The sequence below is a fragment of the Paenibacillus riograndensis SBR5 genome, assembly GCF_000981585.1.
In the GTDB taxonomy this organism is placed as follows: domain Bacteria; phylum Bacillota; class Bacilli; order Paenibacillales; family Paenibacillaceae; genus Paenibacillus_AQ; species Paenibacillus_AQ riograndensis.
The window spans coordinates 3243466-3704838 of sequence record NZ_LN831776.1 but is presented as its reverse complement, the minus strand read 5'-3'; the positions used below and the strand labels follow the sequence as shown (position 1 = coordinate 3704838).

Sequence of the window (461373 nt, the reverse complement as noted above, 5' to 3'; positions counted from 1 at the left end):
CTTTATATGTACGAGTTGGGAATGACGGAGTTGAATATAGGCTGGGTCACCACCATAGGTCTGATCGTGCAGGTGTTCTCTTCTTTGTTCAGCGGGTATTTAACTGACCGGCTGGGACGCAAGCGGGCTATTTTATATTTTGATCTGCTGAGCTGGAGCCTGGCTACTTTATTATGGGCTTTTTCACAGAACCTGTGGTTTTTTGTGGCGGCCGCGGTATCAACAGCTTTCAGCGTGTGCCGCATATTGCTTTTTACTGCCTCATTGTAGAAGACACCCGGCCAGCAGACCGGACTTATGTGTTCACATTGCTGCAAATCATTAGTGTCATCGGTGGGTTGTTCGCCCCGCTGGGCGGCCTCCTTGTGAATCATTACGGAATGGTTCAGGGCATGAGAATCATGTATGTGCTCGCATTTCTTTTCATGACCTTTCAGTTCGTAGGCCGTCATTTAACCACCCGCGAAACCGAAGCCGGGATCAAAAAACGTCTGGACACACGTGAGCCGGGCCCCAAGAAGAGTATGGTCGAATATGGCGGCGCTTTCCGTGAGCTGTGGGCTGACAGCAGCCTGCTGCTGATCTTTGGCTGTACATCCTGTTCAACTTCCAGGCAACGCTGAAGACCACCTACCTATCGCTGTATCTGGCAGATTATTTGCGGCCGACAGCGGGATCATCTCTCTGTTTCCGGCCGTTTCCTCTGTAATCATGCTGCTGACCCTCTGGCTGCTAATGCCCAAAATCCCGGACCAGAGTGCCAATCGCTCCATGTTGGCAGGTTTTGGGCTCTCCTCCCTATCGGATGTTATGCTGGTGTTGTACCCTTCATCCAGCCTTCTGTGGATAGGGTTAAGCACCATATTGGCGGCAGTGGGACTGATGATCAGCTCTCCTTATCTGGAAGCTGCCGTGCAGAACGCCATTGACGACGATAATTGGGCCAAAATCTTCTCCATGCTGTCCGTGCTGATCCTGTTGTTTACAGCACCGGCAGGCATCATCGGCGGCTGGGCATACAAGCTGGACCCAAGCATTCCTTTATGGCTGGTTACAGCTGCATTTGCAATCTCCTATATGCTGCTGCATCTTTACCGCAGACGAACTGACCGGAATAGCGGTCTTCCGCAACAGGTCCACACCTGATTTTGAAAACACACACAATTACCGTTTAACCGCCAAGCAATAATTTACATTATCGAACGCCCTGATCGGGTGAGCAGGCTGGCTGTCATTATAGGCCTTAAACAGCTGACCGGTAATTTGGTCCGGTGTAAAATGCTGATAGATCAATAAGTTAACGTCTTCCAGCATGCGTTCCAGTTCCTCATAGGAATAGCATGCCTGCATCGGCTCACCTGCGCGCGCGGCCATCATTACCTGCTTCTGCGTGCGTTCTTTGGCGCTGGGAGTGAATGTATGCTCATCGGGATAATCAAAGACAATACTGCTGCCGCCAGGAAGTAGTTTCGTGATGGTTGCCAAGAAATGTTTAAATACATCTTTGGACAAATAGTAGGTGATGCCCAGCAAGCTGCAGAAGCTGATTACACCCGGGTCAAAAGCACGGCAGTCCAGCAACCGTTTCTGCAAGTCCTGTTCGTTGAAATCGAATGAAATATAATGCAGATTGGATGGCTTAGTAGGGTTCAGAGCCGATACACGTCTGCGTTTGTCATCAGCTGTGGCAGGATGATCTATTTCAAAAATTTGCAGCTTTGCTGCCCACTCCGGCTGCCGGTAAGCAAAGGTATCATACCCCGCCGCGAATATCAAATATTGCCTTGCACCATGCATAGCGGAAACCTCAAGGGCCTGTTCAGCAAATGCAGCCCTGCCAAGCGGCGACGGGGAGAGCTGGTGGTCAACGACTCTGCGCAGTGCCTGCTCTTGTGTACCTGCAAATTCCGGCTGAAAGAAGGCAATCCCTTGTGACATGCTGCTGGCAATCCCCTCATATTCCTCCTTGGTTAACAATTGTCTGGCAAGTGAATCATCAAAAATTTTGATCTGATTATGCTCCGCATGATATGCCCTGGAGAACGCGCTGACGAGTGCAGTAAAACTTTCATTTTTCATTATCCTTCACCTCCTTTCAGTTGTACCATTCAGCTTGTACGTGAAACAATACTTGATTTTTATGTAATTTTATGGTATAATATAAGGTGTAAATTTATAAAATTCACATTTCCGCCACAATACAGGCGTTTTTTTTAAGCCTTACAGAATATTCACCGCAAAGAAGCATAAGCAAGCCTAGGGCTGCTTATGCTTCTTTGCGGTTAGAACATCCAACTTCCAGACAGTCCAATCCTCATAGGACAGAGAAAACGGCTATGCTGGATAACAGCCTGCCGCCTCTCCGTTGTTTACATTTCGTGTAATGTCTATATACTTATAATTTAGACAGAGACTCATTACATTCCGGAGATCAGCTCCGGCGAAGGAGGATAATTGTGAACACAACAATAAAAGTAGGCATTTCAGGGTATGGCAATTTGGGCAGAGGGGTACACCAGGCGATCGCACAAAATCCTGACATGGAGCTTGTGGCGATATTCACGCGCAGAGACCCGCAGCAGCTTCAAACTCCCCCCGGCGTTCACTTTGAGCATATTTCTGCGGCAGATCAATACATAGGCCGTATCGACGTAATGATTCTATGCGGCGGTTCAGCAACTGACCTGCCGGAACAGACTCCGCAGCTGGCAGCAATGTTCAATACGGTTGACAGCTTCGACACGCATGCCAAAATTCCGGAATTTTTCCAATCTGTTAATCAGGCCGCTCTTGGCGGAGGACGCTTAAGTGTGATCTCAACAGGCTGGGACCCAGGCCTGTTCTCCATGAACCGGCTACTGATGGAAGCTGTGCTGCCCGAAGGGCAGGAATATACATTCTGGGGGCCTGGTGTCAGCCAGGGCCACTCCGATGCGATCCGCCGCGTGCCGGGTGTGAAAGCCGGCGTTCAATACACCGTGCCAGTACAAGCTGTAATTGACGGCATCCGGGCTGGAGACACTCCGAAGCTGGAAACCCGCCAGAAACACCGCAGAGATTGTTTTGTTGTAGCGCAGGAAGATGCCGACCGGGAACAAATCCGGAAAGCCATTGTGAACATGCCGAATTACTTCGCTGACTATGATACGACTGTAACCTTCATCACTCAAGAACAGCTTGCAGCGGAGCATTCCGGTATGCCGCATGGCGGGTTTGTGATCCGCAGCGGTGTATCCGGCAATGGAAGCAAACAAATCGCTGAATTCGGCCTGAAGCTGGAGAGCAATCCTGAGTTTACGGCCAGTGTTCTGGTTGCCTACGCTAGAGCAGCATTCCGTTTAAGCCAGGAAGGTCAGCGGGGCGCTAAGACGGTATTCGATATTCCGCTCGGGTATTTATCGCCTAAATCGGCAGAAGAGCTTCGCCGCGGGCTGCTGTAGGCTTATGGTAGAAGCAGGTACTGCCAGCCTATGAAAGTCATATGAACAACAACGGACCCGCAGGAGAGCCGCTTCGATAGAATAGAAGCGGTACTCCTGCGGGTCGTATTTTTGTATTGGTTATGTACCAAGACAGGTTTTAGACGATTCCCTGAGCCAGCATGGCATCGGCGACCCGCAGGAATCCGGCAATATTAGCACCGGCGAGAAGGTTGCCGGGAACCTCATATTCCTCAGCGGCCTCTACTGCACTGCGGTATATATTTTTCATGATGGACTGGAGCTTCTCGTCAACCTCTTCAAACGTCCAGGCTATACGCATGCTGTTTTGGCTCATCTCCAGCGCGGAGACTGCCACTCCCCCGGCGTTAGCGGCTTTAGCCGGTGCAAACAATACCGCATTGTCAAGGAACAGCTGGATGGCTTGGAGTGTAGACGGCATGTTAGCTCCTTCACCGATCGCCTTGACTCCGTTATTTATCAGTTTCCGGGCTGCGTCTTCGTCCAGCTCGTTCTGTGTTGCGCAGGGAAGCGCGATATCGCAGGGCAGATTCCAAATCCCGGCGCAGCCTGCAAAATACTCCGCATGTGGGTGGATTTTGACGTATTCGCTGATCCGGAGCTGCTGGGTTTCTTTCAGTCTTTTTACCGTTTCCAGATTAATGCCCAGCGGGTCATATATATATCCGCCCGAATCACTGCAGGCCACAACGCTCGCTCCCATTTGCTGTGCTTTCTCGATGGCATAGATGGACACGTTGCCTGAACCGGATACGACAACCCGGTTGTCCCGGAATCCAAGACCTTTTGCTGCCAGCATCTCTTGAACGAAGTAGACGCAGCCGTAGCCCGTAGCCTCTTTCCGCGCCAGACTTCCGCCGTACTGCAGGCCTTTTCCGGTGAGCACACCCGCTTCATGCCCTCCGCGTATCCGTTTGTATTGTCCAAACATGTATCCGATCTCGCGCGCACCGACTCCGATATCGCCAGCCGGAACGTCGCTATCCGGGCCGATATGCCGGTAAAGCTCTGTCATGAAGCTTTGGGTAAAGCGCATGATTTCCTGATCCGATTTTCCTTTGGGATCGAAATCCGAGCCGCCTTTGCCACCGCCGATGGACAAGCCGGTAAGTGCGTTTTTGAAGATCTGCTCAAAGCCCAGAAATTTAATGATACCGGAATACACCGAAGGATGGAAACGGATGCCTCCTTTGTAGGGGCCAATGGCGCTGTTGAACTGAATGCGATACCCCCGGTTGACCTGTATGGTGCCGGCATCGTCCACCCATGGCACGCGGAAGGTTATGCTGCGTTCCGGCTCGACCATACGCTCCAGAATACCATGCTCCCTATAGCGGGGATGCCGGGCCAATACAGGAACGAGTGTATCCAGAATTTCTTTGACAGCTTGATGGAATTCCCGTTCATGAGGGTCCCGGGTGATCACCTGATTATAAATTCCCTGTACATATTCAGCAGCTGCTGATGATGATCCTGAAACAGCAATTGACACTTCATAACACTCCCTCTAACTAAGTTGTGGCTTGCAAATCATATTATTCACAAGTATATAGAAAAATTTAATAAGAATTTTAAAGAGAATATTATCGAACCTTACATGATTTTGCCAATCAATTATTTTTTAGCGGGCAATTAAATAATTCTATAAATCTCACACCAGATGGAAGAATTCCCGGAAATTTGTCTCTACAGTCATCGTATAAAGCTGTATCTCCTACAGCCCAATATGGTAATATAGGATCAATTATGGTATAGGAGGCGTTTCAAATGAAAACTACAGTGAACTCCGGGCAAACTAATAAGGGGCTTGGCGCATAATTGCCCTTAAACTGCGCGCTTCTCCATCCGGAAGGGGAAAACGTTGTGAAGCAATATATTAGGCAGCAGTTCGAATATCATGTATGGGCGAACCGCAAGGTGTGCAGATATTTACAGGAGCTGACTGAAGAGGTATACCAGAAGAATATTGATAGTGTATTTCCGACAATCTATGATGCTATGGTTCATATTTATGTGATTGATCACGGCTGGCTGTCATTCTTCAGAGCCGGCGGTGTTACGGACATGTCGGCTGAATATTTATCGCAGTTAAAAGAAAATATTGATTCCTTAGTGGCTTCAACCAAAGGAAAACGCATAGAAGAGCTGGAGCAGATGCTGGATAATCTGGCGGAGCAGTTTCGGATTTTCACCGGTGAGCTGGATGACATCGAAGTCGTTTATCCGTCTGGAGCTTTTCAAGGCAGATGCCTGGATTATCTCCAGCACATGGTTAACCACGGAACGTACCACCGGGGAAATATAACCGCCATGCTCCGGCAAATGGGGCATCCTGGGACGCCGACAGACTACGGCTTTTACCTGTACACGTTAAGCCAGTAATTTTATTTGGACGCAAAAGGTCTGGGACATTCATTGTTCCAGGCTTTTTTTGGCTCTTCATTTCTCCCCCTTTCCTGTCGATAAATTTAGAATACACATGGAAAAGTATGGAGGGCCATATGAATAATAACCGCAGAACCGAACCTTTTCGATACACCCTTAAAGAACCTGCCACCTTTGATCTTCATATCCTTACGATTAACGGAATTCCGGTTCCTCCAAAACCCGTCAGTGCCGTACTGTATGACATTAGCCGTTCGGGGTGCCATTTGGCATTTCCTCTGAATGTTAATCCTGAAACTAACCTGGTACGTGTCGGCATGGAGATGGTCCTAGCCTCAGAGTCTATGTACATAGAAGGAACCTTGAAATGGAACAAAGAGCAGAATGGCACTTTTCATTACGGTATTCAATTGGATATTCCTGAAGAGGACCGCGACCGTCTTCCAAGCGTACTGCGCAGGCTGGCCGGGGAAGGCAAGATATTGGTTCGTTGATTGTCAGCAAAAAAGGAGCATTCCCTCAATGGGAATACTCCTTTTTTTATTCTTATTTAAACGATAGAGATTCCACGATCTTATCCGTTTCAGCCTTTGACTTCTCATCTACGTATGTAAGAATAAGGTTGAATGCATACCCGTCAATGATCGTGCTGTAATATTCCTGGTTGACTACCCCGGCTCCAGCATCGATCGAAGCCTTCATCAGGTCCATATCTTTACCGCCGACTTTAACCGTCTTGATGTCTTCGAATTTATAAGGAAGCTTGCTGTCTACCATCAGCTTTTTCGAAGATTCCAGGTAGTCCTTGCCGTTTTTAATCCCTTGGAGCATGCTTACCTTCTCGGCAACAGCGATAGCGGAAGGCCCGTTTTTACCTGAGTCTAACGGAAATTCCGAAGCCATCAGCAGGTTAAGGGTTTTGGTCTTTGCCAGATCAAGCATTTTACTCTTGGCTTTATTGCCTCCGGCAACAACTTCCTGTCCTGCCTCCATAAGCTTCATCATTTGGTCTGCGTCCTGATACACCCATTCTTTGGGGAATTTAAGGGACAAACCGAAATAGTCATTCGTATAAGTACCACTTTCAGTCACACCTAAGCTGACCTCTTTGTCTTTCCCTCCGCATGCTGTAACCAACATTAGCATTAACAGCATTGCCATTGATAACAAACCAATTTTCTTCTTCATAATACCCTCCTGATGATTCTCTCTTTGTAAACACCAGAAAAGTTTAACATGTAATGTTAACATTTCCACCTATATAAAACTATAGGGAAGCTACAACAAAAACATGCGGGAGGCAACTGAAACTGCTTCCGAGCTGGATTGAACCCCTAATTTTTCAAAAATGATTTTTTTATGGTGGTTCACTGTGCACTCTTTTATTTTTAGTTTGGAGGCAATCGCTTTTCCAGTCAGCCCTTGAGAAATCAGTTCAAGAACTAGTAATTGCCGCTCACTCAGCGGCTTGGAAAGCTGTTCAGCAGCCTGGTTAGCGAGCTGGCCCTGGTAACTGATCATCATATCGGCCGGAATCAGCTTGGCGATTGCGATCAGTTCGCTTTTCATATCGGCATTAATCGTTGAAACATCAAGGTAACCTAACGTCTCATTTCCAACATTTAAGGGGACCGAAAAACAATGCCAATTCTGAAAAAGGGGGCTTTCATGGTCTTCAGGCGGTAAATACACGGGACAGCCCTTCGCAATGGCCTCTGAAATCGCATTAACACCACAACTATTTTCCGAAAAATACATTCCCAAACGGATTGGAGATTGGCTGACAATGGCTTCCAGATTACGGCTGTAATCCATCGCAAGAAGAACGCCCTCCTCATCTGTAAGAAGAAATAAAAATGTACCGGAAAGATGGTCCTTAATATTGAATATACAGTCCTGAAAAACTTCAATTAACAGTTGATTCGGAGCGCTTGACCGGTTAGATTGCTGCATATTCGATAACAAGTAGTCTTCTTTATCAAGCCGGCTAGATGCATCGATGGTTGTAATCATTACTCTATTTCTCCTTCCATTAAAACTGATCCAGATTAAGGCGGATTTTTTATAATTATCGGATCCACTAATGGAAAAATTAAATTTTATGAATATTGCTTTGTACATATATAACTTTGAACATACGACTTTTGGCATATTCAGCATCTCTGTCAGACTCATTTAGTCATCAACCAGGAAATATCCACCTAAATATCGGGTCATTAAGTCCATGAAATAAGTTCTGGAAATCCCTGATTTCTATTAAATATTACTTTTAGACTATTTTTCCATGACCTCTGAACTGTCCTATCGCCAAAAGCGTCGTATGCCTCGTTTGTTCTCAAAGCAGCACCACGGAATTGACCGCCCCCCGTGCGCATTGCACCAGTGTTTCGTATAACCGGGCAGACAGTAAAGTATAGTCCTGCTCCCGCTCATGTAAGTAGGCGGAGTACGGGGGATTGTCATTCCAGGAGCCCATGCCCCCGAATACCCAGGCTTTGTAGACCGCGTTCAGCAGAATGCGCGCCTGATCCTTGTAAACGGCCGGTAAATGGAACGGCGGCTGAGCTACGGGAGCTTGTCCCTTCAGAATGTCCCTGGCAGGTTCAAAAAAATTATACGTCCAGAACTGCTCCCCGATCCCATCGGCCAAAGCTCCAATCTCACGCAGCACTTCTTCCAAATGCCCCGATAAATCAGCCAAAGGTAGGAACTCGCGGGAACCCTGCTGTCCGTCGGCAATCTTCTGTTCAGTATAGGTAACTTTCCATTTCGTACGCGAACGGTACCGATCCATCCGCCACTCAGCCTTCCAGAGAGATTCCCCGCAGGCTCCGAGTGAGGTAACTCCACCTGGTGCTCCATTGCCGCTAAACCCGCTGCTGTTCCAGGCAGCTGTTGAAGCCGTACCGTTTAACATCAGCCGCTGGCAGCCGTTGTTTTTCAGCTCTGCAAGCCACTCCGGCCAGTTCCGGCTCTGCCCGCCTCCTTCCGCAAGGAAGCGTACATCTAAAAAACCGGTATGCTCCAGTTCATTATTAGATGCATCCGCTCCACTCATCAGATTTCCATTGCCCAATGCTGTAATCAATAACAACTGATGCAGTTCTCCATTCATATCCCTCTCCCCATTCTCAATAGCAGGTTTTCTAGTAAATCCTGAGCCAAGAACCTCCAACACTACAAACATATAATACTAACAAAAGGAGGAATAACCTAGTCGAATTGATCATTCCAGCCAATCAGACGTCATAATTTGTTCTCCAGAAATTCCGAGATCCGGGGGTCAAACATATGTTCCCTTCCCGCGAATTCTGCTATACTTAATCCTGATATTTCAAATTACGGAGGTGCATGATGAGCAGCACAATTCAGCAGCAAGACAGCCCGCACGTCAAGATCCATAGAAGTATTGCAAAGCTAACACATATAGATATGTTCTATATGGACACAAAAACAGAAGGCCCGGCGGTTCTATGCCTTCATGGCAGATGGGGACGGGCAGAAACCTGGGTGGACTTCATTCATCAATATGGCAAGCAATTCAGAGTTATTGCTCCGGATCAACGGGGGCATGGCCTCAGCAGCAAACCCGTCTCGAATTATACGGCTGAGGAAATGGCGGAAGACATTAAAGAGCTGATCATTCATTTGAATCTGGAGTCCGTGATCATCGTAGGCCATTCCATGGGTGGCGGGGTTGCCGGATATATGGCAGCCCTCCATCCCGAATACATACAGGCATTAGCTATACTGGACAAGTCTGCCAACGGTCCTGATGAGCGGAACCCGGTTTCATTGGAACAGATCCCAGCTGTTGATCCGGTTACTAAAGACTGGCCGCTGCCTTTCAGCAGTTTATGCGAAGCCAAGCATTACATTCGCGGGGCTATGGTTTCGGAGCTGAGCTATCAGTATTTCATAAACAGTCTGATCGAAACTCCCGAAGGCTATGAAATGATGTTCAGTCCGCAGGCCATTGCCGCAAACATCGCTTACTACGTGAACTGGTATTCTCTTTTGCCAAGTATCAAGTGTCCCGTACTGCTGATCCGTGCAAAGAACAGTGAAGGTCTCCCGGATGCTGATTACATGAAGATGCAGTCCTTGCTCCCCAATTGTCACGCCTATGAAATATCCCATCCCGACCATAACGTGCATCTGGGCAACAAGGAAGAGTTTTATACCTGTATGGATTTGTTTTTGGACGGCTTGAGGCTCATATAAGAACCAGGGTGCCAGACCCTCAGTTCGAGAAACAACTGAGATGTCTATATAAGCGAAACAGCGCGAACCGTTGTTTCCGGTACACGCTGTGTATTAGATTCATTAAGCTATATTGTCAGACACTACGTCTGAGAAGCTGGGGTGTCAGCCATCCGCCACCGGAGCTTATACAGCTCGGGCAGCACCACTCCGAGCAGCACCAGGACAACTCCGATCCACTGCAGCCCGCTTACCTGCTCATGCAGTACGAAGGAGGACAGCAATACGGCAACAGGCAGCTCAGCAGCACCGAGAATGCCCGCCATGCCCCCGCCGATATGCGGGACCCCAATCGCAAACAAAACCGGGGGAATAAATGCCCCAAATAACCCCAGTAAGAACCCAAACAGCAGCAGCTGTCCCCACAAAAGACCGTTAAAGAGGAAATACGGCGGAAAGAGAATGCATAACAGCAGCAGACCGCCGGTAACCATCCAGGCACTCCGGTAGGCCGGATGCGCTGAAGGAACGGCTTTGCCGCTGAAGATAATGAACATGGAATAGCTTACTGCAGACAACAGCCCAAGCGTCAGCCCAAGAACGTTGAAATGCGATGCGCCCTTCTCTAAGATTCCTGCCGCGAGCAGAGTTCCGCCAAAAAGCAGCAGCAAGGTCAGCAGCGTCACCTTATCGGGGCGCTGGCGTTTGCTGATGGCCTGAATCAGCACGCTGATCCAGGTGAACTGGAACAGCAGGATGATGGCCAGAGAAGCCGGAATATACCGCAGTGACTGGTAATAGACCAGGCCTGTTACAACCGTTGGCGCTCCTGCCAGCATGAGCATAATTCTCTGCTTCCAGGTAAGAGCCGGTGATGCCTGCCGCGCAGCAGCAGGTGTGACGCCTTGGCTGCGCTGTTTGCGCGTCTGTCTAACTTTTGTATATAAGGCCAGCAGCCAGGCCAGAATGCAGCCGGTCAACAGCTGCGTACCGACCACTTCCCCAAGCTGGTACCCCTCTCCGTATGCCAAGACGACGATGGTGGATAATATGCCGTAGCTCATGGCACCTGCTAATACTGATAACAAATATTTCAAATCTTTCATTTAAATATACCTCCTGAATCACTTGAATAAGCCATTGCACGCAAATAATCCTAACTCCGGGGACGAGGACCATAATGCATGGCCCTTGTCATCGTAGTTAGGAAGAATAGGCTTCCTGTAGAAACCCTCGCCCTGTTGACGCCTGACGGCTGCGAGGTTATACGAGAACAGTATGTAATTGTACGCATAACGACTGTACATATGTTACATGGCAAGTAAGCTGCTGTCAATCTTTAATTTCTTTAAATTTGTGTATTTTGATTTAGAAGCTCTAGCAGCTTCTTCAGCTCCTTAAAGGCCTGCGGCCTATCGCGCTGCGGATTTATTGCTGCAATCAGGTCATCCGTCACCGGACCACCGCCAAATAGATCACGGACAGCCCCAAGCGGCAATTGCTGAAGTCCGCTGAAGTAAACCATCGCCCATTCTATGTAGTCTTCAGGTGTCTCATAAAGATAGCTGAGCAGGAAATCGGCCCCTCCACTCTCCGCTTGCCTTTTGTCCTTACGGTCCAGCTCTCTCCATTCCCCGCACATCCACTCCGGACTGCCGTTCTCTTGCCACACACAAAAAGTTACATCTTCTGTTTCAAGTGTATCACCGCTGCTGCGCAGGGCTGATTGCAGGTTGTCTGGTAATCCCTCATACATCCCGGGCCAAACCTTATATTCATCCTGCGCGTGCGGACTGAGTGGAGATTCATGGTCAAATCCTTTAATCACGCAACCATCCGCCGTAAATAGTACGTACAGATGATCCCCGGCTCCATTCTCGACAATGCCAAGCTGCACTCCCGGCTGAAAGTCAGGGTCGTAACGATGCACGCGCAGCCACTCCTCCTCGCAGCAAATAACGTCCATCACCGCCAGCAGTATCATCTGTCTGCGCAGATTTTCCGGATCAGGCAGTTTTGTAAGTGTCCAAGGCTTCATTATATTTCCTCCCCGTTCATTGTTATGTTTCCTGATCATATACGATTGATAAGCTATACGTTCATCAGCGAAGCGGCTTATCATGCTGCCACATAATGATTTTAATTGAAACATGTCAGGTCTGATCCCGTAACAAAAGGTACCCGGTGTCTTATTATACCATTCCTCTCCGGGCTGATTGGTAATATTTCGGAGCCAAACCTTCTCTTCTCTGATAAAATGAAGCAAAACGGTAAAATGAATCCAAAGCCGCCTTGTCAAAATATACCCGCAGAGGAGGTGTAAATCCTGAACCGTTCTGGACCTGTTAAGCTGTTAGGACTCATTGCCGGAATTGCGCTGCTGAACATAGCCGTTCTGTCCCCCGGGCTGCTCGGCCTTGAAATCACTGGTGGAAATGCGTTAGAGACTGCATCTGGCGTTACCTTGTTGATCGTTAGTTTGCTTGTCGTGCTGTATGGAAGCTACACCCTCCTCTTCAAAACACCTGCCGCCCCTTCTGTCCGCCATCTGGAAAATCAGGAAGATTATATAGCCAGTCTGAGTAAATACCGGAATGTAAAGGCACTCAAAAAGGATGTGCTGCTTGCTCTGGACCAATTGGAGCGAATCGAGAAGAAAAAATCCACCTTGCTGCAAGTGCTGGGGGAGCGTTTTGAACCTGCAGAGTTAAGCTACCGGAAGTTCCTGTCGGTCATCACCGAAGTTGAAAAGCTCTTTTATCTGAATCTGCGCGGAATTCTTAGCAAGCTCAGCATTTTCGATGCTTCCGAATTCACGTTGTTCACCAACCGGCAGAAGCCGAAGTCCTTCTCCGATGCGCTGGTGCACAGGAAAACCGGGCTGTATAACGAATATTTTGCCCACGTGACGGGTTATTTGGGAGCCAATGAAGAAATCCTGCTCAAGCTGGATCAGCTGCTGCTGGAAATTTCCCAGCTGGACAGTACAGACTACACAGCCATTGAAGAAATGCCCTGCATGAAGGAACTCAGCGCCCTCATTGGGCAGACGAAGCTATACCAGAACTAGAAAGGAAGATGCGCATGGCCGAAAAAGGAAAAAAAGGGATCATACTCGTTGTGATTGCAGCATCCGTATTTGCACTGATCTATTTCGGAATCACACTGACCTCAAATCTGGGCAAATCGGATAAGGAAATCTCTGCGGAAGACGCCGGCAGGAAGCTGAACAAGCTCTACAAGGAAATTGATGTAACGGTTGCAGATACAGTAAAAGGCCAAATTGATCTGGACCCCGCTGATATCGGCGGATCGCTGCCGGACATCGCCAAATTTCCGGTTTCCGTCGATAATACAACGGACAGCTTCGTGGAAATCTTCTCCTCCACCGAGAAATCCGGCACGGGGAATGACGGCTGGCTGAACGAAGTGGCCGCAGCTTTCAATGATGCCAGGATCATGATCGGCGGCAAGCAGGTTTCCGTCCGAATCCGCAATATCGCCTCCGGGACGGCCACTGACTACATACGGTCAGGGAAGTATATTCCGGATGCGTTCACGCCTTCCAACGAGCTGTGGGGAGAAATGGTCAAGGCAAGCGGCACGCCTGCGGAGCTAATCACGAAGCGGATGACCGGCAATGTAGCAGGTGTGGTAACCAACAAGAAAAAGTATGATGAGCTGGTTGGCAAATACGGCTCGCTGAATGTCAAGACCATCACCGATGCCATCGCGGGCAATGAGCTGTCCATGGGCTACACCGACCCGTTCGCCAGCTCTACCGGACTGAATTTTCTGGTGACTGCACTTGGCACGTTTGACAGCTCGGATCTGCTCAGCGATAAGGCGGTACAGGGCTTTGAGCGCTTTCAGGCGAATGTCCCGTTCATTGCATCAACCACGCTGCAAATGCGGGATGCTGCGAAGACGGGCGCACTGGATGCCTTTGTGCTGGAATATCAGACCTATGTCAATGCGCCTGACCTGAAAAGCGGCTATGTATTCACTCCCTTTGGAGTGCGCCATGACAGCCCGCTCTATGCGCTGGGGAATCTGCCCCGGGAGAAAGAAGACATCCTCCATAAATTTGCCGAATTTGCAGAGCAGGACCAGTACCAGAAGCTGGCTGCGGATAAAGGCTTCAACGGCCTTGATGACTACGTCTCCGAGGCTGCTCCCGTGGAAGGGACCCTTCTCACTTCAGCCCAGAAACTCTGGAAGGAGAAAAAGGATGGCAGCAAGCCGATTGCAGCCGTATTCGTCGCCGATATCTCGGGAAGCATGGCCGGGGAACCGCTTAATCATCTGAAGGAGTCGCTGCTCAAAGGTCAGAAGTTTTTAGGTAAGGACAACAGCATCGGTTTTGTGTCCTACTCCAGTGAAGTCACGATTAACCTGCCCATCGCCAAGTATGACACCAACCAGCAGTCGATGTTCGTTGGGGCGATTAACAGCCTGCAGGCTGCCGGGGGCACCGCCACTTTTGACGGAATGATTGTGGCTATGAAAATGCTTCAGGACCAGCTGGCCGCAAATCCCGGCGTTAAGCCGCTGATCTTCGTCCTGAGCGACGGTGAAACGAATGAAGGCCATTCGCTGGATGAGATCAGAGGCCTGATCGAGACGTATAAAATCCCGGTCTACACAATAGGCTACAATGCGAACATCAAGGCGCTGGAGAGCATTTCAAGCATTAATGAGGCGGCAAATATCAATGCGGATACGGACGATGTCGTGTACAAAATCGGCAATCTGCTTAACGTGCAGATGTAGCTAGGGCTACCATTCGAGGAGGTTTGATTATGTCATTTACCATGGAAATTCCCAGCCGGGAAACGCTCAAAGCGGTGATAGAGGAACAGGTAAAACCGGAGCCCGCAGAAGTCACACAGCTGAAGGAGCTGGCCGCGAGCAATGTGGCAAGCATTCTGGAGATGGATATGGACTCACTGGAAAAACGGAGATCCGTGCTGCAGTCCATTGACAGCTTCGGCATGAATACCATGCGCTCCTCTTCCGAGAAGAACGCCCTGCTCCAGGTATCCGTTGGCCATTTGTCCAAAACAGGCGATGAAGGCGGCCAGGTCGCCAAGGGATTGACGGAGCTGCACATGCAGCTTAAGGATCTGGACCCGAGTGCCGTCGATTTTGCCAAAACCGGAATTCTGGGCAGATTCTTCAACCCGCTCCGCACGTATTTTGCCAAATACCAAAAAGCCGATGCCGTTATTTCCGAGATCATCCTGTCCCTGGACAAAGGCAAATCGGTCCTGAAGAATGACAACACCACGCTTGAGATTGAACAGCAGACCCTGCGGGAGCTTACCAAAAAGCTGCAGAAAGAAATCCAGCTCGGCATGCTGATGGACCAGGAAATCGGGCAGCAGATTGAAGCGGCCAAGGTGCGCAGTGAGTCCGAGGACAAAATCCGCTTCATTACCGAGGAGGTCCTCTTCCCTCTCCGCCAGCGGGTCATGGATCTGCAGCAGATGCTGGTGGTCAATCAGCAGGGAATCATGGCTATCGAAGTCGTAATCAGAAATAACAAAGAGCTGATCCGGGGCGTGGACCGGGCGAGGAATGTCACTGTATCTGCACTCAAAATCTCCGTCACAGTCGCAAGCGCACTCTATAACCAGCAAATCGTCCTGAAAAAGATCGAGCTGCTCAATCAAACGACAGACAACCTGATCAGCGGCACCTCCAGAATGCTCAAGGAGCAAGGCGCAGCGATTCAAAAGCAGTCGATGGAAACTGCCATTTCACCGGACACACTGAAGCAGGCCTTCAGCGACGTGCTGTCCGCCCTCGACTCCATCAGCACCTACAAGCAGGAGGCGCTCCCCAGAATGCGCGAGACCATCAACCAGTTCCGCGAACTGGCCGACAATGGCGAGCAGCAGATCCAAAGACTGGAGCGGGGCAATGCGCTGGGACTCTAGCACCATCCATTTGAGTCTGCGAATCTAACATGATAAACTAGTTCCCGACCACATTCTGGGAGGGAAATCATATGAGCGAAGAAGAATTGAATGCAGACGGCTGGGCGGCCATAGATGAAGCCCTGGAGCAGCTCTATGGAGAACAGGAGCAGAAGCATTACGGGACCGTGATACCCTACATGCTTGGTGGGCCGGATCCGCTGAACGGAATCAGCGTATACGAAGTACGGGAACCCCTTCCGCATTGGCATTTTGTAACCTATGGCTTCTCGGAGCTCTATGAAAAAGAGTCGGATGATCCTGAGCACAGCGGCTACGGTTTTGAGCTGACCTTCCGGCTGTTCAAGCCCGCGACCGAGGATGAGCCTCCGGCCTGGGCGCTGAATCTGCTGCAGAACCTGGGCCGTTATGTGTTTAACAGCGGCAACGTGTTCCGTTCCGGGGATTACATGGATGCCAATGGCCCCATCGCCCTCGAAGCGGATACGCTGCTGACCGCGCTGGCTTTTATTGCTGACCCGCTGCTGCGGGCAATAGACACTCCTAATGGAAGGCTAGAGTTCATACAGCTGGTGGGCATTACTAACGACGAACTGCTGGCTATGCAGGTCTGGAACACCCTTGGCGTCCTGGCGGAAATGACGGAACACCTTCCGCTGTATATGACCGATCTGCAGCGGGATTCACTGCTGAAGCTGCCGGCAATCGCTGAGGCTGTACGGCTGGGCAGCGAGAACGAAGGTTCCAACACGGGAGCCTTGTATGTGGACCAGTTGGCTTGGGAGAACCCGGCAGAGGGTTCTGTCCATACCTTGCAGCTGGGAGCTAAGCAAGCCGAAATCGTCGGAAAACTGCTGCGGGGCAGACTGCTTAAGGGGCGCACCCTAACCTTGGCCGGTCCTGAGATCTCGGTCAGCTTCGAGACTGGCGACACGCCCGGCTTCGAAATTCGCGAAGAACTGGTCATCCTTAAGCTGGATGAGGCTGCCGGAGCAGCTCTTTCAGAAATTTTCCGGCCGTCAGCAGGACTGTATCCACTTCCCGGCTGGCCGGAGCTGGCAATACGGATCGTTCCCACGCATATTACTGACAGTGAAGGAACAATCGTCAAGACGATTGGCTGAACAGCTTGTTAGATTGATAGATCTCCTTAGCATAATGAATCGACTCTTATATCGTAATTAAACGGCAAATTCCGAGACACAAGTGTCGTCATACTTAGAGCCTGGAGTGACTTCTAATATAGTGAACGTAATGCTGGTTGTTACTTTATCTTTTGGCAGTTCTAATGCAGTTTCCTTCGTAAAATCAGCAATGAAGGAGCTTCCGTCAGAGAAGGTTATTTTTGCTTTGCGCACACTGTTGTTTTCGAGGTAGGCGGAGACAGACTTTCCATAGCCCGGCAAAATTTTAAAGCTGCTGACTTTAGTCTTTTTGGGGAAGCTAACGGTGAAGCTTTGTCCGATTCCGCTCCCCTTCACCCCTTCGCACCAGCAAGTGGCCGTATCACCGTCGATGATTTGACTTGCAGTATAGGAGCCTGCCTTAGATTTTGGCAAGGTGGAGGATGCCGTAATTTTTGACACCTCCATTTTGTCGGCAAAATGATAGGCTTCCGACCATGCATCCTTGATTTCTGTTGCCTTATAGGTGTGCAGATTTACTTTATATTCGGTCAAAAAGATCCCCCTTACATATACACTCACATAAGCAATCCAACTTTTTTGGCTTTCATTGTCTGCCGCAGGGTATGTGAATTCCACCAGATTGGACTCTTTGCATTTGCAGTATTGGGATACAACCTCCAAAGCCGCCTCAAGCTTCGGAACCCGGTTCGCGTAAGGATCACGAATAAAAATCCGCTGCTGAGCAAAAATCTTGTTCATTTCGGAGGGAAGCACCCCCATTCGTAGGTTGATTGTGCCGGATTTGAATTCGATGATCCCCTCGCCTTGAACGGTCTTTGGATTTTCATGGCCGCTATAGTCCAGATATGTATACTTGAATTTCACGGGTTTCTGTTCTTCCACTGTAATCGGTCCAGCCGATTGAAAGCTGTAGTTTTCTGAGTCATCCCAGACTGAATACTCCAAAGCAGCCTTGCCCGTATTCTTGTCAAAGGTAAGATTGAGCGTACCGTCAAGATCCTCGGATTCAACAAATGCTTTGTCCACCCACTCACCTCCGTAAGACTGACTTAATGAACCGGCAGCTGGAGACGCCGCATACAAACTGAAGTTGAAAAGGGAATAAAACGCTACTACAGTAATCAAGACTTTAAAAATCATTTGTTTTCGAATGTTCATCGCCATCCTCGTTTCTTTTCTCAAAGAAATAAAGATTCGACAACCTGCAGCAAATCCCTTCCGGTTCTTGATCAGGCCTTACAGCCTGCCGCAAGCTTAGCGGTTATCCCCCCCTTGGGCTTTGATTTACAGCTTTTGGGGCATTTTTGCATTTGCATAATTATGCATGTCTTTCGGCTCTTTCCAAATACACAAAGCAATTAGTACGAGCATAAAATAATGGTTCTTTCGCTTCATATATTTTCCACTCCCAAATCCGATATCTTTATTAGGTATTGTTTTAGTTCCACCATATCATCTACAGAGGAGTCGTCAAATGAAGAAGATTCAAAGGTTAATCACAAGAATAGGGCTTACGCTGCTTGCAGGTGTATTGATTGGCGGCGCAGTTCTAGGGTCAGGAAAGATGACTCCGCATGCTTCGGCAGCTGCTGCCGGGAATGGGTATGTTTATTACAACTCGGAAGATGCTTTATACCGTGTACCGACCGCTGGCGGGACTGCCCAGAAGCTCTCCGAGAATTTCTCGGGAGACTATTTGGAGGCAACAAGCAAATACTTGTATTTTTTTGAAAGTGATGACTTATCCAAACTGCAGCGCCTGTCTTTGACGGAAAATAATGCACTGATCAGCAGCTTTGCAGGGGATAAGAACATATTGTTTTACCAGATTGAGGGAGATTACCTGTATTTCCTGGATGATAAAGGCGTGATCTACCGCTCACCGGCCAATGCGGCAGATGACAGCCAGATCAAGCAAATCGCCAATAATGCAGATACGGAATTCCCCGGATTCTTTGTGGTAAATGGGCGCATTTACTATAATGTATTGAAGAATGGAACCAATACCTGGGCAGCCTCGAAGTCCCGGGACGGCAGCGGAAACGTGCAATTTATTGCCCAAGGCGCCATTCCATCTTCTGATTATATCTATTCAACTCCTACAGGAACCTCTGTAATGGTCGATATTAAGCCGGCAGAAACTTATTACTCCCTTAACTCCATGGTTCTGTACACCCTTCCGCTGAACGGCGGAAATCCCAAAGCAGTAAATGCCAAAAACCCGCTGGATGCGAACGCTACCTACTCAGGTTTTTGGACCAATGACTACTATATTTACAATAAAGGCATCACGGTAGATGACGATGATAATTACGTATACTCCAAGAGCAAAGGGTATGCAATTGATAAATCCGGAAAGATTTTTCAACTGAGCCAGACTGGGATTGTTGGTCTTACCGAAATGGGCGGAAACAAAATTGCCTATGTCGATGGCAATGGAAAAGCCTCCATCAGCACTGTAGCAAACGGTAAAGTAACCAGCACGAAACCGATCGCATTAACGAATGTGACGAATCTGTTTAAGGTACAGAATGGCACAGCCGCTGGCCAAGTCGTGCTTTTTGCAGCAAGCGGAACTTTCGCTCTGAATGCAGATCTCACCTTAACCAAATTGAACGGCGTGACTTGGGATAACAGCGCTATCTATGAAAGTGCAACAGGCATTTACTATTTTAACGGAGAGGATAACGAGTGCCTTTATAAGATGAGCGCCGACGGCAAAACGAAGCTAAAGCTCTCTGATGGACCTGTGACTGAGATTTATACCATTTCCAGCAACTAAAGTCATCCAAGTCCACATAACACATAACACCCCGTCAGCCGGAGCTTCGAATGAAGCTTCGGCTTTTTTCATCCTTGACGAACCCGGCTTCATAAGGTAATATTCCCCATATAACAGAACAACGCTGAAAAAGGGTAAGTAGACATATTACGCTTGGACTTGCAGAGAGCCGGTGGTTGCTGTGAACCGGTGTCCGGGATATGCTCGAATGGCCTTTGGAGTTGCTTTTCCGAACCACCCATAGAGGGTGTAGTAGGGAAATGCCGGGAATCCCGCCGTTATCACGGGAACGGTCTCGGGATGATGAGTTACAGCATCTCCGCACCGTAATGCGAAGGCTGGAAAGTCTGCACTTGTGTGCAGTTTAACGGTCATTTAAGGTGGCACAGTGACAACCTCGTCCTTATCGGACGGGGTTATTTTGTTTTTAAGGGGGTGATGGCCATGGAGGATGGTTGGTGGCGGCGGTTCACAGCTCAATTTCACAAGCTTCTCAGGAAGGCATACAACGAATTTAGGAGGATGTTCACTTATGACAGAACGTGTTTTGACAGGAGACCGGGTCACCGGAAAGCTCCACCTTGGCCATTATGTCGGCAGTCTGCAGAATCGGGTGCTTTTACAGGAGGAGTATGAATCCTTTGTATTTCTGGCCGATGTCCAGGCGCTGACGACCCACTTTGAACAAAAGGACTTGATCCGCAGCCACATCCGCGAAATGACCCTTGATTATTTATCCGCAGGGATTGACCCGGAGAAGTCCACCATCTTTATACAATCGATGATTCCCGAAATCGCTGAGCTGACTATATATTTCTCGATGTTCGTATCCGTCAATTCGTTGCGCCACAATCCTACGATTAAGGCAGAAGCCAAAGGACGGGGACTGGACGAACTGTATTACGGGTTCCTGGGGTATCCGGTCAGCCAGGCTGCAGACATCACCTTCTGCAAGGCAACGATTATTCCTGTGGGAGACGATCAGCTGCCGCATCTGGAGCTGGCCCGCAAAATTGTGCGCCGTTTCAACGAGCTGTACCAGCCTATACTGGCAGAACCCCAGGCTTTGATCAGCAATACCCCAAGGCTTGTAGGTACAGACGGAAATGCGAAGATGAGTAAAAGTCTGGGCAATGCCATCGCACTTGATTCTACTGCGGAGGATATCGCCTATAAAATAAAAAGAGCGGTCACAGACCCCGCCCGTGTGCATAAAAATGATCCGGGACACCCGGAGATTTGCCCGATTTATGCTTATCACGGCGCCTTCCAGCCGGAACATCTTCCCGAGATACGCGAAGGCTGTGAACGCGGAACTATGGGCTGCTCAGCCTGTAAGGAGCGCATCACTATGGCATTGGAGCAGCTGATTGCGCCCATGCGTGAGCGCCGGGCCTATTATGCCGCGCGGCCGCAGCTCGTGGACGAAATACTGATCACCGGAACAAAGCACGCCCAGGGGATCGCCAAAGAGACGATGCAGGAAGTCCGTGAAGCGATGAAGCTCGATTATTTCAGCCCCTCAGCTATGTAAAGTGGTGTCCTCTGATGCTGACTCTGCCGGGGCTCGCCGTATTTTTACAAGAGAACAACTGCGACTGCGAGCGGATTGCCCATGAGACTCCCATCCGGAGTGCCTTGGATGCCAAGCAATACTTTGATCTCACAAAAGCTGCGTTGGATAACCGCCTGCTGTCGATGGACTATATTTATGGCGGATCAGGCGATGAGCTGCATACCTTGAAGATCGCTCCGGCAGAAGTCGTTCGGCTGAATCGGATACTGGCATTCGTTGTTTGAACGAACACCCGTTAATTGTATTTGCTGCAGTTAAAAGGATGTGAAAACCCATATCTGCATCAGCAACTGTACTCTGTGCAATTAAAAATGACAAAATTTCTTCTTTTACGTAACGACTGTTTATTTTAGTGTACAGAGTGCAGTTAACTCAGTTCCAGCGCAAAAAAATGACTTTTTAGATGTATGAAATACAGTTAGAGTCTGGGAGCCAATCATAACGGACCACAGATTACTTATAGCAAAAATACAGTGCTGACCTGAAGGAAGGTCATTTCAAATATGACTATCTGCTGCGGTACCAATGCATTAGTTAATGTTCCTCTTAGTCAGACGCAAAAAAGCGGCCAGTGAGCGCCTGGCATCCTGCCTGAGGATGTCTGCATCACTGACCGCTTTTTTTGCAATTGCGGTGCTTGTAGTTTATCTAAGCTTACATATAAATGTCTACAACCGTGCCCTCTGCGCTGCGCAGCCGGTCAAAGTCAGCCCGCTTGATCCGCAGTCCGCCCAAGCGGTACGGATTGTTCAGCCGTTCCGCCTGAACCTCCTGGCCGTTCACCTTGACGTGGCTAAGGACGCCTTGGGAGCAATGGTAGACAAACGCCGCAGGCGCACCGGCGTAATCGAAGTCCAGACGGGTACCGTCCAGTTCGTCCGGCAATACCGGATCGATAATCAGATCCCCGCCGTCCTCGCGGATGCCCAGCACATTCGAGATCAGCTGGTTCATGTAGATCCCCGGACCGCTGGAATAAATTCTCCAGCCGCCTTTGACCGGAACGGAACCGTCATGCAGCCCGGCAAAGCGCTCCTGCGCCTCATAGCGGTTGGCGAATTTACCGTCCGAGCTGCTGAAATAGGCATTGCTCTGCCGCAGTTCCGCATTCGGCACCGCATCACGGATGCCGATCGGGTTAATGACGGCCAGCCCTTTCCATACCTGATCCCGTTTGCCCGTCTTGGCCATCGCCTCTACAAAGCGGATATGGGCATGCACATATTGCAGACCAATCTCACGGCCGAAATTCGCCGCCTGTTCCGCACGTTTGAAGTGCAGGCTGACACCTCCGGCATACTGTGCCGGGTGATTCATCAGACGCACACCGTCCGGACAGAGGAACTGCTCCTGAATCAGCTTATAGTGCTCTTCCATCTGTTCCGGTGTCAGCAGCTCGCCAATCATGCTGCGGGTCATCGGCAGCAGGCGGTACTGGATGCCGGTCTCCTTATCTTCAGGATGCAGCAGCAGCTTGGCATCAGCCGGATCTTCGAAATACAGGAAGCCGGGAATTACATCCGTACCCAGCATATAGCGGTTGAAGTCTCCCTTGATTCCTTCCGCCAGCTGACGCAGCTCTCCAGACCATGCGGCGTCTACATTCTCCAGAACATTTGACAGCCCTAGCACAGTCTGATACGTCAAGGCAACTGTCCAGCTGCTGACCATGTACTGCTTAAGCTGGGCATTGGCCGGCTGCAGCGTATCGTCCCAGTCCCCGTCGCCGTAGGAAGACAGATAGGTATCATGCAGGAAGTTAGTTTTGATATAATTCAGTTCCTTGAGCGCATGTTCACGCAGCGAAGCGGTCTGTTCCGTAAAATCGAAGCTGTGCTTGCGCGTATACGGAAGCAGCACCTCCAGAACGGCGTAATCTTGGGTCGCCCGCAGATAGTCGCCCAGCACTTTCAGCGGCCAGACGATGATATCCCCGTGGCTCTCCTCCTGCTGGATGTGCGTATACTTGTCAAACATGAACCATTGCGGCCAGCTGCCGTCATCCTCATACTGATGGGCAAATACCGTCAGCAGGATTTCCCGCACCTGCTCATATTTGTGGGTGGCCAGGAAGTATTCCACAGGACCCTGGCAGACATCGCGGGTTCCCCAGGCAGCACCGCCGTACTGTTCCAGACCATGAGGCACTGAATAGTGAACCAGCATGTTATGGGTATACCACCAGGCCAGCGCGTTCACCTTGAACAGCTCGCCTTCTCCGCCGCCGGACTGCGTCAGCTTGAAGCCATTCATCACTCCGGCCAAAAATTCGCGGTACCGCGCAGCCTCTGTTTCAAAAGAAACCGGGTTAAGCGTACGTTCTTTGCCCTCCAGCATCCCCTGCAGAGTCAGAGTCCATTCCTTGCTCGCCTCCAGCTCCATAACCACGAGCGATGCGCTGCCCTGAGCGGGACCATCCACCAGGATGGACTCATCGCCCAGCCGGTAAACTGCACCGTTCAGATGCATCCGGTAGGCCAGTTCAGGGTAGACTTCCGCACTTGTTCCCGACTTCGCCGCGCGGAAGGTCAATGTTCCCTCCGCCGCATCTTGTGACACTTCATAAGGAACCTCATATTCCGCTACATTCATGGTAATCTGGTTCGTGACCAGGAAGCGGTAAGCGATGTTGCCGGCAGAACGGACATGCAGTCTGATCTCCGGCTCATCCATGGTAGTGTAATTGGTAATTACCAGGGTGTCCGAGGCCGTTTTGTAATACCAGCGTACATAATTGAAGCCGATCTCGTACAGGGAAGGCATGGTCAGCAGATGATATTGATCATCTGTATATACATAAATGCGCTGTCCCGAAGTTTTGAAAATATTCAATGCACTGCGGGCATTGGACATCATTTTATTGAAGTTTGTATTGCCGATAACCACTTGTGAATTGAAGATACCATACATATAGGAGGTTGTCGTAATAACTTCTGGGTTCAAACGGGCATTATCCCCGCTCATCAGAATATGGCCGTGCGGACGCTCCACAAGCAGCTCTTTATCTTTGAGCACCACATGCTCATAACCTTCGGTGAAGAAGGCCAGCAGCTTGCCGCCTGCCCGTTCCTCCTGGAACTTATGCGGGAACAGTGCATCCAGCTCAGCTTCGGTCAGAGGCAGGGTCTGCAGCGGAGCACCGATCCGGGAATTTACGGACACAGGGCTCAGCCATTCCCCCTCAGCAGAGATGCTGCCGAAGGACTGGACTTGCTGCCAAGCCTCCTGTACAGACGCTGCATACTCCAATTCCGTAATTGCAGACGGGTGATCCTCCCGGAACAGTCCGTAGAATGTGAACCGGGCCTGCCCATCCAGCTGGACCTGCGGAGACTGCAGCGCGGTGAAGGCAAATTCATACTGGTACACTTCATTTGCAAGCTTGGCCCGGGACAAAGCTTCCGGCTCATTGCTCTCTTTGTAGGATAGGCCGAAAAACTGGAAGCCATCGGTGGAAAATCCCGCAGCGCCGTTCAGCAGTCCCTGCTGAAGATACGGAAACTTCCCGTCCTGCGGCTGGTTCTGGCGCGAGCACACCACATAGCCTTTTGCTGTATCCTCAAAAACGGTATGGTCAATATATTGGGACAGATAAGCCTCATTGCTGGTAACAGCGCCGGGGGAAGCTATCCCTACATCCTGGGTATAGATCACATCCAGAGGCACTCCGGCCCCGTCGATGGTGACATCCCAGAACCATACCCCGTTATCCGCCATTGAAAAAACAACCTGATAACGGATCGTTTTGTCCAGGACTGTACCAGCCTGATCCGCTGCGATCTCCCCCTGCCACAGCAGGCGTTCGCCGTCCTGGCGGAACCTGCTGGCAGATTTCACGCCGAGCAGCGGAAACGCCTGGATTCCACCGGACAGATGAAGCCTTGCATACAGATTGCCCGGCGCTCCGTCCACGCTGCTGGACAACAGCTGGTTGATCATCATTTTGCCGCCGAAAGCCTGGTACAGGTCACCGCTCTCCAAAAATGTAAAAGTTAAATCTCCCTTTTGAATCGACAGCTTGGTACTTGGTGCAGTTGTCAATTTCTATTCACTTCCTTATCTGCTGCGGTAATAGTCCGCTGTTATATTTGAAGTTCACAGTCCTATCTATATAGAGTGAACTTAAGATATTAACATTAGGGACTTCGTCGGGACTACGGAGAATGTTTGGACTTCCGGCCGCTGCCCATCTACAGATTTCTTGATTGTTACCGCTATTTGCGGTGGAAATCCGCAGACTGTCTATGCTGAAGATAGCGAGCTTTCCTACGGAAAGCTTTTAGGCGGACGCATTCGCTCCTACAGTTCCAAACTTCCCCTCCATCCCTTTTCCCCTTTGTTAGTTTTTCAAGTTCACTCTATGTCACGGTTATTATATTAAGCGGAAAGTGGCTGACTGGGTGTCGCGGCTATTGGCACCGACATATACTGTGAACATACCGGGATCACTGCTGAATGTCAGATCACTGTGGTGATAGCGGAGCAGGGACTCTTCAATTTGGAAGACAACGTCCCTGCTCTCTCCGGGGAGCAGCTGCACCTGTCTGAAGTCCTTAAGCTCCTTGACCGGGCGTACGGTTTCGCCGGACATATCGCGGATGTATAGCTGTACAGTCTCGGTTCCCGCCATGCTTCCGGTATTCGTTACGGTTACTCTGGCTTCAAGCGGACGGTCCGCTGACAAACAGTCTGAAGACAGGGAGAAGCCTTCAAAGGCAAAGGTTGTATAGCTTAAGCCAAAACCGAAGGGCAGCAGCGGTTCATTGGGAATATCGATATATTGTGAAATATAGCGGTTGTCCGTGTGTTCAACAGGTTTAGGCCGGCCTGTATTGTAAGCATTGTAGTACACAGGAATCTGACCTGCTGAATAAGGGAAAGACATAGACAGACGTCCGGATGGATTCACCTTGCCATATAAAATATCCGCCAGCGCCGCCCCGCCTTCACTTCCCGGGAACCAGGCCTCCAGCACCGCGTCCGCCACATCATAGACACCGTGCAGATCCAGCGGACGCCCGTTGAACAGAACGGCCACAACCGGCTTTCCAAGTTTCTTCATCTCACGGACCAGCTCAAGCTGCGCTTCCGGGAGCCGGATATCACTGCGGCTGCCGCCTTCTCCGCTCATTTCGGATGATTCACCCAGCGCCAGCACAATGATATCAGCAGCCGCAGCAGCCTTAACTGCCTCTGCCAGTCCTGCTTCAGTAATCGTGTCAATGCTGCAGCCTTCAGAAATCAGCACATGACCGGGATCACCGCTGACCTTTTGCATGGATTCGCCAAGCTGCACCGCAGTTTCTTGGGAACCCTGCCAGGACCACCAGCCGAGAATATCGCCGCTCGCAGCGAACGGGCCAATCAATGCTACCCGCTGCCCGGCCTGAAGCGGCAGAACTCCGTCATTCTTGAGCAGTACGCTTGATTTCTCAGCCAGTCTCTGAGCGACTTTCCGGTGTTCTTGGCTGTACACAATTTGCTGCTCCAGCTCAGGGTCTGCCCCGCGCATCGGATTCTCGAACAAGCCCAGCTTTTCTTTCAGCACCAGAATCCGCAGCACAGCTTCATCGATCAGCGCTTCATCCACCAGCCCCTCCGCCACAAGCTCAGGCAAATGGTTCACATAGCTGGTGGTCATCATATCAATGTCGACACCGCTGGATATCGCTTTGAAGGCCGCTTCTTTTTCATCTTCCGCTGCACCATGGGCAATGATTTCCTTGATCGCTGCCCAGTCGGAGATCACGACACCGTCGAAGCCCCATTCATCACGCAGCAAGCCGCGCATTAGGCTGCGGTTGCCGGTAGCCGGAATGCCATTCACGGTATTAAAGGAGGTCATTACCATTTCAACGCCTGCGTCGACCGCTGCCTTGTATGCGGGCAAATAATATTCCCGCAGCTGGCGCTCCGAGAGATCAACCGTATTGTACTCACGGCCGCCTTCGACCAGTCCATACGCCGCAAAGTGTTTCACACAGGCCGCTACACGGGATACATCATCCTTAAGATTATCCCCCTGGAACCCTTGGACAAACGCCTTCGCAAACACAGCATTCAAATAGGGATCTTCGCCGGTGGATTCCATCACACGGCCCCAGCGGGCATCGCGGACCAGATCAACCATCGGGGCAAAGGTCACATGAAGCCCGGATACCGCTGACTCACGTGCTGCAATCCCGGCGCTTTGTTCTGCGAGCTCAGGGTCCCATGAGCAGCCAATCGCCAGCGGAATCGGAAAAATCGTTTTGAAGCCATGCACAATATCGGCCATGAACAGCAGCGGAATACCGAGTCTGCTGCCGGCCAGATGTTCTTTCTGCACAGCCATCATTTTCTTGGCGCCCGCGATACCCAGTACAGAGCCAACTGCACGTTTGGTGTCATACTTGATGCCCAGCTCTTCCATGGGTCCCGTAATCTCCGATTCATCCCCCGGTTCATCATAAAAAGGGGCAGCCAGCTGCAGCAGCTGGGCGATTTTCTCTTCGAGGGTCATATGTTTCACATATTTATGGTACAGATGTTCAGTCATGGGTTTCCCCCTCCAATGAAACGAAACGTTTCTCTTTCTATATCTCTTTTATAATATGGCCTCATATCTTACATCATCGGAATAAATCATAAACGTTTCACTTTGTTTCGATAACCCGCCGCTTTTAGCGGGAAACCTGGCAATATTACTTCTGAGGCAGGACGGATTGGCGTTCCACCAGTTCAATCTTAAGCTTATAGAAATCGTTCACGGTATCTCCGTTCAGCATTTGAAACAGCAGATGGCTGGCCAGAGAACCGGATTCGTACATCGGCTGCCGGATCGTGGTCAGCGGGGGCTGGATGTATTCAGCCAACTGGATATCGTCAAAACCGATCACCGAAATATCCTCCGGCACGGAAATTCCGCCTTCCTCCAGAGCTTTCATTCCTCCCACTGCCATTTCATCATTCGCGTAAAAGATGGCTGAAGGCAGTTCCCCCTGCATCAGCATCATCTTAGTGGACTTATATCCGCCTTCACGGATAAACCCGCCGTTCAGCTTCCACTTGGCTTTCTCCTCAAGCCCGGCTTCGTGCATCGCACGCATAAATCCCTTATACCGCAGCGCATTGTCATAGGAATTGGCCGGGCCGCTGATATAGGCGATATGCTGATGACCTTTATCGATCAGATAACGGGTAGCACTATAGCCTCCCAGTTCTCCGTCGACCACAACATTGATCAGTCCTTCACCGGCAATCAGCCTGTCCATCACCACAATCGGAAACCTTGAGCTTCCGGCAGCCTGAAGAATTTCATCGGTAATATTATGAGCCAGCACTATAGCTCCATCCACTCTTTTTTCCAGAAGAAACCTTACTGCCGTAGAGTCTTTCCCTCCCATAGAGCTGCAGGCTATAAGATCATAGGAATTGGATAAAGCCACATCCTGAATGCTGCGGATAAGTTCTGAATAATACGGCCCGGATAAATCCGTCAATATGAGGGCAATCGTGTTCGTGCGGCTTCTTTTCAAATCCATGGCAAAGCCATTTTTCTGATAATTCAGCTGCCTTGCGGCCTCAAGCACTTTTTCTCTTGTCTTGGCGCTCACCTTGCTGTCGCCGCTCATTGCGTATGATGCGGTTGACAAAGCTACCCCTGCCAGCTTGGCCACATCCTTGATCGTTGCCATTTCATTCAATCCTTCCCGAGACATGCAAATATGCTTCTCTATATTATTTTATGCCGGAGATGGTATATCCTTCTATGATATGCTTTTGGAAGAAGATAAATATAATAATAATCGGCACGACCATGAACGCGGCTCCGGCCATCTGCAGTCCGAACTCGGTTCCGTATTGGCCTTTGAGCAGCGACAGCCCTACGGATAAGGTATACAGTCTCTCATCATTGGCAATAATCAACGGCCAGAGGAAGCTGTTCCACGCCCCAATAAAGGTCAGGATACCCTGTACGGCAAAAACCGGCTTCACGATCGGCACCATCAGCTGGAAGAAAATCCGCAGCTCGCCCGCCCCGTCCAGTCTTGCCGCCTCCAATAAATCGATAGGAATCGTCGTCATGAACTGCCGGAACAGGAAAATTGCGAACGCCCCCACCAGACCAGGCAATACAATCCCCGCCATCGTATTCACCAAATGCAGCTGGTTAATGATCAGATAGGTTGGAATCATCGTCACCTGTCCAGGGATCATCATCGTCGCCAGAATAATATAGAAAAACTTGTTTTTACCGGGAAAATCAAATTTAGCAAAAGCATAACCGGCCATCGCATTCAGAAACAGCCCTACAAAGGAGCAGAGCACGATAATCAGTGTATTTTTCAAATAGATCACAAAGTCCATTTTCACGAACAAATCCCGGTAGTTGGAGAATGTCGGGTGGCTCGGAAAAAGTGTTGGCGGAATTACAGTAAATTCATTCTCAGGTTTAAAGGACGAGCCGATCATCCAGATGAACGGCACCATCATCAGCAGTCCTCCGATAATGAGCAGCGCGATCATCAGGCCCTTTTCGATATGTTTCGTTCTTAATGCCATGCCTGTTCCCTCCTTCTTAAGCTGGCAGCCCGCAAGCTGATGCTTAATATTCCACTTCTTTCTTTTTGACCGCGAATTGAATGAGCGTAACAATAATGATGATGATGAACAGCACAAACGAGCCGGCAGCCGCATAACCAAACTTGCTGAGCTGGAAGCCATTGTTGTAAATGAAGAGCGCCATCGACATCGTTGCATTGAGCGGTCCGCCCTTGGTCATCACCAGCGGTTCTTCGAAGAACTGAATCCAGCCAATCAAGGTCGTAATGGTCACAAAGAAAGTAGCAAATCCCAGCAAAGGAACCGTGATGAAGCGCAGCTTCTTCCAGCCGGTCGCCCCGTCAATCTCAGCCGCTTCATAATAAGAGCGGGGAATGCCCTGCAGTGCCGCCAGAAAAATAATCATATTAAGCCCGATGGATTTCCAGAAAGCCAGCAGGATCAGCGATAATTTCGCCAGGGTCGGGTCCTGGAGCCATTGCTGCGCCGGAAGTCCAAATATAGACAGAATGTAGTTGAAAAGACCATAGCTGCCGTTATACAAGTAACCCCACACCACGGCTACGGCCACAATGTTGGTGATGGACGGCATATAGTAGATGACACGGAAGCTTTTGAACAGCCAGCCCGTTCCGTAATTGAGCAGCAGGGCGACTCCCATGGAGGCGACCACCACGAGCGGTACCCCGATCACTACATAAATCATCGTGTTGTACATAGACTTCAAGAAGACCGGGTCTTTGAAAATATTGATATAATTCGCAAAACCCGCACTGCTAATATTCGAATAATCCGCAAGCCCGACCAAATCCATATCGGTAAAGCTGATGAACAGCGCGATAATAATCGGAATAATGGAAAATAGGGTCAGCAGGATTACGGCAGGTGCGATAAACATATACGGGTATTTATTTTTGTGCCACTGCTTCACAAATGAACTCACAATTGCTCACATCCCTTCGCTTTCTTGCACTTCTTCGCTGGATAAGAATGAACGCACACACTGCCGGGACCTCTTCTCGGGAGATTCCGGCAGTATGTCTGGCAAGGTTAATGCTGTACAGTCACTTACTTCTTACTTGTTGCCGAGCAGTTCATTAGCTTTGGCGTTCAACTTGTCGAGTTCGGTTTGTGTATCCGCACCGCCCACCGTAATCTGTTCGAAAGAGGCCATAGCCGCTTTTGCAATTTCTTCATATTCGGTGACCATTGGAGCAGGACGGCTGTTCTCAAGCTGTTTGCCGAAGGCTTGGATCATCGGGTCCTTCAGAGCATCATTCTCCCAAGCAGCCTTAAGTGCAGGCATGGAGTTGGAGGTTTCATAGAATTTCAGCTGTGCATCCTGTTCAGCCATGAAGGCAATGAACTTCGCGGCTTCATCCGGATTCTTACTGTAGTTGAAGATGGACAGGTCCGCACCGCCAATGGAGGAGGTGTTGGTTTTCTTCGCAGGCAATGTGGTTACAGCCCATTTGCCGTCAATCTCCGGCGCTTTTTCCTTCACGGTCTGAATCATCCAAGGACCGCTGATGAACATTCCCATGGTGCCATCCTTAAATGCGGCAACGGTATCCAGATCAGTGCCTTTAGGGGACAGGCCTTCATCATAGAAGCTCTTCAGAAAATTAATAGTTTCCACATAGGCCGGCTGATTGAACTGCGGCTTACGGTTGCTGTCAATCAGCTCGCTTCCGTTCTGCCAGGCAAAGATTGCGGTATAGATCGAATCCTTCGCTTCGATTGGAAGTGCATAATGTCCGGCTCCGCCTTTGGCTACCAGCTTCTTGCTCGCATCCTTCAGTTCATCCCAAGTCTTGGGACCTTCAGGATAGCCAACCTCACCCAGCAGGTCCGTGCGGTAGAACATTGCCCGGGTTTCAACATAGAAAGGAATAGCTACTGTCTTGTCTTGATATTTGGTCGTTTGAACTGCTCCGTCGAAGAAGTTTTCCGCTTTCATGCTTGGGTATTTTTCGATATAAGGTGCCATATCCTTCAGCGCACCGGCAGCTGCAAATTCAGGAATCCAGGTTGTCCCCATTTGAACTACGTCCGGACCGTTCTTGGAAGCTACGGCGGTCAGCAGTTTGTCATGTGCATTATCCCAAGGGATAGCTTGTACTTCCACTTTGATGCCGGGATTTTTTTCTTCATACATCTTGGCAATCGGTGTCACGGTGTCCGCAGTACCCATGAACCACACCTTCAATGTTTTGTTGTCGCTTGATGCGGATTCATTCTTGGAGCTACCGCAGCCTGCTGCAACCAACGAGAATCCCAATAATGCTGAAGTAATCACTAAACCTGTTTTTTTCTTCATTCTCTTTCACCCCTGTTTTAGTGTGTGCGTAATTGCAAAAACTATGAATTAAGCCCTTACATCGAAACGTTTCGATTAATTTCGAAAAAAAATTCGAGTTCAGCTGTGAAATTATGGATGGAATACAGAGCCTACAGTCTTTAATTACCCAGATTAGGAGACCTGAAACCACTTTTTCTACAATTTTCCTCGAAAAGGAATAACTTTTCTAAAAATAATCGGTTGTTCGTGAAATCTGTTATCGAATCGTTTCGATAGCCCTATTATATGACTTGTTGTTAGCGATTTCAAGTAGGCCGTCAAAATTTTTTTCTGGACACACGTTATCAACGATAAACCAAACTCTTTTTATACTGGAATTCACTATTGTGCAGCAATACACGCAGCTATAAAGTTGAAATATATATAATAGACATAAATAGAAAGTTGGAATGAGATGAACATTGAAACAACCCTCACCACACTGAAAGATGCGTATATCATCAAGAATATGTATCCGTTATACCTGCATGATTTGTCCGGGCATTACGGGCTTACCGACGGGCCTGTGCTTAATGAGCATGGCATTTTTGAGGACAGCCCTGAGGTGCGGACGCTGGCTGAACAATATGATGTACAGAACATATGGTGGGAGAAGCCGGGCTGCCTATATCCGTTTCTGATCCGGGCTGACGGTCGTCCTGCGGGCTTCGCCCTGGTGGCTACGCCGCCCCACTGTGCCAAAGGAGTAGATTATTTTATGAATGATTTCTTTGTGCTGCAGCCTTATAGAGGCCAAGGTTATGCGCAGCAGGCCGCACTTCAGGTCTTCGGACGTTTTGCAGGCGTCTGGGAGCTGTTCACCAATCCCGCAGCCAAAAATGTTATCGGCCAGAAATTCTGGCGCAAAACCGTTTCTGATTATACAAACGGAATCTATGAGGAAAAAGCCGGCGATACCTTCGATGGATATAAGCTGTCGTTCCGGTTTAACAATGCGAAAATAAAATAATAGCCGCCATTTCTGGCGGCAGAACATTAACCTGGGCTGGAACGAGCGGCTGCCCGCAGCCCTTACTTTTTATTGTAAATTTCAAGCTGAATATCCGCTTTGTCAAAGGAGTTACGCTCTTTGATCTTCAGCACAAGCGACTCCGGGTTATTGAGCCAATTGCTGGCGAACGAATATTCAAAACCGTCCTCCGTACCATTCCCTGAAACCGGACTGAGCTGTACGGATTCCCTCTGAACCTTCGATGTTATTCCCTGAAAAAGAGTATTCTCAAAGATGTCTTCCCTGGTTTCCCAACCGTTCTCTGCCGGATTCTTTAAGGCTACTCTTGCCCGTATAAGGAGCGGAGACATTTCCACCTGACTTAGCACCACCTCATGCCCGTTCAAAGTGAATGGCAGGTTGGGCTTCACGATCTGAGTCTTGTATTCCTGAAATTTGGGATCAAGCGCAAAGCGGACCTTCAAAACCGGAGAGTAATGCATGTCTGCCATGATTGTCCCTGTTCTCCGGTCGGCCAGCTTACCAGGATTCACTGAAGCGATTCTGAATTCTGCCTCCAGCTGCTGCGGAAAAGGTTCCGTACGATCCAGCTCCACAACGCCGCGCCCGTAAAATACATGGTTTTTCTCCGGTTCCGGGACCGTCACATTGCCGCCTACCTGTCCCGTTGCGTTCAGATAACGGTCCGTGGCACTGTCTTTCAGCTTTGCACTGTTAATGCTGTAAATCTCCTGCTTGTCATCGGTAGCTGCCGTGTATAAGTACATGATCTTATTTTCGTCTGCCGTAATGGCATTTAATGTAATCGAATATCCTTCAGCTTCTGCTTTTTGATTCACCATCTGAATATACCCGTTTTGAATTGCCGAATCCAGCGTAGGCTGATCCAGACTGGATACGGCGTTCCCTTTGAACACTTCGAGCTCACCCCAGTCCACTGACTGGCGGGTGCTTACAGGCTGCGGAGCAGAATGCAAATAAGGAAGGATAAAAAGTACGGCTGCGGCAGCCACGGCTGCCATGACACTGAAGCCCATGCCTCTGGAGAATACACGGTTTTTCATTCGCTGCTGCCCCCGTTCCATTCCCGTCTGGACTGCCGATCTTAAGGCGGCACTACCAACATCCTTATCCGGCTCTCCCTGCATATACACGGCATCGGCCAGCAAAGCTTGCTCTTCGCTGCTACTGATCATTCCATTCACCCCGGTTCTTCATAATCGTTCTAAGCTGCTTCAGTCCTTTATGCTGCCAGGTTTTGATTGTTCCTTCCGGCTTCCCGAGCAAGTCTGCGATTTCTGTCAGGGTCATATCGTTGTAGTACTTCAGCAGCAGCACATGACGGTATTTCGGCTTCACCTGCTCCACAGCCCACAGCATTTCCAGCTTGCTGCTGCTGTCCTGCATGACGGGTTCCCGCATTGCTGCTTCGGGTGTCGGGACAGATCTTTTCCGCCTTCTTTGCTCGTCGATGCAGACATAGATCAGAATCCGGATTATCCACGGTTTGAACGCCTGCGGGTCCTTCAGCGTAGCCCGCTTGATCCAGGCCCGGCAGGTTGCCTCCTGCACCGCCTCCAGCGCATCACTCCGGTTCCGCAAATAACTGTAGGCGATGTGGTACAGCTGATCGCTGTGCTCCATTACCGCATCATAAAAGGCGTTATCCTCCCGCGGTACAGCACCCGTGAGCTTTTTCATTTCAGCGTTGGGACTGACCATTCATTCCCCTCCTTGCTTCTCTGTATATGTTAAAGACGGGGAACCGGGCCAAACCGTTTTGGCAAATTAAATTTTCACCTCGCATAAAAGCATGGTTAGGATCCCGCTGATGTTGCCCTTTCCTCTATCCTCCTTAAATTAGAACAAAAACGGCTGTGCGGTCCTCCACGGGACAGTGTAGCCGTCATGGTTCTAGCGTTACCTGGAGAACGATTCCCCGTGAATCCTACAGCAACTTCTTTAAGTGGAAAAAGGGTCACTAATTTGCCGGAGTACCCTATCCTCGGGCAGATGAAGTGGAAAAAGGGACACTAATTCAGCCGATTTCGCCATTGAACCAGAAATGTGGCCCAATTAGTTTTACTTTTTCCACTTCAATCTCAGAATTTCTTAATTTTCGGAAAAATAAGTTCCCTTTTTCCAACTAGCACCTGCGAAGAAGCCGGTAAAAACGGATCGCCCTATTCCTTCACGATTGATCCGTAGCCATTACGGACAGGAGAGCCGTTATGGATAGAAGATTCGGCTATTCCGCAGGACTAACGGACTGAGATGCCTCTATTTCTCCCTTTCCCCTTGATTCCAGGCTCAATTGAACGTTATAACGTCTCCTCGGTCCGTAACCGCTGAAAAAACAAGATTTTTGGCAAAATAAGATCCCCTCTGTCCGCTGCAGTCCGCGGATGGAGCCCTATCCTCCTGCATCACTTATATCCTGTGAGGCTTCCAAGATATCCGCATTTTTTACACTGTATAATTTCCTATACAATTAAATTAGGGGTAAGCTTCGCTTCCTCTAAATCTTATAAAATCTTATCATAAAAAATAGCTGCAAAGCCCACCCTCAGGTGAGCTTGCAGCCCCGGCCCGTGCACATACCGTGCACAAAAAGAAATATTACATTTGTCCTACAGCACCCAGTTCCCTTTGCGGAAGACCGGCTCGACCGTGCCATCGGCCAATTCGCCGTCGATATCGAGTTCAGCGGAACCAACCATAAAGTCAACATGCGTGAGGCTTACATTGGCTCCCCGTTCCAGCAGCTCTTCGCTGCTGAGTGAGGTTCCGCCTTCAATGTTTGAAGGATATGCGCTGCCGAGCGCAAAGTGGCAGGAAGCATTTTCGTCGATTCCGGTGTTGTAAAAAACTGTATTCAGACGTGAAATAGGAGAATCATGCGGCACCAGCGCCACTTCACCCAGATAAGAAGCTCCTTCATCCGTTTCCAGCAGCGAAGTCAGATGCTCGCGCCCGGATTCAGCATCATAAGCCGTGACTTTGCCATCCGTAAACGTAATTGTAATGCCATCCACCAGCCGTCCGTTCAAATTAAGCGGAAGTGTGCTGCTGACGGTACCATTAACTCCCTTGCGGTGCGGCATCGTATAGACTTCTTCGGTCGGCATGTTGGCTACAAAATACACTCCGCTTGCATTCTCGCCGCCGCCTCCGCGCCAGAGATGCCCTTCCGGAAGCTCCACATGCAGATCGGTTCCCGGAGCGCGGTAGTGCAGACTTTTGTAGCGTTTGGCATTCATCCGGTCTTGGGATTTCTTGAGGTCGGCAATATGTTCGCGCCAGGCGGCTACAGGGTCCCCGCTGCCTACACGGTTCATCTGGAATACAGCTTCCCACATCGCGGCTACCCGCTCCTCCTCCGGAAGACCGGCATACACCTTATCCGCCCAGGCTTTTGTCGGCGCCTTGATCAGCGACCAGCTGATTTTGTTATTTCGGGTGTAGTTCTGGTACTTTTTGCGGGCAACGGCTGCAGCTTTTACTGCAGTGGACACCTTGGAGGAATCAATGCCCCGGAACAGTTCCGGATCTGGCACCTTAATATGTAAAATAGCCCCGCCTTCTTCGGCAAAGCCCTCCAGCATATCGGCCTGCCACTGCGGGTAATATCCAAAAGAATCGTCCGCCGCCTTCTCATACCGAATTCTTGTAACTTTTTCGTCGTCCCAATCCACAAGCACATATTTGGCTCCTGCTTCATAGGCTTTGCCTACAATCAGGCGGGTAAGCTCTGCCGTCTCCAGCGGCGAATGAATCATCAGCACTTGGCCCGGCTGCACATTCACTCCGACCCGGACAACCAGGTCCGCATATTTCTCAAGCATCACATCAAAATCCAACATCGCTTCATGTCCTCCATATCTATAATTGCTGTTCCCCATGCGAAACAACCCCGTTGCCCGAAGCAGTCGGGGATTTCGTATCCATTGTCATTTTAACGCAAAAATCACGGGGTTGCGAGTCCAATTCGGAGCATCTCTATCCGCCCGTACCGGCTAACCGTCCTTCATACTTAATAAAACTGAACCGGGCGCCGCCGAGCGGGGAGCTGGAATAGGTTAATTCACCATCCAAATTCGCGGCAATCTGCCGGCAAATCGCCAGGCCGAGGCCTGTAACTCCGTTGGGTCCGGTGTAAAACCGCTGAAATACCGCTTCCCGCTCCGCTTCGCTTAATCCATTGCCGTCATCATCAATATGTATTGCCCAGCCGGCACCGGGGTAACCGGCTTCGATTTGCACACGGATTTGACTGGAAGTATGCCTTACCGCATTTTGCAGCAAATTCACCAGAACCTGAAACAACTGCTCCCCGGCAGCAACGGTAAGCAGGCTCTCCCCCTCCACCTTCAGTGCAACTCCCCGCGCGTTCGCCGCCGGCATGAGCAGCAGTGCCGCTTCTTCCGCCATTGTGCGCAGATCAATTTCCGAAATGGGCCAATGTTCATCGACTGCCTCCAGCCTGGAAAGCTGCAGCAGCTTGTCCACCATATCAATCAAACGCAGTGACTGGTTCATAATAACATCCAGTCCCGTCTCTTGCGTAACCACCTGGTCCTGAATAGCGAACACAAAGCCGTGAATCGACATAAGCGGCGTCTTCAGCTCATGGGAGACATTCTGCAGAAACTCAACCTGATTGCGCTGGTGCTGCTGAATGCGTTCTGACATGGACTGGAAGGTTGTTATCAACTCGCCGATTTCGGTGGTGTCATCCACCGGAAAGACAGCATCCTGCGAACGGTAAGGCTCATAGCGGCTTACCGCTTCCTTCAACCGGTTCAATGGGCGGACCACGCGCGATACGGTCAGCAGTCCGATCGCCAGGATCATGAAGAAGCTGAACCCGATCGCCAGCAGCGTCGTTCTCATTAGAGACCCATAGAGCGCTCTGAGCGAGGAGAGCGGAGCATAGATGAAGATAGAATAAGGCCGTCCCGACAGACGCTCTTTGGTATACAGTATCTTCTTGCCATGCAATACCGCTATCCCTTGCCGTTCGGAGAGAGCATAATGGAGCGTGGTTCCCACCCCTTGGTCTTCGTTTGCGTCGATGATTTTATTGTTTGCGTCAAGTATTAAATAGTCCGCATTCAGCATCATCCCCTTGACCACATACTTGAATTCCGTATTGTTCAGCCTGGAGATGTCGCTGTCCTGCAAAATTTTCTCCGCCTTTTCCGCCTGCCCATGCAGCTGTGTCTTGACTTGATTCACCAGGATATCGTCGATCAGGCGCACGAACAGAGCTACAGTGATTCCGACGGTAACCACTAGCGCCAAAAAAAAGGACAGCAGCATCTTGCCTCTTATGGTGCGCATTTATATTTTGCTCACGGCCGCTTTGTAGCCGAAGCCCCAGACCGTATTAATCAGAAGTGTGGAGCCGTGCTCGGCCAGCTTTTTACGGATTCTTTTGACAAGATCATCCACAACACGGACATCCCCGAAGAAATCGTAATTCCATACATGCTGGATAAGCTGCTCCCGGCCGAACGGCCGCTCAATATGCGACGCCAAAAACAGCAGCAGCTCGAATTCACGCGAGGTCAGGCTGATATCTGTCCCATCTACGGTAACCCGGCGGTAATCGGCATAAATCTTCAGATTTCCGGCATGGCAGATATGATCCGGCTTGATTGGAGCTGCGGAATCGCCTGAGGCGCCATTTCCCATTCTATACAAGCGCAGCATCGCCTTCACCCTCCCCACCAGCTCCCGCGGATTAAACGGCTTGCTCAGAAAATCGCTGCAGCCCAGCTCCAGCCCGTGAATACGGTCGCTTTCTTCGCCGCGCGCGGAGATCATAATAATGGGAATCTCGGTAAACGAGCGCAATTCCGTAAGCAAAGACAGCCCGTCAATACCAGGCATCATGATATCCAGGATCAGACATTCCGGTTCTTCAGAGCGCACATATTCCACCAGATTCGCCCCGCTGGAAAAAGAAGTCACCTCATAGGCTTCCTTGCGCAAATATTCAGAGAGCAGTTGTAAAATGAAAAGGTCATCGTCTACCACCACTATTGTGCCCACTGCCAAGTCACTCTGCCTTTCTGGATAAGCCTCTTAATATATACAGGGTAACATAATAGACAAAAGACGGGAATCCCGCATGCGGTCCCGTCTTGGTTACAGATGAACTATGAAGCTGAACAGCCTGATTTAGAACCTTAAGCCGATGCGTTATTTCTTTTTGGATTTCACAGCCGGAGCGGCAGCTGTTGCCTTAGCAGCTGGCTTGGCTGCTGCCTTCACCGCTGTTTTCTTAGAGGCTGGTTTGGTTGCTGCCTTCACCGTCGTTTTCTTAGTGGCCGGCTTGGTTGCTTTTGCCGTCGTTTTGCTCACGGCTGGTTTGGCTGTGGTCTTTCCCGAGGTGCTGGCAGTAACGGCAGGTGCGGAGTGCTTCACGACAGGTGTAGAGTGCTTTACAGCAGGTGCGGCAGTGAGAGTCTTGGCAGCAGGTGCAGCCGCCTTGGAAGCAATCGTTGTCTTAACCGGTGCCGGTGCTGATGCCGCGAATGCACTGGCAGAGCCGCCCACCACACTCATCACAGCCAGCAATGCAATTGCTTTTCTTGTCCATTTGTTATTCATCTTGAACCACCTCTTCCTTTGAAGTGACTTTAGAATAACAATTGGATATGGATATTCTGTGAGATAACTATGAAAAAAGTATATGATTGCACACATCTGCCCGGCACTGATCCTCCACTACTTCTTATCCACTTGCAAAATAGTAATTGTCTTAAGTACATACGTATGGGCGATTTTGTCTTCATCAATAATGTTCAGCTTGGCCAGGCTGGCGATCTTGGCCGGGTCAGCTTTGGAGATCAGCCTCCAGACCTCAGGATCGGCTAACGTCTGAAACAGCTTCTCGTCATCGTATTCTTTACGGTTTTGCGTAATCAGCTTCACCCTGTAGCCGCCGATTTCACTGTCTGCCTCCCCTTTTTCCGTGCAATAGGCCAGGATGTCTTGCCGAAGCCCGCTAAGTTCCTTTTCCATTTCCTTATGCTTCGCTTTTAGTTTGTAATATTGCTGAACCTTCTTCTCCATACTGCTTCACGCTCCTCTCCTGACATATGTATGCCGGATCGGTTCAAATCATTAGTTGCACTCCGGTTCAACGAACATTATAATATGAGAATTGTGCGGTTTTGCAGTGATTCCGGCGTTAAGCATCGTCTAACTCCCAGAAGGGGTCTGCGGCGCGAAGCAAGGATCACCCGAAGCTCAATATTTGCAACAATTATCTTATTCACGGCAGGTGGACCATGTTTCAATCCTATCTTTTCCCAATCTCAAATGCATTCATGTCTTTTCCGGTGGCAGCACTCGTGTTTACACTTCCTTTCCTTGTGGTTCAATACAGGCGGCATGGCTATATCAACAAGGTTCGGGCGGTTGTCCTGTATCTGCTGCTGCTCTATTTGCTGAACGCCTTCTATCTGATTATGCTTCCGATGCCGGCTTCAAGGCATAATGCAGCGCCTGTCGGCAGTATTATTCAGCATGTCCCGCTGCAATTCATCCAGGAAATCAGACGGAATTCCAATATCGATCCGGGGAATTTCCTTTCGTATTTCAGTATTTTCCGTCAGCCTGATTTCCTTCTGGCTGCGTTCAACGTGGTGCTGACTGTTCCGTTCGGCTTGTTCTTGGGCTATTATTTCCGGACACGGTGGGTGATGTGCATCCTGCTCTCCTTTGGGCTTTCCCTGCTCTTCGAGGTGACACAGATTACGGGGATATACGGATTTTTTGATCATCCTTACCGGATCTTCGATGTTGACGACTTGATCACCAACACCCTCGGGGGAGTTTTAGGTTACCGGATCGCGCTCTGGATATCCGCATTGCTGCCGCGTATCGAACAGCTTGACTCGAAGGTGGACTACTCTGCCAAAAGAGTCACGTATACACGCAGAGGCATTGCCTGGATGCTGGACCTGCCCATCTGGATGATACCGTTCCTGACGCTTCATTCGTGGGGGATGCAAGGGGCTTACTGGATTACTACAGCTGTGTATTTTGTTCTGCTGCCCTGTTGTACGGGCGGGCGGACTTTCGGCAAATGGGTCGTGCGCATCAGCATCAGCGGTCAAGACGGCCGCAGCCGCTTATGGGGCCTTATCGTAAGATATGTTCTTCAGTACGGGGTTCTGATCGGAGCAAATGTCTTTCTGACTACACCTTCTACTCTGACCAGCCTGCCCAGTCCATGGACAGGAATACCGTACAGCCTGGTAATGCTTCTGGACTTTATGTTCCTCATTCACCTCATCATCCGCGTCTTCAAGCGAAATCCGGTGCTGGTGTATGAACAGCTCAGCAAGACGCAAAGCCGGATCACCTGGCCTGACAAGCAGCAGACCTCAGCAGAGAATCTTGTGGAGGATTCTATATAAGCTGAAAGGGAGCCTTATGAAGGCTCCCTTTTCCATGTCCGGTGCTGGTATAATATAGTGGATTTAGTTCTTATACTTTGCTATCAAGGGAGAAGTGATTATGGAAAATCTAATTACCAGACCATTGCCAAGAAGCCTGCCGGAAGCGCAAGGGATTTCGTCAGCAGCAATTTCTGCTTTTCTCAAGCATATGGAGAAACAGCGATTGGGGCTGCACAGCTTCATGCTGCTGCGTCATGGGGCTGTCGTGGCGGAAGCCTGGTGGTCGCCTTATCGTCCGGAGCTGCCGCATTCATTATATTCACTCAGCAAAAGCTTCACCTCGACAGCTATAGGCCTGGCGGTGGCAGAGGGGCTTTTGACGGTGGAAGATAAAGTGGTGTCCTTTTTTCCCGAAGATGCGCCAGCCGACATCAGTCCCAATCTCGCAAACATGAATATCAGCCACCTGCTGATGATGGGAACCGGCCATACGGAGGACACCACCTCATTTATGGAGAACAGCGAAGACGGCAACTGGGTCAAAGCGTTCCTGCAGCTTCCGGTCGGGAAGACACCGGGGACCCATTTCCTTTACAACACTGGTGCTACGTATATGCTGTCTGCCATTCTGCAAAAAGTAAGCGGTCTCACTTTACTCGAATACCTGGAACCCCGCTTGTTTGCACCGCTGGGCATCCATAATCCGGCCTGGACCTCCTGTCCCCGTGGAATCAATAAAGGCGGATATGGATTAAGTGTCACTACCGAAGATATTGCAGCATTCGGACAGCTGTATTTGCAGCAGGGTGTGTGGAATAACCGGCAGCTGCTGCCCAAGGAATGGGTGGCCGCCGCCGCCTCCAAGCAAATCGACAATAATGACGGCAGCCCGGGGGCAAGCAGCAGCGATTGGTCTAAGGGCTATGGCTACCAGTTCTGGAGATGCCGCCATAATGCATACCGTGGTGACGGAGCTTTTGGCCAATTCTGCATCGTCATGCCGGAACAGGATGCTGTAATTGCCATAACCAGCGGCGGCAGTGATATGCAGAGTATTTTGAACGGAGTATGGGATATTCTGCTTCCCGGCATGAGCATGGAACCGGAGGCTGTGGAGAGTGATCCCGCTGCACATGCGGAGCTTGCTCAGCTCCTTGCCCATCTTAGCATACAGCCTGTGCAGCTGCAGAAGGCTTCAACGCTTGAGGAAACCCTGAACGGAAAAGTATACCGGTTGAAAGATCATCCGCAGCAGCTCGCTTCCCTGGCGCTTTCTTTTACCGCTACTGAGGCTGTGTTAACCTTACAAGGCAGGTACGGGGAACAGACGGTCAAGCTTGGCCGGGGCGAATGGGCAGAAAGCTCGGCCAAAATATTGGATCACAAAAATAACCTGATCATGTCAAGCTTCACCTGGACGGATGAGAATAAACTTAAGATGACTCTGCTGCTCGTGGAAACTCCCTTCTGTCTTACTTTTGAAGTGTCCGTCAGAGAAGACTCCATAGTCCTTAAACAACAGTTTAATGTTTCCATGTCCGCTGAGGATTTGGAAGCAGAATTCATCGGCCGCTTGGCATAGGATAAGACAGCAGCGGAAATGCAAAGGACCATGCACCGTTTTACGGGTTGCACGGTCCTCTTTTTTACACAGATAATTGCGGTGTATCCTCAAGCTGCAAAACCACCGGACAATGATCGCTGCCCATTACATTGCACTCGATTCCCGCCATCTTAAGCTGCGGTGCAAGACGCGATGAGGCCAGGAAGTAGTCAATGCGCCAGCCCACGTTCCGCTCCCTGATCTTCGGCATATAGGACCACCAGGTATAAGCCCCTTCCTGATCAGGATGCAAATGTCTGAACGAATCAATGAAGCCTGACTCCAGGAGTTCGGTCATCTTGCCCCGCTCTTCATCCGTAAAGCCTGAATTTCCACGGTTGGCCTTGGCATTCTTCAGATCGATCTCCTGATGGGCCACATTCAAATCTCCGCAGACCAGCACAGGCTTGCGCTTATCCAGCTCCTGCAGGTAGCTGCGGAAGCGGTCCTCCCATTCCATTCTGTAATCCAGTCTCGTCAAATCGCGTTTCGCGTTCGGAGTATAGACATTGACCAGATAGAAGCCGTTGAATTCCAGCGTAATCATCCGCCCCTCAGGCTCCGAATCCACTTCCATTCCGTATCTTACGGAGAGCGGCTTAATTTTTGTAAAAACAGCCGTTCCCGAATACCCTTTTTTCACCGCATAATTCCAGTACTGTTCATACGCTTCTCCCAAATCCAGAAGAATCTGCCCCTCCTGAAGCTTAGTCTCCTGCACACAAAAAATATCTGCCTCAGCCTCTTTGAAGTAATTCATAAAGCCTTTGCTAACGCAGGCTCTCAGCCCATTCACATTCCAGGACACCAGCTTGGTCATCTTGATTCTCCTTACTATTCACAGAATTACTTCCAGTGTAACATATTACAAGCTTCCGGATGCCTGCCTGTACACTATTAAATTGTGCTAACCTCCTATGATATATGTCAAAGCAATCATAGAGTATAAGAATAGAATATTCTATCAAATGGAAAGGAGGTCGTTACTATGTCTATCCTGTTACCGCAACAATTCTTCAACCTGGCACCCTCTGTAGGTAAATCCTACTACGAGAATCTGGATGGCATCCTCAACGGGGCTGTGATTGTTAACAATGCATCGACATTCCCTGTAGATCTTGTCATTTACCGGGTCAATGCGCCATCCGTCACTTATAGTATTCCTGCATTGAACAGCCTTTCAATTACCGTTAACGCTTTGCAGGTTGCCGCACTTATCAGCACGGCTGCCGGTGCAGTCTTCGGCACGATTGAAATTGCAACATCCGATTTCTAAGAGAATGCCAGAGTATCCCCCTCATGCTCTCTCATTTTCATTCCTCCGCTCAAACATCCCCGTCCGCTTGCCGGACGGGGATGTTTTGATGATTAGTAATTAAGCTTCCTATATAGAGTGAACTTAAGATATTTACATTAGGGACTTCGTCGGGACTCCGGAGAATGTTTGGACTTCCGGCCGCTGTTGTCTGCAGATTTCTTTAATTTATACCGCTGTTCGCGGTTGAAATCCGCAGACAAAGGCGGACGCATTCGCTCCTCCAGTTCCAAACTTCCCCTCCACCCCTTTTCCCTTTTGTTACTTTTTCATGTTCGCTCTATATAGAATTCATTCCGGGGCATAGGTCCCGTGTAGATGGATTGCGGACGGAAAATCCGGTTATTGGCGGCCTGCTCTATAATATGAGCGGTCCAGCCGATGATTCTGCCGGCAGTGAAGGTAGGTGTGAAAATATCAGGCGAAAGCTCAAGTGCCTTCAGAATAGCGGCGGCATAAAATTCCACATTGGTGAACAGCCGGCGTCCAGGCTTATATTCTTCAAGGAGACGGATAGCAGCAGCCTCCACATGCAGTGCCAGATCAAAGGAAGGATCTGTACCGATCATTTCCTGTGTTGCAATCTGAAGCGCTTCTGCGCGCGGATCTTTGGTCTTGTAGATCCGGTGGCCGAAGCCCATCAGCTTGTTTCCGTTCTCCAGGGCATTGCGCAGCCACGGCTCCGCCCGCTCCTTGGTTCCGATAGCCTCAAGCATGGAGATCACCTCATAAGGCGCTCCGCCGTGCAGCGGGCCTTTCATTGCTCCGATCGCTCCGGCGACTGATGCATACATATCCGATTCGGTAGACAGCACCACGCGGGCAGCGAAGGTTGAAGCATTCATGCCGTGCTCCATGCACAAAATCTGATAAGCACTGAGTGCCTTCACATGGGCCTCCGTTGGTTTTTCACCGGTTAGCATGTATAAGTAATTGGCGGCATGGCCTAGTTCGGGCAACGGTTCCAGAGGTGTTAACCCGTTCAGTGTACGGTATCTGTAAGCAATAATGGTCGGCAGGATAGCTGCAAGCCTTACCGCCTCCCCTTGTGCCGGCGGCCAAGCAGCATTCCCCTGTTCTCCCAGGGCGGCAACCGTACTTTGCAGCACCAGCATCATCGGAACGGAAGCGGGCAGCAGCTCAATGATCCGCCGGATATACTCAGGCAGCTTGCGGGAGGCGGCCATCTCGTTCTTCAACTGCTCCAGCTCCTCCGCTGATGGCAAGTACCCGTTCCACAGTAAAAAAGCCACTTCTTCGTAGCAACGTGTCACTGCAAGCTCTTTAGCCCAATATCCCCGGTATACCAGATACCCCCTCTCCCCATCGACCAATCCGATGTCGGTTTCTCCTGCTACTACGCCTTCTAATCCGGTCACTTTTGCCATTATTTTAAGCTCCTTTTCCGATTCCATAAAAGTAATCATCATATTAGGAGTATAAACGTCAAATCCAATATTGCATATTTATTGTTTTTTATGAATACATAAATAATTTTTATTGGCCCTAAACCTGCTGTTCCATCAGCTGCCTGAGTTTGGCTTCAGTATTGGAATCCCCTGCCGGGGTATAGATGCTGCACCGCAGATCCGTACTGCCGTGAACTTGAAGCGAGGTCAAATGGAACAGCATTTTCCCTGCTTTGGCGTGACGGAATTCAAGGACCACATCCGGGGCCGAGCTGACCCGGCTCTCCTCCCACAGCGGATGGAACTCCGGATGCCGCTCCTTCATCTCTGCGATGAAGTCATCATACCAGCGATCCTCCACATATTGGCCGTAATAGGCCCGGAATATGGATAGATATCCTCTGACGAACTGCTGCCAGTTCACAGCCAGGCGCTTGAACTCCTTCCGCACGAACAATAGGGAGATCATATTCCGCTCCTCCGGCGGCAGCTTGGCGAAATCCAAAAAAACATGCGCCGCAGCGTCATTCCAGCCTACAATGTTGCAGCGGCGGTCGGAAATAATGGTCGGGCAGGTGGTCAGCTCGTGGAGGATCTTCTGGAGAGAAGGATTGATTACGGAGAGCTCCTCCTGCGGCGGATAAGGAGCCGCTCCGGACCCGTTCTCCAGTGCTAGGGCAAATAAATAGCTGCGTTCATCTTTGGTCAGCTGCAATGCGCCAGCAATACAATCCAGGACAGACGGCGATACTTTAATATCCCGGCCTTGCTCCAGCCAGGTGTACCAGGTATTGCTCACTCCGGCCAGCTGTGCCACCTCTTCCCTCCGCAAGCCCGGAGTCCGTCTGCGCGTGCCCTGGGGCAATCCGGCGGAAGCTGGAGAAATCGCTGCACGCCGGGCTTTTAAAAAATCCGATAACGCCTGAAGCCTTGTCTGGGTAGACATAATTTATACGCCTCTTTCTGATCCGATGTTTAGAATAGTAGTAATTATACTATGATAAACGACAACTTGTAATAGGATAAATAAAGTGGAAAAATAAACACGTAAACCAAACTGCATTCGGAGTCAGAAATACTGGCTTCACATAAATGTTAAGGAGGATAATTATGGAACGCGTTGTGATTACCGGCATGGGCTTAACCTCGCCGCTCGGCAATACAGTAGATCAATTCTGGAGCCGCTTAGCTGCAGGTGAATCAGGGATCTCTCCCATTACCACATTCGATACCACACATTTCAAGGCAAAAATCGCCGGAGCTGTACAGGATTTTGATTCTGAGGGCCGGTTCGGCCGCAAGGAGGCCCGGCGGATGGACCGGTTCAGCCAGTTCGCATTAGCCGCTGCAGAAGATGCATGGGCCCAGTCCGGGCTCCGGTTGGACAAAATCGACCGCGAACGTCTAGGCGTGTATGTAGGCTCCGGCGTCGGAGGGATTCAGACCTTGATGGAGCAAAATGATGTGCTGCGCTCCCGCGGGCCGGAAAGGATCAGCCCGACGCTGATCCCGATGCTCATCTCCAATATGGCCGCAGCGGTGATCAGCATCAAGCTGGGGGCGCTCGGCCCTACACTCTCTCCGGTGACCGCCTGCTCCATTGGCAATACGGCAATTGGCGAAGCATTCCGGCTGATCCGCTACGGCGGGGCCGATGTGGTGATTGCCGGAGGGGCCGAAGCGGCCATTACCGAAATATCTCTGGCCAGCTTTGGAAATGCGACAGCATTATCTACGAATAATGACAACCCGCATAAGGCAAGCCGTCCTTTTGACAGGAACCGTGACGGGTTTGTTATCGGGGAAGGCAGCGGCATAGTCATTCTGGAGGCATTATCCCATGCTTTGCGGCGGAATGCCGTAATTTACGGCGAGGTAACCGGCTATGGTGCCAGCTCGGATGCCTACCACATGGTAGCAACCCATCCGGAGGGTATCGGAGCCTATCAGGCGATGAAACTCGCGTTGAATGAGGCGGGGGTGACGCCGGGGGAAGTGGATGTGATTAGCGCCCATGCCACGAGCACGCTTGTCGGTGACCGTTCAGAGACGCTGGCGATCAAAAAACTGTTCGGAGACCAGGCCTACCGGATTCCCGTAACAGCCAATAAATCTATGACCGGACATGCCTTTGGAGGAGCAGGGGGCCTGGAAGCCATCGCCCTGGTTAAAAGTATCCAGGAAGGCATCATCCCTCCTACTATTAATCTGGAGGATCCGGATGAAGAATGTGACCTGGATTATGTGCCGAACACCGCCCGCCAGGCGGACATTAACCTCGGGATCAGCAATTCCTTTGGCTTCGGCGGCCATAATGCTGTTATTGTGCTGCGGAAGTATACAGAAGGATAAACGGACAAGGCTGTAAAAGAGGTCTTAACAAGGAGATATAATCACGTTATCGGGGACATGCTGAAAACGGATCGCCCTATTCCTTCACGATTGATCCGCTGCAGTTGCGGACGTGAAACCCGTTATTGAAGGAGGATTTGTCTATTCAGCAGGACAACGGACCGAGATGTCTCTGAAAAAACAAGATTTTGGGCAAAATAAGGGCTCCTCAGTCCGCTTCAGTCCGCTGGTGGAGCCCAATCCTCCTGCATCGCTTATATCCTCGGAGGCTTCCAATTTCCTACTCTTGGCTTCCCCAGAGAGAGACACCTTCTGCCGAAGCTGCTGTAAATGTCATTACCTGACTGCCGGCGGCTTCATTCCATTCCCGCAGGAATACTCCGCTGTACACGACTCCGTTAATAGTCAGCTCAGCTGTATGATCCCCGGCCAGCTTCCAGGTTCCGGCAACCGCGCCCGTGATTTTCCCGTCAGCTGTGAGTTCAATTGGCTTTGATCCGGCAATGTCAGCTGTGATATCCTTGCCGTGATTAATGAAGGCATACCCGCCGCTGATTTCCTTAGCCGTGTACTTTCCGATTTTCTCCCCGCTATAGCGGTGCGGAGCGACAACCGGCCATCCTTCCTTATTCATGAACATTTGATGAACACGCACTTCATGCTCCTCACCCCTGCCTGGAAAACGGGTATGGAAAATAAGATAATATTGTCCGCTCTTATCATCGTAATAGGCCGAATTGTGGCCTGGGGAGATATATCCTGTACCGCTGGCCTCTGGGTCATCCTCTGTATTCATGAATTGGAAGCTGCCCATCAGCTTCATTCCGTATGGAGAGTACGCCGGATCATCGAACAGTTTACCTGGTGTGCCTTGCGCATCGATCATAGCTTTGCCTTCCGAGTCTTCGAATGGCCCATCCGGATTCCTGGAGCGGGCAACACGGATATTGTATCCGCCGTTCGCATCAAGTCCGCCATACGAAAGGAACAAATAGTAGTAACTAGTTTCAGGACTGTACAGCATATATGGGCCTTCAATCCTCGCATGGTTTCCGCCAAGCAGCTTTTTGCCATAACCCTGATCCGGCAGCGGGAACCCTGTCCTCGGGTCCAGCCCAAGAATAAAAATCCCGCCAGAATAGGAGCCATAGACCATCCACAGCTTGCCGTCCTTGTCAAAAAACACATCAGGGTCCACCACATTCGGCTTCACTGCGGAATCATATTTTTCTCCGTCATCTCCGGGGCCAGCCATGCCGGATTTGAGAATAATTCCCTTGTCCTTGTACGGCCCTTCAATCTTGTCGGAAACAGCAATCCCCATCGCCGACAGCGGGGAATCTCCTCTGCAGGCATCATAATACATATAGAACTTTCCGTCAGAGAGCTGAATGACATCAGGTGCCCACAGCGTGTCAGACTGGGCCCATCTAAGGGTTTCGCTTAATTCCTCAGTTACATTGGGGATAAGCACATTCCCGTCGTCCACACCTGAAGAGAGCTGGGTCCAGGACATCAGATCTTTGGATTTGGCGGAAGCCAGGTGGGAGCCGAAAACATAATACATTTCATCAACCTTGATTACAGACGGATCATGCACGGAGACATTACGGAATTCCGGAGTATTGCTGCTGCATGCAGTTATCAGGGATAACGAAACCAATGATATCAAAGTTCTGTTTTTCATCCTTCAACCTCCTTGTATACCCTTACATTCTGCTCATAAACTGTAAAATAGTCAATACTTTTATTTAGAAATATTCGTTTTATTTTATATTTATTTAAACTTATTACACATCCGCCGCCGAATCACCAGCGCTTAAGTTATCCGAGTTTTATATTTTGTTTGCTTTCTTATGAACCAAAAAAGCGCCAAGCCGATTAAACGGCTTGACGCGATGGATCTATTACAGCGTATTAATACTCGCTGGGATTGTTAACCAGTACTGGCTCAGCATATGCATTGCTCAATACGCGATGTCTCTTTTTAACCACTTCCGGCGGTTCCACTGCAGGTGCCAGCGGGTGCATCAGCCAGGATTTCACCATATGCGTATCCGACACCTTGTACATTGGAGGCTCTTTCTCCATGTCGATTTGCATTGCATACGTGCTGCGGAGTGCAAAAGCATCGCCCTTCGGCGGCTTGATCAGATCCGGCGGCGTTCCCGGAATAGCAGTCAGCAAAGAGCCTTTGCTCTCCAGACTCGGCATGGAAGCCAGCAACCCCCAGGTATACGGATGTCTCGGATCATAGAAAATTTCTTCAGCTGTTCCCATTTCAACAATTTGGCCGGCATACATTACTGCTACACGGTCAGCCATTCGGGCCACAACCCCAAGGTCATGGGTAATGAAGATAATCGCGGTGTCGATTTTCTTCTGAATATCCTTCATCAAATCCAGGATTTGCGCCTGAATAGTCACGTCGAGCGCCGTAGTCGGCTCATCGGCAATCAGCAGCTTGGGATTGGCTGCCAGCGCCATGGCGATAACTACACGTTGGCGCATCCCGCCGCTGAACTCATGCGGATACTGCTGGAAGCGCCGCTCCGGTGAAGGAATACCCACCAGATTGAGCAGCTCAATACCCCGTTTGTATGCAGCATCCTTGGAGATTTTTTCATGCTTGAACAGCACTTCAGTAATTTGCTTGCCGACCTTCATCATCGGATTCAGCGAGGTCATCGGGTCCTGGAAAATCATCCCGATCTCTTTCCCGCGGATCTTCTGCATTTGCTTCTCATTTTTACCGATCAGATCCTGCCCTTCGAACAGAATCTGTCCGCGTTTGTATTCCCCCATCGGCTGGGGAACCAGCTTCATGACAGCCTGCGAAGTTACGCTCTTACCGGAACCGGATTCGCCTACGATTGCCAGTGTTTCCCCTTTATTGACATGAAAGCTTACACCACGGATCGCTTGAACCTCGCCTCCGCGTGTTCTGAATGATATAGCCAGATCTTTTACCTCTAAAAGGCGCTCCATCCTGTCACCCTCTCAATTTCTTTTCAAATGCCGATAACAATTCTCAATACCTAAAAAAACACGCAATAAGTATTATTTTATCTATCTTTGTATCCATACGTCAAGAATTTTCTGAAAACCGTAGCTTCGGCAGCAAGCGTGTTCATTCCTGCTGATGGCGCTGCCTGCTCTTCACCAGCCCCCAGACGATTGCTGGGGCCAGCAGCGCCATCAGCAGCAGAGACCAGCAGACATCCACCCAGCTCACAGTATTTTCTTTTAGCAGACGGTAGAAAGCATACGAGGAGTAAGGGAGTGCGATCAGCACCGCCGTAACCACACCTGGTGTGTATATTTTCAGAATTATACTTTGTCCCAAATGCGTAAATACATGCAGCAGGAAAACGGCTAGCACAGCCAGATATAGCCAGTAAAATGAAAAAAAGACTGCGGTACAGGTGACCGCAACCACCACAATATACACAAACAACACGTCTGCCGCAAAATTTCTGGTTGTCATACGCAGCATAGAACGATATGGGTTCCACTTTCCAGGAGGAAGAGCCGCCTCCACTTTCGGGCCATACTTGATCCCCCAGGACTCTACCGTAAGGATTTCTTCGAAGTCATGAAACATGAACAAAATGGGCAGCAGCCATAACAAGCTAACTTGATCGATATGCAGATTCAACCAGTGGATCACCGTTGCACCACGCCTCCTTCACCATTACAGCCTGTTAACCGGCAGATTCACTGCTACAGAGTACAGGCAAGAAGACCGGCGTCTCCACGGAGAACCGGCCTTCGACCCTAATCATTATACTTTTATGTTATCGTGGCCCACAAACTCCTTCAAAGTCTCCTGCAGGTTCTCGAAGGCCCAGCGAATATGATTTTCATCTTTATATTGCCGGGAGTAGCACTCAATAACCAGAATCAGGTCAAGATACAAGTCATACAACCTGATGCGAAGCCGTTCATTCGGACTGTCAAACGCCGCCCCGTATCCCTCAAAGAACGCCGGAGAATTCTCAAAATGCCGGAAGTAGTACTCCATCAGCACATCCCCCCACAGCGCACGTTCCCAGTCAATAATTGAAACGATCACACCATCTTTGACAAAAATATTCCCATTCCACAGATCCCAATGAATCAGACGCGGTTCGGTCACCTCTTCGAGAGCCGGTAAAAATTTCTCCAGGCCCTGCTTGATCTCGTCATAAGAAGCCGGCAGTACAGCCCCCAGTCTCTGGCCATCATCCAGCACATTATGAATCATCGCGGTGAAGGTCTCGCGCCATGTTCTTGCAGCGGTATCCTGCGGCTGTCCAAAAAGACCAAAGCGCTCTCCCTTAATCCCGTTGATCAGGCGCTGATAACGTCCCAGTTCCCGTTCAATGGAGGCTCTTACTTCGTCCGGGAGACTACCTTTGACTTCATTGTAAGGCGTCCCTTCAATCTTTTCCATGAAAAAAAACGGGCTTGGAATCAATTCCAGACTCTCATCAAAGCCGTAAACCGCCGGAACAGGCACAGTGCCCGCAGCCTGAACCAGGCGCAGTGCCTCTACCTCGGCGCGCATGATGTCTTTTTCGTAGCTCAGTGTTTCCGTCTCTGCTGCGGGCGCAACCTTCAATATTACAGATCTGCCATCCGATAGTTCAAGATCATAAGCTGCATTAAAAAAACCGCCCGTCAGCTCCTTGCTGCTGATAATGGCTGTGTCTGTTCCAAAGGTGCTTGCTGCTAAGGCTCTAAGCTGCTGATCATCCAATTTGACCTTAGTGAAGCTCTCCATTGGCTCTAGACCCACCACATCTCGGCAAGCGGTTCTTCAATCAGCACCTGGCGCAGATTATGCACAGCCTTGGAGAAGCCTTCCTCGACCGACATCAGCCCATCTTCATGCTCAATGCTGACCACATAGTCGTAGCCGACAAGCCGCAGAGCGCTGATAATATCTGCCCATACCTTCACATCATGTCCGTAGCCCACCGAACGGAACTGCCACGCACGGTCCAGCATATTGGTGTAGGACTGCATGTCGGTCAATCCGTACATATTCACATTTACCGGATCAATTACGGTATCCTTGGCATGGAAGTGATGAATCGCACCTTGGCGTCCAAGGATATGAATCGCCTGCACCGGATCAATCCCCTGCCACCACATATGGCTCGGGTCCAGATTCGCACCGATCACTTCGCCCGCAGCCTCTCTCAGGCGGAGCAGAGTAGCCGGTGTATGCACCGAAAAGCCTCCATGCAGCTCAAGGCCAATCTTCACATCATGCTGCGCTGCGAATGCGCCCCACTCCGTCCAATATGGAATCACTTTGTTCTCCCATTGCCAAGCCAGAATTTCCTGGTAGTCGTTAGGCCAAGGTGCTACCGGCCAGTTCGGGTATTTGGCATCTTCATGGTCGCCAGGGCAGCCGGAGAATGTGTTAACAACCGGAACACCAAGCTTCTGCGCCAATTTTACCGAGTTTACAAAATCCTCATGATCCTTGCGGGCAAGCTCTTTCTGCGGGTGCAGCGGATTGCCGTGGCAGCTCAAGGCACTGATCATCAGGCCGCGTGACTCCACAGCGTGCTTGAACTCTTTCAGTGCTGTCTCATTCTCCAGCAGCAGCTTAGGATCGCAATGGCTGTTGCCGGGGTTGCCCCCCGTGCCGATCTCCACTGCTTTTAGTCCTTTGGAAGCTACATAATCCAGCGCGTCCTCCAGCTTGCGACCGCCGAAAAGCACCATAAATACGCCAAGTTTCATTGCTCTGCCGCCTCTCGTTCATGATAATGGGTTCATTTCAATACAAATCGAAGTCCTTAATGGTCTGATTGGTTTCCGCTGCCGCAAATATCGCTTCGATCAGCTTCAGCACGCGCAGCACCTCGGGATTTTTGACAATGGGCTCAGCCGTACCTTCAATGACATCGGCAAAATTGGTATAGAAGCTGGAGGCCAGCTCTGCCGCCGGCGGCAAAGCTTCAGTTATCGTTGCTCCCTCTGACGGAGGCGCCATCGTTTTGGTCAGACCCACACCGGCGCGGATTGGAGTAGGCTCCAGTTTTTCGCTTTCCTGGTTGCGGGTGACGATTCGTCCCGTTAAGGACCAGTCTTCAATAACTCCTGTGCCTTCCGTCCCCTTGACATACCATCTAGGCAGGGTAATAAAATTCGTCGTGCCTACTTCAACAATAGCTTTGACGCCATTCTCAAACTGCAGGACGGCCTCGAAGCCGTCGTCCACTTCATTCCCCAGAATGAAGCTCAAGCTGCTGCTCACACTGGCCACCTTGCTGTCAATCATGAACAGCAGCTGATCCAGGAGATGAACACCCCAGTCCAGCAGCATGCCGCCGCCCTGCGCCTTCACATGACGCCAGTCGCCGGGTATGCCATTGGCCCCGTGGACACGGGATTCAAGCTGGAACAAGGAACCGATCGTTCCGTGGTCGTACATTTCCTTGATGACCCTGAAGTCCTCATCCCACCGCCGGTTCTGATGGACCATCAGCACACGTCCCGCTGATTCAGCCGCCTGAGTCATTTCAATGAACTCATCCGAGGACATCGCGACCGGCTTCTCGCAGATCACATGCTTGCCGGCTCTGAACGCAGCGAGAGCAATTTCCTTATGCACATCGTTAGGCGTTGCAATCAGTATGGTTCCAACCTTCGGATCTGCCAGAACTTCTTCATAGCTGGCATAGGCGGTATACCCCGCTGCCTCGGAAGCACTGCGCCGTTCCTCAAGCAGATCGAATGTTCCGGCCACCTCGAGCCGGCCATTCTCCTCAATCAATTGTGTGTGATAGCTTCCCATTCCGCCATAACCAACGATGACGATCGTATGCTTGTGTGAACTCATGGTCTCCACTCCTGTTTTGATAGATCTATACAACTGAACTGAAGATGAATGCAATCGGCTGGCCGTAACTAGAGTAAGTGTCTGGACTTTCCCTTCGTTACTTCAGCCTGATCGCAGTTCTCCAGTTCAGTTGTATAACTTTGTTACCCGTTATTTGTCTGAGCTTCCGTCGAAGTACACCGCACGGCCCGTGCGCGCGGATTCATAGATTGCTTCAAGAATTTGTGTAACTACCAAAGCCTGTTCCGGTTTGACCACCGGTTCTTTGTCTTCGCTTACGGCTTCCAGCCACAGGCGGGCTTCACGGTCGGATTCGCTCTCCGCACCTCCGCTGTAGAAGGCAACGCCGCCGGAGGACAGATCTACTTTGGTTTCGTACAGACGGCCGGCACGTTCTCCGTTCAAACGCAAGCCGTCCTTCATATCCGCACCGCCCTCGGTACCGGCGAGGAGGGTTTGGGCTTCACGGAACTCCGATACATTCAGCGCCCAACTGGATTCCAGGGAGATTGTAGCCCCGTTTTCCATAGTAATGAAGCCAAACGCAGAATCTTCCACCTTGAATTGCTCCGGGTCCCATGGACCGAAGGCATTTGCTGCATTTTTCTTCTGTCCCAGCTTGTGGAACGTGGAGCCTACTACCATACGCGGCTTATAATTATCCATCAGCCACAGCGTAAGATCAAGCGCGTGTGTCCCGATATCGATCAGCGGGCCTCCGCCCTGCTTCTCTTCATCCAGGAATACCCCCCATGTCGGAACTGCACGGCGGCGCAGCGCAATCGCCTTACCGTAGTAGATATCGCCGAGCTCGCCACTCTCGCAGAGCCCCTTCAGATATTCACTATCCGAGCGGTAACGGTTCTGGTAAGCAATCGAGAGCTTTTTGCCTGTACGGCGGGCAGCTTCGAGCATTTCCTGAGCCTGTGCCGTTGTTTTGGCCATTGGCTTTTCGCACATTACATGATTGCCGGCCTCCAATGCAGCTATTGAAATTACGGAATGGCTGTCGTTAGGTGTACATACATGAACGATATCGAATCCGCCAGCGGCCAGCATCTCACGGAAATCTGTGTATACGGCTGCATCCTCCGTACCGTAAGTTTTCGCCGCCTCCTGTGCCCGTTCCTCTATGATGTCGCAAAAAGCCACCATTTCTGCATTGTTCTGACGGGACAGGCTTGGCATATGTTTGCCGTTTGCGATACCACCGCAACCGATAATAGCAATTTTGAGTTTGTTAGACATGAACTTTTCCTCCTTGGTTGGCATATGCTCTAATCCATTTCATACTGTCTGCTACACTTTCAAGCGGTGAACGGCTGCAGAAATCCTGCTCCACTACTGCCCACTCTGCTCCTGCGGCATCCGCCGCCTCCAGAATGGCCTCGAGCTTAACTTCCCCTTCACCCAGGACGACGGTCTCAGCCGAGCCGTCTTCACGTTTTTTCATATCCTTCAGATGGATAATCGGCAGACGTCCGGCGTATTTGTGAATATACTCTACCGGATCATACCCCGCATAATACACCCAGCAGGTATCCATTTCCACTTGCAGCAGATCCGCAGGCACTTCCTCAAAAATGCCGTCAAACGCGGTGCGTCCGCCAAACTGCTCTTTGAATTCAAAATCATGATTATGATAAGAAAGCACGGCGCCGCGGGCGCTGCATTGCTCCCCGATCTTCCGCAGATTAACGGCAACCTCTTCCCAATTCCGCTGCTCTTCAGTCAAATAAGGCACGATCAGGTTACGGTTGCCAATAGACAGATTGAAGCTGATTTCCTGCTCCGTGTCATTCAGCATGGCATCATATGGACGATGCGCGCCGAGCGCGGTAAGTCCTGTTTCCTGCAGCAGCGCATTCACTTGCTCTGCTGTCCGGCCAAAATAGTGAAAAAACTCCACGCCGGCATATCCAAGCTCCGCGACCTTGCGGATCGTCCCTTCGAAATCCTGTTCCAGTTCTTCTCTCAGCGTATACAGCTGCAAGCCGATCTTAAGCATGTTCGTCTCACTCCTAGTAGGTCTGGATTTACTTACACTTCGATTTAAGCTTCATATCGTCCCCGAAGGACCCACATGATGCACCTCACATGAACAAAAGGGCTGCAAGTACCTGGCTGTCCAATATCTGTATCTTTAACCCTCTGCTTCCACTGAGATTGTCTATGTAGCTATCAGAGCCGTTATAAAGCCCCCTTTACTTCATTTATACGTTTTTTGCTCAGGTACATAGTAATATGAAAGCGTATATAATAAAATGAAGAATATGATTAAAACATGAACAATCTGCTTATCATTTTATATCTACATTATGATGCCCAGGAGGACCTATGACACAAACTGCACCCTGCCATATACTATCCGCCGGATTTTCTGTCCACCGCAAGCCGTTTCATATGACGGGCGGTGACAGTGTCTATTATTATCTGCTGCGCCTGCAGACCGAAGGCCGCAGCCGGACAATGGTCAACGGCGTTCTGACCACCGTGGAGAGCGGCGACCTCATGCTGTTCGCTCCAAGCGACCCTTATTACCTAAGCATCGACAAAGAGAGCTATCCCGTAGGCAAGCCGCGGATTGAAAGCGGTGATTATCATATCTTTTGCGGAGGGCCCTGGATTGAGGAATGGTGGACCCGCAAGCAGCGTCCGCTGGTGCTTCCAATGCCGCTCAGCGACTATTTTCTTGGCCTCTTCCGGCAAATCGTGCTGGAGCAGCGCCGCCTGTCCAACCCCTCGCCGGAAATTTCAGCCTGTTATCTGCAGATATTATGCCTGGAAATTGACCGGCTGATGTCTGAACAGCCTGCGGTGTCGCCCAAAGGCTATCTGGCTTACCGTATGAAGCAATATGTAGAGGAGCATGCCGCGTATCCGTTCCGTCTTGAGGATGTGGCCGGGCATGTGGATATCAGCGTCTCCCGGGCGGTTCATCTGTTCAAGGAGGCTTTTGGCACAACCATTGTCAAGTATGTCAACGATGTCAGGCTGGATATGGCGCGGGAGCGGATTACCTTCAGCCCGATGCCGCTGGAGCATGTCTCCGAGACCTGCGGCTTCGCCAACTACACTTATTTTCACCGCTTGTTCCGGAGCCGGTTCGGAATGTCTCCCAAGCAATACCGCGCATACAGCCGGCAAGCAGAAACGGCCTCGCTGCCGTAACACCAGCCCACTGCGCTTAGATTGCCCAATCAAAGGTATTTTTACCTTTGATTTCTCTCTACTGCGCCTACACTGTCCAATCAAAGGTATTTTTACCTTTGATTTCTCTCTGCTGCGCCTTCACCGCCCAATCAAAGGTGTTTTTACCTTTGATTTCTCTCTGCTGCGCCTACGCTGCCCAATCAAAGGTATTTTTACCTTTGATTTCTCTCTGCTGCGCCTTCACCGCCCAATCAAAGGTATTTTCACCTTTGATTTCTCTCTGCTGCGCCTACGCTGCCCAATCAAAGGTATTTTTACCTTTGATTTCGCTCTGCTGCGCCTACGCTGCCCAATCAAAGGTATTTTTACCTTTGATTTCGTTATGCTGCGCCTACGCTGCCCAATCAAAGGTATTTTTACCTTTGATTTCGCTCTGCTGCGCCTACACTGCCCAATCAAAGGTATTTTTACCTTTGATTTCGCTCTTCCGGAATCTTACAAAGAGAGAAGTCAGCTTTTGCTCCCCCGGATATGCAAAAGGAGCGCCATCCTGAAAGATCCGCTCCTTGTGTTTGACCTTATTCAGTTTTTGCTGCTTGCTCGGGGTGACCCGGACATGCTGGGAAATGGCTCCGTAATGATCGTTGAGTCTGCGGTTCCGTTCCGCGCACCAGGTGCCGGAGCGTTCTGCCTTAAGCAGAGCTTTTTGTGTTTTTGTGCGTGCCATAGGGCAACACTCCTCTTTTTGTGAATTGGATCAGCATTCCCTTTTCTGAATATGCTGATATCTTAATTTTAACATAATCTCAGGTGAATTGCCCGGTAAAGTTGACTATAATCATCCCGCCTGACAGTGTACGCTTGCACAAGCAGCAGCGGGTACAGTATCCTTGATGGGTACAAGCATCCCCTTCAAAAGGAAGGTTCCATGGAACATTGCGGTCATCCGGGAATTATTACATTTATTAATGTACAGAGTCATATGGGTCAAAGCACCCGCAAGGAGATCGGATACGCCCGGCTGGCGGGCATAACAGTGGAATACCGGGAAAGCCTGTAACTGTAACTTATGGATGCGGAGGGAAATGAATGAAATACGACGTATTATACGAAGGTGCTTTTGCTATGCTAAAGGTCCATTTGAATCCGGGTGAAAGCGTCAAAGCAGAGATGGGGGCTATGGTCGCCATGTCGCCGGGTGTGGAGCTCCGGGGAACCGTTGACGGAGGCCTGATGCGGGGGCTGGGCAGAATGCTCAGCGGCGAGAAATTTTTCTTCCAGGAGCTGACGGCAACGCGGGGACAAAGTGAAGTGCTGCTCTCTCCCGGCGCCATCGGTGATATTCAGGCTATCGAGCTCGACGGATCGTACAAGCTGTATGTGCAGAAGGACGGCTTCCTCGCCGGAACGCATGGCATTCAGGTCAACACGAAGATGCAGAATCTGACGCGCGGACTGTTCTCCGGGGAAGGATTTTTCATTATTGAAATCAGCGGCAGCGGCACTGTGTTCCTCTCATCATTCGGGGCCATTCATGCAATCAATCTGGGACCGGGCGAAGAAATGATCATCGATAACGGGCATCTGGTGGCTTGGCCGGGTTATATGGATTACAAGGTGGAAAAAGCCGCCTCCGGCTGGCTCAACAGCTTAACGAGTGGTGAAGCGCTGGTCTGCCGATTCCGCGGCGAAGGCGTAGTACTGGTGCAGTCCCGCAATCCGGGCAGCTTTGGGACATGGATCAAATCTTTTGTGCCCTCCAGACCTTAGACCTAATAAACCTAATAAAAACGGCATTCCAGAGCACAGTATACGGGCTCTTGAAATGCCGTTTTATGGTGTGTACATGCTGCCGTCTACATTCTCCGCCTTTCATCCGTAAGCATTATGCGTACAGCCGGCTTAAGAGACAGCCTGACAAGACTTCTCCCCTTTGCAGCCGCTTCGTTTGCATGAATTGTAGGTGCCTTTGAAATCCAGCCGGTGATCGGTAACGTTAAAGCCGTATTCCCGTTCCAGCCGCAGCTCCAGCTCAAGGAGCCAATCGTCCTTGATTTCCTCCAGCCTGCCGCACACATTGCAAATCAGATGATGGTGCATATGGGCATGATCATCCCCCCGCAGATCATAGCGGGCTACGCCATCCCCAAAATTCATCTTCTCTACAATATGAAGCTCACACAGCAATTCCAGGGTACGATATACTGTTGCAAGTCCAAGATGCGGATAGCTGTTCTTCACCAGCATGTAGACCTCTTCCACGCTCAAATGATCCTTCTCATTATCTAGCAGAACTCTGACGATAGCCTCGCGCTGTGGCGTTAATTTATAATGATGCGCAGCAAACTGCTGACTGATATTAGCAATCGGGTTCACGTGTAGTCTCCCACCTTTCCGGAAGCGCAATCTGAGATTAATTAGTAATTGTTACGATATAAGCATAACAAAAATATCCACCAAAGAAAAGAGCCTGACAACATTATAACATTCCGTACCGGTAATCAGCACTAGAGGAAATATCCTTACCGCATTGCTGTTTCAAAAATCAATGTAAGGGTTAAACTTTCATAGATATTAAATTTAATTGCCTGCAACCTTTCCATATTCTGAGTCGTCTGAGGTGTTGAACAAGGCTAAGCAGCCTGAATCCTACAGACAAAGGTGGAAATACAATGAACTTCAAAAAAAGCGCTTTTGCAGCGGTGACCAGCGTATCGCTTCTTACTTTTTCACTTGCCGGACCCATCTTTGCCGCAGACAGCAGCTTTAAGGATATCAACAACGTAACCGGCAAAGACAAAATTAATTCCCTGAAGGAGCAAGGATTGATCAAAGGCATCTCCGACACCCAGTTCCTGCCCGGCTCCAAAGTAACAACGGCTCAAGGAGTCCAGTTTATCGCTGGAGGTCTTCAACTGAGCCTGGCGGCTATCGACTTCAACAAGGCTCCACTCGCCAGCAGCACCTTCACCAAGGTGAAAGACAATGCCTGGTACGCGGAAGCTTTCGTCAACGCCCATTACAACGGGATCGAAATCGCTGCGGATATTGATCCCTCGAAGCCAATGACCAAGGAATTATTCACCAACCTGCTGGTTCAGGGCATAGAAAAGGTTGGCAATCTGCCGATGATCAATATTGTCCCTGCAGATATCGCCGACGCTGACGCCTTGGAGCCTTCTTTCCAGGGCAGCATCCAGCGCTCGCTGAAATACAACATCAACACACTGGATGCAAACGGCAAATTCAATCCGAAAAAAGAAATCACCCGCGCCGAAGCAGCCGTCATGCTCTACAACGCACTGGATTACCTGAAATCCAAAACAAATACCGCGCCACAGAGCTAGACGAGGCTCTGCAGTCCACCCCCCTCCCCTGGGTATGGACTGACGAATTGGTAGTTCAAAAAGGCAGTTCCGGATTTTCCGGACTGCCTTTTTGGTGTCATATTGAACAAAAGTACTGATACATTTACTCTGCCTGGCCAGATTAAATTTCCTCACCGCTAAGCCGGTTCAGGAACTGCAGTGCGCGCGGATGGGTTGTATGCTCCAGCACCTGTTCCGGTCTGCCCTGCTCCAGAATTACACCGCCATCCATCAAAATGATCTGATCCGCCACATCCGCAGCGAATTTCATCTCATGGGTGACGATGACCATCGTCATGCCTTCAGCCGCAAGCTGCTTGATTACCTTGAGCACCTCGCCTACCAGCTCGGGATCAAGCGCCGAGGTAGGCTCGTCGAACAGCAGCACCTCCGGCTCCACGGCCATTGCCCGCGCTATGGCTACGCGCTGCTGCTGGCCGCCGGATAATTGATGCGGATAGGCATCCGCCTTGTCCGCAAGGCCAACCTTCGTAAGCAGCTCGATGGCCCGCTTGCGAGCCTCTTCCTTGGTGCGTTTTTGGACGGTAACCTGGCCCTCCATCACATTGCCCAAAGCGGTCATATGCGGAAACAGGTTGTACGACTGGAAGACCATCCCGGTCCGCTGGCGCAGGGCCAGCACGGAACGCTGCGGGATTTTGCCTCCCGCCGTGAATTCCAGCTTCATATCGCCCAGGGTCAGGCTCCCCCTGTCCGGCTGTTCCAGAAGATTGAAGCAGCGCAGCAGGGTTGTTTTGCCGGAGCCTGAAGGACCGATAATAACCAGTACCTTGCCGTGCTCCACGGTAAGATCGACACCCTTCAGCACCTGGAGGGGACCAAAGGATTTATGCAAGTCACGGATTTCAATCATAGGTGCTCCTCCTTATCTTGCCGAGTAACGGTCAAGCCGCTTCTCCAGGTAATTTTGCAGAACCGACAGCACGGAACAGAACAGCAGGTAGAACAAAGCGGCTTCACAATAGAGCAGCAGCGGTTCATAGGTGGTCGCCGTTATCTGTTGGGCTGTTTTGAAAATTTCCACATAAGTGATAGTCGCGGCAAGCGAGGTGTCTTTGACCAGGCTGATAAAAGAATTCGACAAAGGCGGAACCGAAACACGCGCTGCCTGGGGGAGAATGACTCTCCGCAGCGCTTGGCCCCGGGTCATGCCTACGGAGAACGCAGCTTCCCACTGGCCCTTATGTATGGACAGAATTGCAGCCCGCACAATCTCGGAGGAATAAGCCCCCACACTGAGCGTGAACCCGATGGTCGCAGCTATAAACGGATCAAGGATAATCCCCACCGCCGGCAGCCCGAAGAAAATAATAAACAATTGTACAAGCAACGGCGTTCCCCGGATAATCCAGACGTAGAAGCGGGCGATCAGCCTCGGCAAAGTCCAGGGCGAAAGCCGGATAAGTGCGGTAAAAATAGCCAGCAGCAGACCCAGAATAAAAGAGACTACTGCGAGCGGAATGGTAAAAGCCACCCCGGCTTTGAGCAGGGGCAGCAAGGAATCGAGGAAAATTTGTATTTTACGGTCATCCATTGATCAGACATCCTTTTCGGACTTCGGGCGGCCGGAGCCGCCAGGTCCATCCGTTATTATTTGGAAACGTCAGCACCGAAATATTTCTCGGAAATTTTCAGGTACGTGCCGTCACTTTTCATAGCTGCCAATGCTTCGCTTACTGCCGCTACCAGCTCATCGTTGCCCTTAAGGAAGACAGCGGCGCTCTGGGAACCCTCGGCGATTTCGTCGACAACCTTAATTTTAACATCCGGCTTCTGCTTCTTCAGATCCAGGTAGGACAGCCCGTCATTCACGGTTGCATCAATCCGGCCGGAGGTCAACAGGTCAATCGCCTGGTTGAAGCCGTCGGTGACCACAATCTCTGCCCCGTTCTCACGCGCGATATCGGACAGGTTGCTGGTAAGGGACTGGCCGGCTTTTTTGCCTTTCAGATCCGCAAAGGTCTTGATGTCTTCATTCTTCTCACCAACGATCAATACCGCCTTGGAGACAATGTACGGATCGGAGAAATCATATTTCACCTTACGCTCATCCGTAATCGAAACTTCATTGAAAATGACATCAAAGCGCTTGGCATCCATCCCGGCAAAAATGCCGTCCCATTGGGTTTCGAAAAATTCCGGCTTCACTCCCAGCCGCTTAGCCACCTCTTCAGCGATCTCCACATCAAATCCGGTAAGCTTGCCCGAGGCATCATGGAAAGTAAACGGTGCATAAGTGCCCTCGGTTCCAATACGCAGCTTGCCGCTTGCTTTGATCGCTTCCAGGCTGTTCTGTTCAGCGGGCGCTGAAGCCTCTGCAGTCGGAGCGGCCGATGATTCGGCTGCTGTATTGTTTCCTGCCGCATTATTGGTATTATTGCCGCAAGCCGCTACCAGTACCACCGTTAGCAGCATCAGGATAGTCAGACTAAGTTTTTTCATAAAAGTTAACCCCTCTCATCATCTCTGTATATACCGGCTGTCTGCCGGCAAGTTGAATAGTAACACCGGCATGTCAGCGGAGTCAAGGACTTTTCCGATAATATACATCGGAATTATAATGTAAACGTTTTAATGGTGACTGCCCAGCGGATTCATGCACCGGATTGTGTTAGTTTGCCCAAAAACCTGCAAAATCCGCACGACGAGCTTCCTTCTCGGTCTACTGGGCTGCTGCGGACAAGAACTTCCCCCGAAACTCATAGATTCTAATCTTTCGAAAAAACCCCGTTAACACCTATCCGGTGAACGGGGTTCTTATTTAAGAAAATCATCCGTGCATGATTTCAGGCTGCACCTTGGTCTTAGAACTGTCTTTGCCGCCCCTGCTTCCTCTCCGCAGCAGCAGACCCAGCACAGCACCTCCCAGTGCTACGAAGATCATAATGTGAAAAGTGTCATCAAACCCTTTGACAAGTACAGTATGTGCAGCTAGCTTTAACGCATCCGGAGAAGCATTCGCCGCATTCTTCCCGGCCGCAGCTGCAGCTTCCTGCATTTCCGCCGCGCGCGCTGCCGCTCTTGAGGTCAGAATAGTGACCAGTGTCGATACCGCCAAAGCGTTGATTACCTGCTGCATCGAGTTGGTCAGAGAAGTAACCCGGTTGACCAGGTGGCTAGGCGCCTTATTTAAAAGATGCGTATTCATAGGCATCACCATCATCCCCATGCCCGCACCGCACATAAACAGAGGCAGGATCAGGTCTTTGCCCTGTGTGGCAAGATCTACATGCGAATATTGGAACAAGGCGCCTGAGACAAGGCTAAGGCCGCAAACCACCAGCCAGCGCACACCGATCCTGTCGAACAGAATCCCGGCAATGGGCATCATAAGTCCGGATGCAATGGCTTGGGGCAGCATCGTCAGTCCGGTATCAAAAGCTCCGAAGCCGCGGGCCTGCTGGAGAAATTGCGGAAGCAGAAACAATGCGCCGTATAAGCCGAACTGGGCAATCCATTGTACAAGAATGCCTGTGCTGAAATCGATGGAGCGCAGAATCCGCAGTTCCAGCAGCGGTGTCTCTGAGCGAAACTCCGCAATGACAAAAGCGATCAAGGCCAGCATACCCACGGATAACCCGATCAATGTTTTGTCCGAGGTCCAGCTGTCCGCACCTTGGCTAACCCCGTATGACAGGGAGGCAAAGGCCAGAGGCCCTAGAATCATCCCAAGCTTATCCATTCCAGGCACTTGGCTGCGCACCGATTGGGGCAGCTTCCGGGAACCGATCAGCAGACAGATGATACCGATGGGAATATTAATGAGGAAAATCCAGCGCCAGGAATGATACTCCACGAGCCAACCGGACAGTACAGGGCCGATGGCAGGAGCAAACAGCACAGGAATACCCATGATCCCCATAACTACGCCAACCTTGCTCTTGGGAGCCAGCTTATATACGTAAGCCATCCCAACGGGAAGCACACAGCCTCCCCCCAGTCCCTGCAGCACACGGAATGCGATCAGCCATTCCGCACGGCTAGGGGTGGCACAGAGGATGGAGCCGATGGTGAATACAATAACTGCGGTCAGAAAAACAGTTTTGGCTCCAAAGCGGTCAGACAGCCAGCCGGACAACGGGATCACTGAGGCCTGAGCCAGCATATATCCGGTCACAACCCATTGCAGTGTATTTAGCTCTGTATGAAAATCCTTGACCAGTGTGGACAATGCTACATTCATCGCCGTGCTGTCCAGCACCACCATGAACACACCGGCAATAATCGCCAGCAGCGGAACCAGAATGCTTAACAGACGAAAATCCGCATCCGACTTCAATTCTTGCTCCATCTTCTATCTCCTCCTAAATTGAACCGCGCCGGTATGTGTACATTGACCTTTGCGCAGCTTTTTCTATATAATAAATGATGCCAACGGACAATTGTCCGTCATTGCATTTTCAGTTTACGGACAATTGTCCGCACTGTCAATTACATTTTCATATTTTCTGTAATATAGATGCTGCATATCTGAAAGGAGCCTGTCATGAATTCAAATGAACCAGACAGAAGTCCAACTACAAAACCAGCAAAAGAACATCCGGGAGCTTCCAGGGACTATCAGGACCCTTATATCCAGCGGATTCTTGAGGCTGCAGAGGCGCTGTTTGAAGAAAACGGCCTGGAACCGGTCAGCATGTACGGTATCGCCAAGAGGGCGGGGATCGGCCAGGGTTCACTGTACCGCAGATTCACGGATAAAGGCGAAATCTGCTCCGCCCTGCTCTCAACCAGCTCCGAGCGTTTTCTTTCCCGTCTTGAACAGGAGCTGCAAGCCACCACGGGAGCTTCCAACTCACTGGAGGACCTGCAGAGCAGTATTGAGCAGGTCGTTGATTTCATTGACCAGCATGCCGAGCTGCTGCAGATGATCAAGTCCGAGTTCACCGGCAAAAAACAGCTCACTCAGTTTGAGCATCCGATTTTCCGGCGTCTGAACGAAGTGATGACCCAGCGCCTCCGGCGGGCAGCGGATGATGGTTTGCTGATTGCAGTTGATCCGCAATTTGCCGCTACCGCCCTGATTGCCGTACTAAGTCCTGATCTCTACCTCTACCAACAGAAGCTGCACAACTCTACCAAAGAGGAAATCTCCCGGGGGGTCCTCGCGCTGTTCGTCACTGGAATCCAGCGAGCCTGACCTTCCTGAGCGTTGATCCTTTGACAACACGGCTGAATATGCTATATTAATTAGCAATTGCGAATTCAATATTGACCTGCTATTTCACTAGGGGAGTCTGCCGACTGAGATGAAGCGTGAAGCTTCGGACCCTTGGAACCTGATCTGGATCATACCAGCGGAGGGAAGTGGAACAGAAACGATCAGCGGTGCCGCTATACGTCTACTGCCTGAACCTTTCAGACCCATTTGTCTCCACTCGGAGACAGATGGGTCTTTATTGTGTTGCCGCGCAAATGAAAGGAGGCTTAGCTCATACGAATATGATCTCAATGACGGATCTGTCCTATTCTTTCGGCACATCTCCAGAAACTCCGGTATTCAGCGGCCTGTCAATGGATGTGCGCCAAGGGGAATTCATTTCTCTGGTCGGTGCCAGCGGCTGCGGTAAAAGCACGCTGTTTAAAATCATTGCCGGATTGCTTCAGCAGACCGGCGGTGAGCTCAATATTCCCGGAACGATATCCGCCGATCCTTCCTCTCGTTTGGGCCGGGTTGCCTATATGCCCCAGCAGGATCTTTTGCTGCCCTGGAGAACCGTGCTCGACAACTGCCTGCTGCCCTGGGAGCTGAACAGAACAGGCAGCAAAACGGAAGCTGTAAGGAGTATCCGCAATATGCTGGAGCGTTTTGGCCTGGCAGGTACAGAGCAGCGTTATCCGCACGAGCTGTCCGGCGGAATGCGCCAGCGGACCGCTATGCTGCGGACACTGGCTGCCGGCCATAAGCTCATGCTTTTGGATGAGCCCTTTGGAGCACTGGATGCCATCACCAAACGCGGGCTTCACCGCTGGCTGCTGGAGCTGTGGGGCAGTCTGGAGCAGACCGTGCTGTTCATCACCCACGATCTGGAGGAGGCGCTCCTGCTCAGCGACCGGATCTATCTGATGTCCGGCGGCGCTGGCGGCGGTGTTCAGGAATTCCCGGTAGATCTTCCGCGCCCCAGACATTACCGCTTGAACTATGACCCTCATTTTGTTGCTTTACGGGCGGATTTGGAACGGAGGCTGTATGAGACGTACATATCTTAGAACATTTTTACGCGAATATGGCCCCTTCGCCCTGCTGGTGCTGCTGACTCTTGCCGCCTGGGAATGCGCCGCCCGGTTGAAGCTTGTCCCTGCCTTCATTCTTCCGGCCCCTACGGCCATATGGAAGGCTATGCTGGATCAGAGGCTGCTGCTCTTTGGAGAACATTTGCCCGCTACACTGCAGGAGGTGCTGCTGGGTTTTGCGCTGTCCGTGTGCTGCGGTGTGCTGCTGGGTACCGGAATGCATATGTTCTCTCCACTGGAGAAAGCGCTGTACCCCTTGCTGGTTATCAGCCAGACGATTCCGCTGATCGCGCTCTCCCCTATTTTTATTATGTGGTTTGGCTATACGTTGTGGAGCAAGGTGGCTGTGGTCTTTCTGACCGCTTTTTTTCCGGTTGTCATCGGCACTTATGACGGTTTGCACAAAAGAGGTGCGGTGTACAAAGAGCTGCTGCTTACACTAGGTGCGAACCGCTGGCAGATTCTGCGGAAAACCCAGATCCCCCCTGCATTGCCCTCGCTGTTTTCGGGACTCAAGCTCTCTATTGTCTACTGTGTGATTGGCGCTACAATCGGGGAATGGCTGGGCGGCAGCCGGGGACTCGGGTATTTCAGCCGCCGGATGGCGGGCAATCTGCAAAGTGCAGAGATGTTCGCCGCTGTGTTTCTTTTATCGGCACTCGGTATCGTTCTGTTCCTAAGTATTAAGCTGCTCGAAAACATTATTTTGCAGAAAAGAGGCATTCATCGATGAACATCTTTCCTTCAGAACATCCCGTTAGTAAAAGAAAGCGCCCCTTGCTCTCCCTGTCGCTGCTTCTATCTCTTGCCCTTGCGGTAAGCGGCTGTGGAGGGGACAACCATGCTGCTCCCGCCAGCTCGGCTTCAGCAGGGAACGTTGACCAGCCCCACAAGCTGACAATTATGCTCGACTGGTATCCGAATGCCGTCCACTCCTTCCTGTACGCTGCGCAGCAGAAGGGCTATTTCGAAGATGAAGGTCTGGCTGTGGATATCCAGATGCCCGCGGACAGCAATGATGCCCTGAAGCTGGTAGCCGCCGGCAAAGTCGATCTAGCCTTAAGCTACCAGCCGCAGGTGCTGATGGCCCGGGGGGAGCAGATTCCGGTGAAGTCCGTCGCCGCCATCGTCCGGCATCCGCTGAACCATCTGATGGTACCGGCGGACAGCGGGATCAAAAGCCCGAAAGAGCTGGCAGGCAAAAATGCCGGATACTCTTCGATTCCCCTGTACGAAGCCATGCTGAAAACAATGGTCAAAAGCGATGGCGGCGATCCGTCGGCAGTGAGGCTGACCGATGTGGGTTTTGATCTGATTCCGGCCATTTCGGCCGGGCGGGTAGACGGAATTATCGGCGGATTCATTAATCATGAGCAGCTGATTCTGGAGAAGGAAGGGCATCCGGTCATTTCGCTGAACCCTACGGATTACGGCGTTCCCGACTACTACGAGCTGGTTCTGGTGGCAAGCGATCTGGGCTTGCAGAATGCTGAAGGCTACATCGGGAAGTTCATGGCGGCGGCACGTAAAGGGCAGCAATTTGTGGCAGAGCACCCGCAGGAGGCGCTGGACCTTCTGATGGCCCATGAGGATGCTACCGCCCCCCTTGACAAAGATATCGAAACCAAAAGCCTGAAGCTTCTGCTTCCCTTGATGGATGCCGGGGATGAGCCGTTTGGCTATCAGGACCCAGCCTCATGGGAGAAGGTTAAGTCCTGGCTGAATGAGAACGGACTGCTGCATGGCCGGGTCACGACGCAGGACGCTTTTATGAATTTGTGAGATGTGCTGCATTTTTATACAATGGATTGCCTTAAGATTAGCCATTTACTTTTGAGGAGGAATCATCATGTCTTTCTTAACCAAAGTGCGGGAAAACAATCCGCTGGTGCATAACATTACTAATATTGTAGTCGCGAATTTCAGCGCTAACGGGCTGCTGGCGCTGGGGGCTTCGCCTTTTATGGCTGACGCGCATGAAGAAGTAGCAGATATCGCCGCCATGTCGGGTGCTGTTGTGCTGAATATCGGCACATTAAATGATTACGCCATTGAATCGATGCTGCTGGCAGGCAAGGCTGCGAACCGCCATAACGTACCGGTCGTGCTTGACCCCGTGGGTGCAGGAGCCACTGCTTACCGCACCGAAGTTACCCATAAGCTGGTCAGCCAGATGCAGATTACCGCGCTGCGCGGCAATGTCGCTGAAGTGGCCCATGTCGTCGGCGAGCGCTGGAGCATCAAAGGCGTGGATGCCGGAGCCGGTGACGGTGATGTGGTTGCTCTGGCTGTACAAGCCGCGCTGAAGCTGAAGTGTGTTGTCATTATCACCGGCAAGGAAGATGTCATAACAAATGGCCGCATCACCTATGTGGTCAGCAACGGACATCCTGTTCTGACCCGGGTTACCGGCACCGGCTGCCTGCTGAGTGCGGTTGTCGGCGCGTTCCTCGCGGCCAGCGGCGGAGCCTGGCTGGAGGCTGCTGCCGAAGCGCTATCCTTCTATGGAGTTGCCGCTGAAATTGCAGCAAACCGGACGCGCCAACAGGGAGTTGGCAGCTTCCAGACCGAATTCCTGAATCAATTAGCCCTCGTGACTCCGGAAGTATACGCTGAACGCTCACGTGTACAGCGCTTGGAACAATGATCACAGCTTCGCCAAAGGAGATTTTGCTATGACTAACCATCCTATAACTAATGTTTTCAAAGCTTTGACTGTCGCCGGCTCGGACAGCGGAGGCGGCGCCGGTATCCAGGCGGATCTCAAAACCTTTCAGGAGCTGGGTGTATACGGCATGTCTGCGCTCACCGCAGTGACCGCTCAGAACACCCTGGGGGTCCAGAGTGTGTATCCGCTGGAGGGGGAAGCCGTTGCCGCACAGCTTGATTCCATCGGGGCGGATCTTACACCCGATGCCGTTAAAACCGGCATGCTGTTCAGCAGCGGGCTCATCCACACCGTTGCCCAAAAATTCCGGCAGTATGGCTGGACTAAGCTGGTAATCGATCCGGTCATGGTTGCCAAAGGAGGTTCTCCCCTGCTTCAGCAGGAAGCCGTTCAGGCTTTGATTGCCGATCTGCTGCCGTTGTCCTTAGCCATCACTCCCAATATCCCTGAAGCGGAAATTCTGACCGGGATGAAGATTTCCGACATGGCTGACCGTGAAGCCGCAGCCAGGCTTGTCCACGCCATGGGACCGCGACATGTGATACTCAAGGGCGGCCACGATGAGGAAGGTGCCCTGGTAACTGACCTTTTATATGATGGTGAGAAGTTCATTTATTTGCAGAGTCCCCGGATTGCTACCAGGCACACGCATGGAACCGGCTGCACCTTTTCCGCAGCCCTCACGGCCGGACTGGCACAAGGCCAACGGGTCCCGGAGGCGGTTCATACTGCCAAAGCGTTTATCCAGGCGGCTATTGAAGACGGAATCAATATAGGTGCCGGAAACGGCCCGACAAATCATTTTGCTTACCAGACCAGGCTAAGGGGGCAGCGCTAATGCAGCGGATGGACAGCGAACATGTACGCAGACTGCTGAAGCTGTACTTCATCATGGGCAGTGTGAACTGCTTGAAACCTCCACTGGAGACACTCGTTGAAGCAATGGATGGCGGGATCACTTTATTCCAGTACCGCGAAAAGGGCAGCGCAGCTTTCACCGGGCAGGCGTATATTGAGCTTGCACAGGTGCTCCAGCAGAAGTGCCGGGAGCACAAGATACCTTTTATCGTAAACGATGACATCGATCTGGCCGTGGCCCTGGACGCTGACGGCGTGCATGTGGGGCAGAAGGATGCCCCGGCACGTTCCATCCGTGAACGGCTGGGAGCGCACAAAATCATCGGTGTCTCCGCCCATAACCTGAAGGAAGCGCAGCAGGCGATTGCCGACGGAGCCGACTATCTGGGAGTCGGACCGGTGTACCCTACTTCCTCCAAGGACGATGCTGAAGCGGTTCAAGGAACAGGAGTGATTGAGGAGCTGCGCCGCAGCGGACTTACCATTCCGCTCGTGGGCATCGGCGGAATCACTGCGGCTAATGCACAGCCGGTGATCCAGGCGGGTGCTGACGGAATCTCTGTGATCTCCGCAATCGCCGGAGCTGCCGACATTCGTGGTGCCGCCCGGAATTTTCTGCGGGTGATTCAGCAGTAGCAGCGAAGCACAGCCTGCTGGACAGGCTACCCGCAGAGAAACAGAATATCCGCTTAGCACTGGAACCCGCGGATCATCTTCTGCTGCACCTTGTGTTGGATTTCCATAAGAACAAAATCGCCCTGGCAGATAATAAGGTCATGAGGGTTACGAAGTCCGAATTTGTTGTAAAACATGCAGGATTTTCGCCCATATGGTGAAATAAGGCCCACATTGCTGCACAATTCACAAGATTTTTTATCCACTTAGTGTGCTTTGGACACAGATTGTTGTATAACGTACAAGATATTCATCCATTCGACCTGCTTAAGATACACTTTGTTGTATTCCGTGCAAGATTTTCTAGGGTTAACACCTCAGGGGAACCCAAGCTTCTTATTTATGCTAACCTTCCAGGTTGTCCATATTTTTTGGTATTGTATAATTTCCTATGCAGGAACAAAACGGCTGCGCCGTCCCCAGCGGGACATTGCAGCCGTCCTGATTTCAGTCTAGCGTTACCTGGAGAACGACTCCCGCTGATTCCTACGGCAACTCCAAGTGGAAAAAGGTTAACTAATTTGCTAGAGCATCCTGTCCTCGACAGATGAAGTGGAAAAAGGGACACTAATTCAGCTCATTTCGCCGTTAGTCAAGGAATATAGCCCAATTAAGTTCACTTTTTCCATTTAATGCTCAGGATTTTTGAATTACGGAAAAAATAAGCTCCCTTTTTCCAACTAAATAAGATGAACTTAAAAATTCGCCTGATAGCTTTCCTACAGAAAGCTCGCATCGGAAGCATAACCAGTCACCGGAGTTCAACTTATATAGCGCCTGCTAAGAGATAATAATCCATAAGCCGAGTTAATCATGCCTTCCTATGCAACAAAAAAGCACAGCTGCCGGATACGATTCGGCGCTGTGCTTTTTTCTGACATCCCCATCCTCTCAGCGCCATCTGCCCATCGCAACGGTGTTGTAGTACTTTCCGTCAGACAGCAGCTTGTCGTTCTTCAGAAGGCCTTCCTCCGTAAACCCCAGCTTCTGGTACAATGCGATCGCGTTTCTGTTGGTTTCCAGGACTTTCAAAGTCAGTTTGCGGAGGCCGCAGGCCTCAGCCCAGGCAATAGATGCCGACAGCATATGGCTGCCTATGCCAAGCCCCCAGTATTCCTGAAGCACACCTATGCCAAATTCCGCCTGATGCGCCATGCGTTTCAGGCGGCTCCCTTCGCATCTGCAAAATGCGGCAAGCCTGCCGTCCACAGCAGCCACCAAAAAGAGATTTCTGTCACGGGCAGCATCCTGGCGGATCAGTTGCTCAAAGTCCGCAGCCGTCATCAGCGCCTCCCCCGGTTCCCTGTCCAGATTCTCAGTCTCCCCGTCAATTTGCAGCCGGAGCTCCGACAGGAGCCGGGCATCCCCAGGAACGGCTTCCCGGATTATTACCTTTTTCCCGCCGCGTTCGTATTGCCGTGATTCTATTTTCATTATGTACTCCCTTTCTATAGTCATCTGCCTTATATACTTACCAATCATAAACCTGCACGCAGCTTAGTCAATATTGTACAGCCTTGACATTGCCGTCTGATTAGTTTACATTATAAACAGTTTACAGAGGTAACTTTTTTATCAAAGGAAGGTGCAGCATGGCTGACCGGGAACAAACCATAGAAGTGTATCAGTCGTTTTTTGCAGTAGCCCGTCAGCTCAAGCGGCTCGCCCATCAAAGTGCGGCTAACCTTGGGCTGACTGTTCATCAAATCGGCATTCTGAATTTCCTGAGGCAGCACCCCGGGCAGACCCAGAAAGAGGTTACAGAACGCCTGGTGTTCAATAAAAGCCGGGTCAGTCTGCAAATCGATACCCTCGCGCTTAAGGGTCTGGTCACCCGTTCCGTTTCCGAGCTGGACCGCAGGGAGACAAGGCTGTATCTCACGGAAGAAGGCGAAACGTTATGCCTGCGTTATAACGAAGAAGCCTGGTCCCATAAGGTGCTGGGAGAAGCTCTGGAGCAATTCTCGGCGCAGGAGCTGGAACAGCTGATTCACATGAACAAGCTGCTGCTGCTGCATCTGAACCTCTAAATCTATAGAAGCCGGTGATAGGATGTCCCGAGGTTTTGGAACGAACGGCGGCCATGGCCGCTTGAAATTCGACGACGACGACAAAAAAACGAATCTGAGCAAAGCGCTTTTGCTGCGCATAGCCGGATATTTCTTTCCTTACTGGAAGCAGACGCTGCTCGTGATGGCGGTGCTGATTGTATCTGCTGTCCTCGGCCTGCTGCCGCCCTTGTTCATTCAGCAGATTATCGACCAGGCTCTGCCGGATAAAAATTTCCGGTTGCTTGTTCTGCTTGTGCTTGCTTCACTGGGAACAACGGTCGTATCCGGATTGCTGGGCGTGCTGCAGAATTATTTGAATTCTTTTATCTCGCTGCACATTGTCTACGATATGAAAAATCAGATGTACCGCCACCTGCAAAAGATGCAGCTGCAATTCTACTCCGGGGTCCAGCAGGGTGAAGTGATCACGCGGATGACCAGCGATATTTCGGGAGTCCAGGGTGTATTCAGCAGCACCGTGGTCAATTTTGCCAGTAATCTGTTCATTCTGGTCTCCACGGCAGTAACGTTGTTCATTATGAACTGGAAGCTGGCTCTGCTGGGGATCTTTGTGATTCCTTTGTTCGTAGTCCCTACACGCAAGATGGGCAATCTCAGCTGGAAGCTGGCCAAGCAGACCCAGGAGAAGATCTCCGAACAAAATCAGATCATCCAGGAAACGCTCAGCATCAGCGGGTATCTGTTGATGAAGCTGTTCACAAAAGAATCTGCGGAGTACACCAAATTCCAGACAGTCAACTCGGAGGCCACCAGCCTGCAAATCCGGCAATCGATGGCCGGCCGCTGGTTCATGATGGTTCTGTCCACGTTTACCAGTATCGGTCCGCTTCTGATTTACTTGTATGGCGGGTATCTGTTCATCCATGGGGAGCTGTCTATTGGGGCCATCGTTGCCTTTGTCGCCCTGCTGGGCAGACTGTACGGTCCTGTGATGCAGATGACCAACCTGTATGTAGAGATCAAGCGCTCAGCAGCGCTGTTTGAACGGATTTTTGATTATTTCGATATGAAGCCGCTGATTGTCGATAAGCCGGAAGCCCGGTTCATCAGCGCTGCGGGCAGAGATATCACGTTTCATGAGGTTTCTTTTGCCTATCAGGCGGATAAAACAGCGCTGCACGGAATCTCATTCACTGCCGCTGCCGGTACCCTCACCGCACTGGTCGGCCCCAGCGGAGCGGGCAAAACAACCATTACCAATCTCATCCCGCGCCTCTATGAAACGGATTCGGGGGCCATTACAATTGGGGGCAGTAATATCCGGGACTTCACACTGGAATCTCTTCGTGCACAGATCGGCCTGGTGACGCAGGACACTTATCTGTTCAACGGGACGATCCGGGAGAATCTGATATACGCAGACCCCGGAGCCAGCGAAGACCGGATCATTGCCGTCTGCCAGGCTGCATATATCCATGATTTTATTATGAGTCTGCCTGAGGGGTACGACACCGTGGTGGGCAACCGGGGCGTCAAGCTGTCCGGTGGCGAGAAGCAGCGGATCTCCATCGCCCGTGTACTGCTGAAGAATCCGCCGGTCATCATCATGGATGAAGCTACCTCTTCCCTCGATACCGCCTCGGAATATTATATCCAGCAAGCTATGCATACCCTGCTGCAGGGCAAGACAAGCATCGTGATCGCCCATCGTCTCTCCACCATCATGGCGGCGGACCAGATTCTCGTCGTGCAGGCCGGGACCATTGTCGAGGCAGGGACGCATCAGTCGCTTCTTGAACAGCATGGGGTATACAGGGATTTATACGACAAGCAGTACGAGCCCAAGGTGTTGACTTAAAAAGAAAGGCAAAAAAAACCCGTATTGCGCCAATCAGGATCGGCACAATACGGATTTTCTTTTACTTAGGCATATGGGTAAGGCCGTGTTCCAGCGGTTTGAGTTTATCCATCCATCCGTTAACCGGTTCGTATGAACCATTTTGGATTAGCTGGCTGTAGGTGTCCACAAATCCGCCGTCTCCGGCCGTTTGTCCCGCCCACTTATAGAACTCGGGGAATTTCGCCTGAGCTTCATCCAGCCGGTCCAGGAGCAGATAAACATCGATTAATGCCTCAAAATTATTTTCTGTGGGAGCTGACTTATAATTCTGTTCCTTCAGCGGCAGTTGGTCTTTATAATATTGCAGTGTTCTGGCGGTGTCCGGGACATATTGGTTATCCTTGAGTTCATAAACCGCAAATAAAGCAGGACCCAGCGGCATCTGGCCGGAATAAGGGCTGGCTAACAGCTCCGGCTTGCCGTCCTGATCGGCATCCTCATATTTCAGCAGAACATTATCATGTACAGTAACCTGCAGCACTCCGCTTATTTCCTCAAGAACAATACACGCCGACTCCGGCCGGTTGTCCGCCAGGCTGAACAGCAGCGTCGGCCGGTCATTTTGCAGGAGCGCTTCTGCCCAAACCTTCTTGGCTTCATCAAAGCTGTACCCTCCTTCAAAAACCAATCCCTTCTTTTTACTGTCAAAAAGGATCTCACCGTTCTTGGCAACCACAAACTGCGTGTAGTTGAATTCACCGCTGTTCCAGTAGTAAATCTCGTAGTTGTCATTCTTAAGCGCAAAAGAGTCTTTGTGAACAAACCCCTTATATTGATCCTCAATCCGGGAAGCTGCCGCAGCAGAACCTTCCGGAGAGGGAAGCGGCGTTACAGCCGGTGAGGCCAGCGGCGAGGGGGATGCCAATTCAGCAGCCGCAGTAGCTTCGTTCGAGTTTGTATTGCCGGAATCCCCTGTACCTCCATTTGATGAACAACCGGCAAGAACCAATAAAATGACCAAAATACTGACAATCCGCATATGCGTAGTCCTCCTCCAACATTTCTATATATACTAATCTTCAGAATGGTTTAACAATGCAAAAAGTCCCGCCAGTTCGGCCTGCTCCAGATGCCTCCACTGCCCTCTCTCCAGCCCGCTCAGTACAATATTCATAATCCTGATCCGCTCCAGCCGGAGCACCCGGTAACCCAGCTCCTTGCACATCCGGCGGATTTGCAGATTCAACCCTTGCTTGAGCACAATCCGAAATTCAGTTTCGCTGAGCCTGCCTGTCTCGCATGGCAGCGTCCGGGTGCCCAGGATATCCACACCGGCAGCCATTCTGTGCAAAAACTCATCCGTCACAGGTTTGTCTACGGCAACCGAATATTCCTTCTCATGCCCGTTCTCTGCACGCATCATCCGGTTCACGATGGAGCCGTCATTGGTGAGAAGGATCAGGCCTTCCGAATATTTATCGAGCCTGCCCACCGCAAAAATCCGGGACGGGTATCCCACAAAATCAATAATATTGCCTTCTACCTCACGCGAGGAGGTGCAGGTAATGCCTGCAGGCTTGTTAAGTGCCAGGTATACCAGCTTTTTTGTGACCGTTGTGACCGGCTCTCCATCGACAGCTACAAGGTCCCCCGGCTCCACTTGCGCACCTTTTGTACAAGGCTGCCCGTTGATCGTAATCCGCCCGGCAGCAATTAATCTGTCGGTCTCCCGGCGCGGATAAAGCCCGCTCTCGCTTATGTACTTGTTGATTCTCATGACAGGCTCCGCTCTCTTGCTTATTGAACAACATCTGATTGGCGCGTGTTCTCCCTACAGGTCCAAATCAGATGCCATTGGATGATAATCTATGAGCAACGGGCCGGTTTACTTGCTGCTCCCGGTTTGTCGTGCACTGCCGCCCTTTGCCGCGGTCGCGCTTTTGCCGCCAGGTCCCCCGGCAGGTCTTCCTTTGGCCGCCTTTACAGGCTTAGCCGTTTTGTTCCAGCGGGTCCAGCCTTTGCTCCCTGTGCCTCTGCCTGTGCCGCCGCCTTTACTTTTTGCCACTCTATCACTCCACCCGGTATTTAATTTTCGGCTTGCCATCATCTATCTTACCATTTCATGCACAATATGTCAGGTTCACGCCAACAGCCTGCCGGAGAAGCTCCGGCAGGCTGTTGCTTAGCCCAATATTTATACGGAATTATTTCGGCTGGATATATCCTTCGGCTTTGAGTAGCTCGGCGATCAGCACCGCACCACCGGCGGCGCCTCTTACCGTATTGTGGGACAGGCTCACAAATTTATAGTCGTACAGCGAATCCTCGCGGAGTCTGCCGGCCGAAATGCCCATGCCGTTCTCGATGTCGCGGTCGAGCTGCGTCTGCGGACGGTTTTCCTCTGCGAAATAGGTAATGAACTGCTTAGGCGCGCTTGGCAGGCCGAGCGCCTGCGGGCGGCCCTGAAAGCTGTTCCAGCGTTCCAGAATCTCTTCCTTGGACGGCTTCTGCTCAAATGAGGCGAACACGGCGGCCATGTGGCCGTCAGCAACCGGCACACGGATACATTGGGTCGTAATGACAGGCTGCTCGCTTTTTACAATGCCTTCATCCGTCACATTGCCCCAGATCCGCAGCGGCTCCTGCTCGCTCTTCTCTTCTTCGCCGCCAATATAAGGGATAACGTTATCGACCATTTCCGGCCAATCGGCAAACGTCTTGCCTGCCCCGGAAATCGCCTGGTAGGTTGTAACTACAACCTTCGAAGGCTTGAAGTCCTGAAGCGCATGCAGTGTAGGCATGTAGCTCTGAATCGAGCAGTTGGGCTTCACGGCGATAAAGCCGGTTTCCGTACCCAGACGTTTACGCTGCTGGGCGATCACTTCCAGATGCTCCGGGTTGATCTCAGGGATCACCATAGGAACATCCGGCGTCCAGCGGTGTGCGGAGTTATTGGAAATGACTGGAGTTCCTGTACGCGCATAGGCTTCTTCCAGCGCCTTAATTTCTTCCTTTTTCATATCAACGGCACAGAAAATCAGATCGACATCCTTAGCCACTTCCTCCACCTTGGAGGCATCCTGAACCATGATGCTTTTGACGGATTCAGGCATTGGAGTGGACAGCTTCCATCTGTTTTTGACCGATTCTTCATAAGTTTTGCCTGCCGAGTTTGCACTTGCAGCAATAGCCGTCACCTGAAACCATGGATGATTCTCAAGCAGTGCAATAAAACGCTGGCCCACCATACCGGTACCCCCGACGATACCCGCTCTCAACTTACTTGACATAAGCATTTCATTTCCTTTCAAGCAGCGCCCATCGATAGGTGCTTTTTAATAACCGATTATAAATGATATATGCAGCTTACACAATATGTGATTGTAAAGTAGAGGCATTTGGAAAAAAATATCGGCTGTCAGGAAGCCCCGAGACGTTTGGCCAGCTCGCCGAGATCCTGGCCCTTAAGCGCCCCTTCTACAAGTGCGGGCAGCAGGGCCGGCGTGCAGGCGAAGCAGGGTGTACCGTCACGGGTCAGCTGCCCGGCCAGCCGTTCATCATAGGAGGGTTTGCCTTCATCTGACAGCGCCAGCAGCGTCATCGTGCGGACACCCGATTCGCGCAGCCCGCGCATCCGCCGGACCAGCCCGGCTTGATTGCCGTTCTCATACAGATCTGAAACGATAATAAACAGCGTCTTCTTCGGTTCTTCAATGAACTGCTCGCAGTATTTCACCGATTTGTGGATATCCGTTCCCCCGCCCAGTTGAATACCGAAGAGCATATCTACCGGATCATTCGCACACTGCTCAGTCAAGTCCACGACTTCCGTATCAAAAACCACCACACGGGTATTCAGCGCCGGAATGCTGGCGAAGATGGACCCGATGACCGAAGCCCAGATGATCGAGCTGGCCATCGATCCGCTCTGGTCGATATCGACAATCACGGTCCATTCCTTGCTGCGGCGCGCCCGGTCAAAATAATAAAACCGCTCAGGAATAATCAACCGCCGCTCCTGGTTATAATGCTTGAGATTCCGCTGGATGGTCAGCTTCCAGTCCAGCCCGCTGAGCGAGGGCAGCGGAGAATGCTGCCGCTTGTTCAGCGCCCCGGTAACGGCGCGGCGGATATCGGTCTCCAGCAGCTTGACCAGGTCATCCACCAGCGCCTTAACCAGCATTCTTGCGGTGTCTTTGGTCTTCTCCGGGATTTTGCCCTTCAGTGACAGAAGCGTGCCTACCAGCTGGATATCCGGCTTCACCGCCGCCAGCAGCTCCGGCTCGAACAGCAGCTGCTTCCAGCCCCGGCGTTCCATGGCATCGCTCTGGATAATCGATACCACATCCTCCGGGAAATAGCTGCGCACATCGCCAAGCCATTTGGAGAGATGCACGGCGGCATGGCCGGTCCCTGCCCCTTTGCCCCTGCCGCTTTGAGAATTGCCGGAGCTGCTTCCTCCGCCTGTCTCATCATAGATGGCGGCAAGCGCTGAATCCATGATCATTTCCTCTTCGGTCAGACGGAGCTGTCCGCCTTCGCCATAGCCTGCAAGCGAGGCTTCGGCTTCCTGGCCCAGAATCAGCCGCCAACGGGTCACTGTGCTCTCTTGCTTGTTGTCGTTTCTCATCTACAAATCCCCGAAGTCAAAATCATTCAAATCGTCCAGCATCTTGACTTCCTCCTCCTTCAGTTCTCCGGTAAGAATCTCTGCTGCCTGCTCCGTATCCACACCCCACAGCTCCCCGAGCAGCTCGGAGATCATCGTTTTCTCCCTTGGCGAGAAGGTACCGAACGCCCGGCGGAGAAATACCAGCGCCCGCTTGAACTCATCATCCTCCAGCGCATTGATATAATCGTTAAGCTGCTCCCAGAGGCTCATTCTGGACAGCAGCCCATACCGGTTGCGCATCGACAGGCCTTCAAACCAGCCCGCCCCGAGATCCGCCGGGATGCCGGGAGACAAGCGGCGCGAGACTTCGGACGCAACCTCTTCAGCAGATACCGCTCCACGCTCCATCAGAATGGCACAGGCGAAGCCGGACAGCCGCGGGTTGCGGTCATCCCGCTCTGACAGATGCAGCAATTCCTGCAGCCACAGCGCTTCATCCACCGTTTCGCTGTGGTCCAGCGAGATGGCGTTCAGCTCGTTCATCGCCACAATCATCTGGCCGGCGGCCTCGTCATTACAGCCGCTGGCATCCGGCAGGAACAGGCAGCCGCGCCGGAACAGCTCCTCCAGCAGCGGCGTGAGCGGCAAGGTGTCCACCCTGCGGATGTCACCAAAGCCGATGATGGTTGCCAGCTCACGGGCAGCAGCGGCAATGCCGACTACATCGCGGCTGTCGACAGCCAGCCCCTGCAGCACCCGGCTGGCTTCCTCCATCTGCGCCGTCATTCCGCACTCGCAGGCGATCCGGATAAGCACCGAGGCCTCAGCGATGGAACGGCAGGCCTGCAGCTTCTCACGCAGCATATATGCTGCGGCTACTTCAATCGTCTCCCCGAGCAAGGTAGATTCGACGACCTGGATTTCCACCTCCGGCGACCACTGGATGATCCAGTATTCCGCCCAGGTCGCCGCGTCTTGCCCGCTGGGCCTGTTTTTGGCAAAAGTAATGCCCAGCAGCTTCAGCCTGTGGAACAACATCGACCGGTTCAGGTCCAGATAGGCGGCTTCCTCGCTGGACACTCTGCGGTTCTCGCGAAGATCGAGCGGCAGCTCAGTGGCTACCGTCGATTTATACTTCTCCAGCTTATAGCGCTTGAGCAGCCGGTTCAGATCGTCCTGGATGGGGGTCTGGCTGACGCCATCGGCCAGATGGCCGATGGCCGTCCCCACATCCACCCTCGCCAGGGCGTCGGCGATCACAGACAGCTCGCCGTGGCCCAGCAGCGTCTGCGCGGCGTCCCGCAAATCGCGCAGAGTAGGCGCGCTTCCGCCGTGCAGCGCAGCCAGCGACTCTGCCAGCCGCACCGCCTCAATCACCTCGGCGGTAGAGCGGTGTGTCCCGCTGCTGCGCAGATGGCCTGCCACCGTAGACAGATAGAGATGTGCCAGCTCCTCCGGCCGTCCGGCCGCCATCGTCTCCCACATCATCTCAAAGTACTGCGGAGCTTCATTCCCTGCTCCGTAGCCTGACATAGTGGAGAGCTTGTAGTAGGAATACGGCATCAGCGTCAGCTTGGTGCTGCGTGAAGGCAGACCTTCCAGCTCCTTGTCGTTCAGAACATCAGATAGATCGGCAAGTGCAGAGGCATGGTACGCTCCGCAGATGACCACAATTTTGTCCGGCGCATGTCCGGCTGCGATGGTCTCCCGGATCTGCCGCCGCATATAGGCTTCGCGCAGTGCATTATACGCATGCTCCTTCGGCTGCTCTTGCTGCTCTCTGCTCTCGGAGAGCAGGCGCATTTCGGCGGAGAACGAAAGAATGGCCGCGCGGTACGCTCCGGCATTCGCATTATGCTCGTAATTGCGTTCCCAATACATATCATAGTCATGCTCGCCGGCAAGCCGGGCAATCCGGCTGTACACTGATTCCTGTTCCTTAACTTCTTCTGTGAAAAGCCTGCCCGCCTCATCTGCTTCAGGCTTCACTTCTTCCCGCCCGGAAATGCCATCCCGCCGCACAGCATCCTGCAGGCTTAAGGTTACCGAGGAAGGAAGATCAATAAACGCCGCCTCCGCCCCGTTGTCCCTGGCCCATTTCATACCTTGATATTCCGGTGAATAGACCGCTAACGGCCACAGGGCTGTACGTACCGGCAAATCCTCCGTGAAAGCCAATATGGCTACCGGAGGTTTCGTAGAGCGATGCGTCAAATGGCGGATTTCATCCGTGGCATCGCTCGGGCCTTCGATCAGCACCGCCGTCGGCTGAAGCTCATTCAGGTATTCCAGCAGATGCTTCGCGCCGCCCGGAGACAGGTGCCGCACTCCGAAAATATGTACCCCGGCTTCAGCAGTCGCTTTCACTCGTTCATCTCCTTACAGGCCTGGTAGAGACCGCGCCATTCCGCTCCTTTTTTCTTCATCACATTATCCAGATATTCCTTCCAGACCAGCTTGTCTTTGTCATCATCCTTGACAACTGCCCCTTGAAGCCCGGCGGCAAGGTCGCGGTCCGTCAGCTCGCCGTCCCCGAAGCTGGCGGCAAGCGCCATGCTGTTCGTCAGCAGCGAGATAGCCTCGGCGGTGGAGATGACCCCTGCGGGAGTCTTCACCTTCTCCTTCTTGTCCAGCGTCATCCCGCTGCGCAGCTCGCGGAAGATCGTCACAACCTTAAGCAGCGCCTCATCCGCCGGAACGGCTGCCCCCAGATTATAGGACGATGCAATCTCTGCGACCCGCTTCTTCACGATGGACAGCTCGGTTTCGATATCCGCAGGCGCAGGCAGCACAATAATATTGAAGCGACGCTTCAGTGCAGCCGACATTTCGTTGACTCCGCGGTCTCTGGTGTTGGCGGTGGCAATGATGGAGAAGCCCTTGCGCGCCCCTGCCTCCTTGCCAAGCTCCGGCACAGAGATGGTCTTCTCGGAAAGAATGGAGATCAGCGCATCCTGCACTTCAGAGGCGCAGCGCGAAATCTCTTCAAACCGGGCAATTCCGCCGTCCTCCATGGCCCGCATGATGGGGCTTTTGACCAGCGCTTCCGGGGTAGGACCATTCGCCAGGAGCATGGCATAATTCCATGAATAGCGCACATGCTCTTCACTGGTTCCGGCAGTGCCCTGCACTACAAGTCCCGAGTTGCCGTAGATGGCCGCCGCCAGATTCTCCGACAGCCAGGATTTGGCCGTACCCGGCTCGCCGATCAGCAGCAGCGCCCGGTCCGTGACCAGTGTGGCGACCGCCATTTCGATCAGGCGCGTGTTGCCGATGTATTTGGGCGTTATGACCTTTTTGCCGGCCTTGCCGCCTGCGATAAAAGTCAGCACCGCACGCGGAGACATCTGCCAGCCAGCCGGGATATTGCCTTTGTCCTCCTTGCGCAGCGCCTCCAGCTCCTCCCGGTACAATACCTCTGCCGGCAGCCGCATATAATCCTTAAGCTGTTCTTGTTCCGTTGTCATGGACACCTCTCCTTTGCTCAAATCACTCTTCATTTATAGTTATGCCTGACTCTTAAGCTGATGGACCACATATTCCAGCTGAGCCCGGCTCTCGTAATATCTTTGATTTGGAATAACTGCTTCCAGCCGGCCGCTGTAGCTAGCCGGAAAACGCAGCATTTGCTGGAACAGATTATAATCAAATCTGTAGGGAAGATAGCTCTTTCCATTTTCCAGCATGGATATCAGCAGTTCATGCAGTTCAGGGTCCGGCATTCCTGACCGGGCGAGCCCCGTAAATATGTCAGGTAGAAAATCATGATTCCGCTGCTTGTGCTGCGATTCCTTCCGCTCATCCAGCTTGTTCAGCAGATAGCGGCGGGCTTCCGCGTGATCCGGACGAGCAAAAGCGCATACCAGCTCCAGTTCATCCCTGTGAATGAACAAATCCAGCCAGTGCGGGTCCCAAGCCGCCGCAATTTTGTCAGGAGCAAGCATCCCCGTTTCACGGTACTGCCGCTCCCTCTGCGGGTCCCAATCCGCGTCATACCATATTTCCTCCGCTTGCATAACCTGCCCTTTGATCGTATCCATAAGCATTTTATTGCGCTGCGCAGAATCCCTGGTGACGACAGCCTTCAGCTTGTTAATCAGCGTGCCGCCAAATTGCTTGTACAGCTCCTCCGGTGACATCAGCTGTTGGGCTGCCCGGAAAACGTAAGGAAAAAAGCGGGATTCGAGTTGTTCCAGCTTCCGCAGCTCCTCATAAGCCGATTCCGTAGCCGCCCTTACTTTGTAACGCGCCGCTTCATCAATAACGTTTACGAGGCCCAGGGACGCAAAGCGCCCATGATCCGCTATCACATAGCTATACAGCTCATCCAGCTGCGGATTCTGCTGCCCGTATAACACAGTCGTAAACGGCCGGATATTGTTCCACAGTTGTTCCGCCTTTTTCTTGTCCTCATTTTTCTCCGGTAATTCACGCAGCTCCTGCATATATAGAGCGGACAGCCTCTCCACGAGCGGAGCGGAAGAACAATGCGCCAGAGCATCCGCCGCCAGCTCCCGGTCCTTCTTCCCTGCAAACGCTTCATACAGCCGGTCCTCGCCCTGTGATGATCCGCCTGTCGCCAGCGCTTTATACGCCGCCTCACGGATGACTTTTTTCTTGTCTTTGCTCCACTCCAGCAGGTCCTGGAGGTAAGCGTCATGGCCCCCAAGACATTCAATTGCCGCAGCCCGGATATCGTCGCTGCCGTCTTCAGCCGCCTTGAAGATCTTTTCCAGCGCTTCCGTTCCGCCTGCCTTGGCGATGACCTTCAGCTTGCGGACTTCGCTTTTGCCGCCCGTCAGATTAAGGCTTTCAATCAAGTATCCGGTGATGGCAGGACCATATGCAGGAAGAATATTGTTCATGGCAAACTCGGCAATCTCCGAATAGGGATCATTCAAGGCTGCAATAGCCAGCGGAAGCAGGCGCAGGTCCTGAAACACGCCTTCCTTAAAGGCTTCAATTACAACCTCATACCTGCCGCTGCCTGTTGTGGTCAAGGCCTGCCGCACTGCGGCCAGCTTCCTGTACGGGAGCTTGGTGTCGAGAGTAAAGTTTCGGCTGCGAAGCTCACCGGGAGCTTCATCAGGTGTGCTGACCCCTTGGGTATACAGCACCGATTCCAACAGCAGCGTCAGCTCCTGCAGCCGCACTGCTGCAGGTGCTCCGTCACCTGCACCCGGTTCCACCAGAGAGGTGATGCCCTCTCCGAGCCGTTTGAAGACTGCCGCCCGCTCACCGAGCTGCTGAAACTGCGGAAGCAGCCGTTTCAGGCGGAAATCTCCGGCAGCCAGTTCACTGCCGGCGATATATAGTCTTCTGACTTCTTGATGTAGCTCTTGCAATAATGCTGTACTCATGGGCTGTCCCCCTATAGGAATATATAAGAACGTATACGTAGGTGCATGCTAGTACAGAAGCCGGGTAATGGCTCCGTCTTGGATAATGGTCAATGGCTGGGCAACCAGCCGCCCCTGATCCAGAAGATGCTCGAACATCACCAGCACGCAGCAGTTCTTCATTGCAGAAGCAGGCAGGAACGGCAGCAGTTCAAGCGTCCCCTGGGGCAGCGAAGGAATGTCGTCCAGCACCAGTTGGACTCCGGCATCATCAGTGAGCACATACTGGCCGCTCCCCGTCACTCCCAGGCTGGCCGCATGCAGCAGCATGACTGGCGTTTTATCGCTGAGCGGATTTTTTAACTGATTTTTGACCTTCTTGAGCGCTTCTGCATATGAACGGTTTGCACTTGCCGCAACCCGCTCCAGGTCTTTAGCTTCGACAGCCCTTGATGTCATTTCTTCATACCGTACCCGGACATTCATATCGCCGGGGTAGGTGTACAGAAGCGGAATCCGCGCCAGATCAAAAAAGCTGTCTTCCTCCCGCATCAGCTTCGCAGCCTTATAAGGACGATAGTTGACAGTCCGGTGAATCGCACCGCTTGCCGTCTCCAGCCAATAGCCAAGATCCACGAGCTCCTGACGGGCGGGATCATCGTAGCTATAGAATGCCAGCTGCAGAAGTTCAACAGATTCTTTGACCAGACCATACTCTTTCAGCTCAGACAGCTGCCAGGCATGCCCCAGCCATTCGTCGATGGTGGATTCATGATCGAGGGCAAGCTCGGGGTCCTCAGCTCTTGTGGTCAAATAGACCCGGGCTTTCTTGATAAAAGCATGAAGCCTTGTCAACTGCTCCATGGCATATGTATAACTCTCTTCCCGGTTTTCTCCCTTGCCCAGAAGCAGGGCGAAGCGGCGAAGCTGTGTCTGCGCTCCCGATAAATAGTAGTTGCCCATCTGCTTTACATGCTCTTGAACGGTTTTGAGCGTTTTGCTGTCGATGGTGGACAAGCCGCCGCGGATCAGAGACAGCACCAGCTTTTCCAGGAGGTCAAGACCTTCAAGCTGTGCGTTTATTTTTTTCTTCAGGGCAGATTTGTTGACCTTCTTGGGCTTGCTTTCTGCGCCTCCGGCAGCTTGCTTGGCTTTATTCTCTTCCCGTTTTTCCGCTTTTTCGCGTTTGGAGGAAATATCCTCGGGGACAGGCGCAGGAGTGAAAGCCTGTCCTTCCACGTAGGCATAGAGCAGGCCTAATGTGTGCTTGCAGGGAAATTGCCGGCTGGGGCAGGTGCAGCGGAACACCGGATTATCCGGCGAAATAAAATCTACGGAGCACTCGTAAGGGGTTTTCCCGCTCCCGGCGCATTGTCCAAAGAGCAGTTCTCCATTCTCGGAGGTATGCAGCCGGATGAAGCTCTTCTTGCGCACCAGGCCCTGGCCGTTCTTAATGGCGGCTGCGTTGGGTGCGAGCGAATCTACATAGGATGTTGTAAGTTCAGGCAAACTAGGTTTCCTCCCGACTATATTAGGTGAAAAGCGCACATGCCTCTCATTACCCAAATCCGGGGATAAGATCACATGTTTGCATTTATCTTAGCAAAAATGCTCTCCGGTTCCAATCCAGCGGATGCTCAGGTGGGAAAAACAGGAATAAAGTCTTGTAAAGGGAATAGTCTTGACAACCCTGATAGTTTACGGAAACCCAAGTTTATCGCCGGGCCTATGGCCTGCTGCGGCCGTCGAAGTTTGTTAAATTCACTGGAAATAAATCACCAAAGTAACCCGGGGCTTACTGGGAATAATAATTTCGCAACAAAAAAAATTCGAGGAGGAATCCCAAAATGAAAATTTTGCCTGCTGCAATGTTGTCATTGTCCCTGATGCTGTCTGCTGCTTCAGTTGCCGGTGCTTCTCCGGCTGAATCCCATGCCAAGCATGAAAAGAAGCTTCATGCCGAAAGCGTCCACAAAGAAAAAGCACATCATCAGAAGGAATCGAAGCTTCACATGAAGAGCCGTGAAGCAAAAAAAATTGAAGAAAAGCACTTGAAAGCCAAAAGCCTCAAGGCAAAAAGCATTAAAACCAAAGCTACAGAATTGCCAAAATCAGGTTTCGGCGGTGCCAGCGAACAGATGGAATAGATCCATGGAATAGGAGGATGAAAGAGGCCGGGCTTGCCCTCCCTCTTTCTTTTCTTACACAATGAAAAAACGGATATTGGCCTTCATTACCGCGGCCATTGTATTAAGTGTTACCGGTTGCGCCGGCTCTGGACAACAAATGGACAACCGTCCGGACAGCAGCACTCCCCGGCCTTTGCAGACAATGCCTGAACACTTAAACACTGCTGAAAAGGGATTAAATGAAAACCATGCAGTTATTGATGAACCCAAGCCGTTTATGCCTGACCTGCTTACGATTCCTGCCATCTCGGTAAAAGCGGGCATTCAGCCAGTGAGCCTGCTGGAAAACGGGCAAATGGATGTCCCTGACAATACGGAGATAACGGGTATTCTCTTTCCGGGCGTTTTACCCGGGGGGAAGGGAAATGTCATTATAGACGGGCATGTAGACAGTTACTCGGGACCGGCTGTTTTTTTCAAATTGAAAAAATTGAAACAAGGAGATAAAGTGATTGTTTCGAGTAAGACAGGGCGCCAATTGACTTATATTGTGGAGTCGGTTGAAGCCTTTACCCCTGCTGAAGCTCCAATGGAACGTATTTTTGGTGAAACCGGAGAACGGAGAATGAACCTGATTACCTGCACTGGCAGATACAGCAGAAAGAAAAAGGAACACGAGAAAAGACTGATTATTTTCACAAAACTGGACGGTGAACTATGACTCTTATGAAAAGAAGCTGTCTCATATCTGCTGTTATTTTTCTGTTAGTATCCTTTCAATTTTCCGCTGAAAGGGCTGCGGCAGATCCAAGCGCATCAGATCATGAGCTGAAATCAGAGCTGGAAAATATCTATGCAGAAAGAGCCAAAATACTCATTAATGGCAACACGGGCCGTTTGGAGAAACGTTATCTTATGGAACAGGCCTTAAGTAAAAATGCCTTCCAGCATGAACGCAATAGAACCGAATATATGAATGCATGGGCGGACAAGCGGAATATCAAATTAATCCATGCCGACAGCAGCATCCGGATCATCCGCCGGGCCATCAGCGGAGATACCGCCAAAGTGTCTCTGGTGCAATCCCTTAAAATTGCCTATGTATACAACAATAAAATTATCCCCGAGCAATTCTTCGGGGTGGGTACCAGGCATTTCATGACCTTGAAGAAAAGTAACGGGAACTGGAAAATCGCCCGCGAATGGTATTTGGACCCGCTGGATGAGAACCCTCACAAGATTGCGGAAAAACCGGAGGGTGCAGCTCCTTCAGATAAACCCAAATCCGAGCCGAATGAGGACAAAAAATTCAATCGCGCCCGGGCCGTCGCATATGCCAATAAATATGCCGGAGCAGCATGGGGGGCCGGAAACCAGCATCACTATAATAAAAAATACCTGGATTATACCGGCAAAGGCGGGGACTGCACCAATTTTGCCTCACAGGTAATCGGGGACCCTGAGGAGGGCGGAGGTTTGCAAATGCAGGGCGGCTGGCGGTATTTCTATAAATCCGGCGGCACACAGACCTGGGTACAAACCGATTCCTTCAGCAGATTTCTCTTAAGGTCAGGATACGGGAAAATGATTGCCAAAGGCGATTATCAGCAGATTATGTCCCCCTCGAAAAAATATCCCGGAGGAGCCGTTTCAGAGCTTCAGCCCGGGGATTTAGTAGGTTATATCCTGCGGCACGATGATACTGACCATTTTTCCGTAATTGTCGGATTTGATGATTCCGGTTATCCGCTTGTCAATTCCCACACCGCCGACCGTTACCGTGTCCCTTTTGATCTGGGCTGGGACAAAGATACCAAATACCAGCTTTTTCACATTAAAGGCTGAATAAATCAGGCTTGTCAGCATAACCGAAAATCATTGTCATAAAATAAACCAAATGACATTGGTGTTATGCTGGAGGACATATGAATGGTTCCCGCCTGTTAAGACAATCTGCAATCCGGGCTTTTGCTTTGTTTATCGTGAAGCTGACCGGCCTGATCGGCCGTGTGATCTTGACAAGAATTGTAGGTGCAGAAGGAATTGGCCTCTATCAAATCGCCTATTCCTTCTACGGATTTGTGCTTATGTTCACAGGGGGATTGCCGACAACCTTGGCTATGGCAAGCGCTAAGAAACCTGCCCAAAGCTGGAGTCTTCTAAAAATAATATCGCTTGGTGTTATTTTATTCGGAGGAATTGTCAGTATGGCGGTTTTTTGGAACTCTCCGGCTATCTCCAGGTTTCTTGGCAATCCCGGCCTGGAATATTCAATCCGGGGTCTCGCTCCTTCACTGTTTGCCGTGCCGCTATTGGGATTGGTAAGGGGATATTTGCAGGGTCACAAACAAATCGGGGTTATCGCGCTGTCTGAGATTATCGAGCAGGCTTCCAGAATTTTTTTCATGCTCCTGATCGTCTGGCATGTCCTGCCCCTTGGGATCAACCGCGCTATAGGTTCAGGGCTTTATGGCACTTTTATAGGCGCATTATCCGCCTTTTCCTTGCTCACTATCTATATCTCTGTAAATAAAACAAGCCTTCCTTACAACACCAGTTATACAGTCCAGTCTCTTCCCATCTTTTGGTTCATTCAATCATCACTTATGATCTCTGCAACACGGCTGATTATTCCTGCCTCCGAATTTATAGACGCTGTGCTTATTCCCAACCGGCTGCTTGCAGCGGGCTACAGCACTTCCGAAGCGACCTCCATGTATGGAGTGATTTACGGAATGGCCGTCATCGTGGCCTATGCTCCCACCCTTCTGACCGGAGCCTTGTGCCACACCCTGTCCGTGCAAATTGCGGCGGAGTGGCAGCAGGGAAATATGCAGAGATTTAACAGACTTTCTGCTACAGCCTTCAAAGTATGCTGGTTATGGGGAATTGCAACAGCGTTATTTCTAAAGGGTTATGCCCCGGAATTATCGTTATTTATCTTCAATACCGAAACAGCCGGACCCGCAATCAAATATTTAGCTGCCATCCCCCTGTTGGTAGGCTTCCGTGAAATCTCCACCAGTATTTTATGGTCGCAGGATATCAGGAAAAGTCCATTTTATGGACTCCTTACAGGGATCATCTGCGCCACAGCTGCCCAATACTTTCTGGTAGGAATTCCCGGCTTCGGCTATAAAGGTGCCGCCATTGCTATACTTTTACTGGAAGCAGTAGCTTCATTATGGAACTTGCAGGCTTTGCGTTTCAAGATAGATCAGCTAAGCACCCTCTTATTTGGCCTGCTATCTGATCTCATAGTTCTATCTGTCGCGTTGTTCGGGGTCAGGCAGTTATCGCAATCTTTTCCTGGAACGCCATCGGGCTTTGGGAGATTCCTGTTTGCAGCCCTCTTGTATTTTCTTGTGGTGGGACTATATATGTATCTTCGCTGCATACGAAAAAGAAAATAATCTCAAAAGAACAAGAGCTGATCATCGCTGGTCACTTAAACCAGCCCTTCTCCTTAAAGCGGGTAATGGCCTCTATCCGGTTGCCGACATCCAGCTTGTCAAGAATGACCGAAATATAGTTGCGCACGGTTCCGGTTGTAATATACAGCTGGCTGGCGATCTCCTTCGTATTTTTGCCGTCGGCGATCAGGCCCAGCACTTCCTTCTCCCGCTGGGTCAAAGGATTGGCTTCACCGCTGTAAGCCTCATCCATCAGCTCGGGAGCATAAAGCCGTTTGCCGGACATCACGCTGCGGATCGAGAGGGCAAGCTCCTCGCTCGGACTGTCTTTCAGGAGATAGGCATCCACTCCGGCCTTAACGGCGCGTTCAAAATACCCCGCACGGGCAAAGGTGGTCAGAATCATGATTTTACAGCCTGAATCCTTCAGGGCTTCAGCGGCTTCGAGGCCGCTCATGGCCGGCATTTCAATATCCATGATGCAAATATCCGGCTGATGCTGCTGCACCAGCTTGACGGCTTCCTCCCCGTTCGCCGCCCGCCCTACAACCTTCATATCATCCTCCAGGTCGAGCAGGGAGGCGAGAGCCCCCAGCAGCATGCGCTGATCCTCAGCGATTACAATTTTGATCATAGCCCTTTTACCTCCTTCAGTTCCGGCTGCTTAAAAACATTTGGCACCCTAATGATGAGCGTTGTACCTTTATCCTGCAGCACATCCATACTGCCGTTCACAAATTCAAGCCGTTCCCGCATTCCCTGCAGCCCATGCCCCTTGTCATACAGATTGCTTCCCTCAATCCCGGTACCATTATCTTTGACTTTGATCAGCAGGTCCGTCCGCGAGGGTTCAATCTGCACCTGGCAGAGTGTCGCACCGCTGTGCTTCACTACATTGGTAACGGCCTCCTTCAGGCACATGCTCAGCACGTTCTCTGTCATTAACGAGGTATTGACAAGCTTCGGGCTGCCCTCCAGCTGGAACTCAATCTCTGCCGCCTCCAGCAATTGCCGGATCCGGATCAGCTCATCCTCCAGGCGGATTCCGCGCATTTGCGTAACCATCTCCCTGACTTCCTTGAGCGCACTTCTCGCGGTCTGCCGGACATCGTTAATTTCAACCGCAGCCTGTGCCGGATTTTTGTGGATCAATTTGCCGGCCAGATCGCTTTTGAGGCCGATGAGCGACAGCTTCTGTCCCAGCGTATCATGCAGATCCCGGGCAATCCGCTGCCGTTCCTCCATAATAACCAGCTCGGAGATCCGTTTGTTGGCATCCTCCAGCTGTCCTTGCAGCTTATCCTGGTTATTGCGGTTATAGGTGGTCGCGGGCAGCAGCACTACAGCGATCATGCTCACCAGCACGAACGGAAGCTGCGAAATGAAAACCCGGTTACCTGTAATCATCTCATAATTGATCGCAGCAATGGTCGTCAGCAGATGAATCGAATACAGCGTGAAAAAACCGGCTCTTTTCTGAATATTCCCGATAAAAAAAGCAATAAATAACGCAAAATACATATACCCGAACAACAGCGTCATTGTGATCGAGACAAGGATCTGTACAGTGGTCCAGAAATAAACCACCCAGCCTTTGGATTTGAACGAGAGGACGTAACAGGCAAAAAACACAGCAACCATAACGATTCCATATACCCACTGGTTTTGGTTCACTGAGGCGGAACGGAAGATGAAATAAAACGGCAAAATGTAAAAAACAACCCATACATAAGGGCTGAGACCCGTACTTTTGTGAAAAATATGATGCCACTTTTGCATGTCAGCCATCCTTTTGCCAGCAAGATTGTACCCGCATTGTACCCTCATTTTAACATAATCCCTTCAGATTCCCGCAATATCCCGCAAAAAAAGAAAAAGAGCAGCATCGGCATTGGCGTTCTCCGGCTGCTTCTTTCTCCAACCCTATATTACTCGCTCTGGAACCCGGGTTTGATCACCTTCAGACCCTCCGCTGCCGGCTTCGTCTGCTTCATTCTGGCCTTGATTTCCTTGAAGCCGACGAATCCCTTGTTCTCTTCATCCCATAAGCGGAAATGCAGCGCCTTCAGACTGGTTCCGATGGTAATGGTCGTGGCATGCTGCAGCGGTTCAGAGGCATTATGTGCCAGCTCCAGATTATAGTTCGGCACCTTCGGGCTCAAATGATGGACATGGTGAAAGCCGATATTGCCCGTAATCCATTGCAGCAGCTTGGGCAGCTTGTAATACGAGCTTCCTTCTACTGCCGCAGAAACATAACTCCATTCCTCTTCATGCTCGAAATAGGAATCCTCGAACTGATGCTGCACATAGAACAGCCAGATGCCGAGGCAGCCTGATACAAATACGACCGGCAGCTGCACCAGCAGAAAAGCCTGCCAGCCCATCGCCCAGATCAGCGTACTGTAGAGTAACGCAATGGACACATTCGTCAAGTACGTATTCATCCGTTCCTTGCGTCTTGCGCCTCTGGCATTAAAGCGGTATTGAATCAGGAAGACGGCGATCGGGCCGACTCCGAACATAATCAGCGGGTTGCGGTAGATGCGGTAGTACAGCCGTTTCAATGGCTTGGCAGCTAAATATTCCTCTACAGTCATAATCCAGATATCGCCGATCCCCCGCTTGTCGAGGTTGCTGCTCCCGGCATGATGGATGGAATGGCTGTGCTTCCACTGGCGGTATGGGACAAGCGTCAAGACACCCGTGATGGTGCCGATGATATCATTGGCTTTGCGGTTGTTGAAGAACGAGCCATGGCAGCAGTCATGGAAAATTATAAAGGTGCGGATCACAAACCCCGCAGCGGGGACCGCGAACAGAAGCGTAAGCCCGTAGGATACCTGCAGGCTGAAATAAGCAGCCATCCATAGAAGTACAAGCGGAACAAGTGTATTGATTAATTGTCTGATGCTTGCACGCTGGTTTGTTTTTTCAAAGGGTGCCATGCTTTTTTTCAGGCTGGAGAGCTGGGATGTCTGGCGGGTAGTCATCTTCTTCATTTCCTCCTCGGATGTGTCCCGTAACGGATACATTCATCTGTCTTTAGTATAGAGAAGGAAATGTCATCCCAGTAAGGCATAAACATCAACGATGCAGTATGACATATATCATACTTACGCCAGGGATGAGGGCTGAGGGGTCTGCTTGTTCCTGTTTCTGAGAAGCGGCAGCAGAACCAGCATGGCGATCAGAAACAGCACACCGCTTCCGGCAAATACGCCGAACAGCGAAAAGGCTTCTTTCAGATACCCGGCAAAGGTCATGCCAATGACCATGAACCCCATAAACATCGGCCCCATAATGCCGCCTACCCGGCCCATATAGGCTGTCTCGGTATTTTGCAGGATCAGGGTATTGATGCCAATGTGTATGCATGGGTAAAAAAAGCCCGCCAGCGTCTGAAGCGTGATCGTCAGCGCCGTATCATGCGACCAGCCCACCCCGATGGTCCCGGCTGCACTGGCGAGCAGGCCTGCGGCCAGCAGCATTTGCGGCTTCACCTTCCGGCCAATCCCCATGATCAAAGCACCGCCAAGCAGCATCGCTGCTCCGTTCGCCATCATGACCCACTGCAGAAAACTTTTGTCCTTCCCCAGATTCTCAATAATCACGAAAATTCCAAGCGGCTGAACCAATCCGGCCGCCAGGCCCGCGAATGCAAAGGCTGCACCCAGATTCTTCAAAACTTTGCTTGTGCGCACATAACTCAAACCGGCTTTTACTTCTGCATAGATACCCGTCTGCTTATGTCCGGCTGTCTCTGCATTGTCCTTAGGCAGCAGGCTGAGAATAAGCGCCGAGCCGGCAAACATTCCAGCCATGATGATCAGCGAAACCTCAATCCCGTAATGCTGATAGATGAACGCACCCAGCACAGGTCCAATAACCATAAAGAACGCAGTAAGCGACTGGAACATCGCCATCACACCTTGCAGCTGTGATTCCGGCACATGCTGCTTGAACAGCTTCATGGCCGAAGGCTGGGAAAACTGCGACAGCACGGCAGAGACAAAGGTTGCCAGCAGCAGCGCTTTCCATGAGCCGCCCATAACGACCAGCAGCACAACCAATACAGATAACGCTGAGAGCGCATCACTCCAAATCATCGTTTTTTTCGGACGCCAGCGGTCAGCAAAGGTTCCCCCTACAATGGCAAACAAAAAAATTGGCGCAAATTCTACGACCGAGATCAGCGACACATAAAAAGGGTCGTTATTTGTGATTTCCGTTACATACAGCAGAATGGCAAAGTTGCGCACCCACACTCCCAGCTGCAGCAAAACCCTGGACATCACAACCGTCCGCACATACTTGTTCCTAAACACTTCAATCCCTCCAAAAGTAAACAAATTATCACTACGTTTATTAATATATAGACTTTTTATTATTATGTCTATATATAATTAGATAATTATCAAATTCGTTTATTTTTTGAACACAAAAAATCCTCTATCCCGAGTCCACCCGGCCCAGAGGCCAAGCGCTCAAGATAAAGGATTATTGTGATAGTCTGTAGTAAAAATCCCCACATACTGTTATTTGTTAAATTTGGCTTTTGTTTACTGATTATGGCAGTGATGAAATGATAGAATTATAACTTATAGTTGACACGTTTCACATGAGTACAAAACGGTAGCTGATAGAATCGGCGTTTCCAAACAGCTATGATCTGAGTATGGGCGGTTTTTGAATGACTCTCCCTCTAGCCACCAATTTACTCTCATATATTTCAATTTGGCTTCCTGTATAAAGCACTTGGTGGGGAGCGTCCATAATTGCTAAATATATCCTATTACAACAAAGAACGTATCCAGAATAAACTTGGCTCTCCGGTTGAGCAACCACCGAATAATTTTGCTCTTATCTTACTGTCTACTTGACGAGGCATAACCAGTTACACTCGCATGTGGTCACTCTCTTTACTCGTTTTCAAAGGTGTAGTCTTCAATGATTCCCTGTCCTAATATTTTTGAAGCGAGCTGAAGAGTGATATTACCACCAACTTTAACGAGGTCTCTGATGTACTCAAACGAGTCTTCATCGACTGTTGGAAGTTCAAGCGATATCGAATATTGAGTACCTCTTACTAATTCTTCTACGTCAGCACTTGAAATAATCGTCCCCGAAAATAATAAGTTGTTTCCAAAGTTAATTCCCGGTCTAAGAATATTTTTGGTACTCAGGTTGTGTGTGAGAAAGATTATCCGAACTAAAAGTCACATTTGCATTTAGTTTAAGCATATTATTCTCCTAAAATCAGTATTTGTGATTAATTGCCTGTATAATTTTATTGAAGTCCTCTAAATGTTCAAGATGAATTGTAAGTGTCTCATTCTTAAAAATAAAAGGGTCGACGTGTGTAATCAGCAATTCTATCAAGTTCTGTCTTTGAAACTTTAACTTCTACTATTGCTGCAATGTCTTTGTATTTTTCAGGAAATTTAAGTGTATCATCAAAGTTTAATCCAAACTGCTTCCCATCAAACCCCATAGGACTCACCTTAAATGAACCACTTTCCATTATTTGATAGAACTCATCTGCACCAACAGCCCTGTATAGGTTAATAAAAATGATCTGATTCTTTTAGAATTTGTTTGGCTATATAGTTTGAACTAAAGAAACGACTGACTAGAACCTGACACAGAGTCGGTCGATGATGGTCAAAGGCACTTTCATAATCTCCTCCATGAATTGCTGTACGTTGGTTCGAATTTCAGTGACCGTGTGGTAGAAGACGTTGTTAATCACGTCCGATTTAAGCCATTTCCACAAGCCTTCGACTGCATTGAATTGAGGGCTATAGGGAGGTAGGAACACCAGCTCAAGTCGTTCTTTCATCTCCGTCAGGAACGGGGTTAGTAGCTCCGCATGGTGGATTCGCGCATTGTCCAAGACCATCACGATTTTACCTGTTGGGTATTCATCGATGACTTTTTTCAAAAAACTCAAAAAGGTTTCTGCGGTATACTGTTCATCTTCCTGCCATACGATTTTGCCTGTTCCATAATCAACGGTTGCCAGCAGTTTGACGCCGCGATGTTTACCTGTGGTTGGAATGATCCGTTGCTTACCGCGGAGAAACCACGTTTTCTGAATGGCTTGATAATCTCGAATCATGGATTCATCTTCGAATAGCAAATGGTGAATTTCGTCCTTCATATATCTTTTTTTAAGTTGGGAAACGTGGTTTCTGTAAAAAATCTTTGTTTTTCTTCGTCCGCTGCGGCCAAGGTATACGTTGGCTTGGTGTAGCTTAGCCCCTGTCGCTGCATCATTTTGGAGATACCCCGAAGCGAATACGTGACTCCAAATTCCCGTTTGATCAAGGCTGCAATGATCTCCAGTGTCCAGTTGTGCCGCGCCGTAAAGCCAACATCATGCGGAACCGAACCCACAATGGTCTGTTTCAGCTTTTCTTGTTGTTCTTTGGTTAATCGAACAGGCGCTCCTGGAGAATGATTCATTTGAAGGCCTGAAAGCCCTCCGGTTTCATACGCCCCAATGTAACCTTTTACGGTTTTTGCACTTCGATCGATGGTATGGGCAATTTCCTCAATTTCTGTTCCTTGTAGATACAAATACAGGGTCTGGTATCGTTCGTACATCCGACGTTTTTTGGCTTGCTTCATCGCGGTTTGGATCTCTTGAAAGGATGCTGTATGGTCCATTACATTCCCCTGCCTGTCTGAAGTCGTTGTCTATATTACTTCGACATGTTGCAACGAAATCCTTACCATAGTTTTCTAATCTTTAGTTCAACTTATATAGCTGTTTTTCTGTAATCTTTGAATGCCTGCTTTTCTGCCCCTTTCATTGCTACTTTTGCAAGCTGCCCTCGCCGGGGACAAAGTTTAAAGCAAGCATTTTTGCAGCCATATCTTTCTCTTGTTGGGATGAGTCGGAATCAAGTATAGTATTAAGGTCATCCCAAATTAAGAAATTATAGGTTGCTTTAGCCCCATTAACGACTGCTTTCTTCGTTGCCTTCCATGCACTTCTAATCCATGAGTTACCTGACGGATCCCATCGAATTAACGGATTGTTACCCACATACGTATACAAATTCAAACTCAGCGGATTATCAATCTGCCTCTCAACCGTATCCTCATTTAAAAACCGCCCCATACTCGGATCATAATACCGTGCCCGCAGGTAGTAGAGTCCGGTTTCTGGATCATATACTTCTCCTGTGTACTTGAAGGAATTGGAGGTTCCCTCCACCTGGCTGGTGATGTTCCCCCACTCATCGTAGGTGTAATTGTTGATTACCGCCCCGCTAGTATCCACGATCTGTACGACGTCACCGTGCCCATTGTACAGTTAATGGTATCCCTTGGAATTCCTCTTGTTTTTCTTCTCCAGCACCCGGTCCCTACGCACAAAGTTCGCTTGTTCCACGAACACGCCGCTACGATCTAATCTGAGATTACTTCACTATTCAGATTGGGTATTTCTATTATAGTCTTTCATGTGTCTACACTTAAATCGAAGAATACGCTGTCGCGAGACCATGATAGATGAGTCTGTTGTAAGAATGAGTTTAGTTTATTCGGCACTGGATGAGAGCTTTAAATGGTACACAAAGAAACCACATGGAGTCGTCGCTCACATGTGGTCAATGTAAATTTATTAATAAATAAGTTATTTCTAAACATAAAGCTAATTCATTATAACCATTATAACGCTTTTTTAACCAGTTAGGCATGGAGGCCTTGTTAGTAACTCAACTCCTGTTCTCTTTTTCCGTTTTCCCATTTTAACCTTAATTAAACAATTACTTGAGTCCTTTGAATCTGAAAAAACTATTTATTTGTCTATATTAAAATATTCATTAAGGTTCTTATCATCAACAGGCTTCACACTTTCAAAATATTTCTGTTCATATAACTTTCTAACAACAAATTCGATTTCCTCTTTACTTACTTCCTTTCCTAAAATTAAATTAGGCTCCACTGAATAATACCCATACGTCTCCAATTCTAATTCAAAATCCTGTTGAAGCCGTACTATATCATAGACCTTTATGTTAAATAATTTATTCAATACCTCAACATAGACATCATTTCTGTACCCCTTGCTATTTCCCTCAAATTCCGCAAGTTCCGTATCATCTAAAAAAAACACTTTGATGTTATCCATATTAATTTTCTCCTGTTCTAATTTGTTGGCGATACTACTATCTGATTTAATAACTTTTGATATTGGTCAACAGTCATATTGTAGGAAGGGATTATTTCGTAATGTTCGGCTCGTTTTCCACGTTGAATGCTTGCCCGACAAATGAACTTACGTCCAAGTACCATCAATCATCTCTGTTCCGATTCAGTAGACAGAGTCTATATCCGAACGCTGGAAGCGATATGTGATGCCCTAGACATCTCCATCCATGAACTGATTGTTGAAGATTCTGATGCATAAGGTGTCTAAATGCAAGTCGGGTCGGGCGCTGGATGTGCTACGCCCTTTTCCTCAACAAGAATCATTACTTTTGATATAAACCACCCCGGGTGTTTTCCTATCGTAATGGTGAACATTTCCCGGAAGGAAGGGGTTGAAATCTCTTTATTTTCAAGTAAAATAGAGACTATGTTATTTTTATTTCATCCAGCATGTTGGACTTTTTATCGTTATCGGCAAAATAACGTGTCCATCGGTGAGGATGTGTCTTCTAGCTATTTATAGCCAGACGATCTAGGCAGTCCCCTTGGGGGATTGCTATTTTTTTTGCCAAGTTTTTGCGATTGGCATACGTAGATGATGTATAAAGCTGCCTTAATACGGATTCATCGAATATGCTTTGCAGTAGTTGGAAACCAAGAACAGTTTCGATCTTGGATATGCTCTCTCTGTTCTCCATTAGCCAAGACAATTCCAAGTCGCTGACTTCCTCTGGATACTCTATCTGTGCAAGTGTCTTCTCCATCGTATAGTCAAAGAATGGTTTTTGGAGTATTTCTACCGCTTTCCTCGTTGGCGAAAACTTTCTCAGATCATTGTCGCTAGGTCGGACTTCCAGTCGCAATACACCTTTGGAACGTTCAATAATCTCATTTGATTCTTCTTCCTTCCGGGTCTGCTTTTGCTTATCATAAAACATAATTCTGCTGCTATTGTTCCGATATTCAACGGTCTGATCTTGGTTATAAGCAATAGTGTTCTTGTAGGCAAGTTTCTGCCTGCTGAACATCCGTATATACTCACTGACCTTCTTGCCCACTTGAAAATTACAACAGACATCACATCTACTTAAAGTCCAGTCAGAATGTGGAATATGCACATCAAAGAGATGGAGTAGCCTTTCTTGCAATCGTTCAAAGAACAAGGGAATGTCTGCTTCTGTGAGCATAGTTACGTTGTCTCCGTATAGAACCTTCGGTATAGATACTTGTACTGTGAGTGTTTGGCTGTTCTCGATATACTTCATGAATGGTAGCTTTTCGTCGTATATCTTATAGCTTGTATTCAATGCACCTGTTTCTTTGCTTAAGAATGTAGTTGAATGTTCGTTGTATTGATTCAATATATCTGGATCAATAGGAATAGGTCTTGCTTTCAGTACGATAGTGTCAAACATTAGGAACCTTCTTTCATTTCTAGTAATCTAAAATATTAGATGTAATTGGAGATGTTATAAGAATGGGAACCCACGGCTGGAGTCCGGCTATTGTTCAACTCGTGTCTATCTTGTTCATCGTATTCACCACCTATTAAGGTTTAATTCCAGTTTCCTCGAACAGCTTGTCAAGCTTCTCAAAGAACTGTTTCTGCTCGTATTTTGCGTAATCTGGATGTACTCCCCATTCGTTATCTCGGTGAACGAGATAATATAAGACCAATTCCAATACTGTCTTTTTATTACGATTCTGTTCTCGGAATACCGTAACTACATCTTCAAGCCGTTTAAAATCCTCATTTTCTTCATCATTGACCAATATTTCCAACTGTTCAATCAACCGTTCCTTTTTTTGTTCTTCATGAATATACTCAATGAGCTGCCTATTATGCGAATAATGCTCTGTTGTTGTATATTCATATCCTTCATCATCAACGCCTGTCAGCTCGATTTCTTCATGTTCATCTGTTCTGGTTAAGTAAATCATTAGAATTTCTGACTTTTCGGATGGAAGCAACTCCTTCTGGAACAATACCTGATCTTCGATTCCAAACAACTCGGATAACTGCTTCAGACGTGGTTTGGGAATCTTCCGTCTTTCTTTGATCCAATCCTGAAATGTTTGCTTGGATACCCCGATTGCTTCTGCTACTGTTTTGTACTCCATGTGAAACGTGTCAGCTATAAATTGTAATCCAATCATCCCAATCACCGCCATACCTAGTATGTCTTACGAGATTGATTATATGATGCCATACCAAGAATGTCGACCACTTTTTCAAAAAGAAAAAGCCACATGAAGTCTTTGACTCACACGTGGCTAATTTGAATAAATGAATTGTTTCCATTTATAATCTAATCTTTAGAATGCTTTTTTAACCAATTAGGCATGAAAGCCTCACTAGTAGGAATTCCTTTGTAATATTCATGATATTCATCACTTTCCCATAACTTCTCAATTTCATCAGTCTGGGTTGATGGAAGTAATTGATTATTATTACGTTCAAAAATGTATCCGTTCTTGCATTCATTACACTTTACCGCAAACTTATTTGATGAAAATGTTGAATAAATGGAAAGTTCATGTCCACAGTTAGGACAGTAAACGCCATAACGACGCTCAATAAGTCTTTTTAAATTCATATTTAGTCACCTACACCAAATAATTTTTTAATCATTTCTGCTTGTTCTGGTGTTGGTTGTGCCCAGCCTTTAGCTGAAGCATACCCCGAACCACGAACACTCCACTGTCCATCATAATAAGATAACCCAAATCCTAAGTCTCCCTTTGTAAGTCCCAACTGCTCGTGACTTAAAAAAGCACCATAATTCTCCGGTTGAACAAAAGCATCAATTTGACCATTCGCTCTTAGAATACCAATTATTGGTCTTTTACTACTAACGGCACTACTTGCCAAACCCTCCAGCTTAGGGACAGCTTTAATAATATTAGCAGCACCCATCGAAGCTACTAAACTTGGCGCTTTTAGAATTAATTTAGTTACTCCTGCAGCAGTCCCCATAGCGCCTTGCAAATTAAAAAGCGCTTCTGCATACTTCCTACCGTAAGCATATGACTCATTTTTTGTTGGATTACCGTTAAAAATATGATCAGCATGGTCAATCAAATAATTAAAGGGGTCTATGAATGCACTGCCAAAAGCGTTCCCTAAATCCCCTAAACTTATATCACCATTATACAACCCCTTACCTACTCCATAAATGGATTTATATGTCTGAGACTTAAATAACGCAGATGCTGTACTTCCAGCAATATTTAAAAAACCATCTTGTGAACCTCTACTGATGTACCAGTACGTTTTAAAAGACATATGTCCCGTCGGATCAACATATATCAGCGGATTATTTTCTACATACGTATATAAATTCAAACTCAGCGGATTATCAATGTGCCCTTCAACCGTATCCTCATTTAAAAACCGCCCCATGCTCGGATCATAATACCGCGCACGCAGATAGTAAAGCCCGGTTTCTGGATCGTATACTTCTCCTGTGTACTTGAAGGAATTGGAGGTTCCCTCCACCTGGCTGGTGATGTTCCCCCACTCATCGTAGGTGTAGTTGTTAATTACCGCCCCGCTGGTATCCACGATCTGCACGACGTCACCGTGCCCATTGTACAGGTAATAGTAATCCGTGACGCTGTTGTTCTTTTTGTCCTTCTTCACCAGTACCCGGTCCCCACGCACAAAGTTCGCTTGTTCCACGAACACACCGCTGACGATCTTCTCTTGCGAGATCACTTCACCATTGAGGTTATAGTTCACCTGGGTCTGGGTATTACCATTTGTCTTCATGGAACGCAGGCCATCGGCATAATACTTGAAGCTGGTTGTACTTCCTCCTTTGTTGATGGAGGTTAAGGTGTTCTGTAAATCATAGGTGTAACTCGTATCCAACGTGTCCAGATTGACGTTGCCCGTATCCGATAACGTCTGCCGGTTGCCCCGCACGTCATAGGTGTACGTCGTTTTCGCGCCATCCGGCCGGGTAATGGACAACAGGCGGTTCAGCGCGTCATAGGTATAACTTGTCGTTTGCGCGGTGCTGCTGCCTTTGCGCACCTCGCTTACGGAGACGCGATTCCCGTTATTGTCGTAACCGTAGCTGTATCCCGAAAGCACGTCACTCCCTTTGGTGTTCCAAATGCTCTCGGTCCAGCCCAGCGCTTTGTTGTACGTATATTCCGTCTTCAGTATGCTGCCATCTGTAAGCGTCGGGTACGTAATCGACTTCACCAAATCGTTCGCGAAGTAGCTGTACTGCACATTGGCCGAAGCTGCACCTGTGACCGTGGAACTCCCGTTGGTTTGTACTTTATCCAGCCGCTGCTTGTTATATAGATAATTCGTGTAAAAGCCCATGTAGTTGTCATTGATCTGTGTCATCCGCCCCAGTACGTCTCTCTGATTACCGATGTACGCCGAGTGGTTGCCCGCAACGGAGGAAGTCGAACGCACTTGGCCCAAGCTATCCATCACTTGCGTTTGGGTAGCTGTTACCACGTTATTCGTAAGGGTTTGAATCACCTGGTTTCGCGGATGATCCTTGCCGAAAATCACATTCGTTTCCTGCGTTTGCGCTACATTGTTGATCATCCCGCTGATCGTGCTCTTTTTCAGTTGGCCGCTTTCGTCATACGTATATCCAAACGTGCTGCCATTGCGGTCTGTTTTTGCTGCCAATTGGCCTGCGCTGTTGTAGGTATAGCTTTCATTTTGTGAAGCCCCGTCCTGTTTCACTTTAAGCAGGCCCAGTTCGTTATACGTCTTGGTATTCAGGGTTTGCGGCGAGCCGTTTTTAGCCTGTATCGTTACTTTGGATACCTGACCACTGCCGTCATAGCTGTAGTTGGTGGTCTGGTTCAGCGCATCTTTTACGGCGGATAAACGGCCTAAGGCATCATAGGCATAGGTGGTCGTAACCCCGTCTTCGTTCACATTATGATTAGGATCGGTGTAACCTGTGATGTTTCCCGCGATATCATATCGATAGGATTCGGTAATCTGTTGTTGATTCGTTGGCCAATCCTTATAGGTGGAGGCCGAAATTTTATTCCCCCAGGCATCATAAGCCTGCTGGACATAGTTCAGCTTTTCGCCTGTGTTCTTATCCTGAATGTAGCTTGTATTGGTGCGCGCTTTGAATGAATAGTCGCTGACGACGAGATCTCCGTTGGCATTCGTGGCCCGGTTTTGTCTCCCCCACGCATCGTAGCTGACAGTCAATGTATTTCCAGCGGGGTCAATGGAATACACTGGACGCCCCATGTCGTCATAATGATATTGCTGGTATACCCATTTTCCCGCATTATCATCATAGTGCTCTTCCAACAGGACGAGTCCTAGTCCGTTATATAATACATCTGAATTTGTGATAACGGCATCGTGAGTGGACAAGTTAGTTACGGTTTTAATGGTATTCACTTTTAGAACAATTATTCCTGCATTCACAGCATCAAAGTTCACGGAGGTCTGACGATAATAATTATAATCGATCACTTCACTATATCTTTCTCCGTTGGCATTGGTTCGGACTGGATGCGTTTCTTTTTTCAGACGGCCCCCAGCATCGTATTCATAGGTAACCGATTGGTTGTTCCCATCCGTTTTGCGGATAATTTGACCATTTCCTTTATCGTAGGCGATCAAGGTTTTGACGACTTTTTCCTCTGCAGTACCAACATTGAACCACTGTTGTTGTTCCGTTGGATAAGCGTAGTCATTTTCACTGCCATACCGAACCACAGACTTAGCGGCAAGTCGATTATCTGCCCAGGTTTCGGCGGTTGCTCGTTCAATCTTGCCTAATCCATCAAAGTAGCCGTAGGTATACGATGTCTGCTCGTTTCTGGCATTTGTACTTGTCGCAATACGCCCCTCTGCTGTGTACGTATAACGCTCCGTCAGAGGACTTTGATCGGTTTCATTTTGATACCATGCTTTGGATTCCAGCATCAAATAATGGGGTTCATAAGTCAGAATCGTCGTATAACGTTGCTTTAGAGCAGGATTATTATATTGTGCACTGGTCAGTGGCTTGGTCTGACTCTGTACTAACCCCCACTCATTAAACACCGTTTCAGTATACATATGGTTGGCGGTGGCATCACTGTCACCAACTCCATACTCTGTAGTCCTTGTCCGGGTTGGAGAATAGAGAAAGGTCTCATGAAAAGCTTCATTTGTCACCACTTGCCGTTCTCCATTGGATGCTTGAATGTCGGTGGAAAGTAACCGGCCCTTGCCATCAAAAGTATACTTTGTTCGTTGTCCGTTACTGCTCGTATTACTTTGAAGCGTAGCTGTGGAACCGTAACGATAGCTTTCGGGCAACCACTCCGGGTAATCCGGGAGATTCTCTCCTGTGTAGTTCCCAATATATTCATAATTAACTGAATGATAAGCCATACTACCTGTATGGTCACTTCTTGAATTCACTTGAAATTCCTCAACGGTTTCATAAGACCCAATATGCCGGATAACCTCTTGATAAGTATAGTTGGTTGTTGAGCTTGGATAGGTGATTTTTGTTAATAAAGCGTGAAAATTATAATTTTGTTCGCCATAGTAATAGGAATGTGGATTATACTTGGCACGTTTGTAATCATAATTGAAGTATGTTTTTTCTCCAACCTGATTCGTAATGGAGTCCAACAGCGGAATGTATTTTTGGATTTCATTTACAGTGGTCATGACTCTGCCTGCAGTTAAGGTTACTTTCTGAACCTCGCGGGTTCCCTCATACACACGGATGTAAACATGGTTTCCAGAAAAAGCGCCTGTGGTTTCGATATTATTCTCGTAGCTGATCTTCACTTCTCTTCCTATAGAGTCTGTTATGGACGACAACAGATACATCGTTTGTTTAGAAACATTATCTCTGACAAAAAGTTCACGGGTTTCATATTTAAAGGTTATGGTATTACCGAAGCGGTCAACAATGCCAAGCAATAATCCATTATATCCAAAGTACTCCCGCTTTTTATCCGCATATTCCATATAGTAATCTGAACTGTATTCACCATTACTAAAGATATGCTGCCGATCGAACATAAACCGCTTGTCTTTGCCGTTGTATTTCACAATATGTGTATACGAGGTTAACGGATCTGACCAATATTCGGATACTCTATAACTGCTTCCCTTTCCATCGTTATAATACAAGTACTCTCCAGAACCTTGAACCGATGGAAATTGAAAATCCCAACCGGATCCTAATATAGAATAACTCCCTATCGTATAATTACCTACTGCACTATCATACCTTAATCTAAACGGAGTCGAATTGTTTGAGTTGTACTTCAGTCCAACATCCAGATCCAGACCATCGCGCCCGGGTAGATTGATCAGATTTTTTTTAAACAGTAAGGTACCTGAAGCCGGATCGACGGATTCACTGGAGCCACTACGATCTTCAAATTGAGGTTTTTTGGTTTGATTGATTTGTGCTTCTCTGATCAAACCATCAAATGCACTGTCAACAGCTAGATCAAAAGCGGTGGTTGTAGCCGCAGTGATCCCCAAATCATTCAAAACATTTGAATCTTTGACATACACTTGGGAGGTCACGCTTGGACGTTGCTGAAGGTGGAGAATATCCTCTGTAACTGTATATACGGAATCTTGGACGGATGGCTCTTCTAAATTTAAGGAAGTTTCTCCGTTCAACTCTGACTGAATTTGTTCCCAGGTTATATTTCCTTTTTGCTTCCACTTTAATAGCTCCAGCGGTGCCCATTTAGAAGGGGTTAGCCTCAGCAAATTAATCCAATATACATCTAACCTTGATGCTCCGGCTAGCACCAAGCTATCGATTTCCGACTGGCTTAAATCTTGTGATGGTTTCGTTTCCGCGGTTAGCGAACGTTGTAATGCGGCTGAGTTCAGAAATTTCTGCTTCTCAAGGGTTTTCGCTTTGATAGACAATATGGCGGAAGGTTCTTTGGAGGGCTGATACACTTCCTCTTGTACTGTGAATACATCATCAATAGGGGGGCGCTCTGCCTTTGAGGATGTTTGTTTCAGCGTATTTGTATTGTCAGCAGATGGCTGAGGGAAAGTTTCCATTTCTAAGTTTGGGGGAGCAGACACCATCGGGTTCATTTCACTGCTCTGCTCTCCTCTCTTCGCGCTAAGTGGAATACCCGGTATTGCCAGAATAAAACACATCAGGCATAGTACTATTTTTTTTAATAATTTCTTCTTATTCATTAGTAAATCCCCCAAAAAGTTATAATTTTGTTCTAGCGAGAAGGCGCTCCCTCTTTAAGGTACAACTTGTAACTTGCTTTGAAGTTTACGCATCAACAGAGCTTATAGGATAGTTATCTATCAGAAGCAAGATGACTAAAATTACTATAAGAATTGGGTTGCTTTTATTGAATTTCAATGAATTCACTCCCACTATTATTTTCTATTTCCTATGGCCATAGCATGGATATCCACACCTTCCTCTAGGCTTTTAGGAACTAAGCACAAACATAAAATCCAAGAAATTGGTAATGTCCATCTTTATCATTGTTGCAAAAACTACATTCATTTCTCAAGGAGTATATGATTTCTTTAGGTTCCCGTTATTATCATATTCAAATTTACGAACTATAACGTTATTCGAATTTTTAATATATATTAATTGGTTATTACAATTATAGATATAATCGTACTCATTAATTTCTTTGCTTATATCTAATGAAGCTCTCCAATTAGGGATTTTAGGATTCATTATAAAGAGATAATACTGTTTGTTTGCAATAAGTTTAACTGATAGAGTACTGTAATTTTGATTTTCTGCAAATACCTCACCCATATCATCAACATCAGCAATCAAAATAATTGTATATAGAATTTCCTCCATTTCTTCTATATGTTCATCAAAATCCAACTTAAATGTATACGAACCTGAAATACTTGGAGTAAATGAATATTTATTCCACCCTTTCTCAAAAGAAATAGAATTACTGCCTAATTCTAATGGTTTATCAAACTCACTATGTGTAGAAAGCACAGGATTTATTTTATTAGCCACATTTAACTTCCTGAAATTTTTTCCACTTAACAATTCTGTTTCCTTAAATAATAAAGATTGTTGTTCAAGTAGGCTTGTTTTTCCAGACACTTCTGTAGAGTTGGATACTCCTATAAGCACACAAAGTGAGACAACGCTCACTGTTCTCTTAAAATTAGAATCAAATTTTCTATTCATTAAATGACCTCCAATCAAAATATTTTCAAAAAAGCGATAATTATGTAATCATTATTTTCATCTAAAAGTTATTATTTGCAATTCCCTCCTTTACTTGGAGTTCTTTTACTACATCCAATCTTATACTACAATCATCTTTTTTTCTTTAGAAGAAAATGTAGAACTAACATGAGTTATGTCGAAACTCTTAATTTATAAAAGATTAAAGAAATAAAATTGAAATCACATCTATCACTCTCCCAATTTCCTTGCAAGTTTTATTCACACTCGGAAATAATTCTGTCGACACCCATCTCTAAACATATTTTCAAATTAAGGTACCACCCCAAAATATGGGGTAATTCCACTCTGAAAGACGTTGCGAAATACGTAATTAACACTAGAAATCGACTTAAAAACTTCTTCCTAGTAAAGTTACGGTTTGGTTGTGGATTTTTATAAAACTAATTGAATTATATATCGTTTCTCTATATATAATTAGACAAATATCAAATTCGTTTATTTTTTGAACACCAAAAAAATCCTCTACCTTAGGTTCACCCGGCCCAGAGGCCCAGCGCTCAAGATAAAGGATTATTGTGATCCGCCGCAACGAACGAAGGGTTGGGAGATCACATTTCAGGTATACCCGTTTCCGGCTAGATTGATATTTTGATCGGGGGAGTCTGGCTATTATACGGACTGAGGAACACTTATTCTATTGAAAATCATTTTTTTCACAAATTAACGGACACCAGAGCCTTTATAGGCGGGTATTCAACCCATAAACGTCTGTCAGAGAGACAATAAGCGCTCCACGGTCCGTTAGGCAGCTAAAAGTAGCTCTTTCTTGAAAATAAAGGTTTTCCGGTCCGTAAGGAGCGGACTCCCCAAATGTTATTTCTCTTCACCAGTCCACAGAGGGCAACTCTCCCCCAGATCGCGTGGGTAGGACATTAATTCGCCTGCCGGGAATTTTCCTCACGGTATTCCGTCGGTGTCTTGCCGGTGGCTTTTTTGAACACCTGTGTAAAATAGCGCGGGTCCTGGTAGCCGACTAGCGGCGCAACCTGATAAACCTTAACATTGCTGTTCTGCAAAATATATTTGGCTTTCTCCATCCGGCAGTGTGTAACGAACTCCAGGAAGGTATAACCGGAGATTTGCTTGAACAGCGTACAGAAATGGCTGATGCTCAAATCCGCCACCTCCGCCACCTCTTCTATGCTGAGATCCTTGTGATAGTTGGCTTCTATATACCGCATGGATTTTTCGACCACGCTCCGGCCATCCTCGCGGGTAGCTGACTTATTGCTTCCCAGCATCCACTCACTGAATTCCATTTTCAGTGCCGCGATCATCGCAGAAAGTGTGCCCAGACCGTGCAGCCTGCTCAGCAGCCCCTCCAGCGACCAGTCTGTATGCAGATTGAGGTGCTCAAATTGTCTGTACAGGACGACAATCATTTCAATGATGAGTCTCTCGGCCAGCTCCTGCGGAAGCCCCTGGGCTTCAATGAAAGCTGACATTTCATCAAATAAGGACAGCATCCGTTCCAGATCCACCGTCCGGATACTCTCGATGAGGGCAAGCTCCAGCTCCTTCGGATATTTTACTTCCCGGCTGCCGCCAGCCGCCGTCTCCTCATCGATGAACACTCCCGCCTGACCTGAATAAAACCGCTGGTACAGCGCTTTGCAAGCAAGCGGGTATACCGTGCTTAGCTGGTCAATGCCCCGGGTGATGCGGCTGATGCCTACCGAGCATTCCAGCTTCGAATATTTCCTGATTCCGGAAATCAACTGCTCGCCCAGTTCTTTGCTGACACTGCCAAGACTACCGGGGAAGAGCAGAATCCACTCCCCGTTGTAGAACGGGAACACGGACAGCACGCCGTTCTCCAGCGACCATTCCTCCAGAATGTTCCTTACTGCGAACAGCCAAAGCCGCTTCTCCTCCACGCTCCACTGCGCCGTCAAGGAAGCGTAATTATCGAGCCGGACCACGGCCATGAAATACTCGCCCTCCAGCTCGCTGTTCTCCAGCCACTTCAGATGCTGAAGCGGACGCGGATTGCCGAGTGTGAACTCGGCATACATCCGCTCGCGGGCCAGCATGGACAAGGTCTGCACCGAGAGCATCAGCTGCTCATTCTCCTTCTGGCGCTTGAGCCTGGCTATGGCCCGGGTCAGCATTTCCGTCAATTCATCATGATCGATCGGCTTCAGCAAGTAGTCAAAGGCCCCCTGGCGCAGCGCTTCCCGGGCATACTCAAACTCTCCGTAGCCGCTGATGAAAATAAAGATCAGCTTGCTGCTGCGCGGCAGCACCTCCTTCATCAGCGCGATGCCGTCGATGACCGGCATACGGATATCGCTGATGATAATCTGCGGTGCCGTCTCTTCGATTAGCTGCAGCGCCGCTTCTCCATTCCGCGCTTCCCCCGCAATGGCAAGGCCCAGCTCTTCCCAAGGGATGGCGACCTTCAGGCTCCGCAGAATGATCGGCTCATCATCTACCAGCAGCACTTTGTATTTCTCCTGTGTTGCACCCATCTTAAGACCCCCCAGGCTTATTGAATGGCCGAGCTCCGAATCAATTTCCAATACTGTCTCGATGCAGCCTGCAGCTCCTTCAGCGCCTCATCCCCCTGCAGGCCGCCATCAATCATTTCTTCAATGACACTCAGGAACGTTTTTTTAACCTCCGGTGACAGAAGATTGTCATAAGGCACAAAGCTCTGCTGATTGTTCTCCATCAGCTCCATCACTTGGGCAAAAACCGGCCCTGTTTTATTGGGGTCAAAGGTAATGCGCATGGACGGAATTCTCAGCCCTTCATACACAATCCGCTTCTGTGTCTCCTGGGTATAGAGCGCCTTCATCAGTTCCAGCGCTGCCTCCCGCTTCGCACCTGTCAGGCTGGAGGACAGTCCGATCCCTATCGTATATCCGCCGGCAATGGAGGCTTTCTCACCACCGTCCAGTGCGGGGAACGGGATGACTCCCACCTCGTTCTGAAAATCCGCCGGCGCGTTCTCCCCGGAGAACAGATTAATATCCCAGTTTCCGTTCAAATACATAGCAGCTTTGCCGCTTGTGAACAGGCGGACTGCATTTTCCGTTGAGGTATTATTGGAGTCCGGGCTAAACGCATTCTCATGGACCCATAGACCGAAATGCCGGAAGGCCTGTTTATAATAGCTGTTCCCGAAGCTGGCTCCATCCTTGCCCGTAACCAGCTTCTGAATCAGGTCCGGACCGGCATACCGGTCCATTAAATAATGGGCGAATATCCCTGCGGGCCAGCGGTCTTCATTGCCGAGCGCAAACGGAATGTACCCCTGCAGCTTCAATTGAACGATCGCCGCGTCCAGTTCTGCCAGCGTCCCGGGCACTTTAATGCCCAGCTTATTGAAGACCGTCCGGTTATAATACAGCGGCTCCGCATTACCTTCAATCGGCAATCCGTAGATATGATTGTTAAATGTCCACAGGTGCAGATCCTTGAACTGGTCCTTCAGGCCGTTCTCCTGTGCAAAATCCGTCAGATCCATCAGGCGGTTGGAGCGCACATAAGGTTCAATCTCTGCGCCTCCGAACAGCACGAACATATCCGGGGGCGTGCCGGTGACCATCTCGCTTTTCAGCTTCTGCTCACGGTGTATCGTCTGGTCCAGCCCCTCAAAATTCACTTTTACATTAGGGTGCGCCCCCTGATACTCCTTCACAACCTCCTCAAAAATGGCCAGCAGCGGCCGGTCATGTTCCTTGATCCAGAAATGCCGGAAAGTCAGTGTAATTTTTTCCTGTGAATTATCCTCAATCGGTTCTCTGCCGCCTTGCATAATGTACAGGACCGCCCCGGACATAAGAACAATGTACAGCAGAATCCAGCCCCATTTGGTCAGCCATCTTTGCACCATCTGCTTTTTGGTCATCCCGTCCGCTCCCTTCATGGCAGAATTCTCGGAATACGGATGCAAATCGTTGACCCGAAGCCGGGAGAGGAACAGACCACAATCCCGTAAGGATTGCCGAACCGGATATTCAGACGCTCATGCACATTTTTGAGTCCAACCCCGCTGTCGCTGTATTTTTTCGGATTGGTGCGTTCCTCATTCCATAGACTCATCAAGGTGGCAAGCTCAAAGCCGGGTCCGTTGTCCTTCACGATGATGATCAGATCCTTTCCCGTCTCCTCCGCAGAGATTGTAATCACCCCATGCTCCTCCATCTGTTCAATGGCATGGTACAAAGCGTTCTCAACAATCGGCTGAACAATAAGCTTCTGTGTCATCAGATTTTTGAGCGATGCCGGAAGCTCCAGTGCATAAGAGAACTTGTCTTCAAAACGGAATTTCTGGATATCCAGATAATGGCGGACATGCTCAAATTCCATCTGCAGCGGAATCAGCTCCTGATTCTGGCTGATGCTGATCCGCAGCAGCCTGCCGAGCGAGACGACCATTTTACTGATATCGCGGTTGCCGGCCAGCACAGCCATGGAGTTAATCGATTCCAGTGAATTATAGATAAAATGGGGATTAATCTGCGCCATCAGCGCCTGCATTTCCGCTTCCTTTTTACGGCCCTGCTCGGTCTGGACCTGTTCGATCAGTTCGCTGATCTGTGAGCTCATCCGGTTAAAGCCGTCAATCAGCGAATCGCTTTCATCATCGGCACGGGCCGGTACGTTAATGGGGGTGAAGATGCCCTGTTTGACCCGCTTCATTCCGTTCACCGCACTATTGATGCTGCGCACCAGCCTGCGTATAAAATAATGGTCGAACAAAAAGGCGGAGATGAGCGAAACCGCACCCAGTATAAGCGCAATATTGCGGATCGACACAGACTCTGAAGAAATCAGATTCATCGGTGTAATCGCTGCCAAATACCAGTCTGCATTATGTGAAGGCAGGAAAGTAATCAGTGATTTTTCCCCCTGATAATTGTCAATGTAATAGTCCTGCTCCTGGTTGTAGTTCTCCTGTAAAAAGGGAAAATCCGTCCGCTGTCCGATGTGCTCACCGGATTTGTTAAAGACGATATTCCCCTGCTTGTTCACCAGCAGAATATCCCCTTTCTTCAGCGTTGCGGCTTCCCAGAATATCTGATCCAGCAAATCCGGCTTCACATACACCACCAGATATCCGATATCCTCCAGCGAATAGTAATCCTTAATGATTCTGGCCTGCACCAGCACTGGCTCGCCTGAAGATTCCGAGCCGTTCTCTCCGGGACCGGACCAGACAGGGCGTCCTTCAGCCCTCTCCATCGCCCCATACCAGGTCTGCTGGCGCATATCCGCAAAAGACATGGGCGCATTGTACTGGTACAGCAGACGGTCCTTGCCGTACAGGCTGAACGAGGTGATCATCGGATGGTTGATCAGCAGATTGTTGATCTCCTGCTTGCGGTCATAGGTCAGCACAAAATCCGGCTGCTTCAGCGACTGCTGAATCGCCGGCTGCGTAATGGCCGAATTCGTAATGGATGTAATTTCACTGAGTGCGAACTTCAGCTTGCGGTCCGTTTCCAGAAGCGAGATCCAGTAGAAATTGCTGGATTTCTTCTCCATGGCGTTGGAGAAATTAATATAAGTAACACTGCCCATCACAATGACGGGGATGAACACGAGAAGAATAATAGCGAACAATATTTTGCGGCGGAGCTTCATAATCCTACCCTTCCTCCTGCTGTCCTATGTCCTTATTATTCTTCACGGCAATCCTTATTTCCTGTTAACTCTTGACTGCACCCGAGGTCAGTCCGGCAATGACCCAGCGGCTGAACAGCAGGAATACCACCAGCAGCGGCAGGGTTGCTGTAAAGGTCGCGGACATGATCATTCCATAATCCAAGCCGTCACGTGTAGTGAATAGCTGCTGCAACGCAATCTGAATGGTGAAATGCTCTTTGTTCTTCAGAACGACGAGCGGCCAGAAGAAATCATTCCACACCGTCATAAAGTTCAGAATGCCGAGTGTAGCCATCGCCGGCGTAATGACCGGTATCGCAATATTCCAGAAGATGCGGAAATGGCCCCCGCCGTCGATGCGGCCTGCTTCGATCAGCTCCGTATGTACGGCTGTAGAAATGTACTGGCGCATCCAGAAGATCCCGAACGCGTTAACCATCGCCGGCACGATCAGTGCCTTGAAGCTGTCGATCCAGTGCAGCTTTGCCATAATGACATACGTTGGCAGCACACCGAGCTGCTGCGGTACGAACAATGTGGCAATGACGAAGTAGAACAGCACGTTTTTGAATGGAAATTCATATTTGGCGAATGCATAACCGGCCAGTGTACAGAAGAACACGACCGAGATGGTCACCATAGAGGATACAAACAGGGAGTTGCCCAGCGCCTGGAAGAAATCTGCTTTATCCAGCACACGCTTGAAGTTGTCGATGAACTGGTCCCCGATGGTCAGCAGCGGCGGCACATGGAACACAGCACCTTTATCATTGGTGCCTACAACAAACATCCAGTAAAACGGGAAGATGGACACCAGGGCGCCGAGAATCATCAGCACATAGAACCAGAACTTACCGAAAAGGCCAAGATCGTCCGGATTTTTTTTGTACGTACGCAGTGTGCTCACGCTTTTTTCCCTCCTGTATCTCCGCCCATGCGGCTTGAAGCCAGCATATTAAGCAAGGAGAAAATAATCGTGACGAGGAACAGCAGAACTGCCGTAGCTGCCGCTGTGCCAAAGAACCCGTTGCGGAAAGCTTCACTGTACAGATAGGTAACCATCGTTATCCCTTCCTGCCGTGTAGAGCCGGTTCCGGACTGTCCCAGGAAGACATAAGGCTCGGTGAAGAGCTGAAGAGCGCCAATCGTGGACAGCAACGTAACAAAAACAATAAATGGCCGGAGAAGCGGCATGGTAATGAACGTAAACTGCTGTCTTCGGTTCGCTCCGTCGATGCGGGCAGCTTCATACAGATCCGTCGGAATACTCTGCAGGCCGGAGAGGAATATAATCGCGTTGTAGCCCGTCCAGCGCCACATGACCATTGTGGAAATGGCGATTTTGACGCCCCACCAGCCGGAGTTGAAGGCCACGCTGTCCAGGCCCAGTCCATTCAGCATCCAGTTGATCATCCCGTTATTGCCGAACAGGGTGCTGAATACCAGCGTAACGGCGACGATTGAAGTGATATTCGGCATGAAATAGAGAATACGGAACGTTTTTTTGAATTTGGTCATGCCGGAATGCAGCAGCACGGCCAGCAGCAGCGCCAGAATGATCTGCGGAACGGTTCCCATAAGGCCCATAATGAGCGTGTTGGAGAACGAAATCCAGAAGGTGGGGTCGCTCGTCACCAGATCATAGTTTTTCATACCGACGAACTTCATGGGACCCAAGGCATCCCATTTGAAAAAGGACAAATAAATCGTAAAAAAAATCGGGTACAGTCCAAATATCGAGAACAGAATAAAGAAAGGAGAAATAAAGGTATACGCAGTAATACGGCTCCGTCTTTGTTCAGTCAAAAAAGGGCGTTTGCTCTCGGCATGTGGACTCGCGAGTACGGGCTCAGCCATGTCACACCTCCAGGGAATATAACGTTTTTAAATCCGGACTCATAGAAGGTGCTTCCCTCCTGAGTCCGGACGAGCAATGATAACTCAATTACAAGACTTAGCCGCGTTCTGCCAGAGTTTTCGCCTGCTTCACGGCTTCATCCCACTCTTTGGCCGGGTCCGCTTTCTTTTCCAGCACGTTTTTCAGTGCATTTTTGAAGAAGGTATCGGTCTGGTCATGCAAAGGTCCGTAGTATACAGGTTTTACGCGGTTTGCCGATTTACCGAATTCAACTGCAGTCTGCTGGCCGCCGAAGAAATCATCCTTGAAATCCTTGAATGCAGGATCTTCATAGAGCGCCGGAATAGAAGGCATCAGACCCTTGGTTTTGAACGATTCGAGCTGATTGTCTTTGTTCACGAGCCACTGGATGAAGTCATAAGCTTCCTTAGGATGCTTGCCTTCCTTCGGCAGCGTGATGAAAGATCCGCCCCAGTTGCCTGCGCCTTCAGGAAGCTGGGCAATTTTCCACTTGCCGGAGGTGTCAGGAGCATTGCTCTTGATATTTCCCGCCATCCATGCAGGTCCCATAATAACGGCAAAAGAACCGTCATTCATGCCTTGGCCCCACTCAGGAGACCACAGCATGAAGTTGCTGATCCAGCCTTCCTGAATGCCTTTGACTGTGAAATCATAAGCTTTCTTCACCTGCGGATTGGTGTCGCCGATAAATTTGCCGTCCGCTTTGCTGAAATAAATCTCATCATTGGATTGGTCACGCAGCGCGTTGTAAGTCAGGTCGGTCAGATCGACAAAGGGCTTGCCGATTTTATCCTTATACGCTTTGGCTACTGTGGCGAATTTATCCCAGGTATCGATAGCGGCACCGAAGCCGTCAGGGTCCTCCGGCAGTCCGGCCTTTTTAGCCAGGTCTGTGCGGTAGTACACAACGGTTGGACCAATATCTGTCGGGAGGCCCAGCTGGAAGCTGCCGTCCACGGACGAGGCTTGTTTCCATTTCCAATCCAGATAATTGGCTTGAATATCCTTCGCACCGTAATCATTCAAGTTGTAGAATTTGTCCTGCGCACTCAGGAAACGTTCCATGAAACCGATTTCAAGTTGGAAAATATCAGGCGCTCCCGAACCTGCGGACAACGCTGTCGTCAGGTTGTTGTGATGCGCGGTCTGGTCCCCGGTGTTCTGAATCTTAATCGTAACGTTCGGATGCTCTTTGGTATACGCGTTCGCCAGCTCTTCATAGTTGACGTTGCCCAATGTCCAGAAAGAGAGCTCAATCTTTTCAGCAGGATCTGCTGCCTTGTCTGTAGCCGGAGCATTTGTGCTTGCTGCATTGTTACCGGAATTTTCTTTGGTAGTGTTGTCCTTCCCGGCGTTGTTGCTTCCTCCGCATCCTGCCAGTGAACCTACAAGCAGAACGGCGGCAAGTGACACTGCCAGGTGCTTTGCTTTTCTCATTCCTCTGTACCCCTTTCAAAGGTTTCTCTTACAAGATTTAGTGTACAGCAGGGAATTTGTTTTTTTGAGGAGGCAAACTTCCGATTTATGGTGGAAATACTTATGATTTATTGATTGGTGACCCACTTGCTAATATCATTAACCGAGATCGCAATGCCCGATCATTCTCACTATAGTCCATCAATAAGAACATATTTTATAACAACGGGGGCCGCTGCAAAAAAGATCCCAAGCACTCTAAGAGCTTTTTCAATACACTCCTCCTTTAAAAATGTAATACCCCACCATTGCTGGAGGGGTAAGATGCTTCTGTTACGTTTATTTAGGCTTAGCTGGAACAATGTGTAAATATTATTTCGCAGAATATTCGTCTACACTGAATGTGAGAATTTTATCAAATATTATGTAATCCTTTCGGCTGGTAAATGGGCCTTTGTTGTTGTCGTGCTTATTAATCGCATAGGATGCAGTTCCTGTGCCGCCCTGCTTGTTCTCGTACCAGGCAATGAAGGCATTCACTTCATCCATGCTCAGATCGAATTCTTTTTCAAGACCGGTATTCATCGTCACTACCAGAATTGCGCGGTCACCTGTTGGTTGTTCTGGGGTTGGTGATGGGGTTGGTGATGGGGTTGGTGATGGGGTTGGTGATGGGGTTGGTGATGGGGTTGCTGTTGGTTTTGGTGACGGGGTTGCTGTTGGTGTTGGCTCAATGGTTGGTTCAGGTGTCACTGTTGGCGTAGCTGTGGGTGTCGGTTCTGGTGCTATCGGTGTTGCTGATGCTTCATTGGAATAGTCGGTAGCCACGCCATTGACCATGGCACTAACTACAAAATAATAGGTAGTCCCATTAGTTAATCCAGGAATGACAAAGTTTCCATATTCATCTTTTGTTGCAATTGCTGATTGTGTATATTCACCGGATTCGGTTCCATATTTCACGGTATAACTATCAGCTATTTCTACTGCACTCCAGTTTAAACTAACTTGACTATCTCCAGCAGTCGCTATAAGGTCCTGTATAAATTCTGTTCCTAACGTAACTTCTGCAATTGCAATCCATGTACTTTTATTAGAACTAGCTTCAATTTTGATTCCGCTATAGTTTCCCATTTTTACGTTTATTGGTTCAAGTACTGCATAATCTTTGTTCACATTATTAATCTTTTTTGTAATTGTGTCACTAATTTTTATCCATGTTCCTGATTGATAGCCAGATATCGTATATGAAACAGAAGCGTTACTTGGAGTTGCTACTGAAGCCAATTGAATGAAATTCAAGTCGATTTCTTTTGGAAACAAAATCACTAAGGTATCTGAGAATCCTGCACTATTCCAATATGTATTTATGTCGCCGTCAATAGCTAAATTGGTAGTTCTTCCAGCATTTATTTTCCCTGTTGCAGATACTGTGCTTCCTTCAGGCACTGCCACCCCTTGCATTCCCTCAACCGTTTTTGGAGTTTCAACTCCAGTAGCCGATACCTTCTCTGAGGAAGGTTGAATGGTTAAAACGGATATTAATATAATAAAAATCAAAACTAACTTCCCTAATCCACTCTTCCACTTTCTCAAAAAATCATCTCCTTTATTATGTATGCATCAAGCCTACACTAAATAAAGGCGAACAAACAGTCTGTTTTTCTACAGAAATTTACAATACACTTAAGGGTTATTGAGGAAATATGTGGATTTAAGTCAGGGGAATTGAATTCTAGATCATCGGTAAGGAAAACTTCTCCAAAAGATTAATCGCATAGGATGCAGTTCCTGTGCTGGACTGTTTGTTCTCATACCAAGTAATAAAGCAAATAGGCTGCTATAAACTTCAAGCAGAACTACTTCCAATCCGCATAAAACCCACGGACAGATCTGACTGTCCAGACCTTTTTCTTCAGAGACTCTTTACGGGCTTCATAACATGAGTAAAAGATACTTCCCGCCCGGCTTGAGCCCGGATTTTTTGACTTTGGTTTTTCCCTATCGTTTATCTTTCTCCTTTTAGGGACCCTCCATGGCCTAAGATATCCTCTATAAATTACATAAAAAATTACGTGTGCAGTTATCGGGGATTGACTCAGTGTATACCTTATAACTTTTTTGCACCGATTCTCGACCAGCATAGAGCTGACGAGGCATTTCACGCCCTATGGATTAATCCGCTGCGGACAGGTATACTGATTTTAATTCCCCGCCTGCCCTTATCCATGCATAAGGGCAGGCGGGGAACCCATAAGTTCTTCTAATTTATCAAAGGAGAGTATTTTTATATGCCTATCAACCGCCCTTTGCTGACCGACAGCGATTTCCAGGAAGCCGTTGACCGCAAACTGCCGGTTCGGGTCTTCGAGGATGATCATCTGGTGAATTCCGGGGCAACCGTCATCCGGTTTACCGATTCGGATGTAGTGATCCAATCCCGGGTCAGCGACTTAGCTTATTATTCCCGCAGCACCTGCCAGTTTTACGAGGTCAGACCTTAGTATAGCTTGCCTGTTAGAAAAACCGCACAAAGAAGCCGGACAATCCGACCTTGGGGCGGATGATCCGGCTTCTATCTTTTGCATCATTATAGGCTGCGCTCAAAATGCTTCTGTTATTTCTTCATCCCGCTGTGGGCCTTCAGCTTCTCGTTTAGAATTTCCTGAAAGCTCAGCGTTGTGTCATCGGACCTTTGCGGCTTCGGATCGGTCACGGGCTGAGGTCTGAAATATTGATGGTTGAAAGCCATAAGATTATGTACTGTCATACTCATTGAAGTTCAACCTCCTTGGAATAGGTTTCACCAGATTTGCGTATCTGCGCATCATCTTAACCCTTATATACCCCGTGTTTTCCAATCCTAAACAGTTTTATTTCACATTAATGAAAAAAATAAATAACCCCCAGCCCGCAAAGCGGTCCGGAGGCTAATCAACGGCAATTAACTGTATAAGCAGCTCCTCATTCTTCTTCAATCTTTCAGGATTTCAGCGCTGACCAGGAGACATCATTCAGATGCTCCAGCTCATCCTTCTCAAGCCGGAAGCCTAAGGCTCCGATATTCTCCTGTGCGTGACGGACTTTGGAAGCTCCCGGGATGGCGACTACCGTCTCCCCGTTATAATGAATAAGCCAGTTCAGCGCAATCTGGCCAGGAGTAGCCCCATACTTATCCGCAAGCACTGTCAAGCTGTCGATTAATGGCTTGCTGCGGGCCAGACTTTTGTCGTCCAGTCCGGATTGTATCCGCCGCACCCGGGAAACAGCCCGGATCTGCGCAGGGTCCTTGTGGAAGCGTCCGGTCAGAATCCCCTGCTGCAGTGGGGAATAGGCAATAATCGAGATGCCCAGCGCTTTCGCAGCTTCCATAGTTCCATTCCGGTCGATTTTCCGGTCCAACAGGTTGTATTTCACCTGGTTGGACACAAGATTCAGGCCATATTGCCGGAGCAGGTGATGTGCTTCAGTCATTTGCTTCGCCGAGTAGTTGCTGACCCCTACATTCCGGATCTTGCCCGCTTGCACAAGTCCAGCCATCGCCTTCATCTCACTGGCAATCGTGGACAGGGAAAAGGGCTGATGGATCTGATACAAATCGATATCCCGGCCGCCAAGGCAACGGATCCGCTCATCAATCGTAGAGGTAATGGAATTAGCTGTGCGGAATAACGGCCACCATTTGGTGGCAATCAGGGGAGTGGCGTAAGGACGGCCCTCCCTCTTTAGCTGGTCCAGCACGTAAGCAAGCGCCTCCTCCGATTTCCCGCCACCGTAAATCTCCGCAGTATCGACCCAGTTCATTCCCCCTTCCAGACTTACACGTACGATTTCCAGAATATCCGCATCTTCGAGATTGCCCCAATATTTCCCGACAATGCCTTTACCCCGGCTGAATTGCCAGCAGCCAAGTCCCAGCGGAGACACGGATAATGTTGATTGCCCCAAGGGTCGCAAGCCGGCAGCTGCCATTGCTGATTCCATGAATCATCCTTCTCTCGCAGATAGAATACAATTCAGATATGCAGGCCATATACCAGAGTTTCTGATCCGGCGCTGCAGTTGTACCCCCAGCTTAAATCCTGGCCGCCAGACTGTCAATTCAGCGATCCACGCCGGATTCGCTCCTTGGAATCGGCTTTGGGCGTATGGATTCGGCGAACTTTCACTTTGGAGAACCAAAAAATAACAACCGGAAATATAGGCTGTTATGGTATAATTACCCTGCTCTCACACCAATATAGGATTTGAGTTCGGAAAGACAAGTAACGGAGGGAAATCATGTTAAAATTTTTCGGGTTCTTGCTGCTGTACCGCCTGGTGGGCAATCCTTTTCTGGCCTTAATTATTCTGCTGGTTATCCTGTATTTTCTGGACCGCCGATATGTTGGCATACTTCCCAGCTTCACCAAGCCATTCCGCCGGAGCCGGCAGATTTCCAAGCTGCGGACCACGATTTCACTGAATCCAAATGATGTATCGGCCAAATTCGATCTGGCCAGACTGCTGATTGAGCGCAAGCGTTACAGTGAATCCAAAGAGCTGCTGGAACAAATCGCCGACCGCTATGAGCAGTCTGCCGAATACTGGGTGGAGCTGGGTTATGCGAATCTGAAGCTGGGGCATCTGCCTGAAGGCGAGGCACAGATGCTGCAGGGGCTGGAGATCAACCGCAAGGCCCAATACGGGCAACCCTACCTCCGTCTCGCAGAAGTATTCCGCAATATTGACCACAACAAAGCCTTGCAATATGTAACCCAGTTCCAGGAGATTCAATCCTCTTCCAGTGAAGCGTATTATCTCGCAGGTTCCATGTACAAGGCGCTGGGGAGAAAAGAGGATGCCAAACGGGCTTTTAACGAATCGACTGCCGTTTACCGTTCACTGCCCAAGTATAAGAAGCGCCAGGAACGCGGCTGGGCGCTGCGCAGCTACTTCGCTAAGATGCGATAGACCTTCTGCTACATACTCTATAAACCAAAAGAACCTCCGGCCAGCACGGGTAAGTGCACCGGAGGTTTTTAGGTTATTGTACGGGTATAGTCATTTCCAGCTCAGGAATATATAACTTACTGCTGTCCTGCGTCCAAATATAAGGTTTAATTACCACTGATTTTGGCATAGCAGCAAAAGGCTCATAGCTGCTGCTGCTGGATAAGGCATTTCCTTGTCCGTTGCCGTTACCGCCAATCATGGTTGCCGTCTGCCCCTGATCATTCTGCAAGTCAAATAACAGATTCAGGCTTCCGTAAATCTTATATTTATCCGGAATCGCCTCCTGAAGCGCTTTAATATCTTGGCCAGGCGCCCCCTTAACCTCGGTGATCAGCCGGATCGTCGTCTGGCTGATCTCCAGCCGCTTAATGTGCAGATTGATATGATCAAAGGTTTTGGCTGCCTCAGGTCTGAGTACAATACTTTCGAGCGTTTTCTTTTTCACCGGGAGTTCAAAGCTGAACGTTTGCCCAATATCAGGAATGAATACGACCATTTTGAAGTTAAACGCTTCGGGTACATGGAGATTTGGTGATTCCAATGCCGTGACGATTACGGATTCTGGTGATGCTGTACCCCCGGGGGCCATCCCCCAGGCAGTATTTGCCAATTCTCCGTTGATGTAAAAATCAATATTGTTCGCCGGCCCTAATTGCATATCCCGGGTGTTCCACCACTCGTAAAACGATGGATTCCCGCCGTCCGATTCTTTTTTGGTCAATACCAGAGACAAGCGGCTGCCGTCATACATCAGCTCAGAGATGCTAAGCGTCAAATCTCCATGTGTCACGCTTTGCTGTACACCCGAAGTAACACCTGTAATACTCGCTTGCTTCAAGCCTGAATCTCCAGCCAGTTGGAACACGCTTTTCATAAACGGCAGCTGTTTCAGCGTTTCGGCCATAGCTGGAGAGATAAAGCCCAGGCCGATCGTTAGCAACACTGCAACCGCCGCACAAGCCGCTGTAATCAGCAGCCGCTGCCACCAGCTTCTCCGTCTTCTGCCGGGTGTAACCTTTTCCCCGCTTCCCTTTAACTCCTGGTAGACGCTATTCATACGTGATCTGACAAGTTCCGGCACCTCTTCAGCCTTATCCCCCCTTAAGCCATCCAGTTCTTGATCCAATTGCTTCGGATTCATCCGTTCATCTCCCTTTCTACGGGGTCCGCCAGCCATTCATACAATGTTTTTCTTGCCCGGTGCAGCCTTGTTTTCACAGCGCCTTCGGACATTTCCAGCAAATCTGCGATGTGCTGCAGCGGAAAGCCCTGATAATAATGCAAAATCACAAGGGTGCGCGGAATTTCCTCCAGCTGATGTACAGCTGTGCGAAGATCCATCCGCTCCGCCATAGATAGCCGTTCATCCGGCGTGACAGGTGTTTCGGCGATCGTCACGGTCTGAACCCGTCTGCGCAAAATCATATTGCACTCATTAATCAGAATGCGAAAGAGCCATGTTCTGAAAAACTCAGGCTGCTTCAAGGTGGAAATCGCTTTAAAAGCCTTCAATGTGGATTCCTGCATCGCATCCGCGCAGTCCTCATCTTTCCTCACAATGGATTTCGCCATCTGATACATCTGTAGTTCCATCTCCTGAATAAGCTCAATAAACGCTTCATTGTCCCCTTTCTGCGCGCGTCTTACCCGCTTCTCAAGCCTGTTATCCAAAGGCCAGCCTCCTGTCCAGCAGAATTCTGCAGTGTTCCTCTTCCGTCATGACTGCTAATTAGATGCACAGACCCTTAATAAGGTTACATTCAGGTTAGCACAGTTACCCCCTCAAGAACTCCCCGGGGAAAACACGAAAAGCAAGCTCCCGGCGCGGAGCTTGCTTAACGCTATGCCTTTTCGGCGCAGATTACATATCCAGTGTTTTCGGTGTGTCAGCAGAGGCTGAACCGCTGAACGGCCACCAGTTCGCCCGGCCGAACATCCGCACCATTACCGGCACGAAGAACGGCAGGAACACCAGCGCGTACAGCGCCAGACCTGATAGTACGACCGTAGCGATCTGCATCATCGACAGTACCCCGGACGGATACATCGAGGCGAATGTTCCGCCCAGAATGACTACAGCTGACAGAATTACCGTCCCCATGTTCCGCATGGCGTGCAGGATCGCTTCACGCACATCCCAGGTTTTGTTCTCATTGAATCGGTCCATGAGGAAAATGCTGTAGTCGACCCCGAGTGCAATCAGCATCACAAAGCTGAAGAATGGCGTCGTCCAGGTGATTCCTGAATAATCCAGCACATGCACGAAGATGGCCTCGGTGACTCCCAGTGCTGTAAAATAAGTGATCAGCAGCGAAACAATCAGATACAACGGCATAATAATCGAGCGCAGCAGCACGACCAGGATGATGAAGATACCGCCCAGCATCAGTACTACTGTCCGCGTATAATCCTCATTGGATATTTTCTGCAGGTCGCTGTAGGTGCTGCTCACTCCGCTAATGGCTGTTTCTGCATTCTCCAGCTTCGTGCCTTTCACGGCACGGTCTACCGCTGCCTGGATATCCCCCATGCTGTCGATTGCCTTAGCGCTGTATGGATTGGCAGCGTATACCACATCCAGAGTCATCACTTTGCGGTCAGAGGACAGATAATTATCAAATACCTGCTGAATGCCGCCCTCTTTCAGCGCCTCCTCCGGCACCAGGAACCCGCTCAGCTCATCATCCTTGGCATCCTGAATCTGTTTGAGGTAATCCTGTGCAGAATTTAGCCCGCCTGTGATCTGCTTCAAGCCGTCGGCACTGTCGCTAAGACCATCCGTCAACTTGCCGATTTGTCCGGTAAGCTGTCCGAAACCGTCTGCCAGCTGCTGCTGCCCTCCCTGTAGCTGATTCAGACCGCTGGAAATCGAAGGTATCTTATCTACAATCTGTCCTTGTCCGGCTGCCGCCTGATTCAATCCCGACTGCAGCTGCCCGATGCCGGCCACCAGCTTGTCGAGGCCCTGCGCCAATGCTGTCTGGCCCGCTGCCGCTTTGGCATAACCGGCATTGGCTTCGTTAAGGCCCGCTGCGGCACCTTTCAGCTGCCCGGAAATCTGGCCCAGTCCGCCAGCCAGCTTTGCCGCCCCCGTTCCGCTCTGTGTTACGGTGCCCTTAATCGTCTGGTAGTTCACATCCTGCAGAAGATCAGGATGTGCATTCTCAAGGCCGGTAAAAGATGCATCCAGACCGGCCAGCGCTGAGGCCACCCCTTGAAGCTGGGTTTGAAGCTGCCCAAGCCCGCCATTCAGCGCAGTCAGACCTGCACCGATTTTCTGGTAGCCTGCCAGCAGTGCTGCATTGGCATCGGCCAGCTGCTTGGCGCTGGCCGCCGCCTGGGCCAGCCCTGCTTTGATCTCACCGGCTCCTGAGGAGCCGCTTTTGATGCCGCGCTCGATGCGCGACAGGCCGTCGCCCAGCGCATCGATGCCTTTTTTCAGCTCAGCCGTGCCTTCTGTCAGCTTCGCGCTGCCCGATACGGCTTCATTCAGCTTAGGCTCGTTTCCTTTCAGCTGCTTGCTGGCTTCCTCAAGACCTGACTGGATCTTGGTCAGCCCTTCATTGCTCTGGCTGAGGCCGTCGGTGAGCGCAGCCACTTGAGTCGGGATCAGGAAGTCATTGATTTGCTCCCCGGTTGGGCGGGACATGCTGCGGACCGCTTTGACGCCATCCACCTTCTCCAGCTCACGGCTGATCTTTTCCGCTAATCCCATGTATTCGGAGGTATCCATGCGGTCATCATTTTTGATCACAATCTTGCCGGGCATGGACTCACCCGGACCGAAGCTGTCAGAGATAATGTTGAAGCCTTTGACCGAGGCATAGCCGGGTCCAATTTCATCCATGCTGTTGAAGCTCAGCTTGCCGCTGTAGGTCAGCAGGAAAGGAACCACCACCACCGCCACAATCAGCAGCGCCGCCCAGGGTCTTTTTAGAGAAAAAGAACCCGCTGCGCCCCAAATCCCGCTCTCACTGTGCTCCAGCTTGCTGCTTGACGGCCAGAACAGCTTTTTGCCCAGCACCGCCATGAAGAATGGAACTACGGTCACAAGCGCCAGCAGCATTACGGCAATCCCTACCGCCACCGCCACCGCAGAACGGTAGAGCATGAACTTGGACAACCCGATGGCCAGGAAACCGACAAATACGGCAAGCCCTGAATAGAATACCGTACCTCCCGCCTTGCGGTAAGTAGATATAATAGCACTACGGGTGTCCTCCGCAGTGGCCAGTTCTTCCTTGAACCGGCTGATCAGCAAAATGCAGTAATCCGTCCCGATCCCGAACATTACGGCGACCATAAAGATCTGCGTAAAGGTCGATAAGGGGAAATCAAACCGGTCCACCAGGAAGGCCACTATAGACTGCGATACAATATAGCTCAGTCCCACGGTCAACAGCGGCACAAACGGTGCGACGAAGGACCGGAACACAACGAACAAAATCAGCAAAATGAAGATAACGGTAATGTATTCCGATTTCTTCAGCCCGGCTTCCGAACTGACAATGGTATCCTCGGTAATAAGCCCCTCACTGGTCAAATAATGATCTGCACTAACGCCGCTAAGCAGCTTATCCACCTGGTCCGGCAATTGTTTGACAGCTTCTTCCCCGCCGTTCACCATCAGTGCGACCATGATCGTTTTGCCGTCCTTGGCGATAAGAGTGTCCTTCAATTCCGCCTGGGAAAAAGGATCGGTGATCGAGTCAATTTTGAGCGCCTCCTTCTCCGCCGCAAGCTTCTCGACCCCTTGTTTAATGCTCTCTGTATCTTCAGCGGCAAGCCCATCCGGCTTGTTAAAAACTAACGCGACTTGATGCAGCGTCTCCCCGCCCTTAGCGTCGGCAACCTCCTTCATGATTTCAGCAGCCCTGGTAGAAGTATAGCCGTCCGGAACGGAGATCTGCCCCTTCTCACGCACCAGATCAGACATGCCCGGAGCAGTCATAAATAACACAACCGCCGCGGCAAGCCATACGGCTATAATGGCCCATCTTGCTTTAAGTACAGTCTTCAATTGTTTCTCCCCCCTGTCTCCTGCATTAATAAGGCCAGCTTCTCAAACATCGTGATGAATTTCTCGATATCCTGCTCCTCAAAGTGGGAGAAATAAGGAGAAATAACCTCCTGTACCTGCTTCTCCGCCGCATGATAGGTGCTTTTGCCCTTCTCAGTCAGCGACAAATAGACTTGCCGGCGGTCGTTCTCATCCCGGGTCCGCTCAATAAACCCGGCCTCCGCCAGCCTATTGATAATCGCAGTAATGGAGCTTTTCCCCACTGCAACTGCCTCCGCTAAAAAAGTGGAGGTACAAGGCTCCTGGCTGTTGATCAGCCGCATAATCAGAAATTGATCATTGGTCAGGCATTCAGCCATGTTGTCTTTGATCTGCGCATTAATCTGCCGGGTTACCCCCATATAAGCATCTATGTAGCGGTCAATCCAATGCTGTGGCTCTCCTTTCATAGTCCCTCACCTCCCCGCATTGAATAATAGTTCGTCTCTTGAATAGTTTCACAGTAAAACTATATGAGCTGCTGCCCAAAAAGTCAATCCGTTTTCAGCATCGGATCAGTAGGACAAACCAATATCACGACAACAACTCCCGCAAAAGAGTTACAAGAGTAAACACCTAATGTGTGAGAACCACTCACCTGAGGTCAAAAGGCACTTTTACCTCTCATTCCGCTCATCAGCCCGCTTGCGCCAGATTCAAAAGCACTTTTACCTCTTAATTCACACCGTAGCCCACTTTTGGACAAATCAAGGGTACTTTTACCTCTCATTCCCCCCTTTTACCCGTTTGCTTCAAATTCAAAGGCATTTTTACCTCTCATTTCCTTCAGCTGCCCGCTTTTGGACAAATCAAGGGTACTTTTACCTCTCATTCCTCCCTTTTACCCGTTTGCTCCAAATTCAAAGGCATTTTTACCTCTCATTCCAACGTACAGTGGAGCTCCTTGCTTAACTATCATCCAGCTTTCAGGATCCGCTTTTTTTTACATTGTATTGTTTCCATCAATAAAAACATACCAGCCTTCAGCGCCTCCACAAAGGCATTTCTGCCGTTATTTCCGGTCTGCATTCGACCTTTAGTCGAATCAGACAAAAAAAGCCACCCCGCATTATAGCAATGCGAAATGGCTTGTACCTGATGCTGCCGCTGCGCTCTAAGCACATTCACACAGTGTTCTTTAATCCTCATCCTCGTCTTCTTCAACCTCATAGACACAGCGGAACATTTCAATACCGGCCGGACTCTCCCCAAGGCTGTAAACCATAAAGCCCAGGTTCCGGTAAAAATCTGCGGCAATCTCGTCTTCCGTCTCCGCCAGCAGATACCGCGGGTTGCGGGCGGCCAGCAGCTCCAGAATGATCCCCCGCGCATAGCCTTTGCCCCTGTTCTCCGGGAGCACAGCGATGTGGCGGATTTCCAGCGAGCCATCTTCGGTTTCCTCAAAACCCACCAGTCCTATGAGCAAACCTTCCTCTTCCCATCCAAAAAGCTGCAGCGCTGCCTTGCTGCCATACTCCACCGAAGTGCGCCACAGCGCATCCGGCTCATCGATGACGGCGTAAGCCAGCAGCTCCTTCACTTCATCCGTATCCGTACGCTGTTTCAAATCTACCAGCATTTGCAGACTTGCTCCTCTCCATAATTCCGCTATATCCTCATTTTGAAACTCAACACTCCGGCTTACCTTTTACCTTTTAAAAACACGCTCCAAAGCAGGATGTACCCGCACAAAACGCCCGCCAGATTAAGCAGCAAATCGTCAATGTCAAAGCTGCCGACCCGAAGCAGCATCTGCATCGTCTCCAGCAACAGTATGCCCAAAGCCGAGACGAAGAGCAGTGCAAGCACAGAGCGCAGGCTTTTCCTTAATAAAGGCAGCAGAACACCAAATGGCACAAAGACAATAACATTGCCCAGCAGATTAATTAGCCTTCGAGGGAAAGAAACTCCGTTATCCAGATCAAAGTACAGTTTGATGGTTCGCAGCGGCTCCAGGTTGTAGCGGAAAGGCCCGTCCGTGTGTACCGACCGTCCAAACCCGATAAACATCCAGTACACCAGTGCGGCACTATACGCGATTAGCAGGATCAGCAGCATTGCCCTGCCTAATCTTCCCGGCTGCGCCGGTGTATGCCTCTTTCCGCTTCTCGGGCGGGGGTTCCCCTGCTTCTGCCTGTTACTCGCCGTGTTCACGCTCAATAATTTCAATGCTGCCATCCTGTTTGCCGATAATCGCCAGAGCAGCAATGCCAATGAACAGCCCGTGTTCAACCACACCGGTGATGTTCTGCAAGGACGCCGCGAGTTCAGATGCTGAAGCAATCGTTCCGAACCGGCAGTCCGCAATGTAATTGCCATTGTCGGTCTTGTACAGCCCGTCCCCGCTGCGCCGCAGCTCCACTGTGCAGCCCAGCTTGGCCAGATCAGCGACGGTCCATTCCCAGGCAAAAGGAACAATCTCGACCGGGAGCGGAAATTGCCCGAGCATACCGACAGCCTTGCTCTCGTCCGCCACCACGATCATCCGCTTGCTGCCCCGGGCGACGATCTTCTCACGCAGCAGCGCCCCGCCGCCGCCTTTGATCAGCTCCAGGTCGTGATTCAGCTCATCGGCCCCGTCAATGGTCAGATCAAGACCATCAATATCACCGAAACTGACCAGAGGGATACCCAGCTCGCGGGCCTGCTCTTCCGAGGCTACAGAAGTTGCGACAGCGGTGATCTTCAGCCCTTCTTGTACGCGTTCACCCAGCTTGCGGATGGCCCAGTATGCTGTAGAACCGGTACCCAGCCCCACCTTCATCCCGTCGACCACATATTCCACTGCCTTTTCTGCTGCGAGCTGCTTCACATTGATGCTCATTTTTATTACCCCCATCTATCCGTTATAATGTCTCATAGTACTATTATTCATTACTGCCAGGAGGCTTCCCGTATGAGAACTGAACAACAGATCCAGTCCAAAATTAACGAACTGACCCTGCAAAAAAGATCCCTCGAATCCCGCCTGGCCCCGCTGCCCGGGGGCAGCCCCCAGCGGGAACCGCTGAATGCCCAGCTGACCCGGCTTGAGGATATGCTCCTGATGCTGGAATGGGTGCTGGATGCACCAGCCGGGAAATACCACGCATAAGGCGCAGGTCAGGACAAGCTTTTGCCGTAACAGAGACTGTCAGGATCGCCTATATAAGGGCCAAACAAGTCAATCGGCCGGTAGCCGTGCTTCTCATAGAGCGCAATCGCTTCCGGCTGCTTGATGCCTGTCTCCAGCCTAATCTCTCTGCAGCCCGCCGCTCTCGCTTTCTGCTCCAAATCCAGCAGCATGCGGTTGGCAATCCCCTGCTTGCGGGTATCCGGGTCTACAAAGAAACGCTTCAGCTCCATCACCGATGAATCCGGGTCAAGCGGCCGCAGGCCTCCGCAGCCTACCGGCTTGTCTCCTGCATAAGCCACCACAAAGGTCATTTCCCGCACTTTGGGGTCAGAGAAATCAACAACATAGATAGTTTCATGCGGATACCTTGCTTTCAGTTCGTCATCGAGACGGTCAATTAACGCCCTCAACTCCCTGTTCTCAGGCTCCACCACAACAAAATTCACTTCGCTCTTCGAGATCATCCTGTGCCTCGCTCTCATCCGGTTGTTTCGCCAACTTCCGCCGCTTTTCTTAATTCATTATATATCACTATAGCGTTTAAGTGTTTCTTCATATAAATCGGCGTTATCCTTCTCAAAACAGATAAATTCGATCCGCTCTAGCGGGTGTCCTCCGGGACCGCGTTCCTTAACGTAGTCAACCACAGTCTTTAGCGCCGTTTGGCAAGCCAGGGCTTTGGGGAAATTATAAACTCCCGTGCTGATGTTCGGAAAAGCAATGCTCCGGGCCCCTTGAGTGCATGCAGCATCCAGACTGTTCAGGTAGCATCTGGCCAAAGTGGCAATTTCACCAGCGCCTCCCCCTTTCCAAATCGGTCCTACTGTATGTATGATCCCCAGCAGCGGAAGCTTCCCGGCACATGTAACGGCTGCTTCACCGGGCAGAATCCCGCCTTGCTTGCGGCGGATCGCTGCACACTCCTCGGCAATCTGCGGTCCGCCTGCACGGTGAATCGCACCGTCCACCCCGCCGCCGCCAAAAAGGCCCGAATTCGACGCATTCACAATCATGTCCCCCTGCCAGGACGTAATATCCCCTTGACAGGCGGAAATGGCCACTTGGTTAATGAAGATTGGCATGTCCCGTTTCCTCCTTCACGGCCGTTTCCAGACGGAGTATGAGCTCCTGTTCCCCCTTGCTGGCCGCCTTGTCCTGGAACGAAGCCGGGAAAATCGACTCGCCCCGCAGGGCAGACTGCCGGATACTGCCGAGCATCCAGTTCTGCGCGTCGGAGAGCGCCATTTCTCCGCTGCCGGCAGGAACACGGCAGAGAGCAATGGTCTTGTCGACCTCGCCGCTCGCTGGTTGCCCTTCGGTGCGGGCACGTACGGTGAATTGGAACAAAGGAACTGCTTCCGGCCGTTCTTCATTATAGGAAAAGGCCTGATAATAGACGGAATACATTAAACTGCTGATACGCCCCGCTGAGTCACTGGCCTCCTGCTGGGCAATTAGCCTGCTGTTCTGGTAAGCCATGACTCCGGCTGCAAATAATAGAAAGACAATAACTCCCGCGAAAACCATAAACATATCTGACACCTGCCGTTTCAGCTGGATATGGGCAACACCGTTTCTATATTATCACGTGAAGAACGTGTCAGGGAATGGGCCTATGCGCTGAATTAAACAATTTCGCCCGCCTGCCTATAAAGTTATTTTGAAATATTCATATTAACAGTTGAAACTTCCTGCAGCTTGATCCATAATGAAGTGGTGTTGAACGTTTGTCAATCCATATCAAACCAAGGGAGGATACCACGAAATGAAGTTTTTCTTGGATACCGGAAATATTGAGGAAATCAAACGTATTACCCGACTCGGATTAGTGGATGGCGTAACGACAAATCCGTCGCTTATCGCCAAAGAAGGCAGACTTTTCAAAGATGTAATCAAAGAGATCGTCGCCATTGTGCCAGGCCCGGTCAGCGCCGAGGTTATCGGTCTGAAGGCTGAAGAAATGCTGAAGGAAGCTTACGAAATTGCAGAATGGGCACCGAATGTTGTCATCAAGCTGCCAATGACTGAGGATGGTCTGGAGGCTTGTTATGAATTAACCAAAAAAGGCATCAAAACCAACGTTACCCTCATCTTCTCCGCAGCACAGGGTCTGATGGCCGCCAAAGCAGGGGCTACCTATATCAGCCCGTTCGTCGGACGTCTGGATGATATCGGTGTTGACGGCATGAAGCTGATCTCGGATTTGAAGACCATTCTGACCAATTACGGCCTTCAATCGGAAATTATCGCCGCCAGCATCCGCAATATTGCCCATGTAGAGCAGGCAGCCATTGCCGGAGCGCATATCGCAACGATCCCGGGTTCACTCCTGCCTTCTCTGTGGAAGCATCCGCTGACAGACAACGGTATCGAACGTTTCCTGAAAGACTGGGAGAAAGTTCCCCAAGCCTAAGTATAGGTTCAAATATTGATTACAAGCCTTTTCCCGCAGCTGCGGGGAGAGGCTTTTTTGAATTCCATACAGCTTTTATGTAAGCACAGAGCAGCCGTTTCTGCTTGTCAAACGTTGACAGAATTAATTGTCTTAAATATAATTGTCATAACAATTATTTTGGGAGGACGAACTGCCATGCCGCTTACTTCACCCCAGGAGTTCCTCGGATTTCTGCTGGGCTCCACACACCGGAGGATTTCCAATGCATTTGCCCGGGTTCTGAAGCCCTATGACATCACCCCGGAACAATGGTCTATTCTGCTGATGATCTGTGATCGTGAAGGCATTAATCAGAAGGAGGTTGCCGCCGCCGCTGCCAAAGACCAGCCCACTACAGCCAGAATCGTAGAACTGCTGCAGAAGAAAGGCTTCATACACAAGACGATGAGCCCTACCGACCGGCGTGCCTTTCAGCTCTATGCCACAGAGACAGGCAAGTCATTGATTAAGCGTACCGTATCCCTGGAGCAACAGACTATTGCTGCGGCGGTCAATGGACTCCGCCCCGAGCAGATCGAAGACCTCCGCTCCATGCTGGAGCTGATCTACCACAACACCGGAAATACACATCAAGAATAGGAGACAACCCCTTTGAATCATTCATCTGAACGACTATGGACATCATCATTTATAACTCTCACCCTTTGCAATCTGCTGCTGTTCATGGGCCTGCAGATGACTCTCTCCACCCTCCCGGCTTATGCCGAAGGAACGCTGCAGGCTTCTTCCGTACAAGTCAGTCTTGTGACCAGCCTGTTTGCACTGAGCGCTATCGCATCCCGGCTGTTCTCCGGCAAAGCGATGGAAAAAGGCGGCCGCAATCTGCTGATCTTCCTGGGTCTGGCCGTTTCCATAACTGCCGTAATCGGCTATTACTGGGCAGGAAGCATTCTTGCACTCCTGCTCCTGCGGATGCTGTTCGGAATAGGCTTCGGCATGGCCAGCACCGCATTTCCGACGATGGCCTCCGACATTATCCCGATCCGCCGGATGGGCGAAGGCATGGGCTACTTCGGCCTGTCCACAAGCCTAGCCATGTCCGCCGGCCCGCTGATCGGACTTAGTCTGCTGCAGGGGCCAGGCTTTGGCTCGCTGCTGATCAGCACTGCTGCAGCACTGGTGCTGATTTTGCCGCTCAGCTACCGCCTGACCAGGAAGCTGCCGGCACACCATAAGGAGCCGGCAGCCCCGCCGGTAGCAGAAATCAGGGGCGGCACCTTCCGGAGATTGTTTATTCCCTGCCTGCTTAACTTTCTGCTGTCTGTCTCCTATGGCGGACTGCTGGGTTTTCTGGCGCTCTACGGTGCCGAGGCCCATCTGGAACACATCGCTTACTTCTTTCTGTTCAATGCTGTAGCGATTGTAGTTGTACGGCCGCTCTCCGGTAAAATTTACGACCGTTTCGGCCCTCCTGCCCTGCTCATTCCGGGGAGTCTCTTCATAGTTGCAGGACTGCTGCAGCTCTCCTTCGCTTCCTCAACGGCTGCACTGTTTCCGGCCGCCCTTTGTTACGGAATCGGCTTCGGTTCGATGCAGCCCGCATTGCAGACCTGGATGATCCAGTCCGTGGAGCCCCGGCAGCGCGGGACGGCGAACGGCATGTTCTTCAACTCGCTGGATCTCGGTGTAGCGATTGGAACCATGATCCTCGGCTCCATTGCACTGTACACCAGCTTTGGCGTCATGTACCGGTATTCAGCACTGGCACCCGTTCTGCTGCTGTTGATATATACAACCCTGCTGATCGCTAAACGTTATAACCGCCAAAAACCTGCGCCAAAAAATTCCACGAGCCACTCTGTGGCCAAATAAACGCTTAAGCTGTTCCTTGTATACCCTCTCGCTTAAAGTGATTCTATCCATCATCCGGCCGATACGGTAACAAGTGGAAACGGCTACGCCGTCCTTTTAAAGGACGGGGTGTTTCAGCGAGAAATAGAAGGATAATTTATAGCGTGAAACATATTAATTCTTATATTTGAACCAAAACGGCTGTGGGGTCCTCCACGGGACAGCGCAGCCGTCTTGGTTCTAGCGTTACCTGGAGAACGACTCCCCATGAATCCTACGGCAACTCTTTTAGTGGAATAAGGGACACTAATTTGCCGAAGTACTCTGCCCGCGGGCAGATGAAGTGGAAAAAGGGACACTAATTCAGCCCATTTCGCCATTGGACCAAAAATGTAGCCCAATTAAGTTTACTTTTTCCACTTCACTCAGGATTTCTTAATTTCCGGAAAAATAAGTTCCCTTTTTCCAACTAGCACCTGCGGATGGAGCCCTATCCTCCTGCATTGCGTATATTCCTGTGAGTAAATTCTTATATTTTCAAAAAGACCGCCCTATGATCTCTGATCCCGGGGCGGTCTTTGTTTATCATGATATTCTATTCTGGCTCCCTCAACGCTGCATAACTCCGGCAGCTGCCGACTCGCGGACTTCGGCGGGCAGAAAATGATTCGGCTGGCCCAGGCTGTAAATATGCAGCAGATGCATAGCCCGGGTGCAAGCGGTATAGAACAGCTTGCGTTCGCTTTCCCGGCCATATTTAGCCTCGGAGCCGTCATAAATGATGACGGCATCAAACTCCACGCCCTTGGCCAAATATGCGGGCAGCACCAGGGTCCCTTTTTGAAAATTGGGCGTATCCTTCGTAACCAGCCTGACCGGAAGCCTGTTCTGCAGCTTGGCATGGACCCGTGCACTCTCCTCTGCCGTTTTGCAGATTACCGCCACGTAATGATAGCCCATGGAGTGAAGATTCAGCACATCCTGCTCAATTGAACCAAGCAGACCCTCCTCGTTGTCCACAACCGTCAGCAGCGGTGATTCTCCCCGCCGGTTGAAGGGGACGATCTTTTCCCCGCCGGGAATCATCGAACGCGTAAATTCAACAATCTCATAGGTGGAGCGATAGCTGCGGGTCAAGGAGATGACCTCTGTATTCTCCCGGCCGTAGACGCTGACCAGCCCGCCCAGATCACCAAGCACCTCACCCTGGGCATAAATCGCCTGATTGAGATCACCAAGCACCGTCATTTTGGCCCGGGGAAACAGGCGGCGCATGAATTCTAGCTGGAACGGGGAATAATCCTGCACCTCATCGACGATCACATGACGGATTTGCGTATTGGTGCGGAAGCCCTGGCTCAGTTCCTTCAGATAGAGAAAAGGTGTGGCATCTTCATAGGCAAGCTCGTTCCGGCTCAAAGACGCCACCGTCTGGCGGCAGATAGCGTCCCAGGCTTCCGGCAGCTCCCGGCCGTTGCCCAGGCGCTCCATTAACTCACGGTCAGCAAAAAGCAGGCTGTACAGCCCCTTCACATCCACGAACCTTCCCCGTTTGGTCCAGCCGCGCAGCGGCTTCAGACGCTGGCTGACAATATACCGGGCCAGCACCGTTTTCTCCATATCAAAGTCATCAAAGCTGTCATTCCGGCCCCCGCCCTTGCGGCGGAGCATATTGTATGCCCGTTGATAGTCACTGGAATCCAGCAGCTCAATCTGGTCCTCCACCCACTGCGCTTCCCGCTCTTCCACACTGTATGCAGCGATTTTTTTGAGCAGCCAGCCCGTCATCAGATCAATCCGGTTCGCCAGTTTAATTCCGGGATCAAAGCTGTAGAATTTTTGCTGCATTTCTTCTTTACTGACGACTGCCCGGCCTTGAAATACAAGCGGTTTAAACAGCATCCCCTCATGCTCCAGCAGATTGACGTAACGCCGGATCACATCCAAAAAAGCCACAGATGACTTGTAAGTAATTCCTGCTCTCCGCGTAGCCGCCTCAGGCCCTTCCGGGGCATTCAGCAGGCTTTCTGTCTGGCTGAAAACATCCTCCAGCTCAAACTCCTGGCCCAGACGGTGCTCAAGATACATCTGGAACGTCGTCTGCTGCATATTTTCTTCACCCAGCTCCGGCAGTACAGTGGATACATAGCTGTTAAAAAGCGGATTCGGCGAAAACAGCAGCATTTGGTCCGCCTGCAGCACCTCGCGGTATTTGTAGAGCAGATAAGCGACGCGCTGCAGCGCGGCAGAGGTTTTCCCGCTGCCTGCTGCACCCTGCACGACCAGCATCCGGCTCCGGTCATTGCGGATAATGGCATTCTGCTCCTTTTGGATCGTCGCAACAATACTTTTCATCCGGTCGTCCGCACTGTGGCTGAGTACCTGCTGAAGCAGTTCGTCGCCGATGGTGACACCTGTATCGAACATGACCTCAATCGTGCCGTTATCGATCACGAATTGGCGTTTCAGCTCCATGGTGCCGGAGACAAGCCCGCCTGGTGTTTCATAGGCTGCCGGACCCGGAGCCCCGTCATAATACAGGCTTGAGATGGGAGCGCGCCAGTCGTATATCAGGAACGAGCCGTTATCCTCCATCAGCGAGCCGATGCCCAGATAAATCCGTTCTGCTTCTGCATCCGCTGTCTCTTTAAAATCAATCCGTCCAAAATAAGGCGATACGACAAGTTTTCTATATTTTTTGAGCGCTTTGCTTGACTGCAGATGATGGCGTTCCCGTTCATTCAGAATTTGCGCCTGCTGCCGCAGGCTTGTCGAGGTTTCTCCAAGATCATCCGGGCTGCTGAAGTTCACTGTAACCTCTTCCCAGAAGTCTTTGCGCATATCCACAACATCACTGCGATGAAGACCAAGCTCATCGGATAGCCGTCTGATATGGGCTGACAGCAGCTTTGTAATTCCGTTTACCCGATTCTGCTCTTCTTCCCACTCGCTATCATGCTTCTCCATTGCAATTCATCCCCTTCGGAAGGTTGATATTTATTCTCGCCTATGCTATGATTAAATTTATTTTACTTTTTTTCATTATTTTTCCGATATTCATTTATATTAGCAAGCGCTGCATCCTTTTTCAAGTCTCTTTATCCGAGATACATAATGATCCGGTCCCTTCAGGGGCCGGATCTTTTGCTATGACCAAACATTGATCTTCCTGGCTATATACTATAAAGTATGCGCCAATACATGCTTGACAGTCAACGCTGTGCTGCTCAAAAGCAGGCTATGATTATTCCTTCTCCTCGGCAGAAAGCCGGTTAATCTGATCCGCAACCTTATCCAGCCGCTCCAGCTGGTATCCGTAATCATAAATTGCAGCCGCCACTACAGAGAGGCGCAGCTGGCCGGCCTTCTCAGCATCATAACCGTTGATTGCCGCTTGGAGAAAGCGGTCGTTATCTTCCGCCAGCGGGTCAATATCGTTCGCTCCCGGTTTCAGCTTGTCTTCGAACTTGAGCAGAATAGTCTCATGGTATTTGATCAATTGCTCCAGATGACGGTCAAACAGCTCATCGGTCTTCCCGGTGCGCTCCGCCTGGAAGTAATGCCGGTCTACCGCCTCCAGCACTTCAAACCCTTTCTGCAGCGACGCCAGCAGGTTCTTATAGACCACCATCTGCCGGGTCTGGCTGTATTTGGCCCGGCGGAGCTGTTTTTGTTCTTCCTCGAACAAAGCGTACTTATCCGCAAGCGACCGGATAGAGGCCTCCAGCGCATTTTTTTCGTCGCGGAAGACACTCTCCTTCATCTCATGCGACACAGCCGTCCGCAGCAGCAGCGACAGGCTGCCGAATACATTTTCAATCTGCTGGATGTACTGCTTCCGCGGCTGCGGAGGAAATACGGCTATATTGATAATAAAAGCAGCGACAATACCGGTCAGCGTCAGCAGAAAGCGGGTTAACGCAAACTCCCATTGCCCTGAGGCTTCCATGACCGAAATTACAGTGACCAGGGTCAATCCGATCGTATCGGCCCGTTTCATTTTCATACTGATCATAATCACCAGAATACATACCAGCCCGACGGCAATCGGCTCATTGGACAGCAGCATTCCGCCCAGCAGCGCCAGTACCGCGCCTATGGTACTCGTCTGAATCTGATCCAGAAAGTACCGCCAGGATCTGTAGATCGAGGGCTGCATCGCAAATATCGCCGCAATCGCTGCGCCTACAGGAGAAGAGAATTGCAACAGAGCGGATAGATAAAGTGCAAGTGTTACGGCCAATCCGGTTTTGAGTATGCGGGCGCCAAAAGCCAAATCCATCCCTCCTAATCGATATTACTTCGTACAAATATGTATATCCTGATCTGTTTTGGTTCATTTCTAAGAATGTACAGACATTATTACCCAGGAAGCAGACTGGCGAATTTTAGTGTGGCTTAAGCCGGCTTTCAGGATGCTTTCAGCTTTCGGGGAATACTGAATACAGCAGTCCCCCCACAAATCCATGTACGAGGTGAATCATGAGCAACAATGTCAAAAGAATTACAGCCTTCGCTGCAGCGCTTCTGCTCTGCCTGGCTCCCGCTGCCGCTTTTGCGGAAAATGCTGTCAGCAGTACACCTGCAACCGCTCCCGATTCAGCAGTCCGGGCTGATCAGAACCACCGTCATCCCCATCCCCCAGGCACCGACAAAGACTTCCGGGCCGGAGGCGGGCATTTCATTATCAGTGAAACGTCCAAGCTGCTGGAGATGGACCGTCATGAGCTGATCCGCAGCCTGAAGTCAGGTACAACCTTGTATGCGCTGGCCAAAGAGAAGAAAGGCTGGACTGAAGAGCAATACCTCCAAAAGCTGAGTGAAGCGGCAGTCATGAAGCTTGAGACTTCCATCAAAGATGGCCGTCTGACCCAGGGTGAGGCAGAGAAGCTGAAAGCCGGACTTCCGGCACTTCTGAAGCTGGGCATCAACCGGATAAATCAATTCCAGCAGTCCATAAAACGCTGAAGCACCTGGCAGAACGGGTATATTCATATGGCGGACAAGCGGATTCCCATGCGAACGGGAATCCGCTTTTTTATGGCAGGCGCTTCTTGCTCTTCCGGGAATTCCGGTAGGCCTCAAAGCAGGCAATGCATAACATCATCCAGGCTCCGCTGGCCGCATATCCACCGATGACATCACTTGGGTAGTGTACCCCCAGATAGACACGGCTCCAGCCAATCCCCCCCGTCATAAGCACTGTGAACAGAATGAACAGAATCCGTTCGCTTCTCCTGCGCATATGCCGCCACAGCAGGTACGCAATGATGCCATACAGCGAGAACGCCGCCATGGAATGCCCGCTTGGAAAGCTGTATCCGGCCTGTTCAATCAGGCGGTGGATATTCGGGCGTTCCCGGTGAAACCACAGCTTCATCCAGGTGTTCAGCAGCTGTGAGCCTGCCCCGACTGCAAGAAACAGAATCAGCTCGATACGGTGCTTCAGCACAAAGTACAGCAGCACCATTGCCAGTAATGAAATGCCGATGGCAAGCTTGGACGAGCCTATCAGGGACAATCCCTTGGCCAGGGAAGTCAATCCCGGGGATTCCGCGGACTGCACGGTATGAATCATGAAGTTGTCAAACCCGGAGATCCGGTCCATTTTCACAAACACAGCGATTACAACAAAAACCAGAAAAAAACCGGTAAACCCCCGAAAACCTCTTGACCAGTATTGGTATTGCAGTATAACTACCCCCTTGTCCAATTTAAGCCGGATGACCCTATTTCCAGATGAGGTCTTACCCGTGGTATAATGTCCTGGAAGACAATTCATAAAAAAGATGGAGTGCTGCCAAAGTGGAAACTCTGAAATTACAGGAGCGTTTGTTGAACCAATGCATCTCAACCAAGGTTCCCGTGACGATCTTTACAACCAATGGAGTTAAAATGCAGGGACTTGTAACCTCTTATGATGCCTATACGATCACTTTGCAGGGGCAAGGTGACGGCAGACAAAATGTGCTGTTCAAATCAGCCGTCTCTACAGTTGTACCGCTGAAGCCTGTCTCGCTTAAATAAGCCTTCAGTCCAGCTTTCCCGTTAATCTGGAATTACAGCCCCTTTCAAAAGGAACACCGGAGCTTTATGCTCCGGTGTTCCTTTTGCTTGAAATATAAGGAATCTTCATCTCCAACAAAAAAACATCATCCTTGTATTTAGCACAGAGCAGGATTCACCGGGGACTATTCGGCCGCCGGAAAATATGCAGGTTTGACACACACCGGTTTGGATAACGCGGCGGTATTTCCGGTGAAGCTGAGCCGTCCGCTTGCGCGGTCAATGCTGAACACCACCAGATTATTGCCGTCGCGGTTAGCGGCTATCAGATATGCGCCGTCCGGAGTGAGGGCAAAATGGCGCGGATGCCCGCCATGTGTGGAGACATGCTCCACCAGTGTAAGTCTGGCGGTTGCAGGGTCAACGGCATAAACCACAATGCTGTCATGTCCGCGGTTCGAACCGTATAAATAGAGCCCGTCAGCAGACAAGGCGATTTCCGCACAGCTGTTGTTTGCTGCAGGGTAGCCTTCAGGCAGTGTAGAAATCGTTTCAACCGTCTGAAGTGTACCTGCAGCACTGTCATACAGGAATGAGGTAACCGTGCTGTCCAGCTCATTGATTACATAAGCGGATTTCCCGTCCGGATGAAAGACGAAATGACGCGGTCCCGCCCCTTCATGCAGCGTGGTGTCGCCCAAGGCTTCAAGCATCTTCGCATCACGGTTAATTTTATAGGTCCGGATCAGATCCAGCCCCAAATCGGAAACGAACAGAAATTTCTCGTCCGGGCTGAAGATGGCGGAATGCGGGTGGGGCTTCTCCTGCCCGGGCAGGTTTCGTTGACCCGTATGTACAGCGGTATCCTCCAGGCGCACAGGCAGTCCTTTCTGATCCAGGGATACCAGCCCCACGAGGCCCCCATGATAGCTGCATACGATAATAAATTCATTGCGGGTATCTCTTGAGATGTGGCAGGTTGTCGTTTGGCCGCTGCCTGTAGCAGGCATTGTGGAAATGCGGTTCAATTCCGTGAGCTTGCCGTTCTGCGGATTGATTGCAAAGGATACAACCTCGCCTTCCTTGCCGCCTTGTCCGTTAGCTTTTTCTCCTATAGCATACAGCCGTCCTTCAGCAGCATCTACGTTCACAAAAGTCGGGTTAGTAATGCCCTGCACCTGATCGAGAGGGGTAAGTGTGCCCCCTGCTTCCCCATTGAATTCAAATACCTGAACCCCGCTTTCTTCAGCGCTTGCGTAGGAACCGGTAAACAGCAGTAGTCTTGTATTCTTCATTTCGGTAATCCTCCTCCAATGGTCTTCAGTCTCGTTGCCTTAAGCGGCCCGAATGGGACCGGCCATTTATATAATTTACATTTTTTCAGCGTCTATGACAAATCGCGTAGTAAAATTTCACAAAATATTTTAAAAATGAGGCTTTCCAAGGGCAGATCGTTATGTTATAATGAAAGCGCTAACATTAGGTTTTTTACTTTTATTTTAAGGGGGAACATGAATGAGCAGCCTGCTGGAAGCCAGAAATGTGTATGAGGACTTCGAGGTGGAAACGGACATTCTGTTCTTTAAGGTCGGGGACCATGACTTGGTCATTTTTCACGGCAGAAACTATAATATAAAAAAGAGAATGACTGCCGAACAGCTTAACCGTTTAGTATCTAACCCAAGTTATTATCATGTGTACGGGGGCTGTTACGTCAATCTGAACAAGATCAGCTCCATCGAAGACGACAGCATCTATTTCGGGGAGATGGGCCTGTTTGCCAAGACTGTCCGTGTGCCAAGACGGAAGCAGGAAAGCATACGTCATCTGCTGAGAAGCCTCAGCTCATAGGCCAATTTATTTCCGCATGAAGCAGAGAAATATGGAGTCTTCCCAAAGCCGGAGCCGCATGTTCTATTCATGCGGCTCCGGCTTTTTCTTGTATCTTAAGAGAAACTTAAAAAGTAAATCGGCTTTTTTATACTTTCTTAAGGTTTGGAATCCTGATTTCTGGTAAAGTTGTAGAAAGACAGGCAACACCTATATTGAAGGGAGTCATTAATTCTAATGGACAAAAAAGATTTCAATGAGAATGAACATCAAGGCAACAATGGAGCAGCGGAAGAGAACAGCCCTTCCGATATTCATGAAGAAGCACTGGAGGGAGCAGCATCCAGTCCTGAGCCGGAACCGGAAACCGCTCAGAAAGCTGCAGAAGTATTCGGGCAGAACGATGCACCTGACAGCGCTGCCAATGTTCCGGTAATGAATAAAGTAGGCGACGGCACCCCTCCTTCGTCCCCGGCTTCCACCGGCGGACGGGGCTGGATGATCGCATCGATTGTGCTGGCTGCAGCGCTTATCGTCGTTTTCATCGTACAGCCTTTCAAGAAGGATGACAGCAAAGTAGCCGTCGCTACTGTGAACGGAACCGACATTTCCAAAGCAGAGCTTTATGATAAACTGGTTGAAGCCGGCGGTGAAGCCACTCTCCAAAACCTGATTACCAAAACCCTGGTAGACCAGGAAGCCAAAAAAGCCAACATTACAGTGACCGATGCCGACATCCAGGCAGAGCTTGAAGATCTGAAGACCCAATTCGGCGGTGAAGAAGCGCTGAACAATGCGTTGCAGCAAAGTTCAATGACGCTGGATGACCTGAAGAAGCAAATGCCGCTGCAGGTTGAAATCCGTAAATTGGTTGAGCCTAAAGTAAAAGTTACGGATGAAGAAATCTCCAAATACTACGAAGAGAATAAGGCTTCCTTCAATCAGGAAGAAGAAGTCCGCGCTTCCCACATTCTGGTCAAAACCAAAGAAGAAGCTGATGCGATCGTAAAACAATTGGCGGGTGGAGCAGATTTTGCCGCACTGGCGAAAGAAAAATCTGCTGATACCGGCTCCAAGGAAAAAGGCGGAGACCTCAATTTCTTCAAAAAGGGCGATATGGTTCCTGAATTCTCCGCTGCTGCCTTCAAACTCAAGGTTGGCGAAACCAGCGGCGCTGTCAAAACGGACTATGGCTACCACGTGATCAAAGTAACCGACCGTAAAGAAGCCCACAACTATTCGCTAGCAGAGAAAAAAGAAGAAATCACCAAAAAACTGAAAGCGCAAAAAGTATCCGAAATGTCTTCCACCTGGCTGCAGGAGCTGACCGCCGGTGCGAAGATTACCAACACGCTTACGGATAAACCGGAAGCTTCTCCTTCCGCTGATGCCAGCGCAGCACCTGCCAGTGAAGCTCCGGCGGCTACAGAAGCTCCAGCTACGAAATAAGATGTTTCCACTGCAGCAGCTTGAACCAGAGCCACAACTTATACAAAGAGGACAAGCGGTCATCCCGCCTGTCCTCTTTGTGTTTATCCATAGCAATCCATGGTGCTAATGGTTTTTTTTGCGGATCTGCTTATCATGATTCTCGCCCCACTCTTTGGCCTGTGCCGTGGCAATCGAGATAGCCCTGCCCTCTTCATATCCTTCGTCCAAGAGGGCATTGGCGATCTCAATCGCCTTATTCCGCACCGGGGCCATAAAGTTCTTCAGAGAATCCGGATAATCATCTTTGTTCCATGGCATCGCAAAAACCTCCTTAATCGGGCTATAGATATCATTAGCCGGATCAAGGAGGTTTTAAACATTGGCTTATTTAATGACTTTTACACGTTCTTCAATCGGCTGAAATTCTTTTTCACCTGGTGCGGTGACCGTTTTACCGAAAGGCATTTGGGCGATCAGCTTCCAGTCGGCCGGAATATCAAAGGTTGCTTTCACTTCATCATCGATAAGCGGGTTGTAATGCTGCAGTGAAGCACCCAGACCTGCTTCAGCAAAAGCAGTCCATACTACAAACTGCAGAATACCGGAGGATTGGTTCGACCAAATCGGGAAGTTTTCAGCGTACAAGGCAAAGTTTTCCTGCAGATGCTTCACCACTGCCTGGTCTTCGAAGAACAATACTGTGCCATACCCTGCTTTGAACGAAGCCAGCTTCTGTGCAGTGCCTTCAAACTGCTCAGTAGGTACAATTTTGCGCAGGGTATCTGCCGTAATATCCCATACCTTATCGTGCTTATCTCCCAAGAGCACTACAGCTCTGGAGCTTTGGGAGTTGAATGAAGTTGGGCTATGTAGGACCGCAGCTTCAACAATCTCTTGAATCTCTGCATCGGAAACCGGGGATTCTTTGCTGATTGCATAGATAGAACGTCTGCCTTTTACCGCTTCAAGAAAGTTTTTAGACATCGTATAAATACCTCCGTTTATTTAGTAACTTACTTTTTTAAATCTTAACACTTTTATTCCAGGAATGCAACATCCATTCACAACTTTTTCCTCCTGCTTGTCTCCATACCCACTCTATTGTCGCTGTCCCAGAGCCTATTTATTCACATTCCACTAATTTGTATAAGCAAATCAGGCGATTAAGAAACAGTTACTCACTTTTCGATATACAATTCTGCACCAAATAGGCTACAATAGTTCAGCAATCAGTGCAGAAGGAAGGTTGAGATGTATGAGAAGGCATAATATTAAAGGCTTTTTTTCATTGCAAAAAACAAATATACATACGTTTACCGTGCTTCTGGCCGCAGGTTTCATCCTCGCGGGCTGCCGGGACACAAATTCGGCATTGCCGGACAGGCCCGTATCAACCGTAGTGCAGGCAGAAGCAGACACAGCACCGGTGTCCTTCTGGGTGGCTACAGATACCCATTACCTCGACAAGGACCTTCAGGATGGCGGTGCAGCTTTTCAGGCTTATGTGAACGGCGGGGACGGCAAAATCCTCCCCTACAGCGAGGAACTAATGGAAGCGCTCGTCTACGACGTTGAGCAAAAAAAGCCAAAATTTCTGATACTCAGCGGAGATCTGACCAACAACGGGGAAACCAGCAGCCATAAGAAGCTCGCAGAAAAGCTAAAACGCGTGGAGGAAGCGGGCACCGAGGTCTATGTGATTCCAGGCAATCACGATTTGAATAATCCCTGGGCAAGATCGTTCAAGGCAGACAAGCAGATCGTGGCTGAGCATATTGCCCCGGAGGATTTTACCGAAATGTATGCCGACTTCGGTTATTCTGAAGCCCTCTCGCGGGATAAGGTCAGCCTCAGCTACCTCGTCAATGCAGCCCCGGGGCTCTATCTCCTGATGATCGACAGCAGTCAATACGCAAACAATGAAAGCTACGGCTTCCCCCAGACAGACGGGCGCATTCTCCCTTCTACCCTTTCCTGGATGGATGATTGCGCAAAGCTCGCTGCCGGGAAACAGGCCTCCATCATTACGGTAATGCATCATAATCTGCTCAGCCATACCTCCATGTCAGTTGCCGGCTTCAAGCTCAACAACAGTCAGGAAGCGATGAAGACGCTGCGCAGGAATAATCTCAATCTGGTATTGTCCGGACACATTCACATGCAGGATATCGCCCGCGATCCGAAAAGCGGAAATGAGGGTACCGCAGGCGCAGGGGAGTCTCCGGTCTATGATATTGCCACCAGTGCCTTCGCCGTTAATCCGCATCAATATGGTGCGATGACCTTCGATCCCGCTACGCGGGCAACGACCTACCATTCTACTTCAGTAGATGTGGAAGGCTGGGCCAAGGCAAATGGCATTACCGACCCCAACCTGCTACACTTTACAGCTTATGCGGAGAAGGTATTCGCGGACCAATCGTATAAGAAGGCAATGGCCCGTCTTAAAGAATCCACATTCAGCGAGCCTGAAAAGAAGTCCATGGCTGAAGTTATGGCTAAGTTGAACGTGAATTATTTTGCCGGAACCACTTCGGATGCTCTGGATGAAATTAAGGCCATGCCGGGTTATAAGCTGTGGATGGGTATGGATGGCGGCTTCATGTCCGGCTATATCCAAAGCATGGCCGTAGATAAAGCGCTCAGCAATGTCTCCCTGGAAATGAACCTGACCAGTCCATGAGCTTCGCCATCGGCATAATGGAGACATCAGTGCCAAATCAAGTGGAAAAAGGTTAACTAATTTGCCGGAGTACCTACCCTCGGGCCGATGAAGTGGAAAAAGGGACACTAATTCAGCTCATTTCGCCATTGTTCAAGAAAAGTGGCCCCATTAGGTTTACTTTTTCCACTTCACTCTCAGAATTTCTTAATTTTCGGAAAAATAAGTTCCCTTTTTCCAACTAACACCTGCTCAAGGAGCCGGTAAGCAAGTACTGCGGGCTGGAGAGCTTTTATTTTGCCGATTCAGGCGGCCTATCACGCCTGCACCTCTCTGTTCATCTGAAGCTTCATAAGACATCCACCTTGTTTAGCATTGTATAATTTCCTAAACTACACAAAAACCGGAACCTCTTGTTGAAGAGATTCCGGTTTTTTGTAACTCTGGATTTACGGACGGTCAATATAGATGTAGCCATCCTCATCTGTTTCGACCTTGGCATGAAGCGCCTCTGCCAGCAGACGAAGCGGCACATAAGCATCTCCGTATTCATCGATGAATACCGGCTGCGGAAGCTTCACTGTAGCTCCGTTTATCTGAACCTTGTCAGACCCGATTTTGAACACCAGCTGGTCACCGTAGACATCATCGGTAACCTTGATCGCGCGGTTAGCACCATCCCATTCCACTGCCGCATCAAGGTCTTCAGCCAGATACCGCAGCGGCACATAGGTTGTGCCTCCTTCGACAATCGGATAATAGTAATCATCATCCGGGGCAATCACCAGGGATTTCGAGGTAATCCCCATATCATTCTTGAGCAGGTTGTACAGATCAGACCCTTGCTCAAAGCTTCTTAGCGTTTCTCCCGGAGTCAGGTTGGTTGAAGACATATCCAGCGCGCCTTCAGTAGAAATCCGGTCAGCGGTTACCGGACCGTTCACATTCCAGGTCTGAGTTCCCAGCTTGAGTGAAATACTCTGAAGCGGCAGGTCCTCGCTCGCTGGCAATGCGACATTCAGATCGATATTCTGCTTGCGGACATGGAACCCATTGTCTACAAACAGATCCACATTCAGCTTGGTATCTTTGCTGAGTACAGTTTTTAGTTCAGGCGTGGAGGAGTAGAGATTATCCAGCTGTTTGTCATAGACAAGCAAAAGTGCATCTACTGCCAATTTGGCCGCATCATGCGCTACGGTCACTACACCTTCCTTATCTTCCAGGGGAATATCGCCCAGTCCCAGATCGCTTAGCTCACTTGCGCCGATACCATTGGCTTCCAGAAGCGGATACAGATAATCATAAAGACCGCTAATGAATGCCGTGAACCCTTCGGTATCCTTGGAAATGGATTTCAGGAAGCTTTTCACCAATGCCGGCAATTCTTCTCCCGTAATCTCCGTATGCAGCTTAGTCAAACTCAGTTGTTCGCCATATACAGATTCATTTACAGAAGCTATGCTGATTGCGCCGGGATTCGGCAGATTTTTGACTACAAACTGAGTAAGCAGCTTGGAAAGCTCTGTAGTTTTGTTCTGGTCAAACCCTTTAAGGCCAAGGGATTCCTCGTACCCTTCAAGCGGATAATAGAAAGGCTGTTTCGCACCTTTTGCTGTAAAAACAACGGCAGTAGTATCCATAAAGAATGTAAAAGGAATGGATAATTGCTTATAGCCAACAACACCTGACGCGGAAATGCTGCCATTGTCCTGAAGCTTCACATGGCCGATGTTCAGGGAGAAGGAATTAATCAGGTCCACCATTTTCTGATCTTCTGCACTAATTCCTGCAGCAGGCACAGCATTCACCGACAAGGTGGTGCTGGATTCAGAAGATTTTACATCCAGATCCCCCAGAAGCGCTTTGTTGACATCAAATCCTGCAACCGACTGGCAACCTGCCAGAATCAGCAGCAATGCGAGAATCGGAAGCAACCACTTGGTCCTTGCTTTCATTTTCTTCATAGCATGTCTCCTCTTGTTATATTTTGCTATCTATATCCATCAACTCTAAAGAGGAAGGATCGGGGTCAAGCCCCTGCAGCCAACTGCAGGATTATATTGTAAACAGACTCCGCCAATCAATAGTTACCCACTCCTGGAAATACAGAATCTTCACCAAAGCCAGCGCGGCCAGATGTAATGGATAGAAGGACCACCAGATCCAGCGTGGCAGCCGCTTCTGCTCCAGCAGACGCCAGAATCCCGGAGCTCCCGCAATCAGAAGGGTAGGAACTATACTTAGCATCTGCACCGTCCACCCATAATAGAACAGGTAGAAGCTATTCAGCAGGAAATGGGCCAGAATCATCCAGTAGGAACGGACGTAACGGAAGATCAGCACCAGCAGCAACCCGTAAGCATTGTAATCCAGCGGCAACCGGTCCATCAGGACAAAAGCAAGAATCACTACAGGAATACCGTACCACGGATTGGGCAACTTATCCAGAACAAACAGGACCAGCGCCGACAGCAGCAAGGTAAAGACGACATTCCAGCCCCCCGGATCAAGAGCCAGATTATAGGGAATTTGCGTTAACAGCGCAATCCAGAGCAGCCGCCGCAGATAACGCGGCCTCGATGATGTATGTATATGCCCTTGCACGAGCATGTAGCAGTAGATTGGAAAAGCAATTCTGCCCACAATCCTCCAGCCCATCTCGCCAGGGAAAAAAATATAGCCGATATGATCAATCAGCATGGTCAGCATCGCAATAATCTGCATCATTTGCCTCCAGTGGGGTGATTTGGGGGATTTCCGGCTGGCAGTTCACACTTATACCGTTCAATTCCAGGGGGGTTATGGGATTCGGGACCATGTCTTAAGCTCCAGAAATCATTAATATTTTTTAATGTTAACAGTATAGCAGAGATGCACTGCATACGCATCGAACTCATTTTATTCTGAAAATTCAGTCTTGACAGCTATACATAAGCGTAGTAGTATTTCAAAATACTTCTATAATACCGAAAGATTATCGAATGTGAAGGAGGCTCCATATGATTGAAGCTCTACGGAAACTCGGTTTGTCCGATCTCGAAGCCCGCTGCTATCTGGCGCTGCACGGTCAGTCGCCCTCCTCAGGCTACGAGGTCTCTAAGCAGGTATCCGTTTCACGCTCCAACGTGTATGCCGCACTGCGCGGCCTGGTGGAAAAAGGGGTCTGCCGCGCTGAAGAAGGTGAGCCGGTTACATTCGCGGCGATCCCGATTGGACAAGTTGTAAAACTGCTTCAATCCGAGTTCGAACGCACTGCCCGCTTACTGGAGAGTGAGCTGACCCCCCTGCCGGATCCGCCGCCTTTCTTCAGTAACTGGAAGGGAGATCAGCAAGTGGATCTGGCGGTCCGCCGCCTCGCCGCTAATGCCAGGGATCAGATTCTGGTCGATCTTTGGGCAGAGGACCTGCACCGGGTTGAGGAATCGCTGCTCGCAGCCGAACGCCGGGGAACCGCCGTTCACCTGATGGTCATCGGTGAAGCGCCGACGGAGCTTAAGCAGGTTATCATACATAGTGTGCCGCCCGGTGGTCCGAATAAATCACGGAACTTCTCCATGCTGCTGGACAAGGAGACGGCGATCCTCGGCAGCTTCAGCCGTCACGCACCGGCATCCGCGCTGGAGAGCAACCACCCGGCGGTGCTGAACGTGCTGGATACCTCGTACTTCCACGATGTGGTGATGATGCGGATCGAGAATGATTTTGCCAGGGAGCTGGAGGAACGGTACGGCAAGGATTACGCCCTGATCCGGCGCGAGCATCCTGAGATGCACCCGAAGAATTAGACTACCTGATATCAAGAAAGGATGACTTGCTTTGAATCGAAACGGCTCGTCCGTGCTGCATAACCGCTCATTCCTGCGCCTGTGGATCGCGCGGATTTTCTCGACCAGCGCATTTCAAATGCTGTCTGTCGCCATCGGCTGGCAGATGTACGCGCTGACTGACAGCGCCTTCCAGCTTGGCCTCGTCGGCCTGGCACAATTCCTGCCTATGCTGCTGCTGACGCTGCCGGCCGGGCAGACCGCGGACCGCTACGACCGCCGGACTATCGTCTATCTCTGTCAGCTTATGGAAAGCGTTGTGGTCCTGCTGCTTGTCCTCGGCAGTATGCAAGGCTGGCTGGGCTCGCTTCATCTGCTGATCGCCGCTGCCATTCTGGGTGCATGCCGCACCTTCGAAGGGCCTGCCTCGGCAGCACTTGTGCCGGACATCGTGGACCGCGAGCAGCTGCCGAAGGCGGCAGCCTGGTCAGCCTCGGCGATGCAGACTGCAATGATCGTTGGCCCGTCACTCGGAGGCGTGCTCGTGGTCTGGGGTACCGCCGCTGCCTATATTGCATCGCTGGGCGCGCTCCTGGTATCGACGGTTCTGATCTTCTTCGTCAAGACTGTTCACTTCGTGAAGAAGCTGGACGCCGTCAACATGGACACCTTCCTCAGTGGGCTGCGGTTTGTATTTGCCCGAAAAATCATTCTCGGCACCATTTCGCTCGACCTGTTCGCCGTGCTGCTTGGCGGCGCAACTGCCCTGCTGCCGATCTTCGCCGAGGATATTCTGAAGACCGGCTCACTCGGTCTTGGTCTGCTCCGCTCAGCCCCGGCGGTCGGGGCGATCGTCGTCTCCCTGATCTTAACCCGGTATTCGGTGGAGAGAGCGATCGGCAAGACACTATTCGCCTCTCTCGTTGTGTTCGCCCTGGCGACAATCCTGTTCGGTGTGTCCCACAGCTTCTGGCTCTCGCTCTTCGCGTTGTTCCTCATCGGCGCTTCCGACGTCGTAAGTGTCGTAATCCGTTCGACGCTCGTTCAGGTCAACACGCCACAGGAGATGCAAGGCCGTGTCAACGCCGTCAACTCGCTGTTCATCGGCACCTCGAACCAGCTGGGCGAATTTGAGTCCGGCACGATGGCCGGTCTGGTCGGTGCCGTGCCTGCAACAGTTATCGGCGGGCTTGGTACCCTTGTCATCTCTTTTATCTGGATGTACTGGCTCTTCCCCGTCCTCCGGACCCAGAAGACGTATACGGCGGAGAAAGGGTAATCGTCAGTGCCCGTATTAAACCAAACAAGCAGATCAAGGACAGGTGCCTTAATCTGCTTGTTTGGGTTGTTTGGGTTTCAATACAGTTTTGCCGCTGCATCAGGAGTAAAGGCTTGAATCTCCTCCGGCCTGCCCTCCCGGATTTTCTTCGCCCATGACGGATCACCCAGGAGCGCGCGTCCGACCGCTACCAGATCAAACTCCTGGTTATCCAGCCGCTTCAGCAGTTCCTCCATTCCCTGGTGATCCGTTTCCTCCCCTTCAGCGGGATCATTGTCCATGCCTACGGAACCAACAGCAATCGTTGTCTTCCCGGTGAGCTTCTTCACCCATCCGGCAAAACCCAGCTCCGAGCCTGCGAATTCCGGGTCCCAGAACCGGCGGGTCGAGATATGGAAGATATCCACCCCTGCCTGTACCAGTACATTCAGGAATTGCTCCAGCTGCTCCGGTGTATCCACCAGCTTCGCTGTGTAATCCCCCATTTTCCACTGGGATAACCGGATGGAAATCGGATAATCCGGGCCGACTGCAGCGCGGACCGCCTGGACAACTTCGGCTGCAAACCGGGTACGCTTCAGGAAATCGCCGCCATAGCGGTCCGTCCGCTGATTGGTTTTTTCCCAGAAGAATTGGTCAATCAATAAGCCGTGGCCGCCGGAAAGCTCTATCCCGTCGAAGCCAGCCTGCTGTGCATTCACTGCGGCATCGGCATAAGCCCGAATGACCCTTGCTATTTCTTCCTCCGTCATCGGCTCGCTTATCTTGTTCCCCTGCATATCGAGTCCCGATGGCCCAATCGATGGAGCATCCGGGTAAGGCTGGGAACCCATGGGGCGAATCATTCCCATATGCGACAATTGCGGTACAATCCTCCCGCCGGCCTCATGAACCTGCCGGATCACTTCACGCCAGCCGTTCATAGCAGCTTCTCCAAAGATATTTGCAAGTCCAGGGTCACTGGTTGCAGCCGGATGGTCAATCATCCCTACGGTGATGATAAGCCCCACCCCATTCTCGGCACGGCGGCGGTAATAAGCTGCCATATCCTCACCCGGCACTCCCTCCGGTGAAAAAGCACGCGCCATCGGCGACATTACAATCCGGTTAGGTATAGTTAATCGGTGAATCGTATACGGTTCAAATAAGGTCTCCAGGGAATAGATTTGCTCCTGTGGTTTGGTCATGTATAACGCCTCCTATAGGTTCAATTGATGATTCTCAAAACAGGTTTGAAAGCAATAGTAACAAGCTCCAGCCTGCCCTTCAACCAACAATTTGCCCAAGTTGTTGCTTAAGCAAGAAGCGAAAAAAACTGTCGCATTGAGAGATAATAATTGTTGTCTATGGAGCACATGTTTATAATAAGAGAATTATAATCTTTACTGAAAGAGGTGCTGCAAAGGATGGCTGGCGTACTTCCCCCCAACCCGAACGACCCGCGTGTCATCCGGACCCGTCAATTAATTCTGGACGCCTTCGTCCGGCAATTGAATGTTATGGACTTCAACTCCATAACCGTCGGAGACATTACCAAGGCAGCCACCATTAACCGGGCGACCTTTTATGCTCATTTCCAGGATAAATATGCGCTGTTTGAAGCCTTTTTACTAGACGCCTTCACGAACTTGGTCCTTAATAAAATCGATACGGAAGGACCGTTGACAGAGAAGACGCTTCAGGAGCTTATCGTTGCATTATGTAATTATCATGAAACCAGCCACCGCTGTTTCAAAAGATATGATTCTGTCGCTCTCCTGCTTGAAGAGAATATAAAGGTGCATCTCGAAAAACTTGTCCTTCAGTTGATCTCCAGCTCAGACGCGACTACAGATTCCAACTCGCTTGCAACTGCAGCCACCCTGCTAAGCTGGTCTTTATATGGAGTAACCTACCGCTGGAATCTGGAAGGAAGATCGGAGTCTGCCTCCGAACTGGCGGAACGGGTAATGCCGCTGATCACGGGCGGCTTCCGCATGTTCAAGCCCCAAGTCTCTTATTCCGAATAAGCACACTGGCGCTGCTCATATGATAGATCAGCAAAAAGATGCCCTCTGCCGCTGGAGGATTCCGGCGGCGGAGGGCATTTTTCCTCACAATACTTATTCTAATTCAATCGTCTTGTTAAGATCCGACTTCTCCGTATCCTGATGGGTGATCCGTTTGAACATGTAAGTCGCCATTTCAGCCAGGTTACCGCTCTTCCAATATTCTGCAGCCTCAGCATGAACCTGAATCAGGATCACGTCCGGGTCATTATAGGTTGTCTTCAGGAACGTGTTATACCCTGCACTCCAAAATTCTTTCTTCTTCTCCAGATCCTCCACAATCTTAGCGGTTCCGCGGATAGAGACATAGGACTTGTCGGCGTACACAACATTAACCCTCGGATCATGGATAATTTCCCCGAACTTGCTGGTGTCCTTCTTCGTCATAAACCACAGGTCTCCGTCAAACTCAACCTCCTGAGTCTTCATTGGACGGAATACCAGACCTTCTTCCGAGATCGTTGTGAACATCGCAGTATCAATACCTTTGATAAGTTCCCGAACCGTCTCGACAGCTTCCTGATGACTTTTGTCCAAAGTTGACATGCTTATCGCCTCGTTTCTTCCGGGTTATGGGAATAGGATATCCAAATGCGTATCTATTATTAACCCGAATCGGCGAAAACCTATCGCTAAGGGTCCAAGCATGGCTCCGGCCTGCACGGCCGCAAATCAAAATCAAATGTGCAATAGGATGCTCTGGCTGATTGTCATACGGAATTGTTTATTTCTGTTCCGATGGGACAGCCGTAGGTTGCAAGACCTGCGATGGCGCCGGGGCACTTTCAGCGTGAACAGCTTCAAGTTCCGGTACAGGCTGTGCAGTTAACACTTGCTGGGCTTCCGCCGCTGACATTTGCTGGGCTTCCGCCGCTGACATTTGCTGGGCTTCGGCCGCTGACATTTGCTGAGCTTGCATGGAGGCACTTTCAGCGGGTACGGCTTTAAGTTCCGCTGACCCTTCCTGAAGTCGTACGAATACACTTCCGGCGGGTACGTCTTGAAGTTCCGGAAGAGGCCGTGCAACTGACCCTTCCTGTACTTGCGCGGGGACACTTTCGGGGTCCACTGTGCCGGATGTTATATTTCCTGCAGAAGCGGCAGGTTTTGCTGCTTCAGTAGGATATTCCTCTGTACTGGCAGCTACTTGCGGAGTAACCTTTGAAGCCCATGCTGCAGCTGATGTACTAATCCCAGCAATTAATAGTACTGCCGTCACTGATAAAAAGATGGTTTGTCTTTGCAGTTTCTTCACATTAAGCATATGTGTTAATCTCCTTTTTAATTGTTTGCCGTCACCGGATAAAGAGGCGCAGAACTGTTCGGGCAGCCCCCTAGCGCCTGCCATTACGTTCAGAAGGGTCCCGCCATAGCGCTTCCGCTCCGCGTGGGACATCTCTTTGACAACCTCCTGATCACAGGACAGCTCACTCCAGATATGAATTTCCTTACGGACCGTGTGTGCCAGCGGGTTGAACCAATGCAGGGCACTGACTCCCAGCGTTAATGCCTTGGTCCATAGATCATTCCGCTTCAGATGAATCAGTTCATGATGGAGCACCATGTCCATGTCCAGACCTGCACCGCTCTCTATTGGCAGGTAGACTGATGGTTTCCATAGACCTGCAAGAAAGGGACTGCGTGCCAAGGGACTGTACGCAAGCCTGACGTTTCTTTTAAGGCCAAGCTTCTCCTTGAGGTTCTTCAGCAGGATAGCTGTCTCACTATTCTCCGGTACAATGGTGCGTGTGCGTTCGAGTTCTTTTATAAATCTGCGGTAAACGTACAATTGCCAGGCAGCAAAACAGATCCCCCCTGCTGCCCATATACCCAGGAGAACATAGGCAGTGTTAGCTGAAATGGTCACAGCAGGCAGGAACGGTTCTGATACGAAACTTGCAGACCTGGGCTGTAAACTATGTACGTCTGCAGCCATGCTTGACGCGGTGAACTGTGATAACCAGGGAATTACAAAAGCTATAGGTAACAGATACAATGCCACAGCCATCTTCGTGAGCCGGTAGCGCCATTTTGCTGAAAAATGATCGGTGGACAGCACCCGCAGTGCATGGATACTGGCTGTAACTATACTTCCGGCAACGGTCAGGGAGAAGAGAATTTCAAGTATGGTGTTCATCATCATCACCTACTTTTCTGAGAACCATTGCTTCAACTCGTCTATATCCTGATCCGAAAGCTTGTCACCGTCATACATTGCGGATATCAGATTCTTAACGGAACCCTGATACAACCCGTCCAGGACATGCTGAGCTTCAATCAGCTTATACTCTTCAGGCGAAATGCTGGGCACATATTTGTTCAGGCGGCCATGCCTGGTGACAGTCAGCACCCCTTTATCCACTAACCGTGACAGAAACGTGGATATGGTCTGGGCTTTCCAGTCCCTTCCCTTTTGCGCAAACATATTCAGCAGCTCCGTCGAAGTTACAGGGGGAGTACACACCCAAATGGCTTCCATTAACTCTAATTCTGTATCCGATAACTTTTGAATCTTGCTCACCACGAACACCTCTTTACTTCGTTATGCGTCCATAACGTTTTATTACTACACTACGTAGTGGTTTTAATCTACTACAAAACATAGTAGAAAGTCAAATGCCGGCAACCATGCGATATTTGGAAACGGCTTGTTGTCTTTAAAAAGACGGTACCCGTTTCAGCGTGATGTAGAAGGATAGTTAATAGCGCAATTTGAGCAAAAACGGCTGTGCCGTCCTCCACGGGACAGTGCAGCCGTCTTGGTTCTAACGTTACCGGGAGAACGACGCCCCATAAATTCAACGGCAACTCTTTAAGTGGAAAAAGGTTAACTAATTTGCCGAAGTACCCTATCCTCGACAGTTCTAAGTGGAAAAAGGGACACTAATTCAGCCCATTTCGCCATCGTTCAAGAAAAGTGACCCAATTAGATTCACTTTTTCCACTTAAATCTCAGGATTATTTAATTTCCAGGAAAATAAGTTCCCTTTTTCCAACTAGCACCCCACAACGATTTCCCCGCTGTTTTTAAATTCGGTGGGGGCATGTTGGAGCCGGATTGTTGTACCCTAGACCGGCTAGAAATGAGGATAACCCAAGCTGAAACGGCTTCGCCGTCCTTTAGAAGGACGGTATCGTTTCAGCGAGAAATATAAGGATGATTTGTGGCGTGAAACATATAAATCCTTATATTTAGAAAAAAACGGCTTCGCCGTCCTCACTGAACAGCGTAGCCGCTATTGATTTTAAATTTTCTTTGAAGTGAACTGTACTAGCGGGCTGCCCGCATCGGGTTCCGGCTTTCGCAAGGTACCTTGGTCTGGCAAAGTCCGCACCCGGCACCCGATTTGGCCTCTCCGCCGTTCAACACTGCCCACTCCCGGGATTCCTCACCGTACACAAATTTCATGCAGGCGATTTTGTCATGGCCGCCTTCCTTGCTGATGGCCTGCACAGGACAGCGGGTAATGCACACACCGCAAATGCCTTTGCTGCACAGCAGGCAGTTTCCAGTATGGCCAAGGACAGAGGATGCTCTCATATCAGGCGGCACCTGCAGATCGGTTACCACTGACAGCAGACGGATGGCAATGCCTTTCTCGGAGATAAAGCCGTCGTTAATACTGAAGGTGCCAAGGCCTGCGGCATAGGCAATGTGGCGTTCCGACCAGTTCGAGACCGGCCCGCCTGCGGCGCCGTTGATGCTGTACCATTCTGTATCGAGCGGTGCCACTGCGCGGTATCCAAGGCCGGTCAGATATCCCGCCAAATGCTGCCTCGCCGACCGGATAAAATATTCATCGCCAAAGGTTCGCAGCAGCGCCCACTCCTTCGAGGCTCTAGCCTTTTGTGCACGATTGGCCTTGCGGATCTTCTCACTAATCGGCAGTACAACACTGATAACAGTGCCTTCATCAAAACTTCCCGTGCCGAAAGAACGTTCAAAGGCTTCCTGCGGCGTAGCATGGTCCGGTCCCACCACTCTTTTATACTCCTCAAACAAAGAATCATGAGCCGCTGCAAATTGAACAATCGGATCTTCAAAGTACGGGCTTTGCAGTTCTTCACAGAAATTCCCTTCATCTTCGCTCACATAGGTTTTCATCTCGGCTGCGATGAGCGCTCTCATGTCCAGTGTCGACACTACCATCCTATCCACACTCTCTTCGTAGTTTATACATTACTCCGCTTCCTTTTTAGAGATCCTGTAACAGCTTAGTGGCTCCCAATACACTTTTTATTTATTCGTGTATATACACGATTCACAGAACAATCCTCCATTTATAAGAAGGTGCTGGTTCTTAGCTCAAATTTTCGATTTTGAATAAAAGTGTTGTCAGCATCTGCAAATCCTCTTCCCCCAGTGAAGCCTGCAAAAAACGCTGCGCCTCCTCCCATAGCTCTGCTGCGTCGTTGTATGCCGCTCTGCCACTCTCTGTCAGAGTAAGACAACGGTTACGGCTGCCTGCAACGGATGTATCCTGCACATACCCGCATTGCTCCAGCGCCTTCAGATTGCGTACAATCGTGGTCCGGTCGAGCCGCATTTCCAGCGCCAGTTCGCTAACGCTTACCGGTCCCAGCACAGTTAGATGCTTGAGCAGCGAGAACTGGCTGATATTAAGGCCACTCGGAGTCAGATACCGGTCATACAACGCGGTTACAGCCATCGAGGATCGGCGCAGATTAATACAGGTACAGGCGGAGACCGCCGGCTTAAGAGCAGGTTTATTGTTATTACTTGCCGATGACATAGGATAGGCTTACCTCCTATTTTCTTTTCGTGTATCTACACTATTTCAAAATCCATGAAGTTTGTCAGGGATATTTGTCACAGTTGTACTCCTACAAACCTCCGAAACGAGGCGACCTCATTAAAAAGTCTACTTCAATCTCGAGCATTCAGCACTTTGACCAAGGCAATGCCGTGGTTCATTGAAGTGCAAAGTTGACGGCAAAAAGAACCCCTCCCTTGTGATGCCGGGAGCAGTTCTTCGTTATGCCACAAGCGGTTCTTCCCAACTGCTGCTTTCTATCAGCTTTACTGGTTACTGGCTTCGCTTACGCCGTCTTCGACTTGTTGTAAATGTCAAAGCCTACTGCCAGCAGCAGCACCAGGCCCTTGATGCCCTGCTGCCAATCGACCCCGAGGCCGACGAGGGACATGCCGTTGTTCATGACGCCCATGACCAGACCGCCGATGATAGCGCCGACTACAGTGCCTATCCCGCCGGACGCGGAAGCGCCTCCGATGAAGCAGGCGGCGATGGCATCCAGCTCGAAGTTGGTGCCTGCTTTGGGGGTTGCCGAGTTCAGACGTGCCGCGAACACCAGACCGGACAGCGCAGCAAGCACACCCATGTTGACGAAAACCCAGAAGGTGACGCGTTTGGTTTTGACGCCGGAGAGGCTGGCTGCTTTTTCGTTGCCGCCCAGAGCATAGATATGCCGCCCCATCGTCATATGATTCATGACAAAGGAATAAATGACAATCAGCACCAGCAGGATGACCAGGATGTTCGGAATCCCGTTATATTGGGCAAGTACCATTGTGAACAAGTTGATGACGATCACCAGCGCCGCAGCCTTGGCAACGGACAGCCAGACGGAGGATTGCTCGAAACCGTATTTCACGGAAATTTTACGGTTGCGGAATTCCTGGTACACGACCAGCAGGGACAGCACAACCCCCACAATCAATGTCAGTACATTCAGCGAGCTGCCGCCGGAGAGATCCGGGATAAAGCCGGAGCTGATTTTTTGAAAGCTTTTAGGAAAAGGCGCGATGGATTGCCCGTTCAGCACAATCATCGTCAGCCCGCGGAACAGCAGCATGCCGGCCAGGGTCACGATGAAGGCGGGGATTTTGATATAGGCCACCCAGAAGCCCTGCCAGGCTCCAACCAGCGCACCCATCAGCAATGAGAGAATGACCGCCAGCACCGGATTCATCTGCATATCCACCATCATAATCGCTGACAGCGCCCCGATAAAAGCGGCTACCGAACCGACTGAAAGATCGATATGCCCCGTGATGATCACCAGCACCATCCCGATCGCCAGCACCAGAATATAGCTGTTCTGCAGGATCAGGTTGGTTACATTTAGCGGCTTGAGCAGAATACCGTCTGTAAGAATTTGAAAGAAAACCGAGATAAAAATCAGAGCAATGATCATGCCGTATTGGCGGATATTCTTTTTAAAAATTTCGCTTATTGCTCCCATGTGGTGTTACCCCCTGCTTCGTGTCATATATTTCATGAGCAGCTCCTGCGATGCGTCCTGCCGCTCCACCTCGCCGCTGATGCGGCCTTCGCACATCGTATAAATCCGGTCACACATCCCGATAATCTCCGGCAGCTCGGACGAGATGACCAGCACCCCTTTGCCTTCGGCTGCCAGCCCATTGATAATCGAGTAAATTTCGTATTTGGCCCCCACATCGATTCCGCGTGTAGGCTCATCGAGAATGAGGATATCCGGCTGGGCATAGATCCATTTGCTGAGGACGACCTTTTGCTGGTTGCCGCCGCTGAGATTCACGGTTTTCTGTAAAATACTCGGTGTCTTGATATTCAGCTTCCTGCGGTATTCCTCGGCGACCAGCACTTCCTCGTTCTCATTGATCACACCCCGGCGGGACAGCTTCTTCAGACTGCTGAGCGAAATATTCCGTTTGATGTCGTCGATCAGGATCAATCCGTAATGCTTGCGGTCCTCGGTCACATAAGCCAGGCCGCTGTCGATCGCTTTGTTGATGTCGTTCAGATGAACCTCTGTGCCATGCATGTATAACTGGCCGCTGATCCGCCTGCCGTACGATTTGCCGAACACACTCATCGCCAGCTCCGTCCGTCCCGCTCCCATCAGCCCGGCTATGCCAACCACTTCCCCGCGCCGGATATGAAGATTGATGTTGTCAAGCACTTTGCGGTCAGCCTGCGTAGGGTGGTAAACCTCCCAGTCACGGATTTCAAAAATAGTCTCTCCCAGGTTCGGCGTCCGCTCCGGATAACGATTGGTCAGGTCACGGCCCACCATGCCTTTGATAATGACATCCTCGGTCACTTCATCCTGCTTCATATCAAGGGTGCGAATCGTCTGGCCATCCCGCAAAATGGTCACAGAATCTGCCACCTTCTCGATTTCATTCAGTTTGTGGGAGATGATTATAGAGGCAATCCCGCGCTGCTTCAGCTCTAGAATCAGTCTGAGCAGGTTCTCACTGTCATCCTCATTCAGCGCCGCTGTCGGTTCGTCAAGGATGAGCAGCTTCACTTCTTTGGACAGCGCCTTAGCGATCTCCACAAGCTGCTGCTTGCCGACTCCTATCGCCGATACCTGCGTGAACGGGGATTCGCTCAGGCCGACGGTTTGCAGAAGCTCCTTGGTTTTCACTGTCGTTTCGTTCCAGTTGATCACCCCATGACGTGCCCGTTCATTGCCGAGAAAAATGTTCTCCGATATCGACAGATAAGGGATCAGTGCCAGCTCCTGATGGATAATAACAATCCCCAGGCTTTCACTATCTTTAATGTCTTTGAACTGGCAGACCTGTCCTTGAAATAAAATATCCCCCTCATACGTTCCATGCGGATAGACACCGCTCAGCACCTTCATCAGGGTGGACTTCCCGGCCCCGTTCTCACCGCAAAGCGCGTGAATCTCACCAGCCTTCACCTGCAGATTCACATCCGATAATGCTTTGACCCCGGGGAAGGTTTTGGTAATGCCCTTCATTTCCAGAATAATCTCGCTCATTCGCATCTCACCCAACTTTCCTTGTGACTGTAGCAGCGGTTATTGCGGCTGGCAGCCACTATACATAAACTGCAACTGCCGCCGCAGCACCCGCTAAAAGCGTTCCGGCCGGTTATTCACCGAGCTGTTCTTTGGTATAATAACCGCCGTCTACCAGTACTTTATCCACATTACCGGCATCTACAGAGACCGGCTCAAGCAGATAGGACGGTACAATTTTGACTCCATTATCGTAGGTGGTGGTATCGTTGACTTCCGCTTCCGTACCTTTCAGTACACTTTCTGTCATTTCCACCGCTTTCTTAGCCAGCTGGCGGGTATCTTTGAATACCGTTTGAGTCTGCTCTCCGGCCAGGATCGATTTAATGGAAGCCAGCTCGGCGTCCTGTCCGGTAACAACCGGAAGCTTCTTGTCGCCTGCACCGTAACCCACACCCTTCAGAGAGGAAAGAATACCGATGCTGATGCCGTCGTAAGGGGACAGCACCGCATCCAGATTATCGCTGGCATAATTTGCACTCAGCAGATTATCCATCCGGGCTTGTGCAGCCGCGCCGTCCCACCGCAGGGTTGCTACCTGATCCATCGTGGTCTGCTTGCTGCGGACGACCAGCTTGCCGGAATCGATGTAAGGCTTCAGAATCGACATTGCCCCGTCAAAAAAGAAGTAGGCATTGTTGTCATCCGGCGAACCGCCGAACAGTTCAATGTTGAACGGCCCTTTGCCCTCTTTGAGTCCCAGCTTCTCCTCAATGTAAGAACCCTGCAGAACCCCTACTTTGAAATTGTCAAAAGTGGCGTAGTAGTCGACATATTCGCTCTTCTTGATCAGGCGGTCATACGCGATCACTTTTACATCCGCATCATGCGCTTTTTGCAGGACATCCGTAAGCGCTTCACCGTCAATCGAAGCGATGACAATGGCCTTCACGCCTTTGGTAATCATATTCTCAATTTGCGATACCTGGTTCTCCACGACATCCTCCGCGTATTGCAGGTCCGTACCGTAACCCAGCTTTTCGAATTCTTTGACCATGTTGTTGCCGTCATTCACCCAGCGCTCGGAGGACTTGGTCGGCATCGCGATGCCGACCTTCCCGTTCGCCCCATCCGTGCTCCCGCCGGAACTGTTCCCGCTTTTATTGCCGCATGCGGATAAAATCAGTACAAGTACCAATGCCAGCATGATCCATGAATACTTTTTCATCATCTGCGCTACCCCCTGAACTTTTCTGGTGTCCCGGACGGCTCCGCCCGTTTGACAAGTTGAGTATAGCAAGGGGGACAGGGAGGCGTATTTACACTCAGGCTACTGTTTTTATAAAATCAGAACTTTTGAAACGAATTTCATTAAAGGGGGTGATTATATGAACAAATCTAATTTCGAAGAGTTTTTAAAAACCATTGTTGGGAACGTGGATCAATCAGTTATCCTTCATGATTAAAGTCCACAAGCGAAATAATCCTCGTATTAAACAGACTATATCATGGCACTTTAATCGAAAATTCGTTTATAATGAATAAGCTTGCAATTTTTAGGAGAGAGGGTTTTTTAATGAAAATAGCTTACTTCATTATGGTCCATCAAAAAGAAGAGGTTTTTATCCGTATGTTAAATGCAATTTATGATCCTAATAATTTGTACCTCATACATATTGATTCAAAGGCTAATGAAATTCTAGAAATGGTTAATGAATTATCCGAAAATAACACTAATATTCGATTGTTGCCATCTCGTTTTATTACATATGCTGGTTGGTCCATGGTACAAGCCGAATTAGAAGCGATCCGATTTCTTTTGAACTGGGATGATGAATGGACGCATTTTATAAATTTAAGTGGTCAAGATATGCCGTTAGTAACAAGACAGCAACTGAATGATTTTTTAACTTCAAATATTAATTCTAATTATATTCTTTACAAGAAAACCCCAGAAACAGAAAAAAACATTCAGTATAACGGGTATTATATCGAAGATTTCGGACACCTAAAAAGATTGGGTGATCGAGAACCTTTTGAACACTTTTTTGATTCAAGTATAGTCCCATATATAGGTTCTCAATGGAAGATAATCACACGTGCAGTTGCTGAATTTTCAGTAACATCCAAATTGTCTTATGAAATGCAGGAATATTTTAAATATGTTTTAGTACCTGATGAACACTTTTTTCCGACACTTATAATGAACTCCGAATTCAAAGAAACTGTAATTTGTAATAATTTGAGATTTATGATCTTAGAGGATCGTCCTAATGGTTTCAATGGTCCAAAGACTATAACTATGCGAAATGTGATTGAATTGTTTAATTCCGATGCATTGTTTGCTAGAAAATTTGACGATGCGGTTGATAAGGATATCATTCAATTCATTGAAAATTCGCTCGGCATTTAGCTTCAATCAGGTTGATGTATCTACTTGAATATGATTCTTCTATTTTGCAAAAGAAACCACATACGGGATTAACCGCATGTGGTTTCTTTTTGCAGTATATGAGTTCAATGCTGTTCTTCCGCGCGGATTCCACTCCCCCCCTCGCCGGGAAACACGCCTTTGCGAAATTGCAGCGGGGATACACCTGTCTGCTTTTTAAAGGCGGTGCTGAAATAATGCTGGGTCTCGTAGCCTGTGCGTTCCGCAACTTCGCTCATGCTAAGCTCTGTGGAATGCAGCAGCTGTGCTGCCTTGCGGAGGCGGGTCTGCGTCAGATACGTGCCGAAGGGCTCTCCCAGCTCCTGCTTGAACAGGCGGCTGAGATAAACCGGCGAGGCCTGAAGATGGCCGGCAATGGATTCAAGCGTAAGCCCGTATTCGCCATAATGCTCCAGCACGTATTGCCTTGCTCTGCGGACCAGCGGAGACAACGGCTGCTCCCTGGAGAGGTTCACTCTGCATTTGCGGTAGGCGGCGGCCAGCCCGGCGGCATCGCCCTCAACCGCCTGGGTGCCGACTTCAACGGCGATTTTGAGATGGCTTCGCACCACGGCTTCAACCCCGGCCAGCACCGGTTCCCCGGCCGCATCCCACAGCAGAATGATGATCAGGCCTGCGGCATCCCTGAAGATGACTTTTGGATATTCCTGAAGCAGTTCTGTAACCATATTCTCTATCGCAAAAAGAAACAGCTGCCGCTCCTTCTCCTGCAGCCCGGAGTTCTGCGCTTCCCCTCTCCAGCGGATCATGCCGATCAGTGCCGGGCACTCTGCCGGCAGCCGCAGGAAGTGCAGTTGCTCCATGATTTCACTTTGGCTTAAATTGCCGTCCAGCCATTCCTGGCAGAAGCGTTCCCGCAGCAGCGGAAAGTTCTTCACGATCTGCCGGGAAGCCTGCTGGAGCTGCTGGTGCTTCTGCTTCTCCGCTATCAGCTGATCCCTTACTCCGCGAAGCACCTGCATCAGCTGCTTCGGCTCGGCAGGCTTGAGAATATAGTCATTCACCTGCAGACGGATCGATTCCTGGGCATAGGAGAATTCATCATGGCCGGTGATGACGATGATTTTACAGTCAGGCAGCTGCTCACGGAGCCGCTTCATCAGTTCAATGCCATGCATGATCGGCATGTTCAAATCGACCAGCGCGATGTGCACCTCATGCCGGACAGCCAGTTCCAGCGCTTCCTCGCCGTCCTCCGCTTCCGCTGCTACCTGTAAACCTAAGCTTTTCCAATCTACACATTGCCTGATCCCGTCACGGATAATCGCTTCGTCATCGGCAATGATGACTTTCCAGGAATCCATGGCTTCAGTGGCTCCTTTCGGTTTCATTTAATCATCCGGATAGCTGTTATGAACAACCGGGTGCCGTACTGTCACTACCGTTCCAGCCTCGCGCTCACTTGCAATTTCGAGTCCGTAGGGTTCACCGTAAGTGAGTCTGATGCGGGCCTGCACATTCAGAATCCCATAACCGCTGCCCGCACTTCCCGGCAAGGGCTGCTCTATTTCTGCCGCCTCACCGGTAGTCCTGCCCACTGCCGCAAGACGCTTCTTCAGAATAGCGAGCCGTTCCGGTGTTATCCCCGCCCCATCATCACGCACCGTTAAGCATAAGTCTCCTTCCTGCTGGGCGACCTCAATGGAGATATGCCCGGGACCCCGCCGCTCCTTGATGCCGTGATAGATCGCATTCTCCACAATCGGCTGCAGCAGCAGCTTAAGCACGTACAGCTCGTGAAGCTGCGGCGCCACTTCAATGCTGTAGGCCAGCTTGCTGCTGTACCGGACCTGCTGGATTTTCAGATAGCTTACCATATGCTCAAGCTCGTCGGACAGCGGAACCAGATCGCTTCCCTTGCTAAGCCCCAGCCGGAACAGCCTGGATAAGGATTGGACCACCTCGGCAATATCCTCAGCCCCTTTGCTGCGGGCCATCCAGTGGATCGTATCCAATGTATTATAGAGAAAATGCGGCTTGATATGCGCCTGCAGGCTGCGCAGCTCCGCTTCCCGCTTCTGCCGGGCCTGCAGCTCGGTCAGCGAGAGCAGCCGGGCAATCTGGGCCAGCATCGAGTTGAAGCTGCGTCCCAGCAGGCCGATTTCATCGGAGCGGCTGCCCCAGTAGCGGATCGTCAGATCACCGGACTGCGCCTTGCTCATAAAGGAGGCCAATTGGCCGATCGGGCGGGAGATCGAATACGCCAGATAGAACGAGGCGGTCATTCCCAGCATACACACGATAAATACGAAGGTAACCACATTAAACGTAATTTCCCGTACCCCGAACGCCGATTCCTCCATCGGAAAAACCCCCATCGTGGTCCAGCCCGTAAAAGGCGAGGTTCTGTAGATCAGCTGGAGCTGGCGTCCGGCTACAGACTCGGAGGTGATGCCGGAGCTTTCGGTGAACAGCCCCTCCGGGATAGCCTTCATAATCGGATGCTGAGGAGCATAGATCATTTCCCCGCTGCCATCAACGACGGTCAGATAGCCGGTTTTGCCCAGCGTAACATCTCTGGCTGTTTCGGCAATCACCCGAAGCTTCAAATCGACGAGCACAACCCCTTGCACCACCTGTGTCTCCGGATCAACAATCGCTCTCACAGCAGACACAACCTCGCTTTCCTTATAATCCACATGAGACATTACCGCACGGCCATGAGGGTGGCCGATGATCTTAAAGATTCCTTTATTGTCTGCCGCTTCCCTGTACCAGGCCTCATCTGTTACGAGGGTTCCGGGCCGGGTATACATTTCATTGCTGATGAAATCGCCTTCCCGGTTCACCAGCATGATTCCGGCAATCTCGGAGCTAAGGGTGGTAAAGCCCTGAAGAAATTTGCGGATGTTATATTCCGCCGATTCTCCGCCAGCGGCCCATTCGGCTGCCTGCACCGGATCTTGAATGGAGCCGTCCAGAAAAGCCTGCACCCTGGGGTCAAAGGAGATCAGATAAGTGATCTTTTGCAGATTCTCCACTTCATTCTCCAGTGCGGCGTTGACTTTGCCGATCAGCTGCATCGTATTCTCATTGGTCCGCTCTTCCACAATCCGGTCGACCGTCCAGCCGATCAGCAGCCCGAGTCCGATCGAAGGAAGAATGCTGATCAGGAGAAAATGAATAATCAGCTTATAGCGGATCGGCAGGTTGTTCAGCTTCAGCTTCTCTATATTCAGGCCACTCTTGCGCATCTGCTGCTCCTTCCCAGAGGCTCTCTACTTGGCATAATAATTGTCCACATTGGCCCGGGTCACCACGTCAATCCCTGTATCTACCTTGTCCGGCACCGGCAGCGGCTTACTGCCTTCATAGACGTCAGGATCTTCCTGCAAATCCCGGTGCAGATGGAACAGCTCGGTCAGCGACCAATAGCCCATATTCCAGGTGCCTTGCGCCATGGTCGCGGCAATCCTGCCTTCTTTTACAAGGTCGAGGGTCCCCTTGTCCGTATCGAAGCTGATGATCTTCAGCGTTGAACCGCTTCCCTGCTGCGCCTGCACCGCTTCGGCCACGCCTATTCCGCCATTTGACTCCGTGGCGAATATCCCTCCAAGCTTAGGATACTGGGACAACAGCTCCTCTGCCGCCTGCCGGGAAGCCACTTGGTCCCCACGGCCGTCCTTTACGGAAACCACTTTCATCTCCGGAAATTCACTGCGGATGGTGTGGCTGAAGCCATCGGTGCGTTCCTGATGGTTATGCTGGTCAGGCGTTGTAATGATGGCAACCGTACCTTTGCCGCCGGTGAGCTCAGCCATTTTCCGGGCCGCTTCGGCACCTGCATTGAAGTTATCCGTACCCAGAAAAGAATAAGCTTTGCTGTCCGGCGCCCCCGAGTCAAACAACACTACCGGAATCCCGCTCTCCACCGCTTTGTTGATCGTAGCCGTCAGCAGCTTGGAATTCACCGCTGAAATAGCGATTCCCGCTGGCTTTTTGGCAATCGCCTGCTCCAGCACCGTCATCTGTTCACTGGCATTATGCTGGGTTGAGCCGTGGTATTCGACGGAAACGTTCAGCTCCTCTGCCGCATCCTCAAAGCCTTTCAGCACGCTTTTCCAGTAATCGATGCCGCTCTGAAAGGTAACCATCACGTATTTATCTTCAATATTGCCGCGCAGCCCGGCGGTATCCCATGGGTCAGCAGGATCAGGGTGCAGCTTGTAATTCAACACATAAATCAGGAAAAGGCCAATCAGCAGCACATAGACAAGCCCCAGCTTTTTCAACATGTAACCCCTTTCAAAATTAAGGATAACCACCTCAGTGTTCAAGCTCCTTGCCTACCCCCATATGTTAAGACCAGTTGCTTATTCCGTCAATGACAGTACCAGAATCTTCCTTGCCGGACCAAAAAATCCTGAGTCTAAATCAACTGTAAAATTTCCTTATAACAAAAAAGAACTCCGCCAATTACAGCAGAGTTCACAAATTTAGATCATCATATAAACGGAACTTGTGATTTTCCATTTTGGGATTTGGACGTGACTCCCGCTTGTCAGAACATCAGATCCGCAGCATAACCTTCGCCCTCCAGCAGGTCATACTCCACCATCCGGTAATCATCCAGCAGCGCCTGCTGCTCAGAAGTCAGATCGGACAGTTCGCCGGAAGCGCCGATCAGCACGTTTTTGCTCAGGCCGGGAAGCTGCGCGCGCACCTGCTCCAGCATTTTATAGTAAGGCGGCAGCGTTTGGCCTGACAGCTTAAACACGGCCGGTCCAAGGTAAGCGGGGCTGAGCGTCCCCAGCGGGGTATGGCCGATATCAAAATTGGCGAGGATCATCAGCTTGGTCTCATGCTTCAGCCGCAGCTCCTGATCCCAGCCCGCATCTGTATAGATTCCCGCCGACAGCGCCGGGAGATGATCTCCCCAGAACACAGCAATCGTAGGCCGCTCAATCGTCTTCAGCTCCTGCTGCAGATAAGACAGTGCTTCGTCCGTCAGCTTGGTATCCTGCACATAGGTTTCCAGCTCATCCTTCCATTCGGCCTGCACGCCCTGCGCAGTGATGGTATTCGGGCCGTTCCGGCCTTTGGTGAACGGAAAATGATTCTGCATCGTGACCATATGCAAAAAAGTCGGAGTATCCGCCGCCTTCAGCTCACGGATGGCCTCCTGCACCGCAGCTTTGTCGGAAATATAGCCATCCGGTGTGATCCGCTCGGCTTCCTGCAGATCCTTCTCGCTCGTGAAACGGTCAAACCCAAGCACCGGGTAGACCCGGTTGCGGTTATAAAAGGTCTCATCGAACGGATGCAGAGCGAGCGCCTGATAACCTCGCTCTTTCAGAATGCTGACAATGGAGGGCAGCGAGGACATTTTGACAATCCGCTGTTGATATGGAATCGAGCCGTCCCCCAGAAAATACATCGACATGCCCGTCAGCGCTTCGAATTCCACATTCGCCGTATTGCCGCCGAACTCGGGGGAGAGCAGGTAGCCTGACGGTGTGGCGCTTTCCGCTTGATGAATGAATTTCAGCGGATCATCACTAAGGGTGATGCCCGGCAGCCGGGTGGGATCAAAAAAGGCCTCATCCATCATGAACAGGATGTTGGGCTGTTCCACCGCTGCCTGCCCGGAGGCCGTATCCGGCAAGGAGTTGTATTTTGCAGCAATAGCTTCTACAGACTCACGGCTATAGCCCTCCGGCTGCTCCAGCAGATTCTGGCGCAGATTCCCGGTAAAAGCGAACACAAACCCATTCTGCGAGTAATTCACCTTCTGATTCCAGAAAATATTCTGGTAATTCAGAGAGGAGGCGAACGTGGTTTGTCCGCTGACCATCACGATAAAACCGGCAATCATTCCCGCAGACACCGCAGTGAGCAGCAGCCGGAGCGGCAGCTGAACTCTGATCCGGGGCAGCTTGAACAGCAGCCAGATTATGGCTGCGACCGCAAACACCGCCAGTCCAACGGCCAGCGGCGAAATCATGCCTTTGGTGATTTTACTCATTTCCCCGGCGTTTTTGACCAGCATCAGATCCCAGGGAAACAACGGCTCCCCTGTCGTGCTTTGCTTCTTGTAATTCGCGATGCCGAGCAGGATCACCAGCAAGAATCCACTCACCGGACCAATGTACATATTAGGCAGCACCGCCGAAAAGGCCAGCAGGACAAAGAAAAAAAACAAGCTGCCGCCCACGTACAGCCAATAGGATTTTCCGATCCAATTCAGCACACTCATGAAATTCATATCCAGCGAAGCCGCTTGAATAAAAAAGTTCAGCACAAATCCGCCCAGCAGCAGGCCGAGCAGCATAAATCCCAATTTTCGGGAAGGCCTAAAATAACGCATTGCTTTCACTCCTATCTGTACTAAACGTACAGTATACGCCTCCTAGCTTAAAGGAGCATTAAAACATTCTCACAAAATTAACCCTATGTAAACTAAACATAAAAACTAAGTAATAAAAAAACAGGGCGCAGCCGCCTTCGCTGCACCCCATTCGTTATCCCGCGGGCTGAACCTGCGGTCCAGCGTTATTTTATATAAATGCGGCTGGTTTCTTCCCAATATTCACCGGGCTCCAGGCTGAACAAGCCGATGTCATCTGCAGGAAGATCCACCTTTGGCGCGTTGACCAGGTTGATTTGCGGCTCCGGACAGAAGAAACCTTCGGTTGCGCTATTGTTCCAGATCATCCACTGTTTGTAGGAAGTGCCTACATCGTATACAAGAGTAACTCCGGCTTTGCTGTCCGTAAGCTCCATGCGGTTACGTCCGTTCTGGGCGGCAGCGGTGTAATGGTTGTCCATAGGCGCATAGAACGGATACAAGCCTTCATCACGCAGGGCAATCTCGTCTGCGGTCAGCTCCTGGAATGAGCCTGTCGGCAGCATGCGGTCGCTGAGCTCCCAGCGGTTGCCGATGGTCAGCTTCACACGGTAGTCCTGTGCGGTGCTTCCCGGTGCGAAGGGTGCATTAATCGCAGTGTGAAAAGCAAGCAGGCAAGGCATAAGCTCTTCGCCCTCATTATGCACCAGCAGCTGTTGGGACAAACCGGCTTCCCCCAGGCTGTAGCGCAGCTTGACCGTATATTTGAACGGCAGGTATTGATAGGACGGATGGTTCTCATCCACCTTGACGGCAACCGTGACAAAGCTTTCGGTTACGCTGCTGCCGAACTCCACAACCTCCCAAGCCGCTGTATGCAGGAACCCGTGCAAATGGTTGCCTGTAGCTTCTTCGTTTACCGGGAAGCGGTAGGTTTGTCCGTTCCACGGAAACTCCCCGTCCTCATAGCGGTTCGGCGGAAACAGCACCGGAATGCCGTGAATCCCCGGGTTTGCCTTAAACGCTTCCATTTCTTCGGCACCCGGCTCATGCAGAAAACGGTAACCGTTTTCGGTATCGCGGAAGCAGATCAGATTGCCGCCGATGCGGGGCAGGATGGCCGCTTCATATCGCCCGGCCTTCAGCCAGACTGCTGCCTCTCCCTCATATAGACCTTCGTAAGCAGTAATTGACATTTTGTGTTTCTCCCTTCCATATTCTCAAAATGACTCTCTCCTAGATAGATTACCACATCTGTCCAGGAGGGAATATGTCATTTTTACAACTGTTCCACTTCTACGCTTATTACATGCTCAATCTTCTTTACATCATAATAGATTTCGGTTGCATATTCACGGTCAGGTGCCGAAATCACCATATCAATCATTTGCCGCCCGTCTTCCAGGTCCTTGATTTTCATCCGCCGGATCGTTCTGCCGTTCTTCTTCGTTTTCCGGGTTTTCACGACATGGCGTTCTTCAACTTTTTGAATGACGTCGGTGAGCACATAATTGTGTTCCATAATGATTTTGACGGAGATTTCATGCTTGTTCAGCACCTCAGGCCCAATGAGCTTGATCAGATGCGGGACGGCATTGACAGCAAACATCAGCAGCACCACCGCATACCCTGCTTCTACATAAAAACCTGCCCCGACTGCGATTCCGATACCGGATGCCGTCCAGATCAGGGCAGCGGAAGTGAGTCCCGAAATGGCATCCCCGCCCCGGCGGAGAATGACACCCGCACCCAGGAACCCGATCCCGCTGACAATCTGCGCCGCAAGACGCATCGGGTCCATATTCGGATGATCCGGCCCGCCGAATTTGTCGTAAGCGTGGATGGAGACGAGTGTGACCAGACAGCTCGCAATACTGATGACCATACTGGTCCGGATGCCCAGCGGCTTCTGCTTCAATTGCCGGTCAATCCCGATGAACAGCCCGAACAGCATAGCCACAAGCAGCTTAATAATTGATTCCATGTGCAGGTTAAAATCCATGTTCATAAGTGCCCTCTCTTCTAAGACGATAGGATAAGTATACCTTAAGTGAAAGCGGCTTTGCCGTCCTTTTTAAGGTAGAACAAAAAAAACGGCAACACCGCCCCCTGCCGATGCTTCCCAGCCAAAAGGGCTGTGCATGGTGCAGGAGACGGAATCCGTTTCTTGGGGCTAACTGTTTAATTAAAGATATGCTTCCTCGGCAGTGCTTAGAAGAGGTTACCCGTGCAGCAGCGACTCGGCGCCATCACAATAAATTTCTGTGCCTGTAATGTGATCGGAATCATCGGAGGCCAGGAACAATGCCAGTCTGGCGACCTGATCGGGACGGCCCGGCCCCTTTTCCAGCGGCTGTCCGCCATCCGGGAATTCCACGGCAATCTGCACTTCCTTCAAATCTTCGGATGGATAGGTGTTGTCGTCGATATTCGTTGTAATCGCACCCGGGCAGATGGCATTGACGCGGATTTTGTATTGTGCAAGTTCCAGTGCAGCCATCTTCATAAAAGCGGTCTGACCGGCTTTGGTCGTACTGTATGCAGAAAAGCCGATATTCGAGAAGACGCGGTTGCCGTTAATCGAGCTGTTGATCAGGATGCTCCCGCCGTTTGCTTTTAAATAAGGAATCGCATATTTGACAGTAGCAAAGGTACCGCGCAGGTTGATATTCATGGTCTGGTCCCAAGACTCGATGTCCATGGTTTCAATGGGTGTCATCGCTCCGTTGATACCGGCATTGGCAAAAACAATGTCAAGCCTGCCCCATTGTCCGGCAGCCTGCTTCACAGCGTTTTCGACCTGCTGCGGCTCAGCAATGTCACATTCGATGACGACGGCTTCACCGCCTTCAGCCTCCACCTGCTTGCGGACCTTCTCGGCATTCTCGACTGTCCGGTCAAGCATTGCGACCTTTGCCCCGCTGCGGGCAAAAGCCAGCACAGACGCCCGTCCGATGCCCGACCCGCCGCCGCTGACGATGGCCACTTTGCCTTCCAACTTTTTATCTGCCATGCTCGAAGTCCCTCCCTGTAGTAAATACGCTTTCAAGTTAAGTTGTTTCCCTAACTTATACCTCGCATACCAGGAAGTGAATCGCCAACTTGGCATGATAACCTTCAAAGGAACGGCTTCTTACTGCCTCCAGCCCATGGGTACCCACGCAATAGGCCCGGTTAGCCCTTCAAACCGCTGGTGCTGATGCCGTCCACAATCTGCTTCTGGAAGATGAAGAAGATCAGCATGACCGGTGTAAGGCTCAGGACGGACATGGCGAACATCGGGCCCCAGTTGGATACGGACTCACTGTCGAGGAACATTTTGAGCCCCATGGACACCGTATATTTCGAAGGTGAATTGAGATACAGCACAGGCCCCAGCAGATCCTCCCAACGCCAGTAGAAGGAGAAGATTGCCGCCGTTGCCATCGACGGACGGATCAGCGGAAGAATGATTTTATAGTAGAGCCTGAATTTGCCGCAGCCGTCGATCGTTGCCGCTTCATCCAGCTCGGCGGGAATGGTGCGGATGAACTGCAGCATCAGGAAGATAAAGAACGGCACCCCGAAGAACTGCGGAATGACGATCGGCCGGATGCTGTCGAGCCAGTTCAGCTTCGTGTAAATAATATATTGCGGAACGAGCACGACATCTGCCGGCAGCATGAGCGTCATCATCATGATCCCGAACCAGAGGCCATGGCCGATAAATTTGTTGCGGGCAAAGCCAAACGCCACCAGCGATGAAGAGAAAACCGCGCCGAACGTAGCCACGATAACGATTACAAAAGAGTTTTTGATAAACACACCAAACGAGTATCCGGCTACACCTTCCCAGCCTTTGGCGTAATTACCCCATTCCCAGGGATGCGGCAGCAGGGTCTGTGCGGTCACAAATACGAGACGGCTCTCCTTGAAGGAGCTGAGGACCATCCAAAGTATCGGGTACAGCATGATAACAGCAAGCCCGCCGATGAGAATATGATAGATAGGCCATTTGATTTTATTGTTCGCCATGGCTCACTTCCCTCCCCCCGATTCGTAGAAGACCCACGACTTGGATGTTTTGAACAGAATGCCTGTCATAATGCCGACCAGCAGCAGCATCACCCATGCCATAGCCGAGGCGTATCCCATGTTGTTGAACATGAAGGCCTGGCGGAATAAATACAGGGAGTAGAGCATCGTACCGTCCATGGGACCGCCTTCGCCTTTGGAGATGATATAAGCAGGCACAAAAGTCATGAATGCGCTGATGGTCTGCATGACCATATTGAACAGGATGACGGAGCTGAGTAGCGGCAGCGTGATTTTGAAGAATTTACGGAAAAAGCTTGCTCCATCCACACTTGCCGCCTCATACATCTCGCCCGAAATATTTTTCAGACCGGCCAGGAAAATCAGCATGGAGGACCCGAACTGCCAGACTGACAGCGTAATCAGCATGAACAGCGCGGCATTCGGGTTGCCGAACCAGCTTACCGGACCCAGGCCGAAGAAGCCCAGCATGCCGTTGATGATTCCGGTATCACTGAAAATATTGCGCCACATGATGGAAACAGCCACGCTGCCCCCGATGATGGAAGGGAGATAATACACCGTGCGGTACGCTCCCACCATCCTGGACCTGGTATTCAGGATCATAGCCACGAACAAAGCGAAGCCCAGCCGGAGCGGCACACCGATGAACACATACAGCAGCGTGACTTTCAGGGAATGCACATATTTGGGATCGCCGGTGAACATTTTGATATAGTTGTCGAATCCGATCCAGCGCGGCGGGGCGAACAGATTATATTTGGTAAAAGACAGGTACAGGGATATGGCCATCGGAACCAGCGTAAAGCATAAAAAGCCGATAATGAATGGACTGATAAAAGCGTAACCCGTCAGATTTTTGCGCAGCCGCTGGCCCAGCGGTTTCTTTGCTCTAAGAGCACGCGGATTTACGGGAAGTGGATTGCTGAGGCCCAAGGTTCTCCAACTCCATTCTTAATAGAATTCACAGTATGGTACGATCCATTAGCACTTCTTAGCGGTTCGCAAGAATCTCGCTGGCCTCTTTGCGGAACTGCACGGCTGCTGCATCCGGTGTAATCTGCCCGAAGTTCATTTGCTCCGCAAGGTCGGTCAGCAGGGCAACCACTTCAGGCGAGCCTACAGGAGGACTCATCGGCGACGTTTTTGGCTCCATATCCGCGACGAACTTGAATACCTGCTTGCCGGGTTCCGTTAATTCCGTAGCCAGGGACTCCTTGATTTTGCTGGAGATCGGCACGCCGCGCTCCCCCTTGATCAGCTTGTTGGCTTCAACGTTGTTGGTCCAAAAATCAATGAATTTGGCGGCTTCTTCCTTGTTTTTGGAGTTGGCTGTGACTGACCAGTACATGCTTGGCTGCATATAGAGGCCTTTTTCCATATCCGGACCGGGCATTTGCGCCAGCTCCATCGGACGGTTCACTGCGATTTGCAGCGCCACATACTGGTTCGACCACTGCCAGATGCCGATTCCGGTTCCCTTTACAACATCCGCCTCTTCGATAACCCCCTTGTTCTGGCTCAGTTTGTCCTGTGAAGGGACAGCTCCTTTGGCAATCAGATCGGACAGCATGCCGAAAAAGTCACGGAACAGCGCATCATCATCGTACCCCAGCGCGGAGCCGTCAGTGTTATAGAGTGACAACCCTTTGGTGCGCAGATAGTAGTTGAAGAAAATATCCGCTGCCATTGAGGAGTCCATATAGAGCCCGGCAGCCTTGGCTTTCATGGCAATCTCCTTGTACTGGTCCCAGGTCCAGTTGTCAGGAATCGAGTCTACACCGGCTTTTTTCAGCAGCGCGGGATCATAATGGAAACCCAGTACGTTGACCCCCAGCGGGATGCCGTACTGCTTGCCGTCTATTTTGCCGGTACCGAGCACGTTTTCATTGACATCCCCCACCTGAACCGTTTTATTCAAGTAAGGGGTCATATCTTCCAATTGGCCGTTGGAGCCATATTGATTAATATAGGACACGTCCATCTGCACGATGTCGGGGAGGCGGTTGGCCGCGGCTTGGGGAGCAAGCTTTTTCCAGTAGTCATCAAACGATGCATATTCGGGTTCGATCTTGACATTGGGATTCTGGGCTTCATACATGTCAATAACCTGCTGCGTATACGAATGGCGTGTATCCCCGCCCCACCAGGCGATGCGCAGCGTTACTGGGTCTGAAGAGCTTGCGGCCGTTGCCGGTGCTGGCTGGCTGCCGGCTGTGCTGGTCGCTGCAGAATCCGGAGTGTTGTTATTGCCGCCGCAGCCGGCAAGCATGGACAGCAGCATCGGAACAGCCAATAATGCGAATCTTTTTTTCAATTGAATATCTCCCCTTTTCATATGATAAGCAGGAAGACCAGCTGCACTGGCAGCGCTTCCATATGTAAATTTTCGCAAATTCCGCCGCTTTCTTGAATACAAAAAACCGTCTTCTTTGTTCAATAATCAGGTTCAAACCGGCTGGTCCCCTACTGCGGCTTCATGAAATCCGTTGGTGTCTTCCCGGTCACCTTCTTGAACACCTGGCTGAAATATTGGGCGTTCCCGCCAAAGCCATACAGCTCCGCCAGCTCAAACACCTTCACATCCCCGCTGTGCAGAATATGCCCGGAGGCTTTGCCGATGCGGTAATTGGTGACGTAATTGGAGAATTTCTCGCCGGTCACCTTTTTGAAAATCTTCCCGAGGTAATCGGGATTCATGTACAGCATCTCCGCAGCCACCGAGCCGAGCGACAGCTCTGAGTTGCCGTAATCCGCCTCAATTATCCGCAGCATTTTATCCACAATGGAGGATTGGCGGCTGACAAAATGGCGTTCATACATAGCTGTAAGGCGTTCTGCGGCGCGCATGACCCCGGCCTTTAGACTCCCCAGTGTACCGAGCGCCGCCAGCTCTGCCAGCCCGGATGTAAAGCTGCTGCGCTCGTCCGGACTGCAGAGGCGGATCATGGCTGAATACAGCTGGAGCACATAGGAACGTGTCACATTGATATCAAACCGCTGGTCCGCAAGCACGCCGAATAAGCGCTCCAGCTCATTTTGTACAGCCGCTTGATCCCCGGCCTTAACCAGCAGGCAGATCTGCTCTTCCCCGAGATCGATTTCGCTGTGTACGCTGAGTTCATCCGCAGGAATGTCACTCCCGGTAATCAGACTGCCTTCTTCCAGATAAAAGCGGTGATTCATGCACTGCAGCGTCTGCCGGTAAAGACTACGTGAATGGATCATCCTTCCCTTGTCGCTGACGGCGATCGTCACATGGATTTGGTAAAAGTTAAAAAAGATTTCCTTCACTCCGGCAATCCGTTCCAGCAGATCACGCTGATTGTCTGCCTCTTCCGGCTGTTCCATCAGAATCAGCAGCTGTGAGCCGATCGTCGTGCTGAGAAGCACCTCGCTCAGCAGATCCCCGGCAATATTTTGCAGGGCGAACAAATGCTCATACTCAAAGGATTCCTCCAGCCTGAACAGGAGCAGCCGGACGTTTTTGCTGCCCAGCTCGATGCCGAACAATTCCTGGTAGTATTCCAGGTCACGGCTGCCGTAGGTTTTGTTGGATATCCATTCCTTCAGAAACTGCGCTTTGACATGCGGCAGCACCTTGGTCAGCCGATGCTTCATATCGGACATGAACTGCTCCCGGCTATGAAGTTCGTTCAGCTCCTGCACCAGCTCAGTCAGCGCCTCATGAATCTGCTGCTCATTGCAGGGCTTCAGCAGATAATGCTTTACTCCATGCTGCATGGCAGTGCAGGCATAATCGAAATCCTTGTATCCGGTCAGCATGACAAACTTTAGCCCCGGATAATGTACACTGCAACGCTCCACAAGCCCAAGTCCATCCAGCCCCGGCATGGAAATATCAGTGATGACGATGTCCGGACGAAGCCGCTCTATTTGGTCCAGCGCTTCGATTCCGTTGCGTGCCGTTCCCGCCAGCTCCGTACCCGCCTGTGCCCAATCCACCACCTGGGAGATTCCCTCCAGAATCAAGCGTTCATCATCTACCAGAAGCAGTTTGTACATGTCTGTATTCTCCTCTCACATACGGAATATGCACATGAATCGTCGTGCCTTCGCCGGGTCTGCTCTCAATCTCTGTTCCCCATTCCTGCCCAAAAACAATCTGGATGCGCTCCGCGATATTCGCCAGTCCAATCCCCTCGCCGCGTGTCTGAATCCGGCCCTGCTCCAGCCCGCGGATGAAATCAGCGGTCATGCCCGGCCCGTTGTCACTGACCCTCAGATCCAGGCCATCCTCCGTGCGGGAAATGGAGATTGAAATGACGCACGGCTCGATGTTCGGCTCCAGCGCATAACGGATCGCATTCTCCACCAGCGGCTGCAGGGTGAGCTTGGGAACCAGCGCATCCAGCAGACCGTCCGGCACATCCAGCCGGAAATCAAGCCGTTCCTCAAAGCGCGTCCGCTGGATAATCACATAGCTGCGGACGATGCTCAGCTCCTTTTCCAATGAAATGAGCGGATCCTTCAGTCCGATTGAGCTGCGCAGCAGGAACCCCAGCGCTTCGACCATATCTGATATCTGCTTCTGTTTGTTGACCTTCGCCAGCCAATTGATGGATTCCAGCGTATTGTACAGAAAATGGGGGTTGATCTGTGCCTGAAGCGCCTTCAATTCAGTTTCCCGGATCACCAGCTGCTTGGCATAATTCTCATCGATCAGCTCCCGGATGCGGCGGATCATCATTTGGAAGGTCCGGTTCAGCTGGCTTACTTCATCCTGCGCAGTCTGCGAGACAAAACCGAGCGCCTGCTCCTCCAGATTGTCGAGGTCCCCCTTTTCGATCCGCCGCATCTTCTCCGTCAGCTTGGAGACGGGCCGCACTATACTTCGTGCAAGCCTGTATCCCAGCAGCAGACCCAACAGCAGGATACAGCCAAAAATAATCACAACCAGCCTTTTGACAAACGTGATTTGCCGGAACATTTCATTAAACGGGGTAGCATTGATGTAGGTCCAGTCCATATAAGAGGAATTCGTCTTGGCAACAAAATAAGTGCCCTTGCTGTAGCCGACGGTCCTATACGCTTCAGGGCGCTGTACTTCTCCGGCCAGTTCCCCGGGGAGCAGCAGCGGTTCTCCGGGATAAACGGACCTTCCGGTCCCCTTATCCACTACGATCAGTTGCCCGCCATCCCCGGCAATGCTGGTGCTGTCGTCAATAATCCGCTCGACGCGGATACGTATGACAAGGGTCCCCAGATTATCCAGGGTGAAGGTGGACCCGGTATACGATTTAATCTGCCGTACGGCGAGCAGTGAGTTTTTACTGCCCTGGGTGTACCAGATGTTGCTTCCGGCACCTGCGATAGCGAGCGGTCTGAGCTGATCCTGCAGTGTTTCAGACAGCCACTCCCGGTTGCCGGCCGTCATCACACCGTCATTGGCATCCATCAGAATCATCGAATAGACATATTTCTCCGCACCCGCAAAGGCCACAAGCCGGTTGATAATCCTGTTATGCAGCACTTGCCTCTCATAAGGCGAAGGATTGTCCAAAAGCTGCCGCAGGCAGTTCTGAATTTGTTCATCCGCCACCACCGTGAACGACAGCTGCTCCAGCTCCTTCAGCTCGTTCTCAATACTGACCGAGGACATCCCCAGCACCTCTGAAGCCTTCTCATAAATCTGGCGGTCATAAATACGGTAGACGTACTGGAGGAAGATTAAAGAGAACAAAAAGGACAGGAGCAGCAAAAACGAAATCAGCATAATCATTTTGTTAAAGATTCCCGGGTTTTTGAAAGCGCTATTATTTTTGTAAAACAACATACCGATCACTCCGCTTTCTTTGTGGATTCTTCACTCATAGAAATATATACCAAAAAAAACTTGGAAAAGCAGTCACATTTGACTGCATCCAAGTTTTGGATTGTTCTCTATGCCCAGCTATACTTACCCCAGCATCATCCGGTCATCCGCCAGCTTATGTCCGCTGATGCCCTCGAATTCACCGAGCAGCCGCTCTACAGTGAGATCCTGCTTGCGGTCTTCATCGATGTCCAGAATAATGCTTCCCTTATCCATCATAATCAGCCGGTTTCCGAGACGGATAGCCTGCTCCATGTTATGGGTAACCATCAGTGTCGTCAGCTTCAGTTCACGGACGATGGACTCGGTTAAGCGGGTGATCAGCTCCGCGCGCGCGGGATCAAGCGCGGCTGTATGCTCATCCAGCAGCAGAATCTGCGGCTGGGTGAAGGTCGCCATAAGCAGGCTCAGCGCCTGCCGCTCTCCGCCGGAGAGCAGGCCTACCTTAGCCCGCAGGCGGTTCTCCAGGCCGATGCCAAGCCGGCTCAGCTGCTCCCGGAACAGGGTCCGGCGTGCAGCCGAGACGCCGAAGGACAAGCCCCGGCTCTGGCCCCGCTTGTAGGCCATCGCCAGATTCTCCTCGATCGTCATATGCGGAGCCGTGCCGGCCATTGGATCTTGAAAGACCCGTCCGATCCAGCGGGCCCGCTGGAATTCGGACTGTCCGCTGATCGAAGTGCCCTCAATGCGCACTTCTCCAAGATCAGGCTTCATTACGCCGGAAATCACATTCATCAGTGTGGACTTCCCGGCACCGTTGCTGCCGATGACGGTTACGAAATCACCGGCCCGCAGCTCAAGGTCAATACCGAGCAGCGCGATTTTCTCATCCGGGGTGCCCGGATTGAACAGCTTGGAGACATGGTCAAGCTTTAGCATCCGCTGCCCCCCCTTTCTTAGCCAGCGCCTGATTGGCAAGCTCTATGCTGCGTCTGCGCGCCAAGCGGTTCTGCTTCATGAAACGCTGGATCGACGGGAAGACCAGTGCAATAATAACAATGATTGCGGTAATCAGCTTCAGATCCGAAGCCTGCAGCCAAGGAACCCGCAGGGCCAGCGCCACAACGATACGGTAGACGATGGAGCCCAGGACGACGGCCAGGGTTGCCCGGAACACATTTCCGGCTCCAAAAATCGCCTCGCCGATTATGACCGAAGCCAGCCCGATAACGATCATGCCTATCCCCATTGTGGAATCGGCAAAGGAAGAATATTGCGCGATCAGCGCACCCGATAATGCCACCATCCCATTGGACAGGCTGATTCCAAGAATCGTTGTCGTATCCGTGTTCACCCCGAAGCTGCGTATCATCCGTGCATTGTCTCCGGTAGCCCGCAGGGCCAGACCCAGATCGGTGCGCAGGAACAGATCCAGCAGGATTTTGACGGCAATCATCACAAAGGGCATCACCAGCAGCGGATTAATGGAGGTAAATAGGGAATCCTCCCCCATCAGAGACACATTGGGCTTCACCAGAATCCGCAGGTTAATGGAATACAGTGCTATCATCATCAGAATCCCGGACAGCAGGCCATTAATCTTCCCCTTGGTGTGCAGCAGTCCGGTACACATCCCCGCTGCCATTCCTCCCGCCAGCGCACAGACCGTTGCCAGCCATGGCGAATAGCCGTGCGTGATCATCACTGCGGCAATCGCTCCGCCGGTCGTGAAGCTTCCATCCACAGTCAAATCCGGAAAATCAAGAATACGGAATGTAATATATACCCCTAAAGCCATAAAAGCATACAGCAAGCCCATTTCCACGGCTCCAAGTATTGAATCAACCATCGCTGACTTCCTCCCTCAAGCGGCAAGGGGCGTTCCCTGCGGAAGCACCCCATTATAATGTCTATAATTTATTGAATAATATTGTTGTCCGGATCGGATACTTTGGCCTTCATGGCATCCGTCACTTCAACACCTTGCGCCGCCGCAGCTTTTAAGTTAATGATAAGATCCAGCTTCTCCTGCATAGCCACCTTCATGTCTCCCGGCTTGGCACCGTTCTTCAGCACCTCCACAGCCATCTGGCCTACCTGGTAGCCATGATCATAATATTTGAAGCCCACGGTTGCAAAAGCCCCCTTCTCCACCGTATCGCGGTCTGCCGAGAAAAAAGGGATTTTGTTATCATTGGCAGTCTGAATGATCGTGTCAACTGCGCTTACGACCGAGTTGTCCAGCGTAATGTACAAAGCGTCCACACGGCCAACAAGCGACTCTGCCGCCTGTTTTACTTCTGAAGTGTTGGTGATTGCCGCTTTGACCAGCTCGATGCCATGCTTGTCCAGCTCTTTCTTCGCAGTCTCAGCCATAACTACCGCATTCGGCTCCCCTTCATTGATGATCAGACCCAGCTTTTTGACATTTGGGAACTGCTCGGAGATGAAGGTCATCAGGCGGGTGGTCGCCTCCGGGTTAGTGTCTGACGCTCCGGATACATTGCCGCCGGGATGCTCCAGATCCGTTACGATCTTGGCGTCGACCGGATCGGTTACTGCCGCGAACAGCACCGGTGTGTCCTTGCTTCCCGCCTGTACTAAAGCCTGTGCCGAAGGGGTGGCAATCCCCAGCACGAGATCATTTTTGTCTGCGGCAATCTTTTGGGCGATGGACAGGTTATTGGATGCGTCTGCCTGGGCATTCTCCAGATCCACCTTCAGATTCTCGCCTTCCACGATTCCGGCGTCTTTCAGCGCCGCCAGGAATCCTTCTCTGGTCGCATCCAGCGAGGGGTGCTCTACATACTGGGAGATGGCAATTTTGTAGGATTTCGTGTCAGAGCTTCCCGAGTCTGCCGTTTTATTGTTTGTGCCGCAGGCGGTAGCCGCCAGCATCAGACTTAGGCTTAACCCAAGCCATATCTTTTTTGTTTTCATCCTATTAAACCCCTCTTCTTCTTTTTACGGATTCAGCGCGTGTCCAGGTATCAGCGACTCAGCATTATTGCTTTTATCTATAAAAGCATTAAAGCGAAAAGTCCCCGCGAAACCCGCACCAAATCGTAACTATAATAAACTTATCTTATATAAAGGTTGATTTTCCGTCAATCACTTAGGTACCACCACTATTTACAATAAACGCACAAAGATGGACAATGGACAGCTTCAAACAGAGTTGCTTTGACATAGATTGCCTTCGGCCCCTCTACATAAAAAAATACCCGGACGCGCAAACTTTACTTACAGTTTGAACATGGAGCGTGCCAAAATGACCTTGAAATCTGTTAAAACCATTGCCGCCGCTGTTTTGCTGACTTCGGCCATGGTATCTATTACCGCTTGCAGCTACAATAAACCCGGCCAGAAACCAAAGGTCAATTCCGTGACACCTGCCGGAACGCTCTCAGGGAGCTACTATGAAAAATCCTCCTTCACCGACAGGCAGGGGAAATATTGGATTCCTTTGAAACCTGCAGCAGCGTCCATCGGCTACCGGATGAAGGATGACACCGCCAGCGGCGGTTATGCCAAAATCGGTTATACCGACGTCATGTACATGCTTCACCCCGATTCTGCCCAGGTGTTCTCTTTGGGAGAAAAGATAACGCTGCCGGATGCCCCAGTGCGGAGGAATGGCCAGCTTTATATCACGCCAACGGCATTGTCCAAGCTGCTGCAAACAGAGGTCGGCTGGAACCCGAGTACCGGTGAGATCAACATTGCTTCCCCTTCGGACCATAAGGATAGCGGACATGCCGGGACAACTGAACAGCCAAAGTCCCTGCGTATTCAGAGTCTGTCTGCTGCGGACAGCAGCGAGCTGGTTGCCTACGCCAAGAAGTACCTGGGCGTCCCTTATGAATTCGGTGCAGGCCCGTACGAAGAGACCCACCGGTTCGACTGTTCCTCGTTCACCCGGCATGTCTTCAAAAAATTCGGGGTGGATCTGCCCCGTCTAGCCAAAGACCAGGATAATCTGGGCAGACGGGTCAGCCGCAGTGAACTTGAAATCGGCGATCTGATCTTCTTCACAGTGCCCGGGCGTTTTGAGAGTGATGCCATTCCGGGACATGTCGGCATCTATATCGGTAACGGCAAGTTCATTCATACCTGGGGTGATCCGGGCGTGCAGATCAGCGACCTGGACAGCGGCTATTGGAGCAATGTCATCCTGCATATGCAGAGAGTGCTCTAACCCGCCCCCAGCTTGGCCCCAACAACAATGCAAGGAGATCCCGTCTTCGGACAGCCGAAGCTCAAGATCTCCTTGCATTTTTTTGATCAGTCCCAGGTTTTGCTTTTTCCGCTGATCCGCAGCCCTATCTTCACCAGTTCTGGAAAGAAGCACATCGGGTGCGCCTTTGGTCAGCACCCCGAACCGGCCGTCTTCCACCTCATGGACTGTTGTCATCAGCTTGCGGAGTCATTGCAGAGCGTCATCGCCTGCACCAGCCGTTCACGGCCTTGAAGCCCGTCAATGGACGAGCCGGCATCCACCTTTTGCCCGTCTACATACAGCTTCTCCACCGTCATTTTGTTCAGGGCCAGCGTTCCGGTCTTATCCGAGCAGATAATTTCCGTGCTGCCCAGCGTCTCCACCGCCGGGAGCTTGCGGATAATCGCCTTGCGTTTGGCCATCCGCTGCACACCAAGCGCCAGAATGATGGTAACGATGGCGGGCAGCCCTTCGGGAATAGCGGCTACGGCGAGCGATATAGAGGTCAGCAGCATATCCAGCAGCTCCCGGCCCTCCAGCAAACCGACGGCAAAAATCACAACGCATACTCCCAATTTGGCAGCTCCTTCCCCAATATCAAGATACAAGCTTTCCTCGTTACATGGAGTTTTACCGCACAAACCCTTTGAACCGGGTTCTCTGATAGCTGAGCGGCTGGAAATCATCAAAAGCGTTAAAACTGCCCCATCCGTTCAAATTCATCTCTTCCTCTGCAAATTGATTTTAAAAAGTTAATTTTACTACGAATTACGCGGTATATCTGGTCCGGTTTCGTTTTTTCGCGCTTATTTTCCGCAAAAAAATCGGGATCCGATTTGGCTCACCCCAAGATCGTATGTTATGGTTACTATACAAGATACAGTAAGGAGGTGATCCCGGGATGACATATATAGCGCGTTCCCCCCTGTTTAAGCGGCTAAGATTCGTTCTTGTTCCTCTGCTGCTGCTGTCCTTGCTGACGGTAAATTTTCAGGTTCCTGACAGCGGCGGGGAAGAGCATACCCGCAATGAAATTGAACACTACGGGCATAAAATGATTCAGCCAATCCGTACTCATCCGGCGCAGTCAAAAGTTCTTCCGCCTCAGCGCCTGAACTATTCCGGGATCACCCCGCCGCAGGCACCGGTGACTTCCGCCACAGTGCCTGCAGTATCGCTGTGTCCCATTATTTATTTGATCAAGAAGCGGCTGCTGCTGTATCCGCTTAAATATACCTCGCATTATGTGGGCAGATAATGACCAATCACCCGATACGATATGCAATACCTTGCATTTATTTTCATGAATTATGAAGCTACTAAATGACATCCAACTGGAGGATTGAACTTCATGAATTATAGAGAATCGGATTTGCCGGGAATCGGCAAAAAGTTCGTGATGCAGACGCGCAGCGGCGATAAACTGGTCGTGATCGTCCATGATGACGGCAGACGCGAGCTGTACCATTTTGAATATGACGACCCGGACCAGAGCATCTCCATGATTACATTGGACGATGATGAAGCGCGGTATATCTCCGCTATCGTCGGGGGAATTACCTATAAACCAAAAGCTCTGGAATCCATCGAGGTAGCCCTGGACGACCTGATTATCGAATGGTACCGGCTGGAGCAGGACTTCAAATGCATCGGACACAGCATCGGCGAATTGGATATCCGTGCCCGCGCAGGGATCACCATTATTGCGATTATTGAGAAAAACCATCAAAAACACATCAATCCCGGCCCGGAAGTGTTGCTGCCTGCAGAGTGCACCGTTGTTGCGGCCGGGGAAAGACATCAGCACAAACAGTTCAAACACATTCTGCGGAACGGATGTGGTTAATGGATGAATCATTATATCGTATTTGAAGTCGGCCTCGCACTGGTGCTGATCGCCCTTGCCGGTCTGGTCTCCACCAAGCTGCGTTTTTCCGTAATTCCGTTCTACATTCTGATCGGCATGGCTGTAGGCCCGCATGCCTTCAAAATATGGCACCTGGACTTCCGTTTCATCGAGAGCGCCGCCCTGATAGAATTTATGGGCCGGATCGGTGTCCTCTTCCTCTTGTTCTATCTGGGCCTGGAGTTTTCCGTAGGCCGCCTCGTCAAAGCCGGACGCTCGATTGTCACGGGCGGAACCATCTACATTCTGATCAACTTTACGCTCGGACTTGTCCTCGGCTGGGGACTCGGATTCCCGCTGGAGGAGATCCTCGTGATCGCCGGGATTACGACCATTTCCTCCAGTGCAATCGTCGCCAAGGTGCTGGTCGATCTCAAGCGCACCGCCAACCCCGAAACCGAGATGATTCTCGGGATCATCATGTTTGAGGATGTTTTCCTCGCCGTCTACATTTCCATTCTGTCCGGTCTGGTCCTCAGCGGCTCCTCTTCATTAGGAGGCGTACTGCTGTCCGCGCTGATCGCGCTGGGGTATATGCTGGCGCTGCTGGTCATTGGCCGCAAGCTGGTACCCTGGCTGAACCGGGTACTGAATATCCGCTCCGGTGAGCTTTTTGCGCTCGTCATCTTCGCTGCGCTCTTTCTGATCGCCGGCTTCTCCGAGACCATTCATGTGGCTGAAGCCATCGGTGCATTGCTCGTCGGACTGGTGCTCGCCGAAACCGAGCATGTCAAGCGGATTGAGAAGCTGGTGATTCCCTTCCGCGACTTTTTCGGAGCCATCTTCTTCTTCAGCTTCGGGCTGACGATTGATCCGCTGTCCTTGGGCGGTGACGCACTCTGGTACTCACTTGCCGCAGTCATCATTACTTTGATCGGGAATTTCGCCGCAGGCATGCTGGCCGGACGCAGCGCCGGGCTCAGCCCGCGGTCTTCCGCCAACATCGGCCTGACCATTGTCTCCAGAGGCGAGTTCTCCATTATCATGGCCAATCTTGGCAAAGCCGGCGGCCTGTTGGCCATTTTGCAGCCTTTTGCCGCCATGTACGTGCTGATTCTAGCTATACTCGGCCCGTTGCTGACCAAAGAATCCAAAACCATCTACAAGCTTCTGGATAAAGTATTTAAATTCGAGAAGCGGCACCTGGCCCGTTCCTCCAGACAGGCCGCTACCGCAACGGACAACGAGTAATGTCCGGTTCTCTCTTGGAAGGGAGGAGAGCATATGAATACTCTTAGGAAGAACGGTAAACCGTTTCGGCAGCGCATGGGTGTCCGCGTCCTCGGTGTCATTGCCGGAGGGCTGCTCGCAGCGGTCGGACTTGAGCTGTTTCTGATGCCGCATCAGCTTGTTCCCGGCGGAATTGCCGGCCTGTCGGCACTTTTTGCACACACTACGGAAATGCGGCTGGGGCTGTTCCTGTTCTTGTTCAACCTGCCGTTTATTCTGATCTCACGCAGACAGATTCATCTGCGCTTTGCGCTCTATGTGATGCTTGGATTAGTCTGCCTGACTGCGGGTTCACTGGCCCTGCACCGTTTCCCGTCCCTGACGGGCGAACCGCTGACGGCCTCCATTGCCGGAGGGCTCTCACTGGGCTTCGGCATCGGCATCTCCATCCGCTTTGGCGGAATGAGCGGTGGAGCCGGAGATCCGGGTTATGCCCTCCTCAGCCAGGGGCCGGCGAAATCGGCTGAATACATCATTATGGTCTTCAACTGCACCATATTATTGTGCGGAGGCGCGTTGTTCGGCTGGGATCAGGCTATGTATTCCATACTTGCCTATCTGCTGGCTTTTGAGGCTGTGAGGATCTGTATAAGAGATCTCTCCCGCACCCGCGCGGTTTGGATTACCAGCAGCCGTCCCGAAGAGATCCGCCTTGCGCTTCACCGCAAGCTGGCCCGCGAGGCCAAGCTTATCCGTGCTTCAGGCGCCAAGGGCCAGCCGGGGACCCTGTTCTGTATAGCAAGCAAGCTGGAGGAGGAAGAGCTGGCCACCATCGTCCGCACCTGCGATCAGGACAGCCAGATCGTCTTCCGGTCCACCCGGCGCGGGCGGCGGGCTGCCCGGTTCCGGGATTAGCCGCGGGCGCGATTCTTGGGTAAGAATACACAAATAGACAAGAGCTTGTATCACTTAGATACAAGCTCTTTTTGTACTAAAGCCCCTTTTTATTGAATTAACCCTGTGTGATCTTATGTGATGTTGGTAAAATAGAAAACAATGCCATCAGAGCCTCCCGGTTATGTCACTTGTTGCTGGTCTTCTTGATCAAGTCCACGCCATCGTATGCCAGACTTTCCACACTCACAGCCTTCTGCAGTATATAATGATCAAAAAAGTTCTTCGTATAGTCTGTAACAAGATTTCGCATCTCCATAGCATCCCGTTCGCCTCTCAATTGCTCATTAACACTGGTAAACACGATGTCGCAGTAATCTAAATGCGCAACACGATCAACAGAGAAATAATAGGTTTCCATGCTATTGTTAGCGCCAATGATCGCATTCATATTATAGTTGGGTTCACGAAACAGAAGCAGGAAGGGAGTCTTAAGGTCGCTGCCGAGAAGACCGAACGCCCCGCTATCCAAGCCAATTCCGCAGGCGAACCGGTCGTCGTCCCGGCAAACCATCGCCGTCGTAAGCCCTCCATAAGAATGTCCGATGATGCCCATACCGATGTCAAAAAGTAATCTGCCCTCAAAGATGGAATTCTGCTCTCCAGCGTCCAGTTTGTACAGATAATCGGCTACAGTTCTCACATCTTCTGCTTGCAACTCACTATACTCTGTTACCCTGGAAATAATCGGCAGTGTAAGCACGTTACGGCACATCTGGGCGGCAGTTTCATCGTCAGGGCGCATCTCCATTTTGCCAGCCAACGCCTGCATCCCCGGATCTTCAGACAACGCCATTATGGCATCCGAGAAATCCTCGGACACATTAAACAGGCGCCCGTCTTTACGCTTATACATCGTGCTGTTCGGATGCCCGATGCTTACCACAACATATCCTATGCTGGCCATGTCTGTACAGAGCACTGTACCCCATTCTGGAGAACCACCCCCGCCGCAGACATAGAATAACACCGGATAGCGCTTCTCCTTCCCGGAGAGAGCAAGGTCATCGTAACACTGGGTCTTGATATCTATAGAGAAAAACCCCTTTCCTTCAAGATACGCACTGATAAGCGGCTGCTCATTCAACATGTCGTATACCTCAGGAAACATGTAAGTTGATGTAGACTTACCTTCGCTACTGTCGGACGGATAGTACACAAACGCCGTCAGTTCTCTTTTTGAGTGATCTGATGCCGTGTACTCAAAATCCATCTGGGTTCGACCGACAGTATAGCTGCCAATGGGTTCCGGAAATGCGTCATATGTTTTCATTTTCTTGTTCCTCCTTAATTAATAAAAGTGGCGAATGTGAAATACATACATTTCTACTCCTTGGCTTTCTTGAAATCGCTAACAATTTCAGAATATTTATGATCTTCAAGCAGCCCATGACCCATAAAGTCAGCAAAGTACTTGCTAATCTTATGTTGCAGCTTAGTGTCCTTAATATCGAATTCCCTAAAAAACATGACTAAATTAAACTGCATGGACTCAAACATAAAAGAAATCAGGTCGTCGTCAATATCAGGCCGGAGATATCCATCAACCCTCATCCGGCGTAAAATGTCCTTGATTAAGGGGAATGACTCGCCCTTTAGCACATTCAGATATATTTTAAGCAAAATGTTCTCAGTAATGTATAAAAATGTTTCAGTGAGTTTGACTTCCAGCTCATTCAGCGGCTCGGTCACAATGCCATTAACGTTACCAAATAAGCCAGCAAGGAAAAACTGGAAAAGGGGATCTTCATTACTGTTATTAAAATACGCAGCTCTTTTCTGGGTCACATTACGTATTAGGTGACAATAAAGGTCATCTTTGTCTTCAAAATACCGATAAAATGTTCCGGGGTGCATGGACAAACTATCCAAAACCATCTTCATAGTGATATCCTCGTAAAGATTATTAACAAAAAGATGCATAGCGCTAATAGATATTTCCTCGCGCCTTGCTTCATCTAAACGAAAGAAAGTATTTTTTGGCATAGAATACTCCTTAATGTGAGGTGTGAATACATTCACACTATAACGATAATATATTCACATGTCAAGTAGTCAAGCAGGATTGAAATATGAATATCATCTGCCCCCCGGCGAACTTGTTGACTCTATTGTTTCCCAAACTACAGGCAAAAAGCGTTCCCGCTGAATTCAGCGGGAACGCTTTTTAATGTACACCGGCTTGTGCCATTTTTATTGCCTGAGCTGCAGCCCTCTACCGAAACATCCCCCACAACCGGATCAAATGAAATGTATTGTTGGGGTCAATCTTCTGGGCAATTACAAACTTTACAATTTGTTCTTCCTGTGCCGAGGTCAGCTTTTCCCCCAGTATTGCCGAAGCTTTGCGCACCAGTCTGTGCACCACCGAAGTGTTCTGAAGCTCCTGTTTGGAGATTCCGTTGATCAAATTCTTCACTCGTTCTTTAACAGCCGGATTCTTCATCTTCAGCTTGATGCGATCCACCAGCTGGGGACTGATACCAAATTGCTGATAGCCCACGCGCAGCACCTCCTGTCATATTCCAATCATTCACAGTATATGAGGGAAAGCCGGTGCATGTGCCTAATTAATCGATGATATCCCCTTGAAAAATTTGCTCGTTCTGCAGATAGGTCCGCAGCGGCGCATAATCAGCGGAAGTCCAAAAATCGGTTTCCTTGAGCAGCTCCGCTGCATCATCCCTGGCTTGCTCCAGCACTTCGAAATCGGCGGTCATGTCTGCCAGCCTGAACTCCGGCAGTCCGCTCTGCTTGGTCCCGAAGAAATCTCCTGGCCCCCGCAGCTCCAAGTCTCTGCGCGACACCTCGAAGCCGTCATCCGTATCGGTCATCGCAGTCATCCGCTCACGCCCGATTTCGGACTTCGGATCAGCTACAAGCACACAGAAGGAAGCGTGCTGGCCACGCCCGACCCGGCCGCGCAGCTGATGCAGCTGGGACAATCCAAAGCGGTCCGCATCCATAATGATCATCAGCGTGGCATTGGGAACATCGACACCGACCTCTACAACGGTCGTGGAGACGAGCAGCTGAATTTCATTGTTGTAGAAGGCGCGCATGACTTCATCTTTTTCCCCGGGGGTCATCCGCCCGTGAAGCAGGCCCACCTTGTAGTGGGGAAAAGCCTGCGACATTTGGATATGCAGGTCAATCGCATTCTGCACATCCAGCTTTTCCGATTCCTCAATCAGCGGACAAATCAGATAAGCCTGCCTGCCTTGGTCGACCTCGCGGTTGACCAGCTTCAGCACCCGTTCCATCAGATCAGGTTTGACCCAGTAAGTCATGATCGGTACGCGCCCCTTCGGCCGCTCCGAAAGCGTGGATACATCCATATCGCCAAAGACAGTAATCGCCAGCGTACGCGGAATGGGCGTAGCTGTCATGGTCAGCACATCCGGGTTATAGCCCTTGCGGCGCAGAATACTGCGCTGGTTCACGCCGAAACGGTGCTGCTCATCCGTAACTACCATCCCCAGCCCGCGGAAAAACACATCCTCCTGAATCAAGGCATGCGTACCGACTACAATATCGAGCATTCCCATTTGCAGCGAGGCCAGCAGATCCTTGCGTTTGCGTCCGGTCACACTTCCCGTCAGCAGGCCTACGGTAATTCCGAACGGCTCAAACATCTTGGTAAGCGACCGCATATGCTGCTCTGCCAGAATTTCGGTAGGCACCATCAGCGCCCCCTGAAATCCGGATTTCACGGTAGCATAGAGGGCAATTGCCGCCAGTACGGTTTTGCCTGAACCTACATCGCCCTGCAAAAGACGGTTCATGCAATACGGTGAACGCATATCCTGCAGGATTTCCAGTTCAACGCGCTTCTGGGCATCCGTCAGTTCAAAAGGCAGGCTGCGGACAAACGTCCGGACCGTGGCGTTGTCAACCGTATGTACCACACCGTCCATTCTGCCGCGGTTCAGCACACGGAAAGCCTGTACTTTGAGCTGAAACAAAAAAAGCTCCTCATACACCATCCGGCGCCGCCCCTGCTGGCCCTCGCGTGTATCCTCCGGCCGGTGAATCGTAGCAATGGCCCGTTTGCGGGACAAGAAATCATATTTCCATATAATTGAATGCGGAAGAATTTCGGGAATCAGGTCGCCATATTGCTGCAGCCCCTGATTGATTATTTTGCGTATCCAGGTTTGCGTGATCTTGCCCCCAACGGAATAGACCGGCTGCAAGGTGCCGATCTTCCCTTCTCCCCGGTCCGTGAATTCATAATCCGTCACGGTGATGGCATTCCGCTTCTGATCCCATTTACCGGTAATCACAATTTCGCGCTGGGCTGTCAGCTGTTCCCGCACATAATGCTGGTTGAACCAGGTTGCGGTGAACATCCACGGCTCGGCTATCATTTTGCAGCTCAACCGGGATTTGCCCCCAAAGCGCTGCAATACCGGGATGCCAATAACCTTTGCAACAAGCGTCGCTTTGTCGCCATGTTTGATTTCGCTCAAGCTGCGCGGCCGGAAATCATCATAGCGGAATGGATAATACTCCAGCAAATCCTTGACTGTAAAGACGCCAAAGGCGTGAAGCTCGTTTTGCTTTTGAGCGCTCACGCCATTTATTTGTTTCACTTCGATTGAATCCAAAGAAATCCCCATGTTCATCCCCTATTTACGCGGGCCAGATGAATACGGCTAAAGTACCGTTGCCGACATGGCTCCCTACTACAGGGCCCACGTTCGTCAGCACTTTCTCTTCCAGGGTGAAGTGTCCGGCCAATTCCTTAAGGAACTCTTCGCCGGAAGCCGGTTCAGCCGTATGACCCACGGCCACATTGATTTTGTCCACACCCGGCAGATCCTGTTTGAACAGCTCGATCATGCGGGCTACTGCCTTCTTGCGGCCCCTGACCTTCTCGACCGCGTAAATGATTCCTTCCGCATCAATAGAAAGGATCGGTTTGATGTTCAGCAGCGTTCCCAGAAAAGCGGAGGCTTTGCCTATTCTGCCGCCCTTTTGCAGATATTCCAGCGTATCGACCAGGAAATACAGCTTACGGGACTGGCGGAGACGCTCTGCCTGTGCCAGAATCTCCTCCGGGTCATGTCCTTCCGCAGCCAGCCGTGCCGCCTCGACCACCATAAAGCCGAATCCATAGGAAGCGGAAAGTGAATCCACAACCGTGATCGACTCTCCCTTCTCTTCCAGCATGGATTTAGCCAGAACAGCCGATTGATACGTGCCGCTAAGACCCGAGGATATATGAAATGAAAGGATGCGGCAGCCCGGATAACGTTCCTGAATACCCTGATATACATTCATATACTCAACCGGTGACGGCTGGGAGGTAGTCGGCAGCGAAGTGGAGCGGGGAAGACGTTCATAGAATTGCTCCGGTGTCATATCCACATTATCCCGGAATGCTTCCTCACCGAACATTAGAGTCAGTGGAACGACCTCGATGCCTAAAGCTTCGGCCATGGTCGGCGGGATATCGGAAGTGCTGTCGGTGACGATAACGGTACGATTCATGGTATACCTCCCCTGACTATGTTTGGACAGAAGCGCCGGACGCTCACTTGATCATTGTTAACGCAGCGCTTCTGCATGAGACTATATAAGGAGTAAAATGTCTACCTAGGGTTCAACGGAAAAAAGATAATAATACAGCGGCTGGCCGCCATTATGGATCTCTACTTCTACCTGGGGATAGGCTTCTGCAAGCCAGTTTTCCAGCGCATCAGTGACGCTATCCTCAGATTCAGCGCCTGTCAATACGGTAACAATCTCATCACCGTTCTCCAGCATGCTTCCCAGAAGTGCCTGGCTGGCTGCCAGCAGATCATCCGCAGCGGCTACAATCTTCGAATTGGCTATCCCGATATACTGCCCGGACTTGATCTCCAGCTCCTCAATAACCGTATCGCGGACCGCATTGGTAATCTGTCCCGATTTGACCTGGGAGATTGCCTCCAGCATGTTGCCGGTGTTGGTTTCGACCGCATCTTCCTCCTGGAAGGCAAAAGCGGCGGCAATCCCCTGCGGGATGCTTTTGCTTGGAATAACGGTTATCTCACGTTCGCCCTCAAGCAGCTCCTTGGCTTGCTGAGCCGCAAGCACAATGTTCGAGTTGTTAGGGAGAATATAGATATGCTTCGCCGATATAGACGATATCGCGTTAACGAAATCCTCTGTGCTGGGATTCATCGTCTGTCCGCCGGACAGAATGGCGTCCACGCCGAGGCTGCGGAAAATATCAGAGATGCCTTCACCCGAAGATACGGCAATAAACCCGTACTGAGCCATGTCATCTGCGGGTGGAACCGCCGGTGCCTGGACACTGCTCTCTTCCTGCGGAATATCCGCAAACAGGTCTGGCATAGGCGCGATGTCCATGCCGGCGGTCAGCAGATCGCGGTGCTGCTCCCGCATGTTAAGAATATGGATCTGCGTAATTTCGCCATATTGCAGTGCCAGATTCAGGACCTCGCCCGGAGTCTTGGAATGGACATGGACCTTGATGGTCTCATCATCCGAAATGACGATAATGGAATCTCCATTAACTGACAACGCTTTCCGAAACGATTCCTCGTCAAATTCCGTTTTGACGGAGCCGCCAAGCAGCCGGTTAATAAAAAACTCCATGTCGTAAAGAAATTCGATGTCTTCCGTAGACAGTTGTGATTGCGCAGATGACTGCACGGAGGACAATACGTTCTCATGTTTGGTCAACACCGCTGAAGGCGATGCCGCAGGCGCGGCTGCAGGAGCTTGTCCCTGTACCGGCACTGGCACCCCTGTGCCGGCGCTGCCCGTCAGATACTGATGAAAGCCCTCATAAATGTAAACCAGACCCTGGCCGCCGGAGTCAACAACGCCCACCTGCTTGAGCACAGGCAGAAGCTCCGGTGTATTAGCCAACGCTTCTTTGGCTCTGGACAGGACTTCAGTCATCAGCTCTGTTACATCCGTTGTACGCCGCGCGTAGTAGACTGCGTGTCTGGCAGCTTCCTTGGCGACTGTAAGTATCGTTCCCTCTACCGGCTTGACCACCGCTTTGTATGCTGTATCCACTCCGGTCTGCAGCGCTGCTGCGAACTGCTGCGTGTTCAATTCATCATATTGGGCTGCGTACCGTCCAAGGCCTCTGAACAGCTGTGACAAAATAACGCCGGAGTTCCCCCGTGCCCCCATCAAGAGACCTTTGGACAATACTCCTGCACATTGACCCACTGAGCCTGTATTATTTTTTTTCAATTCGTTCGCGCCTGCGGTCATCGTCAAATTCATATTTGTACCTGTGTCGCCATCCGGGACCGGAAATACATTTAGGGAATTGACGTGCTCTGCATGCTGCTGCAGCTTCTCCGCTCCGGCGAGTACCATTGCGGTAAAATCTGTTCCGTCTATAGAACGCTTACTCAATGAGGATTCCCCTTCCTAACTTCATGCCTAATCAATTCTATGATTAACTGGACATAATACACTAATCTATATTGTACTATAAGAGCCAAAAGAAATAAATGTTTTTGAAGCGGTTGACGAAGCAAATTTTGCTGTGATATTATATTTAAGTATTGTTTTACGCAGGTGTAAGTAACAAGGAGGTGTAATCTATGTCCCGCAAATGTACTGTAACTGGCAAGAAACCGGGCAGCGGCAACCATGTATCCCATGCGAACAACCGCAACCGTCGCTCTTGGGGAGTTAACGTTCAGAAGGTCCGTATCCTCGTGAACGGCAAACCGAAACGCGTGTACGTCAGCACCCGTGCTTTGAAAGCCGGCAAAGTTGAACGCGTTTAGTCTTAGATTATTCTGAGACCTTACTGTATATGAAGCAAAAAGCACCCTTTACAAATGTAAGGTGCTTTTTTTTCATGTTTTCTGTTCAATTCCGTCTTCAGCTTTTCTGAAAAGTGTTCAAAATCGCTTTAACAAAACCTCCCAAAAATCTTGGCAGCTTGAACGTGTAAAATTTCATCCTTAACCCTCCCATCAATTCATGCCGTACGGTAGGAGACTTTCCTGTCGTGCGCTAACGTAACGAATGCAGACCTCCCTTATTGAACCAAGCAGAACCGGGAGAGCCGTACTCTGGAAGAGACGGCCCCCGTTTCAGCGGGAAATAGAAGGAACCTTTATAGCCCTCATACAAGGTCTTCTATTCAAAAAAAGGCTACATGAGATTTCTGCTCATGTAACCATATTTATGCGTCAGCAACTTGGCCTATACCATTAGTTCGAACGTGTACTTACGATTAGCGCAGAGCCGCTTCTGCGGCTTCACGGATCGCCTTGATGGCAGCTGCACGGTCACTGCGTCCGAACACGGCATTACCGGCCACCAAAACATCTGCTCCTGCTTCAGCGACCAGCGGTGCAGTTGCTTCAGCGATGCCTCCGTCTACTTCGATGCGCAGGGAGGTATGATTGACTTCCCGGGCCCACTCCCGGATCTGGCGGATCTTCTTCAGCGTGTGCGGAATAAACGACTGTCCGCCGAAGCCCGGGTTCACAGTCATTACCAGCACCATATCCACATCCTCCAGCACCTCGCGCACCGCCGAAGCGGGCGTACCCGGATTGATTGCTACTCCGGCCAGAAGGCCCAGCTCCTTAATCTGATGCACCACCCGGTGAAGATGCACACAGGCCTCGGCATGAACTGTAATGACGTTGGCTCCCGAGGCTGCAAACTCAGGGATATAACGTTCAGGGTTCTCAATCATCAAATGAACATCAAGCGGCAGCGAGGTATGTGCCTTCACAGCCTTTACAATCGGCGGTCCAAGGGTAATATTCGGCACAAAATGGCCGTCCATAACGTCTACATGAATCCAGTCACCGCCACTGGCTTCCGCTTCCGCAACCTCAGCGCCAAGCGCAGCAAAATCAGCCGACAATATCGATGGTGCGATTGTGATCATAATGTTAGTACCTCCGCTTTTTATCTTTCATTTCATTGTAAAACAGCTTGTAATGCTCATAACGGCTGCCAGCGATAGCTCCGGAGTTCACAGCCTCAACGACACGGCAGCCCGGTTCATGAATATGGCTGCATCCGCGGAATTTACAGTTTTCGGCATAGGGGGCAAACTCGCGGAAACAGGTGGACAGCTCTTCCACACCCAATTCCAGAAAATCAAGCTGGCTGAAGCCCGGGGTATCAGCCACAAAGCCGCCGCCCCCGATGTCCATTAGTTCGACATGCCGGGTCGTATGCCGTCCCCGGCCCAAGCGGAGGCTGATCTCCCCCGTTTCCAGCCCAAGGCCGGGCACAAGCCGGTTCAGCAGGGTCGATTTGCCTACACCGGACTGTCCGGAGAAGACACTGATGATCCCGGCCAGACGTTCCCGCAGCTCCTCGCTGCCGGAGCCGGTAAGTGAACTCGTGACGATCACTTCATATCCGATATGCTCGTACAGCGCTTTGACCTGATTCGTGGCATCGCCATCGTCCTCGGCCAAATCCTGCTTCGTCAGCACAATCAACGTTTCCAGGCCGGAGTGCTCAATGTGAACCAGAAATTTATCCAGCAGGTTCAGATTCATATCCGGCTCGCGCACTGAAAACAACAGCACAGCCAGTTTGACGTTGGCAACCGGCGGACGGATCAGCTCGGATTCCCTGGGAAGCAGCTCATCAACCATGCCTTCCCCGTTTTCAGTCAAGACGTATTTAATGCGGTCGCCCACAAGCGGAGCGGTCCCTTTCTTCTTCAGGATTCCCCGCCCCCGGCACTGTACAGCTTCTTCCTCGGCAGCAATCATTCCATCGCGGAGCGGTTTGACGTAATAATAACCGCTTAATGCTTTGATGATAATTCCCTCAGGCATACATCATGAGCCATCCTCTCCTGATTTTGCACAAATGACCCAAGTTCGTAGGCTACCCGGGTCATTCTGCTGACTGCAGCCGCTCCGGGATTTCTCCCGGGCAGCTCAGTTTCTCTTTTATTTGTCTTTGTTTTTACCTTTTTCCTTGCCTTTTTCTTTGCCATTGTCCTTGACTTTATTGTCCGCTGTCTGCCCGTTATCGCCATCGCGGGCCACAAATCCTGTCTGATTCACCGAACCCGTAGTTGTGCCTTCTTCCGTGGAAGGGGGCAGAATCTCAGGCTCTATCGTTGGATCGGCAGTAGCCGGCGGCGGTTCAGTCGGTGCCTGCGTCGGCTCAGGAGTATGCTGGACCGGTGGCTCCGGATCAGGCACCGTTCCATTTTTGGCGTCCGCATATTTAATCGAATAGGTGGCGACAAAATCACCATCCTGGTAGACAGAAACGGAGCCGTCCTTATTAGGGGCCAGCAGCAGTTTCACAGCCAGTCTTTGGCTTTTGGCAATCGTGCGCGTTCCCCATTCCTGATTCTCGCCATCCTTGCGGGCATCGGCATAAATAATGCGGATTTTGGTCTTGGTCCCTTCCACCGAAGGGGCTACCGGCACATTGAATGTATATTCCAAGGCTTCAGGAGGGTAACCTTTACTAACGGTAATGTTAATCTTTTCACCTGGCGAAGCGGTATCGCCTTTTTCATAAGGCCATTGCTCCATAACGATGCCTTTCTCGACGGAGAAGCTGGATTCCTCCTTAACTTCACCGAGGACAAGACCTGCCGCTTCAAGCAGGCTCTTCGCCTCTGCCTGCGGCTTGTTAGTAAGATCAGGTACATCAGCAGTCTCTTTCCCTTGGCTCACAATCAGCTTGATCGTCGCCGTCGCCGGATCATACTCGCTGTCCACGGCTGGCTCCGTGCCGATAACCTGCCCTTCAGGGAAATCCTCGCTGTAGCGCTGGTCCGGGGTGATCCGGCTCTGATCCACACCTTCAGCGATTAACAGCTTAATGGCTTCTTCTTCAGTCTTGCCCGCTAAAGGAATCATCTTAGAAAGCGGCTTGGGAATGTTTACCGTAAGAGCGATATGCGTGTCTTCCTTGACCATAGTATCCGGCTCTTTACTCTGCTTCAATACTACATCAGGCTCGAAATTTGCATTGTACTCCCCAGCAGGCGGTTCGTCGGCAACGAGCCCGACCTTGGCAAGCTCAGCTTTTGCTGCTTCAAAGGACAGGCCGGTCACCTTGGGTACCGCTACTTCATCTACGGCAAGCTTGGCATTTACATACCAGACCACTCCGCCCATAGCAATCAGCACCAGCAGAGTGAGGCTGATCCACAGCACAGCACGTCCTGACTTGCGCTTGCCCGGGCTGCGGGGCTCATCCTCTTCTTCCCGCCTCATCCGCTCTTCGCCGCTGCCGGCGCGGCTGCCGAGGCCCCGCTGCATAGGCCTGATTGCCGGAATAATGCGGGTTCTGTCCTCGTCTTCCTCATCATGGAACTGCGTTTTGGATTCACTGCGCCGTTCCGGAAGCAGGCAGGTCTCCAGATCCTGCAGCATTTCCTTCGCCGACTGGTACCGCTCCTCGGGATTTTTGCGCATGGATCTTAAAATAACATTCTCAACGCTTTGCGGAATCAGCGGATTCAGCAGCCTCGGCTCTTCAAATTCCTCCTGCAAATGTTTCAAGGCTACACTGATCGGACTTTCGCCCAAAAAAGGAAGCACTCCGGTAAGCATTTGGTAAAGTACAATCCCCAAGGAATAAAGATCGGATTTCTCCCCTGTAGTTACCCCTTTGGCATGCTCCGGCGAAAAATAATGCACCGATCCGACTACTGAACCCGTCTGGGTTATCGTTGTGGAAGTGACTGCCCGGGCGATCCCAAAATCCGTCACCTTGACTCTTCCATTGCGCCCGATCAGGATATTATGCGGCTTGATGTCCCGGTGTATGATCTGATTCTGATGGGCATGATCCAGCGCATCACAGATCTGGGAGGCAATACGTACGGCTTCATCCACCTGCAGTGGAGCCCGTTCTTTGATGATCTCATTCAGATTCTTGCCTTCCACATACTCCATGACAATATAATGAATTTCATCTTCCTGGCCCACATCATATATACTAACCACATTTGGATGTGACAACGATGCAGCGGACTGCGCCTCCCGCCGGAAACGGCGGATAAATTCCTCATCATGCACAAACTGATTTCGCAAAACTTTGATAGCAACGTTCCGGTTGAGCAGAATATCATGGGCTCTGTAGACAAGCGCCATGCCTCCTCCTCCGATGCGTTCAATAACTTGGTAACGGCCGCCCAATTCGTGACCGATCATCTATCCCACTCCTTTGTCTCGGGCACAGCGGCCTCTCCTTGATGTTCTAACATAGCGACACTTATATTATCGCCGCCGCCTGCCAGCAAAGCCAACTGAAGTAAACGGTCCGCCCGTTCCTCTAAGGATATCTCCTGTATCCCTGCCACTTTCCCCAAATGCTCCTGGCTGACGAAATTGCTGAGGCCGTCACTGCACAGAAGCAGAAGCTCCCCCGGTTCCAGACGCACAGGCGCCAGATCAGCCGTTACCTCGGCATCCGTCCCCAGCGCTCTGGTCAGAACATTGCGGCGCGGGTGGTTATCAAGCTCCTCCAGGCTGATCTGGCCATTCTTGAACAGCTCATTGACCAGCGTATGATCCTCGGTTAATTGTACGGCTGCACCATCCTTGATCAAATAGGCTCGGCTGTCCCCGATGTGGCCAATATATCCGGCTTCCCCCTTAAGCAGCACCGCAACGACTGTTGTACCCATATTATGGTACTTCTCGTCACTTGATGCCTCATTGTGGACTGTATGGTTAGCTTCATATATGGCGGCAGACAGCGCATGCTGCAGCTCTTCCTCCGGCAGATCAGGCTGAAGCCCGTACAGGGCATTCTTCATGGTCTCCAGAGCAAGACGGCTTGCGGTGTCGCCAGCCAGATGTCCGCCCATTCCATCAGCGATAATGCCGAGGGTATAGCCGTTTTGGGTCACGCCGATCCAGACGGAATCCTCATTGACGGTACGAACCCGGCCAACGTCGCTGGCATGAACTGTTCTGATCAAATATCCTCACCCCAACTTCTCCATGTGTTTGGCGCGCAGCTGTCCGCATGCGGCCGCTATATCATGGCCCTGCTCACGGCGGATGGTAACATTTACGCCATGGTCGGCCAGAATACGCTGAAATTCAAAAATATCATTGCGGGAAGTCCGCACATACTTGCGTTCAGGCACATGATTCACGGGAATCAGATTCACGTGGCAGAGCATGGTCTTAAGCACCCCGGCGAGTTCTTCCGCATGTTCCTTCTGGTCATTCACGCCGCCGATCAGGGCATATTCAAAGCTGATCCGGCGGCCGGTCTTAGCCTGATAGTACCGCAGGGATTCAATCACATCATCAAAAGGATACCGGCGGTTCACCGGCATCAGCTTGGAGCGCAGCGCATCATTAGGTGCGTGGATCGAGATCGCAAGATTGATCTGGGTATCCTCATCAGCAAATTTATAGATGTTCGGCACAATCCCGCTGGTCGAAACCGTGATATGCCGTTGTCCGATATTCAGGCCTTTCTCATGAATCATCAGACGCAGGAACCGCATAGTCGCGTCGTAATTCTCAAAGGGTTCGCCCGTGCCCATGATAACAATGCTGCTGACCCGCTCGCCGCGGGCATCCAGAATCTGCTGGGAGCGGACCACTTGGGCCACAATTTCGCCAGCGGTCAGATCGCGTTTAAGACCGCCGAGTGTAGAGGCGCAGAAGGTGCACCCGATCCGGCAGCCTACCTGTGTCGTTACACAGACGCTGTTGCCATAATTGTGCTTCATAATAACAGTCTCGATCGCATGATCATCATGCAGGCCGAACAGGAATTTCACTGTGCCGTCCTTGGACTCCAGCTTCGTAATCTCAGTCAGCGCCGCTATGCGGAACTGTTCATCCAGCTTGGCGCGCAGCGCTTTGGACAAGTTGCTCATCGCTTCGAAATCATTGACCCGCTTGACATACAGCCAGTCAAAAATCTGCCCCCCGCGAAAAGCGGGCTCTCCGTTGTCCTTGGCCCACTGCTGCAACTCTTCCAGAGAAAAATCATATATTAAAGGTTTCATTAGAATTTGCACCTGTACTTTCTTAAGATATAGAAATTTATCAGCATAAGCGTACCAACCTGATCTATATAAGTTGAACTTTAGTTTTACATTGTGGGTATGGTCGTAACTGCGGTGAATGTTTGGACTTCCAGCCGCTGTTGTCCCCAGATTTCTTGATTGAAACCGTCTTTAGCGGTTGAAATCCGGTGACAAAGGCGGACGCTACCGCTCTTCCAGTTCCAAACTTCCCCTCCGTACTTCCACCCTTTTATGATATTTTTAAGTTCATCTTATATAATTAAGGTTATGCGTATTATTTCTCATTCTTCCTATTTTAACACAAATATCAGAGACGGTAAAAGAAAAGCCCGCCACGCATAAAGACCCGCGGGCGGGAGACCGGTACATGCCTTAAGAAATTGCTATGTTACAAGAGTCTTTGCAGCCTGGAAATGTAGAAGCCGTCACTGCCGTAATGCTGGGGCAGCAGCTGAAGCCCTTCTCCTGCCGCAAGTGCGGTCCCCTCTACTCTCTGCCATACCGGAGAAGTGAAGGTGGCAGAAGTAAACCCGGGATTGTTCCCGAGAAATTCTGCGATTACGCTGCTGTTTTCGGCCTGCTCTGTAGTGCAGGTGCTATAAACCAGAATGCCGCCGGGCTTAAGCAGCCGGGACACCGATTGCAGCAGCTCTGCCTGAAGAGCAGCTACACTGGCTACATCCTCCGGTTGTTTGCGCCATTTCAAATCGGGCTTGCGGCGGATGACCCCAAGTCCTGAACAGGGGGCATCAAGCAGAATCCGGTCAAACGACTCCGGTTCAAATGTCTGGGCCAGCCGGAGCGCATCAGTGCTGCCTATGGCAATACACTCCAGGCCAAGCCGCTGCGCCTGATCTGCAATCAGCCGGGCTTTGTGGGGATGCAGATCATTAGCATAGATATACCCTTCGTCCTTCATCAGTTCGCCCATGTGGGCGCTTTTGCCGCCCGGTGCGGCGCAGCAGTCAAGCACTCTCATGCCTGGCTCCGGCGCCACCGCTTCTGCCACAAGCATGGAGCTCTCATCCTGTACGGACAAATAACCGTCCCGGTACCAGGAGGTCAGCGCCAGATTGCCGCCGCCTTTGACCACAATACCGTAGGGGCTCACCAGCGAAGGCGAAGCTGCAAGTCCCGCTTCAAGCATCTGTTCCAGCAGCGCCTCGCGGCTGATCATTGTCAGATTCACACGCACGCTGGCCGCAGGAGGCTCATTGTTCGCTGCGCACATTGCTTCTGCTGCATCCAGTCCATACTCCGCAGCCCATTGCTTCACCATCCACAAGGGATGGGAATGGAGGATAGAAATCCGCTGCTCGGGGCTGAGGTTCTCCGGCAATACCGGTAGCTCCCCGGCACGCAGCACGCTGCGAAGTACACCATTCACCATTCCCGATATTCCCTGATGTCCGCGTTTCTTGGCAATATTGACCGCCTCGTTAACGGCGGCATGAGAGGGAATCCGGTCAAGATACATGATCTGATACAAGCTTAAGCGCAGCAAATTGCGGACCCAGGGCTGAAGCTTGGCAATGCCTTTGCTGACGAACCCGTCCAGTACATAATCCAGGGTAAGAAGCCGGGAGATGCTGCCATACACCAGCTCCGTGGCAAGCCCTGCATCCTCGCGGCTGAGCGCAGTCTTCTGCAGGCTGCTGTTCAGCAGCAGATTGCTGTAGGCACCCTGCTGCTCGACACGGACAAGAATATCGAGCGCCGCTTCCCGGGCAGATTCGGCTGCCCGGGTACCTGCGGCACCCGACCGGGCAGGCTTGCCTGCGGTTCCTTTTCTTGCACTGCCGCCTGCCGGGCGTGCTCCAGGTGCTCCTGCGCCGTTCCTGCCGCCGTCCGGCTGCATAAACGGCCCCTTGCGGCCCGCGCCGCCGCTGGCCGCGCTCAACCCAGCACCGTCCCGGGCTTCATCGCTGCGCCGCGGCTGAAATCGGCTGCGGACATAGCCTTTTTGCCGGCTGGCTGAACCGTGGTCAGGGACAGGCTGCCATCGCCTGTCTTCACTTTAACGCCACTGCCGCTCACCTCTATCACCGTACCGGGCACGGCCCCGCTGCCTCCGCCGTCCGCAGCAGGCTTGTGCGCTGCCCACACCTTGAACGTTTCGCCGTTCCAGAGGGTAAAAGCGCCAGAGAACGGCACCAGCCCGCGAATGCGGTTATAGATGTCTTGCGAGCCGGCGCTCCAGTCAATCCGTTCATCTTCCCTGGTGAGATTCGGCGCATAGGTGGCTTCGCTGTCATCCTGCGGAGTTGCCTGCACACGCCCTGCGGCCAGCCGGGGCATTTCCGTCTTGAGCAGCTCACATCCCGCCAGGCTCAGCTTCTCAAACAGAATTCCGGAGGTATCCTCTTCTCCGATTGGAACCTCTACCCGTGAGATCATGTCTCCGGTGTCCAGTCCTTCCGCCATATACATGAGGGTAACCCCGGTAAGCTTCTCGCCATTGATAATACAGCGCTGAATCGGCGCACCGCCCCGGTATTTCGGCAGCAGCGAGCCGTGAACATTCACACAGCCGTACTGCGGAAGCTCCAGCACCGTTTTGGGCAGAATCTGTCCGTAAGCGGCCGTAACAATCAGATCCGGCTCATAGGCAGCCAGCTCCGCCACGGATTCAGGACGCCTCAGCCGTTCAGGCTGCAGCACAGGCAGTCCCAGAGATATAGCTGCCTCTTTGACCGGTGACGGGGTGAGTGTCTTTTTTCGTCCCTGCGGCCGGTCAGGCTGGGTGATCACTGCAACTACCTCATACCCTTCCTTCACCAGCATTTGCAGGGAAGGCACCGCAAAAGCCGGAGTCCCCATGAACACTATCTTCATTCCATTCACTCCCCAGTTTCGCTGCGCTCAGCGGTATACTCATATACCTTCTCGGCGATATCCGTGAACAGCACCCCGTTAAGATGGTCAATCTCGTGCTGAAATGCCCGGGCCAGCAGGCCGCTTCCGGTTATCGTCACTTCGTTGCCTTCACGGTCCAGCCCGCGCACGGTTACCGTCTCGGCACGGCGCACATCACCATTCAAACCGGGAATGCTCAGGCATCCCTCCGGCCCGAACTGTTCGCCTTCCATGCTGACAATTTCCGGATTGATCAGCTTGATCAATCCATGCTCCTCATCGGCATCCACGACGATCAGCCGTTTCAAAATACCGACCTGCGGCGCAGCCAGCCCAACCCCTTCCGCATCATACATGGTATCCGCCATGTCATCCAGCAGCTTTTGAACATTGTGGGTTATCTTCGTCACCGTCTTAGCTGTCTTATGCAGCACCTCATCCGGTTCTTTCACGATCAGCCTTATAGCCATTGTAAACACACCATCCTTGAACATTTCTATAGTATAACTTTCCCTTTTATGAATTTTTCAAGTTCATCTTATATAAGTTTTCTGCAATGCGTACCTATTGTATCATGCCTGCCGATTACATCAACATTTGCGGATCTACATCCAGACTGATCTGCAGTCCGGTATCACGAACCGAATCCTCCAGCTCTTCTGCCACCTGGCGGGCCAGTCCGATGGCATCAATGGAGCCGCGCCACTTGATGATACATTGGAACCGGTACCGGCCTTTTAGCCGGGGAAGCGGGGATGCGACAGGACCGAGCAGATCGAGCGCATCGGAGGACAGCTTATCCAGGCTGCCGAACCAGCGCAGCTGCCGTGCCTTGCCCTGCAGGTTCAGCGCGTAATTCTCCGCCAAACGCAGCAGCACCGGCAGCTGTTCATGAGAAAGCGTGACTAGAATCAGCCGGCAATACGGAGGGTAATGCAATTCCCGGCGGTGCTTCAGCTCTTCCCGTACAAAAGAGTGGTAATCATGCCCGCTGGCATGAACGATGGAATAATGCTCCGGGGTATAGGACTGCACAACCACCTCGCCGGGCAGCTGATGGCGTCCGGCTCTGCCGGCAACCTGCGTCAGCAGCTGGAAGGTTTTTTCCGCCGCCCGAAAGTCCGGCAGGTTCAGCGCGGAATCGGCGGTAATCACTCCCACCAGCGTAACGTCCGGAAAATCCAGCCCTTTGGCTACCATCTGCGTGCCCAGCAGCACATCGGCTTTTTTGTCCCTGAACTGGTTCAGCAGCTTCTCGTGTGAACCCTTCTCCGTGGTCGTGTCCACATCCATACGAATAACACGGATGCCGGGAAACAGCTTGCCGAGCTCTTCTTCAACCCGCTGGGTGCCTGTGCCAAAAAAACGGATATGCTCGCTTCCGCATTCCGGACACAGCTTAGGCGCCGGTTCGGCGTGGCCGCAGTAGTGACAGCGGAGATTATCGCTGCGGCTGTGATACGTCAGTGAGATGTCACAGTCGGGACACCCTGCCACATAACCGCAGCTGCGGCACATCACAAAGGTGGAAAACCCCCTGCGGTTCAGCAGGAGCACCGTCTGCTCCCCGCGTTCCAGCCGGCTCTCCAGAGCCGCATGGAGCCGGCGGCTGAACATCGAACGGTTCCCTTCCTTCAGTTCCTCCCGCATATCCGTCACATGCACCTTGGGCAATTCATTGCCAAGTGCACGGCTCGGCATGTGCAGCAGGACTGGCGAGAAATGAATATCGCTCTGCGACCTGGCCGCATGATAGCTCTCCAGTGAAGGAGTAGCGGAGCCAAGGATCACCGCAGCTCCAGCCTGCTCTGCACGACGGACCGCAACATCACGCGCATGGTATTTCGGATTCTCCTCCTGCTTATAAGAGGATTCATGCTCTTCATCCATGATGATGAGGCCCAGACTCACGAACGGAGCAAAAACCGCGGAACGGGCGCCTACAGCCACCGATGCTTTACCTTCACGGATTTTGCGCCATTCGTCATACCGCTCGCCCACAGACAACCGGCTGTGCATCACAGCGACTCCACTCCCAAAGCGGCCTTTGAACCGCTCGACCATCTGCGGCGTTAGAGCAATCTCGGGCACAAGCACCACCGCCTGCCGCCCTTGATCCACGCAGCGCTGGATACACTGAAGATAGATTTCTGTCTTGCCGCTTCCGGTAACTCCATGCAGCAAAAACACCTCATGCCGCTGCTCATCCACGGTTGCGGCAATTCTGTTATATACAGTTTCCTGCTCATTTGTCAGCGGGAGCGGTGTACTGGGCTTGAAATCACGCCCCCGGTAAGGGTCACGGTATACCTCAATCTCGCTAATCTCAATAAAACCCTTGTCCTCCAGGGCCTTTACCGTCCCTGCCGTGACCTGCAGAATGGATAAAATATCCTTCATCGGCATCGGAAGCATCGCCTCCATGTCAATCAGGAAAGACAGCACTTCTTTTTGGCGGGCCGAACGCGCCGGGAATCCGGCAAGGGATTCGCGGGCCGCTGCGAGCCCTATAGCCAAATCAACCGCCTTGAGCTTCTTTTTGCCCATCTTGTCCTTAATCGACTGGCTCTCCGCCAATACGCCGCGGCGGAGCATAAACTTCACCGTCTCCGCTGCCTGGGGAAAGGTCCGGGTCAGCAGCTTCATGGAGACTTCTCCATGGCGTCTGACAAATTCTGAAATCCGGTTTTCCTCCAGATCCGTCTCCAGGAACAGCGGGAACAGCTCATCAGCGGTGGTGTTGCCTTCATCCGCCGCATCGCCGAGCGTTATCAGCCGTTCAGCCTTGCCTTTTAGAGCCGTAGGAAGCATCGCCTGAAGTGCCGATATCCGTCTGCAGGCGTATCTTTGGCTCATCCAATCCCCCAGCTCGACCAGCTCCGGGGACAGCGGGGGAAGCAGATCCAGCACTTCCTGTATCGGCTTCATCCCGGAGACTGTGCCTGTCTCCCCGGATTCCAGGGATACCACAAACCCCTGAACCGTACGGTGCCCAAAGGGCACGGCTACCCGGCTTCCCACCTCGATCCATAGTTTAAGCGGGTCTGGTATCAAATAATCAAACGGCCGGTCAGTGCTGCGCACAGGAACATCGACAATGACCTTGGCTATCTCCATTATAATTGCGCTCCGGAAATACGCTTGGCCGCCAGCTGCAGCAGCTGCCGTGCTACCTCATCCTTGGAGGTCTGCGGCAGATCAAGCACCAGCCCTTCTGCATCATAGACGGATACAATATTAGTGTCTGTACCGAATCCGGCACCTTCCATGGTAACATCGTTGGCAACAATCAAATCCAGATTTTTGCGGATCAGCTTGTCCCTGGCATAAAATTCGGCATTGCCTGTTTCAGCCGCAAAACCGATGAGAAACTGCTTACCCTTTTGTTTCCCCAGATTCTCCAAAATGTCTGTTGTTTTCACCAGTTCAAGGCTCAGCGTATCCCCGCTCTTCTTAATCTTGGATTCCGCACTCTGCCGCGGGCGGTAATCCGACACAGCCGCAGCCTTGACCAGGATATCGCAATCCTGCCAGGCGTTCAGTACGGCTTCATACATGTCCGCAGCCGATTCAACCCGGACCACGTCAATCTCCGGGTCCTGCGGAGGCGCTTCATCGGTGCGCGCAGCGATGAGGGTGACCTCTGCTCCCATTGCACGCGCAGCACGGGAAAGGGCAAAGCCCATTTTGCCGGAGGAATCATTGGTAATATAGCGGACCGGGTCAATGCGCTCAATCGTTCCGCCTGCAGTAATTACCACTTTTTTACCGGCGAGCGGCCCATTTGCCGCACTGCCCTGCAGAGCAAAAAACTGTTCTACCACCTTTACAATCTCTTCCGGCTCCTCCAGCCGCCCTTTGCCTACATAACCGCAGGCCAGCTGGCCTTCACCCGGCTCTATGAATTTCACTCCCCGCTTATACAGCGTGTTGATATTGTCCATCACCGCGGGATGCTGATACATGTGCACATTCATGGCAGGGGCCACCATCACCGGGGCCGTAGCCGCCAGCAGCGTGGTAGACAGCATGTCATCCGCCAGGCCGTGGGCCATTTTGGCAATAATATTGGCTGTCGCCGGTGCTACAAGTACAAGATCGGCGGAATCCGCCAGATCAATATGCGAAATCGAAGACGGATCGCGCTCCTGAAAGGTATCGCTGTATACACGCTGCTTGGATAAGGACTGCAGTGTCAGCTCTGTAATGAACTGCTTGGCCGAGGCGGTCATAATCACATGCACCGTGGCCCCTTTTTGTGTAAGCTTGCTGGTCAAGGCCGCGCCTTTATAGGCAGCAATCCCGCCGGTAATCCCCAAAATAATCGTTTTGCCCTGTAAGCTCTTCAACGTAATCTCCCCCCTGTTCCCTTGTCACCTGAAAAATCCTCAAATTTTGAGAAAAAAATAACAACCTTCCGGTTGTCAGATACCGCCCGGTCCGGGCTATTCAGAACTACGTTCAAACTACAGACCTCCTAACCCAAGCAGAAACGGCTGCACCGTCCTTAAAAGGGCGGTACCCGTTTCCGCAATGGCCTAGCAGGGCACCTTCAGACTACTCTTCGCCGCGGGTTACCGTAATACGGTCTTCAAAAACTTCCTCCAGGGCAACACCAACGAACTTGTGTGATCTTGGAGCTTTGATCTCGGTCTTGCCGCCTTCCCGGAGCACTCTCGCCCGGCGGGCTGCAGCAACCACCAGGGAATACTTGCTGTCAACTTTAGTCATCATTTCGTCAATGGATGGATATAGCACGTAAGACACCTCTTTATCTTTTACTGGAATATGAGCTTAAGTTCTGTTGAGCCTGTCATCTCACCTTACAATGTTCGGCGATAATGATGCTTTCTATTCGCTTGCAGGCCAGATCTATCTCATCGTTCACTACTGCATAATCGTAATGCCGGATCAGGCTGATCTCATCCTCCGCCACGGACATGCGGTGGCTGATGACATCAGGATGCTCTGTACCGCGCCCGCGGATTCGGTCCTTCAACTCGTCCATAGACGGAGGAAGAAGGAATACAAAGATGCCTTCAGGGAATTTCTCCTTGACCTTGAGTGCCCCCTGAACCTCGATTTCCAGGATAATATCTCTTCCGCTGTCGAGAGTTCTCTCCACAAAGTCACGCGGAGTACCGTAATAATTGCCTACGTACTCCGCATATTCAAGCAGCTGGTCGGCTTCGATCATGGCCGCAAACTGCTCTCTGGTCTTAAAAAAATAGTTGACTCCGTTCTCCTCGCCTTCACGCGGTTGACGTGTAGTCGCTGAAACAGAATAGACAAGCTCGGGCATCTTCGGCCGCAGTGCGGTGCATACGGTTCCTTTACCAACACCGGAAGGGCCGGATAATATGATCAGCAATCCTCTAGACATAGTACACTCCATTTGTTGTTATTCGTCGTTATCGTCATCTTTGCTGGACAGGCGGTGCGCCACCGTCTCCGGCTGCACGGCCGAAAGAATGACATGATCGCTGTCCGTAATGATGACGGCCCGCGTCCGGCGGCCGTAAGTAGCATCGATCAGCATATGCCGGTCTCTCGCCTCTTGGATAATACGTTTAATTGGTGCTGATTCCGGGCTGACAATGGAAATAATACGGTTGGCCGATACAATATTCCCAAAGCCGATGTTGATTAATTTAATTGCCATGTTCCGGTTGTTCCCCCCATAGGTTACATCTTCGCTTACTCTAGGCAGCTGTCATTCCAGGTTCGCTGCTTGCTCACGTATCTTCTCCAGCTCGGCCTTCATATCCAGCGTCAGGTTCACCAGAGTGAGATGATTGCATTTGGACCCTATAGTATTTGTCTCCCTGTTCATCTCCTGAACGAGAAAATCCAGCTTGCGTCCTGCAGGCTCGCTGCTTGTCAGCACAGCCTTGCATTGTTCAAAATGACTGTACAGCCGGGTAAGCTCTTCATCAATATTACAGCGGTCGGCAAAAATAGCCATTTCCATTCCGAATTTATGCTCTTCAAAAGGGAACGTACCGTCATTCAGCAAGGTCAGCCGCTGCCGCAGTTTCTCGCGGTACTCGCTCACCACAAATGGAGCGAGAACAGCCATTTCAGCATGGAGCTCCTCCAAATGATTCAGTCTCCCCAGCAGGTCAGCGGCTAGAAATCCGCCTTCACGGGCGCGCATGTCCATCAGCGCTTCCAGACTCTGGTGCAGCCCCAGTTCAAGGGTATCCTTGAGGTCCTGGGATGAGGCTAATGCCTGTACATCTTCCTTGAGTTCCATTACACCCGGCAGAGCGAGGATGTCGCGTAGCTGGAGCTCACCAGTGATTCCAAATTCTTCTCTCAGCTGCTGTGCCGACTTCAAATAAGAACGTACCGCCGAACGGTTTAGCACCTGTGCGGAATCAGCCTCATCGGCATGCTCCCTGTTAATGATGACATCGACCCGTCCCCGTTTGATATGAGCTTGAACCTGTCTTCGCAGCATATCCTCATAAACTGTCCAATCCCGGGGCATCCGCAGCACAACTTCGCAGTAACGGTTATTCACCGATTTGACTTCGAACGTTATCTTGTAACCGCAAAATTGCAGGGATGATTGACCGTATCCGGTCATGCTAAATGACAACGGAATCACATCCATTACACTATTGTAATTGATTATTACTAGCGAAACAAGGGGGACAATTTGCGCCCTTGTTTTGCCCACACGTACTCCAGAAGCTGCACACTCATATCATAGAACATGAATGGCGTCATCAGGTAAATGCCGTTAAAATGCGCAGTGGCCGCGTCCAGCAGCTCTTTGGCAATCCGCACTCCCTCTGCGCGTCCCGCTTCGCCTTCCAGTCCCTGCATACGGCTGCGAACCTCCGGGGAAAGCTGAATGCCGGGCACCTCATTGTGCAGATACTCGGCATTGCGACCGCTGGCGAGCGGCATGATGCCGATAAATATAGGAATCTCCAGATGCTCCGTTGCCTTCGCAATCCGGGCAATCAGCTCAGGATCATATACGGGCTGGGTCATAATATAGTCTGCACCGGAAGCGATTTTTTTCTCCAGCCGTTCAACTGCCTTGTCCAAATGCTTGACGTTAGGATTAAATGCAGCCCCGATCACAAAATTCGCGTTCTGCTTCAGCGGCTTGCCGGAAAAAGCGATGCCGTCATTAAGCTGTTTGATCATCCGTATAATTTCAAATGAGGTCAGATCATAAATAGAGCTTGAGCCCGGCAAATCCCCGAAACGGGCCGGGTCGCCTGTGACTGCCAGCACATGATCAATGCCCAGCGCATCGAAGCCCATAAGATGGGATTGGGTTCCGATCAGATTGCGGTCCCGGCAGGCAATGTGGACCAGGGGCCGCAGCCCTGTGCGGGCCTGCACCAGATGTCCCAGCGCCATGTTGCTCATCCGGGTCACAGCCAGCGAATTGTCCGCCAGGGTCAGCGCATCTGCGCCTGCCTTGCGCAGCGCTTCTGCCCCCCGCATGAACTTCGCAATATCCAGATCACGCGGCGGATCAAGCTCCACGATCACCGTATGGCGTTCCTTGACCAGATCAACCAGTGTCGGCTCTCTGCCGTCACGTTCCTCATCCTCTGCCAGATGCTCCTGGACGATCAGGCGTTCGGGATCTCTCTGTCCCGTCGGTTCCGGCAGGGGCTGCGGAGTATAGCCGCGCAGCGCAGCAGAAATTTCGGCAATATGCTGTGGAGTTGTGCCGCAGCAGCCGCCGATAATCCGGGCTCCCATATCCGCAAAAACCGGAGCCATCTGGCCGAAATACTCCGGCGATGCGCCATAGCGGTACTGTCCGTCCACATAATCGGCGATACCGGCATTGGGATATATGGAAGCGGGGAGCTTGAGATTCCCCTGCAGCGATTTCAGCGCCCGCTTAATGCCGTTAGGACCGGTCCGGCAGTTGAAGCCGATAACATCCGCCCCGTCCTGCTCCAAAATATGAAAAGCCTCCGGCAGCGTTAATCCGTCGAGGGTACGCGCAGTCTCATCCACTGCAAGCTGGCAGATCACCGGCAGGTCGCTGAGCTTGCGAACGGATCTCAGTGCCAAATGCAGCTCCTCCACATCATAGAAGGTTTCCAGCAGGATGCCGTCAGGCTGCTCTTCCAGCAGCGCCGAAAATTGCTCGGTATAAAACCGCTTCAGCTCCGTGCCGGACAGATTTGCCCGTTTACCGGCGCGGATCGAGCCTACCGCACCGACAACATAACCCGATTCACCTGCGGCACGCCGCGCAATCCGCACACCGGCGCGGTTGATATCACCGACCTTGGCCTCCAGCCCGAACTTCGACAGCTTGTCATAATTGGCTGAGTACGTGTTGCTCTCCAGCAGCACCGCTCCCGCTCCAATATAACTGCGGTGCACATCCTCAATCACCTCCGGAGAGGTCAAATTCAATTCTTCATAGGAGATGCCGACCGGGAAGCCTTTTTGATATAAAAAAGTTCCCATCGCCCCGTCTCCGACCAATACGTTATTCTTCCATGCAGAGCGCAAATCCGGCTTCACCGCAAGAACCTCCCCTAATCAGTCCATAGTTTCATACTAATGTAACATAAATCGGGATGGATGATAAGCTTTCGTGAACAAAAGCAGAGCCAGGGCGCAACATCAATTGCATGGCTGCGGGGAAAATGATTCATACTAGCAGAAAATGTCGATAAGGGGCCAGGTTTCATGAAGAAAACTAACCGGAAGCTGCTGCTGAAAAAATATACGGTAATTGTGCTGCTGTCCGTACTCTCCCTGTTTTATTTATATTTCGGTGATTGGCTCTTTGGCTATGGGCTGGAAAATATCAGGTACATTGCAAACTATTTATTGTACTCTGCTTCGGAAAAGCTGGCTGCACTGCTTATGCTGCTGAGCCTCATTATCCCGGATGCCGTGTACTTCATCCGCGGCACTCAGCCCGGCCGGGAAGCCGAGAAATAGCTTTTCACTACCGAGACGAGGATCAGAACAGCCGGTATCGCTATCATGAGAAACGGATAAACGGTATACAGCAGTCTGCCTCCCTCATCCAGATGCTCAGTAAAGCTGCGGGCATCCAGCATAGAGGTAAACAATATAATCAGGGTGCAGGGATAGAGCATTCTGCGGTAAGGGATGCCGAAGAGGTCAGATATCCCGATCAGGGCTGCAGCGAAAAACACAGAAATCTTAAAAAACACGCCGATGATCAGCACCATAACCACAAAAATATCCACACGCTGGATAAAGTCCGAAATTGATATTTTGCTGATCGTAGGCATCAGCGGCAGAGGGGAGCGCTCTACAATATCCGCCCCGAGCACAGAGATGTTCAGAGCCATCGTAAAGCTCAGCATCAGTGCGGAAACCAGCATCGCTCCGGCGATGACCCAGGGGCCTTTTTTTACATTAGAGAGAAAGGGCATGAGCATGGTAAAAGCGATCATTTCGCCAAAGGGGAACATATAGTTCTGATGCAGTACTGAACGGATCACAGGTTCTGCCCCATCCTCCAACACCGGCAGAAGCCGGTTCAAATTAATAGATCCCGAGAACATCAGCATAAGGGTGCTGAATATGCCGATCAGCAGGACCAGGAGCAGAAAAACCAGGGATGTCCGGGTCAGCACTTCAAACCCTTTATGCAGAACGTAGGCGCTTGAAAGAATCATCAGCATGCTGAGAATGAACAACGGGGTGTTATGCATGGTAGCCATTGCAAGCATTGTACTGCCGTCACGCAAATCCCGGGCGGCCAGATTGATATACAAAATTATATATACCAACGCAACGGGTGTTCCAATGTATTTGCCGAGCAGCTTGCGGGTATAGGCTGTAAAAGACATTCCGGGATATTTTCTGTACAAATAAGCGTATCCTGCGAATACGCCAATACCTCCCGCACTGCCGATAAGAATAGAGAGCCATGCATCCCTGCCGGCTGCCATGCCCAGATTAACAACCAGCGCCGTTCCCAGTTCAAACAGCAGGGTAATGCTGAAAAACTGGATCATCCCGATTTTAACTGTTCCCATTTCCTCACACCTCCGTCTGGTTAATACACCTGGAAGGAATTCCCCCGCATATCCGTATGTCTGATTACGGTGTCCGCATCAATTTTGATCTCGCAGGCCGCAAAAATATCCTCCCAATGATCCTTGATCTTCTTCCAGCCGTGTGGATTTTCCCGTTCAACGGCTTCTCCGAAGCCGATATAATCACTTTCCAGCTTCCGGGCAGCGGCAACCGCCCCCTCGATTTGGCTGCGGGCCTCCTTCGTCAACTGCCCCGACAGCTTCTCCAGGACTTCGGGCGAGGTAAGGTCAAGTGAATTGGGGGATTCCTTGAGCGCCGCCTGTTGGGTGATTTTAATGAGGATCACAGGATGTTCAGGGTCCTTGGCCTCTGCCTTCACCGATACTTGGGATTGATACACATTGAAAGCCAAATAGCCGTTATCTTTTTTAATGACTACGGGAAACTCTTTAAGTTTGTTAAGCAGAAGAACCGTACCGAACGCGGTTTTTCCTTCAACCCAGCCTTTGAGCTTATCATCCTTGAACACAGCCAATCTGGAAATTCTCAGTATCGTATCCGGAGTGATGGTTTTCAAGTTGTCATTCGAATTCGCGCGGTCTCTGTTTCCGGTCGTGAAAACACCATTAATAACCGGCCCACCTCCCCTGACCTGGATGCCTCTGATTACATCATCCACCTCCATTTTGTAATTGTAGCCGAACTGCTTCGAGGTAGTGTCCAGCTTCTCAACCAGATCGTTGGCAGGAATCTTGCTGAACACAGTCATGGTCGACAACACTTCGCTGGCCGGCTGATCCTTGGAGATAAACACCAGACTGGTCAGCCGCATGTCGCTTTCCCTTTCCAGAACATCCAGCATATCTTTGATGCCCTCCCGGGCAAATTTCTCGGAAATGACCAGCACCCTGATATGCCCGAGTGACAAAAAACGTGCAGTTTGCCGCGAAGCATTCGCCAGCGCTTCAAACATCGTCCGACCGCTTCCGGAATATAATGCCACCGGTGAATTGCTTCTGGTCTGTTCCCCGGAGATTTCCTCCGCAACGATTACCTGAAAGGAAAGGACATATTTCTGATCCTCCGACGGCCCCCTGTCAATCGCAACTCCGGAAACGATCGCCCGCCGGTTAAGCTCAACACTGTCCCAGCAGCCGGTTAGAACGAGGGGCAGCAGCACTTGTATGGCGATCAAGAGGGAGAGTCCCCTTCTTCTATGGTTCATCGGGCCGGTCTCCTTCCGTGGCTTCAGAAGGGTTGTCCGCCTTGCCTATCAATGGGGCCAGCAGCTCCTCATTCCCTGTAGTCAAACGCATGAACTCCGGCTGCTCGGCACGCATTTGCTGCGGCGATTTGCGGGGAGTCATCAGCCAGAGCGGCAGCCGCAGAATGGTATCCTTCTGACCTTTAACAGACAGCGGCACAAAGGGCGACAAATAAGGGACGCCGAAGGAACGCAGGCTGTTCATATGTGCCACCATGACAATCAGCCCCAGAATGACTCCATAGAAACCGAACATCCCCGCAAGCAGAAGAAAAGCAAAGCGGATAAGTCTGCCCGCAATCGACATGTTATAGGCTGGAATGGCAAAGCTAGCAATCCCGGTCAATGCGACGACAATCACCATGATCGGCGTGATAATGCCAGCCTCAACGACGGCAGAACCCAGAATAAGCGCGCCGACAACCGACACGGTCTGTCCGATGACACGCGGCATCCGCACACCGGCTTCGCGGAGGATCTCAAACGCACCCTCCATCAGCAGTGCCTCAACCAAAGCCGGGAACGGCACATTCTCCCGCTGGGCCAGCAAATTAATCAGCAGTGTGGTCGGGATCATTTCATAATGGTAGGTGGTTAGTGCGATATACACGGAAGGACCCAAAATCAGCACGATAAAACTCATATACCTGACAACCCGCATCAGAATGGCAATATCAAATCTCTGCGAATAATCCTCTGCCGATTGAAAAAATTGCGTAAACACTGCCGGCAGAATGAGGACAAAAGGTGTGCCGTCGACAATGATCACCACCCGCCCCTCCAGCAAATTGCCGGCAGCGACATCGGGACGCTCTGTATTATAAATCGTCGGGAACGGCGTAAAGGTTTTGTCCTGAATCAGCTCTTCGATATAACCGGATTCCAGCACTTCATTCATAGCAATCTTGCCCAGCCGTTCCCGCACCTCACTGATCAGATCTTCTCCCGCAATATCCTTCACATACATCATCGCCACTAGGGTCTGGGTTTCACTTCCGATCTTCATGTACTCCAGACGCAGCTTGGAAGACTTGATTCTCCGCCGGATAAGGGAAATGTTAGTAGCCACCGACTCGACAAAACCATCCTTCGGGCCCCGGACAACCAGCTGGGAGGTAGGCTCGCTGACCGAACGCCATTCCCCTCCTCTCGTAGCACAAAGAATTGAGGCCGCATAGCCGTCAAGCAGAATGGCGGTGTCCCCTGATAAAACCGCAAGCATCATCTCTTTCCACTCTTCCTTGATTTCAGCCTCCCCTATTTCCAGAGCCCGGCTCAGGATCATAGCCGGGAGCCGGCCTCCATCACCACCTCCCTCCCCGATGTCCGCGAACAGACTTTCCGTGTTGCCAAGGAGAGAGCCGATTACAAATTGATTTACGGCCGTGGTGTCGGCCAGCCCGCTCAGGTGGACGGCTGCGGCCTGGATTCGGAGAGGACCGCCCAGCTGGATCTGGCGTATGATGAGGTCAGGGCTGTTCCCAAGCTCGGCCTGTATAATAGCCAGGCTCTCGGACAGCTCTAAGGAGAGCCCTGTCAGCCTACCTGTCTGCGATGAACCCTTTTGATCCGTATGTGCCGCCTTATCGCTGCGCTTCAATTGACCCTTCGTGTCCATCTCAGGCCTCCTATCGAGTACTGGTTGGTATTATTTGCATTCAACCCTGCCATTATTCGGCTGCCCAGCCATATTGAAGACCGCCGGGGGCACGTACGCAAAAAACAGCAAATCCCCGTAAACGGAGACTTGCTGTCAGTCAGGTGATGATCATCAGCTATAAAGAGTGAACTTAAGATATTTACATTAGGGACTTCGTCGGGACTACGGAGAATGTTTGGACTTCCGGCCGCTGTTGTCTGCAGATTTCTTGATTATTCCCGCCCCTCGCGGTGGAAATCCGCAGACAAAGGCGGACGCATTCGCTCCTACAGTTCCAAACTTCCCCTCCATCCCTTTTCCCTTTTGTTCGTTTTTCAAGTTCACTCTATATAATTTTAAATTTCCCAGCCAGTTCTAAAAGCTCTTCAGACATTTTTGCCAGAGCTGTAGAAGCACTGTTCACTTCTTCCACCGTAGCCAACGTTTCTTGTGCTGAGGCTGAGACGCTTTGTGTCCCTTCGGATGTTTCATTCACAATCACAGAAATCGCTTCAAAGGAAGTAACCAGATTTTTAGTATCATCGGACATTTCTTTCGAAGCACTGGAAACTTCACTAATCTCTGCGGTCACACCGCTCATAGCCAGTTCAATCTGTTCGAAGGCTTTTCCGGCCTCCGTGACGGAACGGATTCCCAGAAGGACCTCTTCTTCCCCTTTTAATACATTATTGACGCTAATTTCGCTCTCCAGCTGGATATTCTTAATGACCTCTGAAATCTGCTTTCCGGACATGGCGGTTTGGTCCGCAAGCTTTTTGACCTCGGAGGCAACAACGGCAAACCCTCTGCCGGATTCCCCTGCACGCGCCGCTTCAATGGAGGCATTCAAAGACAACAGGTTCGTCTGGCCTGCAATTTCATTAATAAAGTTAATAATCGTACTGATTTCCTTTGATTTTTCTCCCAGGGATTTAACGGATTCCGCAACCTCATTGGAGTTCGCTTGAATAGATGACATTTGGCTGATTGCCGACCTGACGGCATCAGATCCCTGAACAACAATCTGCGACGCATTTATGGCGGACTGATTTACATTGTAGGCGCTCTGTTCGATAAAGATTGCCTGTTCTTCCATCCGGTGTACCATCTTCATGCTGCCGCTTATGCTTTCTACTTGTTGTTCCGTTCCTTGGGCCAGATCTTCTGTAATGTGGGCAATATGCTCAGTGGCCTGGCTTGTCTGTTCAGCACCTGCTGTCAGTTCTTCGGCGGAGGCTGCGACCTGTTCGGCATGGGTGCCGATTTCTTGAATTAAATGCCGCAGATTGCCTGCCATCTGATTAAAAGCACCCGCCAGATCGCCAAGCTCATCCTTGTTTTTGATCTGAATTTCGTTAACTGTCAAATCTCCGTCGGCAATCTTGGCAGCGGCTGCCCGGAGCAGCTTAATAGGATTGGAGATCTGCCCGCTGATCAGAATTGCCAGCAATGCTGCTGCTATCAGAGATATAATGCCAATACCGATGATGGTAGACTTCACATTTTCTGCCTGCTGCTGTGCTATGGCAATCTGGTCATCTGCTTCCGACTGTTCTGTGGCAACCAGGTTGCGTGCTACTTCAATAAACTTATCCAAGACGACACCCTGATTGACTGCAATAGATACAATGCTCTCCGATTCACCTTTATTTTTAGCGTCAATCATCTGATCGGAAATGACAATAAATTGAAGCTGCAGCAAATCTAACCCGGCCAGAATCTGCCGTTTACCGCGATCGGTGATCAATGAATCCAGCTTGGCATGATGCTCCGTGAATTTAAGGCGTGCCGCCGCATAATCATCCAATTTCTTCTGATCTCCGGAAACAAGAAAATCGGACACATTCGCATGCTCAGATTCGATTGTAGTGTTCAAATCTTTGATTAAACCAATCGTAGCGACTTGCTTGTTCAGGAGGGCCGTATAGGTGCCGTTGATTTGCGAGAGATACATATACCCGGTCACTCCGAGAAACACCAGCAAAATCAAAATGATACCAAAACCTGCGTATAGACGCTGCTTTATACTTTTTGCTTGAAACCTCCCCGAGAGCTTGTTCATTTGCTTCCCTCCCCCTTCCCGTCCAAAACATCTTCAGCCTGTGCTCTAAAGGAGCTTGCAGCCGCCTCTGGTGTAATGCTGCCGGCATACAGATTTTTGAGAATAAGCTTTAAAGAGTTTTGGATGACCGCATCGGACAACGGTGCAGGCGGATCAATCGGGGTAGAGTGCTTGGCAATATACTTCATAAATGAATATTGTTCTTTCCCCTGTTCAGTAGCTTCATTAGATAATTGTTCAGCAACTTTAGCGGCGACCGGAACCCCGCGCTCACCTTTTAGAATCGCATTCGCTTCCTTGTCATTCGTAAGAAAGCTGACGAATTTGACAGCCGCTTCCTTATGTTCAGAGTAAGAAGATACCATTATAAACATGGATGGTTTGATAAAGTTCCCTTCTGCGGCAGCACCCTGGGCGGTTGGGAGGTTCATGATTTTCAGGGTTCTGCCCGCTTCGTCACCTATCGAAACCATCTGGTTGCTTACACTTTGCAAAAATGCTGTTTTCCCGGCGGCCAGCGGATTTTCCTCCGTGGTTGAAGCCGTACCGGGGTTCAAAAGCCCCAGATCCAGCCATGTTTTGATCAAGGTCAGATACTCAATCATAGTAGCATCTGTGTAACCTAGACCTGTTTTTTCCTTATTATAGAAAGACTCACCCTTCATTCTGAGCCAATAGGATAAGTCAAACATCGCATTCAAAGGATAAAAGTCCGGGGTCTGCACCTTATCTTTAAACTGCTGCATCGTTTGCTGCAGGTCCTGAATGGTATACGGGTCTTGAAGGGGCTGTATCCCATACTGCTCAAACATGGCAGGGTCATAGGCCATTCCCAAAGCGTTTGATCCCATAGGGATGCCGTACTGCTTCCCTTCATACTGTCCTGATACCAGGTAAGACTTATCCACATCGGACAGATCAAGAATATTGGATTTAACATATGGGTCGAGCGGCTCAATTAAATCGTGGGTAACATAATTAAAAGCAAAATTGTAATCCATCTGCATGAGATCCGGTGTTTTTTGCTCGGCGGTATCCATAGCAAGCTTTTGGGCGACCTCTCCGGTTGAAGGGTAATCCTCAGTATTAATTTTGATATTGGGATTTTCTTTTTCAAACAGCTCAATTACTTTTAAAGTGATCTCTTTCCGGCTTGGCTTCCCCCACCACATAAAATTCAACGTGATTTGTTCATCAGACTTCTGTACTTCTTCGTTCCCTTTCCCTGTGCAGCCAACAAGCGTTACCAGCATCACAAAGGCTAAAATCTTTGCTACATTACGTGTTGAAGCATGTTTCATAAATGTCCACCTTTCTAATGCTGATTAGTTACCTAAAATCTAAACTATGTATTTTTTAATAACTCAAATTTATATCGGACGATCATCCTAATTCACTTTGTGTAATTCGACTTTTTTCATCAAATAATGAAAAATGAACTATTTTCAGTTTTTTTCATTCGCAAAAACGAAAAGAGCTGCTTCCAAGTGAAGGTTTCACCTGAAAACAGCTCTTTTATTATGAATTCCAGTCTCTGGGGAGGCTGATTAGATCTCTACAGACCCGGTATATACCACTTGAGCCGGACCTGTCATATAGACGTGATTGTCTGCTTCGTTCCATTCAATAAACAGATCGCCGCCCTTGAGGCTGATCGTAGCCGAACGGTCGGTCAGACCGTTCAGCACAGAGGAAACCAATGTGGCGCAAGCGCCGGTTCCACAGGCTAATGTAGGCCCCGCTCCGCGTTCCCAGACACGCATATCGACATGACTGCGGTCCAGCACGGTGGCGAATTCAACGTTTACTTTTCTCGGGAACAGCGGGTGAACTTCGAGCTTCGGCCCCCAGGCGGCCAGATCAAAGCTTACAGCATCGTCCACATAGATCACACAGTGGGGATTGCCCATGGATACGGCAGTGAATCTGAACGCTCTTCCATCCGCTTCAATCGGCTGGTCCAGCACCGGCTCGGCATCAATGGCTACAGGAATCTGCGTTCCCGACAAGACAGGCTCGCCCATATCGACGGTAACCGTCTCCACCACTCCATCCTTCACCTGCAAGCTTACCTTCTGCTCACCTGCACCAATCGTTTCAATCACTATCTGCTCAGAGCTGACCAGTCCGTGTTCATAGACATATTTGGACACGCAGCGGATCGCATTGCCGCATTGCTCCGCTTCGGTGCCGTCTGAATTCATAATGCGCATCATATAATCGCCGCGTTCCGACGGCAGGATATACACCAGTCCATCAGCACCGATGCCAAAAAACCGGTTGCATAGTGTAACTGCCAGCTCAGAGGCGTTTCCCGGCAGCTCCTGCTCGCCGAAAACAATAATAAAGTCATTGCCCAGGCCGTGCATTTTGGTAAATTCCATTGTGATTCCACTCCTAAAGGACGTATTGTGAACCAAGCATACCTTAAGGAATGGGTTTAAGCTATTGATTTTATGCCGAAATTTTTGTACTTTTTATCATCGTCCGGCCTCCGCTGCGGCTGCGGTTCTTCTTGCCGCCCCACACGCTGCCCGCCCCCATCAGGAAGGTAGGAACGCCCGCCATGACCAGCACCAGGCACCATTCGCGGACATTAAGCGGTACGGTCTTGAAGACTGGCTGGAGAACCGGCAGGTACATCACAACCAGCATCAGCAGTACGGATGAGAGCACAGCAAGCACCAGATATTTATTCTGGAACGGATTGCGGTGAAACACCGAGCGGGAGCTACGGCAGTCAAAGACATGAATCAGCTGGGCCATGACCAGTGTGGCAAAAGCTACCGACTGCGCCCGGACCAGCTGCTGCGGGCTGCCTGGGTCAATACGGAGCGTCAGCCAGAAAGCGGCCAAGGTGCACAGGCCGATCAGCAATCCGCGGCTGATGATTTTCCAGCCGAGACGGCGGGCGAAGATGTTCTCTTTGGCGCCACGCGGCTTGTGCTCCATCAAATCCTTCTCTGCCTGATCCACGCCGAGGGCCATCGCCGGCAGCCCGTCGGTTACCAGATTGACCCAGAGAATCTGGATCGGAACCAGCGGCAGCGGCAGCCCCAGCATCATGGCGAAGAACATCGTCAGAATTTCCCCGACGTTGGAGGCGAGCAGATACCGGATAAATTTACGGATGTTCTCGTAAATGTTCCGCCCCTCCTCTATGGCCGCTACTATAGTGGAGAAATTATCGTCACCGAGGATGAGCGAGGATGCTTCCTTGGTGACATCCGTGCCGGTGATGCCCATGGAGATGCCGATATCGGCGGCTTTGATCGCCGGGGCGTCATTGACGCCGTCGCCGGTCATGGCCACCACATGCCCGCGGCGCTGCAGGGACTTGACGATGCGCAGCTTGTGCTCGGGGGAGACCCGGGCATACACGTATACATTATCCGACACCTTATCCAGGGCATCGTCATCCATCCGGGTGAGCTGGCTGCCGGTCAGCACCGTTCCGCCGCGCTGCAGAATGCCCAGCTGATGGGCAATCGCTTCCGCTGTAGTGCCATGGTCCCCTGTGATCATCATGGTCTTGATTCCGGCCCGGCGGGTGAGGCTGATGGCATCGCGCACCTCACGCCGCGGCGGATCAATCATCCCGGCGAGGCCAGCGAATACCAGCTGGCTTTCCGCTTCCTTTTCACTGTCCGCAACCTCACCTGAACGCATATCACGATAAGCCATCCCCAGCACACGCAGCGCACCTGAAGCCATTTGTTCATTGGCCTCCAGGACTTTCTGGCGCAAGGTAGGCGTGCAAGGCACGACTGCACCTTCCCACAGCATGTAGGCGCAGTTGTTCAGCAGAACATCCGGCGCGCCTTTGGTGCAGATCATCCGTCCGCCGGGATGGCTCACAATCACAGACATCAGCTTTCGTTCAGAATCGAAAGGAAATTCTTTCTCTCTAGTATAGGTTACACCCAGCGACTGCGCAGTAAGCCCCATTTTCGCGGATAAGGCGACCAGCGCTCCTTCTGTCGGATCCCCTTGCAGCTCCCAGACCGGTTGACCGGCTGCATTCTTGTCCGCTTCGCTCCCCTTTTCCTTTCCTTTGTGCCTGGCGCGCATCTCGCCGGGAAAGGTCTCAATGATCTCAGCATTATTGCACAAAGCGCCGATCTGGAGCATGCGCCGCAGATTTTGATCATTTTTCAGATCAAGGGGCTTGCCCTTTTCCAGCACATGTCCGCTTGGGGCATAACCTTCACCGGTGACTTCCAGAATCCGTCCGGCATTCCAGAGCCGTGTTACCGTCATTTTGTTCTGGGTCAGCGTTCCTGTTTTATCAGAGCAAATGACCGATGCGCAGCCGAGGGTTTCCACTGAAGGCAGCTTGCGGACAATCGCCTTCCGCTTGATCATCCGCTGGACGCCGAGCGCAAGCGCAATGGTCACTATAGCCGGCAGCCCTTCCGGAATAGCCGCAACGGCAAGGCTCACCCCTGCCAGGAACATGGCTGCGGCAGGCTGCCCGTGCAGTATGCCTGCAATGACAACTACAATGGTCAGACCCAGCGAGACATAGATCAGAATTTTGCCGAGCTGCTCCAACCGGTGCTGCAGCGGAGTTTCCTGAGATTCGGTATTTAGAATCAGATCGGCGATTTTCCCCATCTCGGTATCCATGCCTGTTCGAACTACGATTGCCCGTCCGGTTCCCCGGGTGACCATCGTGCCCATGAATCCGATATTTTTCTGGTCGCCCAGCGGAATTTCATCGGCATGAATCACTTCCGCATGTTTGGAGACGGGCAGCGATTCACCGGTCAGGGCCGATTCCTCAGCATACAGCGCGCTGCACTGCAGCCAGCGGACATCGGCCGGAATCCGGTCGCCGCTCTCGAGCAGCACGATGTCGCCGGGCACGAGCATTTTTGCGGGAATATGCTCAACCTTGCCACCACGCAGCACCTTCGCAGCCGGTGCCGAGAGCTGCTTGAGCGCTCTAAGCGAACGCTCGGCGCGGAATTCCTGCACAAACCCCAGTATCCCGTTCAGCAGAATGATGGCGACAATCGTTATCGCGTCGAGGTATTCGCCCAGCAGGCCGGATATCAATGTCGCCCCCATCAGCACCAGTATCATAAAATCCTTGAACTGGTTCAGCAGCAGGGTAAGCGGGGATATCGCATCCCCTTCCGACAGCTCATTGTGGCCGTTCTCCTTCAGCCTCTGCGCGGCATCCTCTCCGCTTAGGCCCGACTCCGGATGAACGCCGAACATCTTCTGCAGTTCCTCTGCACCGAGCCGGTGCCAACTTTTTTGTTCCATATCTCTTCTTTCCCCTCCCGGTCGTTTCTTGACTTCCGGCGGCGCACAGCTTTTCCACCTGTTCATGTCCAAGTGTATTCATGGTCGTCCCAAAATATCACTTTCACCTGCTTCTGCTTTTGCGCAAATGTGTCAAAGTATGGCATCATAGAGAGGAGCATATTATTATCAGGCGACAGGAGAACATGATTATGGCATTAGACGGTATTGTAACCAGAGCGATCGTGCACGAGCTTCAGCCCTTTATCGGTGCACGCATCGGCAAAATATATCAACCGAGCACACACGATCTGATCTTCATCCTGCGCGGCTCCGGCGGTGGCGGCAAGCTGCTCTTGTCGGCCAACCCGACCTATCCGCGGGTTCATCTGACTGACAGAAACAGCATTAATCCTCCAGAAGCGCCAATGTTCTGCATGCTGATGCGCAAACACTGCGAAGGCGGAACCATTGATAGTATCAGCCAGGTCGGCATGGAGCGCATCATTCATATCCAGGTGCGGACCCGGGATGAGCTCGGAGATGTATCCGCCAAAAAAATCATTATTGAGCTGATGGGACGGCACAGCAACATCATTCTTACCGAGCTTGCGACCGGTATCATCATCGACGGCATCCATCATGTCACTCCGACGATCAGCAGCTACCGGAATGTTATGCCCGGCATCGCGTACATCGAGCCGCCACAGCAGCATAAGCTGAACCCGCTGGATATCAGCAGGGGGGGATTCTTGAGCCTTGCGGCGGCGGCAGAAGAGGCGGCGCTGCTGGTAGACTCCGGCGAAGAGCAGGAGCCTGAAGAGATCATTGAGGGCGAGCTGGCCGACCTCTTGAAATCGCTGGAGGAGCCGAAGGCGGACGGCTCCGGCGGCCCTGCACCCTCAGCCGACCCTGCCGGCTGGATGGTCCATGCCTTCAGCGGCATAAGCCCGCTGATCGCCGGAGAGATTGTGCGGCAGCGCGGCGGCGGATCAGCTTCGGAAGCTGGTTCCGCGGGTGAAGCGCCTGCTGGTTCACCAGCAGCGGATGACCCGTGGACAGAAGAGATGGCCTCTCTATGGCAAGCCTTCGACACTGTGCTTGAACCGGTGCGGAAATGCAGATTTTCTCCAATGTCCGGGGCAAATGCCAAAGGCAAGCCTGTCTTCTCGGCGATTCCCCTGACCCTTCCGGATGACCATGTGAAGCATTACAGCTCCATCAGCAGCTGTCTGGAGGATTATTACGGGGATAAAGCCGAACGTGATACGGTGAAGCAGCGGGTCAGCGACCTGATCCGCTTCCTCAGCAATGAACGGAGCAAAAACGTCAAAAAGCTCGCCAACCTGCAAAAGGACCTGGACGAAGCCCAGGATGCCGATCAATTCCGGATTTGGGGCGAGCTGCTGTTCGCTTCCCTTCATGCCGTATCCAAAGGTGACAAACAAGCCAGGCTTGTCAACTATTACGATGAGGATCAGGCGGAAATCACCATTCCGCTTGATCCCCTGCTTAGCCCTTCGGACAATGCGCAGCGCTATTTCAAAAAATACAACAAATACAAAAACAGCCTGCTGGTCATCAACGAACAGCTGCTCAAAACCCATGAGGAAATTGCCTACATAGAAACGCTGCTTCAGCAGTTGGCCCACGCCTCCCTGAATGATATCGAGGAAATCCGCGACGAGCTTGTGAGCCAGGGCTACCTGCGCGACCGCAGCAAAAAAGGCAAGAAAAAGAAAAAAGCTGCCCGTCCCACCCTGCAGGTGTTCACTTCTTCGGAAGGCATAGATATTTATGTCGGCAAAAACAATCTGCAGAACGAATACGTCACGAACCGTCTCGCTTCGGCGAACGATACCTGGCTGCATACCAAGGACATTCCCGGCTCCCATGTAGTGATCCGCAGCGAGACCTTTGGCGACGCCACTCTTGAGGAAGCCGCACAGCTGGCAGCTTACTTCAGCCAGGCGAAGCAATCGAGCAGCGTCCCTGTGGACTGCACGCTTATCCGCCATGTCCGCAAACCCAGCGGGGCGAAGCCCGGCTTCGTCATTTACGACCATCAAAAGACTCTGTTCGTCACTCCCGACGAGGAGCGGATCAAAAGCCTGCCGAATACCCTGAGGAGTTAATGGCATCCGCAGGTGCTGCAATAACTCTCAAGTAGAAACGGCTACGCCGTCCTTATTAGGACGATACCCGTTTCAGCGGGAAATAGAAGAATAATTTATAGCGTGAAGCATATAAATATATTTGAACAAAAACGGCTGTGCGGTCCTCCACGGGACAGTGCAGCCGTCTTGGTTCTAGCGTTACCTGGAGAACGACTCCCCGTGAAGCCTACGGCAACTCTTTAAGTGGAATAAGGGACACTAATTTGCCGGAGTACCCTACCCTCGGGCAGATGAGGTGGAAAAAGGTACACTAATTCAGCTCATTTCGCCATTGTTCAAGAAAAGTGGCCCAATTTATACGAAAATAACTTTGTCGCTTCACAGCTCGAAAGTAAATTTTGCTTTAAAGATCCCCTATATCGGAACTTCATTTTTTTAAAAAGTGGGTATCATGTAATAGGTGTCAGTTCCACTTGGTAGCCTAGCTTTTGAAGTTTTTTAATCAGGTAATTTGCGGTCTGCTCTGGGGTGTTCAGATATTCCGTCCCCAGCTCGGTATAGGGGACTTTATCCCGAAGCATCACATACATGATTCGGATCATCGCATGGGCTAAAGCGACGATGGCTTTCTGTTTTCCTGCCCGTTTCACGATCCGACTGTACATAGCGGAAAGCCGATTATTCTTGGACTTGCTCGCTGCCCAAGCGCACTGGACGAGTACGGCTTTCAGACCTCGGTTCCCGCGTTGGTTCTTTTTACTTTTTTTTTACCGGCGCTCTCATGGTTGGCTGGACACACCCCGACCCAAGAGGCCAGATGAGCTTCACTTGGAAAAGGAGACACGTCGGTACCCAGTTCCGCCACGATGCTCGCCGCGGCATCCGTGCTCACGCCTGGAATGGTATCCAGCAGTTCAATTTCCTTCCTGTATGGTTGCACCAGTTCCTCAATTTCAGCTTCCAACGTCTGCATTTCACTCTCCAGATACTGCAAATGATCCCAATGACGCCGGATCATCTTCCGGTGATGCAGACGTAGTCGGCCGTTCATCGCTTCGACCAGTGAAGGCACCTTCATCTTCAGCCGGGTATGCACCAGCTTGCGGACCTCATGCACCTCCAGCACTTCGCCATTCACAATCGAGTCCAGTAGCGCACGACCGGAAACGCCAAAAAGATCGGAGACATACGTGGTCAGTTTAATGTTGGCATCTTGTAGAATTTTGTGAATCCGGTTCTTTTCTTGCGTCGCGTTTTGCTTAAGCTTGCGCAGATACCGGGTAAGGTCACGCAAATCGCGGATGGGCTCGTCCGGGACAAAGCTTCCCTCAATCAAGCCGCAGCGGTGGAGCTTGGCGATCCACTCGGCATCCTTGACGTCGGTCTTCTTCCCGGGCATATTGCGGATGCGTTGCGGGTTGGCCAGCGTGATCGTACAGGTGCTTTCTAGAATGTTCCACACGGGTTTCCAAAAGACCCCTGTACTTTCCATGGCAATCTCGGTACATCCCTGCTGCTCCAGCCACTCCTGTAATCTCAAAAGCTCGCGGGTCGTGGTTCCAAACGTCTCGATCACGGACTTGGGTTTCTTCTCCAGGGGGCCACTCAGTAGACAAACCACCACCGTCTCCTGATGAATATCCAACCCGGCACAGCGTTCACGAATGGCATCCATATTCCCTACCTCCAAGCTAAAAGTATGCGTGGATCATGCAACCTAAAGAGGTGAAATTTTATACACGTGCTCGTGGCAACACTCGGCGATCCTCGTCGTTGCAGTTGGTCAGATTAGGTTACGGGATGTTTCACCAATATTGAATCGACCTCTGATCCACAGCACGATTTTACCAAATATATACTCTGACTTCACCTGATTTTCATGACCGACGGTGGCCGCCAGGCCATGGGTGATTAGGTTCACTTTTTCCACTTCAATCTCAGGATTTCTTAATTTTCGGAAAAATAAGTTCCCTTTTTCCAACTAGCACCTGCGAAAAAGCCGGTAAAGACGGATCGCCCTATTCCTTTCACGATCAATCCTCAGCGTTACGGACAGGAAAGCCGTTATGGATAGAAAATTCGCCTATTCCGCAGGACTAGGGACTCAGATGCCTTTATTTCTCCCTTTCCCCTTTATTCCAGGCTCCTTCGAACGTGATAACGTCTCCTGTCCGTAACTGTAGATAAAGTAAGATTTTGGGCACAATAAGGGCTCCTCGGTCCTCCTCGGTCCGCTTCATCCGCGGATGGAGCCCTATCCTCCTGCATCGCGTATATTCCTGTGAGGCTTCCAAGATATCCACATTTTTCCACAGTTAAATAAGGGGGAAGTCACTTCTCCCAAAACATATAAATTAAATGGAAGGATAATTTTTTACGCGAAGCATATAAAATTCTTAATATTTGAATGAAAAGAACCTCCAGCCAAGGACGGAACAGCATCCGTGGCTGGAGGTTCTTTATATAGCGGTGCTTCGGGCACCGCTCGCGCCCATTCAAGGGTATTTTTACCCTTGTTTTCCGGCACGGCGCCGTTTCCGGCCCATTCAAGGGTATTTATACCCTTGATTTCTGGCACGGCGCCGTTTCCGACTCATTCAAGGGTATTTTTACCCTTGATTTCTGGCACGGCGCCGTTTCCGACTCATTCAAGGGTATTTTTACCCTTGATTTCTGGCACGGCGCCGTTTCCGACTCATTCAAGGGTATTTTTACCCTTGATTTCTGGCACGGCGCCGTTTCCGGCCCATTCAAGGGTATTTCTACCCTTATTTCCCGGCCCGGCGCCGCTTCTGCCTCCCCCGCACCTTAGTGCAGCTTCGGCTTATCCCGCAGCTGCTCCAGCACGCCAACAGGAACCGACACGCTGCCGATCTCGCCGTGGAATACAACCCCCTGGCGGGCACCGTGGAAATCCGAGCCGCCCGTGACCAGCAGCCCGAATTCTTCCGCGAGCGCAAGGTAACGCTCTGCATCAGCCGGGCTGTGGTCTGAATGGTACGCCTCGATGCCGCGCAGCGCGCTGCGTTCAATTATGCTGCGGACCAGCTCATCATCCCCGTAAATACCGGGATGTGCCAGCACCGCCGCACCGCCGGCCTCAGCAATCCATTCGCAGGCCAGCTCCGGCGTGATGCGCGGCGGCGATACAAAAGCCGCCGCACCTTCTGCCAGATACTTGTCGAACGCGTCGCGCATGTCCACAGCGGCGCCAAGACGCACCAGTTCATCGGCAATATGAGGACGGCCCACGCTCTCATCAGGCTTCAGTTCACGGCCAATCCCGGCGGTGACTTGATCCATTGTAATAGCTATGCCCAGCGCCTGAAGCTTGGCAATAATAGCTTCGTTCCGCTGCGCGCGGGTATCCCTTTGCTCAGCAAGCCGGGATAAAAACAGCTCCTGCTGCGTGTCCATGTAATACCCCAGCACATGGATCTCTTTGCCGCCGGCGCGTGTGCTGATTTCTACTCCGGGTACAACGGTGATTCCATATTTCCGCCCCGCTTCAAGCGCTTCAGCCACTCCGGCTACGGTATCATGATCCGTGATTGCGACCGCCGCAAGCCCTTTTTCATGGGCCAGCCGCACATTCTCCGCCGGAGACTGCATCCCGTCTGAAGCCAGCGTATGGGTATGCAAATCGGCTCTGCCGGCGAATCCGCCGCCCGCCTGATCTTTTAAACTGCTATTCCTGCCCTTTGGTTCCATCGGTTCCACCCTGCCTTTCGTATTCAAGCCCTGGGCTGCTTCCCATTCCTCACGAAGAATTCCCATCTTAATGGCATCGTAGTACTCCCCGCGCACAATCCGCGCCTTGCGTACCCGGGCTTCTTCGATCATTCCGCATTTGGCGGCCAGCCCCATCATCCGGACATTGCCCGACCACGTGCCGATTCCAAGCCGGACCGTATCCAGCGAATCAAACAGATATCCCATCCACATCCGGAAGGCCTCGGTACCATACCCGCCTGACCAATCACGCGAGTCAAACAGCACAATCCCGATCTCGAACCAATTCGTGACCTTGGACACCCAATACCGGCCTACCGTTCCTTTGAGTTGACCGTCAATCTCAACCACCAGGCGGCTGCGGGGCTCACCGGTATAGGTCAGCGCCAGAATCTCGGCAAATTTGGGTGCAAACGTTTCATAGCTTTCCCATTCCTGCGTGCCGTAAGGGCCATTCCAGAGCAGATGCTCCCTGTCCTCGGCTTCAAACTCATAATAGTATAGGGTGCGGATATCCTCTTCCGTCAGATCTCTCAGCGTTACCTTCTCACCCTTAAGTAAAACCGCCATACCTATCCCCCGTCCGTTAAGCTATAAAAGTTGAACTTAGTTTTACATTGTGGGGTATAATCGGGACTACGGAGAATGTTTGGATTTCCGGCCGCTGCCCATCTGCAGATTTCTTGATTGTTACCGCTGTTCGCAGTGGAAATCCGCAGACTGCCTATGCTGAAGATAGTGAGCTTTCCTACGGAAAGCTTTTAGGCGGACGCTTTCGCTCCGTAAGTATCCAAACTTCCCCTCCATCCCTTTTCCCTTTTGTTCGTTTTTCAAGTTCACTCTATATAGCTATCCGTTTTCCATAATACCATGGGCACAAAACTGCCAGCTTCCCTACAGATCACCTGCACGGTCACGCAAAAACGTCAAAAATGTAACCGCCGATATCGGCAGCAGCGTCGACTTCAGGTGAATCGCATAAAACTGTCTTTTGAAAGAGGCATCCGCAATATTAACAATCTTCAGCAATCCCAGGGCAACCTCATGCTTAACCGAAGACGTAGAGATAATGGTTATGCCCAGCCCTGCCTCTACCGCAGATTTCACGGCTCCCGTGCTTCCCAGCTCCATCACCACACGCATCGCCCCCGGGTCCAGCCCTTTGGCCAGCAGTTGCTCTTCCATAACCCGGCGGGTTCCCGAACCCTGCTCACGGAGTACAAAAGGATGCTCCAGCGCCTCCGCAAGCGTTACCTCGTCCTTCCCGGCAAGCGGATGCTCCCTTGGCACGATCAGCTTCAGCTCATCCCCCATGACCGGTTCAATCACCATATCCGGATGAGACACCGGTGCCTCGATCAGGCCAAAATTCAGCTGATGCTTGTGAATCTCCTCCAGCAGCTGCGAGGTATTCATGACCTTCATCATGATGGAGATATGCGGATAAGCTTTGCCGAACGGACCGAGCAGACGCGGCAGCACATATTCCCCGATCGTCAGGCTCGCTCCCAGCAGCAGCCGCCCTTCAAGCATATGGGTAAAAGCCGCCATCGCCTGGTCAGTCTCCCTCATCAGCTGGATGCTGCGCAGGGCAAACGGCAGCAGGGTGCGGCCGGCCTCGGAGAGCATAATTTTTTTGCTGGAACGGTCAAACAGCTTGGCTCCGAAATAATCCTCCAGCGCCTGGACCTGCATCGTCACCGCCGGCTGTGTCATATGCAGCGTCTGTGCTGCGGCCGAGAAGCTTCCGCGCTCGGAAACCGTATAAAAGATATGAAGCTGGTGAAAATTCATCCTCAAAACTCCTTCATAAAATTCAAAAAAAACATGCAGCCATCGCCGCATGCCTTCTCTGCAACTGTGTGCGTGTTACCTGCGTCTGCGGCGTTTCTTCATCTGCTTCATGCGGCGGGAATGGTGCAGCCATGAGAAATAGCCCCTCAGATCCCGCAGCTGCGGTGTGACGGAAATGTTGCCTAGAAAGGTCACTACAACCATCACATACAGCGGATGTCCGGAGAGTGTGGTTACACCCTCCAGTTCCTTGAATTCAACCACAACCGAGGTGTCGTTATCGATCAGGTAAGCATTATATTCACTTTGCGAATAAGGCCTTACCCGGTTCTGCTTCACGCATTGCCATATCCATGCACCGATATCCACGTCCATGCCGTCTTCCTTATTCATCCGGTCTGCAAAACGGCTTCTCGCATGCGGGGTTATAACAATATCAGCCACCCTGTATTCATTCAGCATGATGTGAAAGGGCTCGTACACCCCCCACATTTCCATCCCCTTGCCATGCATTATCATCACACTCCACCGAAAGGGTCTTGGCATGCTCTTATTGTTGTCAATATTACCGCATTGACGCTGGTTGTTCAAGCATGACGCCCGTTCCCCCTTCCGGAATCACCCGGATTTGCTTGCAGAGAGATCCCTGTCATCCACAAAGCTGCTGCCTCTGATCATTTTAGATTTTTTCTTGAGTCTTGCCGCCTCGCCCGAGAGGTCCTCAATGGAATCAAAATGACGGTAACGGTTCGTTACAACGGCGATCGAGATGGAAACCAGCGGAATCTCCTCTACTACGCCTGACCGGCTCTCGGTCAGCACATGCTGCTGCATCAAATGACCAGGATGATAGAACCCCTGCAGGATTCGGTCAAACTCAGCTATAATGGTCCTGCAGTATTCCTCATAACGATAATCATCGATAAAAATAATGAAGTCATCGCCCCCGATATGCCCCAAAAAGCCCTCCAGCCGCAGGGTGCAATGCTTCAGAATCTCCGCCGTGGCCTGAAGCATCCGGTCGCCTTCCTTAAAACCGTAGGTATCGTTGTATGCCTTAAAATGATCGAGGTCTATGTACAGCACACTGAACTGCTCCTGCAGCAGTGATTTTACCATCCATTCGTTAATGCTCAGATTGCCCGGCAGGCCGGTCAGCGGGTTCAAAAAGCTTGCGGCCACCGCCTGAATCTCGGCAAAATTAAGCAGCAGGTCCCTGACGCTCACCGCCCCAAACATAACCCCTTCACGGGTGACCAGCACATAATCATAGAGATGCTCCTCACTCCGGTCCATCGCCAGCTTGCTGACTTCTGTAATCGGCGTTTTGTACTCTACAACCAGCGGCGAACCATCCATAATCAGTTCGATGGAGCGGCCCATGTACAGCGTGAACCCGTACAGCGTACCGATCTGCTGATAAAAGCGAATCCTCATGATCAGCGCCACCGGCTGCCCGTTGTCTGTCACAGCCACACCCTGCAGCCGGGGATTGCTTTTAAAAATATGGTCCACATAGGCGCACTTGTGATGAATGGAGATCTCGGGAATTTGTTCAGCAATTTCACCGATCTGAAGAAACATGCTTGCAGCCTCCTCCGGCAGAAACTTGTGGTGAATCCGATGGAAAAGCTCCCGGCTCAGGCAAATATCCGGGCCTTCCCAGCGCATAGCCCTGGCCGAATTCAATACTGGCCATCTGCAAATACAGCAGTTCCTCCTCCGTTTCGATGCCTTCGGCAATGACCCGGGTCGCAGAACGGCTGGCATACTCGCTGATCAGCTCCAAAAGCTCCTGCTGCTCCCGGTTGCTGTGAATTCCGCGGATCAGGAACTTGTCCAGCTTGATGAATTCCGGCTTCAAATATACCAGAGTCTTGAGACTGTTATAGCCGGAGCCCGCGTCGTCCACGGCAATACGGAAACCCTGCTCGCGGTAATGGGAGAGCACCTTCTCAAAGCCGACATAATCCTGCACCGCCTGACGTTCGGTAAGCTCAAACACCACACGTTCCGGGGAAAGATTCAGCTCCTGCAGGAGACTGAGCGTCTCTCCGCTTTTATGCCTGGAATCGTTCAGCACGCCCGGGTGCACATTGATAAATACAAGCCGGTCTGTCCCCGATTCAGCATCGGGCAGGCGTTCCATATACCGCGAGAGCGAAATCCGCCGGCAGTAGTGTTCGAATCTGAACATCTGGTCCGTTCGGCCGGCAAATTCATAGAAATGCTCCGTAGTCGGAAACTGTGCGGAATGGGGAGGTCTGTTCAGCACTTCGTGACCCATCGTCCGTCCGTTTCCCAGCTGCAGAATCGGCTGAAAAAATGTATCCAGCCGCCCCTGCTCCATAATATCCAGGAGCGCCGACAGTCTTCCCAGCTCCTTCATTTCGTTCCTCAGCCTTCCATGGATGTGCTGAAGATAGCGGGGAGCTGCCAATAGCTTTTGTGTCCATGTCTTTCGTTTTGTCATTAGGTCACCTGCATGCTTTTCCTCGTGAATTTTGTCACTCTCTTGCCAGCATATAGCGCAAGTGTCAGAAGAAAATAAAGTATTAGACTGGAAACTAACGTTTCCAGTTAGTTGAATTAATTTGTTACAATCCAGAATCTTTTCAATACGGTTCCGTCTTCCTCGATAAAATCACTATCAGGAATTCCCCCGTTTTTTATAATTGTGTGAAATGAACCTTTATTCCTTTCGTCACATATGAGAAGAACCTTACTGATACCTAATTCTTTTGCTTTTTGAAGGGATAATGCTAAGAGCTGTGTTGCATAACCTTGTAGTCTTTCAGAAGTGCGAATACCGTAACCTATATGCCCACCTCTATACAGTAAATACTCTGATAATTGATGCCTAATATTCACGACACCAATTATCTTTCTATTTTCGTTTATTAACCAATAGGTCGAATCAGGTACCCATCCTTCAGGGAGATTTATACCGTTTTCGTTATCAATCAAAAATTGAACCATCGCGTTAAAATTTGTCGGGTCTTTCTCTATTACCCAAGGGTACATTTCCTCTCCGCTATCTAACCACTCTTTATAAAATGAGAGGTATTCATTCTCTAAATCCACCGAAGGTTTTATCAGTTCTAAACGACGCCCCATAATAACCACCTCTAAATTTAATAAATCCATTTTATACGATATCTAACAAATCTGCCCCCAGACCAAGGTACTTTCGCCAATTTCCGAGCTTTGTCCACAAATTAAAACGACTTACGCGCCCTATGAATGAAGGCAGATACCCTATCAGCGGAAAATCAAAAAAATTTTTATAGCGTTAAAGCATATAAGCTGCTTATATTTTTAGAACAAAAGGTCGCACCGTCTGATTGCATTTCGTGCAACAGATGGCTCCGCTAACTCCGGTAAAAGGCAATCTATTGCAGTTCATGCAATTGAATTTCCAGAATTGAGCCCCTAAGGGCCATTTGCCGGAAATCTGCTGCATAGAATACAACAGATGTTGTTTTTTACGCTTATTTAAGAGTAATCTGCTGTAAAAAGTGCAATAGACTGGTTTCTTTAGGATCAAACGTGCAATCTAAAGGCTCCTGAGTCCGAATCTGCCAGAGAAGCTAGCTTTTTCTCAAAATAAGGCTTCCTTGGTCCGCTTCATTCCGCTGATGGAGCCCAATTCTCCTGCATCGTCTATATCCTCTAAGGCTTCCGGGATATCCGCATTTTTTTATATTGTATAGTTTCTAGAGTAAAGGGCTGGTGCAACCCAGCCCCTCCTCATCAAACCGTACGTGAGGTTTTCCCTCATACGGCTTTCCGATGTTCGTCATTCATGGGCATGCAGATTACAATAGCGTTTTTAGTCCATATTGGATGGTCAAATATTTAACTTCTGACCTGGACCTCATCCATCTCCCGCGTTGTCTCTTCTTCGCGTACCACCGGGTTAATCTTTGCAAAATATACCAATCCAGTTTCGCTAATCTCTTTTGGCTGTAGTTCGTGTAGTAATAATTTCTCCATCCTTGAATCTTTGGATTGAGCCATTCCACCTGTTCCGCCAACGTTCTTGAGCGCATGCTCGGAGGGGCTAATCTTTCTTTGACCACGCCTCGGATGCGCTCCTCTGCCTTTTTCGTTAGCCATTGCTGTGTGGTGTAATATACCTTCCCTTGGGAAGTTTCTGCTTTCGTTTTTCGATGGTGCATTCCTAAAAAGTCGAATCCTTCGTCTCCTGTCCACAGGCCTACAATGCGGGTTTTGGTCGGATGTAGAGTTAACTCCAGACGTTCCATGATTCTGCTTATGAGCTCATAGGCATGTTCGGCGTCCTTTTTCGTTTTACAGACTACGACGAAATCGTCTGCATACCTGGTCAGTTCCCCCAATCCACTTCCGTGTTTCTCCCATAGCCGGTCAAAGTAGTTCAAGTAGATATTCGCCAACAGCGGTGAGATGACGCCACCTTGTGGTGTCCCTAAATCGGAACGCCTCACGTTTCCTTCTTCCATAACTCCCGCCTGAAGCCATTTCCGTATTAACTTCAAGATTCTCCTGTCATTGATACGCATCTGTACCAGTTTCATGAGCTTCTCTTGATTAATGTTGTCGAAGTAACCTTGGATATCGACGTCGACTACCCAATTTCCTTTGCGGTTGCAGGCTTTCCGGATTCGTTCCAGCGCTCCTTTCGCACTTCGCTTCGGGCGAAATCCGAAGGATACTTCTTCGAAGTCTGCTTCGAAGATGGGCTCAATCACGAGTTTGGTTGCCATCTGTATGACTCGGTCGCGCACGGTGGGTATGCCCAGCGGCCTTGGCTTCCCGTCTTTCTTTGGGATATAGTGCCGCCGCACAGGCTGCGGATGGTAGCTGCCTTCTTTCAATTCTCGCTCACAGGTCTTAAGGAAGTTCGTTTCTCCTCGTTCCTCGATGTCTGCGAGCGTCACGGCATCTACTCCTGCTGCTCCCTTATTCGCTTTCACCCGTTTCCAGGCTTCACACAGCACATCCGGGCGGTAGACCTTGTCATACAGCGCATGAAATTTACGCTTCTTGTTCTCCTTGGCCGCATGACCTAGCTTTTCTTGGAGTTCTTGAACTTTTTCCTTTGGTGTCGTTAGCCCTTTGGCATTCACTCACTCGTACCTCCTCCAAAAGCATAAACAAAGCAGGGCTCCTTCCCTCCCTAAGGTTATGTTGTCCTTAGGTTCTTCGGTATTATGAGCCCCTCGGACTCCCTTCCCACAGACGGTTCATTTCATCTTTTGGACTTATAGAGCGTCTCTTTACGGGTTTCTAAAAAAAAAATTCCTCCCGTGTGGGGGAGGGTCTCCCCAGTTCACTGCGTCTTCTTTCCTTCCATGCCGATCCCCATACGCCGGAGGATTCTTCACTGCCGTTCCAAGTTCTCTGCAGCTTCCGTGGTCTTCACCCGTATAGGCGAGGCTCGACTTCCTCTCTCCCCCCTTGCGGGGCCTTTGTGACGACGCGGCAGGATTCACTTCATGTTACGGCCTAGCAGGTTGCTCGCCCTGTCTCTGACCGGACTTTTGTCGATGCGCTTCTACGCACAGATTTCGCCGTACGCAGGCATCCCAGCTACACGGGGGCTTGGCCCCTCCCGTGACCGGACTTTCACCGGCTAGAAGATACGTGCTTTCTGGGCACGCCCTACACATAAAAAGCAGATGCCTAAAGGCACCTGCTTCATCTTCAAAGAACAGACTCTACAAACCGTAATACCGGGACTTGTCCGGTCCGTTGCTGGTGTATTCTGTCTTCAGCTCATTCCGGTAAGATCTTTCAATCTTGCGCACGTAAGACAGTCTGCGGACGTTTTTCATCACTTCCTCGGCACGTTCCGCGTTCACATACATGACGGCGTAATGCATCTTCCGGGAAACATAATGCAATGTCCCGTATTTCTCCAGATTGCGTGCCGCCTTAACATCGCTTACCCATACAATATATCCTGTCCGTTCCGCAAACATCAGCTTTTCGCCTCTCTTTCTCTTGCCCTTATCAGGAGCCTATCCGCAGGAGCACTTGCCTCCGCTGCCGCAGCCTCCACCCTTGGGGGACGGGTCATTGCTTGGCACCTTAATGCTGTCCGATACGGAAAAGGCAATCGTTTCGGACATCGAATGCAGCATATCATCCAGCGTTTTCTCCGCCTGCTTGAAGCGGGCAACCTCTTCGAAGCGCTCAAGCTCCTGCTCGACCGCCGTCACTTCATCCTTAGCCGCATGATAGTTGGGATGAAAATGTCCAAAACGCTGTGTCTCCTCAAACAGCTCCTTTTTGCCCTGCAGCCGTTTAATCATGGCCTGGACTTCCGGGTTGGCGTCAACCCGTCCTTTCCAGTATAAGTAATCCGATACTTCAGCGGATTGATTAATCATATCACCTAATTCATAGGCGTATGTCAGTACTTCGGCCATATCAACCGTATTCAATTCCGCTACGCTCATGAACTTCAACTCGTTTCTGCGTTAATATTCTACCGCATATCGTAGACTCTCTTATCATAACATACCCTTACGCCTAAGCAGAAGAGGAATTTCTCCGCATTTTGGGAATCATGAGCTGCATTTCCTGCCAATCCGCCGCATTCAGCCGGACCTCTTGCACACGGTCAGGCTTGGTCAGAAGCAGGGCGCCCTGCACTTCCCATGGATTGCGGCTGATTCGGGCAGGAATGAATTCACAGACCTCACCTTCCATAGACAAACGGACCTTCACTCCCCACTCCACAGCCTGTTCCATCACCTTCTGGGCAGTAGTGGCGTGATATTTCCGCCACTGCTTGATCCACATCTGCGGCACCGCCGCAAGGCCGGAGAGCACCGCCTCTTCGGTGGCATGGAGATTCAAAGGGATCAATGGCTGGACCGCCGGAAAAGCAAACAGCCCCGTTGCTTGCCCATGAACCGGCAGAGCATATACAGCGATATCCCCCGTCCGGCTTCCGTTAACCAACGGCCACTCCCTGCCAGGCTGCGCTTCCTGCCCTGCAATCCGCTTGGGGGGAGCCATTCCGGCTGCCCCCAGCTCCTTGCGCACGGCCTCCACATCGTCACTGCGGACGATGAAGTGCAGCGGGCCGATACGGGCAAGCAGCCCCGACAGCCGGGGGTGGGCGGCAATATCATTACCGTCCGCTTCAGACCGGCAGGCCAGCAAGATGGCCTCAGCCAGTTCTGTCCTTCCAATGCCTTTGCCCCACTGCCTCAACGACAGCTCCACCTGAGCCGGCAGTCCGCCCCGGGCATGGGCTGCAAGCCATGAAATCACAGCTTCCGGAGACATTCCTTGCTCCGCTGCAGATTCCAGCTTCTCCCGGGTCAGCCGGTAGCTCCACAGATCGTCGCTATGCTGAAGCTCAGCACACCCCGCGAGCAGCCAGCGGTGGCTGTAAGGACACTCTGCAGGGACCAGCACCTCGAAATCCGGCTGGACGATGAACCCCGGGGAGTCAGCAGCTTGCCGAATTTCATCTTGCTGCGACAAATCCTCTTGCCCAAGGCTTCCTTCTGTTACATCTCCCGCTTCCTGGACCTCTATACTCCGGCTAGAGAACGCAGCGGCCCCGTTTGGAGGAAGCTGCGGCCGGGCCGCTGTCCAGCGGAAGCAAACCGCTCCATCCTCCGTACTCCCCAGCTCGCACCAGCCGAACCCAGCCAGCCCTGTTAGCCATATCCGTGCTGAAGCTTCCAGCGCTGCGGTGTCATGGTCTTGGGCAAGTCCCGCTCCCAGCATCCGTTCCAGAATATCCCGCAGGGCAAACCACATCTCGGTTGGATAATCGGCTGAGGAGACGAGATAGCGAAAGTGCTGCCCGGCAGGGTCGGGCTGGCCGTAACGGCTCAACACCAACCCGTACAGCAGGCTTGACATCTGCTTCCCGGAGAGATGCATCCAGCTTTCCAGCCTCTCTGTTTCCAGCAGATACGCCGAATCCCCCCGGCGGACCAGCCCCAGGCACAGCAGCAGATCGAGTACCACCATCACTGGGAGCGGGAACGGATACACTTCCTGCTGGGCAGCCGGGAAAAGGCCTTTTAATGGTTCCTCCGGCAGCGTAAGGCTGGCGGCCAGCCGGCTGATGTTTTTTTTATGGATTGCCCCTTTTGCCGTCAGCGGCAGCCCCTCTTCGGCAATAAAGGCCAAGGCCCGAAACAATTCCCCGGACAGTTCGGGTCCGGCCTCTTCGTCCATTTTTATCGCATTTACGGCCTGTACAGGTTCATGCGGGAATAACATGCGATGAAGCAGTGGCAAATGGCTCTCCGGAATCTGATACAGCCTCTCCCCCCACAATTTCTGCCGCAGCTCCAGCAGTCCGGCCTCCCGCAGCTCCAGCAGCGCCAGCTGCAGCTCTGCACGGCAGAGCGCTGCCGGACACAGCTGCTCAGCCTGCGCTTCGGCAAAAGGCCTGGCGGCGCAGGCCTTGGCGATCTTTTGCAGCACCAGCAGCCCTTCTGCTGTTATGCCATTCATAGGCTTACCTCCTCCAGTTGGACAGTCTGGACGGCATAATCGTAGCCCTGCTCGGTCAGAAACAGACGGCGGCGCAGAGCGAAATCCTGCTCCCTGCTGTCACCGGACACCAGAGTATAGAAGTAGGCCTTGTTCTCTCCCGGCTTCGGCCGGAGGATACGTCCCAGGCGCTGGGCCTCCTCTTGCCGTGAACCGTAGGCACCGGACACCTCGATCGCTACAGAAGCATCAGGCAGATTTACAGCAAAGTTCGCTACCTTGGATACCACAAGCAGCCGTATCGCCCCTTCGTTAAAAGCAGCATACAGCTCGTTCCGCTCCTGCTGGGAAGTCTTGCCTGTTATCAGCGGCGCACCCAGGCTTACCGCTAACTGCTTCAGCTGGTCCAGATATTGACCAATGACCAGAACTGCCGCCCCCGGGTGGGCTGCTATGATCTTTGCCGCAGCCTCAGCCTTGGCCGGATTGCCTGCAGCAACCCGGAACTGCTCCTTTGCTCCGGCATACATATACCGGTGCCTGATATCGGTGCCCATCGGCACAACGACCTCGATGCAGTCGACTGCCGCAATCCAGCCCTGCTTCTCCAGCACCTTCCAGGGCAGTTCATAGCATTTGGGGCCGATCAGCGAGAATACATCATCCTCCCGCCCGTCCTCTCTAACCAGCGTAGCCGTCAGCCCGAGACGCCGGGTGGCCTGAATATCCGCCGTGGCTCTGAACACCGGAGCCGGAAGCAGATGAACCTCGTCGTAAATAATAAGGCCCCAATTCCGTTCATTGAACAGATTCATATGTCCGAAGGGGCCTCCCTTGGAACGCCGGTGCGTCAAAATCTGATAGGTGGCCACCGTTATCGGCCGGACCTCCCGCTTCACACCGCTGTATTCTCCTACGGCTTCTTCATCCAGGCCGGTCCTTTTGAGCAGTTCTGCCTTCCACTGGGCAACCGAGGTGGCATTCGACGTGAGGATCAGCGTCTCGCACTGCAGGCTCTCCAGCACCGCCAGCCCCACAAGCGTTTTGCCCGCCCCGCAGGGCAGGACCACCACACCGCTTCCTCCGCTGCCGCCAATTCCCCCGAATCTGCGGACGGCTTCCTCCTGATAGTCTCTTAGGCCAACGGACTCCCCATACACCGCTCCGCTTCCGGCAGCCTTCTTCCATGGCACATTCAGCGCCTGCCCGTCGCGGTAGCCCGCGTAATCCAGGACCGGGAACCCCAGCCTCGCCAGCTCCTGCTTCAGCAGACCCCGTTGTTCAGCCGGGCACCGGCATTCAAGGGGAGCCGTTCTGTTCAAACCCAGCTCCTGCAGAGCCGCTTGCTCTGCCAATTCGTCGAGCAGCACCGGGTTATCGGCACGCAGGACCATCAGCGAACCGCCGTCCGCGCCGGAATGCAGCTCCAGTCTTCCGTAACGCGAAACAAGCTGTCTGACCTCTTCCTCAAGACCGGCGGGTATGCCACAGCGCGAGAGTAAGCTCAATACCGCCAGTATCTCCTGCGCTGTTTTGCCGGCAGCCGCTGCGTTCCATAGCGATAGTTGGGTTATCCGGTAAGTGTGGTAGGCTGGAGGGCTTTTTACCAGTTCGGCAAAGTCAGCCAGAGCTGTCCGGGCCGCCTCAAAGCCAGGGTGTCCGCATTCCAGCAGGATCGTCCGGTCTTTACGGATGATACATGTTCCTTTTCCGCTTCCGTTCATCACAAAACCCTCCAATACGTTATCGTTATGATTCAGACCGTCCGGGACTATGTATCTCTCAAACCGGTGAATAGCGGAAAAAGCCCACCCCCGCGGTAACGGACATGAGCTTCCCCCTTGCTTTTATTACTAATGCAGATGCTGCTGTGAAATATCAGTCAAAGCTTCTGCTGCTTCATCAGCAAAAATATTTTTCACGGCCAAATCACCCAGCGACACGATCCCGATCAGTTTTTTGCCGTTGACCACCGGTATGCGCCGGATCTGCCTGGAGGCCATCAGCTCAGCCGCCTCATCCACCGAAGTGGATTCGGAAACGGCAGTAATTCCTTTGGTCATTACCGTTTCCACCGCAGTCGAGCCGGAATGCTTCTCGGCATAACCCCGGATTACCAAGTCCCGGTCCGTAATAATACCGATCAGGGTTTCCCCGTCAGCTTCTACCACCGGAATAACCCCGGTATCGGCATCTCTCATTTTCACGGCTACCTCATAGAGATTATCCTGTAAGGTGACGCACACAGGCTGCGCTGTCATTACTTCTTTGACTGTCTTCAAGATTGAACCCTCCTGTCATGTTTTCCATGTTCTACGGAAGTAGGTTCCCCTTGAAACGTTAAAATATACGGGCTGCTAATTATTCATTCATGCAGGAATCCGCCATCGCCACAAGCACCTTCGCCCCGTGTAGCAGAGCATCCTCGTCAAAATCGAATTTGCTGTGATGATGCGGATACACCGCTTCTTTATCCGGATTGCCCGCTCCCACAAAGATGAAGCAGCCGGGAATTTCCTTAACATAATAGGAAAAATCCTCTGCCGGCATGATCTTCTCCATCCGTTCTACGCTGACTTCACGACCAAGCGCAGCTGGCGCCACGCGGAAATAGCGCTGGAATTCCGCTTCGTCATTCACCAGCGGCGGATAACCCATCAAATAATCGATTTTGGCTTCAGCCCCGTATGAAGCGGCTACAGCAGCGGTCATCTCTTCAATTCTCTGGCGGATGAGATAACGGGTCTCCTCGTCAAACGCACGCACCGTGCCGGTGATCCGGCAGCGTTCCGCCACGATGTTCTGGGCGGTCCCGCCCTGAATCGTTCCCACACTTACGACTGCAGGGCGCATCGGGTCCACCGAGCGGCTGACAATGCTCTGCAGCTGGGTCACAAGAGCGGCGGCGGCCACAATGCTGTCCACCGTACGGTGCGGCGTACCGGCATGTCCGCCCTTGCCGGTGATGTCGATGAAAAATTCATCCGCAGAGGCCATCAGCGGCCCTGGTGCGCTGGCTACCTTTCCAACCGGCAGCGGCGTCCACAAATGCAGGCCATACACTGCGTCAGCTCCCTCCAGCACCCCTTCAGCGATCATCCCCAGCGCGCCGCCGGGGCAGATCTCTTCCGCAGGCTGAAACAGGAAGCGCAGCTCACCCTGCAGCTCTTCCCTGCGGCTGCTGTAATAGGCAGCGGCGGCAAGCAGCATGGAGGTATGCCCGTCATGGCCGCAGGCATGCATAACTCCATGATTTTGCGAGGCGTACTCGCGGCCGTTCTCCTCCGTGATGGCCAGCGCATCCATGTCCGCGCGCAGAACAACGGTTTTGCCCGGCGATTTTCCTTTCAAGATCCCGGTCAGCCCGTAACCGGCCTTGCTTCTCACGACTTCAATCCCGAATTCTATTAGCTTCGCGGCAACAAACGCCGAGGTCTCTTTCTCCTGATAAGACAGCTCCGGATGACGGTGCAGATGTCGGCGCCATTTCACCATATCCGGCAGCAGCTGTTCCAGTGTCAGCCTATCCATAATAATCCCCATTCCCTTCTTCCGATTCCGCTTCGGACAGACCTTCAAGGCCTTGTGGCTTTTCTTCCATCCAGCCCTAAAGGCTATATTTCTATTATTGTAGCAGAAACACAAAAAAGAGGGTACCAACAGGTCCGGCACGCCTTGCACAACCCAGGGAAACATACTATCATGAAAAGGAACATCTATAATAATAGGCATGAATTTATCATTATACTTCATAAGGGGGATATGTGCGCTATGATATTTGAGAACACGGGCCTCGTTGGATTGACAAGCGACCTTCTCTATCTGGACGAAAGCGCGGCCAAAGCCGGATTCATCCGCTGGCAGTGGGAATACTACCGGGCCACCTATGACTGCAAGATCGAAGACAGGCAGAACGGCGGAGAATACTTTTTGCGGATCAACACGCGTGCGGTTGAGGGCAAGCTGGAGAAGTCCGACGCCGTGCTGGCGATTGAAGCCGTCTACTTGGGCAAAGCCACCTTTCCCCATGGTCTGGAGTATGAATCTCCCGTCCCTAAGCCTGTTCTGGATGATGCCGCGAAGCATATCCTTGAGCTGAAGGCGCTGCTGGAGGCTTGAGCAGTGTAAAGGGAACGACGAAAAAAAATGTCAGCCTGCCCAAAAGAGGAACGCCCGATTTTCAGCTGCTAATTCTGACTCTCCTGCTGGTCGGCTTCGGACTGATCATGGTCTTCAGCTCCAGCTCCAGCCTAACGTTGGCCAGTGAGAAGTTTGGAAATGATCCCTTTTATTTTGTCAAACGCCAGATCATCTGGGTGGTATTGGGAAGCTTTGTGATGTTCGTGACAATGAATATCCACTACAGCAAATTCAAGAAGTGGTATGCCCCGATCTTCATGATCACGCTGGTTCTGCTGCTGTTCGTGGCCTTTGCAGAGAGAATCAACGGTGCCAAAAGCTGGCTCAACATCGGAGGCCTCGGCATTCAGCCCACGGAGCTGGCTAAAATATCTATTATCCTCTATCTGGCTGCCCTGATCTCCAAAAAAGGCGAGCGGCTTAGAGATTTGCGCACAGGTTATATTCCGGTGATGGTTATTGTAGGCATCGTTGCAGGACTCATTATGATGCAGCCGGATTTAGGTTCTTGTCTGATCCTGGTGGCCACCAGCGGACTTGTTATCTACGCCGGGGGGGCCAGCATGAAGCATATAATGGCCTCTATCGCCTTGCTGGTGCTTGGTGTCGGGCTTGTTATGGGTGCAAAAGCAGCCATTGATTCCTTATCACCGCCTTCAGAAACGGCGGCGGTCAGCAAGGATTACAAAAAAGACCGGATCAGCGCCTTTATCAACCCGGAAGCAGATCCTGAGGACGGCGGCTATAATATCCTTCAATCCCTGATCGCCCTAGGTGAAGGGGGAGCCAATGGATCAGGCTTTGGCCAAAGCATTCAGAAGCTGCACTACTTGCCCTACCCATATACCGACTTCATCTTTGCTGTTGTCGGTGAAGAGCTTGGATTTATAGGGACCTCCCTTTTCCTGTTGGCTTACCTCTATTTAATCTGGCGCGGCATCCTGATTGCCCTTAGATGCACCGACCCCTTCGGAACCCTTGTCGGCATCGGGGTCATGGGCCTGATTGCCATTCAGGCCTTTGTCAACATCGGCGGGGTCACCAATACGATTCCGCTTACTGGAGTTACGCTTCCGTTCATCAGCTATGGAGGGTCCTCACTGCTTGTAACCATGCTCTCCATGGGCATTATGCTGAGCATTTCCAGAGAAACTAACCGGCCGGCCAAAGAGGAGGTAACGAAGTCTGTTACCACGGTTAGACAAGTCCGTGCCCGCTGAGGCTACATACGTGCCGGTTTCTTATGCAGTAACCCAAAAGGCAGCCCTGGGATTACCTCCCGGCTGCCTTTTGGGTTACTTTCTGTTAATGGCTTGACTGCCAATGCACCGCTTTACGAAATTTCGTCGTTCTTGAAGGCCACGCCTTCAACCTTGACGTTGACTTCAACAATATGAAGCCCCGTCATGCTCTCCACAGCCTCGCGCACATTCTGCTGAAGCATCCGGCATACCTCGTGAATCGGAGTTTCATACAGAACGATGATGCGCAGGTCTACAGCTGCTTCAAGCTGTCCCACTTCAACAGTAACACCTTTTTGCACGTTTTTGCCGCTGAGCCGCTTAGCCCAGCCCTCGGACAAGCCGCCAGACATGGCCGCGATTCCCGGGGTCTCCAAGGCAGCCAATCCGGCAATCTTCGAGACGACGTCATTAGAGATCCGTATGTTTCCCATTTCCAGTTGAAGTTGTTCCGCCATGCCATAACCCCCCTACACTCATTATCAATTATTGTAATTCGAAAACAGGCTAAAAAGCAAATGACTTTCTTGCATCCCCGTTTACACACCGGAACAATTTGGGTATATTGATTATGAATTCAACTTACATATAGGGACTGGAGTGTGCATTACTTGAAAAAATGGATCTCTCCGGCGCTGCTGGTAATAACCTTTATCCTCAGCGCCATCGGACATTATGCAGACTGGGACCACACGCTGCAATTCGTGCTCTCTGCCATTTCGGTCGTTTTTGTAGCCGGCTTTCTGGGCCGGGCTACAGAAAGTGTAGCCCACTATGCCGGGCAACGGCTGGGGGGCTTTCTTAATGCCACCTTCGGGAATGCGGCCGAGCTGATCATCGCCTTTTTCCTGGTGAAGGAAGGCCTGTTCGATATGGTCAAGGCCAGCCTCACCGGCTCTATCATCGGCAACCTGCTGCTGGTGCTGGGCCTCAGTATTTTTGCCGGGGGCATGAAATTCAAGGTTCAGAACTTCAATGTTACACTGGCCGGACTGAATGGCTCCTTGATGATCGTGGCTGTCATCGCCCTCTTTGTACCCGCCATGTTCTTCAACACCCATTCCATCACAGAAAAGGATACCGATGTGCTCAGTCTGGTTGTAGCAGGACTGCTGATCGCCGCCTACATGGCCTGGCTGATCTTCTCCATGATTACACACAAAAAGTACTTGGCGGACGTTACGGTAGACAATGAGGAAGAACTGCCGAATGAGCATAAGCCGGCGTGGTCCATGGGCAGATCGGTTATTTATCTGATCCTGGCAACGGTTATGGTCGCTTTTGTCAGCGAATGGCTTGTCGGCACACTTGAGACGTTAACGGAGCGTTTTGGCTTCAGTGAGCTGTTTGTCGGTGCCTTCCTGGTGGCGATCATCGGGAATGCCGCGGAGCATAGTGCCGCCATCATGCTGGCCATGAAGAACAAAATTGGCGCAGCGGTCGAGATCGCCGTCGGCAGCAGTCTGCAGATTGCTTTGTTTGTGGCCCCGGTCCTGATTTTTGCCAGCTATTTCATGGGCAATACGATGGACATTGTCTTCACCACAATAGAGATTGTCGCAATCGCCGTAGCTGTCTTTATTGCCAAATCCATCATCCAGGACGGTGCAACCAACTGGTATGAAGGCTTGCTGCTGTTGGCCGTGTATATGATCCTCGGAGTTTCTTTCTACCTCGTGTAACACAAAAAAGCACATGGCCGGACCCGCAAAGGTCCCCATGTGCTTTTTTTATAAATGATATTGGAGATTACAGCATCTCGCGCTCTTCAGCCTTCTTGTTGAGCGCCTCGTACAGTACGGCCAGATTGCGCTCCAGCTCGCTCAGAATCAGCTTACCTGAAACTTCCGGCACCAGTCCTGCTCTGACCGCAAAATCAACTTCTCTGGAGAACCCGTACATCTGGGTATCGAGCACTTCCTCATAGAGAGGGCAGTAACGGGTTGCCAGATTCTCCATCTGCACTTCGATGAGCTTCTGAATTTTATCGGCATCTTCTTGAAGAAGAGTGACTGCTCTAAGATTAAGCTGTTCCTGCAAATCCGATGAAGTCATGCATTATCCCCCCCATGTCCAAAAGTTACAGCTGCTATTGCTATTTAGTTTAATATTAGTCGAAATCCGGACCCAATACAAGAATGCTGCTTATAAAGTCTTTTATTTATAGAAAAAACGCCCCGCCGCAAAGGCAGGACGTCTTACGGAACCATTCGCTTATTCCGCTACCACCGTAAATTTCAAACCATGCTTGGCAAAAACCTCGCTCATTGCCTTCTTGGCTTCCTCAGCATCCGCACCATGAACATGGAGCTCATAGCTTTGGCTGGAGACAAGCGTAGTGAACAGACCGAGAATACTCTTAACATCAATGTACTTGTTGTCTGCCTGAAGAACGATCGATGAGTTGAACTTGCTTGCCGTTTGGGCAATATCCACGATTGCCGCATTGTTACTGGACATAGGAATCCCTCCGCAACTTGATTATGAAGCTTAAGTCTTTTGTAACCAATTCCATGATACATTGAATCCGCTTACTCGCGCAAGGCATTTTCCTGAAACAAGAGAAACGGCTGCTGTGATTACAATTTATTTCAGATTCTCGGGATTCAGACCTTCCAGTTCCGGAAGAACAAAGATCCCGTCCTTGCGGATCAGCACATCGTCAAAATAGATTTCGCCGCCGCCGTATTCGGGGCGCTGAATCAAAACGAGATCCCAGTGGATCGAGGAACGGTTCCCGTTGTCCGTTACATCATATGCTTGGCCCGGTGTGAAGTGCAGGCTGCCGGCGATTTTCTCATCGAACAGAATATCTTTCATAGGGTGCAGGATGTAAGGGTTGAAACCAATAGCAAACTCGCCAATATGGCGGGCACCCTCATCGGAATCCAGAATTTCGTTCAGCCGCACAGGGTCGTTGCTGGTAGCTTCAACAATCTTTCCGTTTTCGAATTTGAATTTTACATTTTCGAACGTCACACCGTTATAGATCGTTGCTGCATTGTAGCTGATTGTTCCATTGACGGAATCGCGGACAGGAGCACTATAGACCTCGCCGTCAGGGATATTCCGGTGTCCGGAGCATTTCTCCGCACCAATTCCCTTGATCGAAAAAGAAAGCTCCGTCCCCGGACCGGAAATGCGGACCTTATCCGTTCTGCGCATCAGCTCAGCCAGGGCATCCTGGGCTCTGTCCATTTTGGCATAATCCAGATTGCAGACCTCGAAATAAAAGTCCTCAAACGCTTCGGTGGTCGTATTGGCCAGCTGTGCCATACTGGCATTAGGATAACGCAGCACTACCCACTTCGTGTGTTTGACGCGTTGTTCGCTATGTACCGGGTGGGAATACAGGGAATTGTAGAGCTTCATATTTTCTTCCGGAACGTCCGAAAGATCATTCACATTCTCGCCGGCACGGATACCGATATAGCAATCCATCTGCTTCATACGGTTCAAATCAATTTCCGCCCAGGCCTCCAGACCTTCCCGGGTAGCATATTGTAGCATGCTGCGCAGAACGGTACGGTCGGTAAGCTGCACAAATGCATGGCCGCCCGCTTTGCCCACTTCCTCCACGACAGCTTTGATTAAATCTCTTTCGCTGCCAATCATTTCGACGAGCACATTCTCGCCCGGCTGCACGTTTACGGAGTAGCCTACAAGATTTTCCGCAAGCTTTTGAATCCTCGGATCCTTCATCCTTCTCTCTTCCTTCCTCATGCAAATAATAGACATACCGTTATATTGTAGCACGCCCGCAGTGGAGCGCAAGGCATAGGGGATGCTGAAACTCAGCGGTAACCGTAAAAATTGACCTCTGTTAAATAAATTTCCTCTGCACCGCCTCCGGTTGTCCCCTGATTTGCGGGATCGTTCACCCGGCGGGTACAGGTCAGACGTTTCGGCAGGTTCCGCTTCGTATCCACCTGCAAATAGTATACAGTCCGGACAGATACTTCCTTAAGCTTCTGCTGAAGCTCATTATTCTTCTTCGCCCATAGCAGATGCAAGGCGTCTTCTTCCTTCCCCGTTTCCTTCTGTTCTGAGCCGGACTTACCCGGACGGATGGCCTCCATCTGCCCCTCAAGCTCAGCAGCCAGCTGCCGGACCGCCTCCGGTTCACTCAGCTCAATACGCAGCACCCTGGTCCCTCTAGCCCCGCCCGCTTCCTCGGAAACCTCAATTTCATGCTTCTCCAGATCTTCGAGCTGGCGGAGCGGATTCAGCCCAGGCAGCGGGTTATCCGGCGAGGCGGTGCTGTCTTGCTGCAGCAGGGTCCACTGGCCGTTTTTTTTCTCTAACCGGGTATAATAGGCCGCTGCCGAGCTTGACTTCAGCTTGTTTCCTCCTGCCAGTGCCGCTGTTTGCGGTTTGCCGCCATCCGGCAAAAGTGTATGCAGACTTACCTTGTTATGGTCTGAAACCGTTCCTCCATAGTAGAGTGCGGCCTTCGGGACTGGTTTGCCGTCAAGCATCAGGGAAGATGCCCCCTCAAAGGACACTCCGTCACTCCCCGCCATCCCGGCCAGCACCAGATGGAGCACCTCTGCAGCAGATTTGTCATGGATGGGGGCACAGCCGGTACTAAGAATAGGACCCAGCAGCAGGGCTGCGCTCAGGATCATCATCCGGCGGATATGAATTGTTCTCATGATCTCAAGCCTTTCCGGTCTAGGATATGAATATTTCTATAGAGTTTCCCGCCGCCCGGGGCTTATGCAAAAAAAAAGAATCCCCATGGCTTGCGCTTAAGGATTCTTTGTACTGGTCTCCGCTATTTTGGTATCGAGCACGACCTGGTTCCTGCCGTTGTTCTTCGCTTCGTAGAGGGCCATGTCCGCCCGGTAGAAGAGCGATTCCACGCTCACCTTATCATCTGTCCAGCTCCACTCCGCAATGCCGCAGGAGACGGTTACACGCGGATCTGTTTCGCTCATTACCTGCTTGCGGATACGTTCTGCTACAAATACCGCCTGCTGCACGCCAAGCTGCGGCAAATACACCGCCAGCTCCTCCCCGCCCCACCTCGCGGCGATATCCCCCTGACGGATGGAAGACTTGACGATTTCGCTGACCTGTCTCAGAATTTTGTCGCCTTTCTGGTGACCGTAGGTGTCATTCACCATCTTGAACTGATCAATGTCCACGACAATCAATGAACCGCAGAATTCGGTAATCTGCTTATCCTTGATGATCTCGTCCAAATAATGCCTCGCATATAAGCCGGTCAGACTGTCACGGTTGGCCAAACGCCGCACCTCGGCATGCAGACGCGCATTGCCCACAGCAAGCCCGATATGGCCTGCCATGGCCTGGAGCAGCCTGTAACTGTCATAAGAGAAGAAATGCGGTTCCCGGTGAGTAAGCATAATCGCCCCGCGAACCTCGCCTCCTACATTAAGCGGAGTAGCAATCACTGAATTCGAACCCGTGGCATTCATCAGCCGTGAATAACTTCCGTCCGCGTTCCGGTAATCCGACAGAATAAGGGCTTCGCCCGTGGTGTATACCCTGCCGCCAAGCCCTTCGCCGATTTCAAGAATCTCACCCTGCAGGGGATGATAGTTGCAGGCGATCGCCTCCAGACCGCCCTTGTCTTCATTCATATGTAAAATACAGCAGTAATCGGCATCAAACATTTCCAGAAGCTCTTCAAAAGCGAACTGAAAAATGTCGCCAAGGCGCAGGCTCTGATTCAGCCGCTGGGTAAGCTCATTGCTCATGCGCAGTTCCCGGATCAGCTGATTGGACCGCTCATACAGCTTGGCATTCTCAAAAGCCGTACCTGCCGTATCAGCCACCATGGAGAGGAAACGCAGATCCACCTCCGGAAAAGCCGGCTTGTCCATCACCATATGGAATACGCCATACACCCCCTGCTTGCCGCCGAGGGGAAGGCCAATTTCTACCGTATGGTTGTCCTCACGTCCGGCATACAGGGATACGCGTCCGTCCTTGAACGCTCTGGCGCATACATCATCGTCCCCCCAGTGAAGCGGGAGCGGCTTGACCAGCGGGTTCGCGCTGCGGTGGTCCTGCGACATGAAAAGCTCAAGCCTGGCTCCCGGGTACATGGCCGAAATACTGTCGATCACCTCGGTCAGCACAGCATCCACATCAATGTTGTCATGCATCCGCTGTACGATCTGGAACAGCAGCGAACGCCGGCTGCTCTCACGCTCCGCATGCAGATGCAATCCAGCCAGATCAGACATAAACATATGCTCAAATCTGCGGTAAAAGCAAGCCTGAAAATGCAGGGACATCGCTTCCGCTATATACAATCCGCCTTGTTCAAATTGCTCATGCGGCATAACGCAGCCAAGGAGCGCAAAAATTTCCCTCCGGCTGCGTGTAAATACGGGAATGATTACAAAAGACAATGTATGTCCAGCGGCGTGCTCATGGATCGTATAAGGCTTCGCGAATTGCAGGGAGTCAGCCGCAGCTGCCTCCAACTGTCCCCTCCATTGATCCTCATTTCCTCTATTATCAACAATTTCAATGGGTTTCCCCTCAAAATTAAGCACACACCAGTCCCAGGCCTTGGCGAATTCCGGTCCGCTCTGCCCCCGCCATTCCCGGAAACTTTCCGCAATCAGGTTGGCTGCATGGGGAAAGTCGTATGATACAATATCCGTCTCCCTAAGCCATGCGGCGGGATCTTCAATATCTCCGCGTGATTGCATGGAGTCCTGTAACAGCACACGATTATCTTTGCGTCCGCATGCTTCCTGCTCTGACATAAAAAGGATCCCCTTTACATCTCACACTGGCAGAAATGGCTTGCCGTCCTCTGGTAAGATAAAATAGGCGGTACCACTTCAGCGAGAATGAGAAGGATAATTTAACGATTTATACCTGTAAATTCTTTTATACTAGAAATTTCTTTCCGATAACATCTAATTAACTATATTTTACTCCCTTTCTTTGGGTATTGCATTATATTTTCCTCAAAACCGGGATTTTTTTTAGGACCAAAGAACTAACGACAAAGATAGACAAAATCTCTTTAAAGATGCTCTTGACTTTAACTGTCGTTTTCATATAATATTTATTGTTGAACAAGACTGTAACAGGTCTTTATTGGGCGTAACGTTGTGTCACCCTCACGCATCTCGTTACTGCCAGGGCAGCGGCTGAACTTCCCCGGCAGTGTGAAACCATCTAACGCTTTCACGGATACGATTTGCGGCGCAAATAGGCCCTACCATGAAATTTCAATTATAAAGGAGTCTACTATAACATGGCACGTTACACCGGACCTAAATTCAAACTCAGCCGCCGTCTGGGCATTTCCCTTAGCGGTACAGGCAAAGACCTGAAACGCCCGTTCCCTCCGGGACAGCACGGCGCTAACCAACGCAGAAAAGTAAGTAACTACGGAATGCAGCTTTTGGAAAAACAAAAACTGCGCCACATGTACGGCTTGGGTGAAAAGCAGTTCAGAACTCTTTTCTCCAAAGCACAGAAGCTCCAGGGTATTGCGGGCGAAAACTTCATGTTCCTGCTCGAAAGCCGCCTGGACAACCTGGTATACCGTCTTGGTTTCGCCAACTCCCGCGCTGGTGCGCGTCAGCTGGTATCCCACGGACACGTTACCGTTAACGGCAAAAAAGTCGACATCGCTTCTTACCGCGTAAGCGTGGGCGACGTAATCGGACTTCGCGAAAGAAGCCGCGCTATGGCTTCCATCAAAGAAGCTCTGGAAAACCGCTCCCACCTTCCAGGTTACCTGGAATATGCTGACGGCTCTTTCGAAGGCAAATACATTCGTTTGCCGGAACGCGCCGAGCTGTCCCAGGATATCGATGAAAAGCAAATCGTCGAGTTCTACAACCGTTAATATTTCGCTGCACAGCGAAAACGTTCAAAGCCTCCAGAGAAATCTGGGGGCTTTTTTCATGGATATTGCTGAGGCTGAGGCGCATTCAAAACCGCCAAATTGTGCTATAATAGTTCCGTTAAAAGGAGGATTAACGTCGATGGTTGAGGAGAACAAAAAGAAGACCGTAAAGCAGCGTCCACCCCGTAGATCCTGGCTCCGCAGGTTCGGTTCCGTCCTGAAGTGGATGTTTATACTCGGCATATTAGGCATTCTGTTTGCCGGCGGTGCTGTTTCCGGATATGTCGCTTCCATAGTGAAGGATGATCCGGTCCGGTCCGAAGAATTGATTCAAAAGGAAGTCAGCCAAAATGCCGTTACCGGCTTTGCGTATTTCCGCGATGGCCAACCGATCGGCCAGCTCCGGACCGAAGAGGACCGCAGACTTGTACAGTTCAACAATATCCCGCAGCTTGTGATTGATGCCGTTCTCGCGATAGAGGACAATAATTTCTACAATCATAAAGGGGTCGATTTCAGCGGCACCCTGCGTGCCGTCAAGCAAAAGCTGCTGAATGAATCCGTTCAGACCGGCGGCAGCACCCTGACCCAGCAGCTGGCACGGCGCGTGTTCCTGAGCCTTGACCGCACAGAGGACCGCAAGATTAAGGAGATCCTGCTGTCTCTAAGGCTGGAACGGTATTTATCCAAGCAGGAAATTTTAACAGCCTATTTAAATAAGGTTCCTTTCGGCAACGGTTCCAACGGGTACAATGTGTACGGCATCAAAGCCGCTGCCAAAGGGATATTCGGACTGGATGATCTGGATAAGCTGAATACGGCCCAGGCCGCATATTTGGCAGGACTCCCCCAGCTTCCTTCCAAATACTCCGCATTTAATGGAGTCGGAGAATTTAATGAAACGGCATTTAAGCGTGCCATGGAACGCCAAAAGCTTGTGCTGCGCCGGATGCTGGAGGAGAACAAGATCACGGCCTCCCAGTATAATGAAGCACTGCAATTTGATATCAAGGGTTCTCTGGCTCCGCATACGAAAAAGGCTTATGCTACATATCCTTATCTGATGCTTGAGACCGAGCGCAAGGCCGCCGAGATTCTGCTATCCCTCAACGAGGGCAAAAATGGCGTAGTTGATCCGAATGCCTCTGCTGCCGCTGCAGATAACAACACACTGCTCGAGGAAGCGCGCCGCCAGCTGATGACCGGCGGTTACCGCGTCTACACGACGATCGACAAAAAAGTATACAGTGCGATGCACAGCGTCTCGGAAGACAGTGCTAATTTCACAAAAGACAGCAAGGCCCGGGGCAAGGAACAGACAGCCGGCATGATGATCAACAACAAAACCGGAGCGATTCTCGGCATGATCGAAGGACGGGACTTCAATATTGAGCAGATGAACTATGCTACCCAGATGGTACGGCAGCCGGGTTCAACTATGAAGCCCATTGCCGCTTATCTGCCCGCACTGGATGCCGGACTGATCCAGCCTGCAGGCATCCTTGATGATGCGCCCATCATTCTTAAGGACGGCGGCAAAGGCTTCCACATTCCGAAGAATGCCAACAACCGGTATCAGGGTCTGGTCACAGCCCGCTATGCCCTTAACAAATCCTTGAATCTGCCAGCGCTCAAGCTGTTCAATGAGAAGGTTGGGATCGAGAAAGCATGGGCTTTTTCCAAGAAGCTGGGGATTACTACGATCCAGGATGATGATTACAAAGCGCAGACCGGGGTCATCGGCGGACTCAAATATGGGGTAACTGTTGAAGATTTGACGAATGCCTATTCCTCGATTGGTAACCAGGGAGCCTTTAATGACGCCTATATGATCGAGAAGATTGTGGACGCCCAGGGTAAAATCATCTATCAGCATAAAGTCAATCCGGAGCAGGTATACTCCAAGCAGACCGCTTATCTTATGACAGATATGCTGCGCACGGTGATTACCGACGGGACCGCAAGCACCGTCAAGAAAAACTACAAACACTTCAAAGATGTGCCAATTGTCGGTAAAACCGGTTCCACCCAAAACTACGGAGATGTATGGTTTATGGGCTACACGCCGGATGTCACACTTGGCATGTGGGTGGGCTATAAGGAACAAATCAATACGCTTCAGGGCGATACCCAGAAGCGTCAGGCGCAGACCTTGTGGGCCAAAGTAATGAATGCCGTCATTGACAAGCAGCCTGAGCTTTTTGTCACGAAGGAATTTGCAAAGCCTGAAGGCATCGTCAAAAAGACAGTATCCGCCTACAGCGGCAAACTGCCCACGGACTTGACCGACAGGTTCACTACAGATATTTTCAACGCAAAATATGTGCCGAAACAAAGTGATGACGGAATCTCCAGAGCCAGATATATTACTTACAATGGCGTGAATTACCTTCCGCTGGATGGCACACCTGAGGATTTCCTCAAAGAGAAAATTGTCGTCAAACGCGACAAACCGATCCAGGATCTCGTGAAGGAGCTGCTTGCCGCCTTCAAGTCGATGAAAGAGCATCAATCGTTGTCATACTACATGCCGGAGGATGCGAAATCCGATTTCCCGACTGAGGTTGATCCTCGCGTAGATGACGGCAACAGCCCAACGCCTCCAAGCGGAGTCAATGTCTCTTACAGTACGGGCAAAGCCGTTATCACCTTTAACCCAAGCGGTTCGCCGGATGTGGTCGGATACCGCCTGTACCGTTCACTTAATGGGGGAGCGTACAAGAAGCAGGCTGTTCTATCCGTCGGCGAAGGAACCACTTTCAGCCCTGGCACTCCGTCCAGCGCCAATGCCTCCTTCTATGTGGCTGCGGTGGACGTAGCCGGTCATGAGACGTCTTCGGGCAGAGTAGCCGGAGCAGTCACTCCTACACCGGAGACTACGCCGCCGCCGGAGGAATCTCCCGGTGCAGAAGCTACACCGGACCCCGGAGCGCAGCCAGGCAGCACGGAAGATCCCGGCATGGTCATTATTGAGCCGCCGGGATCATCCGATGTCCCTGCCGGTGGTGGCACTAATGCCGCAGGTGGCAGCAATGCCGCTGGGGGAGATGCTGCCGGAGGAAATTCTGCCGGAGGAAATGCCGGCTCCGGAAATGCCGCAGCACCAACGCCTTAACTGGGGCCTTTCAGAAGCATTCAGGCCCGTACGCAAGTAGAAGGGTCACAAACAAACAGCGTTCCCGGATCATTGCCGGGAACGCTGTTTTTGATACCACCCGATGTGTTTAGATTAATCCTCGATGGTGGACAAATCCCCTGCAGGAAGATGAAGCTCCCAGGCTTTCAGCACGCGGCGCATGATTTTCCCGGAACGGGTCTTGGGCAGCTTCTCCCTGAATTCAATTTCACGCGGTGCTGCATGGGCGGACAACCCCGCTTTGACAAAGGCCGCGATTTCCTCCTTCAGCTCAGCCGTAGGGAAATATCCATCCCGCAAGGAAATGAACGCCTTAATAATCTCTCCCCGCATCACATCCGGTTTGCCGATCACCCCGGCTTCAGCAACCGCTGGATGCTCTACCAGCTTGCTCTCCACCTCGAACGGGCCAATCCGCTCACCGGAGGAATTGATGACATCATCGATCCGGCCCTGGAACCAGAAGTAGCCGTCTTCATCCATATATGCGGAATCACCGGAGATGTACCAGCCGGGAATGCGGAAATACTCCTCGTATTTCGCTTCATTGTTCCAGATCTTACCCATCATGGAGGGCCACGGCGTCTTAATCGCCAGATTGCCCATTGCATATGGCGGCAGCAGGTTGCCCCGGTCATCCAGAATAGCAGCTTCGATGCCGGGCAGCGGGCGCCCCATGGAGCCGGGCTTAATATCCATTCCCGGGTAATTGCAGATCAGCTGGGCTCCCGTTTCAGTCATCCACCAGGTATCATGAATACGCTGCTGATAGAATTTGTCCCCCCACCGTACCACTTCGGGATTGAGCGGCTCTCCTACCGACAGAACATGCCGCAGACTGCTGAGATCGATGTCCTTCAGGCTGGCCTCCCCCGCTCCCATCAGCATACGGAACGCGGTAGGTGCGCTGTACCATACGGTAACCCCAAACCGCTCAATGGTCTTATACCAGTCCTGCGGGCTGAAGCGTCCGCCTCTCACAACATTGGTCACCCCGTTCAGCCAAGGCGCAAAAATCCCATAGGAGGTTCCGGTAACCCAACCGGGATCAGCCGTGCACCAATAGACATCGTCAGGACGCAAATCCAGTACAATTTTACCTGTATAATAATGCTGGATCATTGCTCTTTGCACATGATATACCCCTTTGGGCTTGCCGGTTGAGCCGGAGGTATAGTGCATAATCAGCCCGTCCTCCAGACTCAGCCACTCCGGTTCAAGCTCCGCAGAGGCCGCAGCCATCGCTTCTTCGTAACTGATAAGCCCTTGCCCGCCGTCCGACGGGCCGCCTACTACAAACACATGCTTAAGCTCCGGCAGCTCGGCACGTTTCACCCGCTGCAGCAGCTCAGGTGTGGTAATGAGTGCCACTGCGCCGCTGTCCTCCAGCCGGTCCTTCACAGCCGTTTCCATAAAAGCCTCAAACAGCGGTCCCGCTACCGCTCCCACCTTGAGAACTCCCAGCAGACTGAAATAGAGCTCCGGCCGGCGCGGCATAAAAATAAACACCCGGTCTCCCCGGCCGATGCCATGCTGACGCAGCACATTTCCGAAACGGTTGGACTGCTCCCGCAAATCGGAGAACGTGTACATTTCTTCCCTCGCGGAATCACTGTAGATCAAAGCGGTGGCTGCTCCACGGCCTTCAAGCACATGCCGGTCAATGGCTTCATGGGCCATATTCACCTTGCCGCTCTCATGCCAGGAGAAGCTTTTCTCCACATCCTCCCACCGGAATTCGCTGACTGCCCGGGAATAATCAGCCATGTTGGCCTGTTTTGCACGACCCGGTAAAATTTCGCTGTGAACTTGCCCCATTACTCTTGCCTCCCTCACTTGTTTGATTTAAGCTTTAAGGGTGAGACTCTTCTCTTAAGCAATGCTGTCAATGGATCAAATGTGAAAATTTTATGTCGGACTTAGTATATCACAGGAAGCGGTTACATTCTAGAATATAGTGAATTGAAGGGAGCATCGCTATGGAGCACCGCAAAATCCCTGTGTCCCATATTCTGCCGCATCACAGAAGCCTGATTACCGTTAGCGGACCTTTGTCGCCAGACGCGCTGCAAGGGCTGCAGATGCATCCGGATCTGGATGCCTTCCGTAAACCGCAGGAGCAGCTGGAAGCGCTTATAGAGATTGCCGGATTGCCGGAAGGGCGTGTAATTGCCGCTGTTGTTGACCAGGTGATCGCAGGCTATGTTACTTTTCACTATCCGGATGAACTGGAGTTATGGTCTCAGGGCGGAATGGAGGATCTGATCGAGCTGGGTGCTGTGGAAGTAGCGGATGGATTCAGGGGAATAGGGCTTGCGAAGCTGCTGATTACGAGCGCTTTTGAACGGGAACAGCTGGAGAACTGCATCGTGTTCACAACCGAATATTACTGGCATTGGGATCTGAAAGGCAGCGGGCTGGATGTATGGGCCTACCGTCAGATGATGGAGAAGCTGATGCAGACGGTAGACATGGTGTGGTATGCCACAGATGATCCGGAGATTTGCTCCCATCCAGCCAACTGCCTGATGGTGCGCATCGGCCGGGAAGTCCCGATGTCCTCACAGGAAACCTTTGACAGGGTGCGTTTCAGGCAGCGTTTCATGTACTAGAGGGAGCATCCTAATCCCCGGAAGAGATTTCTTACATCGCCTTCAGCATGTATTCAAGAATCGCATGGGAGCGCTCCGAGGCCGTAACCGTAAATTCGCGGTAGTTCACATGTGCCGAACCGTCTGCTTTGTCTGACATGGAGCGGATAATCACAAAAGGAATCCCATTCATATAGCAGACCTGTGCGACGGCCGCCCCTTCCATTTCCGCACAGGCTCCGTCCAGCTGCTCCCGGAGCTCAGCTACAACGGCGGCACTGGCAATAAATTGATCCCCAGACAGAACAACTCCTGTAACCGACTTCTGTTTCAGCGCCCGGCAGGCTTCTTCGGCTAGCTGTACAAGGTCTGGGGCTGCTGGAAAAGAGGACACTTCCTGATACGGAATTACCCCCCGCGGGTAGCCAAGAGCGGTGACGTCCATGTCATGCTGGATGCAATGGGACGAAATGACGATATCCCCGATACCGAGCTCCGGATGCACCGCCCCGGCAACACCAGTGAACAGCACACGTGCCACTCCGAAAGCATCAATCAGAATTTGTGTCGTCACCGCAGCGTTGACCTTGCCGACTCCCGATTTGCAGAGAACCACCCTTTGGCCGAATATCGTGCCTGAATAATAAGCAACGCCTGCCTTGACTGTGCTTACCTTATCTTCCATACTCTCCAGGAGCAGCTTGATCTCCTCGTCCATCGCTCCAATCAATCCTATGATTTCACTCATATGTACCCTCCTGCATGTAAGTAAAATACACCTCTATAAAACATAAAAAGCTCCAACCGGAGCTTTCTACGCACTTATGTTCCATACGGATACTTATTTGTTCACATGATTCACAGACAAACGCAGGATCGTCTCATGAGGCAAAATGACACGCGGATTCTCAACCGTTTCCTTCTTCATCAGCTTCGTCAGGAGTCTCATTGCTACCGCGCCCAGATCGTACATAGGCTGCGCAACAGTTGTCAGCAAAGGACGGACCATAGAGGCCATGCGGATATTGTCGACACTGATGATCGAGAAGTCATCCGGCACCTTCAGGCCTTCATCCTGAATACTGTGAATGGCACCAATCGCCATTTCATCGGTTGCCGCAAATACAGCTGTCGGCTTCTTCTTCAGCCCCAGGAAGTACTTCATCGCTTCGACACCGGATTCGTAACGGTAATTCCCGATGCGGACCAGATCCTCCTGGTACTCAATGCCTGCTGCTTCCAGCGCTTTCTTGTACCCCTGGAAACGGGCATAACCATTGGCAGGGTCCTGCAGCGTTCCGCTAATCATTGCAATTTCGCGGTGGCCATGACGGATAAGTGTGTTCACGGCATCGAACGCTGCCGTCTCATGATCGATATCAACAGACGGGTAGGTTCCCTGCTCATCACGCGTAGCGCAAAGTACGATTGGAACGGCAGACGTCTGGAAGGCTTGGATATGTTCATCTGTTACGGTTCCACCCATGAACAGCAGCCCGTCCACCTGTTTCTCCAAAAGTGTGTTAATGACACGTATTTCCTTCTCTTTGCGCTTATCCGCGTTACACAAAATAATGTTATAATGGTACATGTTGGCAATATCTTCGATCCCGCGTGCAATTTCTGCAAAAATCGAGTTCGAGATATCGGGGATAACAACCCCAACGGTTGTTGTTTTCTTGCTGGCGAGACCTCTCGCCACGGCGTTTGGACGATAGCCCAAACGTTCAATCGCTTCAAAAACTTTCTTCCGGGTCTGCGGTTTCACGTTCGGGTTATTGTTCACAACCCGTGATACCGTAGCCATAGATACGCCTGCTTCTCGAGCTACATCGTAAATGGTTACCGTCAAATTACTCTCTCCATTGCGATAAATTTTATCGTTCGACTAATTAAAATTATGATACGACACTTTGTACAATTGTGCAATGATAACGCTTCATTTTCCTTTCAAAATTTCTTTCAAGGGCTGAGAACGCTACCGGAATGCGGGAAAAAACGCTCCTGCTGCTTCATTGTCCTCCCAATGATTTCCAACTGCAACATGCCGGATTCATAGGTTTGTCTAACCTGTTTCTATCGTATCAAAAAGCGCGTGAAAAATCCAACATTCGTGAAAGATTTTCATTAATTTTGCAGAAAAAATTTCAGTATCCGCTTTATTTCGCCTTTATTTTGCGCTTTCCGCCGGCTGAACTGTCAATTGCGACAGTCTAATTCCAGTTTCATCCATCCATTTATGGTCGTTCAGATCAACTGCCAGCCGGTATACGTCCAGCAGCAGATCAATCCGCCCCTGTATCGCGCTCCGGATCTGTTCCTCCAACTCGGACATCCCCCCGGCAAACAACCCCTTGGCAAAGGTCTCCTTGAGCACACTGGCCCATTCATTTCTGTCAGCAAACGAAATATGGCGCTTGGACGGCATTTCTCCTAATTCGTGAATCAGCTTGCCCAGATCACCTTTAATGCATGACAGAGGCTCATAACGTCCGCACTCCCCGCAGGTATAGACAGGGACATGCTTAATTTTTATCTTTGCACTGTAGATTAACGTATGCATATGTATGGTCATGATGCCGCCGCAGCTGCATGACGTCTTCAATAAATAATCTTTGTACATCTCCCACACCTCAGATTTATTTTGTAAAATCGCCTCAACCGCATCATCTATAAAAACACGAAACTAACCTGTTCAATCCCTATATTCGACCCGGTTCCCCTCAATCCCTTCTCATTTGCATAAAATGATTTATTTGGAAATTCAACTAAGGATTTCAATCTTCCAGATGACTTCATATTTCAAATTTGCTAGAATATACTGAAGACTGGATTCTTGAAGGGAGCTGCAGAACATGAGACTAACCGGCAAAAAGGTTATAGCATTGGTAGACGATGAATTCGAGGATTTGGAGCTGTGGTATCCGGTGTACCGCGTCAGGGAGGAAGGGGCCGAGGTCCATCTGGCCGGTCTGGAAAAAGATAAAACCTATGTGGGCAAATACGGGGTTCCGGCTAAAGCTGAGTATTCCTGGGATGAGCTGGACGCCGCCGATTATGACGGCATTCTCGTTCCCGGCGGCTGGGCTCCTGATAAAATCCGCCGCTATAGCGCGGTGCTGAAGCTTGTACAGGATTTCAACGCGGCGAAGAAGCCGATTGGGCAGATCTGCCATGCCGGCTGGGTGTTGATCTCTGCAAAAATATTGGAGGGAGTAACGGTTACATCCACCCCGGGTATCCGTGATGATATGGAGAATGCCGGAGCCATCTGGAAGGATGAAGCTGTCGTCACCGACGGACATATCATCTCCGCCCGCCGCCCGCCGGACCTGCCGCCTTATGGCAAAGCCTTCTGCGATGCGTTAGCGGGAGAGTAGTCCGGGAGATACTGTATATAAAAGCCCTGCTCTTTCAACTGTATGAAGGGCAGGGCTTTTTGTGCTCCTATGTTATTGCGTGCTCCAACAGTATTCTGTGCTCCAACAGTATTCTGTGCTCCCACGCTATTAGCGGATGGAAAGGGAAGCTTTTTCTTTGATCGGATTAGGGTAGCTGTTGATCTTAAAGGTTAGCGGCTGAGGCAGAGCCTCACTACCTATATTGTAATAATATAGAGTAGGCTTGATTTTTTGAGTTGTATCCACTTTGCTCACAAACAGGCTGACGTTTTCATACTTTTTTGTGTGCGCAATCCCCTCACCATCCGTAAAACGATCATCCAAAATCATATTTACGTCGTAGGTTGCACTGACCTTTTGCTCAGGCGGATAAAGCTCTAAAAGCATGGTGCGCTTGCCCCGGCCGGTTGTACTTATGGACACCTTAAGTCGGTCATCCGGGCTTTTGATAATCTGCTGCTTGCCGGTATCAACAATGAGCTCTGTTGCATCCTTGTCAAGCGCATAAATTCCGTCAATTCTAAGCTCCAGCGGCTCATTGGAGGTATTGTCGTTATCAAATACAAGCATCTGCTTTCCGCCCAGCTCATAACTGCGTTTGGAATAAAGCCCTGTAAAGTCATTGCCGCTGCCTAACATCAGCCGGGGCGAGATTAACCCGAAGATGTCCTTGGAATTGTGCTCATTATATTCTGTTTCCAGGTAGATGCCGGTTGCGGCAATATAAGCCGTCTTTATTTCAATGCTCTGGCCTGCTATTGCCAGGCTTTTATTAATCTGGAGCGTGTTTCCGGTTTTAGCTAAAGTCGCTTTATTGAGAGCAACCGGCACGGATAGATTGGCCAGTGCATTCTCTACCCCGGCGAAAAGAACATCGTGTTCGTCCCCGCTAAAGACCCCTGCATTCACAAACAATTGCTCAGGCATTTTCGTATATTCGTCACCCCACAATATCTGCTCGTATCCGCGCGTTATGCCCGGCTTGGCATATTGGGCAGTCCGGGGTCCATACCAGCCTACCTGTGCCTGCTTTTCATTGATCATGGATACTCTAAATTTTTGCGAACTCTCCATCGTGTTGTTTTGCAAAGTATACAAGATAATAATCCCTTTCTGGTCAGCCGCAATTCCATCTACAGTCAGCACAAATCCGTTTTGTTCCACCGAAGTGCTGTTAACCCGCTGTATCAAGCCTGCATCCAGTGCCGAGGAGACCGTAAGATTGCTGCCGACTGCTGTACGGAACACCTCAAACTCGCCCCAATCATGCCTTGCACTGAGCACACCCTGGGCATCATGACTACGCAGCCCCACATGTTCGGCGAACCGGGGAAATGCAAACAGCAGCACAATAGCCAGAACAGCAAGTCCTCCTATGGTAAAACTCCTGCCCGTATGTTTCCGCCGGTGTCTTGTATCGTATACTCCGTTCCGGATGGCCACTGCCAGCTTGATTTCAGGCACCTCCGAAGCCTCCCGCGACACTTCGTTGAAGTACTCCTTCAGCAGTCTCTCTTCACTCTGCATCATGCTCCAGCCCCCCTCTAAGCTTCATTTTGTGGCGCAGCTGCTTCAGTCCCTTGTTCAGCCATGTTTTGACCGTTCCCTCCGGCCGATCCAGCACCTCGGCGATTTCAGCAAGCGTCATATCCCGGTAATACTTCAGCACCAGCACCTGGCGGTATCTCTGCTTCACCCCATCCAGCGCCTGCTCCATATCCAGCTTGCGGTCACTGGTCATCTCCATGCTCCCGCTGCTGCTGCCGTTGTCCGCATGGCCCGGCGTGAGCCTTTTTCTGCGCTTAAGCTCATCCTTGCAGCAGTTGACCAGAATGCGGGTCATCCAGGGGGCAAACCGGCCGGTGTCCTTCAGGCTTTTCCGTTTGGACCAGGCCCGGTATGTAGCTTCCTGCAGCACTTCAAGCGCATCCGGTTCGTTCCTCAGGTAGCTGTACGCTATCCCGTATAGGATTTTTTTCTGCTCAGAGACCTGGCGGATAAACAGCTGCTCTTCTCCATCCACAGCCTGAGCCCATTCCCCTTCTAAAAGCTTCTCCATACTCTGACTTCTCTCCCTCCTCGTTCTTTATTGAACTTCTATGTATACTGACTCCATTGGGCGGGAAACGGTTTTACTTTTTTTGGGGGAGCAGCAAAAATAGCCCCACTATGTGGGGCCATGGCTTTGATGCTTGCTCACTTCACGATCGATCCGCCAGGGATGCGGACAGGCAATCCGTTGATGGAGCGGATCAGGCGATTCCTAATTCCTTTTACAATTCCCTGCACTGCAGAGGATTCTATGGTTTGGGGCTGCCGGGCCAACTTACGAGCTTTTGCCCTTCACCTCAGCGCCTGCTCCAAGCGGAATCCCGCTCCGCCCGGCAAAAGCGGTCAGTATTTCTTCCGTCTCTGTACTGGTCCGGTGGCGGAAACAGGACTTGGCCGTTTCTCTGGCTTCGGAAGCCAGCGTGTTCAGTGCGCGGTGCTTCACCTTCAACAGCGCCTGCGGCGACATGCTGAGGTCACTGATCCCCATCTCCAGCCAGAGCGGCAGGGACCGCTCATCCGCCGCCATTTCCCCGCATACACTGATATCGATGCCCACACGCCGCGCCGCTTCGACGGTCATCCGGATCATCCGCAGCACACCCGGATGGTAGGGATGATACATATGCGCAATCTGTTCATTCATACGGTCAACTGCCAGCACATACTGGACCAGATCGTTAGTACCGATGCTGAAAAAGTCGACCTCCTCTGCGAGCAGATCGGCGATCATTACCGCTGCCGGAACCTCGATCATAATCCCTACAGGAATATTCCGGTTGTACGGAACCCCCTGCTGGTCGAGTTCTTCCTTGACCTCGTTCAACACTGCTTTGGCAGCCTGCACTTCCTCTACGGAGGAGATCATCGGGAACATCATTTTTATATTTCCGTAATGGCTGGCCCGCAGGATCGCAGTCATCTGTGTTTTGAACATGTCTTTACGGTCCAGACTGATGCGGATCGCCCGGTAGCCGAGGAAGGGATTCTGCTCATCAGGAAGCTGGAAATAATCCAAATGCTTGTCTCCCCCGATATCCAGCGTGCGGATGACGACGGTTTCGTTCCCTACTTTTTCGGCTACCAGCTTATAGACCTCGAACTGCTCTTCTTCCGTCGGGAATGAGCTGCGGTCCATGTACAAGAATTCGGTCCGGAACAGCCCGACGCCTTGAGCCCCGTACTTGAGCGCCATGTCCAGCTCCTTCACGGAACTGATATTGCCGGCCAGCCGCAGCTGCACGCCGTCTTTGGTTACAGCATCCACTGTGGCGAGGAGCTCCAGCTGCTCTTTTTTGCGCTGCTGCTTCGCCCGTCTGGAGGTATACTCTTTCAGCGTCAGTTCATCCGGATAGAGCTGAATCACCCCGGTTTCTCCATCCATCACCAGCAGATCCCCCGTCTGAATCGGTGTCAGGATTTTGTTCTCCAGACCCGCTACCAGCGGTATCCCCAGTGCCCGGGCCATGATCGAGGAATGGGAGGTTTTGCCGCCCATCATGGTTACGATACCGAGCACATAGGTTGGATTCAAGTGAGCCAGCTGCGAAGGCGACAGCTCTTTGGCCACAAGAATATAAGGCTGCGTATCGGAGGGCAGTGTAACCTCCGGCGCACCCAGAAGATGCTTCAGCAGGCGGTTGCCGACATCCTTGATATCCACCGCCCGCTCCTTCATATATTCATCATCCAGCAGATCGAACATGGCGACAAAATGATCGATGGCCTCTTTGACCGCCACCTCAGCCGCCTTGTACTGGCGCTCGATAATGCCGCGGATTTCACTCATGAACACCGGATCATCCAGAATCGCCAGGTGGGCGTCAAAGATACTCGATTCCTCCGGCCCGACCACCTCACGGAATTCTCTTTTGATAAATTCGATCTCATCCTTAGAGGTGCGGATCCCTTCGTATAAACGCTCGAACTCCTTGGCCAGATCCACCGGATTCACCTGTGTATCCGGCAGGCTCCATTCCCAGTTCGGCAAGACAAAGGCCTTCCCGATAGCTACACCTGCTGCTGCGCCTATGCCTTGTATCATGCTTCAACCCCTCCAACATTGCTTTCATGTAAGACCACGGACATCACGGATGATTGCCCCTTTTTAACATTTTTGAATGGAGCATAGCTCCAGGATTTTACACGGTCCGGGTTCGTAATCACCATTGGCGTCGCCAGTGAAGGCGCATGGTCACGCAAATAGGTCAGATCAAATCTCACCAGCAGCTGCCCCGGCTCCACACTGTCCCCTTCCTGCACAAGCGCCTCAAACGGCCCTTTAAGCTGTGAAGTGTCGATCCCGATATGCATAAGCACCTCCAGCCCCTCGGGCGTAGAAATACCCACTGCGTGCATTGTAGGGTATACGTGCATGACCTTGCCGAAGACCGGCGAGACGAGTTCTCCCTTTTCCGGAAAAAATGCTACCCCGTCGCCCACCAGCTTCGCGGCAAAAATATGGTCCGGCACTTCTTCAATCGGCATCATGCGGCCCTGAATCGGTGAACTGAACAGCACCTGAGGCAGATCGCGGAGCAGCAGCTTGTTGATCTCCTCCCGGATCAGCTCGGAATAAGTCCCGAACACGACCTGAACATTCCCTCCGCCCAGCTTAATGATGCCTGCAGAGCCAAGCCCCTTCAGTGCCACGGTGTCGATATACCGGTCATTGTGCACTGTCAATCTTAACCGTGTGATGCAGGCCTGTACCTGCACGATGTTTTCCTTCCCGCCCAACGCTTCCAGGATCAGCGGAGCCTGATAAGGAATGTTGCCTGCCCAGTCGCCCAGCTCGGAGCCTTCCTCGCGTCCCGGCGTCGGAATCTGGAACCGGCGGATCGCCCAGCGGAACACATTATAATAAACAATGCCATAGCCGATGCCGATGGGAATCAGCAGCCAAGCCCGCTGTGACAGATGCATGTTGAGGAAAAAATCGATGGCCCCCGCCGAATAGGAGAAGCCGTGATGGATGCCCAGCGCATAGGTCAGCACCATCGCCAGACCGGACATGACCACATGCAGCCCGAACAAATAAGGCGATGCGAACAAAAAAGCAAACTCAATCTGCTCCGACACCCCCGTCAGAAAGCAGACCATAGCCGCGCGCAAAAACGTCTTCTTGATCTTCGGCTTTAAATCCTCCCGCGCTTCCTGAATAATCGCAAAGGCAATCGCCGGCAGCGCAAACATCATGATCGGGAACAGCCCCGCCATAAAGATGCCCGCTGTAGGGTCTCCGGCAAAAAAACGCGGCAAATCCCCCTGCACGACTGCGCTGCCGTCAGGTGTGGTAAAGGTTCCCAGCTGAAACCAGAACACATTATTGAGAATATGATGCAGGCCAAACGCCGTCAGTACTCTGTATAAAACCCCGTATACAAACACGCCGTATCCGCCGGTTGCCTGGATATCACGGAACAGGATGTCGAGTCCATGCTGCAGCACAGGCGACAGCCCAAGCATCACCCAGGCGAACAAGGCAGAGAACAGACCCATAAACAGCAAAACAAAACGCGACCCTCCAAAAAACTGGATCGCCTCCGGCAGCTTGATATTTTTGAACCGGTTATGCGCCACACCGGCGACAATTCCGAGGATAATTCCGATTAGTGTTGCAGGCTGTACCGCCCCGTCCCCCATGTTGGAAACTATCCGGTCATAAGTAAACATCCCCGCGAGCGCCGCCATTCCCGCCGGTCCGGCCTGATTGGACAACCCCCATGCCACACCGACCGCAAACAAATAAGGCATGAAATAAAAAATCCCTTGCCCCGCGTAAGTAGTCACTTCGGATACCGAAGAAAGTCCCCATGCAGACCACGGCAAACTGCCCAGACTCAGCAAAATAGCCGCCGCCGGCAGCACCATGGTAGGAAGCATAATGGCTCTGCCCAACTGCTGCAAAGATCCGAGCCAATTCAAGGTGACCCTCTCCTTTCTTTCTATATTGAATGGTAAGCGCTGCAGCAGGTTTTGTCAAAAGGATTACGGTAATAATTTGGGCGTCACAGCATAGTTTATGTGGAGCTCAGGAGGACTACGCACTTTTCACTTTTGTAAGCTGTGTTTCTCATGTGTCAGTGTGGTTATTTATTCCAAGCAAGTACCTTCATTTCGTTTTTATAGGCACATTCATTAAACACCTAACTCCCCGTTCATGCAGCCGCATATACACATAAATGTATTTCATACAACTAAACTAGGCTTTTAAAACAGTAATGTACTTTTAACTGCACTTCATACAACTATATTTTCCAAGTTAAGCTATATTGTGGATCATCACAGTTTTTAGATGTACGGGATGCAGCTAAAATATAAATTCAGCTATTTGTAGATATTTTAATTGCAGAAAATACAATTATACCGATTTCATTATAGCAGACGGATGGATCTTATTTTAATAACATTCTTTGCCTTTTCCCTTACGGTTCCAGTACTATAATTTTCACCATAATTGATCGGCCTGCATTGCTTTTACTCGGTAAAATCGAACCCTCTGCTCAGATTCAACAGGCTCCAGCAGCCCCTTTGCACTCAGCGTTTGCAGCAGACTGCGCGCCGTCCGGAAGTTAATTTGGAAATGGCCGGACACATCCTTCGGGCGGATGGGCTTCCCCAGCTGCCAGGCCAGACGGAGCACTTCTTTTTCCTTGGACAAGATATCCTTCACCGCAGTCTTTCTGGCTAAATATGGAGCAAGTGCGAGCTGGAGCAGCATCCGGCATACCTCTGGGCGCTGCTGAATATCATCAAAGGAAAAGTGCAGCATTTTCCACCCCATTGCTGTGAGAAAAGTATCCCGATTCAATGCATAGCTGAATTTCTCACGGTCCATGTCCTTTATATGGCTCTGGAAACCATCGCATTCGATTCCGAACCGGATACCGCTTGCCGGCAGGAACGCAAAATCCAAAAATTGCGACTTCCTGTTCCAGTCATAGATTTCGTACTCCGGATGCAAATGATCCAGCGACTCAAACAGAGGCCACCATATGTTCTCCAAAAACAGCTTCTCGGCAAAATTATGCCCCCTCACCAGCCTCCCCCTGCGTTCTCCAGCCCTCTGACTCATATGCAGATCCATGAACATGCTGTGTGCTTGCTCAAATCCCATTTTCCATTCCTCCCCAAAATAAAAAAGAACGCCCAACTCTAAAGTGGATTAGAGTAAAGGACGTTCTTCGTCTCTGTTAAGTATAGCAATGCCGAGTGGCAAAATCCATATTTGTCCAAGAACATTTCTGAGATAGATGCTACGCACAACTTTACAAGCCGCATCACGCCGGGGGGTAAAAGGATCGGGGTTCCGGGGTTCCGGCCCTCCAGCGGCCCGGCGTTCGCCCACCCGTTCCCCGCTAAGCCGTTACACCCGGCTGCCCTGCTCCCTTAAGCCCGGCTGCGCCCCTTCATAGTGATGGCTTCCTCGACCTTGATGCAGCGGTCCATAATCGCGGTCATTCCGTGCTCAGCGGCGATGTCGGCAGCCTCCTGGCTGACGATGCCCTGCTGGAGCCAGAGCACGCGCGCGCCGATGTCAGCGGCTTCCCGGGCGACGTCCGCGCAGTATTCACTGCGGCGGAAGACATTCACAATGTCCACCGGTTCAGGGATTTCCGCCAGCGTATGATAGCATTTTTCGCCCAGAATCTCACCGTCCACTGACGGGTTGACCGGAATAATGCGATAACCGCGACTCTGCATGGCACCTGCCACCATGTAAGAGGTGCGGTCCGTTTTGTCGGATAGCCCGACTACAGCTATATTGCCTGCAGCAGCAAGAATTTCGCCAATCTGCTCCCGGCTCGGGTTCTCAAAGCTCATGTGTATTTCCCCTTTCCATTTGTAGTGCCAATGGTATCCATGTTGGGACAGGGAGACTCCACCATACAGCACTTGGTTATTTACAATACAAGTACATCATACAGCGCAGCGTAAAAAGTTCCAAATTTATGACTCTATTTTATGCCGATACTTCCTGAATAGCTTTTGACATATAGAGAATTCTCCCCGGCGCCAATAGTTCCATTCACATCCTCCTCTGTATCCTTCGTGGTTATGAGATTGGCTAAATGAACGGTTGAATCTCCTTTTGTATTTTCCACAGCCACTTTTAAGCTGGATGGTGCTGTTTAAAAACAACACTCCCCATTCTAACACTAAACTTTTTTTACAACAGTGGTACAAAAAAAGTTAACCAGACAAAAAACACTAACAAATCGTTGTTAGTGTCACAATCTCAGCCTGGCCAAGAGCGGCAGGGCAGGTCTCGCATAAACTAACTTGAAAAGCATCCCTGCTCCCGCCGTCTCCTACCTGCTCTTCAGCAGGCCTCCCTGGTTCCGGTCCTGATCGGTGTTCTTGAAATAGATCTCGTTCAACACATTGACCTTGACGTTAATCTGTTGTTTCAAAGCCGGGAACCATCGGGACTTCCATGCGGTAATCTCGGTCTCCGACAGCAGCGGGCGGTACAACAGTCCTACGCCGAGCACGTCCGAATGGTAGCCTGTGATCTTTTTCAGCGTTTCATTGAATTTGCGATCCAATTGCTTCCACACTTCTTTTTCGATTTGGTCATTGCTCACCCCTTTGGGGCTCTCGGCAATGACGACATTCAGGGTAATGTCGCTCGTAAGGGACGGGCCTTCTTTGGACCATTCACGATGATGTTTGATCTTGGCGTTCTCGACCAACACGCTCGTATTCCTTGCCAATTCAATGGTCCCTCCGGTATATTTTCCCTTAAACAGGTTGTACAGGAGCGTTTCTTCCTGGTCAAGCCTCCCGATCATCCGGTCTTCCTTCATCACAGCGGTTCCCTTAAAAACAAACAACGTATGTTCCCCGTTCTTCAGCATCGGAATCGCCATATCCTCCGAATAGGAATTCAAGCTGCGATAAGCCTCCCAGATCCTGATGATGGATTGGTTCGGCGTCCATCCCGCCTCCTCGCTGAAGAAATCATAAGACGAAACCTCCGGCGTGGGCGAAATTTCATGGTACAGTGTCTTCTCGAAATCACCATCCACCACCGCCATCATTCCCTTGATCGAGATATCGTTAGCCCGGACGGCAAAGTCGACAATATTGCTGATGCCCTCTTCGGCCAATTCTTTATCAATCAGCAGCAGACGAAGGTGCACAAGGCTAATGTCTTTCTCTGCATCGGTCTGGATCAGGTTGACTGCTTTCGTAATGGACTTGGCTTCCTTTTCCAGAAACAGAGTGCGCCCGGTAGCATTCGGCACTTGTAGAATGACTCGATATTTCTCCGTTTTCCCTTTCCCGATGCCCATCACCGCAGGCATATATTCCTTGTTGATATCCTTCGTATCCCAGCATCCGGACAACAGCAAAGACATAACGAGCATCACGATCCCTTTTCTAAGTAGAACGCGTCTCATCCGCCCACCTTCTTTCGGCGCTGGCGTGCTGCAAAATAGACGATGACCGGAAAGCCAATTGTCGTATACAAACAAAAATACGAGTTAACGTATAGATAGCTGTTCAGCGTACCTGAGTTCGGTATCCACAGGCAGGCCAGATACAGAAGAATGCTTACGACGGACAGTATCCAGCGGCGATTCACCACCGGAGCGAACAGCCGCTGCAGGATGGCCACCAGCATCCACAGCAAGACAGATACTTTGATTACGCCAAGCCCGCTCGAGGACACCACGTAGAAGCTCGGCAGCCAATCGAACACCACCCACTCCAAATCAATGGTGTCCGAGGCCATCAGCATCGGGTATTGCAAATGAAGCACGGTTTCTTGACCGAAAATAAGCAAAGGAATATAAACCGAAGCTATCGCAAACAAGTAGACAATGCCGACCGCGGCTGCGGCTTTGCCGAATCCGATTTTAGTTTTGGTAGCGGTCATGCCAAGAAACAAAAAGCCTGCAAAAATAACCGTGCCGACGTAAAAATCGGAGCGAAACAAAAATGACAGGTCAGCGTCCCACAGCGGAAATATGTAATCAAATCGAAAGTTCCTGATGCTGATAAACATCGAGAACAGGATGAACGGCATGAACAGGAAGATCCAGCCCAGGCTAGCCCTGACCATGACGACCAAACCTTTCCATGCGCCGTACATACACAGCATGACGAACAAGGCGGAAATGGCGGCAACCGGCGTACGCTGCAGCAGCACAACCTTGATTTCAACGGCCTGATAATAAGTCAGCATGACCAATTCGATGATTAAGAATGCCATGAAGGGCAGCATGATCAGCCTCGTGATCCATGTACCCATCGCTTCACGGCATATGTCGATCACTGTTTTTCCGGGGGCCAGCGAAAGAGCCTTCAGATAAACCCACAAGATCCCAAGTTCGACTGCGAACAGAAATGTAATCGCCATCCAGTGGCCCTTCGAAGTGGCGGCTATGATGCGTTCGGGAAAAAACGCGAAGATGGAAGTTAGGTGCAGCAGGACGAACAGGGTTAACGTCTGGATTTTATTCATCCGGAAACTCCCCTTTTACGCTGAAGCTTAAGTATGGAACAGTGCTAATGGTGAGCGAGGCGAAATAGAGCACCAGCCAAATGATCGCGGCCTCCAGCCCCCAGATGCCGAAGAAGGCGCTGGCCAGCAGCACGACGTATTTATAGATGCGAATGCCCGAGGCATTCATATAGCTCGTCAATGCGAAATTGGAAATGGCCGATGCCACCAGGATAATGATCAGCAGATTGCTGACCAGCTTGGCCTGAACGATCGCCTGTCCGAGCAAAATGCCTCCAATCATGGTCATGGTGGGACCGATATTTTTTGGCAGCCGAATCGTGGCCTCAATAATCATCTCCAGCAGGACGAGCACCAGCAGCATCTCGATCAACGAAGGATACGGCACGCCCTCCCGGCTCTTGGCGACCGTAATCGCCAGCTGAATCCTTAGCAGCTCCGGATTGACGGAATTGAGCACGACATAAAGTCCCGGAAGAGTAATCGCCAGTATCAGCGCGCCGATTCGAAGGAAACGCAGGAAGTTCTGGAACAACTGCGGATAATTGACGTCCATAGTCGTGCTCCATAAATCCGCAACGATGGCGGGGAACGCAAAGGCAAACGAAAACTGATCGATCAGAATGACCACTTTGCCGTTCAGCATATTTTGCATGGTTTCGTTCGGCATTTCGGAAGAAATATAAGTCGGGGTCAAGGTGAACTGAGGATGTCCCAAGATTCGGGTCAGGTCGCGAACGGTCGTCAACTCCATTCCCCGGTTTTCCTCCAGCTTCTTCTTGATGGATTCCACCACCTTGGGCTGCGCCGCCCCTTCCAAATATACGACAGCCAGTTTTTTGGTGGACTTCGTACCCGAGGTGCGTGTCTCGATCACCAACCGGTCTGAGACTATCTTTTTCCGCAACAAACCGATGTTGATATCGATATCTTCAGTAAATGCATCGAACGCTGATAGAAGCGGATTCTCGCTGTTCGTAGTTGACACCGAACGGGACAGCTCAGGCGCTACCGGATCTACGACCACGGATTGGCGTCCGCCGAGAAACAAGACCAGCCTTCCCTGCAGCAAAGCATCGCTATATTGTGATACCTTCCAAGAGGACGTATCTTCAGCCCAACTGTTCGAATGCAGAAGGGAGCTAAGCTCTTCCCCAGGTGCCAATTGATTCATCATGGTGAACGTGCTCTCTATATCAACTAAGGAACTCAAGTAATAGGCGGAGCATACCTCGCCAGCCTTAAACTGCTTGCGCGCAAAATCGTTGCTCTTGTGAAAATGCTCCTGGAGCTGCTGTTCCATTCGTTCAAATGTATCCTGATCTTTCCGCTGCAAATTTTACCACCTCTTGCGAGATAGTATGTCGTTCTGAAAAAGAGTTTATGCAACCGTAAAGCGACGTTTGGAGCCGTCCGTGAATAGAAAAAATCAACCATAGATGATGATTTCCGGTCGTTCCTTCAGCAATTGGAAAAAGGATCACTATTTTGCGCGAGCACCCTGTTCTAGATAGCTGAAGTGGAAAAGGGTTAACTAATTAAGTTTCCTTTTTCCACTTCAATCTCACCTTTTTCCAACTCGCACTGGTCGTTGCACGTATGGATTGACGGATAGAGTTTAACTTTTTGTCTATATCAATGCCCCAGTAAAAGTAATGGCTCCAATAACATTGGCAGAGCCTACCACAGTTAGAGCCTCTAACGAATACGTAACATTTCCTGTTCCGGGGGTTAAATCCACATGATCGACACTGGTAGCTCCAAAAGTGTTATTCCCGGCCGCATGCTGATTTATGCTGAAGATTACAGTCGCCCCACGGAGAATTGTAGCTGAAATGCAGTAGTTCCCGCCGTTGACTCCCACCCGACAATCCCGGTTAACCAAACACTGCTTCCTGCTGTAGCTCCCGTAATTGTAATTGTTTTCAATGTGGTTGCAACTGTGGTGATTGGGGTTGCTGAACTACCAGTTGTATTTGGTGAATTTTCGGATACTTGAAATTCTCTAAAAGACCCTGTGGCTCCGGTTGCTCCCGTTACTCCGGTTGCCCCAGTTGCTCCCGTTACTCCTGTAACTCCTGTAACTCCTGTAACTCCCGTCACTCCCGTTGCCCCAGTTGCTCCTGTCGCCCCCGTTGCTCCCGTAGCCCCCGCAGCTCTTGCAGCACCCGTTGCACCTACCGGATCTGACGCTCCCGTTTGCCCCACCGCTGACGTTAGGTCTTCTACATTTGCCGGGTCTGGGGTCGCTTCAATAGCCAAGGTATCGGATATAAACCTTATATTCTCCCCAACGCCGGCTGCCCCTGTCGTGCCGATAACATTAAAAAGATGCTGTCCGGGGTCCAAGCCTCCGTTAAGGCCCGTGGAACCGGTTGGCCCCGGTACTCCAACAGATCCAGATGCTCCTGAAGGAGAATTTCCTATTCCAAGCGGCCTTGCCCGCCCCTTTATCTTTTTTTCTTCGAGCTTGTCAATATATCTTAAGGCTTGACACAGATAGAGAAAGGATTGTGCAACGTTCCTTTTTGCCGAATATAATTTTCTCTGTTTTACGAATTTCTTCGCTAAGCGTAGTGATCTTCTGCTTAATCTTATCTTCCTTAATCCTTTTTTTCTCAATCGTTCCATGTTATCCATGCCGGATTCTTCCCTGTCTTTTCTTTGGTTCTCCTTCCAGTTTTAGACTCAAAAGCGCACAGTTCAATATGGCAATGGAATCGGCAATATTGCTTTTTGCCCGTTTAACCTTTCCACAGGTCAGCAGATGTTCTGTTTTCTGTAATCGACGATTTGCATCATTCAACAACCAGGTTGAACTCTGTTGGATGGTCATTAAATCTCCCTCCATTCATTTACACGATTTATCGGATTACCCTGAACCTTACAAGTATCATAACAGTCTATGGTGGATAGCCGAATATCACCACGGTGTTAGTCTATTTATTTAAAAGTACCTGTAACCAGCAGAGCATTTTTGAATAAACGGATATCATCATCGAGCCGGTGGACCGGAACAAACTGCGTGAGTTAAAGACCAGTTTTGTTCATTTATCTAGGAATTTGCGCTGTTACAACATGGATAAAAAAATAGGACAGTCGCCACGCAGAAAGTCATTAAGACTATCAGTACCGGGGCAAATGTCCTTGGTGCTTAAAGCATGTACTTGTATGACGAGATGAATTTCACTCTTGCGCCGCGGTCAGACGATCACGCGGTAATGTAGATGAACAACGCCGCTTCGGAAGCGGCGCTCACCGAGCAGCTCGAGCCGCATGCAGAGGTTGTCCGGCAATGCTCGCTTACCTCCACCCAAGACGATCGGATTAAGAAGCAGATGACACTCGTCGACCAGTCCCGCTCCGGTTTGAAAAAGATCCCCCTGCATGAAACATCCGTCCCGTCTTCAAGAACGACTTGCCGTACGAGCCCGTCGCTGGAGTCAATGTGCCTGATCGGCGATTGGAACAGAGGCACTTGCTTCCCCTTGAACTCCTCGCGCTCGGCATCCGTCAGTTGATCAGGGCCGTTCGTGCAGACGGTAAAGCGGTCCGTCCATCCCGATATGAGTGGAGCGAAATGCATAAGCTCGGCCCCTTTCGTAATGATGACAAGCGGCTGATCCCTTAATTCCCAGCCGTCGCAGTACGGGCAGACGAAAGCGCTTTTTCCGTATACCTCTGCCAGTCCCGGAATGTCGAGCGGCTGATCCTTCATGCTGACAGCAAACAGAACTTTTTTGCTTGCAAAAGTTTGTCCTTACGCAGTCTCAATCTGAAACTGGCCGTCGGTTCCCGTGACCGCCTCCACGGTGTCCGCTACGAATGATACGGAAGGATAGGCGCAAATCTCTTCCTTTGCAATCCGCCGGGACTCGCTCGGAATGATCCCGTCGCGGGTAAGAAACCCGTGGAGTTTAAAAGCCCAATCGAACGGCGTAGCCGGTCAATTGGGCTTAGAGAGTACAGGCTTCACGGCCAGAACGAATCACATGGACTCGAACGTAATGGCAGGCACAAATGGCCGATCGTGAATTCCGCTTCCACACTTCTTACACTGGATAATCCCTTACCTTACATAACCAAACCATGTGAACCGAATCCGGTCCCCAATAATCCTTAACCACGGTGTAGGGCTCACCGAATTTCCGCAGCCACCTTTGCTGCGCCCGCTTATAGCCGCTGTCCAGGCAAAACTCTTCAATCCCCCGGCCCTTTAGATAGGCCAGCATTGCCTTAATTAAGGCCGAGCCGATTCCCAGGCCCTGGCAGCTTGGCAAAATGTATACGCTCCCCAGCTCACCTACATCATCAAGCTGATTGCCGGTGCATGTCCGAATAGCCTCACCGCAGGGCGACAATGAAATTGTACCGACAACTTTCCCGTCCAGTTTAGCAACGAGAAAATATGTGTTCGAATGCTCAGGGTCCAGAGCGCTGGCCGCCTTTTGTTGTTTGTTGTCAACTTCACTCTGGATATCATCCTGCAAATGCGCAAGCCCCTCTTGTGCAAAGGCATCTGAGATTGATTCCTCAAAAAGCTCATATACAGATTGTATATCGTCTGGGGTGAGCGGATGTATGGTCAACCGGCCGGGCTTGGTCATACCCACTCCACATCTGCGCCAAGCAGGCGCAAATGGTCGAAATACTGCGGGTACGATTTGGCCACATGGTGGGCATCCTTGATCTGCAGCGGCTGGCGGGCCCGCAGGCCGACTACGGTCAAAGCCATGATTACCCGGTGATCATAATGCGCGTTGATCGTCACGCCGCCTTCAACGCCCTCCGGCTTGCCGTGTACGATAATCTCATCCCGGCGTTCTTCAACGCTTGCTCCAGCGCGGGCCAGCTCAGCCAAATAATCGGTAATGCGGTCGCATTCCTTGTATCTCAGATTCTCAACATTATAAAAGCGGGAGGTCCCTTTGGCAAAAACAGCGGCAGCCACCATCGCCAGAACCGCATCCGTTGCCGCATCCCCGTCAAATTCCACTGCCTTCAGGATGCCATTGCCCTGCACATGCACTGTGCCATTCTCATGGGTAAGCGGCACCTGCATCATGCGCAGCACATCGATAATCGCCCGCTCGCCCTGTTTGCTCTGTTCGGCAAGCCGGTGAATTTTTACATCCGATTTCGTCACCGCCGCCGCTGCGAGCACAGCTGCCGATCCGGGATAATCGCCCTGCACCGTGTAGGACTTGGCCGCATAGGACTGGCCGCCCGGTACTTTGAAGGACATGTAATCCTCAGCCGCATGAACGACAATGCCTGCCTGCTCCAGAACCTCCAGCGTCTGGCCTACAACCACCTTGGATTTGAGGTCATCCAGCACAATAATTTCACTATCTTCCTCAAGCAGAGGGGTCAGGAACAGAAGAGCGCTAAGATATTGCGAGCTGACCGCTCCTGATACGGTGATCCGTCCGCCAGCTGGTTTGCCGCCGCGGATGGTAATGGGAAGCTTGCCGTTATTATGCTCAACCTCTACGCCGAGCTGGCCAAGTGCTGTAATCAGATCGTCATGCGGGCGTTTGCCCAAAGAATCCGGATATGTGTTCACAAAGGTGACCTCAGGACTAAGGGCCGCCACAGCCATTAGAAAGCGCAGCACCGCACCGGCATTGCCCACGTTAAGCTCTTTGACATCCCGGGGATGGCGGCCAAAGCCCTGAATGACAATTTTCTCCTCATCTTCTGTAAGCACTGCTCCCAGATCGGCGATACAACGGCGGATCGCATCGCTGTCTTCGCTGTGCGCCGGGTGGTAGATCGTGCTGACTCCTTCCGACAATGCGGCGACCAGCAGGTAGCGCGTCGTATAGTTTTTGGAAGACAGGGCTCCGAATTCCCCTTGCAGGGTTGGTGTAGGCCTAACAATAACGTCCATGATATTAGCTCTCCTTATGGGCTCAAATAGATTATGTATTGCTCTGTTTGACAGGGTAATCTGCAGTTGTGTTATCATGATATCATTCTTCTACGCGAAAAGAGGTCATAACCATGAATGAGATTCCCCAAATCACAGCACAAGAATTGCGGCAGCGTCTGGAGTCAGGTGAAGACCTTGTACTGATAGACGTCCGTGAAGACGAGGAGGTCGCTTTCGGAATGATTCCCGGGGCGAAGCATATTCCTATGGGCGAGATACCGCAGCACACGGAGGAGCTGCCGCAGGAAGCAGAATTCGTCTTCATTTGCCGCTCCGGCGCCCGCAGCCAGCGTGTCTGCGAATACCTGCAGCAGTTCGGCTACCGGACATCCAACCTCAGCGGCGGGATGATTGAATGGAATGAAACCGCCGGGGCCTGAGCCTCTGCACAAATACGCTTAAAAGCTCAGCCGCGGTAATGCATTAAAATATGCTTGGACACTTCTGCCACACTCAGGTCTGTTGTATCGACCGTGCAATGTGCGAAACGGTAAGCGTTCCGGCGCTGTTCCAGAATCGTCCGGACCCGTTCCTGCGCATTGCCGGCGAGCAGCGGCCTGTTCTGATCCCCGCTGACACGGGCAATAATGGCATCCTCCGAAGCGGTCAACGCGACCACAAACCCATGTTGCAGCATCATGTCCGCATTTCCCGGAGCCAGCACGGCACCGCCGCCTGTGGAGATAATCCGGCCCTCTCCTTCCAGCACGTCCTTCAGTACTGCCGATTCGATCCTCCGGAAATATTCTTCCCCGCCTTCCGCAAAGAGCTCCGCAATGCTCCGGCCTTTTTGCTGAATAATCACATGATCCAGATCAACCAGCTCATAGCCCAGTTCCTCCGCCAGCAGAGCGCCTACTGTCGACTTTCCTGTAGCCATCATCCCGACGAGAATGATATTTTTATTGGCGTAATTCATCATGACCCTCCAACCGCGACATTTGTCATATCATAACACAGGGTGAAAACATTGCACAAACGGTAAATCCTCCACATCACCACCCCACAAGGTGGGGCCTTTGCATGGAAGCTGATTCAAGCAGGGCAAAAAGGCCCGAAGGCTCCCGCTGTCTGCTAAGGAGCCGTTCGGGCCGCTGTTTGCCGCTTGTGCCTGAAACTTATTCAGACAGCCAGTTGTGATGGAAGACGCCTTCTTTGTCCACACGTTTGAAGGTGTGGGCACCGAAGTAATCGCGCTGTGCCTGAAGCAGGTTGGCCGGCAGGCGTTCTGTGCGGTAGCTGTCGTAGTAAGCCAGGGCGCTGGAGAACCCGGGAACCGGAACCCCTTGGGCCACGGCAGCGGAAACCACTTGGCGCCATGCGGACTGGTAAGTGTCCATGATGTTCTTGAAGAACGGATCGAGCAGCAGGTTTTTGAGCTCCGGATTGTTCTCATAGGCATCGGTAATGTTCTGCAGGAAACGGGAGCGGATGATGCAGCCGCCGCGCCAGATTTTGGCCAGGTTGCCGTATTTCAGATCCCAGTTGTATTCCTCGGAAGCTACGCGAAGCTGTGCAAAGCCTTGGGCGTAGGAGACGATTTTGCTGGCGAACAGCGCCTTGCGCACGTTCTCGATGAACTCGGCTTTGTCGCCCTGGAAGGGCTCGGTTACGGGACCGCTAAGCACCTTGCTCGCTGCGACCCGCTCTTCCTTCATTGCCGACAGGAACCGGGAGAATACGGATTCTGTGATCATGGACAGCGGCACACCGAGATCCAGCGAGCTTTGGCTTGTCCATTTGCCGGTACCCTTTTGGCCGGCTGCGTCCAGAATAACGTCCACCATCGGTTTGCCGGTTTCTTCATCATATTCGGCAAAAATATCCTTGGTAATCTCGATCAGGTAGCTGTCGAGCTCTCCGCTGTTCCAATCCGCGAAAATGCTGTGCAGCTCCTTGGCATCCAGGCCAAGCACATCCTTCAGCAAATGATAGGCTTCGCCAATCAACTGCATGTCACCGTACTCAATGCCGTTATGGACCATTTTTACATAGTGCCCTGCACCGTCAGGTCCGATATATGTACAGCAAGGCTCTCCGTTCACTTTGGCTGAAATGGCCGTAAGAATAGGTTCTACCAGCTTATAGGCGCTTTCCTGGCCCCCAGGCATGATGGACGGCCCTTTCAGTGCGCCTTCTTCACCGCCGGATACACCGGTGCCGATAAAGCGGAAGCCTTTAGCTTCCAGTTCCTTATTGCGGCGAACTGTGTCAGGGAAATAAGCGTTGCCCCCGTCGATGATGATATCGCCTTGATCCAGATGCGGCAGCAGCTGCTCGATAGTTGCATCGGTTGCTTTGCCCGCCTGTACCATGATCAGAATTTTACGCGGCACTTCCAATGATTCGACAAACTCCTCAATGGAAAAAGTACCCGTCAAGTTTTTGCCTTCCGCTTCATTGATGAGGTCGTGCGTCTTCTCCGGGGAACGGTTGTACACCGATACGGTGAAACCTCTGCTCTCGATGTTAAGAGCCAAATTTTTACCCATTACTGCCAAGCCAATAACGCCGATTTGTTGTTTTGCCATCTGGTTCTCCACCCTTTGCACCTGTATTTGTGTGAAATCCATTTCTCGCAGTATTAGAATACCATCCTTTGTCAGAGACAGCAAAGTTCCTCCGCTTGAAAGAGATCAACCTCATTGACAAAATCCTGCATAATCACGGAAATTGCTCACAATGAGTATTTTAACGTTTTTGCAGGCAGAAGTGAATACCCGCTTCCAGGTTCGGCTGCAAACTACAGGGCACCCCATATGCGGGATGCCCTGGCTTTCGTCCAATACTGCTTATCACCATTCAAGCATATTTAATTCTCTGGTCAATTCAGCAAGTCTTGCTTTGCACGCTGCCGTCCGCTCATCATCCTTGCTCTGAATCGCCTTGTGCAGCAGGTCCAGCTGCTCATCCACCTCAAGCCTGCGGTCACGGATGCGCTCCTCTCCTTCCACAGAGTAGAAAAGTTTGGTCAGCTCCTGATCGGAGAGCAGAGGCCCTTTCTGATACAGCACGCGCTGCTGATACCCGGAGATTTCCACCAGCCGGATAACCTCTCCGAATAAAATATTCTCAATGATAATCTGGCGGTCGCGGAACCGCTTGACAACGGCGTGCCCGCGCATATCGCCAATCAGCTTCTCCATCCATTCCGACAGGCGCGCATCACGGATCATATAATCCCCCACCAGCTTGAAGCCATCCTTAATCCGCTGGAAGCGCAGCTTGACTAGCTTGCGTCCGGTACGCACCGAAATAAGAAAAACCGTTTCATTCTCGCTCCAATAAAGGGAATAGCCTTCCTTAATCAGGTCCTTGATCAGGTCCTGGATATGCTGCCTGTCGAAGCGCAGCTCCAGATTGCAGTACTCGACTTCGTCATTTTTGTTCACGGCACTCCCCCCTAACGGCATTGTTTCAGCAAAGCCATCTTCATTTGCCTAACCTAGAGTAGAACTGACTGCCGGACCTCCACTTGCAATATTTAATTTTGCGTTCGTCTTACACTTATTTTATACTTCATTTTATGTAGCGGTAACTTGGTTTATTGACTATTTTTACCCGCTGCCTGCCATTTCAAAACGCCTGCTCCCGGTTTTGCAGCAATTTTATTGATATCAGTGACCATTTTTCATACAAGGAGACCTAACATGCCATTTCAAGGATTTACCGCTGAAGATTTTGATGTCTTTCATATTGACGGTCTGGAGCCGCGCATGGAGGCGCTGATCGCCGGAGTCCGGCCGAAGCTGAACGAACTGGGCGAAGAGCTCGCTCCTTTTTTGTCCATACTCACTGGAGAGGAAATGTTCCCGCATGTCGCCAAACATGCCCGCCGGACTGTTCATGCGCCGAACGATACCTGGGTTGCGTGGGGTCCAAATAAAAGAGGCTATAAGGCGCTGCCGCATTTTCAAGTGGGCATGTTCCACAGCCATTTGTTTATTGTCTTTGCCATTATTTATGAGAGCAGCAATAAAGTAATCTTCGCCGAGGCGCTGTCCAGGCATCTGGGCGACGTTCAAGCAGAGCTTCCGGCCGGTTACTTCTGGTCGACCGATCATTTAGACCCCCGCGGCACCGCTCAGGCCGATATGGATAAGAGCGCATTTGCCGGGCTGTCACAGAGGCTTAAGGAGGTCAAAAAGGCCGAGGTCACCTGCGGGCTGCGCATTGACAGGAATGATCCGGTTTTGGCGGATGGAGACAAACTCCTGAATGTGATCCGGCAGACCTTTGAGACGCTGCTACCCCTCTACCGGATGTCCTTCTGAGCCCGGCCGTTCTCTCCACAGGCTTCCTCCATCTTCTGCAAAAGCGGCTCATTCGCAAAAGCCGCCGGCTTCCGGTTTCTTCCGGTTGGCCGGCGGCTTTTGCTGTACTTCGCCAGAATCTATACAGGGCCTCAGCCCGCTTCCAGCTTCCGCTTGGTTCTGTGGACTATAAGCATATGCAGTCCGAACAGGAGGACCATCACAAATGCGCTGGCCAGAAAAGGAGTGCTGTGCCCAACGGTGTCCCAGAGCTTCCCCGAGATTACCGGCCCGGCCACCATGCCGGAGCCCTGGAGCGTCAAGAAGAGGCCCCATACGGTCCCTCTTTCCCCCTTCGGCACCTGCTTGGCCAGAAAAGCGTTCCAGGCCGGCAGGATCAGCGCATAGCTAATGCCTACAAGCGCTACCGCACAGAAGGCGAGCGGCAGCCAGCGCACCTGGGAAAAGAAGGCCAGCGAGCCGGCAGCGAGCAGGAACCCGATATTCAGGAAGACCGTTGTTCCGATCCGGTCGACCAGTTTGCCTGCCGGAATCAGAGCCAGCACAGTGATGCCGCCTCCCGCAATCAGCAGCAGGCTGAACTGGTTAGGCGTAACGTGCAGCTCGGAGCGGGCAAACAGGGTCACTACAGGTGTCATCAGACCTATCGCAAACGCCTGCAGGAACAGCGCCGGAAACAGCAGACGGCTGACCTTCAGGGTGGTTCTGACCTGATGGAACGTCCGTTTCAGACTCTCCAGCGGTTTCGTCTTCCTGCGAACGGCCACCGGCCCTTCACCACCACCACGCACAATGGCATGGGGCGCATGAGCGCCTATCCTTGACGGCAATAATAATGCTACGGCCGCCACTGCTGCTGCACAGCCCATAAGCACAAGAAATATGGAGTGATAGGTCTGTCCGCCATGATCCATCAGAAAGTTGACTACAATGGGACCAATCCCGGTTCCGGCCAGAGAGGCCATCTCTACCGCACCCATGGCTGCGCCGCTGCTTCCGCTTTCCGTTGAACCGGCCAATTCGGTAATGCCAGTCATGGTGCAGGGCCACAGCGGTGATGTTCCAATGCCCAGAATGAGACAGGCAGCAGACAACCATACGGCATCTTTTGCATAGATTATCATACCTAACGCCACCAGAATCAGCAGGAGCGCCCCCGTCATCGTCCAGCGGTACCCTATCCGCTCCATTACCCAGCCAGAGGGGCTGCGGAAGAGGTTGTCCCCCAAATACTGCATCGCAAAGGCGAAGCCCACCACGGTTACCGAGATGCCGAGGATATTCTCCATGTAGACCGGCAGCAGGGCTACGAGCAGGGAGCCTTTTACGAATTCCACCAAAAAAATGATCACCCACATCTCCAAAATGAACGGGGAGGCTAAATTGATATGCATACGCTGCGCTACTTTGCCAGACATTCCATCACATCCTAGTATTATGTTGATTGATTTGTTATACTGGGGCTTGCTTGAAAAAATTACTCTTCACGAAAGGTTGTGACAGCATTAAATGGATCAACACGTAACTCCCCTCTTCACCGCTCTCAAAAAGCATGCCGCCGGAAACCCAGTTCAATTTCATATTCCCGGGCATAAGAAGGGGCTAGGAACCGATGCCGAATTCCGTGAATTTATCGGCGATAACGCTCTATCCATAGATTTGATCAACATCGCACCGCTTGATGACCTTCATCAGCCTACCGGCGTAATTCTTGAAGCTCAGAAGCTGGCTGCGGAGGCTTTCGGTGCCGACTATACGTATTTTAGCGTACAGGGCACGAGCAATGCCATCATGACTATGATCCTCTCTGTCTGCTCGGAAGGAGATAAAATTATTGTGCCACGCAACATTCACAAATCCGTGATGTCGGCCATTATTTTCTCCGGAGCCAAGCCTGTTTTTGTCTCTCCTGTACAGGATGAGAATCTTGGGATAGACCATGGTATTACCACCAGCGCACTCGAGAAGGCCTTAAGGCGCCATCCCGATGCCAAGGGTGTACTTGTTATCAATCCAACGTATTTTGGCGTTTGCGCCGACCTGCGTTCGATTGTCGACCTGGCCCACAGCTACGGGGTTCCCGTACTGGTGGACGAGGCACATGGAGTATTGATTCATTTTCATGAGGATCTTCCGGTATCGGCCATGCAGGCCGGAGCTGATTTGGCGGCAACCAGCGTGCACAAGCTGGGCGGCTCCATGACACAGAGCTCCGTGCTCAATCTGAATGCCAAGACCGGACTTGTGAATCCGCAGCGGGTACAGACGATCCTCAGCATGCTGACCACAACTTCAACATCATATATTCTTTTGGCATCCCTGGATACCTCCAGACGCAATCTGGCCCTGAACGGCCACGAGATGGCGGCAAGAACCATTGCCCTGTCCAACTATGCGCGTGATGCGATCAATAACATTGACGGCTTGTACAGCTTCGGCAAAGAAATTCTCGGTACAGAGGCTACCTTTAACATCGATCCGACGAAGCTCAACATTCATGTGCGCCATCTTGGCATCACCGGTTACGAGACGGAAAACTGGCTGCGCGAGAAGTACAAGATCGAAGTAGAGTTAAGCGACATGTATAATATTCTTTGCCTGATTACCCCTGGAGATACCCAGGAATCTGTCGACAAGCTGATTTCCGCCCTGCGTGTGCTGTCTGCGGTCCATTACAGCAAAGGCGAAATCTATGAGCTTAAGGTGCAGGTGCCGGAAATCCCGCAGCTCGCCTTGATTCCCAGAGATGCTTTTTATGCAGATACGCAAGTGGTGCCTTTCCGCGAGTCTGCAGGCTATATCATTGCAGAGTTCATTTATGTCTACCCTCCAGGGATCCCGATTCTGCTCCCCGGTGAAGTTATTACCCAGGATAACATCGATTATATCATCGACCATGTAGAAATCGGACTGCCGGTCAAAGGCCCCGAGGACCGCAGCATTAACTACGTCAAAGTCATTGTGGAGGCTGAGCCGATCTCCTGATCGGCTGTCATCCTTCGGCCAAGCAGAAACGCAAAAACCCGACACTTTAACAAGTATCGGGTTTTTGCGCGCTCTCAGCTTAGCGTCACAGCCTTGTCCAAGGCGGTTTTCAGCCATTTAAGGCTACACTGAAATCTATTCTTGCTGGGCAAGCAGCTCATTGTAAGCTTCTTCAACAGCTTTCCATTCAGCTTCATCTTCAATGTTGTAGAGTACCATTTCTTCATCTTCTTCTTCCATGCGCAGAATGATGCCGTCCGCTTCAGGGTTTTCGCGTTCCAACAGCAGAGCGTACAGCTTCTCGCCTACATCGAACGTTTCCACCAGCACCATTTCCACATCTTCGCCCTGCTCATTCGTCAAGGTCAGCACAAACTCCTCGTGCTCATGGTCGTGATCATGTCCGCAACCGCATGCTTCACCATGTTCATGGCCATGCTCATGTTTGTGATCGCTCATTGAAATACCTCACTTTAAATTGATTTATCCTACATTTGGTATCGTAACACGTAAGATAAGCAAGGTCAATTTGAGCGAGGCCTGAATCGGCTAATCCAGCGCAGTGATTACTTTCTCTGACACAAGTATATAATCAGCGCCTTTGGAAGGCTTAATATAGAACCCTACCCGGTATTTGCCGGCATCTTTGAAATCATAAGTGAATTCTGAAGTCGGGAACCAGAAGTCCTCCTTCTTCGAGCTTCCGAGATCCTGGGACTGAATGTCCTTCACGTTGCCGGACGGGTCCGTGATTGCCACCTTCACCGCTGCAACCTCCTCGGTTAAGCTGTCCACCTGGGTCAGCACCTTGATCTTGAGCTTGCCTACATTCACATTGCCAAAGACGTTGTCACCCTTGAACAGCACAATATGGACATTCGGCCTCAGGATGCTCAGCTTGCCTGAACCATCCCAACTGACGACACCCCCAGCCTCCCTGGCGGGAATATAGGCTTTGCCGTCGATTAAATAACCGCCATCGGCCACTTCTTTGCCGTTGCTCCATACTCTGATCTTCTGGTTAACCGCATCCGCAAATAATAATGAGCCTCCCATTAAGGAAAATACAACCACACAGACAGCAATTTTCTTCCATCTCATCGCTAGAGACCCCCAAGTAATTCATGCTGTTAATATATACTGCAAAAATAGCAACAAGTTGCGGAATGGCAGGGAATTATTTCACTCCTTTTGTAAACAATGATACGATAGAATCAATAGATTCAACCGCTTATACAGGAGGGCTTCTTTCATGACTATTTATTTACAGATGCTGGGCACAGGAGATGCCTTTTCCACAAAATACTATAACAATAACGCTGTGCTGCAGGACCATGGATACACGCTTCTGATAGATTGCGGAGTGACAGCACCCCAGGCGATAAAGGCCCTCGGGAAATCCTTCCAAGAGGTAACTGAAACACTGATTACGCATATCCATGGCGATCATATCGGCGGACTGGCAGAGCTGGCCGGTACACCAAGCCAGGAACCTCACGGCAAAATGACACTGCTGCTCGCTGAGACTCTGATAGAGCCGCTGTGGCAGCACCCGCTCCTTGAACCTTTACACCGGAAAGGGGACAGCCGGTCGCTAGCCGATGTTTTTAACGTCAAACCGCTGAAGCCTGACACTCCGTATACGCTGTCCCCCTCCCTTACGCTGGAGCTGATCCGCACGCCACATATGCCCGGGAAAGCAAGCTATTCGCTTCTGCTGAATGAGTGTGTCTTTTACAGTGCAGATCTGACTTTCCAGCCCGAACTTCTGCTCCACCTGGTTCATAACCGCGGCATCACGAAGATTCTGCATGACTGCCAGCTAAGCGGACGTGGGCAGGTGCACACTACCCTTAGAGAACTGATGTCCTTGCCGGAAGAGATCCGTAAGCTGATTATGCTGATGCATTACAGTGACGAGAAGCCAAAGTTCGAAGGAAACACTGGTGAAATGGAGTTTCTGGAGCAGCAGGTGACCTATCGGCTATCCGGCTGCAGGAAAGATACTTAATCGCGCACAGGATGTACGTCTATATTTACACAAAAACAGCCGGACAGTGCGTCATCGACGCCTCTCCGGCCGTTCTTATCTATGCGGACTAAAACTGCGGAAGCTGGTCCAGGTTGTTGGTTGGATCACCATCGGCATCGCCGCGGATGTACATTTCGCCGTCTCTGCCTTTAAAAACATTCACCCCGGCAATGGCACCTGCCTGAACCTCCTGCAAAGCCTGCTGGTAATCAAGCACCCGTCCCGAAGAGGTCTTGAAGCTGAGTAAGTCTCCGTCACCATTACGCTGGGCCGCTATAAACCGTTCACGTGCACTGTTCATCACTTAGGATCTACTCCTTCGCGCTTGGATTGGCCATGATTAGGCTCTATTCTAGCTTCTCCTGAAACGGTAATGAGTATGTATTCCTTCAGGCTAGAGGGCCTTTTCCATCCGGACATGCAAAATTCCCGCATCATAGAAAGGCTCTAAGGAGATCACCTTATAGCCGAGCTTGATGTAAAAATCCTCCGCATGGCACTGCGCGTCCAGTATGGAGGATTTAAAACCAATCTCCCGGGCCAGTCCCTCCAGTGCCAGAAGCAGCACCCGCCCGTATCCCTTGCTGCGGTATGCCTGATGAACAGCAATCCGCTGCATTTTGGCCGTCCCGGCTTTGTAGTATATCAGTCTTCCTGTGGCTACCGGAATCCCTTCATCCAGCAACAGCATATGATGAACGTTGTCGCCAATTACATCATATTCATCCACTTCTTCTTCCATGGGTACTTTCTGCTCTTCAACAAAGACCTTTTTCCGGATGTCCAGTCCCATTTGGAGCTGCTCCTCCGTGGTCACACGTACAATTTCTGCTGCCATCTTCCTTTGGTCCCCTCCCAAGTAGGTCAAAACGATAGTCGACCTATTATACAGAAATTCCATTTCTCTGTACAGATTAAGAGATGAACGCTGTCCCTCCCAGATAACCGCTGCTAATGGACCGAATAGACCTCTTCCGGGATCGAACGGTCATAGACATCCTGAATAACCGGTGACAGCGTGCTGTCTGTTCCCCCCAGCGGCCCCTCAAGGTCTGTCATCCTATGGATTTCCACAGCGCCCGGGGCCTGATCCTGCGCTGCGCAGCCTGCCGTACCCAGAAGCATGAGCAAACAGGCTGCAGCCTGCAATGAATTCCTGCGCATAAGCCTTCCTCCTATCCTTTCAGCTTTTTACAGCTTTGACGGTTTGGAGCGAAGCTAAACGGAGGATTAGAGATTTACATTCCCCACCACATGCACTAAATACATTAGGTACCCAATGCCCCCCGCGAGCACAGCATAAGCTGCACCATATTTCCAGCGGGAGCTTGCCGGCACATCATAATATTTGTCGTTCTCAAACACGGTGTATTGGACCTCACATAGCGCGTTCAAATGCAGTCCTGTCTCCTCCGTAATATGCTCAAGCCGGGTCAGCTTCACCTTGTCAATGATGCTCTGCACAGGAAGTCTGGCGGTACCGTAATAGTCCAGGCTCTCGTAGCGGATGCCGAGATACTGCTGCCGGTCCAGATCGCTGTATGTAGTGAACGGCAATTCTCTGGTGTGCTCCGGCCCCGGGATCAGATAGCCTTGCTCCCTTAAATGTTCTACGGGGATGAGGAATCTGAGTAAAAGGGTCCGCATCTGGCTGTTCTTCTTCCGGCTGATATACTTCTTATACAAGTCATAGGCAAACAGCACCCAGATAATCAGGAACAGGATTGATTTCAGATAGATAATTACGCCTAGTCCGCCTATCAGTCCGACCAGCCACAGCCAGCGTGTGACCGCAGTCGCAATGCGCCCTCCATCCAGCGGGTGAATCGGCAGCAGATTGATCAGGTTGAGCAGAAATCCGACGTAGGCCAGAGAATACAAAAGCGGACTGTGATAATAGTAGGCGAAGGCAAATACAACCGCCGCCCCCGCGCTGCCCAGGACAGGACCTCCAAAGGCCACATAAGCCTCCATTTTAGCGTCCAGCGGCTGTTTTTTCATAGTGATCAAAGCGCCCAGAAAAGGAATAAACAGCGGAGCGCTTACCGGAAGACCAATCCTCTTCGCGGCAATCACATGTCCCAGCTCATGGACAAACAGCAGCAGTACAAAACCGATGGCGAACTGCCAAGGATAGATCAGTGCGTAAGCCCATATCGAAAACATCATAGATATCAGCGGACCGGCTATTTTCCCCAGCTTCAGCAGAGATATAATCGCCTTTCCTTTCAGGAGCAGCATGGCTGCTCCTCCCCCCAGCCATTTCAGCCCGGTGGAAGTTTTATTCTTGGATTCATTGGGTTGCGGCAAATTCGTTGCTCCTTTATCTTTGTTTGATTCAAGATTATCATGTTGAGAGAGGCGATTCCACTATTGCGGGGGAAGCCGGGCCAAAAGGCTATAGGCCAATTGCCGGATAATCTCCTGCCACTGCGGATTCAGCACTGTATTATATAGAAGAAACCTGCTCCGGCTGAAGACGGTTCCGCCGCGATCTGGCCTGTTTATATTTCCCTGCTCATTGCTACTTTAAATTCAGGTTTGGTTTCATAAACGATGTAGGCCACATTCCCCGCAAATTCCAGATAAGCCTGGAACCGGGTACGGATTGCAGGACTTGTGATCATCTCAAGCGCGGTATCCTTGGCTACCCACCGGCTGTCCGATGTCTCATCAGAAGTACTTAACTGCCCGCCGACCGGCTTGCAGATATAATCCAGCATCACTTTAGTGGGGACATCCGTTACTCCGTCATGCCATTTATAGGTCGCAGTATTGGAATATACACCAATCAAGCGTGACACTTCCGTATCGATTCCGCTCTCTTCCTTGATTTCACGAATCAGCGCTTCGATTAGATTCTCCCCCGCCTCCACCTGACCGCCGGGAAACACCCAGCCGCCATGATAGGTTTTTACCAGAAGAACCTCTCCCTGTTCATTCTCAACAATTCCTCCGACAGCAACGATATGAGTAGGCATCGCCATGTGAGTTACCTCCGATTATTTTAAGTTTACTTCCATTTATCAGCTACATTATCCTCACCTGCGAAATAATTATGGTTAAATAATTGATGCGCTCCTTCCGGGCCGCTCTCAAAAAATACAGTGTCGCCTTCCCACAACTCCTGGAATCCAGCAGGCGTCCTAAGCATAGCCCTACCTGACAAGATTACAAAGATCTCCTCAGCACTTCTGTGAAAATGATACGGATACGAATATTTCCCCGGATCCAGCGATCTGATCTCAAAAAGCAAGTGTTTCGATCCTGCCATCTCGGCCAGCTTCCTGCTTGTATGCCATGCAAACTCCGGTACCGGTGACTGTTTTGGTTCAAATAAAACATCTGTTCGTTGAAAATTCTAGGCATTGAAATCCCTCCTTAGCTTAGAGTACTCCTAGCATATCATATTGGAATAATTTTCATATCGGATATTTACAAGCCTGCCCAGAAAAAAACATTGCCTTCCCCTTGCATCCTATGGTATTATAAATTTCGTTGCAGGACGGTAGCTCAGCGGGAGAGCACTATCTTGACAGGGTAGGGGTCATGGGTTCGAACCCCATCCGTCCTATACTGCATCATCCTCTAAACTCCTTATTTTATAAGGAGTTTTTTCTTTTTGTCTTCCCGTCTGTCTGTAAAATTGGAACAATATTTTTTTTAGAAAAAAGTAAAAAGAGGAATCCTGCACATGCAATGGGCTAGTGCGCATATGATTGGTTATAGAATATTTGCTAATTATTGGAGGCCTAAGCTCATGTATATGGTGTATCCGTATTGGTTCAGATCACAATTTGTCCCTATTTGGGCAACATCAACCCCTGATGCACTTGAATTAATGAGGAATTCAGTCCAAGGGGAGCGAAATGATGAACTTTTTTATGACCAACTCATCCAACTTGCTCCGAACCCCGAACAAGCTGAAGTTATCACCTCTATCCGGAATGATGAACGAGGGCATAATCAAATGTTCCGGCAAATGTACAGGGAATTAACAGGTCATGAAGTGACCGGAGTTAGCAATGAAGCCCCTGAACAAGTTACTTCGTATACTGCCGGTTTACAAAAAGCCTTCCAAGGTGAATTGTCTGCAGTTGAAAAGTATCGGAAGATATGGTTCGGCCTTCCATACGGCGTTTACAAGGATACTTTGTACGGCATTATTCTCGATGAGCAAAAGCATGCTTCGAAGTATAATAATCTACTGCTGCTGAATTTAGCTGCATATCGGTAGGAATTTGTTACAGAAAAATAGAAATCGCATCCTCACCAAAATATTTTTGTGATACACCAAGAATCCTACTGTCCATCCGCCAGTACGAATGTTGCAGGAGTGCTAGATCTTCTTAAGGCTCTTGCCAACCATGGCATCTATGTAAGGGAGCAGGATGAGGTCACGGACCATCGTCCTCTTTTCAATCGTTATCATTTTATTCCCGCATCACGCTGCTGCCCTCGAACTGCTCAACATCCTCGGTCATGATCATTTTCGTTTTCCCGTGTTCATTGCCGTCGAGTTTGTTCAATTAAATGACCTCCAATCTGGTCACTGTGACTCCTTCTTAATGGTATAGCCAGTAATCTATATTCTTCCCGGCCCTGCCGTTCTGTACGCCCCGCTGCGGAGAAATGTCGTAAGGCACATTCCTTTCCCACCCCTCAATAATTACGGCAGTCTCTATCGGCTTAGACACTTCCCATGTTATGTAATTTTCGGCGGCCAGCACTTTAAACCCCTTTATAATATCCGCTGGCCGCCGCCCGCTTAACCGCCTCAACTCCGGGAGCGTCGGCATCCGCCTGAAGTGGTAGTGATACTGAGATATAATCCGCAGCAGCTTACGCGGAGTATCGTCAAGCATAACGTTTTTCTGTGACTGGCTGCCAGGCGAGAATGCTGGCGGCCAGAAATACCCGGGGTGCGCCGGTGGTCAGGCAGGTTGCACGGATACGGCCATCGCGGATGCCGTTCACTTCAATCTTCCTCTGTGTGATCTTCCCCGCTTTGTCTATATATACGATTTCAACGGTTTGACCAATGTGCATGTGCATTTGATCACCTCCCATTAAATAAGAACATTTGTTTGTATTATATGCGAACATTAGTTCATTATGCAATGGAAAAAGGAGGTCCATGGGAATTCACATGAACCTCCTAAAGTTATGGAACAACAATCTTATGAGGTGGTGGTCCCTGCTTGAGCAACTCCATTGAAAACAACAGGTCCAGTAATTGTGATCACAGGCTCCGGCGTTCCTGAATTGAAAGCATACATAGAATAACGAATTTCGCCTGTGAGAGGTACAGGGGGATGGAAATCCGCTGCATTAAAAGAAATTAAGTTCCTACCAGTATACAAATCAACAACAGATGTATATATTACAACACCTGACCCACTCACACCCGTGCCTCCTCTTTCAATGGTAATCGTAACTGTATTCGCAGCAACGCCAGCCACACCAATAGTTCCAGCCAATTCCACCCGAACATCTGCAGCATTGGGTGTTGCCAAAACAGCAGCGACCTGCAGACCAATATCCCCCAAAAGTATTGATGGAGTTACTGGTAGTGTTCCCACTCCGGTACTAGTATTGCTGAACTCGGAGGTTCTTGAATCCAAGAATTGAATAGCCATACTGATCACTCCCTATTAGATTATTCCCCATGGGACCCTACAGTATAATGCCCCTCCGTAATTAATGCATGGATAAAGAATAGAGAGTATTAGCCTTGATTTTAAGTAAAAATAACTACAACTAGTATCCAGACTAATCCTGGACTAAATAACCCGTCAGGCAACGGCCTGGCGGGTTATTTTACGCATTGTTTATAGAATCTCTAACTATTAATAGTCCATAATTACTATTCGAACGTCCTTAATTATCAATCGACATATAACCCCCTTTTATTACATATTATTTGTTAATTTTATAAAACTTGCTACCTATATATATTATTACCCATATACCATACTATTATTTATGTACACAATACAATATTTAGGAGGGTTAACGAAGTATGAAAAAGAAATTATTAGTTGGATTATTAACTATTGCTGCATGTTTTTCTATTGGATCAACATCTTTTGCTTCTAGCGCTTCAACTACTAGCCCCATCTCTACTCCTGCAACGACATCCGTATCCGCAAATCAAGAAGTAACTCCACTAGCTGGCGGCTATAGAGAAGAAATTATTCATATGAAATCAGGATACGGAAGATATCTTGCTGGCTACAATTTTCAGTTGATTTTTAATGACGGGGCTATTGAATTCTATGAAGACGGATTTGTAATAGCTGTTAAATATGGAGCCGCAGGAATATTTGCCGACGACGGCAATGGCAACACAATTTCTTACACAATCCTTGTAGATAGACAATGATTACAGTATAAAATAAGACCCTGCAGAAATTGGCAGGGTCTTATTTTATGTATGTTCTAAATTCAAATCTTTCCCGGATAAACCGACTATCAACTATCTTAATACTCTCCTTGGGAGTATCCCTCAACAAGGCCGCCGTAGTCCATTATACGGGCTTCAGGATCATCATCTGGCCGGAACCTTACAAATACCTTAGACTGTGATAAAGCCGTAGCAAGGAAGTCGGTATCATTCTCCAAGACTTTGTATATAGTGCTCAAATAATCACATCCTAGCCACTCGATACAAACTGAATAACTCCAATGACTGTAAGAATATTAAAAATCCCAAGTATAATACTCAGTGTGGTCCAAACAAATTTCCGAGGTCCAGTAGCAGATGATTTCTCTAGTCTTGAAATTCGTTCTTCAAGCTCGTGTATCTTTTTCTCTGGATCAAGATTATTCACAGAATTCCCTCCAAACTTGAATTCGTAACATTGCACTTGAATTGATTATATTTAATTTGGAACATTATGTATATGGCGATAAGGAAAATTTCCCTACATGCAAAGAAATACCCCGCCAATGCCGGCAGGGTACGGTCCTTAACATCTATTTATCGTTACGGAACAACATGTAAATGCTATTTGGCAGAATATTCGTCTACACTGAATGTTAGGATTTTATCAAATATAACGTAATCCTTCCGGTTGGTAAAAGGGCCTTTGTTATTGTCGTGCTTATCAATGGCATACGATGCCTTCCCTGTACCGGCTTGCTTATTCTCATACCAGGTGATAAAGGCATTCACTTCCTCCATCCTCAGGTCAAATTCTTTTTCAAGGCCGGTGTTCATCGTTACGACCAGGATTGCACGGTCGCCGGTTGGTTGTTCTGGAGTCGGAGACGGGGTTACAGTTGGTGTTGGCTTAATGGTTGGTTCTGGTGTTGCTGTCGGGGTAGGAGATGGCGCCATTGGTGTGGCTGAAGCTTCATTTGAGTAATTGGATAATACTCCATTAACCGTTGCGCTAACTACAAAGTAATATGTTGTACCATTAGTTAGGCCGGGAATAACATAGTTACCATACTCATCTTTAGTAGCTGTTACCGTTTCGGTATAAGATCCTGATTCGGTCCCATATTTTACAGTGTAGCTTTCTGCGTTTTCAACAGCGTTCCATGATAAAGTTACTGTCTTATTTCCCCCACTAGCCTCAAGAATTATATTCTGATTATTCCAGATTGTTATTTCATGAATTCCGACCCAAGACTTATCCATATTTACTCTGACTACAATCCCATCATAACTTCCATGAGTAATTTTTATTGGAATTGATATCACACCATTAGAGTTATACGTTATGTAAGAACCAATTGGTTCTGACACTATTGCACCGTTGACTATTCCATAAATAGTATAGGTAGAAGTGGATGGATTAAGGGGGGCACTCATAACCTGAACGTAGTCAAGAATTAGCGCTTTTGGAAACCGAAGCTCAACCTGTGCATCGTAACCGCTCCCAGTCCAGTATGTACTGTCATCATTATCAATAGCACGAGTTGCTTGTCTTCCATCGTAAACACTAGTTGCTGTTGCAATTGTTCCTTCAGGTACTTGAAAACCGTTCATTCCTTTGACAGTAGAAGGATTCCCAAATCCGGCGGACGAGGCTAAGCTCTGTGTCGACTGAAGGCTAAATATGGATATTGTTAAACATATGACTAGCGCTACTTTCATCGTAAAAGCTTTCCAACTCTTCAAATTATCCATCTCCTTTAATATGTATGCATACAAGCCTACACTAAATAAAGGCGAACAAACAGTCTGTTTCTCTACAGAAATTTACAATACACTTAAGGGTTATTGAGGAAATATGTGGGTTTAATCCAAAAACCCAATTCTTTGTCAACGCTAAGGAAATTTTTCCTTCAAATATCAAACGAGGTGTATAATGATCAGAAAAGCCCGGAGGTACACCCATGGACAAAAAGCTAAAGCAGAGTTTGAAGGTTGCGGCAGTAAGACGGGAAATGATTGTTACATGGCTTATTAATGGGTATAAGATAAAGGGAATCGCGGAGGTGTCCGCAGATCCCGAGCGAGTAAAGATCAACACAATTGACGGACCTGTATGGGTGCCATACAGTGATGTGGAGAGTATTTCACGGGTAATTAGGTTTCGAGTTGAGAGTGAAACCAAAGAACAAACCGTCTCACCACTAAGGCAAGACGGTTCGTTCGATAATATTATATGCATATGACGATAATGCATTTGACATGAACATAAATGAAGACCCTAACTAATGATTGCTTGATCGACAATCGCCGAAACTCATCATCCAGATTTGCTAAGTAATTCGTAAAAAACCGCTTTATCATTCTTGTTTATAAAGCTTGCCATCAAATAATTATTTCCAATAGTTAAGTGAATTCAATTTGCGAGCAACGCTGCTTGGATATCAGAAACCACAATCCACTCCGCTTCTCCCTTATCATTAAATTTAACTGAAATAAGATACCTTTGATTTGATTAGTCAGAATCATATTTCACCTCTTTCAGATATTTTTTATCGACTGAGTCATAGGCAAAATTAAGACTTCCTGACACTTCTATAGCATTCTTTTCGTCATAAATCTTATATAAATCATTTTTGTTCATATTAACCTCTAATCCACCTGAAGTTATGAAACTTCCTTTTGAATCTTCATTCATAAGAATAGCAACCGCAGAATTCTCTCTGTATAAGACCCCGACTCCATTATTATAAAACATCATACCTCTGGCCCCATCGTTCTCAGCTTCTCCAAGAACCTTTTCAACATTTGCGCGACTCATGCCGTATTGAACAACCGCTTTTTCATCGCCAACCTTTACGATTGCTAGATCATCTGCGGTTAGCCCGTTCTTTGAAGATCCGCAAGCAGTTAATTGCCGAAGCTTCATAAAATTTCAATTAAGAATAAACTTAAAATTCTAACAATCAATATATTTCGACATTTATTCCACAATAAATGTCGAAATATAGGTTAATGTATATATTTATGTTAAAATTATACACAAAACCTTATTTTCCCTTCATTTCAAACGTTAGGAATTACCTATATACTTTTTGTATTATAAATGGAATAATTTTCTTATAGCAACCGGAATAAGCGTATGCATATTCAGTTGACTAAATACATATTACTTTGGAGGGAATTTATGAAAAAGATTAAATTATTACTCGTCTCAGTACTTGCTTTTGCATCTATCGCCTCGTCTGCTTCTGCCAGTCCAGTGAATCCTGACAAAAACCAACAAGCAGCGAAAACAACTACTGATGTAGTTGTTGATGGAACCCTTGTTGGAACACGTACAACAAGCATCGAATTGAAAAGAGAATCGATTGGTGATAATGTAACTGTAAATATGATCAGTACAACGCATTATGACCTCCTACCTTCAGCAACAAATGAACAGAAAGACTTTTACCAAGACAAAACAGAAAGTACTGTTATTGAAAAAGCTGACAATCAATATTATGTTGACGGTGTAAAATTAGATGATACAGCCACTACTGAGCCCATTATTGATTTGGGAGTTAACAAAAATCCACTTAATGCATTAGCAGCTAGTACAGATTCCGGAGGCATACCTGAAATTTCCCATTATTACGGAAATTACCAAACATATTATTTTGCAAGCTATGACAGTTTTAAATTCTGGACTGGATGGGGTCCTGCGGGGAATAGTGTTCAAAAGTCAAATGTTTCAATTAATAACCCTTATACGAGCTTGGCCATCATGAATATTTCTTCATTTGCTAGCTATCACTCCTCAATGAAACTGAACACACTTAGTCTTATGGAGATACTTGGTCTTGCCGCTATAAATATCCCTGATGTTATCGGAGCAATTGTTGCTGGTGGTGCTGCAGCAGTTCAAGCTTCAATGGTATATGATGCTTACAATAATGCTCATGATACTTTATCTGCGGCATATGGTTATATAAGTCATATGTAATTCTTAATACTAAGAGCAGCAGGGTTTTAAACCCTGCTGCTCTAAACTACCTGGAGGGGAGTTAATAATTGATGCTGATCTATGTGGCCACAATAACAACTTCTTTAGCAATTTTGTTTTTAATCTTTAGAATTACCAAGTATAAATTCAAGAAATTGAATAAAGAAAACTTTATAATCACCCTCGTTTATTTAATTACATTAATAATGGTAAATAACTATAAGCATAATAATGTATATATCTTTCTTATAACCATAATGGGAGTTTTTATGCTTTTCTTTATATTGGGTGCTATGAAATACAGAAGTAAGGACCACTAATTAACTCAGATTCGCTTGAACTTGCTTATTTCAGATAGTCATTCCCCGTTTATCTTTTTCCCATCTGTATACGCCTCCGCCAGCATGTAAACAGCACAGGCTCCGACTGCTGTAATGATCCCGGTAACTTTAACGGCAGTATCATCCGAAGCTCCTACAGCCCCAAAAATCGAAGTAGCCAGCGCAGCGATAAGCGCCCAAAACTTTCGGCTTGCCAGCTTTGCTTTCCAGTCCACTTTTTTGTTCATGTTATTTACCTCCTTTCAGGCGGGCCGTCAGACCCAGCCGATGCAGTATCGTAAAAATCCGTGCCTCTGTCTTCGTGGCCTTGTCCGGCGTATCAATCACCGGGTGACCATTAATAACGGATGGCGTATCATGTAGCGCCTGAATGGCCTCCAAGGACCACGCTGGCGGGGTGTTGTCTGTCAGCTCCAGGATTGCGGTGCCCAACTCCTTAATTTCTACTGCTTGTTGCAGCGCCTGATCCTTTAGAACATCCTTACTCTTGGTCAGACCCGCCACAGCTTCCGCCAGCTCCTTAACCTGTGCTTCCAACTCCGCGATTTTACTCATATCCTCTTGTACCTCCCCTTGTAATTTATCAATAACGGCAAAAGCCGCTTTTACCTGTGCTGCTGTTGGCTGATAACCTTGTCGCAACGCGGACAGTGCCAGACCAAAGCTCATTTGAAAATGCGGATAATCCTTTATACTGGTCCAGTCCCCGCCCCACTCGAAACCCAGCGCCTTAGCTTCCTGGACAACCTCATTCCAATCGGCTACCTTATCGCCGTCACCGTCCCGATTCATGTCCCAAGAGACGTTACGACCATCCGGCAGCAGCAGCGCAAAATCTATAGCCAGACCGTAATTGTGATAACTGTGTCCACCTTTGGCATTGGTTACGATCTGGCCGGGCTTCGTGCGACCCTGCGCGTAGAGTGCGTCTTGCTCCGCAATGGTCCGCAGGCCTTGGGTAATCACAATATTGACTCCCCGGGCATAACAGCGCTCAATGAGTGCCGTTGCAGCAGCCTTGACGACCGGCTGCAGACCATCCACGCGCTTTGCGGACTTAGCCTTTACTTGCTCTAATGTCAGCATTACTTGCCCTCCTTTTTTTTGGCCAACTGGTATGTACCAGTAGCAGATAGGCCTACGACAGATATCTCTATGATTTTTTGACGCACTGCATCCGGTGCCAACACAAAGATGGCTGCAATCCCTACAGCCGCCAGATTAACCCACTTAGCTTTTAAGCCACAGCCCTTTGCCACTCCTACATACGCTGCTACGAGAGTGGCTAGGGCAAGTGTGTCGTTGCTCATCATGTCCATTACACGTCACTCCTTCTGTTTTCCTCAAACCTGTCCAAGCGTTTGTGATATGATTTGGCCGACTCTTCTATTCGCGTTACGCGCTCTGACAGCACATCAAACCTCTGTCCTTGCGCTCGTTGTTCCAAACGCATGTCGTCCACTCCACGCTTGATATATTCCACATCCGTCTTTAGGGCAGCTCCATTACCGGCATCTTGTGCAATATCTTGCTTAAAAGCCCTTGTGCCCCCTACCCAGCCCAATATGATCCCGCTAATCGCAGCCAAAATTGTTATTAATGTTTTAACGTCCACGTGCTTCACCGCCCTTTCTTTCTATGGTGATTCTTCTGCTTGTTTTACTACCTGCTCCACCTTCGACTGAAGATCAACCAATACATCTCCGATTTTTCGATCAATCTGCTGGAGTATTTCAATTTCTCTTCCTGAATGTAAGGTAAGCATGTATGTGATTACATTGACTGATTCTTCGACTGGATTTAATGCATCTACTAGCATTTCTATTTTTGGTGTAGCTTTCATTTCTTTCCTCCTTCCAGACAACATAAAAAGCCCTTCCTATAACAGGAAAGGCTTTTCTGCTTATATCGTATCAGGGTTTATATACTGTAGTACTACGGGTTTATTGGTATTACTTACCTATCTCGTTTCTCAATCGGTGTTTGTGCATTGGTTATGCGTAATTCTATAACTGTGATCATTGGTTACTTTTACCAGAGGATTCAAACCTTTTCGAGGGAATAAAAAGATTCCTGTAAAAAGGACTCAAAGTTCATCACCATATAATTCATTTACCCCTCCGGCATTCTTATAGGCCGAGAGAACGTTCTGCATTGCCTGTTTCTGCCGTTTACTCAAAACTATGTCTTCCTGGTACAATCCCCCTCCAATACATCGCACAATTGTTTTCTTAGCATTAGCCATAGCCTTTATCATTTTTAAATCATCAAGATAAACATCACTATCATAAACTTCCTGAACAGTGGTGTAAGAAAAGGACTTTTGTATTAAATTATCTGCATGATTAATTTCAAAGATTTGTCCATCAGCGTTTATCTTAATCCACTTTGTGTTGATCTGAGCTGTACCGATATAATTAACTACAAATCTAAGATCTGAGACAATACCTTCTTTATTTTTGATAAAGTAAACGTAAGCATCACTTTTACCTATGTTATCTATGGTTGTTTGTGCATAATATGCAGAGAATTCTTCTACCTCGTCCCTTTTTTCAATCAGACCAGATAACGCTTTTTTGACTTCTTCGGGTGATTTCGTAGGTTTAGGTGGTGTATTATTCGCCACATTTGATGAGCACGCGGTTAAGAAAATGACAGCAAAGAATAGTAATAATAGTCTCCTTCTCATTTTACTTTAGCAACGCAGCAATCTTCGCATCAAGATCTGTAAGTTGTTGCTGGAGTTTTGTCAGTTCAGTTTTGCGCTGCTCTAGAATTGATTTATCAACAGTACCTTGAACCTGTTGGGCCAAAGCACTGTTAGTACTTAAGTCTTTGACCTGTGCCTCATAAAGAGGTATTACATTCGTTTCCAGGTCAGTAATGTTTGCTTTTTTTTGCTCAATATCTGCACTAACCTTTTCTCGCTCAACCTGCAATTCAGGAACACTTTTCTGATCAGACGTCGCCGTTGCTGACGACCCTTGCGTTGTTTCGCTCATAATAATTTTCTCCCCTTCTACTTTAAGCCCCGCACCAGTAGCCTCCGCAAAACTTTTTTTTTCCAATTAAGCTTACTGAGTCCGCGAAAACAGACACACCTCCAAATAATAACGCCCCGACGATTACACCGGAAACAAACTTTTTCAACGTAAGCACCCATTTAGTAAAGATTCCCACTCTTATTATCGTCATAGAACGATAAAAGTTTCAACCTTATTTGGGGATATTTACTTGTGCCAGAAGAATTCCCGTAGCGCTCCAGAGTTTCAAGTTTCTTGATGTTGGGTCAAAGGTCATGTTGCTTGCCGCTGTAGTACTGCTGATTTTTTGGTCTAGGATATCCTGCAAGGTTGAGAGGGGGAATTGAAGATCGTTGATTCGCTCCCGTCCGATTCAGGACCGGCTGTTGATTACGTAATATTGGCCGCGTTCGTCCTTAATATGTCCCTTGAGGATTATCTTCTCCCGATAATCTTCAGAGGCCATTGGAACAAGGAATTGGATTTCGTAATCCGAATTAATTCGCCGCTTCCACGCTACATCATAAGCTTTCACTAGAGCTCCGATTGACACCATATTTTTATCATAAGATTGAAGGTGGCTCAAATAACATCATCCTCTCCTTAAGGAAAACTTTCCTTACGTATAAAAAAATAGCCCCCGGAGAAATTCCGAGGACAAAATTTATAATCACCCGTCAAACGGGTGGTTTGCTCTGAGGCTATAAGCCTTCTGGTGCCGGCTAGCGTCTGAAGGCGCTGGCTTTCACTTCGTTCAAGCCACTATGCCTTTGCCTCTTTTGCCTACCCCTTAAAGGGGTTCTAATACTCTTTTACACTCAGCTTATCCAGTGCAATATCGTAACTTTCCTGCTCCTGGATATACTTTTTAATCAAGCTTATCGAAGATCATCAGCGCACTTTTCCCTTTCAGATATCCCATAAAACTCGAGACGCTCATTTTCGGTGGAATACTCACCAACCTATGAAATAGTTATATTACCTTTTTAGATGCTAATTAGGCAGAAGTTGCATTTCTCCAATTACTATGTGCTCAACAGAGCCATTGTTTGCAGTGATGTTAATTCTATATTTGGAATACGCTTTTTCATTTGTAAATGAAAACTTCTTAGATTCGCTATATACCCAATTCGTTATATTACTTTGGGAATCAAGAACAATCCATTCCTGGCCATTCCATGCTTCGAATGTCCAAGTTTTAGGTGCTCTTGCAACGGACACCGTATTATTGGGTGAGTTTTGAGTCTGTAATGTATATGCTCGAACAACTTGAGGTGAGTGGAATGCATATTCTAACCATCCCGAAGTAATATTTTTCTCCGTGTGCCATCCTCTCCCACTCGATTCTATTGTATCGTTAAATGCCGTCCAAGCAGCATTTAACGGCGAGAACTCAGTGCTTGCACTCACTTGTCCACATGGGGCAAAATTACTTGTCATTGTGGGAACAAGGTCATTACCCTCGCCAGATGAATTACAAGATTTATTTGTCCAGGGCTCTCCATTGTTAATTAGTATCGTCGCATTCCCTTTAGCTCCATCAACCCATCCACCAGCTAAAATTGAAGAGCCTGTGGTATTTGAAACAATTTTCCCATAATAGACTCTCTCAGAGCAATTCTCATACATACCACCATAAGCAAGGTGGTAAACAACTGTAGTGTCCTTTTTAACAGTTGTAGATGCCCCTGGTATTATTTCAGATTCTATTCCATCGTAGCTTGTGCCTTGTGTATTAATCTCGTCTCCATTTTTCTTAAATAAATGAATACTGAGTTCCGCATTGTTTGTTAGACTTGTGACATTTAAGGAAAGCTCCATCACTTGTGATTTACTGCAAAAAGAATTTAGTGGAATGGTAAAATATATTGTATTACTATTTTCTCCTCCATCCAAGGAAGCTACTGCAAAGGATTGATCTTTAGACAAAATACCTACTGTTCCGAAAAGAATTACAAACGATAGCAAACATCTAACTAACTTACTCATAAATAAATCCTCCAAATCTAAAATTTATTATTTCTTTTTTCGCTACATACCTCCCCCATGTCATATTTCGGCACTCAGGAAGTTTTTCCCTTCTGAATTTCCACTCTGGAACAAAACTCTCCTGTCCCTTCACAACGGCCCCAGATACACCCGCATATTTCTTCGGCTGTTTCGAATCACCAGTAGCGTTAGACGGATTCCATTTTGTTTTCTCAAATTGATCTCATTTTATGATATTTCCTTTTTTGTAACCCTACTCTCCGGCACAGAATTCAATCATATTCATCCTTCTTATTTTGGTTTCTTATTTCACATCTTCTCCTGTTATATTCGTCTGATACATGGACTGCTGGTCTCATGACTTTGGAGCCTAGATATTTAGCAGCATCAACATTTATAATTCGATAAAATCCTTACCTTCGAAGTCAGTGAGTATACGGCTCAATAAACAAAAACAAACCCGTCAGGCATATTAAGGCTGACAGGTTTTGTTCTACTTATTGCAGTTGAATTTACTTGTAAGGATAATAGTGTGGTATTTTAGACTGGAACTCTTTTAAATTCACAATCAAGTTATCATTATTAAATTCAATTAATGATACACCGTCAAATTCCCCGACTTCTGCCTCATACTCACATTTAAAATACCATTCAACAGCGGTTAAATTACCTTGATGAATAAATTGCTTTATACTCCAAACAAAAACTGTTCCACGCTTATTCCAATCTTCAAACCAGCTTTCTATGGCGTGTAATCCGTGATATTCAGGTCCATAACATTCAGAATAGATAATGTCCGGGTCGAAGATTTTTCTTAATATAACATTGTTTTTGTTAATCCAGGATTCAAAATAACTTTCTATTATCTGTTCTCTTTCAATCATCGTACGCCTCCAATGATAGCCAAATAAATCCAACGTCGCCTTGCAGCAAATACAAACAGACATGTCAGGCAAAGGATGTAGCGCTCAAACATTATCATCCTTTTTGACAGACTCATAACGTTCACGAATTTCAAGGTTTTTTGCGTGATTGTATAAATCCAAAGCTGTAATTGCTCTGAGAGCAAGTTTAACAAATAGGATAAATGCAAAAATCCCTAATCCAATACATGCCAACCAAATCAAAAAGAAAAAGACACTGATTCCTCCACCATAAAACAATCCGGGTTGTGACACCATTGTTGCAAATCAACTCCTTCTTTAGAGTTTATTAACCGAGTATATTCCGTTTGGAACATTATGTATATGACGATAAGGAAAATTTTCCTCTACGATTAGAAATACCCCACCATTGCTGGCAGGGTACGGTAACTCCGTTATTTCTATTTTAGCTTGGCTGGAACAATGTGCAAATTCTATTTCGCAGAATATTCGTCTACACTGAAGGTTAGGATTTTATCAAATATCACGTAATCCTTCCGGCTGGTAAACGGTCCCTTGTTGTTGTCGTGCTTATCAATGACATACGATGCCTTCCCTGTACCGGCTTGCTTATTCTCATACCAAGTAATAAAGGCATTCACTTCAGCCATAGAAAGGTCGTATTCTTTTTCGGTACCGTTTGTCAGGTAAATCGTGAGAATCGCATTTCCGGTAACTGGCTGTCCTAATGGTATAGCCGATGCTTCATTCGAACTGATGCTTTCACCCGCTGCATTAACTGCGGTTACTACATAATAATATTTAACATCACTGGTAACGTTAATATCAGAATAAGTAGCATTTGTTACGCTAGAAGCAATTGTTTCATATGGGCCACCCGTTGTTGTCGATCTTTTAACATTATAACTCGTTGCATTTGTGACTGCAGTCCAACTGAGATTAATTTTCTCGATTGCTGCCGCTGCAGAAAGGTTTACTGGAGCCGATAAGTTAGTATTGATTAAATAACCGGTATCATCGATATCTATTGCGTCAAGACCAAATGGAGTATTAGTGGTAACCGACGGGACAAAGTTGTTCATAACAATTTCATGAACTCCGTATTTTAGATCTAATACTTCATAAGCCAATGTCTGCCAGTTGTTAGTCGTTGACGTATTATTAAGTGTAAAGCTATCTTTTACACCATCTACATAAATATCAACATTACTAGCCCTATTAGAACCACCAACTGCAATAATTCTGAATTTTGTTCCTACAAACTTGAATCTGACTTTACCTTTACTTGTAGATGGAATAGCACTATTAGAGTTTGGCGAAGCTGATCCGTTGTACAAATTAGCATCTACCCAACGATAACTTACATCATATCCATCAGTATACACAATAGCAGGATTCGTGTCGTCGTATCTTGTCCAACCAGCCTCTGGTGCTGTGAGTTTATCACCTACAGTTGCAGCATACGTATTAGTTTGTACTGAAAAAAACAATACCCCGACGAAAATAACCATTATTAGTTTTGAAGCTATACTCTTCCATTGTTTCACAAAACCCATCTCCTTTAATATGTATGCATCAAGCTTACACTAAAAAAAGGCGAACAAACAGTCTGTTATTCGACAATTATTTACAATACACTTAAGGGTTACGGAGGAAATAAGTGGATTTTTAAAAAATAAAACCCGCCATAGAGGCGGGTTATTTTCTGTATGCTCGGTAAGTGTGTTTTTTTGTATATTCCCTCACTACTATCTAGGTTTATATGATCATCAAGCAAAGTACAACTTAAATGTATATATTCATCAGGAATTCAGTCCAATCTATCCTTGCGGATTCACAATATAATAACGTATAACCTTGAAATGGAGTGATGATAAATGGCATCAATTATAAGTTATGGTTCACAGGCAAAAATCCCGTTAGACCCGTTTACTATTACTACAACGGTTGCTGGGATTCCTGGAGCTGGAGCGGAGATAGCCACAGCGCAAGTAAATATTAGCCCGGCTAATCCTGCCTCTTTCTCCAGTAGAGTCGAGTTAAATGGTAGCTTTAGTCTTACTGCACTTGCTAATAGTCAATTTTTTGCTATAATTCGGCGTGCTGGAGTTGATATTTATAGATCCTTTTATCGTTTTACTACAACTACTGATATTCAGATAAATGTTCTGTGGGTTGATGGTCCTTATCTTGGAGTCCACAACTACGAATTGGTAATTCAAAATGACAGCAATCTGCCTATAAATCTATTTGGACCCATAGCATTCACAGCAACTGCTATTGGAGGAGACGGCGTAATTTAAGCTATGGAACACGAAGAATTAAAAAATGAAAAATAAAAAAAGCCCTGCAGACCATTACGGCCGACAGGGCTTTTCATACATTCTAACTCCCTTTTGTTTAATAAGACTGTCTCCGAGCATTTTATTAGTGAAACTATGAAGATTTACACTGATGGTGTATATCAATTAGAAGTTTCGTTTGCTCCTGGAGAACAAAAGACGACTCAATTTTACGGTACCGTTGGTCATAGCCATAAAATCTACGTATACAACAGTAATGGAATAGTGAATGACTTCAATATTTCTGCCAGACAATTTTAAAAAAGCAGACTATATTTCTTTACAAGTTTCATGTAGCTATCAGTTTTTCAATCAAGTGGAAACGGCTACGCCGTCCTTTTAAAGGACGGGGTGTTTCAGCGAGAAATAGAAGGATAATTATAGCGTGAAACATATAAATTCTTATATTTGAACAAAAACAAACCCGTCAGGCTTCACACCAAGCCCGGCGGGTTTGCTTTAATCTCAATTACCCTATAGATACTCCGGAAAACGTGACTGGTCCAGTAACACTGGCAGTATTCAGCAAAATATTCAGACTGTTATTCGAAACACCTAAAGAATATCCATGATATCCCGCTGGAACGCTTCTCTCCAAATATGAAATAGAAATAGGTTGAATAGCCATTAAAGCAAGACCGTTAGCTCCAACATTAAAAATAGGTTGACCGTCCCGGTATAGGGTAAAGACTACACTCGGGGTGCCCAGAGTAGTTTGAAATTCAATTGTAGAATTTAATAGAACGGATCCGCTTGCTACGGTAGCCACTCCAAATTCAGCTAAGATTAAATTTTGTTCCGGTGAAAGAATAGGAATGGACAAGGTTTGGCTTCCTGTTGATGCGGTGCTGCTGCCTACATCTATGATTTGTGCCATGCTAAACTGCCTCCTCTATATTTTCTACTCATAGAGTATGCAGAGAGAGGAACATTGGATTGGACAGATCAGCGATAACCTCTACCCTATTTTTTCCTGTATCTAATTGAACACCACGGATGGATTTAGTTCTCCTACAAGTTGGCAAACTTTTTTGATGCCGCTTTTGGACATCGTGCAATATTTTGAATCCTTGGTCCGTTCGCGTTCGAAGTAAGCAACTTTCAGGAGACTGTTGATCTCCACGATGTTGTGGATGTTTATACTATTATTACGATCCGCTAAGTAAAAGGTGTACCCTGATGCATTTAAAACCCTTGTCCAATACTTTAGTGTACCGGTTGTGTAAAATACGGAGTCCAAAGTGTGCAATAATATGATGCTTGATGAGCTGTCTGTACCAAGAAAGATGATATCTTCCCCTTTTACAGAAACAAGCCCTGACTGTCCCTCCAGATCTTTAGTAGCGCTTATAATACTCATGCTAAACCTCCAAACTATTTCAGCAGTTCTTCGGGCACTTCCGGCTGGTTGATATATACAATACTGGTACTGACAAGCACAAGCAACGCGGCCATACCTGACAAAACAGACGCCAGTCCATATACCGCTTTACGCTGAATACTCTTGATCATATTGATTTCACCCCCCTCCAAGCAAGAAATAGAGTACAAGCCTGCGCGAAGAAGCTCGCTGCAACTACTGCCGAACAGAACAGCATATTAAAAATGATTAGGACGCCTGCAGCTATTTTGAGTTTTGGCCAATGACGCTTAGGTATACGGGTCTGCCGTTCAATCCCGATCGGCGCTAACCACAGTACAAGGACCAGGCTTACAGCGTTCAATATTTGAACGTACACATTACCGAGCTCCACAAATGATAAAAGAGTGAAGAGTGCCGTGGTGAAGATTACACATTTGGTTCCGGATTTAAGGTGTACTCCCCCGGACACTTGCCGCAGCAATGCGAATGAGATCAATATCAACCCGGCTTCAGTTAGGCGGCCAGTAAATAGAGAAATTAACAAAGTCAACGAGAGGATAGATAGTACATTTAGGACCACGGCTATTGCGAACTTGAGGACGGCGTGTGATGCCGGGTGATCGGGAACAATATTTTTGATTCCGGTTGCCAATCTTGTGGAGAGAATATCAATCAATGTCTTCCTCGGCCTCCTTTCGAATAGCGTAGTAGAGCAGAAACATCATGACTGAAGCAAAAAACAATATGTTCACAAACAAATCATTATAATAGAAGATGACCGAAACGAAGACCAGGAAGACTACGATCAATAAGACCATCAATATATCTTCGAATTTAAAACGGAGCCGTTCAAAATCGAACTTAAATCCCCAACCGGTTTTATACAGCCACACTGATAAAAGGATGGTTATTAACCCGCTTGCAAACTGCAGCAAATAACCGTTCGAAGTATCTCCTTGGGCAACTGCAATGGAGCCGAATAGCAGCTTGGCCAAGCCCGTTTGTAAAAAAGCGTATGCCACATAACCCAACACCGTTACAATGACTGACCAGATCAAGGGGATCTTCACCACAACCTTAAAAAAGATTGCAAACAGTAAAATCGTAATCAGCGGAACCAGGTATGAAAGTGAAAATTCATTTCGCATGATGTAACTCTGCAGATTAATGAGAAGCACCATAAATAAGGCTTTCCAGATATAATTCATAAATTTAAACCTGAACAGCGACATTATGAGACAATACACTGAAATCGTTTCAATTGTTGAAAATGCCATATAGCCAACAGGTTCCCATGACAACACACAACACCGCCTGACATAATTTTCATTCAATGCATTAATTATATATCCGAAAGAGGACTACCGTATAGTACTTATTCACTACAAAACCGGCCCGTCAGACGGGGTTACTCCAAGTACGCCCGAAGAACCCCCGCCAGCAGTTGGCGGGGGTTCTTCTTATTTCAGATGATCTCTTAATGCCGCCCCAAGGTCGGCTGTATATTGGGTCAGCCTTAAGCTGATCTCTGTACGCATAACATCACGGGTTAGCCCAAAGCGTTCCTGGTAGCCCCGGCAAAAGATTTTGTAATACACCAAAAATTCCTCCTGCTCATCCGCCAGCACTCTGATATTCCGCTGCTTCAGCTCTTTCTGCAGCTGATAGGTATCCTGCATGATCCGGCGCTGGATGGCTTGGCCGGCCATTGAATAGGCGCGTTTCAGAATGCTGCCGGAGTGCTCGAGCTCCTTGAGGCCCTTGCTGACCATAGTATCCATGTAAGGGAGCAGGATGAGGTCACGGACCATCGTCCTCTCCTCAATCGTTATCATTTTACTTCCGGCCTCACGCTGCTGCCCCTCGAACTGCTCAACATGCTCGGTCATGATCATTTTTGTTTTCCAGCGTTCATTGCCGTCGAGTTTGCTCATTTATAATGACCCCCAATCTGTTCAGCTCTCTCCCGGGCAACTCCGGATTCAAGTAAAGATGAAGCCCTGATCAAGGCTTGATTTCCATACCGGGCTTTAATTCCGTCGATTGCGTGTTCCTTATTGTAAGAGCGGGCCCGGTCATCGAACAGCGTAAGCTGAATCACACCGTCATCCGAAAGGCGGGACAACGTTATGGCTAAGCGCCCTACAGGGAGCCCGGACCAGTTGTCCATGAATAATGCGAGCGCGGCTGCGGCCACTTCATGCGTCAACGATGAAGGCTCCGGCAATGTCATCTGGCGCTCATAAGAGCATGAGCTCTCTCCGTCTGTCTCCAAAACGGAAATAGAGACCACCGACCCCATGTAACGATACCGCCGTGCCCGCTGGCACACCTCGATGACAAGCTCAAGCAGCACAACCTCGATATCCGTCAGCCGGGTATATAAATTCCAGCGCAGGGCCTTGCCATGCCCCACGGACTTGATCTGATGCCGTATTCCTGTAACCACAGGACTAGGATCAAGCCCCCGCGCGGTTTGCCAATAATACTCCGCCTGGATATCGCTCTGCTTGCCCATTGTGGTGCGCATTCGCTGCTTAAACTCCGGCAGCTCCATTCGTGCAATGTCTCCGATTGTGGATATACCCATGCGCCAAAAATTCCTGGTCATTCTAGACGCTACCATAAACATATCCTGCACCGGCAGTCTCCACAGGGTGGACTCTAACTGGTTAAAGGTAAGCTCGTATATCCCGTCCTTCATCTTTTTGGCGTAGTTATCTGTCGCCATTTTTGCCATGACTTTAGTGGAACCAATACCTATCCGGGTCCAGACACCTGTCGACAGCAAAACATGGTGCTGGATTTTTTGAATCATGTCTTTCAATGACCCTCCAAAGTAAGCAAGAGAGCCTGTGACATCCAGAAACTGCTCATCGATGCTGTAGGGCTCCACCAGATCGGTATAGGTCCGGTAAATTTCTGAGATCAGAAGCGAGACCTTAATGTAAGTTCCCATGCGGGGGCGTATAACAATTAGCTCCGGGCATTTTGCTAAAGCTTCACCTACACGTGAGGCCGTCGTTACGCCCTGTGCTTTGGCAACCGGGCAGGCTGCCAGTACAATGCCGTTCATTCTGGAAGGGTCTCCTACTGCAACCGGTCTATCTCTATATTCAGGATGGGCGGCTTTCTCCACCGAGGCATAAAAGGCTTGGCAGTCGGACAGCAGAATGACACGATCCTTAGGCATAGCGCTTCTCCCCTACCCGCCGCCAAGCGAGGATATTGGCAACAATAAATACGCGGGGGGCTCCGGCAGTAAGACAATGGGCCCGGAGCCGGCCGTCCCTGATGCCCACAACTTCAATTTTCCGCTGAGATAGGGTTCCCAGCTTGTCCATATATACAATTTCGATCAGTTGACCGTCTCGAATCCGCATAAGATCCGCCTCCACTACAGGAACATTTGTTTGTATTATAACCAAACATACGTTCTATAAACAACAAGTAAGATATTCTTAGGCTGGGATAAAAAAGAAACCAGAACCTCCGCCCTTCCTGTACAGCAAAGGTGGAGTTCCAGGATTAATCTTTTTTGTTGCAAATGCAATAAAGTTAGGTTAAATTTAATCTGTCCTGCTTTTATTGCATTTGCAACAAAAACATCTGCTAAGGAGTTTAATGATGAAGGAAATTCTTCGGGAAATCGGAATGATAGCAAGGGCACTGGATTCCATGAGCAATATAGAATTTAAAGAATATGACCTTACAAAAGGGCAGTATTTGTACCTTGTGCGGATATGTGAACATCCAGGAATCATCCAAGAAAAGTTAGCTGAGATGATAAAAGTAGACCGGTCAACAGCAACCCGTGCTATAAAAAAACTTGAAATTAACGGTTTTATTGAAAAAAAGGAAGACAAACATAACAAAAAAAATAAAAACCTCTTTCCAACAGAAAAAGGGCAGCATGTTTATCCTTTTATAAAAAGAGAAAATGATCATTCCAATCTGGTTGCACTAAGGGGATTTTCCGAAAGTGAATTAGAAACCATGTTCACTCTGCTTCAAAGAGTAAGAAAAAATGTAGAAAAAGACTGGGAATTTGTAAAAAAAGGAAACAAGAGAATTTATTAATTATAAAGGAGCGCTATTTAAATGACTATACACATAAAAGCATGTGCCCTAAAAGATTTATGCCAGCTTCAAGAAGTCAGTTATGAAACGTTTAAGGAGACGTTTAAGGATCAGAATTCACCTGAAAATATGAAGGCCTATTTGGAAAGGGCATTTAACTTAAACCAATTAGAAAAAGAATTATCCCATATTTTTACGCAATTCTTTCTGATTTATTCTAATCATGAAGCCGCCGGATATTTAAAGGTAAATACCAATGAGGCCCAGTCTGAAGAAATGGGTGATGAAGCGCTGGAAATCGAGAGGATCTATATAAAGCACAAATTTCAAAAACACGGGCTGGGTAAAGTGCTGCTAAATAAAGCCTTAGAAATTGCGGTGGAACAGAATAAAAAGAAAATCTGGCTGGGCGTATGGGAAAAGAATGAAAATGCGATTGCGTTTTATAAGAAAATGGGGTTTGTCCAAACGGGGAGCCACTCTTTTTATATGGGTGATGAAGAACAAATCGACATTATAATGACCACAGACATATAATAGATTAGACGAACACCAAATTCTACTAATAAGTTGGAGGCGCCATGAACCTCGATATCCGGGAACAGCTCGATCCTCTTTTTGAAATAATGGGCTTGCTCTATGTCAGCAGCAACGGGAAACAGCATAAGGAACAGACGATCATTGAGCTGGACAAATTCGGCATAGACGGCGAGGCCTTTTACAATAAAAATCTGAAGGTCATCGACAAATATGTCCAGGCCTTTCAAAAGCATCAGATGATTGAGGACAGTGACCGCCTGTTTTTTACGGATGAGACGTATTTCTCTGTGCTGCTGGCTCTGCTGTGTGAAAATGCCAACTGGCTTACGGAGCTTGAAGAAGTGTCTGAAGACCGGATCCGGGAGGCGCTGCTTCAGGTATTGATACAGGAACACAGTGAGCAGCACAGTTCTGCCGTTGAGGGGCCGCAGCTTCATGTACGTTCATTGGATGAGATCATTAGCTTTCTTGAGGAGTGTCCGTTTGAGGAAGGCGTGAAATGGAAGCTGATGAGCTTGCTGCAGCAGCCCCGCAAACATATGTCGGCGCTGGTGAGTGCGGTAACCAGGAATCTCCCCGCTTTTGAACATGCCTGTAAGGAGGTCGAAAAGCCGCTTGGCAAGCTGATTCCCAAGTTAGTGCAATCGATTCATGAGAACGGTGATAAGCGGTTTCTCAAGCTCATTGAGTTTTTTACCCGGAACAGTACTCTCCATCCCACTTTGATCATGCCTCTGGGTCAGGTGATGTACGTCTCGCAATGCTATTGCGGATTGTATGTAGCTTCACTCCCCATCTCCGGTAATTATATTACCGATTCCAGAGAATACCTGCTTATGCGGTTAAAGGCGCTGGCCGATAACAGCAAATTGCAGATCCTATCTTCACTGAAGGCCAGTCCCAAATACAATCTGGAGATCGCTGAACAGTTAGGGCTGTCGGCTGCTACAGTATCCCATCATATGAATGTGCTGTTGGCTAGCGGGATGGTGGGTATTGACAAAAAGAACAGTAAAGTCCACTACCATTTGGAGACGGACAATATAAGGCTTTTGATTGATGAACTGGAACGGTATCTGCTGTAAAAGCAAAAGGCTTCCCGCAAGGCTGCGGGGAGTTTTTTTATAACCGTAAATTCGATAACTAACTTATATATTTGACCATAATCTAATTTATATGGTATATTTCATTTATTATTTTACCGCAATCTAACTTAGGGAGTGGAAAATGTTATGAAACAAGCGGTCCGCGAGCACAAAGTACTGCTTACCGTTACACTGTTATGCAGTATTCTCACCTCAGCAGCGGGAGTACTCATTGCTCTCATCCTGCAAAAGGTGATTGACGCTGCTTTGCAGGGAGACAGACAGCTTTTCCGGGAAATTCTGCTGCTGTCGGCTGTTTATTTGCTGCTTTTGGGGGTGTTCGGATTTATCTATTCGCTGTGCAGCAAAGCTTTGATCCGCAATGTGACGATTTCACTGCGCGAGCGGGTGTTTCGCGGCGTATTCGGGCAGAAGCCCGAAACCTTCTCAGCAACCAATACAGCTGATTATTTGTCTGCACTCACCAATGATATCAAGCTGCTGGAGGACAACTATATCCAGCCTATGCTGCAGGTTCTGCAGAATGTAGTGGTATTTGCTGTTTCTTTGGGGATACTGCTCTATCTCAGCCCCTTGGTGACTGTGATCCTGATTGGATGCATGGTGCTCATGTTTGCCATTCCCTCTCTATTCGGCAAAGCGCTGCAGCATAAGCAAAGTGAAGTCTCCAGCCAAATGTCCGCGTTCACCGCAAGCCTGAAGGATTTATTATCCGGGTACGAGGTGATTACATCCTACGCTATGGGCAAGTATGCCGGGGACACCTTCAAACAGCAGAACCACCGGGCCGCCGGGGTCCGGTTTGCCGCTGACCGGCTGTTCGCCTTCAATGAAAGTGTGTCCCAAACTTTAGCGATTCTGACACAGTTTGCAGTTGTTTTTATTGCCGCCTATCTGATCATTACCGGCAGGCTGTCCGCCGGAAGCCTGGTCGCCCTGGTTCAGCTAAGCGGCGGTTTTGTGGGTCCGATGCTGGCCATCATGGAGAATCTCCCCAAAATCCAGGGGATTAAACCTGTTCGGGAACGCATCGATTGGCTCACCGGAGAGAAACAGGAGCCGGATGCAGAAGGACTTCCTCCTGTATTTAACAGCACATTGGAGGCCCGGCATCTGCAGTTCAGCTACAAACCGGGAAATCCGGTAATACAAGATATTTCCCTTAGTCTGGAGAAAGGAAAAAAATACGCGCTGGTAGGTCCCAGCGGCTGCGGGAAATCAACCCTGGTCAAATTGTTGACGGGGTATTATGACCGCTTTGACGGTTCCATTGAGCTTGACGGCACGGATGTGAGACGGCTTGACAGGGAGAAGCTGCAGCAAATGGTCTCCACCATCCATCAGAATGTATATATGTTTGATTCCGATATCAGGCACAACATATGCCTGCATGAGGAGTTTTCGGAGCAAATGCTGGATACGGCCCTTCACACCAGCGGAATTCATAAGTTTTTGCAGAATACACCGGATGGCCTGCTCTCCCCTGTCGGAGAGAACGGTCTGCAGCTGTCGGGAGGCCAGCGGCAGCGGATTGCCGTCGCCCGGGCACTGATCCGCAATAAGCCGATTCTGGTCCTGGATGAAGGCACCTCGGCTATTGATATGCAGACCGCTTACGAAATCGAGAGCAGATTACTGAAGATTAATGAGCTGACCCTGATTACGATCACCCATAATATGAATGAGGAGCTGCTTGGCTTATACGACCAGATTATATATATGGAGGATGGGCAGATCGCCGAGACGGGAAGTCTGGAGGAGCTGCTTAAGCAAGGGGGCAGATTCAGAAGCTTTTATACTTTGGAAAAAGAACTGGTCGGCACTGCCGGGTAATTCCGTCCAGCTTCAATCAAAAGCCGCCAGCTTGAGAGCTGGCGGCTTTTGGCCTGCAGTTGCAATGAGCGTTAGCAGCAGTGAGTTGTAGTAATCAAGCTTACAGCAAAATAGTTTTGGAGATGATTACCAGCAAAATGAACAGAACCAGGATAGCACCGGTAGAAGTAAATGCGCCATATCCGCCGCCGTATCCGCCAACATTTTCACCCATAATTCAATTCCTCCTTAAAATAGAGTACAGCTTAGAATATGCGGAATTCCCCCATACGCTTGGGCATACAGGAAATGGCTATACATTTAGGCCTATCCACGTAAATAATAACAAAGATGTAACTTTAATGACTGTTAATGATTGCTAATTCGGTTTAAATAATTAATACAAAGTATTTTAGAGATAGAAGCAAGGGATGTGGACGAAATGAAAAAAAAGGACATTCAGCTCGCACTCGTTACCAGTATGTGTCAACGTGTTCATCTGGTAAGCGGAGAAACTTATACTGGAAAATGTGAAATCAATCCTGTTGCCGATGTTTTGGAGGTTTCGACCCAAGAAGGGCGGCTTACGCTCCCTTACTGGACCATAAAACGTTTTGTCAGCTTTAATCCCAGAGGTGAAATCAATGAGCAAACTCAAACGATCCGATAAAGCAGTCGTCTCTTTTTTACTCGGACTGGCTTCTTTGCTGATTATCGCATTTTTTATCATCCGTTATATTGTTCAAAATGTATCGTTTGCCCCCTAAGCCCAGGCTGCGCCCGGACGTGGCCTTTCTTCTGCCTGCATCGGCCGGCAACATTCTCATGATATCCCAACCCCAATGCTGCCGAAAACTAAAAAGGACCCTGCCGGTAACCGGCAAGGCCAGGTGCATACAACAGGTGTTACTCCTACTATAACGGGTAATTATTAAGGGAGTGTATGAAACTTTCAAATTTTTTACCGTATAGAACGGGACTTTCATTAAGCATAGCCTCATGTCTACCATCCAAATTCCCCTCGGCTGCCTCCTTCTAATCCAGCCTATATTCAAACTCCACCTCATGCCGCACCGGAATGCCGTCATACCCAGTTAGCGGAATCGACGGCTTGAGCTTTCGGGCTTCCGTAATCGCCTCTCTATGCACCGCTGTAAGGTCGAAGCCTCTTTTCTGATAAAAGCGGATGGCCTTGCTGTTGTCGTTTGAGGTAATGAGCCATACTCTGGTGCACCCCGCACGGGCTGCCTCTTCCACAACCCGTTCGATTAACCGGCTGCCCGCCCCGATATTCTCAGTCTTGCTGTCCAGAGAGACGATTTCGCATTCCCCGTCCCGGCAGCAATAATAAATGGCCGCATGCACCTTGCCGTCCAGCACAGCGCAGTATCCGGGCAGCTCTGCCAGCTTATGCATCCGTCCTCTGGATACGATGACTGTTCCGCTAATCTGAAGCGCCGCTTGGCGGGTGGCGGAATCTATTGCCTGAATAAGCATCTCTCCTCCTCCTCTCTGCCTTTCTTTTTTCCTGCTGCATTTATTTGTAACGCAGATCAGGAGATTGGGCAAGCAAATTTCTTGGACCGGGTGATTGATTTCCGGAGGGTTTTATTTTACAATGGGTTCATAAACGCGCGTTTACGTAAAGGGGGCATTATGCGCAGCGAAGATATAGCAAAGCTCGCCGGGGTATCCCGAAGCACGGTTTCCCGCGTGATCAACAATTATTCCAACGTCCCTGAGGAGACCCGGGCCAAGGTGCTGAAGGTGATTGAGCAGCATCAGTACGAACCCAACAGCTTCGCCCGGGCTCTGGCCGGCAAGAAGACCGACACGATCGGGCTTTTCGCTATCAGCATGAATGAGAAAGAGAATGCGACCCGGATTTATCAGAACAATTACTTCGCGCCTTTCGTTGATGCCGTTGTCGACACTGCGAATGCCCGCGGCTGTTATGTGCTGATCCACACCGTATATTCTCCGGACGATTTCCTGAAGGTGAAGCAGGCCTTCCTGCAGAAACGGATTGACGGCGGCATTATCGTCGGCACCCAGAAGGATATTGATATCGTGCGGGAAATGGTCAATCTTGAATTTCCGCTTGTGCTGATCGATTACGACATTTCGGAGATTATGTCAGAACATCTGGACCGCAATCATCTGGCTATCGTGAATTCCAAGGACTATGAGGGCACCGTCGAAGCGATTGAGTACCTGATCAGCCTGGGCCATGAAGAAATTGGCATGATCTGCGGGCGCATGAATACGTACTCCGGGCGGGAGCGTTACATGGCATACGAGGATACGCTGAAGAAGCATGGATTGGCGCTGAGGGAGAGCTTCATCCTGCAGGGTGATTTTCTCAAAGAGACCGCTTATGAAGAGGTCACGAAGCTGCTGGCTTCCGGCGCTGCTCTGCCGACCGCCTTCTTCTCCGCCAACGATGACATGGCTATCTCTGCAATGGAAGCGTTCTCTGAACACGGAATATCCGTACCGGAGGACATCTCCATCGCCGGATTCGACGATGTGCAGCTGGCTTCACGCATTCATCCGAAGCTGACCTCCGTCCGTCTGCCGATTTATGAAATGTCCAAGGCCGCAGTCGAAAAAGTGATTGAGCTGTGCGATTCCCGCCAGCCGACCTTCAGTACCATCAGCTTCCCGGCCAGGCTTGTCCAGAGAGATTCCTGCCAGCCGCCGAAGATCTGAGGCTTCCATGGCTGGATACCATTTTCCTCTCCAGCCCTACAAATTATTTTCATTCCGAGAAACTCCCTTTCCCCCGAGGGATTTTTTCTCAGTCTTGTAAACGCGCGTTCACAATTGAAAGGAGACTATTCTCTTATGAAATTCGGAACCTTTGACGACACTCGCAAAGAGTACGTAATCAACACTCCTAAAACGCCTTACCCATGGATTAACTACCTCGGCAACGAGCAGTTTTTCGGCCTCATCTCCAATACTGCCGGCGGTTACACCTTCTACCGGGATGCCCGTATGAGAAGACTTACCCGTTACCGGTATAACAATATTCCGCTGGACACAGGCGGACGCTACTACTATCTGTATGACGGCGGTGATTTCTGGACCCCGGGCTGGATGCCGGTTAAGCGCGACCTCGATTTCTACGAGTGCCGTCACGGTCTCGGCTATACCTCGATCACAGGCGAACGTAACGGCATTTCCGTGAACCAGCTCGCTTTTGTACCGATGGGCCACAACGCCGAAGTGCACCGGCTGGTGGTTAAGAATACCGGCTCCGCGAAGAAATCCGTGAAGCTGTTCTCTTTTGCCGAATTCTGTCTCTGGAATGCCCAGGATGATATGACCAACTTCCAGCGCAACCTCAGCACCGGCGAAGTTGAAGTCAAGGATTCCGTCATTTACCACAAAACCGAATACCGCGAGCGCAGAAACCATTACGCTTTCTATTCTGTGAACAAACCAATCGACGGCTTCGATACCGACCGTGAATCGTTCCTCGGCATGTACAACGGCCTGGATAACCCGCAGGCGGTTGCAGCCGGTGAAGCCGCCAATTCCGTAGCCAGCGGCTGGTCGCCGATCGGCTCCCACGCCCTGAACATCACGCTGGAGCCTGGCGAAGAGCAAAGCTTCATCTTTGTGCTCGGCTACATCGAAAATCCCGAAGACGAGAAATGGGAAGCGCTGAATGTCATCAACAAAAAACCGGCGCTGGCTGTCATCGAACAGTTCGCTACAGACGCCCAGGTGGATGCTGCTCTTGCAGTTCTGGCTGCGCACTGGGATAACCTGCTGTCCAAATATCAGATCCAGAGCGGCGACGAGAAGCTTAACCGCATGGTTAACATCTGGAATCCATACCAATGTATGGTTACCTTCAACATGTCCCGTTCGGCATCCTATTTTGAATCCGGGATTGGCCGCGGCATGGGCTTCCGTGACTCCAACCAGGACTTGCTCGGGTTCGTGCATCAGATTCCTGAGCGGGCCAGAGAACGTATCCTGGATATCGCGGCTACCCAGTTCGAAGACGGCAGCGCGTACCACCAGTACCAGCCGCTCACCAAAAAAGGCAACAACGAAGTCGGCTCCGGCTTCAATGACGATCCGCTCTGGCTGATTTCAGGAACCGCTGCCTACATCAAGGAAACCGGCGACTATTCCATTCTGGATGAGCAGGTTCCTTTTGACAGCAATCCGGACAATACCGCTACCCTGTTCGAGCATTTGAAGCGTTCCTTCGAACACGTCACCAACAACCTCGGACCGCATGGCCTGCCGCTGATCGGACGCGCAGACTGGAATGACTGTCTGAACCTGAACTGCTTCTCCACCGAACCGGGCGAATCGTTCCAGACGACTGAGAATATCGCAGGCGGCATAGCGGAATCCGTGTTTATCGCAGGTCTGTTCGTCTTCGTTGGACCGGACTATGCCGAAATCTGCCGTATGCGCGGACTGGACGATGCAGCTGCGGATGCAGTTGCGAAGATCGACAATATGCGTGAAATCACACTGACCCACGGCTTCGACGGCGACTGGTTCCTCCGCGCTTACGATCACTACGGCGACAAGGTCGGCAGCAAGGAAAATGAGGAAGGCCAGATCTTCATCGAGCCGCAGGGGATTTGCGTAATGGCCGGTATCGGGGTAGAAGACGGTCAAGCGGCCAAGGCCCTGACTTCCGTACAGGAACGCCTGGATACGAAATACGGTATCGTTTTGCAGCAGCCGCCTTACTCCAAGTACTATCTGAACCTGGGTGAAATTTCCACATACCCTCCAGGCTACAAGGAAAATGCGGGTATTTTCTGCCACAACAACCCATGGATCATGATTGCCGAAACCGTGCTGGGCCATGGCGACAGAGCTTTTGAAATCTATAAGAAAATTGCTCCGGCTTACCTGGAAGACATCAGCGAAGTTCACCGTATGGAACCGTACGTGTACTCGCAAATGATCGCAGGTAAAGATGCCGTACGCCACGGGGAAGCGAAAAACTCCTGGCTGACAGGTACCGCTGCCTGGAACTATGTGGCGATCACACAGTCGATTCTCGGAATTCAAGCGGATTTCGCCGGTCTGAAAGTAGATCCTTGTATCCCTGCAGCGTGGGACAGCTTCGAAATCACCCGCGTCTTCCGTGGAGATACTTACGTGATTCAGATCAAGAATCCGAACCATGTCTCCAAGGGCGTAGCCAGCCTTACCCTCGACGGCACAGCCGTAGGAGGCAACATCATCGTCCCTGTGGGCGACGGCGCTGTGCATCATGTCGTTGTAGAGCTGGGCTAATTAACTTCTGCTCCGCCAGTGCGGTTTTGTAAAGGCAACCGGGCTTCTCCTTTTGTATAGGGGAGCCCGGTTTGTATTTATCTCTAAACGATGTTAATCTACATCATAGAGATGCATACAAAGGAGCATAAGCTTATCATGTGGATTACTCTGTAAAGATTAACATTCCGGGAGGATGCCTGTAATAGTGGATACACTATTCTTTTTGGCATGCTTTTCTTTAATCTTACAGGGTATGCAGGGAAAGGTGTAACTTCAACCTATTCTGCGGATACCTTAGGGTATCCGCTTTTCTTTTCACGGGAAGCCGCATCTCTATTAATCCTGGCCCGCATATCCTCCAAATTACGAATGGAGGGACTTTTATTATGAAATCGAAGTTAGTTTTGATTGAGGGATTACCAGGGTCCGGGAAGACCACAACGGCTCAGCTTGTTCATGAAATTCTCACAGAAATGAACCTAACATCCCGGCTTTTTCTAGAAGGGGATTTGGATCATCCTGCGGATTACGATGGAGTCGCCCATTTTACAAAAAATGAATTCGTTGAACTATTGAGTACCTTTGAAAAGCATAGAGATCTATTAAGCAATCGTGTGGTCAAACAAGATAACAATTACTTCATGGCCTACCGGAAACTTAAAAATGAATACGGAGCAAGCTTTCCAGATGAGCTGCTGCATGCATCAGCCGGAAATGATGTGTATGAATTGCCGCTGGATCAAAACAGAAAACTGATAGCAGAGCGCTGGAAAAAGTTCGCAGATGGTGCACTAAAGGGCTCAGACATCTTTGTTTTTGATTGCTGCTTTATACAAAACCCTGTAACCATAGGAATGATTAAATACGGCGCACAGAAGGAAGATGTTATAAGTTATGTTGCGGAGCTGGCAGTGATCGCGGAGCGGCTGAATCCATTGTTGATTTACGTCGAACAGAACGATCTTGATCATTCTTTCCGAAAGGCTGTTGCAGAAAGACCTGAAGAATGGTCCGGGGGCTTCATTGAATATTATACAAACCAGGGTTATGGAAAAAAGCATGGGCACACAGGTCTGGAGGGAACCCTGCAGGTTCTTCAGGCCAGAAGAAAGCTGGAAGCAGAAATTTTTAGCGGCTTAAAAATAGCCAAGCAAAAAGTGAATAACTCATCTTATGACATTAACGAATATAAGCAAGTTATTGCGGAGATTCTATCCCAATACTTTAGCCAGGTAACCTAACATGCAGAAGCTGGAATTCTATCATCGTATAGATTAGATCAGATTTTCGTTTCCCGCCCGGCTTTGACATGTTTAAGCTGGGCAACAATTATGACGCTAATGATGACCAGAAGGAACCACGAACTGATCTTGCTGAGGCTGACCAGATGCCAGGCCTGATATTGGTTGGGATATCTCCAGGCATTAAAAAATGTAGCTATATTTTCAGCTAACCAGATAAAAAAACCTACAATAAAAAAAGCAAGGGTCAAGGGCATCCGGTAAGTGGCGTTGCGAACCCGGTAGATGATCCATGTTCTCCAAAAGACAATCAGCACAAGCGCGGTCAGCCACCAGCGGAAATCAGGAATAAAATGATGTGTAAAAAAGTTCAGATAGATGGCTCCTCCCAGTAATCCCGCAGCAGCAAGCCCCGGCCAGCCGGTCATATCCATCTTCAGTCTGCGCCAGATCTGGCACATAAAGCTTGCTACACTCGCATACATAAATCCGCTATAGAGCGGTACACCGAGCAGCTTCGTTAACCCGGGCTCAGGGTATGCCCATGACCCCATCCTTACCTTATAGATTTCCAGCAGCAAACCAATCACATGAAATACGCAGATCACTTTGATCTCGTCGATTGTTTCTAATCCACTGCGGTACATAAGGTACTGCACGGCAAGCAGGATCAAAAGAATGGCATCATAACGGTAAATGAAGGGCAGCTCGATTGCGCTGGAAAGAGCTAAAGTTCCAAAAATCGCAACCGGAAATATGCAGCTCATCGCTTGATGATAGCCAAAATGCAGCAGCTGTATTATGGATTTCAATAGTATACTCCCCTCTTCTGCGCCGGGCGGCTTAACCTCTCTTCCGTCTCTAGCTCTGTGGCATTCCCTTTTCGCTTAGCCTCGCCTGCCAAGCCCCCCGCTGCGTTGTGGTCAGCTTGAATATAACATGATATTTATCGTTTTACAATATATTTAGATTGATAAGGAATACTTAATTGTTGTTTCGTATATTCAGTTTATGTTGAACATATTTTGTAGTCTTCAATTCCCGGCGCACCAAAAACCACCCGGCGTACACTGCCGAAGCGGTATGCCGGGTGGCTTGGGGTATGTCATTTTATGATCTCACGTGATCCCGCATTCATTCGGCGCAGCTTACGCCTTGCTCTCCGGAATCCATACCTTCATCTCGCCGCTGCCGCGGTTGCCCCACAAATAATAGGGAATGGCCGTAATCGTGGCGGCTTCCACAGGCGCCTTCGCTCTGCTGTACAAGCCGCCGCTCCAGCCCGCCTGCTCTATCCGGCTGCCTTGGCCTTTTACTACTACTGCACCGCCTAGCAGCGAAGCTTCAAAATGCTCTGTGAACGGAGCGGATTCATGTAATGCTATCGAGCTCAGCGGTGTGCTGTTATCGGCGGCCTCCAGGCAATAGACGAGCGGTCCGCGCTGGATAGCAGTCTTCCCGGCGTCTGCCCGCAGCTCCGGATGGGCATAGACCCGGTGCGCTTCCATCGAGAGCTTCAGCTCAATCGTGTCCCCGGCGTTCCAGACCCGGCGGATCACGCAGTATCCCTGCTCCACATTTTCATCCAGACTCAGTTTCTCGCCGCCCACTCTGATCTCAGCACTGCTGCTCCAGGAAGGAATACGCAAAGCGATGCCGAACTCGGCAGCTTCCGCCGGATCAACCTTCAATGTGACGGTCCCTTCCCAGGGATAGTTGCTCTGCTGGCTGACAGCGACTGCCGTCCCTCCCAGTGTCATGTTCAATTCACTGCCAATGTACAGATTGGTGTACAGGGTGTCCCCGTGAACTGTGTAGATATACTGATTCATTGAGGTCAGCAGCCGGGCCACATTCGGCGGACAGCAGGCGCAGCCGAACCAGCCCTGGCGCTCGGATTTCACGTGATGCTTATCCGGATTGCAGGTGCAGGCCTGCGGCCAGACCTCCAGCGGATTCACATAGAAATAGTGTCTGCCGTCCTGTGCCATAGACCCAAGAACGTTATTGTAGAGCGCCCGTTCCATCACATCCGCATAGCGCGCATCCGGTTCCAGCTCCAGCATCCGCCGGGCAAAAAAGATCAGTCCGATTGAAGCGCAGGTCTCGGCATACACCGTATCATTGGGCAGGTCATAATCGAAGGTAAACGCTTCACCCTTATGTGTGGACCCGATGCCGCCGGTAATATACATCTGCTTGCCCGTCATATTGTCCCATAATCTTACACAGGCATCGTGCAATGCACGATCTCCGGTAAGCGCTGCCAGATCCGCCATTGCCGTATACATATAGACCGCCCTGACGGAATGGCCCGCAGCTTCTGTCTGTTCCCTTACCGGAATATGTGCCTGAAAGTATTTCAGATCTATGCTGCCCGCCGGACTGCTGCTCCAATGCGTAACCCGGTCCCTGGCCTCCCATTCCTGCCGCAGAAAATTAGGCTCCTGGCCTCTTTGATCGATAAAAAAGCTGCTGAGCTTCAGATATTGCTCCTCACCCGTCAGCCGGTACAGCTTCACCAGCGCAAGCTCGATTTCCTGATGCCCGTCATAGCCCTTCAGCTTGCCTTCCTCCGGTCCAAATACGGAACTGATATGATCGACCATACGGCGCATCGTATTCAGCAGCTTGTCCTTGCCTGTGGCTTCATAATAGGCAACCGCAGCTTCGATGAAATGTCCGGCACAGTACAGTTCATGGCAATCCTGAAGATTGGTCCAGCGTTTGCCGGGCTCCTTAACTGTAAAATAAGTGTTCAGATAACCATCCGGCTGCTGCGCTGCGGCGACCAGATCAATGACCGCGTCAGCCCGGGCCTCCAGCTCGGGGTCGCGCTTCAGCCTAAGCGAGTAGCCGACGGCCTCCAACCATTTGGCGAGATCACTGTCCTGAAACACAAAGCCGTGAAACTCCCCTGTTCTTCTGCCGGCGGCAATCTCGAAATTGGCAATTGCATGGCTCGGCTCCGCTTCCGGCAGCCGGTCATGGAGCGCTTCATACTGATAAGGAATGACCACCTCCTGGACCAGCTGGATATAACGTCCCCAGAAGTCATCCCGGATAACTGCGGACAGATTGCCGGCTGTTTGCTGATTTCCGCTGATTTTATTCATTTTCCACTTCTCCTCTACATTCATTTCATCCTCGCTATTTGCCATTATAGACGGTAAAATAAATAAAAAACAGGATCAGAAGCAACCCTGTTTTTGTACAATTTCACACTCATCAAATGATGCAGGCCATTGCGATGAAGCATAATAAAAAGGAGCGCAGCCATGCCATTTAATCCATCTTATATCCATTTGGCGGCACCGCCTTTCCCTTATTTTCTGGAGGGGGACCGCACCGTCTATCAGCCGGGGGATCAGCATCCCAACCGCAGCCGCATGGGGAAATTCGATCTGCTGATTGTTGAACAGGGCTGCCTGTTCATTGGCGAGGAGCATAAACAGTGGGCTGTGCCAGCCGGGCATACCCTGCTTCTTCTGCCGGACCGCTACCACTACTCAGTTAAGCCCTGCGAGGAAACGACGTCCTTCGTATGGCTGCATTTTCACACCGTAGCCGAATGGGTTGAGGCCGAGGGTGATCCCGTATATGCCAGCCGGGAAGAGCATCTTCAGAAGTTCCTCACCTATCCTTATACCATCCGTGTGCCGCAGTTCGCTTCCCTGCCCGATCCTTTTGAGCGAAGCGGCCAAGCAGAGCTGCTGCTGCAGCTGGGCCAGGGAAGGCGTTCCAGCGCCGTATGGCAGCAGCAGCGGATTTTTGAGGACATGCTGCGGATGCTGGATCTTGGCCAGCAGGATGCCGGAGGAAGCCCCGGGGCGGAGATTGCCGAACGGACGGAAGCCTATTTACGCAATCACTATACAGAGCCGCTGACTAATGTCAGCCTGGCGGATGCGCTGCATTTCCACTATAACTATCTGGCGCGCTGCATGAAACGGGTCTACGGGCTGACTCCTATGGAATATTTAACCGATTACCGGCTGGAGCAGGCCAAGCTGCTGCTGCTGAAGACCGAAATCCCCATTGCCGGCGTTGCCGAACGCACCGGATTTGAGAGCACGGCCTATTTCTCACGGCGTTTTGCCAGCAAGGTTGGCATCTCCCCCTTGCGCTTCCGCAAACGCTATTCCCGCTAAACACGGCGCCACGTCACAGAATATTCAGGTCAGCCGGGCGGTGGTGCTTCAGCAGAGCCTCCGGGGCCGGAGGCTGCTCTAATTCCGCTCCTTCCATTCTAAGGTAACCCGGAATTCATGCAGCTCCCGGTTGTAGGGCAACCCCCGGATACGGACGGAATTAGGGGTATAGGCCCTGATCGGCCCTCCGGGCTCCACTATCCCCGCTCCGCTTTTTACGGCTACGGTTACATTCACTTCCGACAACGCGGCTGCCAGCAATTCCATATCGCTCACCAGCACTTTGTAAATAAAGCTCATTCGTACCACTCCTGCCCTGCCTGTAAATTTCAAGTATGCTTTTCATAAGGCATCGTTTTCGAATAAACCCGCTGTCACTAGACATGCTATATCACGTTCATCCTTTTAAAGAGAGGGTTATGTAATAAAGGGGGGTCTTAACTGAAAAACCTGGACTCGTTCATGCCTAATCCTCCTGCGCAAGCAGGATTTTTTTGCGTTTTAGCTATTTTTTTCCATGCGAATGCATATTCATTAGAACAGTTGTACATGAAGACATGCCTTAGATCTGGAGATGTTGAATATGAACGCTTTTGTCAAGTATGCCGTTATCCTTCTCGCAGGCTTGCTGATCGCCACAGGCACGAACTTCTTTCTGGTTCCTTACAAAATACTTGATGGGGGAATTATCGGCATCGCTCTCATAATTAATTATATTTCCGGGGCAAAAATTGGACTGGCCATCATTATGTGCAGTGCTCCCGTCTTCCTCCTCGCCTGGCTGAAGGAGCGGGATATTTTTTACAGCAGTGTGCTGGGCCTCGTAATTTCCTCCTTTATGATTGAGCTTATTGGCCCCCTTCAATATTACTTCCTGTATTATGTAGAGCTTGGCTCGGTTTCCAGCGCGATTATTGGCGGTTTCCTGATGGGCACCGGCCTTGGGCTTATGCTGCGGTTCGGAGCGAGTACAGGCGGTACGGATCTGCTGGCCAAGTTCATTAAACGCTATATTCCGCTCAACCTGGGAGTCATCATATTTCTGACAGATGCCCTGATTATCGGAGCCGGCGGCCTGCTGATCTCCAAAGAAACCTTTTTCCACTCCATCCTGACCATCCTCTCCGGCGGTGTGGCAACCGGTCTATGCACCCTTGAAAAATAAAATAAAATCCCCGTCACAGGAATAAAGGTTGATCTTTTGCGGAATTGCGGCGACAATCGAAGATATAACATTCCAGGGGAGGATCGACGAAGTTGGATAGCACAAGCAGCAACAGCAAAACCTCCACGCATGACATTATCGACCTGTGCCTGCTGGCCGGCAAAATCATGCTGCAAAGCGGTGCGGAAACTTACCGCGTGGAGGACACCATGAGCCGTATGGCGGCATCGCTCGGCTTTCCGGGCTCGCACAGCTACGTAACGCCGACGGTCATTATGTTCACCACCAGCCGGACGGAGCCGGTGAAGCTGTTCCGGATTGCCGAACGGACGACCGATCTGCAGAAGGTTTCGGAGGTTAACGACATCTCACGGCGGTTGAGTGAACGCCAGATCACGGCAAATGAAGCCCGCGAACGGCTGGGCGTCGTAGACGATGCGGCCCATGCTTATCCGGCCTGGCTGCAGATTGCAGCCGCTGCGCTAACGGGAGCCTGCTTCACGGTCATGTTCAAAGGCAGCCTGTGGGATGCCCTGCCTGCCCTCCTGGTGTCCGGTCTCGGGTTCGCCGCGGCCACATATCTGCACCGGCTTGTACAGATCCGGTTCTTCGCAGAATTCACCGCCTCCTTTCTGATCGGACTGCTCGCCTTTTTCTCTGTGAGGCTCGGCGTGGGCCGGGAAATGGACAAGATTATTATCGGCTCGGTGATGCCGCTTGTGCCCGGACTGCTTATTACAAATGCGGTCCGCGATTTGATGGCCGGCCATCTGGTCTCCGGCCTCTCCAAGGGAGCCGACGCCTTCCTGACGGCGTTTGCCATCGGGACAGGCATCGGGCTTGTGCTGTCACTTTTTTGATCCCCCACGTGAAAGAGGTAACCTGTTCATGATTTTGCAACTGATAACCAGTTTTATTGCCGCTGCCACCTTCTGCATTCTGTTCAATGCGCCGGTGCGCGCCTTGGTACAATGCGGGTTTGCCGGGATGGTGGGCTGGATGCTGTATCTGCAGCTCGATGAAAAATGGGATACCGTGGTCGCCACCTTTGTAGCCACTGTAGCGGTCGGGGTGATCAGCCAGTTCTTCGCCCGCTCCTTCAAGATGCCGGTCATCATCTTCAGCGTCGGCGGCATTATCCCGCTGGTCCCGGGCGGTCTGGCGTATGACGCCATGCGCAAGTTCGTCGAGAATGACAACAATCTGGCCATCCAGTTTGCCGTCCAGGCCCTGCTGCTCAGCGGAGCGATCGCAACCGGCCTTGTGCTCAGCGAGGTGCTCGGACAGATGTTCCGGCGGAAGAACGGCCGAAGCACATAAGAGCACCGTGCAAGGCACAGCTATTAGCATAAACCGGCACCCGGAAATGAGTAAAATCACCCAGGCGGGGGAATAACAACACAGGGCTTACGGCCGCAGGGATTCCCCCCGCTCCACGCTCCAAAATCAACGGGAGCATGCTGAAGACGAATCGTTGTACAATAGGCAAGAAGCGTCCTTTGACTTGCTTAGAGCTCATATTGTTATACCACATGCACAACGCTCGCCCAGAAGTCAGTTGAGACTTGAAATGGGGGCTGCATGATCATCGTGTGGGTCATTCTGCGGACACGATGAGCTTCCTTCACGATCTGTCCGCAGCCGTAGAAACGGGTACCGTCCTTATTAGGACGGTACCCGTTTCAGCGAGAAATAGAAGGATAATTTATAGCATGAAGCATATAAATGCTTATATTTGAACCAAAACGGCTGTGCCGTCCACTCCTGGACAGTCCAGCCGCCTTGGTTCTAGCGTTACCTGAAGAACGACTCCCCATGAACCCTACGGTAACTCTTTAAGTGGAAAAAGGTTAACTAATCTGCTGCAGTATCCTATCCTATGGTAGATGAAGTGGAAAAAGGGACACTAATTCAGCCCATTTCACCATTGGACAAGTAAAATGGCCCAATTAGGATTACTTTTTCCACTTAAAGCTCAGGATTTTTTAATTTCCGGAAAAATAAGTTCCCTTTTTCCAACTAGCACCTGCGAAGAAGCCGGTCAGCAAGTGCTAATTGGAACTTAGGATATCTAGACTGACAAATCCCTCAAAACTCAGCCTTCGACATCATTTTATCCACATGCGGAAGTATTCATAGTTTCATTTACAAGAACAAACGGCGGCTGCTGTCCTTCAACCGGACAGCAACCGCCGTTTTGATTTTTACAGACACGCTTGGCAGTAAATTTAGGTGGACAAAATTATCGCCCGGCTAAACCGTCCGTCCGATAATTTTCTGGTAGCTTGCGATATCCAGCCATCTGCCGAATTTGCAGCCGATTTCCTTGAACAAAGCGCTTTGCTCATATCCGTGTCTGGTGAACAGCCGGCGGCTCGGTTCATTGTCCGCGCATACCGTTGCCACCAGCACGTGAAAACCGAGCTCGGCCGCACGCTCCTCAATGAAGCTGAGCGCTTTCCCGCCGAGTCCCTTCCCGCCGCTGCCCGGCTTCAGATAAACGCTGATTTCGCCGGAGCTGTCATAGGCCTGTTTGTTCTTGTGTCTGGCAATCAGGACATAACCCTGCATTTCGCCGTTCTTCAAAATGGCGTAGGACTTGAAGCGCGGATCGCCGCCCAGCACCGACTCCCGCATAGCAGCCTCATCCAGCGGCTCTGTATGAAAGGAAACCGTCGTATTCAGCACGTAATAATTATAAATATTTACTGCCTCAGCCAGATGCTCTTCCCCAATCTCCGTAAAAGACAACCCGCTTGCTGCTGTTTCTCCCATAATTAGTCCTCCCAGATCGCTGTTTCCAGTTGATCAACAAATTTCCGCAGCTTACCGGCGATTTTCAGATTAATCGCTCCGTCCTGATACATTTGCTGTACGGTATTCCGCTGTTCCTGGATGGCCTGGAGCTTCAGCTCAAGCTTCTGGTCATCAACAACTCCATCCTTAATCCAGCCTTCTCCTTCAATGAGCCGGGACTCCATCTGCTCGTACTTGTCAATGACCTTTTGCGAGACCAGACGGTTCTCTTCGCTCATGTCGGCGCTGACGGCAGAGATGGCGGCCTGGCACATTGAGATCTTTGCGGTCCGGGCGCTTTCCGCATTCTGCGCCGCCTGCCGTCCCTCATCCCCGTTCAGCCGGCCCGAGAACAGACCCGAGAACAGACGCTGAATCTCAGTAAGCGAGAATTTGATCTGCGTGTCCAGCCGCTTGCACATCAAGGCTTCCTTGTGATCGAGCAGCTCTTCCATCTTCGACGCTACAGGAGCAGCGATGGAGCCATTCTCCAGCATCCTCCGGAGTTCCGAACGCTCCGCGGCAATTGCACTCCGCTTAGCCTGAATTCCCAGCTGCCGGAAGCGTTCCGCTTCCGGATCATCGGCTGCTCTCGGAACGCAGAGCTTGTCGATTTTGTCCGTGAATTCCAGTAGTGCCGGCTGATTCGCGGGCTGGGGGTTCTCCGAGATCAGGCTGCGCAGCATGCTCATGCCGGCGTCAATGACCACGGATCTTGCGGTCAGCTCCGAACTGACCTGGACGCTCTCCACCACAGCCGTCTCTTGCTCACCGGCCAGCAGCGGCAAAAAGATGCTGGCAATGATCAGCGACATCAGAATAACCCCGGCCGCAAGGGCAATAATCAGATCCCGCTGCGGGAACGGCGAACCGTCTCCCAATACAAGCGGAATAGAGAAAGCCCCGGCCAGCGTTACCGCCCCGCGCACACCCGAGATTGAAGTAATCAGCTGTGACTTCAGCGGTGATCTCGGTGTCTTCAGCCTGCGGCTCTCAAACAGGGAATAAGCATATACCCAGAGAAACCGCAGCACAATCAGCAGCGCCGTAATCGCCAGCACATAACCTGCCACCATGAAGTTGTTCAAGCTGCTGTCGTGGTAGATCACCTCCATGACGTCGGGAACGGATACGCCAAGGATCAGAAAGACCAGGCCATTCAGGATGAGCAGCAGCACCGACCACGTGCTTGCCGATACAAGCTGCAGTTTGTATTGCGGAGACACGGCACGGTCCTTCTCAATGGCAAACATCACGCCGCCTGCTACCACGGCGAGGATACCGGACACGCCGATTTCTTCGCTGACTAAATAAATAATAAATGGCGTGAGAATCTGCAGCAGCACATGAATTGTGACATCCTCCATACCGAACCTGCGGATAAATACACTGAGCCGGATCAGCACAAATGACAGCAGTGCGCCAAGCAGCAGGCCCCCTGCCGCGATCAGCACAAAGCTGACCGTCGCCTTGGGCAGCGAAAACATTCCGGTAACTGCCGCCGCAATGGCAAACTTGAAGGCGACCAGACCGGAAGCGTCATTCATCAGCGACTCGCCTTCAAGTATGCGGTGGATACTCTTCGGCAGATGCACCTTCCCGGCCAGTGAGCTGACCGCAACGGCATCCGTAGGCGATAGAATCGCTGCGAGGGCAAAGGAAGCAGCCAGCGGTATCGACGGAATCATCCAGTGGATGGCGTACCCGGCCACAAATACTGTGGCAAAAACCAGCCCCAGCGCCAGCAGCAGAATGGGCGCCCTGAGATTCCACAGCTCGTCGCGCGGTGTGCGCCTCCCGTCATTGAACAGCAGCGGCGCAATGAACAGCACAAAAAACAGCTCCGGCTCAAAGGACATATGGATGCCCGTTGGAATTACCGCAGCAATAACACCCAGTCCAATCTGGATCAGGGGAACCGGCACAAAAGGGATAAACCGGTTCACGATGTTGGAGACTGCGATCAGTCCCAGCATTAAAAGCACAGCAAGAAATGTCTCCACTCCCATCAACCTCCCCTGATATTTAAGCTATATAGAGTGAACTTAAGATATTTACATTAGGGACTTCGTCGGGACTACGGAGAATGTTTGGACTTCCGGCCGCTGCCCATCTGCAGATTTCTTGATTATTACCGCTCTTCGCGGTGGAAATCCGCAGACAAAGGCGGACGCATTCGCTCCGTAAGTATCCAAACTTCCCCTCCATCCCTTTTCCCTTTTGTTACTTTTTCAAGTTCACTTTATATACATTCAGCTTCACATTCTCTTAGTATAGTAATTGGATAACCCGATTGCCAGCACCAGCTCCAGCAGCAGCAGCGATGAGACCATAAGAATGATGGTAATACCCGCGCCCATAAACCCAAGGGCCAGCACCAGAATACTTAACGCATACACAAGCACCCGGTTAATGGTCGAGCCCACCTTTTCCCGGAGGCGGATATTCCGCTCATCCTGGACTTCGACAGCCTTCCGGCGGGCGCGTTCATCGGTTTCAGGCTTTGATGTCAGCAGGCTGCTTATAAAGTTCCCCATCCCCAGACAAAATACAGCCGCCCCTAGTCCGATACATAATCCGGAAACCATTCCTTCCCCGCTTAGAACAAACCCGCCGACGTATAAGGCAACTGCACCAATCACTGCCAAGCCCGCATACAGCCACAAGCCGCCCTTCCTCACACTACCCCTCCTCCTCATATTCAAAAATATCCTCGATGCTCAGTTTGAAGTATCTCGCCAGCTTAAAAGCCAGAATGATCGACGGATTATACCTCCCGTTCTCCAGGGAGCAGATCGTCTGTCTTGATACCTCCAAAGCCTCCGCGAGTTCTTCTTGCTTGATGCCCTGCTGCTTCCGGATTGCCTCAAGCTTATTCTTCATTGCTGTTCCTCCCGGTTATGTAAAGCTAGCTTTACATATAGCATATCATGCCCCATATGAAATGTAAAGCCAGCTTTACATAAAGCCTAAATTATTCACTGTTTAACCCATTGACAAAAATAAATATTTGTGTTATAATATTATATTTGAGTATTGAAAACAAAAACGGATTTGCGTATGATATGCATTAGCCTAACGGCACAAACCTATCTTTTGTAACGGAGGGATATCATGCATATCGCCAAAGGAATTGAAATGCTGGAGATTTCGGTCCCCGTCATGGGCGGAACGGACACGTTCTATCCGACCTTGATCTGGGACGAAGAAGAGGCTGTACTGATCGACACCGGCGTTCCCGGATCAGCGCAAAAGTTCAAGGAGGCTACGGCTGCAGCCTCTGTGCCTTGGAACCTTGTGCGGACGATCCTTATCACTCACCAGGATATCGATCATATCGGAAGCCTGCCTGCTCTTCTGGAACAGAGCGAATCCAAAATCACCGTTCTCGCGCATGAAATCGAGCGGCCTTATATTGAAGGCAAGCAGATGCTGCTGAAACACACTCCTGAAGCGCTGGCCGCCGCCGAAGCTATGCTCCCCAAGAACATATCCGAGGAATGGAAGCGGGCTTTTCTGCATGTGCTGGCCCATCCGCCCAGAGCAGGCGTGGACCGGACGCTTACAGGCGGCGAGGTCTTGCCCATCGGCGGCGGAATCGCCGTCATTCATACTCCCGGCCACAGTCCGGGCCACCTGAGCCTGTACCATCAGGCCAGCCGCACGCTGATTGCAGCCGATGCGCTGACTGTGCGCGGAGGTGAGCTGTGCGGTCCAGATGCAGCAGCTACACCGGACATGGCTGAAGCCCTCCAGTCTCTGCATAAATTTGCCGCTTTTGAAATCAATCAGGTGATTTGTTATCACGGGGGCCTGTTCCGGGGGGACGTTAACCGCCGGATCGCTGAACTGGCGCAGGCAGGCAATTAGTCCCCGGCCCTGGGCGGGTATTGCCTGGTAGAACATAACAAGCAGGAGCTGGACCCGTCTATGACGGTCCGGCTCCTGCTTGTTATCAATGATTCAGGCCAGCTGCAGGATATCCTGAACGATCTCCCGGTCCACATCCAGGTCAAACTTGCGGCCCCAGAAGCATTCGGTACCCTTTTGCCGGATTCGTTCGTAATCCTCCGCCCGCAGTGTCCTCGGAAATTCCGGTCCGGTATCCCAATCGGTATAACGTTTGATTTCATTGACCACCTTATGCTTAAACCTGCTGTTCAAGATAATACTATGAAAAAAGATTTCGTCTCCGCAAAAGGAGTTTTTAAATAAACGGACATAGCCCGGATTATCGCGGATATACTCCAAAATATACTCCATGCATTCTCCGGTAACAGACATCCAGTTCGAGCCCTTATACAGGGCATCCGGCAGGTGCTTCAAGCTGCGCTTCAGCATCGGCACCGACATCACCAGATTGATGTAGCGGTTGCGGATTTCCGAAACGGCCTTGGCCCGGGAGACGAGAAACCTCGGATAGTACACAGACACCCTGTACATGCAGCCCCACATTTCCGCTTCATTCGGCAGCTGCAGATGTTTGACGAACTCTTTTCCCTGATGTTCCTTGAAGAAGTCAACAATTGTCCGGTTCGAAACCAGCGGCAGGTCCTGACCGCTTATAATATGAATGTAGTCAAAATGCCCATGCTCCTTAATCAGTTCAAAGCATTTGAGAATGCATTCAATCTGGCCGTAGTGGCCCCACTGCACATCCACAGGCTGCTTCACAAAATGAATGTCTTCCCGGTGGAGGATTTGCGCCTCGATCCCGCTTTTCCGGTCCACATGGAGAAAAAATTCCACATGCTCATCCGTTAACGATTCCAGCAGCAGATTGATTTGCTCCGGATTTTTATGACAAAGGACAACATATGCCATTTTGAAATTGTGCAAGACATTCATCCTTTCGCTCATTTATTTCCACATATTATAGGGGAATGAGCGAAGATGAACAAGTCTTAGCGTTATTTCAGGGTTTCACCAGCAGCTGAATGCCTATGTTCCACGGATCGGTAACGGTGACAATACCGCCTGCTTCATCCACCCGGTATCCGGCGGAGCGCACCCGTTCGGCTGCCAGATCACGCTCCTGAACACTTGGCAGCAGCAGGGTAAAATAATCAATGCCTGCCGCATCTGCCGGAGCCGCCGGCGCCCCCTGGCCCGCCCAAATATTCAGCCCCATATGGTGGTGGTATCCCCCCGCTGAGATGAACATCGCTGCATCACCGTAATGTGCCGTAAGCTCGAAGCCCAGCGTATCGACGTAGAATTTCTTGGCTTCGCCAATATCGCCCACGTGAAAATGAACATGCCCGATCACGGTGCCCGCAGGCAGTCCGGTCCAGGACAGACCTTCAGAAGCGGCCAGCAGACCATCCACATCCACCGGATCTGTGGTCATCACCACATTCCCGTTTGCTTCATGCTTCCATGTATCCCGCGGCCGGTCGCGGTACAGCTCAATTCCGTTATTATCCGGATCTTGAATGTACAGCGCCTCACTAACCAGATGGTCACCCTGACCGATGTGAATACCGGAATCGATCAGATTGCGCAGCACCAGTCCCAGACTGGGACGGTCAGGCACAAGAATGGCAAAGTGATACAGCCCCGCCGCCGAATTGCGCCGGAGCACCCGCGCGTTCTTAATCTCCCGCAGCACCAGGAGCACATGCTGGCCATCCGCCGTCATTTCCACTTCGCGCCCGTTCTGGCGCAGCACCTTCAGTCCTACCACATTCTGATAAAAAGCAAGCGAGCGCTCCAAATCGCTTACCCGAAGCTGCACCAGTCCAATTTCCAAACTTTGCGGCAATACTGCTGCTGTTGTCATATAAACCCCTCCTGAATGAACATAAGTTATCCCATTTCCATGTCTGCGGTTAGTCTTAACAAGTTCCAATACTCCAATTCAGCAAGCTGTAACTGTTTCCGTTACACATTAACTAACTTTATATTAGTAGCATTCTATAAGTTTGTCAATTACTTTTCTGTAAAAAGAAAAAGCCGACCGGCACCGGTCAGGCTTAATCAGAACTTCATTTGCATTTATTCCGGACGGCTGCTGTCTGAACTCATTGGCCTTTGCCTCTGTATTCAGCAGTCCTAAGCTCTTTAATGTACGGCTCCAAATGGGGCATTTGCGAATCTACGGCCTGCTGCACAGCCCGCTCAATGTCATAAGGAACCCTTACGAACTGTATATTCAGCGGTGCCGGATCTCCGCTCCCGTAATTCCCCTCCACAATGACATACGAGGCCTGTGTCAGATCCAGCGGATTGCCGACACTCCCCGCATTGAATAGGGTTTTTCCTGCCAGATGCTGAAGATAGGCGCCATGAATATCCCCGTAACCGGCCACATCTGCAGGCAGCTGGCTGCCGCACAGCTCTGAAGGCTCAAACAGCGACACACGCAGCTCCAGATCGTCCCAGGGCTGGACCCGCTCATTTACGCTCCGCGGCGAAGCATGAAAGAGACGGATGTACCGGCCGCTCATCCAGAACTCAATGGAGAACGGCAGTCCGCTCAAATACGCCAGGCGTTCTTTTCCCAGCAGAGCCTGGTGCCATTTTATCACCTCAAGCTCGCTATCACCTGCAATGAACTCATCCCAGTTGCCCCTGACCACTTTTTCACAATGCTCCCGGATCAGGTCGACAGTCCAATCAGAATTGGGTCCTTTGCCCACAAGGTCTCCCAGACAGAAGATCCGGCTGATCCTGCGCTGCTGAATATCCGCCAGAACCGTCTCCAAGGCTGTTGTATTGCCATGAATATCTGAAATAATTGCAATCGTCTCCACGTATAAACCTCCGTTGCTGTACTGGTATGTAATGTCTCTCCGATCATTTTAGCATTTTAGTGCCGCTGTAGACTCTTTTTCCGGAGGTTGCGGCTTGAGCCCACTCCAGCAGCCCCGCCTTGGTGAACAGAAACTGGTCATCGACCTTAATGTACGGAATCTTGGTGCCGCCGAAAGGCCCGTCATTACTCAACAGGGAATTTTCAGCCTTCATAATGTTCATCACCTGATCTTCACTGATTCCCAAAAGGGCTGCCGTCTCCTGAAGCGTCAGCAGAAGCTTATTCTCAGTGGTTTGCGCTTCAGCCGCCTGCCCGCTACCCTCCGTCCGTTCTTTGCTGATAATCATGCAGCCGGTAATTATAGATAATCCCAGAATCAAGCTAGCCGCCAATAGCGATAATTGATTTTTCATAAGCATCTCCTTGGTTCAAGTCCCTCTGTATGGCCACCATCTCTTTTACATATGAGTTTGCAGTTGCTTCAGGTACAAGCTGTAATTTTCATCGTCAAAACAAACAAAAATAATCTCCCGAAAACCTTCGTGCTGTTCAAGAAATCCAGTAACGGTCAGGATCGCAATATCCGCAGCCCCACGGTATGAATTACATAGCGGGCCAGAAGGTTGCCGGCTGTAGTATAGACTGCTTCGCCAACGGCACATCCCCCTTGTTGATTGCGAATTTCCATACACCCGGCAAGAATTTCCGGACCTCCGGCCCTGTGTATAGCACCATCCACCCCGCCGCCGCCCAGCAGACTGGTATTCGCCGCATTAACAATGATGTCGGCCCTGCACTTCGTGATATCTCCCTTAGTGACTTTCAGCAGCGTGTCTCTGATTCTGAACTCCGTCATGATGTACCTCTCCTATAGACAAAATAGTACGCTCCCGTGTTACAACCGTTTATCGATGATGTGCTTGTTCTCCTATAAGCAACATCAATCCGCTCCCTTCGTTCATGCCTGGTGTCAGTCTAAAGCATTTGGAATATTGTGTAAAGGAAGGGATGACCAGATCGGCTAGGTTCCTACCTTTTCTTTAAACAAAAAAGGGACCCCGCCAACGTCCGGCAGGGCCAAGGTCTATTTATAAGGGGGTCATAGGATTACTATAAGCCCTGAAGCTTAAAAGCGTATGAAAATCTAATAAAGGTTTGCTGAAATTGTCGGATTCCGTCTCTGCCAATAACAAGATCCCGCCGAGGCACGGCAGGATCTAATCAAAACCTATCCACTGGGGGGTGGAGACCTCTACTATACTCCCCGAACCTTAAAATTACATAAATTCTTCCTGAAGGTTTTCTTAAATTTCAATTTCCTGCCAGACAGCAAGTACTTCACTTGTATACTATTAAGTGGAATTTCTCCCACTAAATCGCTGAAATTTGCGCAACAACAGTGTTTAGTGGGATTTTCTCCACCTAATCTGGTGAAAACCCGGCCGAAATGGTCTTATGGGTCAAATTAGTGGTACTTTTTCCCACTATATAGAGTGAACTTAAGATATTTACATTAGGGACTTCGTCGGGACTACGGAGAATGTTTGGACTTCCGGCCGCTGTTGTCTCCAGATTTCTTGATTTGTACCGCTGTTCGCGGTGGAAATCCGCAGACAAAGGCGGACGCATTCGCTCCTACAGTTCCAAACTTCCCCTCCATCCCTTTTCCCTTTTGTTCGTTTTTCAAGTTCACTCTATATAGCGTTGTTGCAGGAGGTAATTGGCTAGTTTATGTTGTACTTTTTCCACTTAATTTCCTGCAAATCCGACACAAGCAATAAAAAAACAAAAGGGCAGCCCGCAGCCATGACAAACACGGCTCTGGTCCCCCTTTAAAGACGCGGCGCATTACATCTCATTAAGACACCGGAATCTGATTCACGATCTGATCCAGTGTAACCCCTTGAAGCACATTCTCGAGCGCCTGCTGGGCCAGGGAAAAGACGGGGACTATAGCTCCGGCAATGTTTTTGCCGACAGGACAGTTCGGGTTCGGATGCTCGTGAACGGAGAACAGCGTGTCCGCCTCCGCCGCGTTCACTGCGCGATAAATTTCCAGCAGTGTGATTTCACCAGGGCTGCGCGCAAGCTTTGTTCCTGCTACACCAGGGCGGACCTCGACCAGCCCAGCCTTATGCAGCATGCCTGTAAGCCGCCGGATCACCACCGGGTTGGTGTTGACACTGCCTGCGATCCATTCCGAGGTGCTCTTGCCTTCCTTGTTGCTGTCGATCAGCGTCAAAATATGAATAGCCACCGCAAACCGGGTGCTGATGTTCATGGAAATCTCTCCTTAGTGCGTTAGCCCATAGATGCAACTATAATAGTTACATTCTAACAAGTTGTCAATAGCTGCAGAAGCCCAGCAACCTCGTCAGGGTAATTTTTGGTCAGCCTTGTTTTGCCCAGGTTGCTCTTCACGATCTTAATCAGCCGGGGATCTCCACTCGCCGCATATTTACGCAGCATGGCAAAGCCAGGCTGAGGCAGACTGGCGGCAAATACACTGAGGCTATATTCCAGACCTTTGGACAAGACGCGGAAATGTTCCTGATCGGCTGAGACTGAATCGCTGCTGCGGATCCCCTCCATAATCCCGGCTGCCAGCTCCAGGCAATACAGAACATTGGCTTCAGCTTTCAGTAATGGCGGATGCGCCAGCGCCGCCACGAAAGCGCGCTGCTCCAGCAGCGTAGCGCCCGAACGCCAGCCGTCAAGCAGCTCCCTAAGCAGCGCAAAGTCGTATTCACCCAAGGACTGCAAGCCCATCGCCGCAGCCTCGCGCAACCTCCACCTGCCATCATTCATCGCCGCCTGCAAGCGCTCTTCCGCCTGGCTTCGCCGGATGCTATCCGCATGGGCATAATGGGCTCCGCAGGCCCACACCGCACAGAACGGCAGGTACTCCTGCGGATCACCTGTCTTAGCTTCAGACTCCGGGAGGTGTGACCAGGCAGAGATCAATTCCCAGGCAGTCTCCGTCACCTCAGGTCTGGCAAACAGCCCGGCAAAGCTGCCCGCCAGCGTAAGGTTAGCCCGCGGCCCGGGCAGACCGCTCTCATGCAGCATATAATCTGTCAGCAGCGCCCATTGCTCACGATCATCTATCTGCTGCTGCAAGGCTGTCAATATGGCTGGATTTTCTTTCATCTTAAAGCCCCGTTTCTCCATTCTTCTACTGTCTGCGAATGATTCCTTGCATCACATAGGGATAGTCAATTTGCTTCTTTACAGCCTGCATCGCATCTTCTCCCGCCAGAAGCGACATCATATATAATCCCAAATCAATAGAGGTGGACACCCCGCCTCCTGTAATCATCCTGCCGTCCTGAACGATCCGCGTCTCTATAACCTGCCCGCAATAAGGCTCCAGCAGCCCGTAGGAGGAAGGATGCGTTGTAGCCCAGCAATCCCGCAAGAACCCGGCTGCGCCCAGCAGCAGTGAACCGGTGCACACCGATACCTTGTAAGGAACACTTTTGGCACCTTGAAGCCAGGAAATGAACGGCCCGTCATTGCGCAGTATTCTCGTCCCCATTCCGCCTGGTACAAAGAGCAGATCATACTGCCCCAGTTCCGGCTGAACCTTGCTGATCTTGACCGTCAACCCCTGCTCATCCTGCACTTCTTCCCTGAACCCGCAAATATCCATCTCCAGCCCATGTCCTGCTTCAAAATTCCCCAAGCGGCGAATCACATCATAAAAGCCGGCAAAATCCAGAAAAGTGATCCCGTCAAAAAGCACAAAAGCTATACGCATCGTTATCCTTCTCCTCCCGGCAATTCAAAAACTACTCGCTGTCATATGCCTGCAAGGCCACCGGCAAAGCCTGAATAACCGCGTTGCCTACTGCCGGAAGACCCAGCAGAACAGCACTGATGATCTCTTCCCGCGTGGCTCCAAGCGCCTTGGCATGCTTTACATGAAAGGGTAGCCCGCTTTCCAGGCGCACCGCAGCCAATACCGAAATATAAGCGATTTCTTCTGTCTTCGGGTCAAGACGGCTTGCCGCGTCCAGCTTCTGAACGGTCTCCATCCAAGCCTGCTGCTGCTGTGGCGCTTCCTTCATAAAGGTGGCAAATGCATTGCTCACTTGCGGTAAATGATCCATTTTTTTAGCCTCCGTTTCGAATATGTACCTGTCTAGGCACTGGTCAGGATAATCGGCTTACCCTTGGTGACTATAATCGTATGCTCATACTGGGCCACCCGGCTGCTGTCATTCACACTGAGGGTCCACCCATCAGACTGCTGCTCCACGAAATCCGCTCCGGTAGACAGAAAAGGCTCGACGGTAATGACCTGACCTTCTTTGAGCACAGTGGTTACACGCGGATTATAGAACGGAAGAATTTCAAAAGGCTTCTCATGCAGCGATCTGCCAATGCCGTGGCTGCACAGATTACGCACTACGTTATAGCCGCGTTTGCGGGCTTCCGTCTCCATCACCCGTCCGATTTCGTTAACCTTCATTCCCGCTCTAAGATGATTGATGACACTCATCATTGTTTCCTCAGCGCTGCGGCACAGATGGACAAGCTTCTCATTGTACGGCGGCAGTTGAAAAGAGGCCCCAGCGTCCCCATAATAACCGTTCAGCTCGGCGGAAACATCAATGTTCACCAAGTCTCCTGCCTGAATGACTCTGGAGCCCGGTATTCCGTGGGCCACCTCTTCATTAATACTGATGCAGGTGCTTCCCGGAAAATTATACGTGACCTTTGGCGCGGATTTCGCACCGAACCGCTCCAGAACCGCTGCCCCCACCTCGTCAAGCTCAGCGGTGGTCATACCGGGAACTGTCCTTTTTCTCATTTCCGCAATAGTGTAGCCAACCACATGGCCCACTGCCTTCAACCCTTGCAAATCCTGTGCGGTATCGCTCGTCATCTGCTCCATTCCCCTCAGTTACAAATTATCCCACATGGACAGCTGTATTGCAGAACCCGCTTCACCATACACAAGTTTTCTCAGCTTGTCGGCATCCTTAGCGGAGACCGTGTATCCTTTGGCGCTATTCTCCGCAGGGACCAGCAGTCCCTGCTTCCCCTCGGCTTCTCCAAGGTTCAGAATATAATCCTCCGTATAGCCATCTCCAAAGGTCAGCTTCATCTTGAACTCAGCCCCATAGTAGAGATCATTCTGCACCCGCTTGCTGCCGTTCATCGCATCCGCCATCAGCTTGATAAATGCAGGATCCGTAAAAGTCCGGCTCTCTAAAGGTTCACTCTGCGCCCTGCCGTCGGCAGGCTGGCAATCCAGGGTGATCTCTGAAATCCACCTGGCATTGATAAATCCAAAAGCATTCTGGCAGCCGCTCAGCAGAACAGCCAGCAGAACAGGTACAGTCAGCAGAAGCCTTTTAATGGGTCCCACCTCCACATCCATATGTATTCTCCAATTATAGCAGTCTTGTGAACCAAATAACATTCTCGCTCTTCGTAAAAAAAGACCCGTCCGCTATAAACCAACGGACCGGTCTTGAAGGATTGGCAGCGTTATATGTAAAAGAGTGCAGCCTGCTGGCACATTAGCTGATGGCTCCTGCCGCTTTCAGCCAGGCATCGGTAATAAGCGCATGTCCGGCAGGAGAAGGATGCACACCATCCGGTGCCCAGAATGCAGAATCCGCCTTCATGGATGCTGCAGCAAACAGCCCATCCAGAGGAACCAGCAGAGCCCCATACTCGCGGGCAAGCTCACGCACTACATGAATCTTCGGGTCCAGATCCTGGCGCCAACCCTTGCGGTCTTCGGGTACCGGCAGCACAAAAGGCTCAACCAGAATCAGCTTGGCATTGGTTGCTCTGAGGGTGCGTTCAATAATATCCCGGTAGGAAGCTTCAAATTGTGCAGCCGTGGTTTCCTCCCCGGAGTCAAAGCGGCGCCAGGTATCGTTAATGCCGATGTATATGGAAACTACAGTCGGCTTCAGCTCCAGGCAGTCCCTGTCCCAGCGCTGCTGCAGATCCGCCGCACGGTTGCCACTGATCCCGCGGTTGATAAAGGTCAGCTTCTTCTCTGGATACAGCAATCCCAGCCGTGCGGCTACCATCAATGCATAGCCTACACCAAGCGAGGACGGGTCTTCATAGTTGCGGCCCCAATCCGTAATGCTGTCACCCTGGAACAAAATGATATCGTTTTCTTGAAATTCCATCCTGAAAATCCTCCTATAAAACAGCTCTTATTGTATAAACAAACCTATTATAGCAAATAGATTTTTGCGGAGCATCTATTGAACAGAATCGCCAGTTTCTGCTGCAAATTTGTTCATTTTGAGCTCAGCGGCAAGCAAGGTTTCATGGAGCTCCTTGCCGAAATGCTCCCTTTCTCTTCTGAAATAAAGGGCCCGCACGAAGTTTTTGCTGTTGATCCGGTTGATGTATTGGCTGTTGCTTCTGGGCTGACTGCCGCAGGCTGCAAGGCTGCCGATCCATTCAACGATGCGTTCCCGCGCAAGCAGATTACGGAGAATCATCGTATCTACAATCGTAGCCATCCGTTCATCTTCTTCTTCCCTGAAGAGATATACTCCGTTCTGCAGCATGCCCCGGACCGCTTCCAGCACCTCAAGCTGCACCGGCTCTCCGCTTTCCGGGCATTGCACCAATTCATCGATGGCATCTGCCCCGTGAGCCGCCGAGTGAGCCCAGCCGCCTTCTTCGACATAGCCTCGGAGATCTTTTTCTTCAGTGTAATAACGAAGCAGTGCTGCCTTCAACCGCAGGAACCCCGCAGTATCCAGGAAAGGCCCTTCTCTGTGCCGCTGGATAATAAGGCCGATGACAAGTATCGTGAAGGTTCGGTAAATACCGTCTCATCCCCTTGGCCGCCTATGCCATGGAACAGATGCTGCTCATCCAACAACACCGCCAGAATGCCGCGCAGCTCGTCAGAAGTGAAAAGCCGCTGCTCCAGAATCCATGCGTAAAAGGTCGGATAAATCAGCCCGTCCCGCAGCTCAGGCTGAGGGTCTCCAATATACTCCAGCATCAGGCGGATGAAATCCTGCACCTCCTCACCCTCACGAAGTCTGTACTCTTCCGCTGCTATTCTTTGCAAATCGGTCATTAACTGAGTCCTGATTTTGTTCATTGTTTCACTCCTAAGATTCAGCAGTCAGTTGCTTTACCATTGATTTAAATGCCCCACAAGCAGATAAGGCGGTTCCAAGGCAAAGGCAGATAACAGCTTCATCATATCCTTATCCCTGCCTTTGGCCTTCAATGCGTGATTCACCCAGCATAAAGTGCCTTCCACCTATTTACTATGTAAATTAACACAATCCCTAGCCTATCCATTAGAACAGGCGGCTGCGCCGGTTTTCGCTGGACAGCTCAGCCGTTTTAGATGCGGATTGCCAGGGGAGCTTGCTGCTGCCAAACAACCCCAAAAAACCTCCAAGCAGACCCGATCCTTATTCACTAAGGGTAACAGGTCTAGCTTGAAGGTTAAACAGAGCATTACATCAGATTTCATAAATCAGATTAAATGAATAATTAGTACGCAAGGCTGAACAGGCCTTTGATGTGGGACAAATAACGGATATTGCTCGCTTCCTTCATAAGGGTTGCAGGCAAGCCCTTAAGCGGAGTATTGCTGGCTCCGATAATTGCTACCCCGTCTTTGCGCCCAAGGCTGGCAAGCGTCCCGGAGTTGATTGGACTGAAGGCTTCAGAGGCTGCATTAGTCAGATAAGCGTACAGATTGTAGCCGATCAGCTCGCCCATCTGCCACGCAATTTGTGCTGTCGGCGGGTATGGACGTCCGTCCGCTGCGAAGACAACCGCACTGTCCCCTGCCACAAAAACATCCGGGTGCGAAGTGGACTGCAGGAAGTCATTGACTGTGGCCCGGCCGCGGTTCACTTCAAGGCCGGATTCGCCGACCAGAGGGTTGCCCTGCACACCGCCGGTCCATACAAAGGTATTGGCAACAATTTGCTGGCCATCCTTCAGATCAATTACATTGCCGGCAACATTCGTAACAGGAAGGCCGGTCAGGAAGGTTACACCACGGGCAGTCAGGCTTGTTACTGCACGCTCAATCAGGTGATCCGGCAGCACCGGAAGGATTTTGGGACCCGCTTCTACTAGCATCAGCTTGATTTCCTGAGGATTTACGCCATAACGTTTAGCCAGCTTCGGCAGCACATCAGCAATCTCGCCTACCAGCTCTACGCCGGTCAGACCGCCACCGCCAATCAGAATCGCCGCATCGGCTGGATTGTGTGTCTTGGCGTACTCACGAATGCGGCCTTCAATATGCCCATGAATTTGTTTCGCATCCGCGGCGGATTTCAGCACCATGCTATACTCTTCCAGTCCAGGAATGCCGAAATAAGCAGTAGTGCTGCCCAGCGCAACAACAAGCGCATCATACGAGAGCGTCGTGCCGTCAGACAGCTGCACCTGCTTGCTGTCTACGGAAAATGATTTGACCTTGGCAATTTTCAGGTCAATGTCTTTTCCGGCAAAAAGCTTGGTGAGCGGCATGGCTACAGCTTGTTCCGCAACACTTCCTGCCGCCAGACGATGGAGCTCTGTAATAATCTGATGCGTCGGGTATTGATTGACAACCGTGATTTTTGCTTCAGCCTTGCTCATATATTTGCGCACGTTAATAGCACTCAGAAGACCGCCGTAGCCGGCTCCGAGAATAACGATATGTTTTGACATGATATTTTCCTCCGCCCTTATTTTTGTGGATTGCGTTCGCCGCTGACCTGCAGGTATGCATTCATGAAACGGAGCATTTTTTGCACCTGCGGGTCCTTGATCATGCGCATCATGCCGAACAATGTGATGTTTTCACTGCTTTCGTTGGCACGATCCTTGGCTTCGATAACCGTAGCTGCCATTGTTTTGACGGAATCCACTACAGGCTCGGCAAGTTCTTTGATGGCACCTACCGTGTCATTCTTCAGCACCTCATCCGCTGCAACAGTCTGCACAAAATCAAGCGACTTGGTTAATGCGCCAACCAGCTGCGTAATCTGGGGAAGCTGCTCTACCAGCGTCGTTAGGGATTCCTGCACCTCAGGCTTCAAGAGCTGATCCAGAAGATCCTCTTTAATAAAAGATTTGCTTTGCGTGATTGTTTCTGACATATTGAGTTCTCCTTTACATTAGCTTTCTCTCATAATAAAAAATGTATGAAAAGATTAATCCCTAAATCAATGTGATTATTATAACATTCTTCATGTAATAAATGTCACAATCTTTTTGCCTATATATCCTTATTTTGTGATTAAAATCACGTCTTTTCTGCGATTTTTGGTTTTTCTCACGATTTCATAAGAAAATTTAGTTCTGATATCCATTTGACCATTGACTATGCCCAAACACCGTGATATGTTTAGCAAGTAACAAATAGTAAGTTTGTTTATTAATATTAGCTATTAATAATTGTTAACCACTACATACATTATGGAGGAATGAACATGAGCACTTTTTCAGAATTGGTTCAAGCACGCAGATCGGCAAATAACTTCGTTGAGGGGATCAAAATCCCCCAAAGCGAGCTGGAAGAAATGTTCTCGCTCACCCGCCTCGCCCCTTCAGCCTACAATTTGCAGCATACCCATTATAAGGTGGTCAGTGATGAAGACCTGAAGGAAAAGATCCGCGAAGCGGCCTATGGCCAGTACAAAATCCATACCGCTTCAGCGGTCATTGTCGTGCTTGGAGACAAAAATGCCTATCTGCAGGCCTCTGAAATCTACAGCGGGCTCAAAATGCTGGGAGCCATGAGCGAGGATGCTTTTGACCAGACAATTGCAGATATCCACGGCGCTTACAGCGGAAATGATGCTTTTCAGCATGATGAAGCGATCCGTAATGCCTCTTTGTCAGCCATGCAGTTCATGCTGATTGCCAAGGACAAGGGCTGGGATACCTGCCCGATGATCGGTTTCGATGTTCAAGCCGTCAAAGCGGCCCTGAACCTGAGCGACAATATGGTGCCTGTCATGCTGATTACAATCGGCAAAGACAACAAGCACAAGATCAGACCCCGCGGCTACCGCAAGCCTGTGAATGAATTTGTAGAGTTTTTTTGATTGAAGTGCACAAAGAGCCTTCCGGCATGCGCCCGGGAGGCTCTTTGTGCTTAAAACAATAAATAATCCTCAAGCTTCAGGTTCTGTAAAAGGCCGCAGGGTACTGCTGAAAACACCGTCCAGGGCGGGCGCGGCGGATCATTTGGCATATTGCAGGAGAGCGATTGCCGCACGTTCCCGCCGGTCCGCATCCTCGCTGTCCAAGGCACACTTCAGCACAGTGAGTGCTTTTGACAGTGTCTCGGCATCTACTATACCTGTCTGTTCGCCTTCCTGGATACCGTCCACAGAGGGATCAGAAATCCACAGCTCCAGCCTTGCCTCCGGAAGCGGCCCATTGTACTGCAAGACTGCTTCTTCTCCGCCGATCCACGCTCTCAACAGCGGATTAAGCGCCGGAGCAGGCACTGTCTTCAGCCAGGTCACTCCCCGCCGGTGGCAGCGCCCGTCTTCAGCCGAATCGAAGGCTTCCACATAAAAGTAATCGCCCAGATCCCCCAAATAAGCCCACTCCCCATCCTCGATCAGCACATAATCCCCATCCTGCATGACATTCACGAATATGTCCAGACTGTCCGCTGCAGCTTCCAGCTCCGCTCCTGCGGTAATCCCGGCTAGAACCAGACGCGTGTGAATCTCCTTTTTGCCGGCATGCTCCAGATCCCCCACACCTGTATATCCGAGACACACGTAATTTTCTTCCAGAAACTCCTTCATCCGGCCCACCCCGGGCAGCCCGGTCTTAACCCGAAATAGCTTCATTCGCTGTCACCCTCCATTCCTGCGTATAGCTTGGCTTTTGCTACTTATGTACGGTTAAATTATACACCAAAAAACTAAGGATACAGACGAATAATAGCGCTTACATTAGAATGATTCTGAAAACATACCCGAATTTAAAGTATTCGCCTTTTTACGAATCCGCAGAACAGCGGTATAATTCAAGTATCAAGACAAGGAACCATACACTGCTGAAAGGGAACCGGCGGGAAGGTAAAATCTCTCTCGCAAGTAATCTTTGGCAGATGTACTCCCTGTGCTTGAGACTATATCTTTGATCCTGTTGCTGAAGCTTTCAATCCATCCCGGAACGAAAGGGTATGAGCTTCTTAAAGCTCAAACATTGATTCATGAAACCAATCGTTTACCAGCGGATGAATTCGAGAAGACTCTAAGGCAGGATAGGCAAATTTATTGCCGCCTCGGACGATTTACCCGGCTGAGTACAAGGATAGGATAAGGAGTCTGAGAAGAACATGGGTATAGTATGTACAGCATAACCCCCTTTTGTTGATGAATAATCAATAATAGGGGGTTATGTGTGTTGCGCTCACCTATTCCGCTTTTTTCAGTGAGGCTAAGCTGTTCTGCCGCCAATCATCGGGATATATTTGAGCGCCTGTCCGTTCAGACACGCAGCAGCCTCAGCATGGAGTCCGCACCTTTTTGAAATTCATAGGGGACCTGCTGCTCTTCTGCCGTCCAGCCTTGGACCTGAGCTGCACAGACGAGCTGGTCCAGCTTATGGTATCTGCGGGTGGATAAGTCCACCAGCGGGAAGATGCGGATTTCTGACTTTGTGACCCTCATCAATTCCTGAAGTGTCCTGAGGTGAAAATCATAGTCCAGCCGGTCCCCATACATAAACAGAAAATGGGCGGATAGGGTGAGATCAAAGGACCGGTCTGCAAAAGGCAGCAGCGGCAGCTCGACTGGAATATAACGGCTGCTATTTTGCTGCCGGTCCAGCGTACTGGCTGCCAAGGCTGCTGTCCTCGCCTGCTGTAACGCATGTATGGAAGTGAATTCCTTCCACACAAAATTATCCTGAACTTTGTCCAGCTGCTGCACCGTATGCTCAATATCCTTCAGCCCTTTGTCCCTCAGTGCTTCGGCTGAATAATAGTAAGCAATGTCTGCGGCAACAGATGCCGCGCCAAGCTTGTTGGCCTCTGCGGTAAACGAGCAGGCTCCTGCCGGACAATCCAAAATACTCCGTCCCTTCAGTTCTCCCGGCTGCAAATTAAACATCCGCAAGTACTCCTCAAAGGTCCGGCCAATAAAAACAATACGCTCCAAATCCAATTTGTTTCTGCTCATCTCTGCTCAGCTCACCTCTTCTGTTCTCTTCTGTGTTCCTATTCCAGGCTAAAACCCGGCTGCGTCGCCAGTTCCTGCCTGATAAAATCATACAGCCTGCGGACGGGCGGTTTCAAGGGGTAATCCGCAATCCGGCAAATGATGCCGCAGGTCATGTCCACAGCGCTGCCTTCCAGCCTCCGGCTTACGGTTCCGGCAGGAACGGGATCAAGGATCACCTCCGGCACAAACGCGATGCCAAGCTTGCTCGCCACATAGAACTTCAGCGCCGACATGCTGCCGATTTCCATGGTATCAAGCGGCGGGCCGGCAGCTTCCGTCAAGACGCTTTCCAGTTTTTTGCGGTAGGGGCATGTAGGTGCTGTAATCAGCAGCCGGTGTCCGCGCAGATGATCCGCAGTAACGGCGGGGGCGGAAACAAGCGGATGATCTTCCGGCAATAACAGTACAAATGCTTCCGTAAACAACGGTTCAAAATGCAGCTCCTTCCCCAGTTCCGGAGCGGAGCAGATTACAATATCCAGCTCTCCGCGAAGCAGCCGGTCGCAAAGCGCACCTGATCCGGAGATATCCACCGACAGCTCCATTTTAGGAAACAGGGTCATGCATTTCTGCAGAATGTCAGGCAGCCGGTAGCTTGCCGTCGGATCAGACGCGCCGATGCGTATGCTCCCCGCTTCGCCGGATTTTAAGTCCGTGATGCTGTGCTGCAGCCGTTCCATATCCTGGACGATCCTCTGGCTCTGTTCGTGAAACAACCGTCCGGCTTCGGTTAAGGCCACGCCTTTGCCCCGTTCCAGCAATTGAACTCCCAGATCGGATTCCAGCTTCTGAATTTGCATCGTGACTGTAGATTGGGCATAATTCAGCTCTTCTGCGGCACGGTTAAAGCTGCCGGAGCGGATGATGGCCTGAAAGGTTTTTAATGTTTTTAGATCCAGTCTGGTTCCCTCCCTTCTGCCTCAAAGCCCAATCAAAGCTCAATTTGAGAATGTACTTTAAGGAGTGGCTTTAAGGATTAAATTTAATGAATCACTATAAGGGATCACTACAAGGACTTAATTCAAAATAATTGAACTTACTATTCAATTCATTCAATTATACAAAACCGGGCAGACTTTATACAATACTCTATACACGAGGCTATTCATTGGCTGAACTTGAATCTACCGCGTTCATATCAGAAGGGTGATAAGAGGACTTTTGAGCGTTCGAGAACTACGGGGACTTTGATGAGTTCCGGGGCTTCGAGGAGTTCGGGGGCTTTGGAGACTTCGGGCTTGACTGCACTATCTGCAACAGAATACCCACTATGCTGCGAAAAATCGCATTCTGCTGCATTTGCTGCAATAGACATTCATGCCGCCCATTGGCGGCACTTCAGACGATGAAATTTCGGAGAAGGCCCTCAATTCGGCTTCGCCGAATTCGAGGCTTCCATAACCATGTCGTATGAATCGGACATCGTTATTTCAGGATAGATTTACGGATTTCAGACCAAAAGTAACTGATTCGCTGGATTCTGCTGCACAGAGTGCAATAGATTCAGTTTTGCGGCGGATTGTGGAATGATCTGCTGTAAAAAGTGCAATAGAAAGTTACTTTTCGGCCTGAACCGGAGTGAGATTCGTGTGGGGATCGACCAGGTAATTGCATGGACTGAACGCCATTGCTGACGAAAGAATAGTTACTTCAAACTGCCTCAAAAGATAAAAATTCGATTAAGGAGTGGATATGCATGAATTTATCAGAAAAAGTGGCACTGGTCACAGGCGGAGGAACTGGCATCGGCAGAGCAGTAAGCCTCGAACTGGCAGCGTGCGGAGCTACAGTTGCCGTTAATTATTCCCGTTCAGAAGCCGAAGCGCTGGAAACTGTTCAGAGAATAACGGATCAAGGCGGGCGGGCAATGGCTGTACAAGCAAATGTGGCCCGGGACGCAGAAGTGCGGAAAATGGTAGAAACAATTGCTGGAGCCTTCGGAACGGTTGACCTTCTGGTAAATAACGCCAGCATCACCAGGTATATCCCTATGGATGATCTGGAAGCGGCAACGGAAGAAGTATGGGATGAGCTGTACGATGTAAATGTCAAAGGCATGTTCCTGTGCGCGAGAGCCGTGGCGCCTTACATGAAAAAGAACAAACAGGGGGCCATCGTCAATCTCGGCAGCATAGCCGGAACTACTGGTGCCGGCTCCTCTCTTCCCTATGCGGTCTCCAAAGCTGCCGTTCACGGATTAACCAAGTCTCTGGCCCGCGCGCTTTCCCCCGACATCCGGGTCAACTGTGTAGCACCGGGTGCTGTTGCCACCAGGTGGTGGGCAGGCCGGGAAGAACAAATGCGCCGGCTTGCACCAAATCTGCTGCTGCAGCGTATCGCGGAACCGCAGGATATCGCGCGGTTCATCTGCTCCACCCTGGAGCAGGAGGCCATGACCGGACAGATCATCACGGTAGACAGCGGGCAAACACTGTAAATACCGAAGCAGAAAGGAAGACAGCTGCTTCAGGACCAATAAACAGAGCATTCAATAGGAAGGAAGCAGCGTATATACGAGAGAAACAACACTTAAAATGAAAGTAACACACTCACTACGAAAACAACACACTCAATGCGAAAGCTACACACTCAATTCGAGAGCATCAACACTCATCTCGAAAGTATCAACACTCAATTAGAAAGAAACAGCTTCCCATGTCTTCACATGCACTAAAAAGTAGCTCTATCACGAATAATTTGTGACGCTAGAGATAGTCATACGGTTCACTGTGCATATTGTGAACGAGCAGCAAGGCTCCCTTAGTGGGGGACTTACTGCTCGTTATTTAATAGTACCTTCCGGCCAGTTCAGCAGATTATGGCAGACACGCAAACGCCTGCAAAGCTATTTATACCTTTCATTTTGCCGCATGAGCAGCTTGGGAGTCCCAAGCAGCCATGATGGCTTTTGGGACTCTTTTTATACATTACGACGGCTCGTTCCCCCACACCAGAGTGCCGGAAATATAGGCTGGAGCTTTACTCCAGTCTGCATAATTGGTGTCCGCTCCATTAAAGGAATAGTCCCCGGTCTGTGTGTAATTGGTCCAGTCCGATTTTGCCACCCGCGCCTGGATATCGATGCTTGCGCCTGCTGCGAGGGAACCCGCTGAGCTATTAAATCCAAGCTCCAGATAATAATCGGCGCCGGTTGTAGCCGACGGCATTTTGACAAAGCTGCCAGTCACATTCGCACTGCCGACCTGGGACCAGTCACAGAAGAAATTCTGGGTCTGCTCTCCGTCAATGGTGTAATAGTATCTTAATTTCACACCGGACAGTGTAATCGCACTGGTGCCAGTATTAACAAGCTTGAATTTGGGACTGATCGTGTTGGCAGAAGCTGCTGTCCCGCTATTATACATCTGTACCTTAAGCGCACCTGCCGGTGGGGCTACAGTATCGACAATAGTAACAGCCAGCGTCTGAGCAGCCCCTGCACTGAAGCTGAAGCTCAGGGTGGTTGTACCCACCGGCTGGGCGGCCAGATATTCTTTCTTAATTGTTACAGTTGTGCCGCTGACGGTATAATCGGTTCCGGCTGTCAACACAGCAGTTCCGTTCTTAATCGAGCTTAAGGTATTGCCATTCAGCGTCAGCGTGACTGGAATATCGGCTTGGTTGTCCGTCTTCTTGTCAAAGCTGGCAGTGACCGGTGAAATGATTGAATTAGCCGTTCCAGTGGTGTCACTGACAGCTATGGTCAATGTCTTCGCCGCACCTGCGCTGAAATTGAAGCTGAGCCGGGTGATACCGGTTGCCTGGGTGGCCAGATACTCCTTCTTGATCGTTACATTGGTGCCGCTGACCGTATAATCTGCTCCTGCCGACAGAGCAGTGGTACCATTCTTAATCGAGCTTAGGGTAGTCCCATTCAGCGTCAGGGTAACAGCGATATCCGCCTGGTTGGCTGTCTTCTTGTCAAAGCTGGCGCTGGTTGGTGTAATCGAAGCGCTGGCGGCAGGCGGATTCACCGGATCGGCGTAAAGCGTGCCTCTGCCGTTCGTACCGAGATACACTCGGCCGTAAACTCTGGGGTCTCCGGTGATTGCCATGTTAATTTTGGCGTATTGGTGGGCATCGTCATTGATCCGCACCCACGATGAACCGGCATCATCCGAACGGAAAACACCTCTCACTCCATCAATCTTGGCTACCGTATAGAGTGCCATATAGTTCTGGCCCGGAGCGGCCATACCGAAGCCGATCAGATCGGCTTCCTCCACGTTCGTCAGCTTAGTGAAGCTTGTGCCTGAATCGGTAGAGTGCCACAAACCGTATTTGCCTTCCACCGCATTGCCGCCGGCAAACCAGATGTCTCCTTCGATGCCCGGCATGGCTTTCATGCTGATCTGGGCCTGGTTCGGCTGCAGCCCGCCTACATTATTGGCCGGGAACCCGGCCGCCGCCGTAGCGCTGAAGGTAGCTCCGCCATCTGTGCTGATATAGAAGGTTCCTGCGTAGAACGCATAGAATTTGTTCGGGTTCACTCTATCGGAGGCCACTTTGGCCCCGGCTGGGACACCAGAGCTTACGTTCCAGGAGTTCCCGGTGGTTTTGGAATAATAGACCCCAATATCCGAAGTGCTCCACAGGATGGAATTGCCGCTCGCAGATACTGCAACCTGGCCTTGTCCTGCGGTGGTCTTCGTGCCGTTGGAAGGCTCGCTGTTCGGCATGTACCAGTTGACGCCGCCGTCGTTGGAGATTCCAATCGACTTCATGCTCGGCGTCTTCTCCTTGTCTGCGCCCCCTACCCGCACCACGTAGGCAGGGTTCAGTTCTGCATAGTCGATGCCCGTCGTCGTTGCCCAGGACGGGCTGGTCTGGAACTTGACCGGCGCCTGGGTCAAATCTTCATACCGGAAGCCGGAAACGTCGCCAAGCGCCGTAATCAGATGGGCCGTTCCTGAGGGAGGGCTGATCAGCCCGAGCACAGCCGTTTCCTCCACTCCTTTGGCCATTACCGCAATATTAACTTTACCTCCGGAATCCCAGGAGGTCAGATTGTTCGTTCGGTAGATCGTGGCTCCCGTACCGTACATCATCCGGTCGGAGTTGAACGGGTCAATCTCCAGATCACCCATCATCCAGCCCAGCTTCGGTGACGGATCAAGAGAAGTCGAATTGGTGATACCATGATTCAGCCAAGGTGCCGCAGTGATGTCCATGGCAAATTTATAGGTACGCTCGGGGTAAAAGCCCCAATCCCAGATCCGGCTCCAGGTCGCTCCGCCGTTCGTGCTGCGGAAAATCACCTCATCCGGCCACCAGGCATTCAGGCTGGATACCATAACTGTATCGGGATGCTGGGCATCCACAGCGAGTCCGCCGAAGCCGTACCAGTTATCCGTTCCGGTAGACGGGCTGATGTTGGTCCAGGCCCCGCTTGCTGTGTTCAGCTTCCAGACTTCACCTTTGCTGCCATCATACGGGCCGACACCATTACTGTACGTAATATATAGATCCCCTGTAGAAGAAAGCACCCCGTGATGCGGCAGGTAGCCGGTGGGCTGGCCGGGAATCGCCGTCCACGTTGCTCCGCCATCGGTACTGCGGTATACGCTGCTTGCAGTGTCGGCAACACCAACATAGATCGTCTGTGTGGCGCTGCCCAGTGTGCCTGTGCTTTGATCAAAAGTAATCCAGGATAATCCGACCAGGTCATTGCCGTATTCAAGCGTCGGATTCTGGATATAGGTGCCGGCATTCGGGAAAGAGCTGACCTTCGACCAGGTTACACCCGAGTCTGTGCTTTTCCACAACCCGTTGCCGCTGCGCGCTCCAAAAAAGAGGATGCTGTTCTTATTAGGATCGATCACCAGACGTTCCCCTGCGGACCGCCCCGGCATATTGCCTCCAACCTTGAACGGCAGCGGAGTGGACTGCCAGGTATTTCCCCGGTCGCTGGAACGCATAATCTGCCCGTTGTCATCCCAGCTGTTGGTATAGGTGCCTGTAGCCATATATACCTTGTCAGGATCGATGGGATCAGTCGCAAGGGCATCTACACCATTCTTGTTCCAGTCTACCCAGCCTACCGCATCACTGATGGATACCCAGCTGCCGGTGGCCTGATTCCAGCGGTAAGCGCCGCCGATGTCAGTGCGCGCATAGATTAAATCCGGTTCGCTCTGATTAAAAATAATGCCGGGCACAAAACCTCCGCCTGCCCCAGTAACGACACTCTTCCAGTTATAGGCTTCGCTTGCGGCTGCACGGGTAATCGCTGGAAAGGCAGTGAATAACGAGCTTGTCATAGCGGCCAGCAGGACAACCAGTCCCAGTTTACGGATACGTTTTCGAGTCACCATTAACGCCTCCTAAGGTTTGAATTTTCCTAGTCAAGTCCGTGGGTTTCTTTCGCTTCCCTCGCTTCCTTGCCCCTCCTTTCTGATCCCGGCATCCTTCCGCAAACAACAGCTTGTACAATTGGTAACGCTTACAGTATAATTGGTAAATATTATAATTTGTTAGGGAAAATGGTTGATTTTACGTGAAAATGGTCGCCTGCTTCCGTACCATTTTCTACCTTTATATTGCATTTTTTGGGCGCGAAGTGGAAACGACTACGCCGTCCTTTTAAAGGACGGGGTGTTTCAGCGAGAAATAGAAGGATAATTTATAGCGTGAAACATATAAATTCTTATATTTGAACCAAGACGGCCGTGCGGTCCTCCACGGGACAGCTGTCTTGGTTCTAGCGTTACCTGGAGAACGACTCCCCGTGAATCCTACGGCAACTCTTTAAGTGGAAAAAGGTTAATTAATTTGCCGGAGTACCCTATCCTCGGGCAGTTGAAGTGGAAAAAGGGACACTAATTCCGCTCATTTCGCCATTGTTCAAGAAAAGTGGCCCAATTAAGTTTACTTTTTCCACTTAAATCTCAGGATTTCTTGATTTTCGGAAAAATAAGTTCCCTTTTTCCAACTAGCACCTGCGAAGAAGCCGGTAAGCAAGTGTTAGTTGGAATTAGGATATTTAGACTGGCTACTCCCTCAGAACTCGACCTTCGCCGCCCCAACAACGGTATTTCCGCCGTTGTTTCCGGGCAAACTGGCCTTCGGCTTACGGCCGCAGGGATTCCCCACCGCCCCAAAATCAACGGGGGCATGCTGAAGACGGATCGCCCTATTCCTTCGCGAGCTATCCGCAGCCGTTGCGGACAGGAAAGCCGTTATTGAAGAAAGATTCGTCTATTCCACAGGACAACGGACTCAGATGCCTTTATTTCTCCTTTTCCCCTTTATTCCAGGCTCAATCAAACGATATAACGGCTCCTGAGTCCGTAACTGCTGAAAAAACAAGATTCTTGGCAAAATAAGGGCTCCTCGGTCCGCTTCAGTCCGCGGATGGAGCCCAACCCTTCTGCATCGCTTATATCCTCTGAGGCTTCCAAGATATCCGCATTTTTTTACACTGTATAATTTCCTATACACTTATATAAGTGGGAAGTCACTTCCCCCAAAACATATAAACCTGAATTTCGAAAGTGAATTGAACAAATCCAGATCGGACAAGGGATGAACCCTCTTTTTTCTTCACCCGTTTGGTGCATGTTATTTTTAGCAAAAAATCCCTTAGTGTATATATGGATACTTACTTTCGAAATTCAGGATAAATTATATTTGCAAAAAGACTCCCCTGAACACAGTTCAGAAGAATCCTCCTACACTAATGCTGAAGTACAAACTCATCCAGCTTGCTGCCGTCCACATCATAGGCCTGGAACGTCAGCTTTGATCCGCTCACAGTAATGCCGGCGAACATCTGCTTGTTATTCTGAAAGTGAACCTTATGGTAGAATTGGTCTGCTTTCTTCCCGTTAAACTTTGCACCAGAGGCATTAGTCACAACATAGACAGTTCCTCTCCGTGCGGCTGCTGATGTCTTTGCTTCAGAAACAATGGCCCCTTGGTACAGCGGGTAGGATCTGGAGTACTCATGATTATGCCCCTGCAGCACCAGGTCCACCTGATACTTGTCAAAAATCGCCGTCCACTCCCCCACCTTCCTGTATATATTCCCGCCATAGGCCGGACGGTGCATCGCGATGATTTTCCACGGCTTGTCCGTGCCCGCGAGGTCCTGCTTCAGCCATTCGGCCTGCTTCTTCAGATTGCTCTCCGTATTCAGCACAGTCATATGAACCGGGCCGACATCGAAGGAGTATGAGGTGCCGGGGATCGAACCTTTGGCTCCGTTGCCCGGCAGATTAAAATGTGAGGTGAAGCCCGCGGCCACTCCGCCGGCCTCATCGTGATTCCCCGTCACCGGCATCAGCGGCACCGACGCCACCAGGCTCTGCACGTTCCCCCACAAACTGTCCCAGGCCGCCGAATCCTCCGGTTCCTCCGTAAAATCACCGTTATGCATGATAAACTGCGCATCGGGAAAAGTCTGGAACGCCTTGTCTACGGTCTTGCCCCACAGCCTGAAATCCGCCGGGGTAACGCCCTGAGAATCGGTAACGTTAATAAAAGTCACGCTGCTGCTGTCAGCCTCCGCCGTTCTGAACTCGGCAACCGGACTCCATTCCTCTTCTGCCCCGCTCCCTACTCTATAAGCATACAGGGTTCCTGGTGTAAGTCCGCTGATCTCTGCTTTGTGTACGCCCTTTTGGCCAAGATCTGTCTGGATCACTGTATTGTCTGCCTGAACCTTTAACAGGGTTGCCGCTGAAAAAGCTGCCGCGCCGCCCTCTGCAACCTCAAGCCACCCGGCAGTCCCGGGATCTCCGGTATACCAGGTGAAAGCCCGGCTGGTGGAGACATCGCCCTTAAAGGTGGTGACCAGGTCATATGGCACGCCCGGAGAAACAGTAGCTGCGGCCCGCTCCGACTTCAGCCATTCCATGCCGAGGGCCAACAGAATGAATACGGCAACGATGATCCCTGCGATGATGAGGGTCTTGAAATCCTTCATATTGCTCCTTCCCCAGGCTGGCGCAGTGCCTCTCTGTGCAGATCCGCCTGTGTTCCGTTCTCGTTTCCCTAAGATAATCTCTTCGGAAGACAGATGTCAAATCCCGCCATTTGTTAACGCAGTGTAAAAACTTTCAGTTAACGTTCAGGTGAATTTAAGACAATAATAAGGTCCTTCGCTTAACATGACAGAAATCCGAGAGAGAAATGAGGTGTGAGATGAATAAGAAGCTGCAATTCCGCCATGAACTGAAATTTTTTATTAACCATCATCAATACCTTATCCTGCGGCAGAGGCTGAAAAGCCTGATTGATGCCGACCAGAACGCTGACGACAGCGGAGAGTATCATATCCGGAGCCTTTATTTTGACGACATAAGCAATACGGCTCTGGCCGACAAGCTCGGCGGTCTCCGGGAACGGGCCAAATACCGGATACGAATCTATAACGTTCAGGACAACGTCATTCACTTCGAGAAAAAAATCAAAATGGACGATTATATCGCCAAAATCAAAGAGCCGCTGACGAGGGAAATGTACAACCGGATCATGGCCGGCAACTATGAGGCGCTGAATGTCCCGGACCGTCCGCTGTTCATGGAGCTCTACAACCAGATGCGCCATAATCTGCTGCGCCCGAAGGTGATTGTCGATTATGTCCGCGAGCCCTATGTCTGCCATAACGGCAACGTGCGGATTACGTTTGACAAGGAGCTGCGTACGGGACTGCATTCCACGGATATTTTCAGCAAGGAGCTCAAGCCGGTGCGTGCGCTGGATGAGAACTTCATTATTTTTGAGGTCAAATTCGATGAGTACATACCGGAGTATATCCGGATTGCGCTCCAGCTGAACGGGCTGAACAGGCAGTCCGCTTCAAAATACGTAATATGCCGGAAGTTTTTAAAAACCAACATTTGGGAGGATTATTGACAATGAGCAGTTTATCAGCACAGGCCGCAGCTGCGGCGCCAAATCCTGCTTCAGGCGGGACGGCGGACACAACAAATACGTTTTCGGACATCATCAAAAATTCCGTGATCGACAATTTCGTATCCGACATCAGCATCTCCAAGATCCTGATCACACTTGCGGTCGCTTTTCTGATCGGCTTCTTCATCTATCTGCTCTACAAGCGTGTCTTCAGCGGCGTCCTCTATTCCAAAAGCTTCAACGTCTCCCTGATGGGCATGACCATGATTACCGCTACCGTAATAATCGCCATCAACTCCAATCTGGTGCTGTCGCTCGGTATGGTCGGCGCACTCTCCATCGTCCGCTTCAGAACTCCGATCAAAGATCCGACCGATCTGATCTTCCTGTTCTGGGCAGCGGTGGCAGGGATCGTAACGGGTGCAGGCTTCTTCACGCTTGCCATCGCCGGTTCGGTGATTATCGGCCTCATTCTGTTCCTGTTCATCAAAAATTCTTCGGTGGAAACCCCGTACCTGCTCGTCATCAACTGTGAAGGCGACGACAGCGAACGCGCAGTACACAGCCATCTGAGCAAATCCGTCAAACGCTACAATGTGAAGCAAAAAACCGTAACCGCAGGCAATATTGAGCTTACGCTTGAACTGCGGCTTAACGATAAAGAAGGCAGCTTCGTTAATACCGTATCCGATATCAGCGGCGTAAACAATGCTCTGCTGATCAGCTATAGCGGCGACTATGTATCCTGAGGAAGGGGTGCCGGAGATGAAAGCACGAGCTGAATCATTCCTGCTGATCATATGCGGCCTGGTGCTGGCAATCACCATAGCTGGTTGTCAGACAATCAATCCATCTGCGGATAACAACAGTACAACTACAGACACGCAGAATAAGCAGGCAAATGAGCAGAGTCTGGATACGGAGGTTTTTCCAAAAGACAGGGTTGTGGATGTGAAAATTACGATGAAGCCTGACGACTTTCAGGACATGCTGGATCATGCCAGTGCTGAAGAATACAAGGAAGCCTCCGTGGAATACGGCGGGATCAAGCTGGATCATGTGGGAGTGCGGACCAAAGGCAATCTGAGCCTGCGCAGTGTCGTCCAGATGAGCGATTCCGACCGCTACAGCTTCAAGCTTTCTTTTGACGAGTATGTGAACCAGAATTTATTGGGCATCAGTAAAATCAATCTCAACAATAATTACAGCGATGCCTCATATATGAGGGAATTTCTGACCTATGAGCTGGCGGAAAGCATAGGGCTTCCTACGCCGAAGTATTCTTTTGTCAACATCTATGTCAACGATGAGCTGAAGGGTTTCTATCTTGCGGTAGAGCAGATTGGCGATGCCTATCTGGAACGCAACTTCGGCAATTCCTACGGTGCGCTGTATAAAGGTGTAATGACCGGACAAGGCAGCGATCTGACCTGGCTCGGCGATGATGCCTCGCTCTATACCGGGCTTGAAATGAAGTCGGAGAAGTCGAACGATGATATTGTTGTCGATATGCTGGATGAGCTCAATAACGGCACTGATGTTGAAAAGTATATAAATATTGATGACGCATTGGGCTACATTGCGCTGAATGCCGTAACCGGCAATATGGACAGCTATCTCGGGGGGAACAAGCAGAACTATTACTTGTATGAGGATGAAGGGGTGTTTTCGATCCTGCCGTGGGATTACAATATGGCTTTTGGCGGCATGGGCAGTTCGGATGTGCTGATTGACGAGCCGACGCAAGGCGCGCTCGCCGAACGTCCGCTGGTGGCCAAGCTGCTGGCGGACAAGGAATACAAAGCGAAATACCATGAGATTATCCAGAAAATGCTCGATGGCTATCTGCAGACCGGCACCTTCCAAGCGCGCATTGACGAGCTGGATGCCATGATATCCGGCTATGTGAAGGCTGACCCGTCCGCCTTTTACACGTTTGAGCAATACGAGAGCGGAATTACAGCCGTGAAGACGTTCATGGCGACTATGGCCTCAAACGTCTCCCAGCAGCTGGACGGCACCCTCCCCTCCTCCGGTGACGGCAGCGGCAGCGGCGGTGGCATGGGCGGCGGTTTTGGCGGCGGGCAAGGTGGCGGCATAGGTGCGAACGGCCCGGTGGCGGGCGCGCAGCCAGGTGCGGCGGGTGCGCAGCCAGGCGCGGCAGCGGGCGCGCAGCAGGGTGCGGCGGCGGGGTACGGCCGGGCCGCGCAAGGCGGCGGCCCTGGTGGAGTGCCGGGCGCCATGGGCGGACCGGCATTCCCCGAAGGCGGCAACGGCCCCGGCGGGGATATGGGTGATTTTGGCGGCGGCATGCCAGGCGGCGGCTTTGGCGGGGCTGGCGGGGCGCAGCAGCAAGGCAGCATGAGTGAAGTCATAACCACTGGTGTAGCAGTTGTTGTCCTCCTGCTTACGGCAGCGTTTGTCACCTTTTATAAACGCAGGCATCTCTGATTCATCAGCTGTAGCAACCAGAATACAACAAAAGCGGGACTATCCATAGGCCTTGAATTGGCTCTATGGACAGTCCCGCTTTGAGGTTCAGCATCCACGTGATCTATTGGTGGGAAAGGTGCTCATGAACAATTTACCAAAGAATCCAAGCGTGCTTCCCACATTCTATACGGACACAGATACCGTTATTCCACCGGAATCTTAGGGTTTCCCCACTCTTGCGGACAGAGAAGACGTTATTTGTGTTTATCCCCTCTCATAAGCACGGTTTGAGTCCAAATAAAGTCTCCTGAGTCCGCAATCCTCACAATATAGATGTTTTGGCCAATATAACGGATCTGTAGTCCGCATAAGCAAGTAAGCAGGGGCACATTCAGTCCGATGACAAAAAAATCGCAGGTTAGCAGTATTTATTTTGAAGAAAAATCGCATGAGGTTTCAACTCGCTTAAACATGCAGAAGTCTGCCCCGATCCATTCTATATATAGATTGAACTTAAAATCTGTAGTCTTCATTGTGAATCAGTTAGTTTTTTTGCATGACTGTACTTCGTGCAACAGAATACTTTATTATCATGTGTAAAATCGCATTCTGCTGTATTTTGTGCAGCCGATTTCCGGTTTTGGAGTCCAAAAACAGCTTTTCAGGAAATTCTAATGCACAGAGTGCAATAGAATGAACTTCTCGGCCGAATGATGGGTCATCTGCTGCACAAACTGCAACAGACATCCATGCCGCTCATTCGCGGCACTTCAGCCGATGAAATTTCGGAGAAGGCCCTCAATTGGGTTTCGCCAAATTCGAGGCTTCCATAACCATTTCCTACGAATCGGACATCGTTATTTCAGGATAGAATGCGGCTTCAAACCTAATTTGAAAAAGAGCTGCATCACCTTGGCAGCTGGATTGGCGTTCTTGCCTCAGATTCCTAATTAAATAGCTGCTTTATGTCCGTTTTCGCAGCAGCGCAATCGCCGCCAGCAGAAAAGACAGCAAGGAAATGCCAAGTGCAATGTAGATCATAGGGGATGTGCCGGATGCTTTATCCTGTTCCTCCATAATCGCATTGTGCTCGTCCATGCTCATGGAATCCTTGTCACCCACGTTCATTGCACCGTGATCATCCATCGCCATGCCGGAATGACTGCCGCCGCCGGCTGATGCCTGTACAATCTCGGTGACGGAATGGGGGGTTTCCGAGCCTTCCTCTCCGGACCACTGCACCAGGCTGCCGTCAGCATAATGCTGATAGGCGTCCCAGGCAATATCGCCCTTGGTGTCGGGGTTCTTGGCCGTGAAGTAAAAACGCTGAAACTGCCCGGCCTGGATTCCTGCTCCGGTGGACACCCAGCTGATTTTGTTGCCGTCAATCTTCACATCCCAGCCCGGTACAACCTCGTATTGCTTGAATTCCGCTCCTGCGGGAACACGCAGATCGATCTGTACAGTAGCAACGTCTTTTTCGGAAGGCACTTTTAGAGTATACGTCTCCCATGCACCGGTGGCAGATTGAGCCGGAGCGACGGTCACATGCGCACTAGCTGCCGCTGCGGACAGCATCAAGGCTGCCGCCGATGGCGCAGCCAGTACCGCTATTTTACGAAACAGTCTGTTCATATTAATGTCCCCCTTTTCATGGACTTTCTGATTCTTTCTCCGGTACGGAGGTCTATGGTTTTTTGGGAAAATCCCGCTCCCGCGACGCAAGCCCCTGCTCCATAGCATATCTCGTAAGCTGTGTGCGGTTCTGGAGCTGCAGCTTCTGGAGGATATTTTTGAGATGGTTTTTGACGGTATGCTCCGAGATGCCGAGCGTTGCCGCGATTTCCTTATTGGTGGAGCCCGAGGACACACATCCCAGTATCTCCTTCTCCCGTGCCGTTAATGCTTCCCGCTCTTCCTTGACAGAGGCGACAGCAAATTCCTTCAGGATCTGAAAAGCCAGCTCCCGGCTCAGCGGAACCTCCTCACTGACAATCGCCAGCAGGTATTCAATCCAGGTGGATGGAGCCAGGTTTTTCAGCAGATAGCCCTGTGCCCCCTGCTTCAGCGCCTCGAATAAATAGGAGATTTCGTCAGAAACGGTTACAATCACGATTTTGACATAAGGAAATTCCAATTTGATCCGGCGCGTAGTCTCCAGACCATCCATCTCCGGCATTTGAATGTCGATCAGGATCAAATCCGGCATCCATAATCCGGTCCGTTCGATGGCTTCGGCTCCGCTTCCCACTGCACCGATGACCTCAAATCGTTCATCCATAGCCAAAATCTCACACATCGCCTCACGGGCATGGGCATGATCATCTACAACAAGCACCCGGCAGCGGTTCATGCGGAAGCCCCCTTTTTGGCAATTTCTACGATGGTCCCGTAATCCCCGGATTTCAGCGCAAGTGTCCAGCCCATTCCTTCCGCACGCTCCTTCATAATCTGCAACCCATAGCTGCCGCTTACGGCAAAAGGGTCCTCATGCCGGATGCCGGCCCCGTCATCAGAAATGGCTACACGCCAGCCCTGCCCGTCTTCGCGGCCGGATATCGCAACCCTGCCCGCCCGGGTATGCTTGCGGACATTTATCATTGCCTCACGTATACAGGAGAGCAGCTCGGCCTGTTCTGCAGGACTGAGGTTTTCGTCCCGCAGGCTCCAGTCCATGGCCACCTCAACTGTGACCTCACGGGCAATCTGCGTCAACTGCTCCTGGACGGACTGCGCCAGCAGAGACGTCTGTGCACCTGCAACCGGAACCTTCAGATTGGATATGGCCTGACGGACATAGCGGTTGGTTTCATGCACGTTTTTTTTGAGCTGGCCGATCGTTTCTGCATCCATTTCTCCCCGCTCATGCTTCTGCTCCAGGCGGTCAATCCGTACAGACAGCAAAAATAAAGATTGCGCGATTCCGTCATGAAGCTCTTTCGCCAGCGCCTCCCGCGCCTCCATCGCCGTCTTCAGCAAGCGTTCCTGCTCCAGTTCTCTGGAATTTTTCTCCATAAGGGAGAACAGCGGCACCAGCAGCACTATGCTGAATAAGAATACAAGCACAGGGGTTAAGTAATTGCCCATATCCATGGAGAGATACGGCATCAGGAACTGATGGCGCACAATTTCCCAAATGCCGACCATGACAGTGGGCAGCAGCAGAATAAGCAGTTTAATTCTTGTATACGTTGCTGTCCCCTCCCAAAACTTAAACCTAACATTAGCATTCTCCCGTCAACCTGACATGACTCTTTCGGGCTATACGGAGACTTTAAATGTTACAAAAATAAGTATTTAAAATTTATTGCGAGCTGTGAGCTGTAAGCTATTGGCTATTCCGGTTCAGCTTGCCCTCTGGCACAAAAACAGATGCGGCTCGCACCCCATCCGTTCAATTCTTATACATTTCCTCCCTATACCGGTTCTTCCCGCCAGCCTACAAAGGTGAAGTATACCGGCCGTATTCGATTCCCGTATCTTTGAACCCTGCGTCTTGCTGGAGAAGAAAAAAAGAATTCACACCCTCCGCTCCCCACCAATTCACGCCAAGCGCCACGCCGTTTGCTGTCCTTGCCGCAAAAAGCAGCGAGAACATCCCGGGAGTAATTTCGCCGCCGTCATCAACACGCCAGACTGAAAATTCATCGTCCCGGGTCACAGCCGGATAGTCCATGAAGCTTAGCTCCGGACCCTTCTGGAGAACCAGGCTGAACAGCATATCTGTGTTCTGTCTCACGAATTGGACAACATACAGGTGCAGGTCTTCCGGCACATCAGACAGATCTGCGAGCTTCCAGATGGATTGAATGCCGCGCTTCTTAAGCGCAAGAATTTGCTTCCGCACCGGATCATCTGCATCAAGCTGCTGCGCATTGTCTGCTGACGGCTTAACTGCAAGCAGCGATCCGCGGTCCAGCTCTGCAGAATTGGCTAAGTAGTAAGTCTCATCAGCTGCTGCCTTCCCGTCCTCCACAGTAAAAACATACCCGGACAGATTCGCAAAATTATTCGCCATATCCCTGCCGTTGCTGTCAGCGCTGCCGGGCTGCCATTTCTCCAATGCCACACTGAGAACCTGGCCATTGTTGCCAACAGCTGTATTCAGCGATTTGATCTGATCCAGCCGGTTGTCATCGTCCGATGCGGCAAGAATGCGCTTGCCTGAACTGTCGGCAAATCCAAAGCTGGAAGACAGCTTCGCCGGATCGAGGCTGGCAGCCGGTACGGCAGTATTCGCCGGAGCGGATGAATTACCGCCTGAAGTCCCCGGCGTCGCTTCATGGGCCGCTTCCGGCCGGTGTGTTGCCGCCGGAGACAACGGCGTTACCTGTGGCGTCTGCCCGGCGGCCGCTGGCGAGGTGCCGGGATGTCCCCCATTGGTAGAGCCTTCTTGTGTACTGCATCCGGCTGCAACCAGCAGAAGGACAACGGCAGCCATTCGGAACAGCTTCAGCATACCATTCCCTCCCGGACAGGAAGTCTGTCTATCATTAAAATATCCCCATACTCAGGTAACGTTCGCCTGTATCGGGAGCGATGCACAGCACCCGCTTGCCGCTCCCCAGCCGCCGTGCTTCCTGAAGCGCCGTCCATACCGCCGCTCCGCCGGAAGGTCCGATCAGGATTCCCTCCGTACTGGCCAGGGTTCTGACCATCTCCAGCGCATCCTCATCGGAAACCTGGACAATTTCATCGTAGATGCCCGTATTCAATATGGCCGGCACAAAACCCGGGCTGGTCCCAACCAGCTTATGCGGTCCGGGCTGGCCGCCGGAGAGTACCGGTGAGCCTTGCGGCTCCACCACAACAATACGGATCTCCGGCAGCTGCTGGCGGAGTGCTTCACCGGTACCTGTTATGGTACCGCCAGTCCCCGAAGCAGCTACGAATACATCCAGCCTGCCATCCATTTGCGCCAGGATTTCCGGTGCTGTTGTAATCCGGTGAATATCGGGATTGGCTTGGTTCTCGAACTGCTGGGGAATGAAGCTGCCTGCGATCTCGTTTCCCAGCTCCAGCGCCTTGGCGATCGCTCCCGGCATCCGCTCTGCGGCCGGAGTCAGCACTACCTCTGCTCCGTATGCTTTTAGAATATTGATCCGTTCCTTCGTCATATTGTCAGGCATAACCAGAATGGCTTTGTAGCCTTTGGCCGCCGCATTCATCGCCAGCCCGATGCCGGTATTGCCGCTTGTCGGCTCGATGATAGTTCCGCCAGGCTTCAAGACTCCGTCAAGCTCTGCCTGGCGTATCAAATTGTATGCCGCCCGGTCCTTGACGCTGCCGCTGGGGTTGAACATTTCCAGCTTCACGTACAGTTCGGCAGCCTGTGGTCCGGCTAGCCGGTTCAAGCGGACCACAGGCGTATTGCCGATCAGTTCCGTGATATTGCTGACTACAAGAGATGACATGGGTGAGCCTCCTCATTTCTTCTGCTGTCTATCCCCCCATTGTAGCGCTGTGAGGCGGCTCTTGTCGACTGATCCACATTCAGCCGTATTGCGGAGCAGTCCAAGTAACCAGCAAAAAAACCGCCTCTTTATAAAGAAGAGACGGCTCAGACTGTCCATCAGAGCCTGAGAAGAGGCTCTGCTATTCGTCCTTATTGGCTAACCCCTGCTTAAGGATTAACGGTGATCTTGAAGGTGGATGTAGTATTTTTTACCGGTGTGACCGTGTTCGTAATCTTCAGATTGTTGAAGACTACTGAGCCTACTGCCGGACCTTGGCCGGGCTCTGCCGATTCGTTGGCCCAGATGCCGACACCCGATTTGGCGTCAAATGCGTCTCCGCTCTTTTGCGCGCCGGAAATGGTAATATTCGTGAAGATTGTATCGGCTACAGGGAACTGCGGTGCAGAAGCGAAATAGTTGGTCTGGAACATGATGCCATGATATGTCGGATCTGTAATGTCCACATCGCTGACCCGGATGCCCTGGAAGATTTTTGAAGCCGAGAAAACCCAGATGGCCGGAAAAGTCTGCCCGTTCCAGAAATGTCCGCCTGCACGCTCAATCGAGATATTCTGGAGGTCCGTCGTCGGTGAAGCACCGAATCCATTCATCGGATACCCGAAGTCGAGCGAACTGATCGTAATCCCGGCATAGCAGAGCGTGTCGGCAATGTAAATATTGCGGAAGGTGTTGGCGTAACCGCCATAGACTGCTATACCGGCTGCGCGCCAGGTCAGGATCGAGGTCAGATTCTCATACACGTTGTCCTTCATATCCGAACCACCGGAATCAATCGCCGAAAACAGTGCAAAGCTGTCATCCCCCGTAGCCCGGGCTTCATTGTTCGAGACGAGATTGTTCGTGCTGCCGTTGGTCATGTTGATGCCGTCGGCGAAGGTGTTGCGGATACGCGAGTTTTTGATCACCATGTAGTCGGTATTGGCACCCCAGTACATGCATACCTGATGTTCGGTCCAGATATTGTCGATCGTAATATTCGCAACATTAGAAAAGTCGAATACCTTACCAGGACCGTCGATCCGCGAGGTATAGTTGCCGAAATACGCAAAGTTGGCAAAAGTGGACCCATTCGCCGAAGCTTCTGCCCGGAAGCCCACATCCGTGTTCTCCTGGCTGGCTGGAGCCACAAACCGGGTATACCAGGGACCGGCTCCGATGACCTTCACAGCTTTGCCGTACACCTGGAACTTGCTTGTGGTCTGGTAGGTTCCGGCAGGCAAATATACACCTGCAAGAGTACCGGTGGTATCCATGCGGACTTTATCCAGCGCATTCTGCACATCCTGATGGGTGAATCCGGCTGGAACAGCGTATTTGGCCGGGTCCGGGTTGACGATTGGCGCCACCTGCTCCAGGCTGATGAAGTCTATCGCATATTGCGAGGTGTTCGCCGCATCCTTTTGCAGCCGGATCGTGCTTCCTTTCGGAATTGTGCTGTCGAACATCATATTGGCTTCATCATAGATGTGGCGCGGCGGGCCGGAACCGGGCGAATTGTCCGGACTGGCCTCCGAACCATACAGCCAGGCGTATTTAGAGGTTAAGCTGATAGCTTTGGTAAACACTCCATTCACATATACGTTCAGCGTGGCATTGGTTCCATCGCCGCTTGGCGAATCCGGAATGGAAAAACGGGCAACAAGCGTGTTCGTGTTGGCCTTGGTGGTGAATTCCACATAGCTGCCGGTTGAATTCAGTGTGACCGCTCTTCTGCCCGAGGCTTCACCAGCCAGATCGCCGATATTGCGGTTCGGCGCAAGCTTGACGGCTCCGCCGCCAATTACTCCGTCCTCCGCCTCATACATGTCGTAGGGCATATTGGCCCCGCGGCCGATATACAGCGGCTGGGTCTGGATGTTGTTGGCCCGTTTTACCGCAAGTTCATTGGCATCTGTGGCGATTTCACTCTTCACTGAGTATTTGCCATCCGCTGCTGTCCAGGTGCCCAGCGTAACCGGGGCCGTTGTCGCACCGCTGGCAATGGTTCCGCTGTAAGCACCTGTCAGCGTTTTGACCACCGTATTGGTGGCGGTATCCGTGATGGTCAGTGTGAGGTTATGCGCCCCGCCGGCTGAAGCGGCGGTTCCCTGGTTTTTGACCGCTATCGAGAAGGTTACGGTATTGCCGCCGGCCGGGTTGCCCGGCGTCCAGCTTACAGGAGAGGCGATCAGATCCGAGCTGGATACCGGATTTACAGTAAGCGGCGAAGGATTCGTATAGCTGTTGTTCCCCTCATTCAGCTCAATGACCGTGTTGCCCTCATCGACCTTGGCGCTGAGCGCATAAGCAGCCGCCTCCTTGGCCCCGATGTTAAGTGACACATTGCTTGAGGCTCCTGCGGCCAGCGCGCCGACAGGTGCTGTTCCTGCCAGGGCTGTGCCCAGGTAGAAGCTGACATTTGTCGCTGCGGAGACGGCAGTCCCGGTGTTTTTGACAGCAGCGGTTAATGTAATGGCATCCGTCTCTACCGGAGCAGACGGTGACCAGGACATCGATGTTACCGTCAAATCCGGATTGGCCGCCGGTGTGCCGATAATCTGGAATTCAGCCACCTGCCCGGCGCTTGAACCGGAATTGGCGGTGATTTTCAGCTGAAGCTCACTCACGGTGGCAGTGACCGGAATGGTCACGGAGTTGCCGCTGGCCGGATTAAAGGTATACACTGCTGGCGGAACCAGGCTTGTGAATGCTGAGGCGGCCTGGTTATGCCCAAGCACCTCAATCGTCTGAGTGCGTGCGGACCAGATAGATGCCGGGTTAAGCTTCACAACAACCGAGGTCACGCTGGCATTGGCGCCCAGATTAACGCTGAGCGTATTGGGATAACTCCCGCCCGTGCCTTCCCAGTAAGTGGTGACATCGCCGTCATTGGCATTCGTTGGCACAAACGTATAGATGGAGGACGATGCGCTGATGCTTTTACCAATCGCCAGATTAGACCCCGGGCCTGTACTTGGAGCAACTGTCGGTGAAGCGGATGGCGTAGCTGTTGGCGTTGCCGTAGGAGTCGTTGTTGGTGTTGGTGTTGGTGTTGGTGTTGCTGTTGGCGCTACTGTAGGAGTCGCTGTTGGCGCTACCGTGGGAGTCGCTGTTGGTGTCGGTGTGACTCCCGGAGTTAGGAGCAAATTGTCCAGATTTACGTTGCCGGAATCGGTGGAATCATATTTGTAAGCAATCGTGTTGGTGCCGGATAGCAAGCTGAGTGCTTCTACTTTGGTTGACCAGGTATCCCAGTTGGCCAGGCTGGCGAGTGAGGTCTGCTTGACCTTCGTGCCGTTGACGTAGACACTGAGCGTTCTGGTGCTGCCCGAAGCATTGGCGTATCTTAGCGCAGCATCGTAGATGCCTGCTGAAGAGGCGGTAACCGTAAAGGTAGTAGATGCTCCCTGTGTGAGATACCCGTCAACAAAAGCCGAACCGGAATAGCCGCTGTGGTCGGTGTTGATTTTGGCTCCGCCGGATAATGAGGCTGCTTCTGCTTCATAAGTTCCATTGGGAGAAGCCGTGGTGCCATACACCTCGAATTCAGACACCTGGGCGGCCGGCCAGCCTGTGTTTGCTGAGAAATTCAATTTGATGTACCGGGCGGTGGCAGCCGTGAAATGGATGGTTACCGTATTAGAGCCGCTGGAGGGATTGAATGTATAGCTAGCGGCTGACACCAGATTGCTGTATGAGGAATCGTCGGGGCTGCCTTGAATCGAAAGCGTTTGGGTCCTTGCCTCCCAGGAAGCCGGAAGCTTCAGCACCACCTGATTGACGCTGCTGCTTGCTCCAAGATCTACTTTGAGCCACCCCGGAAAAGCGTTGCCGGAGCTCTCCCAATACGTCGCCTGATTGCCGTCACTGGCATTGGACGCAACATAAACATCTCCAACAGAGCTTGCCGTCATCGTCTTGCCCGCAGCCAGGTTCCCCGCAGCCGAACTGACAGCCGGAAACAGCGCTAGCTGGCCTGCGAACAAAACAGTGATCAGGCAGTACATGAGCAACCTTTTTCCGGCAGATGCTGTATTTCCTGTCAACATGGACAACCACCTCCCCTAATTGTTTGATCCGCTTAAAAGTATGCGCTTTCATAAAACTCTTGTTTGCCAGGTTACTTCTTAAATTGCCGCCCCCTTTACGATATATAGTCTACTAATTAGCTAGCGGTCTATCCTCCGGCCCCTCTTAAATGCAAAAAAAAGAACGATCCCCCCTGCGAAACCATGCAGAACAACAAACCGCAAGCGCAAGATGCCTGACCGAACCCCGGAGACTTATCCATGAACTAACTAATTATGGTAATAATATAAGATATCGCTTGGGGCTGATCGAGGACCGATTCTATGAATAGTATGTGCAATATTACGATTTGCCCCTAGACCCTTAGAGAGCCGCGGAACCCTCTCGCACCATAATAGGATTCTGCTCCATTGTGGTACATAAAGACCGTGTCATAGCGGCGGTCGCAAAAGACGGCTCCACCGAGTGCTCTGATGCTTTCAGGTGTTTTCACCCAGCTGGACGTTTTCAAATCATATTTTCCAAGCTTTTGCATCTCCCGGTATTGTGCTTCTGTTAAAAGATCAATGCCCATGGCAGCCGCCATTTCTATCGCATTATTGTGCGGCTTATGTTCTTTGCGCGACTCCAGCGCTTCACGGTCGTAGCATACACTTCTGCGGCCTTTCGGACTTTCCGCTGAACAATCATAAAAAATGTATTCGCCCGTCTCTTCGTCATGACCAACGACATCCGGTTCACCGCCAGTCCTTTCCATTTCATGAAGCGGCCATAGCTTGTCCGGCTGAGCTTCAAGTTTTGCTTGTACATTAGCCCATTCAAGACCTTGATGACGGTTCATGTTTTTCTCAAAACGGGCTTTCAAAGTTTCAAGCAGCCCCTCACGTTGTTCCGGAGACAATTTAATATCGTTGTTTGAACTGGCTGTCATGTCTATTTCTCTCCCATCAAATATGGAACTCTCCAGTGAAAACACCATCTCTGATCACTGAAATGTTCCAGACTTTATATAGAGTGAACTTAAGATATTTACATTAGGGGCTTGTCGGGACTACGGAGAATGTTTGGACTTCCGGCCGCTGTTGTATCCAGATTTCTTGATTCATGCCGTTTTTAGCGGATGAAATCCGGATACAAAGGCGGTCGCTAACGCTCCTACAGTTCCAAACTTCCCCTACTTCCCTTTTCCCTTTTGTAAGTTTTTCAAGTTCGCTTTATATAGCAATTATTCATAAAGATTGCCGTTTGCCAATTGAACCAGCTTGTCCTGGTCCAGCACACTCAGGCTGCCCTTCTTGCGTTCAACAATACCTTCCTCCACAAAACGGCGCACGATCCGGTTAAGATGCCTGTAGCTGGTCCCGAGCAAATCTGCCGTTTCCGCAAGTGTAGACGTACGGATCTCCTCCACGCGCTGCCCGCCGCTGTCCGCAAACAGGGATAACAGATAGCTGGCAAAACGGTTTTCCAGCGGATAGAGCAGATTCAGTGCCGTGGTCTGGCCCAGCGTATACATTTTGTGGCTCAGCTCCCCTACCAGGAAACGCAGCAGTGCTGTATTTTCCTCAAATTCCTTCAGAACCAGCGCTCTTCCGGCCGCCAGCAGCAGGCTTTCGCCCATGGACACCACTTCATTTTTGACCGGATATTGGCGCAGCAGCTCTACATCCCCAATTACCGACATCGGCCGGGCAAAACGGACCAGCAGCGATTTCCCGTTAGGAAGCAGGGTATGAATCTTGAGCCGCCCCTCCACCAGTATAAACATATGCTCCAGCCGGTCGCCTACCGAGCAGATAGCCTCACCGTCACTGTAGCGCCGCAGCTCCATACCGGAGATGGCCCCGCTGCTGAATATCTCCATCATACCGTTGTGCCCGGCCAACATCCGGATCTTGTCCTGATCTGCAATCCACTGCATAGGCAGCTCCCCCACTTTTGGTCACGAATGCATTAAATGTAACACAGCATGCGCGGCTCAGCCAACTCCCCTGTAATCCGTCCAGCCCTCCCGCTCCCGGCCTGCCGCAGATGAAGGCTGCTATTCGGCAAAATAATGCTCCAGCGCCCGCTCCGCACGGAACCTCGCTGCATTAAAGGATGGCCATGACCGAGCGGCTTGCGTCCGGTTGTCCCATTGTTCGCGCAGAATCTCATCCAGCTTGCCGTTGTTCTGCTTGCTGAAGTCGACCAGCAGCGGCGTGACATCCGGTGACAGTCTGGATAAATAGCTGCTGTCGAGGATGCCGCTTGTCTCATAGCGCTGGATATTCTGCTCTGCGATAATGTGATCCATGCCAATATAGTTGATCAACACGTAGGAGAACAGCCCCAGAGCCAGACAGCACGGAGCCAGCGGAAACTGCACCCGGCTGATCCGCACCGCCGCCAGCACCAGGAGCAGTCCGAGAAAAATCATAAACGCATGCACCAGAAACCGGATGTACGTATACCCGTAAGCCTCTTCATACAGAGCCAGCCGGGAATAGGCGGAATAGAGCATAACCACAGAACAGAGCACCAGGATGTAGAGCAGGGTATTTATGATTGTGCGCAGCCGGGCTGCCGCCGGGCCAGTCGAATGCAGGGACAGGAGCAGCAGAACGAAATTGATCGAAGTCACCAGAATCAGCTCCAAAAAACCGCTGCGCGCATAATCGGCATAGGTGCTGCCCTCCGGCAGAATGCCCTCCCAGGCACCGAAAAGATAAGAGAATTGCAAGCTTACGAACAGTACGTATACCGTATTGATAACGGTCAGAATAGTTGTGAGGATCACCGGGTCCACCTTCAGCGTCAAAGGCTGGGGAAGCAGCTCATTCAGCGGCTCCGCCGATGGCCCGTCCTCCATATTCAGCTCCGGCTTCGGGTTCCACACATACACCTTGTGATCGACAAAACCCCAGAGAAGGCCGAACATGCCTGTTCCCAGCAGGAGAACCCACAGCAGCCGCGCAAACCCTTCGCCAAAGGAGAGCCGTTCCAGCATCCGCGGAATCCCTGCCAGCAGCTCATGGAACACACCGTCCGCCGAGGAGAGCAGCGAGGTTACAATCAGCAGCAGCGGCAAAGAGATCCCCAGCCCGGTCAGCACTTTGATCACCACTTGCTTCCGTTCATCCTGCAGCTTCCCCCCGCCGAACATTCTGCGGATGATCCGTGGCGCTGTCCCCCAGTGCCGCAGGCTCTGGGCAAACAAATGCTCCGCCGCCGCCCCGATCATCAGGGGTCCGCTCCAGGACGGGAGCTTATAGCTTAGCATGCAGGTCATATGTAATAAAATCAGCGCCGGAATGACCAGCAGATTCAGCCCGAAGAACAGCCAGTTCGCGAACAAGGCATATGTCAGAGAGAGCAGCATAATCGCCCCCAGCCAGATATAGCTGACAACAGTGGGCTTGCGCAGCTTGTCTTTGGCAAAGTAGAGCACAAACACATAATACAAACATACAAAAACCGGATAGGAAACCCCCGGCATTTTACCGTAAAACAAATACTGGTTCAAGACTGCGAGCAGAAAAGCCGCCCCCAGGGCCTGAAAAGCCCGCTCCGGCTTCGGTACCGTCTGATCTTCCATGGTAAATACCTCCATCTTCTTACTTTCTTATCCTGATTCTAGCTGATAAAATAAGAAGAAAAAGAGAAAGAAAAAAAGGTTTGTTTCCTATTTTAATGAAGGAGAGCTGGATGCATGAAGCTGCACAGCCAATTTTTGAAGCTCCATTCCCATCACGGAGGGCCGGGGGAAATTCCGGTTACTCTGGATGAGCTGGCACACACCCTGGGCTGCACCCACCGCAATGCCCTGCATATTATCAATAAAATGGCCGGACTGGCCTGGATCACCTGGACCCCCAGCCGGGGCCGGGGCAAACGCTCGAAGCTGACGTTCCTCGCGGATGCGGAGGAGATCGCCCTGGAGTCCATGAAGCAGGCAATCAGCAGCAAGGACGTCGGCAGCGCCATCGAGGGCATTCGGGGACATGCCCGTTCCTCCTCGCTTCAGAATACGCTGCAGGGCTGGCTGCTGGCTTATTTCGGGCATCATTCCGAAATCCGCAGCAACAAGCAGATTGATACGCTGCGGCTTCCGGTTAACCAGAAGCTGCATACCTTTGACCCGCTGTATATGAATCTGCTGGCCGAATCTTTTGTATCCAGCCATGTTTTTGACGGACTGGTGGGGCGAAGCAGCGAACGGGGCATTGTTCCCGGCCTGGCCCACGCCTGGGATGTGGATGGCAGCCGCACCGGATGGACATTTCACCTGCGCAAGGAAGTCCTGTTCCATCATGGAAAGGTGCTATCCGCCGAGGATGTGGTCTATTCACTGCAGCGGCTGATGCAGACCTCGCAGCGGACGCTCTACAGCTCCATTTTCAAGGAGATTACCGGGGTGGAAGCCTTGAATTCTACCACGGTGCGCATCGTTCTGCGGAAGCCGAATGAGCTGTTTCTTCCGTTCCTGTGCACCAGCCGGGCAGCGATTGTTCCGCGTGATATGGAATCCGGTCCAGAGGGTGACTTTGGCCGGAGGCCGGTTGGCACCGGGCCCTTCAAGCTGGTGGAGATAAGCGAGGAGCTCTGCGTGCTGGAGGTATTCCCTTATTATTATCAGGGGCGGGCCCATTTGGACCGCGTGGAAATTCTTTATGTGCCGTTTGGCATAGAGCAGGTGCAGCCGGATACGGCTTCTGCCTTTCATGTCATCCCGAATCCTTCCACAGCGGATGCCGCCTCCTGGAGCCGGATTCATTCTGAATCCTATGTGCGCAAGTTTGTCACCTGCAACACCAAAAAAAACGGCCCCTTAAGCGATCCCCAGCTCCGCGCGGATATATTGTCTTGTCTGGATGAAGCGGCATCGCCTTCTGCTCCCGCTACTCCAGAGCTGGCGCCAGGCCCCCTGCAGATTGCTACCATTCCGCAATATCTGGGGGATGCCGGGCATATTGCCTCCCGGCTGATCCGGCGCGGCTATGCCTGCACCGTCCTGTCCGTCTCGCCGGAGGAATTCAAAGGCCCTGTGCGCCTGCAGTCCGACCTCATCGTCTTCTCTCTGCTCCGTGATCAGGACGAGGAGCTGCGGCTGTTCGATCTGTACCAGACGCTGGCAGAGCATGTGGAGCCTGGCATCCGTTCCGGTATAGAGGGTATGCTGAACCTGATCGCACGTGAGCCCGATCCCCGAGCGAGAGCCGGAGGCTTCAAGCGGATTGAGGACAAGCTGACGCAGGACCATCAGCTGCATATTCTGTACGAAAAGCCGGTCCAGACCGCTTATCTGCCCTCCGTGCGCGGCGTAACCTTCAACAGCCAGGGCTGGGTGGACCTGCGGCATTTGTGGTTTCCGCGTGTATAGAGCTGCCAGGCAAACTGTCCATAAGCCCCTTGCCGATTACGTTCGCGGACGGCGGCTGCTTGCCGGCTTCTCTGGCCCACACTGAAAGTTGCCCGATGTGATGAATTTCGTGGGCAATCACATGGCGCATAATCTCGCCCCAGGCATCGGTTACCACGGATCCATCCTTTTGTGTGTCGGTAAAAATCTTCCGTTCCAGTCCCTCATTCCAGTTCAATACAAAGGACTCCACCTCCGGCCGGAAGCGGGCATCCAGCTCCCTTACCTTCTCCAGGCTGCTGAACCCGGCAAAATCCTCCTGAAAATCAGGTTTGCCCTGCATCACCATAATCCAGCTCCACTCCACATCGGCAATATGAAACAGAGTCTTCAGAATCCCGCCGACCCCGCCGACGCGCGGCTTCAGCAGCTCCTCCTCCGTCAAATCCTCACACCACTTGTACCACTCTTCCCGAACCATCCAGTTATAGCGAAAAAACGTCTGCATGCAACCCCTCCATGAAATGTTGTCAGCTAGATTCATAAGCTAGATTCATAAGCAAATGTTAAATAAATCACACTTGTTCCCAGTTTAGCACACCAGACGGAATCCCCGGCATGGAAAAAACAATTATAGCCAACTAAAGTATTAGACTGGTTTTCTATATTCTACACGGGATCGATATCATTTTGATTTAAAAACTTCAATAAATCGTTATTCAACTGCACCATTTCATTATTTGCACTAATCGCATAATCCGGCAACATCATATTCTTAACCATTTTAGTCCGTAGCCATATCATAAAGAAAACATCCAAAATCAGATTAGGGAATTTAGGCACAATTTTAAGTACAGATGGATTAATAGCAATGCCGGCTTTTTGGATTGCCTTTAAATACGTTTTTAAAGTGATTGTTATTTTATGTGCCGTTTTTCTGGTTTTAACTGTTTTTTCATCAATGATCTTATCTTCAGAATGTAAAACACTAATCATAGCAATGTCCGATACTGAATGTGTGATTAGATAAGCTTTCATATCCTGATTAATTGCGTAGGGAAGTTTTGCTGTTTCAAATAATTTTGCGAGGTTTTCTGTACGTTCGGTCACTAAACCACTAATTTCTCCAAACATAGTAGCCACCAGAACCTTTGGTGGAAACCGGGCATACAAAATCCCCTCTTTAATCTGTCCGCCGGCACCGGGGAAAGCTGGTAAAAGTCTATCTCCAACAATATCCAGCCACGAAGAAAATCCATTTGAATTGCTAATCATCGTAACAATATTTTTGCTTTGATTATCTTTTAATGCTAACAGCGCTGATTCGGATCGATCGTAACGAACGGTAACGAAAATAAAATCATATACATCATCATTTTCAAGCGTATCAATGACATTTACTTTTATAGATTTAACCGCACCTTTTTCATTATATTGCAGGCCTTTTTCTTTCAATGTTGTAAATCTATTAGAACGTGCAAACAGAGTGACGTCAATCCCTGCTTCAATGAATTTGATCGCGTATGCGCTGCCTATCACACCTGCACCAAAAATTAAAACCCTATTTTGTTTTGCTGACATAAAACCACTCCTATTTTTCAACATTTCCTTTCAATCATCAGACAACATGTTGTATAATACGATGATAGATTTTTATTATTCCTTTATCAACCATCAGTTTTTTATTATTTGTCGGACGATATTCTTGTTCGAATAGGAGGATAAAATGAAAAAGCAGCCCGAAACAACGGAGAAAACAAGACAAATGTTTATAGATGTTTTTTGTGAGTTATATAGCCAAAAGCCGATTGAAAAAATCTCCATTCAAGAGCTTGCGAATAAGTCAGGATATAACCGCAGTACATTTTATCAATACTTTTCTGATATTTACGAACTGTTAGACTTTGTTGAAAATAATTTATTGAGCTACATAAAAGAAGAATTGGCGAATAAAGAGCTATCTATGCACACGGTCCAAAATGCGCTCCATTGTTTGGACAAAAGGGAGTATCTCTCGATTCTCAGTGCCCTCCTGGGTGATTATGGAAGCACTCGTTTTTTAGAACGCTTAAAAAGAGAGATCACCTTGGATAGCTTGGAATTTAACTCTCCGCAAAACCATTCCATCACGCCGTACTTGATTGAGTTTTACCTCTCAACCTCCCTTTCTTTATTTCGTCTTTGGCTCCGGCGAGAAAAGGATTTATCGTCAGAAGAATTTTTCAGGTTAGTGGACAACCTCTATACAAAGGGGATTGCGCCCTATTCTAAATAATAAATCTACCATTCAAACCCAATCATTGTGTAGTGCAATAAAAAAGCTCGCATAAGCCGTTTACACATTGTGACCTATCCTGCTTCTAAGGTCTTTATGCTGTAACTACAGGCTCCTGCGAGCTATTCTTCAAAAAACTTGCCGCTACTTGTGGTATGGTTCAGCGTGATTGATTTTCAGCCAACCTGCCTGATAACGTTAATGAAGCGCGGCCAGTATATTCTTTATTTCCTTTGGAAACTTTTACCTTTCATTTCACCATATGGCCTGTCCACATCGAAATCAAAGGTATTTTTACCTCTCATTCCGCCACATAGCCTGTCCACATCGAAATCAAAGGTATTTTTACCTCTCATTTCGCCATATGGGGTAGTCCACACCGAAATCAAAGGTATTTTTACCTCTCATTTCGCCATATGGCCTGTCCACACCGAAATCAAAGGTATTTTTACCTCTCATCCTGCCACATAGCCTGTCTGCGCCAAAATCAAAGGTATTTTTACCTCTCATTTCGCCATATGGCCTGTCCACACCGAAATCAAAGGTATTTTTACCTCTCATCCTGCCACATAGCCTGTCTGCGCCGAAATCAAAGGTATTTCTACCTCTCATTTCACCATATAGCCTGCCTGCAATAGCTTAGCGTATTGGAGTGTGCTGCGCTCCCTGCCCAATCGTTTGAGTTTCCCACTGTACAGAAATCTGCTGCTCCAATGCAGCACAAATGGACCTCCCATCTGGCAGAAAAAAGGCGTACAAACGCAAAAATACCGGTGAAAAATTCACCGGTACTTAAAGACAATTTTTGAGACACATATGTAAAAAAAACTATGGTTTACTTGCGTTAACTATAAAATTAATATAGCACGGAAATGTCAAGATAGCAAGCATTTTTATGAAAAATGGAGTAATTTCATGTGATATCCCCTCCAATGCTACTCGGGTGGAACCACGGACGGGAGAATGCCATTTTATCTCAGCGGCCTGTAAATGTTATGATCTTCTGCACGAAGGAGGTGCACCAGATGCAAATTGTACTCAAAGATATCTGTAAAACCTTTAGGGTGTATAAACGGCCCGAGGGAAAATGGGGGCTGCTGAGGGGGGCTTTTATGCGCAATGTGACGCATGTGGAAGCGCTGGCTGGAATCGGCTTTGAGATTGCGGAAGGCGAGCTTGTGGGATACATCGGGCCTAACGGCGCAGGCAAATCCACTACAGTCAAGGTGATGAGCGGCATCCTCACCCCGGACAGCGGCGAATGCACCATTATGGGCAAGGTTCCATGGAAGAATCGTGTGGAGCATGTCTCCAAGATCGGCGTTGTGTTCGGGCAGCGGTCCCAGCTGTGGTGGGATGTGCCGGTCGCGGACTCTTTTGACGTGCTGAAGGATATTTACGCGATACCCGCCGGGGATTATAAAACAAGACTTACTGAGCTAACGGCAACCCTTGGGGTGGAAGCGCTTTTAAAAACACCTGTCAGACAGCTGTCCCTGGGGCAGCGGATGCGCTGCGAGCTGGTAGCCGCCCTTCTGCACCGGCCCAAAATCCTCTTCCTGGATGAGCCGACCATCGGGCTTGATGCCGTATCCAAGCTTGCGCTGCGCACCTTTTTAAAAGAAGAAAACCGCAATTACGGGGTAACCATGGTCTTGACCACCCATGATATGGATGACATTGAAGCGCTCTGCGAGCGGGTGATGGTCATCGGACATGGACAGCTGCTGTATGACGGGCGGCTTGGCGGCCTGCAGGAGAAGTATGCTCCCGAGGTAATTACGAAGGTAAATACGGATGCTATGATTGCAGCCATGTATAATGACCTGTCATTGGTTTAAGCGAAAGCTCACAAAACTTTCAGGAGGTGTGAAATGAATTTCCGGAGTACCTTCAAGGCTTGCATTTCCCTCTTCCGCATACGTATGGCCGAAGGATTGCAGTACCGCGCTTCCGCCATATCCGGCGTGTTCGTCAGCGTGTTCTGGGGACTGCTGGAATGCGTGCTGTTTACCGTGTTTTATACATACAGCGATAACGGAGCCTGGAATAACAACGGGCTTGCTTTACCGCAAACCATATCCTATGTGTGGCTCGCCCAAGGGCTGTTTGTGCTGCAAACAATGAGCATTGACAGTGAGATTATGGGTAAAATCAACAACGGCGATGTCGGAGTCGAGCTGTGCCGCCCCCTGAATCTGTACACACACTGGTTCGTCAAAAGCTCGGCGGGCAAGCTGGGCACCTCCTGGCTCCGCAGCCTTGCCACCATCCTGACCGGTCTTTTGATGCCTGCGGGTTACGCACTTGGTGCCCCGGCTTCCGCTCTTGGCTTTGCCTGTTTCCTGCTGTCTGTCGTGATGGCTTTTGTGCTGTGCTCCTCTTTTGCCATGTTCGTGACGGCGATAAGGCTGAATATCACCTGGGGTGACGGGCCTACGTATATGCTGCTGCTGTTCAGCGGAATCCTGTCCGGCACTTATCTTCCGCTCCGGCTCTGGCCTGACTTCATGCAGACCTTTCTCTATCTCCAGCCGTTTGGCGGGTTTGCGGATATCCCGGTTCAGCTGTATGTCGGCAGTCTGATGCCATCCGCCGCACTGCCTGCAATTGGCCTGCAGTTCTTTTGGAGTGCCGTCTTTATCGCGGCCGGACGAACCATCATGAACCATAAACTCCGAAGCATTATCGTACAGGGAGGGTGAACAGAAGGATGATCGCTGAAAGCAAAATCTATTTCAAATACTTGCGGATGCACCTGCTGTCGGGCATGGAATACAAAGGCTGGTGGCTGATGCTGATCCAGGTGCTGGTCGTGGTCATCTCGGACCCGATTGCGACTGTGCTGCTCTTCTCCCGCTTCGGCAACATTGGGGAATGGACGGTGGCCCATATTATTCTGGTCTATGCACTAGCGGTCGCTTCCTTTGGTCTGGCGGAGAGTCTGTGCCGGGGCTTCGATTATTTCCCCTGGCAGATGCTGCGCTCCGGCGACTTCGACAGGCTGCTGCTCCGCCCCCGCTCCCTCTTCGTTCAGGTGGCCGCCTCCAGGTTTCATCTGCACCGTCTGGTCCGCCCGGTTACGGGGATTTGCGCCATGGGCTGGGCACTCTCGGAGCTTGGGGTCTCCCTTACACCGGGGAAGCTTCTAGTCCTCGCCATGGCGCTGGCGGGAGGTTGTGTCATGTACTGCGGGGTATTCGTGCTTACCTCGGGGCTTGCGTTCTTTACCATCAAAGGCCTGGACTGGATCTATCTCCTGACCAATGCCAGCTACCAGATCACCCGTTGTCCCGAGCCTTACATGCCGAGAGCACTAAAAAGCATGTTCAGCTTTGTGCTGCCCATGCTTTTTATCAGCTTCTACCCTGCGGCCACGGTATGCGGCTGGGATTACCCGCAGTGGCTGGGATATCTCGCCCTTCCTGCCGGTGCGGCATTCCTGGGTTTTTCGCTGCTGGTCTGGCGTTTTGGGGTGAGGCATTATAAGAGTACGGGAAGCTGATATTCGAACAGGCGGGCTGTCCACCATTACTGTTGATATGTCAGAACACTGCAGCAGCAAGAGTGCCGGGACCGTAAGCTGCCCTCAATGCGAGCTCAGATGCTTACGGTATCCCTCCACCTTCTCTTCCCGGTAGCCCATCGCCTCATAAAAAATATGCGCTTCCTTCCGCTTCTCCCCGGAGACGAACATGATGTAGTAGCAGTCTCTTTCGTGAGCAATGGCTTCCAGGGCGGCTATCAGCTTTTTGCCGAGGCCCTGGCGCCGTGCCCGCGAAGAAACTACTACGTTTTCAATCACCATAAACGGACGGCAATCGCCAACAAGATCCTGGCAGATGATGCCCATCATCGAGCCCAGCAGCTCCCCGTCTACAAAAGCGCCTAACAGTATGTAACGGCTGTCCGCCTTCACCGACTGAAAGGCCGCTTCCAGCTTCTGCGGGTCCGTGGGGCCACCGATCAGCTCATCGTAGAGCCTGTTCAATGCGCCTAGTGATTCGAATTCAATTTCCTTAATAGTGACCATATGCAGTTATCCCGCTTTCTGTTGGTTTATTGGGTTATTTTAGCAGCATACTCCCGCAGTACAGCCTCCACACGCGCAGCCACGGTCATATCTTCTTCCAACCTTAACACAGGGCACTGTAAATGTGACATCCATTCCTCATGCAGCACCCGGCTTCTGACTTCCGGGCCTGCCGTATCATATAAAGCCGCCCACTCCATAAAAGTCTGCACCTCCTGATACATGCTGCCGCCAGGCAGACTGTCCGCACCATAACGTTCATTCTCCCTCATTCTCAGGCGTTCTAGCCGGATTTCCGGCGGAATCCACAAAAAAACAACCAGATCAAAGCGCGGACGCAGCCCGTCCCCCCATCCGCAGACCGCACCGGACAAAATATAAGGCTCTTGTTGATCAAGATCACGCTGGATCGTCCGCAATCTTTCAGTAAGCTCTGTCTGTTGAGTATATTTATGTTCCCAGAAATAATCATCGCTGTCCAAATGGACATGCGGCAAATGTCCGGCCAAAGCCCGCCCCAGGGTACTGGTTCCCGCTCCCGAAGCCCCCATGATATGAATTCTGCTGTACATATGTCCTCCTATGAATGAAACTCAGCTAAGTCAAAAAAAAGATACAGCGACACTTCTCACTGTACCCTTTTGCCGGCAAATATGATGTGAAAAACTTGTTGTTGTCCTTGTCTTACTCCGAAATATCAGGCGGAAGCCTGCGGGCCATACCTGTTGCGATTGCGGCCCGGATGACCGCCTCCCGTACGCCTTCAACCACTTTTTCATTAAAAATACTCGGGATGATATACTGCTCATTGAGCTCGTCCGGATGAACCACCGAAGCAATCGCCTGAGCCGCAGCCAGCTTCATTTCCAGATTGACCACCTTGGCCCTGCAGTCCAGCGCCCCGCGGAAAATCCCCGGAAAACAAAGCACATTATTGATCTGATTCGGATAATCGCTTCTTCCTGTCGCCACGACCCGGGCATAAGACTCGGCCAGCTCCGGTTCGATCTCGGGGGTCGGATTCGCCATGGCAAACACGATGTTGTCCTCCGCCATACTTTTTAGATGATCCTCGCTCAAAATGCCCCCACTGGATACCCCAATGAACACATCTGCCCCCTGCATCGCCTCCGTCAGCCCTCCGGTCAGCCCCTCGGGATTGGTGGCTTCGGCAAGCCAGCTCCACTCGGCATTGTCATACGTCTGTCCCTTGTGCAGAATGCCTGCCCGGTCAACCGCATACACCTTCCGTGCCCCCGCCGCCAGCAGCAGACGGCAGATCGACACACCCGCTGCCCCGATGCCAACCACGACGATCCGGCAATCCTCTAGCCTTTTGCCGACTACCTTCAGCGCATTCAAAAGACCGGCCAAAGCTACAACAGCCGTCCCATGCTGATCGTCATGAAACACCGGAATATCCAATTCAGCGGACAGCCGCCGTTCAATCTCGAAGCAGCGCGGAGAGCTGATGTCTTCCAGGTTGATGCCGCCAAGCCCAGCCGTAACCGCTTTCACAACACGGATAATTTCTTCCGGATCTTTGGTACCCAGGCATAACGGAAAAGCATCGATATCTGCCAATTGCTTGAACAGCATCGCCTTCCCTTCCATTACCGGCATCGCCGCTTCCGGACCGATATCGCCCAGCCCCAGCACTGCTGTGCCGTCGGTGACGACAGCTACCGTATTTCTTTTCATCGTAAGCGAATAGGCTCTGCCCGGGTCCTCAGCAATCGCCATGCAGACACGCGCCACACCCGGCGTATAGACCAGTGACAGATCTTCCCGGTTCTTGATCGGTATCTTGGGGGTAATCTCAATTTTGCCGCCGATATGGGCAAGAAAGGTCCGGTCCGATATATTGATAACCTTAATCCCCGGCATGTCCTTAAGCACCGTAATAATCTCTTCATTCGCAGCATCCTGCACATTGACCGTAATATCCCGTGTAGTCACATCCTTGCCTGCGCGTATCACGTCAATGGCCACGATATCGCCACCAACTGCAGCCAGTCTCGACGCCACATCTCCAAAGGTCGCAACTGACTTGCGGATTTCCAGCCGAATAATCATCGTTGTCGCAATCGACATAGAGCTAGCCTCCTTTTTCTGACCAATCTATGTCCAATATACTACAGTTCACATTTTATACATAATATTATTTGGTTTGCAGCACAACCTTCCCGTACTATCGGGACCTTCACACCCGCAGCACCTTCATCACCGCCTCATAGCACATTTCCTTATACGCGGCATGCAGCTCGTCGTCGTCTTTCATCAGCCACTGGATCAGGCAGCCGTCAATGATCGCACGGATCACAGGGGCTGTAGTGTCCGGGGCTAATTCCTTGGCAAAAATCCCTTCCTTCTGGCCCAGTGTCAGCACCTCCGTGCTGATCCGTGCACAGTTGTCATAGAAACGCTGATTGATCTCCCGGTACACCGGAATCCGGCTCGCTCTGGCCAGGAAATCCAGATATACCCGGTAAAAGGAACGGTTCTTCGCAGGTCCGGGGAATGCGGAATCAATGTAAGCCTTAAGCTTGCCTGCTGCTGTCTGCTGCTCCTGCACCGCTGCCTGCTCTTTGGCGGATATTTTGGCGGTCAGCCATTCCAGCAGCTCCACCAGGACCGCTTCCTTGTTGTCAAAATAATAATGCACAACCCCCTTGCTGACTTCTGCATGGTCTGCGATGGTCTGCAGGGTTACGGAGTCGTACCCCAGCTCGGACAACGCCTGAAAGGCAGCGAATAGAATCTGTTTGCGTTTCTCTTCCGATTTCTTGTAGCGTACCATAGGACCTCCACGATTTAGGGAATAATGTATATTATATCACAGAAAATAAAAAGTTGACCGGTCAGAATAAATAATATATAACTGATTTACATTACAGCTCGTCAAAAGGAGAGACCTTGCATGACAGAAACCTTTAAAGCATTGGTTGTGGACAAAGGGGAGACCTTTTCCGTGGCGGTCCAGCCGCTTTCGCTGGAGAAATTGCCTGCCGGAGAAGTACTGATCCGTGTGGCCTATTCCAGTGTGAACTATAAAGACGGACTCGCAAGTATCCCGAACGGGAACATCGTACGGAATTATCCGTTTATCCCTGGTATTGATCTGTCGGGAACAGTCGTCTCTTCCGCAGACCCGCGGTTCCACGAAGGGCAGGCTGTCATTGCCACCGGCTACGGCATCGGCGTCTCCCATTACGGCGGCTTCAGCGAGTATGCGCGCATCCCTGCCGGATGGGTCATGCCGCTGCCGGCAGGCCTAAGCCTGCGGGAAGCGATGATCTACGGGACGGCCGGTTTTACCGCTGCCATGTCCATCCAGGCACTGGAGGCTCACGGGGCTGCGCCGGATAAGGGCAAAGTGCTGGTCACCGGCGCAACCGGCGGGGTCGGCGGAACGGCGGTAGCCATGCTTGCCAAGAAAGGCTATCAGGTCACAGCCAGTACAGGCCAGGCAGATGCAGACAGCTATCTGAAGACGCTGGGAGCCGCCGAAATCATTTCGCGCGAAGAGGTCAGCGGGGGGTCCGGCAAGCCGCTCGACAAGCAGCTGTGGCAGGCGGCGGTTGATTCGGTCGGCGGCGCCCCGCTTGCTGCGCTGCTCAGCAAAATCGCCTACGGCGGCTCCGTTGCCGCCAGCGGCTTAACCGCCGGAACAGCGGTGCCGGCAACGGTCCTGCCTTTTATTCTGCGCGGTGTAAGCCTGCTGGGGATCGATACCGTCGCTTGTCCCATAGAGCAGCGCATTCAGATTTGGGAGCGGATGGCCTCTGATCTGAAGCCTGAGCGGCTGGACGCGCTTGTGGACCGCGAGGTTACTTTAACTGAGCTGCCTGCGGCTCTGGAGGATATCCTTACATCCAACACGCGGGGCCGCGTATTAGTCCGCTTGTCTTAACAGCAAAGCCACCCGCAGGAAGCCATCTGCGGGTGGCTGTGTTTTGGGGCAATAGCATCTCCCACACTTCTGCAAACAGCTCCTCCTTAGCGACGATCCGGTTCATGTTGCGTGCCAGATAGCAGAGGAGCTTGTACTCCATAGATGTGAATTTGACCTCTACGCCGTCTACCCGCACACGGGAAAGCGAGCAGTTGTCCGCACCTTCCCGAATTCCAGAATCTCCGGCGCTTCCACAGTATATTGGCCCCCATAACGTTTAAGCACAGCCCTCACCTTGGCGAGCAGCACACTGAGCGTGTACGGCTTATGGGTATAGTCATCCCCGCCTATGTTAAGAGCGATCAGAATATCATCATCACTGGAGCGTGCGCTGATGAACAGAATGGGCGCCTTCATCGTCTTCCTCAGCCTTTTGCACAGCTCAAAACCCGAGGTTTGGCCCAGATTAATATCCAGCAGAATCAATGACGGCTCATGCTCTAGCAAAAAGCGCTCACATTATTCTGCACCCGTAACATATTTCATCCGATTCCATTCTCCGTTATCTCAGTAGGTTAGACGCAGCAGCCACTCCCATAAGATACCATAAAAGCTTCGGACACAGTAACAAAAACGGCTGTGCCATCCTCCCCGGGACAGCGCAGCCGTCTTGGTCTAGCGTTACCTGGAGAACGACTCCCCATGAATCCTACGGCAACTTTTTAAGTGGAAAAAGGTACACTAATTTGCCGGAGTACCCTACCCTCGGGCAGATGAAGTGGAAAAAGGGACACTAATTCAGCCCGTTTCGCCATTGGACCAGAAAAGTACCCCAATTAAGTCTACTTTTTCCACTTCACTCTCAGGATTTCTTAATTTTCGGAAAAATAAGTTCCCTTTTTCCAACTAGCATCTGCGAAGAAGCCGGTAAAGACGGATCGCCCTATTCCTTCGCGATCGATCCGCAGCCGTTACGGACAGGAAAGCCGTTATGGATAGAAGATTCGGCTATTCCGCAGGACAACGGACTCAGATGTCTTTATTTGTCCCTTTCCCCTTTATTCCTGGCTCCAACGAACGATATAACGGCTTCTGAGTCCGTAACTGCTGAAAAAGTAAGATTTTTGGCAAAATAAGGTCTCCTCGGTCCGCGGATGGAGCCCCATCTGAGGCTTCCAAGATATCCACATTTTTCACACTGTATAATTTCCCCATACAATTGAAATAAGGGGTAAGTCGCATCCCCCAAAACATATAAATTTTAACAAAATCAACCAGACGGGTGAATAACGACACGGGAACACGGGGCTTACGGCCGCAGGGATTCCCACCGCTCCATAATCAACGGGGGCATGCTGAAGACGGATCGTTCTGGCAGATTTTCAGTCCGGGTTTAGGTTCACACATTCCCGGCCGGGTCAACCGCGGGTTGCAGGCCCGGATAAGGCTGAACATAAGGCTGCCCGTGGTACTGCTGGACATACGGCTGGCCGTAATAACCGTGCATCGGAGAAGGCTGATAGCCAAGAGGCTGCAGCATTTGCGGAGACTGCGGGTATGGATGTGGAGCCATATTATTAGGGTGAGCCGCATTTGCTCCGCCGGTCTTGCCGGGTTCGCAGCAGTCTGCTGGCGGTCCGATGAAGGTACCCGGCTTCACCGGCGCCAGCGTGTCCTTCACTTGGGCTTCATTGAGACAGTATGTGTGGGCAAGCACATTCGCCGGGGTAATCGTCAGGAGATCGGATCCCAGAATGACCTCTGGCACAGGGGCGTTGAAGATGGCCAGCAGATGGGTACAATCGACTGTAGCCACTTCATAGTGCCACCAGCCCTGGGGTACATTGGCCACCTGGCCCGGTGTAATGGGAAAATGCAGCAGCTCGTTCGTAAACGGATTGATCAGCGAGACGACAGCAGCACCCGAGATACAATAGACGAGTTCAGCGGAATTCTGGTGATAATGCGGTTCCACCACGTTCGACCGGCTGAGAAATATATCAAGAAGCGATGTATTTTCCAGTGTATTCAGCTCTTTGACCGACAAGGTATTGATATAATTGCAATCATCCTTCTTAAACGTTGTGTTTGAATTCACATCAAAGCTAAATTGGGTAGTGGGTGATTTGTAATCCATGTATAAAGTCACCTGAACGCCTTCCTTTCCGCCAATCCGTTTTTTATCGTTCCTGCGTTAGAATATGTATCCGCCCAGGCCCATGTGAATATTTTTTCTGCCGCACAAGCAGAAACGGGTACCGTCCTTATAAGGACGGTACCCGTTTAGAAGAATACTATATAGCACGAAGCATATAAATTACTATATTTGCAAAAAGGCACCTTCTTCAGCGGAAGATGCCTCAATTCACTCCTCAGCTATAACCGTCCGGTTCCTGCCCAGGCCTTTGGCCTTATACATTGCACGGTCCGCCTGCTGCAGCAGTTCCTCCAGAGAACTGCCGTGGCTCGGATAATGGGCGATTCCCTGGGAGGAGGTCACTTTTACCGTCTGTGAAACTACAGAGGTTTCCAGCGTTTTGCGGATTCGTTCCGCCACGGTATAAGCATCCGAAGCCTTGGTTCGCGGAAGAAGCACAACGAATTCCTCTCCGCCATAACGGCAGCAGACATCCCCCGGACGTATGCTCATTTTCAATATATCTGCAACCTGCTTCAGAACCTCATCTCCTGCCAGGTGGCCGTAGGTGTCATTCACAAATTTGAATTTATCGACATCAAGCACAATCACAGAAAACGAAAACTGCGCGGCAATCCACTGATTCATGGTAAGCTCAAGGGATCTGCGGTTGGCCAGGCCTGTCAAAAGATCCGTCATCGCTGCCTGGGTGAGCTGGTCTGTATGCTTCTGGATATTACTCCAGGCTATGGTGACCGCTTTGGTCAACAGGTCCGCCTCCCGGTTCCAGTGCGGCTTCAGTTCAGGCAGCTCTGCTTTTCCCTTGCCCACTCTGCTCATCAGATCAGCAAGCATGACAAAGGGCTGGGCTAATTGATGGGACAGGAGAACAGCAAGAAGCAGCAGAATCACAAAGGGAATCAACGTATAAGCAAGAGTAATACGGAGTTGGCTCCACAGCTCCTCCTGAATGAAGCTCACAGGGGATACTGCTACAATTCCCCATCCATTGGCCTGAACACTTGAATAGCCGGCCAGCATCCGGACCCCTCTTATGTTGAACGCCTCTCTCTGCCCGCTGTTGCCTTTCATCAATTCCTGGACAACTTCACTGCTGCTGACATCTTCGTTAATCCGTTCTTTGTCGGGATGGAACAGCAGATGCCCGCTGGAGCTGACAATATAATAATACGATCCGGAAGCGTCAATATCATTCGTGTTGCCAAAGATCATATTTAGGATATTGTTATCCTGCAGGTAGATTGTGCCGCCCAGCTGCCCGAGATAATGTTTATCCGGGTCATATACCGGCTCACTCATAAAAACGATCATTCTCCCCGTCGAAAGAGCGGTGTATGGCTCAGAGAGATATGGTTTTTTAAGACGAAGCGCTTCCACCGCCCAGGGGGACATAACCGGTTTGCCCTCCATTCCAAGCGTTGCCGGTGAGGTATTGCGGACGATTCCATCTGCCCCTACCAGAAGAATTGAATTAAAATAAGTGCTGCTCTTGCGCATCAATTCAAGGTAATCATTCACCTGCCCGGGTGACAGCTCATGGAGCTTGGACAGCTTGTCCGCGCTGTATTCCATACTGCTGCGCATGGAACGGAATAGAGAATCCATTGTCCGGCTCATGCGTTCGGCATTGGCCAGATTCAAATTCAGGGTCGTTTCTATGAGCGACTTTTTTTTTGAATGATATGAAGCGGTGAGCAGGATCGTCGAAGTCAGCAGAACCACCAGTGTGACCAGACCGATCAGCAGTAGGGTAAGACTGAGTTTTTTCTGTGGTCTTTGTCCTGCTCCTCCCAGTCTGGGCATTCCTTAACCTCCTTGTGCTCATGGGCGGCAGTTCTCGATGAAACGGAAGCCGCCTCTTTTAGAGGCCTGCGAAGCCGTTTCTACTTGATTATATATACGATTGGGGAAGAGAGTCCACCCGCAGTTTTTTTTACCAAAACCTTTGTCTGGCAAGCACATTTTTTGGAATGCATTGGGGCAGAATCTCAAGGTAATGACTTGACCAACCCACCTTCAGGAGGCTTCCGAAAAATGAAATGGATCAGAAACAAAACCTTGCCAACGCTCGCCATTTTCATGGCATTTCTTGTTCTTTTGACGGCACTGCCTTTTGGTGGAGCCGCAGCCGAAGCATCAGCATTAAAAAGCAAACCCGCACCTTCCGGAGCATTAACTTTTGTCCTCGTACACGGGGCCTGGGTGGATGCAAGCTTTTGGGATGGCATTGCGGCTGAGCTGCGGAAAATGGGACATACCGTCTACACGCCGGAGTATGCCGGGCATGGAGCGGATCCGGACAAAAATGTTACACACGAGCAGGAGACACAGTCTGTCGTTGATTTTATTAAGCAGAAGGATCTCCATCATATTATTTTGCTTGCACACAGCTTCGGAGGCACAGTCATCCAAAAAACAGCCGAACAAGTGCCCGACCGGTTGAAGCGGCTGGTGTTTTTTGATGCCTTCGCCCCGCTGGACGGACAGAGCGCAGCCGATCAATTTCCCCCTCCGGCAGCAGAGCTGTTCCTGGGACTCAGCAAGGCCTCGGGCAACAACACCATCATGCTTCCCTTTGACCTGTTCCGTGACACCTTCGTCAATACAGCTACATTGGAGCAGGCAAAGTTGCTCTATAAAAAGGTGATACCTGAACCGGCAGGCCCTCTGTTTCAGAAGCTGGACCTTAAGAAGTTCTACAGCCTGAAAACACCAAAAAGCTATCTGTATCTGACCGAGGATATCGCGATGCCCGAGCTCCCGTCCTATGGCTGGCATCCGGTTCAATCCGGCCATTTAGGAGTATACCGTTTCATTGAAGGCACCGGGGATCATATGGCCGCTCCCCATTATGCGCCCAAGGAGATTGCCGATAAAATCGTTCAGGCCAGCCGGGACTAAAGATTTACCGGAGCCCAAAACAGAGAAAAAGAGCAAGCGGCGGGAACAGATCCCGAATCCGCTTGCTCTTTTCAATTCACTGTGAATTATCAGCCGCTTCGGTTAATCCAAGAGGTGATCTGCGCAAGATGATAGCGGTTATGCCAGTTGTATCGCTGAATCGCCTGATCCAGAGTTCCCGGATCAGGCATATGAAGGCTCTATGAAATTTTCTCTTTAGAACACGCTGCGAACCCATCCGCCATCTGCACGCAGTGCTTCGGGAAACTGCTCCACCATTCTATCACAGCCCTGTTCATTTCCGGGATCAGCCACAGCCGGCAGCACCCTGGCTCCGGTATGCTTATGCTTCAATCCTGGACCACCGCGTTAACCTTGTCTTCCGAACGCCCGTTAATCAGCACCTCTGCGCCTTCACGCAGCAGAACCTCAGCAATTGCCCTGCCGATTGCGCCTGCTGATCCTGTAACGATCAAGCAGGCTCTGCAGGAGCACCCGGCTCAAGAATGGGATAAAGCTCTTCCAGATTGCTTACTGTATAATCCGGCTGCACAGTATGCTTCCAGCTTGATCCGGTCCGGTTGATCCAGCAGCTGCGGATTCCCGCTCTTGCCGCTCCCAGCACATCCGAGGCAGAGTCTCCAATATGAAGTATTTCCTCCGGCTGCACGCCGTAGTACGCGATAACCTCAGTGAACATCCGGTTCCGTCCGTCATTTTTGTAGGAGCCGTAATCTTCTGAAGTAAACAGCTTGATGGGATACTCCTTATAGAAATCCGGCAGCATCAGGGTATCCGTGTCGCTGACAATGCAGATCTGATACGCTTCAGAGATCTTCTGCAGGAAAGGCACGGTATCTGCATAGAGGCCGGACAGCCGGTGCTCGGCAAAGAGAATATCTACAGCTTCATGGCAATCAAAGCTCAGCAGATGCTCCTGGAACACCTTCTCAAAGCCCCTGCGGTATATTTCCTGACTGGTGCAAAAGCTCCCGGCATCCCGAATGGCTGCCGCCTGTGCAAAATAATGCGTTAACAGGGCCTGACCCAGCTCCAAAGCCCGCGCTTCGCTAAAATCCTGCTGCAGAATCGGCCTCCAGATGTGGTTCCTCCGGCCTTCAATGTTCACCAGGGTCTGGAACATGTCCAGGCTGATCACTTGGTAAGGGTTCACTGAAATTCGCTCCTTAGCAGACATTTCCTTAGACATTAAACCGGGCCGTCACAAACACGGCCGGAGAGTTCCAATAGATCGTGACCTCATTCGTGGAATAGCTGAGGTCATGATCGGCAAAGCACTGCGCGGCCGGCTTGCCTTGCAGATGCAGCGCAACATACTCATCATGCAGCCCGCGGTCGGGTCCGCCGGATACCATGCCGGGCACAGGGTCGGCAACACCATCCCCTACAGAGGGGCGGTGATGCGGGTGCATCACCGGACGGTCGCCGAACCCGGTCACATAGCTGATGTCCAGCACATTGCGGCCCATCAGATAATGCAGATGATCCAGCGCGCAATCAGCATAGGCTATGTTCCCGCTGAAATGCTCTGCCGCCAGCAGCAGCATGGCATTGTTCATCACCAGCATATTGCTGCCCCAGATATAATCTTCTTCCCGCAGGGAAATCCGGTATCCGTCGTCCCGGCTCAGCCGTACCAGCCGGTCAGCTTCAGCAAGCAGCCCCTGCTTCAGCGAAGCATACAACGCCGTCTGAGCAGCGGATTCCCCGCTCAGAAGATACGCCAGCGTGCCGTAGCCGCCCATATCTGCCCAGCCCAGGCTGTATTTCGGGAACGGCTGCTTCGCCAGCGCCTGAGCCGCCTCGTGATAGACTTCCCTGCCGGTAGCACGGTAAAGTTCTGCGGCTGCCCAGAACCGCTCGTCCTGATCATTCCCGTCTCCGTATTCACCCGTAGTTATTCCCGGCGGATTAGTGAAACCAGAAACCCCGGGATGCTGCTCCAGCCAAGTCCAGGCGGCCTGCGCCGCCGCCAGGCACCGGCGTGCATAAGCCTGATCATATGGCTCATAGACTCTTGCCGCCATCGCCATCACCCCGGCAAAGTCGCCCGTAGCAGCCGCCGATACCGGTGAGATATACAGCTCCGCAGTATCGTCCTCCGGCATCACATCAAGGCCGGGGAAGCTCAGTGTCGTCAGCTTGTGGTACACTCCGCCTGTACCGGCTTCCTGCATCTTGAGCAGCCAATCCAGCTCCACCCTGCACTCCAGCAGTACATCCGGCGTCCTGCCGTCGCTCTCCGGCAGCGGAACCGCAGCGGCAAAAGCTGCCGGATACAGCTCATAGGCCAACAGCAGATCGGCAATAGCCTTGGCGCCGGGGCCGGAGTATTTGCCGTAATCGCCGGCATCATGCCAGCCTCCGCAGCAATCGAGGCGCTTCTCCGGCTGCCCGTGCACGATGCCTTCTGCCGTATGGCATGGACCGTGTGCCCACGGACCAGCATATTCCCCGGTCAGCTCCACACCGCAGCGGAAATAATAAAAGGCTTTCAAAAGTCCCTGCTGCAGCTCCTGATAGGGCTTGTTGGCAATCACAAAGGAAGCGGATACTGCTCCGTCTTCCCCTTCAACGTAATATCTCCCTGCGGTTCGGACTTCCGAGAAATCAGCCGTTTGGGCCTTGGCACCGCTGGGCTTATCCAGCACGGCAGCGCCGGACTTCCCGGCATACACCACAGTCCCTGTCTCTTCATGGATTACCCGGAAATTCTGCCCTTCCCCATTGATAACGGCGATCTTGACTCCTTCTGTGGAATAGCCGATTTGATTGACGGTTATGCTGCGAAGATCAGGCGTGCTCAAAGCTCATCTCTCCTCCACTTTACTGATTTTCAAAAAAACCTCTATGTATTACCTCCTTTATTCACCTAACAGCTTGATGAAATTCGCCGGCAGATTAAACTGCTGGTTGTTGATCATGATCCGGCGGAGCTCTACATCGGTATCGTCGCCCTGGGCATCCTTAATCTCCTTAATTTCACGGTGCAGGCGCTCCATCTGCAGATCCAGCTCATACGCCTTGTCGGCGGCATTCTTCAATTCGCGGGTCAGGTGCTCAGGAACGGACTGGCTGTATTTATAAAAGATTTTGTGCTCCAGACTGGCCCAGAAATCCATGGCAATGGTACGGATCTGCACCTCTACACAGACATGCTCCTGGCAGTCCGACAAAAACACCGGAACCTCGACCAGCAGATGCAGGCTCTGATAGCCATTCGGCTTGGGATGCTTGATGTAATCCTTCACGCCCAGCACCTTCAGATCATCCTGCTTCTGCAGCATGGCGCTGACCTGATAAATGTCGGAGATAAAAGAGCAGGTAATCCGCAATCCGGCGATATCCTTAATAGTGGCTCTGATCGCAGGCAGCGACAGCTCGTTGTTTTTGCGCAGCATTTTGTTCATAATGCTCTCAGGGGATTTGATCCGCGATTTCGTATGCTCGATCGGGCTGTAGTCATGGAGCATCTGGAATTCCTGCTTCAGGATTTCAATTTTGGTCTCCATTTCCTCCAGTGCGAACTTGTAAATCATCATAAAACGGGTCAATTCATATTTAAGCTGCTTGAATTTTTCGATCTGATCTTGGGTGCTCATACTCATGTCTCCTATCTTAATCTTTCATTCATCATAGCCAATCTATTAGACGAATTCAAATTCCCCGCATACAAAAAGGCTATCCCGGACGTCCGTTATGCAACGAACGGGATAACCTTATGCCTGATCTCATAGCTGCTTGATTTACATAATGATTTCTTCAACTGACAAGCTGCGCTCACGCGAGAGGTCTTTGAACACATTATCGACTTTAACCAGCGGCCTGAACATATCCAGCGGGTTATTCATCACAATCGTCCCGATTTCCCCATTGGAGAGTTGAACATTTTTGCCTACAAAGCCCGGCAGCAGATGTCCGGTAAGTGCTTGTACCACTGTTCCGTTCAGCTTGCCAAAGCCCATTTCATGCACCTTGCGCAGTACAGCAACCAACCCTTGCTTCGGCTGGTTCAGCCGGGAGGTGGTCAATCCCATGTAAATATTCGCCACCGTGACAATCTCCGTGTACGGATGAATCCCGCTTTTAAGGATCTGGTTCGGATAACCTGTTCCATCCTCAAATTCATGATGCTGCAGCGCCACAAGTGCCGTCTTCTCATCCATCTTCGAACCGCGGATAATCTCATACCCGAAGGTTGTATGCCGTTTCAGTTCTTCCTCTTCAGCAGGTGTCAGGATTCCGGCTTTGTTCAAGATAGACAACGGCACCTGGCTTTTGCCGATATCATGCAGATAGCCTGCACGGCTGATCTCGTACCGTTCCTCTTTGGAATGACCCATCCAGGCAGCAATATAATACGACAGCAGGCCGACCTGCAGGGAATGGTGATATGTATCAATGTCGTCGCGTTCGAGCAGCAGCAGCAAAGATACGACATCTTTCTGCGTATCCAGCGTTTCCAGCAGCGGCTGCAGTGTATCATCCACCATGGATTGAGTGAACGTGCCTTGGGCCAATGCCTCCAGGAAAATCGATTCGTAATTCTGGATCGCATGGTCGAAGTTGTCATTCAGACTGTGGCCGAGTCCACTGTCTTCGGCATGACTTGCGGTGCGCGGCTCAATATCCACGTATTCGATCTTGTGCCGGAGCAGGATGGTGATTTCCTCACGCTGAACTACCGTTCTTTTGGGAAGAACGTGCAGACCCACACTATTGAAAGTGTCTGTCAGAAGACAGTCGCCGTGTTTAAGATCAGTGACATGAACTTTCAAGTCTCAGCACCCCTTTTTTTATGTATAAACTTTATTTGATCATAGCCTATAATCCTCCAGAGCCACAATATGGTTAAAGTCACGTTCCCAGACCACGACTAGGTATATAGAATCCCCGACTTAAGCCTCTTCTACATCCATTTTACAAATCTTTTGTAGGTCAGCTTGACTCTATTCTCTTCTGCCCAGCGGGTCAGCTGCTTCATCGCCTGCTCACGGTCATCGATAAAACGGAAGCTTAGGCGGATGGGGACAATTCTGTTGCCTATAGGCTTAATGCCCACAACTGGCCCGTCGATTTGGATGGATTGGATGCTCTGAGCAGACTTTTGATCCGGGATACAGGTAATTGGTCCTGCATGGTGTGTTTCCTTTCACGAATCGGAATGACGGAGCAGTATACTTGAACAGGTTATGCAGCTATAATCTAAATAAAAAAAGGGAGGATGCCAAACCATGTATGAGCATCTTGTTGTTTTTAGATTTAATGAGCAGTATAAGCCCGGCAACGGAGAGCAGCTGGTGCAGACGCTTCTGGCGCTGAAGGATTCCATTCCGGGGATTGTGGAGCTTACGGCAGGTGTGAACGAGACGGAGGAAACGGAGAACATCCATGGATATACGCTGGGGCTTCGCGTGACCTTTAGTGATCAGGAAGCCCTGCGCAAGTATGGACCACATCCGGCTCATCAACATTTTGTAGGACTGCTGGAAGGAATCATTGAGAATGTCGTAGTTGTGGATTACCCTGTTTTTTAGAAAAGATCATTAACATCCAGCAGAACTTTGCCGATCAGCTTATCCTTGGCTACAAATGGAGTGCTCCACAGATGGGCGTCATAGCTTGTATTGCGGTTATCGCCCAGAAAAAAGTAGTGGTCTGCGGGGACCGTGACCGGCCCGAACCTGTAGTTCATCTTCTCCTGAAGGTACGGCTCATCGACCTGTTCTCCATTTCGGTACAAGGCCCCGTCTTTGATCTCCAGGGTATCTCCCGGCAGCCCCATGAGGCGTTTGACATATTTCTTCTGCTCATCGCCAGGTACCGGCGGATTGAACACTACGATATCGCCATGCTTCAGCGAGGTCAGCCAGAGCATTTTCTCCACAACCAGCCGGTCGTTGATTTGGATCGTCGGAATCATAGAGCCGGTTGGGACCCTCATGGCTTCAGCTACATATGTACGGATAAACAAAGACAAAACAATACCGATGGCTATGCTCGGTACCCACTGCTTCAGAAATTTTTTCATTTTACTGCCACCTCTCGGTCCATCTCGGATTAAATTTCAAAACGTTTCAGAATCAGGGCCATTTCGGCTTCTACATCAACCCCGGAATGCTTGGAAAGATGGATCACCAGCAGCCCGCCGAAGATCTGCTCCCATCTGCCCTTATGTTCTGTTATCCGCCGCTTGAACTCATGAATTTCCTGCGAAGCTGCCGCCTCTTTGCTCAGCAGCCAGGCATATCTGACATAACGTGATTTCTGCACCGTCTCCACATAATACGCAATTCCCTGCTTTTCCTCGACTCTAATAATATCCCCAAGGGTAATGCACGGATTGAAAATCGGCGTTTCTTCAATACGGTATTTGCCCTGCGCCACCGGTGTCACATCCAGAACTTCAATCTCGCGGCCGCGCTTATCAAAGCAAATATGCAGTCCTACCGTACCCGGCATTAAGCACACCTCCATTCCATTCAGCCAGATCCTATCATCCATTATTTCATTTTTTTGAGCGAGCTGGCAATAATCCCTTCAAAAACCTTCCAGGGCAGCAGCGTTTTGCCGATCGTTAGCAGGCGGGAGCCTTTGCCGACAGGATAGCGCAGCCGGGGTGCCTTCATCGCAGTGATCCGTGCAATCAGCCCGGCAACCTGCTCCGGATCGGGTGCAGTCTCGGCGCTCATCCGGGAATACCGCAGTACTTGGGCAAGCTGCTCCTGATACGGCGAGTTGACGCTGGTGTGCATCCCCTCCATCCCTTTATCCCAGATCGGGGTACGGAAAGAGGCGGGCTCCACCAGCACGACCCGGATGCCAAACGGCAGCACCTCCTGGCGCAGACTCTCGCTAAAGCCCTCCACGGCGTATTTGGAAGCAGCATATGGAGCGTAGCCGGGAAATCCGGTCAACCCGCTGACACTGCTGATATTGACGATCAGGCCCGCACGCTGACGCCGCATGACAGGAAGCACGGCCTTAGTGACTTCAATCAGCCCAAAAAAGTTCGTATCCATCTGCCGCCGCCATTCCTCCATGCCCACTTCTTCCACAAAGCCGCCTACGGCAAAACCGGCATTATTGACCAGCACATCCACTCGTCCGAACTTGTCCAGAACGGCCGCAACAGCCGATTGAATGGACGCCGAGTCCGTGACATCGAGACTTATCACATGTATCCGCTCCGCTAATCCGGCTTCTCCGGCCTGGCGCAGCAGCTCCCCTTGGCGGCTTATGTCCCGCATGGTGGCTGCAACCCGGCAGCCTTGGCGTGCCAGAGCCAGCGCCGTCAGCAGCCCGAAACCGGAAGAGGTCCCGGTGATGAGGGCGATTGTATCGGCGTTCTGCCCGTTTTTGCTGTTCATAATTGCACCTTCTTCATCGTTTTGCGCTCCCAAAATTTCAGCTTAAAACAAATGTACTACAGCTTCAGCTTCTGGATCAACGGGATGCCCACCCGCCGGAGCAGCCAGCCCAAAAAGGACCAGCTGCAGCGGTTCAGCCAGGATGTGCCTTGGTCAAAGACAGCTGACAGTTCTGTGGCCCCCACCGCTCCGCGGTTGCGCTTGAACTGCCCTACCCCGGAGCTCTCATGCAGCAGCTCCCCCCTGCTCCCGGCAAGATCGATCAGTACGGCCGACAGCATCCGGTACAGGCCGAGCGGCTGGGGCAGTGAGGTATCATAGCCGAACAGCGGCGCTGTCATCGCACCTTCACGGCTGTAGAAGCCGAGTACGGCGTCAAGCCTGCCGTTTTTGCGCAGCCCGTATATATAAAGTGTCCGCTTCTCCAGCGCCAGCCGGATGTAGGCCTCCGTAAACTGCGGGTTATGCTTCGAATATTTATGTATATATAGCAGTTCGTACAGCTCCACAATGCGGGGGATATCCTCCTCCGTAATCTGCCCGGGCGGGTCAACCGTGTAGCCATGCTTGTCCAGCAAAGCCCGGTCACGTTTGACCAGCCATTTCGCCTTGGACCCTGCGGGATGCTGCAGCAGATAAATCTGGCGGCTCGGCACCCATTTACAGCCATATCCGTCCAGGGCCTCCAGGAGAGCACCGGAAGTCTCCTTGCTGAGGGAGCGCAAAAGAACCGTATAACCGGGAAACTCGGAGCGGAGAAAATCAATTACTTTCAGCAGCTGATCCGGGCTCACCGGGGGATACAGGTTGGTGGACAGCAGCCAGTTGTTGACCTGGACCACCTTGTTAAACCGGGCAGTCCGCAGCAGAAGCCCCATACCCCGCAGAACAACAGCCAATGTTCCCTCCAGCAGCCGGTTATTTAATAACGCCAGTTCCTCTTGGGCATAGCTGACATAATGCGTGTACGGGGAGCAGACATAGGAATTGGCATACTCGTTTTCATTTACGGTAATGGGGATCGGCAGGCCGTCAACCACTACCGCCTTGACGGTTGTATGCACATTGGCGATAAAGTGCTCTGCCGGATGCTCCAGCATTGCTGAAATGTATTGCCGTGCATACCGGCCATATTCCGTGTCAGGCCATTGCAGCTCCCGGGCGCTGTCCCGGTCATATAGATACACTCCGTCCTTCAAAGCTTCCAGCTCCTTTCTACCCGGCGCAGCTTCACCGCTCCAGGTGTGAAGCTGTAATCGGTGAACTGAAGCTGAGGCGGAATACAGCTGAAACGGGTGAACAAACGCAAGAATTCTCCGGCCAACAAGGACTCTATATCCTTTGCGCTGCCTCTGCGTGTGCGGTACGAAATCTCCAGATCCAGCGGACTGCGCTGAATGACCCGGTAATGCTCGATCTCCGGTGATGCCGCCAGCACAGCCCGGGTGACAAAATCGGGAAACAGCGTGACCAGCTCGCCATTCTCCGAATGGGGCAGATACAGAATATCATCGCACCGCCCTTCAATCCGTTCTATCGCCGTAAACAAAGAGCCGCAGGGGCAGGGAGCCGCCGATTCGGTAAGAATGTCATTCAGCCGGTAGCGGATAATGGGCTGGACGCTTCTTGAGAAGTCTGTCACAACCGGCACGAAACGCCCGGATTCACGGTCAAGATACTCTTTTTCAATATGAACAATATCTTCATTAAGGTGCAGCATGCCGTATTTACAGGTGCAGCCGAGAAACCCCTCCGTACATTGATAAGCCTGGTGAACGGTCTGGCCGAAGGTCCGCTCAATATGCTCCCGGTCCAGCGGGTCCAGCACTTCCGCTACCGAGATCAGGCGGCGCGGTTGAACCGTCAGGCCTCCCGACAGCCGCGCCTCGGCGAGCATACGGAGCATGGACGGCGGGGCGATCCAGATGTCAGGACTGTACCGCTCCAGCCCTGCGACCAGCTGCGGAACCGGCTCCAGCAGATCAAAATATTGAAACTGCAGGCGCCCTTGCCGGACAGACTCATAGAGATTGCTGTTCGCCCGCAGAAAAAAAGCGATCTTAGCGCGCTGCCACAGCCCTCCGGGCAGCAGCTTCGCCAATACAGCACCTGTCCAGGAGGCCTGCTCCTGTTCACTGACCAGGAATATCCCGCGGTTTCCCGACGTTCCCGACGACAGTCCAACAGTAATGCCATGCAGCGTCGGCTTGAAATAACGGCTGTTCTCCGCCTCATAAGCCTCGGCAAAAGCCATGTCTTTGGTAATTCCTGCTGTGTTGAGCGTATCGAAATAATCCATCATGAGCTGTTTTTCTATAGCGGGAAAACGCCGCCACTCTTCCGCCGGCATATCCGCCCACAGATCGCGGTAAAACGGCGATAGCCGGCGGATTCGTTCCACATGCCGCCGTATCCGCCGTTCCTGCCATTGCTCCAGGGCTGCCCGGTCCTTCCAGCGGCGTCCCCATCTGGTAAGGATGTAGTACCGGAGCGTCCGCGTCAGCCGTCTCATCGGACACCGCCTGTTCCCCATAGAGCCAGTGCCTCACGGCAGTGGCTGGGCACAATCCGCAGGCCGGGAAAATTCTCGTGAATCACCCGTAAACGGTCAAAATTATGCCGGTATTCCTTGCGGTCAGACATGATAAGACCGGCTGCCGGATGCGGCCTGCGGTTCTCGCGGAAGGCCCGGCTGGACCATACGGTGTCCGCACAGAGCAGATAGTCATATCCGTCTCCGGACACAAACAAGCCGATCATTCCCGCAGCATGGCCGGACATCTCCACCGCCAGCAGGCTGCCGTCGCCAAGCAGATCGTAAGCTTCCGTGAAAGGAAATCCGGGGGGCAGCGGGCGTTGTGGTGAATACTCGTCCACGGGCAGGGAACGTGCAGTGAAATCCTCCGGCAGCAGTCCCGGAAGAAATCCGGCCCGGAGCGCCTTGATGGGGCCAAGGCGGTGTACCGCCTCGTATGACTTCCGCAAATAAATAAACTGCGCCTTGGGAAAATCCCGGACACCGCCGATGTGGTCAGCATGAAAATGGGACAGCACCATATAACGGATCTCCTCCGGCGCAATGCCGGCTTCCCGGAGCCGCTCCACGGCACTTTCTCCCTCTTTGAAAACTACAGGTGTAATATGGCGGTACAATGAAGCCGGCAGCTTCGCCGTTTCCTCAAAGAAACGTGAACTGTAGCCTGTATCGAACAGGATCGGCCCGTGCTGCGGATGCCTCAGCAGCGCATAGCCCGCTGGAAAAGCGACGGGTTTGATTGTACCGCCCTTCAGCGTCAATAGCTCGGGATGCAGACAGTACCCTGCTGACAGGATCGACACCGATACCGGAGTTGAAGTTATCATTTCTGTTCTCTCCACCATTCTGCGAAGGATTGAAGACCTTCATCTGTAGTCACACGGGGGTGATAGCCAAGCTGTTCCCGCGCCAGCGAAATATCCAGCGTCTGGGAGACCCCCAGTGCCGAAGCGGAATACCGGGTGAGCACCGGCTCGCCCAGGAAGGGCAGCAGCTTGTATACACCTTCCAGTAGTCCCGCTAGAGCGTATGCAGTCCGGTAGGGAAGCTGCCTGCTGTGCAGCGGCATCTCCAGCCGGGCAAACAGCCGCTCAAGCAGGTCCCGGAACAGGATCGGCTCGCCGTTCGTGATGTTATAGGCACGCCCGGCCGCTGACAGCGGGGCACTGGAGCAGAGCAGCATGGCATCGATGACATTCTCCACACAGGTGACATCAATCATGGCCGTGCCGCCGTCCAGAAGCGGCACGCCCTTGCCCTGATTGGCTGCAAGAAGCCGGGGGAACAGGGCATTGTCCATTGGCCCGAAGATCGCCCGGGGCCGCAGTATAAATACCGCCAGCCCTTCTCCGGCTGCCTGCTGCACGACACGCTCCGCCATAAGCTTGGTTGCCGCATAGCTGTTAGCCGGTTTCGGCGGGAGCGGCTCTGCTTCCCGGATGCTTAAGCGGCTCTTGCGGCTGGAATACAGGCTTGGAGTGGAGATATGAATCAGGCGCGGGACACCGTGCCGCTTGCAGCCCTCCGCTATGTTGCGTGTAGCCTCCACATTGCAGGCCACAAAATCACTGTATTTACCCCAAGGGGAGGAGAGCGCCGCACAATGAAAGACGAGATCCATCCCTGTGCATGCGCGGGCCGCTGCTTCCGTGTGGCGCAAATCTTCACATACAAAGACTGCCCCGTCCTTTTCAATCTGCTGTCCGGCCTCCAGGTTCCGCCCTAGCCCGAATACTTCCCAGCCCAGCTCTGCGAACCTCTGTACCGCATGACGCCCAAGAAAGCCCGTTGCGCCCGTTACAAGCACTCTAGTCATCATTCACCGTTCCATTCTATGTCTTCAGTCAGGGCTTCAGTAACCGAAATCTTGTTCCGCCTGGCCAAGCGGCAGGCGTGATAGATGATCCGAAGCTGCTCGCGGAAGGGGCGCGGATCACTCTTGCGGAAGATTACATCCTCCGCCTGGCGCAGCGCTCTCCCCCACTCCGCCAGGCCTGCCGGTCCCGGCCGCAGGGCGCAGGCGAGCATGGGAAGCGCGAGCATGGACTTTTTGCCGGAACGCGGCGTGCTGACGGTTCCGGCCAGAGCCCGCTGCTCCGGATTCAGCAGCGCCTGCACCAGCCCGTCCTCCGCAGCGAACAGATGAATCCCGCTGGTCGCACGCGGGTTGCACTCGATCGGATACAAGGTCCCCTCCTGCACCTGGATGAAATCAAAGCCGATCTGGCCGCTGAAGCCGGAAGCCCGGCTGAAGCGCTGCACCCAGTCCAAAGCCGCCGGATGCTCCAGATGCTCAAAGTATACACTCGCTCCCGACCTGCCGGTCCGGTACCTGCTGCCGTATGCCGCATGTGCAATGACCTCACCTTGATGCACAACACTGTAAGTGCAGATGGCCTCACCTGTGATATACTGCTGCGCCACCCATGGTGCAGCGGATGAAATGCCGCGCGGAGCGGCAAGACTGCGCGGGCCCCCTATTCCCTCCTGCCTCCCGTTGACCGTACGGGGCAGAATGACTTTGGAGGCAAAGCGGGAATACGCCGGTTTGTACACCCATGCCTCCCTTTTATGTGCCGCTTCATCCGTCTGGATTCTCCATTCCTCCGGACTGCTGAGCAGCCTGGTCTCGGGGACGGTTAACCCCAGTTCGCGGGCCCAGGCAATGAACTCGCCCTTGTGGTGCAGCCTGGCCAGCGCCTCCCGTTCTGCGGAAAGCACGCGGCAGCCGCGGAGGCGGGCAAGACCGGCCGAAATATAAAAAATCTCCTCGCACAGCGGAATCAGCACATCAATGTGCAGTTCTTCCACCAGCCTTGCCAGCAGATCAATATAAGCTTCCGGGTTGTACCTTGGCGGCGGGGCGCGAAAGCTTCGTTCCACTGCCGAAGAAACGCGGCACAAATGGTATTCGGCGCTTTCTGCGGCATACACCCGGTGCCCCCCAGCCTGCAGCAGCCGGGAGAGCTCCAGCGCCACAGGTGCCCGTCCGCCGGTAATGAGCACATTCATGACCTGCGGACTGCCGGAAGGATCAGTAATCAAGGATCAGGCCTCCCAGTGACAGACCGGCTGCAGTTCCAATGAACAGTATGCGGTCTCCCCGCTGCACCCGCCCCTGACTGACCGCTTCATGCAGCCCCATCGGGATTGAAGCCGCAATGGTATTGCCATGACCCGGCGTATTGTCGAGGAATCTGTCCTCGGCTATGCCCAGCTTTTTACGGAGCAGCCGCATGGCCATCGCACTTCCCTGATGGGGCACAACCAAACGGAAATCCTCCATTTGCGTATGGCTCTGTGCCAGCATATCTTCCAAAAATTCTGGAAGGAGCTTAGAAGCTTTTCTGAAAATAGCCTGTCCGTCCATATGAAAAAGATAAGGCAGTGCATTCTCCCTGCTGAATTTCCGGGCATGCAGTCTGGTGCCTCCTCCGGCAATCTCTGAGTAACGGGCGCCGCTGCTGTATGTTTTGAGCGAGGCGTGCAGAATCTTCGAAGACTCCCCGGCTGCGCTCGGACCAATGACCACCGCAGCCGCCCCGTCTCCAAACAGTGCCGCACTCTCCTTATCTTCGTAATCAAGCCCGGCTGAAGCAATCTCCGAAGCTACCAGAAGCACATTCCGGTACCGTCCGGCTTCGACCATATAGGACATGACATCCAGGCCTACCAGAAAGCTGAGGCAGGTTGAATCGATATCAAAAGCAGGCACGCCAGAGTTCTCCTGTCCCATGGCCTGCTGTATAAATACGGCTGTACTCGGCAGAGGCTGCTCCTTCGTTCCGCTGGTACAGACCAGGCAATCGATATCCGCAAAGCTGAGGCCTGCCGCCAGAAGCGCCGCTTCCGCCGCTTTTGCCCCCATGGTGGAGGCCGTTTCACCCCCGCCGGCATAATGCCGCACCCCTACACCAGTTATTTTATTGACCCAGCCTGCAGGTGTGCCGAGCAGTGTGTCCAATTCCTCATCCGTCACCTTCCTGGAGGGTAAATATTTACCCGTTCCCAGGATTTTTACATGTCTAAGCTGCACAACGTCATCTCCCTGTTCCGACTGGTTCTAGGTGCCGAACATTATCCAATATTGTAAACTATAGATTCATTCTACTAGATTTCTTGGTTCAGTTACATAATACTAGCAAAAGATGCGCGAAAAAGCGAACCTGCGTTCTTTCCTATCTTGACTATCCATATATTTCAAGCTATAGTAAAAGGACAAATTTTCATACGATAAGCGGGAGAAGCACCTCGCAGGACAGGCCTTTGGGCCTTTCTTGGGGGTGCTTTTTTGCGTGTCTTATCGACACTATTATAGGAGATGAATTCTATGAAAGATTTAAGACGGAAATATGTTGCTGCTGAAAAAAGATACGGCGCAGGCTTGTCCAGCAGATGGATAGGGCTGCTGATATTGCTTTTTGTATTGGCCTCACCCGCACCGTATGCTGCCGCTGCCGGTGACTGGGACTCCGCTCTGGATGAGATCCATAATCTCTACAGCGATTATACCGGACTTCAGACGGCACTGAAGTCCGAGACTGCGAGAACGCAGACGCTCCGCAAGCAGAACAATGCCGATCTTGCCGCCATTAATCTGAAGCTGAAGACCATAGATTCTGTCTTGCTGAAGCGCTTGAAGTCAGAAGCCGAGGCCATGAAGAAGAAACATGCGCCGCTGCTGGAGGAGTACACTTCGCTCAGCAAACAGATTGCAGCAGCACGCAAGGCAGGGAACCTCAAGTCAGCGACCCTGCTGGAGATTAAGCGCAATAAGCTGAAGGCCGCCGCTGCTGCTGCCCGGGCCGAGGTCAAGGCGAAGAATACCGCATTTGCTGAAGCCCGGACGCTGACGGCAGCCAAGATACAACCAGCCAAAGATGCCCTGGCACCTGTTGCCAGTCTCAAGAAGCTGATTACTGCCCAGAATAAAGCCGCCAGCACCGCACAGACGGAGCGCGCGGAGGCTCACAAGCGCTACAAAGCGGCGATTGCATCGGGAGACGCCATCACAGCAGCTGCGGCGATGAAACTAGCTTATACCCGGATGGGGGAACTTCGCACTTTCGGGCAGCAATCCTATGCATGGGAGCAGAAGATCACAGTTGCGCTGCGGGCTGCTGAAGCCAAGCTGCCTAAATAAGCCCGCTAGGTATAAGATGTTGATTTAACAATACTTGCTATGTATACAGGCAGTATCGGATTTCCTCTGCTCCGGCTGTCCCTCAAATGAGCTGCACCAGCCAAATGATCACATGAGCTGCCGGCAGAAGTACAAGCTGGCCCAGCAGAGTCCCCAGGAAACGTGAGCCCATCAATAAGACGTAGATTTTCCCCAGCTGATCACGGGAATCTGCATTTTCAATGGCTTTATGGGTGATAATGCCAAGCTGAGGGTCAATGAAGATCGTCAGCATGATGGTAGCGAGCCCGTTGATCAACCCGGAGGCCTGGGATGCGGTAGTGCTGAGGGCAGGTACCAGATGGGCGGCCAGCAATGAGGACAGCACACCAACCGTATAGAACGCGGTAACAAATATATTCATTATAATAAAACGCTTCGGAATCCCCAGATAGCGGAAGCTGTGCAGCATCACTCTGGGCTTGCGGAAATACTTGCGGGTGTTCTTCAGCTGGCCGATCGTCACACTGGTCAGCAGCTTGGGAATGGAGCCTTCAATCTCCAGCTTGGAGATGATTCTTCCGCACAGCCCCACAAAGCTCGGGAACAAGGCAATGGCAATCAAGGTACCCAGTGAAGAGGCCAACATGATAATCCGCAAATAATTGTCCAGCGGAAAGGTGTGGTGTGTTTTGGCATAATCAACAAATTTGGCTGTCAGCGGAGCCTGGACCATATTGGCCGTTCTGGACACCAGCACAATAATTCCCGTCAGGGATAACGCGATGGCGATTTTGTTCAGCTTCACACCGGCAAAGCGCACTGAATACGACAATGTCTCGGCTGTGTGAATGATCATGGTCAGAATGCACACTACAATTAAACTGTTCGTCATTAGCAGATCTCATCTCCATATCAGGCAGCGTTTGGCTGATTTGCAGCAGTTCCTGCATCCATATAATTACAAATGCAAGCCAACCCACTAAATATATATTCCTTTACTGCGATAATCCAGAAGCAATTTTGTAAGATTTATAGAAAAAGAGAAAACCGTCCTCTCATTCAGCAGATGAAAGGGCGGTCCATTGGACGGTTCATAGACATGTCCTGTTGCGGCGTTAGACATCATTATTAGATTTTTTAGGCCAGCAAAAGCGGTCCAAGGCATAGGAGAAAACAATCCCCACCGTATAGCGTAGAAGATCAATCCAGAGGAATCCTTTTCCCAGAATTAATCCCCCTAACCTGGTAGTCCGCAGCCCGTTGATCCATTCCCCCTGGTAGAGCTGGCTGAACTCAATTCCGAAGCTGAAGCACAGGCTTAGGAGCAGCGACTGCCACAGAGGTTTCCGGGTGAACAGCACACGGCAGGCAAAATAAATCATCGATGCCCAGAGTGCATCCCCCAGATGGCTGGCGGCAAACGGCGGCAGCCGCTCGCCAAAAGCTCTGGAGCCGAGGCCCATGATCATCGCCAGGAGCACAGCAGAGCTATATATCATTTTGGACCTCATTACATTCATCCCCATAGCTTGATGACAGCCTTATTCGAAGATGGCCCGATCAGCAGCATCATCTCCCCTAAATATCTCCGGGGGATAGGGGATCGCCAGTTCAGGAAGCTCATCCCCGCTAAAAAACACCAGCTCTTCTGCCTCCCCGTCCACACTTCGGAGCGTCCCTTTGACGATTGCACATTCAAATACAATGACCGAATATTGAACCCGGTCCCCGTTGATGTATTCATATGTATACTTCTCACCGCCGAATACGCCAATAATCCGCAGCGGATTCACCATTAAACCCGTTTCTTCAAACACCTCCCGGCGCAGTGCCCTTGAGGGGGTCTCACCAGGTTCAATGGCACCTGCGGGTAAACCCCACAGCTGTTCCCCTCCTTTGCGGAGCAGGAGAATATCGCCTTCCTCATTCCGGATCACTGCTGCGACAGACGGCACCATCAACAATCCGCTCCCGACCTTATTGCGCAGACTGCGGTAATATTCAGATATCGGCATGTTAACCCTCCTTATAATCTATCCTTGTTGAACGAAATCAAGCTGATCTGCTCATCCTTGGCATAGCCGTCGCAATCCGAAACCTCAACCCTGTAGAAGTCCGCGGTCTCGGCAAGTCCGATTGCCCTGCATACATATTCCGTCTTTCCTGGATTTGCGCTCATCCCGTCTCTGGTATTATCCACGGTCCAGTGGATCTCCCTGCCATCGTTATATAAATCATGAATGAATGGCCCGCTGTCTATCCCCCACTGGAGCATGGTTAGCTTATCGCCTTTACCTTCACTGAATCCAGTGATCATTTTTTCAATCCGCTTCAAATCCATCCGGTCAAAATGGGTGATCAAATCAGACTGATCCCTTGTCTCCTGCTTGCCCGTTGCAACCAGCAGCAAGCCCGCCAAAATCCCGATGATGAAAGTTTCCATCACAATAATAACGATGCTGGCCTTTCCAATCCTGCACATTCGCCCTCCCGAACCACGTTTTTCTTGATAAACCTATCTCACTATATTTTACAAGACTAGCATGTATTCCTTGTCTATACAAACAGCAAAGGGACACTGCCAGCCCGGCAGGCTGACAATGTCCCTGGATATTCCGTACAACTTCGCATAAAACCTGCGTTTAGCCTTCCCCAAGCTCAAGCCCCCTCACGCTGCGCCGCCGGGTCCGGCAGGTCCAGAGCAGATCGGCTGCAAGCAGCAGCGCCGCAAGCGGCAGCAGCAGCATCCACAATGCGGAAATCCGGAGATACAGCCTCTCGATGAGCGGCTGCAGGCCATACACACAGACCGTCGCCAGCCCCCACCAGTATAAGGAAAATTTCAGGCAAATGTGCCCTTGCAGCTGGTAGGACATCCCCGAATAATCCCACCACTGCTTATGAAAAGCAGACTTCAGCAGCAATCCGCTGGTGTATTCGACAGCAGACGGGATGATTAACGCCAGCAGGATCATCAGCGGCAGCGAAAGCCCCAGGTCCTTGGCAGCCAACAGCAGCAGCGGGGCAAAGCCGTACATCGGCTTAAAGGGCCCTTTGAGGAACCCTTCCTTGCGGAACGTTCCCAGGCTGTATAGATTATAGCTGCCCTCCAGAACCCAGCCCAGAAAGGAATACAGCATAAAATAAAAAAAATATTCACCGGCCAGCAGCGAACCCGGAGCATCCCCCAGCAAAAGCAACTGTGTAATCGAAATAGGTCCCGCCCCCTCCCTGTTATGAACAGGTTATATTGGGAGGTAGTATGCCCGGTAAAAACGGGAATCATTATGGTAAATATTAGTTAATATTGAGTTCATTCGAGAAAACGGTTCCCCATACACGGCAGTTTGCAGAATATACAGCACCTTATGGAGCTCACATTCGGCGGGCGACGGAATAAAAAATAGTCTTTAAAAAAATATTGCATGTTATGCAATTTTTCGCGTTGTGCATTTTTGCTTAATATGCAATAATATGCTACAGAGATTAGATCGCTGGACGCTTATTCACGGGCCCGGGTTTGCGCAGTGGTCAACTCTTTCCCTTGCTTAAGCTTATCTGCTGAGGATAATCCAGACTGTAAATTCTTTAAGGAGGACTGTAAAATGGTAGATGATCAAGATACAAAGGTCGCAGCGCGTTTGAAAAACAAGATATTCTTCGAGCGTGACGATATCGACTTTACTTTCCAGTGGTTGCTTTCGTTTATGCACTGCGGGGGCGTTTCCCAGGGAGAGCTATTCAAACTCGCCCGGCAGATTGATCCGAATTCCATTACCAGTTATAAGAATGAATTTGAGAAGGAAGCCATTAAAGTTGAGGCAACCGCAGAGGACAGTCTGAAGAGAGGCCACTCCTTTAGCGCCGGTGAGGCGTTTACACGCGCCCACTCGTACTACAGAGCGGCCTTCTACGGTACATTTCCGCACGAACCGGATTTCGCACGGTTTCATCAAAAGAGTGTGGAATGCTTCCGGAAGGCGCTTGATGCGAAATCTGGGCAGATTCCCCATCAGTGGGTGGAGGTGGAATACAAAGGTTATAAGTTCCCAGGCTGCTTTTTGAAGGCTGAGCACAGTGATGTGCCAAAGCCGACGATTCTTTTCCACAACGGTGGAGAGACACACAAGGAGGACACCTACTTCCTCGGAGGACAAGCGGCGATTGACCGGGGATATAATGCGCTGATCATTGATCTTCCTTGGGATGTCTGTGTCAGATTCTATGAACCCGAGGCGACAGCCAAAAACTTCCCGAAGGAGGAGCTGCACAACGTCTATAGAGCCACCACTGATTTCCTCCTCGCCCGCCCTGATGTGGATGCTGCCCGATTGGTCGTAAGCGGTATGAGCTATGGCGGCGCCAAGACAATGGTTCATGCAAGTTGCGATGACCGTTTTGCTGCAGCAGTTCCGAACTCACCGGTATACTCAATGGCTACCTTCATTGAACGCGGCATGCCTTCGTTTCTTCGAGGCAGCGCGGATGAAGCGGCAAAGCAAACTGAAAAGATGCCATATACAGGCCAGGCACTATTCGCCGGATCAGTTTGGTCACACGGCTTCGATAGTATCGTAGAATGGTATGATGCAGCAAAGGAAGCGCTCGACGTTGATCCGCGAGACGTCAAGTGTCCCTTGCTCTCCATGTACTCGGAAGCCGAACATCCTGAGATGAAGAGACAAGCGGTTGAGACTTACGAGAAAGCACCGAACAAGAAGAATGCTATCTTTTTTGGGACTGAAGAGGATGGCGCTGACCTGCACTGTCAAATTAACAATCTGCCGCTTAGCTACCAGGTAATGTTTGATTGGCTGGACGAAGTCCTCGATTATAACATTCAGACTTCAGTTGAGCAGAAATAATAATTAGCATTATTGATATTTAGTCCATGGTGCTGTGTAATTTCAGCGCCATGGATCTTTGACTATCCGCATAATTGGAGGAACAGATTGATATGAAGACTGAAAAATCCGGTTTGAGAGAACGTAAGAAGGATGAGACACGGCGAACGCTCATCGAAATAGCCCTTAACCTCGCAATCGAAAGGGGGGTTGGCCAGGTTCGGGTTGAGGACATTGCCGCTGCCGCAAATGTCTCCCTGCGAACATTCAATAACTATTTCCCTTCTAAAGAAGCGGCCATCATCGGCAATGCATATCAACGTTCCGAGAAGATTGCTGTTGCGTTAGCCGACCGACCGCCCGGTGAAGCTCTAAAGGACTCGCTCCGGGCCGCAGTTCTTGCCGGGTTTTCAGAGCCAGCGGACCGGCAATGGCTGGCACACATGATCCTCCTTCGGGATGATCCCGCATTGATCGGCGCACAGCGAAAGGCAGAGATCGAGTTCGAACGAAACCTCGCGAAGGTCATCGCAGAACGTACAAAAAAGGATCTGACGCGGGATATCTATCCGACATTATTAGCAGCGATGCTAATTGCCGCGGTACGTGCAGCGGTCTTTTTTTGGACTAGTTCAACTCCGGGAGGGCCAACGCTACACGAAATACTTGATGAAGCCATCAGCCAGTTGGGGCATGAGCATTAACAAAAAAAACATAACCCGCAGGTTATGTTATGACTTCCGGGAAGCTTCAGATTGCGTTCCCTGTAGATTAGTTTTTGTCGTGCTGCTCCTTGAGCAGCTGTGTCAGTGACTGTCCGCCATGCTGCCTTCTCAGCGTCTCCAGCTTCATGTCGCTGCGTACGCCAAAGTCCGAACCGTACTTTTTCTCAAGATTGCCCACAAGCGCATCCCCGCGCTTTTGCCGGTACCGGCCGTTCTCGTTTCGACTCCGCATTAACGATTCCTCCCCGCAATATAGATTGCCCAGAGACTTGTGAAATCTGCGATGCACTGGAGAATGAAGACATGCCTGAGTTCGCGCGTGACTGTACTGTACTTTTACTTGATCGTGCTTATATTTGATTCCAGTATATATTATTTACTAATCGATTCTCAATACGGGCCGCTCAAAAAACAGACTATCCAGTGAGGATAGCCTGTCAGAAGACAGGGACGCTGTCTTTAGCTCTTAGGGAACGGATCAGGATGGGAGGTATCCGCAGGTTTGGCTACCCAGTCGTCGGCCTCCGGCTCAATGTCCACACCATTTTCCATCTTTTTGCGTTCTGCGAGCGAATCGTCTTTTTTACTTTCTTTATTGCGGATGTCCGCTTCATTTTTGATATGATCTGACATGTTGAAATCCTCCTTCGCATGCTGTGCAGGTTAATGGGTTACTTAGTTTATAGTTACCCATTGGACTGTTTCGCAAACATGCTGAGATTCATTCACACCGTAACGCCGTTCCCCGCCTTATTCGTAATATACCCTGAATACGATATCCTGCTCGTAATTGCCGAAGCCCCGGCCGAACAAAGTTAATCCGCCCCGCCGCCGGGTGCTGTCTTCAGCGGTTAACCGGAAGCTCCATTGATCCTGCTGCCAGGATACTTCATTCAGCGTCACCGCAGAAATCTGCTGTCCGTCTATGTAAGTCCCTCCGGAATTAATCCGCAGCACCTTCAGCAGCCCATATTGGTTCACATTGGAATTCCACCAGGACGGCGTCAGCCGCCCTCTCATTACGCCGAAGTCACCGGGACTCGTCCACTTTCCCAACTCTACTCCATTCAGGGTAAACGTAATATCCGAAGGCCATTTCTCATTCACATGGGGGGCCTCTGAGCCAATTTCCATGGTGATTTCGATCTCCTGCACCTTCTGATCCATAAAAAGATAATTGGGCACCTTATATTCCACATAACCTTTGGCAAACCACAGGATTCCGGCATCTACACGCTCCGGGTCCAAAAAGTACCGCGGATCATCATAATAACCGATCAGCTTCTCCGTTGTAGCAATGCCGCATGTTGGTGCCGCCTGCAAATCTGTATAATGCCCCACAGGGACCGATACCTCAACCACTTTTCGGGAAATGCCGCGTGAGCCCGCCAGCTTGATCTGTAAAAAGTTCGCGGACAGTGAACAGTATTTATAGGTTCCGCCGTCTATTCTTTTCATTTGTGAGCTGACGATGCCGGCCCTTTGCAGCTTGGCGACATGGGAGCTGATAATGGCACTGCTCAGATAGAGGCTTGCGGCAAGCTCTTTGATATGCATCTCCCGGTCACTCAGCAGATCAATAATGCGCAGCCGCACCTCGCTGGCCAAAGCTTCATATACCCTAAGCGATTCAGAATTCGTTGTTAAATACATTTCTATCCTCCAATCTGTCCTCCAAAGGGCAAGAATTAGCAATTAAGTTAATCCTGAATTTTTATATTGCTAATTATAAAGGATCATTCGTATGATGTAATCATAAAAATGCAACATCAATTAAGATTTATATTAATTCTATAAAGGAGCAATTTGACTATGACCATTAAGGCATCCATGATTGTCGACAAAGACTTCAAGCTGGCTGAGGTAGATCCGCGTCTCTACGGTTCATTCATCGAGCATCTGGGCCGTGCCGTTTACGGGGGGATATATGAGCCGGGGCATGCTACGGCGGACGAGAACGGATTCCGCCAGGATGTTCTGAATGCCGTCCGGGCACTGAATGTTCCCATTATCCGGTATCCCGGCGGCAATTTTGTCTCCGGCTATAACTGGGAAGATGGAGTTGGCCCAAAAGCGGAACGCAAGCAAACACTGGAACTTGCGTGGTGGACCACCGAAACGAATCATGTAGGTACCAATGAGTTCGCAGAATGGGCCAAGCTGGCCGGTTCCGAGGTCATGATGGCTGTGAATCTGGGTACGCGCGGCATTGACGCCGCCAGAAACCTGGTTGAATACTGCAATCATCCCTCCGGCTCCTACTGGAGCGACCTGCGGATCTCCCACGGGGTGAAGGCTCCTCACCAGTTCAAGACCTGGTGCCTCGGCAACGAAATGGATGGACCCTGGCAGATCGGGGCCAAAACCGCTGTGGAATACGGACGGCTCGCCAATGAAACCGCCAAAGCCATGCGCTGGGTGGACCCGTCGCTGGAGCTGGTTGCCTGCGGAAGCTCGGGCAGCGGCATGAGCACTTTTGCCGAGTGGGAAGCGACTGTACTGGATTTGACTTATGACAATGTGGATTTCTTGTCCCTGCATACCTACTACAACAATAACGATAGCGACACCGCCAACTTTCTTGCCAAGTCACTGGATCTGGACCAGTTCATCGACAGCGTGGCAGCGATATGCGATTATATCAAAGCCAAAAAGAAGAGCAAAAAGAAAATTTACTTGTCGCTGGATGAATGGAATGTGTGGAAATCCCAGGGGTCAAGCCGGATGGAAACCCATTGGCAGATTGCTCCGCCGGAATTCGAGGATGTCTATAATATGGAGGATGCATTGGCGGTGGGCTGCTGCCTGATCAGCTTGCTGAAGCATGCAGACCGGGTGAAGATGGCTTGCCTTGCCCAGCTGATCAACACCATTGCACCGATTACGACTGAGAACGGAGGCCCGCTATGGCTCCAGACTACGTATTACCCTTACATGCATGCATCCCTTTACGGACGGGGAACGGTGCTGCATCCGCTTATTACCAGTCCTAAATATGATTCCAGCGATTTCACCGATGTTCCTTACCTGGAAGCAGTAAGCGTATACAATGAGGAGCTTAGTGAAATTACCGTCTTTGCTGTAAACCGCCATCTGAGCGAAGGAATGGAGCTTTCCGTGGATTTGCGCAGCTTCGGACCCACTGAAGTCATTCAGCATACCGTTATGGAGCATGAAGATCTGCAGGCGGCTAACACCAAGCTGCATCCAGGGAATGTCCTGCCTCATGACCGCGGAACAGCGGTGGCAGAGGACGGCCGCATTACCGCCCTTCTGTCCAAAGCTTCGTGGAATGTGATCCGCCTGCGGGTGAAAAGCTAGGCCGGATGTTCTAATGATACATGATCCATGACACGATTGGACCTACTATCGAACCTACAATCGCACAGACCGTCATAGCCACAGAACTCATGGACACCGACTGTTCTCCGTACTCCAGCGCTTTGGCTGTGCCCAGAGCGTGGGAAGCGGTCCCCAGGCCGATGCCAATGCCGGATTCGCTGCGGATTCTGAACAGTCTGATGATATAAGGCCCGCCAATGGCTCCGGTAAACCCGGCGATCATGACGAAGACGGAGGTTAAGGAAGAGTCCCCGCCAAGACTGCTGGAAATCTGGATCGCTACTGCGGTCGTAATGGATTTGGGCAAGATTGAGAGCACATACAGCTTGGAAAAACCAAGGCCGGCCGCCAGCAGCATCCCGCTGAACATGCCGACCAGCAGCCCGATAACCGTACCGCCAAGTATGGCCGGGAGGTTCTGCCACAGCACATGGCGCTGCTTATACAGCGGGTAAGCGAGGGATACCACAGCCGGTCCGAGCAGGCGGTTGATCCATTCCCCGCCGATCATATAAGTGTCATAGGAAATATCGAAGCCAAGCAGAAGAACCACCACGGTAAAAGTTGCGGTGAGCGCCGGCAGAAGCACAGGTAGACGAAATCTTTTGTACAGCATGGCCATGAACAGATAAATACCAACATTCATCAGGACGAAGCCGGCGGCAAGCAGAATATTCATGCTTCGCTCCCCTTCTCGCGGGCAACCGTTATTTTAGAGCGGCTTCTGCTGCCAGTCCTGAGGACTGTGATCCACTCGGTGGCATGTGCCGTCACAACCATCGTCAGCACACTGCTGGCAACCAGGATGCCAATCATCATCAGCCCCCGGCCGCTGAAAATATCCAGGTGATTCATAATTCCGGCCGTTGCCGGAATGAAGAACATGGGCAGATAGGCCAGAATGAATAATGAGCCGTCCTCAATCAGCTTCACAGGCACGATCTTGAACAGCAGTAAAATAAACAAAAGCAACAGTCCGACAATGCTGCCCGGAACCGGAAGATGCAGCTGCTTCTGCAAATAATCCCCGGCGAGAAAAAACAGGTACAGTACAGCTACCTGGGCAATAATACGAATGATTTTCATGCTGCAGGAATCCCTTCAATCTTGAAATGACAATCCGGTGCAAAACTGCTCACTTCATAAGACTAGCAGATTTTTCAGTAATTTTTCAATTATTTTTCGAAGCTTTTATGTATATTCAAAACCTTCACACAGCAAAAAACTGCTTTGCAGGCAGGCACAATGTATTATGTGACCACCGGCAGAGCAGTTTTTGTTGCCTTACCTTATACCCACTGAACGACCTGCTCTGCGCTGCGCCGGGTTTTACCGCGCGGCTCATTCAGGCGGTAGCCAAAAGCCACCATGCAGGCGATTCCGAAATGCTCCGGATCCATAATGCCCTCAGCTGCCAGAATCTCTTCGATTTTCGGCTTGTCGAAGCCTTCAATCGGGCAGGAATCAATGCCGATCTGGGCGGCGGCCGTCATCATATTGCCAAGGGCCAGATAAGTCTGGCGGGCGCCCCACTCGAACAGGGCACGGTCATTGCCTGTCAATCCGAAATCGGTTGTCAGGAAGGTGTTATACATCTTGCGTTTTCCTTCAGCAACTTCCGGAGGCAGGTTCTGCACATCCTTCATGATTCCCTGGATATAATCTGATCCGGCAGCCAGATCTTTGGGCAGTCTGGAGAGAATCAGCACGAAGTGGCTGGCGGTCGGAAGCTGCTTCTGGGCGCCCCAGGCAAACTGGCGCAGCTTCTCCCGGATCTCCGGATTCTGTACCACCACAAACTTCCAAGGCTCGAAGCCGAATGAGCTGGGTGAGAGTCTTCCGGTTTCCAGGATGAACTGAAAGTCTTCTCCGCTGATCTTCCGGCTGCTGTCGAATTCTTTCGTAGCATGTCTGAATTCATAGGCCGCGATAATTTCCTTTTTGGCTGCTGCATTAAATTCCATAGTCACTCTCCCTTTCGGTTCACTCCGTTTCATTGACGGAGTGAAGTTTATGCGTTTATATTAATGTATATATAATTATTTTTGAAGTACGCACATTAATGTAATGTAGTATACAAAATGATACTGAAGGAGTGACGTTATTATGCGCGACCGTAAAGGCGGCTTCGGTAATTCTCCGGGCTGCGACCAGGCAGCCTGCCCTGTGGAGTTCACCCTTGATGTGATCGGCGGCAAGTGGAAAGGCGTGCTGCTGTACCACATGATGGAGGAAAAGAAACGGTTCAGCGAATTCCGCCGGATCTGTCCCGGAATCACCCAGCGGATGCTGACCCTGCAGCTCCGGGAGCTGGAAGAGGATGGTGTTGTTCACCGCGAGGTCTATCAGCAGGTTCCGCCGAAGGTCGAATACTCCCTGACCGAGTTCGGCCGGACCCTCATCCCCATCATCCGGCTGATGAGGGATTGGGGCGTAGAATACCAGACCAAACAGCATTCCGTAGAAAGCTCTCCGGTAGAGACTCTATGAAGGTGCAGCCAAGCTTATATCGAATGCTTTATTCCTTCTCAAAAAATTCCTCTGACTTCTGCCGGTGCTCCTCCGTTACCTGGCCGGCAATCGCCCTTACACCTGCGGCAATAATTGCTGCGTCATCGGTGAGGCCCAGGCCGATCAGCGCATCTGGGATCGCGTCAATGGGGGAAATGAAATAAGCCAATGCCCCGAAGGCAATGCCTTTGGCCCACAAAGGGGTTTTGGCATCTATGGCGCAGTAATACATCGCCACAGCATCTTTGGTAAACGGGATTTTTCCGGCAAACTTCCGGGTTTTGCTCCAAAAGCTCTTTTTTACCAGCTGCTCGTTCTTCTCGCTGTATTTGAAATTCTCCACGGCGATTTCCGCCGGCAGCTGATCCCTGTCCTTCTCCATCTGCGTTTCCTCCTCTAATGCCCGGATTGTCTTGCGCTCATCGGTAGAGTGCCTTTATTATAACATATAACCGAGACCGCTCCGGGTAAACAGCCCCTGCAGAACTGCATTCATCCGAACAACAAAGGAGCGTTATATGACTGTAAAAAAAGTAACCTGGCTGGAGCTCTTCTATGATCTGCTGTATGTTGCCGCCGTATCCAAAGCCAGCCATGTGCTGCTGCATGTAGAGGACGAAACCCTTTCGCTTGAAACGCTGGGCAAATTCGTGCTGATTTTTATCCCGATCTGGTGGGCTTGGGTGGGCCAGACGCTGTTTGTCAACCGGTATGGGCAGGACATTGTCTCTCACCGGATTTTTCTGATTATTCAATTGTTTTTTGTGCTGATTATGACGGCAAGCCTGTCCGTGGATTTCGATCAGACCTATTATTCGTTTCTGACAGGCTACCTCGGGCTGCGGGCGATGACTGCGGTACAATATCATTACGTACGTTCCAAGGAAAACGGGCATCTTAGAGCCACCGCTCATTATTTAGGCAGCCGCTTTTGGATCGGACTGGTGATATCCGCCTGTTCCCTGTTCTTTGATTCCTGGGTCCGTTATGCTGTGCTGTACGCCGGAATTGCCGTCGACATCATCCTGCCGCTGGCGGGCCGAAAAATTCTGGTCCGGACACCCGCCAATACTCACCATCTGCTGGAGCGTTTCTCCCTGTTTGCCTTGATTCTCCTGGGGGAGTCCGTTGTGAGCATTCTTGCCGTGCTGCAATCCAGCACCTGGACCCTGCAGTCAGTAGGCTTCGCGGGCCTGACCTTCGTGCTGATTATAGCCATGTGGTGGCAGTATTACGATAATCTGGAGAAAAAGGTGGATAAAAATGTTCATACAGCCGGGCAGACGATCATTTATGGACATCTGTTCATCTTCCTGTCGCTGTGCATGCTGGCCGCTTCTATCCAGCTGCTGTTCCTGAACAAGCTTCATTATGAGCTGATGGTGAATCTGCTTTTCGGCTCCGTGCTGCTCTACTTTGCCTCGACAACACTGGTCTTCCACGTGTACCGGCATAAGCAGCAGCGGCTGGGAATCGTTCATCTGGCGGTGCTTACAGCGGTCCTGGTCTGCTTTTACATTCTGGACATGGCAGTTCACGTGCCGAATGTGCTGATCATGGGTGAAATGGCGCTATTCTTTGCCGTGTATGCCCGGATCACAAGCTAACAAGGATGATCCGCTTTAATCTCAGCCAGCTTAGAATGTTCATCAAAGAAGAGGCGCCCACAGGGGGCGCCTCTTTGTCGATCTCAGGAGACAGCTTTCTTCGTCTAACGTTCCGCCTGACCCAGATGCTTTTGTAAGAACAACACCTTCTGCCGGAGATGATATTCACTAACCTCATGTCCGGAGAAGGGATAGTCCATAATCTGCTTATCCGACTCTATGCGGTTATAAGCGGCATATACGCTTTCCGGCATGCAGACGGTATCCTTCCAGCCGACAGAAATCAGAACCGGGGCCGTAATGCGCGGGGCAAGGTTCACGATATCGAAGTAAGCAAGCGTATCCAGCACCCGCTCCAGATGCTCCGGATAACGCCGCACATAAGCGCCGATTTCGGTCAGGGAGCTGGTTGAATTCAGCACGCCGAAATCCAGCCGGCACAGATTGGGGATGTCTGCGGCCACAGCGGCGATCTTGCTGCTCAGAGCACCAGCCAGCAGAGCAATGCCCCCGCCCTGGCTGCCGCCGGTAATCGCGATACGCGACGGATCCACGCCCTGAAGCTGTGCAGCCGTTTCCACTGCGCGGACGGTGTCCATAGCCACTGCCATATAATAAGAATGTTCCTTCTCCAGCAGTCCCTGCGTAATCCAGCCCTTAGCCACTCCGCTCTCCATGGGCAGCAGATTTCCGGTCTCTCCCAGTTGTCCCCGCACATCCACGGCCAGAACGGAATAGCCGAGCAGCAGCCAGGAAGCGTAACGCTCCGGATATCCCCTGTCCCCGGTATAGCCGGGAAATGTAATGATGCAAGGAAGCGGACCCCCGCCGTTTCCCGCCTGTGCAGGCTGAATATGCCAGGCATGGACCCTTGTTTCATCAAAGCTCTGGAAGCTGACTTTGTCTACCCGCATTCCCGGATATGGCGTCACTTCGGGCACAGAAATAATCTCCAGCGGTTTGCGGGCATACTCTGCAAGGATGCCATCCCAAAATTCGTTGACTACTCCCTGTTCCAGTGTCGGTTCAGGACGGCAGTTCTCGAGTTCCTGCTTGCGGAGCTCTATCGTATTCATTGCATGCTCTCCTATTCTGTCAGCGCTTTATGATTGCAAGTAACTGTAAGCGCTATTAATATAAAGTTAATAATAATACAAATCCCTATTTTCCAAAAGGAGATGTTTACCATCCGTTACGGAACTTTGGCCCACACCGCAGGCTGTCTGCCCCTGAAAGAGCTGACTGCCGCGCTTCAAGATTATGGAATCGATTTCGTCCAGCTGGCCTTGTCCAAAGCTATACAGGATATAGATACCTCGACCGGCAAGCTTAGCCCGGGCCTTGCCAATTATATCGCTGAACAGTTTGACCGCGCGGGAATCCGCATCGGTGTGCTCGGCTGTTACATTAACCCGATTCATCCCGATCCGGCCATCCGCCGGCTGGAGATCGGGCGGTTCAAGGAGCATCTGCGTTATGCCCGGCAGTTCGGCGCACCAATGGTCGCTACGGAGACCGGTGCGCTGACCACTTTTGCCGAATTTGAGCCTTACCGCTATGAGGAGTTGGGCTGGGAAACCCTGCGGGCCACGGTCGAGGAGCTGGCCGAGGAAGCGGAAAAATGGGGAGTCTTCCTCGGGCTGGAAGGCGTAAGCACCCATACGTTGTCCACTCCGGCCAAAGTGCGCCGGATTCTCGACGAAGTCCCCTCCAGCGCAATTGGCGTAGTCTTCGATCCCTGCAACTTGATCGGAGATAACGTCCAGAACCAGGATGAGATTGTGGACGATGCCTTCAGCCTGTTCGGGGACCGGATCATTTTGGCCCACCTGAAGGATATGTATGCCGAGGGAATCCGCATCCGCCATGGCCAGGCTGGCCGGGGATTGTTCCACACTGCGGAGTTCCTGAATAAGCTCCAGGCCTGTAAACCGATGATCGATGTCTCGCTGGAGGATATTCAAGGCCCGGCAATCCGCGAAACGGTGGCGCTGCTGGAACGCCTAAGAGACACTCAGTCGTAATGCTTCCAGTTCAGCAGATGCACATCCTCTTCCTGCATCCATTTTGCGAGATACACAATCTGGCCGGTATGGTAGGCATAATGCTCTGCCGTACCGATCAGTATCTTTTGAATACTCCAGCTGTAACTATCCATTTCTGAATTTTCAGGATAATGCACAGTGACGACCCGTTCCAGATCCTTTTCGGTCAATCCATTGACTACAGCCCGGCTCTCCCGTCTTATTTCCCGCAATAACTCCAGCAGTTCCTCCGGTGTAAAGCCTCCACGGGTCAAAAATTCTGAAGGCCTGTCCCGCTCTGCCGGACGCCCCCCGACCGCGCAGGCCAGATGCTGATATTCGTTGCCGGCCAAATGCAGACACAGATTGCCTATCGCATTCATCCTGGTCCGCGGACGAAACCATATCTGGTCCTCCGTCAGCCCTCCGGCTGCCAGCTCCAGATACCCCAGCGACTGATCAAGTCTTCTCATACATTCGCTAATAATCTCATTCACTTTACTGCCTCCTCTTTGGGGAACCCGTTACAATTTTAAGGCTGCAGTCCCGGCACTCTTCGACATTCGCTGAATAAAATAGTATACATAACCAGTGTTTGCTATTTTCAGCTATATTGTAGAAGGGAAGAGGTCATTCATGAGGTTTACATTTCCCATTCTCACTTTATGCCATGGCGGGGCGCAGCGTATGCTGGTAGAACTCACCAACGGGCTTGCCGCCCGGGGTCATGATGTTGTGATCCTCATGCCATTAGGGGGCGACATTTCCTATGAGGTCCATTCTAGCATACTAACTACAGACCAAACTGTGCTGAGAGAATCTGATTTCCCTGTCAGTGATATTATTGTGTCCAATTTCTATACGACGGTTCCCGTGTCCGAGGCGGCAAGCCAACAGGGAAAAGGTATGCATATCCGCCTGTCACTATGCTATGAGCCGCTCTTCCTGCCGGAGAATGAAGTATCCTTTCCTTCCTATCATATCACTGACAAGCTGCTTGTTTTGTCACAATGGCAGCAGGAATTAATTGCTTTGAGCCATGGAATTACCGGGAGCATTGTGCCGGTCGGCATCAGTACAGGGTTTCGGAACCAGCATATCCGCCACATGCTGCAGGAGCCGCTGAATATCACGGCGATTCTGCGCAAGGAGGAGAACGGCTTTGCCTCGCACCGTGAACAGGGCTATTTGGTGAAACAGCTCGATATCGTCAGGCATAACGCGCCGCAGGTGAACATCAACTTCATCTGCCCGCCGGATGAGTTCTATTCCTCGGAATCCCTGCAGAGGATGAAGGCCGAAGGCAAATACCGGTTTTTCACTCCGAAAAATGATGAAGAGCTCTGTTATCACTATAACGGGGCGGATATCTTTGTCAGCGCCAGTGCCTTCGATGCCGGTTCCCTGCCGGGACTGGAAGCCATGCGCTGCGGGGCAGCGCTAGTGTCTGTATACTCCGGAGGAAATCTCCAGTATGCCCGCCACGAGGAGAATTGCCTGCTCTCCTACCGTTATGAGAACCGGCTGGCCCATGATGTGCTGCGCCTGATTGCTGATCCTGCACTCAGAGCCCGGCTCGCTGAACAAGGTGAAGCCGATTCTTTGGCCTGGACCTGGGATAATAGTGTTAACAGTATGGAGCAGGCTGTCGTGCGGTTCATGCAGAATATCCCCCATAATGAACCAGCCCGGACCCCCTTATTGCGCCGGATAGCCGGATATAGAATAAGCAAAGGCCATTAACCTGAAGCTAAAATGAAGCAGCTGCTGCCCGAATCGCGGATTTCGCAGCTGCTTGTTTGCATAACCAATGACGTTTATACATAGGCAATGCCTTTATGAATGGTTTACACTAAGATTAAGTACAATATAGTTCCGGAGGTGTGGCCATGCATCAGATCGAAAATCATTCGGCGGCTGCAGAGCTTGAATATAAGTATATGGTGAGCGGAGACTCCATTTCGAAGGGTGTCGTCTATGACGAGGCCAGAAGCAAATATGTAATTCTGGAGGACAATTACGTCTCCCTGCTGCAAGGCAAGCTGAAGGGGGCGCTGCGCAACACCGCCAGATTCGGCAATACGCTGCTCAAGGGCTTCGGCAATCTCAAACGGGATGTGCTGAAGGAGAAGCCGGATATGGTGCTGATTGAATACGGGGGGAATGACTGCGATTTCCACTGGGAAGAGATTGTGAATAACCCTGAAGCAGAGCATAATCCCAAAACCGATTTCCCGGCATTCGAAAGCATGCTCCGGGATATGATCGACTTTCTGAGCACCCAAGGGATCATGCCGATTCTGATGAGTCTGCCGCCGCTGAATGCGGACAACTACTTTAAATGGGTGAGCGGAAACAATCCGGCTTCGGAAGCGAACATTATGAAATTCCTCGGCAGTGTCACCAAAATCTACTGGTGGCAGGAACGGTACAATTCCACCATTATCAGGGTCGCCGAGAGCACCAAGACAAAGATTATTGATGTCCGGAGCGCTTTTCTTCAGCAGCCGGATTATACAAAGTTCATCTGCCGTGACGGGATTCACCCCAACCGGGCAGGGCACCGCATTATCTATGACAAGGTGCTGGAGTTCCTCTCCAGCAGCGAACCCCATTTGCTGCTTGACGGCAAGGGACAGGCTCTGCACGGCCGCTGATCCATTGCCGCCGGCCCTGTTCCCTTATTTAATGGAACAGAATTTAATGGAACAGGCAGAACCCGCTGCACATCCGGACGTGCAGCGGGTTCTTTTAATCCAGTCGATTGCTTTCTATTGAGGACAGGAGATCCGTTATTGAGGCGGATCAGCGGGTTCTGCAGATTATCCGGACTGAGAATCCGCTAAACCTCTCCTTACCCATCATTTTGGACTCAAATGAACAATATAAGGGCTTCTGTGTCCGCGAGCGACAGAAATATATTCCTTTTTTGGAACAAAAACGGACATACTCTCCTCTACGGGACAGCGCAGCCGTCTTTATTCTAGCGTTACCTGGAGAACGATTCCCCATGAATCCTACGGCAACTCTTTAAGTGGAATAAGGTTAACTAATTTGCCGGAGTACCCTATCCTCGGGCAGATGAAGTGGAAAAAGGGACACTAATTCAGCCCATTTCGCCATTGGACCAGAAATGTGGCCCAATTAAGTTTACTTTTTCCACTTCAATCTCAGGATTTCTTTATTTCCGGAAAAATAAGTTCCCTTTTTCCAACTAGCACCTGCGAAGAAACCGGTAAGTAATTGCTAGTTGGAATTAGGAATTTTAGACTGGCTCCCCCCTCAAAACTCGGCCTTCTTCACTCCAACAACGGTATTTCCGCCTTTGTTTCCGGGCAAGCTGGCCTTCGGCTTACGGCCGCAGGAATCCCCCACCGCTCCAAAATCAACGGGGGCATGCTGAAGAAGGATCACCCTATTCCTTCGCGAGCTATCCGCAGACGTTTCAGTCCAAAGACATCTCACTTTCCTCACTTACTCTGCCTGCTCTGCTATGGGCTGCAGCGCGACATATTTATCACCGAGCAGGGTTTTGAAATAATTCCGGTTATACAGCATGCTGGGATGGGCCGGATGATAACGCAATGCCGTTTCATTGAACAGGTTAGCCTTCTCGTGCTGTCCAAGACGGTCATAGCATAATGCCAGCTGCAGATTAGGCAGCCAGGTGCTGTAGCTTTCATTGCGTATGCCCATGGAGTCATTCTGCCGGGGCAGCATCACAGCGAGCTCATACCAGTAGACGGCCTGATGCAGCTGATTCTTCTCCAAGTGCCAGGCACCCAGTCTGCAGCAGAATTCCGCCCGCGGCTTATCGATCTTCAGTGTCCGGCAGAGTGCCTGAAAAGCTTCCTCCCTGTTCCCCAACCGTTCCTGGCATTCGGCAAGCCGCAGGCAGGCCTGGTAATTATCCTCGATCCAGCCCTGCCCCCCTTCCAGAAAAAGGGTATAGTACCGGCACGCCTCCTCATGCATCCCGTGGTCCCGCAACTCATTCGCGTAATAGTATTGGTCCCGGGGGGAGAAGGCTTCACCGGCTGCGGCCCGTTTCTGGTAAATCCGCAGATTGCGGTCCGTGTAGGCCTTGTCTTTTTCATGTGTAATGCAGACATCACTGCTGTAGGATGGGCCGTACACCTCCAGATATTCGTGCACCGGTCCTATCCATTTGAAATTGCAGCTGCGGCGGACCAGCCGGTTGCGGCGAAGTGAGGTCACCACATTGCCAGCAGCGTCAAAAGCAAGATTATATGGCATATTCACGCTGTCCACATGTCCCGGAAGACTGGTTTTGAGTCCTCTGAAAAGCTCCTGATCCTTATCCTTCAGGTAATCATCGGCATCCAGCCACAGGATATAGTCCTTGGTCGCCTTGCTGAAGGCAAAGTTCCGGGCCGCCGAGAAATCCTCGATCCACGTAAAATCATAAATCACCGCCCCAAAAGACGCGGCAATTTCTTTGGTCCGGTCTGTCGACCCCGTATCTACGACAACGATCTCATCTGCAATGGATACTGCGGAAGACAGGCAGCGGGGCAGACTGTTCTCTTCGTTGCGGACGATCATGCATAAACTGATTTCGATCATGGCAGCCTCCTAAACATTGTGCTTCTATATGGATATGCAGTTTGCTCCGGTGAGAACCCGCCTCCTACCCACCGCCCTTTCCGCCTGTTCCCATTTCCCTTCTATTTTTTCACACAAAAAAAGAAACCTTTCCAGGAATGCAGAGGTCAATACAGTAGACGAGTATTTGAACGAGGGGGGGGGGGGACCGCATGTCTATCGTAACGAACGAAGCAGCCACCATGACCGCCGGGGCATTACAGACCCTTATGGAGAACTATGGCGATGATGTGTGGAACTATGCCTACTATCTGACCCGCAGCCGAAGCGCTGCCGATGACATCGCCCAGGAGACCTTCATCCGGGCCTACAAATATATGAATACCTTTCGCGGTGAAGCTGCGGTCCGGACCTGGCTGCTGCAGATCACCCGTAACCGCTGGCTCTCCTACAGAAGCAGCAGCTTTATACGGCGGGTAACCCTTCAGGAAAGTGCTGGCGGGAAGTCATTCAGCCCTTCGGCGGAAGAGGTGTACATGCAGCAATCCCTGAGCAGCGAGGTATGGAAAATCGTCCTGCAGTTGCCCCGCAAGCATAGAGAAGTGCTGATGCTGTATGCCCACTATGGCCTCAGTATGGAGGAACTGGCCGGGCTTCTGGACATTTCACTGCCTGCGGCCAAATCGAGACTTCACCGCGCGAGACAGAAAGCAAAAGAAGGTTGGGAAAAGGAGCTGGGAAAATCATGAGCAAAATACCTGAGGAATGGGAAAAACAACTGAAGCAGAAGCCTTTCGACAACACACATTTCACTGCCCAAATGCGGGAGAATGTTGAGAGTCGTCTAGGGGATCCAGGGCCAAAGCCGTTCAAGGGCTGGCGCTACGCCGCTGTGCTGCTGCCGCTTGCGGCAATGATTCTGTGGTTCGGTTTCAACAGCCTGAAGCCCGGCCCTCCCGCCGGATCACCTGCTGCCGCAGTCATGCCGGCTGTTACTCCGCAAGAAAGCGGGAATATCGACGTCATTCCGTCCGGCAACGGTCAAAGCGGCGCCCGCAATGACCATGTAGTCGGGATCGCCAGCAATTATGCTGCCGCCGTCTCCTTCCCTTCTTCAGATGCTGAAGGCGTAGAAATATCGCTCCCGCTGACAGCCATGATTTCGGTTCCTGCTCTGGATGACGGGAACAGTCCGGCGTCCTACACTCCTCCCGCGTTGCCCGGCATGACTTTCAGACTGCCTTCAGCGATGGAAGGCAAACTCCAGGCGGCACTAGTCTTTCAGGCCGACACGGGCAGTGCTTATGTTCTGCTGGCTCCGGCAGGCTGGAAGGCTTCGGCGGTAACCGGAGCCAACGGCTCCTATGGGGTGACGTTTGCAGACCCGGAGAACCCGGAGCAGACTATGGAGTACTCCGATAATGCCTGGGGGTGCACAGGCTGCGCAGTCGGCAGTATCGGAACTTATTTCCCCGGGAAGGCGGGCTGGGCTAATGAGAAGGGGTTCACTGCCGATCCACCGGCATTCCTCCGGCAGGAAACAGCAGGTACCTCAGGCGCAGACGCCCGGACCGTGCGGTATGCGCTAGCAGCGGAAACCCAAGGTTATCAAACGGATGGAGCGGCCTATTATGAGGAAGGGGAATGGGGTTATCTTTTCCGTAAGCTGGAGCTGACCGCCTCTCCCGGTGCTGCGGCGCAGGACGTAACCGACACCATCCTTCGCTTTTTTACAACCTATCACGGTCCGCTTCTACTCCCTGCTGTCCAGAATTCGGACACTGCCGCAGACTATAAGGATTATACAGCAGAATCCCTTTACCTCGCTCTGGAGCAGCGGGGAATGAAATTGAGCCGTGTCCCTGACAACGAAGAGCATTTATTCAAAAAAGAGCTGGCAGGCAAGTGGCCGGATGAGCTGCTGATCGACAAAACCGATACCCCCGCGCGTCCGGACCGGCTGTCTGTCTATACTTACGACAATGCAGAGCAATGCGCCGCTGGCCTGGAAGCGCTGAAGCTTGCGATTAACCGTACAACCAACGATGGGGGTGTCCGGATTTATCCCCATATTTTCCGGGGCGGCAAGTTTCTTGCAGTGTATTGGATGGGCGGCGACAGTGCGGAGCCTTACCGTTATGACAAGGCCATCAAGCTTGCGTTAAGCAGCCTGGACAGCAAATAGACATACCTTACCCGTACAACCTCCTGCCGGAGTGCGGACACCGGGAATGTTTTTTGTTATAATATCGTAGAGTTTAAAAGATTCCACCTGAATCAAGCTTTATCTATTCATATACCAGAAGGGGACGTTCGCTTTGTCAAAAATTATTAAAGCTCTAACCATTGCCGGAAGTGACTCCAGCGGAGGCGCCGGCATCCAGGCCGACCTCAAAACCTTTGAGGAGTATGGCACCTACGGCTTCAGCGCTTTGACCACTATTGTTACGATGGACCCGGATAACGGCTGGCATCACAATGTCTATCCGATTGATGCGGCCATCGTTGCAGAGCAGCTGAAAACCGTGTTCGCAGGGGGTCCTGTCGATGCCATGAAGACCGGCATGCTGGGCAGTGTGGATATCGTTAAGGTGGCAGAAAAAGCGATCAAGGAAAATCTGCAGACCAACGTAGTCATTGATCCGGTTATGGTCTGCAAAGGGGAAGATGAAGTCCTGAATCCGGAGAGCGCAAATGCGATCCGTGATCTGCTGCTGCCTCTCGCCACAGTGGCTACACCCAATCTGTTCGAAGCCGGCGTGTTGTCCGGGCTGGGCAAGCTGACATCCATTGACGAAATGAAAGAAGCTGCACGCCTGATCCATGCTCTCGGCACCCAAAATGTGGTCGTCAAAGGCGGCAAAGCGCTGGGCGGCGATCTGGCCATAGATGTGTTCTTTGACGGCTCTGAATATACCGTGCTGGAAACAGCCAAAATTGAACCGGCCTACAACCACGGAGCAGGCTGCACCTTTGCCGCTGCCATCACAGGCGGTCTGGCCAACGGCTTGTCTGTCCATGATGCAGTGGTAAAAGCCAAGGACTTCGTCTCCGCTGCCATCCGCAGCGGCTACGCGTTTAACCAATATGTCGGCCCTGTCTTCCACGGCGGCTACCGGCTGGAGCGTTAATACCGGGACAAGACATAGCAAGGTGTACACCTGCTGCAGTTGATCCTTCAGCGTACAGCGGCAGATGCTTGAACACAAATAATGGCGGAACTTGAAAGGCATTGTGCCCTTCTGTTCCGCCATTCTTGTTATCCATCTATTGAGGCTGCAAAAACGGGATGCAGGAAGCCTCCTGAAACAAATCTCTACTGGGCTGCGCCCTCCTCGGCGATATGCTTCACAAATTGAATGATTTTCTCCTTCGGTTCATCTCCGCCCAGCACTCCAATTTCAATAGACTTGGTGTTATGGTTGATCGGCAGGGAGGACACAAACTTCGAGTCCGTGATGTCAACAGCGTACAGCTGTTCCTCAGTGCTCTCTCCCACCTTTCCCCACTTCAGGCGGGGATCGTCTTTGGAAATCTTGCCATCCGCCAGAATGGGCTCCAGATTCTGAAACCCATCCTGCTTGCCGATCCATTCAAGCGTAGCTTCATCAAGGATCAGAATATCCGGCGTGTTTGCTGCCAGCTCGACTACGGCTTTTTGCAAATAATTCATATCCAGGGTATCCGGGCCCTCGCCTGTCTTGGGAAGATAGACCATGCTGCTGTCCACCCGCTTCCATTCCGGGTACTGCTCGATAATCGCCTGGTTCAGCGCATCCATTTTGCCGTCTTCGTCCTTCACGCCGAAATTGCCTATGAACATAATCTTCGCATCAACCGGCGGCAGGGTGGCCAGATACTTTTTATGCTGCCAGTTGTTATATAGCGCGTTTCCGGCAAAGATAAGCACGATTACCGCGATAATGGAAATGATGACATGGGTCTTATAGAGCCGCATAAAGCGTTCCCATTTACGTGCTCCGCCCGCAAGACTGCCGTATTTGGCCAGCCGCTGGTCTTCAGCCTCTTGAATTTCCTGCTGGTCTCTCGCATCGAGAATCAACTTGATGGCCTGAAACTCCTCTTCATAGGCGGCAATTTCCGCTTCAGTGGTTAAGGAGCGCCGCCGTCTTAGCAGCAGATCGAACCTTTTGTTCAATTCCTCTCTGGTTACGGTTTCAGGAACCCCCAACCTTTCATAAGCCTGCTTCAATTTCTCGTCCACAATCAAGTCTCCTTTGGGTTGATGCCGGTCCTGCATTGCGCCGCCGCCGGTACAGTCTGGAATCATTGTGTATTCATTCTACCATCTACATTTCTATTTTATCAGACATGGGCCTACATTCTCCAGTGGACGGTAGAAAACACAAAAACCCTTCCCGCACGCTGCTCCGGAGAACAGATACAGGAAGGGAATGTGGATACCAAGCGATAGAATGCTCCACTATTTATGACGTATAAGACCGGCCCAGGCCCAGTTCAGTCAGCAGCTGGCGGTAAGCGATGGATGTGCGGTCAGCCGGGATATGCGCTTCGGCCTGCAGATCAAGCGGCAGATCCTCCGGCGTCTGCGCCTCCACCATATCCGCGTCTTCTGCAAAGACCTGCAGATTGAACTTAATCGTATCCTCGACCGGCGCACTCTTGTCGAAGTTTCTGGTAATCGGACAGAACAACCGCGTATAGCGTGCGGATACCGGGGAAGCACAGTTTAGAATGTTGAGCCTGCCTTCGTCCGGGAAATACACGGTAAGGGAAGCCGCAAATGGCGGGAACACGCGGAATTCACGCAGCCACATGAAGCCCTCCGGTGCCGGGTTCTCTTGGCCTTTTCCATAGTTGCTTACTGTACTCCAGTATTCAGCGACCAGCTCATTGCCCTCGCGTCTGACCTTGTACTGTGGAACCTCTGTATTGTTCCGGTCACCAAAGGTAGCTGTATGCACATAAGCGAAATGGGAGACGTCGAGGAACCCCTCCATCTGGCGGCCGGACGAACCGGCAATATCGAAGCCCGGCGGCAAAATATTGATATAGTCCGGGTCTTCCCAGCCCGGGAAATCCGGAATCTGCTCCGCCGCAGAACCCAGACAGGTCCAGATCAGGCCATAGCGCTCCACCGCCGGATAGACGATCAGCTTCAGCTTGGGTGAGATTTTGGAGCTGGGATGGGCCGGTACAGCGGTACATTTACCTTCACAGTTGTAACGGAAGCCATGATACGGACAGACAATATCTCCGTTCTCCACCCAGCCTTTGCTCAGCGGCGCTCCCCGGTGGAAGCAAAGATCACGGGCGATCACCACCTTGCCTTCACTGCGGTAGCACACCAGCTTCATATCCAGCAGCTTCACCGCCAGCGGTTTGTCCTGTACTTCGTCGGCAATTGCCACCGGATACCAGTATTCAGCCAGTACCCGCCAGTCCTCAGGGGAGAACGTGCAATCACGGGGAAGTTCGATTTCTTGCACCGGTTTCTTCTTTTCCTCTATCATGATCGTTTCACCTCTCCACTCACGCTAAACTTCATAAAGATAATTTATTTATATGTTAGATTATATAACTTATTGTGTGTATTTTAATCTTTTTTCGTTAAAAAAATCAATTATAGAAGGTTCTATTTTGTGTTTTCGACTAAAAATATCTTATTAATGTTATGCATCATGACATATTAGGCAAAGAAAACAGCCCTCTACGAATCAGAAGGCTGTTTTGCCATTCTACGCTGCATGCCATCCGGCTTGCTCAGACAGCCGCATTTTCCTTGGCTGTAAGGTGAACCGGAGTCAACCGGTAGACAGCCGCACCGTTCCCATCCATGGAAGAGCGGTATTTCTCCACCATCCGCGCCGACAATTCCTGCTTGTAGAAGCCCGGCGTATACTTATCCAGAATCTTTTGAAGCACTCCGGCAGCCTCGCCCATATCAGTGACCCTGATGGCTTCACCGAACAGCATCACACTAAAATAGGCAGTATCCGCCTTGCAGGGAACCGGATCGGTCACTGTGCAGTCTTCGCGGTATACGGTGAAGCTTACGGCCGGATGCTCCGCAAGCAGGCGTACTTTTTTGCCTGAGCCCATACCATGGAAATATATAGAGCCTTGATGCCATACATAGTTGACCGGAACCGCATAGGGATAAGTGTCTCCGCCGATCCCTACAATGCCGGTTCTAGACACGGACAGAAACGCTCCGATTCGCTCCTGATCCTGGCACTCCCGCAGCTTATAGCTCACATGCTCCAGCATTGTCTTTCCCTCCCCTTCGCTTAGCCGGTTCAAGAACCCCGCCAGCCACGTAAACCTCTCTCCCTCATTAATCCCATCAGCCCGCACCTGAACACAGTTTAAGCTGTCGGCTCCCGGAAGCTCTCCAGATTGAATTTGAAATCTGTAGTCTTCATTGTGAATGCGTCGATTCTGGGCATGACTGCAGTTCGTGCAATAGAATGCTTATTAATTGTGTGTCGAATCGCATGATCAATCTAGGATTCACACCGGGTCTTCCATCACAACATGCTGAAGCTAATGAATGCGCCTCTCAGCCCGCCGCCGCAGCTCTTACCAAGGCTATCCTGGCCGGATCAAACAGCTCCCGCACCTTCCCGCACATGTTCAACACGCGGGCCGAATCCTCCGGCTCCGGCGTACCATGAAAGTAATCCTCCAGCGAGCAGATGCCAAAGATGAAATCCAGCGACCGGATTTCCTTATTCAACTCCTTGGGCACTTCTACAGCAGTTTCTACAGCATTCATAAGACAGATATAATTATGATTCAGGGGCACAAGCCCATAAAGGTGACATAAGGCGACAAGGTACCGTTCCAGCGCTACAGAACCCACATTGAACACCAGGCTGAGCCGCTGCTTCTGACGCAAAAATTGTTCCGCTCTCCGATGATAGGCCAGCGCATCCCGATAATTCTCCTCAAAGGCTTCCAGATCCGTTTCCATTGCCGGCATAACGGTGTACACCCCCTTATATAAGTAAAATTCTGCCCTTGTTATCCGAATTCAAAGAAATTCTCTTTCCAACCGAAGCCTCAGCTTCTACCATACACTCAGAATCCATTCCTTGTTTTTCTTGTACTCCATATCGGTAAACAAGGTGTTGGCGATTTCTTCGGCCAGGCGGATAGCACCGGCATAACCCACGGTTGGATGGCGGTACAAGCCGGCACGGTCATAGGTCGGGAACCCGACACGCACCATAGGTATGTTATTGTCGATAGCGGTAAAACGTCCTTTGGAATGGCCCAGAATCAGATCAAGCTCCAGACCCTTGTTCTTGATCCGGTTCTCCAGCTCCAGCAAATCCGCATTCAATACGATCTCCATCCCGAATTCTACATTCTGCTGCAGAGCCTGGATCCGCGGATCGCTCTTGTAGGTGGTGTTGTCGTCACCAAGCAGCAGCAGCACCGGCTGCATCTCCAGATCAATGCAGAACTCCGCAAGTCCGATCACCAGATCCGGATGTCCATAAATCGCTACCTTCTTATCGGCAAGGAACATATGCACAAGGTCCGCCAGCGCATCGATAGCAATTCCCCGTTCGCGCACCAGCGATTCCGGAATCGGCTTGCCGGTCAGTTTCCTGACATTCTGCAGAAAGGTATCCGTGTTGCGGATGCCGATCGGCGTGGGTCCGATGACGGCGGGAATACCGAATTCATCCTCCAGATACTTCGCCGCTTTGGCACCTTCGTACTTGTTGAGCGCGAGGGTGGCCAGCGCATTTGCGGTTCCGGTCATATCCGCAATCGTAGTGCTGCCGTGCGACTCACCGCTTTTATCCGGCAGGATGGGGGAATCAAAGCTTTCGATTTCGAACAGCACGGTAGCATCCACCTGCATTTCGGCCAGCAGATGCTTGAGCGCCGTCACATCTCCGGGGTTAACCCAGCCGGTGATCAAATTCAGCTTGCCGTTCGGCTGGCCCTTCCGGGCAAAATGCTTCACAAACGCCTCAACCGCCACATCATAACCGCTTACCTGGCTGCCCACGAAGCTGGGGGTATGCACCGCAATCAGATGCACTTCACGGCCTGCATATTTTTCCTTAAGCAGCCCGTTGTTCAGCTTCAGAATTACACCATCCACATCATCGCCGATGACTTCCGTCGAACAGGTGGTGATGATCGGCACAACCTTCACATCCGGGTAGCGCATGAGCAGCACATCAACCGCTTCTTCAACACGGTTCAGCGCGCCGAACACGGCGCCATCCTCATGCACGGATGAAGAGGCGATCAGAAAATTATCCTTGAAATGCTGAGAGAACAGCAGACGGACGAACATCACGCAGCCTTGGCCGCCATGGACAATACCGATACAATCCTTGATTCCGATGCTGGCATACTGCGCACCTGCAGGCTGGCAGGTGAATATCGGATTAATAACACCGCCGCGTTCCTTTTGAACGATTTCACAAGTCATAGTATTACTCCCTCCGAATATTCTTGTGCGCGATTTAATATTGCTTGACGGTAAGCTCCTTGTTAAGAGAACCGGTAATGGTTACATAGTCTATCCGGTCCTTAAGCGCCTGCATGAGCAGCTTAATCTCCTCGCGGCCCATTTCGGACAGCCATTCGAATCGGCTTTTGTACTCTTCCGCCAAAACCACGGCATCAGCCCAATAACACCGGTCTGCTGGAGTTGATTTGTCCACGGGCTCATCACAGAGAATCTGCATTGTTTTGGTCAGCACACCCTCGTTTTGCTTTTCTCTGTCCCAGCTGCGGGAGTGAAACTGCCACAGGCATTTTTTCATTATATAATTCTCCAGCTGTGCAACCCGCTCTTGCATCAAATTTTCCATGGTTGCCCCTCCCTGTTCACTTTTATACGCCAGCAAGCTGGTTTTCCAGATGCGGGTAGGTTTTGTTCCGCAGTTTCGAGACAGAATCGTAACCGCCGGTATATTGCCGCAAAACCGCCGAGTTTCTGACCTCCTCACTCAGATTCACATCGGATACCATCCGCTGGGTCGCAAAGCCTTTATCGGTCGGAATCTCATCCTTGCTGATATTCAGAGCAGACAACTGGTGAATCGGTGAATAAACGGCATTATAAATATCACGGGCAAATCTGACCCAGCCTTCATAACCCTTATAAGGACCATTGTGATAGGCATGCGCATTGAGATAAGGCACCCGGATTTTTTTGGCTACCTCACCCGGACGTTTGCCTGTAAAAATAATATCCGGCTTCAGCATTTCCATGGCTTCAAGCCCTTCCAGCTCGTTCGGATCATCAATGGCCAGTGCGCCCTGCTCACAGCGGGCAATTCCCTTTTCCATATCGCCTTGGTGGCCGAACTTTGTATAGAGGGAGACGACCTCCACCCCCATTTCCTCATGGATAACATTAGCCCAGTGCCAGAGCTTGGAGCCGCCCGGCCAGAGACATACTCTTTTGCCTTGCAGACGTTCCTTGTACCAGTCCAGCTCCGGCTTCCATCTGGCTGTCTGCTCATCGATAATCGCCTGCGCACGGTCTTCAATGCCGAAGAACAAGCCAATCTTGCGGAGGGACGCCGACAGCGGTTCGAAGCCGAAACCGTCAATATCCAGACGCGGAATGCCGTATTTGACCCGCAGCTCATTACAGATGTATTCGGCAGAACGCGCGCACTCCAGAACGTTCAGATGTGCCCGGTGCATTGCCCGGAGATCATCATAGGACCCGTTGCCGGTAAAGGTGGACAATACCTGAATCCCCATGCTTTTGAAATAATCGGCCATCACCTCCTGGTCACCCTGAATGTTATATTCGCCGACGTAGTTAATGACATAATCGCTGGTAATCTCCGGTTCAACGGTCCCCACCTTTTGATTAATCCAGGCGATATTGATTTTATGATGGCCTCCCGATTGGCTGGGACCTGCGAACCCGGGTGAATTGCAGACAAAGATATCCACATCCGGCATTTCATCCATGACTTCCTGGGCGACCGCACCAATGTCGTCACCGATCAGCGCTGTTGCACAGGTAGAGTAAATCGTCATCCGTTTGATTTCGGGAAAAGCTGTAAAGGCTTCAATGATATTCTTCTTGAGCAGTCCTTCAGCTCCGAAGACAATATGCTTTTCCTTCACATCTGAGGCAAAAGTATTCTTGAGCTGAAAATTGCCATTGTCGCTGATGTAGCGTTTGGTCTGCCAGGTGTCATACGTACAGCCGACCGGACCATGGCTTAGATGGATAACGTCCTTCATCGGCGTGCCGATTACATGCTTGGCTCCGCAATAGGCGCAGCCCCGTTCGGAGATCGTACCCGGGATGGTGTTGAGGTAGCCTTCGGGGAGAGCTGAAGTCAAGTCCTCGCCGGGACCCTTGATCACTGCATGCTGTGTCCGTTCAGGGATGCACGCGCTGCATTTAAAAGTATGGTGCGGCATGATTCATTCCTCCTAAAGTTTGGTGAACATAACATCGTTGAGCAACTTCGTACAAACCTTGCTTCGGATGCATACGCTTAGTTTGGTGGGCTTACGCCTCATTTGGTTAGTCACCAATCCCGTATTTCACTACCATCGCTTCCAGCTGGTCCATGCTCAGCGGCTTGGGAATCACAAAGTTTTCATTCTCGATAATTTTGCGGCCCAGCTCTCCGTATTCACCCGCCTGCTTGCTCTCCGCATCGAACTCAACGACCGTTTTTTTGTTGAACTCCGCTTTCTGGACGATATTGTCACGGGGCATGAAATGAATCATTTGAGTCCCGATGGAGGCTGTGAATTCTTCCAGGAATTCTCTTTCTCTATCCACGTTGCGGCTGTTGCAGATAATTCCGCCGAGGCGGACACCGCTCTGCTTCGCGTATTTCACCAAGCCTTTACAAATATTGTTAGCTGCGTAAATGGCCATCATCTCGCCGGAAGCCACGATGTACACCTCTTGGGCCTTGCCGTCACGGATTGGCATCGCGAACCCGCCGCAGACTACGTCGCCCAATACATCGAAGAAGACAAAATCCAAATCATCGGTATAAGCACCATTGCTCTCCATCAGATCAATCGCTGTGATGACACCGCGGCCCGCACAGCCGACACCCGGTTCAGGACCGCCCGACTCTACACACTGAATGCCGAGATACCCTTCCTTCACAACCTTTTCAGTGGTGATATTCTCGGCACCGTCATCGCGGAGCATATCCATCAGCGTTTTCTGGTTCATCCCGCCAAGAATCATCCGTGTGGAATCCGCCTTCGGGTCGCAGCCGTGTATAAACACCTTCTTGTCATGAAAATAGGCCATTGCCGCTGCTGTATTCTGTTGAGTAGTAGACTTCCCGATTCCGCCCTTGCCGTAGATTGCAATCTTTCTCGTCATTTCTCCACACTCCCTTTGATTTGGTCTGAATCTGTTGCTCTGGATTTGACTAGATCATAACAAATTAGAAAAAGCTGTCAACGGCATTGACGAACCATCATTCAGGTGTACCTATTTTTCATTCGCAAATACACATTTGGAAGCGCTATTTTTTGATATTACATAACATATTCATGGCAAATACCGAACAAATTCACCGCCCCCCTCTATGAAAGCGCACTTATTTTGCTCATTATAGCGTTTTCGCAACACTCATGTAGTATTAGCTAACACAATCAATGAACCTACTGTTAAATAAGCGGTTTTTCCGTTGAAATCAGCTGTTTCAGGGATGTAAAATAACACATGAAGAAACGCTCCGCCTGATCAAAGACATATAAACTTACATGAAATTAGGGGTTTTTTGCAGTCATCTACACGAGAGGAGAGAAAACCATGAATTCATTTGCCAGCGTCAACCAGGAGTCCTGCATTGCATGCGGCGCCTGCAACTCCGCAGCTCCGGACATTTTTGATCTGGATTACAACGGAATTGCCGGTGTAATCTATGAAGGAGACAAGAACCGGGGCATCACAGCCATCGAACCGGAGTTACTGGAAGAGCTGCAGGAAGCCTTTGTGAGCTGTCCGACCCATTGCATTCAACTGGCGGCCGTTCCTTTTGCCTGAAGCGGCCTTCTGTTCGTTCACCCACACAAAAAAGGTACCCTCCGTTAGCGGACGGTACCTTTTTTTGCGGTGCCAATACCTCCTTATTTCCCTTTGTTTAACGCTTTGACCAGCCACAGCGGCGGCCGTTCCTTCAGCATCAGCCTCAGCTGGTCAAGCTGCGGGACAATCTCGCTCCCCTGCTCAGACTGAAGGAGAATGATCCCCGCTTCCAGAACTTTTTTGACAGCATCGCCGCCGATCTTCACCACAAACAAAACCGTACAGTCCCGGATCTGATCCACCCTCTGCTGGAATTTATCGCATTCCTCCGTTTCTTCCTGCAGAACAGGCAAAGTTCTCGTCTCCAGCAGGCGATACCCCTTTTCCCCAAACTCAAATATAGCAAATGCTGTGCACTGCCCGAAATGGCAATCCAGTGTCCTGCCCCCATTGGACGCAAAGGCAATCTTCATCGGCGGTTCCTCCCCTTGCTATTCATAGTGTTGGCGATATTGTTCAACAGGTCGGCCGTCCCCCGGTAACCCACAGAGATATTGGCCGGCGCTCCAAACCGGTTAAAAACCGGAAACCCTAAGGGAAGGAAGGGGATACCGCTTTTCAACGCATGCCTTTCGCCGTAAGCATTACTCACCCACAGGTCAGCTCCGCCCGCTGCCATCCGTTCCAGATCCTCCAAATCACCGGTTTGCACGGCTTCAGGCATGGCAGCCACTGCAGGCGAACCGGCAGGGATTACCGAACCAACCGACTTAATCCCCAGCTCTGCGAGACACTGGTACAGCGCAATGAGGTGATCAGGCTCCAGCGCAGCAATAATCCGCTTCCCCCGGAAGACCGAACGGGTATCCAGCATGCAATCAAGCAGAAACTGCCGCTGCCAGCGGTACTTATTCTGCCCGTCACTCTGGCTGAACTGGCGGAGAAACAGGAAGAATTCATCGGTCTCCCGCAGTCCTGTAACGCCTTGAAATACCTGATAGGGAATCTGCAGCTCCTCCTTAAGCAGCTTCGCACACGCCTCCATGGAACCGCCGAGCGCCAGAGTATAGGTGGACGTCAGCATTTCCCGCAAATAATCGAGCGGCACCCCTCCCCTGGAGAGGGGGGTGTGGCCTGTCATTAAATGTCCTGTGAGTGAAGAGGACAAATCCGGGAGCACAATCACCTCAATGTCAAAGGAAGCAATCATTTCCTTCAGTTCCATAACATCTCCCGGAGTCAAATGGGCTCCCGGCAGCAGATTGATCCGGTTCCGTTTCTTCTTCCGCACGATCCGCCCGCTGTTCTGAATAACTTTTTGGATCACAGCGTACACGGATTTGGCATAGCCGGACTCCATGGACCCCTCATAATCAGGGAGGTACAGCCCGCACATCAGCTTATCCTTGAACATCATCTTGTGCTGCCGGTAATACCCCTCTGCGGTTCCCAGCAGATCCTCGCCCACCACCTCTGTGATTGAGGTTCCGATGAGCGCCAGGACATCCGGGTTGTACTTCTCCACGACAAGCCGGATCATGTCACGAATCCCCTTTTCCCCGCCAAAAATCAAATTCTGCTCATGAATAGCAATGTTCTGGATGGAAATCGGCTCGCGGAAATGGCGGGACAACACCGTTTTTACCGATTCCGCACACCCCTGCGCACCATGCAGGATCGGAACCGCCCGATAAATACCCTGCAGGGCAAGCACGGCGCCAATGATCTGGCTGGTCTGGAAGGGATTGACCGACAACGGCTTGGCTGCTGTTCTGTCCCCCTTATCCATAGCTGTCCACCTCCCATGGCGAATGCCGGCGGATCATAGTCCAGACAGGCTGCGCAAGAGTATCCATTACATCCTGAGCGAACCTTCTGACTCCGTCATAACCGGCATACCCCCCGTGCTGCTCTTCACCGATGTTGATGAACGGGATTTTCTCCTTCAAAGGAACAAACGAATTGCGGCCGCTTACGATCATCAGATCACCTTTGCGTTCCCGGTACAGCTGAAGAATTCGCGTCTCATCGCTTTGTATAATCAGCAGGGTATCGTCATGAATCCGCTCCTTGATCCGCGACAGATCCTCCTGCGCGTTTTGATTCGTGCCAATGGCAGCAATTTTGATCCCCAGCTCATAGAGCAGCGAGATATAGATCCAGCTTTCGTGCCCATCGGTGAACAGTACAACTTTTTTGCCTTTGAGCGGTTTGTAGCGGCGGAGAATATCCTTGTGAAGGCGTTCCTCTTCCCGGCGCATATAGCGGTTCAGCTGTTTGTCCAGACCTTCATTCTGGAAATGGAAGGAGAGCTGCCGGAGGGCAAAGCGGATCTCGCGGGAACCGCAGAAAGAGCCTTCAAAATAGGGAATGCCGAACGAGTCGCGCATCTTCCGGGCCAAAGTAACCATGGAGCGGCTGCATACCAGCAGATTCAGCTTGGCCTGATGGGCGGAGCAGAGTTCGTCAAAGGTGCATTCACCGGCAATCCGCGAGATGACGCGTATGCCTATTTTGGATAACATTGCTTCAATTTCATGTCCTGCTTTGGAAAAATGATAATCACCAATGAGGTTAATATCGAAAGGAGTAAGCTTTCTGGGGTCGGGTTCACATGTACCAATGACTTTTTCGAATAACGCTTCGCCGGCCTGCCGGCTGCCCATATTCCCGCTCCCCGTAAACCCTGAATTATGGAGTGGAATAACCGGGAGCTTCCATAAGCTCTCAGCCTTGCTGCAAACGGCGTTCAAATCTTCAGCGGTAAGAATGGTGATACACGTGGCATAGACAAATATGCAGGGGGGGTGGTAATACTCAATGATATACTGTATGGCTTCAAGCAGTTTTTTCTGGCCGCCAAGAATAATATCCGTTTCTGTAAGCCCCATAGAAAAGCGGAGGTATGGCAGCGGACCTTCCGGCATTGCGGCCTCCAGCATCCCCCAGCTGTTCTGCAGACAGCCTGAGGTTCCATGCACCAGATGCGCGGCATCAGAGATAGGAAGCAGTACGGCTTGCGAGCCTTGAAATACACAGCCCTTCGTAACCTCGCCCGGATTCGGTCTTGCACAGCCTTTGCCAGGCTGACGGTTATGCTCACAGTCCGGCTCAATGAACAGATTCGGGACCCCTTTGGGCATTGCACTCCCCTCCTTATTCTTGTATCCAGCTCCCCGCTTCCTGCTGAAAGTAATTCCTGTACCGTCTGCTCTTGGTATCACCGGAGCAATGCTTTCCGGCAAAATAGTGATCTGCCTTCTCACTGCAGCAAGGATACCTCTGTAAAAGCGCCTTCCGCCATAGGGTTTTCATTCCATTTATAACTATTTATATCTAAATAAATAATTATAAATGTTGTTCAATGCCCTAATTTTATTTACTTATATTACTTTCATTCTAATTATAGTTCAACAGCAAAACACACTCCCAGGCTTATTGTCATTGAATATGTCAGGAATTGTGACCAAAATATTACATTAAGCGTTTGCAATCGTTTTTTTCTTATGCTTTCGCGGAGTTAAAGGCAGGAAATATGGCAAATAAACCGACATAATTATAGCTTTGGAAAGAGAAGCTGACTATTTTCTGCAGAAGGAAATTGTATCTTTTGTGAACAAGATGTGCAGATAACTTACGGCGCTATGCCTGCGAGGATCTTTCATCCTATAACCATTGAACTTGAAAACCGTAGTCTTCATTTTGGATACCATAGTGTATTTTCCTCATGACTGCACTTCGTGCAATAGAATTTTTATTATCGTGCGTCGAATCGCATTCTGCTCCTTCTCTTAATACCTCCCTCACCACGGAGACTTGTCTACCGTCCACTACCTTACAGCCGTGTAAGCTTCATTTAAGAAACTTTAAAGGTAGACGTAAGCTAAATCTATGGGTGCTGAACTTCTTGTGGACTATGCTGGATATAGTGTTCATTTAACTTAATACCGAAGGAGTTCATAAACATGAAGCGTAAAGAAAAAACAATATTTTTCCGGGGGCTTGGCCTCAGCATGATGATTGCCACAAGTTTGACCATTCTATGGGGCTTCACCCCCCACATGAATGCTGAGTCCGCTCAGCCGTCCACTGCCGGAAGCATAGAGGAATTCAAGCAATTGCTGGACCGCAAAGTCCCCCAGTGGCAAGAGACCTACGGGGTACCTGGTGTGGCAGTAGGTGTGATACATAACGGAAAAGTCGCCTACACCCTGAATTATGGGGTTGCTGATACCAAGAGTCACCAGCCTGTGGATAAGGATACACTATTCCAGGCCGGGTCGATCTCCAAAAGCCTGACCGCATGGGGCATCCTGCATCTTGTAGACCAAGGTCGACTCTCCCTGGATGATCCGGCGGCAAAATACCTTACGCGGTGGAAGCTTCCGGATTCCAAGTTTGATCCGAGCCAGGTGACTATCCGGCGGTTGCTTAGCCATACCGCAGGCTTGCCTGCGCACCGGGGCTACCTGGGAACCGCTCCGGGAAAAAAGCTTCCGGCACTGGAGGAATCGTTATCCGGAGCCGGTTGGTCCAACGATCCTGTAAGAGTGGCCGCAGCTCCCGGCACTCAGGAAGTGTATTCAGGTGCAGGTTATACACTGCTGCAGCTGGTGATCGAGGAAGTGACCGGCCAGCCGTTTGAACAGTACATGGACGAGCAGGTGCTGAAACCTTTGGGGATGAAGCACAGCACCTTCGCAGCAACCACCGGCAGTCCCTTCATGTCTACTGGATATGGATATTTCGGTCAGGCGCTGCCGGATTATCAATTTACCGAAAAAGCCGCCGCCGGCCTCTCCACCACCTCTGCTGATCTGATGACATTGATTATAGACAGCATGAATGGGCGGAATGGACAGCTGCCGGTCAACCAAGTGGCTGCAAAACCGCTTATTCAGGAGATGCAGACACCGGTTCTGACTGACAGCGGTTTAGGAATCTTCACAAGAACCCTGCCGGACGGTCAGGTGATGTTGTATCACCCGGGGGATAACCGCGGATTCCACAGCTTTTACGGGTTCGTCCCGGAGTCCGGCGACGGACTTGCAGTTCTGACAAACAGCGAGAACGGAATTGACCTGCGTCAGGATATTTATAATGCATGGGTCCAGTCACTTACCGGTTCTGTACCCGATGGAGCCGATGCACTTGCCGCCGGAAGACAGACTAATGCATACATTACGCAAGGACTTGCAGCCGCGCTCGGCCTATATCTGGTTATCTTTGCCGTCCGCTTGCGCAAGCGGAGAAGAGTGTTCATAACGAAGCATTCACAGCAGCCCTTTATCCGGCTCGGAATACGCGTGGTTCTGCTTACAGCAACCGGTACTTTATTGTTCCTGGTCTCTTATTCCTGGAGCATTTTGGGTCTCCAGTCCGGCTTAAAAAACATCGTACTCGTGGTTTTTGCCTGGCATCTCATTTTGCTCGCCGCCGGCTTTTTCCCAAAGACCAAAATACGGAAGTGACAGCAACCTGCTAAGATTAGAACGGCTGCGCCTCCTTCCCTGAAAGGCGCAGCCGTTTGAAGCCGGGGCTGTCGGTGAATCTTGCAGCCGCTGCTTGAAGACCCTAAATTCCCTTAGCGGCCAGATATAGCATGTTGTAAAGTTCTTGAGCTTTGACTTGGGCGTAGTTCACCTTTCGGGCTTATAGGGTTGCTCCTTACGAAAAGCTACGAGGCGACTTGGCTCTTACCTCGACAGGACTTTCAACGGTTAATTGTGCCTAGCTTGGCTAGGTGCGCAACAATAAAAAAGAACTTGATCAAAATGATCTGTCCTTTATATGAACTCATCTAATGACCCAACGAATCCTACGGCAACCTTTTAAGTGGAAAAAGGTTAACTAATTTGCCGGAATACCCTATCCTCGGGCAGGTCTAAGTGGAAAAAGGGACACTAATTCAGCTCATTTCGCCATTATTCAAGAAAAGTAGTCCAATTAAGTTTACTTTTTCCACTTAAATCTCAGGATTTTTTAATTTCCGGAAAAATAAGTTCCCTTTTTCCAACTAGCACCTGCGAAGAAACCGGTAAGTAATTGCTAGTTGGAATTAGGATATTTAGACCGACTCCCCACTCAGAACTCGGCCTTCGCCGCCCCCAACAACGGCATTTCTGCCGTTGCTCGTAACAAATTTATTTATTCTACAACTTTAAGCATAATTTTATCCACTTGCGGAGGTTTCCTATACAATAAACGCTTTCCCCAAAACATATAAATTCTTTCAAAAAAACCTGCCCCCGGTGCATTCTCACTTGGAGAATCCGTCAGGGGCAGGTTTAATCTTACGGGTGAAGCGCCAATGGCAGCACCTTTTTCTCAAACGCTCTTTATAACACCTTTTTTCAGGATGATATTGCCGTACAGCGCTTCCTCCCCGGTCACCACAATGGCATAGGCACTTCGGGCGCGGGTATAGAAGGCAAAACGTTCTTCATGAGAGATTACCGCTTCCTTGTCATGTCCCGAAATGATTTCCTTATAGGTGTCCCAGACCACGGGGACTGTGGAATCTCCCGGTACGACACTCATCAAGGCTGCCTGATAGTCCGCATAATGATCCAGCGGGAACAGCTCCAGAATCGCGTCCAGCAGCTCTGGAATACCGGTGCCGTCGCAGCGGATGACTCTGGAATGCAGCGCATGCCCGGGGAAGTTGGCATCTGCAAGCACAAGTTCGTCGCCGTGGCCCATTTCCATCATGGCCTTCACCAGTTCGGGTGCGAGCAGCTTGGGGATTTTGTTCAGCATCTGCCGCTCTCTCCTTTACATTCCGTAGAAGGACCGCAGCGCCACCAGCTCTTCAATCCGGTTCGGCGGCAGCTCCCGCTCCCCGTGGATCATGCGGGTCAAAAAGGTCAGCTTGGCGGTGTATTCCAGCCGTTCCATATTCATATAAGCTCCCATTACATCCTTCCCCCAGGTCAAAGCCCCATGGCTTTCCAGCAGTACGGCTGTTTTCTTGCCCAGGAACGGCATGATGGAGTCGGGAACCTCCTCTGTGGAAGGCGTGCCGTATTTAGCCAGCGGGATCTCGCCCATGGCAATTACGGATTCCGGCATCATCATTTTATCGAGCGCTTCCCCCTTAATGGCAAAAGCAGTACCAAATGGCGGATGCGCATGGACCACCCCGTTCATCTCGGGAAGCTCGCGGTATATCCGCAGATGCATTTTGACCTCGGTTGAAGGCCTATAGCCTTCCTGGGCCTCCAGAATCTCTCCCTGAAGGTTGACCTTGACCAGCATATGCGGCTCCAGGTAGCCTTTGCTGACCCCGGTCGGGGTAGCCAGTACCTCAGTTTCGCTCAAACGGGCAGAGATGTTGCCGTCATTTGCGGCAATAAAATCCTTATTGAACAGATTTTTGCCGATATCACAAATTTGCAGACGCAGTTTCTTTTCCAGCTCATCCATGGTTTACTCTCCTCAATTCTCATTTATTCGGCCGGTACACCGTCAGGGTCTCGGATGCGCCAACGACTTCAGCGGCGCGGCTGAAATCCAGTTCCCCCAGCGCAGCCAGCTGTACCAGCAGATTCCCCAGCGCACTGGCTTCAACGGGACCGGCGATAATCTCTCTTCCGGACGCATCCGCCGTCAGCTGGCAGAGGAGCTTGTTCTGTATGCCCCCTCCGACCATATGAACCTTGCGGATCCGGCTGCCCGTAATTTCCTCCAGCTCCTTAAGCGTGGACGCGTAGGACTTGGCGAGGCTATCCAGAATCGTGCGGAGGATGGCTCCTTTGGTTTCCGGCACCCGTTGGCCGCTGCTCCGGCAGTATTCCGCGATCCGTCCCGGCATATCGCCGGGCGTGCTGAAGAGCGGATCATTAGGCTCAATAAAAGACTGTGCCGCCCCCTCCTTCCCGGCAAGCGCAGTCATCTCGCTGAAGCTGAGGACTTCACCGGCTTCAGCCCAGACCCGCCGCGTTTCCTGCAGCAGCCACAGGCCGGTAATGTTCTTGAGCAGCCGGTTGCCGCTGCCGCTGCAGCCTTCATTCGTGAAGCCATATTCATAGCTTAACGCGGTAATGACCGGCGCCTTCGTTTCCATCCCGACCAATGACCAGGTGCCGCAGCTGATAAACGCCGCGCCGTCCTTGTCCGCGTAAGGAATCGAAGCTACGGCTGAAGCCGTATCATGGGAAGCGCCGGCAATCACGCGGATGGGCCCGCATCCGAGCTTGGCACAGAGCTCGGGCCGCAGCGTGCCGATAGCGGTTCCCGCTTCAACACGGGGCGGAATCAGCCTGGTTGGGATGCCAAGTCTGCCGAATACTTCGGAAGAAGGTTCACCCGTAACGGCGTCCAGCAGCCCGCTTGTGCTCAGTATCGTCCGCTCCGCAGAAGAGGCTCCAGACAGCAGGTACAGGAACAAATCCGGCATCATGAGAATGTGGTCAACCTGCTCCTGAAGCAAGGGGTTCTCCTGCAAATCGGCGAACAACTGATAGACCGTATTGATCGGGTCCGGCTGATTGCCGGTCAGACGGAACTGCTCCTCCGGCGGCAGCAGCTCCTCCAGCCGGGCGCGGTATTTGCCCACCCGCTGGTCGCGGTAATGATGCGGGGCATTCAGCAGCTTCCCCGCATGATCCACAAAGCCATAATCTACTCCCCAGGTATCCACACTTAGACTAGCAATTTCATTGCCAGCCTGCACCGCCAGCAGAATTCCCTGCTTAATCTCCTTAAGCAGCTCCGGAACGTTCCAGTACAAATGGCCCCCAGCCTCCACCGGGGTATTGGCAAACCGGTGCAGCTCCTCTGTAACAATCCTGCTTCCGTCATAGGTGCCGAGAATTACTCTCCCCGAGCTTGCCCCAAGGTCAACAGCCAGCAGCTTCTTCAGCTTGCTCATCTCATTCACCTGCCCGCCCCCGGATATTAATATAGAGGTCCGAAATTCCGGCAGGCCCGGTAGTCGGCAGCTTCGAGGCTCTCCGTTCCGAACAGCGACCAGACGCGCGGTCTGAAGATCCGTGCTTCCTCCACATTGTGCATACTCACCGGGATGCGCAGCATGGATGCCAGTGTGATCAGGTCCGCACCGATATGCCCATAGCTGATTGCTCCATGATTGGCCCCCCAATTGTTCATCACATCGTATACCGAGCTGAACGAACCGGAACCGGTCAGAACAGGCGCGAACCAGGTTGTCGGCCAGGTAGGATCGGTCCGTTCATCCAGCGTGCGGTGTACCTCCTCAGGAAGCTCCACAGTATAACCTTCCGCCAGCTGCAGAACAGGTCCCAGCCCCTTGACCAGATTAAGGCGCGCCATCGTTACAGGCATGCCGCCTTTGGTCAGATAATCGGTAGAGAAGCCGCCGCCGCGGAAATATTCCTGCGATGCCGCACGGAACTGCGTTGCCTTCAGGGTGGCTTCCACCTCTTCATCTGTGATCTCCCAGAACGGCTTGATCACCGGCTTACCGTCCCTGGTCTGTTCACCTGCGCCGTCCAGCGCGGCGGAGCCTGAATTGATCAGATGGAGCAGGCCGCCCGCCGCCTCGCCCTGCAGTTCATATCCGGTGACCCGCTTCACTGCGGCCGGGCTCCAGTAGGTGCGGACATCGGCAAATATCTGCGCCGTATTCGTCAGCAAGTAATTGAACAGCATAGTCACCCCGTTCAGGCTGTCATTCTCCGTAGCCAGAATATAAGGCGCGCGCTTACCGTTCCAGTCGAAGGAGGAATTCAGGATCGTCTCCATGAAGTCACCGTTCGGGAAGTGATCCGTCCATTGGCGCTGCCCCTGGAAACCGGCAGCGAGCGCGTTGTGGCCCTGCGCTTCTTCAGCAAACCCCAGCTCAGCCAGCACCGGATTGCCGATCATCAGGTCGCGGCCGATGAGCGCCATCTTCACGCAGGTTTCCAGCTGGACTGCCTTCTCTTCGCTGCTGACCTGCAGGTGCGCCGGGTTATTGTCGGGTCCAATCCGACAATTCTCCTTCGTCCATTTCAGTGCGCGGGCAAATTCCTCCTGATCGTAAATCCCTTCCTCGAAACGGCGGACGAACTCGGACATATCGATATATTCATTGCGCATGCCCAGGTATTCCTGAAAGAACTGGTCATTCACAATGGAACCGGCAATCCCCATAGATACCGAACCCATGGACAAATAGGAGTTCCCCTTCATCAGGGCAACGGCAAGTGCCGACTTGGCGAACCGCAGCAGCTTGGTCTGCACATCAGACGGGATTTCCTCGCTGCCGGAATCCTGCACATCCTCCCCATAGATCCCAAAAGCCGGAATGCCCTTCTGGGCGTACGCCGACAAGACAGCGGCAAGATAGACCGCACCGGGCCGTTCCGTACCATTGAACCCCCATACCGCATGCGGGATGGAGGCATCCATATCCATCGTTTCCGAGCCATAACACCAGCAAGGTGTCACGGTAATGGATACGCCTACATTGGCACTTGAAAATTTGGCCTGTGCAGCCGAAGCTTCCTTCACACCGCCGATCGTAGAATCAGTAATCACACATGCTACAGATGAACCATCAGGGTAACGCAGATTGTCCTGCAGAAAAGCAGCGACCCGCTCCGCCATGCCCATCGTCTGGACTTCCAGTGATTCGCGTACGCCCCGGCGTCTCCCGTCAATCGTTGGGCGGATGCCGATTTTGGGATAATGAGTTGTCATGCCTTATAACCTCCTAAGAATAATAAGAACAATATTAAGCGCTTGCATCTCCTCCTATCATAAAATCATAATCATGTGATGTCAACATAAAACCACATTTTATTGTGTATTTTTGTGGTTTTCGAAATCTGAATGTGGATTGTTCTGTGGAATTCCCTTTTATTTATTCTTCGCTTTATAGTAAAATAGAGAAAAAAATCAACTATGCAGGAGGCCGTCTTCGTGAGAGCGTTCGAACGCCGTGAACTCATTATCAATAAGCTGTACCGCCACAAAAAAGTCCATGTCGCTGACCTGGCCCAGGATTTCGATGTTTCCGAAGAAACGATCCGCAGAGATCTGGAGAAGCTGGACAAAGAGGGCATTGCGAAAAAAAGCTATGGCGGGGCCATCCTGAATGTCCACACCAACGAGGACCCTTCCTACTCTCACAGACATGCGGTGAATATCGAAGCCAAACGGGCCATTGCCGAAAGTGTCCTGGACCTGATCAATGACGGTGACAGCCTGATGACAGATACCAGCTCTACCGCCTTCGAGGCGCTGAAGAAAATTACCGAAGCCAAAAAAAACCTGACGATCATTACCAATTCACTGGTTGTCCTGTCCGAGTTTCAGCATTCCGGGCACAAGCTGATTTCCACCGGCGGTGTGCTGGGAGCGGAGACCAACTCTTTTGTCGGGCCGAGCGCTTCCCATACCATTCAGCGGTATAACGTGGACGCGGCGCTGTTCAGCTGCAAAGCCCTCTCGATGACGGGGGGACTAAGCGATTCCAATGAAGCCGAAAGCGAGCTTAAGATTCTTATGCGGCAGCAGGCGAGCAAAGCCGTCCTTCTGGCCGACCATTCCAAGTTTGACCGGATTGCTTTTGTCAGGCTGTTTAGCTTTGACGAGATTGATTATATCGTTACCGACGGGAAGCCCTCGGACGAGTGGATCTCTTTTCTGAACAAATACCAGGTATCGCTTCTTCATAATCCCGCAGAGTAAGCTTTATTTTATTTCAGCACATGCCCTATAATTAGAGGAAACAAGTCCATGAGGTGTACAGATGAACGAAGACAGATATGACAAAATCGACGAGCTGATGGAAGCCTTTCAGCAATTCTCCAAGATCAACTGGCAGAAGAACAATCCATCGCTGCTAAAGCCCAGTGAAATACGCGTGCTGATCACGATCAGATTAGGGACCGAGAAATCCGGGAAGCCGGTGCTTACCGTCTCCGACATCAGCAAAATGCACAAGGTCACCTCCCCCACCATCACCCAAATGGTGAACAGCCTGCTGGCACAGGGCTATGTGGTCCGCACCAGCGATGCCCAGGATAAGCGGGTCAGCGGGATTGCTCTGACAGACAAAGGCGTACGTTTGGCCGATGCTGCTATTGCCAGAATCCGTGATACGTTCAAGGGGATGATTGACTATCTCGGCAAGGAGCGCAGCAGAGCGCTGATTGAGCTGTTGAACGGGGTCTATCACTATTTTGAAGAAATCAACGGGCAGCTGGAGGACTGAGAAAAATTAATTTCCGCACAAAAAAAAGTAAGCACAGGGCAAGCCCCATACTTACTGTTTCGGGATTACTGCTGGTCCGGCCGGTCCGGCAATTGCAGCAGATAGCTGTTCGACATGTTCAGCAGCCGCTCCGCAGCTTCGAACTGCGCTTCTGTAGAGCCGCCCTGGACGACCGAATTATCGCTTAGACTATAGTTGCTTCCATCCGCGTAATCATTCCCCGTCAGATAAATGCTCGTATTATTCACAAAGGAGCCTGTAGGCAGGAAATGTCTGAACGGGATCAGGTTCGATGCCGAGTTGAGCAGATCCTCCCCGAAATGCAGCTGATTCTGCAGCGGCACGCCCAGCAAATTGGATACTGTCGGCAGAATATCAATCTGTCCGCCCGTCCGGTCCACAACCGCAGGCAGAGAGCCGCCCGGCGAGTGGACGATGAACGGAATATTGAACATATCCGTATAACCGTACTCATGTCCGATCATTTCTTGCAGCAGAGCCTTCTCATCCTCACCCAGGGTGTACATCGGCACACCTTGATGATCTCCGTAAAACACAATCAGGCTGTCATCCCACAGTCCACTGGTCTTCAGGTCCTCCAGAAACTGCCCCATCGCATAGTCGGCATAATTCTGGGCTTGAATATAATCCCCCAGCAGCGTACCTTCTAAGCGCTCCGGCAGCTTCATCTTGAACTTCTCCCCGGGGATGCGGAACGGATGGTGGGCGCTCATGGAAATGACCATCGCATAGAACGGCTGATCCTTGGCGTCAAGTGCGGCCAGCTCCGGTACCGTTTTGGCGAACAGCACCTCATCCGAAGATCCGAATGCGATATGATCATCATCGCCATAGAAGCTCTGGTCATAATACTTGTCAAAGCCTATCGCCTGGTACAGGGCCTTGCGGTTCCAGAATTCCACACTGTTGGTGTGAAAAGTAGCTGTAAAATAACCGTTCGCACTCAGCAGCTTCGGCAGGCTGGGCACGGATTTGTTCATATAAGGCGATGACGTTGCCGGTTCATTCTTGGGCACATAAAATGAGGAGTTCACCACGAACTCGGCATCCGAGGTCGTCCCCTGGCCCGCATTGGTGTAAAAATTATTGAAGTACGTATTGCTGTGCGCCAGCTTGTTGATGTTCGGCGTGATCTCCTGCCCGTCAATGGTCAGTCCGATCAGAAAGTTCTGGAACGATTCCATCTGCACGATAATCAGGTTTTTGCCCTTGTCGGCCCCGGCGTACTGCGGCTGCTGCGGGGGTTGAACCCCTTTAACCGTATCCACGGCCTGTTGGGTAATCTCCTTGCTGTCTATAAGCTCTTCCTTCTCCGTGCTGTCTGCAAACAGCGTGTAGACTTCATAGTTCAGAATCCCCATGCTCTCCGCTTTTTTGATCTCGTTCATGCTCGCATGGTTAGGCCAGATATTGAAGAAGCACAGCGCGAGCGAAACGGCGGCCACGGTAAGCAGGACTGGGCGGCTGATGCGGTATGTGCCTCTCTCCTTCCATTTGGCAATATATTTGGGCCGGAACATAAAGAACAGGAAAAAGACGATATCCACAAAAATAAACAGATAATACGGCGTAATCAGGGAATAGGTGCTCTCTCCGACCTTAGTAACCTTATCCGCTTGCTGCAGTGCATGATAGGTCGCAATCACACCATAATATTTGTAATACATCAGGACGGCAAAATAAATCACCGTGATGAACAAATTCGCAATCATGTAGTACAGAATCTTCCGTTTGGAGGACAGCCATTCAATCAGACTGAACACAATGATGAAAAAGGGAATTTCGGTGAAGACCATACTCCAGTTCGGACCGTCGCTGAACACGACAAACCAGGCCACGGCGCTTTTGAGCAGCAGCACGAAGGTGAATAATAGAATCGGCCGGTTTAAAATGCTATTCAATGATTTCTTCATGAAACAATTCATTTCCTTTCAAAAAAAATGATGGACTGCCCCGCTCGTGTTATCAATCCCCTACTGCATTAAATCACAAAGTACATAGGTTATCAACCTATTTGCAGAAATAAAAACACACTGCTAATTATATATGCGCACCAAAAAAACGGAAGCCCAAAAACATCACATGATGTTCCGGACTGCCGTTTTTTTGCGGTTGGCCTATGCATGGCTGGACAGCGGTAAGGAGCTGAGTCATCCGCCGCCCTCCAGCCCGTCAGCCCGCTGATGAATGGCATGCTGGTCGATCAGGAAATTTAACAGCAGGCGGTTAAAATGCTGCGGCTGGCACAGATGGCTGGGGTACATGGCATCATCCAGCACCACGAGCTGCGCCGATGGCAGCATGGAGGCGTTCTTGCTCGCCTGCGCCAGTCTCCACTCATTCTGGCTTCCCGTTACACACAGCACAGGAACCTGCAGCTTGGCCGCATAGGCAAGAATGTCAATCTGGCGCAGGGCAATCCGCTGTTTGATCCCTTCGGTTGGCCGTTTATGCAGCAGCTCATTCCGGAGGATATGATAAGCGGGCAGCCATTTGTTATAGGCGATTCTCAGGGAGCGCAAAAGCAGCTCAGGCGGCAAATAATACGACATCCATGAGCATCTCTCAACAATTCCCCATATCCGATTATTTATCGTGGAATCATGTCCGCTCGAACAGTTGTCCACCAGCACCAGCGCACGCACCAGCTCCGGGTTCTGCACAGCGAATTTCTGGGCCAGCACACCCCCTCCGGAGCTTGCGACGAGAATCACACTCAGCAGCCCCAGACGGCGGAGCAGCTCCTTCAAATCCTCACACTGGGTATCCAGAATGCGGTGAACCTCGACATCCATTTTTCCGGACAACCCGTTCCCTCTCAGATCCATAACAATCACTTGAACACGGTCACGAAAATACTCAATTTGCGGCTCAAACAGATGATGCGAGGTCAGGTGATCATGAATAAAAACAACCGGCACTCCTGTACCATAGGTTTCGTAGTAGATAGTAGTTCCATTTAGCAGAATTTGCGGCAATCCATTCGTCTCCTCTCTTCTACGCTTACGGGGTTAGCTGACGGATTCGGGCCTGAAGAGTAGCCCTACTCGAATGTTCGAGATTCACCCCTTGGCATGGCAGTTGCAAAACTGCACACGCGGTGGTTCCCCCGCTTCTTTTACAGAATTCAGCGAAAAAGACAATATTCTTTAGTTTACTATTATTTTTACTGCGAGTCATCCTGCTTCGTCTTATTCTTTTCGAGCACCGGCTTCAGATCATCCTGCACACTGCCCTTCCATAATGGCACACCCGAGCGGTAAGCCGCCCGGCCGTTCAGATGCCCTGCAACCGGAGAAGTGATGAAGACGAATACAATCGCGATTAGCAGCTTGATGCTGACTACTTCTATATAGAAGTAAAAAAACAGAAAGGCTCCTGTCAGCACACACAATACACCCAGTGTAGCACTTTTGGTGGCGGCATGGGAACGTAAATAAACATCGGGGAGCCGGACCAATCCAAACGCGCTAAGCCCACATATCAATGCGCCCAGCAATACCAGTATCGCAATTAGCAGCTCACCGATCAAGCTTATCACCTCCATGCTCCATAACCGCGTCTCTTTCAATATACCTGGCTAAAGCCGCCGTTCCGATAAACGTCAGAATTCCGATCACAAGCACCATATCAAAATAATCCTCTGTCCTCTGCTGCATGCCCAGCACCGCGATCACGGCCAGCAGATGAATGCCGATCGTATCCAGCGCAGCAACCCGGTCTGAACGGGTCGGTCCTTGAATCAGCCTGTACAGGCAGGCCAGCATGGCCAGTGCCAGGATCGTCAGCGCAATATTAAGCAATAGCGGAATCATAGCCGGGTCACCTCCATTATTGCTTTTTCAAAGGTTCCTTCGATCTGGCGGGAGAGCTGGCCGGCATCCTCAATATCCATAGCGTGAATATAGAGGGTCCGGCCGCTGCCCGACACTTCCAGCGTTAGTGTCCCCGGTGTCAGACAGATCAGGCAGGAGAGCAAGGTGACCTCAAAGTCGGACCGGAGTGCAGTTTCATAAGCGAAGATGCCCGGGCGGACCGCCAGTTTGGGACTGAGGATTTGCCGGATGACCGCAAAGCTGGACCAGACCAGTTCCCGCAGAAACAGCGCCAGCAGCTTCACTATGGACCACACCCGTTTCAAATATAAAGGTTCAGGGAGGAACCTGCGCAGCACCAGCAGAATTCCGCAGCCCAGCAGATAGCCGATTACAAAGCCTGAGCCTGACCCGTCGCCGCTCAGCATCATCCACAGAAACGCAGTCATCAGGTTTAATAAGATTTGAACAGCCATCTTCATCTACTCCTTCAATACAGCTTCGATATACAGACCGGGAGAACCAAGCACATCCCCTGCCTGTGATACATAGGTATTCACCCGCTCTGTTCCAAGGCCCATCAGGATGACCAGAACGAGGAGTCCGGCGGCCACCGCCGTCCCGCTTTTTAGATTAATCTTGGGCGGTTCCGTGTCCGGCGTATTGCCCCAGAAGGCCAGTCTGAACACCTTGATCAGCGAGTACAGCACGAGCAGGCTGGAACCCAGCCCGATGAGGGATAATGTCAGCATTCCTGCATCCAGTCCTCCCCGGATGATCAGCACTTTGCCGGGAAAGCCGCTGAAGGGAGGGATACCGGCAAGTGCCAGTGCCAGCGCGAAAAAACTCCAGCCCAGCAGCGGATAACGCCGGATCAGTCCCCCCATACGCTCAAGCCGGTCCGTACCGGCAGCGGCAATCATCAACCCTCCGAGAACGAACATGAGGGCCTTGCCCAGCATATCGTGCAGCAGATAAAAGACCGCACCATCCAATGCATCCGGTGTTCCCGCCGACAATCCGAATGCCACAAAACCCATACTGACAATGACGTTGTAGTTGAGGATGCGGGGGATATCACTATAAGCCACGGCCCCCAGTGCGCCCAGAACCATTGTAGCCGCCGCCATCCAGGCGATCCAGCCGTTCGTAAAATCAGGATCTCCGGCAAAGATAAGTGTAAAAGTCCGGATAATGGCGTACATCCCCACTTTGGTCAGCAGCGCTCCGAATAAGGCCCGGACTGCGGCTGGCGGCGCACTGTAAGAGCCGGGAAGCCAGAAGAACAGGAACAGCCCGGCCTTCAGCGCAAAGACGATCAGGAACAGTACAGCGACCACATTCAGGACACCGCCCTGCCCGGCCTCGGCAATGCGCTGGGACAAATGAGCCATATTCAGTGTGCCCGCCGCTGCATACAGGTAAGCGACTGCGGCTACAAAAAGCGCTGAAGACACAATATTAATCAACAGATATTTAGTGGTTTCCCGAAGCTGCCGCTTCGTACCGCCCAGGGATAGGAGTGCGTAGGACGAGATCAGCATCACTTCGAAGAATACAAACAGATTGAAGATGTCACCCGTCAGAAAAGAACCGTATACGCCTGCGAGCAGAAAATGAAAAAAAGTATAGTAATAGAATCTTTCCCGCTCCGCACCGATGCTGGTGAAGGAATACAGCAGAATCCCCAGGCTCACCACCGACGCCGTCAATACCAGCAGTGCTGCAAACATGTCTCCTACAAACACAATGCCATAAGGCGGAGCCCAGCCCCCCATGTGCAAGGTTTGTATGCCCTCATGATGGATGCGTGCGGCCAGCATAACCGACACAACAAGATTCAGAATTCCGCCCAGGGTGCTTATCCACCGCTGCACCAGCACCTGCTCTTTCAGAAACATCAATAGAACAGCCGTACACAGGGGGATCAGAACCGGCATGACCAAGAGATTATTCATTGCTCCTCCTCCCGGACGTTATCCATTTCATCGGTCCCGTGAGCCTGGTACGCACGGTAGGCCAGCACGAAGAAGAACGCCGTAACCCCGAAGCTGATCACGATGGACGTCAGAATCAGCGCCTGCGGCAGCGGGTCTGCGTAGGCATCCGCCTTGCCGCCTAATACGGGAGCTGCCCCTTTTTTTAGTCCGGCCATAGTCAGGAGAAGCAGATGGACGCCATGCGTAAGCAGGGAAGTACCGAGTACAATCCGCAGCAGGGTTTTGGACAAAATCAGATACACGCCGACCGTAAATAAAATGCCAACCGCCAGTGCCATCATCCATTCCATTTCACTCATCCCCTCCTATGCTAAAAATAATGTTCATGGTCACGCCGATGACTGCCAGATATACTCCCAGATCGAAGAGAACCGCTGTCGCAAGCTCCGTATCTCCAAGCAGCGGCAGATCAAAATGCCCGAAGGAATGGCTCAGAAACGGTGCGCCAAAAGCAAAAGAGCCTGCCGCTGTCAGAATTGCGGTCAGCAGCCCCACAGCCGTGAGGATGCGGTAATTGACCGGGAGAAATTTGCGGACCGTATCCATGCCCAGCGAAATCGCCATCAGAATCAGTCCGGAAGATGTCATCAAAGCGCCGATAAAACCTCCACCGGGATGATTATGTCCGGCAAAAAACAAATACAGCGAGAAGGTAAGGATGATCACTACAATCATTTTGGACATCGTCCGCAGAATCACATCATTGCTGCGCAGCGGAAACAGATAGGCAGCCGGTTTATTCTTCGCCGCTGGTCGGACTGTCCCTGGCTCGATTCTCAGATGAACCAGAGCATAAATGCCAAGGGACGCTATGCCGAGAACCATGATTTCAAACAGCGTATCGAAGCCCCTGAAATCTACCAGAATGACATTTACTACATTTTTGCCGCCAGCCAGGGAATAGCTTTCTTTGAGGAAAAAATCCGCGACCGGCGCAAACGGGCTGCTGCCCATCGCCGCCAGTGCAATCAGTGTCATCGTCAGGCCGGCTCCCGCAGCTATAATGAGATTCGTCCATTTAAAGGATGCTTTCTCTTTCTCCTTCTCCCGCTTCAGCTTCGGCAAATATCTGAAACACAGCAGGAACAGAATCACCGACACCGTCTCCACAATCATCTGCGTCAAGGCAAGGTCTGGCGCACGGAAGATCACAAACAGCAGGGTCACCATGTATCCGGCCGCACCTGTGAACAGAATGGCATTTACTCTCGACTTGGCAAAAGGCACGGCAAAGGCTGCTGCCAGCATGACCGCAACCACAGCCGCTTCGTATATCGATACCGGAGCGTAGTCCGCCATGCCCAGGGTTATCCCCTGCGCTCCAAGCAGCGTACTCCCCAGGGCAATGATGAAGAACCCGAAAATGTACAGCAGATAATGCCGGTTGCTGCCGGTCATATAGAGGTTGGTGAAGCGTGCTGATCCGCTTTCCAGTGCGCGAATGCCCATATCATATATGCGGTTAAGGTAATCCTGCCCGTTCTGCTTACGGTCCAGTATCCGCAGTTTGTTATAGCCTCTGTATAGAAGCGTTCCGGTAGCGATCACCCCAAGGGTCATGAAGATTTCCGGAGTCCAGCCATGCCAGAAATGGATCGGAACATGAAGGTTTTCCTCCGGCGGCAGCAGCCCGTATTGAATCGAAGCTACTGCCGGCTCAATTAAGGAGGAGCTTAAGAGGTCCGGGAAAAAGGCGAAGATCACCGCCAGGGAAACTAGCAGCACTGGGGAAAATAATAGCCCCGGCGGCGCTTCATGCGGCACTTTGTCCAGCTTCTCCGGCTGCAGCTTGCCGGTGAACGTCCGGAAGACCAGGATCATGCTGTATACAAAGGTAAATACGCTTGCTATCCAGGCAAGAACCGGAAACAACAGCAGCCAGAACTGTGTACTCCATACATGCAGCTCCCGGATATCAAGCACAGCGGTAAAAAACATCTCTTTGCTGAGGAAGCCGCTGAACGGCGGAAGCCCGGCCATGGACAAGGCGCCGATGAGCGCCACGGAGAAGGTAACCGGCATCAGGGACATTAATCCGCCCAGCTTGCGCAGATCCCTCGTATTCGTCTCGTGGTCTACAATGCCAACTACCATAAACAGGGTTCCCTTGAACACCGCATGGTTGATCAGATGAAAGACAGCCGCCGCAGTAGCCATAGCATAGAATACAGACTCTTCTGTGCCTGAAAAGAAGGCCGCCGCCGAGCCCAGTCCCAGCAGGCACATGATCAAACCCAGCTGGCTAACTGTAGAAAAGGCGAGCATCGCCTTCAGATCGGTTTGCTTAATGGCTTTGAACGAGCCATATAGCAGTGTGACCAGTCCGCACACGGAGACCAGCCAGAACCATTCGGACTGTCCGGCGAAAACGGGCGTCAGCCGTGCCACCAGATACAGCCCCGCCTTGACCATCGTCGCTGAATGAAGATAGGCGCTGACCGGAGTCGGTGCCTCCATGGCATCGGGAAGCCAGATGTGAAACGGAAATTGCGCGGATTTGGTGAACGCTCCCAGCAGAATCAGCAGCATAGCCGGAATGAACACCGGTTCCAGGGACAGCCCGCCGGCTTGCAGGGTAATCTCCCTGATACTGTAGGTTCCGCTCATCACATACAGCAGGTTGAACCCGGCAAACATCGCCAGTCCGCCAAACACGGTGATCAGCATCGACTTGA

The 461373-nt window shown here is 50.8% G+C and carries 436 protein-coding genes, 1 tRNA gene, 5 pseudogenes and 2 riboswitches (2 of these 444 cut by a window edge); of the genes and pseudogenes, 119 read left to right on the top strand and 323 right to left on the bottom strand.

The window, feature by feature from the left end; all coding sequences use genetic code 11:
• The 3 genes in view from PRIO_RS36790 to PRIO_RS36780 are tightly spaced (at most 38 nt apart) and all read left to right on the top strand, a layout consistent with a single transcriptional unit that may run on beyond the window.
• On the top strand, positions 1–270 hold the 3' portion of the coding sequence (locus tag PRIO_RS36790; RefSeq protein WP_231869906.1) for an MFS transporter. Its footprint begins 105 nt before the window's first position; 270 of the gene's 375 nt are visible here — the last part of the coding sequence; its start codon lies off the left edge, out of view; it ends in the stop codon at positions 268–270.
• A 38-nt stretch (positions 271–308) separates the two neighbouring features.
• Positions 309–623 (top strand): hypothetical protein, encoded by a 315-nt coding sequence (locus tag PRIO_RS36785; protein ID WP_231869905.1) that lies wholly within the window; start codon positions 309–311, stop codon positions 621–623.
• Positions 586–1146 (top strand): hypothetical protein, encoded by a 561-nt coding sequence (locus PRIO_RS36780; protein ID WP_051010699.1) that lies wholly within the window; start codon positions 586–588, stop codon positions 1144–1146. Before PRIO_RS36785 ends, PRIO_RS36780 begins: the two co-directional genes overlap by 38 nt.
• 18 nt (positions 1147–1164) lie before the next feature.
• Here the strand turns inward: PRIO_RS36780 and PRIO_RS15385 are convergent, their stop codons facing one another.
• Positions 1165–2079 (bottom strand): class I SAM-dependent methyltransferase, encoded by a 915-nt coding sequence (locus PRIO_RS15385; protein WP_046503305.1) that lies wholly within the window; start codon positions 2077–2079, stop codon positions 1165–1167.
• Between the two features lie 377 nt (positions 2080–2456).
• Here PRIO_RS15385 and PRIO_RS15380 point away from each other — a divergent pair, with 377 nt between their 5' ends.
• Positions 2457–3440, top strand: coding sequence for a diaminopimelate dehydrogenase (locus PRIO_RS15380; RefSeq protein WP_020433277.1), 984 nt, complete (start codon positions 2457–2459; stop codon positions 3438–3440).
• A gap of 139 nt (positions 3441–3579) precedes the next feature.
• Here the strand turns inward: PRIO_RS15380 and gdhA are convergent, their stop codons facing one another.
• Positions 3580–4953 (bottom strand): NADP-specific glutamate dehydrogenase, encoded by a 1374-nt coding sequence (gene gdhA, locus PRIO_RS15375; protein WP_039790913.1) that lies wholly within the window; start codon positions 4951–4953, stop codon positions 3580–3582.
• 371 nt (positions 4954–5324) lie between these two features.
• Between gdhA and PRIO_RS15370 the strand changes: the two genes are divergently transcribed.
• Together PRIO_RS15370 and PRIO_RS15365 are read left to right on the top strand one after the other, a co-directional pair.
• Positions 5325–5843, top strand: a complete 519-nt coding sequence (locus PRIO_RS15370; RefSeq protein WP_020433275.1) for a DinB family protein — start codon at positions 5325–5327, stop codon at positions 5841–5843.
• A 119-nt stretch (positions 5844–5962) separates the two neighbouring features.
• Positions 5963–6340 carry a PilZ domain-containing protein gene (locus PRIO_RS15365; protein ID WP_020433274.1) on the top strand — a complete coding sequence of 126 codons (378 nt, stop codon included), beginning with the start codon at positions 5963–5965 and terminating at the stop codon, positions 6338–6340.
• A gap of 52 nt (positions 6341–6392) precedes the next feature.
• Here the strand turns inward: PRIO_RS15365 and PRIO_RS15360 are convergent, their stop codons facing one another.
• The 3 genes from PRIO_RS15360 to PRIO_RS36400 all read right to left on the bottom strand — a co-directional run bounded on the left by PRIO_RS15360 (position 6393) and on the right by PRIO_RS36400 (position 8961).
• Positions 6393–7034, bottom strand: coding sequence for a hypothetical protein (locus PRIO_RS15360; protein ID WP_020433273.1), 642 nt, complete (start codon positions 7032–7034; stop codon positions 6393–6395).
• A 90-nt stretch (positions 7035–7124) separates the two neighbouring features.
• Positions 7125–7859: a helix-turn-helix domain-containing protein gene (locus PRIO_RS15355; protein ID WP_046503300.1), complete on the bottom strand. Its 735-nt coding sequence runs from the start codon at positions 7857–7859 to the stop codon at positions 7125–7127.
• Positions 7860–8181: 322 nt separating this feature from the next.
• Positions 8182–8961 (bottom strand): hypothetical protein, encoded by a 780-nt coding sequence (locus PRIO_RS36400; RefSeq protein WP_197545421.1) that lies wholly within the window; start codon positions 8959–8961, stop codon positions 8182–8184.
• A 326-nt stretch (positions 8962–9287) separates the two neighbouring features.
• Between PRIO_RS36400 and PRIO_RS15345 the strand changes: the two genes are divergently transcribed.
• Positions 9288–10070, top strand: coding sequence for an alpha/beta fold hydrolase (locus tag PRIO_RS15345; RefSeq protein WP_197545420.1), 783 nt, complete (start codon positions 9288–9290; stop codon positions 10068–10070).
• Positions 10071–10192: 122 nt separating this feature from the next.
• Here the strand turns inward: PRIO_RS15345 and PRIO_RS15340 are convergent, their stop codons facing one another.
• Together PRIO_RS15340 and PRIO_RS15335 are read right to left on the bottom strand one after the other, a co-directional pair.
• Positions 10193–11155 carry an EamA family transporter gene (locus PRIO_RS15340; protein WP_020433269.1) on the bottom strand — a complete coding sequence of 321 codons (963 nt, stop codon included), beginning with the start codon at positions 11153–11155 and terminating at the stop codon, positions 10193–10195.
• Positions 11156–11397: 242 nt separating this feature from the next.
• Positions 11398–12087: a hypothetical protein gene (locus PRIO_RS15335; protein ID WP_020433268.1), complete on the bottom strand. Its 690-nt coding sequence runs from the start codon at positions 12085–12087 to the stop codon at positions 11398–11400.
• A gap of 429 nt (positions 12088–12516) precedes the next feature.
• Here PRIO_RS15335 and PRIO_RS15330 point away from each other — a divergent pair, with 429 nt between their 5' ends.
• The 4 genes from PRIO_RS15330 to PRIO_RS15315 all read left to right on the top strand — a co-directional run bounded on the left by PRIO_RS15330 (position 12517) and on the right by PRIO_RS15315 (position 17115).
• Entirely contained in the window at positions 12517–13119 is a 603-nt protein-coding gene (locus tag PRIO_RS15330) for a hypothetical protein (protein ID WP_231869904.1), read from the top strand.
• A 14-nt stretch (positions 13120–13133) separates the two neighbouring features.
• Positions 13134–14822: a vWA domain-containing protein gene (locus tag PRIO_RS15325; RefSeq protein ID WP_020433266.1), complete on the top strand. Its 1689-nt coding sequence runs from the start codon at positions 13134–13136 to the stop codon at positions 14820–14822.
• Between the two features lie 29 nt (positions 14823–14851).
• Positions 14852–15991: a toxic anion resistance protein gene (locus PRIO_RS15320; protein WP_020433265.1), complete on the top strand. Its 1140-nt coding sequence runs from the start codon at positions 14852–14854 to the stop codon at positions 15989–15991.
• A gap of 71 nt (positions 15992–16062) precedes the next feature.
• Positions 16063–17115 carry a suppressor of fused domain protein gene (locus tag PRIO_RS15315; protein ID WP_020433264.1) on the top strand — a complete coding sequence of 351 codons (1053 nt, stop codon included), beginning with the start codon at positions 16063–16065 and terminating at the stop codon, positions 17113–17115.
• A gap of 57 nt (positions 17116–17172) precedes the next feature.
• On the opposite strand, the gene PRIO_RS15310 is transcribed toward PRIO_RS15315, so the two are convergent.
• Positions 17173–18165 (bottom strand): discoidin domain-containing protein, encoded by a 993-nt coding sequence (locus PRIO_RS15310; protein WP_020433263.1) that lies wholly within the window; start codon positions 18163–18165, stop codon positions 17173–17175.
• Between the two features lie 448 nt (positions 18166–18613).
• Here PRIO_RS15310 and PRIO_RS15305 point away from each other — a divergent pair, with 448 nt between their 5' ends.
• The 3 genes from PRIO_RS15305 (at position 18614) to PRIO_RS15295 (ending at position 21721) form a co-directional block, all read left to right on the top strand.
• On the top strand, positions 18614–19921 hold the full coding sequence (locus tag PRIO_RS15305; protein WP_020433261.1) for a DUF5050 domain-containing protein: 1308 nt from the start codon (positions 18614–18616) through the stop codon (positions 19919–19921).
• Between the two features lie 532 nt (positions 19922–20453).
• Positions 20454–21455, top strand: a complete 1002-nt coding sequence (trpS, locus tag PRIO_RS15300; protein WP_020433260.1) for a tryptophan--tRNA ligase — start codon at positions 20454–20456, stop codon at positions 21453–21455.
• 14 nt (positions 21456–21469) lie between these two features.
• Positions 21470–21721: a hypothetical protein gene (locus PRIO_RS15295; RefSeq protein ID WP_020433259.1), complete on the top strand. Its 252-nt coding sequence runs from the start codon at positions 21470–21472 to the stop codon at positions 21719–21721.
• A gap of 430 nt (positions 21722–22151) precedes the next feature.
• Here PRIO_RS15295 and PRIO_RS15290 read toward each other — a convergent pair whose 3' ends face one another.
• The 6 genes from PRIO_RS15290 to PRIO_RS15265 form a co-directional block, all read right to left on the bottom strand.
• The gene (locus tag PRIO_RS15290; RefSeq protein ID WP_020433258.1) at positions 22152–25538 is read right to left on the bottom strand and encodes a GH36-type glycosyl hydrolase domain-containing protein; all 3387 of its coding nucleotides are present in this window, start codon (positions 25536–25538) and stop codon (positions 22152–22154) included.
• A 331-nt stretch (positions 25539–25869) separates the two neighbouring features.
• Positions 25870–28035, bottom strand: coding sequence for a beta-glucosidase BglX (bglX, locus tag PRIO_RS15285; RefSeq protein ID WP_020433255.1), 2166 nt, complete (start codon positions 28033–28035; stop codon positions 25870–25872).
• A gap of 145 nt (positions 28036–28180) precedes the next feature.
• On the bottom strand, positions 28181–29173 hold the full coding sequence (locus tag PRIO_RS15280; RefSeq protein WP_046503294.1) for a LacI family DNA-binding transcriptional regulator: 993 nt from the start codon (positions 29171–29173) through the stop codon (positions 28181–28183).
• Between the two features lie 43 nt (positions 29174–29216).
• A complete protein-coding gene (locus PRIO_RS15275; RefSeq protein WP_020433249.1) occupies positions 29217–30041 on the bottom strand; it encodes a carbohydrate ABC transporter permease in 825 nt (274 codons plus the stop codon).
• Positions 30042–30084: 43 nt separating this feature from the next.
• Entirely contained in the window at positions 30085–30939 is an 855-nt protein-coding gene (locus PRIO_RS15270) for a carbohydrate ABC transporter permease (protein ID WP_197545455.1), read from the bottom strand.
• 177 nt (positions 30940–31116) lie between these two features.
• Positions 31117–32361: a sugar ABC transporter substrate-binding protein gene (locus PRIO_RS15265; RefSeq protein ID WP_046503289.1), complete on the bottom strand. Its 1245-nt coding sequence runs from the start codon at positions 32359–32361 to the stop codon at positions 31117–31119.
• Positions 32362–32797: 436 nt separating this feature from the next.
• Here PRIO_RS15265 and PRIO_RS15260 point away from each other — a divergent pair, with 436 nt between their 5' ends.
• Positions 32798–33352, top strand: coding sequence for a GNAT family N-acetyltransferase (locus PRIO_RS15260; protein WP_046503285.1), 555 nt, complete (start codon positions 32798–32800; stop codon positions 33350–33352).
• 62 nt (positions 33353–33414) lie between these two features.
• On the opposite strand, the gene PRIO_RS15255 is transcribed toward PRIO_RS15260, so the two are convergent.
• From PRIO_RS15255 to PRIO_RS15225, 7 genes are all read right to left on the bottom strand, one after another.
• Entirely contained in the window at positions 33415–34551 is a 1137-nt protein-coding gene (locus tag PRIO_RS15255; RefSeq protein ID WP_046503281.1) for a DUF4179 domain-containing protein, read from the bottom strand.
• A complete protein-coding gene (locus PRIO_RS15250; protein WP_020428465.1) occupies positions 34541–35077 on the bottom strand; it encodes a sigma-70 family RNA polymerase sigma factor in 537 nt (178 codons plus the stop codon). The genes PRIO_RS15255 and PRIO_RS15250 overlap by 11 nt, the downstream gene beginning before the upstream one ends.
• A gap of 908 nt (positions 35078–35985) precedes the next feature.
• A complete protein-coding gene (locus tag PRIO_RS15245) occupies positions 35986–37218 on the bottom strand; it encodes an aminopeptidase (RefSeq protein ID WP_020427266.1) in 1233 nt (410 codons plus the stop codon).
• Positions 37219–37354: 136 nt separating this feature from the next.
• Positions 37355–38698 (bottom strand): sensor histidine kinase, encoded by a 1344-nt coding sequence (locus tag PRIO_RS15240; RefSeq protein ID WP_039786833.1) that lies wholly within the window; start codon positions 38696–38698, stop codon positions 37355–37357.
• Positions 38699–39412: a response regulator transcription factor gene (locus PRIO_RS15235; RefSeq protein WP_039786834.1), complete on the bottom strand. Its 714-nt coding sequence runs from the start codon at positions 39410–39412 to the stop codon at positions 38699–38701. It lies immediately after the preceding gene.
• A 150-nt stretch (positions 39413–39562) separates the two neighbouring features.
• A complete protein-coding gene (locus PRIO_RS15230) occupies positions 39563–39973 on the bottom strand; it encodes a hypothetical protein (RefSeq protein ID WP_052741461.1) in 411 nt (136 codons plus the stop codon).
• Positions 39974–40090: 117 nt separating this feature from the next.
• Positions 40091–40438 (bottom strand): hypothetical protein, encoded by a 348-nt coding sequence (locus tag PRIO_RS15225; RefSeq protein ID WP_046503278.1) that lies wholly within the window; start codon positions 40436–40438, stop codon positions 40091–40093.
• A 281-nt stretch (positions 40439–40719) separates the two neighbouring features.
• Between PRIO_RS15225 and PRIO_RS15220 the strand changes: the two genes are divergently transcribed.
• Positions 40720–41790 carry a VanZ family protein gene (locus PRIO_RS15220; RefSeq protein WP_231869903.1) on the top strand — a complete coding sequence of 357 codons (1071 nt, stop codon included), beginning with the start codon at positions 40720–40722 and terminating at the stop codon, positions 41788–41790.
• Positions 41791–41890: 100 nt separating this feature from the next.
• A complete protein-coding gene (locus PRIO_RS15215) occupies positions 41891–43354 on the top strand; it encodes a serine hydrolase domain-containing protein (protein ID WP_046503272.1) in 1464 nt (487 codons plus the stop codon).
• Positions 43355–43418: 64 nt separating this feature from the next.
• Here PRIO_RS15215 and PRIO_RS15210 read toward each other — a convergent pair whose 3' ends face one another.
• On the bottom strand, positions 43419–44195 hold the full coding sequence (locus PRIO_RS15210) for an exodeoxyribonuclease III (protein ID WP_020427274.1): 777 nt from the start codon (positions 44193–44195) through the stop codon (positions 43419–43421).
• A gap of 168 nt (positions 44196–44363) precedes the next feature.
• Here PRIO_RS15210 and PRIO_RS15205 point away from each other — a divergent pair, with 168 nt between their 5' ends.
• A complete protein-coding gene (locus tag PRIO_RS15205; protein ID WP_020427275.1) occupies positions 44364–44651 on the top strand; it encodes a hypothetical protein in 288 nt (95 codons plus the stop codon).
• 308 nt (positions 44652–44959) lie between these two features.
• On the opposite strand, the gene PRIO_RS15200 is transcribed toward PRIO_RS15205, so the two are convergent.
• Both PRIO_RS15200 and PRIO_RS15195 read right to left on the bottom strand, forming a co-directional pair.
• Entirely contained in the window at positions 44960–46078 is a 1119-nt protein-coding gene (locus tag PRIO_RS15200; protein ID WP_020427276.1) for a citrate synthase/methylcitrate synthase, read from the bottom strand.
• Between the two features lie 118 nt (positions 46079–46196).
• Entirely contained in the window at positions 46197–47045 is an 849-nt protein-coding gene (locus PRIO_RS15195; RefSeq protein ID WP_046503267.1) for a helix-turn-helix transcriptional regulator, read from the bottom strand.
• A 164-nt stretch (positions 47046–47209) separates the two neighbouring features.
• On the opposite strand from PRIO_RS15195, the gene fabF reads away from it, so the two are divergent.
• A complete protein-coding gene (fabF, locus tag PRIO_RS15190) occupies positions 47210–48451 on the top strand; it encodes a beta-ketoacyl-ACP synthase II (RefSeq protein WP_020427279.1) in 1242 nt (413 codons plus the stop codon).
• A gap of 280 nt (positions 48452–48731) precedes the next feature.
• Here the strand turns inward: fabF and PRIO_RS15185 are convergent, their stop codons facing one another.
• The 8 genes from PRIO_RS15185 to PRIO_RS15150 form a co-directional block, all read right to left on the bottom strand.
• Complete coding sequence (locus PRIO_RS15185) at positions 48732–50138, bottom strand: arabinan endo-1,5-alpha-L-arabinosidase AbnB (RefSeq protein WP_046503264.1); 1407 nt, start codon at positions 50136–50138, stop codon at positions 48732–48734.
• Between the two features lie 230 nt (positions 50139–50368).
• Entirely contained in the window at positions 50369–51439 is a 1071-nt protein-coding gene (locus tag PRIO_RS15180) for an ABC transporter ATP-binding protein (RefSeq protein WP_046503260.1), read from the bottom strand.
• 142 nt (positions 51440–51581) lie between these two features.
• Positions 51582–52121 (bottom strand): HXXEE domain-containing protein, encoded by a 540-nt coding sequence (locus PRIO_RS15175; protein WP_020427282.1) that lies wholly within the window; start codon positions 52119–52121, stop codon positions 51582–51584.
• A gap of 114 nt (positions 52122–52235) precedes the next feature.
• Positions 52236–53216, bottom strand: coding sequence for a phosphotransferase family protein (locus tag PRIO_RS15170; RefSeq protein ID WP_020427283.1), 981 nt, complete (start codon positions 53214–53216; stop codon positions 52236–52238).
• 5 nt (positions 53217–53221) lie between these two features.
• A complete protein-coding gene (locus PRIO_RS15165; protein ID WP_020427284.1) occupies positions 53222–54190 on the bottom strand; it encodes a sugar phosphate isomerase/epimerase family protein in 969 nt (322 codons plus the stop codon).
• 37 nt (positions 54191–54227) lie between these two features.
• Complete coding sequence (locus PRIO_RS15160) at positions 54228–55292, bottom strand: Gfo/Idh/MocA family protein (RefSeq protein WP_020427285.1); 1065 nt, start codon at positions 55290–55292, stop codon at positions 54228–54230.
• A gap of 150 nt (positions 55293–55442) precedes the next feature.
• Positions 55443–56540, bottom strand: coding sequence for a Gfo/Idh/MocA family protein (locus PRIO_RS15155; RefSeq protein ID WP_046503256.1), 1098 nt, complete (start codon positions 56538–56540; stop codon positions 55443–55445).
• A complete protein-coding gene (locus PRIO_RS15150; RefSeq protein ID WP_020427287.1) occupies positions 56533–57300 on the bottom strand; it encodes a sugar phosphate isomerase/epimerase family protein in 768 nt (255 codons plus the stop codon). Before PRIO_RS15150 ends, PRIO_RS15155 begins: the two co-directional genes overlap by 8 nt.
• Positions 57301–57629: 329 nt before the next feature.
• On the opposite strand from PRIO_RS15150, the gene PRIO_RS15145 reads away from it, so the two are divergent.
• The 3 genes from PRIO_RS15145 to PRIO_RS15135 all read left to right on the top strand — a co-directional run bounded on the left by PRIO_RS15145 (position 57630) and on the right by PRIO_RS15135 (position 60215).
• Positions 57630–58463, top strand: a complete 834-nt coding sequence (locus PRIO_RS15145; protein WP_020427288.1) for an AraC family transcriptional regulator — start codon at positions 57630–57632, stop codon at positions 58461–58463.
• A 910-nt stretch (positions 58464–59373) separates the two neighbouring features.
• Complete coding sequence (locus tag PRIO_RS37205) at positions 59374–59505, top strand: hypothetical protein (protein ID WP_020433955.1); 132 nt, start codon at positions 59374–59376, stop codon at positions 59503–59505.
• Positions 59506–59534: 29 nt separating this feature from the next.
• Positions 59535–60215 carry a TIGR00266 family protein gene (locus PRIO_RS15135; protein ID WP_046503252.1) on the top strand — a complete coding sequence of 227 codons (681 nt, stop codon included), beginning with the start codon at positions 59535–59537 and terminating at the stop codon, positions 60213–60215.
• 132 nt (positions 60216–60347) lie between these two features.
• On the opposite strand, the gene PRIO_RS15130 is transcribed toward PRIO_RS15135, so the two are convergent.
• Positions 60348–60821, bottom strand: coding sequence for a Fur family transcriptional regulator (locus tag PRIO_RS15130; RefSeq protein ID WP_039839177.1), 474 nt, complete (start codon positions 60819–60821; stop codon positions 60348–60350).
• 296 nt (positions 60822–61117) lie between these two features.
• Here PRIO_RS15130 and PRIO_RS15125 point away from each other — a divergent pair, with 296 nt between their 5' ends.
• Positions 61118–61792, top strand: a complete 675-nt coding sequence (locus PRIO_RS15125) for an S-layer homology domain-containing protein (protein ID WP_046503250.1) — start codon at positions 61118–61120, stop codon at positions 61790–61792.
• Between the two features lie 142 nt (positions 61793–61934).
• Here the strand turns inward: PRIO_RS15125 and PRIO_RS15120 are convergent, their stop codons facing one another.
• The 4 genes from PRIO_RS15120 to PRIO_RS15105 form a co-directional block, all read right to left on the bottom strand.
• A complete protein-coding gene (locus PRIO_RS15120) occupies positions 61935–62687 on the bottom strand; it encodes an amino acid ABC transporter ATP-binding protein (RefSeq protein WP_020433961.1) in 753 nt (250 codons plus the stop codon).
• Positions 62688–62699: 12 nt separating this feature from the next.
• Positions 62700–63368: an amino acid ABC transporter permease gene (locus PRIO_RS15115; protein WP_020433962.1), complete on the bottom strand. Its 669-nt coding sequence runs from the start codon at positions 63366–63368 to the stop codon at positions 62700–62702.
• Positions 63369–63424: 56 nt separating this feature from the next.
• Positions 63425–64276, bottom strand: coding sequence for an amino acid ABC transporter substrate-binding protein (locus tag PRIO_RS15110; protein ID WP_020433963.1), 852 nt, complete (start codon positions 64274–64276; stop codon positions 63425–63427).
• A 328-nt stretch (positions 64277–64604) separates the two neighbouring features.
• The gene (locus PRIO_RS15105) at positions 64605–66125 is read right to left on the bottom strand and encodes a DHA2 family efflux MFS transporter permease subunit (RefSeq protein ID WP_020433964.1); all 1521 of its coding nucleotides are present in this window, start codon (positions 66123–66125) and stop codon (positions 64605–64607) included.
• A 195-nt stretch (positions 66126–66320) separates the two neighbouring features.
• Here PRIO_RS15105 and PRIO_RS15100 point away from each other — a divergent pair, with 195 nt between their 5' ends.
• The 7 genes from PRIO_RS15100 (at position 66321) to thiE (ending at position 72230) form a co-directional block, all read left to right on the top strand.
• Positions 66321–66974, top strand: coding sequence for a TetR/AcrR family transcriptional regulator (locus PRIO_RS15100; protein WP_020433965.1), 654 nt, complete (start codon positions 66321–66323; stop codon positions 66972–66974).
• 79 nt (positions 66975–67053) lie between these two features.
• A riboswitch (TPP riboswitch) is annotated at positions 67054–67157 on the top strand.
• A gap of 92 nt (positions 67158–67249) precedes the next feature.
• Positions 67250–68044 carry an ABC transporter ATP-binding protein gene (locus PRIO_RS15095; protein WP_231869902.1) on the top strand — a complete coding sequence of 265 codons (795 nt, stop codon included), beginning with the start codon at positions 67250–67252 and terminating at the stop codon, positions 68042–68044.
• Entirely contained in the window at positions 68025–68801 is a 777-nt protein-coding gene (locus tag PRIO_RS15090; protein WP_020433967.1) for an ABC transporter permease, read from the top strand. The genes PRIO_RS15095 and PRIO_RS15090 overlap by 20 nt, the downstream gene beginning before the upstream one ends.
• Positions 68798–69850 (top strand): ABC transporter substrate-binding protein, encoded by a 1053-nt coding sequence (locus tag PRIO_RS15085; protein WP_020433968.1) that lies wholly within the window; start codon positions 68798–68800, stop codon positions 69848–69850. Before PRIO_RS15090 ends, PRIO_RS15085 begins: the two co-directional genes overlap by 4 nt.
• 67 nt (positions 69851–69917) lie before the next feature.
• The gene (gene thiM, locus PRIO_RS15080) at positions 69918–70715 is read left to right on the top strand and encodes a hydroxyethylthiazole kinase (RefSeq protein ID WP_020433970.1); all 798 of its coding nucleotides are present in this window, start codon (positions 69918–69920) and stop codon (positions 70713–70715) included.
• A gap of 28 nt (positions 70716–70743) precedes the next feature.
• The gene (gene thiD / locus PRIO_RS15075) at positions 70744–71574 is read left to right on the top strand and encodes a bifunctional hydroxymethylpyrimidine kinase/phosphomethylpyrimidine kinase (RefSeq protein WP_020433971.1); all 831 of its coding nucleotides are present in this window, start codon (positions 70744–70746) and stop codon (positions 71572–71574) included.
• The gene (gene thiE / locus PRIO_RS15070; protein WP_020433972.1) at positions 71574–72230 is read left to right on the top strand and encodes a thiamine phosphate synthase; all 657 of its coding nucleotides are present in this window, start codon (positions 71574–71576) and stop codon (positions 72228–72230) included. Before thiD (PRIO_RS15075) ends, thiE begins: the two co-directional genes overlap by 1 nt.
• 930 nt (positions 72231–73160) lie before the next feature.
• On the opposite strand, the gene PRIO_RS15065 is transcribed toward thiE, so the two are convergent.
• Complete coding sequence (locus PRIO_RS15065; RefSeq protein WP_020433974.1) at positions 73161–73703, bottom strand: GNAT family N-acetyltransferase; 543 nt, start codon at positions 73701–73703, stop codon at positions 73161–73163.
• Positions 73704–73861: 158 nt separating this feature from the next.
• Between PRIO_RS15065 and PRIO_RS15060 the strand changes: the two genes are divergently transcribed.
• Both PRIO_RS15060 and PRIO_RS15055 read left to right on the top strand, forming a co-directional pair.
• Positions 73862–74299, top strand: a complete 438-nt coding sequence (locus tag PRIO_RS15060; protein WP_046503242.1) for a MarR family winged helix-turn-helix transcriptional regulator — start codon at positions 73862–73864, stop codon at positions 74297–74299.
• A gap of 22 nt (positions 74300–74321) precedes the next feature.
• Positions 74322–76139, top strand: a complete 1818-nt coding sequence (locus PRIO_RS15055; protein ID WP_020433976.1) for an ABC transporter ATP-binding protein — start codon at positions 74322–74324, stop codon at positions 76137–76139.
• Positions 76140–76200: 61 nt separating this feature from the next.
• On the opposite strand, the gene PRIO_RS15050 is transcribed toward PRIO_RS15055, so the two are convergent.
• The 9 genes from PRIO_RS15050 to PRIO_RS15010 all read right to left on the bottom strand — a co-directional run bounded on the left by PRIO_RS15050 (position 76201) and on the right by PRIO_RS15010 (position 87581).
• Positions 76201–77160, bottom strand: coding sequence for a hypothetical protein (locus PRIO_RS15050; protein ID WP_020433977.1), 960 nt, complete (start codon positions 77158–77160; stop codon positions 76201–76203).
• Between the two features lie 33 nt (positions 77161–77193).
• Positions 77194–77898, bottom strand: a complete 705-nt coding sequence (locus tag PRIO_RS15045; protein ID WP_020433978.1) for a pseudouridine synthase — start codon at positions 77896–77898, stop codon at positions 77194–77196.
• A gap of 108 nt (positions 77899–78006) precedes the next feature.
• Positions 78007–78225: a DUF3934 family protein gene (locus PRIO_RS15040; protein WP_046506930.1), complete on the bottom strand. Its 219-nt coding sequence runs from the start codon at positions 78223–78225 to the stop codon at positions 78007–78009.
• 100 nt (positions 78226–78325) lie between these two features.
• Complete coding sequence (gene asd, locus PRIO_RS15035; RefSeq protein WP_082118103.1) at positions 78326–79411, bottom strand: aspartate-semialdehyde dehydrogenase; 1086 nt, start codon at positions 79409–79411, stop codon at positions 78326–78328.
• A gap of 128 nt (positions 79412–79539) precedes the next feature.
• Positions 79540–80751, bottom strand: a complete 1212-nt coding sequence (locus tag PRIO_RS15030; RefSeq protein ID WP_046503238.1) for a VWA domain-containing protein — start codon at positions 80749–80751, stop codon at positions 79540–79542.
• On the bottom strand, positions 80752–83100 hold the full coding sequence (locus tag PRIO_RS15025) for a DUF5682 family protein (RefSeq protein WP_020433982.1): 2349 nt from the start codon (positions 83098–83100) through the stop codon (positions 80752–80754).
• The gene (locus PRIO_RS15020) at positions 83097–84200 is read right to left on the bottom strand and encodes an AAA family ATPase (RefSeq protein WP_046503234.1); all 1104 of its coding nucleotides are present in this window, start codon (positions 84198–84200) and stop codon (positions 83097–83099) included. Before PRIO_RS15020 ends, PRIO_RS15025 begins: the two co-directional genes overlap by 4 nt.
• A gap of 39 nt (positions 84201–84239) precedes the next feature.
• Positions 84240–86093 carry a HEAT repeat domain-containing protein gene (locus tag PRIO_RS15015; RefSeq protein WP_020433984.1) on the bottom strand — a complete coding sequence of 618 codons (1854 nt, stop codon included), beginning with the start codon at positions 86091–86093 and terminating at the stop codon, positions 84240–84242.
• Between the two features lie 48 nt (positions 86094–86141).
• Positions 86142–87581, bottom strand: coding sequence for an SWIM zinc finger family protein (locus tag PRIO_RS15010; protein WP_046503232.1), 1440 nt, complete (start codon positions 87579–87581; stop codon positions 86142–86144).
• A 338-nt stretch (positions 87582–87919) separates the two neighbouring features.
• Here PRIO_RS15010 and PRIO_RS15005 point away from each other — a divergent pair, with 338 nt between their 5' ends.
• From PRIO_RS15005 to PRIO_RS14990, 4 genes are all read left to right on the top strand, one after another.
• On the top strand, positions 87920–88219 hold the full coding sequence (locus PRIO_RS15005) for a hypothetical protein (RefSeq protein ID WP_020433987.1): 300 nt from the start codon (positions 87920–87922) through the stop codon (positions 88217–88219).
• A 61-nt stretch (positions 88220–88280) separates the two neighbouring features.
• Entirely contained in the window at positions 88281–88922 is a 642-nt protein-coding gene (locus PRIO_RS15000) for a class F sortase (RefSeq protein WP_046503229.1), read from the top strand.
• Positions 88919–90046, top strand: coding sequence for an amidase domain-containing protein (locus PRIO_RS14995; protein WP_046503227.1), 1128 nt, complete (start codon positions 88919–88921; stop codon positions 90044–90046). The genes PRIO_RS15000 and PRIO_RS14995 overlap by 4 nt, the downstream gene beginning before the upstream one ends.
• Before the next feature lie 80 nt (positions 90047–90126).
• Complete coding sequence (locus PRIO_RS14990; protein ID WP_046503225.1) at positions 90127–91614, top strand: oligosaccharide flippase family protein; 1488 nt, start codon at positions 90127–90129, stop codon at positions 91612–91614.
• A gap of 31 nt (positions 91615–91645) precedes the next feature.
• Here the strand turns inward: PRIO_RS14990 and PRIO_RS14985 are convergent, their stop codons facing one another.
• From PRIO_RS14985 to PRIO_RS14950, 8 genes are all read right to left on the bottom strand, one after another.
• Positions 91646–92248 carry a response regulator transcription factor gene (locus PRIO_RS14985; RefSeq protein WP_020433992.1) on the bottom strand — a complete coding sequence of 201 codons (603 nt, stop codon included), beginning with the start codon at positions 92246–92248 and terminating at the stop codon, positions 91646–91648.
• Positions 92245–93393 carry a sensor histidine kinase gene (locus tag PRIO_RS14980; protein ID WP_020433993.1) on the bottom strand — a complete coding sequence of 383 codons (1149 nt, stop codon included), beginning with the start codon at positions 93391–93393 and terminating at the stop codon, positions 92245–92247. Before PRIO_RS14980 ends, PRIO_RS14985 begins: the two co-directional genes overlap by 4 nt.
• 149 nt (positions 93394–93542) lie before the next feature.
• The gene (locus tag PRIO_RS14975) at positions 93543–94607 is read right to left on the bottom strand and encodes a Delta(5) desaturase DesA (protein WP_020433994.1); all 1065 of its coding nucleotides are present in this window, start codon (positions 94605–94607) and stop codon (positions 93543–93545) included.
• A 123-nt stretch (positions 94608–94730) separates the two neighbouring features.
• Entirely contained in the window at positions 94731–95942 is a 1212-nt protein-coding gene (locus PRIO_RS14970) for an MFS transporter (RefSeq protein WP_046503221.1), read from the bottom strand.
• Positions 95943–96952: 1010 nt separating this feature from the next.
• The gene (locus PRIO_RS35575; RefSeq protein ID WP_144412110.1) at positions 96953–97138 is read right to left on the bottom strand and encodes a hypothetical protein; all 186 of its coding nucleotides are present in this window, start codon (positions 97136–97138) and stop codon (positions 96953–96955) included.
• Between the two features lie 108 nt (positions 97139–97246).
• Positions 97247–98286, bottom strand: a protein-coding gene (locus tag PRIO_RS34860; protein ID WP_197545359.1) for an IS630 family transposase whose coding sequence is annotated in 2 segments (ribosomal slippage) — positions 97247–97780 and positions 97783–98286 — 1038 coding nt in all. Because the reading frame shifts where the segments join, the coding sequence is not laid out codon by codon here.
• A gap of 148 nt (positions 98287–98434) precedes the next feature.
• Positions 98435–98905, bottom strand: coding sequence for an RHS repeat-associated core domain-containing protein (locus tag PRIO_RS14955; RefSeq protein WP_046503219.1), 471 nt, complete (start codon positions 98903–98905; stop codon positions 98435–98437).
• Between the two features lie 519 nt (positions 98906–99424).
• Positions 99425–99757, bottom strand: a complete 333-nt coding sequence (locus PRIO_RS14950) for a hypothetical protein (RefSeq protein ID WP_046503216.1) — start codon at positions 99755–99757, stop codon at positions 99425–99427.
• Between the two features lie 126 nt (positions 99758–99883).
• Between PRIO_RS14950 and PRIO_RS34855 the strand changes: the two genes are divergently transcribed.
• Positions 99884–100036: a helix-turn-helix domain-containing protein gene (locus tag PRIO_RS34855; protein WP_082118101.1), complete on the top strand. Its 153-nt coding sequence runs from the start codon at positions 99884–99886 to the stop codon at positions 100034–100036.
• A gap of 250 nt (positions 100037–100286) precedes the next feature.
• Here the strand turns inward: PRIO_RS34855 and PRIO_RS14945 are convergent, their stop codons facing one another.
• From PRIO_RS14945 to PRIO_RS36770, 12 genes are all read right to left on the bottom strand, one after another.
• A complete protein-coding gene (locus PRIO_RS14945) occupies positions 100287–101192 on the bottom strand; it encodes a hypothetical protein (RefSeq protein WP_046503213.1) in 906 nt (301 codons plus the stop codon).
• A gap of 133 nt (positions 101193–101325) precedes the next feature.
• Positions 101326–101934, bottom strand: a complete 609-nt coding sequence (locus tag PRIO_RS33890) for a helix-turn-helix domain-containing protein (RefSeq protein ID WP_052741459.1) — start codon at positions 101932–101934, stop codon at positions 101326–101328.
• A 152-nt stretch (positions 101935–102086) separates the two neighbouring features.
• Positions 102087–102374, bottom strand: coding sequence for a hypothetical protein (locus PRIO_RS35570; protein ID WP_111502944.1), 288 nt, complete (start codon positions 102372–102374; stop codon positions 102087–102089).
• A gap of 2 nt (positions 102375–102376) precedes the next feature.
• A complete protein-coding gene (locus tag PRIO_RS14935) occupies positions 102377–107965 on the bottom strand; it encodes an RHS repeat domain-containing protein (protein WP_231869901.1) in 5589 nt (1862 codons plus the stop codon).
• Between the two features lie 331 nt (positions 107966–108296).
• A complete protein-coding gene (locus tag PRIO_RS14930; RefSeq protein ID WP_046503208.1) occupies positions 108297–108956 on the bottom strand; it encodes a hypothetical protein in 660 nt (219 codons plus the stop codon).
• A 935-nt stretch (positions 108957–109891) separates the two neighbouring features.
• Entirely contained in the window at positions 109892–111490 is a 1599-nt protein-coding gene (locus PRIO_RS14925; protein ID WP_046503205.1) for a response regulator, read from the bottom strand.
• A 17-nt stretch (positions 111491–111507) separates the two neighbouring features.
• On the bottom strand, positions 111508–112875 hold the full coding sequence (locus tag PRIO_RS14920) for an ABC transporter substrate-binding protein (protein ID WP_020433998.1): 1368 nt from the start codon (positions 112873–112875) through the stop codon (positions 111508–111510).
• Between the two features lie 14 nt (positions 112876–112889).
• Complete coding sequence (locus PRIO_RS14915) at positions 112890–114614, bottom strand: sensor histidine kinase (protein ID WP_020433999.1); 1725 nt, start codon at positions 114612–114614, stop codon at positions 112890–112892.
• A 64-nt stretch (positions 114615–114678) separates the two neighbouring features.
• The gene (locus PRIO_RS14910; RefSeq protein WP_407944495.1) at positions 114679–115467 is read right to left on the bottom strand and encodes a carbohydrate ABC transporter permease; all 789 of its coding nucleotides are present in this window, start codon (positions 115465–115467) and stop codon (positions 114679–114681) included.
• A 71-nt stretch (positions 115468–115538) separates the two neighbouring features.
• Complete coding sequence (locus PRIO_RS14905) at positions 115539–116492, bottom strand: carbohydrate ABC transporter permease (RefSeq protein WP_039839238.1); 954 nt, start codon at positions 116490–116492, stop codon at positions 115539–115541.
• 97 nt (positions 116493–116589) lie between these two features.
• On the bottom strand, positions 116590–117951 hold the full coding sequence (locus PRIO_RS14900; protein WP_020434002.1) for an ABC transporter substrate-binding protein: 1362 nt from the start codon (positions 117949–117951) through the stop codon (positions 116590–116592).
• 351 nt (positions 117952–118302) lie between these two features.
• Positions 118303–119526 carry a fibronectin type III domain-containing protein gene (locus PRIO_RS36770; RefSeq protein ID WP_231869900.1) on the bottom strand — a complete coding sequence of 408 codons (1224 nt, stop codon included), beginning with the start codon at positions 119524–119526 and terminating at the stop codon, positions 118303–118305.
• 695 nt (positions 119527–120221) lie between these two features.
• On the opposite strand from PRIO_RS36770, the gene PRIO_RS14890 reads away from it, so the two are divergent.
• Entirely contained in the window at positions 120222–120434 is a 213-nt protein-coding gene (locus tag PRIO_RS14890) for a hypothetical protein (RefSeq protein ID WP_020431845.1), read from the top strand.
• A 113-nt stretch (positions 120435–120547) separates the two neighbouring features.
• On the opposite strand, the gene PRIO_RS36075 is transcribed toward PRIO_RS14890, so the two are convergent.
• A complete protein-coding gene (locus PRIO_RS36075) occupies positions 120548–120706 on the bottom strand; it encodes a hypothetical protein (protein ID WP_020431843.1) in 159 nt (52 codons plus the stop codon).
• A 206-nt stretch (positions 120707–120912) separates the two neighbouring features.
• On the bottom strand, positions 120913–121914 hold the full coding sequence (locus PRIO_RS14885; protein ID WP_020431841.1) for an aldo/keto reductase: 1002 nt from the start codon (positions 121912–121914) through the stop codon (positions 120913–120915).
• A gap of 297 nt (positions 121915–122211) precedes the next feature.
• Here PRIO_RS14885 and PRIO_RS14880 point away from each other — a divergent pair, with 297 nt between their 5' ends.
• Positions 122212–122883, top strand: a complete 672-nt coding sequence (locus tag PRIO_RS14880; RefSeq protein ID WP_046503193.1) for a tetratricopeptide repeat protein — start codon at positions 122212–122214, stop codon at positions 122881–122883.
• 73 nt (positions 122884–122956) lie between these two features.
• Here PRIO_RS14880 and PRIO_RS14875 read toward each other — a convergent pair whose 3' ends face one another.
• The 8 genes from PRIO_RS14875 to rpiA form a co-directional block, all read right to left on the bottom strand.
• A complete protein-coding gene (locus PRIO_RS14875) occupies positions 122957–124066 on the bottom strand; it encodes a DUF4179 domain-containing protein (protein ID WP_046503189.1) in 1110 nt (369 codons plus the stop codon).
• Positions 124063–124596, bottom strand: coding sequence for a sigma-70 family RNA polymerase sigma factor (locus PRIO_RS14870; RefSeq protein WP_046503185.1), 534 nt, complete (start codon positions 124594–124596; stop codon positions 124063–124065). The genes PRIO_RS14875 and PRIO_RS14870 overlap by 4 nt, the downstream gene beginning before the upstream one ends.
• A gap of 190 nt (positions 124597–124786) precedes the next feature.
• The gene (locus PRIO_RS14865) at positions 124787–127945 is read right to left on the bottom strand and encodes an MMPL family transporter (RefSeq protein ID WP_046503181.1); all 3159 of its coding nucleotides are present in this window, start codon (positions 127943–127945) and stop codon (positions 124787–124789) included.
• Positions 127942–128394 (bottom strand): MarR family winged helix-turn-helix transcriptional regulator, encoded by a 453-nt coding sequence (locus PRIO_RS14860; protein WP_020431831.1) that lies wholly within the window; start codon positions 128392–128394, stop codon positions 127942–127944. Before PRIO_RS14860 ends, PRIO_RS14865 begins: the two co-directional genes overlap by 4 nt.
• Before the next feature lie 505 nt (positions 128395–128899).
• On the bottom strand, positions 128900–129106 hold the full coding sequence (locus PRIO_RS36070) for a hypothetical protein (protein WP_231869899.1): 207 nt from the start codon (positions 129104–129106) through the stop codon (positions 128900–128902).
• Positions 129107–129122: 16 nt separating this feature from the next.
• Positions 129123–129563 (bottom strand): GNAT family N-acetyltransferase, encoded by a 441-nt coding sequence (locus PRIO_RS14850; RefSeq protein ID WP_020431828.1) that lies wholly within the window; start codon positions 129561–129563, stop codon positions 129123–129125.
• 62 nt (positions 129564–129625) lie between these two features.
• Positions 129626–130138, bottom strand: coding sequence for a VanZ family protein (locus PRIO_RS14845; protein ID WP_231869898.1), 513 nt, complete (start codon positions 130136–130138; stop codon positions 129626–129628).
• On the bottom strand, positions 130122–130808 hold the full coding sequence (gene rpiA, locus PRIO_RS14840) for a ribose-5-phosphate isomerase RpiA (RefSeq protein WP_046503177.1): 687 nt from the start codon (positions 130806–130808) through the stop codon (positions 130122–130124). The genes PRIO_RS14845 and rpiA overlap by 17 nt, the downstream gene beginning before the upstream one ends.
• 72 nt (positions 130809–130880) lie before the next feature.
• Between rpiA and PRIO_RS14835 the strand changes: the two genes are divergently transcribed.
• Positions 130881–131078 (top strand): hypothetical protein, encoded by a 198-nt coding sequence (locus PRIO_RS14835; protein ID WP_020431824.1) that lies wholly within the window; start codon positions 130881–130883, stop codon positions 131076–131078.
• An 8-nt stretch (positions 131079–131086) separates the two neighbouring features.
• Here PRIO_RS14835 and PRIO_RS14830 read toward each other — a convergent pair whose 3' ends face one another.
• From PRIO_RS14830 to PRIO_RS14820, 3 genes are read right to left on the bottom strand one after another with little or no spacing between them, the layout of a single operon-like run.
• Entirely contained in the window at positions 131087–131563 is a 477-nt protein-coding gene (locus PRIO_RS14830; RefSeq protein ID WP_020431823.1) for a GNAT family N-acetyltransferase, read from the bottom strand.
• A gap of 57 nt (positions 131564–131620) precedes the next feature.
• Entirely contained in the window at positions 131621–132181 is a 561-nt protein-coding gene (locus PRIO_RS14825; protein ID WP_020431821.1) for a macro domain-containing protein, read from the bottom strand.
• Positions 132165–132632 carry a hypothetical protein gene (locus PRIO_RS14820; protein WP_020431820.1) on the bottom strand — a complete coding sequence of 156 codons (468 nt, stop codon included), beginning with the start codon at positions 132630–132632 and terminating at the stop codon, positions 132165–132167. Before PRIO_RS14820 ends, PRIO_RS14825 begins: the two co-directional genes overlap by 17 nt.
• A 232-nt stretch (positions 132633–132864) precedes the next feature.
• Here PRIO_RS14820 and fsa point away from each other — a divergent pair, with 232 nt between their 5' ends.
• The 3 genes from fsa to PRIO_RS14805 all read left to right on the top strand — a co-directional run bounded on the left by fsa (position 132865) and on the right by PRIO_RS14805 (position 135366).
• Entirely contained in the window at positions 132865–133512 is a 648-nt protein-coding gene (gene fsa / locus PRIO_RS14815) for a fructose-6-phosphate aldolase (protein ID WP_020431819.1), read from the top strand.
• A 177-nt stretch (positions 133513–133689) separates the two neighbouring features.
• The gene (locus tag PRIO_RS14810) at positions 133690–134133 is read left to right on the top strand and encodes a MarR family winged helix-turn-helix transcriptional regulator (RefSeq protein ID WP_020431817.1); all 444 of its coding nucleotides are present in this window, start codon (positions 133690–133692) and stop codon (positions 134131–134133) included.
• Between the two features lie 12 nt (positions 134134–134145).
• Entirely contained in the window at positions 134146–135366 is a 1221-nt protein-coding gene (locus PRIO_RS14805; RefSeq protein WP_020431815.1) for an MFS transporter, read from the top strand.
• Between the two features lie 588 nt (positions 135367–135954).
• Here PRIO_RS14805 and helD read toward each other — a convergent pair.
• Complete coding sequence (gene helD / locus PRIO_RS14800; protein ID WP_020426904.1) at positions 135955–138312, bottom strand: RNA polymerase recycling motor HelD; 2358 nt, start codon at positions 138310–138312, stop codon at positions 135955–135957.
• Between the two features lie 277 nt (positions 138313–138589).
• The gene (locus tag PRIO_RS14795; RefSeq protein WP_046503176.1) at positions 138590–139621 is read right to left on the bottom strand and encodes an FUSC family protein; all 1032 of its coding nucleotides are present in this window, start codon (positions 139619–139621) and stop codon (positions 138590–138592) included.
• Between the two features lie 206 nt (positions 139622–139827).
• Here PRIO_RS14795 and PRIO_RS14790 point away from each other — a divergent pair, with 206 nt between their 5' ends.
• Positions 139828–140313 (top strand): hypothetical protein, encoded by a 486-nt coding sequence (locus PRIO_RS14790; RefSeq protein ID WP_020426907.1) that lies wholly within the window; start codon positions 139828–139830, stop codon positions 140311–140313.
• 70 nt (positions 140314–140383) lie between these two features.
• Here the strand turns inward: PRIO_RS14790 and PRIO_RS14785 are convergent, their stop codons facing one another.
• Positions 140384–141058, bottom strand: coding sequence for a phosphatase PAP2 family protein (locus tag PRIO_RS14785; protein ID WP_231869897.1), 675 nt, complete (start codon positions 141056–141058; stop codon positions 140384–140386).
• Positions 141059–141150: 92 nt separating this feature from the next.
• Between PRIO_RS14785 and hfq the strand changes: the two genes are divergently transcribed.
• Entirely contained in the window at positions 141151–141372 is a 222-nt protein-coding gene (gene hfq / locus PRIO_RS14780) for an RNA chaperone Hfq (RefSeq protein ID WP_020426909.1), read from the top strand.
• A gap of 164 nt (positions 141373–141536) precedes the next feature.
• Here hfq and PRIO_RS14775 read toward each other — a convergent pair whose 3' ends face one another.
• Positions 141537–142646, bottom strand: coding sequence for a lactonase family protein (locus tag PRIO_RS14775; RefSeq protein ID WP_020426910.1), 1110 nt, complete (start codon positions 142644–142646; stop codon positions 141537–141539).
• Positions 142647–142866: 220 nt separating this feature from the next.
• Here PRIO_RS14775 and PRIO_RS14770 point away from each other — a divergent pair, with 220 nt between their 5' ends.
• On the top strand, positions 142867–143202 hold the full coding sequence (locus PRIO_RS14770) for a LytTR family transcriptional regulator DNA-binding domain-containing protein (RefSeq protein ID WP_020426911.1): 336 nt from the start codon (positions 142867–142869) through the stop codon (positions 143200–143202).
• A 216-nt stretch (positions 143203–143418) separates the two neighbouring features.
• Complete coding sequence (locus tag PRIO_RS14765; protein WP_020426912.1) at positions 143419–144630, top strand: peptidylprolyl isomerase; 1212 nt, start codon at positions 143419–143421, stop codon at positions 144628–144630.
• A gap of 105 nt (positions 144631–144735) precedes the next feature.
• Here PRIO_RS14765 and PRIO_RS14760 read toward each other — a convergent pair whose 3' ends face one another.
• Positions 144736–144930: a DUF2188 domain-containing protein gene (locus PRIO_RS14760; RefSeq protein WP_020426913.1), complete on the bottom strand. Its 195-nt coding sequence runs from the start codon at positions 144928–144930 to the stop codon at positions 144736–144738.
• Positions 144931–144996: 66 nt separating this feature from the next.
• A complete protein-coding gene (locus PRIO_RS14755) occupies positions 144997–145596 on the bottom strand; it encodes a nitroreductase family protein (protein WP_020426914.1) in 600 nt (199 codons plus the stop codon).
• A 304-nt stretch (positions 145597–145900) separates the two neighbouring features.
• Between PRIO_RS14755 and PRIO_RS14750 the strand changes: the two genes are divergently transcribed.
• Positions 145901–147295 (top strand): metallophosphoesterase, encoded by a 1395-nt coding sequence (locus PRIO_RS14750; protein ID WP_231869895.1) that lies wholly within the window; start codon positions 145901–145903, stop codon positions 147293–147295.
• A 428-nt stretch (positions 147296–147723) separates the two neighbouring features.
• On the opposite strand, the gene PRIO_RS14745 is transcribed toward PRIO_RS14750, so the two are convergent.
• Positions 147724–149241 carry a copper amine oxidase N-terminal domain-containing protein gene (locus tag PRIO_RS14745; RefSeq protein ID WP_020426918.1) on the bottom strand — a complete coding sequence of 506 codons (1518 nt, stop codon included), beginning with the start codon at positions 149239–149241 and terminating at the stop codon, positions 147724–147726.
• 91 nt (positions 149242–149332) lie between these two features.
• A complete protein-coding gene (locus PRIO_RS14740) occupies positions 149333–150004 on the bottom strand; it encodes a TraX family protein (RefSeq protein WP_331709838.1) in 672 nt (223 codons plus the stop codon).
• A 272-nt stretch (positions 150005–150276) separates the two neighbouring features.
• Between PRIO_RS14740 and PRIO_RS14735 the strand changes: the two genes are divergently transcribed.
• Together PRIO_RS14735 and PRIO_RS14730 are read left to right on the top strand one after the other, a co-directional pair.
• Entirely contained in the window at positions 150277–151062 is a 786-nt protein-coding gene (locus tag PRIO_RS14735; protein ID WP_020426920.1) for a TrmB family transcriptional regulator, read from the top strand.
• Between the two features lie 31 nt (positions 151063–151093).
• The gene (locus tag PRIO_RS14730; protein WP_046503167.1) at positions 151094–152320 is read left to right on the top strand and encodes an MFS transporter; all 1227 of its coding nucleotides are present in this window, start codon (positions 151094–151096) and stop codon (positions 152318–152320) included.
• A gap of 77 nt (positions 152321–152397) precedes the next feature.
• On the opposite strand, the gene PRIO_RS14725 is transcribed toward PRIO_RS14730, so the two are convergent.
• The gene (locus PRIO_RS14725; protein ID WP_020426922.1) at positions 152398–153507 is read right to left on the bottom strand and encodes an NADH:flavin oxidoreductase; all 1110 of its coding nucleotides are present in this window, start codon (positions 153505–153507) and stop codon (positions 152398–152400) included.
• A 219-nt stretch (positions 153508–153726) separates the two neighbouring features.
• On the opposite strand from PRIO_RS14725, the gene PRIO_RS14720 reads away from it, so the two are divergent.
• A complete protein-coding gene (locus tag PRIO_RS14720) occupies positions 153727–154329 on the top strand; it encodes a TetR/AcrR family transcriptional regulator (RefSeq protein ID WP_020426923.1) in 603 nt (200 codons plus the stop codon).
• 93 nt (positions 154330–154422) lie between these two features.
• Here the strand turns inward: PRIO_RS14720 and PRIO_RS14715 are convergent, their stop codons facing one another.
• From PRIO_RS14715 to chvE, 8 genes are all read right to left on the bottom strand, one after another.
• Positions 154423–154914, bottom strand: coding sequence for a pyridoxamine 5'-phosphate oxidase family protein (locus PRIO_RS14715; RefSeq protein ID WP_020426924.1), 492 nt, complete (start codon positions 154912–154914; stop codon positions 154423–154425).
• A 178-nt stretch (positions 154915–155092) separates the two neighbouring features.
• On the bottom strand, positions 155093–156511 hold the full coding sequence (locus tag PRIO_RS14710; protein WP_231869894.1) for a M56 family metallopeptidase: 1419 nt from the start codon (positions 156509–156511) through the stop codon (positions 155093–155095).
• 3 nt (positions 156512–156514) lie between these two features.
• Positions 156515–156889 carry a BlaI/MecI/CopY family transcriptional regulator gene (locus tag PRIO_RS14705; RefSeq protein ID WP_020426927.1) on the bottom strand — a complete coding sequence of 125 codons (375 nt, stop codon included), beginning with the start codon at positions 156887–156889 and terminating at the stop codon, positions 156515–156517.
• Positions 156890–157639: 750 nt separating this feature from the next.
• A complete protein-coding gene (locus tag PRIO_RS14700; protein ID WP_020431273.1) occupies positions 157640–158518 on the bottom strand; it encodes a hypothetical protein in 879 nt (292 codons plus the stop codon).
• Between the two features lie 151 nt (positions 158519–158669).
• Positions 158670–159122, bottom strand: coding sequence for a MarR family winged helix-turn-helix transcriptional regulator (locus PRIO_RS14695; protein ID WP_020431272.1), 453 nt, complete (start codon positions 159120–159122; stop codon positions 158670–158672).
• Between the two features lie 307 nt (positions 159123–159429).
• Complete coding sequence (mmsB, locus tag PRIO_RS14690) at positions 159430–160593, bottom strand: multiple monosaccharide ABC transporter permease (protein ID WP_020431271.1); 1164 nt, start codon at positions 160591–160593, stop codon at positions 159430–159432.
• A 6-nt stretch (positions 160594–160599) separates the two neighbouring features.
• Complete coding sequence (mmsA, locus tag PRIO_RS14685) at positions 160600–162129, bottom strand: multiple monosaccharide ABC transporter ATP-binding protein (RefSeq protein ID WP_020431270.1); 1530 nt, start codon at positions 162127–162129, stop codon at positions 160600–160602.
• Positions 162130–162241: 112 nt separating this feature from the next.
• Complete coding sequence (chvE, locus tag PRIO_RS14680; protein ID WP_039790536.1) at positions 162242–163336, bottom strand: multiple monosaccharide ABC transporter substrate-binding protein; 1095 nt, start codon at positions 163334–163336, stop codon at positions 162242–162244.
• A gap of 348 nt (positions 163337–163684) precedes the next feature.
• Here chvE and PRIO_RS14675 point away from each other — a divergent pair, with 348 nt between their 5' ends.
• On the top strand, positions 163685–164521 hold the full coding sequence (locus tag PRIO_RS14675) for a beta-1,6-N-acetylglucosaminyltransferase (RefSeq protein WP_046503162.1): 837 nt from the start codon (positions 163685–163687) through the stop codon (positions 164519–164521).
• Between the two features lie 104 nt (positions 164522–164625).
• On the opposite strand, the gene PRIO_RS14670 is transcribed toward PRIO_RS14675, so the two are convergent.
• The 15 genes from PRIO_RS14670 to PRIO_RS14600 all read right to left on the bottom strand — a co-directional run bounded on the left by PRIO_RS14670 (position 164626) and on the right by PRIO_RS14600 (position 183597).
• A complete protein-coding gene (locus PRIO_RS14670) occupies positions 164626–165864 on the bottom strand; it encodes a response regulator transcription factor (protein ID WP_039790557.1) in 1239 nt (412 codons plus the stop codon).
• Between the two features lie 27 nt (positions 165865–165891).
• Positions 165892–167754: a cache domain-containing sensor histidine kinase gene (locus PRIO_RS14665; protein WP_020431311.1), complete on the bottom strand. Its 1863-nt coding sequence runs from the start codon at positions 167752–167754 to the stop codon at positions 165892–165894.
• A 24-nt stretch (positions 167755–167778) separates the two neighbouring features.
• Positions 167779–168792 carry a substrate-binding domain-containing protein gene (locus tag PRIO_RS14660; RefSeq protein WP_046506913.1) on the bottom strand — a complete coding sequence of 338 codons (1014 nt, stop codon included), beginning with the start codon at positions 168790–168792 and terminating at the stop codon, positions 167779–167781.
• A gap of 269 nt (positions 168793–169061) precedes the next feature.
• On the bottom strand, positions 169062–170867 hold the full coding sequence (locus PRIO_RS14655) for an LTA synthase family protein (protein WP_046503159.1): 1806 nt from the start codon (positions 170865–170867) through the stop codon (positions 169062–169064).
• A gap of 185 nt (positions 170868–171052) precedes the next feature.
• Positions 171053–172042 (bottom strand): aldose 1-epimerase, encoded by a 990-nt coding sequence (locus tag PRIO_RS14650; RefSeq protein WP_046503156.1) that lies wholly within the window; start codon positions 172040–172042, stop codon positions 171053–171055.
• A gap of 83 nt (positions 172043–172125) precedes the next feature.
• Positions 172126–172830, bottom strand: coding sequence for an MgtC/SapB family protein (locus PRIO_RS14645; protein WP_231869893.1), 705 nt, complete (start codon positions 172828–172830; stop codon positions 172126–172128).
• Positions 172831–173067: 237 nt separating this feature from the next.
• Positions 173068–173859: an SDR family oxidoreductase gene (locus tag PRIO_RS14640; protein ID WP_020431333.1), complete on the bottom strand. Its 792-nt coding sequence runs from the start codon at positions 173857–173859 to the stop codon at positions 173068–173070.
• A 161-nt stretch (positions 173860–174020) separates the two neighbouring features.
• Positions 174021–174860 (bottom strand): carbohydrate ABC transporter permease, encoded by an 840-nt coding sequence (locus tag PRIO_RS14635; RefSeq protein ID WP_020431334.1) that lies wholly within the window; start codon positions 174858–174860, stop codon positions 174021–174023.
• A 3-nt stretch (positions 174861–174863) separates the two neighbouring features.
• Positions 174864–175760, bottom strand: a complete 897-nt coding sequence (locus tag PRIO_RS14630; RefSeq protein WP_039790561.1) for a carbohydrate ABC transporter permease — start codon at positions 175758–175760, stop codon at positions 174864–174866.
• A 115-nt stretch (positions 175761–175875) separates the two neighbouring features.
• Entirely contained in the window at positions 175876–177198 is a 1323-nt protein-coding gene (locus PRIO_RS14625; protein WP_046506911.1) for an ABC transporter substrate-binding protein, read from the bottom strand.
• Positions 177199–177347: 149 nt separating this feature from the next.
• On the bottom strand, positions 177348–178907 hold the full coding sequence (locus PRIO_RS14620) for a response regulator (protein ID WP_020431338.1): 1560 nt from the start codon (positions 178905–178907) through the stop codon (positions 177348–177350).
• Entirely contained in the window at positions 178882–180624 is a 1743-nt protein-coding gene (locus tag PRIO_RS14615; RefSeq protein WP_231869892.1) for a sensor histidine kinase, read from the bottom strand. Before PRIO_RS14615 ends, PRIO_RS14620 begins: the two co-directional genes overlap by 26 nt.
• Positions 180625–180801: 177 nt before the next feature.
• The gene (locus PRIO_RS14610) at positions 180802–181596 is read right to left on the bottom strand and encodes an ABC transporter ATP-binding protein (RefSeq protein WP_020431340.1); all 795 of its coding nucleotides are present in this window, start codon (positions 181594–181596) and stop codon (positions 180802–180804) included.
• Positions 181583–182506 carry an ABC transporter permease gene (locus PRIO_RS14605; protein ID WP_020431341.1) on the bottom strand — a complete coding sequence of 308 codons (924 nt, stop codon included), beginning with the start codon at positions 182504–182506 and terminating at the stop codon, positions 181583–181585. Before PRIO_RS14605 ends, PRIO_RS14610 begins: the two co-directional genes overlap by 14 nt.
• Positions 182507–182574: 68 nt before the next feature.
• Entirely contained in the window at positions 182575–183597 is a 1023-nt protein-coding gene (locus PRIO_RS14600; protein WP_046503153.1) for an ABC transporter substrate-binding protein, read from the bottom strand.
• Positions 183598–183913: 316 nt separating this feature from the next.
• Between PRIO_RS14600 and PRIO_RS14595 the strand changes: the two genes are divergently transcribed.
• Complete coding sequence (locus PRIO_RS14595; RefSeq protein ID WP_231869891.1) at positions 183914–184855, top strand: C40 family peptidase; 942 nt, start codon at positions 183914–183916, stop codon at positions 184853–184855.
• 316 nt (positions 184856–185171) lie between these two features.
• On the opposite strand, the pseudogene PRIO_RS14590 reads toward PRIO_RS14595, so the two are convergent.
• Positions 185172–185442: pseudogene (locus PRIO_RS14590) on the bottom strand (HAD-IC family P-type ATPase); the annotation flags it as partial.
• Positions 185443–185777: 335 nt separating this feature from the next.
• On the opposite strand from PRIO_RS14590, the gene PRIO_RS14585 reads away from it, so the two are divergent.
• From PRIO_RS14585 to PRIO_RS14570, 4 genes are all read left to right on the top strand, one after another.
• Positions 185778–186134: a hypothetical protein gene (locus PRIO_RS14585; RefSeq protein ID WP_020431345.1), complete on the top strand. Its 357-nt coding sequence runs from the start codon at positions 185778–185780 to the stop codon at positions 186132–186134.
• A gap of 93 nt (positions 186135–186227) precedes the next feature.
• Complete coding sequence (locus PRIO_RS14580; protein ID WP_020431346.1) at positions 186228–186722, top strand: cation:proton antiporter regulatory subunit; 495 nt, start codon at positions 186228–186230, stop codon at positions 186720–186722.
• A 3-nt stretch (positions 186723–186725) separates the two neighbouring features.
• Positions 186726–187973, top strand: coding sequence for a cation:proton antiporter (locus tag PRIO_RS14575; RefSeq protein WP_020431347.1), 1248 nt, complete (start codon positions 186726–186728; stop codon positions 187971–187973).
• Positions 187974–188006: 33 nt separating this feature from the next.
• Positions 188007–188867: a YitT family protein gene (locus PRIO_RS14570; protein ID WP_020431348.1), complete on the top strand. Its 861-nt coding sequence runs from the start codon at positions 188007–188009 to the stop codon at positions 188865–188867.
• A 166-nt stretch (positions 188868–189033) separates the two neighbouring features.
• On the opposite strand, the gene PRIO_RS14565 is transcribed toward PRIO_RS14570, so the two are convergent.
• From PRIO_RS14565 to PRIO_RS14540, 6 genes are all read right to left on the bottom strand, one after another.
• Positions 189034–190179 (bottom strand): alpha/beta hydrolase, encoded by a 1146-nt coding sequence (locus PRIO_RS14565; RefSeq protein ID WP_046503147.1) that lies wholly within the window; start codon positions 190177–190179, stop codon positions 189034–189036.
• 53 nt (positions 190180–190232) lie between these two features.
• Complete coding sequence (locus PRIO_RS14560) at positions 190233–190892, bottom strand: TetR/AcrR family transcriptional regulator (RefSeq protein ID WP_046503145.1); 660 nt, start codon at positions 190890–190892, stop codon at positions 190233–190235.
• Positions 190893–191121: 229 nt separating this feature from the next.
• Entirely contained in the window at positions 191122–191409 is a 288-nt protein-coding gene (locus PRIO_RS14555) for a stage VI sporulation protein F (RefSeq protein WP_020431353.1), read from the bottom strand.
• Between the two features lie 67 nt (positions 191410–191476).
• The gene (gene recG, locus PRIO_RS14550; RefSeq protein ID WP_020431354.1) at positions 191477–193528 is read right to left on the bottom strand and encodes an ATP-dependent DNA helicase RecG; all 2052 of its coding nucleotides are present in this window, start codon (positions 193526–193528) and stop codon (positions 191477–191479) included.
• Between the two features lie 13 nt (positions 193529–193541).
• Positions 193542–194402, bottom strand: a complete 861-nt coding sequence (locus PRIO_RS14545; protein ID WP_020431356.1) for a DegV family protein — start codon at positions 194400–194402, stop codon at positions 193542–193544.
• A 105-nt stretch (positions 194403–194507) separates the two neighbouring features.
• Complete coding sequence (locus PRIO_RS14540) at positions 194508–196295, bottom strand: DAK2 domain-containing protein (RefSeq protein ID WP_046503140.1); 1788 nt, start codon at positions 196293–196295, stop codon at positions 194508–194510.
• A gap of 191 nt (positions 196296–196486) precedes the next feature.
• On the opposite strand from PRIO_RS14540, the gene rpmB reads away from it, so the two are divergent.
• Positions 196487–196675, top strand: coding sequence for a 50S ribosomal protein L28 (gene rpmB / locus PRIO_RS14535; RefSeq protein ID WP_019911441.1), 189 nt, complete (start codon positions 196487–196489; stop codon positions 196673–196675).
• A gap of 97 nt (positions 196676–196772) precedes the next feature.
• Here rpmB and spoVM read toward each other — a convergent pair whose 3' ends face one another.
• The 16 genes from spoVM to PRIO_RS14450 form a co-directional block, all read right to left on the bottom strand.
• Positions 196773–196853, bottom strand: coding sequence for a stage V sporulation protein SpoVM (spoVM, locus tag PRIO_RS14530; RefSeq protein ID WP_020431362.1), 81 nt, complete (start codon positions 196851–196853; stop codon positions 196773–196775).
• Positions 196854–197130: 277 nt separating this feature from the next.
• Positions 197131–197799 (bottom strand): ribulose-phosphate 3-epimerase, encoded by a 669-nt coding sequence (rpe, locus tag PRIO_RS14520; protein WP_046503135.1) that lies wholly within the window; start codon positions 197797–197799, stop codon positions 197131–197133.
• 4 nt (positions 197800–197803) lie between these two features.
• On the bottom strand, positions 197804–198709 hold the full coding sequence (gene rsgA / locus PRIO_RS14515) for a ribosome small subunit-dependent GTPase A (RefSeq protein WP_046503133.1): 906 nt from the start codon (positions 198707–198709) through the stop codon (positions 197804–197806).
• 117 nt (positions 198710–198826) lie between these two features.
• A complete protein-coding gene (gene pknB / locus PRIO_RS14510) occupies positions 198827–201058 on the bottom strand; it encodes a Stk1 family PASTA domain-containing Ser/Thr kinase (RefSeq protein ID WP_020431372.1) in 2232 nt (743 codons plus the stop codon).
• On the bottom strand, positions 201055–201831 hold the full coding sequence (locus PRIO_RS14505) for a Stp1/IreP family PP2C-type Ser/Thr phosphatase (protein ID WP_020431374.1): 777 nt from the start codon (positions 201829–201831) through the stop codon (positions 201055–201057). The genes pknB and PRIO_RS14505 overlap by 4 nt, the downstream gene beginning before the upstream one ends.
• A gap of 6 nt (positions 201832–201837) precedes the next feature.
• Positions 201838–202881 carry a dual-specificity RNA methyltransferase RlmN gene (gene rlmN / locus PRIO_RS14500; protein WP_020431376.1) on the bottom strand — a complete coding sequence of 348 codons (1044 nt, stop codon included), beginning with the start codon at positions 202879–202881 and terminating at the stop codon, positions 201838–201840.
• A 409-nt stretch (positions 202882–203290) separates the two neighbouring features.
• Positions 203291–204760, bottom strand: a complete 1470-nt coding sequence (rsmB, locus tag PRIO_RS14495; protein ID WP_081487280.1) for a 16S rRNA (cytosine(967)-C(5))-methyltransferase RsmB — start codon at positions 204758–204760, stop codon at positions 203291–203293.
• A 38-nt stretch (positions 204761–204798) separates the two neighbouring features.
• Complete coding sequence (fmt, locus tag PRIO_RS14490; protein ID WP_046503128.1) at positions 204799–205737, bottom strand: methionyl-tRNA formyltransferase; 939 nt, start codon at positions 205735–205737, stop codon at positions 204799–204801.
• Positions 205738–205742: 5 nt separating this feature from the next.
• Positions 205743–206228, bottom strand: coding sequence for a peptide deformylase (gene def / locus PRIO_RS14485; protein ID WP_020431385.1), 486 nt, complete (start codon positions 206226–206228; stop codon positions 205743–205745).
• A 115-nt stretch (positions 206229–206343) separates the two neighbouring features.
• Complete coding sequence (priA, locus tag PRIO_RS14480) at positions 206344–208875, bottom strand: primosomal protein N' (RefSeq protein WP_046503125.1); 2532 nt, start codon at positions 208873–208875, stop codon at positions 206344–206346.
• Positions 208875–210107 carry a bifunctional phosphopantothenoylcysteine decarboxylase/phosphopantothenate--cysteine ligase CoaBC gene (coaBC, locus tag PRIO_RS14475; RefSeq protein ID WP_046503122.1) on the bottom strand — a complete coding sequence of 411 codons (1233 nt, stop codon included), beginning with the start codon at positions 210105–210107 and terminating at the stop codon, positions 208875–208877. The genes priA and coaBC overlap by 1 nt, the downstream gene beginning before the upstream one ends.
• Positions 210108–210315: 208 nt before the next feature.
• On the bottom strand, positions 210316–210516 hold the full coding sequence (gene rpoZ / locus PRIO_RS14470; RefSeq protein WP_020431395.1) for a DNA-directed RNA polymerase subunit omega: 201 nt from the start codon (positions 210514–210516) through the stop codon (positions 210316–210318).
• A gap of 55 nt (positions 210517–210571) precedes the next feature.
• On the bottom strand, positions 210572–211141 hold the full coding sequence (gmk, locus tag PRIO_RS14465) for a guanylate kinase (RefSeq protein ID WP_020431396.1): 570 nt from the start codon (positions 211139–211141) through the stop codon (positions 210572–210574).
• An 18-nt stretch (positions 211142–211159) separates the two neighbouring features.
• The gene (gene remA, locus PRIO_RS14460; RefSeq protein WP_006209218.1) at positions 211160–211420 is read right to left on the bottom strand and encodes an extracellular matrix/biofilm regulator RemA; all 261 of its coding nucleotides are present in this window, start codon (positions 211418–211420) and stop codon (positions 211160–211162) included.
• 51 nt (positions 211421–211471) lie between these two features.
• Positions 211472–212362 carry a YicC/YloC family endoribonuclease gene (locus PRIO_RS14455; protein ID WP_020431400.1) on the bottom strand — a complete coding sequence of 297 codons (891 nt, stop codon included), beginning with the start codon at positions 212360–212362 and terminating at the stop codon, positions 211472–211474.
• Positions 212363–212400: 38 nt separating this feature from the next.
• On the bottom strand, positions 212401–214275 hold the full coding sequence (locus PRIO_RS14450) for a bifunctional homocysteine S-methyltransferase/methylenetetrahydrofolate reductase (protein ID WP_020431402.1): 1875 nt from the start codon (positions 214273–214275) through the stop codon (positions 212401–212403).
• A gap of 168 nt (positions 214276–214443) precedes the next feature.
• Here PRIO_RS14450 and PRIO_RS14445 point away from each other — a divergent pair, with 168 nt between their 5' ends.
• The gene (locus PRIO_RS14445) at positions 214444–214701 is read left to right on the top strand and encodes a hypothetical protein (protein ID WP_020431404.1); all 258 of its coding nucleotides are present in this window, start codon (positions 214444–214446) and stop codon (positions 214699–214701) included.
• On the opposite strand, the gene PRIO_RS14440 is transcribed toward PRIO_RS14445, so the two are convergent.
• From PRIO_RS14440 to PRIO_RS14410, 7 genes are all read right to left on the bottom strand, one after another.
• On the bottom strand, positions 214674–215774 hold the full coding sequence (locus PRIO_RS14440) for a GerAB/ArcD/ProY family transporter (RefSeq protein ID WP_020431405.1): 1101 nt from the start codon (positions 215772–215774) through the stop codon (positions 214674–214676). The genes PRIO_RS14445 and PRIO_RS14440 overlap by 28 nt on opposite strands.
• 20 nt (positions 215775–215794) lie before the next feature.
• A complete protein-coding gene (locus PRIO_RS14435) occupies positions 215795–217000 on the bottom strand; it encodes a Ger(x)C family spore germination protein (protein WP_039790568.1) in 1206 nt (401 codons plus the stop codon).
• Positions 216990–218657 (bottom strand): spore germination protein, encoded by a 1668-nt coding sequence (locus PRIO_RS14430; RefSeq protein WP_020431409.1) that lies wholly within the window; start codon positions 218655–218657, stop codon positions 216990–216992. Before PRIO_RS14430 ends, PRIO_RS14435 begins: the two co-directional genes overlap by 11 nt.
• 367 nt (positions 218658–219024) lie before the next feature.
• Positions 219025–220740: a methyl-accepting chemotaxis protein gene (locus tag PRIO_RS14425; protein ID WP_020431411.1), complete on the bottom strand. Its 1716-nt coding sequence runs from the start codon at positions 220738–220740 to the stop codon at positions 219025–219027.
• The gene (locus PRIO_RS14420; protein ID WP_020431413.1) at positions 220737–222041 is read right to left on the bottom strand and encodes an ABC transporter substrate-binding protein; all 1305 of its coding nucleotides are present in this window, start codon (positions 222039–222041) and stop codon (positions 220737–220739) included. Before PRIO_RS14420 ends, PRIO_RS14425 begins: the two co-directional genes overlap by 4 nt.
• A gap of 246 nt (positions 222042–222287) precedes the next feature.
• Positions 222288–223124 carry a diaminopimelate epimerase gene (gene dapF / locus PRIO_RS14415; RefSeq protein WP_020431417.1) on the bottom strand — a complete coding sequence of 279 codons (837 nt, stop codon included), beginning with the start codon at positions 223122–223124 and terminating at the stop codon, positions 222288–222290.
• 70 nt (positions 223125–223194) lie between these two features.
• Positions 223195–226014, bottom strand: a complete 2820-nt coding sequence (locus PRIO_RS14410; protein WP_046503100.1) for a calcium-translocating P-type ATPase, SERCA-type — start codon at positions 226012–226014, stop codon at positions 223195–223197.
• Positions 226015–226205: 191 nt separating this feature from the next.
• On the opposite strand from PRIO_RS14410, the gene PRIO_RS14405 reads away from it, so the two are divergent.
• The gene (locus tag PRIO_RS14405; RefSeq protein WP_020431424.1) at positions 226206–228128 is read left to right on the top strand and encodes an Rqc2 family fibronectin-binding protein; all 1923 of its coding nucleotides are present in this window, start codon (positions 226206–226208) and stop codon (positions 228126–228128) included.
• A 431-nt stretch (positions 228129–228559) separates the two neighbouring features.
• On the opposite strand, the gene PRIO_RS36765 is transcribed toward PRIO_RS14405, so the two are convergent.
• The 17 genes and pseudogenes from PRIO_RS36765 to PRIO_RS14325 form a co-directional block, all read right to left on the bottom strand.
• Positions 228560–228775: a hypothetical protein gene (locus PRIO_RS36765; RefSeq protein ID WP_052741404.1), complete on the bottom strand. Its 216-nt coding sequence runs from the start codon at positions 228773–228775 to the stop codon at positions 228560–228562.
• A 62-nt stretch (positions 228776–228837) separates the two neighbouring features.
• Complete coding sequence (locus tag PRIO_RS14395) at positions 228838–229785, bottom strand: IS110 family RNA-guided transposase (RefSeq protein ID WP_046501296.1); 948 nt, start codon at positions 229783–229785, stop codon at positions 228838–228840.
• A gap of 108 nt (positions 229786–229893) precedes the next feature.
• Positions 229894–230091, bottom strand: coding sequence for a hypothetical protein (locus PRIO_RS36760; RefSeq protein ID WP_046503097.1), 198 nt, complete (start codon positions 230089–230091; stop codon positions 229894–229896).
• Positions 230092–230918: 827 nt separating this feature from the next.
• Complete coding sequence (locus PRIO_RS14385; protein ID WP_039790000.1) at positions 230919–231821, bottom strand: PHP domain-containing protein; 903 nt, start codon at positions 231819–231821, stop codon at positions 230919–230921.
• Between the two features lie 141 nt (positions 231822–231962).
• Positions 231963–232412, bottom strand: a pseudogene (locus PRIO_RS34845) (GNAT family N-acetyltransferase); the annotation flags it as partial.
• A gap of 324 nt (positions 232413–232736) precedes the next feature.
• Entirely contained in the window at positions 232737–233636 is a 900-nt protein-coding gene (locus PRIO_RS14380; protein ID WP_046503094.1) for a LysR family transcriptional regulator, read from the bottom strand.
• A 75-nt stretch (positions 233637–233711) separates the two neighbouring features.
• Positions 233712–234155, bottom strand: coding sequence for a hypothetical protein (locus PRIO_RS14375; protein WP_331709837.1), 444 nt, complete (start codon positions 234153–234155; stop codon positions 233712–233714).
• Positions 234156–234254: 99 nt separating this feature from the next.
• A complete protein-coding gene (locus PRIO_RS14370) occupies positions 234255–235220 on the bottom strand; it encodes a GGDEF domain-containing protein (protein ID WP_020430519.1) in 966 nt (321 codons plus the stop codon).
• Entirely contained in the window at positions 235201–236109 is a 909-nt protein-coding gene (locus PRIO_RS14365; protein ID WP_046503087.1) for an EAL domain-containing protein, read from the bottom strand. Before PRIO_RS14365 ends, PRIO_RS14370 begins: the two co-directional genes overlap by 20 nt.
• Before the next feature lie 116 nt (positions 236110–236225).
• Positions 236226–236753: a GNAT family N-acetyltransferase gene (locus PRIO_RS14360; protein ID WP_046503084.1), complete on the bottom strand. Its 528-nt coding sequence runs from the start codon at positions 236751–236753 to the stop codon at positions 236226–236228.
• Positions 236754–237454: 701 nt separating this feature from the next.
• Positions 237455–238747, bottom strand: coding sequence for a group II intron reverse transcriptase/maturase (gene ltrA, locus PRIO_RS14355; protein ID WP_020425999.1), 1293 nt, complete (start codon positions 238745–238747; stop codon positions 237455–237457).
• A gap of 591 nt (positions 238748–239338) precedes the next feature.
• Positions 239339–239602, bottom strand: coding sequence for a YlbG family protein (locus PRIO_RS14350; protein WP_020432997.1), 264 nt, complete (start codon positions 239600–239602; stop codon positions 239339–239341).
• Positions 239603–239641: 39 nt separating this feature from the next.
• Positions 239642–240082 (bottom strand): YlbF/YmcA family competence regulator, encoded by a 441-nt coding sequence (locus PRIO_RS14345; RefSeq protein ID WP_020432998.1) that lies wholly within the window; start codon positions 240080–240082, stop codon positions 239642–239644.
• A gap of 73 nt (positions 240083–240155) precedes the next feature.
• Positions 240156–242111 (bottom strand): helicase-associated domain-containing protein, encoded by a 1956-nt coding sequence (locus PRIO_RS14340; RefSeq protein ID WP_046503080.1) that lies wholly within the window; start codon positions 242109–242111, stop codon positions 240156–240158.
• A complete protein-coding gene (locus PRIO_RS14335; RefSeq protein ID WP_046503077.1) occupies positions 242108–243814 on the bottom strand; it encodes a DNA repair helicase XPB in 1707 nt (568 codons plus the stop codon). The genes PRIO_RS14340 and PRIO_RS14335 overlap by 4 nt, the downstream gene beginning before the upstream one ends.
• Positions 243815–243943: 129 nt before the next feature.
• Positions 243944–244372 carry a CBS domain-containing protein gene (locus PRIO_RS14330; RefSeq protein ID WP_025704864.1) on the bottom strand — a complete coding sequence of 143 codons (429 nt, stop codon included), beginning with the start codon at positions 244370–244372 and terminating at the stop codon, positions 243944–243946.
• A 79-nt stretch (positions 244373–244451) separates the two neighbouring features.
• Positions 244452–245621 (bottom strand): M20 metallopeptidase family protein, encoded by a 1170-nt coding sequence (locus tag PRIO_RS14325; protein ID WP_039790853.1) that lies wholly within the window; start codon positions 245619–245621, stop codon positions 244452–244454.
• Positions 245622–245861: 240 nt separating this feature from the next.
• Here PRIO_RS14325 and PRIO_RS14320 point away from each other — a divergent pair, with 240 nt between their 5' ends.
• Both PRIO_RS14320 and ftsW read left to right on the top strand, forming a co-directional pair.
• The gene (locus PRIO_RS14320; RefSeq protein WP_020433004.1) at positions 245862–246209 is read left to right on the top strand and encodes a YugN family protein; all 348 of its coding nucleotides are present in this window, start codon (positions 245862–245864) and stop codon (positions 246207–246209) included.
• On the top strand, positions 246206–247450 hold the full coding sequence (gene ftsW / locus PRIO_RS14315; protein ID WP_020433005.1) for a putative lipid II flippase FtsW: 1245 nt from the start codon (positions 246206–246208) through the stop codon (positions 247448–247450). Before PRIO_RS14320 ends, ftsW begins: the two co-directional genes overlap by 4 nt.
• 113 nt (positions 247451–247563) lie before the next feature.
• Here the strand turns inward: ftsW and PRIO_RS14310 are convergent, their stop codons facing one another.
• A complete protein-coding gene (locus PRIO_RS14310) occupies positions 247564–247929 on the bottom strand; it encodes an Asp23/Gls24 family envelope stress response protein (protein WP_019911482.1) in 366 nt (121 codons plus the stop codon).
• Between the two features lie 153 nt (positions 247930–248082).
• Here PRIO_RS14310 and cax point away from each other — a divergent pair, with 153 nt between their 5' ends.
• A complete protein-coding gene (cax, locus tag PRIO_RS14305) occupies positions 248083–249153 on the top strand; it encodes a calcium/proton exchanger (RefSeq protein ID WP_046503072.1) in 1071 nt (356 codons plus the stop codon).
• A gap of 67 nt (positions 249154–249220) precedes the next feature.
• On the opposite strand, the gene PRIO_RS14300 is transcribed toward cax, so the two are convergent.
• The 5 genes from PRIO_RS14300 to PRIO_RS14280 form a co-directional block, all read right to left on the bottom strand.
• Entirely contained in the window at positions 249221–249526 is a 306-nt protein-coding gene (locus PRIO_RS14300; protein WP_020433007.1) for an Fpa/YlaN family protein, read from the bottom strand.
• A gap of 159 nt (positions 249527–249685) precedes the next feature.
• Positions 249686–249931 carry an HPr family phosphocarrier protein gene (locus PRIO_RS14295; protein ID WP_020433008.1) on the bottom strand — a complete coding sequence of 82 codons (246 nt, stop codon included), beginning with the start codon at positions 249929–249931 and terminating at the stop codon, positions 249686–249688.
• A gap of 126 nt (positions 249932–250057) precedes the next feature.
• On the bottom strand, positions 250058–251173 hold the full coding sequence (locus PRIO_RS14290; protein WP_020433009.1) for an aminopeptidase: 1116 nt from the start codon (positions 251171–251173) through the stop codon (positions 250058–250060).
• 92 nt (positions 251174–251265) lie between these two features.
• The gene (locus PRIO_RS14285) at positions 251266–252126 is read right to left on the bottom strand and encodes a hypothetical protein (protein ID WP_046503069.1); all 861 of its coding nucleotides are present in this window, start codon (positions 252124–252126) and stop codon (positions 251266–251268) included.
• A gap of 96 nt (positions 252127–252222) precedes the next feature.
• Positions 252223–254220 (bottom strand): diguanylate cyclase, encoded by a 1998-nt coding sequence (locus PRIO_RS14280; protein ID WP_046503067.1) that lies wholly within the window; start codon positions 254218–254220, stop codon positions 252223–252225.
• Between the two features lie 500 nt (positions 254221–254720).
• On the opposite strand from PRIO_RS14280, the gene rpsD reads away from it, so the two are divergent.
• Both rpsD and PRIO_RS14270 read left to right on the top strand, forming a co-directional pair.
• Positions 254721–255320 carry a 30S ribosomal protein S4 gene (gene rpsD / locus PRIO_RS14275; RefSeq protein ID WP_020433013.1) on the top strand — a complete coding sequence of 200 codons (600 nt, stop codon included), beginning with the start codon at positions 254721–254723 and terminating at the stop codon, positions 255318–255320.
• Between the two features lie 139 nt (positions 255321–255459).
• Entirely contained in the window at positions 255460–258435 is a 2976-nt protein-coding gene (locus tag PRIO_RS14270; protein WP_046503064.1) for a transglycosylase domain-containing protein, read from the top strand.
• 114 nt (positions 258436–258549) lie between these two features.
• Here PRIO_RS14270 and acsA read toward each other — a convergent pair whose 3' ends face one another.
• Positions 258550–260274, bottom strand: coding sequence for an acetate--CoA ligase (gene acsA / locus PRIO_RS14265; protein WP_020433017.1), 1725 nt, complete (start codon positions 260272–260274; stop codon positions 258550–258552).
• A 161-nt stretch (positions 260275–260435) separates the two neighbouring features.
• Here acsA and PRIO_RS14260 point away from each other — a divergent pair, with 161 nt between their 5' ends.
• Positions 260436–261068, top strand: a complete 633-nt coding sequence (locus tag PRIO_RS14260; protein WP_020433018.1) for a GNAT family N-acetyltransferase — start codon at positions 260436–260438, stop codon at positions 261066–261068.
• Positions 261069–261099: 31 nt separating this feature from the next.
• Here PRIO_RS14260 and PRIO_RS14255 read toward each other — a convergent pair whose 3' ends face one another.
• From PRIO_RS14255 to PRIO_RS14245, 3 genes are all read right to left on the bottom strand, one after another.
• The gene (locus PRIO_RS14255) at positions 261100–261795 is read right to left on the bottom strand and encodes a 5'-methylthioadenosine/adenosylhomocysteine nucleosidase (protein WP_020433019.1); all 696 of its coding nucleotides are present in this window, start codon (positions 261793–261795) and stop codon (positions 261100–261102) included.
• A gap of 93 nt (positions 261796–261888) precedes the next feature.
• Positions 261889–262899, bottom strand: a complete 1011-nt coding sequence (gene ccpA / locus PRIO_RS14250) for a catabolite control protein A (protein ID WP_039790859.1) — start codon at positions 262897–262899, stop codon at positions 261889–261891.
• 318 nt (positions 262900–263217) lie between these two features.
• A complete protein-coding gene (locus tag PRIO_RS14245; RefSeq protein WP_020433021.1) occupies positions 263218–263670 on the bottom strand; it encodes a hypothetical protein in 453 nt (150 codons plus the stop codon).
• 232 nt (positions 263671–263902) lie between these two features.
• Here PRIO_RS14245 and PRIO_RS14240 point away from each other — a divergent pair, with 232 nt between their 5' ends.
• Positions 263903–264427, top strand: coding sequence for a type 1 glutamine amidotransferase domain-containing protein (locus PRIO_RS14240; protein ID WP_039835344.1), 525 nt, complete (start codon positions 263903–263905; stop codon positions 264425–264427).
• 129 nt (positions 264428–264556) lie between these two features.
• Here the strand turns inward: PRIO_RS14240 and PRIO_RS14235 are convergent, their stop codons facing one another.
• The 14 genes and pseudogenes from PRIO_RS14235 to aroA form a co-directional block, all read right to left on the bottom strand.
• Complete coding sequence (locus PRIO_RS14235; protein ID WP_020433028.1) at positions 264557–265978, bottom strand: DUF4179 domain-containing protein; 1422 nt, start codon at positions 265976–265978, stop codon at positions 264557–264559.
• Complete coding sequence (locus PRIO_RS14230) at positions 265965–266507, bottom strand: sigma-70 family RNA polymerase sigma factor (RefSeq protein ID WP_046503056.1); 543 nt, start codon at positions 266505–266507, stop codon at positions 265965–265967. Before PRIO_RS14230 ends, PRIO_RS14235 begins: the two co-directional genes overlap by 14 nt.
• A gap of 267 nt (positions 266508–266774) precedes the next feature.
• Entirely contained in the window at positions 266775–268541 is a 1767-nt protein-coding gene (gene ptsP / locus PRIO_RS14225) for a phosphoenolpyruvate--protein phosphotransferase (protein WP_020433031.1), read from the bottom strand.
• Positions 268538–270424: a glucose PTS transporter subunit IIA gene (locus PRIO_RS14220; protein ID WP_046503053.1), complete on the bottom strand. Its 1887-nt coding sequence runs from the start codon at positions 270422–270424 to the stop codon at positions 268538–268540. The genes ptsP and PRIO_RS14220 overlap by 4 nt, the downstream gene beginning before the upstream one ends.
• Before the next feature lie 523 nt (positions 270425–270947).
• Positions 270948–271616 (bottom strand): PDDEXK family nuclease, encoded by a 669-nt coding sequence (locus PRIO_RS14215; protein WP_020433035.1) that lies wholly within the window; start codon positions 271614–271616, stop codon positions 270948–270950.
• A gap of 272 nt (positions 271617–271888) precedes the next feature.
• Positions 271889–272323 (bottom strand): CoA-binding protein, encoded by a 435-nt coding sequence (locus tag PRIO_RS14210; RefSeq protein WP_020433036.1) that lies wholly within the window; start codon positions 272321–272323, stop codon positions 271889–271891.
• Between the two features lie 488 nt (positions 272324–272811).
• Positions 272812–273906, bottom strand: a complete 1095-nt coding sequence (locus PRIO_RS14205) for a Ger(x)C family spore germination protein (RefSeq protein ID WP_020433040.1) — start codon at positions 273904–273906, stop codon at positions 272812–272814.
• The gene (locus tag PRIO_RS14200) at positions 273903–274973 is read right to left on the bottom strand and encodes a GerAB/ArcD/ProY family transporter (RefSeq protein WP_046503050.1); all 1071 of its coding nucleotides are present in this window, start codon (positions 274971–274973) and stop codon (positions 273903–273905) included. The genes PRIO_RS14205 and PRIO_RS14200 overlap by 4 nt, the downstream gene beginning before the upstream one ends.
• Positions 274966–276309: a spore germination protein gene (locus PRIO_RS14195; RefSeq protein WP_020433044.1), complete on the bottom strand. Its 1344-nt coding sequence runs from the start codon at positions 276307–276309 to the stop codon at positions 274966–274968. Before PRIO_RS14195 ends, PRIO_RS14200 begins: the two co-directional genes overlap by 8 nt.
• A 467-nt stretch (positions 276310–276776) precedes the next feature.
• On the bottom strand, positions 276777–277613 hold the full coding sequence (locus PRIO_RS33885; protein WP_020433046.1) for a hypothetical protein: 837 nt from the start codon (positions 277611–277613) through the stop codon (positions 276777–276779).
• A complete protein-coding gene (locus PRIO_RS14185) occupies positions 277606–277809 on the bottom strand; it encodes a hypothetical protein (RefSeq protein WP_046503048.1) in 204 nt (67 codons plus the stop codon). Before PRIO_RS14185 ends, PRIO_RS33885 begins: the two co-directional genes overlap by 8 nt.
• Positions 277810–278334: 525 nt before the next feature.
• Positions 278335–278886, bottom strand: a pseudogene (locus PRIO_RS14180) (pyridine nucleotide-disulfide oxidoreductase); the annotation flags it as partial.
• Between the two features lie 139 nt (positions 278887–279025).
• Positions 279026–279580 (bottom strand): GNAT family N-acetyltransferase, encoded by a 555-nt coding sequence (locus PRIO_RS14175; protein WP_020433053.1) that lies wholly within the window; start codon positions 279578–279580, stop codon positions 279026–279028.
• Entirely contained in the window at positions 279577–280866 is a 1290-nt protein-coding gene (aroA, locus tag PRIO_RS14170) for a 3-phosphoshikimate 1-carboxyvinyltransferase (protein ID WP_020433054.1), read from the bottom strand. The genes PRIO_RS14175 and aroA overlap by 4 nt, the downstream gene beginning before the upstream one ends.
• A 113-nt stretch (positions 280867–280979) precedes the next feature.
• On the opposite strand from aroA, the gene PRIO_RS14165 reads away from it, so the two are divergent.
• Positions 280980–281288, top strand: a complete 309-nt coding sequence (locus tag PRIO_RS14165) for a rhodanese-like domain-containing protein (RefSeq protein WP_020433055.1) — start codon at positions 280980–280982, stop codon at positions 281286–281288.
• A gap of 26 nt (positions 281289–281314) precedes the next feature.
• Here the strand turns inward: PRIO_RS14165 and PRIO_RS14160 are convergent, their stop codons facing one another.
• The 3 genes from PRIO_RS14160 to PRIO_RS14150 all read right to left on the bottom strand — a co-directional run bounded on the left by PRIO_RS14160 (position 281315) and on the right by PRIO_RS14150 (position 284300).
• On the bottom strand, positions 281315–281827 hold the full coding sequence (locus PRIO_RS14160; protein WP_046503043.1) for a shikimate kinase: 513 nt from the start codon (positions 281825–281827) through the stop codon (positions 281315–281317).
• 199 nt (positions 281828–282026) lie between these two features.
• Positions 282027–283439 (bottom strand): NADP-dependent phosphogluconate dehydrogenase, encoded by a 1413-nt coding sequence (gene gndA / locus PRIO_RS14155; protein ID WP_020433061.1) that lies wholly within the window; start codon positions 283437–283439, stop codon positions 282027–282029.
• A 264-nt stretch (positions 283440–283703) separates the two neighbouring features.
• Positions 283704–284300, bottom strand: coding sequence for a hypothetical protein (locus PRIO_RS14150; protein WP_020433063.1), 597 nt, complete (start codon positions 284298–284300; stop codon positions 283704–283706).
• Positions 284301–284558: 258 nt separating this feature from the next.
• On the opposite strand from PRIO_RS14150, the gene PRIO_RS14145 reads away from it, so the two are divergent.
• Positions 284559–285182 carry a YktB family protein gene (locus PRIO_RS14145; protein ID WP_020433064.1) on the top strand — a complete coding sequence of 208 codons (624 nt, stop codon included), beginning with the start codon at positions 284559–284561 and terminating at the stop codon, positions 285180–285182.
• Positions 285183–285313: 131 nt separating this feature from the next.
• Here the strand turns inward: PRIO_RS14145 and PRIO_RS14140 are convergent, their stop codons facing one another.
• Positions 285314–286600 (bottom strand): MFS transporter, encoded by a 1287-nt coding sequence (locus tag PRIO_RS14140; protein ID WP_020433065.1) that lies wholly within the window; start codon positions 286598–286600, stop codon positions 285314–285316.
• 91 nt (positions 286601–286691) lie between these two features.
• Between PRIO_RS14140 and PRIO_RS14135 the strand changes: the two genes are divergently transcribed.
• Positions 286692–288167 carry an aminotransferase class I/II-fold pyridoxal phosphate-dependent enzyme gene (locus tag PRIO_RS14135; protein WP_020433067.1) on the top strand — a complete coding sequence of 492 codons (1476 nt, stop codon included), beginning with the start codon at positions 286692–286694 and terminating at the stop codon, positions 288165–288167.
• 135 nt (positions 288168–288302) lie between these two features.
• On the opposite strand, the gene PRIO_RS14130 is transcribed toward PRIO_RS14135, so the two are convergent.
• Entirely contained in the window at positions 288303–288626 is a 324-nt protein-coding gene (locus PRIO_RS14130; protein ID WP_019911532.1) for a DUF1292 domain-containing protein, read from the bottom strand.
• A gap of 90 nt (positions 288627–288716) precedes the next feature.
• Positions 288717–289268: a hypothetical protein gene (locus PRIO_RS14125; RefSeq protein WP_020433070.1), complete on the bottom strand. Its 552-nt coding sequence runs from the start codon at positions 289266–289268 to the stop codon at positions 288717–288719.
• A gap of 151 nt (positions 289269–289419) precedes the next feature.
• On the opposite strand from PRIO_RS14125, the gene PRIO_RS14120 reads away from it, so the two are divergent.
• The gene (locus PRIO_RS14120) at positions 289420–290178 is read left to right on the top strand and encodes an MBL fold metallo-hydrolase (protein WP_046503034.1); all 759 of its coding nucleotides are present in this window, start codon (positions 289420–289422) and stop codon (positions 290176–290178) included.
• 88 nt (positions 290179–290266) lie between these two features.
• On the opposite strand, the gene PRIO_RS14115 is transcribed toward PRIO_RS14120, so the two are convergent.
• From PRIO_RS14115 to PRIO_RS14090, 6 genes are all read right to left on the bottom strand, one after another.
• The gene (locus tag PRIO_RS14115) at positions 290267–290500 is read right to left on the bottom strand and encodes a DUF3892 domain-containing protein (RefSeq protein ID WP_020433075.1); all 234 of its coding nucleotides are present in this window, start codon (positions 290498–290500) and stop codon (positions 290267–290269) included.
• A gap of 93 nt (positions 290501–290593) precedes the next feature.
• Positions 290594–291037, bottom strand: a complete 444-nt coding sequence (locus PRIO_RS14110) for a GNAT family N-acetyltransferase (protein ID WP_046503029.1) — start codon at positions 291035–291037, stop codon at positions 290594–290596.
• 113 nt (positions 291038–291150) lie between these two features.
• Positions 291151–291363, bottom strand: coding sequence for a hypothetical protein (locus PRIO_RS14105; RefSeq protein ID WP_020433078.1), 213 nt, complete (start codon positions 291361–291363; stop codon positions 291151–291153).
• Between the two features lie 66 nt (positions 291364–291429).
• Positions 291430–292509 (bottom strand): site-2 protease family protein, encoded by a 1080-nt coding sequence (locus PRIO_RS14100; RefSeq protein ID WP_020433079.1) that lies wholly within the window; start codon positions 292507–292509, stop codon positions 291430–291432.
• A 194-nt stretch (positions 292510–292703) separates the two neighbouring features.
• Entirely contained in the window at positions 292704–293186 is a 483-nt protein-coding gene (locus tag PRIO_RS14095; RefSeq protein WP_020433080.1) for an NUDIX hydrolase, read from the bottom strand.
• A gap of 26 nt (positions 293187–293212) precedes the next feature.
• Positions 293213–293473 carry a cupin domain-containing protein gene (locus tag PRIO_RS14090; RefSeq protein ID WP_020433081.1) on the bottom strand — a complete coding sequence of 87 codons (261 nt, stop codon included), beginning with the start codon at positions 293471–293473 and terminating at the stop codon, positions 293213–293215.
• Positions 293474–293701: 228 nt separating this feature from the next.
• Between PRIO_RS14090 and PRIO_RS14085 the strand changes: the two genes are divergently transcribed.
• Both PRIO_RS14085 and PRIO_RS14080 read left to right on the top strand, forming a co-directional pair.
• A tRNA-Val gene (locus PRIO_RS14085) sits at positions 293702–293773 on the top strand.
• 186 nt (positions 293774–293959) lie between these two features.
• Positions 293960–294436: a ferritin-like domain-containing protein gene (locus PRIO_RS14080; RefSeq protein ID WP_046506902.1), complete on the top strand. Its 477-nt coding sequence runs from the start codon at positions 293960–293962 to the stop codon at positions 294434–294436.
• 328 nt (positions 294437–294764) lie between these two features.
• Here the strand turns inward: PRIO_RS14080 and PRIO_RS36065 are convergent, their stop codons facing one another.
• From PRIO_RS36065 to PRIO_RS14065, 3 genes are all read right to left on the bottom strand, one after another.
• On the bottom strand, positions 294765–295064 hold the full coding sequence (locus PRIO_RS36065) for a hypothetical protein (protein WP_020433088.1): 300 nt from the start codon (positions 295062–295064) through the stop codon (positions 294765–294767).
• Positions 295057–295254 carry a hypothetical protein gene (locus PRIO_RS14070; RefSeq protein WP_020433090.1) on the bottom strand — a complete coding sequence of 66 codons (198 nt, stop codon included), beginning with the start codon at positions 295252–295254 and terminating at the stop codon, positions 295057–295059. Before PRIO_RS14070 ends, PRIO_RS36065 begins: the two co-directional genes overlap by 8 nt.
• 125 nt (positions 295255–295379) lie before the next feature.
• Entirely contained in the window at positions 295380–295838 is a 459-nt protein-coding gene (locus PRIO_RS14065) for a hypothetical protein (protein WP_046503023.1), read from the bottom strand.
• A gap of 383 nt (positions 295839–296221) precedes the next feature.
• Here PRIO_RS14065 and PRIO_RS35550 point away from each other — a divergent pair, with 383 nt between their 5' ends.
• Entirely contained in the window at positions 296222–296584 is a 363-nt protein-coding gene (locus PRIO_RS35550; protein ID WP_144412109.1) for a hypothetical protein, read from the top strand.
• Between the two features lie 624 nt (positions 296585–297208).
• On the opposite strand, the gene PRIO_RS14055 is transcribed toward PRIO_RS35550, so the two are convergent.
• Positions 297209–298330, bottom strand: a complete 1122-nt coding sequence (locus PRIO_RS14055) for a fibronectin type III domain-containing protein (RefSeq protein ID WP_052741456.1) — start codon at positions 298328–298330, stop codon at positions 297209–297211.
• Between the two features lie 218 nt (positions 298331–298548).
• Here PRIO_RS14055 and PRIO_RS14050 point away from each other — a divergent pair, with 218 nt between their 5' ends.
• Positions 298549–298830, top strand: coding sequence for a hypothetical protein (locus tag PRIO_RS14050; protein WP_020433773.1), 282 nt, complete (start codon positions 298549–298551; stop codon positions 298828–298830).
• Positions 298831–299099: 269 nt separating this feature from the next.
• Here the strand turns inward: PRIO_RS14050 and PRIO_RS14045 are convergent, their stop codons facing one another.
• Positions 299100–299513: a hypothetical protein gene (locus PRIO_RS14045; protein WP_046503017.1), complete on the bottom strand. Its 414-nt coding sequence runs from the start codon at positions 299511–299513 to the stop codon at positions 299100–299102.
• A 258-nt stretch (positions 299514–299771) separates the two neighbouring features.
• On the opposite strand from PRIO_RS14045, the gene PRIO_RS14040 reads away from it, so the two are divergent.
• Entirely contained in the window at positions 299772–300572 is an 801-nt protein-coding gene (locus PRIO_RS14040; RefSeq protein WP_046503014.1) for a hypothetical protein, read from the top strand.
• Between the two features lie 358 nt (positions 300573–300930).
• On the opposite strand, the gene PRIO_RS14030 is transcribed toward PRIO_RS14040, so the two are convergent.
• The 12 genes and pseudogenes from PRIO_RS14030 to PRIO_RS13975 form a co-directional block, all read right to left on the bottom strand.
• On the bottom strand, positions 300931–301140 hold the full coding sequence (locus tag PRIO_RS14030; protein WP_020434007.1) for a hypothetical protein: 210 nt from the start codon (positions 301138–301140) through the stop codon (positions 300931–300933).
• Position 301141: 1 nt separating this feature from the next.
• On the bottom strand, positions 301142–301999 hold the full coding sequence (locus tag PRIO_RS14025; RefSeq protein WP_046503006.1) for a M15 family metallopeptidase: 858 nt from the start codon (positions 301997–301999) through the stop codon (positions 301142–301144).
• Positions 301999–302232, bottom strand: a complete 234-nt coding sequence (locus PRIO_RS14020) for a hypothetical protein (RefSeq protein WP_020434005.1) — start codon at positions 302230–302232, stop codon at positions 301999–302001. Before PRIO_RS14020 ends, PRIO_RS14025 begins: the two co-directional genes overlap by 1 nt.
• Positions 302232–302528, bottom strand: a complete 297-nt coding sequence (locus PRIO_RS14015; protein ID WP_082118173.1) for a hypothetical protein — start codon at positions 302526–302528, stop codon at positions 302232–302234. The genes PRIO_RS14020 and PRIO_RS14015 overlap by 1 nt, the downstream gene beginning before the upstream one ends.
• A gap of 21 nt (positions 302529–302549) precedes the next feature.
• Positions 302550–302756, bottom strand: a complete 207-nt coding sequence (locus tag PRIO_RS14010; protein ID WP_046503001.1) for a hypothetical protein — start codon at positions 302754–302756, stop codon at positions 302550–302552.
• Positions 302757–302999: 243 nt separating this feature from the next.
• Positions 303000–303539: a hypothetical protein gene (locus tag PRIO_RS14005; protein ID WP_144412108.1), complete on the bottom strand. Its 540-nt coding sequence runs from the start codon at positions 303537–303539 to the stop codon at positions 303000–303002.
• A 64-nt stretch (positions 303540–303603) separates the two neighbouring features.
• Positions 303604–303981, bottom strand: coding sequence for a hypothetical protein (locus tag PRIO_RS14000; protein ID WP_020428467.1), 378 nt, complete (start codon positions 303979–303981; stop codon positions 303604–303606).
• 756 nt (positions 303982–304737) lie between these two features.
• Positions 304738–304903 (bottom strand): annotated as a pseudogene (locus tag PRIO_RS34835) (transposase); the annotation flags it as partial.
• 26 nt (positions 304904–304929) lie between these two features.
• Positions 304930–305925, bottom strand: coding sequence for a hypothetical protein (locus PRIO_RS33880; protein ID WP_052741455.1), 996 nt, complete (start codon positions 305923–305925; stop codon positions 304930–304932).
• 512 nt (positions 305926–306437) lie between these two features.
• The gene (locus tag PRIO_RS13985; protein ID WP_082118097.1) at positions 306438–306809 is read right to left on the bottom strand and encodes a nuclear transport factor 2 family protein; all 372 of its coding nucleotides are present in this window, start codon (positions 306807–306809) and stop codon (positions 306438–306440) included.
• Between the two features lie 84 nt (positions 306810–306893).
• Complete coding sequence (locus PRIO_RS13980; RefSeq protein WP_046502994.1) at positions 306894–307106, bottom strand: hypothetical protein; 213 nt, start codon at positions 307104–307106, stop codon at positions 306894–306896.
• A gap of 176 nt (positions 307107–307282) precedes the next feature.
• Positions 307283–308356: a hypothetical protein gene (locus PRIO_RS13975; protein ID WP_052741454.1), complete on the bottom strand. Its 1074-nt coding sequence runs from the start codon at positions 308354–308356 to the stop codon at positions 307283–307285.
• 330 nt (positions 308357–308686) lie between these two features.
• On the opposite strand from PRIO_RS13975, the gene PRIO_RS13970 reads away from it, so the two are divergent.
• Positions 308687–309112 (top strand): hypothetical protein, encoded by a 426-nt coding sequence (locus tag PRIO_RS13970; RefSeq protein WP_046502991.1) that lies wholly within the window; start codon positions 308687–308689, stop codon positions 309110–309112.
• Positions 309113–309620: 508 nt separating this feature from the next.
• Here PRIO_RS13970 and PRIO_RS13965 read toward each other — a convergent pair.
• The 8 genes from PRIO_RS13965 to PRIO_RS13935 all read right to left on the bottom strand — a co-directional run bounded on the left by PRIO_RS13965 (position 309621) and on the right by PRIO_RS13935 (position 313897).
• Positions 309621–310028 carry a hypothetical protein gene (locus tag PRIO_RS13965; protein ID WP_020426571.1) on the bottom strand — a complete coding sequence of 136 codons (408 nt, stop codon included), beginning with the start codon at positions 310026–310028 and terminating at the stop codon, positions 309621–309623.
• A 102-nt stretch (positions 310029–310130) separates the two neighbouring features.
• The gene (locus tag PRIO_RS13960) at positions 310131–310511 is read right to left on the bottom strand and encodes a LytTR family transcriptional regulator DNA-binding domain-containing protein (protein WP_020426570.1); all 381 of its coding nucleotides are present in this window, start codon (positions 310509–310511) and stop codon (positions 310131–310133) included.
• Between the two features lie 14 nt (positions 310512–310525).
• On the bottom strand, positions 310526–310663 hold the full coding sequence (locus PRIO_RS34830) for a cyclic lactone autoinducer peptide (RefSeq protein WP_020426569.1): 138 nt from the start codon (positions 310661–310663) through the stop codon (positions 310526–310528).
• Complete coding sequence (locus PRIO_RS13955) at positions 310660–311190, bottom strand: accessory gene regulator ArgB-like protein (RefSeq protein ID WP_020426568.1); 531 nt, start codon at positions 311188–311190, stop codon at positions 310660–310662. Before PRIO_RS13955 ends, PRIO_RS34830 begins: the two co-directional genes overlap by 4 nt.
• A complete protein-coding gene (locus tag PRIO_RS13950; protein ID WP_141639051.1) occupies positions 311183–311722 on the bottom strand; it encodes a hypothetical protein in 540 nt (179 codons plus the stop codon). The genes PRIO_RS13955 and PRIO_RS13950 overlap by 8 nt, the downstream gene beginning before the upstream one ends.
• A gap of 252 nt (positions 311723–311974) precedes the next feature.
• The gene (locus tag PRIO_RS13945) at positions 311975–312448 is read right to left on the bottom strand and encodes a YhjD family protein (protein ID WP_046502987.1); all 474 of its coding nucleotides are present in this window, start codon (positions 312446–312448) and stop codon (positions 311975–311977) included.
• Positions 312445–313707 (bottom strand): DNA polymerase IV, encoded by a 1263-nt coding sequence (locus PRIO_RS13940; protein ID WP_020426565.1) that lies wholly within the window; start codon positions 313705–313707, stop codon positions 312445–312447. Before PRIO_RS13940 ends, PRIO_RS13945 begins: the two co-directional genes overlap by 4 nt.
• Positions 313700–313897 (bottom strand): hypothetical protein, encoded by a 198-nt coding sequence (locus PRIO_RS13935; protein ID WP_020426564.1) that lies wholly within the window; start codon positions 313895–313897, stop codon positions 313700–313702. The genes PRIO_RS13940 and PRIO_RS13935 overlap by 8 nt, the downstream gene beginning before the upstream one ends.
• Before the next feature lie 244 nt (positions 313898–314141).
• On the opposite strand from PRIO_RS13935, the gene PRIO_RS13930 reads away from it, so the two are divergent.
• From PRIO_RS13930 to PRIO_RS13915, 4 genes are all read left to right on the top strand, one after another.
• The gene (locus PRIO_RS13930) at positions 314142–314594 is read left to right on the top strand and encodes a MarR family winged helix-turn-helix transcriptional regulator (RefSeq protein WP_046502983.1); all 453 of its coding nucleotides are present in this window, start codon (positions 314142–314144) and stop codon (positions 314592–314594) included.
• 21 nt (positions 314595–314615) lie between these two features.
• Positions 314616–315131, top strand: coding sequence for a spermidine/spermine N(1)-acetyltransferase (locus PRIO_RS13925; protein WP_046502980.1), 516 nt, complete (start codon positions 314616–314618; stop codon positions 315129–315131).
• A gap of 44 nt (positions 315132–315175) precedes the next feature.
• Positions 315176–316219 (top strand): ArsR/SmtB family transcription factor, encoded by a 1044-nt coding sequence (locus PRIO_RS13920; protein ID WP_020432382.1) that lies wholly within the window; start codon positions 315176–315178, stop codon positions 316217–316219.
• Between the two features lie 147 nt (positions 316220–316366).
• Positions 316367–318073: an ABC transporter ATP-binding protein gene (locus tag PRIO_RS13915; RefSeq protein WP_020432383.1), complete on the top strand. Its 1707-nt coding sequence runs from the start codon at positions 316367–316369 to the stop codon at positions 318071–318073.
• 100 nt (positions 318074–318173) lie between these two features.
• On the opposite strand, the gene PRIO_RS36755 is transcribed toward PRIO_RS13915, so the two are convergent.
• On the bottom strand, positions 318174–318287 hold the full coding sequence (locus tag PRIO_RS36755) for a YjcZ family sporulation protein (protein WP_208619445.1): 114 nt from the start codon (positions 318285–318287) through the stop codon (positions 318174–318176).
• A 207-nt stretch (positions 318288–318494) separates the two neighbouring features.
• Here PRIO_RS36755 and PRIO_RS35545 point away from each other — a divergent pair, with 207 nt between their 5' ends.
• On the top strand, positions 318495–318722 hold the full coding sequence (locus PRIO_RS35545; RefSeq protein WP_020432384.1) for a hypothetical protein: 228 nt from the start codon (positions 318495–318497) through the stop codon (positions 318720–318722).
• A gap of 365 nt (positions 318723–319087) precedes the next feature.
• Here PRIO_RS35545 and PRIO_RS13905 read toward each other — a convergent pair whose 3' ends face one another.
• Complete coding sequence (locus tag PRIO_RS13905; RefSeq protein ID WP_020432386.1) at positions 319088–319549, bottom strand: GNAT family N-acetyltransferase; 462 nt, start codon at positions 319547–319549, stop codon at positions 319088–319090.
• Positions 319550–319708: 159 nt separating this feature from the next.
• Here PRIO_RS13905 and PRIO_RS13900 point away from each other — a divergent pair, with 159 nt between their 5' ends.
• The 3 genes from PRIO_RS13900 (at position 319709) to PRIO_RS13890 (ending at position 324558) form a co-directional block, all read left to right on the top strand.
• Entirely contained in the window at positions 319709–320764 is a 1056-nt protein-coding gene (locus PRIO_RS13900) for a LacI family DNA-binding transcriptional regulator (protein ID WP_020432387.1), read from the top strand.
• 135 nt (positions 320765–320899) lie between these two features.
• Entirely contained in the window at positions 320900–323335 is a 2436-nt protein-coding gene (locus PRIO_RS13895) for a glycoside hydrolase family 94 protein (RefSeq protein ID WP_046502977.1), read from the top strand.
• Positions 323336–323703: 368 nt separating this feature from the next.
• Positions 323704–324558, top strand: coding sequence for a P-loop NTPase family protein (locus PRIO_RS13890; protein ID WP_020432389.1), 855 nt, complete (start codon positions 323704–323706; stop codon positions 324556–324558).
• 38 nt (positions 324559–324596) lie between these two features.
• On the opposite strand, the gene PRIO_RS13885 is transcribed toward PRIO_RS13890, so the two are convergent.
• Positions 324597–325370, bottom strand: a complete 774-nt coding sequence (locus tag PRIO_RS13885; protein ID WP_020432390.1) for a DUF817 domain-containing protein — start codon at positions 325368–325370, stop codon at positions 324597–324599.
• A 336-nt stretch (positions 325371–325706) separates the two neighbouring features.
• The gene (locus PRIO_RS13880) at positions 325707–327674 is read right to left on the bottom strand and encodes a glycoside hydrolase family 127 protein (RefSeq protein WP_020432391.1); all 1968 of its coding nucleotides are present in this window, start codon (positions 327672–327674) and stop codon (positions 325707–325709) included.
• A 162-nt stretch (positions 327675–327836) separates the two neighbouring features.
• Here PRIO_RS13880 and PRIO_RS13875 point away from each other — a divergent pair, with 162 nt between their 5' ends.
• Positions 327837–328709, top strand: coding sequence for a helix-turn-helix transcriptional regulator (locus PRIO_RS13875; protein WP_020432393.1), 873 nt, complete (start codon positions 327837–327839; stop codon positions 328707–328709).
• 78 nt (positions 328710–328787) lie between these two features.
• Here PRIO_RS13875 and PRIO_RS13870 read toward each other — a convergent pair whose 3' ends face one another.
• Positions 328788–329009: a hypothetical protein gene (locus PRIO_RS13870; protein ID WP_020432395.1), complete on the bottom strand. Its 222-nt coding sequence runs from the start codon at positions 329007–329009 to the stop codon at positions 328788–328790.
• A 283-nt stretch (positions 329010–329292) separates the two neighbouring features.
• Here PRIO_RS13870 and PRIO_RS13865 point away from each other — a divergent pair, with 283 nt between their 5' ends.
• The 3 genes from PRIO_RS13865 to PRIO_RS13855 all read left to right on the top strand — a co-directional run bounded on the left by PRIO_RS13865 (position 329293) and on the right by PRIO_RS13855 (position 331194).
• The gene (locus tag PRIO_RS13865; RefSeq protein ID WP_020432397.1) at positions 329293–329874 is read left to right on the top strand and encodes a YitT family protein; all 582 of its coding nucleotides are present in this window, start codon (positions 329293–329295) and stop codon (positions 329872–329874) included.
• A 92-nt stretch (positions 329875–329966) separates the two neighbouring features.
• Positions 329967–330734: a threonine/serine exporter family protein gene (locus PRIO_RS13860; RefSeq protein ID WP_020432399.1), complete on the top strand. Its 768-nt coding sequence runs from the start codon at positions 329967–329969 to the stop codon at positions 330732–330734.
• 28 nt (positions 330735–330762) lie between these two features.
• Positions 330763–331194: a threonine/serine exporter family protein gene (locus tag PRIO_RS13855; RefSeq protein ID WP_020432402.1), complete on the top strand. Its 432-nt coding sequence runs from the start codon at positions 330763–330765 to the stop codon at positions 331192–331194.
• A gap of 933 nt (positions 331195–332127) precedes the next feature.
• Here PRIO_RS13855 and PRIO_RS13850 read toward each other — a convergent pair.
• The 4 genes from PRIO_RS13850 to PRIO_RS13835 all read right to left on the bottom strand — a co-directional run bounded on the left by PRIO_RS13850 (position 332128) and on the right by PRIO_RS13835 (position 335553).
• Positions 332128–332649 carry a GNAT family N-acetyltransferase gene (locus PRIO_RS13850; RefSeq protein ID WP_046502974.1) on the bottom strand — a complete coding sequence of 174 codons (522 nt, stop codon included), beginning with the start codon at positions 332647–332649 and terminating at the stop codon, positions 332128–332130.
• 2 nt (positions 332650–332651) lie between these two features.
• Positions 332652–334673 carry a Na+/H+ antiporter gene (locus PRIO_RS13845; protein ID WP_020433823.1) on the bottom strand — a complete coding sequence of 674 codons (2022 nt, stop codon included), beginning with the start codon at positions 334671–334673 and terminating at the stop codon, positions 332652–332654.
• A gap of 255 nt (positions 334674–334928) precedes the next feature.
• Positions 334929–335351 carry a hypothetical protein gene (locus PRIO_RS13840; protein WP_020433824.1) on the bottom strand — a complete coding sequence of 141 codons (423 nt, stop codon included), beginning with the start codon at positions 335349–335351 and terminating at the stop codon, positions 334929–334931.
• A gap of 1 nt (position 335352) precedes the next feature.
• The gene (locus PRIO_RS13835) at positions 335353–335553 is read right to left on the bottom strand and encodes a helix-turn-helix transcriptional regulator (protein WP_020433825.1); all 201 of its coding nucleotides are present in this window, start codon (positions 335551–335553) and stop codon (positions 335353–335355) included.
• A gap of 231 nt (positions 335554–335784) precedes the next feature.
• Between PRIO_RS13835 and PRIO_RS13830 the strand changes: the two genes are divergently transcribed.
• Entirely contained in the window at positions 335785–336540 is a 756-nt protein-coding gene (locus tag PRIO_RS13830; protein ID WP_020433826.1) for an MBL fold metallo-hydrolase, read from the top strand.
• A 93-nt stretch (positions 336541–336633) separates the two neighbouring features.
• Here the strand turns inward: PRIO_RS13830 and PRIO_RS13825 are convergent, their stop codons facing one another.
• From PRIO_RS13825 to PRIO_RS13755, 15 genes and pseudogenes are all read right to left on the bottom strand, one after another.
• A complete protein-coding gene (locus PRIO_RS13825) occupies positions 336634–337494 on the bottom strand; it encodes a beta-1,6-N-acetylglucosaminyltransferase (RefSeq protein WP_167345621.1) in 861 nt (286 codons plus the stop codon).
• Between the two features lie 91 nt (positions 337495–337585).
• Complete coding sequence (locus PRIO_RS13820; protein ID WP_020433828.1) at positions 337586–338452, bottom strand: VOC family protein; 867 nt, start codon at positions 338450–338452, stop codon at positions 337586–337588.
• A 241-nt stretch (positions 338453–338693) separates the two neighbouring features.
• Positions 338694–339425, bottom strand: a complete 732-nt coding sequence (locus PRIO_RS13815; RefSeq protein WP_020433829.1) for a metallophosphoesterase family protein — start codon at positions 339423–339425, stop codon at positions 338694–338696.
• 43 nt (positions 339426–339468) lie between these two features.
• Entirely contained in the window at positions 339469–339840 is a 372-nt protein-coding gene (locus tag PRIO_RS13810; RefSeq protein WP_052741452.1) for a helix-turn-helix domain-containing protein, read from the bottom strand.
• Between the two features lie 155 nt (positions 339841–339995).
• Positions 339996–340283, bottom strand: coding sequence for a macro domain-containing protein (locus PRIO_RS13805; protein WP_020433833.1), 288 nt, complete (start codon positions 340281–340283; stop codon positions 339996–339998).
• A gap of 1002 nt (positions 340284–341285) precedes the next feature.
• Positions 341286–341708: an Rrf2 family transcriptional regulator gene (locus PRIO_RS13800; RefSeq protein ID WP_020433834.1), complete on the bottom strand. Its 423-nt coding sequence runs from the start codon at positions 341706–341708 to the stop codon at positions 341286–341288.
• A 53-nt stretch (positions 341709–341761) separates the two neighbouring features.
• On the bottom strand, positions 341762–342577 hold the full coding sequence (locus PRIO_RS33875) for a hypothetical protein (protein ID WP_144412107.1): 816 nt from the start codon (positions 342575–342577) through the stop codon (positions 341762–341764).
• Between the two features lie 25 nt (positions 342578–342602).
• A complete protein-coding gene (locus tag PRIO_RS13790) occupies positions 342603–343187 on the bottom strand; it encodes a DJ-1/PfpI family protein (protein WP_020433837.1) in 585 nt (194 codons plus the stop codon).
• A gap of 31 nt (positions 343188–343218) precedes the next feature.
• A complete protein-coding gene (locus PRIO_RS13785; protein ID WP_020433839.1) occupies positions 343219–343539 on the bottom strand; it encodes a carboxymuconolactone decarboxylase family protein in 321 nt (106 codons plus the stop codon).
• Between the two features lie 32 nt (positions 343540–343571).
• The gene (gene map, locus PRIO_RS13780) at positions 343572–344318 is read right to left on the bottom strand and encodes a type I methionyl aminopeptidase (RefSeq protein ID WP_020433841.1); all 747 of its coding nucleotides are present in this window, start codon (positions 344316–344318) and stop codon (positions 343572–343574) included.
• A gap of 18 nt (positions 344319–344336) precedes the next feature.
• Positions 344337–344816 carry a YhfM domain-containing protein gene (locus tag PRIO_RS13775; protein WP_020433843.1) on the bottom strand — a complete coding sequence of 160 codons (480 nt, stop codon included), beginning with the start codon at positions 344814–344816 and terminating at the stop codon, positions 344337–344339.
• 142 nt (positions 344817–344958) lie between these two features.
• Positions 344959–345588, bottom strand: coding sequence for an SGNH/GDSL hydrolase family protein (locus PRIO_RS13770; protein WP_020433845.1), 630 nt, complete (start codon positions 345586–345588; stop codon positions 344959–344961).
• A gap of 75 nt (positions 345589–345663) precedes the next feature.
• Positions 345664–346526 (bottom strand): annotated as a pseudogene (locus tag PRIO_RS13765) (DUF2785 domain-containing protein).
• A 404-nt stretch (positions 346527–346930) separates the two neighbouring features.
• Complete coding sequence (locus PRIO_RS13760) at positions 346931–348109, bottom strand: NAD(P)/FAD-dependent oxidoreductase (protein ID WP_020433847.1); 1179 nt, start codon at positions 348107–348109, stop codon at positions 346931–346933.
• Between the two features lie 17 nt (positions 348110–348126).
• A complete protein-coding gene (locus PRIO_RS13755; RefSeq protein ID WP_020433848.1) occupies positions 348127–348540 on the bottom strand; it encodes a helical membrane plugin domain-containing protein in 414 nt (137 codons plus the stop codon).
• A 333-nt stretch (positions 348541–348873) separates the two neighbouring features.
• Between PRIO_RS13755 and PRIO_RS13750 the strand changes: the two genes are divergently transcribed.
• Positions 348874–349491: a nitroreductase family protein gene (locus tag PRIO_RS13750; RefSeq protein WP_020433849.1), complete on the top strand. Its 618-nt coding sequence runs from the start codon at positions 348874–348876 to the stop codon at positions 349489–349491.
• 138 nt (positions 349492–349629) lie between these two features.
• On the opposite strand, the gene PRIO_RS33870 is transcribed toward PRIO_RS13750, so the two are convergent.
• The 3 genes from PRIO_RS33870 to PRIO_RS13735 all read right to left on the bottom strand — a co-directional run bounded on the left by PRIO_RS33870 (position 349630) and on the right by PRIO_RS13735 (position 352532).
• Positions 349630–350253 (bottom strand): hypothetical protein, encoded by a 624-nt coding sequence (locus tag PRIO_RS33870; protein WP_020433850.1) that lies wholly within the window; start codon positions 350251–350253, stop codon positions 349630–349632.
• Positions 350254–350898: 645 nt separating this feature from the next.
• Positions 350899–351591 (bottom strand): class I SAM-dependent methyltransferase, encoded by a 693-nt coding sequence (locus tag PRIO_RS13740; RefSeq protein ID WP_020433851.1) that lies wholly within the window; start codon positions 351589–351591, stop codon positions 350899–350901.
• Between the two features lie 38 nt (positions 351592–351629).
• Positions 351630–352532: a LysR family transcriptional regulator gene (locus PRIO_RS13735; RefSeq protein ID WP_039791056.1), complete on the bottom strand. Its 903-nt coding sequence runs from the start codon at positions 352530–352532 to the stop codon at positions 351630–351632.
• Between the two features lie 797 nt (positions 352533–353329).
• Here PRIO_RS13735 and PRIO_RS13730 point away from each other — a divergent pair.
• The gene (locus PRIO_RS13730) at positions 353330–354070 is read left to right on the top strand and encodes an SDR family NAD(P)-dependent oxidoreductase (protein ID WP_020433853.1); all 741 of its coding nucleotides are present in this window, start codon (positions 353330–353332) and stop codon (positions 354068–354070) included.
• A 490-nt stretch (positions 354071–354560) separates the two neighbouring features.
• Here PRIO_RS13730 and PRIO_RS13725 read toward each other — a convergent pair whose 3' ends face one another.
• Positions 354561–357947, bottom strand: coding sequence for a X2-like carbohydrate binding domain-containing protein (locus PRIO_RS13725; protein WP_046502965.1), 3387 nt, complete (start codon positions 357945–357947; stop codon positions 354561–354563).
• A gap of 1361 nt (positions 357948–359308) precedes the next feature.
• Positions 359309–360559 carry a purple acid phosphatase family protein gene (locus PRIO_RS13720; protein ID WP_020427473.1) on the bottom strand — a complete coding sequence of 417 codons (1251 nt, stop codon included), beginning with the start codon at positions 360557–360559 and terminating at the stop codon, positions 359309–359311.
• Positions 360560–360777: 218 nt separating this feature from the next.
• Here PRIO_RS13720 and PRIO_RS13715 point away from each other — a divergent pair, with 218 nt between their 5' ends.
• From PRIO_RS13715 to PRIO_RS13705, 3 genes are read left to right on the top strand one after another with little or no spacing between them, the layout of a single operon-like run.
• The gene (locus tag PRIO_RS13715) at positions 360778–361491 is read left to right on the top strand and encodes a polyphosphate polymerase domain-containing protein (RefSeq protein WP_020427472.1); all 714 of its coding nucleotides are present in this window, start codon (positions 360778–360780) and stop codon (positions 361489–361491) included.
• Between the two features lie 2 nt (positions 361492–361493).
• Complete coding sequence (locus PRIO_RS13710) at positions 361494–362240, top strand: DUF4956 domain-containing protein (RefSeq protein ID WP_020427471.1); 747 nt, start codon at positions 361494–361496, stop codon at positions 362238–362240.
• Positions 362241–362256: 16 nt separating this feature from the next.
• Positions 362257–363942: a CotH kinase family protein gene (locus PRIO_RS13705; RefSeq protein ID WP_046502960.1), complete on the top strand. Its 1686-nt coding sequence runs from the start codon at positions 362257–362259 to the stop codon at positions 363940–363942.
• A gap of 945 nt (positions 363943–364887) precedes the next feature.
• On the opposite strand, the gene PRIO_RS13700 is transcribed toward PRIO_RS13705, so the two are convergent.
• The 9 genes from PRIO_RS13700 to PRIO_RS13660 all read right to left on the bottom strand — a co-directional run bounded on the left by PRIO_RS13700 (position 364888) and on the right by PRIO_RS13660 (position 376986).
• Complete coding sequence (locus PRIO_RS13700) at positions 364888–365559, bottom strand: YcnI family protein (RefSeq protein ID WP_020431789.1); 672 nt, start codon at positions 365557–365559, stop codon at positions 364888–364890.
• Between the two features lie 52 nt (positions 365560–365611).
• On the bottom strand, positions 365612–366277 hold the full coding sequence (locus PRIO_RS13695; RefSeq protein WP_020431791.1) for a response regulator: 666 nt from the start codon (positions 366275–366277) through the stop codon (positions 365612–365614).
• A complete protein-coding gene (locus tag PRIO_RS13690) occupies positions 366274–367071 on the bottom strand; it encodes a sensor histidine kinase (RefSeq protein WP_020431793.1) in 798 nt (265 codons plus the stop codon). Before PRIO_RS13690 ends, PRIO_RS13695 begins: the two co-directional genes overlap by 4 nt.
• 292 nt (positions 367072–367363) lie before the next feature.
• Positions 367364–368383, bottom strand: a complete 1020-nt coding sequence (locus tag PRIO_RS33865; RefSeq protein WP_020431795.1) for a hypothetical protein — start codon at positions 368381–368383, stop codon at positions 367364–367366.
• Positions 368384–368417: 34 nt separating this feature from the next.
• Positions 368418–369338, bottom strand: coding sequence for a cysteine synthase A (gene cysK, locus PRIO_RS13680; protein ID WP_046502956.1), 921 nt, complete (start codon positions 369336–369338; stop codon positions 368418–368420).
• Between the two features lie 209 nt (positions 369339–369547).
• Positions 369548–373429: a galactose-binding domain-containing protein gene (locus PRIO_RS13675; RefSeq protein WP_046502953.1), complete on the bottom strand. Its 3882-nt coding sequence runs from the start codon at positions 373427–373429 to the stop codon at positions 369548–369550.
• 335 nt (positions 373430–373764) lie between these two features.
• Entirely contained in the window at positions 373765–374340 is a 576-nt protein-coding gene (locus PRIO_RS13670; RefSeq protein ID WP_020431805.1) for a DUF4256 domain-containing protein, read from the bottom strand.
• A 294-nt stretch (positions 374341–374634) separates the two neighbouring features.
• The gene (locus tag PRIO_RS13665) at positions 374635–375330 is read right to left on the bottom strand and encodes a Crp/Fnr family transcriptional regulator (RefSeq protein ID WP_046502950.1); all 696 of its coding nucleotides are present in this window, start codon (positions 375328–375330) and stop codon (positions 374635–374637) included.
• 120 nt (positions 375331–375450) lie between these two features.
• Positions 375451–376986: a DUF4153 domain-containing protein gene (locus PRIO_RS13660; RefSeq protein ID WP_046502948.1), complete on the bottom strand. Its 1536-nt coding sequence runs from the start codon at positions 376984–376986 to the stop codon at positions 375451–375453.
• A gap of 114 nt (positions 376987–377100) precedes the next feature.
• Here PRIO_RS13660 and PRIO_RS13655 point away from each other — a divergent pair, with 114 nt between their 5' ends.
• Complete coding sequence (locus tag PRIO_RS13655) at positions 377101–378771, top strand: ABC transporter substrate-binding protein (protein WP_020431811.1); 1671 nt, start codon at positions 377101–377103, stop codon at positions 378769–378771.
• Here the strand turns inward: PRIO_RS13655 and PRIO_RS13650 are convergent.
• Complete coding sequence (locus PRIO_RS13650; protein WP_046502944.1) at positions 378719–379258, bottom strand: DinB family protein; 540 nt, start codon at positions 379256–379258, stop codon at positions 378719–378721. The genes PRIO_RS13655 and PRIO_RS13650 overlap by 53 nt on opposite strands.
• A 161-nt stretch (positions 379259–379419) precedes the next feature.
• Positions 379420–380331 carry a ketopantoate reductase family protein gene (locus PRIO_RS13645; RefSeq protein WP_046502941.1) on the bottom strand — a complete coding sequence of 304 codons (912 nt, stop codon included), beginning with the start codon at positions 380329–380331 and terminating at the stop codon, positions 379420–379422.
• 145 nt (positions 380332–380476) lie between these two features.
• On the opposite strand from PRIO_RS13645, the gene PRIO_RS13640 reads away from it, so the two are divergent.
• On the top strand, positions 380477–381025 hold the full coding sequence (locus tag PRIO_RS13640) for a TetR/AcrR family transcriptional regulator (RefSeq protein ID WP_046502938.1): 549 nt from the start codon (positions 380477–380479) through the stop codon (positions 381023–381025).
• A 345-nt stretch (positions 381026–381370) separates the two neighbouring features.
• Here the strand turns inward: PRIO_RS13640 and PRIO_RS13635 are convergent, their stop codons facing one another.
• The gene (locus tag PRIO_RS13635; protein ID WP_231869889.1) at positions 381371–381586 is read right to left on the bottom strand and encodes a hypothetical protein; all 216 of its coding nucleotides are present in this window, start codon (positions 381584–381586) and stop codon (positions 381371–381373) included.
• 464 nt (positions 381587–382050) lie between these two features.
• Between PRIO_RS13635 and PRIO_RS13630 the strand changes: the two genes are divergently transcribed.
• From PRIO_RS13630 to PRIO_RS13620, 3 genes are read left to right on the top strand one after another with little or no spacing between them, the layout of a single operon-like run.
• Positions 382051–382866, top strand: a complete 816-nt coding sequence (locus tag PRIO_RS13630; RefSeq protein WP_231869888.1) for an ABC transporter ATP-binding protein — start codon at positions 382051–382053, stop codon at positions 382864–382866.
• A 33-nt stretch (positions 382867–382899) separates the two neighbouring features.
• The gene (locus PRIO_RS13625; protein ID WP_046502929.1) at positions 382900–383730 is read left to right on the top strand and encodes an ABC transporter permease; all 831 of its coding nucleotides are present in this window, start codon (positions 382900–382902) and stop codon (positions 383728–383730) included.
• Between the two features lie 8 nt (positions 383731–383738).
• Complete coding sequence (locus tag PRIO_RS13620; RefSeq protein WP_020427571.1) at positions 383739–384530, top strand: ABC transporter permease; 792 nt, start codon at positions 383739–383741, stop codon at positions 384528–384530.
• Positions 384531–384614: 84 nt separating this feature from the next.
• On the opposite strand, the gene PRIO_RS13615 is transcribed toward PRIO_RS13620, so the two are convergent.
• The 4 genes from PRIO_RS13615 to PRIO_RS13600 all read right to left on the bottom strand — a co-directional run bounded on the left by PRIO_RS13615 (position 384615) and on the right by PRIO_RS13600 (position 387858).
• Positions 384615–385058, bottom strand: coding sequence for a GNAT family N-acetyltransferase (locus PRIO_RS13615; protein WP_046502925.1), 444 nt, complete (start codon positions 385056–385058; stop codon positions 384615–384617).
• A 26-nt stretch (positions 385059–385084) separates the two neighbouring features.
• Positions 385085–385630 carry an AAA family ATPase gene (locus PRIO_RS13610; RefSeq protein ID WP_020427573.1) on the bottom strand — a complete coding sequence of 182 codons (546 nt, stop codon included), beginning with the start codon at positions 385628–385630 and terminating at the stop codon, positions 385085–385087.
• Between the two features lie 112 nt (positions 385631–385742).
• A complete protein-coding gene (locus PRIO_RS13605; protein WP_020427574.1) occupies positions 385743–387152 on the bottom strand; it encodes an NAD-dependent malic enzyme in 1410 nt (469 codons plus the stop codon).
• A gap of 109 nt (positions 387153–387261) precedes the next feature.
• Positions 387262–387858 carry a TetR/AcrR family transcriptional regulator gene (locus tag PRIO_RS13600; RefSeq protein WP_020427575.1) on the bottom strand — a complete coding sequence of 199 codons (597 nt, stop codon included), beginning with the start codon at positions 387856–387858 and terminating at the stop codon, positions 387262–387264.
• A 120-nt stretch (positions 387859–387978) separates the two neighbouring features.
• On the opposite strand from PRIO_RS13600, the gene PRIO_RS13595 reads away from it, so the two are divergent.
• Positions 387979–388971 carry an acrylyl-CoA reductase family protein gene (locus tag PRIO_RS13595; protein ID WP_046502922.1) on the top strand — a complete coding sequence of 331 codons (993 nt, stop codon included), beginning with the start codon at positions 387979–387981 and terminating at the stop codon, positions 388969–388971.
• Here PRIO_RS13595 and PRIO_RS36750 read toward each other — a convergent pair.
• From PRIO_RS36750 to PRIO_RS13575, 4 genes are all read right to left on the bottom strand, one after another.
• On the bottom strand, positions 388928–389113 hold the full coding sequence (locus PRIO_RS36750) for a winged helix-turn-helix domain-containing protein (RefSeq protein WP_231869887.1): 186 nt from the start codon (positions 389111–389113) through the stop codon (positions 388928–388930). The genes PRIO_RS13595 and PRIO_RS36750 overlap by 44 nt on opposite strands.
• 26 nt (positions 389114–389139) lie before the next feature.
• The gene (locus PRIO_RS36745; RefSeq protein ID WP_231869886.1) at positions 389140–389460 is read right to left on the bottom strand and encodes a response regulator; all 321 of its coding nucleotides are present in this window, start codon (positions 389458–389460) and stop codon (positions 389140–389142) included.
• A gap of 892 nt (positions 389461–390352) precedes the next feature.
• A complete protein-coding gene (locus PRIO_RS13580; RefSeq protein WP_046502916.1) occupies positions 390353–391090 on the bottom strand; it encodes a cupin domain-containing protein in 738 nt (245 codons plus the stop codon).
• A gap of 228 nt (positions 391091–391318) precedes the next feature.
• Positions 391319–392914: a sensor domain-containing diguanylate cyclase gene (locus PRIO_RS13575; RefSeq protein ID WP_020434069.1), complete on the bottom strand. Its 1596-nt coding sequence runs from the start codon at positions 392912–392914 to the stop codon at positions 391319–391321.
• A 231-nt stretch (positions 392915–393145) separates the two neighbouring features.
• On the opposite strand from PRIO_RS13575, the gene PRIO_RS13570 reads away from it, so the two are divergent.
• Positions 393146–394012, top strand: coding sequence for an alpha/beta hydrolase (locus tag PRIO_RS13570; protein WP_020434068.1), 867 nt, complete (start codon positions 393146–393148; stop codon positions 394010–394012).
• Positions 394013–394228: 216 nt separating this feature from the next.
• Here the strand turns inward: PRIO_RS13570 and PRIO_RS36060 are convergent, their stop codons facing one another.
• From PRIO_RS36060 to PRIO_RS36055, 7 genes are all read right to left on the bottom strand, one after another.
• Complete coding sequence (locus tag PRIO_RS36060; protein WP_020434067.1) at positions 394229–394366, bottom strand: hypothetical protein; 138 nt, start codon at positions 394364–394366, stop codon at positions 394229–394231.
• Positions 394363–394488, bottom strand: a complete 126-nt coding sequence (locus PRIO_RS34820; protein ID WP_020434066.1) for an SDR family NAD(P)-dependent oxidoreductase — start codon at positions 394486–394488, stop codon at positions 394363–394365. Before PRIO_RS34820 ends, PRIO_RS36060 begins: the two co-directional genes overlap by 4 nt.
• Positions 394485–395186: an HAD family hydrolase gene (locus PRIO_RS33860; protein ID WP_020434065.1), complete on the bottom strand. Its 702-nt coding sequence runs from the start codon at positions 395184–395186 to the stop codon at positions 394485–394487. The genes PRIO_RS34820 and PRIO_RS33860 overlap by 4 nt, the downstream gene beginning before the upstream one ends.
• Before the next feature lie 28 nt (positions 395187–395214).
• Positions 395215–396840: a glycoside hydrolase family 9 protein gene (locus tag PRIO_RS13560; RefSeq protein WP_046502912.1), complete on the bottom strand. Its 1626-nt coding sequence runs from the start codon at positions 396838–396840 to the stop codon at positions 395215–395217.
• 57 nt (positions 396841–396897) lie between these two features.
• Entirely contained in the window at positions 396898–397635 is a 738-nt protein-coding gene (locus PRIO_RS13555; protein WP_020434062.1) for a GTP pyrophosphokinase, read from the bottom strand.
• A gap of 144 nt (positions 397636–397779) precedes the next feature.
• Positions 397780–398811 (bottom strand): HD-GYP domain-containing protein, encoded by a 1032-nt coding sequence (locus PRIO_RS13550; protein WP_020434061.1) that lies wholly within the window; start codon positions 398809–398811, stop codon positions 397780–397782.
• A 131-nt stretch (positions 398812–398942) separates the two neighbouring features.
• A complete protein-coding gene (locus tag PRIO_RS36055; RefSeq protein WP_157764282.1) occupies positions 398943–399095 on the bottom strand; it encodes a hypothetical protein in 153 nt (50 codons plus the stop codon).
• Between the two features lie 172 nt (positions 399096–399267).
• On the opposite strand from PRIO_RS36055, the gene PRIO_RS13545 reads away from it, so the two are divergent.
• Entirely contained in the window at positions 399268–399570 is a 303-nt protein-coding gene (locus PRIO_RS13545; RefSeq protein WP_020434060.1) for a Dabb family protein, read from the top strand.
• On the opposite strand, the gene lepB is transcribed toward PRIO_RS13545, so the two are convergent.
• From lepB to PRIO_RS13500, 9 genes are read right to left on the bottom strand one after another with little or no spacing between them, the layout of a single operon-like run.
• Positions 399567–400064, bottom strand: coding sequence for a signal peptidase I (lepB, locus tag PRIO_RS13540; RefSeq protein WP_020434059.1), 498 nt, complete (start codon positions 400062–400064; stop codon positions 399567–399569). The two genes, PRIO_RS13545 and lepB, sit on opposite strands and share 4 nt — an antisense overlap.
• Positions 400065–400093: 29 nt before the next feature.
• Positions 400094–400495 (bottom strand): DUF4265 domain-containing protein, encoded by a 402-nt coding sequence (locus PRIO_RS13535; protein WP_020434058.1) that lies wholly within the window; start codon positions 400493–400495, stop codon positions 400094–400096.
• A gap of 41 nt (positions 400496–400536) precedes the next feature.
• Positions 400537–401403, bottom strand: a complete 867-nt coding sequence (locus PRIO_RS13530) for an SDR family oxidoreductase (protein WP_020434057.1) — start codon at positions 401401–401403, stop codon at positions 400537–400539.
• A gap of 56 nt (positions 401404–401459) precedes the next feature.
• Complete coding sequence (locus PRIO_RS13525; RefSeq protein ID WP_020434056.1) at positions 401460–402602, bottom strand: hypothetical protein; 1143 nt, start codon at positions 402600–402602, stop codon at positions 401460–401462.
• Entirely contained in the window at positions 402599–403915 is a 1317-nt protein-coding gene (locus PRIO_RS13520; protein ID WP_020434055.1) for a F390 synthetase-related protein, read from the bottom strand. The genes PRIO_RS13525 and PRIO_RS13520 overlap by 4 nt, the downstream gene beginning before the upstream one ends.
• Positions 403912–404766: an MBL fold metallo-hydrolase gene (locus PRIO_RS13515; protein WP_020434054.1), complete on the bottom strand. Its 855-nt coding sequence runs from the start codon at positions 404764–404766 to the stop codon at positions 403912–403914. Before PRIO_RS13515 ends, PRIO_RS13520 begins: the two co-directional genes overlap by 4 nt.
• Positions 404763–405758: an NAD-dependent epimerase/dehydratase family protein gene (locus PRIO_RS13510; RefSeq protein ID WP_020434053.1), complete on the bottom strand. Its 996-nt coding sequence runs from the start codon at positions 405756–405758 to the stop codon at positions 404763–404765. Before PRIO_RS13510 ends, PRIO_RS13515 begins: the two co-directional genes overlap by 4 nt.
• Positions 405755–406984, bottom strand: a complete 1230-nt coding sequence (locus PRIO_RS13505; RefSeq protein WP_020434052.1) for an ATP-grasp domain-containing protein — start codon at positions 406982–406984, stop codon at positions 405755–405757. Before PRIO_RS13505 ends, PRIO_RS13510 begins: the two co-directional genes overlap by 4 nt.
• Positions 406974–407975 carry a beta-ketoacyl-ACP synthase III gene (locus PRIO_RS13500; protein WP_046502906.1) on the bottom strand — a complete coding sequence of 334 codons (1002 nt, stop codon included), beginning with the start codon at positions 407973–407975 and terminating at the stop codon, positions 406974–406976. Before PRIO_RS13500 ends, PRIO_RS13505 begins: the two co-directional genes overlap by 11 nt.
• Positions 407976–408269: 294 nt before the next feature.
• Here PRIO_RS13500 and PRIO_RS13495 point away from each other — a divergent pair, with 294 nt between their 5' ends.
• Complete coding sequence (locus PRIO_RS13495; RefSeq protein WP_020434049.1) at positions 408270–409082, top strand: hypothetical protein; 813 nt, start codon at positions 408270–408272, stop codon at positions 409080–409082.
• 82 nt (positions 409083–409164) lie between these two features.
• On the opposite strand, the gene PRIO_RS13490 is transcribed toward PRIO_RS13495, so the two are convergent.
• The 5 genes from PRIO_RS13490 to PRIO_RS13470 form a co-directional block, all read right to left on the bottom strand.
• Positions 409165–409956: a lipid II flippase Amj family protein gene (locus tag PRIO_RS13490; RefSeq protein ID WP_046502903.1), complete on the bottom strand. Its 792-nt coding sequence runs from the start codon at positions 409954–409956 to the stop codon at positions 409165–409167.
• Positions 409957–410179: 223 nt separating this feature from the next.
• The gene (locus PRIO_RS13485) at positions 410180–410563 is read right to left on the bottom strand and encodes a ribosomal maturation YjgA family protein (protein ID WP_231869885.1); all 384 of its coding nucleotides are present in this window, start codon (positions 410561–410563) and stop codon (positions 410180–410182) included.
• 42 nt (positions 410564–410605) lie between these two features.
• The gene (locus tag PRIO_RS13480) at positions 410606–411079 is read right to left on the bottom strand and encodes an NUDIX domain-containing protein (RefSeq protein WP_020434046.1); all 474 of its coding nucleotides are present in this window, start codon (positions 411077–411079) and stop codon (positions 410606–410608) included.
• 11 nt (positions 411080–411090) lie between these two features.
• Positions 411091–411546, bottom strand: a complete 456-nt coding sequence (locus PRIO_RS13475; RefSeq protein WP_020434045.1) for a DUF4362 domain-containing protein — start codon at positions 411544–411546, stop codon at positions 411091–411093.
• Between the two features lie 160 nt (positions 411547–411706).
• A complete protein-coding gene (locus PRIO_RS13470) occupies positions 411707–412264 on the bottom strand; it encodes a putative ABC transporter permease (protein WP_231869884.1) in 558 nt (185 codons plus the stop codon).
• 405 nt (positions 412265–412669) lie between these two features.
• Between PRIO_RS13470 and PRIO_RS13465 the strand changes: the two genes are divergently transcribed.
• Positions 412670–413929: an alpha/beta hydrolase family protein gene (locus PRIO_RS13465; protein WP_020434042.1), complete on the top strand. Its 1260-nt coding sequence runs from the start codon at positions 412670–412672 to the stop codon at positions 413927–413929.
• A 92-nt stretch (positions 413930–414021) separates the two neighbouring features.
• The gene (locus PRIO_RS13460; RefSeq protein ID WP_020434041.1) at positions 414022–414612 is read left to right on the top strand and encodes an acyl-CoA-like ligand-binding transcription factor; all 591 of its coding nucleotides are present in this window, start codon (positions 414022–414024) and stop codon (positions 414610–414612) included.
• 67 nt (positions 414613–414679) lie between these two features.
• Here the strand turns inward: PRIO_RS13460 and PRIO_RS13455 are convergent, their stop codons facing one another.
• From PRIO_RS13455 to PRIO_RS13450, 3 genes are all read right to left on the bottom strand, one after another.
• Entirely contained in the window at positions 414680–414865 is a 186-nt protein-coding gene (locus PRIO_RS13455; RefSeq protein ID WP_020434040.1) for a hypothetical protein, read from the bottom strand.
• A gap of 227 nt (positions 414866–415092) precedes the next feature.
• Complete coding sequence (locus PRIO_RS36050; protein ID WP_020434039.1) at positions 415093–415266, bottom strand: hypothetical protein; 174 nt, start codon at positions 415264–415266, stop codon at positions 415093–415095.
• A gap of 117 nt (positions 415267–415383) precedes the next feature.
• Positions 415384–416286: an ArsR/SmtB family transcription factor gene (locus PRIO_RS13450; RefSeq protein WP_020434038.1), complete on the bottom strand. Its 903-nt coding sequence runs from the start codon at positions 416284–416286 to the stop codon at positions 415384–415386.
• Between the two features lie 159 nt (positions 416287–416445).
• Here PRIO_RS13450 and arfA point away from each other — a divergent pair, with 159 nt between their 5' ends.
• Positions 416446–417954 (top strand): arabinosylfuranosidase ArfA, encoded by a 1509-nt coding sequence (gene arfA, locus PRIO_RS13445; protein ID WP_020434037.1) that lies wholly within the window; start codon positions 416446–416448, stop codon positions 417952–417954.
• A 10-nt stretch (positions 417955–417964) separates the two neighbouring features.
• Here arfA and PRIO_RS13440 read toward each other — a convergent pair whose 3' ends face one another.
• The 3 genes from PRIO_RS13440 to PRIO_RS13430 all read right to left on the bottom strand — a co-directional run bounded on the left by PRIO_RS13440 (position 417965) and on the right by PRIO_RS13430 (position 419939).
• Positions 417965–418654 carry an LrgB family protein gene (locus PRIO_RS13440; RefSeq protein ID WP_020434036.1) on the bottom strand — a complete coding sequence of 230 codons (690 nt, stop codon included), beginning with the start codon at positions 418652–418654 and terminating at the stop codon, positions 417965–417967.
• Positions 418651–419061, bottom strand: coding sequence for a CidA/LrgA family protein (locus tag PRIO_RS13435; protein WP_020434035.1), 411 nt, complete (start codon positions 419059–419061; stop codon positions 418651–418653). The genes PRIO_RS13440 and PRIO_RS13435 overlap by 4 nt, the downstream gene beginning before the upstream one ends.
• Positions 419062–419264: 203 nt before the next feature.
• On the bottom strand, positions 419265–419939 hold the full coding sequence (locus PRIO_RS13430; RefSeq protein ID WP_020434034.1) for an NAD(P)H-dependent oxidoreductase: 675 nt from the start codon (positions 419937–419939) through the stop codon (positions 419265–419267).
• A gap of 142 nt (positions 419940–420081) precedes the next feature.
• Between PRIO_RS13430 and PRIO_RS13425 the strand changes: the two genes are divergently transcribed.
• Positions 420082–420465 carry a winged helix-turn-helix transcriptional regulator gene (locus tag PRIO_RS13425; RefSeq protein ID WP_046502897.1) on the top strand — a complete coding sequence of 128 codons (384 nt, stop codon included), beginning with the start codon at positions 420082–420084 and terminating at the stop codon, positions 420463–420465.
• Between the two features lie 28 nt (positions 420466–420493).
• Here PRIO_RS13425 and PRIO_RS13420 read toward each other — a convergent pair whose 3' ends face one another.
• Positions 420494–420868 (bottom strand): YkvA family protein, encoded by a 375-nt coding sequence (locus tag PRIO_RS13420; RefSeq protein ID WP_020434032.1) that lies wholly within the window; start codon positions 420866–420868, stop codon positions 420494–420496.
• 136 nt (positions 420869–421004) lie between these two features.
• Between PRIO_RS13420 and PRIO_RS13415 the strand changes: the two genes are divergently transcribed.
• A complete protein-coding gene (locus tag PRIO_RS13415) occupies positions 421005–422093 on the top strand; it encodes a low temperature requirement protein A (protein ID WP_046502895.1) in 1089 nt (362 codons plus the stop codon).
• 104 nt (positions 422094–422197) lie between these two features.
• Here PRIO_RS13415 and PRIO_RS13410 read toward each other — a convergent pair whose 3' ends face one another.
• Complete coding sequence (locus tag PRIO_RS13410; RefSeq protein WP_020434030.1) at positions 422198–423169, bottom strand: acetylxylan esterase; 972 nt, start codon at positions 423167–423169, stop codon at positions 422198–422200.
• A gap of 102 nt (positions 423170–423271) precedes the next feature.
• Here PRIO_RS13410 and PRIO_RS13405 point away from each other — a divergent pair, with 102 nt between their 5' ends.
• The gene (locus PRIO_RS13405; protein ID WP_020434029.1) at positions 423272–424117 is read left to right on the top strand and encodes a sugar phosphate isomerase/epimerase family protein; all 846 of its coding nucleotides are present in this window, start codon (positions 423272–423274) and stop codon (positions 424115–424117) included.
• Here the strand turns inward: PRIO_RS13405 and PRIO_RS13400 are convergent.
• Complete coding sequence (locus PRIO_RS13400) at positions 424108–424614, bottom strand: DinB family protein (protein WP_020434028.1); 507 nt, start codon at positions 424612–424614, stop codon at positions 424108–424110. The two genes, PRIO_RS13405 and PRIO_RS13400, sit on opposite strands and share 10 nt — an antisense overlap.
• 139 nt (positions 424615–424753) lie before the next feature.
• On the opposite strand from PRIO_RS13400, the gene PRIO_RS13395 reads away from it, so the two are divergent.
• Together PRIO_RS13395 and PRIO_RS13390 are read left to right on the top strand one after the other, a co-directional pair.
• Positions 424754–425860 (top strand): glycosyltransferase family 4 protein, encoded by a 1107-nt coding sequence (locus PRIO_RS13395; RefSeq protein ID WP_063850476.1) that lies wholly within the window; start codon positions 424754–424756, stop codon positions 425858–425860.
• A 146-nt stretch (positions 425861–426006) separates the two neighbouring features.
• Entirely contained in the window at positions 426007–426774 is a 768-nt protein-coding gene (locus tag PRIO_RS13390) for an SGNH/GDSL hydrolase family protein (protein ID WP_020434026.1), read from the top strand.
• A gap of 817 nt (positions 426775–427591) precedes the next feature.
• Here the strand turns inward: PRIO_RS13390 and PRIO_RS13385 are convergent.
• Positions 427592–428704, bottom strand: a complete 1113-nt coding sequence (locus PRIO_RS13385; RefSeq protein ID WP_020434025.1) for a glycosyltransferase — start codon at positions 428702–428704, stop codon at positions 427592–427594.
• Between the two features lie 191 nt (positions 428705–428895).
• On the opposite strand from PRIO_RS13385, the gene PRIO_RS13380 reads away from it, so the two are divergent.
• From PRIO_RS13380 to thiD (PRIO_RS13370), 3 genes are all read left to right on the top strand, one after another.
• Positions 428896–429432 carry an RNA polymerase sigma factor gene (locus PRIO_RS13380; protein WP_020434024.1) on the top strand — a complete coding sequence of 179 codons (537 nt, stop codon included), beginning with the start codon at positions 428896–428898 and terminating at the stop codon, positions 429430–429432.
• Positions 429429–430868, top strand: a complete 1440-nt coding sequence (locus tag PRIO_RS13375; protein WP_020434023.1) for a DUF4850 domain-containing protein — start codon at positions 429429–429431, stop codon at positions 430866–430868. The genes PRIO_RS13380 and PRIO_RS13375 overlap by 4 nt, the downstream gene beginning before the upstream one ends.
• A 133-nt stretch (positions 430869–431001) precedes the next feature.
• On the top strand, positions 431002–431814 hold the full coding sequence (gene thiD, locus PRIO_RS13370) for a bifunctional hydroxymethylpyrimidine kinase/phosphomethylpyrimidine kinase (RefSeq protein ID WP_020434022.1): 813 nt from the start codon (positions 431002–431004) through the stop codon (positions 431812–431814).
• Between the two features lie 185 nt (positions 431815–431999).
• On the opposite strand, the gene PRIO_RS13365 is transcribed toward thiD (PRIO_RS13370), so the two are convergent.
• From PRIO_RS13365 to nifH, 8 genes are all read right to left on the bottom strand, one after another.
• Positions 432000–432974: a hypothetical protein gene (locus PRIO_RS13365; protein WP_020434021.1), complete on the bottom strand. Its 975-nt coding sequence runs from the start codon at positions 432972–432974 to the stop codon at positions 432000–432002.
• A gap of 157 nt (positions 432975–433131) precedes the next feature.
• Positions 433132–434178, bottom strand: coding sequence for an aromatic ring-hydroxylating oxygenase subunit alpha (locus PRIO_RS13360; protein WP_046502890.1), 1047 nt, complete (start codon positions 434176–434178; stop codon positions 433132–433134).
• A gap of 250 nt (positions 434179–434428) precedes the next feature.
• Positions 434429–434935: a pyridoxamine 5'-phosphate oxidase family protein gene (locus PRIO_RS13355; RefSeq protein WP_020434019.1), complete on the bottom strand. Its 507-nt coding sequence runs from the start codon at positions 434933–434935 to the stop codon at positions 434429–434431.
• A 292-nt stretch (positions 434936–435227) separates the two neighbouring features.
• Entirely contained in the window at positions 435228–435650 is a 423-nt protein-coding gene (locus PRIO_RS13350) for a hypothetical protein (RefSeq protein ID WP_020434018.1), read from the bottom strand.
• Between the two features lie 87 nt (positions 435651–435737).
• Positions 435738–437126: a Fe-only nitrogenase subunit beta gene (anfK, locus tag PRIO_RS13345; protein WP_020434017.1), complete on the bottom strand. Its 1389-nt coding sequence runs from the start codon at positions 437124–437126 to the stop codon at positions 435738–435740.
• A 34-nt stretch (positions 437127–437160) separates the two neighbouring features.
• Positions 437161–437511, bottom strand: a complete 351-nt coding sequence (gene anfG / locus PRIO_RS13340; protein ID WP_020434016.1) for a Fe-only nitrogenase subunit delta — start codon at positions 437509–437511, stop codon at positions 437161–437163.
• A gap of 22 nt (positions 437512–437533) precedes the next feature.
• Positions 437534–439093, bottom strand: a complete 1560-nt coding sequence (gene anfD / locus PRIO_RS13335; protein ID WP_046502885.1) for a nitrogenase iron-iron protein, alpha chain — start codon at positions 439091–439093, stop codon at positions 437534–437536.
• A 106-nt stretch (positions 439094–439199) separates the two neighbouring features.
• Positions 439200–440027: a nitrogenase iron protein gene (nifH, locus tag PRIO_RS13330; protein ID WP_020434014.1), complete on the bottom strand. Its 828-nt coding sequence runs from the start codon at positions 440025–440027 to the stop codon at positions 439200–439202.
• A 435-nt stretch (positions 440028–440462) separates the two neighbouring features.
• On the opposite strand from nifH, the gene PRIO_RS13325 reads away from it, so the two are divergent.
• Positions 440463–440696, top strand: coding sequence for a ferredoxin (locus PRIO_RS13325; protein ID WP_020434013.1), 234 nt, complete (start codon positions 440463–440465; stop codon positions 440694–440696).
• An 83-nt stretch (positions 440697–440779) separates the two neighbouring features.
• Here the strand turns inward: PRIO_RS13325 and PRIO_RS13320 are convergent, their stop codons facing one another.
• The 3 genes from PRIO_RS13320 to PRIO_RS13310 are packed head-to-tail and all read right to left on the bottom strand — an operon-like array spanning position 440780 to position 443821.
• On the bottom strand, positions 440780–441151 hold the full coding sequence (locus PRIO_RS13320; RefSeq protein ID WP_020434012.1) for a NifB/NifX family molybdenum-iron cluster-binding protein: 372 nt from the start codon (positions 441149–441151) through the stop codon (positions 440780–440782).
• Positions 441148–442467 carry a nitrogenase iron-molybdenum cofactor biosynthesis protein NifN gene (nifN, locus tag PRIO_RS13315; protein ID WP_020434011.1) on the bottom strand — a complete coding sequence of 440 codons (1320 nt, stop codon included), beginning with the start codon at positions 442465–442467 and terminating at the stop codon, positions 441148–441150. Before nifN ends, PRIO_RS13320 begins: the two co-directional genes overlap by 4 nt.
• A complete protein-coding gene (locus tag PRIO_RS13310; RefSeq protein WP_020434010.1) occupies positions 442460–443821 on the bottom strand; it encodes a nitrogenase component 1 in 1362 nt (453 codons plus the stop codon). The genes nifN and PRIO_RS13310 overlap by 8 nt, the downstream gene beginning before the upstream one ends.
• A gap of 822 nt (positions 443822–444643) precedes the next feature.
• On the opposite strand from PRIO_RS13310, the gene PRIO_RS13305 reads away from it, so the two are divergent.
• On the top strand, positions 444644–446149 hold the full coding sequence (locus PRIO_RS13305; protein WP_020434009.1) for a serine hydrolase domain-containing protein: 1506 nt from the start codon (positions 444644–444646) through the stop codon (positions 446147–446149).
• Positions 446150–447005: 856 nt separating this feature from the next.
• Here PRIO_RS13305 and fucU read toward each other — a convergent pair.
• The 4 genes from fucU to PRIO_RS13285 are packed head-to-tail and all read right to left on the bottom strand — an operon-like array spanning position 447006 to position 451343.
• Complete coding sequence (fucU, locus tag PRIO_RS13300; protein ID WP_020427498.1) at positions 447006–447437, bottom strand: L-fucose mutarotase; 432 nt, start codon at positions 447435–447437, stop codon at positions 447006–447008.
• Positions 447438–447452: 15 nt separating this feature from the next.
• Complete coding sequence (locus PRIO_RS13295) at positions 447453–448103, bottom strand: class II aldolase/adducin family protein (protein ID WP_039839486.1); 651 nt, start codon at positions 448101–448103, stop codon at positions 447453–447455.
• A gap of 19 nt (positions 448104–448122) precedes the next feature.
• Positions 448123–449550 (bottom strand): rhamnulokinase, encoded by a 1428-nt coding sequence (locus PRIO_RS13290; RefSeq protein WP_046502880.1) that lies wholly within the window; start codon positions 449548–449550, stop codon positions 448123–448125.
• A 26-nt stretch (positions 449551–449576) separates the two neighbouring features.
• A complete protein-coding gene (locus tag PRIO_RS13285) occupies positions 449577–451343 on the bottom strand; it encodes an L-fucose isomerase (protein ID WP_046502877.1) in 1767 nt (588 codons plus the stop codon).
• Between the two features lie 222 nt (positions 451344–451565).
• Between PRIO_RS13285 and PRIO_RS13280 the strand changes: the two genes are divergently transcribed.
• On the top strand, positions 451566–452336 hold the full coding sequence (locus tag PRIO_RS13280) for a DeoR/GlpR family DNA-binding transcription regulator (RefSeq protein ID WP_039839497.1): 771 nt from the start codon (positions 451566–451568) through the stop codon (positions 452334–452336).
• Positions 452337–452397: 61 nt separating this feature from the next.
• The gene (locus PRIO_RS13275; protein WP_020432624.1) at positions 452398–452862 is read left to right on the top strand and encodes a MarR family winged helix-turn-helix transcriptional regulator; all 465 of its coding nucleotides are present in this window, start codon (positions 452398–452400) and stop codon (positions 452860–452862) included.
• Between the two features lie 65 nt (positions 452863–452927).
• On the opposite strand, the gene PRIO_RS13270 is transcribed toward PRIO_RS13275, so the two are convergent.
• The 8 genes from PRIO_RS13270 to PRIO_RS13235 form a co-directional block, all read right to left on the bottom strand.
• A complete protein-coding gene (locus PRIO_RS13270) occupies positions 452928–454796 on the bottom strand; it encodes an LTA synthase family protein (protein WP_020432623.1) in 1869 nt (622 codons plus the stop codon).
• Between the two features lie 237 nt (positions 454797–455033).
• Positions 455034–455861: an alpha/beta fold hydrolase gene (locus PRIO_RS13265; protein ID WP_020432619.1), complete on the bottom strand. Its 828-nt coding sequence runs from the start codon at positions 455859–455861 to the stop codon at positions 455034–455036.
• Between the two features lie 7 nt (positions 455862–455868).
• Positions 455869–456026: riboswitch (cyclic di-AMP (ydaO/yuaA leader) on the bottom strand.
• A 23-nt stretch (positions 456027–456049) separates the two neighbouring features.
• Positions 456050–456421 (bottom strand): monovalent cation/H(+) antiporter subunit G, encoded by a 372-nt coding sequence (gene mnhG / locus PRIO_RS13260; RefSeq protein WP_231869947.1) that lies wholly within the window; start codon positions 456419–456421, stop codon positions 456050–456052.
• Positions 456405–456698: a Na(+)/H(+) antiporter subunit F1 gene (locus PRIO_RS13255; protein WP_020432615.1), complete on the bottom strand. Its 294-nt coding sequence runs from the start codon at positions 456696–456698 to the stop codon at positions 456405–456407. The genes mnhG and PRIO_RS13255 overlap by 17 nt, the downstream gene beginning before the upstream one ends.
• Positions 456695–457174: a Na+/H+ antiporter subunit E gene (locus tag PRIO_RS13250; protein WP_020432613.1), complete on the bottom strand. Its 480-nt coding sequence runs from the start codon at positions 457172–457174 to the stop codon at positions 456695–456697. The genes PRIO_RS13255 and PRIO_RS13250 overlap by 4 nt, the downstream gene beginning before the upstream one ends.
• 6 nt (positions 457175–457180) lie before the next feature.
• On the bottom strand, positions 457181–458656 hold the full coding sequence (locus tag PRIO_RS13245; protein ID WP_020432612.1) for a Na+/H+ antiporter subunit D: 1476 nt from the start codon (positions 458654–458656) through the stop codon (positions 457181–457183).
• Positions 458653–458988, bottom strand: coding sequence for a Na(+)/H(+) antiporter subunit C (locus PRIO_RS13240; RefSeq protein WP_020432611.1), 336 nt, complete (start codon positions 458986–458988; stop codon positions 458653–458655). The genes PRIO_RS13245 and PRIO_RS13240 overlap by 4 nt, the downstream gene beginning before the upstream one ends.
• Position 458989: 1 nt before the next feature.
• A protein-coding gene (locus PRIO_RS13235; protein WP_231869883.1) for a Na+/H+ antiporter subunit A crosses the window boundary here: on the bottom strand, positions 458990–461373 show its 3' portion. Its footprint extends 517 nt past the window's final position; the window shows 2384 of its 2901 coding nt (coding positions 518–2901); the start codon falls outside the window, past its right edge — the gene reads right to left on this strand; it ends in the stop codon at positions 458990–458992.

Excerpts from the sequence above, each read along its gene's own strand:
- PRIO_RS33865 (WP_020431795.1), bottom strand. The coding sequence starts at position 368,383 with ATGCTGAAGCTGTTCCGAATGGCTGCCGTTGTCCTTCTGCTGGTTGCA.
- lepB (WP_020434059.1), bottom strand. The coding sequence starts at position 400,064 with ATGAAAAAATTTCTGAAGCAGTGGGTACCGAGCATAGCCATCGGTATT.
- PRIO_RS13405 (WP_020434029.1), top strand. The coding sequence starts at position 423,272 with ATGTTTACCATCCGTTACGGAACTTTGGCCCACACCGCAGGCTGTCTG.
- PRIO_RS33875 (WP_144412107.1), bottom strand. The coding sequence starts at position 342,577 with ATGAAAGAAAATCCAGCCATATTGACAGCCTTGCAGCAGCAGATAGAT.
- PRIO_RS15160 (WP_020427285.1), bottom strand. The coding sequence starts at position 55,292 with ATGAGTTCACACAAGCATACGATCGTCATCGTTGGTTATGGCGGAATG.
- PRIO_RS14025 (WP_046503006.1), bottom strand. The coding sequence starts at position 301,999 with ATGCTGACATTAGAGCAAGTAAAGGCTAAGTCCGCAAAGCGCGTGGAT.
- PRIO_RS36755 (WP_208619445.1), bottom strand. The coding sequence starts at position 318,287 with ATGGGTGAAAATGTTGGCGGATACGGCGGCGGATATGGCGCATTTACT.
- PRIO_RS14125 (WP_020433070.1), bottom strand. The coding sequence starts at position 289,268 with ATGAGATGGAAGAAAATTGCTGTCTGTGTGGTTGTATTTTCCTTAATG.
- PRIO_RS13690 (WP_020431793.1), bottom strand. The coding sequence starts at position 367,071 with ATGGTCGGCATTTGGGAAATTGTGCGCCATCAGTTCCTGATGCCGTAT.
- PRIO_RS14235 (WP_020433028.1), bottom strand. The coding sequence starts at position 265,978 with ATGATGCAGAGTGAAGAGAGACTGCTGAAGGAGTACTTCAACGAAGTG.
- rsmB (WP_081487280.1), bottom strand. The coding sequence starts at position 204,760 with ATGCAGCCGGACGGCGGCAGGAACGGCGCAGGAGCACCTGGAGCACGC.
- PRIO_RS13820 (WP_020433828.1), bottom strand. The coding sequence starts at position 338,452 with ATGACAACAGCAGCAGTATTGCCGCAAAGTTTGGAAATTGGACTGGTG.
- PRIO_RS14980 (WP_020433993.1), bottom strand. The coding sequence starts at position 93,393 with ATGCAAAAGTGGCATCATATTTTTCACAAAAGTACGGGTCTCAGCCCT.
- PRIO_RS14665 (WP_020431311.1), bottom strand. The coding sequence starts at position 167,754 with ATGCGCAAGAGTGGCCTGAATATAGAGAAGCTGAAGCTGAACAACCTG.
- PRIO_RS13475 (WP_020434045.1), bottom strand. The coding sequence starts at position 411,546 with ATGTGCAGGATTGGAAAGGCCAGCATCGTTATTATTGTGATGGAAACT.
- PRIO_RS15320 (WP_020433265.1), top strand. The coding sequence starts at position 14,852 with ATGTCATTTACCATGGAAATTCCCAGCCGGGAAACGCTCAAAGCGGTG.
- fucU (WP_020427498.1), bottom strand. The coding sequence starts at position 447,437 with ATGCTGAACAAAATCCCCAAGCTGCTCGCACCCGAACTGGTGAAGGCC.
- rpe (WP_046503135.1), bottom strand. The coding sequence starts at position 197,799 with ATGATCACAATCGCACCATCGATATTGTCGGCTGATTTTGCTGCGCTT.
- PRIO_RS15355 (WP_046503300.1), bottom strand. The coding sequence starts at position 7,859 with ATGATTACAACCATCGATGCATCTAGCCGGCTTGATAAAGAAGACTAC.
- bglX (WP_020433255.1), bottom strand. The coding sequence starts at position 28,035 with ATGACTGAACATCTGTACCATAAATATGTGAAACATATGACCCTCGAA.
- PRIO_RS13870 (WP_020432395.1), bottom strand. The coding sequence starts at position 329,009 with ATGAGCTTTATTTACAAAGTGCTGGTGAGCGATATGGAATTGCTGGCA.
- PRIO_RS14325 (WP_039790853.1), bottom strand. The coding sequence starts at position 245,621 with ATGGATAGGCTGACACTGGAACAGCTGCTGCCGGATATGGTGAAATGG.
- PRIO_RS13310 (WP_020434010.1), bottom strand. The coding sequence starts at position 443,821 with ATGCCCAAAGGGGTCCCGAATCTGTTCATTGAGCCGGACTGTGAGCAT.
- PRIO_RS14770 (WP_020426911.1), top strand. The coding sequence starts at position 142,867 with ATGAGCAGCCTGCTGGAAGCCAGAAATGTGTATGAGGACTTCGAGGTG.
- PRIO_RS13365 (WP_020434021.1), bottom strand. The coding sequence starts at position 432,974 with ATGATTCCAGACTGTACCGGCGGCGGCGCAATGCAGGACCGGCATCAA.
- nifH (WP_020434014.1), bottom strand. The coding sequence starts at position 440,027 with ATGACGAGAAAGATTGCAATCTACGGCAAGGGCGGAATCGGGAAGTCT.
- PRIO_RS13940 (WP_020426565.1), bottom strand. The coding sequence starts at position 313,707 with ATGCCTAAGGATCGTGTCATTCTGCTGTCCGACTGCCAAGCCTTTTAT.
- PRIO_RS14200 (WP_046503050.1), bottom strand. The coding sequence starts at position 274,973 with ATGAATAAAATCCAGACGTTAACCCTGTTCGTCCTGCTGCACCTAACT.
- PRIO_RS13430 (WP_020434034.1), bottom strand. The coding sequence starts at position 419,939 with ATGGAATTTAATGCAGCAGCCAAAAAGGAAATTATCGCGGCCTATGAA.
- fmt (WP_046503128.1), bottom strand. The coding sequence starts at position 205,737 with ATGAAGATAGTGTTCATGGGGACTCCGGCTTTTGCGGTGCCTTCCCTG.
- PRIO_RS34830 (WP_020426569.1), bottom strand. The coding sequence starts at position 310,663 with ATGATCAAGAGTATTCAGCGTAAAGCGGTATATGGACTGGCGTCTGTT.
- PRIO_RS15205 (WP_020427275.1), top strand. The coding sequence starts at position 44,364 with ATGTCTATCCTGTTACCGCAACAATTCTTCAACCTGGCACCCTCTGTA.
- PRIO_RS13650 (WP_046502944.1), bottom strand. The coding sequence starts at position 379,258 with ATGCAGACGTTTTTTCGCTATAACTGGATGGTTCGGGAAGAGTGGTAC.
- PRIO_RS13640 (WP_046502938.1), top strand. The coding sequence starts at position 380,477 with ATGAAAAAGCAGCCCGAAACAACGGAGAAAACAAGACAAATGTTTATA.
- def (WP_020431385.1), bottom strand. The coding sequence starts at position 206,228 with ATGGCTATAAGGCTGATCGTGAAAGAACCGGATGAGGTGCTGCATAAG.
- PRIO_RS14370 (WP_020430519.1), bottom strand. The coding sequence starts at position 235,220 with ATGTTTCTTCAGATCGGTGAAATTGCTGAACAAATTCCCGAGATCTCC.
- PRIO_RS13705 (WP_046502960.1), top strand. The coding sequence starts at position 362,257 with ATGAAAGCACGAGCTGAATCATTCCTGCTGATCATATGCGGCCTGGTG.
- PRIO_RS13510 (WP_020434053.1), bottom strand. The coding sequence starts at position 405,758 with ATGATGACTAGAGTGCTTGTAACGGGCGCAACGGGCTTTCTTGGGCGT.
- PRIO_RS15170 (WP_020427283.1), bottom strand. The coding sequence starts at position 53,216 with ATGGAGAGCTTCACTAAGGTCAAATTGGATGATCAGCAGCTTAGAGCC.
- PRIO_RS15150 (WP_020427287.1), bottom strand. The coding sequence starts at position 57,300 with ATGCTTAAGATCGGCTTGCAGCTGTATACGCTGAGAGAAGAACTGGAA.
- PRIO_RS15335 (WP_020433268.1), bottom strand. The coding sequence starts at position 12,087 with ATGAAGCCTTGGACACTTACAAAACTGCCTGATCCGGAAAATCTGCGC.
- PRIO_RS14385 (WP_039790000.1), bottom strand. The coding sequence starts at position 231,821 with ATGGAACCAAAGGGCAGGAATAGCAGTTTAAAAGATCAGGCGGGCGGC.
- PRIO_RS15245 (WP_020427266.1), bottom strand. The coding sequence starts at position 37,218 with ATGTTGGATTTTGATGTGATGCTTGAGAAATATGCGGACCTGGTTGTC.
- PRIO_RS14345 (WP_020432998.1), bottom strand. The coding sequence starts at position 240,082 with ATGAGCGTAGCGGAATTGAATACGGTTGATATGGCCGAAGTACTGACA.
- PRIO_RS14135 (WP_020433067.1), top strand. The coding sequence starts at position 286,692 with ATGGATCAACACGTAACTCCCCTCTTCACCGCTCTCAAAAAGCATGCC.
- PRIO_RS13450 (WP_020434038.1), bottom strand. The coding sequence starts at position 416,286 with ATGTATTTAACAACGAATTCTGAATCGCTTAGGGTATATGAAGCTTTG.
- PRIO_RS14700 (WP_020431273.1), bottom strand. The coding sequence starts at position 158,518 with ATGGTAGTGTCGACACTGGACATGAGAGCGCTCATCGCAGCCGAGATG.
- PRIO_RS13790 (WP_020433837.1), bottom strand. The coding sequence starts at position 343,187 with ATGCGTATAGCTTTTGTGCTTTTTGACGGGATCACTTTTCTGGATTTT.
- PRIO_RS13240 (WP_020432611.1), bottom strand. The coding sequence starts at position 458,988 with ATGGAATGGATGATGGCACTGGCGGTTGGCATTTTATTTACGGTCGGC.
- PRIO_RS14440 (WP_020431405.1), bottom strand. The coding sequence starts at position 215,774 with ATGGGAACAGTTAAAATCGGGATGATCCAGTTTTTCAGCATTACCCTG.
- PRIO_RS14640 (WP_020431333.1), bottom strand. The coding sequence starts at position 173,859 with ATGGCAGATAAAAAGTTGGAAGGCAAAGTGGCCATCGTCAGCGGCGGC.
- PRIO_RS13610 (WP_020427573.1), bottom strand. The coding sequence starts at position 385,630 with ATGTACAGCAGAATTCATATCATGGGGGCTTCGGGAGCGGGAACCAGT.
- fsa (WP_020431819.1), top strand. The coding sequence starts at position 132,865 with ATGAAGTTTTTCTTGGATACCGGAAATATTGAGGAAATCAAACGTATT.
- PRIO_RS14600 (WP_046503153.1), bottom strand. The coding sequence starts at position 183,597 with ATGAAAACAAAAAAGATATGGCTTGGGTTAAGCCTAAGTCTGATGCTG.
- PRIO_RS13960 (WP_020426570.1), bottom strand. The coding sequence starts at position 310,511 with ATGAGTATTATAAGCGCTACTAAAGATCTGGAGGGACAGTCAGGGCTT.
- PRIO_RS14810 (WP_020431817.1), top strand. The coding sequence starts at position 133,690 with ATGCCGCTTACTTCACCCCAGGAGTTCCTCGGATTTCTGCTGGGCTCC.
- PRIO_RS14115 (WP_020433075.1), bottom strand. The coding sequence starts at position 290,500 with ATGAACAGTGCACGTGAACGGTTTATAGCGGCCCAGCGTAATGGTGAC.
- PRIO_RS13250 (WP_020432613.1), bottom strand. The coding sequence starts at position 457,174 with ATGGCTGTTCAAATCTTATTAAACCTGATGACTGCGTTTCTGTGGATG.
- PRIO_RS14040 (WP_046503014.1), top strand. The coding sequence starts at position 299,772 with ATGAAAAAGATTAAATTATTACTCGTCTCAGTACTTGCTTTTGCATCT.
- PRIO_RS13950 (WP_141639051.1), bottom strand. The coding sequence starts at position 311,722 with ATGAATTATATCTGGAAAGCCTTATTTATGGTGCTTCTCATTAATCTG.
- PRIO_RS14545 (WP_020431356.1), bottom strand. The coding sequence starts at position 194,402 with ATGAATCGTACCGTTATCGTCACCGACAGCACTTCCGATATCCCGCCG.
- PRIO_RS15145 (WP_020427288.1), top strand. The coding sequence starts at position 57,630 with ATGACACAAACTGCACCCTGCCATATACTATCCGCCGGATTTTCTGTC.
- PRIO_RS15165 (WP_020427284.1), bottom strand. The coding sequence starts at position 54,190 with ATGAAACTTGGCGTATTTATGGTGCTTTTCGGCGGTCGCAAGCTGGAG.
- PRIO_RS36075 (WP_020431843.1), bottom strand. The coding sequence starts at position 120,706 with ATGAGTATGACAGTACATAATCTTATGGCTTTCAACCATCAATATTTC.
- PRIO_RS14425 (WP_020431411.1), bottom strand. The coding sequence starts at position 220,740 with ATGAACAAGCTCTCGGGGAGGTTTCAAGCAAAAAGTATAAAGCAGCGT.
- PRIO_RS13615 (WP_046502925.1), bottom strand. The coding sequence starts at position 385,058 with ATGGTCACTATTAAGGAAATTGAATTCGAATCACTAGGCGCATTGAAC.
- PRIO_RS14605 (WP_020431341.1), bottom strand. The coding sequence starts at position 182,506 with ATGGTTGATTCAATACTTGGAGCCGTGGAAATGGGCTTGCTGTATGCT.
- PRIO_RS15275 (WP_020433249.1), bottom strand. The coding sequence starts at position 30,041 with ATGGCATTAAGAACGAAACATATCGAAAAGGGCCTGATGATCGCGCTG.
- PRIO_RS14925 (WP_046503205.1), bottom strand. The coding sequence starts at position 111,490 with ATGGGTGCAACACAGGAGAAATACAAAGTGCTGCTGGTAGATGATGAG.
- PRIO_RS15105 (WP_020433964.1), bottom strand. The coding sequence starts at position 66,125 with ATGGAGCAAGAATTGAAGTCGGATGCGGATTTTCGTCTGTTAAGCATT.
- PRIO_RS15365 (WP_020433274.1), top strand. The coding sequence starts at position 5,963 with ATGAATAATAACCGCAGAACCGAACCTTTTCGATACACCCTTAAAGAA.
- PRIO_RS13850 (WP_046502974.1), bottom strand. The coding sequence starts at position 332,649 with ATGGGAGAAACAGCAGCAAGCGGGTTGTCTTTTACGGAGATTGGGGAA.
- PRIO_RS14215 (WP_020433035.1), bottom strand. The coding sequence starts at position 271,616 with ATGGGATTTGAGCAAGCACACAGCATGTTCATGGATCTGCATATGAGT.
- PRIO_RS13275 (WP_020432624.1), top strand. The coding sequence starts at position 452,398 with ATGAACGAAGACAGATATGACAAAATCGACGAGCTGATGGAAGCCTTT.
- PRIO_RS13325 (WP_020434013.1), top strand. The coding sequence starts at position 440,463 with ATGAATTCATTTGCCAGCGTCAACCAGGAGTCCTGCATTGCATGCGGC.
- PRIO_RS13385 (WP_020434025.1), bottom strand. The coding sequence starts at position 428,704 with ATGATCGAAATCAGTTTATGCATGATCGTCCGCAACGAAGAGAACAGT.
- PRIO_RS14570 (WP_020431348.1), top strand. The coding sequence starts at position 188,007 with ATGAATACTCTTAGGAAGAACGGTAAACCGTTTCGGCAGCGCATGGGT.
- PRIO_RS14340 (WP_046503080.1), bottom strand. The coding sequence starts at position 242,111 with ATGAATGGCATAACAGCAGAAGGGCTGCTGGTGCTGCAAAAGATCGCC.
- PRIO_RS14765 (WP_020426912.1), top strand. The coding sequence starts at position 143,419 with ATGGACAAAAAAGATTTCAATGAGAATGAACATCAAGGCAACAATGGA.
- PRIO_RS13295 (WP_039839486.1), bottom strand. The coding sequence starts at position 448,103 with ATGGATGAGCTGGAAAAGAAACTGCGTCTGCAAATTTGTGATATCGGC.
- PRIO_RS14080 (WP_046506902.1), top strand. The coding sequence starts at position 293,960 with ATGTATATGGTGTATCCGTATTGGTTCAGATCACAATTTGTCCCTATT.
- PRIO_RS35570 (WP_111502944.1), bottom strand. The coding sequence starts at position 102,374 with ATGAATTTAAAAAGACTTATTGAGCGTCGTTATGGCGTTTACTGTCCT.
- PRIO_RS13270 (WP_020432623.1), bottom strand. The coding sequence starts at position 454,796 with ATGAAGAAATCATTGAATAGCATTTTAAACCGGCCGATTCTATTATTC.
- PRIO_RS14090 (WP_020433081.1), bottom strand. The coding sequence starts at position 293,473 with ATGGCAGGATCGAAACACTTGCTTTTTGAGATCAGATCGCTGGATCCG.
- PRIO_RS15230 (WP_052741461.1), bottom strand. The coding sequence starts at position 39,973 with ATGAATAACAAATGGACAAGAAAAGCAATTGCATTGCTGGCTGTGATG.
- PRIO_RS14695 (WP_020431272.1), bottom strand. The coding sequence starts at position 159,122 with ATGTCATCGGCAAGTAATAACAATAAACCTGCTCTTAAGCCGGCGGTC.
- PRIO_RS14745 (WP_020426918.1), bottom strand. The coding sequence starts at position 149,241 with ATGAAGAAAATGAAAGCAAGGACCAAGTGGTTGCTTCCGATTCTCGCA.
- PRIO_RS13415 (WP_046502895.1), top strand. The coding sequence starts at position 421,005 with ATGACTGTAAAAAAAGTAACCTGGCTGGAGCTCTTCTATGATCTGCTG.
- PRIO_RS13740 (WP_020433851.1), bottom strand. The coding sequence starts at position 351,591 with ATGAGCAGAAACAAATTGGATTTGGAGCGTATTGTTTTTATTGGCCGG.
- rpsD (WP_020433013.1), top strand. The coding sequence starts at position 254,721 with ATGGCACGTTACACCGGACCTAAATTCAAACTCAGCCGCCGTCTGGGC.
- PRIO_RS13730 (WP_020433853.1), top strand. The coding sequence starts at position 353,330 with ATGAATTTATCAGAAAAAGTGGCACTGGTCACAGGCGGAGGAACTGGC.
- PRIO_RS15125 (WP_046503250.1), top strand. The coding sequence starts at position 61,118 with ATGAACTTCAAAAAAAGCGCTTTTGCAGCGGTGACCAGCGTATCGCTT.
- PRIO_RS13360 (WP_046502890.1), bottom strand. The coding sequence starts at position 434,178 with ATGATAGAGGAAAAGAAGAAACCGGTGCAAGAAATCGAACTTCCCCGT.
- PRIO_RS14650 (WP_046503156.1), bottom strand. The coding sequence starts at position 172,042 with ATGTCAATTACTGCTTACGAAGGTCTATATGAGGGAGAGGCAGCAGTC.
- pknB (WP_020431372.1), bottom strand. The coding sequence starts at position 201,058 with ATGATCGGTCACGAATTGGGCGGCCGTTACCAAGTTATTGAACGCATC.
- gmk (WP_020431396.1), bottom strand. The coding sequence starts at position 211,141 with ATGTCTAGAGGATTGCTGATCATATTATCCGGCCCTTCCGGTGTTGGT.
- PRIO_RS14335 (WP_046503077.1), bottom strand. The coding sequence starts at position 243,814 with ATGAACGGAAGCGGAAAAGGAACATGTATCATCCGTAAAGACCGGACG.
- PRIO_RS14725 (WP_020426922.1), bottom strand. The coding sequence starts at position 153,507 with ATGACCAAACCACAGGAGCAAATCTATTCCCTGGAGACCTTATTTGAA.
- PRIO_RS15120 (WP_020433961.1), bottom strand. The coding sequence starts at position 62,687 with ATGATTGAAATCCGTGACTTGCATAAATCCTTTGGTCCCCTCCAGGTG.
- PRIO_RS14890 (WP_020431845.1), top strand. The coding sequence starts at position 120,222 with ATGCCTATCAACCGCCCTTTGCTGACCGACAGCGATTTCCAGGAAGCC.
- PRIO_RS14205 (WP_020433040.1), bottom strand. The coding sequence starts at position 273,906 with ATGAGACGCGTTCTACTTAGAAAAGGGATCGTGATGCTCGTTATGTCT.
- PRIO_RS15015 (WP_020433984.1), bottom strand. The coding sequence starts at position 86,093 with ATGAGTACAGCATTATTGCAAGAGCTACATCAAGAAGTCAGAAGACTA.
- PRIO_RS14920 (WP_020433998.1), bottom strand. The coding sequence starts at position 112,875 with ATGACCAAAAAGCAGATGGTGCAAAGATGGCTGACCAAATGGGGCTGG.
- PRIO_RS14420 (WP_020431413.1), bottom strand. The coding sequence starts at position 222,041 with ATGAAACATGCTTCAACACGTAATGTAGCAAAGATTTTAGCCTTTGTG.
- PRIO_RS13625 (WP_046502929.1), top strand. The coding sequence starts at position 382,900 with ATGAATTTCCGGAGTACCTTCAAGGCTTGCATTTCCCTCTTCCGCATA.
- PRIO_RS13715 (WP_020427472.1), top strand. The coding sequence starts at position 360,778 with ATGAATAAGAAGCTGCAATTCCGCCATGAACTGAAATTTTTTATTAAC.
- PRIO_RS14735 (WP_020426920.1), top strand. The coding sequence starts at position 150,277 with ATGATTGAAGCTCTACGGAAACTCGGTTTGTCCGATCTCGAAGCCCGC.
- PRIO_RS14430 (WP_020431409.1), bottom strand. The coding sequence starts at position 218,657 with ATGGACACGAAGGGTCAATTGAAGCGCAGCGATAAGGCGGCACATACG.
- PRIO_RS14825 (WP_020431821.1), bottom strand. The coding sequence starts at position 132,181 with ATGCCAATCTTCATTAACCAAGTGGCCATTTCCGCCTGTCAAGGGGAT.
- PRIO_RS14565 (WP_046503147.1), bottom strand. The coding sequence starts at position 190,179 with ATGAAAACATATGACGCATTTCCGGAACCCATTGGCAGCTATACTGTC.
- PRIO_RS13825 (WP_167345621.1), bottom strand. The coding sequence starts at position 337,494 with ATGGCATATGTTGTCCTTTGTCATAAAAATCCGGAGCAAATCAATCTG.
- PRIO_RS15180 (WP_046503260.1), bottom strand. The coding sequence starts at position 51,439 with ATGGAGCGCCTTTTAGAGGTAAAAGATCTGGCTATATCATTCAGAACA.
- PRIO_RS13420 (WP_020434032.1), bottom strand. The coding sequence starts at position 420,868 with ATGGAGAAGGACAGGGATCAGCTGCCGGCGGAAATCGCCGTGGAGAAT.
- PRIO_RS14010 (WP_046503001.1), bottom strand. The coding sequence starts at position 302,756 with ATGAAAGCTACACCAAAAATAGAAATGCTAGTAGATGCATTAAATCCA.
- PRIO_RS14260 (WP_020433018.1), top strand. The coding sequence starts at position 260,436 with ATGGAGCACCGCAAAATCCCTGTGTCCCATATTCTGCCGCATCACAGA.
- PRIO_RS13915 (WP_020432383.1), top strand. The coding sequence starts at position 316,367 with ATGAAACAAGCGGTCCGCGAGCACAAAGTACTGCTTACCGTTACACTG.
- PRIO_RS14350 (WP_020432997.1), bottom strand. The coding sequence starts at position 239,602 with ATGTTTGCGGAACGGACAGGATATATTGTATGGGTAAGCGATGTTAAG.
- PRIO_RS13440 (WP_020434036.1), bottom strand. The coding sequence starts at position 418,654 with ATGAATATTCTGCTTGCCGCCGGCTTCGTCCTGATGAATGTTGGTATT.
- acsA (WP_020433017.1), bottom strand. The coding sequence starts at position 260,274 with ATGGGGCAAGTTCACAGCGAAATTTTACCGGGTCGTGCAAAACAGGCC.
- PRIO_RS13480 (WP_020434046.1), bottom strand. The coding sequence starts at position 411,079 with ATGCCGATATCTGAATATTACCGCAGTCTGCGCAATAAGGTCGGGAGC.
- PRIO_RS15260 (WP_046503285.1), top strand. The coding sequence starts at position 32,798 with ATGAACATTGAAACAACCCTCACCACACTGAAAGATGCGTATATCATC.
- PRIO_RS14380 (WP_046503094.1), bottom strand. The coding sequence starts at position 233,636 with ATGAATTTTCACCAGCTTCATATCTTTTATACGGTTTCCGAGCGCGGA.
- PRIO_RS36065 (WP_020433088.1), bottom strand. The coding sequence starts at position 295,064 with ATGCTTGACGATACTCCGCGTAAGCTGCTGCGGATTATATCTCAGTAT.
- PRIO_RS14065 (WP_046503023.1), bottom strand. The coding sequence starts at position 295,838 with ATGGCTATTCAATTCTTGGATTCAAGAACCTCCGAGTTCAGCAATACT.
- PRIO_RS15200 (WP_020427276.1), bottom strand. The coding sequence starts at position 46,078 with ATGGCAAAAGTGACCGGATTAGAAGGCGTAGTAGCAGGAGAAACCGAC.
- PRIO_RS15325 (WP_020433266.1), top strand. The coding sequence starts at position 13,134 with ATGGCCGAAAAAGGAAAAAAAGGGATCATACTCGTTGTGATTGCAGCA.
- PRIO_RS14095 (WP_020433080.1), bottom strand. The coding sequence starts at position 293,186 with ATGGCGATGCCTACTCATATCGTTGCTGTCGGAGGAATTGTTGAGAAT.
- PRIO_RS14675 (WP_046503162.1), top strand. The coding sequence starts at position 163,685 with ATGAAAATAGCTTACTTCATTATGGTCCATCAAAAAGAAGAGGTTTTT.
- PRIO_RS13350 (WP_020434018.1), bottom strand. The coding sequence starts at position 435,650 with ATGCCGGCAATGGAAACGGATCTGGAAGCCTTTGAGGAGAATTATCGG.
- PRIO_RS13945 (WP_046502987.1), bottom strand. The coding sequence starts at position 312,448 with ATGAGCAAACTCGACGGCAATGAACGCTGGAAAACAAAAATGATCATG.
- PRIO_RS15060 (WP_046503242.1), top strand. The coding sequence starts at position 73,862 with ATGGCTGACCGGGAACAAACCATAGAAGTGTATCAGTCGTTTTTTGCA.
- PRIO_RS13800 (WP_020433834.1), bottom strand. The coding sequence starts at position 341,708 with ATGAACATCAGCACCCGGTTTGCGGTGGCTATTCATATTTTGACGCTG.
- PRIO_RS14320 (WP_020433004.1), top strand. The coding sequence starts at position 245,862 with ATGATATTTGAGAACACGGGCCTCGTTGGATTGACAAGCGACCTTCTC.
- PRIO_RS13515 (WP_020434054.1), bottom strand. The coding sequence starts at position 404,766 with ATGATAACTTCAACTCCGGTATCGGTGTCGATCCTGTCAGCAGGGTAC.
- chvE (WP_039790536.1), bottom strand. The coding sequence starts at position 163,336 with ATGAAAAAGTATTCATGGATCATGCTGGCATTGGTACTTGTACTGATT.
- PRIO_RS13410 (WP_020434030.1), bottom strand. The coding sequence starts at position 423,169 with ATGAATACGATAGAGCTCCGCAAGCAGGAACTCGAGAACTGCCGTCCT.
- PRIO_RS14030 (WP_020434007.1), bottom strand. The coding sequence starts at position 301,140 with ATGAACAAAAAAGTGGACTGGAAAGCAAAGCTGGCAAGCCGAAAGTTT.
- PRIO_RS14405 (WP_020431424.1), top strand. The coding sequence starts at position 226,206 with ATGGCATTAGACGGTATTGTAACCAGAGCGATCGTGCACGAGCTTCAG.
- PRIO_RS13965 (WP_020426571.1), bottom strand. The coding sequence starts at position 310,028 with ATGGCACAAATCATAGATGTAGGCAGCAGCACCGCATCAACAGGAAGC.
- PRIO_RS14280 (WP_046503067.1), bottom strand. The coding sequence starts at position 254,220 with ATGTCAGAGCAGGAAGCATGCGGACGCAAAGATAATCGTGTGCTGTTA.
- PRIO_RS13905 (WP_020432386.1), bottom strand. The coding sequence starts at position 319,549 with ATGCTTATTCAGGCAATAGATTCCGCCACCCGCCAAGCGGCGCTTCAG.
- PRIO_RS13255 (WP_020432615.1), bottom strand. The coding sequence starts at position 456,698 with ATGATTCCGCTATTGCTTAATATTGCGCTGACGATCCTGGCACTGGCC.
- recG (WP_020431354.1), bottom strand. The coding sequence starts at position 193,528 with ATGGGGATTTCTTTGGATTCAATCGAAGTGAAACAAATAAATGGCGTG.
- PRIO_RS13805 (WP_020433833.1), bottom strand. The coding sequence starts at position 340,283 with ATGACGGAGTTCAGAATCAGAGACACGCTGCTGAAAGTCACTAAGGGA.
- PRIO_RS14445 (WP_020431404.1), top strand. The coding sequence starts at position 214,444 with ATGAAGAAAACTAACCGGAAGCTGCTGCTGAAAAAATATACGGTAATT.
- PRIO_RS14070 (WP_020433090.1), bottom strand. The coding sequence starts at position 295,254 with ATGCACATGCACATTGGTCAAACCGTTGAAATCGTATATATAGACAAA.
- PRIO_RS13375 (WP_020434023.1), top strand. The coding sequence starts at position 429,429 with ATGAGCAAAATACCTGAGGAATGGGAAAAACAACTGAAGCAGAAGCCT.
- PRIO_RS13970 (WP_046502991.1), top strand. The coding sequence starts at position 308,687 with ATGGCATCAATTATAAGTTATGGTTCACAGGCAAAAATCCCGTTAGAC.
- PRIO_RS14950 (WP_046503216.1), bottom strand. The coding sequence starts at position 99,757 with ATGGATAACATCAAAGTGTTTTTTTTAGATGATACGGAACTTGCGGAA.
- PRIO_RS13395 (WP_063850476.1), top strand. The coding sequence starts at position 424,754 with ATGAGGTTTACATTTCCCATTCTCACTTTATGCCATGGCGGGGCGCAG.
- PRIO_RS13695 (WP_020431791.1), bottom strand. The coding sequence starts at position 366,277 with ATGAACCGCTGCCGGGTGCTTGTTGTAGATGATCATGCCCATGCCCGT.
- PRIO_RS14575 (WP_020431347.1), top strand. The coding sequence starts at position 186,726 with ATGAATCATTATATCGTATTTGAAGTCGGCCTCGCACTGGTGCTGATC.
- PRIO_RS14185 (WP_046503048.1), bottom strand. The coding sequence starts at position 277,809 with ATGACCATCCAACAGAGTTCAACCTGGTTGTTGAATGATGCAAATCGT.
- PRIO_RS15110 (WP_020433963.1), bottom strand. The coding sequence starts at position 64,276 with ATGAAAAAACTTAGTCTGACTATCCTGATGCTGCTAACGGTGGTACTG.
- PRIO_RS13290 (WP_046502880.1), bottom strand. The coding sequence starts at position 449,550 with ATGAGCAAGCTGAAGAAGCTGCTGGCTGTTGACCTTGGGGCAAGCTCG.
- PRIO_RS15085 (WP_020433968.1), top strand. The coding sequence starts at position 68,798 with ATGAACATCTTTCCTTCAGAACATCCCGTTAGTAAAAGAAAGCGCCCC.
- PRIO_RS15055 (WP_020433976.1), top strand. The coding sequence starts at position 74,322 with ATGTCCCGAGGTTTTGGAACGAACGGCGGCCATGGCCGCTTGAAATTC.
- trpS (WP_020433260.1), top strand. The coding sequence starts at position 20,454 with ATGACAGAACGTGTTTTGACAGGAGACCGGGTCACCGGAAAGCTCCAC.
- PRIO_RS36765 (WP_052741404.1), bottom strand. The coding sequence starts at position 228,775 with ATGTACAGTCGGATCGTGAAACGGGCAGGAAAACAGAAAGCCATCGTC.
- PRIO_RS15345 (WP_197545420.1), top strand. The coding sequence starts at position 9,288 with ATGGACACAAAAACAGAAGGCCCGGCGGTTCTATGCCTTCATGGCAGA.
- priA (WP_046503125.1), bottom strand. The coding sequence starts at position 208,875 with ATGGAGATAGCCAAGGTCATTGTCGATGTTCCTGTGCGCAGCACTGAC.
- PRIO_RS14850 (WP_020431828.1), bottom strand. The coding sequence starts at position 129,563 with ATGCTGGTAGATTTGAAACAGCGTACGGATACGGATGAAGTGAAGGAG.
- PRIO_RS13865 (WP_020432397.1), top strand. The coding sequence starts at position 329,293 with ATGAACGCTTTTGTCAAGTATGCCGTTATCCTTCTCGCAGGCTTGCTG.
- PRIO_RS14375 (WP_331709837.1), bottom strand. The coding sequence starts at position 234,155 with ATGATAATGCATGGCAAGGGGATGGAAATGTGGGGGGTGTACGAGCCC.
- PRIO_RS13785 (WP_020433839.1), bottom strand. The coding sequence starts at position 343,539 with ATGGATCATTTACCGCAAGTGAGCAATGCATTTGCCACCTTTATGAAG.
- PRIO_RS14120 (WP_046503034.1), top strand. The coding sequence starts at position 289,420 with ATGACTATTTATTTACAGATGCTGGGCACAGGAGATGCCTTTTCCACA.
- PRIO_RS13830 (WP_020433826.1), top strand. The coding sequence starts at position 335,785 with ATGCATATCGCCAAAGGAATTGAAATGCTGGAGATTTCGGTCCCCGTC.
- PRIO_RS36750 (WP_231869887.1), bottom strand. The coding sequence starts at position 389,113 with ATGGAGTACAAGCTCCTCTGCTATCTGGCACGCAACATGAACCGGATC.
- nifN (WP_020434011.1), bottom strand. The coding sequence starts at position 442,467 with ATGGATAAGGGGGACAGAACAGCAGCCAAGCCGTTGTCGGTCAATCCC.
- PRIO_RS13835 (WP_020433825.1), bottom strand. The coding sequence starts at position 335,553 with ATGAAGAATAAGCTTGAGGCAATCCGGAAGCAGCAGGGCATCAAGCAA.
- PRIO_RS13935 (WP_020426564.1), bottom strand. The coding sequence starts at position 313,897 with ATGCGGATTCGAGACGGTCAACTGATCGAAATTGTATATATGGACAAG.
- PRIO_RS14670 (WP_039790557.1), bottom strand. The coding sequence starts at position 165,864 with ATGGATTCCTGGAAAGTCATCATTGCCGATGACGAAGCGATTATCCGT.
- PRIO_RS14175 (WP_020433053.1), bottom strand. The coding sequence starts at position 279,580 with ATGACCAAGCCCGGCCGGTTGACCATACATCCGCTCACCCCAGACGAT.
- PRIO_RS15225 (WP_046503278.1), bottom strand. The coding sequence starts at position 40,438 with ATGGAGAAGAAGGTTCAGCAATATTACAAACTAAAAGCGAAGCATAAG.
- PRIO_RS15100 (WP_020433965.1), top strand. The coding sequence starts at position 66,321 with ATGAATTCAAATGAACCAGACAGAAGTCCAACTACAAAACCAGCAAAA.
- PRIO_RS15360 (WP_020433273.1), bottom strand. The coding sequence starts at position 7,034 with ATGAAGAAGAAAATTGGTTTGTTATCAATGGCAATGCTGTTAATGCTA.
- PRIO_RS33885 (WP_020433046.1), bottom strand. The coding sequence starts at position 277,613 with ATGGATAACATGGAACGATTGAGAAAAAAAGGATTAAGGAAGATAAGA.
- PRIO_RS14580 (WP_020431346.1), top strand. The coding sequence starts at position 186,228 with ATGAATTATAGAGAATCGGATTTGCCGGGAATCGGCAAAAAGTTCGTG.
- cysK (WP_046502956.1), bottom strand. The coding sequence starts at position 369,338 with ATGTCATCTCTTGTAGTCAGCAATATCACGGAACTGATCGGCAATACG.
- PRIO_RS13895 (WP_046502977.1), top strand. The coding sequence starts at position 320,900 with ATGAAATTCGGAACCTTTGACGACACTCGCAAAGAGTACGTAATCAAC.
- PRIO_RS15280 (WP_046503294.1), bottom strand. The coding sequence starts at position 29,173 with ATGGCAACGATCAAGGATGTGGCCAAGCTGGCAGGGGTAGCTTTGTCA.
- PRIO_RS14270 (WP_046503064.1), top strand. The coding sequence starts at position 255,460 with ATGGTTGAGGAGAACAAAAAGAAGACCGTAAAGCAGCGTCCACCCCGT.
- PRIO_RS14295 (WP_020433008.1), bottom strand. The coding sequence starts at position 249,931 with ATGTCCAGTAACAATGCGGCAATCGTGGATATTGCCCAAACGGCAAGC.
- rlmN (WP_020431376.1), bottom strand. The coding sequence starts at position 202,881 with ATGAAACCTTTAATATATGATTTTTCTCTGGAAGAGTTGCAGCAGTGG.
- PRIO_RS15065 (WP_020433974.1), bottom strand. The coding sequence starts at position 73,703 with ATGAAAATAGAATCACGGCAATACGAACGCGGCGGGAAAAAGGTAATA.
- PRIO_RS13890 (WP_020432389.1), top strand. The coding sequence starts at position 323,704 with ATGAAATCGAAGTTAGTTTTGATTGAGGGATTACCAGGGTCCGGGAAG.
- PRIO_RS14710 (WP_231869894.1), bottom strand. The coding sequence starts at position 156,511 with ATGATGATGAACACCATACTTGAAATTCTCTTCTCCCTGACCGTTGCC.
- map (WP_020433841.1), bottom strand. The coding sequence starts at position 344,318 with ATGACGAGCGATACCGCACAGGATTTGCAAGGGTTGAAGGCAGTGGGC.
- PRIO_RS13520 (WP_020434055.1), bottom strand. The coding sequence starts at position 403,915 with ATGAGACGGCTGACGCGGACGCTCCGGTACTACATCCTTACCAGATGG.
- PRIO_RS14860 (WP_020431831.1), bottom strand. The coding sequence starts at position 128,394 with ATGAAAGGAGAGCCACAGCATTGGATTGACCGCTACATAGATGCTTAT.
- PRIO_RS13425 (WP_046502897.1), top strand. The coding sequence starts at position 420,082 with ATGCGCGACCGTAAAGGCGGCTTCGGTAATTCTCCGGGCTGCGACCAG.
- PRIO_RS13570 (WP_020434068.1), top strand. The coding sequence starts at position 393,146 with ATGAAATGGATCAGAAACAAAACCTTGCCAACGCTCGCCATTTTCATG.
- thiE (WP_020433972.1), top strand. The coding sequence starts at position 71,574 with ATGCAGCGGATGGACAGCGAACATGTACGCAGACTGCTGAAGCTGTAC.
- PRIO_RS13925 (WP_046502980.1), top strand. The coding sequence starts at position 314,616 with ATGACTATACACATAAAAGCATGTGCCCTAAAAGATTTATGCCAGCTT.
- mmsA (WP_020431270.1), bottom strand. The coding sequence starts at position 162,129 with ATGAGCGAGATTATTCTGGAAATGAAGGGCATTACCAAAACCTTCCCC.
- PRIO_RS14790 (WP_020426907.1), top strand. The coding sequence starts at position 139,828 with ATGAGCAACAATGTCAAAAGAATTACAGCCTTCGCTGCAGCGCTTCTG.
- helD (WP_020426904.1), bottom strand. The coding sequence starts at position 138,312 with ATGGAGAAGCATGATAGCGAGTGGGAAGAAGAGCAGAATCGGGTAAAC.
- PRIO_RS14410 (WP_046503100.1), bottom strand. The coding sequence starts at position 226,014 with ATGGAACAAAAAAGTTGGCACCGGCTCGGTGCAGAGGAACTGCAGAAG.
- PRIO_RS15270 (WP_197545455.1), bottom strand. The coding sequence starts at position 30,939 with ATGTTTATCGCACCTGCCGTAATCCTGCTGACCCTATTTTCCATTATT.
- PRIO_RS15305 (WP_020433261.1), top strand. The coding sequence starts at position 18,614 with ATGAAGAAGATTCAAAGGTTAATCACAAGAATAGGGCTTACGCTGCTT.
- PRIO_RS14230 (WP_046503056.1), bottom strand. The coding sequence starts at position 266,507 with ATGGAGAAGCTTTTAGAAGGGGAATGGGCTCAGGCTGTGGATGGAGAA.
- ptsP (WP_020433031.1), bottom strand. The coding sequence starts at position 268,541 with ATGATACAAGGCATAGGCGCAGCAGCAGGTGTAGCTATCGGGAAGGCC.
- PRIO_RS13390 (WP_020434026.1), top strand. The coding sequence starts at position 426,007 with ATGCATCAGATCGAAAATCATTCGGCGGCTGCAGAGCTTGAATATAAG.
- PRIO_RS14300 (WP_020433007.1), bottom strand. The coding sequence starts at position 249,526 with ATGACTTCATCGGATTTGCAGGAACAGCTTAATCTTAGAGCAGTCACT.
- PRIO_RS13675 (WP_046502953.1), bottom strand. The coding sequence starts at position 373,429 with ATGTTGACAGGAAATACAGCATCTGCCGGAAAAAGGTTGCTCATGTAC.
- PRIO_RS14935 (WP_231869901.1), bottom strand. The coding sequence starts at position 107,965 with ATGAATAAGAAGAAATTATTAAAAAAAATAGTACTATGCCTGATGTGT.
- PRIO_RS14050 (WP_020433773.1), top strand. The coding sequence starts at position 298,549 with ATGGACAAAAAGCTAAAGCAGAGTTTGAAGGTTGCGGCAGTAAGACGG.
- PRIO_RS35575 (WP_144412110.1), bottom strand. The coding sequence starts at position 97,138 with ATGGAAAGTGGTTCATTTAAGGTGAGTCCTATGGGGTTTGATGGGAAG.
- PRIO_RS14615 (WP_231869892.1), bottom strand. The coding sequence starts at position 180,624 with ATGATTATGCTGATTTCGTTTTTGCTGCTCCTGTCCTTTTTGTTCTCT.
- PRIO_RS14310 (WP_019911482.1), bottom strand. The coding sequence starts at position 247,929 with ATGGCGGAACAACTTCAACTGGAAATGGGAAACATACGGATCTCTAAT.
- anfG (WP_020434016.1), bottom strand. The coding sequence starts at position 437,511 with ATGGAAAATTTGATGCAAGAGCGGGTTGCACAGCTGGAGAATTATATA.
- PRIO_RS15240 (WP_039786833.1), bottom strand. The coding sequence starts at position 38,698 with ATGCGCACCATAAGAGGCAAGATGCTGCTGTCCTTTTTTTTGGCGCTA.
- PRIO_RS13435 (WP_020434035.1), bottom strand. The coding sequence starts at position 419,061 with ATGAAAATCATTCGTATTATTGCCCAGGTAGCTGTACTGTACCTGTTT.
- PRIO_RS13575 (WP_020434069.1), bottom strand. The coding sequence starts at position 392,914 with ATGCCCAGACTGGGAGGAGCAGGACAAAGACCACAGAAAAAACTCAGT.
- PRIO_RS14635 (WP_020431334.1), bottom strand. The coding sequence starts at position 174,860 with ATGGCGAACAATAAAATCAAATGGCCTATCTATCATATTCTCATCGGC.
- PRIO_RS15265 (WP_046503289.1), bottom strand. The coding sequence starts at position 32,361 with ATGAAGAAAAAAACAGGTTTAGTGATTACTTCAGCATTATTGGGATTC.
- PRIO_RS14720 (WP_020426923.1), top strand. The coding sequence starts at position 153,727 with ATGGCTGGCGTACTTCCCCCCAACCCGAACGACCCGCGTGTCATCCGG.
- PRIO_RS13645 (WP_046502941.1), bottom strand. The coding sequence starts at position 380,331 with ATGTCAGCAAAACAAAATAGGGTTTTAATTTTTGGTGCAGGTGTGATA.
- PRIO_RS14910 (WP_407944495.1), bottom strand. The coding sequence starts at position 115,467 with ATGATTCTCGGCGCCCTGGTGTCCATCTTCCCGTTTTACTGGATGTTT.
- PRIO_RS14020 (WP_020434005.1), bottom strand. The coding sequence starts at position 302,232 with ATGGACATGATGAGCAACGACACACTTGCCCTAGCCACTCTCGTAGCA.
- PRIO_RS14645 (WP_231869893.1), bottom strand. The coding sequence starts at position 172,830 with ATGGAATCAATTATTAAGCTGCTTGTGGCTATGCTGTTCGGGCTGTTC.
- PRIO_RS13810 (WP_052741452.1), bottom strand. The coding sequence starts at position 339,840 with ATGAAAAATCAATTATCGCTATTGGCGGCTAGCTTGATTCTGGGATTA.
- PRIO_RS15045 (WP_020433978.1), bottom strand. The coding sequence starts at position 77,898 with ATGAGAATCAACAAGTACATAAGCGAGAGCGGGCTTTATCCGCGCCGG.
- PRIO_RS13700 (WP_020431789.1), bottom strand. The coding sequence starts at position 365,559 with ATGAACAGACTGTTTCGTAAAATAGCGGTACTGGCTGCGCCATCGGCG.
- PRIO_RS13555 (WP_020434062.1), bottom strand. The coding sequence starts at position 397,635 with ATGAGCACCCAAGATCAGATCGAAAAATTCAAGCAGCTTAAATATGAA.
- PRIO_RS14560 (WP_046503145.1), bottom strand. The coding sequence starts at position 190,892 with ATGCCAAAAAATACTTTCTTTCGTTTAGATGAAGCAAGGCGCGAGGAA.
- PRIO_RS13490 (WP_046502903.1), bottom strand. The coding sequence starts at position 409,956 with ATGACGAACAGTTTAATTGTAGTGTGCATTCTGACCATGATCATTCAC.
- PRIO_RS14610 (WP_020431340.1), bottom strand. The coding sequence starts at position 181,596 with ATGCTAAAGCTTGACCATGTCTCCAAGCTGTTCAATCCGGGCACCCCG.
- PRIO_RS14715 (WP_020426924.1), bottom strand. The coding sequence starts at position 154,914 with ATGTCAACTTTGGACAAAAGTCATCAGGAAGCTGTCGAGACGGTTCGG.
- PRIO_RS14595 (WP_231869891.1), top strand. The coding sequence starts at position 183,914 with ATGGAGCGTGCCAAAATGACCTTGAAATCTGTTAAAACCATTGCCGCC.
- PRIO_RS13900 (WP_020432387.1), top strand. The coding sequence starts at position 319,709 with ATGCGCAGCGAAGATATAGCAAAGCTCGCCGGGGTATCCCGAAGCACG.
- PRIO_RS14395 (WP_046501296.1), bottom strand. The coding sequence starts at position 229,785 with ATGGATGCCATTCGTGAACGCTGTGCCGGGTTGGATATTCATCAGGAG.
- dapF (WP_020431417.1), bottom strand. The coding sequence starts at position 223,124 with ATGGAATTTACCAAAATGCACGGCCTGGGCAATGACTTTATTATTGTT.
- PRIO_RS14875 (WP_046503189.1), bottom strand. The coding sequence starts at position 124,066 with ATGAATCCGAAGCAATTGGATCAAGAACTGGATGGCTTAAGGGGGGAT.
- gndA (WP_020433061.1), bottom strand. The coding sequence starts at position 283,439 with ATGGCAAAACAACAAATCGGCGTTATTGGCTTGGCAGTAATGGGTAAA.
- PRIO_RS14360 (WP_046503084.1), bottom strand. The coding sequence starts at position 236,753 with ATGGGGCGTCGTTTAGAACTGATAAAACCTTCGGTGGATTTAGAGAAT.
- PRIO_RS36050 (WP_020434039.1), bottom strand. The coding sequence starts at position 415,266 with ATGTCAGATCATATCAAAAATGAAGCGGACATCCGCAATAAAGAAAGT.
- PRIO_RS13720 (WP_020427473.1), bottom strand. The coding sequence starts at position 360,559 with ATGAAGGATTTCAAGACCCTCATCATCGCAGGGATCATCGTTGCCGTA.
- PRIO_RS15020 (WP_046503234.1), bottom strand. The coding sequence starts at position 84,200 with ATGACAACGGAACAAGAACAGCTTAAGGATTATATGCGGCTGCCGGCA.
- PRIO_RS15115 (WP_020433962.1), bottom strand. The coding sequence starts at position 63,368 with ATGGATGACCGTAAAATACAAATTTTCCTCGATTCCTTGCTGCCCCTG.
- PRIO_RS35550 (WP_144412109.1), top strand. The coding sequence starts at position 296,222 with ATGAAAAAGAAATTATTAGTTGGATTATTAACTATTGCTGCATGTTTT.
- PRIO_RS15210 (WP_020427274.1), bottom strand. The coding sequence starts at position 44,195 with ATGACCAAGCTGGTGTCCTGGAATGTGAATGGGCTGAGAGCCTGCGTT.
- PRIO_RS14165 (WP_020433055.1), top strand. The coding sequence starts at position 280,980 with ATGAATGAGATTCCCCAAATCACAGCACAAGAATTGCGGCAGCGTCTG.
- PRIO_RS13630 (WP_231869888.1), top strand. The coding sequence starts at position 382,051 with ATGCAAATTGTACTCAAAGATATCTGTAAAACCTTTAGGGTGTATAAA.
- PRIO_RS13665 (WP_046502950.1), bottom strand. The coding sequence starts at position 375,330 with ATGCAGTGGATTGCAGATCAGGACAAGATCCGGATGTTGGCCGGGCAC.
- PRIO_RS13670 (WP_020431805.1), bottom strand. The coding sequence starts at position 374,340 with ATGACAGCCAGTTCAAACAACGATATTAAATTGTCTCCGGAACAACGT.
- PRIO_RS13285 (WP_046502877.1), bottom strand. The coding sequence starts at position 451,343 with ATGACAACTCATTATCCCAAAATCGGCATCCGCCCAACGATTGACGGG.
- PRIO_RS13495 (WP_020434049.1), top strand. The coding sequence starts at position 408,270 with ATGAAAGATTTAAGACGGAAATATGTTGCTGCTGAAAAAAGATACGGC.
- PRIO_RS15255 (WP_046503281.1), bottom strand. The coding sequence starts at position 34,551 with ATGATCAGTAGCAGCGAAGAGCAAGCTTTGCTGGCCGATGCCGTGTAT.
- arfA (WP_020434037.1), top strand. The coding sequence starts at position 416,446 with ATGACCATTAAGGCATCCATGATTGTCGACAAAGACTTCAAGCTGGCT.
- rpiA (WP_046503177.1), bottom strand. The coding sequence starts at position 130,808 with ATGAGCATCAATGTGAAGCAGCTCGCAGCAGAAAAGGCAGTGGAATAT.
- PRIO_RS14755 (WP_020426914.1), bottom strand. The coding sequence starts at position 145,596 with ATGTCTAAAAACTTTCTTGAAGCGGTAAAAGGCAGACGTTCTATCTAT.
- PRIO_RS37205 (WP_020433955.1), top strand. The coding sequence starts at position 59,374 with ATGGAACATTGCGGTCATCCGGGAATTATTACATTTATTAATGTACAG.
- PRIO_RS14285 (WP_046503069.1), bottom strand. The coding sequence starts at position 252,126 with ATGAGAACAATTCATATCCGCCGGATGATGATCCTGAGCGCAGCCCTG.
- PRIO_RS13930 (WP_046502983.1), top strand. The coding sequence starts at position 314,142 with ATGAAGGAAATTCTTCGGGAAATCGGAATGATAGCAAGGGCACTGGAT.
- PRIO_RS13710 (WP_020427471.1), top strand. The coding sequence starts at position 361,494 with ATGAGCAGTTTATCAGCACAGGCCGCAGCTGCGGCGCCAAATCCTGCT.
- rpmB (WP_019911441.1), top strand. The coding sequence starts at position 196,487 with ATGTCCCGCAAATGTACTGTAACTGGCAAGAAACCGGGCAGCGGCAAC.
- asd (WP_082118103.1), bottom strand. The coding sequence starts at position 79,411 with ATGTCAAGTAAGTTGAGAGCGGGTATCGTCGGGGGTACCGGTATGGTG.
- PRIO_RS13750 (WP_020433849.1), top strand. The coding sequence starts at position 348,874 with ATGAGCACTTTTTCAGAATTGGTTCAAGCACGCAGATCGGCAAATAAC.
- PRIO_RS14880 (WP_046503193.1), top strand. The coding sequence starts at position 122,212 with ATGTTAAAATTTTTCGGGTTCTTGCTGCTGTACCGCCTGGTGGGCAAT.
- PRIO_RS14365 (WP_046503087.1), bottom strand. The coding sequence starts at position 236,109 with ATGACAAAACGAAAGACATGGACACAAAAGCTATTGGCAGCTCCCCGC.
- PRIO_RS14985 (WP_020433992.1), bottom strand. The coding sequence starts at position 92,248 with ATGATCAAAATTGTAATCGCTGAGGATCAGCGCATGCTGCTGGGGGCT.
- PRIO_RS15030 (WP_046503238.1), bottom strand. The coding sequence starts at position 80,751 with ATGAGAAACGACAACAAGCAAGAGAGCACAGTGACCCGTTGGCGGCTG.
- PRIO_RS13775 (WP_020433843.1), bottom strand. The coding sequence starts at position 344,816 with ATGGATGTGGAGGTGGGACCCATTAAAAGGCTTCTGCTGACTGTACCT.
- PRIO_RS13460 (WP_020434041.1), top strand. The coding sequence starts at position 414,022 with ATGAAGACTGAAAAATCCGGTTTGAGAGAACGTAAGAAGGATGAGACA.
- PRIO_RS15250 (WP_020428465.1), bottom strand. The coding sequence starts at position 35,077 with ATGGTCAGTCCCAACGCTGAAATGAAAAAGCTCACGGGTGCTGTACCG.
- PRIO_RS14255 (WP_020433019.1), bottom strand. The coding sequence starts at position 261,795 with ATGAGTGAAATCATAGGATTGATTGGAGCGATGGACGAGGAGATCAAG.
- PRIO_RS13600 (WP_020427575.1), bottom strand. The coding sequence starts at position 387,858 with ATGGTACGCTACAAGAAATCGGAAGAGAAACGCAAACAGATTCTATTC.
- PRIO_RS15215 (WP_046503272.1), top strand. The coding sequence starts at position 41,891 with ATGGAAAATCTAATTACCAGACCATTGCCAAGAAGCCTGCCGGAAGCG.
- PRIO_RS14740 (WP_331709838.1), bottom strand. The coding sequence starts at position 150,004 with ATGATGCAGATTATTGCGATGCTGACCATGCTGATTGATCATATCGGC.
- rsgA (WP_046503133.1), bottom strand. The coding sequence starts at position 198,709 with ATGCCTGAGGGAATTATCATCAAAGCATTAAGCGGTTATTATTACGTC.
- PRIO_RS13355 (WP_020434019.1), bottom strand. The coding sequence starts at position 434,935 with ATGCTGGAGCATGTGAGCTATAAGCTGCGGGAGTGCCAGGATCAGGAG.
- anfK (WP_020434017.1), bottom strand. The coding sequence starts at position 437,126 with ATGACTTGTGAAATCGTTCAAAAGGAACGCGGCGGTGTTATTAATCCG.
- thiM (WP_020433970.1), top strand. The coding sequence starts at position 69,918 with ATGTCTTTCTTAACCAAAGTGCGGGAAAACAATCCGCTGGTGCATAAC.
- PRIO_RS15315 (WP_020433264.1), top strand. The coding sequence starts at position 16,063 with ATGAGCGAAGAAGAATTGAATGCAGACGGCTGGGCGGCCATAGATGAA.
- PRIO_RS14160 (WP_046503043.1), bottom strand. The coding sequence starts at position 281,827 with ATGAATTACGCCAATAAAAATATCATTCTCGTCGGGATGATGGCTACA.
- PRIO_RS13320 (WP_020434012.1), bottom strand. The coding sequence starts at position 441,151 with ATGAAGATTGCCTTTGCGTCCAATGGGGGCAGGACACTGGATTGCCAT.
- mmsB (WP_020431271.1), bottom strand. The coding sequence starts at position 160,593 with ATGGGAGCAATAAGCGAAATTTTTAAAAAGAATATCCGCCAATACGGC.
- PRIO_RS34855 (WP_082118101.1), top strand. The coding sequence starts at position 99,884 with ATGCTTGCCCGACAAATGAACTTACGTCCAAGTACCATCAATCATCTC.
- PRIO_RS15090 (WP_020433967.1), top strand. The coding sequence starts at position 68,025 with ATGAGACGTACATATCTTAGAACATTTTTACGCGAATATGGCCCCTTC.
- PRIO_RS14620 (WP_020431338.1), bottom strand. The coding sequence starts at position 178,907 with ATGTACAAACTGCTTCTGGTAGATGATGAACGCTTGATTCTGGAGGGA.
- PRIO_RS13920 (WP_020432382.1), top strand. The coding sequence starts at position 315,176 with ATGAACCTCGATATCCGGGAACAGCTCGATCCTCTTTTTGAAATAATG.
- PRIO_RS14915 (WP_020433999.1), bottom strand. The coding sequence starts at position 114,614 with ATGAAGCTCCGCCGCAAAATATTGTTCGCTATTATTCTTCTCGTGTTC.
- PRIO_RS15000 (WP_046503229.1), top strand. The coding sequence starts at position 88,281 with ATGAAAAAACGGATATTGGCCTTCATTACCGCGGCCATTGTATTAAGT.
- PRIO_RS14110 (WP_046503029.1), bottom strand. The coding sequence starts at position 291,037 with ATGGCAGCAGAAATTGTACGTGTGACCACGGAGGAGCAGCTCCAAATG.
- PRIO_RS14975 (WP_020433994.1), bottom strand. The coding sequence starts at position 94,607 with ATGACTACCCGCCAGACATCCCAGCTCTCCAGCCTGAAAAAAAGCATG.
- PRIO_RS13875 (WP_020432393.1), top strand. The coding sequence starts at position 327,837 with ATGCCATTTAATCCATCTTATATCCATTTGGCGGCACCGCCTTTCCCT.
- PRIO_RS15095 (WP_231869902.1), top strand. The coding sequence starts at position 67,250 with ATGAAAGGAGGCTTAGCTCATACGAATATGATCTCAATGACGGATCTG.
- PRIO_RS14210 (WP_020433036.1), bottom strand. The coding sequence starts at position 272,323 with ATGAGCTTTGAGAACCCGAGCCGGGAGCAGATTGGCGAAATTCTTGCT.
- PRIO_RS14775 (WP_020426910.1), bottom strand. The coding sequence starts at position 142,646 with ATGAAGAATACAAGACTACTGCTGTTTACCGGTTCCTACGCAAGCGCT.
- PRIO_RS14585 (WP_020431345.1), top strand. The coding sequence starts at position 185,778 with ATGACATATATAGCGCGTTCCCCCCTGTTTAAGCGGCTAAGATTCGTT.
- PRIO_RS13635 (WP_231869889.1), bottom strand. The coding sequence starts at position 381,586 with ATGAGAGGTAAAAATACCTTTGATTTCGGTGTGGACAGGCCATATGGC.
- PRIO_RS33890 (WP_052741459.1), bottom strand. The coding sequence starts at position 101,934 with ATGATTGGATTACAATTTATAGCTGACACGTTTCACATGGAGTACAAA.
- PRIO_RS13465 (WP_020434042.1), top strand. The coding sequence starts at position 412,670 with ATGGTAGATGATCAAGATACAAAGGTCGCAGCGCGTTTGAAAAACAAG.
- PRIO_RS14835 (WP_020431824.1), top strand. The coding sequence starts at position 130,881 with ATGAGAACTGAACAACAGATCCAGTCCAAAATTAACGAACTGACCCTG.
- aroA (WP_020433054.1), bottom strand. The coding sequence starts at position 280,866 with ATGGACGTTATTGTTAGGCCTACACCAACCCTGCAAGGGGAATTCGGA.
- PRIO_RS13760 (WP_020433847.1), bottom strand. The coding sequence starts at position 348,109 with ATGTCAAAACATATCGTTATTCTCGGAGCCGGCTACGGCGGTCTTCTG.
- PRIO_RS15155 (WP_046503256.1), bottom strand. The coding sequence starts at position 56,540 with ATGTCTAACAAACTCAAAATTGCTATTATCGGTTGCGGTGGTATCGCA.
- PRIO_RS13580 (WP_046502916.1), bottom strand. The coding sequence starts at position 391,090 with ATGGATTACAAATCACCCACTACCCAATTTAGCTTTGATGTGAATTCA.
- PRIO_RS14655 (WP_046503159.1), bottom strand. The coding sequence starts at position 170,867 with ATGCGTTATTTTAGGCCTTCCCGAAAATTGGGATTTATGCTGCTCGGC.
- PRIO_RS13620 (WP_020427571.1), top strand. The coding sequence starts at position 383,739 with ATGATCGCTGAAAGCAAAATCTATTTCAAATACTTGCGGATGCACCTG.
- PRIO_RS13305 (WP_020434009.1), top strand. The coding sequence starts at position 444,644 with ATGAAGCGTAAAGAAAAAACAATATTTTTCCGGGGGCTTGGCCTCAGC.
- PRIO_RS14930 (WP_046503208.1), bottom strand. The coding sequence starts at position 108,956 with ATGAATAGAAAATTTGATTCTAATTTTAAGAGAACAGTGAGCGTTGTC.
- thiD (WP_020433971.1), top strand. The coding sequence starts at position 70,744 with ATGACTAACCATCCTATAACTAATGTTTTCAAAGCTTTGACTGTCGCC.
- PRIO_RS33880 (WP_052741455.1), bottom strand. The coding sequence starts at position 305,925 with ATGAGTAAGTTAGTTAGATGTTTGCTATCGTTTGTAATTCTTTTCGGA.
- remA (WP_006209218.1), bottom strand. The coding sequence starts at position 211,420 with ATGGCAATTAAATTAATCAACATCGGCTTTGGGAATATTGTATCGGCC.
- PRIO_RS13485 (WP_231869885.1), bottom strand. The coding sequence starts at position 410,563 with ATGATATATAGCTCTGCTGTGCTCCTGGCGATGATCATGGGCCTCGGC.
- spoVM (WP_020431362.1), bottom strand. The coding sequence starts at position 196,853 with ATGAAATTTTACACGTTCAAGCTGCCAAGATTTTTGGGAGGTTTTGTT.
- PRIO_RS15135 (WP_046503252.1), top strand. The coding sequence starts at position 59,535 with ATGAAATACGACGTATTATACGAAGGTGCTTTTGCTATGCTAAAGGTC.
- PRIO_RS14830 (WP_020431823.1), bottom strand. The coding sequence starts at position 131,563 with ATGATCTCGAAGAGCGAAGTGAATTTTGTTGTGGTGGAGCCTGAGAAC.
- PRIO_RS13595 (WP_046502922.1), top strand. The coding sequence starts at position 387,979 with ATGACAGAAACCTTTAAAGCATTGGTTGTGGACAAAGGGGAGACCTTT.
- PRIO_RS13980 (WP_046502994.1), bottom strand. The coding sequence starts at position 307,106 with ATGGTGTCACAACCCGGATTGTTTTATGGTGGAGGAATCAGTGTCTTT.
- PRIO_RS13725 (WP_046502965.1), bottom strand. The coding sequence starts at position 357,947 with ATGGTGACTCGAAAACGTATCCGTAAACTGGGACTGGTTGTCCTGCTG.
- PRIO_RS14820 (WP_020431820.1), bottom strand. The coding sequence starts at position 132,632 with ATGTTTATGGTTTTCGCGGGAGTTATTGTCTTTCTATTATTTGCAGCC.
- PRIO_RS14045 (WP_046503017.1), bottom strand. The coding sequence starts at position 299,513 with ATGAAGCTTCGGCAATTAACTGCTTGCGGATCTTCAAAGAACGGGCTA.
- PRIO_RS13545 (WP_020434060.1), top strand. The coding sequence starts at position 399,268 with ATGTATGAGCATCTTGTTGTTTTTAGATTTAATGAGCAGTATAAGCCC.
- PRIO_RS14760 (WP_020426913.1), bottom strand. The coding sequence starts at position 144,930 with ATGCCATGGAACAAAGATGATTATCCGGATTCTCTGAAGAACTTTATG.
- PRIO_RS15295 (WP_020433259.1), top strand. The coding sequence starts at position 21,470 with ATGCTGACTCTGCCGGGGCTCGCCGTATTTTTACAAGAGAACAACTGC.
- anfD (WP_046502885.1), bottom strand. The coding sequence starts at position 439,093 with ATGCCGCACCATACTTTTAAATGCAGCGCGTGCATCCCTGAACGGACA.
- fabF (WP_020427279.1), top strand. The coding sequence starts at position 47,210 with ATGGAACGCGTTGTGATTACCGGCATGGGCTTAACCTCGCCGCTCGGC.
- PRIO_RS15005 (WP_020433987.1), top strand. The coding sequence starts at position 87,920 with ATGAAAATTTTGCCTGCTGCAATGTTGTCATTGTCCCTGATGCTGTCT.
- PRIO_RS15185 (WP_046503264.1), bottom strand. The coding sequence starts at position 50,138 with ATGAAAAACAGAACTTTGATATCATTGGTTTCGTTATCCCTGATAACT.
- PRIO_RS13605 (WP_020427574.1), bottom strand. The coding sequence starts at position 387,152 with ATGTCGATTGCGACAACGATGATTATTCGGCTGGAAATCCGCAAGTCA.
- PRIO_RS13755 (WP_020433848.1), bottom strand. The coding sequence starts at position 348,540 with ATGTCAGAAACAATCACGCAAAGCAAATCTTTTATTAAAGAGGATCTT.
- PRIO_RS13880 (WP_020432391.1), bottom strand. The coding sequence starts at position 327,674 with ATGAATAAAATCAGCGGAAATCAGCAAACAGCCGGCAATCTGTCCGCA.
- PRIO_RS14945 (WP_046503213.1), bottom strand. The coding sequence starts at position 101,192 with ATGTTTGACACTATCGTACTGAAAGCAAGACCTATTCCTATTGATCCA.
- PRIO_RS15340 (WP_020433269.1), bottom strand. The coding sequence starts at position 11,155 with ATGAAAGATTTGAAATATTTGTTATCAGTATTAGCAGGTGCCATGAGC.
- PRIO_RS36400 (WP_197545421.1), bottom strand. The coding sequence starts at position 8,961 with ATGAATGGAGAACTGCATCAGTTGTTATTGATTACAGCATTGGGCAAT.
- PRIO_RS15385 (WP_046503305.1), bottom strand. The coding sequence starts at position 2,079 with ATGAAAAATGAAAGTTTTACTGCACTCGTCAGCGCGTTCTCCAGGGCA.
- PRIO_RS35545 (WP_020432384.1), top strand. The coding sequence starts at position 318,495 with ATGAAAAAAAAGGACATTCAGCTCGCACTCGTTACCAGTATGTGTCAA.
- PRIO_RS13535 (WP_020434058.1), bottom strand. The coding sequence starts at position 400,495 with ATGCCGGGTACGGTAGGACTGCATATTTGCTTTGATAAGCGCGGCCGC.
- PRIO_RS14435 (WP_039790568.1), bottom strand. The coding sequence starts at position 217,000 with ATGAACCATAGAAGAAGGGGACTCTCCCTCTTGATCGCCATACAAGTG.
- PRIO_RS13245 (WP_020432612.1), bottom strand. The coding sequence starts at position 458,656 with ATGAATAATCTCTTGGTCATGCCGGTTCTGATCCCCCTGTGTACGGCT.
- PRIO_RS14885 (WP_020431841.1), bottom strand. The coding sequence starts at position 121,914 with ATGGAATCAGCAATGGCAGCTGCCGGCTTGCGACCCTTGGGGCAATCA.
- PRIO_RS13380 (WP_020434024.1), top strand. The coding sequence starts at position 428,896 with ATGTCTATCGTAACGAACGAAGCAGCCACCATGACCGCCGGGGCATTA.
- PRIO_RS14145 (WP_020433064.1), top strand. The coding sequence starts at position 284,559 with ATGCCATTTCAAGGATTTACCGCTGAAGATTTTGATGTCTTTCATATT.
- PRIO_RS14140 (WP_020433065.1), bottom strand. The coding sequence starts at position 286,600 with ATGTCTGGCAAAGTAGCGCAGCGTATGCATATCAATTTAGCCTCCCCG.
- PRIO_RS15040 (WP_046506930.1), bottom strand. The coding sequence starts at position 78,225 with ATGGCAAGCCGAAAATTAAATACCGGGTGGAGTGATAGAGTGGCAAAA.
- PRIO_RS13455 (WP_020434040.1), bottom strand. The coding sequence starts at position 414,865 with ATGCGGAGTCGAAACGAGAACGGCCGGTACCGGCAAAAGCGCGGGGAT.
- PRIO_RS14240 (WP_039835344.1), top strand. The coding sequence starts at position 263,903 with ATGAGACTAACCGGCAAAAAGGTTATAGCATTGGTAGACGATGAATTC.
- PRIO_RS14290 (WP_020433009.1), bottom strand. The coding sequence starts at position 251,173 with ATGAAGGATCCGAGGATTCAAAAGCTTGCGGAAAATCTTGTAGGCTAC.
- PRIO_RS14995 (WP_046503227.1), top strand. The coding sequence starts at position 88,919 with ATGACTCTTATGAAAAGAAGCTGTCTCATATCTGCTGTTATTTTTCTG.
- PRIO_RS14900 (WP_020434002.1), bottom strand. The coding sequence starts at position 117,951 with ATGAGAAAAGCAAAGCACCTGGCAGTGTCACTTGCCGCCGTTCTGCTT.
- PRIO_RS13655 (WP_020431811.1), top strand. The coding sequence starts at position 377,101 with ATGAAGCTGCACAGCCAATTTTTGAAGCTCCATTCCCATCACGGAGGG.
- PRIO_RS15050 (WP_020433977.1), bottom strand. The coding sequence starts at position 77,160 with ATGCGGATTGTCAGTATTTTGGTCATTTTATTGGTTCTTGCCGGTTGT.
- PRIO_RS14105 (WP_020433078.1), bottom strand. The coding sequence starts at position 291,363 with ATGCGCAGGAATTCATTGCAGGCTGCAGCCTGTTTGCTCATGCTTCTG.
- PRIO_RS14245 (WP_020433021.1), bottom strand. The coding sequence starts at position 263,670 with ATGTACAAAGATTATTTATTGAAGACGTCATGCAGCTGCGGCGGCATC.
- PRIO_RS14130 (WP_019911532.1), bottom strand. The coding sequence starts at position 288,626 with ATGAGCGATCACAAACATGAGCATGGCCATGAACATGGTGAAGCATGC.
- PRIO_RS14990 (WP_046503225.1), top strand. The coding sequence starts at position 90,127 with ATGAATGGTTCCCGCCTGTTAAGACAATCTGCAATCCGGGCTTTTGCT.
- PRIO_RS15195 (WP_046503267.1), bottom strand. The coding sequence starts at position 47,045 with ATGTCTACCCAGACAAGGCTTCAGGCGTTATCGGATTTTTTAAAAGCC.
- PRIO_RS13855 (WP_020432402.1), top strand. The coding sequence starts at position 330,763 with ATGATTTTGCAACTGATAACCAGTTTTATTGCCGCTGCCACCTTCTGC.
- PRIO_RS13660 (WP_046502948.1), bottom strand. The coding sequence starts at position 376,986 with ATGGAAGATCAGACGGTACCGAAGCCGGAGCGGGCTTTTCAGGCCCTG.
- PRIO_RS14905 (WP_039839238.1), bottom strand. The coding sequence starts at position 116,492 with ATGGCTGAGCCCGTACTCGCGAGTCCACATGCCGAGAGCAAACGCCCT.
- PRIO_RS13985 (WP_082118097.1), bottom strand. The coding sequence starts at position 306,809 with ATGATTGAAAGAGAACAGATAATAGAAAGTTATTTTGAATCCTGGATT.
- PRIO_RS13770 (WP_020433845.1), bottom strand. The coding sequence starts at position 345,588 with ATGGAATTTCAAGAAAACGATATCATTTTGTTCCAGGGTGACAGCATT.
- PRIO_RS33870 (WP_020433850.1), bottom strand. The coding sequence starts at position 350,253 with ATGAAGCTATTTCGGGTTAAGACCGGGCTGCCCGGGGTGGGCCGGATG.
- PRIO_RS13530 (WP_020434057.1), bottom strand. The coding sequence starts at position 401,403 with ATGAACAGCAAAAACGGGCAGAACGCCGATACAATCGCCCTCATCACC.